This window comes from Oscillospiraceae bacterium NTUH-002-81 (assembly GCA_032620915.1).
Lineage (GTDB): Bacteria > Bacillota > Clostridia > Lachnospirales > Lachnospiraceae > JAGTTR01.
Map to the genome: position 1 here is coordinate 2,072,423 of CP136052.1, position 332,578 is coordinate 2,405,000.

At 49.6% G+C, this 332,578-nt stretch carries 328 protein-coding genes, 1 tRNA gene, 1 rRNA gene, 1 other RNA gene, 34 pseudogenes, 3 riboswitches and 1 other annotated feature (2 of these 369 cut by a window edge); of the genes and pseudogenes, 30 read left to right on the plus strand and 335 right to left on the minus strand.

Features of this window, described 5'->3' with window-relative positions; translation table 11 throughout:
- The 15 genes from rsxC to RJD28_10135 form a co-directional block, all read right to left on the minus strand.
- A protein-coding gene (gene rsxC / locus RJD28_10065; GenBank protein ID WNV56688.1) for an electron transport complex subunit RsxC crosses the window boundary here: on the minus strand, positions 1–288 show its 5' end (the start). The gene continues 1,029 nt to the left of window position 1, outside the view; the window shows 288 of its 1,317 coding nt (coding positions 1–288); its start codon is at positions 286–288; the stop codon falls past the left edge of the window.
- A 176-nt stretch (positions 289–464) separates the two neighbouring features.
- A complete protein-coding gene (locus tag RJD28_10070; GenBank protein WNV56689.1) occupies positions 465–2,378 on the minus strand; it encodes a bifunctional 4-hydroxy-3-methylbut-2-enyl diphosphate reductase/30S ribosomal protein S1 in 1,914 nt (637 codons plus the stop codon).
- Positions 2,375–3,043, minus strand: coding sequence for a (d)CMP kinase (cmk, locus tag RJD28_10075; GenBank protein ID WNV56690.1), 669 nt, complete (start codon positions 3,041–3,043; stop codon positions 2,375–2,377). Before cmk ends, RJD28_10070 begins: the two co-directional genes overlap by 4 nt.
- Positions 3,044–3,067: 24 nt before the next feature.
- Positions 3,068–4,297, minus strand: coding sequence for an NAD(P)/FAD-dependent oxidoreductase (locus RJD28_10080; GenBank protein WNV56691.1), 1,230 nt, complete (start codon positions 4,295–4,297; stop codon positions 3,068–3,070).
- A gap of 30 nt (positions 4,298–4,327) precedes the next feature.
- The gene (locus tag RJD28_10085; GenBank protein ID WNV56692.1) at positions 4,328–5,239 is read right to left on the minus strand and encodes a MurR/RpiR family transcriptional regulator; all 912 of its coding nucleotides are present in this window, start codon (positions 5,237–5,239) and stop codon (positions 4,328–4,330) included.
- A 42-nt stretch (positions 5,240–5,281) separates the two neighbouring features.
- Positions 5,282–6,607 (minus strand): D-alanyl-D-alanine carboxypeptidase family protein, encoded by a 1,326-nt coding sequence (locus RJD28_10090; GenBank protein WNV59601.1) that lies wholly within the window; start codon positions 6,605–6,607, stop codon positions 5,282–5,284.
- A 141-nt stretch (positions 6,608–6,748) separates the two neighbouring features.
- Positions 6,749–7,975, minus strand: a complete 1,227-nt coding sequence (locus RJD28_10095) for a pitrilysin family protein (GenBank protein ID WNV56693.1) — start codon at positions 7,973–7,975, stop codon at positions 6,749–6,751.
- Between the two features lie 109 nt (positions 7,976–8,084).
- On the minus strand, positions 8,085–9,053 hold the full coding sequence (locus tag RJD28_10100) for a CFI-box-CTERM domain-containing protein (GenBank protein ID WNV56694.1): 969 nt from the start codon (positions 9,051–9,053) through the stop codon (positions 8,085–8,087).
- 198 nt (positions 9,054–9,251) lie between these two features.
- Positions 9,252–9,932, minus strand: a complete 681-nt coding sequence (locus RJD28_10105; GenBank protein ID WNV56695.1) for a TIGR00266 family protein — start codon at positions 9,930–9,932, stop codon at positions 9,252–9,254.
- A 147-nt stretch (positions 9,933–10,079) separates the two neighbouring features.
- Positions 10,080–10,829: a YebC/PmpR family DNA-binding transcriptional regulator gene (locus tag RJD28_10110; protein WNV56696.1), complete on the minus strand. Its 750-nt coding sequence runs from the start codon at positions 10,827–10,829 to the stop codon at positions 10,080–10,082.
- A gap of 127 nt (positions 10,830–10,956) precedes the next feature.
- The gene (locus RJD28_10115) at positions 10,957–11,823 is read right to left on the minus strand and encodes a hemolysin family protein (GenBank protein WNV56697.1); all 867 of its coding nucleotides are present in this window, start codon (positions 11,821–11,823) and stop codon (positions 10,957–10,959) included.
- A gap of 96 nt (positions 11,824–11,919) precedes the next feature.
- Positions 11,920–12,270, minus strand: a complete 351-nt coding sequence (locus RJD28_10120; GenBank protein ID WNV56698.1) for a type II toxin-antitoxin system PemK/MazF family toxin — start codon at positions 12,268–12,270, stop codon at positions 11,920–11,922.
- Between the two features lie 67 nt (positions 12,271–12,337).
- Positions 12,338–13,492 carry an alanine racemase gene (gene alr, locus RJD28_10125; protein ID WNV56699.1) on the minus strand — a complete coding sequence of 385 codons (1,155 nt, stop codon included), beginning with the start codon at positions 13,490–13,492 and terminating at the stop codon, positions 12,338–12,340.
- Complete coding sequence (locus RJD28_10130; GenBank protein ID WNV56700.1) at positions 13,489–15,006, minus strand: NAD(P)H-hydrate dehydratase; 1,518 nt, start codon at positions 15,004–15,006, stop codon at positions 13,489–13,491. The genes alr and RJD28_10130 overlap by 4 nt, the downstream gene beginning before the upstream one ends.
- A gap of 316 nt (positions 15,007–15,322) precedes the next feature.
- The gene (locus RJD28_10135) at positions 15,323–15,973 is read right to left on the minus strand and encodes a redox-sensing transcriptional repressor Rex (protein WNV56701.1); all 651 of its coding nucleotides are present in this window, start codon (positions 15,971–15,973) and stop codon (positions 15,323–15,325) included.
- Between the two features lie 308 nt (positions 15,974–16,281).
- Between RJD28_10135 and RJD28_10140 the strand changes: the two are divergent.
- Positions 16,282–18,214, plus strand: a pseudogene (locus tag RJD28_10140) (ABC-F family ATP-binding cassette domain-containing protein).
- 63 nt (positions 18,215–18,277) lie between these two features.
- Here the strand turns inward: RJD28_10140 and RJD28_10145 are convergent.
- The 14 genes and pseudogenes from RJD28_10145 to RJD28_10210 all read right to left on the minus strand — a co-directional run bounded on the left by RJD28_10145 (position 18,278) and on the right by RJD28_10210 (position 30,430).
- A pseudogene (locus tag RJD28_10145) lies at positions 18,278–19,055 on the minus strand (ZIP family metal transporter).
- A 28-nt stretch (positions 19,056–19,083) separates the two neighbouring features.
- Positions 19,084–20,292, minus strand: a complete 1,209-nt coding sequence (locus RJD28_10150; GenBank protein WNV56702.1) for an NADP-dependent isocitrate dehydrogenase — start codon at positions 20,290–20,292, stop codon at positions 19,084–19,086.
- A 19-nt stretch (positions 20,293–20,311) separates the two neighbouring features.
- Entirely contained in the window at positions 20,312–20,968 is a 657-nt protein-coding gene (locus RJD28_10155) for a GntR family transcriptional regulator (protein WNV59602.1), read from the minus strand.
- Positions 20,969–20,979: 11 nt separating this feature from the next.
- Entirely contained in the window at positions 20,980–22,389 is a 1,410-nt protein-coding gene (locus RJD28_10160) for a 2-isopropylmalate synthase (GenBank protein WNV56703.1), read from the minus strand.
- A 141-nt stretch (positions 22,390–22,530) separates the two neighbouring features.
- Positions 22,531–23,214, minus strand: a complete 684-nt coding sequence (locus RJD28_10165) for a DUF1653 domain-containing protein (protein WNV56704.1) — start codon at positions 23,212–23,214, stop codon at positions 22,531–22,533.
- A gap of 50 nt (positions 23,215–23,264) precedes the next feature.
- Positions 23,265–23,484: pseudogene (locus RJD28_10170) on the minus strand (hypothetical protein).
- On the minus strand, positions 23,477–24,364 hold the full coding sequence (locus tag RJD28_10175) for a S8 family peptidase (GenBank protein WNV56705.1): 888 nt from the start codon (positions 24,362–24,364) through the stop codon (positions 23,477–23,479). The pseudogene RJD28_10170 and the gene RJD28_10175 overlap by 8 nt, the downstream one beginning before the upstream one ends.
- A gap of 188 nt (positions 24,365–24,552) precedes the next feature.
- Entirely contained in the window at positions 24,553–25,260 is a 708-nt protein-coding gene (gene deoD, locus RJD28_10180; GenBank protein ID WNV56706.1) for a purine-nucleoside phosphorylase, read from the minus strand.
- Between the two features lie 66 nt (positions 25,261–25,326).
- Complete coding sequence (locus RJD28_10185) at positions 25,327–26,010, minus strand: YdcF family protein (protein ID WNV56707.1); 684 nt, start codon at positions 26,008–26,010, stop codon at positions 25,327–25,329.
- Positions 25,934–26,203, minus strand: coding sequence for a hypothetical protein (locus RJD28_10190; protein ID WNV56708.1), 270 nt, complete (start codon positions 26,201–26,203; stop codon positions 25,934–25,936). The genes RJD28_10185 and RJD28_10190 overlap by 77 nt, the downstream gene beginning before the upstream one ends.
- 146 nt (positions 26,204–26,349) lie before the next feature.
- A complete protein-coding gene (locus RJD28_10195; protein ID WNV56709.1) occupies positions 26,350–27,204 on the minus strand; it encodes an EAL domain-containing protein in 855 nt (284 codons plus the stop codon).
- Positions 27,205–27,214: 10 nt separating this feature from the next.
- Positions 27,215–28,492 carry a response regulator gene (locus RJD28_10200; GenBank protein WNV56710.1) on the minus strand — a complete coding sequence of 426 codons (1,278 nt, stop codon included), beginning with the start codon at positions 28,490–28,492 and terminating at the stop codon, positions 27,215–27,217.
- A gap of 175 nt (positions 28,493–28,667) precedes the next feature.
- Entirely contained in the window at positions 28,668–29,213 is a 546-nt protein-coding gene (locus tag RJD28_10205; protein ID WNV56711.1) for a methylated-DNA--[protein]-cysteine S-methyltransferase, read from the minus strand.
- A complete protein-coding gene (locus RJD28_10210) occupies positions 29,204–30,430 on the minus strand; it encodes a hypothetical protein (GenBank protein ID WNV56712.1) in 1,227 nt (408 codons plus the stop codon). Before RJD28_10210 ends, RJD28_10205 begins: the two co-directional genes overlap by 10 nt.
- A gap of 267 nt (positions 30,431–30,697) precedes the next feature.
- On the opposite strand from RJD28_10210, the gene RJD28_10215 reads away from it, so the two are divergent.
- On the plus strand, positions 30,698–30,925 hold the full coding sequence (locus tag RJD28_10215) for a chorion class high-cysteine HCB protein 13 (GenBank protein WNV56713.1): 228 nt from the start codon (positions 30,698–30,700) through the stop codon (positions 30,923–30,925).
- A 78-nt stretch (positions 30,926–31,003) separates the two neighbouring features.
- On the opposite strand, the gene RJD28_10220 is transcribed toward RJD28_10215, so the two are convergent.
- The 3 genes from RJD28_10220 to RJD28_10230 are packed head-to-tail and all read right to left on the minus strand — an operon-like array spanning position 31,004 to position 32,700.
- On the minus strand, positions 31,004–31,216 hold the full coding sequence (locus tag RJD28_10220) for a hypothetical protein (GenBank protein ID WNV56714.1): 213 nt from the start codon (positions 31,214–31,216) through the stop codon (positions 31,004–31,006).
- Positions 31,217–31,238: 22 nt separating this feature from the next.
- A complete protein-coding gene (locus RJD28_10225) occupies positions 31,239–32,576 on the minus strand; it encodes an MATE family efflux transporter (protein WNV59603.1) in 1,338 nt (445 codons plus the stop codon).
- Complete coding sequence (locus RJD28_10230) at positions 32,494–32,700, minus strand: hypothetical protein (GenBank protein ID WNV56715.1); 207 nt, start codon at positions 32,698–32,700, stop codon at positions 32,494–32,496. Before RJD28_10230 ends, RJD28_10225 begins: the two co-directional genes overlap by 83 nt.
- Before the next feature lie 99 nt (positions 32,701–32,799).
- A riboswitch (THF riboswitch) is annotated at positions 32,800–32,912 on the plus strand.
- A 68-nt stretch (positions 32,913–32,980) separates the two neighbouring features.
- Between RJD28_10230 and RJD28_10235 the strand changes: the two genes are divergently transcribed.
- Positions 32,981–33,544 carry a folate family ECF transporter S component gene (locus tag RJD28_10235; protein ID WNV56716.1) on the plus strand — a complete coding sequence of 188 codons (564 nt, stop codon included), beginning with the start codon at positions 32,981–32,983 and terminating at the stop codon, positions 33,542–33,544.
- Positions 33,545–33,551: 7 nt separating this feature from the next.
- On the opposite strand, the gene RJD28_10240 is transcribed toward RJD28_10235, so the two are convergent.
- Entirely contained in the window at positions 33,552–33,761 is a 210-nt protein-coding gene (locus RJD28_10240) for a hypothetical protein (GenBank protein WNV56717.1), read from the minus strand.
- 84 nt (positions 33,762–33,845) lie between these two features.
- Between RJD28_10240 and RJD28_10245 the strand changes: the two genes are divergently transcribed.
- Entirely contained in the window at positions 33,846–34,373 is a 528-nt protein-coding gene (locus tag RJD28_10245) for a hypothetical protein (protein ID WNV56718.1), read from the plus strand.
- Positions 34,342–34,626, plus strand: a complete 285-nt coding sequence (locus RJD28_10250; GenBank protein WNV56719.1) for a hypothetical protein — start codon at positions 34,342–34,344, stop codon at positions 34,624–34,626. The genes RJD28_10245 and RJD28_10250 overlap by 32 nt, the downstream gene beginning before the upstream one ends.
- A gap of 120 nt (positions 34,627–34,746) precedes the next feature.
- Here RJD28_10250 and RJD28_10255 read toward each other — a convergent pair.
- The 4 genes and pseudogenes from RJD28_10255 to RJD28_10270 form a co-directional block, all read right to left on the minus strand.
- A pseudogene (locus tag RJD28_10255) lies at positions 34,747–34,890 on the minus strand (AAA family ATPase).
- Between the two features lie 415 nt (positions 34,891–35,305).
- The gene (locus RJD28_10260; protein ID WNV56720.1) at positions 35,306–35,482 is read right to left on the minus strand and encodes a sortase B protein-sorting domain-containing protein; all 177 of its coding nucleotides are present in this window, start codon (positions 35,480–35,482) and stop codon (positions 35,306–35,308) included.
- On the minus strand, positions 35,424–37,067 hold the full coding sequence (locus tag RJD28_10265; GenBank protein ID WNV56721.1) for a hypothetical protein: 1,644 nt from the start codon (positions 37,065–37,067) through the stop codon (positions 35,424–35,426). Before RJD28_10265 ends, RJD28_10260 begins: the two co-directional genes overlap by 59 nt.
- A gap of 137 nt (positions 37,068–37,204) precedes the next feature.
- Positions 37,205–39,103 (minus strand): AAA family ATPase, encoded by a 1,899-nt coding sequence (locus tag RJD28_10270; protein ID WNV56722.1) that lies wholly within the window; start codon positions 39,101–39,103, stop codon positions 37,205–37,207.
- A 92-nt stretch (positions 39,104–39,195) separates the two neighbouring features.
- On the opposite strand from RJD28_10270, the gene RJD28_10275 reads away from it, so the two are divergent.
- The 3 genes from RJD28_10275 (at position 39,196) to RJD28_10285 (ending at position 41,722) form a co-directional block, all read left to right on the plus strand.
- Complete coding sequence (locus tag RJD28_10275) at positions 39,196–39,426, plus strand: hypothetical protein (protein WNV56723.1); 231 nt, start codon at positions 39,196–39,198, stop codon at positions 39,424–39,426.
- A gap of 275 nt (positions 39,427–39,701) precedes the next feature.
- Entirely contained in the window at positions 39,702–40,544 is an 843-nt protein-coding gene (locus RJD28_10280; GenBank protein ID WNV56724.1) for a tyrosine-type recombinase/integrase, read from the plus strand.
- Complete coding sequence (locus tag RJD28_10285) at positions 40,541–41,722, plus strand: IS91 family transposase (GenBank protein ID WNV56725.1); 1,182 nt, start codon at positions 40,541–40,543, stop codon at positions 41,720–41,722. The genes RJD28_10280 and RJD28_10285 overlap by 4 nt, the downstream gene beginning before the upstream one ends.
- 330 nt (positions 41,723–42,052) lie before the next feature.
- Here RJD28_10285 and mobQ (RJD28_10290) read toward each other — a convergent pair.
- From mobQ (RJD28_10290) to RJD28_10365, 16 genes and pseudogenes are all read right to left on the minus strand, one after another.
- Positions 42,053–43,568 (minus strand): annotated as a pseudogene (mobQ, locus tag RJD28_10290) (MobQ family relaxase).
- Positions 43,569–43,798: 230 nt separating this feature from the next.
- Complete coding sequence (locus tag RJD28_10295; GenBank protein WNV56726.1) at positions 43,799–44,095, minus strand: DUF3847 domain-containing protein; 297 nt, start codon at positions 44,093–44,095, stop codon at positions 43,799–43,801.
- A 112-nt stretch (positions 44,096–44,207) separates the two neighbouring features.
- Positions 44,208–45,239, minus strand: coding sequence for a hypothetical protein (locus tag RJD28_10300; protein ID WNV56727.1), 1,032 nt, complete (start codon positions 45,237–45,239; stop codon positions 44,208–44,210).
- Between the two features lie 36 nt (positions 45,240–45,275).
- Positions 45,276–45,845 (minus strand): RNA polymerase sigma factor, encoded by a 570-nt coding sequence (locus RJD28_10305; GenBank protein WNV56728.1) that lies wholly within the window; start codon positions 45,843–45,845, stop codon positions 45,276–45,278.
- 92 nt (positions 45,846–45,937) lie between these two features.
- A pseudogene (locus tag RJD28_10310) lies at positions 45,938–46,237 on the minus strand (hypothetical protein).
- A 132-nt stretch (positions 46,238–46,369) separates the two neighbouring features.
- Positions 46,370–46,561: a transposon-encoded TnpW family protein gene (locus RJD28_10315; GenBank protein WNV56729.1), complete on the minus strand. Its 192-nt coding sequence runs from the start codon at positions 46,559–46,561 to the stop codon at positions 46,370–46,372.
- Between the two features lie 79 nt (positions 46,562–46,640).
- Positions 46,641–48,515 (minus strand): recombinase family protein, encoded by a 1,875-nt coding sequence (locus RJD28_10320; protein ID WNV56730.1) that lies wholly within the window; start codon positions 48,513–48,515, stop codon positions 46,641–46,643.
- A 23-nt stretch (positions 48,516–48,538) separates the two neighbouring features.
- Positions 48,539–48,844 (minus strand): conjugal transfer protein TraG, encoded by a 306-nt coding sequence (locus RJD28_10325; protein ID WNV56731.1) that lies wholly within the window; start codon positions 48,842–48,844, stop codon positions 48,539–48,541.
- Positions 48,774–49,331, minus strand: a pseudogene (locus tag RJD28_10330) (PcfB family protein). The gene RJD28_10325 and the pseudogene RJD28_10330 overlap by 71 nt, the downstream one beginning before the upstream one ends.
- Positions 49,332–49,336: 5 nt before the next feature.
- A complete protein-coding gene (locus RJD28_10335) occupies positions 49,337–50,158 on the minus strand; it encodes a DUF6017 domain-containing protein (protein ID WNV56732.1) in 822 nt (273 codons plus the stop codon).
- Between the two features lie 437 nt (positions 50,159–50,595).
- A complete protein-coding gene (locus tag RJD28_10340; GenBank protein ID WNV56733.1) occupies positions 50,596–51,339 on the minus strand; it encodes a DeoR/GlpR family DNA-binding transcription regulator in 744 nt (247 codons plus the stop codon).
- A gap of 215 nt (positions 51,340–51,554) precedes the next feature.
- Positions 51,555–53,186 (minus strand): phosphoenolpyruvate--protein phosphotransferase, encoded by a 1,632-nt coding sequence (ptsP, locus tag RJD28_10345; GenBank protein WNV56734.1) that lies wholly within the window; start codon positions 53,184–53,186, stop codon positions 51,555–51,557.
- A gap of 47 nt (positions 53,187–53,233) precedes the next feature.
- On the minus strand, positions 53,234–53,491 hold the full coding sequence (locus RJD28_10350; protein ID WNV56735.1) for an HPr family phosphocarrier protein: 258 nt from the start codon (positions 53,489–53,491) through the stop codon (positions 53,234–53,236).
- A gap of 72 nt (positions 53,492–53,563) precedes the next feature.
- The gene (locus RJD28_10355) at positions 53,564–55,540 is read right to left on the minus strand and encodes a fructose-specific PTS transporter subunit EIIC (protein ID WNV56736.1); all 1,977 of its coding nucleotides are present in this window, start codon (positions 55,538–55,540) and stop codon (positions 53,564–53,566) included.
- A gap of 2 nt (positions 55,541–55,542) precedes the next feature.
- Positions 55,543–56,461: pseudogene (pfkB, locus tag RJD28_10360) on the minus strand (1-phosphofructokinase).
- Between the two features lie 268 nt (positions 56,462–56,729).
- Positions 56,730–58,808 (minus strand): elongation factor G, encoded by a 2,079-nt coding sequence (locus tag RJD28_10365; GenBank protein WNV56737.1) that lies wholly within the window; start codon positions 58,806–58,808, stop codon positions 56,730–56,732.
- Positions 58,809–59,105: 297 nt separating this feature from the next.
- Between RJD28_10365 and aroF the strand changes: the two genes are divergently transcribed.
- From aroF to RJD28_10390, 5 genes and pseudogenes are all read left to right on the plus strand, one after another.
- On the plus strand, positions 59,106–60,119 hold the full coding sequence (gene aroF / locus RJD28_10370; protein ID WNV56738.1) for a 3-deoxy-7-phosphoheptulonate synthase: 1,014 nt from the start codon (positions 59,106–59,108) through the stop codon (positions 60,117–60,119).
- Positions 60,120–61,229, plus strand: a complete 1,110-nt coding sequence (locus RJD28_10375) for a prephenate dehydrogenase (protein ID WNV56739.1) — start codon at positions 60,120–60,122, stop codon at positions 61,227–61,229.
- 46 nt (positions 61,230–61,275) lie between these two features.
- Positions 61,276–62,552: pseudogene (gene aroA / locus RJD28_10380) on the plus strand (3-phosphoshikimate 1-carboxyvinyltransferase).
- A 176-nt stretch (positions 62,553–62,728) separates the two neighbouring features.
- Positions 62,729–63,178, plus strand: a complete 450-nt coding sequence (locus RJD28_10385) for a MarR family transcriptional regulator (protein ID WNV56740.1) — start codon at positions 62,729–62,731, stop codon at positions 63,176–63,178.
- Complete coding sequence (locus RJD28_10390) at positions 63,171–64,529, plus strand: MATE family efflux transporter (GenBank protein WNV56741.1); 1,359 nt, start codon at positions 63,171–63,173, stop codon at positions 64,527–64,529. The genes RJD28_10385 and RJD28_10390 overlap by 8 nt, the downstream gene beginning before the upstream one ends.
- Positions 64,530–64,788: 259 nt before the next feature.
- On the opposite strand, the gene thrS is transcribed toward RJD28_10390, so the two are convergent.
- The 9 genes and pseudogenes from thrS to RJD28_10435 all read right to left on the minus strand — a co-directional run bounded on the left by thrS (position 64,789) and on the right by RJD28_10435 (position 74,909).
- Positions 64,789–66,690, minus strand: a complete 1,902-nt coding sequence (gene thrS, locus RJD28_10395; GenBank protein WNV56742.1) for a threonine--tRNA ligase — start codon at positions 66,688–66,690, stop codon at positions 64,789–64,791.
- Positions 66,691–67,143: 453 nt separating this feature from the next.
- Positions 67,144–69,369: a HAMP domain-containing sensor histidine kinase gene (locus RJD28_10400; GenBank protein ID WNV56743.1), complete on the minus strand. Its 2,226-nt coding sequence runs from the start codon at positions 69,367–69,369 to the stop codon at positions 67,144–67,146.
- Positions 69,341–70,055 (minus strand): annotated as a pseudogene (locus tag RJD28_10405) (response regulator transcription factor). Before RJD28_10405 ends, RJD28_10400 begins: the two are co-directional and overlap by 29 nt.
- 314 nt (positions 70,056–70,369) lie before the next feature.
- The gene (locus tag RJD28_10410; protein WNV56744.1) at positions 70,370–71,488 is read right to left on the minus strand and encodes a DUF362 domain-containing protein; all 1,119 of its coding nucleotides are present in this window, start codon (positions 71,486–71,488) and stop codon (positions 70,370–70,372) included.
- Positions 71,489–71,612: 124 nt separating this feature from the next.
- Positions 71,613–71,987 (minus strand): transcriptional repressor, encoded by a 375-nt coding sequence (locus RJD28_10415; GenBank protein ID WNV56745.1) that lies wholly within the window; start codon positions 71,985–71,987, stop codon positions 71,613–71,615.
- Positions 71,988–72,004: 17 nt separating this feature from the next.
- Positions 72,005–72,193 carry a FeoB-associated Cys-rich membrane protein gene (locus RJD28_10420; GenBank protein ID WNV56746.1) on the minus strand — a complete coding sequence of 63 codons (189 nt, stop codon included), beginning with the start codon at positions 72,191–72,193 and terminating at the stop codon, positions 72,005–72,007.
- 12 nt (positions 72,194–72,205) lie between these two features.
- Complete coding sequence (gene feoB, locus RJD28_10425; GenBank protein ID WNV56747.1) at positions 72,206–74,344, minus strand: ferrous iron transport protein B; 2,139 nt, start codon at positions 74,342–74,344, stop codon at positions 72,206–72,208.
- 92 nt (positions 74,345–74,436) lie between these two features.
- Positions 74,437–74,658, minus strand: a complete 222-nt coding sequence (locus RJD28_10430; protein ID WNV56748.1) for a ferrous iron transport protein A — start codon at positions 74,656–74,658, stop codon at positions 74,437–74,439.
- 38 nt (positions 74,659–74,696) lie between these two features.
- The gene (locus RJD28_10435) at positions 74,697–74,909 is read right to left on the minus strand and encodes a FeoA family protein (protein WNV56749.1); all 213 of its coding nucleotides are present in this window, start codon (positions 74,907–74,909) and stop codon (positions 74,697–74,699) included.
- Between the two features lie 257 nt (positions 74,910–75,166).
- On the opposite strand from RJD28_10435, the gene RJD28_10440 reads away from it, so the two are divergent.
- On the plus strand, positions 75,167–75,538 hold the full coding sequence (locus tag RJD28_10440; GenBank protein ID WNV56750.1) for a metal-dependent transcriptional regulator: 372 nt from the start codon (positions 75,167–75,169) through the stop codon (positions 75,536–75,538).
- A gap of 153 nt (positions 75,539–75,691) precedes the next feature.
- Here the strand turns inward: RJD28_10440 and RJD28_10445 are convergent, their stop codons facing one another.
- The 18 genes from RJD28_10445 to RJD28_10530 all read right to left on the minus strand — a co-directional run bounded on the left by RJD28_10445 (position 75,692) and on the right by RJD28_10530 (position 92,951).
- Positions 75,692–76,627: a carbohydrate kinase family protein gene (locus tag RJD28_10445; GenBank protein ID WNV56751.1), complete on the minus strand. Its 936-nt coding sequence runs from the start codon at positions 76,625–76,627 to the stop codon at positions 75,692–75,694.
- 337 nt (positions 76,628–76,964) lie between these two features.
- Entirely contained in the window at positions 76,965–77,759 is a 795-nt protein-coding gene (locus RJD28_10450; protein WNV56752.1) for an Rpn family recombination-promoting nuclease/putative transposase, read from the minus strand.
- 222 nt (positions 77,760–77,981) lie between these two features.
- Positions 77,982–78,119, minus strand: coding sequence for a hypothetical protein (locus RJD28_10455; protein ID WNV56753.1), 138 nt, complete (start codon positions 78,117–78,119; stop codon positions 77,982–77,984).
- Positions 78,120–78,358: 239 nt separating this feature from the next.
- Entirely contained in the window at positions 78,359–78,673 is a 315-nt protein-coding gene (locus tag RJD28_10460) for a hypothetical protein (GenBank protein ID WNV56754.1), read from the minus strand.
- Positions 78,627–78,914, minus strand: a complete 288-nt coding sequence (locus tag RJD28_10465) for a hypothetical protein (GenBank protein WNV56755.1) — start codon at positions 78,912–78,914, stop codon at positions 78,627–78,629. The genes RJD28_10460 and RJD28_10465 overlap by 47 nt, the downstream gene beginning before the upstream one ends.
- 301 nt (positions 78,915–79,215) lie before the next feature.
- Positions 79,216–79,497 carry a DUF2325 domain-containing protein gene (locus tag RJD28_10470; protein ID WNV56756.1) on the minus strand — a complete coding sequence of 94 codons (282 nt, stop codon included), beginning with the start codon at positions 79,495–79,497 and terminating at the stop codon, positions 79,216–79,218.
- Positions 79,498–79,512: 15 nt separating this feature from the next.
- Positions 79,513–79,944 (minus strand): flavodoxin, encoded by a 432-nt coding sequence (locus RJD28_10475; GenBank protein WNV56757.1) that lies wholly within the window; start codon positions 79,942–79,944, stop codon positions 79,513–79,515.
- A gap of 41 nt (positions 79,945–79,985) precedes the next feature.
- Positions 79,986–80,558 carry a DUF3793 family protein gene (locus tag RJD28_10480; GenBank protein ID WNV56758.1) on the minus strand — a complete coding sequence of 191 codons (573 nt, stop codon included), beginning with the start codon at positions 80,556–80,558 and terminating at the stop codon, positions 79,986–79,988.
- A gap of 342 nt (positions 80,559–80,900) precedes the next feature.
- Positions 80,901–83,171 (minus strand): serine racemase VanT catalytic subunit, encoded by a 2,271-nt coding sequence (vanT, locus tag RJD28_10485; GenBank protein WNV56759.1) that lies wholly within the window; start codon positions 83,169–83,171, stop codon positions 80,901–80,903.
- On the minus strand, positions 83,158–84,402 hold the full coding sequence (gene vanG, locus RJD28_10490) for a D-alanine--D-serine ligase VanG (protein ID WNV56760.1): 1,245 nt from the start codon (positions 84,400–84,402) through the stop codon (positions 83,158–83,160). Before vanG ends, vanT begins: the two co-directional genes overlap by 14 nt.
- Before the next feature lie 247 nt (positions 84,403–84,649).
- Positions 84,650–85,675, minus strand: coding sequence for a tRNA preQ1(34) S-adenosylmethionine ribosyltransferase-isomerase QueA (queA, locus tag RJD28_10495; GenBank protein WNV56761.1), 1,026 nt, complete (start codon positions 85,673–85,675; stop codon positions 84,650–84,652).
- Positions 85,676–85,692: 17 nt separating this feature from the next.
- A complete protein-coding gene (pheT, locus tag RJD28_10500; GenBank protein WNV56762.1) occupies positions 85,693–88,113 on the minus strand; it encodes a phenylalanine--tRNA ligase subunit beta in 2,421 nt (806 codons plus the stop codon).
- Positions 88,114–88,131: 18 nt separating this feature from the next.
- Positions 88,132–89,151: a phenylalanine--tRNA ligase subunit alpha gene (pheS, locus tag RJD28_10505; GenBank protein WNV56763.1), complete on the minus strand. Its 1,020-nt coding sequence runs from the start codon at positions 89,149–89,151 to the stop codon at positions 88,132–88,134.
- Between the two features lie 142 nt (positions 89,152–89,293).
- Positions 89,294–89,512 (minus strand) — a binding site (T-box leader).
- A 67-nt stretch (positions 89,513–89,579) separates the two neighbouring features.
- Positions 89,580–90,323, minus strand: a complete 744-nt coding sequence (locus tag RJD28_10510) for a PHP domain-containing protein (GenBank protein ID WNV56764.1) — start codon at positions 90,321–90,323, stop codon at positions 89,580–89,582.
- Positions 90,316–90,651 carry a hypothetical protein gene (locus tag RJD28_10515; GenBank protein ID WNV56765.1) on the minus strand — a complete coding sequence of 112 codons (336 nt, stop codon included), beginning with the start codon at positions 90,649–90,651 and terminating at the stop codon, positions 90,316–90,318. Before RJD28_10515 ends, RJD28_10510 begins: the two co-directional genes overlap by 8 nt.
- Positions 90,652–90,671: 20 nt before the next feature.
- The gene (locus tag RJD28_10520; protein ID WNV56766.1) at positions 90,672–92,132 is read right to left on the minus strand and encodes a [Fe-Fe] hydrogenase large subunit C-terminal domain-containing protein; all 1,461 of its coding nucleotides are present in this window, start codon (positions 92,130–92,132) and stop codon (positions 90,672–90,674) included.
- Positions 92,133–92,170: 38 nt separating this feature from the next.
- A complete protein-coding gene (locus RJD28_10525) occupies positions 92,171–92,602 on the minus strand; it encodes an ATP-binding protein (GenBank protein WNV56767.1) in 432 nt (143 codons plus the stop codon).
- Positions 92,595–92,951, minus strand: coding sequence for a DRTGG domain-containing protein (locus RJD28_10530; protein WNV56768.1), 357 nt, complete (start codon positions 92,949–92,951; stop codon positions 92,595–92,597). The genes RJD28_10525 and RJD28_10530 overlap by 8 nt, the downstream gene beginning before the upstream one ends.
- Before the next feature lie 148 nt (positions 92,952–93,099).
- Here RJD28_10530 and RJD28_10535 point away from each other — a divergent pair.
- Positions 93,100–93,658 (plus strand): annotated as a pseudogene (locus RJD28_10535) (ATP-binding protein).
- Between the two features lie 78 nt (positions 93,659–93,736).
- On the opposite strand, the gene RJD28_10540 reads toward RJD28_10535, so the two are convergent.
- The 5 genes and pseudogenes from RJD28_10540 to deoC all read right to left on the minus strand — a co-directional run bounded on the left by RJD28_10540 (position 93,737) and on the right by deoC (position 99,597).
- Positions 93,737–94,639, minus strand: a complete 903-nt coding sequence (locus RJD28_10540) for a YihY/virulence factor BrkB family protein (protein ID WNV56769.1) — start codon at positions 94,637–94,639, stop codon at positions 93,737–93,739.
- A gap of 33 nt (positions 94,640–94,672) precedes the next feature.
- Positions 94,673–96,820: a SpoIID/LytB domain-containing protein gene (locus RJD28_10545; protein WNV56770.1), complete on the minus strand. Its 2,148-nt coding sequence runs from the start codon at positions 96,818–96,820 to the stop codon at positions 94,673–94,675.
- Positions 96,821–96,922: 102 nt separating this feature from the next.
- A non-coding RNA gene (ssrS, locus tag RJD28_10550) (6S RNA) lies at positions 96,923–97,102 on the minus strand.
- A 95-nt stretch (positions 97,103–97,197) separates the two neighbouring features.
- Positions 97,198–98,866 (minus strand): annotated as a pseudogene (locus RJD28_10555) (phosphoenolpyruvate carboxykinase (ATP)).
- A gap of 88 nt (positions 98,867–98,954) precedes the next feature.
- Positions 98,955–99,597: pseudogene (gene deoC / locus RJD28_10560) on the minus strand (deoxyribose-phosphate aldolase).
- Between the two features lie 254 nt (positions 99,598–99,851).
- Between deoC and RJD28_10565 the strand changes: the two are divergent.
- Entirely contained in the window at positions 99,852–101,219 is a 1,368-nt protein-coding gene (locus RJD28_10565) for a citrate/2-methylcitrate synthase (protein WNV56771.1), read from the plus strand.
- Here the strand turns inward: RJD28_10565 and RJD28_10570 are convergent.
- The 7 genes from RJD28_10570 to leuC form a co-directional block, all read right to left on the minus strand.
- Entirely contained in the window at positions 101,165–101,680 is a 516-nt protein-coding gene (locus tag RJD28_10570) for a hypothetical protein (GenBank protein ID WNV56772.1), read from the minus strand. The two genes, RJD28_10565 and RJD28_10570, sit on opposite strands and share 55 nt — an antisense overlap.
- A 21-nt stretch (positions 101,681–101,701) precedes the next feature.
- Positions 101,702–103,192 carry a threonine synthase gene (gene thrC, locus RJD28_10575; GenBank protein ID WNV56773.1) on the minus strand — a complete coding sequence of 497 codons (1,491 nt, stop codon included), beginning with the start codon at positions 103,190–103,192 and terminating at the stop codon, positions 101,702–101,704.
- A gap of 69 nt (positions 103,193–103,261) precedes the next feature.
- On the minus strand, positions 103,262–103,834 hold the full coding sequence (locus RJD28_10580; protein ID WNV56774.1) for a cell wall hydrolase: 573 nt from the start codon (positions 103,832–103,834) through the stop codon (positions 103,262–103,264).
- Positions 103,835–104,089: 255 nt separating this feature from the next.
- On the minus strand, positions 104,090–104,569 hold the full coding sequence (ybaK, locus tag RJD28_10585; protein ID WNV56775.1) for a Cys-tRNA(Pro) deacylase: 480 nt from the start codon (positions 104,567–104,569) through the stop codon (positions 104,090–104,092).
- Between the two features lie 219 nt (positions 104,570–104,788).
- The gene (locus tag RJD28_10590) at positions 104,789–105,070 is read right to left on the minus strand and encodes an acylphosphatase (protein ID WNV56776.1); all 282 of its coding nucleotides are present in this window, start codon (positions 105,068–105,070) and stop codon (positions 104,789–104,791) included.
- Positions 105,071–105,144: 74 nt separating this feature from the next.
- Positions 105,145–105,639 carry a 3-isopropylmalate dehydratase small subunit gene (gene leuD, locus RJD28_10595; protein WNV56777.1) on the minus strand — a complete coding sequence of 165 codons (495 nt, stop codon included), beginning with the start codon at positions 105,637–105,639 and terminating at the stop codon, positions 105,145–105,147.
- 17 nt (positions 105,640–105,656) lie between these two features.
- Positions 105,657–106,925, minus strand: coding sequence for a 3-isopropylmalate dehydratase large subunit (gene leuC / locus RJD28_10600; GenBank protein ID WNV56778.1), 1,269 nt, complete (start codon positions 106,923–106,925; stop codon positions 105,657–105,659).
- A gap of 110 nt (positions 106,926–107,035) precedes the next feature.
- Between leuC and RJD28_10605 the strand changes: the two genes are divergently transcribed.
- Entirely contained in the window at positions 107,036–107,938 is a 903-nt protein-coding gene (locus tag RJD28_10605) for a LysR family transcriptional regulator (protein WNV56779.1), read from the plus strand.
- A 2-nt stretch (positions 107,939–107,940) separates the two neighbouring features.
- On the opposite strand, the gene scpB is transcribed toward RJD28_10605, so the two are convergent.
- From scpB to RJD28_10660, 11 genes and pseudogenes are all read right to left on the minus strand, one after another.
- Complete coding sequence (scpB, locus tag RJD28_10610; protein ID WNV56780.1) at positions 107,941–108,510, minus strand: SMC-Scp complex subunit ScpB; 570 nt, start codon at positions 108,508–108,510, stop codon at positions 107,941–107,943.
- Positions 108,511–108,540: 30 nt separating this feature from the next.
- The gene (locus RJD28_10615) at positions 108,541–109,332 is read right to left on the minus strand and encodes a segregation/condensation protein A (protein ID WNV56781.1); all 792 of its coding nucleotides are present in this window, start codon (positions 109,330–109,332) and stop codon (positions 108,541–108,543) included.
- Positions 109,333–109,362: 30 nt separating this feature from the next.
- A complete protein-coding gene (locus RJD28_10620; GenBank protein ID WNV56782.1) occupies positions 109,363–110,175 on the minus strand; it encodes a metallophosphoesterase in 813 nt (270 codons plus the stop codon).
- 72 nt (positions 110,176–110,247) lie between these two features.
- Positions 110,248–111,334: pseudogene (locus RJD28_10625) on the minus strand (D-alanyl-D-alanine carboxypeptidase family protein).
- Between the two features lie 371 nt (positions 111,335–111,705).
- Positions 111,706–111,882 (minus strand): 30S ribosomal protein S21, encoded by a 177-nt coding sequence (rpsU, locus tag RJD28_10630; GenBank protein ID WNV56783.1) that lies wholly within the window; start codon positions 111,880–111,882, stop codon positions 111,706–111,708.
- A 137-nt stretch (positions 111,883–112,019) separates the two neighbouring features.
- A pseudogene (locus RJD28_10635) lies at positions 112,020–112,127 on the minus strand (ABC transporter ATP-binding protein).
- Positions 112,128–112,188: 61 nt separating this feature from the next.
- Positions 112,189–112,896: an ABC transporter permease gene (locus RJD28_10640; GenBank protein ID WNV56784.1), complete on the minus strand. Its 708-nt coding sequence runs from the start codon at positions 112,894–112,896 to the stop codon at positions 112,189–112,191.
- Positions 112,889–113,813: pseudogene (locus RJD28_10645) on the minus strand (ABC transporter ATP-binding protein). Before RJD28_10645 ends, RJD28_10640 begins: the two are co-directional and overlap by 8 nt.
- A gap of 98 nt (positions 113,814–113,911) precedes the next feature.
- The gene (locus tag RJD28_10650) at positions 113,912–114,853 is read right to left on the minus strand and encodes an ATP-binding protein (GenBank protein ID WNV56785.1); all 942 of its coding nucleotides are present in this window, start codon (positions 114,851–114,853) and stop codon (positions 113,912–113,914) included.
- A pseudogene (locus RJD28_10655) lies at positions 114,850–115,540 on the minus strand (response regulator transcription factor). Before RJD28_10655 ends, RJD28_10650 begins: the two are co-directional and overlap by 4 nt.
- A complete protein-coding gene (locus RJD28_10660; protein WNV59604.1) occupies positions 115,521–115,718 on the minus strand; it encodes a helix-turn-helix domain-containing protein in 198 nt (65 codons plus the stop codon). Before RJD28_10660 ends, RJD28_10655 begins: the two are co-directional and overlap by 20 nt.
- Positions 115,719–116,003: 285 nt before the next feature.
- On the opposite strand from RJD28_10660, the gene RJD28_10665 reads away from it, so the two are divergent.
- Together RJD28_10665 and RJD28_10670 are read left to right on the plus strand one after the other, a co-directional pair.
- Positions 116,004–117,179: an IS110 family transposase gene (locus tag RJD28_10665; protein WNV56786.1), complete on the plus strand. Its 1,176-nt coding sequence runs from the start codon at positions 116,004–116,006 to the stop codon at positions 117,177–117,179.
- A gap of 264 nt (positions 117,180–117,443) precedes the next feature.
- Complete coding sequence (locus tag RJD28_10670) at positions 117,444–117,809, plus strand: helix-turn-helix transcriptional regulator (protein WNV56787.1); 366 nt, start codon at positions 117,444–117,446, stop codon at positions 117,807–117,809.
- Between the two features lie 169 nt (positions 117,810–117,978).
- Here RJD28_10670 and RJD28_10675 read toward each other — a convergent pair.
- Positions 117,979–118,701 (minus strand): annotated as a pseudogene (locus RJD28_10675) (hypothetical protein).
- Positions 118,702–118,785: 84 nt separating this feature from the next.
- Here RJD28_10675 and RJD28_10680 point away from each other — a divergent pair.
- Positions 118,786–118,905: pseudogene (locus RJD28_10680) on the plus strand (helix-turn-helix domain-containing protein).
- 108 nt (positions 118,906–119,013) lie between these two features.
- On the opposite strand, the gene alaS reads toward RJD28_10680, so the two are convergent.
- The 35 genes and pseudogenes from alaS to rnhA form a co-directional block, all read right to left on the minus strand.
- On the minus strand, positions 119,014–121,653 hold the full coding sequence (alaS, locus tag RJD28_10685; GenBank protein WNV56788.1) for an alanine--tRNA ligase: 2,640 nt from the start codon (positions 121,651–121,653) through the stop codon (positions 119,014–119,016).
- A gap of 94 nt (positions 121,654–121,747) precedes the next feature.
- The gene (locus RJD28_10690) at positions 121,748–122,533 is read right to left on the minus strand and encodes a class I SAM-dependent methyltransferase (protein ID WNV56789.1); all 786 of its coding nucleotides are present in this window, start codon (positions 122,531–122,533) and stop codon (positions 121,748–121,750) included.
- 94 nt (positions 122,534–122,627) lie between these two features.
- Positions 122,628–123,500: a HipA domain-containing protein gene (locus RJD28_10695; GenBank protein ID WNV56790.1), complete on the minus strand. Its 873-nt coding sequence runs from the start codon at positions 123,498–123,500 to the stop codon at positions 122,628–122,630.
- 102 nt (positions 123,501–123,602) lie between these two features.
- The gene (locus RJD28_10700; GenBank protein ID WNV56791.1) at positions 123,603–123,770 is read right to left on the minus strand and encodes a hypothetical protein; all 168 of its coding nucleotides are present in this window, start codon (positions 123,768–123,770) and stop codon (positions 123,603–123,605) included.
- 217 nt (positions 123,771–123,987) lie between these two features.
- Positions 123,988–124,332 carry an NAD(P)-dependent oxidoreductase gene (locus RJD28_10705; GenBank protein ID WNV56792.1) on the minus strand — a complete coding sequence of 115 codons (345 nt, stop codon included), beginning with the start codon at positions 124,330–124,332 and terminating at the stop codon, positions 123,988–123,990.
- 28 nt (positions 124,333–124,360) lie between these two features.
- Positions 124,361–124,942: an NAD(P)-dependent oxidoreductase gene (locus tag RJD28_10710; GenBank protein WNV56793.1), complete on the minus strand. Its 582-nt coding sequence runs from the start codon at positions 124,940–124,942 to the stop codon at positions 124,361–124,363.
- Entirely contained in the window at positions 124,935–125,936 is a 1,002-nt protein-coding gene (locus tag RJD28_10715) for a 2-dehydro-3-deoxygalactonokinase (protein ID WNV56794.1), read from the minus strand. The genes RJD28_10710 and RJD28_10715 overlap by 8 nt, the downstream gene beginning before the upstream one ends.
- 17 nt (positions 125,937–125,953) lie before the next feature.
- The gene (locus tag RJD28_10720; GenBank protein WNV56795.1) at positions 125,954–126,607 is read right to left on the minus strand and encodes a bifunctional 4-hydroxy-2-oxoglutarate aldolase/2-dehydro-3-deoxy-phosphogluconate aldolase; all 654 of its coding nucleotides are present in this window, start codon (positions 126,605–126,607) and stop codon (positions 125,954–125,956) included.
- A gap of 210 nt (positions 126,608–126,817) precedes the next feature.
- On the minus strand, positions 126,818–128,116 hold the full coding sequence (locus RJD28_10725; protein WNV56796.1) for a lactate racemase domain-containing protein: 1,299 nt from the start codon (positions 128,114–128,116) through the stop codon (positions 126,818–126,820).
- Positions 128,117–128,135: 19 nt separating this feature from the next.
- Complete coding sequence (locus tag RJD28_10730; protein ID WNV56797.1) at positions 128,136–129,632, minus strand: altronate dehydratase family protein; 1,497 nt, start codon at positions 129,630–129,632, stop codon at positions 128,136–128,138.
- A gap of 21 nt (positions 129,633–129,653) precedes the next feature.
- A complete protein-coding gene (gene dgoD, locus RJD28_10735) occupies positions 129,654–130,802 on the minus strand; it encodes a galactonate dehydratase (protein ID WNV56798.1) in 1,149 nt (382 codons plus the stop codon).
- A 52-nt stretch (positions 130,803–130,854) separates the two neighbouring features.
- On the minus strand, positions 130,855–131,769 hold the full coding sequence (locus tag RJD28_10740; protein WNV56799.1) for an AEC family transporter: 915 nt from the start codon (positions 131,767–131,769) through the stop codon (positions 130,855–130,857).
- 75 nt (positions 131,770–131,844) lie between these two features.
- Positions 131,845–133,131 carry a TRAP transporter large permease gene (locus RJD28_10745; GenBank protein WNV56800.1) on the minus strand — a complete coding sequence of 429 codons (1,287 nt, stop codon included), beginning with the start codon at positions 133,129–133,131 and terminating at the stop codon, positions 131,845–131,847.
- Positions 133,128–133,625 (minus strand): TRAP transporter small permease, encoded by a 498-nt coding sequence (locus RJD28_10750; GenBank protein WNV56801.1) that lies wholly within the window; start codon positions 133,623–133,625, stop codon positions 133,128–133,130. Before RJD28_10750 ends, RJD28_10745 begins: the two co-directional genes overlap by 4 nt.
- A 144-nt stretch (positions 133,626–133,769) precedes the next feature.
- Complete coding sequence (locus RJD28_10755; protein ID WNV56802.1) at positions 133,770–134,867, minus strand: TRAP transporter substrate-binding protein; 1,098 nt, start codon at positions 134,865–134,867, stop codon at positions 133,770–133,772.
- 136 nt (positions 134,868–135,003) lie between these two features.
- Complete coding sequence (locus tag RJD28_10760; GenBank protein ID WNV56803.1) at positions 135,004–135,765, minus strand: SDR family oxidoreductase; 762 nt, start codon at positions 135,763–135,765, stop codon at positions 135,004–135,006.
- Positions 135,766–135,845: 80 nt separating this feature from the next.
- The gene (locus tag RJD28_10765) at positions 135,846–136,859 is read right to left on the minus strand and encodes an alcohol dehydrogenase catalytic domain-containing protein (GenBank protein WNV56804.1); all 1,014 of its coding nucleotides are present in this window, start codon (positions 136,857–136,859) and stop codon (positions 135,846–135,848) included.
- Positions 136,860–137,150: 291 nt separating this feature from the next.
- A complete protein-coding gene (locus RJD28_10770) occupies positions 137,151–138,419 on the minus strand; it encodes a lactate racemase domain-containing protein (protein WNV56805.1) in 1,269 nt (422 codons plus the stop codon).
- Position 138,420: 1 nt separating this feature from the next.
- Positions 138,421–138,570, minus strand: coding sequence for a hypothetical protein (locus RJD28_10775; GenBank protein ID WNV56806.1), 150 nt, complete (start codon positions 138,568–138,570; stop codon positions 138,421–138,423).
- A 73-nt stretch (positions 138,571–138,643) separates the two neighbouring features.
- A pseudogene (locus RJD28_10780) lies at positions 138,644–139,330 on the minus strand (amidohydrolase family protein).
- An 18-nt stretch (positions 139,331–139,348) separates the two neighbouring features.
- A complete protein-coding gene (locus RJD28_10785) occupies positions 139,349–140,044 on the minus strand; it encodes a cyclase family protein (GenBank protein WNV56807.1) in 696 nt (231 codons plus the stop codon).
- Positions 140,045–140,061: 17 nt separating this feature from the next.
- Positions 140,062–141,027, minus strand: a complete 966-nt coding sequence (locus RJD28_10790; GenBank protein ID WNV56808.1) for an ABC transporter permease — start codon at positions 141,025–141,027, stop codon at positions 140,062–140,064.
- A gap of 13 nt (positions 141,028–141,040) precedes the next feature.
- A complete protein-coding gene (locus RJD28_10795) occupies positions 141,041–142,021 on the minus strand; it encodes an ABC transporter permease (protein WNV56809.1) in 981 nt (326 codons plus the stop codon).
- Positions 142,014–143,252, minus strand: a complete 1,239-nt coding sequence (locus tag RJD28_10800; protein WNV56810.1) for a sugar ABC transporter ATP-binding protein — start codon at positions 143,250–143,252, stop codon at positions 142,014–142,016. The genes RJD28_10795 and RJD28_10800 overlap by 8 nt, the downstream gene beginning before the upstream one ends.
- Positions 143,191–143,538, minus strand: a complete 348-nt coding sequence (locus RJD28_10805; protein WNV56811.1) for an ATP-binding cassette domain-containing protein — start codon at positions 143,536–143,538, stop codon at positions 143,191–143,193. The genes RJD28_10800 and RJD28_10805 overlap by 62 nt, the downstream gene beginning before the upstream one ends.
- Positions 143,539–143,634: 96 nt before the next feature.
- On the minus strand, positions 143,635–144,795 hold the full coding sequence (locus RJD28_10810; GenBank protein ID WNV56812.1) for an ABC transporter substrate-binding protein: 1,161 nt from the start codon (positions 144,793–144,795) through the stop codon (positions 143,635–143,637).
- Positions 144,796–145,026: 231 nt separating this feature from the next.
- Complete coding sequence (locus RJD28_10815) at positions 145,027–145,983, minus strand: phosphoglycerate dehydrogenase (GenBank protein WNV56813.1); 957 nt, start codon at positions 145,981–145,983, stop codon at positions 145,027–145,029.
- A gap of 13 nt (positions 145,984–145,996) precedes the next feature.
- The gene (locus RJD28_10820) at positions 145,997–146,668 is read right to left on the minus strand and encodes a hypothetical protein (protein WNV56814.1); all 672 of its coding nucleotides are present in this window, start codon (positions 146,666–146,668) and stop codon (positions 145,997–145,999) included.
- A gap of 50 nt (positions 146,669–146,718) precedes the next feature.
- Positions 146,719–147,390, minus strand: a pseudogene (locus RJD28_10825) (NAD(P)-binding domain-containing protein).
- Between the two features lie 17 nt (positions 147,391–147,407).
- Positions 147,408–148,034 carry a bifunctional 4-hydroxy-2-oxoglutarate aldolase/2-dehydro-3-deoxy-phosphogluconate aldolase gene (eda, locus tag RJD28_10830; GenBank protein ID WNV56815.1) on the minus strand — a complete coding sequence of 209 codons (627 nt, stop codon included), beginning with the start codon at positions 148,032–148,034 and terminating at the stop codon, positions 147,408–147,410.
- A gap of 74 nt (positions 148,035–148,108) precedes the next feature.
- Positions 148,109–148,930 (minus strand): FGGY-family carbohydrate kinase, encoded by an 822-nt coding sequence (locus RJD28_10835; GenBank protein WNV56816.1) that lies wholly within the window; start codon positions 148,928–148,930, stop codon positions 148,109–148,111.
- Complete coding sequence (locus tag RJD28_10840) at positions 148,917–149,525, minus strand: FGGY family carbohydrate kinase (protein ID WNV56817.1); 609 nt, start codon at positions 149,523–149,525, stop codon at positions 148,917–148,919. The genes RJD28_10835 and RJD28_10840 overlap by 14 nt, the downstream gene beginning before the upstream one ends.
- A gap of 168 nt (positions 149,526–149,693) precedes the next feature.
- A complete protein-coding gene (locus RJD28_10845) occupies positions 149,694–149,969 on the minus strand; it encodes an FCD domain-containing protein (protein WNV56818.1) in 276 nt (91 codons plus the stop codon).
- The gene (locus RJD28_10850) at positions 149,962–150,396 is read right to left on the minus strand and encodes a GntR family transcriptional regulator (GenBank protein WNV56819.1); all 435 of its coding nucleotides are present in this window, start codon (positions 150,394–150,396) and stop codon (positions 149,962–149,964) included. The genes RJD28_10845 and RJD28_10850 overlap by 8 nt, the downstream gene beginning before the upstream one ends.
- Before the next feature lie 127 nt (positions 150,397–150,523).
- Positions 150,524–151,000: a ribonuclease HI gene (gene rnhA / locus RJD28_10855; protein ID WNV56820.1), complete on the minus strand. Its 477-nt coding sequence runs from the start codon at positions 150,998–151,000 to the stop codon at positions 150,524–150,526.
- 212 nt (positions 151,001–151,212) lie between these two features.
- On the opposite strand from rnhA, the gene RJD28_10860 reads away from it, so the two are divergent.
- Positions 151,213–151,704 (plus strand): GNAT family N-acetyltransferase, encoded by a 492-nt coding sequence (locus RJD28_10860; protein WNV56821.1) that lies wholly within the window; start codon positions 151,213–151,215, stop codon positions 151,702–151,704.
- A 15-nt stretch (positions 151,705–151,719) separates the two neighbouring features.
- On the opposite strand, the gene RJD28_10865 is transcribed toward RJD28_10860, so the two are convergent.
- From RJD28_10865 to pta, 76 genes and pseudogenes are all read right to left on the minus strand, one after another.
- Positions 151,720–152,409 carry an MBL fold metallo-hydrolase gene (locus tag RJD28_10865; GenBank protein WNV56822.1) on the minus strand — a complete coding sequence of 230 codons (690 nt, stop codon included), beginning with the start codon at positions 152,407–152,409 and terminating at the stop codon, positions 151,720–151,722.
- A 132-nt stretch (positions 152,410–152,541) separates the two neighbouring features.
- The gene (locus tag RJD28_10870) at positions 152,542–153,069 is read right to left on the minus strand and encodes a cob(I)yrinic acid a,c-diamide adenosyltransferase (protein ID WNV56823.1); all 528 of its coding nucleotides are present in this window, start codon (positions 153,067–153,069) and stop codon (positions 152,542–152,544) included.
- Positions 153,070–153,181: 112 nt separating this feature from the next.
- Complete coding sequence (gene cbiB / locus RJD28_10875; GenBank protein ID WNV56824.1) at positions 153,182–154,177, minus strand: adenosylcobinamide-phosphate synthase CbiB; 996 nt, start codon at positions 154,175–154,177, stop codon at positions 153,182–153,184.
- Positions 154,174–155,124, minus strand: a complete 951-nt coding sequence (locus RJD28_10880; protein ID WNV56825.1) for a histidine phosphatase family protein — start codon at positions 155,122–155,124, stop codon at positions 154,174–154,176. Before RJD28_10880 ends, cbiB begins: the two co-directional genes overlap by 4 nt.
- A complete protein-coding gene (locus RJD28_10885; protein WNV56826.1) occupies positions 155,111–155,542 on the minus strand; it encodes a bifunctional adenosylcobinamide kinase/adenosylcobinamide-phosphate guanylyltransferase in 432 nt (143 codons plus the stop codon). Before RJD28_10885 ends, RJD28_10880 begins: the two co-directional genes overlap by 14 nt.
- A gap of 25 nt (positions 155,543–155,567) precedes the next feature.
- Entirely contained in the window at positions 155,568–156,038 is a 471-nt protein-coding gene (locus RJD28_10890) for an 8-oxo-dGTP diphosphatase (GenBank protein ID WNV56827.1), read from the minus strand.
- A gap of 87 nt (positions 156,039–156,125) precedes the next feature.
- Positions 156,126–156,920, minus strand: coding sequence for an adenosylcobinamide-GDP ribazoletransferase (locus tag RJD28_10895; protein ID WNV56828.1), 795 nt, complete (start codon positions 156,918–156,920; stop codon positions 156,126–156,128).
- Positions 156,904–157,521, minus strand: a complete 618-nt coding sequence (locus RJD28_10900; GenBank protein WNV56829.1) for a bifunctional adenosylcobinamide kinase/adenosylcobinamide-phosphate guanylyltransferase — start codon at positions 157,519–157,521, stop codon at positions 156,904–156,906. Before RJD28_10900 ends, RJD28_10895 begins: the two co-directional genes overlap by 17 nt.
- The gene (locus RJD28_10905) at positions 157,487–159,082 is read right to left on the minus strand and encodes a cobyrinate a,c-diamide synthase (GenBank protein WNV56830.1); all 1,596 of its coding nucleotides are present in this window, start codon (positions 159,080–159,082) and stop codon (positions 157,487–157,489) included. The genes RJD28_10900 and RJD28_10905 overlap by 35 nt, the downstream gene beginning before the upstream one ends.
- Positions 159,079–161,847: a precorrin-6A reductase gene (cobK, locus tag RJD28_10910; protein WNV56831.1), complete on the minus strand. Its 2,769-nt coding sequence runs from the start codon at positions 161,845–161,847 to the stop codon at positions 159,079–159,081. The genes RJD28_10905 and cobK overlap by 4 nt, the downstream gene beginning before the upstream one ends.
- Positions 161,798–162,082, minus strand: coding sequence for a hypothetical protein (locus RJD28_10915; protein WNV56832.1), 285 nt, complete (start codon positions 162,080–162,082; stop codon positions 161,798–161,800). Before RJD28_10915 ends, cobK begins: the two co-directional genes overlap by 50 nt.
- A 49-nt stretch (positions 162,083–162,131) precedes the next feature.
- Positions 162,132–162,368: pseudogene (locus RJD28_10920) on the minus strand (hypothetical protein).
- A 14-nt stretch (positions 162,369–162,382) separates the two neighbouring features.
- The gene (gene cbiD, locus RJD28_10925; protein ID WNV56833.1) at positions 162,383–163,534 is read right to left on the minus strand and encodes a cobalt-precorrin-5B (C(1))-methyltransferase CbiD; all 1,152 of its coding nucleotides are present in this window, start codon (positions 163,532–163,534) and stop codon (positions 162,383–162,385) included.
- Between the two features lie 16 nt (positions 163,535–163,550).
- A complete protein-coding gene (locus tag RJD28_10930; GenBank protein ID WNV56834.1) occupies positions 163,551–164,354 on the minus strand; it encodes a nicotinate-nucleotide--dimethylbenzimidazole phosphoribosyltransferase in 804 nt (267 codons plus the stop codon).
- Positions 164,355–164,599: 245 nt separating this feature from the next.
- Complete coding sequence (locus tag RJD28_10935) at positions 164,600–164,785, minus strand: hypothetical protein (protein ID WNV56835.1); 186 nt, start codon at positions 164,783–164,785, stop codon at positions 164,600–164,602.
- Positions 164,785–165,426 carry a precorrin-8X methylmutase gene (locus RJD28_10940; protein WNV59605.1) on the minus strand — a complete coding sequence of 214 codons (642 nt, stop codon included), beginning with the start codon at positions 165,424–165,426 and terminating at the stop codon, positions 164,785–164,787. The genes RJD28_10935 and RJD28_10940 overlap by 1 nt, the downstream gene beginning before the upstream one ends.
- A 5-nt stretch (positions 165,427–165,431) precedes the next feature.
- On the minus strand, positions 165,432–166,964 hold the full coding sequence (locus RJD28_10945) for a cobyric acid synthase (protein ID WNV56836.1): 1,533 nt from the start codon (positions 166,962–166,964) through the stop codon (positions 165,432–165,434).
- Positions 166,961–168,187 (minus strand): aminotransferase class I/II-fold pyridoxal phosphate-dependent enzyme, encoded by a 1,227-nt coding sequence (locus RJD28_10950; GenBank protein ID WNV56837.1) that lies wholly within the window; start codon positions 168,185–168,187, stop codon positions 166,961–166,963. The genes RJD28_10945 and RJD28_10950 overlap by 4 nt, the downstream gene beginning before the upstream one ends.
- The gene (gene cobJ / locus RJD28_10955; GenBank protein WNV56838.1) at positions 168,147–168,911 is read right to left on the minus strand and encodes a precorrin-3B C(17)-methyltransferase; all 765 of its coding nucleotides are present in this window, start codon (positions 168,909–168,911) and stop codon (positions 168,147–168,149) included. Before cobJ ends, RJD28_10950 begins: the two co-directional genes overlap by 41 nt.
- A 9-nt stretch (positions 168,912–168,920) precedes the next feature.
- Positions 168,921–169,679, minus strand: coding sequence for a precorrin-4 C(11)-methyltransferase (gene cobM, locus RJD28_10960; protein WNV56839.1), 759 nt, complete (start codon positions 169,677–169,679; stop codon positions 168,921–168,923).
- Between the two features lie 56 nt (positions 169,680–169,735).
- Complete coding sequence (locus tag RJD28_10965) at positions 169,736–170,296, minus strand: SAM-dependent methyltransferase (protein WNV56840.1); 561 nt, start codon at positions 170,294–170,296, stop codon at positions 169,736–169,738.
- Positions 170,297–170,502: 206 nt separating this feature from the next.
- Complete coding sequence (gene mscL / locus RJD28_10970; GenBank protein ID WNV56841.1) at positions 170,503–170,967, minus strand: large conductance mechanosensitive channel protein MscL; 465 nt, start codon at positions 170,965–170,967, stop codon at positions 170,503–170,505.
- Between the two features lie 35 nt (positions 170,968–171,002).
- Entirely contained in the window at positions 171,003–172,373 is a 1,371-nt protein-coding gene (locus RJD28_10975) for an NCS2 family permease (GenBank protein ID WNV56842.1), read from the minus strand.
- A gap of 203 nt (positions 172,374–172,576) precedes the next feature.
- Positions 172,577–173,392 carry a stage IV sporulation protein A gene (locus RJD28_10980; GenBank protein WNV56843.1) on the minus strand — a complete coding sequence of 272 codons (816 nt, stop codon included), beginning with the start codon at positions 173,390–173,392 and terminating at the stop codon, positions 172,577–172,579.
- Entirely contained in the window at positions 173,346–174,050 is a 705-nt protein-coding gene (locus RJD28_10985) for a hypothetical protein (protein ID WNV56844.1), read from the minus strand. The genes RJD28_10980 and RJD28_10985 overlap by 47 nt, the downstream gene beginning before the upstream one ends.
- A 75-nt stretch (positions 174,051–174,125) precedes the next feature.
- Positions 174,126–175,295 (minus strand): putative hydroxymethylpyrimidine transporter CytX, encoded by a 1,170-nt coding sequence (cytX, locus tag RJD28_10990; GenBank protein ID WNV56845.1) that lies wholly within the window; start codon positions 175,293–175,295, stop codon positions 174,126–174,128.
- 4 nt (positions 175,296–175,299) lie between these two features.
- Positions 175,300–176,103, minus strand: coding sequence for a bifunctional hydroxymethylpyrimidine kinase/phosphomethylpyrimidine kinase (gene thiD / locus RJD28_10995; protein ID WNV59606.1), 804 nt, complete (start codon positions 176,101–176,103; stop codon positions 175,300–175,302).
- A gap of 123 nt (positions 176,104–176,226) precedes the next feature.
- A pseudogene (gene thiE, locus RJD28_11000) lies at positions 176,227–176,787 on the minus strand (thiamine phosphate synthase).
- Positions 176,780–178,033 carry a 2-iminoacetate synthase ThiH gene (gene thiH / locus RJD28_11005; protein ID WNV56846.1) on the minus strand — a complete coding sequence of 418 codons (1,254 nt, stop codon included), beginning with the start codon at positions 178,031–178,033 and terminating at the stop codon, positions 176,780–176,782. Before thiH ends, thiE begins: the two are co-directional and overlap by 8 nt.
- Positions 178,034–178,045: 12 nt before the next feature.
- Positions 178,046–178,816 (minus strand): thiazole synthase, encoded by a 771-nt coding sequence (locus tag RJD28_11010; protein ID WNV56847.1) that lies wholly within the window; start codon positions 178,814–178,816, stop codon positions 178,046–178,048.
- A 16-nt stretch (positions 178,817–178,832) separates the two neighbouring features.
- Positions 178,833–179,468: a thiamine biosynthesis protein ThiF gene (gene thiF, locus RJD28_11015; protein WNV56848.1), complete on the minus strand. Its 636-nt coding sequence runs from the start codon at positions 179,466–179,468 to the stop codon at positions 178,833–178,835.
- Positions 179,469–179,663: a sulfur carrier protein ThiS gene (gene thiS, locus RJD28_11020; GenBank protein ID WNV56849.1), complete on the minus strand. Its 195-nt coding sequence runs from the start codon at positions 179,661–179,663 to the stop codon at positions 179,469–179,471. It lies immediately after the preceding gene.
- A gap of 107 nt (positions 179,664–179,770) precedes the next feature.
- Positions 179,771–179,876: riboswitch (TPP riboswitch) on the minus strand.
- 33 nt (positions 179,877–179,909) lie between these two features.
- Positions 179,910–181,073, minus strand: coding sequence for a BMP family ABC transporter substrate-binding protein (locus tag RJD28_11025; GenBank protein ID WNV56850.1), 1,164 nt, complete (start codon positions 181,071–181,073; stop codon positions 179,910–179,912).
- A 16-nt stretch (positions 181,074–181,089) separates the two neighbouring features.
- Entirely contained in the window at positions 181,090–181,677 is a 588-nt protein-coding gene (locus tag RJD28_11030; GenBank protein ID WNV56851.1) for a hypothetical protein, read from the minus strand.
- A 49-nt stretch (positions 181,678–181,726) separates the two neighbouring features.
- Positions 181,727–182,647, minus strand: coding sequence for an ABC transporter permease (locus RJD28_11035; GenBank protein ID WNV56852.1), 921 nt, complete (start codon positions 182,645–182,647; stop codon positions 181,727–181,729).
- Entirely contained in the window at positions 182,647–183,744 is a 1,098-nt protein-coding gene (locus tag RJD28_11040) for an ABC transporter permease (GenBank protein WNV56853.1), read from the minus strand. Before RJD28_11040 ends, RJD28_11035 begins: the two co-directional genes overlap by 1 nt.
- A gap of 1 nt (position 183,745) precedes the next feature.
- Entirely contained in the window at positions 183,746–185,272 is a 1,527-nt protein-coding gene (locus tag RJD28_11045) for an ABC transporter ATP-binding protein (protein WNV56854.1), read from the minus strand.
- Between the two features lie 21 nt (positions 185,273–185,293).
- Positions 185,294–186,265: a nucleoside hydrolase gene (locus RJD28_11050; protein WNV56855.1), complete on the minus strand. Its 972-nt coding sequence runs from the start codon at positions 186,263–186,265 to the stop codon at positions 185,294–185,296.
- Between the two features lie 246 nt (positions 186,266–186,511).
- Positions 186,512–186,976, minus strand: a complete 465-nt coding sequence (locus RJD28_11055) for a hypothetical protein (GenBank protein WNV56856.1) — start codon at positions 186,974–186,976, stop codon at positions 186,512–186,514.
- A complete protein-coding gene (locus RJD28_11060; protein ID WNV56857.1) occupies positions 186,973–187,800 on the minus strand; it encodes a hypothetical protein in 828 nt (275 codons plus the stop codon). The genes RJD28_11055 and RJD28_11060 overlap by 4 nt, the downstream gene beginning before the upstream one ends.
- 12 nt (positions 187,801–187,812) lie before the next feature.
- Positions 187,813–188,823, minus strand: coding sequence for an NAD(P)H-dependent glycerol-3-phosphate dehydrogenase (locus RJD28_11065; GenBank protein ID WNV56858.1), 1,011 nt, complete (start codon positions 188,821–188,823; stop codon positions 187,813–187,815).
- Positions 188,823–189,485, minus strand: coding sequence for a glycerol-3-phosphate 1-O-acyltransferase PlsY (gene plsY, locus RJD28_11070; GenBank protein ID WNV56859.1), 663 nt, complete (start codon positions 189,483–189,485; stop codon positions 188,823–188,825). The genes RJD28_11065 and plsY overlap by 1 nt, the downstream gene beginning before the upstream one ends.
- Positions 189,482–190,812 (minus strand): annotated as a pseudogene (gene der / locus RJD28_11075) (ribosome biogenesis GTPase Der). The gene plsY and the pseudogene der overlap by 4 nt, the downstream one beginning before the upstream one ends.
- On the minus strand, positions 190,809–192,155 hold the full coding sequence (locus RJD28_11080; protein WNV56860.1) for a DUF512 domain-containing protein: 1,347 nt from the start codon (positions 192,153–192,155) through the stop codon (positions 190,809–190,811). The pseudogene der and the gene RJD28_11080 overlap by 4 nt, the downstream one beginning before the upstream one ends.
- A 26-nt stretch (positions 192,156–192,181) precedes the next feature.
- Positions 192,182–193,048 (minus strand): peptidoglycan editing factor PgeF, encoded by an 867-nt coding sequence (gene pgeF / locus RJD28_11085; GenBank protein WNV59607.1) that lies wholly within the window; start codon positions 193,046–193,048, stop codon positions 192,182–192,184.
- A gap of 131 nt (positions 193,049–193,179) precedes the next feature.
- The gene (locus tag RJD28_11090) at positions 193,180–193,347 is read right to left on the minus strand and encodes a hypothetical protein (GenBank protein WNV56861.1); all 168 of its coding nucleotides are present in this window, start codon (positions 193,345–193,347) and stop codon (positions 193,180–193,182) included.
- Complete coding sequence (locus RJD28_11095) at positions 193,316–193,564, minus strand: YraN family protein (GenBank protein WNV56862.1); 249 nt, start codon at positions 193,562–193,564, stop codon at positions 193,316–193,318. Before RJD28_11095 ends, RJD28_11090 begins: the two co-directional genes overlap by 32 nt.
- Positions 193,548–194,307: pseudogene (locus RJD28_11100) on the minus strand (ribonuclease HII). The gene RJD28_11095 and the pseudogene RJD28_11100 overlap by 17 nt, the downstream one beginning before the upstream one ends.
- Positions 194,308–194,385: 78 nt before the next feature.
- Entirely contained in the window at positions 194,386–194,952 is a 567-nt protein-coding gene (gene lepB, locus RJD28_11105; protein WNV59608.1) for a signal peptidase I, read from the minus strand.
- Positions 194,921–195,830 (minus strand): annotated as a pseudogene (ylqF, locus tag RJD28_11110) (ribosome biogenesis GTPase YlqF). Before ylqF ends, lepB (RJD28_11105) begins: the two are co-directional and overlap by 32 nt.
- 23 nt (positions 195,831–195,853) lie before the next feature.
- A complete protein-coding gene (gene lepB, locus RJD28_11115; GenBank protein WNV56863.1) occupies positions 195,854–196,432 on the minus strand; it encodes a signal peptidase I in 579 nt (192 codons plus the stop codon).
- Between the two features lie 64 nt (positions 196,433–196,496).
- Entirely contained in the window at positions 196,497–196,844 is a 348-nt protein-coding gene (gene rplS / locus RJD28_11120) for a 50S ribosomal protein L19 (GenBank protein ID WNV56864.1), read from the minus strand.
- Positions 196,845–196,955: 111 nt separating this feature from the next.
- Positions 196,956–197,948, minus strand: a complete 993-nt coding sequence (locus tag RJD28_11125; GenBank protein ID WNV56865.1) for an asparaginase — start codon at positions 197,946–197,948, stop codon at positions 196,956–196,958.
- Complete coding sequence (gene trmD, locus RJD28_11130; GenBank protein ID WNV56866.1) at positions 197,945–198,688, minus strand: tRNA (guanosine(37)-N1)-methyltransferase TrmD; 744 nt, start codon at positions 198,686–198,688, stop codon at positions 197,945–197,947. The genes RJD28_11125 and trmD overlap by 4 nt, the downstream gene beginning before the upstream one ends.
- Before the next feature lie 10 nt (positions 198,689–198,698).
- Complete coding sequence (rimM, locus tag RJD28_11135) at positions 198,699–199,208, minus strand: ribosome maturation factor RimM (protein WNV56867.1); 510 nt, start codon at positions 199,206–199,208, stop codon at positions 198,699–198,701.
- Between the two features lie 113 nt (positions 199,209–199,321).
- Positions 199,322–199,552, minus strand: a complete 231-nt coding sequence (locus tag RJD28_11140; protein ID WNV56868.1) for a KH domain-containing protein — start codon at positions 199,550–199,552, stop codon at positions 199,322–199,324.
- 20 nt (positions 199,553–199,572) lie between these two features.
- Positions 199,573–199,818 (minus strand): 30S ribosomal protein S16, encoded by a 246-nt coding sequence (rpsP, locus tag RJD28_11145; GenBank protein WNV56869.1) that lies wholly within the window; start codon positions 199,816–199,818, stop codon positions 199,573–199,575.
- Positions 199,819–199,851: 33 nt separating this feature from the next.
- Positions 199,852–201,198: a signal recognition particle protein gene (gene ffh, locus RJD28_11150; GenBank protein WNV56870.1), complete on the minus strand. Its 1,347-nt coding sequence runs from the start codon at positions 201,196–201,198 to the stop codon at positions 199,852–199,854.
- A 3-nt stretch (positions 201,199–201,201) separates the two neighbouring features.
- Complete coding sequence (locus RJD28_11155) at positions 201,202–201,546, minus strand: YlxM family DNA-binding protein (protein WNV56871.1); 345 nt, start codon at positions 201,544–201,546, stop codon at positions 201,202–201,204.
- Between the two features lie 233 nt (positions 201,547–201,779).
- A complete protein-coding gene (locus RJD28_11160; GenBank protein ID WNV56872.1) occupies positions 201,780–202,397 on the minus strand; it encodes a cytidylate kinase-like family protein in 618 nt (205 codons plus the stop codon).
- Between the two features lie 108 nt (positions 202,398–202,505).
- Positions 202,506–203,717 (minus strand): threonine ammonia-lyase, encoded by a 1,212-nt coding sequence (gene ilvA / locus RJD28_11165; GenBank protein WNV56873.1) that lies wholly within the window; start codon positions 203,715–203,717, stop codon positions 202,506–202,508.
- Between the two features lie 97 nt (positions 203,718–203,814).
- Positions 203,815–204,780, minus strand: a complete 966-nt coding sequence (gene ftsY / locus RJD28_11170) for a signal recognition particle-docking protein FtsY (GenBank protein ID WNV56874.1) — start codon at positions 204,778–204,780, stop codon at positions 203,815–203,817.
- A 41-nt stretch (positions 204,781–204,821) separates the two neighbouring features.
- Positions 204,822–208,382 (minus strand): chromosome segregation protein SMC, encoded by a 3,561-nt coding sequence (gene smc, locus RJD28_11175; GenBank protein WNV56875.1) that lies wholly within the window; start codon positions 208,380–208,382, stop codon positions 204,822–204,824.
- Between the two features lie 13 nt (positions 208,383–208,395).
- Positions 208,396–209,086: pseudogene (rnc, locus tag RJD28_11180) on the minus strand (ribonuclease III).
- A gap of 79 nt (positions 209,087–209,165) precedes the next feature.
- Positions 209,166–209,396, minus strand: coding sequence for an acyl carrier protein (gene acpP / locus RJD28_11185; protein WNV56876.1), 231 nt, complete (start codon positions 209,394–209,396; stop codon positions 209,166–209,168).
- A gap of 21 nt (positions 209,397–209,417) precedes the next feature.
- A complete protein-coding gene (gene plsX / locus RJD28_11190) occupies positions 209,418–210,443 on the minus strand; it encodes a phosphate acyltransferase PlsX (GenBank protein WNV56877.1) in 1,026 nt (341 codons plus the stop codon).
- A gap of 169 nt (positions 210,444–210,612) precedes the next feature.
- A complete protein-coding gene (gene rpmF, locus RJD28_11195) occupies positions 210,613–210,795 on the minus strand; it encodes a 50S ribosomal protein L32 (GenBank protein WNV56878.1) in 183 nt (60 codons plus the stop codon).
- A gap of 52 nt (positions 210,796–210,847) precedes the next feature.
- Positions 210,848–211,366 carry a DUF177 domain-containing protein gene (locus tag RJD28_11200; protein WNV56879.1) on the minus strand — a complete coding sequence of 173 codons (519 nt, stop codon included), beginning with the start codon at positions 211,364–211,366 and terminating at the stop codon, positions 210,848–210,850.
- 113 nt (positions 211,367–211,479) lie between these two features.
- Positions 211,480–212,571 carry an ABC transporter ATP-binding protein gene (locus RJD28_11205; GenBank protein WNV56880.1) on the minus strand — a complete coding sequence of 364 codons (1,092 nt, stop codon included), beginning with the start codon at positions 212,569–212,571 and terminating at the stop codon, positions 211,480–211,482.
- Positions 212,571–213,590, minus strand: coding sequence for an iron ABC transporter permease (locus RJD28_11210; GenBank protein ID WNV59609.1), 1,020 nt, complete (start codon positions 213,588–213,590; stop codon positions 212,571–212,573). The genes RJD28_11205 and RJD28_11210 overlap by 1 nt, the downstream gene beginning before the upstream one ends.
- Before the next feature lie 187 nt (positions 213,591–213,777).
- Complete coding sequence (locus RJD28_11215; protein WNV56881.1) at positions 213,778–215,055, minus strand: ABC transporter substrate-binding protein; 1,278 nt, start codon at positions 215,053–215,055, stop codon at positions 213,778–213,780.
- A 169-nt stretch (positions 215,056–215,224) separates the two neighbouring features.
- A complete protein-coding gene (locus RJD28_11220; protein WNV59610.1) occupies positions 215,225–215,782 on the minus strand; it encodes a hypothetical protein in 558 nt (185 codons plus the stop codon).
- A 66-nt stretch (positions 215,783–215,848) separates the two neighbouring features.
- Positions 215,849–216,215 (minus strand): annotated as a pseudogene (locus tag RJD28_11225) (hypothetical protein).
- Between the two features lie 409 nt (positions 216,216–216,624).
- Positions 216,625–217,575, minus strand: a complete 951-nt coding sequence (locus tag RJD28_11230; GenBank protein WNV59611.1) for a sirohydrochlorin cobaltochelatase — start codon at positions 217,573–217,575, stop codon at positions 216,625–216,627.
- A gap of 184 nt (positions 217,576–217,759) precedes the next feature.
- Positions 217,760–217,952: riboswitch (cobalamin riboswitch) on the minus strand.
- Positions 217,953–218,141: 189 nt separating this feature from the next.
- Positions 218,142–219,338 (minus strand): acetate kinase, encoded by a 1,197-nt coding sequence (locus RJD28_11235; GenBank protein ID WNV56882.1) that lies wholly within the window; start codon positions 219,336–219,338, stop codon positions 218,142–218,144.
- Positions 219,339–219,418: 80 nt separating this feature from the next.
- Positions 219,419–220,420, minus strand: a complete 1,002-nt coding sequence (gene pta / locus RJD28_11240) for a phosphate acetyltransferase (GenBank protein WNV56883.1) — start codon at positions 220,418–220,420, stop codon at positions 219,419–219,421.
- A gap of 269 nt (positions 220,421–220,689) precedes the next feature.
- Here pta and RJD28_11245 point away from each other — a divergent pair, with 269 nt between their 5' ends.
- Positions 220,690–222,207 carry a nucleotidyltransferase family protein gene (locus RJD28_11245; GenBank protein WNV56884.1) on the plus strand — a complete coding sequence of 506 codons (1,518 nt, stop codon included), beginning with the start codon at positions 220,690–220,692 and terminating at the stop codon, positions 222,205–222,207.
- Positions 222,208–222,417: 210 nt separating this feature from the next.
- Here RJD28_11245 and RJD28_11250 read toward each other — a convergent pair whose 3' ends face one another.
- The 14 genes from RJD28_11250 to RJD28_11315 form a co-directional block, all read right to left on the minus strand.
- Positions 222,418–223,041: an enoyl-CoA hydratase-related protein gene (locus RJD28_11250; GenBank protein WNV56885.1), complete on the minus strand. Its 624-nt coding sequence runs from the start codon at positions 223,039–223,041 to the stop codon at positions 222,418–222,420.
- Positions 223,042–223,174: 133 nt separating this feature from the next.
- The gene (locus RJD28_11255; protein WNV56886.1) at positions 223,175–224,539 is read right to left on the minus strand and encodes a PFL family protein; all 1,365 of its coding nucleotides are present in this window, start codon (positions 224,537–224,539) and stop codon (positions 223,175–223,177) included.
- A 24-nt stretch (positions 224,540–224,563) separates the two neighbouring features.
- Complete coding sequence (locus tag RJD28_11260; protein WNV56887.1) at positions 224,564–224,836, minus strand: ACT domain-containing protein; 273 nt, start codon at positions 224,834–224,836, stop codon at positions 224,564–224,566.
- A 30-nt stretch (positions 224,837–224,866) separates the two neighbouring features.
- A complete protein-coding gene (locus RJD28_11265; protein WNV56888.1) occupies positions 224,867–225,664 on the minus strand; it encodes an MBL fold metallo-hydrolase in 798 nt (265 codons plus the stop codon).
- A 1-nt stretch (position 225,665) separates the two neighbouring features.
- Positions 225,666–226,268 carry a dephospho-CoA kinase gene (gene coaE, locus RJD28_11270; GenBank protein ID WNV56889.1) on the minus strand — a complete coding sequence of 201 codons (603 nt, stop codon included), beginning with the start codon at positions 226,266–226,268 and terminating at the stop codon, positions 225,666–225,668.
- Positions 226,269–226,364: 96 nt separating this feature from the next.
- Positions 226,365–229,001 carry a DNA polymerase I gene (polA, locus tag RJD28_11275; protein ID WNV56890.1) on the minus strand — a complete coding sequence of 879 codons (2,637 nt, stop codon included), beginning with the start codon at positions 228,999–229,001 and terminating at the stop codon, positions 226,365–226,367.
- Positions 229,002–229,084: 83 nt separating this feature from the next.
- A complete protein-coding gene (locus tag RJD28_11280; GenBank protein WNV56891.1) occupies positions 229,085–229,546 on the minus strand; it encodes a zf-HC2 domain-containing protein in 462 nt (153 codons plus the stop codon).
- Positions 229,547–229,640: 94 nt separating this feature from the next.
- Positions 229,641–229,910 (minus strand): hypothetical protein, encoded by a 270-nt coding sequence (locus RJD28_11285; protein ID WNV56892.1) that lies wholly within the window; start codon positions 229,908–229,910, stop codon positions 229,641–229,643.
- Entirely contained in the window at positions 229,879–231,693 is a 1,815-nt protein-coding gene (locus tag RJD28_11290; protein WNV56893.1) for a hypothetical protein, read from the minus strand. Before RJD28_11290 ends, RJD28_11285 begins: the two co-directional genes overlap by 32 nt.
- An 18-nt stretch (positions 231,694–231,711) precedes the next feature.
- Complete coding sequence (locus RJD28_11295; protein WNV56894.1) at positions 231,712–234,036, minus strand: FtsX-like permease family protein; 2,325 nt, start codon at positions 234,034–234,036, stop codon at positions 231,712–231,714.
- Positions 234,037–234,055: 19 nt separating this feature from the next.
- Positions 234,056–234,754 carry an ABC transporter ATP-binding protein gene (locus tag RJD28_11300; GenBank protein WNV56895.1) on the minus strand — a complete coding sequence of 233 codons (699 nt, stop codon included), beginning with the start codon at positions 234,752–234,754 and terminating at the stop codon, positions 234,056–234,058.
- Positions 234,755–234,871: 117 nt separating this feature from the next.
- The gene (locus RJD28_11305; protein ID WNV56896.1) at positions 234,872–235,345 is read right to left on the minus strand and encodes a low molecular weight protein-tyrosine-phosphatase; all 474 of its coding nucleotides are present in this window, start codon (positions 235,343–235,345) and stop codon (positions 234,872–234,874) included.
- Between the two features lie 185 nt (positions 235,346–235,530).
- A complete protein-coding gene (locus tag RJD28_11310) occupies positions 235,531–236,730 on the minus strand; it encodes a site-specific integrase (GenBank protein ID WNV56897.1) in 1,200 nt (399 codons plus the stop codon).
- Between the two features lie 122 nt (positions 236,731–236,852).
- Positions 236,853–237,086: an excisionase gene (locus RJD28_11315; protein ID WNV56898.1), complete on the minus strand. Its 234-nt coding sequence runs from the start codon at positions 237,084–237,086 to the stop codon at positions 236,853–236,855.
- A gap of 58 nt (positions 237,087–237,144) precedes the next feature.
- Between RJD28_11315 and RJD28_11320 the strand changes: the two are divergent.
- Positions 237,145–237,377, plus strand: a pseudogene (locus RJD28_11320) (tweety protein).
- A gap of 28 nt (positions 237,378–237,405) precedes the next feature.
- Here RJD28_11320 and RJD28_11325 read toward each other — a convergent pair.
- The 7 genes and pseudogenes from RJD28_11325 to RJD28_11355 form a co-directional block, all read right to left on the minus strand.
- A pseudogene (locus RJD28_11325) lies at positions 237,406–238,744 on the minus strand (virulence-associated E family protein).
- Positions 238,713–239,357 (minus strand): CHC2 zinc finger domain-containing protein, encoded by a 645-nt coding sequence (locus RJD28_11330; protein ID WNV56899.1) that lies wholly within the window; start codon positions 239,355–239,357, stop codon positions 238,713–238,715. The pseudogene RJD28_11325 and the gene RJD28_11330 overlap by 32 nt, the downstream one beginning before the upstream one ends.
- Positions 239,358–239,421: 64 nt before the next feature.
- Positions 239,422–241,003, minus strand: a pseudogene (gene mobQ / locus RJD28_11335) (MobQ family relaxase).
- Between the two features lie 184 nt (positions 241,004–241,187).
- Positions 241,188–241,409 (minus strand): DUF4318 domain-containing protein, encoded by a 222-nt coding sequence (locus RJD28_11340; GenBank protein ID WNV56900.1) that lies wholly within the window; start codon positions 241,407–241,409, stop codon positions 241,188–241,190.
- A 317-nt stretch (positions 241,410–241,726) separates the two neighbouring features.
- Positions 241,727–242,023: a DUF3847 domain-containing protein gene (locus RJD28_11345; GenBank protein ID WNV56901.1), complete on the minus strand. Its 297-nt coding sequence runs from the start codon at positions 242,021–242,023 to the stop codon at positions 241,727–241,729.
- Positions 242,016–242,357: a DeoR family transcriptional regulator gene (locus tag RJD28_11350; GenBank protein WNV56902.1), complete on the minus strand. Its 342-nt coding sequence runs from the start codon at positions 242,355–242,357 to the stop codon at positions 242,016–242,018. The genes RJD28_11345 and RJD28_11350 overlap by 8 nt, the downstream gene beginning before the upstream one ends.
- Positions 242,354–242,542 (minus strand): hypothetical protein, encoded by a 189-nt coding sequence (locus tag RJD28_11355; GenBank protein WNV56903.1) that lies wholly within the window; start codon positions 242,540–242,542, stop codon positions 242,354–242,356. Before RJD28_11355 ends, RJD28_11350 begins: the two co-directional genes overlap by 4 nt.
- Positions 242,543–243,025: 483 nt before the next feature.
- On the opposite strand from RJD28_11355, the gene RJD28_11360 reads away from it, so the two are divergent.
- Positions 243,026–243,832 carry a helix-turn-helix domain-containing protein gene (locus RJD28_11360; GenBank protein ID WNV56904.1) on the plus strand — a complete coding sequence of 269 codons (807 nt, stop codon included), beginning with the start codon at positions 243,026–243,028 and terminating at the stop codon, positions 243,830–243,832.
- A 289-nt stretch (positions 243,833–244,121) separates the two neighbouring features.
- Here RJD28_11360 and RJD28_11365 read toward each other — a convergent pair whose 3' ends face one another.
- From RJD28_11365 to RJD28_11505, 29 genes are all read right to left on the minus strand, one after another.
- Positions 244,122–245,063, minus strand: a complete 942-nt coding sequence (locus RJD28_11365; protein ID WNV56905.1) for a DUF5301 domain-containing protein — start codon at positions 245,061–245,063, stop codon at positions 244,122–244,124.
- 177 nt (positions 245,064–245,240) lie between these two features.
- Complete coding sequence (locus tag RJD28_11370) at positions 245,241–245,807, minus strand: CPBP family intramembrane glutamic endopeptidase (GenBank protein ID WNV56906.1); 567 nt, start codon at positions 245,805–245,807, stop codon at positions 245,241–245,243.
- 47 nt (positions 245,808–245,854) lie between these two features.
- On the minus strand, positions 245,855–246,232 hold the full coding sequence (locus RJD28_11375; GenBank protein WNV56907.1) for a TnpV protein: 378 nt from the start codon (positions 246,230–246,232) through the stop codon (positions 245,855–245,857).
- Between the two features lie 354 nt (positions 246,233–246,586).
- A complete protein-coding gene (locus RJD28_11380) occupies positions 246,587–247,780 on the minus strand; it encodes a site-specific integrase (GenBank protein ID WNV56908.1) in 1,194 nt (397 codons plus the stop codon).
- Between the two features lie 97 nt (positions 247,781–247,877).
- Positions 247,878–248,039: an excisionase gene (locus RJD28_11385; protein WNV59612.1), complete on the minus strand. Its 162-nt coding sequence runs from the start codon at positions 248,037–248,039 to the stop codon at positions 247,878–247,880.
- 353 nt (positions 248,040–248,392) lie between these two features.
- Complete coding sequence (locus tag RJD28_11390; protein ID WNV56909.1) at positions 248,393–249,304, minus strand: hypothetical protein; 912 nt, start codon at positions 249,302–249,304, stop codon at positions 248,393–248,395.
- Positions 249,255–254,297, minus strand: coding sequence for a phage tail tape measure protein (locus tag RJD28_11395; GenBank protein WNV56910.1), 5,043 nt, complete (start codon positions 254,295–254,297; stop codon positions 249,255–249,257). Before RJD28_11395 ends, RJD28_11390 begins: the two co-directional genes overlap by 50 nt.
- Entirely contained in the window at positions 254,287–254,943 is a 657-nt protein-coding gene (locus RJD28_11400; protein WNV56911.1) for a hypothetical protein, read from the minus strand. Before RJD28_11400 ends, RJD28_11395 begins: the two co-directional genes overlap by 11 nt.
- Positions 254,944–255,479: 536 nt before the next feature.
- A complete protein-coding gene (locus RJD28_11405) occupies positions 255,480–257,834 on the minus strand; it encodes a hypothetical protein (GenBank protein WNV56912.1) in 2,355 nt (784 codons plus the stop codon).
- On the minus strand, positions 257,797–258,126 hold the full coding sequence (locus tag RJD28_11410; GenBank protein ID WNV56913.1) for a hypothetical protein: 330 nt from the start codon (positions 258,124–258,126) through the stop codon (positions 257,797–257,799). Before RJD28_11410 ends, RJD28_11405 begins: the two co-directional genes overlap by 38 nt.
- Before the next feature lie 114 nt (positions 258,127–258,240).
- Positions 258,241–258,663 (minus strand): hypothetical protein, encoded by a 423-nt coding sequence (locus RJD28_11415; protein ID WNV56914.1) that lies wholly within the window; start codon positions 258,661–258,663, stop codon positions 258,241–258,243.
- A gap of 730 nt (positions 258,664–259,393) precedes the next feature.
- Positions 259,394–259,738: a hypothetical protein gene (locus tag RJD28_11420; GenBank protein ID WNV56915.1), complete on the minus strand. Its 345-nt coding sequence runs from the start codon at positions 259,736–259,738 to the stop codon at positions 259,394–259,396.
- Between the two features lie 239 nt (positions 259,739–259,977).
- Positions 259,978–261,159 (minus strand): hypothetical protein, encoded by a 1,182-nt coding sequence (locus RJD28_11425; protein WNV56916.1) that lies wholly within the window; start codon positions 261,157–261,159, stop codon positions 259,978–259,980.
- 2 nt (positions 261,160–261,161) lie between these two features.
- Positions 261,162–261,848, minus strand: a complete 687-nt coding sequence (locus RJD28_11430; protein WNV56917.1) for a reverse transcriptase domain-containing protein — start codon at positions 261,846–261,848, stop codon at positions 261,162–261,164.
- 856 nt (positions 261,849–262,704) lie between these two features.
- Complete coding sequence (locus RJD28_11435) at positions 262,705–263,718, minus strand: hypothetical protein (GenBank protein ID WNV56918.1); 1,014 nt, start codon at positions 263,716–263,718, stop codon at positions 262,705–262,707.
- Between the two features lie 10 nt (positions 263,719–263,728).
- Positions 263,729–264,694: a hypothetical protein gene (locus tag RJD28_11440; GenBank protein ID WNV56919.1), complete on the minus strand. Its 966-nt coding sequence runs from the start codon at positions 264,692–264,694 to the stop codon at positions 263,729–263,731.
- A 198-nt stretch (positions 264,695–264,892) separates the two neighbouring features.
- On the minus strand, positions 264,893–265,240 hold the full coding sequence (locus tag RJD28_11445; GenBank protein ID WNV56920.1) for a hypothetical protein: 348 nt from the start codon (positions 265,238–265,240) through the stop codon (positions 264,893–264,895).
- 266 nt (positions 265,241–265,506) lie between these two features.
- Positions 265,507–265,839: a hypothetical protein gene (locus RJD28_11450; protein ID WNV56921.1), complete on the minus strand. Its 333-nt coding sequence runs from the start codon at positions 265,837–265,839 to the stop codon at positions 265,507–265,509.
- Complete coding sequence (locus RJD28_11455) at positions 265,817–265,981, minus strand: hypothetical protein (protein WNV56922.1); 165 nt, start codon at positions 265,979–265,981, stop codon at positions 265,817–265,819. The genes RJD28_11450 and RJD28_11455 overlap by 23 nt, the downstream gene beginning before the upstream one ends.
- Before the next feature lie 85 nt (positions 265,982–266,066).
- Entirely contained in the window at positions 266,067–267,119 is a 1,053-nt protein-coding gene (locus RJD28_11460; GenBank protein ID WNV56923.1) for a hypothetical protein, read from the minus strand.
- Positions 267,116–267,394: a hypothetical protein gene (locus RJD28_11465; GenBank protein ID WNV56924.1), complete on the minus strand. Its 279-nt coding sequence runs from the start codon at positions 267,392–267,394 to the stop codon at positions 267,116–267,118. The genes RJD28_11460 and RJD28_11465 overlap by 4 nt, the downstream gene beginning before the upstream one ends.
- 358 nt (positions 267,395–267,752) lie before the next feature.
- Positions 267,753–268,256 (minus strand): hypothetical protein, encoded by a 504-nt coding sequence (locus tag RJD28_11470; GenBank protein ID WNV56925.1) that lies wholly within the window; start codon positions 268,254–268,256, stop codon positions 267,753–267,755.
- 199 nt (positions 268,257–268,455) lie between these two features.
- A complete protein-coding gene (locus RJD28_11475; protein WNV56926.1) occupies positions 268,456–268,668 on the minus strand; it encodes a hypothetical protein in 213 nt (70 codons plus the stop codon).
- 60 nt (positions 268,669–268,728) lie between these two features.
- The gene (locus tag RJD28_11480) at positions 268,729–269,460 is read right to left on the minus strand and encodes a Fic family protein (protein WNV56927.1); all 732 of its coding nucleotides are present in this window, start codon (positions 269,458–269,460) and stop codon (positions 268,729–268,731) included.
- Positions 269,461–269,781: 321 nt separating this feature from the next.
- Positions 269,782–270,048: an HNH endonuclease gene (locus RJD28_11485; GenBank protein WNV56928.1), complete on the minus strand. Its 267-nt coding sequence runs from the start codon at positions 270,046–270,048 to the stop codon at positions 269,782–269,784.
- Positions 270,049–270,060: 12 nt separating this feature from the next.
- Positions 270,061–270,321 carry a hypothetical protein gene (locus RJD28_11490; protein ID WNV56929.1) on the minus strand — a complete coding sequence of 87 codons (261 nt, stop codon included), beginning with the start codon at positions 270,319–270,321 and terminating at the stop codon, positions 270,061–270,063.
- 33 nt (positions 270,322–270,354) lie between these two features.
- Positions 270,355–270,999, minus strand: a complete 645-nt coding sequence (locus RJD28_11495) for a hypothetical protein (protein ID WNV56930.1) — start codon at positions 270,997–270,999, stop codon at positions 270,355–270,357.
- Between the two features lie 271 nt (positions 271,000–271,270).
- Positions 271,271–271,531: a hypothetical protein gene (locus RJD28_11500; GenBank protein WNV56931.1), complete on the minus strand. Its 261-nt coding sequence runs from the start codon at positions 271,529–271,531 to the stop codon at positions 271,271–271,273.
- Between the two features lie 55 nt (positions 271,532–271,586).
- The gene (locus tag RJD28_11505) at positions 271,587–271,892 is read right to left on the minus strand and encodes a hypothetical protein (GenBank protein ID WNV56932.1); all 306 of its coding nucleotides are present in this window, start codon (positions 271,890–271,892) and stop codon (positions 271,587–271,589) included.
- A gap of 296 nt (positions 271,893–272,188) precedes the next feature.
- Here RJD28_11505 and RJD28_11510 point away from each other — a divergent pair, with 296 nt between their 5' ends.
- Positions 272,189–272,425, plus strand: a complete 237-nt coding sequence (locus RJD28_11510) for a helix-turn-helix transcriptional regulator (GenBank protein WNV56933.1) — start codon at positions 272,189–272,191, stop codon at positions 272,423–272,425.
- Between the two features lie 477 nt (positions 272,426–272,902).
- Positions 272,903–273,751: a zincin-like metallopeptidase domain-containing protein gene (locus RJD28_11515; protein ID WNV56934.1), complete on the plus strand. Its 849-nt coding sequence runs from the start codon at positions 272,903–272,905 to the stop codon at positions 273,749–273,751.
- Between the two features lie 116 nt (positions 273,752–273,867).
- Here the strand turns inward: RJD28_11515 and RJD28_11520 are convergent, their stop codons facing one another.
- Positions 273,868–274,338: a hypothetical protein gene (locus RJD28_11520; GenBank protein ID WNV56935.1), complete on the minus strand. Its 471-nt coding sequence runs from the start codon at positions 274,336–274,338 to the stop codon at positions 273,868–273,870.
- Between the two features lie 56 nt (positions 274,339–274,394).
- Between RJD28_11520 and RJD28_11525 the strand changes: the two genes are divergently transcribed.
- Positions 274,395–274,964: a hypothetical protein gene (locus RJD28_11525; GenBank protein WNV56936.1), complete on the plus strand. Its 570-nt coding sequence runs from the start codon at positions 274,395–274,397 to the stop codon at positions 274,962–274,964.
- A 424-nt stretch (positions 274,965–275,388) separates the two neighbouring features.
- Here the strand turns inward: RJD28_11525 and RJD28_11530 are convergent, their stop codons facing one another.
- The 3 genes from RJD28_11530 to RJD28_11540 all read right to left on the minus strand — a co-directional run bounded on the left by RJD28_11530 (position 275,389) and on the right by RJD28_11540 (position 276,498).
- The gene (locus RJD28_11530) at positions 275,389–275,916 is read right to left on the minus strand and encodes a zinc ribbon domain-containing protein (GenBank protein WNV56937.1); all 528 of its coding nucleotides are present in this window, start codon (positions 275,914–275,916) and stop codon (positions 275,389–275,391) included.
- 2 nt (positions 275,917–275,918) lie between these two features.
- Positions 275,919–276,167 carry a hypothetical protein gene (locus tag RJD28_11535; protein ID WNV56938.1) on the minus strand — a complete coding sequence of 83 codons (249 nt, stop codon included), beginning with the start codon at positions 276,165–276,167 and terminating at the stop codon, positions 275,919–275,921.
- A gap of 82 nt (positions 276,168–276,249) precedes the next feature.
- Positions 276,250–276,498 carry a DUF2116 family Zn-ribbon domain-containing protein gene (locus tag RJD28_11540; GenBank protein WNV56939.1) on the minus strand — a complete coding sequence of 83 codons (249 nt, stop codon included), beginning with the start codon at positions 276,496–276,498 and terminating at the stop codon, positions 276,250–276,252.
- Positions 276,499–276,637: 139 nt separating this feature from the next.
- On the opposite strand from RJD28_11540, the gene RJD28_11545 reads away from it, so the two are divergent.
- Positions 276,638–276,856, plus strand: coding sequence for a helix-turn-helix domain-containing protein (locus RJD28_11545; GenBank protein WNV59613.1), 219 nt, complete (start codon positions 276,638–276,640; stop codon positions 276,854–276,856).
- On the opposite strand, the gene RJD28_11550 is transcribed toward RJD28_11545, so the two are convergent.
- From RJD28_11550 to RJD28_11710, 33 genes and pseudogenes are all read right to left on the minus strand, one after another.
- Complete coding sequence (locus RJD28_11550; GenBank protein ID WNV56940.1) at positions 276,851–278,548, minus strand: hypothetical protein; 1,698 nt, start codon at positions 278,546–278,548, stop codon at positions 276,851–276,853. The two genes, RJD28_11545 and RJD28_11550, sit on opposite strands and share 6 nt — an antisense overlap.
- Positions 278,549–278,875: 327 nt before the next feature.
- Positions 278,876–279,094, minus strand: coding sequence for a hypothetical protein (locus RJD28_11555; protein WNV56941.1), 219 nt, complete (start codon positions 279,092–279,094; stop codon positions 278,876–278,878).
- 16 nt (positions 279,095–279,110) lie between these two features.
- On the minus strand, positions 279,111–279,656 hold the full coding sequence (locus RJD28_11560) for a DUF3990 domain-containing protein (protein WNV56942.1): 546 nt from the start codon (positions 279,654–279,656) through the stop codon (positions 279,111–279,113).
- A gap of 50 nt (positions 279,657–279,706) precedes the next feature.
- Positions 279,707–280,960 (minus strand): hypothetical protein, encoded by a 1,254-nt coding sequence (locus RJD28_11565; protein ID WNV56943.1) that lies wholly within the window; start codon positions 280,958–280,960, stop codon positions 279,707–279,709.
- Positions 280,961–281,086: 126 nt separating this feature from the next.
- On the minus strand, positions 281,087–281,524 hold the full coding sequence (locus RJD28_11570) for a hypothetical protein (protein ID WNV56944.1): 438 nt from the start codon (positions 281,522–281,524) through the stop codon (positions 281,087–281,089).
- Entirely contained in the window at positions 281,521–281,997 is a 477-nt protein-coding gene (locus tag RJD28_11575) for an HU family DNA-binding protein (GenBank protein ID WNV56945.1), read from the minus strand. The genes RJD28_11570 and RJD28_11575 overlap by 4 nt, the downstream gene beginning before the upstream one ends.
- Before the next feature lie 599 nt (positions 281,998–282,596).
- On the minus strand, positions 282,597–283,586 hold the full coding sequence (locus RJD28_11580) for a site-specific integrase (protein ID WNV56946.1): 990 nt from the start codon (positions 283,584–283,586) through the stop codon (positions 282,597–282,599).
- 21 nt (positions 283,587–283,607) lie between these two features.
- Positions 283,608–283,928: a nucleotide pyrophosphohydrolase gene (locus RJD28_11585; protein WNV56947.1), complete on the minus strand. Its 321-nt coding sequence runs from the start codon at positions 283,926–283,928 to the stop codon at positions 283,608–283,610.
- 2 nt (positions 283,929–283,930) lie between these two features.
- The gene (locus tag RJD28_11590) at positions 283,931–285,517 is read right to left on the minus strand and encodes a DNA/RNA helicase domain-containing protein (protein WNV56948.1); all 1,587 of its coding nucleotides are present in this window, start codon (positions 285,515–285,517) and stop codon (positions 283,931–283,933) included.
- 2 nt (positions 285,518–285,519) lie between these two features.
- The gene (locus RJD28_11595) at positions 285,520–285,693 is read right to left on the minus strand and encodes a DNA-binding protein (protein WNV56949.1); all 174 of its coding nucleotides are present in this window, start codon (positions 285,691–285,693) and stop codon (positions 285,520–285,522) included.
- Between the two features lie 582 nt (positions 285,694–286,275).
- Positions 286,276–286,842: a hypothetical protein gene (locus tag RJD28_11600; protein WNV56950.1), complete on the minus strand. Its 567-nt coding sequence runs from the start codon at positions 286,840–286,842 to the stop codon at positions 286,276–286,278.
- 20 nt (positions 286,843–286,862) lie between these two features.
- Positions 286,863–287,141: a helix-turn-helix transcriptional regulator gene (locus RJD28_11605; protein WNV56951.1), complete on the minus strand. Its 279-nt coding sequence runs from the start codon at positions 287,139–287,141 to the stop codon at positions 286,863–286,865.
- 118 nt (positions 287,142–287,259) lie between these two features.
- Positions 287,260–287,502 (minus strand): hypothetical protein, encoded by a 243-nt coding sequence (locus tag RJD28_11610; GenBank protein ID WNV56952.1) that lies wholly within the window; start codon positions 287,500–287,502, stop codon positions 287,260–287,262.
- 19 nt (positions 287,503–287,521) lie between these two features.
- The gene (locus RJD28_11615) at positions 287,522–287,923 is read right to left on the minus strand and encodes a hypothetical protein (GenBank protein WNV56953.1); all 402 of its coding nucleotides are present in this window, start codon (positions 287,921–287,923) and stop codon (positions 287,522–287,524) included.
- Positions 287,924–287,953: 30 nt separating this feature from the next.
- Positions 287,954–288,667: a metallophosphoesterase gene (locus RJD28_11620; GenBank protein WNV56954.1), complete on the minus strand. Its 714-nt coding sequence runs from the start codon at positions 288,665–288,667 to the stop codon at positions 287,954–287,956.
- Between the two features lie 5 nt (positions 288,668–288,672).
- Positions 288,673–288,855 (minus strand): hypothetical protein, encoded by a 183-nt coding sequence (locus RJD28_11625; GenBank protein ID WNV56955.1) that lies wholly within the window; start codon positions 288,853–288,855, stop codon positions 288,673–288,675.
- A gap of 296 nt (positions 288,856–289,151) precedes the next feature.
- A tRNA-Thr gene (locus tag RJD28_11630) sits at positions 289,152–289,224 on the minus strand.
- 137 nt (positions 289,225–289,361) lie between these two features.
- Positions 289,362–289,988, minus strand: a complete 627-nt coding sequence (locus tag RJD28_11635; protein ID WNV56956.1) for a hypothetical protein — start codon at positions 289,986–289,988, stop codon at positions 289,362–289,364.
- Between the two features lie 110 nt (positions 289,989–290,098).
- Positions 290,099–290,389, minus strand: a complete 291-nt coding sequence (locus RJD28_11640; GenBank protein WNV56957.1) for a hypothetical protein — start codon at positions 290,387–290,389, stop codon at positions 290,099–290,101.
- A gap of 35 nt (positions 290,390–290,424) precedes the next feature.
- Positions 290,425–290,502, minus strand: a complete 78-nt coding sequence (locus RJD28_11645; protein WNV59614.1) for a hypothetical protein — start codon at positions 290,500–290,502, stop codon at positions 290,425–290,427.
- 61 nt (positions 290,503–290,563) lie between these two features.
- Positions 290,564–292,312, minus strand: a complete 1,749-nt coding sequence (locus RJD28_11650) for an AAA family ATPase (GenBank protein WNV56958.1) — start codon at positions 292,310–292,312, stop codon at positions 290,564–290,566.
- Between the two features lie 246 nt (positions 292,313–292,558).
- The gene (locus RJD28_11655; GenBank protein ID WNV56959.1) at positions 292,559–293,416 is read right to left on the minus strand and encodes a glycoside hydrolase family 172 protein; all 858 of its coding nucleotides are present in this window, start codon (positions 293,414–293,416) and stop codon (positions 292,559–292,561) included.
- 296 nt (positions 293,417–293,712) lie between these two features.
- Positions 293,713–293,862: a hypothetical protein gene (locus RJD28_11660; GenBank protein ID WNV59615.1), complete on the minus strand. Its 150-nt coding sequence runs from the start codon at positions 293,860–293,862 to the stop codon at positions 293,713–293,715.
- A gap of 1,019 nt (positions 293,863–294,881) precedes the next feature.
- Positions 294,882–295,277: pseudogene (locus tag RJD28_11665) on the minus strand (Fic family protein).
- A gap of 81 nt (positions 295,278–295,358) precedes the next feature.
- Positions 295,359–295,751 carry a pyridoxamine 5'-phosphate oxidase family protein gene (locus tag RJD28_11670; protein ID WNV56960.1) on the minus strand — a complete coding sequence of 131 codons (393 nt, stop codon included), beginning with the start codon at positions 295,749–295,751 and terminating at the stop codon, positions 295,359–295,361.
- A gap of 45 nt (positions 295,752–295,796) precedes the next feature.
- A complete protein-coding gene (locus tag RJD28_11675; protein ID WNV56961.1) occupies positions 295,797–296,315 on the minus strand; it encodes a hypothetical protein in 519 nt (172 codons plus the stop codon).
- The gene (locus RJD28_11680) at positions 296,305–296,721 is read right to left on the minus strand and encodes a hypothetical protein (GenBank protein ID WNV56962.1); all 417 of its coding nucleotides are present in this window, start codon (positions 296,719–296,721) and stop codon (positions 296,305–296,307) included. The genes RJD28_11675 and RJD28_11680 overlap by 11 nt, the downstream gene beginning before the upstream one ends.
- Before the next feature lie 209 nt (positions 296,722–296,930).
- Entirely contained in the window at positions 296,931–297,725 is a 795-nt protein-coding gene (locus RJD28_11685) for an SDR family oxidoreductase (protein ID WNV56963.1), read from the minus strand.
- Positions 297,726–297,854: 129 nt separating this feature from the next.
- The gene (locus tag RJD28_11690) at positions 297,855–298,439 is read right to left on the minus strand and encodes an SOS response-associated peptidase family protein (GenBank protein WNV56964.1); all 585 of its coding nucleotides are present in this window, start codon (positions 298,437–298,439) and stop codon (positions 297,855–297,857) included.
- An 8-nt stretch (positions 298,440–298,447) separates the two neighbouring features.
- Complete coding sequence (locus RJD28_11695; GenBank protein ID WNV56965.1) at positions 298,448–298,768, minus strand: nucleotide pyrophosphohydrolase; 321 nt, start codon at positions 298,766–298,768, stop codon at positions 298,448–298,450.
- Between the two features lie 129 nt (positions 298,769–298,897).
- Positions 298,898–299,308 (minus strand): peptide deformylase, encoded by a 411-nt coding sequence (locus RJD28_11700; protein ID WNV56966.1) that lies wholly within the window; start codon positions 299,306–299,308, stop codon positions 298,898–298,900.
- Complete coding sequence (locus RJD28_11705; protein ID WNV56967.1) at positions 299,286–299,708, minus strand: DUF4186 domain-containing protein; 423 nt, start codon at positions 299,706–299,708, stop codon at positions 299,286–299,288. The genes RJD28_11700 and RJD28_11705 overlap by 23 nt, the downstream gene beginning before the upstream one ends.
- A 31-nt stretch (positions 299,709–299,739) precedes the next feature.
- Positions 299,740–301,023, minus strand: coding sequence for a hypothetical protein (locus tag RJD28_11710; GenBank protein WNV56968.1), 1,284 nt, complete (start codon positions 301,021–301,023; stop codon positions 299,740–299,742).
- Positions 301,024–301,318: 295 nt separating this feature from the next.
- Between RJD28_11710 and RJD28_11715 the strand changes: the two genes are divergently transcribed.
- Both RJD28_11715 and RJD28_11720 read left to right on the plus strand, forming a co-directional pair.
- Positions 301,319–302,110: a DUF1295 domain-containing protein gene (locus RJD28_11715; GenBank protein WNV56969.1), complete on the plus strand. Its 792-nt coding sequence runs from the start codon at positions 301,319–301,321 to the stop codon at positions 302,108–302,110.
- Between the two features lie 3 nt (positions 302,111–302,113).
- Positions 302,114–302,602 carry a hypothetical protein gene (locus RJD28_11720; GenBank protein ID WNV56970.1) on the plus strand — a complete coding sequence of 163 codons (489 nt, stop codon included), beginning with the start codon at positions 302,114–302,116 and terminating at the stop codon, positions 302,600–302,602.
- Between the two features lie 191 nt (positions 302,603–302,793).
- Here RJD28_11720 and RJD28_11725 read toward each other — a convergent pair whose 3' ends face one another.
- The 33 genes and pseudogenes from RJD28_11725 to RJD28_11885 all read right to left on the minus strand — a co-directional run.
- The gene (locus RJD28_11725) at positions 302,794–303,090 is read right to left on the minus strand and encodes a hypothetical protein (GenBank protein WNV56971.1); all 297 of its coding nucleotides are present in this window, start codon (positions 303,088–303,090) and stop codon (positions 302,794–302,796) included.
- Between the two features lie 115 nt (positions 303,091–303,205).
- On the minus strand, positions 303,206–304,303 hold the full coding sequence (locus RJD28_11730; protein WNV56972.1) for a helicase associated domain-containing protein: 1,098 nt from the start codon (positions 304,301–304,303) through the stop codon (positions 303,206–303,208).
- The gene (locus RJD28_11735) at positions 304,300–304,779 is read right to left on the minus strand and encodes a WYL domain-containing protein (protein ID WNV56973.1); all 480 of its coding nucleotides are present in this window, start codon (positions 304,777–304,779) and stop codon (positions 304,300–304,302) included. Before RJD28_11735 ends, RJD28_11730 begins: the two co-directional genes overlap by 4 nt.
- Positions 304,676–305,308 (minus strand): hypothetical protein, encoded by a 633-nt coding sequence (locus tag RJD28_11740; protein ID WNV56974.1) that lies wholly within the window; start codon positions 305,306–305,308, stop codon positions 304,676–304,678. The genes RJD28_11735 and RJD28_11740 overlap by 104 nt, the downstream gene beginning before the upstream one ends.
- A gap of 254 nt (positions 305,309–305,562) precedes the next feature.
- On the minus strand, positions 305,563–306,369 hold the full coding sequence (locus RJD28_11745; protein WNV56975.1) for a MerR family transcriptional regulator: 807 nt from the start codon (positions 306,367–306,369) through the stop codon (positions 305,563–305,565).
- Positions 306,369–307,715: an MATE family efflux transporter gene (locus RJD28_11750; protein ID WNV56976.1), complete on the minus strand. Its 1,347-nt coding sequence runs from the start codon at positions 307,713–307,715 to the stop codon at positions 306,369–306,371. The genes RJD28_11745 and RJD28_11750 overlap by 1 nt, the downstream gene beginning before the upstream one ends.
- Positions 307,716–307,765: 50 nt before the next feature.
- The gene (locus RJD28_11755; GenBank protein WNV56977.1) at positions 307,766–308,077 is read right to left on the minus strand and encodes a M48 family metallopeptidase; all 312 of its coding nucleotides are present in this window, start codon (positions 308,075–308,077) and stop codon (positions 307,766–307,768) included.
- Between the two features lie 16 nt (positions 308,078–308,093).
- A complete protein-coding gene (locus RJD28_11760; protein WNV56978.1) occupies positions 308,094–308,630 on the minus strand; it encodes a YgjP-like metallopeptidase domain-containing protein in 537 nt (178 codons plus the stop codon).
- Positions 308,631–308,633: 3 nt separating this feature from the next.
- Positions 308,634–309,882 (minus strand): annotated as a pseudogene (gene hydF / locus RJD28_11765) ([FeFe] hydrogenase H-cluster maturation GTPase HydF).
- Positions 309,883–309,929: 47 nt separating this feature from the next.
- Positions 309,930–311,348 carry a [FeFe] hydrogenase H-cluster radical SAM maturase HydG gene (hydG, locus tag RJD28_11770; GenBank protein WNV56979.1) on the minus strand — a complete coding sequence of 473 codons (1,419 nt, stop codon included), beginning with the start codon at positions 311,346–311,348 and terminating at the stop codon, positions 309,930–309,932.
- Positions 311,341–312,419 (minus strand): annotated as a pseudogene (gene hydE, locus RJD28_11775) ([FeFe] hydrogenase H-cluster radical SAM maturase HydE). Before hydE ends, hydG begins: the two are co-directional and overlap by 8 nt.
- The gene (locus RJD28_11780) at positions 312,416–312,682 is read right to left on the minus strand and encodes an iron-only hydrogenase system regulator (protein WNV56980.1); all 267 of its coding nucleotides are present in this window, start codon (positions 312,680–312,682) and stop codon (positions 312,416–312,418) included. The pseudogene hydE and the gene RJD28_11780 overlap by 4 nt, the downstream one beginning before the upstream one ends.
- 403 nt (positions 312,683–313,085) lie before the next feature.
- Positions 313,086–313,919, minus strand: coding sequence for an RNA methyltransferase (locus RJD28_11785; protein WNV56981.1), 834 nt, complete (start codon positions 313,917–313,919; stop codon positions 313,086–313,088).
- Positions 313,920–313,937: 18 nt separating this feature from the next.
- The gene (locus tag RJD28_11790; protein ID WNV56982.1) at positions 313,938–314,618 is read right to left on the minus strand and encodes a uracil-DNA glycosylase; all 681 of its coding nucleotides are present in this window, start codon (positions 314,616–314,618) and stop codon (positions 313,938–313,940) included.
- A gap of 4 nt (positions 314,619–314,622) precedes the next feature.
- A complete protein-coding gene (gene hisF / locus RJD28_11795) occupies positions 314,623–315,384 on the minus strand; it encodes an imidazole glycerol phosphate synthase subunit HisF (GenBank protein WNV56983.1) in 762 nt (253 codons plus the stop codon).
- Positions 315,385–316,008 carry an imidazole glycerol phosphate synthase subunit HisH gene (gene hisH, locus RJD28_11800; GenBank protein ID WNV56984.1) on the minus strand — a complete coding sequence of 208 codons (624 nt, stop codon included), beginning with the start codon at positions 316,006–316,008 and terminating at the stop codon, positions 315,385–315,387.
- 99 nt (positions 316,009–316,107) lie between these two features.
- On the minus strand, positions 316,108–316,365 hold the full coding sequence (locus tag RJD28_11805) for a hypothetical protein (protein WNV56985.1): 258 nt from the start codon (positions 316,363–316,365) through the stop codon (positions 316,108–316,110).
- The gene (locus RJD28_11810; GenBank protein ID WNV56986.1) at positions 316,334–316,777 is read right to left on the minus strand and encodes a hypothetical protein; all 444 of its coding nucleotides are present in this window, start codon (positions 316,775–316,777) and stop codon (positions 316,334–316,336) included. Before RJD28_11810 ends, RJD28_11805 begins: the two co-directional genes overlap by 32 nt.
- Positions 316,778–316,823: 46 nt before the next feature.
- Positions 316,824–317,642, minus strand: coding sequence for a hypothetical protein (locus tag RJD28_11815; protein ID WNV56987.1), 819 nt, complete (start codon positions 317,640–317,642; stop codon positions 316,824–316,826).
- A 64-nt stretch (positions 317,643–317,706) separates the two neighbouring features.
- Positions 317,707–318,351, minus strand: a complete 645-nt coding sequence (locus RJD28_11820; GenBank protein ID WNV56988.1) for a trimeric intracellular cation channel family protein — start codon at positions 318,349–318,351, stop codon at positions 317,707–317,709.
- A gap of 235 nt (positions 318,352–318,586) precedes the next feature.
- Positions 318,587–320,347, minus strand: a complete 1,761-nt coding sequence (locus RJD28_11825) for a MucBP domain-containing protein (protein WNV56989.1) — start codon at positions 320,345–320,347, stop codon at positions 318,587–318,589.
- Between the two features lie 19 nt (positions 320,348–320,366).
- A complete protein-coding gene (locus RJD28_11830) occupies positions 320,367–321,038 on the minus strand; it encodes a hypothetical protein (GenBank protein ID WNV56990.1) in 672 nt (223 codons plus the stop codon).
- Between the two features lie 103 nt (positions 321,039–321,141).
- Positions 321,142–321,762, minus strand: a complete 621-nt coding sequence (locus RJD28_11835) for a SipW-dependent-type signal peptide-containing protein (protein ID WNV56991.1) — start codon at positions 321,760–321,762, stop codon at positions 321,142–321,144.
- Between the two features lie 43 nt (positions 321,763–321,805).
- Positions 321,806–321,937, minus strand: coding sequence for a hypothetical protein (locus tag RJD28_11840; GenBank protein WNV56992.1), 132 nt, complete (start codon positions 321,935–321,937; stop codon positions 321,806–321,808).
- A 1-nt stretch (position 321,938) separates the two neighbouring features.
- On the minus strand, positions 321,939–322,472 hold the full coding sequence (locus tag RJD28_11845; protein ID WNV56993.1) for a hypothetical protein: 534 nt from the start codon (positions 322,470–322,472) through the stop codon (positions 321,939–321,941).
- 27 nt (positions 322,473–322,499) lie between these two features.
- Positions 322,500–323,036, minus strand: coding sequence for a signal peptidase I (locus RJD28_11850; protein ID WNV56994.1), 537 nt, complete (start codon positions 323,034–323,036; stop codon positions 322,500–322,502).
- A 10-nt stretch (positions 323,037–323,046) separates the two neighbouring features.
- On the minus strand, positions 323,047–323,622 hold the full coding sequence (locus tag RJD28_11855) for a hypothetical protein (GenBank protein ID WNV56995.1): 576 nt from the start codon (positions 323,620–323,622) through the stop codon (positions 323,047–323,049).
- A 19-nt stretch (positions 323,623–323,641) separates the two neighbouring features.
- Positions 323,642–325,222: a VWA domain-containing protein gene (locus RJD28_11860; protein WNV56996.1), complete on the minus strand. Its 1,581-nt coding sequence runs from the start codon at positions 325,220–325,222 to the stop codon at positions 323,642–323,644.
- Positions 325,164–326,183: a prealbumin-like fold domain-containing protein gene (locus tag RJD28_11865; GenBank protein WNV56997.1), complete on the minus strand. Its 1,020-nt coding sequence runs from the start codon at positions 326,181–326,183 to the stop codon at positions 325,164–325,166. The genes RJD28_11860 and RJD28_11865 overlap by 59 nt, the downstream gene beginning before the upstream one ends.
- Positions 326,161–328,080, minus strand: a complete 1,920-nt coding sequence (locus tag RJD28_11870) for a fibro-slime domain-containing protein (protein ID WNV56998.1) — start codon at positions 328,078–328,080, stop codon at positions 326,161–326,163. Before RJD28_11870 ends, RJD28_11865 begins: the two co-directional genes overlap by 23 nt.
- A gap of 284 nt (positions 328,081–328,364) precedes the next feature.
- On the minus strand, positions 328,365–329,123 hold the full coding sequence (locus tag RJD28_11875) for a bacterial transcriptional activator domain-containing protein (GenBank protein WNV56999.1): 759 nt from the start codon (positions 329,121–329,123) through the stop codon (positions 328,365–328,367).
- Complete coding sequence (locus RJD28_11880) at positions 329,104–329,589, minus strand: helix-turn-helix domain-containing protein (GenBank protein ID WNV57000.1); 486 nt, start codon at positions 329,587–329,589, stop codon at positions 329,104–329,106. The genes RJD28_11875 and RJD28_11880 overlap by 20 nt, the downstream gene beginning before the upstream one ends.
- 456 nt (positions 329,590–330,045) lie before the next feature.
- Positions 330,046–332,578 (minus strand): 23S ribosomal RNA (locus RJD28_11885) (it continues 360 nt past the right edge of the window).

Genomic DNA, 332,578 nt, shown 5'->3' on the forward strand with positions numbered 1-332,578 from the left:
GGAGTTCACCATAGATCCGGTGCTTACCAGCTTGGGCTCGATTGCCTTTACGGTACCGGAAACAGATGCATACACCGGCGCAGATACAAATCCGCCGGCCTCGGCGATCTTCTGATTCACCAGTACTCTGTCGCCCACGGCTACGATTGGTTTCGCCGGAGCGCCGATGTGCTGTGACAGCGGATATACCAGATTGCCCTTCGGCTGAACTTCAAGGATGGGTTTATCCTTGGATAAGTCTTTACCGTCATAGGGGTGGACACCGCCTTTGAATGTCAATAACGCCATAAACTTATACCCTCTTTCTCTCCAAAATATATTTCAAGCAGACTTTCCTGGTGCATAGGAATTCTGCCTTGAATTCTCTCATTAGACAACTCAAAACAATAGAAAGTGGATAACCACTTTCTATTGCTTATCATTCATCGTGTCAGCATAACCCATACTGAACATTGCGTATTCGATTACTCTTCGTCTCTGTCTTCCTGTGCGTTCTCAAGAGCCTTCATGCTCAGGCTGATCTTTCTGTCAGCCTCGTTCAGATCTACAACCTTGGCTGTGATCACCTCGCCTGCCTTCAGAACATCAGACGGCTTCTCCACATGCTCTCTGGAGATCTGGGAAACATGAAGCAGTGCGTCTACGCCGGGCTCCAGCTCTACGAATGCGCCGAAGTCTGTCATACGTGCAACTCTTCCCTCTACCACGTTGCCTACTGCATACTTCTCAGCAGCGTGTAACCAAGGATTGGTCTCCGGGAACTTCAAGCTCAGGGCGATCTTGTCATCATGGATATCCTTGATGAGAACAGTTACCTGCTCGCCAACCTTGAAGATCTTCTTCGGATTTTCAACTCTGCCCCAGGACATCTCGGAGATGTGGAGCAGTCCATCAGCACCACCCAGGTCGATGAATGCGCCGAAGTCTGTCACGTTCTTGACAGTTCCCTCAACCACATCGCCTGCATGGATGCGCTCAAACAGTTCCTTCTGCAGCTCTGCCTTCTTGGCAACAAGCAGCTGCTTGCGGTCGCCGATAATTCTTCTTCTCTTCGGATTGAACTCTGTGATTACGAACTCAATCTCCTGTCCTGCGTACTTCTCCAGGTTCTTCTCGTATGTGTCGGATACGAGGCTTGCCGGGATGAAGATCCGGGACTCATCAATGATCACGCTTAAGCCGCCGTCCAGTACCTGTGCAACCTTGGCTGTCAGCACTTCTTTATTCTCAAACGCTTCTTCCAGACGCTTGCTGCCCTTCTCGGCTGCCAGACGCTTGTAGGTCAGCGCAACCTGTCCCTCGCCGTCGTTTACCTTCAGGACTTTTGCTTCCATCGTGTCGCCAACGGAAACAAGCTTGGTAAGATCAGCACTGGAATCGTTCGTATACTCGCTGCGGGTAATGATACCGTCTGACTTGTAACCAATATTTAAGATGATCTCATCTTCTTTCACACCGATAACCGTGCCTTCGACTACCTCTCCTGTACGTATTGTTTTTAATGATTCCTCCAGCATTTGTTCAAAACTAACTTCTGACATTCCTTTTTGAACCTCCTCAATTATTTTCTTTGGGGTGGATGCCCCTGCGGTAATACCTACATTATCGATGGACTGTAATTGGTTTAGATCCAAGTCAACAAGTGTTTGTATATAGTAAGTATTGGTGCATTCCTTTTTACATATTTCAAATAGTTTCTGCGTATTCGAGCTGTGGCTTCCTCCGATGACGATCATGGCATCCGACACGGCCGCAATGGCTTTTGCCTCCGTCTGGCGTTCTTCCGTCGCTCGGCAAATCGTATTTAAAACAATTACATCATAACGCTTTTTCGAAATAATTTCAACTAATTCTTTAAATTTATTGTAGTTAAATGTCGTTTGGGAAACAATACAGAATTTGGAATCTATATCCGCGGTGAAATCCCGGGCCTCCTGTACCGATTCGATGATGGTCACCGGCGTGAGGCTGTGCCCCCGGATTCCCTCTACTTCCGGGTGTTTTGCGTTGCCGATGATGATGATCCGCCGGCCGGCCGCGCTCTCCTTCTCCACAATTTTGTGAATTTTCAGCACATAGGGACAGGTGGCATCCACGCACGTCAGTCCCTGCGCTTCCAGCTGCCGGTACACGTCCCTGCCCACCCCGTGGGAACGGATGATGACCGTCCCTTCCTTTACCCGGGAAAGTGCCTCCTCATCTTCCAGCACCTGCACGCCTCTGGCCTCCAGATCCTTCACCACCTCTTCGTTGTGGATGATGGGTCCGAACGTATAGATGGGCCCGACGCCCCTGGCCGCCTGTTCATATACTTTGTTTACCGCCCGTTCCACACCGAAGCAGAACCCGGCGGTCTTTGCCACCCGGATGGTCTTCATGCGCCCCGCTCCTTTGCCAGACGGATGATCTCCTCCGTCACCTCTTCAATGGTCATATGGGAGGAATCGATGAACACGGCGTCCTTCGCCTGCACCAGGGGCGCGGTATCCCGGTGCATATCCCGGTCATCCCGGATGCGGATCTCTTCCTCGATCTCTTCCAGTACGGCCGGAATTCCTTTTTCCTCATATTCCAGGAACCGGCGTCTGGCTCTCGTCTCCACACTGGCGGTGAGATAGATCTTCAGGTTGGCATCCGGCAGCACGCAGGTGCCGATGTCCCGGCCATCCATGACCACATCCTTTTCTCGGGCCAGCTTCTGCTGCAGCACCATCAGCTTCTTTCGCACATCCGGGTTCACGGAAGTGACGGAAGCCATGCTGCTCACCGCTTCTGTCCGGATCCGGTCGTTCACATTTTTTCCGTCCAGCAAAACAACCTGCTCGCCATTCTCATAGGCAATGGTGATGTCCGCATGGACACATTCCCGGCTCAGTGCCTCCTGATCCTTCGGGTCGATGCCCTGCTGCGCCACATACAAGGCCATGGCGCGGTACATGGCGCCCGTGTCCACATATATATAGGATAATTCTCCCGAAACCTTCTTTGCTATCGTGCTTTTTCCGGCTCCCGCCGGTCCGTCAATGGCGATGTTAAATCCCATCTGGTTCCACTCTCCTTATTTGTCTTAATACATGCTCCGTCCCGCCGCTGCACCGGTGGCCCAGGCCACCTGCAGGTTAAAGCCGCCGGTCAGGGCATCCAGATCCAGCACTTCCCCGATAAAGTAAAGTCCCGGAATCTTCTTGCATTCCATATTGCCCGGCCGGATCTCCTTCACAGAGACGCCGCCCTTGGTGATGATGGCTTCCGCAAACCCTCTGGGGCTTTTTACCGTCATGGGCAGATGCTTGAACAGATGCACCAGCACTTCCCGCTCCTGCTTTGTCACCAGGTTCACCGGCTTGTCCGGATCAATGCCGGACAGGCGGATCATCACCGGGATCATTTTTGCCGGCAGCAAATGGCCCAGCACATTTTTAAACTGTTTATTCTTTCCGGCATCAAAATCCCGCAGAATCCGGGCGTCCAGCGTCTTCTCCGACAGCGCCGGTTTCAGATCCACGGTGAGAGTGACCAGTTCTTTTCCCAGGCGATCGGTCACATAACTGCTGGCGCTCAACACCAGAGGCCCGCTGACACCGAAATGGGTGAAGAGCATTTCTCCTAACTCCTCATAGAGCACTTTGCCGTTCTGCACGGCCTGCAGGGATACATTTCGAAGAGACAGGCCCATCAGCTCTTTTGGCCAGTCCTCCTCTGTCTCCAGCGGCACCAGCGCCGGAAAAACCTCCGTCACATCCACGCCGCATGCCCTCGCCAGACGGATGCCGCTGCCGTCGGAGCCGGTGGACGCGTAAGAACTGCCGCCCGCCGCCACCGCCACATAATCTGCATGCTCTTCATGGCCACCCATGAGCCGCACACCGGTGACGCCGTTTTCATCTGTGAGGATGTCCTTCACCTCCGTGTGCAGATGGACGCGCACGCCTCTGCGGCGCATGGCCTTCTCCAGCGTCCGGATCACATCCGAGGAATGGTCGGATGCCGGAAACACCCGGTTGCCCCGCTCAGTCTTGATGGTCAGTCCTTCTTCCTCAAAAAAGGCCATCACATCCTGGCTGGTGCAGGCGCGAAAGGCACTGTACAGAAATTTCTCATTCCGGCACTGATTGCGCAGCAGCGTCTCCACATCGCAGGCGTTGGTCAGATTGCACCGCCCTTTTCCCGTGATAAAAAGCTTCTTGCCCAGTTTTTCATTTTTCTCATACAGGTGCACCTCACAGCCGTTGTCCGCCGCCGCAATGGCCGCGTACATCCCCGCCGCGCCGCCGCCGATGATGATTGCTTTTCCCATGCTTCTTTATCCTTTCCGGCCGTTTCCCGGTCAATCCTTTCGAAATCCGAACCGGATGCTGTCATCCAGCGGATCGATCTCGTCATTGGTATACACCTGATACTCGTCCCAGATCTTCTCCAGATCCTCCAATGTGCCCACCACCGCTGCCTGCCGTTTCATGCACAGTGCCGCGATCAGCGCATGGATAACGCTCAACGGGGCCACCAGGGAATCTGCGATGGACGCCGTGTCACTGGCTGCAATGAGATTGCAGGAGGAATACAGGTTCATGGGGGAATGGATGCTGTCGGTGATGGTGATGACCTTGGCATTCCGGTCGTTGGCATATTCCAGTGCTTTCAGCGTCCGCATAGAATACCGGGGAAAGCTGATGCCGATGAGCACATCCTCCTGGTTGATCCGCAGCATCTGTTCAAAAATCTCACTGGCGCTGTTGGTGCGGATGCACCGCACATCGTCGATGACCAGGTTCAAATAGAAGGTCAGAAACGCCGCCAGCGGCTCACAGCTCCGGATACCGATAACATACACCCGTCTGGCATGCAGGATCGTATCCACCGCCGCCTCAAAGGCCGTCTCATCGATGGTATCCAGTGTCGTCTGGATCTTCTCCATATCCTCCCGGAGCACGCTGGACAGCACCTGGCTCTCCGGCATCCGCCCGCAGGCCGCCTCCACCCGCTGGGCGGTGTTCAGCTTCGTGCGCACCAGCTCTCCCAGTGCTTTCTGAAACTCCGGGTAGCCCTTGTAGCCCAGCCGGATGGCAAAGCGGACCACGGTGGACTCGCTGACGCCCACCTCTTCTCCCAGCTTTTCTGCCGTCCAGAAGGCCGCTTTGTCATAGTTATCGGTAATGTAAGCCGACAGCCGCTTCTGCCCCTTGCTCAGCTTCGCATAGCTGCTATTGATGCGGTTCAGTAATTCATTTGTGTTCGACATATCGGCATAAACCTCTCATTTCCCATTTCATTCTTCCAGCCATTATAGCATAGATCCGCCCCGGCTGTAAACGAGCAGATATTTTCCCAGCACCCGGGTAAAACACCAGGAAAAGTCACAGACTTCGACGCTGTTGGCGGTGTACACCGGATATTCTGCCAGCACCAGATCGCCCAGCACATAGCGCAGTCTTCCCACCTCTGTGCCCTTTTTTACCGGTGCGGCTATCTGCCGTTTTCCCTCATAGACCACTTTCACTGATTCCTCCGGCCCGAGCAGCACCGGCAGTGTCTGTTCCTCCGCCGGCACCAGAAGCTCTGTCGGCACCGTCTGCGGCCGCACCCACATGCCATCTGCAGGCGCTCCGCCGGTCACCGCAACCGGCTCCGGCTGCCAGTTTTTCTCGTACACATCCCGGTATGTATAATGATCCAGCCCGTACTGCATGAGCGTTCTCGTATCCGCCCATTTATACGTTTTGTTGTTAGGCCAGCCGCAGGCCAGAAGCGCCACGATGAATGTCCGCTTCTCCCGCTGCAGCGCTCCCACATAGCAGTAGCCCGCCTTTGCTGTAAATCCCGTTTTCCCGGTAAGGGCGCCTTCCATCATGTGCAGAAACTGATTGTGGTTCGTACAGGAAAAGCTTCGTTTTCCCGCCACATCCGAAAACGTATAGGAGGCAGTCCGGGTAATGGCAAGAAATTCCTCCCGTTTGGGAGATTCTATGATGCAGTACCGCAGGATCGCCGCCAGCTCCGCCGCTGTGGTGCTGTGGGCCTTCTTCGTGCCATCCGCCAGTTCTTCCTCCCCGTCCAGCCCGTTGGGCGTGACGAAATACGTGTGGGACAGGCCCAGCGTGGCGGCCTTTTCATTCATTTTGGACACAAAGGCGTGCACGGCGGTTTTACTATCTATTGAATGCGCCTGGTTCCCGGTCTTTGGCGCATTTGATTCCTGCTCATCCGATACCTGCCCGCGCTCTCCTTCTTTCAGTAACCGTCTCCCGATGGTCTCCGCAATGCACACCGCCGTGTCGTTGTGGGATTCCAGCATCAGGGAATAATAGAGATCAGAAAGATAAAACTGCTCTCCCGCCTGCATGCCCAGCCGCACCTTGGACTGTCCCGCCGCATAGGCGGAAGCCTCGGCGATCTCCCCTTCCTGTGCCAACTCCAGCGCCGTGATCAGCGTCATGATCTTCGTGGTACTGGCCATAGGCATGGGCGTCTCCCCATCCTTATCATAAAGAATACGCCCGGTGTCTGCATCCATCAGAACCGCAGACCGGGCGTACAGTGTCAGCTCCTGCCGGGGTTCCCCGCTTCCTTCCCGGAAAGTCTCCGCCGGGGATGATACCCTGTCATACATGGTTTTTCCGGACAGCGCCAGGAACACCAGCACCACCAGCACGGCATACAGGCCTTTTTTCTTTTCCAAAGGGCATTTTCCTCTCCCTGCCATTGATAAATGGTATGGAAAACGCCGGAAAAATATGCAAAAATCAGTCCCTCAGCCCTCGTAATTGCCCATAATGCACACCGATGCCTGTTCCACATCGGCCCACTGCTCCATAAAAGCAGAAATATCCGCCTCGGTCACCCGTGTAAGGCCTGCCAGCGTCTCCTCCGGGGAGATCACCCGCCCGTAGCAAAGCACCGATTTTGCCAGATTGTCCATCCGGGCCTGGGGGCTTTCGTTGCCCAGGATCACCTCCGCCCGCAGCTCCCGCTTTGCCTGGGTAAGCTCTGCAGGGGTGACGCCCTCCTTTTTCATCTGCCGGATCAGAGAAAAGGTATCCTCCATGGCCAGATCCAGCTGCCCTGCATTGGTGGCCGCATAGATCTGCCATAAGCCTGCCTTGCAGAAATTGCTGCCATAGGAATAAATGCTGTAGGCCCGGCCCTCTTCCTCCCGGATCTTCTGAAACAGCCGGGAGCTGACGCTTCCGCCCAGAATGCTGTTGGCCAGGGAAAAGGCGTACCGCTCCGGGGCATCCACCGTCAGTCCCGGCATGGCGATATCCAGATGCACCTGTTCGATCTCCCGGAACCGACGGAAATGTTTCACGCCGTACACCGGCACCGTCAGTTCATTGCCCTGCCGTCCGGACGGGATATCCCCGAAATACCGCTCCAGCTGATCCTGAAAACCAGCCTCATCGATATGGCCTGCCGCGCAGATCAGCATCCGGCCCGCAGTATAGTACGTCCGCCAGAAATCCATGATCTCCTGCCGGGTAAATGCCCGCACCGTCCGTTTTTTCCCGGAAATGATATAGCCCAGCGGGTGATTTTTCCATACCTTTTTCTGCAGCTTCTCATGCACCATATCCTCGCAGGAATCGTTGTACATGCTGATCTCGTCAATGACCACCTGTTTTTCCGTAGCCAGCTGCTCCTCCCGGAAAGCAGACGCTTTCAGCATATCGCTGATGAGATCCATGGACGGCTCCAGCTGATCGTCCAGCGTTTTCAGATAATAGGCAGTGTATTCCTTTCCGGTATAGGCGTTCAGATTGCCGCCCAGCGCTGCCGTCTCATCGGCAATGTCCCCGGCGGTACGGATATCCGTTCCCTTGAACAGCATATGCTCGATCACATGGGAAATGCCGTTATTTTCCTTCGTCTCATAGGCGGAGCCCACCTGTACCCAGACGCCGAACGACACCGTCCGCACCTGCTCCATGGGCTCATATACCACATGCAGCCCGTTATGCAAATAAAATTCTCTGACCATAGTCCTCCTCTGATTTTTCAGGCAAAAGGAACCCGCTTCAGGCAGCTACATGCGCCGCCCGCCGCAGGTTCCGAAAGATTTCATGTTCTGTTGTGCAAATGCTTCCTCATCAGGAAGCCTGACGTTCCCGGTGACTTTTTACCCGTTCTGTCAGGAAATACGTCTCCTTCAGCGTCTGTACCATATCAGTGTAAACCTGCTGACAGGCAGCCTGATCCCCTTCTTCGATCAGACGGATACAGGGCTTCAGGTACTGGTCATAGATGCCCTGATAAATCGTACCGGCATCTGACCGGCGGCCGATCCGCTTCACAATGGTGGGCGCGATGTCATAGTACTCCTGCACCAGCGCTTCTCCCTCCGGGCGCTCCATCAGATAACCGTCCCGGTAATCCCGCAGCAGATTCAACTCATAGCAGTCGTCCGGCTTGCCCAGAGACTCGCATACTGCCGTGGTGATATAGCAGAAACGACGCTTAAATCCGGCATTGATCAGCTCGAAGGTGGACGTCTTGATGTTCGTGTTTTCAAAGGTCTCATTCCACAGGGCCACCATCTGCTCCGGCAGCGCCTGGCTGCTGGAACCCTTATACGCTGCAATGGCCGGCAGGATATAAACCACCATGGCCATATTATTTTTCAGCTGCTGATCCGCCCGCTGGCTCTTCTTCGTGATGGTGCTCATGCCCTCCTGCGCTCTGCCGACAAAATCAGCCGCCGCCTGTGCAAGAAACGCCTCCTTGTCCTCTGCCACACAGTAGGCCTTCTCCAGCGCCTCAAAAATATAGCGGTTCCGGTTATAATAGTCCTGGAACGTGGTCTCGTAGGTCTGTTTCTTAAATCCCTTCATCGGGTCTTCTATCTTCTCCAGCATGGAGAGGAAGTCTTCCTTCACCTCTCCGTAAATATCCATACAGGGGACGCTCTCTGCTACGATCCGGTTGTGCTCCGCCAGCGCCCGGACAGCTTCCGCCGTCTCGATCTCCTGTCCGCAGAACATACACAGGATCCGCTCCCGGTCCTCCGGCACCTGCAGAAGTTCATGGCATTTCGGGCACATTCCCTCTTTAAATCCCATTGCTGTACCTCCCAATACGTTTTCTCGTGATGCTTATAAAGGACAGTATAGCATACTGTCCTTTATTGTTCAAGGAAACAACATTTTCAAATATTACAGTTCACGCGCGCCATTCGCAAAACCGCATCTTCGATACTCTCCGCTGCTCTGCAGCTCATTTTTGCTCATCAAAAGGCGCTCCTTTCGAGTGAACTGTAATCATGAATTCCCCGTGGGAATATAGGGCCGCAGGGCGCCCGCCACGTTGGAGATGGGCATGGTCTGCAGCCAGATGTGTCCCGGCCCGGTCACCACCGTGTTGAAAATACCCTCGCCGCCGAACAGCATATTTTTCATGCCCGGCACCGCCTGGATATCCATGGAACAGGTGGCGCTCATGGCTGCAATGTAGCCCGTATCCACGATGATCTTCTGACCCGGCTGCAGCTCATACTCCACCACATGGCCGTCGAACTCCGCAAACACAATGCCGTTTCCTTCCACCTTCTGCATGATAAAGCCCTCGCCGCCAAACAGACCGGCGCCCAGCTTTTTCTGGAAAAAGACAGACAGTGAAATACCGCTCTCACTGGCAAGAAACGCGTGCTTCTGGAACACCATCTCCCGGCCCGGCCCGATCTCAAACGCCCTGATGGAGCCCGGGAAACAGGAAGTAAAAGCGATCATACCACTTCCCTTTGCCGTATAAACATTCTGGAACATTTTTTCCCCGGAAAACATGCGTCCGAACGCCTTGCCCAGTCCGCCGTTGGTCGTGGTCGCCATCTGCATGTTCGGTGACATCCAGGACATAGCACCGCCTTCCGTGATCATCTGCTCTCCGTCCTCCAGATGGCAGATCACCACCGGAAGGGTATCCCCTTTGATCTCATAACGCATCGCAAAACCTCCTCTCGTCCGAATTATTTGATCATCCTGTTATAGTTTCATTATACATTCCCAACGGTATCCCCGCAACCATAAAAACCTCCCCTGCTATGGATTTTCCATATACAGGAGAGGTTCTGCATTTTCATATATCTGAGATTATTCTTCGTCTTCCTCTTCCGGCGCATCCCAGTTATGGTATACAGCCTGCACGTCATCGTCATCCTCCAGAAGATCCAGGGTTCTCTGGATATTGCGGACATCTTCCTCTGAGGTCAGCTCCACATAGGTCTGCGGGATCATGGTTACCTCTGCATTTGCCATGGGGATGCCTGCCTCCTCCAGCGCCTTGCGGACATCCTCAAATGCATCGGGATCTGTAAGGATCTCAAAGCTGTCCTCTTCCTCGCTGAAGTCCTCAGCACCTGCATCCAGTGCGGTCATCATGAGTTCGTCAGCATCCATGTCGCATTCTTCCTTATCCACGATGATCTGTCCCTTCTTGTCAAACATGAAGGATACACATCCCTGTGTGCCGACATTTCCCTTGCCCTTGGTGAAAGCGCTGCGGACGTTGGCTGCAGTACGGTTCTTGTTGTCTGTCAGTGCGTCTACGATGATGGCTGTACCGCTGGGACCGTAGCCCTCGTATGTGACATACTCATAGTTGACGGAACCGGAATCGCCTGCTGCACGCTTAATGCCCCGGTCGATGGTATCGTTGGGCATGTTGGCTGCCTTTGCCTTGGCGATGACTGCCTGCAGCTTGTAGTTGTTGGCCGGATCCGGGCCGCCCTCTTTGACAGCTACGGCAATTTCTCTTCCGATGATGGTAAAGATCTTCCCCTTGGCTGCGTCGTTTTTCTCTTTTTTATGCTTTATGTTGGCGAACTTCGAATGTCCTGACATAAAATAACACTCCTTTTTCTATTTTTTCTTTTCGTAAGGTTCTTTTCCGATGCACGCCGTGTATCAACAACAGACGTGCAAAAACTGCAATCAATTATAACACTGCCTGTACATATTTTCAAGAAATTTATTCTGTTTCTGTACTTTCCGGCAGTTTGGACACATGCACTTTCTGGATCACTTTGTTCTGGATGCTCTGCACCGCAAAACGATACCCGGAATGGTTGATGACGATGTGCTCATCGTCCGCCGGGATCCGGTCCAGAATGGAAATAAGGAATCCGTTCAGCGTCTCGATCTCGTCCTCGCCGAAGGATACGCCCAGCGCCTCCTCCACATCTTCCAGCGGCGTCACCCCGCGGATGATGAAGGAATGATCCGGCAGCTCCACAATGTCCTCTTCCTCCATGTCGTACTCATCCTGGATATTTCCCACGATCTCCTCAATGATATCCTCCATGGTGACCAGACCGGCCGTCTGCCCGTACTCGTCCACCACGATGACAAAATGCAGCTTCTGCTTCTGCATGGTGCGCAGCAGATCGCTGATGTTGCGCGTCTCGGGAATAAACCGGGCCGGCCGCAAAATGTTCGGCAACTCCCGGATCATCTTCTCCTGCTCCTTCGGATCGCGGTTGGCTTTCACCGCATCCTTGAAATGCAGGAAGCCGATGATATTGTCAATGTTTTCCTCGTATACCGGAAAACGGGAATAGTTCTGATCCAGCATATAGTTCAGGGCATCCTTCAGCTTCATGGTGCCGTCCACCGCCACAATATTTTTGCGGTGGGTCATGATGTCCCCGGCTTCCTTGTCCCCGTATTCGAAAATATTATGTATCAGTTCTGTCTCATTGGCTTCCAGAAGGCCCTTCTCATGTCCTTCATTCACCATGGAAATGATTTCTTCCTCCGTCATCTTGTCCGAATTGCCTTTTCCGAATAAACTTTTCAGATTCTGGAAAAATCCGGGATGACTTCCACCCTCATCCATCTGTTCTGCTCCTTTTATCCCACAATTTCAAAAATACCGCCGCAGGTTCGTTATTGAAAATATACCATTCTGCGGCGGTTTCGTCAAGTTTTCCGGCTATGTATGCAGATCCAGACTGACCCGCAGGGCTTCGTCCACCGACTGCATCATTTCATATTCCAGATGACAGACTCTGTCCCTGAGCCGCTTTTTGTCAATGGTGCGAAGCTGCTCCAGAAGAACCACCGAATCCTTCATCATCGGATACCGCCCGGAGGACAGTTCGATGTGCGTTGGGAGCTTCGCCTTGTTCATTTTGGACGTGATGGCCGCAATGATAATGGTAGGGCTATGCCGGTTGCCGCAGTCATTCTGGATAACCAGCACCGGCCGCACACCGCCCTGCTCGGATCCCACCACCGGGCGCAGATCCGCATAATAAATGTCGCCTCTTCTGATGATATTCACGCATTTCACACTCCGATAACTCTGTTCTTATACGATAGTATTTCCAGGATTATCGGATGTATACACATTACTGCTCCGGTACCGGCACGCCCTTTCTATAATATACGCGGGGGACGCGCTTGCCGACACAGCAGACAAACTCATAATTGAATCTGCCGGACAGTTCGGACAGAGTCTCCACCGGCAGGAAGGCATCCCCGTCCTGGCCCACCAGCGTCACCTGGTCATGCTGTCTGGCTTCGGGAATATCCGTCACATCCACCATAAACTGATCCATACACACCCGGCCAAGGATCGGGGCTTTTTTTCCGTGAATGAGCACCCAGCCTTTGTTGGAAAGCTGTCTCGGATAGCCGTCGCCGTAGCCCACGGGAATGGTTGCCACCCGCAGCTCTTTCTTCGTCTCATAGGTGCCGCCGTAGCTGATAAGCCGCCCGGCAGGCAGCGTCTTGATGTAGGCGATATGGCTCTTTAACTCCATCACCGGACGCAGGGGCACCTGGGCCTTGTTCACTTCTTCCGACGGATACAGACCGTACAGGGTGATCCCGGCCCGCACCGCATCCAGATTCAGCTCCGGCATGTCCACGATGCCCGCACTGTTGGAGCAGTGCCGCATGGGGATATGGATGCCCCGGTTTTCCAGCATATCCACAAACGCCATATATTTTTCAAACTGTCCCTTGGTAAAGGTCTTATCCGCCTCGTCTGCCCGGGAAAAATGGGTGAACAGTCCCTCAATGGCAATGCCCGGCAGCGCAGCGATTTCCTGCACCTCATCGGCGCTTTCCTCTGTGGGTTCATAACCGATACGGCTCATGCCCGTATCCAGCGCAATGTGAACGGGTGCAATCTTTCCCTGTCTCTGTGCTTCGTCTGAGAGAGCCTGTGCCATTTCTTTTGTAAAAACAGCCGGGCGAATGTCCAGCCGCACCAGATCGCCGTAGCTTTCCGGAAACGTATAGCCCAGGATCAGGATGGGTTTCGTGATGCCGCCCTTTCGCAGCGCCTCGCCTTCCTCCGCTGTTGCCACTGCAAAGCCCCAGATATCCTCCATGTGCTCCGCCAGACGGGCGATGGGCAGTGCACCATGTCCGTAACCGTCCGTCTTGATGACACACACCATCTTCGTCCCTTTTTTCAGATTATCCCGCATGGACTGCAGATTATACTCCACTGCATCCAGATCTATTTTCGCATATACTCTGCTGTTGCTGCTCATTTGTTCTGCTCCTTCATTTTTTCATAAAACGCTTCTTCTCTTCCGATGTACCCCAGAAGATCGCCTGCCAGCGTCCCGCGCACGCCATTCTCCGCTGCAGATGCCTCGCCTGTCAGGGCATGGAGGCGCACCGCCGCCGCTGCCCCGTCAAAGGCTGGAGCGCCTTTTGCCAGCAGGGCCGCGATGATGCCCGTCAGCACATCCCCGCTACCGCCGGTGGCCAGGGCACTGCTTCCTGCGTTGTTGATCCACGTCTGCCCGTCCGGCGCCGCCGTTACCGTTCTGGCATCCTTCATGACGCACACTGCCTGAAACTTCCGGGCTGCTTTTCGCGCTGCCCCGGGAATGTCCGCCGTGATCTCTCCCACCGTGGTATGCAGAAGTCTCGCCATTTCTCCAGGATGGGGCGTCAGCACACAGCTGGCCGCCCGGTCGCCAAGGACGTTCTCCGGGAAACCGGCCAGAAGCGTCAGCGCATCCGCATCCAGCACCAGCGGCCCCTGATAGTGGGCCAGCACCGTCTCCAGCAGCTGCCGGGAAGAAAGATCTGTGCCGATCCCCGGCCCCAGCACCACGGCGTCCGCCCAGGAAAGGCTTTCCAACAGCCTTGGATAGCCGCTGCTAAGAAGCTCCCGTTCTTCCACCATGGCCTCCGGCACCAGCGTCTGTAAAATCTGCCGATTACTCTCCTCTGTATAGATCTTCACCAGGCCGCAGCCGGTGTGATAAGCCGCTGATGCGGAAAAATAGGCTGCGCCGGACACGCCCTTTCTTCCGGCGATGACCAGCACCTTGCCATAAGTGCCTTTGTTAGAGCGAGTGCGCCGTTTCAGATATTTCCAAATATCTTCATTTTCTGTCAGGCGCATTTCCGGCAACTCTCCCGCAAAAGAAGCCTCCGTGATGCCGATGTCCGCCACGAGGAGTTTTCCCGTATTCTGTGTGCCCGGATACAACAGCTGCCCGGCCTTGGCAAAGGCAAAGGCCACCGATGCGTCCGCCTGCACGGCGCAGCCCATGATCCGCCCCGTATCGGAGTGCACGCCGGAAGCGATATCCACCGCCAGCACCCGAGCCTGCATGGCATTGATAGCCGCCACTGCATCCGCGTAAACACCGCCAACGTCCCGGGAAAGACCCACGCCAAACAGGGCATCCACCACCGTCGTATAGCCCCGATCCTCCAGAGAGTCCGTCATGGGCACGCCATAAAACTCCAGGATATGCAGCTGCTGTGCCGCCTGGTCGCTGGCCTTCTCCCGGTTACCCACCACGCAGACCGTCACATCCACGCCCTCCAGGAAAAGAAGTCTGGCCACCGCCATGCCGTCTCCGCCATTGTTGCCCACACCGCACACCACCAGCACTTTATCCAGGCAGAATTGCTCTGTATGCAATGCCTCTACCGTTTTTAATGCTGCACGCTCCATGAGCACCAGGGACGGGATGCCGATGGTGTTCATCGTGTAAGCGTCTGCACGCTTCATTTCCTCTGCGGTTACGATATATTTCATAAAAGATTACCCCCCATTCATAGGAATCCATATAGCCTCTCCCGTGTGCACGTCGCGATTTTGTAAACTGCATCCACCTAAGATACCAGAAGATTGCTCCGTGTTTCACACTCCCGCAATCTTCGCCCACATTCGCATATCGTGCAGCTTACGCCGCACTTTTATGCTCATATGTGGGGCGGGGCATAAAGTCTTAAAATCACTTTTGTGCAAGCACATCGTGATTTTAGACTTTTTCCCCTGGTATCTTATATATAAAACGACGTATCAGATTTCCCCGCCCTGGGTGCTTCTGATACGTCTCTTCTTCCTGATCTTATTGTTCCGATCCTGAACTTTTGATAAACATGCTTGTACGATAAGACAGCTTCATCAGACTTTCCGACAGATGAACATTCTCTACAACGACATTCTCAATCGTATGTAAATCAATATTGGCAAAATTCCAGATTCCTTTGATACCATACGTAACGAGCAGCTTCGCCATATCCTCTGCTTTGGACTTAGGAACCGTCAGCGCCGCGATCTCAATCTTATTGTCCCGGATAAATGCCTCCACCTCATCGATCATGCGGATCTCGATGCCTCTGACCGTATTGCCGATCAGACGCGGGTTCACATCAAAAATACCCTTGATCATCAGACCCTTCTTTTCAAACTCCACATAGTTAGCCAGAGCCTGTCCCAGATTACCGGCTCCTACGATGATGATATTGTGTTCCCGGTCAAGACCGAGGATCTTACCGATCTCCTCAAAGAGATACTGCACATTATACCCGTATCCCTGCTGCCCAAAACCGCCGAAATTATTCAAATCCTGTCGAATCTGAGATGCGGTCACCTGCATGCGCTTGCTCAGCTCATTGGATGATATTCGTTCTGTCCCTTCTTCCAGTAAATCCTGAAGATAACGATAATATCTGGGCAAACGTGCAATCACTGCTTTGGATATTTCTTTTGATTCCACAGATTCGGCCTCCTTATACAATGCTGGTATTATTATAACGAAATGTTAATTTAATGTCAAATATTCTGTTGTTTTTTCTTTGTATTTCGTTATAATAATGATACCAGGGTCTAAAGGTCTAAATCCACATGAGCTTGCTCATCGGTGAATGAAAGACCTTGAGCCCCGCCCCAATATGAGCATAAAAGTGGGATGCTCATCCCACGATATGCGAATATGGGGCCCAGAATTGTGAAAGTGCAACGCACGAAACAATTCGCGGGTATCATATGTTATCTAGTGCCATCTATCGCACCACGGAGGTTTTTATGATTTTATCCTGTCAGAATATATGCAAATCCTTTTCCGGCAAGGACGTTTTATGCGACGTTTCCTTCCATATTGAAGATAAAGAAAAAGCTGCCATCGTCGGCATCAACGGCGCGGGCAAGACCACCCTGCTGAAAATCATCTTAAAAGAGCTGTCTGCCGACAGCGGCGAGGTCATCCTCTCCCGGGGCAGAACCATCGGCTATCTGGCCCAGCATCAGGCGGTGCTGGAGACCAACAGCATTTACGACGAGCTCATGTCTGTGAAGCAGGACGTGCTGGATCTGGAGACGGCCATCCGCGCCACCGAGCAGCAGATGAAGGACGCTTCCGGGGAACGGCTGGAACAGCTGATGAACCGCTATTCCTCGCTGTCCCACGAATATGAACAGAAGAACGGTTACGCCTGCCGCAGCGAGGTCACCGGCGTGCTGAAAGGTCTGGGATTTGAGGAAGCAGACTTCCACCGGCCCGCAGCCGAGTTATCCGGCGGCCAGAAGACCCGGGTGGCACTGGGCAAGCTTCTGTTATCCCGCCCGGACATCCTCATCCTGGACGAGCCCACCAACCATCTGGACATGGACTCCATCGCCTGGCTGGAAACGTACCTGACCAACTATGACGGCGCCGTTCTCATCGTGGCCCACGACCGGTATTTCCTTGACCGGGTGGTGACAAAGATCATCGAGATTGAAAACGGACACGCCATGATGTTCCAGGGCAATTACACCGCTTACGCCCAGAAAAAGGCCATGATCCGGGACGCCCAGATGAAGGCTTACTTAAACCAGCAGCGGGAGATCCGCCATCAGGAGGCGGTCATCGAGAAGCTGCGCTCCTTCAACCGGGAAAAATCCATCAAACGGGCGGAAAGCCGGGAGAAAATGCTGGACAAGATCGAAGTGCTGGATCGCCCCACAGAGGTCAACGACCAGATGCACCTGACACTGGAGCCGGAGCGCATCAGCGGCAACGACGTGCTCACCGTGGAAAATCTGTCCAAATCCTACCCGCCCCTGACCCTTTTTTTCTCATCTGGATTTCCAGATCAAGCGGGGAGAAAAGGTTGCCATCATCGGCAATAACGGCACGGGCAAGACCACGATCCTGAAGATTTTAAACGGCCTTGTCTCCCCGGATACCGGTACCGTCCGGCTGGGCTCCAACGTGGAGATCGCCTACTACGACCAGGAGCACCATGTATTACATATGGAAAAAACACTGTTCGAGGAAATTTCCGACGCTTACCCGAACATGGACAACACCCGCATCCGCAACGTGCTGGCAGCATTTCTGTTCACCGGGGATGATGTGTTCAAGCGGATCAAAGACTTGAGCGGCGGCGAACGGGGTCGTGTTTCCCTGGCAAAGCTCATGCTCTCCGAAGCCAATTTTCTCATTTTGGACGAGCCCACCAACCATCTGGACATCACCTCCAAGGAAATCCTGGAATCGGCGTTGAACAGCTACACCGGCACCGTCCTGTACGTGTCCCACGACCGGTATTTCATCAACAAGACGGCCACCCGCATTCTGGAACTCACCGGCCAGACGCTGATCAACTACATTGGCAACTATGACTATTATCTGGAGAAAAAAGAGGAGCTGACCCGCATTCATCTGGGGGACAGCCAGACCGCTGCCACCGCCGCTGTTTCCACCGCGGACACGGAAGCCAAGCTGGACTGGAAACAGCAAAAGGAAGAACAGGCCCGCTTGCGGAAAATCCAGAATGACCTGAAAAAGACAGAAACCGAGATTGAACGGCTGGAAAGCCGGGAGGCGGAGATTGACGAGCTCATGACCCAGGAAAGCGTATTCACCAACGTGGCGGAATGCATCAAGCTCAACAAAGAAAAGGAAGAAATTGCAGAACAGCTGCTCTCTCTCATGGAACAATGGGAGGAATTGAGCGAGCAGGCCGCACAGTAAAAATAAAGAAATAACGACCATACAAGAGTCATATTGTTCTTGTGTGGTCGTTTTCTTATTATCTTATCCCAGTGCCACGTCCAGCACCATCATCACAGAAAATCCCACGGCAAAGAAAACCGTTCCGATATCGGAATGCACGCCCTCGGACATTTCCGGGATCAGCTCTTCCACCACCACATACAGCATGGCGCCTGCCGCGAAGCTCAACAGATACGGCAGCGCCGGGACGATAAGTCCTGCAGCCAGAATGGTCAGCACCGCGCCGATGGGCTCCACAATGCCGGAAAGGACACCGCCTAGGAACGCCCGTCCCTTGCTCATCCCCTCCGCTCGCAGCGGCATGGAAATGATGGCGCCCTCCGGGAAGTTCTGGATGGCGATGCCCAGCGACAAGGCCAGCGCCCCGGCAGCGGTAATCTGGGCGCTGCCGGACCGATACCCGGCATATACCACACCCACGGCCATGCCCTCGGGAATGTTGTGCAGCGTCACGGCCAGCACCATCATGGTTGTCCGCTCCAGCTGGCTTTTCGGCCCCTCGGCCTGGGTGCTGTTCTGATGCAGATGGGGGATGATGTGATCCAGCAGCAGCAAAAACAGAATGCCGATCCAGAAGCCCACCGCCGCCGGAACGAAGGCCCATTTTCCCCATCCCGGCGGACTGCTCCATGGCCGGGATCAGAAGGCTCCACACAGAAGCCGCCACCATGACCCCGGCGGCAAACCCGGTCAGGGCCCGCTGTACCCGGTCACTTAAGGCTTTTTTCATGAAAAATACGCAGGCTGCGCCCAGCGCCGTGCCCAGAAAAGGAATGGCAATTCCATAAAAGATTTCCATGCAGTGATCTCCTACTGATCAAAATATTTTAGTTCATCGCATCATAGGTTGCCCGGATTGCCTTGATAAAATCCGCGCTGTTTAAAACTTTCACATCAAGAAGCGTGGTGATCAGTGCCAGATCCTTGGTCATCTTGCCGTCCTCAATGGTCTGGATCGTTGCTTTTTCCAGCTTATCGGCAAAATCCATTAGCGCCGCATTGCCGTCCAGCTCGCCGCGCTTGCGAAGCGCCCCTGTCCAGGCAAAGATCGTTGCCACCGAGTTGGTGGATGTCTCCTCCCCTTTCAGGTGCTTGTAGTAATGGCGCTGCACGGTACCGTGGGCCGCCTCATACTCATAATACCCTTCCGGAGATACAAGCACAGAGGTCATCATGGCCAGAGAACCAAAAGCAGTAGCCACCATGTCGCTCATCACATCGCCGTCATAGTTTTTGCAGGCCCAGATATAGCCGCCCTCGGAGCGGATCACCCGTGCCACCGCATCGTCGATCAGCGTGTAAAAATATTCGATACCGGCTGCCTTGAATTTTTCATCATACTCCGCATCGTAAATCTCCTGGAAAATATCCTTGAAGGTGTGGTCGTATTTCTTGGAAATGGTATCCTTCGTTGCAAACCACAGATCCTGCTTCGTATCCAGTGCAAAATTGAAACAGCTTCTGGCAAAGCTTTCGATGGAGGCATTCACATTGTGCATACCCTGGATGATGCCCGGGCCGTCAAATTCATGGATGGTCTCCCGCATTTCTGTCCCGTCAGCCGCAGTAAATACCAGCTCCGCCTTTCCGGCGCCCGGCACCTTCATCTCCGTTGCCTTGTACACATCGCCGTACGCATGACGGGCAATGGTGATGGGCTTCTTCCAGGTGCGCACCGTGGGCTCAATGCCTTTCACCACGATAGGTGCACGAAAAACAGTGCCGTCCAGAATGGCGCGGATCGTTCCATTGGGGCTCTTCCACATTTCCTTCAGATTATATTCTGTCATACGGGCAGCGTTGGGGGTGATGGTGGCACATTTAACCGCAACACCGTATTTTTTCGTTGCCAGCGCGGAATCCACCGTCACCTGATCGTCGGTCTCATTGCGGTGCTCCAGACCCAGATCATAATACTCTGTTTTCAGATCAATATAAGGCAGCAGCAGCTCGTCCTTGATGATTTTCCACAGGACACGGGTCATCTCATCTCCGTCCATTTCCACAAGCGGGGTGGTCATTGTAATCTTGTCCATAAAAGCAAATCCTCCTGTTTTATTTAATGCCTTTTTGCTGGATATTATGTATCGTGTTGATAATGTGCTCTTTTGCCAGCTGTTCTGCCAGATCCGGGTCGTGGGCCTCGATGGCCTCCAGAATCCGCCGGTGCTCATGGGTGGAAGCGCCTGCCCGCACATTGGTGGACACGGAACGCTTTCTGGCCCGCTGGACATAATGGTGATAGTCTGATAACAGATGGTGCAGCTGTTTGCTGCCGGAAGCCTCATACATCAGCTCATGAAACTTGCTGTCCATCTCGAATACTTTTTCAAAATTGCCGTGGGCGGCATGGAACTCCGCCAGCATCAGCACCTCCTGCAGGTCTGCCAGCTGCTCCTCTGTGATCTTCTCCGCCGCAAGTCTTGCGCTTAAGCCCTCCAGCCGGGAACGGATCATATAGATATCCTGGATATCTTCCTGGGAAATGCCCTTCACATAGGCGCCCTTGTTGGGGATGATATACACCAGATCTTCCAGCTCCAGCTGCCGCAGCGCTTCCCGTACCGGAGTTCTGCTAACACCCAGGGATTTGCCGATGGCAATCTCCCGCAATTCCTCATCCGGCTCATACCGGCCGTTCAGAATATCCTCCCGGATCCGATGATATACTCTGCCTCTCAGGGTAAAACTGTCCGGGCTCTCCTCCGGCATGGTGTACGCACTCACTCTGTCTGTTCTCCTTCCACGATGGTCACGCCCAGTTCCTGACAGACCCGATCGATGACAACCTCCAGCTCCTCATCGGTAATGGCAGTCACACGGCCGCCCTCATACTCGGCGTCCACCCATTCTTTTACTTTTGCCACCAGCGGAGACGTCTTACTTACCTGCCGATCGCCTTTCAGATGATAATAGGTGTTCATCCAGTGGGCAATGCCTGCCAGACCGGAAGTATTGGACACAGCCACCAGTACCGGCCGGTTCAGGAACTTTTCTGTATCAAAAATGTTATAAATTTCCTCGTTTTTCAAAAGACCATCCGCATGAATGCCCGCCCGGGTCACGTTAAAGTTCTTGCCCACAAACGGCGTCCGTGGCGGCAGGGTGTAGCCAATCTCTTTTTCGTAATACTCTGCCATCTCGGTGATCACCCGCGTATCCATGCCATCCAGGGTGCCGCGCAGCTGGGCATACTCAAACACCATGGCCTCCAGCGGGGTATTGCCGGTACGCTCGCCGATGCCGAACAGGGAACAGTTGACACCGCTGGCGCCGTACAGCCATGCGGTGGTGGAGTTGGAAACCGCCTTGTAAAAATCATTGTGGCCGTGCCACTCGATCCACTCGGAAGGCACACCGGCATGGGTCGTCAGGCCGTAAATAATGCCCTGGACAGAACGGGGGATCACAGCACCCGGATAATTGACGCCGTATCCCATGGTGTCACAGGCACGTACCTTGATGGGCATGTTATACTCCCGGCTCAGTTTCATCAGTTCACAGCAGAACGGAATCACATAGCCGTAAATATCCGAACGGGTGATATCCTCCAGATGGCACCGGGGAATGATACCCGTCTCCAGGCAGTCACGGATGACGCTTAAGTAGCTCTCCATGGCCTGTTTTCTCGTCATTTTCATCTTATAGAAAATATGGTAGTCAGAACAGCTGACCAGCACGCCGGTCTCCTTCAGTCCCAGGTCACGGACCAGTTCGAAATCCTTCTTGCTGGCCCGGATCCAGCTGGTGATCTCCGGGAACTGGTATCCCCGCTCCATACATTTATAAACCGCATCCCGGTCCTTCTTGCTGTATAAGAAAAATTCGCACTGGCGGATCTTGCCATTGGGGCCGCCCAGGCGGTGCATGTAATCATAAAGAGTCACGATCTGCTCCGTGGAATACGGGGCTCTGGACTGCTGTCCGTCGCGGAAGGTCGTATCCGTGATCCATATCTCCTCCGGCATATTGTGGGGCACAATACGGTCATTGAATGCAATCTTCGGGACTTCCTCATAAGGAAACAGGTTGCGGAACACGTTCGGTGTCGGCACGTCTGCCAGATAATACATATGCTCTTCGAGTTCCAGTAAATTCGTCTTTTTGTTAAGCTTCACAGGTCTGTTTTCCACTGCAGCCACTCCTTTGTATCTTAGATGTGTATAATTGTATACAATTATACGTTATCCGTCAATACTAAATTTTTATAGCAACATAAAATTATTCCACGCGAATATACGAACGCACTGTACTCAAAAAATGCAGCTGATGGATCATCTCCACCGGCTGCATTCATATTTTTTCTGTGTGGCCAGATTATCCCGGATCAGGGAAAAGGCCTCTTCGATTGTCGTATCGCCCAGCGTCACATCCAGGGAAGCCGCCACGGCATTGAGCATGTGCATGTCGGCAATACCCTCCATCTCGTCAAAGATACCAAGCCGCTGATCGTACGTCTCCGCATCCAGAAACTTCATCAGAAGGGGATGCACCGCGCCAATGTCCTCGCTGTCCCCGCTGTCGGCATGATCCGCTTTCGCATCCTGCACTTCGTTTTCTGCTGCGGATATCTTCCCCTGTGCTGTGCTTTTTCCTGTATTCTGGTGCATTGGGCCACCTGTTTTCCGGGCCCCCTCATCTTCACCAGCTTTTCCTGCGTCTGAGAGCATTCCCGCTTCCTGCGTCTCTGTCCGTCCAGCAGCATCCGTCTCCGCCCGGCGCAGTACCACCTTCACAAACCGGAACTTCTGCTGCACCTCCGGGTATTTTTCATGATCCACCTCGCTGATGAACTCTTTCAGCGGCCGGACATATACCTTGAAATCTCCGTATAACGCCTGATAGACCACCAGCGGTTCTTCGGTGTTGGCATCCACCGCCAGATGCAGTACCTGGTACAGACGATTTTTAAAATGGCGGTAAAAGCCGCCCACCACGGGCATTGTATTTTCTGCCATGTATTTTCCTCTTTTCTGCTATAATATATACGATGCTAGGGTCAAAAGGTCTAAGCCCACATGAGCTTGCTCATAAGTGGGTGAAAGACCTTGGGACCCGCCCCCGATATGAGCATAAAAGCGGGATGATAATCCCACGATATGCGAATAGCGAGGTGCTATGTGCCGGTGGCACATGTTTAGCACCGACCGAAGCGGAGCGGAGACCGGATTGTGGGAGTGCGTGGCACGGAACAATCCGCAGGCATCAACATCATAATGTTTATCTATCCTCTAGCAGCCGATCCACCCGGATGCCGCCCCAGGTTCTCCTCTGGCTGCCCCGGGAACGGATATCGTTCGGAATCGGCAAAGCCCGCTCGTACAGCCGCATCTTCACCGCCCGGTTATTAAGATCCGGAAATGCCTCCAGCAACAGGGCAATGCAGCCGCTGACCACCGGGGCTGCCATGGACGTACCGCTTCTTCGCATATACCCATCTTTATGATTCCGGCAGCTGACCACATTGGTTCCCGGCGCCAGGATCTCCGGCTTCACAATACACTCCTCCGTGGGCCCCCTGCCGGAATAGCCATAGGGGCTCTGCTCCAGACTGCCCACCGTGATGATCTTCCGGCTCACGCCCGGCACCGTGATGCTGCCCTCCCCGGGGCCATTGTTGCCCGCCGCGGCCACCACCACAAGGCCGGCGTCCCACAGCTGCTCCGCCGCCCGCACCAGCAGGTCATCCTCCCGGCGGCGCTCTCTTGCCACCGCGCCCACAGAGATATTAACGATCCGAATACCATATTCCTCATAATGGGCCAGCAGCCATCTACAGGCCTCCACCACCGTCTCTGTCTTTCCGCCGCCCTGTTCATCCAGCACCTTCAGACAGGTCAGCCGGGACAGGGGCGCAATGCCCATATACATCCCTCCGGACGCCTGCCCGCTTCCGGCAAGGATCCCGGACACATGGGTGCCGTGTCCATGGTCATCGTAGGGCTCTTTTCTCTGATTGACAAAATCCACAAAACCGGCAATATTTGCCGAAAGATCGGGATGCCCTGCCCAGACACCAGTGTCAAGGACGGCAATCCCGATCCCTTTGCCGAAAATATTTCTGCTGTAAGCGTAGGCAGACCGCAGCAGTGCATGTACCTGGTTCATCTTGCCTCCGGGTTCCTTCTCTCACTGCTATAGTATGCCGAAAATCCCAAAACGCCTGTCGCTATCTTACCAATTCTTCCTCTTCATTCGCATATCATCACATGTCCCAATTTCTTTCGCTCACTTACATGCAAGCATGTGTGAGCTCAGATCTTTGCACTCTGATTTCCTCTCATCTGGCTGCCGCACTACAGCGCGATGGCCGTCTCCAGTGCCGTCGTCATCATGTTGACAAAACCGGTCTCCCGCTCCGCTGCCGACATTTCCTTATGGTTCACCATGGAATCCGATACGGTGAAAATGCCCAGCGCGTTCACACCGGCCCGGGCTGCATTGCAGTACAGGGCAAAGCTTTCCATCTCTGCACACATAATGCCCATCTTCGCCCAGATCTTCCATTCTTCTGTTTCATTGTAGAAAATATCAGAGGAAAGGATGTTGCCCACCCGATAAGGATAACCGTGACGGGCTGCTGTCTCCTGTGCGATCTTTAAAAGCGGATAAGAAGCGATGGCAGAGAACGTGCCAGGCAGCTGATACTGATGCGCATAGTTGGTGTCTGTGCTGGCACCGGCTGCCATGATGATCTCACCAAGCTCAATATCCTCCTGCATGGCACCGCAGGAACCGATGCGGATCAGATTCTCCACGCCATACATATGAATGAGCTCATAGCTGTAAATACCGATGGAAGCGCAGCCCATGCCCGTTCCCATGACGGATACCTCTTTTCCCTCGTACGTTCCTGTATAGCCAAACATATTTCTTACTGCATTAAACTGTACCGGATTGGTCAGAAAATGCTCTGCAATGTATTTTGCCCGCAGCGGATCGCCCGGAAGAAGTACCGTTTTCGCGATCTGTCCCTTCTCTGCGCCATTATGTGGTGTTCCCATAAAAAACTCCCCTTTCTGATAAATGCCGTCTTCGACGTCGCTTCCTTTTCTTTTGCGCTGATACCATCATAACACATTTCCTCTGAAAATTTCTACCGTAAACGTCATAAATTCCCGCACCATGTAATGTGGAAGCATCCATCCGCCAAAGGGCGCTGCGATGCCGCACACCTGCGTAAATCCGGCACTTTTCGCCAACAGCAGGGAACGGAAAATATGAAAATTGCTGGTGACGACGCCCACGGTCGCTCCGTCCTCCACCAGCGGTCTGGAATACTGAAAATTCTCTGCCGTGGTGGTGGCCTGTTCCTCCAGTGTGATCCGCTGCCGGGCGATGCCCAGTCCTTCCAGCGTGCGGGCAATACATGCTGCCTCACTGATCCGGCCGCCGCCCAGCCCCCCGGTGGCAATGACCTTCGTCTCCGGATGGTTTTTCAGATAATCGTATGCGGTGAGAATACGCTGCTCCAGCGCCGGGCTTGGCTGTTCTCCCACCACGCCTCCGCCCAGGATGATAACATAATCCAGACTTTCCTTCGTCGCGGTTCCAGTCTGTCCGTCCACTGCCTTTTCATCTGCCGCTTCCGCAGACGGGAGCACCATATCCGGCACCTCTGCTGCACTTACTGTTGTATCCGGTGCAGTCTGCGTCATGCCCCAGACCACACCGATCTCAAACAGAAAAAATGCCAGGAAAAGCAGAGCCGTAAGCCCCGCCGCGATTTTTTCCGGCCAGATACCAGAAGCCACCGGTCGGCACTTTGGAAAGCAGCATGGCCGTTCCAAAGCAGAGCACGGAAAACAACGGCCACACCCACAGCCCGGAGGTGTCAAGGCCACTGACCAGAAGGCATCCCATGTAGTAAAACAGGCTGCCGCACCCGGCGGCCACCGCCAGCCACGAAAATCTCCCTGCCTTCTTTTTCTCTATCAATTCCGGCATTTTCTCTTCTTCTGCAAAGTCCAGCCGATCCCTGCGCCAATGGCCAAACCAGCCAGGCTGCCCAAAGTCTCATGTAGACTTTTCCCAATGAAAAATCCGATCACAGCGCCTGTATACCACTTGCATATAACATCCGATAGCGTCATTTACATCATCCTCTCCCGCTGCTGCACATACGCGACGAACTCCTGCTCCGGCATGGGTTTCGCATAATAGAAGCCCTGTACCGCGTCACAGTTCAGGCACTTCAGGATCTCCAGCTGCTCTCCGGTCTCCACGCCTTCCGCCACGACCTTCATCCCCAGCAGCCTTGCCAGCGTGATGACCTGCTCCACCAGCGTTCTTCCCGTCTTCTGGCACACATCATCGATCAGACTCTTGTCGATCTTCAAAGTAGAGAACGGGAACTGGTTCAGGCTGATCAGAGAAGAATACCCGGCGCCAAAATCATCAATGTGCAGCTGGAACCCGGCATCTGCCAGCTTCCCGGTGGTCTCTTTGATCCTGTCATTGTAGATGGCCGCCGACTCTGTGAGCTCGATGGGCACACAGGAGAACGGAATGCCGTTTTCTTTTACGATCGCGATATACCGCTCTGCCACGTCCCCGTGCAGCACACTGGATCTGGAAAGATTGATGGAGATCGGCAGAAGTTCCGCCCCTTCCTCCATTTTTCTTCTCTGCACGCGGCATACCTGGCGGAACATATACTCATCCAGCCTTACGATCAGCCCGTCCTTTTCATAAACCGGGATAAAATCTCCCGGCGGGATCAGCGCTTTTCCGTCCTTTTTCCAGCGGACCAGTGCCTCTGCCCCGATGATACGCTCCGTGGCAATATCCACCTTCGGCTGATAGTAGACAACAAATTCCTCTTTTTCCAGCGCGGTGTCAAAACTGTTTTCGATCATCTGGATATACATGCGTTTTTGTGCCATTTCTTCTGTATAATATGCCACATCGCAGCAGTCGTAATGATCCTCCACGGTTTCCAGCGCCATCGCCGCAAAATCACAGATGGCGGAAAAAGGGCAGATGTTTGTCTATATTTTCATATACACCATATTTGACCTTCCACTCTTTCATGGGAGATTGTTCTGCGATCTCATTGACAACATCTTCCATCTTGGACATGCTTACCTTCTCTGTCCCCCAGAGCAGGCACAGGAAGGAGGAAATGCCCTTTCTTCCGACGATTCCGTGTTTCTCCGTATCATTGTAGGCGGATGCCAGATAACAAAGCATCTCGTCCGCTTTTTTCGCTCCATAAATACTCTTTAGCATCTGAAAATCCCGGATCTTTGCGATCACCAGATGCATCGGGACATCAGCTTTTGCCTTCAGGAGCAGTCTGGCATAGTGCATAAAAGCCTGCTCCGTATAAAGCCCTGTCAGCTCGTCGTGCTCCACGGCAGCAAGGGTCAGGGCCGACTCTTTCAGCTTGATCACATTGCCGATTCTTCCCCTGACGATATCCGCATTGTACGGTTTTCGGATAAAATCAGACGCCCCCAGATTCAGGCAGGTCAGCTCTGCGTCCGCATCGTCATTGGCGGTGATCACAATGACCGGAACCGAGGATAACAGCATATCCTCCCGGATCCGTTTCAGAAACTGCGGCCCGTCGCACACCGGCATCTGCATGTCCAGCAAAATCACAGACAGCTCTTTACAATTCTGTTCCAGTATCTCAAAACCGACCTTGCCATTTTCCGCAGTGAGGATCTCGTATCTGTCCTGCAGGATCTCTCGCAGCATTTCCCGGTTCAGCGCGTTGTCATCAATAATCAGAAGCTTTCGTTTTCCCGCTGTCATCCCCGACTGCACGATCTCTTCCAGTTCATTTCTTCTGACATCGGCATCCTCATTGGCAAAAGCAAACACGATCCTTCGAAACGCATCCGCCCCGCCGATTCTGGCACATTTCATATAATAATACGAAATCGCGCCCTCCCGTTTCACCCGGTAATGCACGGTAAACTGCGGCACCTGCCGAAGCTGCGCACATACATTGTCAAAATCCATGACTGACTGCATTTTCTTCTTATCCTCTGAAAATACATTCGTCTCAATGTAATTCTGGATCGCGGCTTTGTATGGCTGCTTCTGGTGTAAAACTTCCTTTACCCCAACCTTCTCATTCTCGTAACGGTAAATCTCTATGTTCTGACTTTCACAGTCAACCAGATAAATATTGCTGAATTCATTTCCCAGGACACCGATAATGTCAGCAATTCCCAATGTTTCTTCCGCTTGCCCCTCACGCTTTTCTGCAGAAACATGGTTCACTTATCATCACTCCCTGTTAAAATTTTATCTTGTATATTTAACATACGACAGTATATCATAAAATAAAACAGGCAGCCATAGGCAATATCCGTATTATTTCATTTACTTATTTTTTCATCCCGATCAGCAGCAGCCACCTCCAGGGCGAGCTCCGTTCCAGTGGCTCCGATGCTGCCTAGAGCGCCGTCCCCCTCTTCGGGAGAAAGAAACGGCTCATATCGGTGTGCTCCAGCTCCAGCAGCGCCACCTTTTTGCGGATGCCTCCCGCATACCCCGTCAGGCTGCCGTTTGTTCCCACCACCCGATGGCAGGGAATGATGATGGACACCTGGTTGTGCCCCACGGCCCCGCCCACCGCCTGGGCAGACATATGAGGCATGTTCTGCTGATTGGCCATCTGTCCGGCAATCTCCCCGTAGGTCATCGTCTGCCCGTAGGGAATCGTAAGCAGAATCTGCCAAACCGCCTGCCGGAATGCCGAACCTGCCGGATGAAGCGGCGGCGTGAACGCAGGCTCTTCCCCGGAAAAATACCGATCCAGCCACTGCTTTGCCTCTGTCAGAATCGGTGTTTCCTGTGAAATGTGCGCCTCAGGCAACGTATTGGCAAAATATTTCTGCCTCTCGAACCACAGTCCCGTCAACCCGATTTCATCCGCTGCCAGTAAAATATTGCCCAGCGGCGATTCATATGTACAAGTAGATACGCATTTTATGTCCATTCTTTTTTCTCCAGCCACACGGCAACACCCAGATGCACCAGACACACGGCTGCGCCCAGCACGAACACCCACTCCGGTCCTACGAATTTCCAGACTGCGCCCAGCAGACCGGAGACGGTCACTGCCAGCACATGATCCACGCTGAGGCCGAAGGACAGATTTTCCATCACATCTGCCGGGGAATCACTGAGCTTTTTCATCAGCATCACATGGACGGCGTTGAAATGATCTGCGATCATGATAAAAATATAGGCGGTAAACGCAAAGAGCAGCTCCGTCGTTCCCGTAAACCGGCCGGTTGTGATCCCGTGCACCGCCCATGCCGCATATAAAAAGATGGCGCCGATGGAAACACTTTCCAGCACCAGGCCCTTTTTCACACCGTACCGATCCAGGAATTTTCCGATCTGCGGCGCCACGATGCTGCTGCAAAAATGTGCCACAATCCCGAGAAGTGCCACCGTATCAGCTCCCATCTCCAGGAGTTCAATGATAATCCACGGGGCAAACACCAGACGCATCCGCTTCTGGAAACCGTAGACGCCGGTCACCACATAGTACGGAATGTACTTTTTCTTCACCGGCAGCCCTTTTTTCTTCTCATCATGCTTTCGGATATCAAGGGACGGCATTTCCCGTTTCAGTCTGACCAGAAAAACCAAGGCTACCGCAGCAATGACAAATGCCAGGCAAAAGGACGGCAGGATCCCTTTTCCCGGACGGAACCAGAAAAATCCGTACCGGAAACCGATAAAAACAAGCAGGGACGCTGCCATGGAACCCATCGTTGCGTAGCCGCGGTATTTTCCCAGAAAGGTGCCCGTCTTCCCCTCATCGGCAAGATCCATGGCGAGCGCATCCCGGATCGGCATGGTCAGATGATCGCCCAGCGAATAGACAAATACAAAAAGCTGCATGAGCAAATAGCCCGGAGACAGTACGCCCAGCACGAACATTCCCAGCCCGTACAGGCAGAAGCTGATCATGGCCAGGGTCACATTGCCGCAGCCGGACAGTGCTGCGATCACCAGAACACCCACCACGCCCGGAAGCTCTCTGGGAATCTCCAGCAGGCCCCTCTGCACGGAATCCACCAGGAAGACACCCTTGAAATAATTGGAAATGATACTGCCGCCAAAGCCGACGGCAACCGTGAATAAAACAAAGGCAATGAGAAACAGCCGCCTCGCCTTCTCTTTTTTCATCTGTTCTGTCATTCTTTTTCCCCTCCATGCACAAATATTTTATGTTCCTTATATTATAGCAAACGGGCCATCATTTCCTACCGCGTGGACGGCAGAACCTACCAGTCCCGAACACTCATACAGGTACCTATGGCCGCAAATATCAGTTCGCCCGTATCTGTCCGCTATGACAGACAAGATCCGGAAAGGCGAAAAATCCATATAAGATCCAAAAATCAATGACAAAACAGCGACCGCCGCATATCCTATACTGTAATCAACATTCGGAGGTACTTTCTTATGAGCGATTTAACAGCTACCAACTGCGGATGCGGGTGCGACGGCACCTCAAACAACTCCATCATCTGGATCATCCTTCTGTTATGCTGCTGTGGCGGATGCGGCAACAACGGCAATGCATTTGGCGGAGACAGCTGCCTGCTGCTGATCCTGCTTCTGTGCTGCTGCGGTGGCTGCGGCAATAACGGCGGCTTCTTAAATGGCGGCGGCTGTGGCTGCGGATGCTAAGCAATTCCCTGAAAAATCATTATTTTTCCTGCCAGTAGTTTCCCGCTGCTGGCAGTTTTTTTCTGTAAAAACACGGTGTCAGAGAATAAACAGCACGATCACCCCTGCGATAATGAGCAGCGGAAATGCCACATACAGCAGTCCGCCTACCACCATGCCGATGAGAATAACCGGAAACAGAACCACGGTGCACAGAAGCTTCATGATGCCCCAGGAGGCTCTGACGCCGAACACGAACAGCTTCCAGATAAAGCCGATCATACAGATTGCAAACAATAACAGGAAAAACATAGTTTACTCCTTCTTTCTTCTATCAGGAAAGCATCCCCTGTACGCTCCTGCTGCAGCTTCGGTAAATCTTCCGGAAATACAGCGCCTCTGCGATGCCGGTGATCGTCCAGGAGAAAATGTACAGCAGATACAGGGAGGTAATGGTTCCAAACCAGGCAAACACCGTAAAAATCCAGGCCACACGGAAAACGCAGGAGCCCATGATCACGATTACTGTGGGCACCAGGCCGCGCCCCAGACCCCGGGAAGCAGAAATGCTGTTGTCCATCAGTGCGGAAAAACCGTAGGACAGGCCCATGACCGTCAGCCGGTAAAGCCCTGCCTCCTTCACGGCCTCCTCCACGGTAAACAGCGACAGGAACGATCTGCCGAACAACACCAGCGTCAGCCCCATGCCAAGGCCAAAGGCAAAGGCATAAAAAGTGCTGATGAAATACGTCTTTTTCACCCGCTCCATGTTGCCCGCACCGTAGTTCTGGCCGATATAGCTGCCGCAGGCCACATAAAAGGCCTGCATCACATCATACACCAGCGCGTCCGCATTCTGGGCCGCCGCGTTGCCGGACACCACTGTGGCACTGAAGGTGTTCACGCCAAACTGGACGAACAGATTGGCGATCTGGAAAATCGCATTCTGGATGCCCGCCGGAAGTCCCAGTGTCAACAGCAGCTTTGCTTTTTTCCTGTCTATTTTCAGTTGCTGTATATGCAGGGCATGCGCTGCATCCGTCCGGGCCAGCGCCAGTACGATACATACCGCTGACACATACTGGGATGCCACACTGGCAATGGCAACCCCGGCCACATCCATGCCCACCACCAGCACAAAAAACAGGTTCAGAATGATATTGAGCACACCGGAGCAGGACAGGAACATCAGCGGTTTTCTCGTATTCCCTGCGGCACTGAACACAGCGTTGCCAAAATTATATACAGCCAGCGCAGGCATACCGAGAAAATAGATGCGCAGATACAGAAGCGCCCCATCCATCAGCTCTTCCTTCGTCCGCAGCAGCCGCAGGATCGCGCCGCTTCCCAGCTCTCCCACAGCCAGAACCGCAATTCCCACGATCAGGCACAGAAGCAGCGCCGTATGTACGGTACGGCTGATATCCTCCTCCTGTCCTTTTCCCATGGCCTGGGCAGTGATGACATTGACTCCGCTTCCCACACCGATAAGAAATCCGGTAAACAGCGTGACCAGCGTAGCGGTGGAACCCACCGATCCCAGCGGGCCGGCGCCTGCAAAACGCCCCACCACTGCCAGGTCTGACATATTAAATAAAATCTGAATGACGTTGGATGCCATCAGCGGCACACTGAAAAAAAAGATGCCCTTCCAGAGGGATCCCTCCGTCAGACTTCTCTCCTGTTTTTTCATAGAAATCATCCTCTTTTGCGCCAGCACCGGCTGACACTTTCTGCTGTTTTTTATAGAACTTTTTCATTATAGCATGACCCTTTGTAAAGTCAATTCCTTCCATAGGAAAATCGCTCCCGGTTTCCATGAAAAAAAGATTCGCATTTCTGTGTGCAAAACATTGACAGCCACCCCCGCACGTGCTACGATACACGCAAGAAAAAGCAGAGTAGATATCAGTGCGTTAAGTGCTGCCGGAACGGGGAGTTGACCGGCGGACGAAAGGAACTGGATGGAACATCCAATCCTGCGGTACTGAATTCGCATCCCGCTGCTGCACTGTTTGGGCATCTCCTGAATTGCTGTAGCAACAGATGAAAACAAAATAGGAGGTGTCTTTTTCTATGGAAAAAACTGTCAGTCTTTTTACCCGTTCCATGCATGACTTCCGCAAAACCCGCTGTCTTGCAGTGACGGCCCTGCTCATTGCCATGAACGTCTCCCTGGATCTTCTGGGACTCTCCATCAAGATCCCGCCGAATCTGCGGATCGGTTTTGGTTTTCTGTGCAATGCTTCCATCGGTATGCTCTTCGGCCCTGCCGTAGGCATGTTCAGCGGCATCTGCACCGATGTGCTCGGCTATTTTGCCGGAAATATGTCCATGGGCGCCTATTTCCCGGGATACACCCTGACCGCCATGGTGGCCGGGCTCATCTGGGGCTTCTGGCTGTACCCGAACAAACCGACCCTGCCCCGGATCATCGGCGCTAAGGTATGCATTAACCTGTTCTGCAACATCGGTCTGAATACGCTGTGGCTGACTATCACCGGCGGCAAGGCCATGTCTGTGCTCCTGGCAGCCAGAATTCCCAAGAACATTCTGATGCTTCCCATCGAGATCCCGCTGGCGTACATTGTTTTACGGCAGGTGTCCCGGATTTATCAGTATTCTTTTAAAGAAAACTAAACAGTCTTTATTTTCCTCCGGTTTTCGCGCTCCCCGCCTGGCCGGGGGATTTTTTCTGCATGTCTGCTGCGGCGTCCTTTCTTTGTGAACGGTATCGGTCTTCTCCTGTAGCCTCCCATGGCTGCCTGTTCATCCGTTCCCTGCGCCTTTGTTTCTTCTGCATACAATTCTCATCTATTTCATATACGGCATTGCCGTCAATGATCAGCTTTCCCACGCTTTTCACCTCCTGTTTTACTATATGAGGAAATTTTGGATCGGCCCGCACATATACTATAGGAAAAAAGAAAAAGGTGACCTTATGTCTGAACATACCTTTCCCGCCATGACCCCGGTGGATGCGCTGGTCAGCGACGACAGCCTGCAGGCCATCAAAGCCTGCATCCCGTTCTTTGACTTAAGCGAGCAGCCCGCCCTCCTGGCCTTTGCCAAATTCATGGAGTTCCGAAAATCCCTCCAGCTGGCCCGGGAGCAGAAGGATGAACTGGCAGCCTGCAGCATAGAACCGTCCATGCGCACACCTGCCCATATGCTGAACGCCATCAAGGAATACTGTACCAAGGAGCAGCGCCGTTCCATTGAAAGTCTGATGAACGCCATGCAAATGCTGCAGCTCATTCAGATGTTTCAGATGCCATCCCCGGATGCATCCCGCTCTTCTGCCCAGGATCCCATGGAGCTGCTCTCCGGCATGCTCTCTGATGACCAGAAAAACCTGTTCCGTCAGTTTTCGGAAACGGTACAGCAGCAGAACATTTCCGCTGCACCGCCAGAAATCACAGAAGGAGGTGAACGCCGTGGACCAACCTCAGATGCCGTGGCTCGATGATCCCGCCCTGGCCGATATCGAACCGGAAAAACTGCAGATGCTCATCCAGCTCTATCAGCAGGCGGAAGGAAAATCCATGCAGGAGGCACTGCCCTTTCTGCTTGATGCCGCTTCCCGGATGAAGCAAAACGGCACTGCTTTTTCCAGTGCCGAATTTCATGTGATCTTTGAAGCATTAAAAACCGGGAAATCTCCGGAGGAGATCCGACGGATGAACCGGCTGATCCGGTTATTCTCTGGAATGCAAAGATAAATAAGCAGGAAGCAACAAAACAAAAGGAGCAGCCTTTCCGGTGTATCCAGTTAAGAAAACATTCTAAGGCGAGAGAGAAACGGTATAGCTTCGGCTATGCCGTTTCTTTCATTGTTAGGGCAAAGCGGCAAGAGAAAGCATCAGCTTACTCTTGCCGTCTCCGGGGTCGCCTTGCAGCAGTGTGACCTTGCCGAAAGGAATATACGGATACCACAGCCAGCGCACCTCCTTGGGTATAATCTCGCTTGCCTTGATGATTTCCAGCTTTGCGGGAATGTTGTTTGGATAGTCTGTCATTGTCTTGTTCTCCTTTTCGATAGATAGTGCGGGCATTGGATAACGGTGGCACGGAAGCTCTGCTTGCAGCTCCTTTTGCATTTCCTGCAAAGCTCGTTGTATTTCTTCCTGCCACGCTCATCAAGAAAGAACGCCCATTCTCTCTTGAGGTATTTCGGCATACGGGGCATAGCGGGCACCTCCTTTTCGCTGCCGAATTGCCGATTTGGTCCCGAAACGCAGAAACGCCCAAAACCTGACCCCGCTGTATGGTTTCGGGGCGATTTTGGGCGTTTTCTTTCGATATGAGCGGCTTCATATTGGCGGCGGTATCCTTACCGTCCGTCATTCACAAGTCGCTGTTTGTCTTGCTCGGAAGATGGAGCAAGGGAACGCTATTCAATTATCTGTTGTACTTTTTCTTCCTGCTTACAACCGTTGTGCCAATGGCTGCACCGCCGCTGATGAACAACAGGGCAATCCACAGTGCAAGGTTGCTTGTATCGCCGGTCTGCGGACTCTTATCGGATGTTCCCGGTTTGGTACTGGCAGATTTTTTTCTCAAGAGCAGCAATCGCATCTTCGATAGTCTTTGCCATCTTGTCTACTTCGGATTGCTCCGTAATATTTTTACCACGGACAACAGCCTTGACAGCAGCTTCCACACCGGAGAAATCCTTGTAGTCATTCTTGTTTAGTGCATTTGCTTTGGCAATGGCTGCATCAACCTTGGTGTAGTCGGCGTCCTTGTATTGCAGGACAGCAATCGCATCTTCGATAGCTTTCGCCATTGCATCAACTTCGCTCTGTTCAGTGATGTTCTTGTCACGGACAACAGCATTGACGGCAGCTTCCACGCCGGTGAAGTCCTTGTAGTTATCCTTGTTCAGTGCATTTGCCTTGGCAATGGCTGCATCTACCTTTGTGTAATCGGCATCCTTGTATTGCAGGGCAGCAATGGCATCTTCAATAGCCTTCGCCATTGCATCAACCTCTGTTTGCTGGGCTTTACTTTTTGCTCGGTCAACAGAGTTAATGGAATCTTCTACCGCAGAATAATTTGTATAAAGGCTGCTATCAAGAGCCGTTGCCCTTGCGATGGCTGCATCGACAGCTGTGTAATCAGCGGGGATGTTATTGTCATCCCACACAAAAGTTGGATGACCGATTCCGGCAACCCATTCAACGCCCGCACCGGCATTGGTTTGCAAGCCAGCAAGGACATCTGCGGAGGTGAAGTTGGAGACAGCAGTGCCGCACGATGACTGGTCAAAGGTCGGGTCGGCACCCGCAGTACCTGCATCCCAATCAACCACCAGCTTAGCAACGGCTAAGTAATTGCCTTTATTATCAGGATATGTTTCTTCATCAAGCGTTACACCATCAGGAGGGGTATCCGGCCAAATGCAGTCGGTAACATGGGTATTTACAACAGCTGTAATCCAAGTGATATTGCCAGGCTCAGCGCCAGTGATGTTTTTTGTTGCAACTATGCAATTTTTGATTATTACGCCAGGCTTGTTCCCAGAGAAGTTTTCAAAGTTTGCACCGAGAATACCACCTACAGCTGAATAGATATTATTGCAGGAAACAGAACCACCAAACCAGCAATCAGTAATCGACGAGCTGTCCGCAGAGTTTTCCCACTGACCAATCAGCCCGCCAACGGTATCAACATCATCTTCATTGGACTCTGTACTGATAACCGTGGCGTCTGAGCCACAGCCTTTTACCTGTGTACTCCAAGTGCATTGACCAATCAGCCCACCAACGAACTTGCTGCCAACATTGTTTTCTATTTTTCCGCTTGTGTAGCAGTTTTCAACGGTGCCGCCATTGACCCAATCTGCCAAAATGCCGGCAAGTAACGAACCATCATTTGAGGCAATATCAGCGTCTATAACAAGTAAATTCTTTAATGTACCACCGTCAGAAACAACTCCGAAAAGTCCATTTCGAACAAGTTCGTCCCCAGTATAGTGATGGTACAGATTCATGATTTTATGATGTTGCCCATCAAAGGTACCAGCAAAATGTCTGACAAAGTTGTCACCATTTCCAATGGGGGTCCACTGGGTGCCGGATAAGTCGAGGTCATTATCTAAGTAAATCGTTTTTCCTCCAAATAATACAGGTGTAGCTTTGTCATTGACCAGCTGTGCCAAGCCAGCCAGCTGTTCAGCCGTTGAAATATGGTATTCCGAAGCATGAAGCGTTTTGTCAAGTGCTTTTTTGAGTTATTGACGCAAATTATCGTGAAAGTGCGAAAGTGCAAAGTGCAAAGGGTCTGCGTTTTGCACTTTCAGCTTGCGGGTTCGGGCGGCTGCTTCTTCTTGATGAAGTTGTACCATTGACCGCCGACACGCCTTGCGCCTAAAATGCCGCCCATGTTGCGCTTGGCGTTCTGTACTGTCCTTTCGGATATTCCGGCTTCGGCTGCGGCTTTTACAATGTCCTCGCTTGCAAGCTCTTTCCCATCTGCAAGCAGTTCAAGTATCAGCCTTTCCGCTTGCTCGGTTTTGGTGGCGGTGTTGCCGCCCGCGCCGGACAGCAGCTCGTCGGCGGTTATATCGTATTCGCCTATCCACGAAAAGCCCGTTTCCGGGTCAAGGCAAAAGGCAACGGGCTTTCCCTCCGGCGCAAGGGAAGATTTGTCATGGACGATAACGCGCACATTCGGTTCTCGCTTCACGCGCCCGATCAGCAGGACGCTCCTTGCTGCGGCACGGAAGTCGATAGAACCTAAGCCCCGGTATGCGCTCTGCCCTCCGGCAGCTTTGTTCAGGTGTCCGATAAGGATAACGGCGCAACCGGTACGTTCCGCGACTTCGGCAAGGCGGCGGAAGATAGGGCGCACTTCGTTAGCTTTGTTCATGTCGGCTTTGTCGCCCATGTACGCCTGTATGGGGTCAAGGATAATCAGCCGCGCCCCGTTCTGCGTGATTGCTTTCTCTATGCGCTCATCGGACAGGGTAAGCTCCCGCTTGGCTTCATCAATCACAAGCACCCGGTCAAGGTCGGCGGCGGCTTCTATCAATCGAGGCTTGACGGTATCGCCTAAACCGTCCTCGGCGGTCTGGTAAATCACTTGAAAGGGCTGCATGGGCTTCATGCCCGGAAGCGTTCCCCCGGTGGTGCAGGCGGCGGCAAGGCGTAGGGCAAAGGTGGTCTTTCCCTCACCGGGGTTGCCCTGTACTATGGTTACTTTCCCAAAGGGGATATACGGCTCCCATAGCCATTCAACGGTCTGTGTGTCAACCTCGCTCATGCGGATAATCTCAACGGTTTCCTCCTGGGTTGGCTCTTTCACGCCGTAAATCGCTTCCCGGATATACTTCCCGTCTGTGATTTCTGCCCGGTGCTGCAATACCTCGTTCCAGTCCTTGTAAAGCGGCACAAGGCGGTGGACGGTCAAGCCCTCCGGCACAAGCTCCGCAAGGCGGCTGCAAGCGTCGTTTCCGGCTTCGTCGCTGTCAAGGCAGAGGTAAACGGTCTTGATGTTCGGACGGTCAGAAAGGAAACGAAAAAGAGCTTTCTCGCCCACGCCGCCCAATGACAGGTAGCTTTGCTTCTGCCAATCCTTTTTGAACAGGCAGAGGAAAGAAAGTAAATCTATCGGGGCTTCAAAGACAAAAAGCCTTTCGCCCTCGCCCCGATAGGAGAAATTAAAGGCTTTGTCGCTGCCTTTCACATCAAGCCGGAAGCTGCCCGTTGTTCCTCGTTGGTGGGCGTACCTCGGTATGCCGCTTTCGTCGCGCCCGACAAATACGGCGTTGTGGTGGGCGGCTTCCTCGTAAATATCCCCGTTGGAAAAGAAAAAGCCCGACACATCTTCATCAATGTGCCGGGCGGCTGTGAGGTATTCCCTCGCTGTTTTGTTGTCGGGGCTGCGGGGCGGTAAGCGGAAGTCAGAGAGGGGCGTGGGGCAAGGGCGGTCTGGCGGTGCTGCGCCTTTCTCTCCTGTAAGAAGTTCAACGGCTTCAAGGAAGCTCTTGCCGTAAAACTCCATAACAAAATCCACCGGGCCGCCGCCTTTGCTCTGGCTGTGGCGATACCATTTGTTTCCCCGGACGGTCAAGCTGTCGTGCCGCTTCCAGCGGTATTCGTTTCCGGCGCGGGTAAGCTGCTCGCCCTGTGATTGCAGGAAAGAAACAAGGTCGGCTTGGTTGGCGCGGTCTATTTGTTCTTGGGTGTAATACATGGTTGATACCTCGCTTTCTGTGGTTGAATTGTTCATAGGTTTTGAGTATAATGAAATCGACAAATCGGGATTTGGCAAAGGAGTGTGATTGTATGAAAAAGAAATTCTTTGTGGTAATTGCAATTATAGCTGTTTTAGTAATCCTATTAACCCCTGTTCGTATGAACTTAAAAGATGGTGGAAGTGTTAGGTATAAAGCATTAGTGTATGAAGTTACAAAAATACACCAACTTGCACCAGAAGTAGATGGTGTAAAACCATATATTGATGGATTCGAAATCAAAATACTCGGAATGACAGTTTATAGAGAAACAAACGAATAGACAAATTCCAGTTGAACAAAATCGCTGCGCGATGGCCTGCCAAGGCTATGGCGCAGTTTTTCTTTACACTTTAATAAAAAGCAGTGGAAACCAAGTCCTACAAGTAGTATTGTTAAGTCACCACAACCAACAATCAAACAGGATCGACATCCCCACTGCCTATGATAAGAATACCATTGAGCTGCCTTTCTGGCAAGCAGTTTTATTATGCTAATGCTCCTCCATGTAAGCAGTGTTTATACATTTACGATTTACTTTACATGGAGGATTTTATTATGTACGAAGAAATTTTTAATCAGATTAGATCTGCTGCGAATAAACGGAATCTCAAGGATTCCACAATTCATGCATACTGTACCAGTGTTGCTCATTTTTTGAACCACACAGCCAAGGATATAGATGCATTAACAACTGACGATGTTGATACATTCCTAACTGAAAAGAAACTTTCCGGGATTTCACCAGAAACATACAATCACTACCATTCAGGAATCCGCTTCTTTTACAAAAAAGTATTGAAGATGAATTGGGATGATGATGACATACCTCGTATGAAAAGGGACAGAAAGTTACCAGCGGTGCTTACAAAAGCAGAAATATCAGCTATTCTTGATGCTACACCAAATCTGAAGCATAAAGCTATGATCGCTACTATGTATTCAGGTGGACTTCGTGTTTCAGAAGTCACACACCTTCATTATGATGATATTTCACGCACGAACAAAACCATACACATCCGCGATGGAAAAAGCCGATCTGACCGTTATACTTTGCTTGCAGACCGGACGCTTGAAATATTGACAGAATACTGGTTTCAATGTGGCAGGCCAAGAGGGATTCTGTTCCCAAGTTCATGGACAGGGGATTATCTTACAAAAGATAGTGTCATTCAATTTTTTCGTGAAAGCGCCGAAAGAGCAGGCATTCAAAAACACGTCTCCACACATTGTTTGCGTCATAGTTTTGCAAGTCATCTGTTTGAGTCAGGCTGCGATATAAAATATATTCAGGCTCTTTTGGGACATCGTGATCCAAAATCAACAGAGATTTATCTGCATGTAAGCAATAAAACTCTGCTTGGTATTAAAAGCCCATTTGATGAGATGGGTGGTGAATGATTATGGATAAATCATGTACGATACAGGATGTATTTGAACGGTTCTATCCTTCCTATGAAAAGAGGAGTAACCCTCCTGCTCATCACAGAAAAACGGCTTATCACATCAGAAACTGTAAAACAGGAGTTTTTGGTGTAAATATCAGTGTTTGTGAGGACTGCGGATGTATCAGTGTTCACAACAACTCCTGCAGAAGCAGATGCTGTCCCATGTGCCAGGAGTTTCCGAAAGAGAAATGGATTGATGCACAAAAAGAGAACGTATTGGATGCACCCTATTATCATGTAGTATTCACAGTTCCTGAGGAATTGAATTCCATTATTTACAGCAACCAGAAGCTGTTATATGATGCACTGTATCATGCTGCTTCAGCCACATTGAATGAATTGTCAAAAGATGCAAAGTATCTGGGAGCTGATATAGGGTATATCTGCATTCTTCATACCTGGGGCTCTGCAATGAATTATCATCCTCATATTCATACCATTGTTCTTGGAGGTGGGCTTGATGATGAAAATAAATGGAAAGACACAGGTGGAAATTTTTTTCTCCCATATGGTGTCATCTCAAAAGTGTTCCGTGGAAAATATCTGGATGAGTTAAAAAGCCTGTGGAATGATTCTAAGCTTAAATTTCATGGTACAGCAGAGAAATATCAGAACAGCTATCGTTTTAAAGAACTTCTTGATAAGTGTTATGAAAAGAACTGGGTCACTTACTGTAAAGAAACTTTCAATGGTGCACAGTCGGTTATCAATTATCTTGGAAAATATACCCACAGGATAGCAATCAGTAATCATCGAATCAAATCCATGACGGATACGACAGTTACATATGCAGTAAAAGACTATAAAAACGAAGGCCACTGGAAAGAGAAAACAATTTCAGGAGAAGAATTCATCCGTCGATTCATGATGCATGTTCCACCCAAACGATTTGTCAGAATCCGGCACTATGGTCTGCTATCATGTAGAAACAAGAGAAAAAAGATAACTCTCTGCAGAAACCTGCTTGGATGCAAGAAATACATTTCTACATTAAAAAATCTAAATGCAGTAGAAATGATAAAGGTTTTGTATCACATTGATGTATGCAAATGTTCTTCTTGCGGAGGGAATATGGTATCACCCCGCAAAGATAAATACAGTTCTTCTTTTCATGCACATATGAGATGTTAAAATCTACAATTGCATAGAATAAATGGCTTCCGCATAGGAGGTTTGTTTGTCATGCCTGAAATTGATTTCTTGAATAAAAAAACTTTTACCAAAACACCCAGTATGATAAACTTAAGGAAAAGAGCAACGATTGAATCCCCATAGCTATCGGCTAAAGGGACGCGACTTTGTTCACCAAGGTAAAATCGAAATTGATGTAAACGAAAGGGCAGTTTTTATCAGAACTCAAGGCTGCTTTTTCGTTTACACCAACTCCGATTGTTTCCTTAACAGTTTATCAGAAAGCATTTAGGGCGGACAAGCAAAATGGCTTGCCCGTCCTTTTTTTTCTTATCGCTCCTGTTCGTGTCGCTTGGTGCGGCTCTGCGTCTGCTCCGGCTGGTCGGCGCGGAGTGCAACATCCACGCACCTGCGGATTTTTTGAAGCTCGGCAACCTCAGCGCGGGTATCTTTCAGCGTGTCATATTCCGCTTCCCGCTGTGCTTTGAGGGCGGTATATTCTTTCTCCCACGCGGAGATCGGCAGGGTTTTCACGCCCTCCGGCAAATGGGCATGGAGATAGCGGTTTGCCGCGTCCCATAGGGTCAGCTCGGCGCGGTGGGCTTCCTCATACTTATCCCGTTTGTTCGTCCAGCCATTTTTCAACTTTTTCAGTTCGGCATGAATGGGCTTGTACTGCAAATAATTCTCGCCGTACTCCATGAGTTTTTGCAGTTCTTTCATGCGCTGCTCGGCGGTTTTCATTCCCTCCCGGATTGAATAGGCTTTATCACTGACAGAGGAAAGAGAAGCGTCCAGCTCGTCAAGATTAGAGATACCATGCTCGGAAAGATAGTTGACCGCTGCCGCTATGGTTTTCAGTTCATCGGCTGTGTGCTGTTGTTGCCAACGCTGCGAATACTTCCGGCTCTTTTCTCTCTGAACGCTCAAATACTTCATCAACAGATTTGCAAGGTTGGGAGATTGCGGCGGCTGTTCTGGGGCGGTTTCCCGCGCTTTGAACAGGTCGGCAATCCATTCTTTGAGCTTCCCAATCTGCGCCCGGATTTCCCGGATAAGGCGGTTTGCCTTTTTGGATATTTCGGTTCAGTTCGCCTTTCTCGGTGGCTACACCTTTCTTCTCCATTTGACAGGCGGCTACGCCCATATGGACGGTGGGTATCTCGTCAATGCCGCGCTCGGCGTTACTGCGGTGGTCGATACGCTCCGGGCTTCCGGCACGCTCAAGATAGTCGTTTGAAATATCAGCCCATGCCTTGCGCCAAACAAGCGCATTCTCTTGGCTGTTCCAGCCCGTGAGGTCAACCTTATGCGTCTTGTATCTGCCGCTTGGCAAGCGGATACGCTCGCCGTTTTCGTCAAGGTCATATTCCTTTTTGGATTTCGCTGCCCATGTGCCACGCTCGTCAAGGGGGCGCATGGTAAGCATGATATGGCAATGGGGGTTGCCGCTGTCGGTGTCGTGAATGGCATAATCCACGCACATTCCTCTGGAAACAAATTGAGAGGAACAGTATTCCCGGACAAGCCGGATCTGTTCCTCTCTGGATAACTCAATGGGGAGTGCCGCGTCAATCTCTCTGGCAAGCTGGGCGTTCCCGGCTTTCTCGTAAAGCTCCACGCTGTTCCACAAGGCTGAACGGTCAGAGAAAGAGGGCGGGGCATGGGGCGGCAGCATGATTTCTGTATGGACAACGCCGCCTTTGCGAGTGTAGTCATGGGTCATTCCGTCCCATTCGTTTGTCAGCTTTTCGCCGCTTCGGTAGGCGGCTGCGGCAACGGCTGATTTGCCTTTTCCTCGGCTCACAATGCCGATGTTCCAATGGTAAATGGCTATGGGTATCACCTCCCGGATAGGATAATAAAACCCGCAAAAATGGTACAGACGCCAAAGGCGGGTGTACTGTTTTTGTGGGTGTGCAGGGATAGCCGCGAAGCGGCGCAAGGGGTGCAGCCCCTTGTTGCGGCAAAGCCGCCATATCGGAGCGCGGGGAAAGTTCCCTGTGCGGAGATAAGCCCTCGGCAGAGCGCACACGCCCGCAAGGGTGTATAAGTGCGCCCTTGTTACCAAGGGTATTATCCGGCTTCCATCCCCTCGGCGCGTTTTTTCAAATACTCCTGTGCTTCCATACTCTTTGCGATGTGATACAAGAAGTCCTTGCCTTCGTCCTCCGTCATGGTTTTCAGCTCCGGCACGATGCTTTCCATAAAGCCGCCAAACAGGAAAATACGGTGATTGCGCTCCTTGCGTTTCTCGGCGGACAGCTTGCGGTTGAGCATCTTATTTCGGTTTTCGTACTGCTGTAATAGCTTCTGTGTGCGTTCCAGTTCGGCATTACATTCCTCGATGGTAGTCGGTTGTTTTTTCGGCATGGGATAATCCTCCTTTTTCTTTTTAGGGAATAGACAAGAGCAGCCACTTTCAAATGGCTGCTCTTGTCTATTTTTTCTGTGTTTTGTCGGAAGTCCTACCTCTAAAATCGAATTACTCAATTCGTAAAAGCGTATTCAGAGCTACCGCATCTTCGTTGGATATTTCAAAATATCCGTCGCCCCAAATAAAAGTGTTGATGGAAGGGAAGTAATCAATCTCAAATTGGAAACCCCGATTTGTAGTAATGCGGATTAGTCTTTCGCCATTTGACCAAAGATTGTGCGCTTGGTCATAAAGGGTGCTATCAGGTGGAGATGCGTTCTGCACTACTGTATTCCCTTCTTCATCGGTATAAGTGATAGTGTTGTCTTGCGTATTGGATTGCACTTCCTTAAAACGAACATATCCATCTTCTTCACTATAATAGACATCGTCATTGCCAAAGGCATTGTACCACGCCTGTGCAAACCGTTGCTCATTTGCTTCAAGTCCGCTATTCTCTCTACCTTCAAGCATTTTAAGGATATCATTACAAATAGCATCATCTTCAACGGTAAACAAATAGGTAAAATCGTGTGACAAGACTTCCATCTTTTGCAGCGACTCCGGCAGGTCATAGGCATCCAACAGCAAGTCAGAACTTTGTCCAATAGACACTTCGATATTCAGCCATTCAGTCGTATAGAACGCATAACCGCTCGGTGTCTCCACGATACAGATGGAATCAAACTCCGGGTATTTTGCGAAATGATACACCTTACAGCCCACGAGGGCTTCATCGCCACAAGCGTTCACAATACCCATTAACTCACCAAGGTCATGTTCTGTGATTTTATAAGTGTTTTCTTTGGTCAGACCAATCGCATCTACATCAACAAGACCGTAGGTGCGACGCTCGTCAAAACTAATCGGGAAGTAAACCGCCCGTTCATTATCTGTAAGAGTAAATCCAAATGCTTCTGCTTCTTCATCTACCGGTACAACAGGCGGTACTTCGTTGGTCGTACCGAAAAGGCCGCCACTCATTGCTCCAAATACGCCAACTGCTACTAAACAGACGCAAGCTGCCACAGCACCCCACTTCACCCAAACAGGCTTTTTTCTTTGCAGGCAGCTTATCTGCATCTTCAATAAAAGCGGCATCGACAAGCTCCATTTTATCTAAAAATTCATTCCCTTTCATAGAATATAACCCTCCTTTTCAAGATGTTCTCGAAGCTGGTTGCGGCTCCGAAATAGTGTAGCTTTTACTTTGCTTTCGGAATAACCATAGCGTTTGGAAATGTCGGCTATGGAATCCATGTACCAATAGCGGCGCAAAAAGATATTGCGTTTTTCGGTGTTCTGCGAAGCAAGAAATTTGTTGATTACATCCGCAAAAACCAAATCATCAATCCGACACTCACAGTCATCGGGAGATGGAATACATTGCTCCATTTCAGAACTCAACTCGCAGATGTACGCACTTCGTTTCAAACGGCTACGTTCACGGCAACAGTTCAATGAAACATGGCGGGTTATCCTTGCCAAAAAAGCATACAGGTATTCTTTTGGACTGTGCGGTGGAATAGAGTTCCACGCCTCCACATAAGTATCATTTTCACATTCCTCGGCTGTCTGCATATCTTTCACAATGCTGTGGGATAGCGAGCGCAGACGGTTTCCATATTTCTCGGAAACGTATCGGATTGCTGTTTCATCTCGTTCAAAAAACAGGTCAATAATTCTCACATCTTCCAAAGCCTTCATCTCCTTTCCTCTGTATTAAAAGGCCTTTCACCCTTATAAGCACTTTTTGAGGGGCATTGGTTGCACTTTTCAAAAAAATTATAGCATATTTTTTGAATATTGTGTGACGAGTTGACGGAATTGGTCTTTGCCGCCTTGCTTGCCGCTTGTCGGCGTTCTTCGCTGTACGGTGCGGTCAGACGGAAAGAGAAACGCCCCTTTGCAATCTCAAACTCCATGCAGCCTGTTTCGGGGTCTGCGTCGGTCTGGCGGCACTGGTCGGGGTGCTGTCCGGCGTAGGCGGCAAGCCGCTTCTTTAAGTCGGTGTTGTGGGTGCGGATATGGATCAGCGGCTCTTTCTCGTCGAAGCAGATTTCCGTGACTTTCTGGCTCTTTGTCAGCCCTGTTCTCATACAAGCTCCTTTCTGCCCTCTGTCGTGCAAGAGTGGCATTTTTCGGGTGTTTTTCCTGGCTCTTGACTTGGGGAAAATGAGGGTTTTCAAATAGAAACCGCCCGGACGGGGAGTGTATCGTCAGGGCGGCTGTTATCGCAAGATTTCTGTTTTTTCCGGCTCTTGACCGTCAGACGCGGATAAACGCGAACTGTCGGCAAGCACCAGTTTGAGCAGCTTATCGCGGAATGTTTCTGTGCTGCTGTGATTGAAAAATAACTCCGCAACAATGGTCTGCCCGTTCCTTTGGGTCGTGATGATACTGTCGGGGGTCTGTTCTGCCATAGGCGGCTCCTTTCTTTGGGCGCAAAAGAGGGATTTCCCGTAGTTCGGAAAATCCCTCTTGGTTGACGGTTATTCTGTTTTACTGTGTGGGCTGTGCGGCGGCTGCCTGCGCCTTTCTCCTTGCCCGGTATTCCCGCGCTTTCATGCGGTCATACTCCCGTTGCTTTTCAAGATTTCTCGCCCGGTATTCCCTTGAATACTGCCGGTGGTAGGCGCGGCTCTTTTCCTTTTTGGCTTCTTCGATTTCCTCCCGCATTTGCCGGATTTCCTGCTCGGTCGGTTCTGCAAGCTGTGTCACTTCATTCTCAAACTTGCCGATGTAATTGAAATATATGCTGATGTGCTGGATTGCGTATCTCGCCCTTTTCTGGTCGCGCTCATGCACTTCAATCCGGCTGATAAACTCGTTGAGAATGGCGGGGGTAAGGTCGGTAAAGGCGGCATGGCGTTCCGTCAGCTTCAAAAACTTCTGCGCCCGTCCTCCCGCGTTCTCATAAGCGGATAGCTGCTCTTGGAGCGTGGCAAGCTCCGCTTTCAGCGCGTAGTATTCTTCCGAATACTTCTGCGACATCTGCTCATAGCGGTCTTGTGAGATCGTGCCGAGGGCGTTGTCCTCGTAGAGCTTATTCAGCACCTTGTCAATCTGTTCAAGGCGCGTCGTGATTTGCGGAATACGCTTCTGTTGCTTTTTAGTCTGGTCGGTCTGTTGCATGGCAAGGTTCTTTTTCACTAAGGCTTCAAACTCCGCCCGGTTGCTGATAGAATAGTCCTCGATTTTCTTCAGCACTTCCGCGATGGTCTGCATGAGCAAGTCCGCGTCCATGATGTGCGGGGAATTGCATTTGGGGTTTTTGGCTTTTCCCTTGTGGTACTCGCTGCAAAAAGCAACGTGCCGCTTGCCGCCGTTCCGGTAATCAATACGAATGTGCATTTTTGCGCCGCAGTCCTTACAGAAAAGTAAGCCGGACAGAGGGTGGATTTCCCCGTCCCCGTTGGGGCGTCTGACGGGTGCGTTTTCCAAAATCCGCTGTACGGTTTCAAAATCGCTGCGGCTGATAATCGGCTCATGCACATTTTCTGTGATGTGCCATTGGCTCCGGTCTACATAGTGGTTATGTTTATCCCGGAAATGCTTTGTAGTCTTGAAGTTGACTACATCGCCGCAATACTCCTGCCGTGTGAGGATATTGGTCAAGGTGGCTTTGTTCCACTTGCAGCGGTTATCCTCGTTGAGTGTCTTATTTTTACAGGTTCCCCGCCCGCGGTCTTTCATGTAGAAAGTGGGGGTAGGGATTTGCTCCTGTGTCAGATATACGGCGATTTGGTTGCGGTTCTTCCCACCGATAAACAGGCGGAAAATAAGGCGTACAACCTCGGCGGCTTCTTCGTCGATTATCCAAAAATCCTTGTTGTCCGGGTCTTTGACATAGCCGTAAGGGGCTTCGGTGACAATCGGCTTTCCACTCATGCCTTTGGTCTTAATGCCCGTTTTCACTTTCTTGCTGATGTCCTTTGCGTACCACTCCGACATGATATTGATAAAGGGCGCAAACTCCAATGTGTCGGGCTTCTCGCTGTCTATCCCGTTGTTGACCGCGATAAAGCGCACATTGTTCCGTCTGAATATCTCCATCGCGTTGCCGACTTGGAGATAGTCACGCCCCCAGCGGGTAAGGTCTTTCATAATGCAGACACCGATTTTCCCGTTTTCCACATCGTCCATCATGCGGGAGTAGGCGGAACGGTCAAAAAACCTGCCGCTTTCGTCATCGTCGATGTAGTGCCGGATATTGGTTAGGTGCTGCCCTCTGGCATAGTTCTCCAAAAATATTTTTTGGTTCTGTATGCTGTTGCTCTCGCCGCCGTCCCTGTCCTCGTCGCCCACGGAAAGGCGGGAGTAAAGGGCTGTAATTTTGCTATAATCAATCATGTGCATAACCTCCTGTGCGTCCATGTATGTGTCATTTACACTTAAAATTATGCACTCCAGCGGGCAGAGCCGTATTCAATACCCTTGCGGTATTTCTTCACATTCTTGCCCTTGACATACACCGTCAGCCGGACGAGGACTGCGCCGAGGATGCCGACGCAGATATCCAGCGCGTGAAAGCTGGGTGCGGAGCTGGCGAAGGCCGTCTGAAAGCCCTGCCCGATATGCAGCAGCTTTTCCGAGGCGTCAAGCCCCGGCGCCAGCCGCACCGCCTGGCAGAGCTTATCGAAGAGATACACAAAGAACAGATACGGCAGGTTTGGCAGAAGATATTTTTTGAGTTTGTCCTTCATCGCTCCACGCTCCGTTCTCTGGTCTTGACCTTTTCGCCGCGCTCCTGCTCCTTGTGCTGCGTTTTGGACTGCTCCTGCGCCTTTCCAGCTTGCGCCGGATGGAAGGGGCTTTCTCGCGGCTCAGGTTTTTAGCGGAAAACTCCCGGAAGGCCGCTGTAATCACATCGGCGTCCCGGCCCTTGAAGAACACCAGGTAACGGGTATGCTCGCCGGAAGTGTCCTTCTTCAACGCAAAATCCAGGCCGTACTTCTTCGCCGTGGAAGAAAAGGCCCGGATATTCTGATCCGTGATCTCGATGTTGGAAACGCCGGTGTTGTGCTTCATAAGCTACCGGAGCGTCTGCTTGCCGTGCCGGAGTGGGGGATTTTTCTTGTGATTCTCCATATCTGCCAGCACCTTCTTCATGGCTTGCTGCAAGAGCTGGGCGGTCATTTTGCTGGCCTCCACACAAAGCCCAAGAGTTTTCTGCGTGATTTCTTCCTGCAAGGCGTTCACCTACGATCTCCGCTGCCGTACAGGTCATGGCTGACAAGGGATGTGTAATAGCTGTCCATCGTGACCGGGGCGTTATACAGCGCCACCAACAGATATTTCTTGATGTTGCGGACATAGGTGGTGTTCTCCCGCATCCGGTCAAGGACATACTCGATGTGCGAGGCGTTCAGCTTCAGGAACCGTGACCGGACGACCTCCGCAGGGTAGTCGTCCCCGGCGACACGGATCATCTCCCGGTTGGAACAGACGGTATCCACCATGAGCTCCACCAGCTCGTCCAGCCGGTCTTTATCCAACTGGACGTTCTGCGAAAGAACGTCATATTCGATGTTCTCCAAGATCAATGCCCGATAACTTTCCCGCTTTCTCATCCCGTCCTGTCCGGTCCGCTCCCTGGGGGTTGGGGGACTTGATTGGATGGGACTTGATCCTTCCGTAATTGATAAATCTGTCTTTGATAGATAGTTACTTGATTCTTCTTTATTTAATTGGGTGGGGTTTTCCAGACACGGGAAATCCATATCCGGTTCATCCTCATGCGGCATATTCGTATCAGGCTCTGGCGCGTGGGGCGTTTCATAAATGACATATTCCACATCCATGATTTTTCCCTTGCTGTCACGAAGCCGGTTGCGGACGATATATCCGGCTCGTTCCAGTTCTTTCAGGGCTGTACCGATACTGTCCGTACCTTCTTTGCAGATGGAGGCAAGACCCCTTGTGGTATAGTTCCATTCCTTTGGCAAAGAAAGCATCATGGACAGCAGTCCCTTCGCTTTCAGTGACAGACACCTGTTCCGCAGGTGATGATTGGACATGGCCGTGTAATCACGGTTTTTCTCAATACGGAAACTGCCATATCCGGTGTCTCCTTTCTGTGAAAATGAAAAGTGTTGATCTCGATGAAAAAAGTCTCCGTTTTGCCTCTCGGATGTGATCCATAGGAAAACACCCATGCCCGCCTGCTTGCGGCGGTCAGAGAGGAAAAAACAGAGGCTTTCGCACCCTAATTGATACAGTTTTGAAACGGGGGCAGGTGCGGGTATGAAAAAACGCCATAGAACGACTGCCTATGGCGTGAGAGCAGGAAAAGGGCGCTGATATTTGCATATCAACGCCCTTTGAGCCTGTCAGTATTTGATTGTTTCGACTTCGCACCGTGTTTGCACCATGAAAAACATTGATTTTACTGATTTTTCAATGTTTTCTTATCTGGCGCTACCCTCCGGTTGCTCCCTTTGTTTTTATGTTATAGTTATACGATCCGCACATTTTTGCTCCCGGCAAAGCCTTCCGGAACTTCTGTCTCCGTCAGAATCATCGCCCCGTCAAAGGGCGCGAAGGTCACGGAGCTGACGGTGCCAAATTTCTGGCTGTCCGCCAGCACGTAACAATTCTCTGTCTGCCGCATGGCCGCCTGCTTCACCAGAGCCTCGCTTGGATCCGGTGTGGTAAAACCATGGCGTTTGCTGACACCGTTGGTACCAAAAAAACCCTTCGTAAAGTGATAGCCCTGAATGGCAAGAATAGCCTGGCTGCCCACCACAGCTTCCGTAGTACCTTTCAGCTCGCCGCCGATGAGAATGACCCGGTTACCGGCCGCCGCCAGCTTCCGGGCGTGGGATACTGCGTTGGTCACAAAGGTGGCGCTGTGCACCGGCAGATAATCCAGAATGTAACCGGTGGTAGTGCCCGCATCCAGATAAATAAAATCGTCTGCCTGAATGAGACCTGCCGCAAACTGGGCTATCCGCCGTTTTTCCTCCTGCTGCACTTCCAGCTTCTGGGCAACCGATGGTTCCGTGCCCGTAAACGTACCCTCTGCGGATACGGCGCCGCCGAATACCTTCGTCAGCCGCCCAGCCTTGTCCAGGGCCGTCAGATCTCTGCGGATGGTGGATTCTGACACCCTCAGCACCTCTTTGATCTCAGGAACCGTCACACTCCGTTTTTTATCCAGAAGTTCCAAAATCATTTCATATCTTTTTTCCGTCAGCATGACATCTTCCCCTTTTTCTGTCCATTTTCCCTGCTGTCAGCTTTCCTTCCTGTATACTTCTGACAGAAGAACGGACATGCCCGCAGCTGCTTTCTGCCGCTGTATTTTCTTTCATTGTAACACTGTACATGCAAATTTTCAAATCAGATTCGAAAAAACCAGCCAAAGCGCCGTTGATTTTGCAAATGATGCAGATGGACGGTCTTTTGCTTTTGTCAGTCTTCCTGCACGCTTGATTCCACGATGATCTTCCGAATGGGCAGGATCTGTCCCGGGGACACGGACAGCTCGTCCACGCCCATGGACAAGAATTCCCTGGTCAGACTCGTATCCGCGCCCAGTTCTCCGCAAATGCCGGCCCAGATACCCTCGGCGTGGGCGTTTTCCACCACCATGTGGATCATGGCCAGCACTGCCGGGTGATGGGAATCAAAAAAGGCGTCCAGCTCAGTGTTCTGTCGGTCCACGGCCAGCGTATACTGTGTCAGATCATTGGTGCCGATGCTGAAAAAGTCAACCTGCTTCGCCAGCTCCCGGCTCACCATGACAGCTGCCGGTGTCTCGATCATAATACCCTGCTTCGGATCGCCAAATGTTACATTCTGCGCCGTCAGCTCAGCCTTCACTTCTTCCACAATTTTGCGGATGGCTTCCACCTCCCACACACTGGTGATCATGGGATACATGATGGCTAAGTTCCCGTAGGCGCTGGCACGGAACAATGCCCTCAGCTGGGTCTTGAAGATCTCGGGTCTTGTCAGACAGATACGGATGGCCCGGCAGCCCATAGCAGGGTTTTCCTCTTTCTTGAGATGAAAATAATCACACTGCTTATCCGCACCGATGTCCAGTGTGCGGATGATCACCGGCTTGCCGGCCATGGTTTCCACTACCTTCTTATATACCTGAAACTGCTCTTCCTCCGTGGGAAAATCTTCTTTTTCCAGATAGAGGAACTCACTGCGGAACAGGCCGATGCCGGCAGCATCATTCTGCAGAACAGAGGCCAGATCCTTACTGTTGCCGATATTGGCATAGAGACGGATCTTCTTGCCGTCCAGGGTCACTGTCTCCCGGCCTTTTAACTGCTGTAAGAGCGCTTTTTTCTCCTGCTCCTCCTGCTGTCTTTTATCCATAGCAGCCAGCGTTTCTTCGTCCGGTTCCACAAAAAGCACACCGCCGGTGCCGTCCACCACTGCCAGCTTTCCGTCTATCGTTTCATCCAGGGGCAGTTCGGTGCCGATCAGCGCCGGAATGCTCATGGTGCGGGCCAGAATGGCCGTGTGGGAATTGACAGAGCCATGGACCGTCACAAAGGCCAGCACCTTGTCTTTCTCCAGCTGCACCGTCTCGGAGGGTGCCAGATCATCCGCCACGATGATCACCGGCTCTTCCGTATGGATGCCGGTACCTGCGCTGCCGGAAAGGACCCGGACAAGCCGCTCGGAAATGTCCTTCACATCTGCCGCCCGGCCCCGCATATATTCATCGTCCATGGCTGCAAACATCTGGGCAAAGTTATCCCCTGTCACTGCCACCGCGTACTCCGCATTGACATGCTGGGTCTCAATGATGTGACGGGCCGCATCCAGATAGTCGTCATCCTCCAGCATCATCTGATGGATCTCGAAAATGGCCGCATGATCCTCGCCCACTTCTTTCACCGCTTTCTCATAAAGCTCCCCCAGCTGAGCGATGGCCGTCTGCACAGCCCCGTCAAACCGCGCTTTTTCCTGCTCTGTATGTGCAATATGGGTGCGCTTTACCGTCTGTTCCCCTTTCTGATAAACGCAGATTTTTCCAATGGCGACACCGCCAAATACACTTTTTCCATGATAGGTCTGCATGAATGGTTCCCTCCATGTCTCATTTACTCTCGTGATCGTCCGTATTTTTACATATTGTCCTTCAGAAACTGGCTGATGGCTGCAAAAGCTGCATCCTCATCCTCTCCCTCGATGGTGACTGTCACTTCCTGTCCGCATTTTACGGCCAGGCCCATCACGGTGAAAATCTTCTTGCAGTCGCCGCTCTTGCCGTCCTTGGTCAGCTTGATGGTGCTGGCAAACTGTTTGGCTGCCTTTACCAGCTCACCTGCCGGACGTGCATGAATGCCTTCCGGATCTGTGATTGTGTACTTGAATTCTTTCATGATGATTTCTCCCTTCTGATTGTGATCAATTGATGATCTATTTTTATCTAACCTGTTATAGTTGCTTATTTCTTATGATTCTACGTCCTTCTTGAGAACCCCCAGCAATACAGTGGAAATGGCTGTGCCCACCACCAACGCCACCAGATAAAACAGCGGATTGCCCATTACCGGGAATACAAAAATACCACCGTGGGGAGCCATCAGGGTGCAGTCAAACAGCATGCTCATGGCACCGGCCACACCGGAACCGATGAGGCAGGCCGGAAGCACATGCACCGGATCGGATGCAGCAAAGGGAATAGCACCTTCTGTAATAAAGGCCAGACCCATGATGAAGTTGGTGGGGCCTGCATCCCGCTCCTCTTTCGTGAATTTTTTCTTAAATAACATGGTTGCCAGAGCGATGGCAACAGGCGGGGTCATACCGCCGATCATCACAGCTGCCATCACATCGTAGTTGCCGGATGCAATGGCCGCCGTCCCGAACACGTAAGCTGCCTTATTAAACGGACCGCCCATATCAACAGCCATCATAGCTGCCAGTACGAATCCGAGAATAACCTTGTTGGTACCGCCCATACTGCTTAATCCCTGGTTCAGTGCCATATTGACAGTGCCCATCACAGGCTCCACCACAAAGCTCATGGCCAGACCGATGACCAGCACACCCACCACAGGATAAATGAGCACCGGTGCAATTTTTTCCAGGGCTTCCGGCAGACGGCTGCACAGTTTCCTTAAGCCCAAGATCACATAACCTGCCAGGAAACCTGCCGCCAGCGCTCCCAGGAATCCGGATTTGCCCTGATAGGCAATGATACCGCCCACAAAGCCTACTGCCAGCGCCGGACGGTCACCGATGGCCATGGCGATAAATCCAGCCAGCACCGGAAGCATAAAGTTGAAGGCCAGGCCACCCACATTTTTACACCAGGCTGCCACCGGCGTGATGGAACCAAAGTTGGCTCGCTGATCCAGCGGCAGGGCATTCATGTCCACACTGAAACCGTCGATCAGGAATGCAATGGCAATCAGGATACCACCGCCCACCACGAAGGGGAGCATATGGGAAACGCCGTTCATCAGCTGCACATAGATCTGATGCCCTACGCTGCCGGATTTTCCGTTTTTCTGCACAGAAGCCGTGCTGCTGCCTGCGGCCGCGTGGTATACCGGCACTGTTCCTGCGGCTGCCTGCTCCAGCAGTTCATCTGCCTTGCTGATACCGTCAGACACCTGACACTCAATGACCCGTTTGCCATCAAACCGATCCATGGGCACCTGGGCATCTGCCGCCACGATGATGCAGTCCGCTTCCGCAATTTCCTGCTCTGTCAGCACGTTCTTGGCGCCTGCAGATCCTCTTGTCTCTACCTTGATATGCCAGCCCCTGGATCTTGCTGCCTTCTCCAGGCCTTCGGCTGCCATATAGGTATGGGCAATACCGGTAGGACAGGAGGTGACTGCCAGAAGCCTGGGAGCCTGGGCATCCGCGCCCTCTGCCATTGCTACACCACTCGCTTCATCAGTCTGCACAGTGTTCCCGTTTTTCTCTGTTCCGGCTGCCAGACGGTCATCGATATCTGCCTGCTCTTCATCAGCCTGATCAATGATCGAAAGAAATTGTTCTACTGTTTCGGCTTTTCTTAAGGACGCAGAAAACTCCTCATCCATCATGAGCACAGAAAGCTTGCTCAGCACATCCAAATGTACATTGTCTTTTGTGTTCGGTGCCGCGATAAGGAATAAAAGTGTCACCGGCTCACCGTCCAGGGAATCAAAGTCCACGCCGTCACGGATGACCATGGCTGCCAGGCCGGGCTTCTTTACCGCATCACATTTCCCGTGCGGGATGGCGATACCTTCACCGATGCCGGTGGTGCTCTCCTCTTCTCGTGCATACACCTGTCTGCGGTATGCTTCCACATCAGACAGCTTGCCGCCGGCTGCCATCAGCTCCACCGCCAGATCCAGCGCCTCAGATTTGCTGGCAGGCGCCGCATCCAGCGATATACTTCTCTTATCCAGTAACTCTGTAATCTTCATGATTATTTCCTCCATACTTCGCAGGTGCGATAGACGTTTTCAATCTCTTCTTTTGTTGCCAGACGTTCGGAAAAGGCGCTTGCACTGCCTGCAGCCAGTCCCATACGAAAAGCATGTGCATAACCGCCGCCTTCCATACATCCGGCTAGAAATCCGGCCACCATGGAATCTCCGGCGCCTACGCCGTTGACTAATGTACCTTTGGGCACCTCTGCCTCATAAATATGTCCATCCTCCGCCAGAAGGACAGCACCCTTCTCTGCCATGGACACCAGCACATTGACAGCGCCTTTCTCCTGCAGCTTCTTCGCGTAAGGCACCACAGACGCCCTGTCCTGTAATTCCACTCCGAAGATCTCACCCAGCTCATGATTGTTGGGCTTAATAAGAAACGGATGCAGCTCCAGCACATTGAGAAGCAGATCCTTTGTGGCATCCACAGCAATGTAAACGCCCTTTCCGGCCAGCTGTTCCATTATCTGCCGATAGATGTCATCCGGCATTGAGGAAGGAATACTTCCTGCCAGTACAAGTGTATCGCCCGACTCCAGCCGTTCCAGCCGGTCCATAAGCTGTTCCACAGCGGCCGCCGGGATTGTCGGGCCGTTTCCGTTAATCTCCGTGCCATCAACGGAGCGCAGCTTCAGGTTGATGCGGGATATTCCCTGTGGCAGGGAAATAAATTCCGCATTCACACCCAGATCCTCCACTTCTCTTCGGATCTCCTCTCCCACAAATCCGGCGATAAAGCCCAGCGCCGTATTCTCGATCCCGAGATTCTGCAGTACAGTGGAGACATTGATTCCTTTTTCCACCCGGAAGCAAAAGCTCTTCCTTCGTCCGGTTGGTCAGCCCCAGCTGAAACTCCGGCACTGACACGATATAATCCAGGGACGGATTAAACGTTACCGTATAAATCATAAGGCTTCGTTCCTTTCTTCTCTTGATTCTGTTTTCATTATATAATCATCCTCAGCCAAAATCAATCAAACTAATTCACAAATATAAGCAGTTGTTTTTGTTGAATTTGACTATTTGTGGTTATTTTTAACTATTTTTGATTATTTTTACTTTCAAATCCAGTAATCTCCGTTTACAAAAAAGAGACCGCGCAACCGTCTCTTCCTGACGATCACACGGCCTCTCCTATATTTTCAGCCCAATGTTGATAATTTATACTTTTTAATAACTATTCTTCTCCGGCAGTTCTCGCATCGATTTCTTTCTGCTGCACATCCGCAGGTGCCTGCTCATAACGGGCAAACTCATAGGAATAGCTTCCTCTGCCGCCGGTCATGGAACGAAGCTCTGTGCAGTATCCGTATAACTCCATCATCGGCACATCTGCTTCCACGATCTGCCTGCCGCCTGACACCGGGGTCATACCAAGCACACGGCCGCGTCTCTTGTTCAGATCACCCATAACGTCTCCGGTATAGCTGTCCGGAACAGTCACCTTCAGAGATACAATAGGCTCCAGAAGCACCGGTGATGCTTCCATAAAACCTTTCTTAAATGCCTGGGAAGCAGCCGTCTTGAATGCCATCTCAGAGGAATCTACCGGATGATAGGAACCATCATAAAGCACTGCCTTCACACCCACAACCGGGTAGCCTGCCAGCGGTCCCTTCTGCACAGATTCCTGTACGCCCTTTTCCACTGCCGGGAAGTAGTTCTTCGGCACAGCGCCGCCTACCACGATCTGATCGAATACATACGTCGTATCCAGATCACCGGAGGGCTCGAAGGTCATCTTGACATGACCATACTGTCCATGTCCACCGGACTGTTTCTTATACTTGTATTCCACATCTGCTTTTTTGCGGATGGTCTCCCGGAATGCCACCTTCGGCTTGCTCAGTTCGATCTCAACTTTATATTTCTCCAGCAGTTTGCTCACTACCACATCCAGCTGCTGATCGCCCATACCATAGAGGAGCGTCTGACGGTTTTCAGAATCGTTCACACTCTTCAAGGTCAGATCCTCTTGCATCATCTTTGTCAGCGCCTGGGAAATCTTATCCTCATCTCCCTTATTCTTGGCGGTATAACGCTTGTATGTATAAGGTGTGGAGATCTCAGTCCTGCCGTAGCGCACCGGGGTCGCCTTGGTTGCCAGCGTGTCACCGGTTCTCGCTGCCATCAGCTTGGCAATGGCACCGATATCGCCTGCATGCAGTTCTTTCACCTCTTCCGGTTTGTTGCCTCTTAAGATGTAAAGCTTGCTGATCTTCTCTTCATTTTCCTTATCCACGTCATAAATCGTGTCGTCAGATTTGATCACGCCGGAACAGATCTTCATGAGGGAATATTTGCCGATGAACGGATCCACGATGGTCTTGAAAACGTAAGCGGATTTTGCCTTGGAGAAATCATAGTTTGCCTGGAAAATCTCATTGGTCTTCATGTTCACGCCTGCGCACGCTCTCTTGTCCGGACTGGGGAACAGCTCTACGATATCGTTCAGCAGATTATGGATATTACGCAGCTCTGTGCTTGATCCCATGGAAACCGGTACAATACTGCCATCATTCACATTAAAGGTCATGGCTGCACGGATCTCGCTGACAGAGAACTCATCCCCTGCGAAATACCGCTCCATAAATTCTTCACTTGTCTCGGCAACGGCGTCCATCATGGCTTCCCGGCAGATATCCAGGTTGTCACGGCAATAATCCGGGATGTCGCACTCTTCTCTCGTGCCGATTCCGGTAAATCTTCTTCCTGCCATTTTCATGACATTGATATAGCCTACAAACTTCTCGTTCTCACGGATGGGCTGATAAAACGGTGCGATCTTCTTGCCGTACAATTCTGTCAGACGTTCTACTACTGCGCGGAAGCTGGCATGATCCACATCCATCTCAGATACAAAGAACATTCTCGGCAGCTTGTATTTCTCACACAGTTCCCATGCCTTTTCGGTGCCCACTTCCACGCCGGCCTTACCGGATACAACGATGACTGCCGCATCCGCAGCTGCCACAGCTTCCTCAGCCTCACCCACAAAATCAAAATAGCCCGGCGTATCGAGAATGTTGATCTTATAATCCTTCCACTCAATGGGAACAACCGATGTGGTGATGGAAAACTTTCTCTTGATCTCTTCTTTATCATAATCACTGATGGTATTGCCATCTGTGACCTTACCTAATCTTGTAATATAACCGGACACGTAAGCCATTGCCTCTGTCAGGCTGGTCTTGCCGCTGCCACCGTGTCCCAGAAGTACCACATTGCGAATCTTGTCTGTCGTGTAAGTGTTCATAATGAATTCCTCCAATGCAATTTATTTCGTTACCCTATGTGTATATTCTACTAAAATTTTCGAAAATTTACAAGTATTTTATGTAAATATAACAACTTTATTTTTTCTTTTTTTGAATTCCTCTGTCTCTTTTGACAAAACCGCCGGATTTATCGGCATTTTCTCACACCTTTTCCTCATTTTCTCTGTTTTTTTATTTTTCTTCTTGACTTCAACGCGTTGAAGCATTATAGTAATTGACAGAGCATCTGTTACACGATACAATAGAAAATACGGAAAAAGAATGGAGAGTTACCTATGATTATTGTAATGAAACCCCACGCATCGAAAGAATCTGTAGATGCGGTTGTAAATGTTGTCAAATCCAAAGGCCTGTCCGCCCATCTGTCCACCGGTGAGGAAGTGACCATCATCGGCGTGGTGGGCGACAAGACCCGTCTGTCCGGACAGAATCTGGAGATCTTCCCGGAAGTGGACAAGATCGTGGCCGTCACCGAGTCCTACAAGCTGACGAACAGGAAATTCCATCCGGAGCCCACCCGGGTCAAGGTGAAGAACACGGAGATCGGCCCGGACACCCTGACCATCATGGCAGGCCCCTGCGCCATCGAATCCAGAGACCAGCTCATCAACACCGCCATGGCCGTGAAGGAAGCCGGTGCCACCATCCTGCGCGGCGGCGCTTACAAGCCCCGCACCTCCCCCTACTCTTTCCAGGGGCTGGAGGAAGAAGGACTGAAATACATGAAAGAAGCCGGAGAGATCACCGGTCTTGCCACCATCTGTGAGGTCATCGGCACCGAATCCATCAACGCCGCTGTGAAATACGTGGACATGATCCAGATCGGTACGAGAAACATGCAGAACTTCAACCTGTTAAAAGAAGCCGGCCAGTCCGGGCTTCCGGTCATGTTAAAGCGCGGCATGTCCGCCACCATCGATGAGTGGCTCAACGCGGCAGAATACATTGTGGCAGAGGGCAATCCCAACGTGGTGCTGTGCGAGCGCGGCATCCGTACCTTTGAGACATCCACGAGAAACACGCTGGATATCAGTGCCGTACCGGTACTCCGGGCCAGAACCCACCTGCCCATCCTCGTAGACCCCAGCCACGCCTCCGGTGTGCGCAGCTACATTGCACCCCTGTCCCGGGCAGCCATTGCCTGCGGGGCGGACGGTCTCATGATCGAGGTGCACAACAACCCGGCCTGCGCCCTGTCCGACGGCCCCCAGTCTCTGACCCATGAGCAGTTCGCCGCTCTGACCGAGGAGCTGCGCCCTTACGCAAAACTGGCAGGAAGGAACTTTTGAATGAGATTTCATCATATTGGTTTTATCGGGCTGGGGCTCATCGGCGGCTCCATTGCCCGGGCCATCCGCAAGTTTTACCCTGATATGGCCATCACCGCCTTTGATACGAACCCGGACAATCTGACACAGTCACTGTCCGAGGGCGTTATCACCACTGCCTGCAACCGTACGGAAGACGGTTTTGCCCCGGCATTCTCCTCCTGTGATCTCGTTTTTTTGTGTACACCGGTGGATTACAACAACACCTGTCTGGCACAACTGGCCGACGTGTTAAAGCCTGACGCCATTCTTACTGATGTAGGAAGTGTCAAGACCCCCATCCACGAGGCGGCACTGCAGCTTGGGCTTACCAACCGTTTTATCGGTGGCCACCCTATGGCAGGATCGGAGAAAAGCGGCTACCGCCATTCCTCCGATCACCTCATCGAAAATGCTTACTATATTCTCACGCCCGAAGCCGATGTGCCCCTGGATGTGGTGGAGGATATGGAACAGCTGGTAGCCTCTCTGGGTGCTATTCCCTTCACCATCAAAGCAGAGGAACATGATCACATTGTGGCGGCAGTCAGCCATCTGCCCCACCTCATTGCCGCAGGGCTGGTGAACGTGGTACGCGATGCCGATTCCCCCGATGAGAAAATGAAGACCATCGCGGCAGGCGGCTTCAAAGATATCACCCGAATCGCCTCCTCCTCCCCTGTCATGTGGCAGCAGATCTGCGCATTAAACGGCGGCCCCATCGAAGAAATGCTGGATCGCTATATCCGGTACATGACGAATATCCGAGAAATGATACATGCACACAATACGCAGGGGATCTACGATCTGTTTGAGACATCCAGGGACTACAGGGATTCCATTCCAGGGAGCTCCGCAGGCCCCATCAAGAAAGCCTTCGCCCTGTATTGTGATATCATTGACGAGGCGGGCGGAATCGCAGCCATTGCCACCATCCTGGCAGCCAACCGCATCAGCATCAAAAATATCGGCATCATTCACAACCGTTCCTTTGAGGAAGGGGTACTGCGCATTGAATTTTATGAGCAGGAAGCCTGCGCCGGTGCCGTGCTTCTGCTGAAAAAATACCGCTACATCGTGTACGAGGCCTGACGGCTTCCCGGTGTCGCCAGACATCCAGACAAAGGAGTATTGCTATATGAAGATTACAAAAGCATCCGGACTTTCCGGAGAAGTAATGATCCCGGGAGACAAATCCATCTCCCACCGGGCAGTGATGTTCGGCGCCCTGGGAGAGGGACTGACCGAAGTCACTCATTTTCTCCAGGGTGCCGACTGCCTGTCTACCATCGAGTGCTTCCGCCGGATGGGCATTGCCATCCGCAACGAGGGAGACCGGGTGCTCGTGGAAGGCAAAGGCCTTCACGGCCTGTCCGCCCCTTCCCTGACACTGGATGTGGGCAACAGCGGAACGACCACCCGGCTGATCTCCGGTATTCTGGCCGGACAACACTTCTCTTCTGTGCTGGACGGGGACGATTCCATCCGCACCCGCCCCATGAAACGGATCATGGAGCCCCTGACACAGATGGGCGCGGATATCCGCAGCCAACAGGATAACGGCTGCGCCCCCTTCTCATCAACGGCCGTCCCCTGCACGGCATCCATTACACCTCAAAGGTGGCTTCCGCCCAGGTGAAGTCCTGTATCCTGCTGGCGGGCATGTATGCGGATGCTCCTACCAGCGTCACCGAGCCTTCCGTTTCCCGGAATCACTCGGAGCTCATGCTGAACTACTTTGGCGCTCAGGTGGATACCAGCGGCACCACCGCCACCATCCAGCCGGAGCCTCATCTCATCGGACAGAAAGTAGAAGTGCCCGGAGATATCTCTTCGGCGGCTTATTTCATTGTCGCCGGGCTCATCGTACCAAATACGGAGATCCTCATCAAGAATGTGGGCATCAATCCCACCCGGGACGGCATTCTCCGGGTCGTACAGGCCATGGGCGGCAAGCTTGAGCTTCTGAACGCTTCCTCTGACAACGGAGAGCCCTCCGCAGACCTGCTGGTGCGCAGCTCTTCCCTCCACGGTACCGTCATCGAAGGTGACCTCATCCCGACGCTCATCGACGAGTTGCCGGTCATCGCTGTGCTGGCCTGCTTCGCAGAAGGCACCACTGTCATCAAAGATGCCCAGGAACTGAAGGTCAAAGAATCCAACCGGATCGACGCCATGGCAGACAACCTGACCCGGATGGGCGCACACGTCACTGCCACCGACGACGGCCTCATCATCGAGGGCGGCCATTCTCTCCACGGTGCCACCATCGACAGCCGCAAGGATCACCGCATCGCCATGTCCTTCGCTGTTGCTGCCCTGGCTGCCGGCGGAGAGACCGAGATCCAGGATGCGGAATGTGTCAATATCTCCTATCCGGAATTTTATGAGGATCTGCGTCGGCTGACGCGGTAACATTTACTGATATAACAAGATTCAAAACAGGAGTTGCAGTAAAATAGATGTGGAAACATCTATGAAACCGCAGCTCCTTTTTCTTCTTTCTCTTGACTTATTGCATTTTTCCAATTATAATTACCTTAGTTAATTACCTACGATAATTATTAAGTCAAACTAAGGAGGACAACAGAATGGACATTTCCACGATCAAGGCACTGCTGGATGCCTGCTACCAGGCAAAGCGCGTCCGGGAACTGCTCCCGGCACTTCCCAACGGTGTCTCATCATCCCATATTCAATATCTGGACATCATCGAACAACTGGAAAACCGCGGCATGAAGGTGAAAATATCCGATATCAGCGACACGCTGCATCTTCCCCGCCCCGGGGTAACGCGCACGGTGAAGGAAATGGAGGACAAGGGCTTTCTGAAAAAGACCACCTCCGACGCGGACGGACGCATCACCTATCTTTCCATCACAGAAGCCGGAAAAAAGCTGTCCCAGACGTATAATGACCGATTCTTTTCCCAGCTGGCTCCGCTGCTGACAGACATTTCCCAGGAAGAGGCAAGCTGTACTATCCGCACCATTGAAAAGCTGTATCAGGTGATGGCAGAAAGGAGGATCTCCCTTGAATAACGATTTTACCCAGGGCAGTATTTTGAAAAAGCTATCCATGTTCATGCTCCCCGTGCTGGGAGCCCTGGTGCTGCAGGCGGCCTACGGTGCAGTTGATCTGCTGGTGGTGGGCCAGTTCGGATCGACTGCCGGACTTTCCGCCGTCTCCACCGGCAGCCAGGTGATGAATCTGGTGACCTTTGTCGTCACTCAGCTTTCCATGGGTGTCACCGTGCTCATCGCCCGCTATCTGGGTGAAAAACGACCGGCGCTGATCGGTGCGGTGCTGGGCGGCGCTGCCATTGTGTTCACCATCCTCTCCGCTGGTATGTTTGTCCTGCTGGTGGGCTTTGCCCATCCCATCTCCGTTCTCATGCAGGCGCCGGCAGAGGCCATCCAGCTTACCGTCAGCTACGTGCGTATCTGCGGCGGCGGCATTTTGTTCATCGTTGCCTACAACCTGCTGGCAGCCATTTTCAGAGGCCTGGGGGACAGCCGCTCTCCGCTGCTCTTTGTGCTGGTGGCCTGCATCGTCAACATCGCCGGAGATCTGCTCCTGGTGGCAGGCTTTCACATGGACGCCGCCGGTGCAGCCATCGCCACAGTGGCCGCCCAGGCTATCAGCGTCGTTCTGGCCATCAGCCTGCTCATCAAAAAGAAGATGCCCTTTACCATCCGGCGGGAAGATTTCCGCCTGAATCCCCAGTGCCGGAAGTTTCTCGGCATCGGCCTGCCTCTGGCACTGCAGGAATTCCTGACCCAGCTTTCCTTTCTGGCACTGTGTGCCTTTGTCAACCGACTGGGGCTGACGGCATCTTCCGGATACGGTGTCGCCTGTAAAATTGTCAATTTTGCCATGCTGATCCCCAGCGCCCTTATGCAGTCCATGGCTTCCTTTGTAGCCCAAAATGTAGGTGCCGGTAATGAGAAACGAGCCAGAAAAGCCATGTTCACCGGCATTGGGCTGGGACTGATGTTCGGCTGTGCCGTCTTTGTTCTGGTGCTGTGCAAAGGGGACGTTCTTGCCGGTATCTTCTCCCCGGATGCCGAAGTGGTACAGAAAGGCTTCGAATATCTGAAAGGCTTCGCACCGGAAACCATTCTGACAGCTATCCTGTTCAGCATGGTAGGCTATTTCAACGGCAACAACCAGACGCTTTGGGTCATGATCCAGGGACTGGTACAAACGCTCCTCATCCGTCTGCCCATGGCATATTGCATGAGCATGCAGCCCAATGCCAGCCTGACGAAAATCGGGCTCTCCGCTCCCACCTCCACGCTGGTTGGCATTGTGCTGAATGTGGGGTACTATCTCTACTGGAGCCGCAAAAACAAAGAGGCTGCTCCTGCCGCTTCGGCATCTACATCATAAAATCACTTCATAAAAATACAGACAAAAGGCCGCCAGGCACTGTTCTCATTCGCAGTACCTGACGGCCACTTTATTACAATTCATTCTCCATGACACCATCAAATTGTTCCGTGCTTCGCACTCTCACAATTTTTCCATCATTCGCATATCGTGAAGCTATCGCTTCCCTTTTATGCTCATGTCGGGGCGTGCACCAAGTTCTTCCGCCCATCTGCATGCAAGCATGCGCGGGCTCAGACCTTTGTACACTGGTATCATCTTACTTCTTCTCTTCTGTTTCTTTCTTTACCCGGGCCATGAACTCGTCCAGGCTCATGGTCAGTGTCTCGCCGGAATCCCGCAGACGAACGGATACGGTGTTGTCCTCTTCCTCTTTTGCTCCAAGAACAAGCATGTACGGCACCTTCTCCATCTGTGCCTCGCGGATCTTGTAACCGATCTTCTCGGAACGGGTATCGAACTCTGTGCGGATGTGGTTTACTTTCAGGGTACGGTATACCTTCTCGGCATAATCGCTGGTCTTGTCAGAAATCGGCAGTACCTTTGCCTGTACCGGAGCCAGCCATACCGGGAATTTGCCGGCATAGTGCTCGATGAGGATACCGATGAAACGCTCGATGGAACCGAATACCACGCGGTGGATCATGATCGGGCGGTGTTTCAGGCCGTCAGCACCCATGTACTCTGCCTCAAACCGCTGGGGCAGCTGGAAGTCCAGCTGGATGGTGCCGCACTGCCACGTTCTGCCGATGGAATCCTGCAGATGGAAGTCGATCTTCGGGCCGTAGAAGGCACCGTCTCCCTCGTTTACCACGTAAGGAAGGTTCATCTCTTCCAGGGCACGGCGCAGGCCTTCGGTAGCCAGCTCCCAGTCCTCATCGCTTCCCATGCTGTCTTCCGGACGGGTGGACAGCTCTACGTGATATTTGAAACCGAACAGACTGTAAACCTCGTCGATCAGGCGGACAACGCCCTTGATCTCATCGGTGATCTGCTCTTTGGTCATGAAGATATGGGCATCATCCTGGGTAAAGCAGCGCACACGCATCAGGCCGTGGAGCTGACCGGATTTTTCATGACGGTGTACCAGGCCAAGCTCTCCCATACGGATCGGCAGATCTCTGTAGGAACGGGGCTGGGACTTGTATACGAGCATGCCGCCCGGGCAGTTCATGGGTTTTACCGCAAAATCGGTATCGTCGATGACGGTGGTGTACATATTTTCTTTGTAGTGATCCCAGTGACCGGAGGTCTCCCACAGCTGACGGTTCAGCATGATCGGGGTGGAAATCTCCACGTAGTCCTCCCGGTTATGGATCTCTCTCCAGTAATCGATCAGGGTGTTTTTCAGCACCATGCCCTTGGGAAGGAAGAACGGGAAGCCCGGGCCCTCCTCCATCAGGGCGAAGATACCAAGCTCCTTGCCCAGCTTTCTGTGGTCACGCTTCTTTGCTTCCTCGATACGGGTCAGGTATTCCTCCAGCTCAGAAGCCTTTGTATAGGAAATACCGTAAATTCTCGTGAGCATCTTGTTTTTCTCATTGCCTCTCCAGTAAGCACCTGCCAGGCTGGTGAGCTTGAAGGCTTTTACCGGTTTGGTGGTCATCAGGTGCGGGCCTGCACACAGATCTACATACTCGCCCTGTCTGTAAAAGCTGATCTCTGCGTCCTCCGGCAGATCCTCGATGAGCTCTACCTTGTAAGGCTCCTCCTTCTCCTGCATGAACTTAATGGCCTCATCTCTCGGCAGGGTGAAGCGCTCCAGAGCCAGGTTCTCTTTCACGATCTTCTTCATCTCTGCTTCCAGAGCGGTCAGATCATCTGCGGTAAAGGAATCCGGACGGTCAAAGTCATAGTAAAAGCCCTCTGCGATAGACGGACCGATGGCCAGCTTCGTCTCCGGGAACAGACGCTTCACTGCCTGTGCCAAAATGTGGGATGTGGTATGCCAGAATGCAGCCTTTCCCTCCTGGTCATCAAAGGTATGCAGCACCAGGGTGCTGTCCTTGTCGATCACGGTACGGATGTCCACGCCCTCGCCGTTTACGGTTGCTGCACAGACATTTCTTGCAAGTCCTTCGCTGATATCTTTTGCGATATCAATGACAGCCATGGGCTGAGCATATTCGCGGACACTTCCATCTTTCAGTGTTACTTTCATTTCAAAAATCTCCTTTCCTTTCTCTAACAGGGCCATGCATTCTATACTCAGGTATTGATTACCAGAGGATTCCTCCGCTGCTTACATGCAAGCATGACGCAGTGTCCGGACTGTGACACTGGTAATCAAAAAGCGCCCTCAAACGGATGCTTCCATCCGTTCAAGGGCGCATATGCACGGTTCCACCTTGTCTTTTTACTCAAATCTTCCCTTAACGCGGGCCACGGCAGCGCTTCCCCCGGCTCTCCCGGCTTCCTGCTGCAGCTTCGGACTGGTCTTCCCAACGGCCTTACATGGGATGACTTCCAGCTACTGTCTTCCCTCTCTGTCTGCACGTGCCGATGCTACTCGTTCCTTCACAGCTTTTCTCGTGTAAGATCACAATATCGTGTGTATAACCACACTTTCCTGTGATCAGATTCTTTCTTATCTTATGCCTGCCGCACCGTTTTGTCAAGGGTTTTTCTGCTGAAATACCACAATGGCCTTGAACAGATCGCCGTCGATCTCGATATCCAGGGTGCCGCCCTGCAGCTCCACAAAGCTGGAGGCAATGGCCAGACCCAGACCGCTGCCCTCGGTGTTCCGGGACAGGTCGCCCCGGACGAACCGCTCGGTGATCTCCCGGGGATCGAAGTTCAGCTCCGCTGCGGAAATATTTTTCATGGTGACAACCACCTGGCCACCGTCCATACATTTCAGGTCAATGTACACCCGGGAACGGGGCAGCGCGTATTTCACAATGTTGGTGAGCAGGTTGGAGAACACCCGATAAGTCTTCTGACTGTCCAGCGTCAGGATCACCTTCTCCTCCGGCAGTGACCAGCGGAAATCCAGGCCGGAGGCGTTCAGCTTATCCTCCATCTCAAAACGCACCTGCTTCAACAGGTTCACGATATCCACCTGGTTGAAATTCATGGTCACGTTATTGGTGGTGGCCTTGCTGATCTCAAACAGATCCTCGATGAGCACCTTCAGCCGCTGGGATTTCCGCGCCAGAATGTCCACGTAGGACTTGCGCTCCTCCTCGGTAAGATTGTCCTGCCCCAGCAGATCCACGTAGGTAATGATAGCTGTCAGCGGCGTTTTCAGATCGTGGGACACGTTGGTGATGAGCTCCGTCTTCATCTTCTGGCTCTTCACCTCTTCCGCCACCGCCTGCCGGAAGCCCTGCTGGATATGGGACAGCTCCTCGTGCAGCGGTTCAAAGATGCCCACATCCCGGGACAGCGCCTGGTTCAGGTCCCCGGCTGCCATGCCCCGCACCCAGCCAAGCACCGCCTGATAATCCTTTCGGATGCCGGTAAAATACCGCCGCAGCCATAAAAACAGGAAGATAGAATAAATCACGACCCCGAAAATGCCGCCAAACCACATGGTACACAAGATAGCCACCACTGCGCCGTTGACCAGCACGATTTTCCAGATCGAGCGACTCATGTTTTCCGTCAGATCCACATCCGTCACATAAGCAGCAAACCGTTTTCCCTGCCGCTTGATAAAGGGGAAAAACCGGTAAATGAGGCTGTATTTTTTCACATAAGCCACCGGCCCCAGGCTGCCCACAGGCACGATGCAGGATGCGCTGACAAACCAGGTGCCAAACACCAGCACCCAGCACAAAAAGTTGATGGCGCCGCCCGTCAGCATATCGATGTTGCTCCAGCTGCCCTCCAGATAGGAGATCATCATATCCAGCATACCTTCGTACAGGCTGATACAGATACACAGCCCGGCAAAGGACACCTCCAACGGCAGATGAAAGAGCCAGTGGTTGTGAAATGCATAGGTTTCCCTGCGCATAAAGAGCACAGCCGCCACGGCCACCCCCGCCAGAAGCAGGACATAAAGCATCGGGAAAATCCCGGAGGAATAGCTGTTATACATGGTCACATAAGTGTCCCACGCTGCATCCGCCGACAGGGTATTAAATCCGTAAAACACCCGCATATTCACCGGATACTGCACGGAAAGCTCCGTCACATCTGTATTTTCCAGAAAATCATTGATCATCCGGTCAAACCGTCCGGCGTGGGCCAGATCCTGGAACTCCCGGTAAAAGCTCTTCGTGGACACCCCTGCACTTCCGGACACCGTCACATCGCCGGTATCGCTGTAGTCCAGACAGATCCAGCCGCTGTACAGGGAGGCAAGCTCCGTCATCTGGCTTTCTGTCCGCTTCGTCTCATCCACATAATTTTTCAGCACATCCCGGTGCTCTGCCACATTGCTCACCACCTGGCCAGTGGCCGTATCCATGGCCAGATAGTCCACATTGGCACTCAGGTTGCTGTAGCTGTTTTCCATATTGATCAGCACATTTTTCAGAGCGCTGTAGCACGCATTTCCAGCCACCTCATCCATGGAGGCCAGATCCTTCCCCGGAAGAAAAATATCCGACTCCGTCAGTGTGCTGTCTTTTTTCTTCTGCAGGTCTTCGTATAACACATAACCGCTGTCATATATGTAGCCAGTGTCCTCAGACGATATCTCATAGCCATCCTCATCCCGGGAAACCGCCGTATCTGTCACGGCAGCCATCGAGCCGACATCGCCTCTGTGTTTGGCAAAATACGGGTAAAAGCACAGCATCACCACCGCCGGAACCAGCGCCGCCAGCAGCGCATAGAGCATTCCCTTTTTTCCCTTCTCAGGGCTGTTTTTCCATCTTGTATCCAACTCCCCCACACCACCTTTAAATATTTGGGCTCCCGCGGATTGATCTCGATCTTTTCCCGGATATTCCGCACATGAACCATGATCGTGTCGGTGTTCACAGCACGCTCGTTCCAGATTCTTTCATAGATCTCATCTGCCGAAAACACCCGTCCAGGATTTTTCATGAGAAGCAGTAAAATTTTGAACTCCATAGGCGTCATTTTCACCGGCTGGCCATCCACCTTCAGCTCCACCGTTTCCTCGTTGAGTTCCAGACCGCCAATGGTGTACACATGTTCATTGGCCACCTCCGTCTTTCCCTTCACCATTTCCAGAAACCGCTTGTAGCGCCGCAGCTGAGAATTCACCCGGGCCAGAAGCTCCAATGGCGTAAAAGGCTTGGTCACGTAATCGTCCGCCCCCATATTCAGCCCCATGATCTTATCGACCTCCTCTGATTTGGCCGAAAGCATGATCACCGGAAAATCATATTTCTCCCGCAGCTTCATCACCATGGTGATGCCGTCCATCACCGGCATCATCACATCCACGATGGCCAGATGAATTTCTTCCTTACTTATAATATCCAGCCCTTCCTGACCGTTGGCCGCCTTAAATACGTGATATCCCTGACTGACAAGGTAAATGCCGATGCCGTCCCGGATCTCCTGGTCATCCTCTACCACACAAACATTGTATGCATCCATTTTTGTTCTCCCCTCTGCTGTTCAATCCTGCTTATTATAGCATGCCCGGAAGCTTCTGCATACGTTTGTCCGGTCATCTTTTTCCTGAACAAGGCCAGTATAACGTCTAAATCGTAAAAACGAATATAGAAAAATCCAAAGAATTTCTAAAGAAGTTCTTTGGATTGCTCGTACATAATTTCGATACCATGGATTGTTCCGTGCTTCGCCCTCTCACAATCCATCTCCACATTCGCATATCGTGGGATTATCATCCCACTTTTATGCTCATATGGAGGCGGGTCTCAAAGTCCTTCATCCATTTATGAACAAGTTCAAATGGATTTGGACCTTTCGCCCCTGGTATCTATATATTTTTTCAGGAATTGATAAATCTCCGTCTCTACCGGCGGGCACCCTTCCAGGTGATGGGCGAAGCCGCAGGTGCAGTTGCCCACGCCCAGCGTCCCGGTCTGTCCCCGGTAGCCCTGGCCGATGCACACCTTGTCGGTGAGTTTGTCCAGCAGCCCCTCCTGGGCCAGCATGTCCAGCGCCGGAATGAGATAGGCATAGCAGGCGCTGCAGGAATCCACCTCTTCCGCCTTATCGGCCACCCGCATGACCCGGTTGGTGTCCGGCAGCACCGGCAGTGTCTCCGGCTCGTTGAGGGCACGGATGTGTGCCCGGGAAAGATCTGTACTTCCCACGCCCAGCGCTTCCGCCAGGGAAAGGTAAGGTACCTCCTCCGGTTCCCGTCCCATCACCTGCGCCCCGAAGGTATCACAGAGCACCGGGTCGGCCGCCGCAAAGATCCGATTCATATAGAAGGGACTGCCCCCGTCCTCAAAGTTGGGATCCCCGCAGATGTTGTCCACCACGATAAAATCCTGACGGATGCCCAGCCCCAGATGGGCAATGGGCTTGTGAAGCCCCAGCCGGTGAAACCTGCGTTTCTCCGCATTGGGGATCAGGCCCTTCATATTTTTCAATGCACAGGTAATGCCCGTCTGGCAGTGGCCCTTCAATACCGGTACATTGATCAAAAAATCAAACTGCCGCACGCAGTCACAGATATGCAGCGGCAGGCCGCAACAGTCCTGTTCATAGAAAGTATCCTGCTGGGTATCCAGCAAATTCACCTCATACTGTTTTGCCAGATCCTCATATCCGCAGACGCAAAAAGCCTCCCGGGTGTAATCCCCCACCCAGGAGCCTTCTGCTATCGTCAGGTTATGAAACCCATGTTCTTTCAGATATTCTATAATTCCCGCAACGATCTGTGGATGCGTGGTACCTCCGTCCTCTGCCGGATAGGGGCCCAGTATATTCGGTTTGATCCCGATGCTGGCATCCTTATCAGCGATCATTGTATCGAGTCCGGCCTCACAAAGAAGCCGCTTCGTCATCGTCTGATAATCTTCTCCGTATATCATGAGAATTTCATCTCTGCGCATGATCCTTCATCCCTTCTGTTCTGTCTGTACAACCAAACAAAGGAATTATACCTGAACCAGGGGTAAAAATCAATCCCGTTCCGTTCCCTTTCAGGCACGGATCTCAATGGTTGCCGCGAACTGGTCATTGTTCTGCAGCAGCCCTCTTTTTCTTCAGCAGATCTTTCATCTCGACATACAGAATTTCCTGTTCCTTCGGCGTAATCGCCTTTCCGTTGCGGATAGAAATTCCCGCTTCCGCCGCATCAGCCATATCTTCATTGGTCTGATACATGGGATAGCTGTAAAAACGGCTGACTGCACCTATCTCTTCCAGCAGATTCATCATCCGGTACACCGTTGCGATGCCGATGGACGGATCCTTCTTCACTGCCTCATAGTAAATCTCTTTACAGCAGTTGTGTGGATTCTCCAGAATAATGTCCATCAGGATCTTGCGCTGCTCGGTGATCCTCTTGCCCCGCCGTTTCATTTCTCTGAGAATTTCTTCTTTCTGCACAGGACATTCCTCCCATATCATCGATGGCTGCTATCGCAGGAACCCCCGCCACAGCTGCCGCAATTACCGCTGCAGCCGCTGCAGGATTTTCCGTTTTTCTTGTCATTTCTTATACTCCGGATGGCCAGGGCAGCTATCAGTATGACAACTGCAGCAACCCCGATCGTTCCGATATTAGCACCTAAAAATGTAAGGATAAGACACACCTCCCAAAGAGATTATGCTTTCACTGTTTTCTTTACCTTCAGAGTCTCACTCTCTTTGTAAGGACGGAATAACAGATACAGGAAACCAACGACCAGAAGGATCGCCACTACGGTTCCGATACCGAAAGCACCACCTGTCACAACACTGCCAATCTGGTAAATACACAGGGAAACAACATAGGCAAGTCCACACTGATAGCCGATTGCAAACCAGAACCATTTTGCATTGTTCATCTCACGCTTGATGGCACCCATTGCTGCGAAGCAGGGAGCGCACAGCAGATTGAATACCATGAAGGACATAGCAGAAATGGCGGTAAAGCTGGATGCCAGTGTTCCCCAGATCTCTTCACCTTCCTCAGATACCTCAGCAAAGCCATACAGAATACCAAAGGTACCTACGACGTTCTCTTTTGCCACAAGACCGGTGATCGCCGCAACAGCAGCCTTCCAGTCCCCCCAGCCAAGAGGTGCAAAGATCCATGCAAAGGCTTTGCCGATAGAAGAAAGAATACCATCACTTAAGTCATCAACCATGCCAAAGTGGCCGTCTACAAATCCAAAGCTGGATGTAAACCACACAACAATGGTAGAAAGCAGGATCACAGTACCGGCCTTCTTAATGAATGACCAGCCTCTCTCCCACATGCTTCTGAGTACATTGCTGACTGTCGGCCAGTGATATGCCGGAAGCTCCATAACAAAGGGAGCCGGATCCCCGGCGAACATCTTTGTCTTCTTTAAGATAATACCGGAGCAGATGATTGCTGCAATTCCGATAAAGTAAGCTGCCGGAGCCACCCAGGAAGCACCGTCAAAAATAGCGCCTGCGATCAGAGCGATGATCGGAAGCTTTGCGCCACAGGGAATAAAGGTTGTGGTCATAACCGTCATCTTCCGGTCACGGTCATTCTCAATGGTACGGGAAGCCATGACACCTGGTACGCCACATCCGGTACCGATCAGCATCGGGATGAAGGACTTACCGGAAAGACCAAATTTACGGAAGATACGGTCCATGATGAATGCAACACGAGCCATGTATCCGCAGGACTCCAGGAATGCCAGGAAGATGAACAGTACGAGCATCTGAGGAACGAATCCGAGGACAGCACCCACGCCGGCCACAATACCGTCAAGGATCAGACCCTGCAGCCATGCTGCGCAGTGAATGCTCTCCAGGAAACCTTCGATTGCCGGAGGGATGATCTCTCCGAACAGCACATCATTGGTCCAGTCAGTCACAAATGCACCAACTGTGGATACAGAAATATAATATACAAACCACATCACAACTGCAAAGATCGGCAGGGCCAGCCAGCGGTTGGTTACAATGCGGTCGATCTTATCAGAAATGGTAAGGCTCTGTTTGTTCTTCTTCACATAGCAGCCCTCAATGATGGATGCAATGTAAACATAACGCTCGTTGGTGATGATACTCTCCGAATCATCGTCCAGCTTATCCTCAGCCGCCTTGATGATGCTCTCCACATCCGGCACCTTGCTCATGGTATCTGCGATCTTGTCATCACGTTCGAAAAGCTTGATGGCATAGAATCTTTTCTGGGACTGTGCGATATCGGAAGGAAGCAGTGCCTCAATGTCCGTAAGAACATTCTCTACTTCCGGAGCAAAGCTATGTACAAATCCGGCCACAGCCTTCTTCTGTGCAAGAGCGACCGCCTTCTCTGCAGCCTCTGTGATACCGGTTCCCTTCAGAGCGGAAATCTCGACAGCCTCGCATCCCATGTTTTTGGAAAGTGATGCGATGTTGATCTGATCACCGTTCTTTGCAACGATATCCATCATGTTGACAGCCATCACAACCGGGATGCCAAGCTCCATCAGCTGTGTGGAAAGGTAAAGGTTACGCTCCAGGTTCGTTCCATCTACGATATTCAGGATCGCATCGGGACGCTCGGTGATCAGGTAGTTTCTGGCCACAACCTCCTCCAGTGTGTACGGAGACAGGGAGTAAATACCAGGAAGGTCCATGATGATTACGTCTTTGTGTCCTTTTAATTTTCCTTCTTTTTTCTCAACCGTAACGCCCGGCCAGTTTCCGACAAACTGATTGGAACCGGTCAGCGCATTGAACAGGGTCGTTTTACCACAGTTCGGGTTTCCGGCAAGCGCAATTTTATATGCCATGCTTCTAATCCTCCTCATTCTATCGGTTAGTAAATTCTAACCTTTCGTTTTAAAAAATACAGGGGCTGAAAGTCCAGCCATCCTGTCATTTTTTACTGAACTTCAACCATCTCGGCATCTGCTTTACGCAGGGATAACTCGTAGCCGCGGACGGTAACCTCCACCGGATCTCCAAGCGGTGCAACTTTACGTACATAGACGTCTGTTCCTTTGGTAATTCCCATGTCCATGATACGGCGCTTTACCGCACCCTCTCCATGAAGTTTGACTACTTTTACGGTCTGGCCGCACTTCGCATCCTTCAATGTCTGCATTGCTCTTTTCTCCTTTCAACGCCTTTTGCTCTGTCTGATCAGATCATGATCTTGTTTGCCATCTCACGGCTGATCGCAACTCTTGACTCCTTCACGTTCACAATCAGATTTCCGTTGATCTCGGAAACAATGGTGACCAATCCTCCGGGAACAAATCCAAGGCTCTCCAGGAAACGTCTCGTATCCTCCTTGCCGCCGACTTTCTTGATCTCATTGGCTTCGCCAGTCTTTGCCATCGTTAAGGGCATCATAATCCTCTCCTTTTCTTTTGCAGGTAGCATTGGCTAACTCTTATTGATAAAAAATAGCTAGTTGTCACTAACCTTCTATAGATTAGCACCCCCTAACCCGTTTGTCAATAGTATTTATCAATAAATTTATTCTTTTTTAATGCTTCAAAACATTGGCAATCTCATGATTTTGTGCTATAATTATTAATTATATTTTGGCATTTCTGACAAATATTTCTCGAAAATCTTGTAAAAATGCCGGACAAGGAGTGACTAATTTGAAAATACAGGAATCTGCAGAGAATTATCTGGAAACAGTGCTGGTCTTAAGCAAACGCAATCCGGAAGTACGTTCCATCGACGTTGCTACAGAACTGGGATTCTCCAAACCCAGTGTCAGTGTTGCCATGAAGAATCTTCGGGAGAACGGATACGTCGTCATTAATAAGGAAGGACATATTTTCCTCACCGATGCCGGACGGGAGATCGCAGAGATGATCTACGAGCGCCACACGCTACTCTCCACCTGGCTCATCAGCCTGGGTGTTTCTCCGGAGACTGCCGCAGAGGATGCCTGCCGGATGGAGCACGTCATCAGTAAGGAATCCTTCAGCGCCATCAAGGAACATGTGGAGAAATACCATATGTAATGGAATCATAAGAAAGGGAATCACGGACAGATGCAATGTATCTTCCAGGATTCCCTTTTTTTCTATTATTCTATGTTCTGCAAGCTTTGCTGCTTCCACACTTTCTTTCCGCCCCAGATCCCGCGATTTCCGGGATTCTCCCTTCCGGAGTTCTTACAGAGAAATCCCGAATTCCTCCGGTCGGAACCGGGGACATACATTTTCAGAAGACGTGATGACAGAGGACGCCAATCTCGTGCCGATCTCCACCGCCTGTGCCAGTGTCCTGCCATAGGTCAGGCCTGCAGAGACGCCCGCGCAGAACGCATCTCCCGCGCCGGTGGTATCCTTCACCTGTACCTTTTTGGCCGGACAGATCCCCTTCTCTCCATCTGCTTCCGCATAAACAGCGCCCTGACCGCCCATGGTCACCACCATGGCAGGCACATTGGACACCTGCAGCCGCTCTGCCAGAATATCCACCATCTCCTCCGGCGTCTTCTCGCTGTAATCATCCGAGAAAAAGATACCTGCCTCCAGCTGGTTGCAGATGAGACAGTCAAACTTCTGTAACAGATCCCGGCGTCCCACCGCGATATTCATGTTGCTGACAACACCGTACAGCTTCTTGCCATATTTCTGGCAAAGCTCCACAACCTTCTTAATAATATCCTTATCCATATCGATCTCTGCCACCACAGAGTCGCAGTTCTGGATGATCTCATCCCCCTGCTCTTCCAGGATAGACAGAATCGGCATCAGGTTGGGCCGCTGAGAAATCGAACCGCTCAGATCCCCGTTGTGGTCAAACACTGCCAGCCAGGTTCCCATTCCACCAGGAACCACGCGCATATAGCCGGTATTCACCTTGTGCCGTTCCAGCTTGTCTACCACCGCCTGTCCCAGCGCCGTCTCATCCACAATCCCCAGGAATGTGGGCCGCAGCTCCAGATTGGCGATATCCTCCACCACATTGCGGCTCACGCCGCCGTGGATGTACTCCACATGACCGGCATTCCTGCCGTCCGCGATATAGATGTCGTCTGGAAAGCCCTTGATATCCACAAAGACCGCTCCCAGAACGATGATTCCGTTTTTATTGACTGCCATAACACTTCTCTCCCGTTTCTCTCTTTTTCCGGCGCGTTCTCACACACTTCCATCATCCTGTATAAAAGACGTGAGCTGCCGATCTGCGCCGGTCATATGCTGTCTATTATAGGCAGAATCGAAGAGGCTGTCAATCCGCTCCGGCAGTCCGGCATTCACACCGACATTCACGGATTGGCACTTCATCCGTTAACGGATGCCATATTCCTGCAGAAGCTGATCCCGAAATGCCGCATCATCCAGTGCACGCTGCAGATCTTCCAAGCGTTGATCTGACAGAAGATGTTTGGTCAATTTTTTCTCTTGTTCAGCAATTTTCACTTCCTGTTTTGCTGCCTTAGCAAACTGTTCTGCTGCTTCTGCTCTTTTTTTTCTCCTGTTCTGCATTTTTTCGTTCCTGCTCTGCAATTTTCCGTTCCCGTTCCGTATTCTCCTGCTCTTCCTTACGGCCCTGCTCATACATCATCTGATCATGCTCAAACCATTTCATATATCGTAATGAAACCTCCCCATCCCGCTTGACCTGATCTACCATCTGCTGGATGTCTCTCAGATCTTCATTGATCGCATTGTTCTGGTTCGTGTTCTCCATATAACTGAGCAACTGACGTAAACTTTCCGAGATGTTTCCTTTTTTGCCCCGGGTGTACAGCACCCACGTCTCCGCATCATCCTCATACGGCATTGTCGGCTCTTCCAGGCATCTGTTCTTTATCGTGTACAGCACCCGGTCATAGCCGAAAGGATCATAATCACAGATAAAGATCACATACACCTTTTTCATTTTTCCAAAATTTTCTCCGACTTTCAGACTTCTTCTGTCAATCATTGCATGATAAAACCTGGCGCGCTTCGGAAATGCTTTGATCTCCGCACTCTTATGGTTATGATCCGGTTCCACATCGTAGACAGTGGGGATTTCGTCTCCATTGATCTGCACGCTTCCGTCTTCCTCGATATAGACATCCAGCCTTGCGCCACGAAGATCCGTATTCACTCCCGCAAACGACTCCTGCGCACGGATTTTCAGATGCGGGAATTTCCGATCAAATAACGTTTCCAGCAGTTTCCGGATAAACGCTTCCCCCGTATCCGGATACGCCAGCATGGCATTGAATAAGAAATCATCCAATAGGTTCAATTCTTCCAGTTTTCTTTCTCTGCATTCATTTTCCTCCTACTGATGGCAGAAAAGAGTAGAATATGCGCCGTCAAAGCCGCTGCATGCATGCCCGCTCTCACTCTCTCCGCCATATTTTTTGTTTTCGCATATGGGGATTGAGTGACCGAACGGCCAAGAACTTTCCCAGATATGTAATTACAGTGTAGCAAACGTCTCTTTTCGTGTCAATGACTAGGCAGCAAAAATTGTCCGGAAGATTTTCCGCACCAGCGGGCCCACGAAAAACACCTGCAGGCAAAGTGCCGCCGGGAAGCACAGGAATGCCATGATCGCAGTAAATACAACACTTTGAAATTTTGTTTTTGGCATATTTTTTCTCCTTTTCCTGATACAGAGCAACCAAAATCCCCACACCTCAAAAGCCGTCTTCCGCAGACTGCCGCCAACTTTCCGCGTGCAATGCAGACAACAAAAAACGACATCAAACCCATCGCAGCCATCAGACAGGAGCCGCGATAATATTTAATGTCGTTATGATTGTTCTGTATTTATTTTTCAACGGAGAGGATTATAGCACAATTTTTTCCGGAGCGTAAGCAGTTTTTTTATCAAAACTTGTCATACGCCAGCCGGGGATCGTGATCCTCCCGCACATAAATGATGCCCCTCTGGGTAAACCCAAGCTTCCCCAGCAGGCGCTGCATGGGCAGATTATCCGCATGGGTATCCACCCGCAGGTGATGGCACTGGGCAAAGGCCCAGTTCAGGCAATATTCTCCCACGCCGCGGACGTTTCCGCTGCCTGCCAGACGGTGCACCACACCGTATTCCCCCGGATTTCCCCAGGCGCCGTTTTCGATGAGCCGGTAGGAGGGATCAATGTCTACCCCCCTGGATATAGACGAATACCGCCGCGATCTCATCCGCCGCCACAGCCACGTACATCCGTCCCAGCCGGATGTCCTCCCGCAGAAGTGTTTCCGGCGGCCAGGTATCGTTCCACTGTCTCGGGTTGCCGTGTGCTTTCATAAAGGCACGGGCGCGGGCATAGATTGCCAGAATGGCCGGAAAATCCTCCGGCACTGCATGCCGGATCAAAAGAGGAGCGGGCGTGTCCGTCCCGGTTGCCTTGTCAATTCTATCTGGTATCTCTGTCTGTTTCATTGGTATCCTTACAGGCTCCCTTCCCGTTATTCTATCGTTTCTGTTCTTGCAGGATTTTTTCTCACTGTATCTTCTTTTCCCACAGCATCATAACACGTTTCCTTCCAAATTACAATTTCACCCGGAAGATCATCCTGCTGTGCCACTGTTGTTTTTTTCGTTATCCTGTTTGCGTGATCCTATAGAAGAAAATAGAAAAGCCCCAGGCCCTGTGATTTCTCGCAGGGTATGGGGTTTCTCCGCCTTTTTGGGGCTTTTCAAGAATATCTTTATGATGTATTAGGAAGTTATAAGCGTATGATTAACAAGCCTTCTGCTGAAGGATCTCAGTAAGCGCTGTTGCACTGCTGGTGTGGCAGCGAACAATCTCTGCATTGCTGTCCTTTACACCATCCAGAGCGCAGCGGATCATCTTATGGGATACCGTGTTGGTAAACAGCACCAGCAGGTCGGGCTGGCCGATCTGTTTATCCATTCCCGCAGCCATCTGGGTAAACACTTTTGCCTTACAATTATAGCTCTTACAAATCTTTTTATACTGCGCTACCATGCGGTCATGGCCGCCGACGATTACTACACTCATGGGAACCCTCCTTTTTTATGCGGAAGCAAGAAGCTTGCCAAGGGCAATGCAATCCGCTGCTGCTGCGTCATCCGGTACCTCGTGGCAGATGACACCCTCACCGCCGACAACGGTTGCGCCATCCTCCTGTACTCTCTCTTCCCAGTTTCTCATCCACTCGCCGTCTCCCCAGCCATAGGAACCAAAGAGACCGATCTTCTTGCCAGCTGCGAAACCGTCAACGTCGCACATGAAAGGCTCCATGTAGCCCTCCTCCAGCACCTCAACACCCATGGACGGGCAGCCCAGTGCGAATACGGAACAATCCTTTAACTCGTCAGCGGAGAAGTTCTCCACATTTACGATCTTTGCTTCTTTACCACCCTCGCGGATTCCCTGTGCCACGTACTCTGCCATTGCTCCTGTGTTACCTGTTCCGCTCCAGTATGCTACAATAATTTCACTCATTTCAAATGTCCTCCTTGTCAATGCTGTCTTTTTTTATCAAATCAGGCAAATAAGATCTCTTCCATCTGTGCCACCTGCCAGAACCGCATGCCTGCGGCGATCTCGCTGGTGATCCGGCTTCTTACCATCGTATAAAGATCAAATCTTTCTTTTGCCCTTGGTGCATCCTCATAAACCTTCCAGTACCCGGAATAAAGGAAATTCCGTCCTTTGTTTTCAATAAAGCCCTTGACATCCGCCAACGGATATCCCAGAATCACACCGATCTCATGTGGAAATTCCTGTTTTCCCAGCTTGTAATCCAGAAAATGCATATGTACCTTGCGCATCACATTTTCCAGCCGGAAATCGGTGTAGCCGTATTTTTTTAAGAAATCTCTGTTCTCCTCTTCCCTGAGCACCTCCTCTATGAGTGATTTTCGGTAAAACAGCCACATCTGTTTTCCGTCGCCTTCATAAAAAAGATCGCAGCAGATATCTGCACTTACAAGAATCTCTCTGATCTCATCTGCCGCATCGCCCTCACCGAGGATCACGATATTTGACGGTTTCACACCGGCAAGTACAGGGGCGCACTGATCGGCGATCTGTACACGAACCCTTTTTTCGTCCATCCCGTGTGGACTTCTCTTCTGCCATTGACTTCATAACCTGTGACAACTCCTTTACCTTTCAATTAGTTTTAACTAACCTTGGTTAGTAAGAACTAACTTAGTTACAGTATACGACACCCCCTCCCATTTGTCTAGTGGTTATTTTGAGAAAAGTTCTCAATATATCATTTCCAGTTCACTTACATGTTCACGGCAGCCGGATTCCATGCTTGCATGAAAATCCGGCTGTCTGAATATGTAAAGGGAGCGCCAGTGTATGAGCAAACGTGAGCTGCGACAGCAGCGGAAAGCATCGCAGATGCGGTTTTGCGAATGGCGCGTGTGAACTGGAAATACCAATACCTACCTGTACACCCTCTCCAACCGGCTTCCCAATCGACTGAGCAGCTCATTGGTGATGGTTCCCGCGCATCCGGCCATCTCCTCCGCGGAAATCTCTTCCTTTCCCTGTCTGCCCAGCAGCACAACCTCGTCCCCCCGCTTCACCTTCGGCAGATCCGTCACATCCACCAGCAGCTGATCCATACAGATCCGCCCGGCGATGGGCGCGCGTTTGCCTTTGATGAGAACGAAGCCTTTTCCGCAGGACAGGCTTCTGGGAATGCCGTCCGCATAGCCGATGGTGACAACGGCGATCCGGGAGGGCTTTACCGCATGAAAACAGCGGCCGTACCCGGCATATTCCCCGGCATCCAGCCTGCGCACCAGCGCCACTCTCGCGTGAATGGAAAGCACGGGCCGCATGTCACAGGCACGGACGAGCACATCCTCCCGGTTGCTCCTGACCCCCAGCAGGGCAATGCCCGGCCGCACCGCATCCAGCGGCTCTCCTTCCCGGTTCCAGATGCCATAGCTGCTGAACATATGCCGTCTGCCCGGCTGAATGCCTTTTTGCTCCAGTGCGTCCAACACCTGATGGAACCTGGCGATCTGCAAACGGGTGAAGGCCTGGCTGTCCGGCGTCTGCTCATCACTGACACACAGGTGGGTAAAAATGCCCGTGATCTTCACGTGGGGCAGCTGGTACAGAGCCGCGATCTGGTCAATATCCGCAGCCGCCTCCCCTAGCCGGTGCATGCCCGTATCCACCTTCACCTGCCCTTTCAGGCGATAGCCGGAGGCTTCCATCTCCCGGCCGTAGGCCGCATCCACCACGGTCTGGGTCAGGCGGTAGCGTTTCAGCAGGCCGAACTGCTCCGGGGAGGTGTACCCCAGCACCAGAATTTCCCCTTGCACACCACTTCTTCGCAGCTTGCCCCCTTCCCGGACAGAGGCCACACAGAAGGCCTTCACCCCTTCTTTCCGGAGAAGCTTCGCTGCCGCTTTGGTCCCCATGCCGTAGCCGTCCGCTTTGATGGCAGGCATAAGCGCACAGTCCCCGGGAAGCAACGTTTGCAGTTCCCGCACGTTATGGCGAAATGCCGCCTGATCCACCTCCACCCATGCCCGTCCTTTCTGAAACCGGATCTGCCGGTGCAGCTCTGTTAGATGCGCTGTCAGGACAGCCACCAGACCGGCCAAGAGACAAACCTCCACATAAAATACAGGAGAGCAATTTACCAGAAGAAAACTTATATTTCCGGCTCCAGTAACAGTATTTAACACAGCTTCTATCACCTTCACGCCGCCACGCACCGCAACGATCATCAGCGGATGCACCACATAGAACGCAGCGGCAAAGGTACGGCATTCCCGTCCCAGCCGTTTTTCCCGGTGGGTGCGCTCCCGCTTTCCGGCCAGCAGCAGCCGCATCAGGTACCAGAGCACCAGCGGCAGGGTGATGTACATGCTGTCGTGCCTAGGCCAGCCAAGCTTTCGAAGAAGCAGGCCTTCGCCTGTCAACAATAAAACACTGAAAAGAAAGCCTGTCAACCAGAAACCATGATCAGGCGTTTTGAGGTTCTTCTTTTCATTTTTCTTTAAAGAAAGGTTTTTCAAAGTCTTTTTTGACTCACTGGAAGTTCTTTTCAAAAATACTCCCAGCATCAAAAACAATGGTGCAAAGAACAGGCCGTTTCTCGTATAGCTGCTGATGGCAAACAGCTTCCCATAGGCCATTTCCAGCGCAGGCACCTTTGCCGCCAGCCCATAATAACTGTCCCCCAGCAGACCGCAGAGATACAGCAGCACGCTGATGATCCCCACTGTCTCCGCCGACACCCACCGGGAAAGCAGTTTCAGCAGGGTGACCCCCAGCAAAATGGCCGGGAGATACCAGAGATGATAAAAGGTGCCGTCAAAAGCCACCGCTTTTAAAAGCTTCCCGACACCTTCCAGCGTACCGGCCAGTCCTGCACTACCCGCACGGCCCGCGCCAACCACATTCCGCAGCTGATCTGCATACACGTTCACCGGCAGATACAACAGCATCGCCAGTCCGTACAGCTGAGACGTTTTCTTCACGAGACGCCCGTATGCACCGTCGGAAGTCTTCTCCCAGAACCGGGATACGCCGAAATACCCTGTAACACAGAAGAAAAAAGGAACCGCGATTCTGCCGATGATGTGCACCAGTACAAAATCCGCCGGTTCCCATACCGATTGCAGGGGCCAGGTGTGGATGGCGGCCACCAGAAAAGCAGCCACCACCCGAAACTCGTCAATCCACAGCATCTTTATTTGCCCCCTGCCCTGTCGTCATAACCGCTTTTCTTCCGCTGCGCCTGTCTTTTGTCACCTCTGTTCCCGTGTTTTCCTGCTGATCTCCTTCCGGCCTCTGCGCAGACTGTTTCGTGTTCTTTTCTCCTTGCAGCACATCTGCTTCCGCCTGCGACTGTACACCGCATCCCGTTTTTTCTCCAACCGCCTCCTCCAGCAGCATCCGTACCCAGTCCGGGAATTCCAGCCCCACCCGGGCCAGCATGTTGGGATACCGGCTATGTAACGTGCAGCCGGGGATGGTGTTGACCTCGTTGAATATGATCTCCCCCTTGCTTTTCAGGAACATGTCCACCCGGGCAAAGCCTCCACAGCCCAGCGCCCGGTACAGCCGGGCCGCCGTGCGGCGGATCTCCTCCGCTTTTTCTGCCGGGATCCGGGCCGGTACGTGGATCTGAGAGGTTTTCAATGTATATTTTTCCTCATAATCAAAGAAGCCGCCGGACAGCTCGATCTCGTCTACCACACCGATGGTCAGCTGCTTCGTGCCCAGCACGGCACAGCCCACCTCGAAGCCGTCGATGGCTTCCTCCAGCTCCACCTCCGTGTCGTAGGCAAAGGCATCCGCCACCGCTTTTCGAAGCGTTTCCGGCGAGGACACCCGGCTGATGCCAAAGGAAGAGCCTGCCCGGATGGGCTTTACAAACAGCGGATAGCCGATCTCCCGGGCCAGCAGCTCTGCCCGGTCTGCCTCCCAGGGGCCGCAAATCCGCGCCGACCGGGGTACCCGGATGCCTGCCTGCTCTGCCACCCGATGGGCCAGCTCCTTGTCCATGCAAAGGGCAGAGGCCAGCAGGCCACAGCCCGCCACCGGAATACCCGCCAGCGCAAATACCCCCTGCACCGTACCGTCCTCTCCGTTTTTGCCGTGCAGCACCGGGAAAGCCCCGTCCAGGGGCAATTCTCTTGTGCCCGTTTTTTCAAATATCAGCAAACCGTGCACCCGGGGACTGGGGCTTACCGCACAGGACGTGCACATTTCCGGCTGGTTCCACCGATCCTGGGGAATGCAGGCATAGGGGCCGGTGTACACATACCACTCTCCTTCTGCTGTAATGCCCACCGGCACCACCTCATATGCTGCCTGATCAATGCTTTTTAACACGGCAAAGGCCGACTGCAGGGACACCTTATACTCCGGGGAACGCCCGCCAAACAATACTGCAATTTTCTTTCTGTCTTTCATCTGTTGTCTCCTTCTTTCCGGCAATGGCCTCTCTGCCATCGCTTCTATACACAGCATAGTGGAAAGATTTTAGGATTCCGAAAAGGGAAAATTGGGAATTTATTAAGAAATAGCGAACAATTCTTAAGACCACTGCTACAGCGCCGGCTAAAAAATCTGAAAAAAGCCCAAAAAAGAACAGTCCCTAAAGACTGTTCTTTCGATTTTTATATATAACACATGGTTCGTTCTTTTGTCGCGAACCGTTTTACATAATGAACATGGCGTCGCCGAAGGAAAAGAACCGATACCGCTCTTTCACGGCTTCCTCATAGGCGTTCATGATGTTTTCCTTCCCGGCCAGGGCGGACACCAGCATAAGCAGGGTGGACTCCGGCAAGTGGAAATTGGTGATCAAAGCGTCAATGACCTTGAACTGGTAGCCCGGATAGATGAAGATGTCTGTCCAGCCGCTGGTGGCTTTTAACTTTCCATCCTCTCCCACGGCGGATTCCAGTGTCCGGCAGCTGGTGGTGCCCACGGCGATGACCCGGCCGCCTGCTGCCTTCGTATCGTTGATGAGCTTCGCCTGATCTTCTTCAATGAAGAAATATTCTGAATGCATATGATGTTCAGTCACATCCTCCACCTTGACCGGCCGGAAGGTGCCAAGTCCCACATGCAACGTCACATGGGCGATCTTCACGCCCTTTTCCTCGATCTGGTGCAGCAGTTCCGGGGTAAAATGCAGCCCCGCTGTAGGCGCTGCCGCAGAGCCGTCATGCTTCGCATAGACGGTCTGATACCGGTTCTTGTCCTTGAGCTGATGGGTAATGTAAGGCGGCAGGGGCATCTGGCCCAGCTGATCCAGAATTTCCTCAAAAATACCGTCGTAGGTGAATTTGATCAAACGGTTGCCCTCATCCACCACGTCCAGCACTTCTCCCGTGAGAAGACCGTCGCCGAAGGAAATCTTCGTGCCCGGCTTTGCCTTTTTGCCCGGTTTCACCAGCGTCTCCCACACATCTCCTTCTCTGCGTTTCAGCAGAAGAATCTCGATCTTGGCCTGGGTACCCTCTTTGGCCCCGTACAGGCGGGCGGGAATAACCTTGGTGTTGTTGATGACCAGGCAGTCGCCCGGGTTGAGATATTCTACAATGTCCCGAAAGATCCGATGCTCCCGCGCGCCGGTCTTCCGATCCAGCACGAGAAGTCTCGAACTGGACCGGTCTTCCAGCGGATCCTGGGCGATCAGCTCTTTGGGCAGATCAAAGTAAAAATCCGATGTTTTCATTTCTTATATGCTCCTTATTACTGTCTGAGCTCAATGCCCATGCCTTCCAGGGCTTTTAAGATCTTGTTCATGGCACTGGTGATCTCACTCTCCTCCAGCGTCTTTTCCTTGGAACGGAATACGATGGAGTAAGCCAGGGACTTGAAGCCCCGCTTGATCTGGCTGCCCTCATAGATATCGAACAGCTGATAGCTTTCCAGATGGGCGCCGCCGCACTTCTCAATGACAGCCTCGATCTCGCCTGCCAGGATCGCTTTCGGCACAACCATGGAAATGTCTCTCGTCACAGCCGGATACTTGGCAATGCCCTCGTACTTGCGGTCGAAGGATGCGTAAGGCAGGATTTCCGGCATATCCAGCACAGCCACGTAAGCCCGCTCGCCGATGCCGTAGGTATCTGCAACGGTGGGATGGATCTCACCCAGATAGCCGATGACGGTTCCGTCATAAATGATGTTGGCCTGTCTGCCCGGATGCAGGAACGGTTTGCCTGCTTTCGGATCATAGGTCTCTTTTTTCTTCATGCCGATCTTGTCCAGGAATTCCTCTACCACGCCCTTCATGGTGTAGAAATCTCCCTCGCCGTACATGCCAAGGGTAAACTGCATCCGCTCATCCGGCAGCTCCTTCAACGGCAGCTCACCCGGAATGTAGATGTTGCCCATCTCATACAGGCGCACGTCTTTGTTTCTCCGGTTATAGTTGGTGGCCAGAGAAGTCAGCATGCCGTTCAGGGATGTGGTACGCATGATGCTGAAATCCTCACCCAGCGGGTTGGAAATGGTGATGGCACGGCGCATGGGATCGTCAGCCGGCAGCAGTAATTTATCAAATACCTTGGGGCTTTCGAAGGAATAGCTCATGCCCTGACTGAAACCACAGAATTCTGCGATATCTCTTGCCACTGCCTCAATGCGCATCTTGAAGGACAGTTTTCCTGTGGTCGCCTCGCCGGAAGGAAGGGTGGTCGGAATGTTGGCATAGCCGTAAAATCTTGCCACTTCCTCTGCCAGGTCAGCCGGACGCAGCAGATCCTGTCTCCAGGACGGAACGATGACCTCGGACGTCTCCTCGTCAAAGCCCAGGTCAATTTTCTTGAAGTAGCCGATCATGGTGTCGCGGTCCACGTTTGTGCCCAGCAGACGGTTCACATAATCCGCATCAAAGGGTACCCGGTTGCCGGTGCGCACCTTGCTGTATACGTCTACCACACCGCCCACAACCTCACCGGCGCCCAGCTCTTCCACCAGCTGGCAGGCACGGTTGATGGCTTCCATGGCCGTGTTGGGATCCAGACCCTTCTCGAACTTGGAGGAAGCATCGGTACGAAGACCTACCTTTTTGCTGGAAAGACGGATGTTGGTGCCGTCGAAGCAGGCTGCCTCAAAGAGCATGGTGTGTACGTTTTCCGTGATCATGGAGTTCTCACCGCCCATGATACCGGCAATGCCCACGGCCTTGTCTGCATCGCAGATCATGAGCACGGAGCTGTCCACGGTGCGCTCCTGGCCGTCCAGGGTGGTGAATTTCTCGCCATCCTCTGCCCGGCGGACGATGATCTGATGACCGGCGATGGTATCCAGATCGTAAGCGTGCATGGGCTGTCCATACTCTTCCATGATGTAGTTGGTGATATCTACCACGTTATTGATGGGACGGATGCCATGGGCCGCCAGCCGTCTCTGCATCCACACCGGCGACGGTGCAAATTTGATGTTCTTTACCACCCGGGCACAGTATCTGGGGCAGAGATCCTTGTCCTCTACCTTCACTTTGATGTAGTCGTTCACATCCTCGCTGTTGCCGGTCTCGGTGATCACCGGCGGATAGAAATCCTTGTGGAAAGTAGCTGCTGCCTCTCTTGCCAGGCCGATGACGGAGAAGCAGTCTACTCGGTTGGAGGTGATCTCGTACTCTACCACCACATCATGCAGGCCCAGCGCCTCGATGGCGTCACTGCCCACAACCGCGTCATCTCCGAAAATATAGATGCCGTACTCCGGTGCCTCCGGGTACATATCTCTGCTGGAGCCCAGCTCCTCGATGGAGCAGAGCATACCGTTGGACTCCACGCCGCGCAGCTTGCCTTTTTTGATCTTGATGCCGCCCGGGGTCTTCTTGCCGTCATGGCCGCCAGCCACCCGGCCGCCGTCCAGAACAACGGGAACCTTGTCCCCTTCTTTTACGTTGGGCGCACCGGTGACGATCTGGATCGGTTCTTCCTGACCGATATTGACCTGACAGATAATGAGCTTATCTGCATCCGGGTGCTTCTCTATTTTCACAATCTGTCCGATGATGATCTTGTCCAGATCTGCATCGAACTTCTCATATCCCTCTACCTTGGAACCGGACAGTGTCATGGCATCTGCGAACTCCTGCGCCTCCACGTCAAGATCCGGAACATATGCTTTGATCCATGCTAATGATGTATTCATCTGTTCTTCCTCCCTTTCCTAGAACTGCTTCAGGAAACGCATGTCATTCTCGTACAGCAGTCTCATGTCGTCGATCTCATATTTCAGCAGCGCGATTCGCTCCAGGCCCACACCGAAAGCAAAGCCGGTGTACTCCTCCGGGTCGATGCCGCACATCTCAAATACGTGAGGATGTACCATACCGCAGCCCAGGATCTCGATCCAGCCCTCGCCCTTACAGAACCGGCAGCCCTTGCCGCCGCACTTGAAGCAGGACACATCCATCTCTGCACTGGGCTCCGTGAACGGGAAGTGATGGGGGCGGAATTTGGTCTTCGTATTCTCACCGAACAGCTCCTTGGCAAATACCTCCAGGGTGCCTTTCAGGTCTGCAAAGGTGATATTCTTGTCCACCACCAGTCCCTCGATCTGATGGAAGGACGGGGAATGGGTGGCATCCACCTCATCGGCACGGAACACTCTGCCGGGGGCGATCATACGGATGGGAAGCTTGCCCTGCTCCATGATCCGCGCCTGTACCGGGGAGGTCTGGGTTCTCAGTACGATGTCCTTGTTGATATAGAACGTATCCTGCTCATCCTTGGCCGGATGGTTGGCCGGGATATTCAGTTTTTCAAAGTTGTACAGGTCATACTCCACCTCGGGGCCTTCCACTACTTCGTAGCCCATGCCAACGAAAATCCGCTGTACCTCTTCCAGGGCGATGGTGTTGGGATGCCGGTGTCCCACGTTATTCTTCTTGGCAGGGAGGGTCACATCGATGACCTCATTCTTTAACTTCTCTTCTCTGGCCGCTGCCTCCATGCGCTTCTTCGTCTCTTCCAGTGCTTTCTCGATCTCCGCACGGGTCTCATTCACCATCTGGCCGATGATGGGACGCTCCTTGGCATCCACTTCCTTCATGCTCTTCAATACAGCCGTCAGCTCACCCTTTTTGCCAAGGAAAGCGACACGCACGTCATTGAGCTTCTCCAGCGCATCGGAAGACTGGATCTGCTTCAGTGCTTCTTCCTTGATGCTGTTCAGCTTATCTCTCATTTCTTTTTTCTCCTCTCATACTTGTTTGGCATACGCAACAGTTCCGTCGCACATTCGCAAAACCGCATCTGTCGATGCTCTCCGCCGCTTACACGGCTCCTTTTTTGCTCATTATCTTGCGCATAAGAAAGACCCCGTCCCAAAGAGGGACGAGGTCATCGCGGTACCACCCTGATTCCCGGACGCTGTCCGGGCACTTGTTCTGCGTAACGGGCAGATAAACCGTCATCCCCTACTGCTTTCAGGGACGAAGCTCCGGTGGGAAATTCAACTGCTCTCTGCACCCGGGAGGACTTCCAGCCGATGATCCTCTCTCTCTGTCGGAAAAAAACAGTCTACTGTGCACCTTCATTGCCTGTCATATATGTTGTATATGATTCCATTCGCCGCTCATCATCCATGCCAGCATGATGACTCGCATGCGCTCATTATATCACACCCACCCCACTTGTCAAGGATTTTCCGGTGAGCGCTTCCAGCACATCCGCCGGTTTTGCGGAAGCCGCCGTCAGAAACTGCTCCCGCTCATGGATGTGCTCCAGATAATGGGCATCGGAATCGTGGATGATCTTACAGCCATTCAGATAGGGATTTTCCTCCTTCAATCGCTCCAGATCGTCCAGATTGGCCACCTCGGCACAGGTAAAATGACTGTCCGAGGGAATGAAACCCAGATTGTGCAGCAGGCTGTTGGAATTCTTGTCGATGTGGGCAGGGATCATGACGCCGCCGAACTGCTCCACGATGTCCTGCGCCGCCGAAAAGGTGATCTGGGTACTGCTGATGAGCAGATATTCCACCTTGCCCGCCGGTTCGTCGTTCTCATTGTAAATGATCTGCCGCCCGAACAGGTCTTCCCGGTTGGGAAAAGGCAGCAGCCGCTCATACACATAGGCATCAAAATCCATGGCCCGGGAAAGCTCCGGGAACAGGCACAGCACATGCACCTCCTCCATGGTCGTCAGCTCCATGCCCGGGATAACGGAAATCCCGTACTCCTGTGCCGCTTTCATGATGGCCGGACAGTTTTTGCACGAATTATGGTCTGTCAGCGCGATCACATCCAGCCCTTTTAAGGCCGCCATCCCGACGATGTTGGCCGGGGTCATATCCTCATCTCCGCAGGGGGAGAGGCAGGAATGGATGTGCAGGTCATAGGCAAACTCAGGCATCCAGAAGCCTCTGTACCTTTAATGCTGCATCGAACACCGGCTCTGCCGTCTGAAAAACTGTGATCCCCTGCTGTACAGCCTTCTGCAGGCACGTGTCGTCCAGCTTCATCCCTTCTGCCAGCACAATGCAGGCCACCTCTGTCAGCACTGCCACCGCCAGGGTGTTCATGTTGGCCATGACGGTCACCCAGCAGCTGCCTGCCGGGGCTTTTCCCATGGCAACGCTCAAAAGATCGCAGCAAAACGGCTTGGTGATCTCCGCGTCCAAATTGTCCCCGGTATTTTCCACTTTAAAAAGTTTTTTGTCCATCAAATCTCTGACTGTCATACTGATCCTTTCTCCATTCCCTAATCGTCCGATGGCATCGGCTTCAGATCGCTTCCCGTCTCTGGCTCTACCCGCTGGTGCACGCCTCTTACACCGATGGTGTTGTCCAGCGCCTCAATGTCGTTGGACATCTTGTTGATATACTGTCTCGTCGTCTCGATATATTCCTGCATGTTTTCCTTTGTCACCACTTCATTGTTGGCAAACTCCGCCGCATACTGGGATAACAGATGCAGCCGGTCTTTCAGAATGTGGATGCAGGCATTCTCTGTGGCATAGCCCCGCACGATATCCTGGGCCAGCGCCTTGCAGGACGGCGCCCCGCAGCAGCCGCAGTCCAGGCCGGGGAACTTCTTCAGCAGATCATCCACCTTCTTCATCATGGCGATGCTTTCCATAAAATTGCTGCCCAGCTGGTACACCGGCTCATATTCCAGCGGCTTCGTCCACCACGCATCCGCCTCGGAAATGGGAAGCAGCTCTTCCGCCGGTGTCACCGGCAGCTCCTTCTGGAACCGCATGATCTTGGCCCGGGCTACGAACGGATTCTCAATGTTGAGAACACCGCCCACGCAGCCGCCATCGCAGGCATTCAGCTCAATGAAGGGCACCTTCTCAAACTTCTCGTCCTCCAGGTCCTCCAGCACGTTGATGACACACAGGATGCCGTCTGCCGCGATATAATCCCGGATGCCCAGCGCCCGGGCTTCTCCGCCGCTTCTGCCCCAGCCGATGCCGATGCTGCCGCCCTGCCGGAGCGGCTGCACTTCCTTCTGGGCCTCTTTCAGATAAGGCAGCAGGATCCGGTAAATATCCTTGATGCCCAGCACCTCGTCGATCTCGCTTTTCTCCACCCCCATCGGGGCCTGCACATAGCTGACCTTGGAAGGGCAGGGGGATATGTATACAATGCCGATCTTCTCAGACGGCAGACCTGTCTCCTCCATGGCCTTGCGTCTCGCATACCGGGCTGCCACCTCCGCCGGAATGTTCATCGGCAGCAGATGCTCAATCAGATTGGGAAAACGCACCCGGATGAGCCGCAGCACCGTCGGACATGCCGTACTGATGATGGGCCACAGATCCTCATGCTCTTCGATATATTTTCTTGCCCGCGCCGTCACTGCCTCGGAAGCCGCGGACACCTCCACCACATCGTTGAAGCCCATCAGCTTCAGTCCCGTGAGCAGAATGTTCACATCGTCCAGATTGTTAAACTGACTGTACAGCGCCTGGGAGGGCAGAGCCACCAGATACTCGTATTTTCCCACCAGATCCCGTTTCAGCTTGTCCCGCTTGGATGCTTTGGCATGCTGCTTGCAGGATCTGACGCATTCGCCGCAGTCAATACAATACTCACTTCTTACCCGTGCTTTCCCATCCTGCACCCGAATCGCCTGGGTCGGGCACCGCTTGATGCAGTTATAACAGCCTGTGCAGTTTTCTTCTACCAGATACACAGAATGAAAAAACTTGTCCATAGGTTTCTTCCTTTCCTTCTATTACCATGCCATCTTCCCTATGCGTGAAGCTTGATCACCAGCGTCACCGTCGTGCCGACGCCGATCTTCGTATCAATCTTCATCTCATCGGAACATTTCTTCATATTCGGAAGTCCCATACCTGCGCCAAAGCCCAGCGAACGGATATGGTCGGAGGCTGTGGAATAGCCTGCCTCCATGGCTTTGTCGATATCCTTGATACCCGGGCCCACATCCTTCAGGACAATGATGATCTCGTCCATCGTGATGTCCACCGTGATCTCTCCGCCGTTGGCGTGGATCACCATGTTGATCTCGCCCTCGTACATGGCAATGGCCACCCGACGGACAATGTCCGGTGGAAATCCCATGACCTTTAATTTATTTTTCACATCACTGCTGGCCTCTCCTGCGGCCTTAAAATCATCCGCACAGACATCATAGTGCAGTGACATAATGCTCTCACTCATCCTCTTCCCCTCCATACAGACCCGCTTCATATAAAATGCCACATGCCTCAAACATGATACGGTCTGTTCTCATCACGCACAGATCCTGCTCTCTGGCAAGCTCCAGCACATGTTCGTCAGGACATTTTCCCCGCACGAAAAGAACACAGGAAATATCCATCATCTCTGCGGTACGCATAACCTGCGGATTACACAGGCCGGTGATCAGCAGCGGATGTCCCTTCACCTGCGCCAGCACATCACTCATCAGATCCGACGCATAGACGCTCTTCACTGTATAGGTATCGATCATATCCTGTCCGGTCAGTACCTCTGCATCCGTCAGCTCCCGTATTTCTCTTAACAGCATCCAGTATTCCTCCCTCATCCAGTCACATCTGTATCACAATCTCTCTTAGCTGTTGTTCCCATCATACCATATATTTGCATATAACGATAGCATTTTATCAAAAGAAATGTTATAATATTATCAATCAATGAAAGGAACTGACACAACCATGATGACAGAAATCTCTCTAAACATTCTTGATATTGCAGAGAACTCCATCCGCGCCCAGGCTTCGCTCATCACGATCAGCGTCCGTGTGGACACCCAGGCAGACAAGCTGGACGTGACCATCGAGGACAATGGCTGCGGCATGACTCCGGAGCAGGTAGAACACGTGGAGGACCCCTTCTACACCACCCGCAGCACCCGCAAGGTAGGCCTTGGCGTCCCGTTTTTCAAAATGGCGGCCTTAAGCGCCGGCGGTGATTTCTCCATCTGGTCAGAGCCAGGCAAGGGAACGATCGTGTACGCCCAGTTCGGCCTGTCCAACATTGACCGTATGCCCCTGGGAGACATCAGCGGCACGATCCACACGCTGATCGTTTTCAACCAGAACATCGATTTCGTGTACAATTACCAGTATGATGATAAATCCTTCACCCTGGATACCCGGGAATTCCGGCAGATCCTGGGCGACGTCCCCCTTCGACACCCCGGAGGTATCCCAGTACATTCTGGATTATCTGAAAGAGAACCGCCAGGACACCGACGGCGGCGCGGAAGTCTGATTATCCGCGTGTGAACTGTAATACCCGTGCTTTCAAAAAGCAGCGAAAAGGCATGTTGCCCGTCCGCTGCTTTTATTTTTACGGAGACACCTGCTCCTCCGGCTCTTTTGCCGCCTCTCTGCGGACAAACCGTCTTCGGCGGGCCCGCTCCTCGAACTCTCTGAATTTTCCCTCATAATAGGAATTGATGGCTGCACCGATCATGACGATATACATGCAGATGTACAGCCAGAGCATGACCACGATCAGCGTCGTCAGGCTGCCGTAGATTCTCGTATAATTTCCAAAATGATCCACATAGATCGAGAAGAAAAACGAGAATCCCGACCAGGCGGCCGCCGTGAACATGGCCCCCGGCACCTGCAGAAGGATCGGTGCCCCTCTGCGGTTGGGCAGAAAGCGGTAGATCAATGTGAAAAAAGTAACCAGGATGCACAGCATCATGATGGTCCGCACGCTGATGATCAGCCCGGTAATGTGTGCAAATATTTTCAGGCGACTGGAAAACAGCTCATGAATGGCGTTACCGAACACCATAACCGTCAGGCTCAATACGACAGAAATAATGAACAGCACCGTATAGCCCGAGGAACGGATACGCAGCCGGACGTAATTACGGGTTTCATCTACTTTATAAATACAGTTAAAGCCTCTTGTCAGTGCCAGCACGCCTCTGCCCGCCGACCACACCGTGACAAGGGCGGTCATGGGGATGAGCGTGGAAGAACGGCTGTACACCTCATTGATGATCTGCAGGATCATGGGATACACCGAATCCGGCACCCCGCCCTCGAAAATCCGCTGCAGCTCCGCCTGAGTCACCGGCGTGTATTTCAGAAGGGCCAGCAACAGCATGATGATCGGGATAAAAGAAAGCATGATAAAATAAGCCGCCTGGGCCGCATAGGCACTCACGTGGTCCCGTTCCATCCGCTTGATAAAATTCCAGACAATCTGATAAATCGTTTTCACAGCCCTCATCTTCTTCTCCCGTTCCGTTGTAAATCCTGCTTATCATACCGTATTTTGTAAGTTCTGGCAAGTAAGAGTAATATCCGTATAGAAAAATTCCAGGATCTCCCGGTAATTCTTTCCCGCCTGGGCCATCCGGTTGGCCCCGTTCTGGCTCATGCCCACGCCGTGGCCGTAACCACCGCCGGTGATGGTGATTTTCCCGCTGCCCGGTGTGTCGATATCCGCTGTCAGAGAGCAAAAAGCGCTGGGCAAAAGAGAACCGCAGGTGCGGGTACTGCCGTCCGCCAGTGTCAGCGTCAGGGAAGTATCCCCCAGCACCTGCCGGATGGCGTATTCTGTCAGAATCTTTACCGAAAGATTTTCTCCGTCCACCAGAAGACTGCCCAGCACACCGCCGTCCAGCCGCTCCCCTTCCCGGATGTCCGTGATCTTCCCGGGCGTCCCGGCCTGGATCTTTTTCTGAATAGTAGCATCCCGGCAATCCGAAAGCGGCACATAGCTGCCATCTTTCAGCCTTACATGCACCAGCTCCGGCGAATTTTTCATCAGGCGGCCCACCCGGTCAGCTACGCCGGTCAGGTAATCCTTCCCGTTGCTTTCTGTCTCCCAGTGATACCAGGGTTCCTGTGCCTCGTAAGCCTCCCCTGCTTCATCCACCACATCCTTTGCCGCCAGATAAGGGGCGTCCGCGCTGGTTTCTCCCCAGACAGCGCCGCTGGCCGTCATGCCGCCTGACGTGGAAAAGTAGTAGGCCGTAATCACTTCCCCGGCATAGCAGGCCACCTCCCCGGCTGTCTCCTGCACCGCCCGGGTAGTGGTCTCCTGGGGCGGCACATTGTTATACACCTGACAGCTCACACTGTCGTCCACATGGGCGCCGTAGGCCTGATACCGGCCCTGCCGGATCTGCTGGTAAGCATAGCTTCTGGCACACACCGCCTGGGCTTTCAGTGCTTCCTCCGCATAGGAGGACGGCATCTCGCTGGGCACCACCCCGCACAGATAGGCTTCCAGTCCCAGCTCATTCACCAGCAGCAGCCCTTCCTCCCGGCGGTTGATCTCCAGCGTGCCCCCGTAAGACGGACTGCCCTGGCTGCGTCGGATCGTCTCCACCGTCTGTCTGCCCTTCTCGTCCACCGGCACCAGACGGATGCGCTCGCCCATGTCCAGATATTCCGGCAGAAACGTGATCTCCTCCCCCGCCGGGCAGAGGGTCTGGCCTTCCCCGGTGACCATATAGACGTCCGTATCCGGCACGATCCGGATCTCACTGTGATACAGTCCCGCGTAATCGGTTGTCTGCAGCGCCACCCGGATAGTAGTCAGATCCGGCTTTGCCTCCACAAGGCCGGCGCACACCTGTCCGTCCGCCACCACGAACCGGGCAATATCATAACCCACCACCAGCGCTTTTTCATCCCGCTCCCGGATTCCGTCATACGTCTCATAAATATGAAAATCCGCCGCCAGCGGCAGCAGTCCATAGCCTTCCAGTTCGATCTGATCGTCATACACTGCCAGTACCGCCCCGTGCACCGTCTCCTTTTTCAGGCGGATGTCGGTCACACGCTTTGTCTCCATGGTCAGATCTGCCACCTGCTCAAAATCATAGGAAAGCTCCAGCCGGGCCGGAAGCTGCACCTTTCGATCCCCATACAGCACCGTCACGCTGTCTTCCGTCGCTTCCAGAATATAGATGTTTGCCATGAAAAAACGGCCCGCCTGCCTGTCGGCGTCATCTGCACTTGCGGCAACATCCGTCAATCTCAGGGTGACATTTGCAGCATGCACCACACCATCTCCGTTCTGCCCATCCGCAGCATCCTCTCCTTGAACATCCATGAACGCTTCGCTCTGCTCTGCTTCTGCATTCTGCGCATCCGATGACTGTCTGCCCTGTACAGCCATCACCCGCGCAGTCACCCAGGTATACAGATACTGCTGTACAAAAGCATCCTCCATCTCATAGACGCCCTGATCTGTCAGCACCTGCCCCGGTTCCAGCCCTTCCACTGTATCCGCCGTTCCCAGAATAAAAAAATCCGCCCGCTGCTCTTCTCTCACCTGCTCCTGCACTTCTGGTCCTTCCGTTTTTTTCCGCAGGTTTCCAACGATCCACACGGTCAGCGTCCCACAAACAAGCAAAAGTGTCAGCAGGAGCATCCCTTTTCTGCCGCCAGTTTTCAAAAAACTCCCCCCTGTCCCTACAGCCGCCTGTGTTTCCTGCGGCAGAACATTTTTCTTTTCCAAGACATTGAAAAAGCAGCCTTGCGGCTGCTTTTCATCTTTTGTACACCCAAAATGCCGTTTCCTGCTATTTTGACTCCTAGCCTGTGCTAGGTGGGTAACCTCAACTGATCTTCTGCCTTCCACTCATAAGGAGGCCTGACATCCGATGGAGCGATATTGGAATCCCATAAAAGTAAATGTAGGTTCAAAATTGCAGGGTGTCGAACATCCCAGGATAACCTTTCGTTCGTCCTTCACTTCGGTATTATTATATCTCATCGTATGTAAATTATCAACTAAAAATTCTTACAAAAAATGAATTTTCTGTCGATTTTTTAAATCTCGGAAACAACCTTCTCCAGCGCTTCCATGGCGTCCTCCGGCAGGGCATCATAGCCGCCCTTGAACTCCTTGCGGGACTCCACAAAGTTCAGACGGTCGCGCATGCGTGCCTTCAGCTGGCTTAAATATGTCTCGTCGTTCATATCCGGCACGAAGCCCTCCCACTCGAAGATCTCGATGTCAGAGAACGGCCCCCAGGGCTTGAACTGGGCACGGCCTTCCACAATGGCCTCCAGAATGCCGATGGTATCCTTGGGCTGTACCTTTTTGCCCATGAAATCTCCAGTGTTGACGATGTAGCAGTCTACGTTCTTCTCCTCCACCAGCTTCTTGAACCGCACATAGTCATTCACCAGCGGGTATGTACGGAACGGGTTCGCATAAGGCTCGACCACCAGCGCGTTGGGGTCAATGCCCGGTGCCAGACGCTCTGCGGTGGAACGCTTGGTTGCCAGCGTCGCACCCATGACAGATGCCAGGGATGCGCCCTTTAACTTCACCACCGGCGGAATGGTCGGATCCTTCATGATCCAGAAAATCGCATTGACGGGGGCATCGATCTTATCCACCCGGTTCGGGGACCAGAGCTTGGACTTGATGGCACGGCCATTGCCGTTGCGGATGTCCTCGGTCACCAGTACCACCTTGCCGTCCTCATCCAGAGTAGCGGAGCAGTTCTGGGCGGTCAGCAGGTACTTGTTGTCCTCACAGCCGGTGGGATAATCGGCCGTCTTGTCAAAATAGGTGGGCTCCAGTGCGATGGATGCACAGGTGTCAGAGTTGATGATGAATGCATCATCGTGAAGCACCGTCACCCCGTATTTGCCGTCATGCTTTGCGTGGGTCAGTGTGGATTTGCCGGAGCCGGACAGGCCGAACACCGATGCCACATATTTTCTGCCGTCTGCCAGGGTGTACGCCTTCTGACCGCCGTGGCAGGACGCATAGCCGTGCCGGTTGGCAATGGCCCAAGCGATGGTCAGAGTGCCCTTCTTGTGCTCGCCGAAATACCGCATGCCGAGGATGGCCGCACAGTTGGTGCCCGTGTTGAAGTAAGCCAGGCACTTGCTGTCGCTGATGTCCGTCTGGGTCGTTCCCTTCCACTGGGGATCAGAAACGATATAGATATCCGGCTCATCGCCGATGGGTCTGGACTCCTTGTACATTTTCACATATTCATCAGACAGGTACTGGAAATTCAGCATCCAGGAATACAGGATGTTCTCCTCTCCTTCCGGGATGAGCAGGTGTGCTTTCACCATGAACTCCGGATCCAGACCGATGTACGCTTCCGCATGGTACAGCTTCTTCCAGCGCATGTCGTAAACGGCATCCATGACCAGCTTATCCAGGGCATCACAGTTTACCCCGGGTTCTCCTGCGATTCTTCTGGCAGCCGCATAACGTCCGGTAATGGAACCGTCATTGAACAGAAGCACCTTTGCATCCTTCTCCAGGCCGAACTCTTCTCCGCGGTAGACGGGCATATCCGTCACAACCGTTCCCGGGGAATTCTTTTGCCAGCTGGTAGGCCTCCTTCAGGGTATTGACCTTTACCACATTATTTCCGTAAAAAGCCGCTTCGATGATGGAGCGTGTCTTGGAAAATCCGGGTTTCCCTTTTCCAATCTCACTGATTGGATAATAGGCTTTTGTTGACATCTGTTATCCTCCTCTTCTTCTCCTTTATTCCAGTGCAGTATTCCCGCGTTACCTGAGAAACCGCTTTTCGCACATTATCTCATCCCGCTTATAAAATGTCAAGTGCACTGCTGGAACCGATCCGGTCACAGCCCGCTGCCAGGAAATCCTCCATTGCCTGCCGGGTGCGGATGCCGCCTGCTGCCTTGATCTTCACATCCGGGCCGATATTTGCTTTAAAGAGAGCAATATCTGTAAGCTGGGCCCCCGCCGTGCCAAAGCCGGTGGATGTCTTAATGTAGTCTGCCTTTGCATTCGTCACCGCATGGCACATGGCGATCTTCTCTTCCTCTGTGAGATAGCACGTTTCGATGATGACCTTCAGGATCTTTCCCTGGCAGGCCCCACGGATGGCGCGGATCTCCTCCTCCACCTTCTGATAGTCTCCGTTTTTCACATCAGCAATGTTGATGACCATATCGATCTCGGACGCGCCGTCCGCCACTGCATCCCTGGCCTCCTGTACCTTGGACGCTGTGGTGCTGTATCCCAGCGGAAAACCGATAACCGTACAGATATTGAGTTTTTCCCCGTATGTATCATGGATTCTTCGAATGTAACACGGCGGTACGCACACCGATGCCATGCCGTAGGTGATGGCCTCCCCCGCACAGCTTCTGGATATCCGCCCAGGTGCAGAATGCTTTCAGAGCTGTGTGATCCACATGTTTTAAGATTTCTCCTGTCTCCATTATATTCTCCTTATCTCCTTTTCCATAACCTTCGAAGCCTTCTGCCTTTTCCTGTATCAGATCCTGATGCCGTCTCCCGCATGACTTCGAACAGTTCCATTCTACCTTATTTTCCCGAAAAAAGAAATCATAAAAAATATTTAACAAGTGTTAAGATTCCATAAACTGTCCCCTGTTCGATTGCCACGGACACTTTTCTATGATAAAATGAAGCAACTTTTATTTCGAAAATTTATGAGAAAGGACGCTGATATATGAGCATTAATGTGTATTCTGATCTTTCACCGGAAATTATGAACCTGTCCAGACTTGCCCGGGACACCAGCGCCATCAACCCGGAACTGTATACGAAATATGAGGTCAAACGGGGCCTACGGGACATCAACGGCAAGGGCGTACTGGCCGGACTGACTGACATTTCCGCTATTACCGCCTACACCATTGAGGATAATGAAATGATCCCCTGCGAGGGAAAACTATACTACCGCGGTATCGACATCCACCAGCTGGTCAACGGCTTCGTCTCCGAGAAACGCTTCGGTTTTGAGGAGGTTGCCTACCTGCTCCTGTTCGGGGAGCTTCCCTCCCGGGCAGAGCTTCTGTCCTTTACGAACCTGCTGGCCAACTACCGCACCCTTCCCACCAGCTTTGTGCGTGACATCATCATGAAGGCGCCCAGCCAGGACATGATGAATACGCTGGCGCGGAGCGTGCTGACGCTGTATTCCTACGACGACCGGGCAGACGACACCAGCATTCCCAATGTACTGCGGCAGTGTCTGGAGCTCATCAGCCTGTTCCCGCTACTGTCCATCTACGGCTATCAGGCATACAGCCACTATCATGACGGCAAGAGTCTGTTCATCCATTCCCCGAAGCCGGAGCTTTCCACTGCGGAAAATATCCTGCACATCCTGCGCCCGGACAGCAAGTACACGGATTTTGAAGCGCGGATCCTGGATATCGCTCTGGTGCTGCACATGGAGCACGGCGGCGGTAATAACTCCTCCTTCACGACCCATGTGGTATCTTCCTCCGGCACGGACACCTACTCCACCATTGCGGCAGCTCTGGGCTCCTTAAAAGGCCCCAAGCACGGCGGCGCCAATGTCAAAGTGGTAAAGATGTTCAACGACATGAAGGAACAGGTGAAAGACTGGAAGGATGAGGAGGAAGTATCCGCCTATCTCACCCGCCTGCTGCACAAGGAAGCCTTCGACCACGCCGGTCTCATCTACGGTATGGGACACGCGGTTTACTCCCTGTCCGACCCGAGAGCAGACATTTTCCGCTCCTTCGTCAAGAAGCTGGCCCAGGAGAAAGGCCGCCAGGACGAATACGAACTGTATTTCCTGACGGAACGTCTGGCCAAGGAAGTCATCTCCAGAGAGCGCAAGATCTATAAGGGTGTCAGCGCCAATGTGGACTTCTACAGTGGCTTCGTATACAGCATGCTGGATCTGCCCACCGAACTGTTCACACCCATCTTCGCCATGGCCCGGATCGTGGGCTGGAGCGCCCACCGCATCGAGGAGCTGAGCAACGGCGGCAAGATCATCCGCCCGGCTTACAAGAGCATTGCCAAGCATCGGGAGTACACACGGCTTGGAGACCGTTCCTGATCTGTTTTTAAAAGAGAGAAAAGAGAGCTGTCCTGTGAACGTCTCATTCTTATGATGTTCGTTCGCAAAGCAGCTCTCTTTTTTATTATCTTTTGATACTTTTTTTTCTTAGTATCCCAGTATTTCTGGTACAGCTTCTTGCTCTGGAAGCCAAACCACACCAGCACCAGGAGGAAAATACCCAGCACCCCCATGGTCACCGGCATGGGCAGCATCGTCACATTGCTGTTGATGATGCCCACCAGCGCATCCGCAAAGGCGGCAATGCCCAGAATGAGCAGCAGCGGCGCCGCCTCCTTCCGGTAGCCCTCCTTGTCCATGCATTTCTCCACATTGACCTCGTTATTCAGGAGCAGACCTGTCTTGATCTCCCCCTTGAATTTCAGCTGATACCACTGCATCATAATGTAAAAGGCGGCAAACAGCACGATGAGATCCAGGATTCCAAACATATCATTCATAATAAGCCCCGTCCTTCTTTTTTATCGGATTCCCAGAAAATCCATCACTGTCTGCTTCATATCTGCAGCGTCGCACACGGTCTTGTGCAACACCGGTGCCGTACGGATATCTTCAATGGCCTTGGGAACTGCCGTGCCGGAGATCCGGGACAGCTCGTCAGCCAGCTCAAAATCGCCCAGTGCATCGTATTTTTCATCAATGGCATCCATAACGCTTCTCGTAAACTTGTACGGGCTTGCGGTGGACGCGATGACGGTCTTCGTCTGATCACCGGTCTCCTTTCTGTATTTCTCATAAACAGCGGAGCCCACCGCCGTATGGGTATCCATTACATAGCCGGTATCGCCGTAAACGGCTGCGATCCGGGCCTTTGTCTCCTCCTCGGACGCATAGTTGCCATAGAAATCATGCAGCTGCGCTCTCATGCCGTCGGTGATCTCATAGCGGCCCTCGCAGGACAGCTGTGCCATGAGAGAACGGACAGCCTCCGCATCCTCCCCTGCGATCTCATAGATCAGGCGCTCCAGGTTGCTGGAGATCAGGATATCCATGGACGGGGAAGACGTCAGCACGAACGGACGGTTCTTATCATAGGTTCCTGTCTGGAAGAAATCATACAGCACTTTATTTTCATTGGATGCACAGATCAGCTTCGCCAGCGGCACGCCGATGCCCTTTGCCAGGTAAGCGGCCAGAATATTGCCAAAGTTACCGGTGGGTACGACCACGTTCAGCGGCTCCCCTTCGGACAGTTCGCCGTTTTCCAGCAGCTTCACATAGGCATATACATAGTAGACAACCTGCGGAACAAGGCGGCCGATATTGATGGAATTGGCAGAAGAAAACTGGAAGCCAGCCTCTGCCATCCGTGCCTCCAGCGCCCGGTCAGAGAAAATGGCTTTCACGCCGCTCTGGGCGTCGTCAAAATTGCCATGGATGCCCACAACAAAGGTGTTGTCCCCCTTCTGGGTCACCATCTGCTTCTCCTGGATGGGGCTGACGCCGTTCTTCGGATAGAAGACAATGATCTTCGTGCCCGGCACATCGGCAAAGCCTGCCAGGGCAGCCTTGCCGGTGTCTCCGCTGGTGGCTGTCAGGATCACGATCTCATGCTCCACATGGTTCTTCTTCGCAGCGGTTGTCATCAGATGGGGTAAAATAGACAGCGCCATATCCTTAAATGCGATGGTAGCGCCGTGGAACAGCTCCAGATAATAAGCATCCTCCACCTTGGCCAGCGGTGCGATCTCCTCGGTGTCAAACTTCTCATCATACGCACAGCGGATGCAGTTCTTCAGCTCCTCCTCTGTAAAATCAGTCAGGAACAGCTTCATCACCTCATAGGCGATCTCCTGATAGGACATGTTCACCATATCCTTCATGGACAGATCCAGTTCCGGGATCTGTGCCGGCATGAACAGGCCGCCGTCCTCAGAAAGGCCCTTTAAGATTGCCTGGGAAGCAGTTACCGCAACTTTGTTGTCTCTTGTACTTTTGTATATCAGATCCATGGTATCCTTCCTTTTCCGTTTGGGATTTTGGAGTTAGTATAACACATGTTTCTGAAAGGAACAAGGCTTTTATAAAGTATAGAACTCGTGCCCGCCATGCACCGCCACCTTCGTCAGGCTCCGGTCAAACCAGCGCATATTGGCGGAGGCCGCATACCGTCTGGCCGCAAAATACAGCGCGCCGTTGGAATAATCCTCCCCGCCCAGTGCCCGTTTCACCGCCACCTGGGTATCCGACGAGATCTTCACCCGGTTGATCTTCCCGCTGGACACCGGCGAAAACTGGCCGCTGGCATACACTACCTCCGTGACCGTGTCCGGAAATTTGCTGTGAGCCACCCGGTTTAAGATCACATTGGCTACCATGATCTTACCCACGGTATCCTCGCCTCCGGCCTCCGCCTCCACAATCCGACAGAGGGTATTGTAATCCTTTTCATTATACACGGTGTTCGTATACGCCACCGTCATGATCTCCTTCTGGGCGCCGTTGAGACAGGCATAGCTGTACGCCTGGGTGTTTGCCTCCACCACAATCTGTTCCTTTATCTCCTCTACCGCACCAATTCCCAGCATTCCCGTAACCACCAGAGCCGCCGTCAGCGCAGACAGACCTTTTCGAATTTTCATGCATTCTTTCATGATTTTGCCACTCCTTTCTTTCATGAAAAAAAGACAGTACAAGCAACCATTACGTCACATGTTTGTAATATTGTTAATATCTTTTTAACATTTTCGGCAACTCAACAAAATTCTATGCATGATTTTTTCAAAAAGAACCGATTCTGCATCTAAAATTCATCTGGAAATTTCGACAGCATCCGCGAATTCCTGATAACAAAAGACCCCCGGCAGCGGATGCTCCAGGAGTCTATTTTGTAACATTTATGTAATTATTCAGTCTTTCACAAGGTCGGCAAACACCGCTTCCGTAAACGTGCCCAGCGCCTCCGGGTGCAGAAGCACCTGCTCGCCCCGCACACCGCCGCTGACAGCGATCTCGTCAAACAGCTGAGCTGTCTCGTCGATGTAGGTGGGGAACTTTTTCTTCATGCCGATGGGGGAACAGCCGCCCCGGATGTAACCCGTGGTCGGCAGCAGCTCCTTTAACGGCAACATTTCCACTTTCTTTGCCTTGCATGCCCGGGCCACTTTTTTCAGATCCAGCTCCTGATCCACGGGAATGCAGCACACATAATGGCCGCCCTTTTCATCTTTCAGCACCAGCGTCTTGAAAATCTGCTCGCAGGGCTGTCCCAGCTGCTCTGCCACATGAACGCCGGACAGATCCGACTCGTCCACCTCATATTCCATCGTGCGATACGGAATGCTCGCCTTGTCCAGCACCCGCATGACGTTTGTTTTCGTCTTATTCATCGTTTTCCCTCCATTTTATTCTATCGACATTCTGAACCGATCATCGATTACTTTCCTGTAACACCGATATCTGCACTGTCATATTTATATCAATGATTCCCGAAAGTCAGAATCACAAATCTGGCAAAGTTCCGGGGATCTGTTGCAGATCAAAAGACTATGAATCTGTGGTCTGTACCAACCGAACAGCAGACAGATAGCATGGGATTCTCCAGATAATTAGTCTTTGACTTGAAAATCCAGTTCCCCGCTGACGACCGGCACTTTCTGCTCCTCATACTCCATCACCCGGATGAACCCGTGTCCCCGCAGGATCATCCCCACAAACCGGTTCACATCCCCGTCCAGGCCCTGCACCTCCAGCTCCACCCGGCCATCGTCCAGATTCGACACCCAGCCGGTGAGATGGCAGCTCTCCGCGCACTGTCTGGCAAACCAGCGAAAGCCCACGCCCTGTACCATGCCGCCAACCAGGATATATTTTCTTATTTTTTCTTCCATATAAAATACCCTCCGGAGGGGATTTCCCATCCGAAGGGCACATATGATTTTTCTGCTGTCACAACAGAAGTGACTTATTCGTTCTCCTGGCTGTTGATGTAATTGATCAGGCCCTCAGCCTTGATGATCTTCTGCATAAACTCCGGAAATGCCTGTCCCTGGAACTGGGTTCCCTTCGTTTTATTATAGATCATGCCGCTGTCAAAGTCTACCTCGACTTCGTCTCCTGCGTCAATGCCCTGGGCTGCTGCCGGGCACTCGATGATGGGCAGACCGATGTTGATGGCGTTCCGGTAAAAAATGCGGGCAAAGGTCTCTGCGATGACGCAGCTGATGCCGGACTCCTTGATGACGATGGGGGCATGTTCTCTGGAGGAACCGCAGCCAAAGTTCTTGTTGGCAACCATGATGTCACCTTTTTTTACATTTTTTACAAAATCCTTATCAATATCCTCCATGCAGTGCTCTGCCAGCTCTGAATAGTTGGTGATGTTCAGATATCTTGCCGGGATGATAACGTCTGTATCCACGTTGTCTCCATATTTAAATACGCTTCCGCATGCTTTCATGATTCGTTCCCTCCTTCTTAGTTCTCTTCCAGCTCACAGGGGCAGGAAATCTTACCGGTGATGGCGCTTGCTGCTGCAACTGCCGGGCTGGCAAGATAGATTTCAGAGGTTACATCTCCCATACGGCCCACAAAGTTCCGGTTCGTGGTGGAGACACAGCGCTCGCCTGCTGCCAGGATACCCATATGGCCGCCCAGGCAAGGACCGCAGGTCGGGGTGCTCACGATGGCACCGGACTCGATGAAGGTCTGTACATAACCGGCGTTGATGGCATCCAGGTAGATCTGCTGGGTGCCCGGGATCACGATGACACGGACGTTCTTGGCTACCTTTCTGCCCTTCATGATCTCTGCAGCGATCCGAAGGTCTTCCAGTCTGCCGTTGGTGCAGGAGCCGATGACTACCTGATCGATGGCGATATCGCCCACCTCGTCGATGGTGTGGGTGTTCTCCGGCAGGTGCGGGAAGGATACGGTGGGCTTTAATGCAGACAGATCGATGGTGTAGGTCTCCTCATACACCGCATCCTCATCAGCCTCGTAAACGGTGTACGGACGGCTGCCGTGCTCCTTCATATAAGCGATGGTCTTGTCGTCTACCGGGAAAATGCCGTTCTTGCCGCCGGCCTCAATGGCCATGTTACAGACAGTGAAACGGTCGTCCATGGACAGATACTGGATACCGTCGCCCACGAACTCCATGGATTTGTAAAGGGCACCGTCCACGCCGATCATGCCGATGATATGTAAAATGATATCCTTACCGGAAATGTACTTGGCCGGCTTGCCAGTGAGCACAAATTTCAGCGCTGCAGGCACCTTGAACCAGGCTTTTCCGGTCGCCATGCCTGCTGCCATATCGGTACTTCCCACACCGGTGGAAAATGCACCAAGTGCGCCGTAGGTACAGGTGTGAGAGTCTGCGCCGATGATGGCATCTCCGGCCACGGTCAGACCCTGCTCCGGAAGCAGCGCATGTTCGATACCCATGGTTCCCACGTCAAAATAGTTGGTGATATCGTGTGCGCAGGCAAACTCTCTGACGCATTTGCAGTTTTCCGCAGATTTGATATCTTTATTCGGTGTAAAATGGTCCATGACAAGGGCAATCTTCTCTTTATCAAATACACCCTTGCGATCCATTTTTTTCAATTCTTTCAAAGCCACCGGCGTTGTGATGTCGTTGCCGAGTACCAGATCCAACTTTGCCTCGATGAGCTGTCCGGCCTCCACAGATGCCAGTCCGGCATGGGCAGCCAGAATCTTCTGTGTCATTGTCATTCCCATAATGGTTTCCTCCTTACATTTGCTGTTGCCAGCATATCATATTTTTTGATATAATTGAAATACATATTATAAATATCTTTTATAACTTCAAGTTATAGAAAGGAGATTCCATGGAATCCACACTTTCTCTTTATAAGATTTTTTATACAGTAGCCAACACCCAGAATATTTCCCGGGCATCCCGGGAGCTGTATATCAGCCAGCCCGCCATCAGCAAGGCCATTCAGAAACTGGAACAGTCGCTGGGCGTCACCCTGTTCTACCGGAACAGCCGGGGCGTCACCCTGACCCATGAGGGTACCGTGCTCTACACCCATGTGCAGAATGCTTTTCAGTCCATCTCCCTGGGCGAGGAGGCTGTCCGCCGGGAGGCCACCGGAGACAGCGGCACCCTGCATATCGGCGTCAGCACAACGTTGTGTAAATACCTGCTGCTGCCCTATCTGAAGGAATTCATCCGGGAGCATCCATCCATCCGCATTTCCATTACCTGCCAGTCCTCGGCCCGCACCATGGAAATGTTAAAAAAGAACCAGCTGGATCTTGGGCTCATCGGCCCGCCCGCCAGCGGCTCTTCCCTGCTTTTCTTCTCCGTGGGCAGCATCCACGATATTTTTGTAGCCACCGAGGATTACCGGCGCAATCTCCATCTGCCCGCAGATGCCGACACCGCCCAGATCTTCCACACCGCCACCATCATGCTGCTGGATCAGGAGAACTACACGCGAAAATACATCAACGAATATATGGAACAGAATCACATCGAGGCCCCGAATTTTCTGGAAGTGTCCGACATGGATCTGCTCATCGAATTTTCCCGGATCAGCATGGGCATCGGCTGCGTCATCAAAGAGTTTGTCCAGGACGATCTGAAAAGCGGCCGCCTGCTGGAGCTGCCGCTGGATATTCCCATCCACACCCGGCCCGTGGGCTTCGCCTGCCAGGAGGCTGCTGCGGCACAGGGGCCGCTGGCAAGATTTCTGGAATTTTTCCAGAAGCAGACAGCAAACTAAATTTATAAATTCAATCTCAACTGTACCTCTTCTTCTGCCTCGGCCTTGAAGTCTGCCACCTGCTCCGGCGCCACCACCGGCAGGTCGTCCAGCGACTGGACGCCAAAGCTGCGCAGGAATTCCTCTGTGGTGCCGAACAGCAGCGGCCGTCCCGGCGCATCGAGACGCCCCACCTCGCAGATCAGATTGTATTCCACCAGACGGTTCACCGCATGGTCGCTCTTGACGCCGCGGATCTTCTCAATCTCCAGTCGAGTCACAGGCTGCTTGTAGGCCACGATGGACAGCGTCTCCAGCAGCACGTCCGTCAGCACCTGTTTCTTCGGCTGGGTAGCCACCTTAATGATCGTATCGTAAAATTCCGGCGCCGTACACATCTGAAAGGAATCCTCCAGCTCGATGATGCGCACGCCTCTGCCCTCCTGGGCATATCGGTCCATCATGTTATGGATCAGCTTTCTCGTGGTCTCCTCATCGTGCTCGATGGCTGCCGCCAGCCGGGAAAGCTCCACGGAATTTCCCATGGTAAATAAGATTGCCTCTATCGTTGCTTCCAGTTTTTTGATCTCCACGTCTGTTCCGCTCCGTCCTTTCTTCTGCATTTATCCGTAAATATTGGAATCCTGCCATTCCTCTTCCAGAAACTCTGCTTCCGCCACAAATTCCACATCAATGTCTGCAAAGGTTTTCTCCTGATCCACGGTGAGAAGGCCGCCCCGCACCAGTTCCAGCAGCGCTAAAAAGGTAACGATGCAGTGCATCTTCGTCGTCTGCTCTGCCAGCAGCGCCTTAAAGCTGAACCGTCCCCGCTCTTTAGCGTAAGCGGCCACATAGGCGATCTTGTCCGTCAGGCTCACCTCTTCCTTTTCCAACCGTCCGAATTTGCTTCGCACCGGGTCGATCTTCTCTTCCTGCCGCTTCATCAGTTCCTTGAACACCGCGTTTAACCGGGTCAGCGTCAGCCCGTCCAACAACTCGTCAAGATCCACCGGCTGGCGGTAATCCTTCACCTCGTCCGGCAGCGTCGGGGGCTTGTACATGGCTTTTCCCGCATCCACCATCCGGTCTTTCAGCTCCAGCGACATGTATTTGTACATCTTATATTCCAGCAGCTTCTCCACCAGCTCCTGTCTCGGGTCTTCCTCCTCGCCCTCCTCATTCACCTCGGCGGGCAGCAGCATCCGGGCCTTAATGTTCAGAAGGGTGGCCGCCATGACGAGAAACTCACTCATGATGTTCAGATCCCGCCGCTGCATTTCCCGGATATACGCCATGTACTGGTTCGTGATCTCCACGATAGGAATATCATAAATATTTACTTTATTTTTATCGATCAGGTGTAAAAGAAGATCCAGAGGACCTTCAAACGCCTTTAATTTTACGGATAATTCCATCTAGTACGTCCTTTTCCTGCTTGCTATTAATCAAGTCGTTCCCGACGGACACAGGTGTAAAAATACCAGCTCCGGCGGGTTGCCGATGCGGATCTTCACCGTGTGCTCTCCCAGCCCCCGGCTCACCACCAGATGCCGGTCGCCGATCCGGTAATGGCCGCCGTCATATTTGGGAAACAGCTTGGCCTGGGGCGTGATGATCCCACCGATGAAAGGCAGACGGATGATGCCGCCGTGCAGATGCCCACTGACCGTCAGATCTGCCCCCCAGTCCGCATATGTTTCCCCGTACACTGGATTGTGGGCGATGAGGATCGTAAACCTTCGCCAGTCTGCCTCTCCCAGCGCCTGTTCCAGCTGCCCCTTCGTCAGCTCCAGCTGGTTAAACTTCTGATAATAAGCCATTTCCAGCTCATAGCCATATACGTTCACGAACGTATTGCCCGCCGGAACGATGGCATGGTCGTTGGACAGGATATGTACCCCGGCTTCTGTCAGCTCTTTCTCATACCGGGCATACATATCCCCGTAAATACCGGGCTCCTGCCGCAGGCGGCATTCATGGTTCCCGTTGCCGTAATAGACCGGATAACGGGATGCCACCGTCTTCATAAAGGCAATGGCAGGCTCCATGGACACCTTCTTTTTGCCCACCAGCATATCCCCGGCACAGAGAACAAAATCCGGCTCCATCATATCAATGGCACCCAGAAGCGTATCGTTGTCTTTTCCATAGATTTTATTATGAAGGTCTGCCAGCAGCGCCACCCGGACCGGCCGGTCGTTCCCATCAAAAAATTCCGATGCGATTCTGTATTCTGTGATCTGAAATTTTCTGTTCATCCGCTGCCTGCCTCCTTTGTATTCCTATCTTATCATAACCCGGCTGTTTCCTTCAACCCAAAACCACAGCCATCACAGGACAGCGGTTCTCTGCACCACCATCCACAGATAATCCGAAAACGTTGCCCGGAGCACATCCTTTGCCGCAGTAACGAGAATACTGCCGATCTCCTGCCCGTTCAGCAGATATACCAGCCGTCCCACCGGATCGCCCTGCTGCACCGGCGCTTCCACAGATGTTTCCAGCCGGATTTCCCGGGTAATGTCCGCCGTGTTTTCTCCATTCATGCACAGATAGGTAAACGGCCCCGCAAAGGCGCCCTCCACCGTCTTTTTCGATGCTGCCGGTCACCGGCACCCGGATTGGCTCCACATCCGTCAGTGGGTCTTCATACAGGCTGCTTCTGGCAAATCCCACATTCAAAAGCTCTGCCGCCTCCCGGAACCGGGTCTTGAAGTCCGGCGCCGCCATAACCACCGCGATCATATGGACACCATTTCGAATGGCTGTGGCTGAAAAACAGTATTTCGCCAGACTGGTACTGCCCGTTTTCAGTCCACGGATGCCATCATAGCTTTTCAGCAGCTTATTCGTGTTGGTCAGACAGAATTCCTTGGAGCCCTGCCGCGTCACATGTGTGATATTTTCCATCCAGATCGTGGAATAGTCGTACACCTGGGGATATTTCGTCACCAGCTCCCGGCTCATCTTCGCCACGTCCAGCGCCGAACTCACATGGGTGGCGGAATCCGTCAGCCCGCAGCAGTCCTCAAAATGGGTCTGCTCCATGCCAAGACCGGCTGCCCGCTCATTCATCTGCCGGACGAAAACCTCCTCGCTGCCTGCCACGTACTCCGCCATGGCCACCGAAGCGTCGTTGCCCGAGGCAATGACGATACACTTGATCAGCGTCTCCACCGTCTGAACCTCGCCCTCCTCCAGAAACACCTGCGAACCGCCCATGGATTTGGCATGGGCACTGGTGGTCACCTCGTCCTCCAGATGGATCTTTCCGCTCTCCAGCGCATCAAAAATCAGGATCAGCGTCATGATCTTCGTGATACTGGCCGGACGCAGCTGCTCCGTGGGATTCTTCTCATAGATGACCGTTCCCGTGGATGCCTCCATCAGCACCGCCGCCTGGGAAGCCAAAGAAAGCTCCTCTGCCGCCACGCCTGCCGTCGTCTGTAAATCTTCCCCCGACAAAATCTGCTGTATTTCCCCAGCATATGCCCGCATCGGCATTACACTTACCAGCAAGGAAAGTACCAGAAGCAGGCATCCCCACCTGCACTTCCATCCCGTTTTTCCCCTGCCGCTTCTTTTTTCCTATCATCTGACCGCTCCCTGGATCATCCGTTGTTACCAGTGTATTCTCCAGATTCTGCAAATAGAAGAACGGTGCAGGTTTATTTGTCACTGAAAAGCTTTATAGCCGTGAAATGGCATTGTCCTACTTTATTTTATACGATGAAAAAAAGATCCCGGAAATAAAACCAGGATCTTCTCCATTCATTCATAATCAACGATTAATTATATTTACGTTTTCTTGCTGCTTCAGATTTCTTCTTGCGTCTTACGCTGGGCTTCTCGTAATGCTCTCTCTTACGAATCTCCTGCTGAATACCTGCTTTCGCACAGTTTCTCTTAAATCTGCGTAAAGCGCTATCTAAAGTCTCGTTCTCTTTTACGATTACGTTTGACATAGTCTCACACCTAACCTCCCTCCAGTTGCGAATTGTGCAGAATACAACTGTTTGGGTATCTCCATTGCACTAGATATATTATAGCAGATTTTTCGCAATCGTCAACTACTTTTTTCATGATATACGCTCTATTCGCGCTATTCGTATCGCAGTGCATCGATCGGGTTCATTTTTGCAGCCTTATTGGCCGGGTAATATCCGAAAAAAATGCCGATAAATGCAGAAAATCCCACGGATATCACAATTAACTCTTAATATCAATTTATAATTGGCATCACTATAAGAACTTTCATTTCGTTGAGCATTTTAGTTCAAATCCTTAGTTTCCACATTGTAAATCGAGAGAAACGCAAAGATTAAGGAAAGTACCATAAGTACAACAGGAAGAATGGCATTATCCGCCAAAGAAAAATCGCCCACATTAGCCTGTGTCAAAAAAATCAGCAGAAAAGATGATACGATGGTAGCTTTTGAGGACTTCATAGCCATACCAATAAACAAGGCGATAAAACTCATGGTTACAATGACAACGGACTTTAAGAGTAACTGAATATAGAACCCCATACTTGCCATGTTGTAGTCCAGTGGGAATGAGGAAACCATGAATTGTGAACCAAGTAAAATGCAGCCGTAAATCAATAGTTTTGTCAGCACCAGAGCCACGAAATTGAAAATCCATACAGCTAACATTTGAGAAACGAGAATTTTCTGTCGCTTAATTGGATACGAAAACATTAAGTTCATGGTTTTGTTTTTATAGGCGCTCACAATGTATGTGGACAACATGACACTGGTAAACACCAGAAAAGCCATGCTTGTAAACAGCTCGATAGAGGAAGAAATCGCACTGTTACCCGGCGCCGCATCAGGAACACCCGTATCAGGATCATTGGCAATTCCCAAATAGCAAAGGGCAAATATGAACAGGCAGATCAGAGCCGACATGATAACCACATTGCGAATGTACTTGCCTACATTATTCTTTTTCCATTCCAGCCTAATGAGTTTAAGCATGATATTTCACCTCCCCGGTCAGCTTCAAGAAGTAGTCCTCCAGCGTTTCAGATTTCTTTCCAATGCTCACAACTTCAACATCATTCAGAGCCAGTATTTTCGTCAACTGCTGGGTAGACGCTGCATGGTCATATATGCGAATTTTACCGCTGTCAAGAATCTTAAAATTTTGCAGACCCAACTTTTCAGTCAAGACATAGGCAGCCCGCTTTTCATCCGTGACAGAAAGCTCCACATAATTGAGGTTCATTTCCTCAATATCTTGCATACGAATTTCTTTCATCATTTTTCCGTGATGGATAATAGCAACGGTATCCGCAATACTCTCCACTTCAGATAAAATGTGACTTGAAATCATAACGGTAATACCGTACTCCGAACAAAGTGTTTTTAATAAATCACGGATTTGTTTCATTCCTGCTGGATCAAGGCCGTTTGTGGGTTCGTCGAGAATAAGCAGTTCCGGCTTGCACATAATGGCTCTTGCAATTCCGAGGCGTTCTTTCATGCCGAGGGAATAGTTCTTGACCGGCTGATCGGCTGCTGATGTCAAGTCCAGCATTTGCAACGCACTTTCAACACTGTCAACATTGTAATAGCCCATATACTCACAATGAAGCTGTAAGTTCTCACGCCCGGTCATGTGGTCATAAAAGGTGGGAAACTCGATGATACTTCCCATTCTTTTTAAGACTTCATAGGATTTTGGAGTCAATACCTCTCCAAACACCTCAATAGTCCCACTGGTAGGTTTCCAAAGGTTAGTAATCATCTTCATCACTGTGGTTTTACCAGCTCCGTTAGGACCAAGAAAACCATAAATTTCCCCCTTGGGAATATGAATATTAACATCAGTGACAAGTGCCTTACTACCGATCTTTTTTAGAAAGACCACTTGTTTGTAAAATAAATGGCATTGTCTTGCCCTCCTTTCTACTGACATTATAGAAAGTTCGATTTTCAAAACTCTTGAATAATTCTTACAAATTTCTTTCTTGAAAAAATGACCTATGGTTTAATAGGCCATTTTCTTGAGCGTAATAGTGAAAACTGTTTTCTGGTGCGGTTGACTTTCTAAAGTAATATCGCCACCGAGTTGCAAGGCAAGATTTTTCGCAATCGTCAGTCCAAGACCATTTCCCTGCATAGCACTATTTCTGGAATCTTCCATCATAAACAGCCGATCAAAAACCGAATCGGCAAATTCTTTTTCAATTCCACGGCCCCTGTCCACAATGTCTATATAGATATGTGCCTGATCTGCCCGCAAAAACATACCTAAATATTTTCCATCGCCGCCATAGCGAATTGCATTGGAAATCAAATTGAACATAATTCTTTGCAACGCATCTTTATTGGCATTTGCATACAATACATGATCGGGTATGTTAATTTCCACTTCAAAATTTTTTTGTGAAAGGAGTTCATAGAAATCCAAAATATTTTCCCGGCAGGCTTCGTTCACATTCAAACGCTCCAATGGCATATCTGTATCGCCAGCCTCTAATTTAGCAAGCGTAAAGAATTGTGTAATCAATCCCATTACCCGCTGGGCAGTGCTTTCTACCTTTTGCAACATTTCATTGCTTTGGGTTCCGTTCAAACGCATAATCTCCAAATAGCCAAGAATCACTGTCATGGGAGTTTTAATGTCGTGGGAAATGTTAGATAACATCTTTTTGGATGCCATTTCAGCCCGCCGATACTCAACTTTTACTTTTTGCCGATCTTCCAACATTCGATTGATTTGTGTTGCAAGCTCTATCAGTGCCTTATTATCGGTAAAGACTGTCACTTTTTCGTCGCTGTCGGTGTCAAGAAGTTCTTTCAATTTGCTGCTGATCTCATGTATTTTTGCTTTTGTTCCGTTATGGAATACAAACTGCTGGTACACAATGATACAGATTAAAATCATAATACAGAGGGTTAGTAAAAAGATAATTGTCGCATTGCTCATTTCTGTTCTCCCAGCTTATAGCCAATTCCCCATACAGTTATAACAACTTGTGGCTTTCGTGGATCATCCTCGATTTTCGTTCGTAAACGGCTGATGTGAACATTGACGGCATTTTCATCCCCCATATAGGCATCATTCCAAATTAAAGAATAGATTTGAGCCTTTGTGTAGACCCTTTGTGGGTTTTCCAGAAGCAGCCGTAAAATATCAAATTCTTTTTGCGGTCAGTTCGATAATCTCGCCTGATTTTGTGACGGTGTGATTTTCCAAGTTCATAACCAATGGGCCCCACACAAGTTTCGTTTGCTCTGGCTGTACGGCAGCATATTCGGTATTTCTCCGTATGTTTGCTTTAATACGCGCCATAACCTCTGTTATGGAAAACGGTTTTGTAATATAATCATCCGCACCGAGGCCCAAACCTAAAGTTTTGTCGGAATCCGAATCCTTCGCAGAAATGATGATAATTGGCACCGTACTTTTTTGACGAATATACTTCATTACATTCATACCTGTAATTTTGGGAATCATCAAATCCAACAAGACGATACTATAAGAACCAATGTCGAAAGCCTCACATGCCTTTTGACCATCGGTAGCGCAGACAACTTCAAAATTTTCTGCTATAAGATAGCTACATAACATTTCACTTATTTCTATATCATCTTCAATTAAGAGAATCTTCATTATTCTTTTTTCCTTCCTTTCTGCGCCTATCAGTCGGCTTCTCCGCAGTTTTAGGGAGCAGCCAAACACCGGCCATTTTCACAGCACCGGGGATACGCCCACCAGCACAATAATAATTTACCCTACGAGGTGTCACGCCCCACTTTTCGGCGGCCTCTTTTAATGTCATATAGTCCATTTCGCACGTATAATCCAATTATCCTCTTTTGAGGGTAATGGATTATTCCCCTTTCTCCCAATCTCTTGGGCTTTATTGAATACTCCATTATAATAATTACAGCACTGTGGATCTGTACCTATTTCATTACGGCTTTGACTGTTCCGAGGTGACTCAGACCACAGCTTTTCGTCTACTACTGGTAATTAGTTTGTTAACGCATGACGTTTGTATTTACGTGATTACGCAGCCGAATTCTCTGTGGAAGACAGCAGTGCTAAATATCTTATAAGGAGGCTTATTTCTATGACCATGTACTTTGTTGGAATCGATATTTCCAAGTACAAGCACGACTGTTGCATCATATCAGCAGCCAACCAGAAAGTTGTTTCAAAGTTTACTTTCAAAAATGATAAGTCCGGTTTTGAACAACTAAATCTTATCTTAAATTCACTCTCCACTCCTGAGGATATAAAAATAGGGTTTGAATCAACTGCCCATTATGCCCTCAATCTTGAACTCTTCCTTGAAAATGCCAACCACAGCTTCATGGAAATTAATCCAGTTTTAATCAAGGATTTCAAGAAGTCTCAGACTCTCCGACGCACCAAAACCGATTCTATCGACTGCGAGTTAATAGCCCGTTGGTTAATGACTGTTGAATACAAACCCCATTCAAAAGGATTTTACCACGCTTATTCCTTAAAGTCATTAACTCGTTTACGGGACAGGCTGGTTCGCCAGCGTTCTTTTTATCTTGTTAAAATTACAAACGTTCTTGACCACACCTTTCCAGAGTTCAAACCGTTCTTCCATGAGCGTTTATCTAAAACTGCCTTATACCTCCTTGAAAACTACGGCTCCGCTGAAAAGATAGCAAGAATGAATTCCGCATCCTATGAGAAACTTCGATCCATTTCCAGAGGAAAATTTTCTCCCCAGCAGTTTATTCGCTTGAAAGAACTTGCCGCTAATACAGTCGGTGTAAACAACTCTATCTTCGATGTAGAACTTAATAGTCTGCTGACCTTATACAAGTCCCTTGTAGATGAAATCAAAACATTAGAAAGCGAAATCAACAGACTGGTAGATGAAGTGCATCCACACTATATGTCCATTCCAGGTATCGGTCCTATATCCGCTGCTATCATTTACGCTGAATATGGTGATATTTCAAACTTCTCCAGTCCTAACCAGATGCTTGCTTTTGCCGGAATAGAACCCAGCGTACATGAGTCAGGAACTGAAGCATATAATGGCAAGATGGTAAAACACGGTTCCTCACAGCTACGATATGTGCTTATCAACTGCTGTCTGCCGTTGATACGGTTTGATGTGACATTTGCTACATACTATGCCAGAAAACGTTCAGAGAACAAGCCTCACCGGGTTGCTATCACTCATGTAGCTAAGAAGCTTGTCAGAGTCATCTATGCATTGGAGAGTCAAGATATCGACTTTGACCCAAAGAAACTTCGATGAGCTCATGTTCATAAGTTAACACCCTCCATCTGAAATACGCTATTTTCAGATGGTTTATTAAGGTTACCCTTTTTTATAAACCATAAAATTCCAAAAAAACACTTGACTGTTTATAGTTTGTCACCTCCACAGGATATATTATAGTTCTCTACCTCGAATAATACAAGTTAGAGCCTACACGGATGCGAAATAAAATACTACTTAATGTAAAATCTCATTACATTCTCATAATTTAACCCGAAATGTAGAATGATATAGGGTGATATGAGAATGAACCAATATGAAAGAAGGTTTGACTTTCACGGCCTCGGTGCAGCTCTCAAACGAGCCAGAGAAGAAAAGGGCTGGACACAAGCCTATGTTGCGGAATTAGTAGACCGTGACTCCCGTACCATTATGAATATTGAGAACAAAGGTCAATATCCCAGCTTCGACCTTTTTGTTAAACTCATTACCATGTTTGACGTTTCAGTTGACCAGTTTATTCATGCGGACGGAGGGGCAAGGTCAAGCTCTTGCAGAAAACACATTGATGTACTTCTAAACTCCATGACTGAAAAAGAGCTTGTCGTGATAGAAGCCACAGCCGAAGGCATTAAGAAAGCCAGAGAAACGGAGGTTCCAGAATAAGGGCCTCTGTTTTTTTGCGCCATTTTAGGGGCTGCCGCTAAGTGGCAAGCAATGCCTCTGTGGCCACAAGTGGCACAAAGGCGGCTTGTTGGGGCTCGCCCCAAACCCGTATCTTCGGGCCAACATGGCCCGAAGTGTCAGCGTCGCTTTGCTCCTTATTTTCATAACCTTAACGCTCCTTTTCCTGCTTTCGTCCTGGCTCGGTATAGCCCATCAGAGTGTCAATGTTCGCCTTGATCGTGACGATCTCCTGCATATCCCGTCGTGCCTTCTGGTATTCTCCATAGAGCTGTTTTTTCTTTGCTGTGAGCTTACGGCCTTCCTCCTTCAGCACATCCATTTTAGGGAGTTTCGCCCCGCCCAGCAGAGAGCGCATTTCCGCTTGTGCAGCCCGGTACAGTTCAAGGTCGGCCTCATGCTCCGCAAGGAATTTCCGGCTGTACTTCGTCGCCTTATACTGCTCAAAGACCGGATGGGTTTTGGTATACTGAACCGTTGCGGCCTTTAGCCCGGCATTGGTTTTCATGGCCTGTTCCGTATGCTTGACCTGCTCGGAAATGGCATGGAAACGGTCTGCCGCCTCGGTAGCTTTCTGTGCCAACTGCTCATAATCGGTCAGGCCATTGTCCTGTATATAGGCAAGGGCAGCGGCCATCTGCTTAATGTTAAATACCTTCGCCCAGCGTTCATATCCCGGTCCCTTACCGGCAGCCAGTTTAGCTTGAATATCCACCGCCAGACTGATTTTCCGCTCCGAATGTCCGGGGCGTTTTTCTTTACCCTCAATGGCAGATAGAACGTCTTGCAAGTCGTAGCCGTCCCCCAGTGTGGAGGCCCGCAGACGGGTAAAGCGTTCCTGTCCCTGCCCGGTCAGCCGGAAGCTGATACCGCCGCATCGAGATTTTTTTCAATCTCGAAATGTATATATTGACCTCTACGCCGCATAAATACGGCATTTTTTGTTGTTTCTTTCTATGACTTCCGCACCGTGGATGTACACATCAACCGCCTGCGGGAACGGCTGAAATACAATCCCGATCTGGATATCCTCACCGTGCGGGGACTGGGATATAAGGCCGTGAATCGGGTCATGTAACATAAGGATGCCTGTGGAACCTCTGTGTATCAAAAAAGGATACCTCTTTTTTTCCAATTGGAAATCAGAAGTATCCTTTTTTATCGCAGGCCGAATCCTGTTGATCGCTTACTTGATCTGGCCTTCCAGTACTTTTGCGGCCTCTGCCAGTGCAGCGTCCACTCCTGCCGGGTTCTTACCACCGGCCTGTGCCATGTTCGGACGTCCACCGCCGCCGCCGCCAACGAGTGCCGCAATGCCCTTGATCAGGTTGCCTGCATGTGCGCCCTGTTTCAGTGCGCCGTCTGTAGCGGTTGCCATCAGGTTTACCTTGCCGTCAGCCACAGAAGCGATGACAACAACGCCCTCGCCCAGCTTTCCTTTCAGCTGATCGCCCAGATCACGGAGACCATTCATGTCCACGCCGTCAACCTTCGTTGCCAGCAGCTTCACGCCCTTGATCTCCTGTACCTGTCCCATAACATCACCCAGCGCTTCCTGTGCCAGCTTGGATTTCAGGGACTCGTTCTCGCTCTGCAGTGCTTTCAGCTCTGCCAGAAGGTGATCTATCTTCTCAGAAACATTGGCAGGCGTGCCTTTTACAGCTCTGGCAATCTCTTCTACCTTTGCTTCCATCTCTTTATAATAACGGAATACACCATCGCCGGTCAGCGCCTCGATACGGCGCACGCCAGCTGCGATACCAGCCTCAGATACGATCTTGAAGGTGGTGATCACACCGGTATTCTTTACATGCGTACCGCCGCACAGCTCCACGGAGAAATCTCCCATGTTGACCACGCGCACCTGATCGCCATATTTCTCACCGAACAGTGCCATAGCGCCGGACTTCTTCGCCTCGTCCAGAGACATGACCTTGGTCACAACCGGAAGGGATGCCTGGATCTCTTCATTGACGATCTGCTCCACCTTGGCGATCTCTTCCTGGGTCATTGACTGGAAATGCGTAAAGTCGAAACGCAGACGGTCACAGGTCACCAGAGAACCTGCCTGCTCCACATGATTGCCCAGAACCATACGCAGCGCTTTCTGCAGCAGATGGGTAGCACTGTGATTCTTGCCGGTGTCGATCCGGTTCTTCTCATCGACAGTCAGTGTCACCTTGTCTCCCACTTTAAACATACCGCGGGTAACGGTTCCCACATGGCCGATCTTGCCGCCCAGCAGATGGATCACATCTTTTACCTCAAACTCTGCATCCGGCAGGGTAATCGTTCCGATATCTGCCTGCTGTCCGCCCATGGTTGCATAGAACGGCGTCTCGTCTACAAAGATGGTTGCATTCTCACCCTCGGTGATGGCCTGTACCACAGCTTCCTCCGTTGTCAGCACGCGGATCGGAGATTCGCAAACCAGGTTGTCATATCCGACAAAGGCTGAAGTCACGGAAGGATCGATCTCCTCATATACGGTAGCGTCTGCACCCATGTAGTTTGTCGTCTTCCGGGCACTGCGGGCTTTCTTTCTCTGCACATCCATGGCAGCCCTGAAACCATCCTCGTCCACCAGGAAGCCCTTCTCCTCCAGGATCTCCTTTGTCAGATCCAGCGGGAATCCATACGTATCATAAAGCTTAAAAGCATGCTCGCCGGACAGGGTCTTCTGTCCTGCAGCAGTCATCTCTTCCTCCATATCAGAAAGGATACTTAAGCCCTGATCAATGGTCTTGTTGAACTTGTTCTCTTCCTCAGTCAGTACCTTGAAGATCATTTCCTTCTTCTCTTCCAGCTCCGGATAACCATCCCTGGAACCATTGATAACAGTTTCACTTAAATTGGCCAGGAAGCTTCCCTCGATGCCCAGCAGTCTTCCATGACGGGCTGCACGGCGCAGCAGACGGCGCAGGACATATCCTCTTCCCTCGTTGGAAGGCATGATACCGTCAGAAATCATAAAGGTACAGGAACGGATGTGGTCTGTGATCAGACGAATGGAAACGTCCTTCACCGGATCGGTCTCATATTCCGTATGTGCCAGCTCACACACACGGTTACGCAGTGCCTCCAGTGTGTCCACATCGAAAATGGAATCCACATCCTGTACAACCACGGCCAGACGTTCCAGTCCCATACCGGTATCAATGTTCTTCTGTTTCAGCTCGGTATAATGGTTGTGTCCATCATTCTCGAACTGGGTAAATACGTTGTTCCATACCTCCATATACCGGTCACAGTCACAGCCTACGGTACATCCGGGTTTGCCACAGCCATATTTTTCTCCGCGGTCATAATAAATCTCGGAACACGGGCCGCAGGGTCCTGCGCCATGCTCCCAGAAGTTGTCCTCCTTGCCGAACCGGAAAATCCGGTCTGCCGGAATGCCGATCTTCTTATTCCAGATATCAAACGCCTCATCATCGTCCTGATAAACAGACGGATACAGACGATCCCTGTCAAGGCCGACAACCTCTGTCAGGAATTCCCAGGACCAGGCAATCGCCTCGTTTTTAAAATAATCTCCGAAAGAGAAGTTACCAAGCATCTCAAAAAATGTACCATGACGGGCTGTCTTGCCGACATTCTCGATATCACCGGTACGAATACATTTCTGACAGGTCGTTACACGTCTTCTCGGCGGAATCTCCTGTCCGGTGAAATATGGCTTCAGCGGAGCCATACCGGAATTGATCAGCAGCAGGCTGTTGTCATTGTGCGGTACAAGAGAAAAGCTCTTCATCGCCAGATGTCCCTTGCTCTCAAAGAATTCCAGGAACATTTTTCTCAGTTCATTTACACCGTACTTTTCCACGTTATTTCCTCCTATATATATAGATTCATAAAAAATCCGTACAATCTAAATTATTATAAGATTTTAGGAAATCTTTGTCAAGGAATCCCGGCGATTACTTCTCCAGCACAAGGATTTTGTTGGAAATACTGCGGACAGGCGGAATTTTTCCCAGCCATCGGTAAACCGGCATAATTACCGCCATCCCCTCCACCAGGCTGTGTTCTTCTAAGAACCGGAAATCCGGCAAAAGCGCAGCGAGCGCTCTTCCATCCTTTATCCCCCAGGTAAATTTTGCATGGCTGCCCTCGATGGACTTCTCCCGGAAGCGTTTTACGATCATGGGGTTCATCACCTCCACGAATACCTCCGCCCTGGCAAACCGCCCGGCAATCACTGCAAATATCTGCCGGACATCCGCCTCCGACAGATACATGGTCAGTCCCTCGATGATGACCAGCACCGGCGCATCAGATTCTTTGATCTCCCCGCCCCAGTCCTCCATTGCAGACATGGCGATCTGTGAAATCCTTCCGTTTCCCGGCAGGAGACGCGCCCGCACCGCCATCGTCTCGGGCAGATCCAGATTGTACCAGTGTGCATACCCCTCCATCCGATAGCACCGCGTGTCAAGTCCGCAGGCAATGTTCACGACCACCGCACCGGGATTTTTCGCAAGCCATGCTGCCGTCAGCCGATCCAGCACGATCGTGCGGGCAATGACGCCGCTGCGCATGGCCGAATCCCTTTCCGCAAGAGAAAAATCATAATCCAGCCGGTCAATGATCTCTTCCGCTTTCCGGTCGCGAATGGCCCCACGCCCGCTGCTCTCCCTGGCCCGGGCATAAACCGTCTGCAGCATCGTCTCCGGCACACCGGAGAGCGTTATTTTTTCATTCATATTCCGTCATCCTCCCTTTTGCATGAGTTAGATATTCCTAACAAAAATATACTCAAAATGGACGGGGCGGTAAGCCTTACCTGCTATCCCTTTCCTACAGCAGCTGTAAAGAATAATCCAATATTCTTGTTTTTCTTTCCCAAAGCATGGTTTTATAAAACTGTTTCTGTAAATCCGTGATAAAAGGTGTCTCATTTACCAGCTTTTCTATCTGTTCCATGTGAATTCTGGGAACGATCCGGCGCAAAGCCTCATTGCAGCCTTCCAGTTCCAGCGAAGAAATGAAATCAAAATAATTGATCTTTTTCCCATTTAACTTAATCCCCGAAAGCGGAATTTCAAAAACACGAAGATTTTTCTCTGCCGGATCATCCAGTGTTGCCCTCATGATTGCTTCATCAGCCTGCGGATAAAGACAACTTCCACAATCATATACCGGGGCCAGCTTCATCTCATCCTGAACAGTATCATAAAGGAATCCCCAGTTTCCATTGTGTCTATCCCAGTTTCCAATCAACGCATCAACAATAAACATATCCCAAAACCAGTTTTCCAGTTCCACCGGATCCATGACCTGTTGCTCCCGGATTGCATTCAAAATATCGGATAATTCTGTCCCATATCCATTGTGTTCCGAATCAATAATGGTATTTTTAAGCGAAGCAAAATCCTGTATCACAATACCCGGGGATGTAAAATCTTTACATGCTACAACAATTTTCTCTCTTCCGTTTTTTGAATAAGTGCCAAGCAGCGTTTCCTGTACAGGGATGCCCACAAGAGCAAAAATATGCGATCCCAGATATTCTGACACACATCCATTGGTATAGCTCATTTCTTTGTTTCTGGATGGTGGAACCGGGAACTTCAACATATACTGTTCCCCATTATACATGACAGCAATCTTACTGCCATTAGCCCCTGCATATGTCTTATTTCTTCGGGGAAGATTTGTAAAATCTACCATTCCTTTTCCCCCTTCATTCTAAGATATTTTCTGCGCAAGTATTCGGCCTGCCGCCGGGAAATCTCCTGATCGACTTCCGCTGAATTGATGTCCGCATTCAGTTCACACCAGTACAGATCCCAGTGCAGATCTCTTTTTCCCGCATCCTCTATCGCCCAGGATTTTTTTCATAGCCTCCAGGGAGGTAAGCAAATAAGGAGGAAGTCCTTTTTCCAGATAGGTTTCGTCCTCCGGCAAACCTGTTTTTTCATTATATTTTGTACTGCTCATGACGATCCATTCCTCCACAAATTATGCAATCATCCTGATCTGCTTGCGCTCATTATATCGGTACTTTCTGTGTTTGTCAATTTCATGGCGTTCCCTAAGCCTCCAAATATGACAGGACGTAATTTCCTGTCATACAAAAAAGCACCCCGGCAGAACGTTTCCATCCCGTCGGGGTACTTCTATGCACCAATATTTTTCTGAAAATCAGGCGTTTATCCTAGACTACCTGGAACTGCAGCTCCTTGCCTTCGATCTTGGCAGCAGCGTTCTGTGCGCAGATCAGGCTGACAGCGCCGATGGCTTCCTTGGAGTACATACCGATATGGGGGGTAATGATGACATTCTCCAGGGTACGCAGCGGATTGTCCTCTGCCATGGGTTCCTGCTCGGATACATCCAGAGCGGCACCTGCGATATGGCCGGATTTTACTGCCTCATACAGGTCATGCTCATTCACGATACCGCCTCTTGCGGTATTGATGATGTAAGCACCCTCCTTCATGGCAGCCATCTCTTTTGCAGAGATCATGTCTCTTGTCTCATCTGTCAGCGGCAGATGCATGGAAATAATGTCTGCGTTTTTGATGATCTCATCGATAGAAGAAAGCGTTACAAAGGACTTGAACTCTTCCGGTACTTCTTTTTACATAGGGGTCATAAGCCAGCACTTTCATGCCAAAGCCGTTGGCTCTTCTTGCCACGTTCTTTGCGATCGCACCGAAGCCGAAGATACCCAGTGTCTTGAAGCATACGTCAACACCGATGGCCGGTTTCCACTCGCCGTTTCTGACACGGTTGTTGGCAATCACGATATTTCTCGTCACAGCCAGCATGAGGCCGATGGCCAGGTCAGCAACCGCATTGGAATTGGTTCCCGGTACGTTGCAGACAGCAATGCCGCACTCTTTTGCTTTTTCCAGCGGAATGTTGTCAAGACCTGCACCATGCTTGCAGATGATCTGCAGGTGGTCACATTTTTCCATCACTTCTTCCGGGAACGGATGTGCACCGATCACCAGTGCATCATACTCCGGAATGATTCTGTTGAACTCGTCCTGATCGAAATCGGTTCCCTTGAAGGTGATCTCGAATCCGGCATCCTCTAACACTTTCTTCGGTTCGTCACTGATCTTACCAAAAGATCTGGATGTAATTAAAACTTTCTTACTCATTTTCTTCTCCTTTTAAACCAACAATCTTCCGGAGGCCTTCTACGGCATAGCTCTTTGTCGCAGAGATCGGCATCCAGACAATGTTTTTGATATAAGGACTTCCTTCAAAAATAATGGAGAACAGTCTGTACATAAATTCATCAGATACGATAACCAGCGTATCGCAGCCTTTCCAGAAATGCTCACAGTAGTATTCCAGTGACTTGCGCACGCCGCCATTGACAACGCCTTCTCCATAGGAGAAACGCTGCAGCAAGGTTCCGCTTTCCATGATCCGCATGGCATGGCAGATATACAGGGAACGGTTGAAGCCCAGCCGGTCCAGATTCTCCAGCGCCTTATGGATCATGTCCGGATCCAGGTCATCTGCGGTCGCTTCCACGTCAAGTATCGGAGCCATAATGGTCTCCTTTTTCAGCGCATAGAAAAGCTCACCGGTGAAGTTGGAAATGATGTCGCTCACCACGTCGTCCTTGACATAGGTCACATGGGTGTGGGAGCCGGGCATCATCAGTGCCGCATGGGTGATGCCTTTGCTGCGCAGTTCATCCAGCGTACCGATGATTTCGATCTCCTCGCCTCTCATGTTCCCCACAAAGGAGAAATCGTCATTTACCGTCTTCAGTCCCGGAACCAGATAAATATTTCTGTGGAACAGGGTGTCCTCGTAATGGCAGTAAACGCTGTCCGCAAACTCCTGGACAGACAGCGGCACCTTCAGATGGGGCACCTCTTTCATGCCATAAGGGGAGGTGATCATGCCGGACATATAGATGCTTGTCACATCCTCCTCCGTCAGATGTTTTTCCTGTAAAAGCTTCGTATAAAGCTCGTACAGTCCCTCAATGAGCACGCGGTTGCTTCCCTCGATGGAGGAATTTCTGGATCCCACGTTCTTCTTGTCCACATATAAAACCTGAAAATCCTTGTCCAGCAGATAGATTCTGCTGTTGGATGTCCCCGAATCAAAATATACGATATACTTACCCATCATACACTCCTGTGATCGAATTAGCAGTTGCTCAGTGCTTCCATGTACTCTTTTGCAACAGCTGTGATCTCGTCAAATCTTCCCTCGTTTACAAGCTTTGCGCTTACCAGGTTGCCGCCGCAGCCTACGCCTACGCAGCCAGCCTTGATGAACTCAGCACAGTTCTGAGGATTTACGGAACCTACTGCGGTTACCGGGATATGTTTCAGAGGAGCCTTTAATGCCTTGATGTATGCTGCGCCCAGAACGCCTGCCGGGAACAGTTTTACGATATCAGCACCGCACTTGTAAGCAAATGCAGCCTCGGTAGGTGTCATAGCGCCGGGGATGGATACCTTGCCCAGTTTCTTTGTCTCTTTGATAACTTCTTCATCTGTATTAGGAGAAATGATGTACTCAGCACCAGCCTCTACTGCCTGATGTACCTGCTCAACCGTCATAACAGTTCCTGCGCCAACGCAAACCTTGTCACCAAACTCTTTTGTGATGGTGGAGATTGCTTTCAGCGTATCCTTCTTAGCCTCCTCGCTGGACTGATCGAAGGTTACCTCTACGCAGTATACGCCGCCCTTGAGCATAGCGTTTACCAGATCAACGATCTTCTCGCTCGGGATGCCTCTTACGATAGCAATGATTTTTCCATCCAGAATTTTGTTTAAAACAGCCTGTGACATAATAAATTTCCCCTTTCTTCTTCCTCATTGTTGTTATTGTGTATCATACTTTATAAAATATTTTATCATAGATAAAATATTTTATTCGTTAAAATCATATACCAGTTGTCAGATAAAGTCAACCGGTTACAGAACATTCTTATAATCGTTCAGATGCGCCATTCGCAGAACCGCGCTCACGCGCTGCCCGCATCACGTATAACTGAACGGTTACCGGATGTTTCCATCCTTATCAAAGCCCCAGTCTTCGGGTGCGGATAGCACTTCCACATGCTCGTTCTGCTTTGCCTCTTCCAGCATGGCCTCGGAGATGTAGATTTCCTCCAGGTTCATGGTGTCCTGGATATGCACGATTCTCGGATGCTCTCTGTCAATGTAATTACAGGTGCGCAGTGCGATCTGGATACAGCTCTCATCACTGTGGGTGAACAGCGGAATCTTCGGGGTACACAGTACGGTGGAGGTAACCACGTTGGGGTAGGTACAGTCTACATCGACTTTATCTACCGCACGCTTGGTGGTTACATCTGCCAGTCCCAGGCCATTGCAGTTGCCGTGGGTCTCTTCCGTCAGATCCAGCACGGCAATGTGCTGTACTTGGATATCCCCCTTCATATGGGGAACTGCGTAACGTCCGGTAATATTGGGATCCATACCGTCTCCACTGATGTCTTTGCCGATCTGATCCACTACAAGAACATCTATATTGTCAAAATAGATTTTGCCCAGACGTTCTTTGGTTCTCCGCAGGAAGTCAGGCTCTTTGTCCAGAATCTCTTCTACGAGCATGCTCTCGATGAGACAGGTCTGGTCAAAAGCGTTCTCGCCCAGTGCAAGTCCGGCCAGTACCTTCGTATTATCGAAAATCTTCTTGGCAATGATCGGAAGCATTTTACCAAGCTCATAGAAACCGTCCCTGTGTACGGCTTCTGCTCCCTTCTGCTTGCCCATACCGATGACTGCCATCTTACACACACCGCTCTCGTAAGGACCGCGGAATGCAGTGTGCGCCTTGACACGGCCGCACAGGATGATACCGTCTGCCTCATATGCATATTTGTCCACATAGACCGGCTGTCCATTGTCCAGTCTGCCGATTTCCACGGTATCCATGGAAGACTTGATGGGGCAGCCCAGGAAATCTTCGGTTACACCATAGCCGGTGAGAATCTCCACCTGTCCTTCTGCGGTTGCACCGCCATGGCTTCCCATGGCCGGGAATACGAAGGGTTCTGCGCCACAATCTTTAACGAAATCAACGATTGCCTTTGTAATGATCGCAATATTTGCCACACCGCGGCTGCCGCAGGTGATGGCAATATGCATCCCCGGACGGATCCGCTCCCGCAGTTCCGGTCGATCCAGTTCCTTATATACGATACCGGGAATCTCTTCCACTGTATAATGACTGTGGTCAAGCAGCTGTTTAATCTTTACCATTTTGGGAAGGGGCTGTGTGGCTGCCAGGCTGGATACCACATTTCCCTCTTTTTTTGTCTCTAAAGCCATGTTCATCTCTCCTATCTGTCTATAAAATTACGCCGTTTTTAAAGATCATGATTTCCTTATAACCGGATTTTTCACTCTTTGTCCGGGCTTTGCCGGAAGCCACGTCAATGACCAGCTTCCACAGCTCCTCCGATGCCTGATCGAAGGAATGCTCCTCCAGCACGATGCCTGCATTAAAATCGATCCAGGCATTTTTTCTCTCATATAAGGAAGTGTTGGATGCCAGCTTAATGGTGGGAATGGCGGTTCCCAGCGGATTGCCACGACCCGTTGTAAAGAGCAGAAGCTGCACCCCGGAAGCCAGCAGGTCTGTAATGGACACACTGTCATTGCCCGGTCCGGTCATCAGGTTCAGCCCCGGCTTCACACACTGCTCTCCAAACTCCAGGGTATCCGTCACAGTGGCATGGCCGCCCTTCTGGATACAGCCCAGAGACTTTTCTTCCAGCGTGGTGATGCCACCCCGCTTGTTGCCCGGAGAAGGATTCTCGTAGATCGGCTGGTTATAGTCCATATAATACTGTTTAAAGCCATTGATCATGGCTACGACTTTTCCAAAGGTCTCTTCGGAATCTGCCCGGTTCATGAGCTGGGTCTCCGCACCAAACATCTCCGGCACCTCAGTCAGCACTGCGCTGCCGCCCAGATCTGTCACCTTCTCGGCAATGGTGCCGCACAGCGGATTGGCGGTAATACCGGAAAAAGCATCAGAACCGCCACACTTGAAACCGATTTTCAGTTTGCTCACCGGCAGTTCCTGACGGACATCCTTCGCTGTCTCCTCTGCAATCTCACCTACCAGCTTCAGCGCTTCCTCCACCTCGTCTCCCTCTACGTTCTGGGTGATCAGACATTTGATCCGGCTCCTGTCATAGTCGCCCAGTACCGGAAGAAAATGATCGAAGTCATTATTCTCACAGCCCAGGCTCACCAGCAGTACGCCGCCGGCATTGGGATGACGGACGATGGCGGACAATAGCTTCTGAGTCGTGTCAAAATCGTCCCCCAGCTGGGAGCAGCCCGCATTGTGAGGATACGCAAAAATACCGTCACACTTGTCTCCATAAAGAGCTCTTGCCTGCTCTGCAATGATGTTCACCGTGGTGTTGACACAGGATACCGTCGGGATGATCCAGATCTCATTGCGGATGGCTGCCCGACCGTCTGCACGCAGATAACCCATAAATGTATCAGGTAAAATACCGGTGCATTTCTGTCTGGGGGACACCGGCTCATAGGTATAGTCCAGTACACCCTCCAGATTGGTCGCCATATTGTGACTGTGCAGCCAGCTGCCGGCCGGAACATCGGTGGTCGTATGTCCGATGGGACAGCCATACTTTACAACCATCTCTCCGGTTTTCCGGTCTTCCAGTGCCATTTTGTGGCCAAAAGGAATATCCCTGTCCACTGTGTATTCTTTTCCGTCCACTGTCACATGGCTGCCGGCCGGAACATCTTCCAGCGCCACAGCCACATTATCGTTCTGATGGATGCGAATAAATCTCTTATCCAAAGTTATCGATCCTCCTGCCTCTTACCACTCTGCCACAGACCCGTCTTTATGCCGCCATACCGGATTCTTCCAGCTGTGCGGATGCTGATTCTCCTCCAGCACCAGTTCCTTGTTGACTGTCACACCAAGCCCCGGCTTCTTCGGCAGATCCACATGGCCGTCCACGAAAGCCAGATCCTCCGGATTCAGGATGTAATCCAGCGGTCCGTGATACTCGTTGTAGTGAATGCCCATGCTCTGCTCCTGGATGAATGCATTGTAGCTCACAGCATCTACCTGCAGGCAGGATACCAGAGCGATCGGTCCCAGCGGACAATGCGGAGCCAGTGCCACATCATAAGCCTCTGCCATGGCCGCAATCTTGCGCACCTCCGTGATACCGCCTGCATGAGACAGATCCGGCTGAATAATCGATACGCCGCCGGCCTCCAGAAGACGGCGGAAATCATATTTGGAGAACAGACGCTCACCGGTTGCGATGGGAATGTTGCAGCTGTGGGCAATCTCCTTGAATTCGTCCATATGCTCACACAGCACAGGCTCCTCAATGAACATGGGTTCAAACTCTTCCAGCTTTTTGGCCAGGATCTTTGCCATCGGTTTGTGTACACGGCCATGGAAATCCACTGCAATGCCAAAGTTCCTGCCACAGGCTTCCCGGATGGAAGCCACACGCTCCAGTACCTCGTCCAGCTTCTCATAGCTGTCCACGATCTGCAGTTCCTCAGTGGCATTCATTTTGATAGCCGTAAATCCGGCATCCTGTTTTTCTTTTGCAGCCCGCGCCACATCACTGGGGCGGTCTCCGCCGATCCAGGAGTACACGCGCATCTTATCCCGCAGATTGCCGCCCAGCAGATCATAAACCGGTGCGTTATAATATTTCCCCTTAATGTCCCACAGTGCCTGATCAATGCCGGCGATGGCGCTCATAAGGATCGGGCCGCCGCGGTAGAAGCCTGCCCGGTAAAGAACCGTCCAGATATCCTCGATCCGCATGGGATCTGCGCCGATAAGGTACGGCTTCATTTCCTCTACACAGGCCTGTACCGTCGCTGCTTTTCCTTCAATTACCGGCTCGCCCCAGCCGGTGATCCCCTCGTCGGTCTCGATCTCCACAAAGCCCCAGCGAGGTCTTACAAGGTACGTGTTCACATTCGTAATCTTCATTTTCTCTTCCCCTTTTATTTTTTTATATCTATGGTTATTGCAAGTAAAAGCATCATATCTGTACGATCATGATCCAAAGTGGCAGCGTGATCACCATGGCCACCAGCGTCTGCACCATGGCCTTCGCCGCATAATCCGGTTCACAGTGGAAATCCGTTGCCACGATACTGGTCATCGTCCCTGTCGGAAGCGCCGATATGATCGTACAGGCATTCAGCAGCAGACCGGTAAATCCCAGTATCCGCATGAAACCATATACAATGGCCGGTACGAGGATCATCCGGATAAAAGTGATGATATACAGCTGTTTGTTCTTTACAATATCCAGCAGATCTGCATCCGCCAGATTACAACCGGTGATCAGCATGGACAGTGGAAAGGTCATGGAACCGATAGCCGTAAATGTGCCTGCAAAAGGCTCCGGGATCTTAACCTGTGCAAAATACATGACAATGGCCAGCACAGAACAGATGGCCACTTTATTCGTAAAAATGGACTTGATGTTCATCTTCCCGGTGCCGTCCAGATAAGCAAATCCCCAGGTATAAAAAAGGATGTTATACACCATGCTGTACATGATGGCACACAGAAGCCCCACATCACCAAACAGCTCCTGACAGATCGGATATCCCATAAACGTCACGTTGCAGAACATGGCAGACATGACGAAAATCCGCTGCCGTTCTCCGGGCAGTCCCAGCCTCTTTGCCAGAATTGCCGCCAACGGGATCCCGACCGCATAGGTTACAATTGCCACGATTCCCGTGATACCGATGGCACGGGCCGCATCCAGTGAAAATGTATTCTGTGAGGACATGATGATCATGAAAAAGACAACAATTTTCATCAGAACAGTGGTCATACTCTTCTGATCCTGGCTGCTTAAAACACCTTTTTTCTTCATAACAAATCCCACAGCCAGCAAAAATACGATCTTGAAAATCAACCCAAATACAATCGCGATCATAGTTTCATACCGTTCCCCTCCAACGTCATTTGGAAAAAGCTGCCGTGTTGCCACAGCAGCTTTTTGATCTTGAATTTATAACATGCCCGACAGACGCGGAAGGAACTCGGAAATCGCCGGAATGAATGTGATTGCCAGCAGGCATACGATCATTGCAATGATGAACCGTATAATACCCTGGCACACGACTTCCAGCTTCACATCTCCGATTCGTGCTGCCACAAACAAATTGATACCCAACGGAGGTGTGATGAATCCAATTGCAAGGTTCACAACCATGATAATACCGAAATGGATCGGACTCAGTCCCAGTGATGTTGCCACCGGCAGAAGGATGGGAGAAAGCACCATCATGGCCGGTGTGGTGTCCATGAAGCAGCCTACGATCAGCAACAGGATGTTGATCAGGATCAGGATGACCACCTTATTGGTAGAGAAATTCAGGATCGCCTGTGTGATCATAGCAGGGATCTGCTGAATAGTCAGTACACGGGTGAACGCGGTTGCACATCCGATGATGACCATCGTTGTTCCGTTGGTGGAGCAGGCAGCGGCAATGGTCTTATAGATGTTGCCGAAGTTCAGCTCTCTGAAAATGAATACACCGCAAATGAAAGCGTATACTGCAGCGACAGCAGCAGCTTCCGTAGGTGTGAAAATACCGCCGTAGATACCGCCCAAGATGATAACAGGCTCGATCAGGGCAAACTTGGAATCCCAAACGACTTTCATCTTCTCTTTGAAGGTGTATTTGCGGTCATCACCCTTCCATCCCTGTTTCTTGCAGTAGAAGTAGCAAACCAGGCAAAGTACAATACCAATCAGAATACCAGGTGCAAATCCTGCCAGGAACATGGCAGAAATAGAAGTACTGGTGGATACACCGTAGATAACCATCGGGATACTCGGCGGGATAATAACACCGATACAGCCCGCACATGCCACACACGCCAGAGAAAAGCTCTTACTGTATCCCTTCTCCAGCATAGAAGGAATAACCATGGTTCCGACTGCTGCAACGGTTGCCGGGCCGGAACCGGATACAGCTGCAAAGAACATACAAACAACAACGGTTACAATGGCAAGTCCGCCGGTGATTCTTCCGAAGAAGGCACTGCAAACATTTAAAATTCTCTTGGAAACACCGCCGGCAGCCATGAGCTCACCGGCCAGAATGAACAGAGGGATTGCCATGATTGGGAAAGAATCCGATCCGGAAATCAGCTGCTGAACAATAAAGGAATCTGAAAGTCTCGGATTGAGCAATACAGATGTCCAGGAAGAAAGTCCGATCGCAATACCTACAGGTACGTTCAGGACAAGGAATACTATCAAGCTAACAAATAATACTGTTGTAATCATCCGTCATACTCCTCTCCGTTTTTGATACATTTGATTCTGTAGATGATGGTCTGTACCTCGCGGAATGCAGCAAGACCAAAACCTACCACTGTAGCAGAATATACATACTGGAACGGAATCCCCAGTGCAGAAGAAGCCTTTCCGACTGCTGCCTGAGCCACACAGTAGTTAAATCCGGTTACCACAATATAGAGTGCAAATAAGAAGAAGAAAATATCACCGATAATTACCACATATTTCTGGGTCTTCTTCGGGAACAGATGCAGTGCCGCATCAATTTTGATATGCTTTCTCAGCTTACATCCATAGCTGATGCCAAGATAGATCAGCCAGATGAACACATATCTTGCCAGTTCCTCAGACCAGCTTAAAGAGTTATGGAACACATATCTCATAACAACCTGTATAAATACAAGAATCGTCATGACACTCATCAGGATAACACACAGAAACACTTCCAGATTGTCATCCAGCCATTTCAATGCTTTTTTCAACTTTGTAACCTCCTTATACCCGTCGAAAAATACGCCCCCCGAGAAAGTCCGACGGTCTTGCATGATCCGGGCCGCCACACAGCAGTTCCCCATTATGCGGCGGCCCGTATTTTCACAGATTATGAAACTAAAAACGCTTTACAATTACTTTCTGTAAGCCTCAAGTTCCTCAACCATCTTGTCAGCCAGATCCGGGTTGTCCATCTGCTCTTTTGCCAGAGACAGGCCATCACCGCTATCTGCGGCAGCCTTGAACTCAAGCTTTGCAGCCTCATCAAGAGTGGTTACTGTACAACCTGCAGCTTCCATTGTCTCAATGGACTCTTCCTCATATTTATTGGACTGCTCATACTGGTATGTAGTTGCCTCTGCCATAGCCTTTTCAATTGCAGCCTGCTGATCAGCACTCAGGGAGTTGTATTTGTCAGCATTCATCACTACATAGTAAGGAGTATAAACATGCTCTGTCAGTGTACAGTACTTCTCAACTTCCTCGAAGCCGTTACCGGTGATGATACCCAGCGGGTTCTCCTCACCATCTACAGTACCCTGCTGCATAGCAGTGTATAACTCGGAGAATGCCATGGGAGTCGGGTTAGCACCCATTGCCTTCCAAGCTGCCAGGTGGATGGAGTTCTCCATGGTTCTCAGCTTCAGGCCCTTCAGGTCTGCCACAGTATTTACCGGTGTGTTGTTGGTCGTTACGTTACGGAAGCCGTTCTCCCACATTGCCAGGCCTTTCAGACCGAACTGATCGAAGCCTTCCAGGATCTTCTGTCCGGCTTCTCCGCCGAATCCCACATCATATACTTCCTGTTTGCTCAGGAACATGTAGTACACATCATACAGATACAGGTCATGGTAGCTTGCTGCCACAGAAGAAGTGGAGCCGATAGAGATATCGCACTCACCGTTCTGGGTCATCTCGAATCTCTGCTCATCGTTGCCGAGCTGGTTATCCGGGAAGTCAGCGATGGTGATTGTTCCGTTGGAATACTCATTCACTTTCTCACCGAAGTAGGTAACTGCATCCTTCGCACTGGAAGATGTTACACCGCCGACAACGAGTTCAACCGCCTCGCCGTCTCCTGTTGCTGCGCTGCTGTCTGCGCTGTCTGCCTTGTCTGCCTTGTCCTCTGTTGCTGCGCTGGAATCTGCTGCCTTGTCAGAAGATCCGCCGCAGGCGGTCATGGATGCAACCATGGCTGCTGCCATCAATACTGCTAATGCTTTCTTTTTCATAAGAGTTATCTCTCCCTCCTGATTTTTTCCGGTACATTACATGTACCTTTATCATTATATAACAAATCGACTTCTTCGTCAATAATGACCATTATTTTTCGGTTACTTTCCTGTCTTTTAGTTATTTTTACTTATTTTATTTGCCCAGATAGCCGCCATCGCAAGGAATGCAGGCACCTGCCATATAATCGGATGCATCGGAAGCCAGGAAAATGGTCAGGCCCTTCAGGTCATCTGCCGTTCCCCATCTGTGTGCAGGAATACGGGCCAGAATATCCTTATTTCTGTTCGGGTCATTGATCAGAGCGGTGTTCAGCTCGGTAGCCATATAGCCCGGAGCGATGGCATTCACATTGATACCCTTCTCTGTCCACTCGTTGGAAAGCGCCTTGGTCAGCTGGGCCACGCCGCCCTTGCTGGCTGCATAAGCAGGCACTGTCCATCCGCCGAAATAGCTGAGCATGGATGCCACATTGATAATCTTTCCTTTGGAGTTCTGTGCGATCATCTGGTTTGCTGCCAGCTGGCACATCTCAAAGGTAGCAGTCAGGTTTACTTCAATCACATCGTCCCAGTCGCTGAGCGGGAACTCGGTGCAGAAATGCCTTCTCTGTACGCCTGCGCAGTTTACAAGAATGTCCAGATGTCCGCCAAGTGCCTCTACACATGCTGCGAATCCACTCTTCACTTCTTCACGGTTGCCCAGATCGATCTTCACACCCTTGCAGGAAAATCCTTTACCGGCAAATGCAGCTGCCACTTCCTGTACTTTGTCGCTGGAACCCACGATCACAACCTCAGCGCCGGCCTCCATCAGGCCTTCTGCCATACCATAGCCCAGACCTCTTGTTCCGCCTGTGACGATGGCTTTTCTTCCGGTCAAATCAAAAAGCTTCATTGTTCATTCTCCTTCTATATATTATATATGATACCCACGGATTGTTCCGAGCTTCGCACTCTCACAATCCTACGCATTACTTACTTCGTACAGTCAACAACAACCTTACAGGTGCCGCAGTCAGGATCCGCAATCATATCAAACACCTTCGGAGACTCGCTTAACGGAACCACATGTGAAACCACCTTCTCCAGCTGCTCCTGGATATCCTCGGTAAAGCGGATTGCCTGCCCGAATTCTTCCTGTGTATATACACGGGTACCGATCAGCAACTGTTCTTTGAAGTTCAGCTGTCTCAAATCCACCTCATGCGGTTTCTTATGAACAGCAGTCATACAGATTCTTCCTCTTACTCTGGTGATCTCTGTCATCTCGATGGCTGCGGACGGAGATCCGCTGCACTCGAACAGGACATCACATCCCTCACCGTCAGTTCCTTCCAGAACGATATCCTTCAGGCTCTCCTTGTTCGGGTTGACCGGAATCATTCCAAGCTCTTTGGCCAGTGCCAGACGTTTCTCAAAAATATCGGAAATATATACCTTCTCAGCGCCGCAGGCCAGAAGTGCAATACCGGTCAGGATGCCAATGGGGCCTGCACCGATGACAACTGCAGTCTCTCTTGCCTGGAAATCTACCATATGAAGTGCATGTACGATAACTGCCAGCGGCTCTACGGTAACAGCAGCCTTATCACTGACACCTTCAGGAACCTTGAACATTACATCTTCCTTCACATACATGGTCTCGCACATACCGCCGTCTGTATCAATACCGATCAGTCCCAGGGTGTTGCAGACATGCTTATTGCCTTCCCGGCATGCACGGCAGTGTCCGCAGCTCAGAAGCGGGTAAGTAACCACACGGTCACCCTTCTTGAATTTCTTTCCATCCTCTTCCACAACGCCAAGGAACTCATGGCCGAAAATCAGCGGAGCCTTTGCTCTCGGATGAGTACCAAGGAAAATGCCGATGTCAGAACCACAGACACCGCAGTACTTTACTGCGATCTTCACTGCTCCTTCTACCGCTTGCGGCTCTGCCACCTCACGAACTTCTGCCTGTTTCGGCCCTGCGTAGATTAATGCTTTCATTGAAAATTCTCCTCTCCTTCTGTTTTTTACAACAATATATCATTCATTTTACTTTTTTAAGAAAAATTTACCGTTCCTAATCTGCGCTATCATTAACGCTTGGACTATTTCAACAATCAAATCTCTCATTTCGGTTTTATAATACTACATTTGCCCAATAAAGTAAAGAGGGAAAACATTATTTTAACACAAAATAATCTTTTATTTTCGTGAAAAAATTTTTTATTCAAAATAAAAAAGCTGCCACTTTTATGAAACAAAATTCAAAAAAAGCAACAGCTTTTCAAAAGCCTAAAATTTTGATCGGTCAATCCACAATCCCAGTGCCGGATTCGGAATAAAGAATATTTCTTCTCCGTCCGGCATCCGGTTATATCCATACTCCAGTTTCTGCGGATCGTATTTTTGTACCATTTCATCATAATCCGCAGACGCAAAATGAACGGCCTCAATCTCCTCTTTGGAAATTTCTTTTACCGCATAGGTAATCTGAAATCTCCCGTCACTGGAACCATGGATCAAATGTGCTGCCACCCCCATATTGTCCATCAGATCCTGATTTTTTCTGTACAACTGCAGCATGCGCATTCTTCCACAATAGCCGTACTTCCTGATTATCCGGTCACACTCCGGATCTTCTCCGAATTTGTGAACCCCCGGAGCCAGAACAAGCAGTTCTCCGCCATCTGCCATAGCCATCCGCGTGCGGTAGATTGCTTTGTTTCCCAGCCATGTGCTGCGGAATTCTCCGGGATCCAGATATACCACGCATTTTCGGATCCCTGTCTCCACAAAATCAATATTCTTCTTCTGAGAAAGAGCCACAGCCCGTTCCAGAACCGTTCTTTTTCTTCCAATAAAAAGTCCATGGGTACAGATCTTATCTTTGGGTGCCGTTGTCACGGTCAATACAAATACAATATTTTTATCCGGCAGGAAATGTTCCAGCGCATAATCAAATACTTTTCTTACCGGTGTATGATCTTTGCCCATCATCCGTTCCATTCCGTATACAGCGCCGACCATATGTGTCCTGTTGATCATCTCGCTGCCACCCACACCGACAAAAATATTTTTTGCATGGTTAGACATGCCGATAACCTCATGAGGCACTACCTGTCCGACAGAAAGGATCAGATCATACGACGGATCCAGCAGCCTCCGGTTCACTTCGACTTTGATCGGATCTTCCCACAAGCCTTCTGTGATCTCCTTAAGATAAGAAGAAGGAACCTCCCCTAATGTTTCCACATCCGTCCGCCAATGATGTGGAATCACTTTTTCAAAAGGAATATCTCCATACATTGCATGAAACTGCTCTTTGCTCATCGGATCATGAGTACCCAACGCAGGCAGGATATCCACCTGACAGCCTTTTTCTGTAAGTAAATGATAATATTGATTTGTAATATATCCTGCATTCGAATAAAACCTGGTAAAATCCGGAGGAATAATCAATACTTTCCGATATTCCTGTTCCTCTAAAGAATTTTTGAGCGCACGGAAAATCTCCTGATTACTCAATCCCTGCTCTTTATCCGATTCCAGATATACTTCCATTCTATTTTCCTCCAAAGAACAGCCGTTTTGCATTCTGTCCCATAATCAGCTCTTTATCCCGTTCCGGTATATGACACTGTGTTTTCACCAGATTGATAAGCTCCTTCATTGTTGCGTGCATCAGCATGCCCGGATAATCGGAAGCCCACATCAGTTTTTTCTGCCCCTGCCGTTTCCCATGCTTTTTCAATCACTTTCACGCTGGTCGGGAATGGATACTCTTCTTTGTCATCATAATATACCGGCACGGTAGACGTATCCATATATACATTCGGATAAGATTTCACCCACTGCAGGAGAACCTCAAAATTATCCATATTCTCCCTTTTGAAGCAGGCATCTGCGCCCATATGGCAGATTACCCATGTGATATTCGGAAACATATCGATCAGTTTCTTCATTTCACGGATATCTTCATCCGTAAACAAATGGATAAACACCGGCTGATGATACTGGTTCACGCAATCCCACACCGGCAAAAGATCCTCATCTGCCAACCGCTTGCCCGGCGCACACTGAAAAGTACTGTCCGTCTCCACTTTAAATCCAAACAATTCTGTCGTGTCATAGATATCTGCCAGCTCATTTGCTGCCTTTTCGCCCTTCAGCAGATCCACCAATGCCACTGCCCGCAGCTTTTCCGGATATTTTTTTACACTTTCTATAAAATAATCATTATGGTATCCGTAATAAGGATTCGGCATCAAAAGTGCTCTGTCAATCCCACACCATTCCATATATCCAATTAATGTCTCAACCGGGCTGCTGGTATTTTCAAATGCAGGCGGCAAAAATTGAGATATCCGATTGCCGATCCGTACTTTTCCCAATTTTTCCGAAGTCATAGGCGCGCCCTGGGTAATTCCCGCAACCTTTTCATACACATGTGCATGAATATCTATTATTTCCATTTCAGAGCCCCCTTTATTCTAATATTCCACCCACATGGTTACAGGCCCACTGTCCGTTCCCACAGTAAAAAGTGGAACAGATGCAGCCGCTTTCAATGGAACGTCCGGCAGATTTTCCAGATTGGCATCTTCCACAATACAGATATAGCCGTCATGATGCATGCCCAGCATCGTCTGATGCGCCACCATTCCATCGTCACTTCTATCAATCGGAGAGCCAAGAGAAAGAAAGTCAAACGCGATTGTTTTCAGGCTTCCGCAAAAATGATCCATCAGATATTTTGCAGCCCGTTTACTGACAGAAGGGCTGTTGTATTTGTATTCTTCCGGATCAGTCGCCCGTATTTTTCCATAGCCGGTTCGAATCAATAGCAGATCACAATCTTTGATCTTCGCTTCATAAGGAATCAGGTCTTCCGGTTCTACTTTTGATTTCGACCCCTTCGGGATATCCAATAACAACGGTTTTTCATAAAAGAAACGATCAAACGGCAGTTCCCATATCCGCAATCCATTGGGGTTAAAATGTCTTGGGGCATCCATATGTGTTCCAAAATGATTAAAAATCGTCATGACATATGTATTTGCCACATCTCCTTTATCCATAGATTCAAACGGTTCTATATGATAAGTGGGATTCCCCGGCCATCCCGGTGCATCTTCGGTGATTGGATACGATATCAGTTGTCTCATAAACCATTCTCCTTTCTCCAAACCTTTCCGGTCATTTTCTAGTTATCTTTTGATTTCTTTCCGTATACAGAGAGCAGAAGCACGATAATGATCGCACCCTGTACCATCTTTTTTCCGGATTCCGGCATGTTCAACACGGTCATAATACTGCTGATGATCGTCATGATACCAACACCGGCAATCGTTCCCACATAACCGCCAACGCCGCCGCTGACTGCTGTACCTCCCACAACAACTGCTGCAATGGAATCCATATTATAGCTCTCGCCTGTTGACAGGAAACTGGTTCCCGTATATCCCAGGAAAAGCATACCGGTAATCCCTGCAAAAATACTTGCAAAAACATAAGTCATAAGCAGAATTGCGGGAACATTGATCCCTGAATATTTGGCACATTCCCGATTGACACCGATGGCATAAATGGATCTTCCATACGTGGTACATTTCAAAGCAATGATAATCGCTGCTGCCAAAATAATCCAGATCAGTGTGGTTCCATTGATCACGCCGCCAATCTTATCATTGGCGATAAAAGAAAGGATTGGGGATGTTTTTCCTTTCGGTGCTCCGTCACAGTAAATATACGCAAGTCCATATACCGCAGTTCCTGTTGCCAGTGTCATGATCATCGCCGGAATTTTCAGGAAATAAACGCCGCATCCATTGATCAGCCCGATGAGAGCCGACACAAGAATTGTAATCACAAATGCTTTCGGTGTGTTGGCATTTTCTCCGGAAATCACCTGCGCACAAACAATATTTGCGAACACCAGCGTATACCGCAGGGAAAGGTCAATACCTCCTGTCAGAATAACCAGCGTCTGTCCGATACATGCAATTCCCAAAAATGCCATCTGTCTTAAAATACTGCCAATATGCCCCAAAGCCAGAAATCCAGGGCTGATTACATTTGCAATCACTGCCAGAAAGATCATGACTGCATAGACAAGAATCAGAGGCAGTGTTTTTTTGAATCCAATCGAATTCGTATCAATTTTCTTCATGTCCATTCTCCTCCTATCGTTTTGAACGAATTGCACTTACAGAAAGCGCAATGATCAGGATTAATCCCTGGAATACGTACTGATAATAGGAAGAAACCCCTTTTAAATTCAAAAGGTTGGAGATAATTCCCAAAATCAAAGTTGCCGCAATACAGCCGATCACACTGCCCTTTCCTCCGGCCAAAGCAGCACCGCCCACAACAGCCGCATTGATGGATTTCTGCGTATAGGCATCTCCTACAATGGGACTTCCGCTTGTTGTAAATGCGCTGATATACAAGCCTGCCAGCGCAGCCATAAACCCACACAGCATAAATGCTTTGATCTTTACGCGATCCACATGAATACCGGAAGATCTGGCAGACTGTTCATTTCCGCCGATTGCCAGAAGGGCACGGCCAAATTTTCTCCGGTTGATCACGATCCACATAATCACCGTGGTTACGAGAACAATCAAAACGGGAATCAGATAATTACATCCTTTGGAAATAAACTTGCATAATTTAGAGGGAAGCGTTCCCGTCGGATTCGGCATAATCAGCAATGCGACTCCTGCGAAAAATGTCTGGGTTGCCAGTGTTGCAATCAGCGGCTGCAAATTGCCTTTTGTCACAAGCAGGCCATTGACAAATCCAATACCTGCACCAACTGCCAGAGACAGGATTCCCGCCAGTACCCAGGTCGAAGGGCTGTCTGTGATCAAGGTTACACAAATGACATTTGTAAGAGAAATCACAGACCCCGTAGACAGATCCACGCCGCCCAGCAATACACAGCAAAGCTGTCCATAAGAAACAAGCAGTAAACCAATATTGGCCGAAAGCAGATTTCTCAGATTTCTCATCGTCACAAAACGATCTGCCGTCAAAACAGCAAATATGATCATGACCGCCAAAAACAGATAGGCAAAAATCACTTCGTTCTTTCTCTTGATCAGCATCTGCCGATTATGCTTGGACTTCAAAACCCCTATCATATTTCCACCGCTACTCATGATCCTCACCTCCCGCAGTCTTCTTATTCAAATTCATGGCGCCACGCATGATGACTTCCTCGCGAATTTCATTGCCGGAAAGCTCCCCTGTAATTCTGCCCTCATACATGGTAATGATCCTGTCACTCAAACCGATCAGCTCCATCATGTCACTGGAAAACATAATAACGCCAATTCCTTCTTCTGCTTCTTTCCGGATCAGACGATAAATTTCCTGTTTTGCTTCCACGTCAATACCGCGGGTAGGTTCATTCAGGAGAAGCACCTTCGGATGTGTTGCCAGGCTCTTTCCAATAGAAACCTTCTGCTGATTTCCACCGGAAAGATTTCCAACCTGCTGATCCGGCGTCGGCGTCTTAATATTCATCACGCCAATGTATTCATCCACAATCCCGTCTTCTTTTTTCTTATCTACAAACCCCAGCTTCTGCCGCAGATAAAGGCTTGCCAGCGCAAGATTATCCCGCACAGATAATTTCAGGCAAAGTGCCTGCACCTTTCTGTTCTCCGGCACATAACCGATTCCATATTTCAGTGCTTTCTTTGCTCCCTGATATTTCAGCTCTGTTCCGTTTAAAATAACAGATCCCGAACTGCGATGCCGCACACCGGCCAGTGTCTGCAACATCTCCGTCTGTCCCTGTCCATCCAGAGCGCCGATTCCAAGCACCTCCCCTTTATGCAGCCGCAGACTGATATCGTGAATGTGCCCATTGTCATTCATTTTATCTACCTTCAGAAGAATTTCATCCGATATTTTCCCCGGCTTGGGAGGGAAGATTTCCTGCAGATCCCTTCCAACCATCATGCGGATGATATCGCTTTCTGTCACATCAGACAGCTTTATCGTATCAACCAGCTTTCCGTCTTTAAGAACAGTTGCGTAATCTCCAAACTGAAATACCTCTTCCATTCTGTGTGAAATAAAAAGAATCGTTTTTCCCTTTTCCGTCAGTCCTTTTACGATCGTATACAGCTTTTGCACTTCTGTTTTTGTCAATGTAGCTGTGGGTTCATCCAGAATCAGAATGTCCGGATCATAGGATAAGGCTTTCAGAATCTCTATCATCTGCTGACTGGCGATTGGAAGATCCCCGGCAGTTGCATACGGGTCAATTTCAATTCCATATCTTTCAGACAATGCAACGGCTTCATCAATCAACCCTTTTTCATGAATGGTCGCTTTCCGGCCTGCTCTTTCTTCCTGATTGATAAAGATATTCTGTGCCACTGTAAGCTCCGGGAAAATAGACATTTCCTGATATACCATGGCAATTCCCTTTTTTCTGTGCATCAATAGGATGCTTGAACTGTACAGGGTTTCCATTCAGGATAATCTCTCCTGAATCAGGCTGATACAGGCCTGATAAAATTTTCAGCAGTGTACTTTTTCCGGCTCCGTTTTCTCCCTGTAAAACATGTACCGTACCCGGGAGACAGGAAAAAGAAATGTGGTCTACCGCATGAACACCTACAAATGCTTTATCAATATCTTTCACTTCTAAGATTGGTTTCATGGTCATCTTCCTTACCTCTGTCTTATTCTTAAATATAACCCGCCATCACCCCGGATGGCGGGTTATATTCAAACACTCTATCTGGTTTCTTTACACTTATTTACCAAACAGCTCCTGAAGCTTCTCATCGCTCAGACGGGATGCTACCCAGTAATTGTCATTCAGATCATCTCTATAGTACTGATCCAGATTTGCAGATGTAACCGGATCAACAGACATCAGATACTCTTTCTCAACAGTTACGCCATCCAATGCGCTGACTGCAACATCAAGAGCTGCTGCACTCTGTGAGCAGGGGCAGATGAATGCGAGAGAATCAAATCCCTTGTCCTTATTCTCAACCCAGCTTCTTAAGAATCCGTTGGATCCCTCTCCGGTCATCGGTACCAGGTCTCTGCCTGCACTGTTGAATGCATCAATTGCTGCCTGTGTCATAGCACCGCCCTGAGAAAGAACACCGTCAATCTCAGAATATGTGCTTAACAGATCCTCTACAGAAGATTTTGCTGTTGCATAGTCCCAGCCGCATTTTGCATTTGCAACAATCTCAGCATCCGGACAGGTGGACTTCAGGCCATCGATCATACCCTGAGAACGGTTGGAATCTGTGGAGGTTCCTGCTGTTCCGTCCAGCTGAATAACCTTTGCGCCCGCTTCCAGCTGTTTGCCAAGCCATTCTCCTGCGGAGAAACCAAAGTCATAATCAGACACCTTGATCTTGCTGGTAATCTTGTCAGAGGATACGTTATTATCAAAGTTTACAACAACGATGCCCTCATCCTCGGCTTCTTCCAGAACATCATTCAGACCATCCTCTGTAATTGCAGTAACAACGATGGCATCGCATCCCATGGTGATCAGGTCGTTGATATCCGAAATCTGTTTGGACTGATCATTATCTGCATTGAGCATTACATAATCAGAAATGATACCAGCCTCTTTCAGCTTCTCAGCTTCAGACTCGAATTCAGCTTCCATCTGCTGTCTCCAGGAGTTTCCTACAGAATAGTTAGAAAAACCAATCTTCCATTTTCCCTCCGGAAGGCTTGCTGCATCAATTGCATCCAGAGTAGCTGCTGCGGTATCCACAGCCTCTGCTGCACCGGTCTCTTCCGCCGCATCATCCTTGTCAGCTGCTTCCTCTGTTTCTGCAGGAGCTGCAGTATCCTCCTGCTTGGAATCGGAACTTCCGCATCCAACTGCCATAGATACTGCCATTGCTGTACAAAGCAGCATTGCTAACGCTTTCCTTTTCATAGTAATATTCCTCCCTTTGTTCTTTGTCAATTTCATACAATTGGCATTTTTTGATATAAATATATATACACCATTATAGACAAATTGTAAAGAGCCAAAATATTATTATCTAAGATTTTCTATATTTTTTTCTAAATAAAAAATTTTATTTTATCATTTCCGCCAAAAGTAAAAAAGCAGACATTCTCAGGCGTTTATCCCGATAAACATCTGCTTTTTTGTTGCATATGGTTATTTTACCTCAAATTTACAGCTTCCCTTCGTCAGCACATCAACTGCATTCTGTGCTGCCATGAGACTCATCTTGCTGCTGGCTTCTTTCGTTGCTGCGCCTGCATGGGGTGTCAGGATGCAATTGGAAAGTGTGCACAGACGGCTGTCATACGGCGGCTCGTCCACAGTAGCATCCAGGCCGGCTGCGCGGATCTCGCCTGATGCGAGAGCCTCATACAGGGCATCCTCATCCACAATACCGCCTCTTGCTGTATTGACAAGAATCGCTTCGTTTTTCATAGCCTTAAACTGCGCGGTACCGAACATATGTCTGGTCTCCGGCGTCAGGGGAGAATGGATGGTGATGAAATCAGACTCCCTGATCAGGGTATCCAGATCTACATACTCTGCGCCGCATTCTTTCTTAAACGCCTCGTCCTGATACTGATCATAGCACAGAATCCGCATGTTAAAGCCGGTGCAGCGCTTTGCAACACCTTTCCCGATCCGGCCTGCGCCGACAACGCCAAGGGTCTTTTCCCACATTTCCAGTCCCTGAGGACGAACCTGGTTTCTGGCCTTGATGCCGTTATCCATAGTTGTCACGTTTCTTGCGCAGTCCAGCATCAATGCCATTGCCATATCTGCCACGGAATCCCCGTTGGCACCAGGGGTAATGGTCACTGCCACGTCATGGGCTGCTGCTGCCTTCACATCTACCTTATCATATCCCACGCCATAGCGGGAAATGACCTTGAGGTTCTTGCCACAGGCGATGAGTGCCTCATCATAGTCCTCCAGGCCGGCGATGACAGCGTCTGCCTCCGGCAGCTCTTTCTTTAACTGCTCCGGGATCGGGCCGTCAGCAGCCACCAGTTTCTTTACTTCGCAGTCATTTGCTTCCAGCAGCTCCAGGGCTTTGCTGTCAGCAGTTCCAAATGATCTGGCGGTAACCAGAACTTTATATTTTGCCATTTTGCAATCTCCTTTACTCCTGCTCCCACTCCGTGTGGAAGTGTCCTTCCCGGTCGGTTCTCTCATAGGTATGTGCGCCAAAGCAGTCTCTCAGCGCCTGCACGAAATTCACCGGCATCTGCTCACTGCGGTAGTAATCATAATAATGAAGCGCAGAAGCAAGAGCGGGAACGGCAATCGCCGCGCTCTCTGCCCTGGTGACCGTTTCCCGCAGAGCGGGCTCCAGATCACCGATATAAGAGAAAGTATCCGTCAGAATGAGGTTTTTCTCATTCTCTTTCAGGGAATCTTTTACTTCTGTCAAAAGCTCACTGCGGATGATACAGCCTGCTCTCCACACACCGATCAGATCCGCCAGGTCGATGTCCCAGCCATTCTCATCAGATGCCTTTGCGATCAGTGCCATACCCTGGGCATAGCTTACGATGATCGCCAGAAGCAGGGCATCTCCCAGCTTCTTTGCACAGTCATCCATGACGACCGGAACTGCCGTTGCAGAAAGCTTCTCATGGCCCTCTTTACGGACTGCCTTGTCAGATGAAAAGTTTCTGGCAAACACTGCCTCAAAGATTGTCGGGATATATACGCCGCGGGCAATGGATTCCTCCAGTGTCCACCGGCCGGTTCCCTTCTGGGCAGCAACATCCAGAATTTTTTCCACAAGAGGGGTGCCGTCCTCGTCCATTTTTTTTCCAGGACGCTGACGCTGATGTCGATCAGATAGGAATTGAGGCGGCTGCTCTTCCACTCCCGGAAGATGTCCGTGATCTGTTCATGGGTCAGATGTAACCCGTGCTTCATCACATAGTACGTCTCCGCGATGAGCTGCAGCACCGCATACTCAATGCCGTTGTGCACCATTTTCACATAATGCCCCGCACCCTCTCTGGAAATATACGTACAGCAGGAATCCTCCCCGCAGTGTGCTGCGATGGTCTGCAGGATATGCCGGGATACATCCCAGCCCTTCCGGCTTCCGCCTGCCATCATACTGGGGCCGTAAAGTGCACCCTTCTCACCGCCGGATACACCGACACCGAGGAAACAGATGCCCTTATGCTCCAGATCCTCATATCTGCGGGCAGTATCCTTAAAATAGGAATTGCCGCCATCTATGAGCACATCGCCCGGTTCCAGAAAGGGAACCAGCTCTGCAATGACACTGTCCACTGCCGGACCCGCAGTTACCATCATAAAGATGATCCGCGGTGTTTTCAGGCTTTCAACCATTTCCCGGACATCCGCACACACTGCGTAATGATCCTCCTTGCCCGGCACCGCAAAACGTGCTCGCTCTGCATCACTTTTGCTGTAAGCCGCTACCCGGAAATCATGATGGATCATGTTCTTTGCCAGGCTGCTTCCCATTACGCCAAGACCATACAACGCAATATCACAATTTTTCATGCCGTGCCTCCAAAATATTATTCTCTTACAAGAGCAACTGCCTCTGCGGTCAGTTTCTCGATCTCATCAAATTTGCCTTCCTTGATCAGGCTCTCTTTTACCATCCAGCTGCCGCCGCAGGCGATGATCTTCGGGCTTGCCAGATACTCCTTTACGTTGCCTGCGTTTACACCGCCGGTGGGCATGAATCTTAAGGACGGGAACGGGCCGGAAAGTGCCTTGATGGTAGCCAGTCCGCCGTACTGAGATGCCGGGAAGAATTTTACAACCGGAAGGTTGTACTCCATTACCATCATGATCTCAGTAGGGGTGCATACGCCCGGGAATACCGGAATATTGTTCTCTACTGCAAACTCGGTAACTGTTTTGGAGAATCCAGGAGTAACGATGAACTTTGCTCCGGCCTCTTTTGCCTTCTTTGCCTGCTCCAGGTTGGTTACGGTACCTGCACCAACGAGCATCTCAGGGCATGCCTCGGAGATTGCCTTGATGGAATCTGCTGCAGCCGCGGTACGGAAGGTTACCTCAGCAACCGGAAGTCCGCCTGCGATCAGTGCTTTTGCCAGCGGCACTGCATCCTTTGCATCCTGAAGTACCACAACAGGAACCAGTTTCAGCTCTTCGATTTTCTTGTTTACATCCATTTTTCTCTTCCTCCATTTGATTTTTATTGGTTTATATTAATTAAAATATTACCCGCAATTAAACATTTGCCCCATCAGCAGCCTGCTTCATAGCATTTCAGGTATCTTTGGAATTTTTTCTCATAAAAATCTGCCATCTCAGGGTTTGGATGGATGATCTTCGCCGGTGCGGGGTCAAAATCCCGTACATCACCGATCACGCCAGCCAGTTCCATAGCCAGCACTGCACCGCCAAGCAGGGAGCCCTGCTCGTTATCGTCCACCTCCAGATCCTTCTGGAAAATATCTGCACACATCTGTGCCCATGCCGGAGAATGCAGGATACCGCCGGAAAACTTGATCCGTTTTGGCGGTTCATTCACCTTCGTCAGCATCTTGTAGCAGTGGTACAGGTTGAAAAGGACGCCCTCCTGTACTGCCAGATAGAGATCATTGGCCTTGTGTTTCGGCAGGATCTCCAGAAAACCGCCCTTTCTCTCATCATTCCAGCCGGGGCAGCGCTCACCGAACAGAAACGGCAGGAATACCGGGTTCGTCTCCCGGTCGGTGATGCCCTTCTCGATCTCTCCATAGGAAACATCCTGACCAAAAGCGTGATCCTTATACCAGTCGATGCAGTTGCAGCAGCCGTTGGTGGCAGCGCCGCTTAACCATGCCTTGGGGGACATGTAGCACCAGGTGCTGGGCTGATCCGGCAGTACCGGCTGTGCGGTCGTCAGACGGATGGCACCGCTCGTTCCCACAGAAAAGGTCATTACCCCCTCCACGGAAGCACCCACGCCTACCTGGTTCAGGCCTCCGTCGGAGCTGGTAGGAACAACCGGGATCCCCGGCTTCACACCCAGCGCCGCTGCCGCCTCCGCCGTCAACGGATACGTATGCTTATAATCGATCACCTCCAGAAAGCTGATCCTCGGTGATGCCTGCCTCTTTCAGGATCTCCGGATCATACTTTTTCGTATGGGTATTCAAAAGTCCTGTTCCGGAAGCCAGGCACTCGGTGATGATCCGCTTGCCGGTCATCCGGTAGTTGTTGTATGTACCCTGTCCGAATACATAATGCCTGCTTAAATCATAGCCCTTCTTTTTCAGAAGAAGCAGCTTAAAGAACGGATAGATGGCATTGACCATACATCCGGTCTTATTGTAAAACCATTTTACATACTCCGGATCTTCCCGGAGTTCCTTACACACCTCTGCAGCCCCGGTGTAGGACCATAGATAGACCGGTGTCACAGGCTTCATATCCTGATCGCACAGGAACAGGCTGTGCCAGGTCCCGCTCAGAGAAATCATGGAAATCTCATGGCCCGCTGCCACTTCTCTTCCCAAAGCGATCATCTGTTCATAGACATTATCCGCCCTGTGCATCGTCACATCTTCGTAGTTACCGGTGTACGCCCGCGATTTCACATCAAATTTTCCGGTGTCTGTATCATACAGCATCGCCTTGGCTGATGTGGTACTGGCTTCCAATACCAAAATGTTCATATTCCCTCAACCTTTCTACAACCATTTTATTTTATAATATTTTTTAATCTTTAAAAAAAATTTTTTTCTTTATCAAACTCAATTTTATTATAGAATTGTTTTGGGCATTCTGTCAACAGAATCCGTTCAATTTTCTTGATTCTAAACAGATTATACAAGCACTGCCTGTTAAAACAGTTTTTCCACCTTCAACACCCGCATGATCGTCTTCTTTGAATTATCATAATGGGTATTGATGGCAATCTTCAGTGCCTGTTCATCCTTTTCACAGATAGCATCCAGCATCTGACGGTGCTCCATCACCCCGGCCACATCCTTCTCCCGGGACTGCCTGTGGAACACATAATTGGAATATACGAAAGGATTGATGCTCTTGTAAACATCCAGAATCTTCCGGTTGCCGGTACATTTCAGATATAATTCATGAAACTTATAGTCATACATGTATTTTTTCCAGGTACTGCTCCAGGGAAGCATTTTCACTGATCTCTGCCACAATCTCCAGATGTTCTTCCACATTCTTTCGCATCTCTTCCTGGAAGATCCGGTTGCTGGCCACTGTGTCAATGACTTCTTTTGTATAGTAGAGATCCATCATCCTGCGGATATCAAAAATCTCTCCTGCTTCATCCGGGGAAAATTCATGTACCTTCATGCCCTGTCTCGGATAATTGTCAATGACGTGCTCCGTGCAGAGCCGGTTCAGTGCCAGCTTCACCGGTGTCTCACTGACGCCGTAACGGGCGGACAGCTCCTTCGTCTTGAGCTTCTGTCCCGGTAAAAGCACATGCCCCACAATGTCCCTTCGGATCTGCTCATAGACGGTATCCACCAACGTTTCTTTTCCGTTTTCTATCTTTCCACTTGCCATTTCTTCTCTGTCTCCATTTCTTTCGATACTGCTTTCTTATAATGTATCATAAAATTCATGAAATCAGCAACCATTCCCTTGCATTTTATGTCATCATCTCTTTATTTTCTGCTTACATCTCAAAAAATTATGGCATGCCGGGATCCAGCGGAAGCTCCTCCCCATCTGCCGCCGAGGTGGCCAGATGGTCGCACCGCTCATTGTATTCGTGTCCCGCATGACCCTTCACCCAGAAAAACGTCACCTGATGGGGTGCCTTTGCCGCCAGCAGCCTCTGCCACAGATCCACATTTTTTACAGGCTCATTTTTTCCCCGTTTCCAGCCCTTTTTCAGCCAGCTGTCTACCCAGTGTTGATTGAACGCATCCACCACGTATTTGGAATCGGAGATCACCTCCACCTCACACGGTCGGTTCAGTGCTTCCAGACCGGCAATCACTCCCATCAGCTCCATCCGGTTGTTGGTCGTCCGCCGGTATCCGCCGGACAGTTCTTTCTCGTGGGCCACCCCCTTCGGATCCACATAAACAAGCACGGCTCCATAACCTCCCGGGCCGTCCGGATTGCCTCTTGCAGCCCCATCTGTATACAGCTTTACTTTCATAAATTTTGTCTCAACTTTCTTTTCCTTAAAATTTTCTGTTAATTCCGTTGTTTTACTTTTAATAACGTTTAAATTTATGTGTTAAATTTTCTTAACGTTATTTTAACGAATCTTAACTTTACTAGTGGTTTTTTACAATTTTCATGTTATAATAATAATAGAAATAAGGCAATATTACAAGCCTCATTCACCAATAGGAAAGAGGGGTTTCTATGAAAGAACAATGGCTCAGTAAACTGGAAAAATATTTAACAGATGCCCTGAAGGGAATTATTCATGTGCCGTACAGAATTATCTGCACATATCACGATAAGATTCTGAGTGTGACACTGATCAACCAGACCTCAGGGAAATCCTACCTGATCGCTACCGTCCGCGGAAGAAAGGATCCTGACAAACAGACGTATATTGAACTGTTTTACGTGATGCCGCATTTCCAGGGCTGCGGCATCGGCCGCACGATCCTCGATTATTATTCCCAGATCCAGATTGCCGAGGGAGAAGACGAGATTCATCTGAAGCCACTCCCGTTCCTGCCTGAGAGCCGCAATCCGCTGGAATATTTCCGCCTGTACACCTGGCTGGGCGGCAAAAATCACACGCTCATGACCCGACGGCAGCTCATCCGCTTCTATCAGAGTGCGGGTTTTGAACCCATGCGGCCATCGGACATCACATCAGAGATGCAGAGACAGCTGGCTTAATGCAGTTCCATGCCTTTATATCTGAAATTTCTCGCCCGGTCCGTGGATCGGGCGTATTTTTTGCCGGTAAGGTGCAGACAGCTCCATCCCGCACAGTTTTTCCGTGATCCCGTAATCGCCCCACTGGTGCATGGGAAATACCTGCCGGGTGTCCGTGTGCCGCATAAACCAGTCGAAGCCCACGGCAAAGGCGTTCTCCTGCCGGGGATCCAGCACCACAAAAGCCGCATCGATGGGCAGCCCTTCCAGCCTGCCGATCTCCCGCTTGTAATCCTTTTCCATCTGCCGGTTCTCAGCCTCAGATTCTCCTTCCCAGTGCCACCAGTTCAGATCTCCCGCGTGATACAGCCGTTTTCCGCCGATCTCCACCACAAAGGCCACCCCCACATCCGTGGAGCGCAGTGTCCACACATGCATGCCGTCGATCTCCTTCTCATCCCCTGCCCGCATGCGCAGGATGCCGTTGGCTTCCGCCTTCTTTCCCGTCATAATATCTCCCGAGAAAATATAAGTCACATCCCGGCCTTCCCTTCGGAAATCCAGCACCGCCCGGTTGTAGTGATCCTGATGCCTGTGGCTCACAAACACGTATAACGGCCTGGAAAACGCCACCGGCGGGATTTCTCCCTGGTAATAATCAAATAACAGGCAGCGGTCTTCCAGTTCTACGAGAAAGCCGCTGTGGCCAATGTAGGTAATTTCCATCCTTGCACCTTCCCTCTATATTGTCATCTTCTTTTTTTCTTCTGTTATCTGCTCTCTTTGTCTCTGTTTCCAGACATGAGCAGGTCTGCGTATAGTCTCTGTATCGTCTGATTTCTTTCTATCCCTTACTTATCAATATTCTATCCCTTCCCGGGCCGGTAATCCCTGGGCGTAAGGGTGTCGGATACAGCGCATTTCTGTCACGTAATCGGCCAGCCCCAGCAGTTCTTCTCCCGGATCTCTGCCGGTGAGCACCACCTCCAGATGCGCCGGTTTTTCACAGAGAAACGTCCGTACCGCTCTGGGATCCAGCAGCATGGCCTGATAGGCGCCGATGCTCTCGTCCAGCACCAGAAGATCCGCCTGCACTTCTTCCGCCCGACGCACCGCCCGGTCAAACAGCGCCTGATAAGCGGCAGCTGCCCGCGCTCTCGTCTCCTCCGTCATCCGAAAGGTGAAACCGAAATTTTCCGGGCAGGTCAGCACCTCGATGCCGGGAATCTGCCGCAGAATCTTTATTTCCGAGGAAGTGCCATCCTTCAAAAACTGCACGAACACCACTTTGCGGCAGCTGCCCGCACAGCGGAGCGCCAGTCCCGCAGCCGCCGTGGTCTTGCCTTTGCCGTCCCCGCAGTAGATATGTAGCTTTCCCTGTTCCATTTTGAAGGCTCCTTTCTCATCTTCCCCTGGCATATTTTCCTCAAACTTCCATTTTTAGAAAGTAATCTTTCTTTGAACCAAAATGGTTGCCTGATTCTTTTCTCGCCTCACTTTACAGTAGATTTACCGTTCTCTGTGTCAGCAAAAAACGAACCGCCGCAAACAACAGAAAAGCCAGCACGCAGCCCACCGCCATGAGCCGGTTGGCTCTTTTGATATCCGCATCCTCCGGAGATCGTTTTGCCTCCCCCAGTGTTTCTTTGTGATGAAGCACACCAAAATACCAGGCATCCCCACCCAAAGTGACACCAAGCGCTCCCGCCATGGCCGCCTCGGTCTGGGCCGAATTGGGGCTGGCATGTTTTTTCCGATCCCGTTTGAACATCTGCCAGGCATCGGCGCCATCCATCCGACAAAGCCAGGATGCCGCCACCAGCAAAAGTCCGGACAGCCGGGAAGGGATAAAATTCAGCACATCATCCAATCTTGCCGCACAGGTACCAAAATACTGATATGTTTCATTTCGATAACCCACCATGGAATCCATAGTATTCACCGCTTTGTACAGCAGCATGGGGAGCGTCCCTCCCAGAAACAGGAAAAACAGCGGTGCCACCACCCCGTCGGACATATTTTCCGCAACCGTCTCCACGTCCGCCCGGATGATTCCTTCCCGGGAAAGCACTGCCGTGTCCCGGCCCACGATCATGGAAAGATTGTGCCGGGCCAGCTCCACATCCCCGGCAGCCAGCGCATGGTACACCTTTATGCTCTCTTTTCGCAGACACCGCATGGCCAGCAGCTGATACGCCAGAAAACACTCCGCCGCAAAGCCCAGCCAGGTGGAAATCCGGTACAGCACCGCCCGCAATACTGTCCATACCACCCAGGTACTGCCCAGCACAAGAATGCACAGCAAAATACCGCACAGCCGCTCCATCTGTTTACGGTCGGCTTCCTCCGGCAGGCGGTCAGTCAGCGACCGAAGATACCGATCCAGTCCGCCGATCACGGTACCCAGCAGCCGTACCACATGGGGCATCCACAATGGATCGCCCAGCAGCAGATCCAAAATAGCAGCAATTACTGCAATCCACAGGATTCTCATAAGTGTTGTTTCTCCTCTTTTCTTTCACCAGTGGGCGGCCATACCCCCTGTACCAGCAGCCGTTTTGTCCTGTCGTCCCACAGGCAGCGATAGCCATGGCCGCAGGCCGTCTGCCAGTCGTAGTAGTCCTTCTTCGGTTCCCCGTAGCGGGATAAAAGCTCCATGATCGTTCCGCCGTGGGCCAGCAAAACGCAGGAATGCAATGCTCCGCCGTCCGATCCGTTACCGCCTTCTCCGCGATATATCCTGGTATCTCTGTCCGGCATAACGGAATCTGCGATGTCGTATCCTGATTTTACTTTACCACTTTCTGTGTTTTGCGCAACATCTCTACACATTGCTTTCATATCATCAGTCATATGGTACTTCGTCATTTTTCTTTTCATTTTTCGACAAAGAATGCCCCACCCAGCCTGTATCCTCGTCTTCACCTGATCTGTGCTCTCACCGCCTGGACAGCCGGTCTGCCCGCCGCTGGCGATCCATGCCCGATACGCGGTATCGTCTTTTAATTCTTCGTAGGTGTGATACTCAAAGTCTCCAAAATCCGTTTCCCGGAATTCCGGGATTATAAGCTGTGGGATACCCGGGAATAGGATATCCGCGCTCTCCTGACAGCGGCGCAGGGGACTTTGAAACACAACATCCGGCAATGCATTCTGGCGTGTGCTTCTCCGATACCGGCCAGCTCGGCTGCACTCGTGTTTTTCACTATCCAAGTCACTTCCACTGCATTCCCACTTTTTACCATCCGGATCATTCCCACTGCACGCACGCTTTTCACTGTCCAGATTGTCTCCGCTGCGCTCCGCGCCATCCAGGTACTCCCGTATTTTACAGAGTTCCAGCCTGCCCGCCGGGGAAAGTCCCTCATCGGTTCTTCCCACGTATCGGCGCTCCTCGTTCCCCTTCGTCCGGCCATGACGGATCAGATCAATTTGAAACATAGACGCCCTCCTTTTTCAGGCACCGGGGGATGCCGCACAGCACCCGATAAACATCCGTGGCCTCCTGAGAAAGCAGACAGCTGATCCGGCCCACCGTTTCCCGCCAGCGGCGGATATCGGCATCCAGCGGCACAATGCCGCTTCCCACTTCATCCATGATGATCCAGACGTCGGGATTTTGGTGCAGCAGTTCTTCCACGAAAGCATACGGATCCTGCTCTTCTGCCATGCCCCGCCAGATTGCCTGCTCCAGATGATGGATCACCGGCTTTGCAAAGAAATCCTCCCAAGCGCAGATTTCTCCCTCCGCTGTCAACGCAGAAATCTGCGCTTTCTGTGGAATTTTTCCTTCCTGTACCAGCTGCTCCGCCACAAAATCCAGCTTTCCCTGAAAACTGCCGCCGAATACAAATTTCATTTTCTGTCTCCTTTTATATTACTTTTCACAGCGCCAATGGATTTCCGTCTAAGATTCCCTCCACCAGCTGTTCCCCGTGATACACCAGTTTCAGAGAAAAGAAAGGTGCGTCCGTCTGCAGCAACCGCAAAAATACCCGGTCACCTTCCCACAGCGGTCGGTTCATGACCTGAGCTTCCGGCACCCAGCTCAGTGTCCCCTCGTCGCAGGCGCCCAACGTCCCTTTCCAGCCGCCCGCTGTGTACAGAAACATGTATTCCGTTTCCTGACAATCTGAGACAAAGGTGACAATACCGCGAAAAACATGGGAGGTCAGCGTCAGCCCCGTTTCCTCCCGGACTTCCCGAAGCATACATTCCTCCGGGCTTTCCCCTTCCTCAAAATGGCCGCCCACGCCGATCCATTTTCCTTCGTTGCCGTCCTGTTTTCCGGCATTTCGATATAACATCAGCCATTGGCCGTCTTTGATCAGATAGCATAGTGTTGTAAGCTTCATTTTTCGATCCCGCTCCTGTTCCAATTATTTTTCCATCCCCATCATCCGCGCTTCTATCTCCCGATAACAAGAGAAACATACCTGTTTTTACAGATGGCTGCCTACCAGCCAAGCCGCCGCCATGGCAAGCTCGCAGATCTGCAGAAAAAATCCCGCCAGATCCCCGGTGATGCCGCCGAATTCTTTCCGGCTCATCCTTTTATAATAGAAAAAACAGACTGCCGCTGCCGCCCACATGCAGGCAGCACACCGAGCGTCCAGCCACAGCATCCCCGCCGCACAACAAAGCAGATACCCGGCCATGGCCCATATGCCGGTCTTTTTCACCGCCGCATCGGAAAAAGAAGCCGCCAGGCCGCTGTTTTTGGCACAGGGAAAGGTAAGCACCGAAAGCCCGGACAGCGCCCGGCTCACCGTAAAGCCCAGCGCCAGCACAAACAACTTTCGGCTGTCGGAGAAATTTTGCATCGCGCCCATCTGTTTTTCCAGAATTTCCACATAAAGGCCACAGGACAGCAACAGATAACAGCCACAGGACAGCACCGCAAAAGCGCCTGCCCGGGAGTCTTTCAAAATCTCCAGCTTTTTCTCCATGGGCTGCCAGGAACTTAGAGCGTCCATGGTATCCATGAGCCCGTCCATATGAATACCGCCGGTGACCGCCACAGGCAGCAGCGTCAGCAGCACCGCCGTCAGCGCCGTTCCCAGACCCAGCAACTCACAGATCTTCCACAGCACCAGAAACAGGGCACCCAGCACCGTTCCCACCAGGGGGAAAAAGCACATCACGTACCGCATATGTTCCTTCGTCCAGTCCGTCCGCGGCACCAGCAGCCGGGAATACATGGAAAATGCAATGAGAAAACTACTCCACACATTCATAGTCTGCACTTCTCCTTTCTGCGCCTTTCCACACATCCGCGATCCCGGCAGTCACCTCAATGACCGTATCCGCCGCCGCGGCCATCCGGCAGTTCACCGTTCCCAGCACCTGTTTATACGCCTGCACCAGGGTTGTCTCCCCGTCCCGGTCCGCAAAAATGTCATTGGTCACCAACACCAGATGTCCGCAGTTTTCCCGCAGCCGGAACAAATCCGCCGTGATCTTATCCGCCGTTTTCTCTGTCAACGCGGCGGCATTTTCTTCTGTAAGCTCCACCGGGCCGCCAAACAGCTCGTTGGCCGCCAGATTGGAAAGACATTCCAGCAGTACTGCACTGTCGATTGGAAAAGAAAGCGTTCCCACGTCCCGGTATTTTTCCACGGTGGCAAAGCCTTTGCCCGCCCGGAGCGCCTGATGTCTGGCAATGGTTCTGGCTCCTTCCTCGCCATAGGGCTCCATGGACGCCACATAAAACCGCTGCCTTGCAGGAAGTCCGCACAAAATCTGCTCCGCAAAGGCGGACTTCCCACTGCCGCTGCCGCCAACCACCACTGTCAGCGTTTTTTTATCTTTCTGTTTGTTGTCCTTCCAAACTTTCATCTGCCTGTCCTTCCAAAACCATTGCACCAACGCATCCGACCATTCCCGTCAGCATCTTCCGATGGCATTCCGCGACCTGTTTTCCTGCGCATCTCTCTTGCCACTGAAAACAACCTTTCACGAAATTTCCGGCCAGCTCCGGGTTGGAACCATAGTATAAATGAGGAAATCCCGCCAGAATCTGCTGTTCCTGCCGCATGCAGGGCCAGTGGCCTTTTCCCGAGGCTTTCACTGCCTGAAACATATCGCCGTTGTCGTTGGTGTCCCAGTAGTGGAACTCATGGGCCCGGATGGACTGTCCCGCAGGCAGAAATGGTGTATCTTCCCGGGCAGTCACTTCCACATACCCGAAACGTACCAGCTTCCCTTTCGGAACAGCTTCTCCCGCCAACGCTCCCACCATGTTCCAGCGCTTTCCTTCTGCATCTGTCAGGCCGTCCAGCAGATACAGGAAACCGCCGCACTCCGCCAGACAGGGCATCCCCTCCAGAAGACGCTCCCGGATGGACTGCCGCATAGATATGTTGTTTTCCAGTTCTTTTCCGTGCAGCTCCGGGTAGCCGCCGCAAAGCAGCAGCCCCTGGATGTTTTCCGGTAGTTTATCATCCCGCAATGGAGAAAAATAGACCAGCTCTGCGCCAAAGCTTTCCAGAATCTGTAAATTTTCCGGGTACAGAAAACAGAACGCCTCATCCCGGGCCACACCAATACGGACATGCGCTTCCACCTTGCCCGACATTTCTCTTTTCTGTCGCACGCGATCTTCCTTTGGTACTGGTGTTCCTGCCGCTGGAGTCTTTGCCGCTGATATCTCCACCATTGGCCTCTCCACCACTGATGCCTCCACCTCCGGCGCCGTCTGTGCCAGCGCCAGCAGTCCCGGCAGATCTAGGGTTTCCGCAAGAAGCGCCCCCAGTTTTTCCATCTGCGTCTGCACCTCTGGGATCTCCTCCGGCAGCACCAGCCCCAGATGCCGCCCTGCCAGGAAGGGATCTGTCAGCTCCGGCACATAGCCCAACACCCGGATGCCCTTGCCGCCATTTGCCTCTGCCAGTTCTTCCTCCACCATCTGTTTCAGCAGCGGATACATCCCTTTGCTGATCCGGTTCAAGATCACACCGGCGATGTGGCTGTCCGGCCGGTATTGTACAAAACCTTTGATGAGGGGTACGAGAGATTTACTCATCCCCCGGCCTGGCACCACAAGCACCACCGGTGTGTCCGTGGCCGCCGCCACCTCGTAGGAGCTGGCCCGGTCGCTGGTGCCGCCAAGCCCGTCATAGTACCCCATGACGCCCTCCAACACCGCCACATCCTTCTCCCGGCAGCGAAAAGCCAGTAATTTTCTCAATGCCTGATGATCCAGGAACCAGGGATCCAGATTGCAGCTGTCCGTCTCCAGCACCGTCCGGTGAAACATGGGGTCGATGTAATCCGGGCCGCATTTAAAGGCCTGCACCCGATATCCCGCTTTTTTCCAGGCAGCCAGCAGGCCGCAGGTCACCAGCGTTTTCCCGCTGCCGCTGGAAATCCCGGCCAGCATCAGCCGCAGGGCCTTCATCGTTTTTCTCCATAAAATCTTCCGCCATTCCACGACTTTTCCTGCGCGTTTTCAGACACGTCCTCTACCCATCCCTGTTCATCTGTATGCCACATCTCATTTTCATTTTTCGTATCCGGTGATTCACCATCTCCATAGGCCTCTTCGGTCAGGTATTCTGGTTCTTCCGTTGTCTGCATTTTTGCCTGCCATCCGTCCTTCGCATCGCCCTGGCAGCTCATGATATACACGGGATTACCGCCGGTCATGAGATGGCTGGAACCCACAGCCCGGGAACGGGCCGTCTGCACCAGTGTGGCCGCAAAATCCTTCAGCGGCAGTTCCCGGCAGCACCGGGTCATCTCCGCCACGGTTTCCAGCGTGATCGCATTGACCACAATGTGGATCTTTGGATTTTTTTCCAGCAAAAGCGTCAGAATCTCTTTCAGCTGGCCGCTGCTGCCGCCGATAAAGGCATGGGTGGGCACCGGCAGCGCTTCCATGGCGGCAGGGGCTTTTCCGTACACCGTCTCCACGTTGGGCGTGCGGAATTTTTTCTTATTTTTGCGGATCAGCTCCACCGCGTCCGCTTTCTGCTCGATGGCATACACCGTTCCCCGGTGTGCCCGGCGGGCTGCCTCCACCGACACGGAGCCGGTTCCTGCGCCGATATCATACAGCACGCTGTCCTCGGTCAGCCGCAGCCGGGACAACGACAGGATCCGCACCTCTTCCTTCGTCATGGGTACCTCGCCCCGGATCCATGCTTCATCCGGAATGGAAGCTGCAGGATGGCGGTCGAAATCGTCATTTTCGATGAGTGCCGCACACAGATCTTTGAAATGATCCTTCACCAACTCCTCCGGCGTGCCCACGGTGATCTGCTCATCCGGGTAGGAAAGCCGCTGACCCACGGCGATCTTTACCCGGGACAGCCCGTATTCCATCAGTTCCTGGCACATGGCGTGCACGCTGTCCTGCCCGCTCAGCAGCACAAATACCGCCGGATGACTGTCCACGCAGGCCACCAGATTGCCCGTTCTTCCATGGAGGCTCACCGGGCACACCTGCTCGTAATCCACATGCAGCCGGGATGCCAGATAGGACAGGCTGGAAATGCCCGGCAAAATCGTCAGGTGCGCATCCAGCGGCAGCAATGCCTCCCGCAGCTTCGCCGCGCCGCTATAAAATCCCGTATCTCCAGACAGCAGGATGCAGATATGCTCAAATTCCGGGTGTTCCTCCAGATAAGCCTTCACCTTATCCGGCTGGTAGCCTGCCCACAGCTTGCAGGAATAGTCCCGGGCACATTCCAGCATCCGCTCCGCGCCGATGCACACGTCCGCCTGGACGATGGCCTCTTTTACCGCTCCGGTCATCATCTGCTCACTGCCCGTACCGATGCCCGCCAGCGTGATGTGGCGGCTGCCGCCGATGTGATAAAATTTTTTCAGATAGTCATAGATCTGGGGCAGGGAATACCCTTCCTCCCGGGAAGGTCGTCCCACCACAATGAGCTGCGCCCCCGCCTGTCTGGCAGCCCGCATTTTTTCATCGAAACCGCCCTCCCGGCCGCCCTCCTTGGTCACCATCCATTTGGCGCTGGTCTGGTGCAACATGGCCTCGTTCAGCTCCTGAGAAAAGGGCCCCTGCATACAGATCAGATTTTTCCGTTCAAAGCCCAACTCCATACAATCCATGATGGTCTGGGCGTCAGGCAGGATCCGCGGGTACACCCGGGTGCGGTAATCCGCCAGCTTCCGGTATTTGGAAAGCTCCTTGCTGCCGGTCACCGCCAGCACATTGCCCTTCGTATGGGAAAGAAAGTCCACCGCTTCCTCCACGCTGCCCACATGGACGCCGTCGGAGGCATCAGATTCCCGCCGACACACCCGTAAATAAGGCACCGACGTCTCTGCCGCCGCCCGCCGGATGTTGTCGCTGGCCTCTCTGGCATAAGGATGTGTGGCATCCAGCACCAGATCAAAGGCATTTTCCTGCATTTTCTGCACCATATGTGCCTCGTCCAGCCGCCCCGCAGACACCCGTATGCCGCCGGATTCCTCGATCAGCTCTTTCCCGTAGTCGGTGGCCACCACCACCTCCGCCATGATGCCTTCCTTCCGGCAATAATTTACCAGCTCTCTTCCCTCTGTCGTTCCCGCAAAAATCAAAACCTCTCCGGTCAAAACCAAATCTCCTGCCTTCCTTTTGCCAATGCCACTGTTACCCCGGAAAACACCTGCTTTTTTCAAAACAAGGGCTCCGCCTTCACTGCCTGTCACTGCCGCCCGCTCGCACACATTGTCCACACCGGTGATCTCCTGCACAAAAGGCGACGGGGTGAATTCCCCTTCTGCCTGCAAAAGCGCCTCCGCCGAAAAACACCGGAACGGCACTTCCATCTCCCGACAAACCTCCAGAAGCCCTGCCTCTTTTGCTTTCAGATCAATGGATGCCACAAGACGGATATCCATAAGCGAGCCCCCGACCTGGGCTGTGGCCTGCTGCAGGGCTTCCAGAATGGCTTCCTTTGATGTTCCTCTCCGGCAGCCCACTCCAGCTGTCAACTGGGCCGGATACAGGTGCAGCGTCTTTTCCCATCTATTCTGTCCGTCTTTTCCGATAGAAATACCCAGCGGAGATTTCTTTCCATCCGCTTGTGCATCCCCTGACACGTTTGGATTGTGCTGTTCCAGACGTGCCCTTTCAGACATCGCTCCTGTTTTTTCTTCTTTATACAACGCCCCGGGCCAGTCTCCGTACAGCGGCATCTCCGCCACCACCGGCAGCCGCTCCCCCTGTAAAACCCGGGCAGAAACCCTCCTTGGCCAGCGCCTTCTCCCGGATCTTCAATCCGTTTTTCCGGGCAAACACATCCACCGCGAACTGCCCGTTCACGTCCGTGGCCGTGGTCAGCACCGGGGTCGCTCCCAGAAGTGCCGCCACCTGCAGCGCCAGCGCATTGCCGCCTCCCGCATGACCGCTGAGCAGGGGAATCACCGCCTCCCCCCTTCTCATCCATGACCAGCACCGCCGGATCTTCCCACTTACTTTTCAGAAACGGGGCAATGCTGCGCACCGCGATGCCGCAGGCCCCGATGAACAGCAGCGCTTCCTTTTCCCGAAACATCTGCTGCACCCAGTTCCACATGCCGCCCTCTGCCGGAAGCAGACCTGACCGTCTGGCTGCCGCGGCGCCCGCGTAGCCCTCGGCCGTATATCCATTTTCCCGGAGCCGTCTGCACACCTGCAGCGCCAGCGCTCCGCCCTGTCCGGTAAAACCGATGACTGCAATTCTCTGCATCTGATCTGCCTCCTTTACTTCCCATTTTCCTGTAAATGCCGGAGAAGTACCTCCGCCTGTCCGGTCTGCCCCAGCACACCGTATACATTGGAAAAAACAATGGCGCCCACCTGGGTTTTCCCGGCGGCCCGGCGTGTCAGCTGCCCCTCGATATGCTCCATCAGATGCTGCATCACCGATTCCAGAAATCCCGCCTCCTGCAAAATCCGCAGCGCCTCATCGGTGGTCACGCTTTCCAGAATCCTGGGAAGCACCTCCCGGGGTGCCCCGGCCCGCACAGCCTCCGCGCACAGGATCGCCATGCGGCAGTCCCCGTAGGCAGAATGGGTATTCATCATCCCTTCGGCCAGCTTCACAAATTTTCCGATATGGGCCACAAAGAGCACGCCTTTGGCCCCCTCCCGGACGGCCATATCCAGGCTTTCTCCCACATAGTTGCTGCATTTCACCGGCTGCACATGGTCTGCCAGATGGTGTTCCTTCACAAAATCTTCCCCGTAATTGCCCGGCACCAGCAGCAGATACCCGCTGCCATTTTTCACTGCCATGCGGATTTCCAGACCGATGGACGCCACCAGCGCCTCCTCGCTCATGGGTTCCACAATGCCCGAGGTGCCCAGAATGGAAATACCGCCCACAATGCCCAGCCGTGGATTGAAGGTACGCGCCGCCAGCGCCTCACCCTCCGGCACAGAGATCTCCACCACCAGGCCGCCGGTATATCCGTACTCCCGACAAACAGTCTCTACCCCTTCCAGGATCATTTTCCGGGGCACCGGGTTGATGGCCGGTTCTCCTACCGGCACCGAAAGTCCCGGTTTTGTCACGCGTCCGACCCCCACGCCGCCGGTCAAAACAAGCCCGGGACTATGTGCAAAAGACACTTTGGCACAAACCATGGAACCGTTGGTGATATCCGGGTCATCCCCGCTGTCCTTCACCACCCCGCAGCTGCAGCTGGAAGCCGATAGGCTAGTTTCCACCAGAGAAAGGCACAGCGTGCTCCCCTCCGGCACCCGGAGCTTCACCTCGGACACCGGTTTGCCGGACAGCAGCATCCGGGCCGCCCCGGCCGCAGCTACCGCCGCGCACGTGCCTGTTGTATATCCTCTTCTTAATTTTTTCTGTCCCCGGTAAACGAAGGGGGCATCTGTCCAGTCTGCCATGGCTTCTCCTGTTTCTTTATCGCAAATGTTCATACGCTTTTACGCTGCCGCCCGCAAAGGTGGGCAGCTGGGTATATTCCGCAAATCCGGCCTGCAGCACCGGATAAGCCACAGCCGCGCCGGTTCCCTCTCCCATCCGCATGTCCGCGTAGAGAAACGGTTCCAGTCCCAGCGCCTCCAGCATCCATTTTCCCGCCGGTTCCCCGGAACAGTGGGTAGCGATCATGGCATCTCTTGCCGCCGGGCAAAGCTTCCAGGCACAGCAGGCAGCCACCGAAGAAATGAAGCCGTCGATGAGCACCGGCATCTGATATCTGGCACCGCCCAGAAAAAGTCCGGTAAGCCCGGCAATGTCCAGACCGCCCACTTTCGCCAGCACGTCCAGCGGATCTGCGGCATCCGGCTGATTGATCTTGAGCGCCCGGTCGATCACTGCGATCTTGCGACGCAGCCCTTCCCCGGACAACCCGGCGCCATACCCGGTCACCTCCTGGGGGGAACGTCCAAGAAATACCGCCGCCATGGCACTGCTGGTGGTGGTATTTCCGATGCCCATCTCCCCGGTGATCACCAGGTTACGACCCTCTTCTTTCAGTTCCTTCATGACAGAAAGTCCGGTGAGAATGGCTTTTGCCCCTTCCTCTCTCGTCATGGCCGGCTCTACAGCAATGTTTCCCGTTCCCGGCCGCACCCGGCAGTTGCGGATCCGCGGATGCTTCCCTTCCGTTTTCATGCCAATGTTGACGGGATAGACCGGTGCCCCAAACTGGCGGGCCAGAATGCACACTGCCGAAATGCCCGCGCCCATATTTTCCAGCACCTGGGCCGTCACCTCGCTGCCGCTCTGGGAAACCCCCCTCTTCCACCACGCCGTTGTCCGCGCCCATGATGACCACCGTCGGACGGCTGATGTCAGGCTGTATGGTGCCCTGGATCCCGGCCACCCGCACCACCGCTTCCTCCAGCTTTCCAAAACTGCGCAGCGGTTTGCAAAGGGTATCCCACCGGTTCCAGGTGTCTGTCATCATCTGTCGGTCGGCACCGGAAATCCGGGTAATTTCCTTATCAAGAGTATCTTCCCAGGAACTGTTCCGTGCCGCTTTTTCCATTTTCAAAAGCATCTGTTCCCATTTTTTCTTCCTCTGGCTTCCTCGATCCTTCCAACCCTTTCTGCATTTTGGGCTGCACCGATTCTTCCGTCTGCCATGGTGCCTCCGTCTGTATCTTTCCCCACTGGTTCTGCTTTTTCATCAGACGTTCTCCTTTTTTGGCGCATACAACAGCGCGTTGCAGATCGCCGCCGCAATGTTGCTGCCGCCCTTTCGGCCTCTGGCCACAATATAGGGCACTTCTGTCTGCATGATCAGTTCCTTTGCCTCCACCACATGGACAAATCCCACCGGCACGCCGATGATCAGCGCCGGGGAAAAGCCGTTTTCCCGGATCAGGTCATACAGACGGATCAATGCGGTCGGTGCGTTGCCTATGGCAAAGATCAGCGGCCCCGGAAGCGCTGCCGCCCGCTCCATGGAAACCGCAGACCGGGTGATGCCCCGCGCCTTCGCTTCCCTTGCCACGTCCGCATCCTGAATAAAACAGTGGACGCTGCCGCCGTATTCCGCCAGCTTCCGCTTGTTGATCCCGGCCATGGCCATGGTGGTATCCGTGACGATATGGGCACCGTTTTGCAGGGCGCGGATGCCCGTTTCCACGGCTCCCGGACTGAAACAGAGGTTGTCCGCGTAATCAAAATCCGCCGACGTGTGAATGCATCTGCGGATCACAGAAAACTCCGGCTCCGGGAAGGTGCGTTCCCCCAGCTCCTGACAGATGATCTCCATGCTGCGCTTTTCGATATCCTCCGGCCGCACCGGATCCGGCTTTTTAATGATCTCACTCATGCGTCTATCCCCTTTTCCAGTATCATATAAATGGCTTCCATATCCACCGACCGTCGAAGCAGATCTGCCAGCCGGTCGTATTCCTGTTCCTTGATCTGCGTCCGGGAAAGCTCCGGCGCTTCCAGACGAATGCCCTTCTTCTGCCGCAGCCAGGTCAGCAGCCGCTCCGCCGTCTCTCCCTCGTCAAAAATGCCATGGAGATACGTGCCGCAGGCCAGCCCGTCGTCGCTGACACAGCCGTCCTCCCGTCCATCGGAAAGCCGCAGAAAAGGCGCCGCGCCCTCTGCCAGAACGGAAGTACCCATGTGGATCTCATAGCCGGATACCTCGGGCAGCGCCTCTGCAGCTGCTCCGTCTTCCGTATGCCCAGACAGTACCTCCGGCAGATGCAGCACCCTTCCCCGCATCCGGGTTCTTGTCTTCTCCGCCGAAAAAACTGTGGACACCGGCAGCAGTCCCATACCCCGCAGGGTGCCTCCCGCCTCCACGCCGTCGGGATCGCTGACCTGCTCACCCATCATCTGATACCCGCCGCAGATGCCAAACACCGGCACGCCTTCCCCGTGCAGCCGACAGATGGCAGCTTCCAGGCCGCACTCCCGCAGCCATTTCAGATCCTCCAGCGTATTTTTCGTTCCCGGCAGAAAAATCAGATCCGGCCTGCCCAGTTTTTCTACGGAAGAGACATAGCGCACATGGACGCCTGCCCGGTGTTCCAGTGCAAAAAAATCCGTAAAATTGGAAATTTTCGGCAGACGGATCACCGCCACGTCGGCCTGTCCCGCCACCGGCCGGTCTTCTGTCAGCCGCTCGGACAGGCTGTCCTCCTCGTCCAGGTCAAAGGGCTCCATGGGAATGACGCCCAGCACGGGAATGCCCGTCAGCTCCCGGATTTTATTCAGGCCCGGCCGCAGGATCTCCACATCCCCCCGGAATTTGTTGATGAGAATGCCCTTGATATACGCCCGTTGCTCCGGCGGCAGCAGCATCACCGTGCCGTACACGGAGGCAAACACGCCGCCCCGGTCGATATCCGCCACCAGCAGCACCGGCGCCCCGGCCATCCGGGCCATGCCCATATTGACGATATCATTTTCCATCAGGTTGATCTCCGCCGGACTGCCCGCACCCTCCAGCACGATCACGTCATAATCAGATGCCAGCTTCTCATAGGCCTGCTTCACCGCAGGGATAAACTCCGGTTTCCGCCGGTAATAGTCCATGGCCCGCATGTTTTCCAGCACCTCGCCGTTGACGATGACCTGACTGCCCATATTGCTGGTGGGTTTTAACAGGATGGGATTCATCTCCACCCGGGGCTCCACACCTGCGGCCTCCGCCTGCATCACCTGTGCCCGGCCCATTTCCAGCCCATCCTTCGTGATGTAGGAATTCAGCGCCATGTTCTGGGATTTAAACGGTGCCGTCCGATAGCCGTCCTGATGAAAAATCCGGCAAAAACCGGCCGCCACAAAGCTTTTTCCCGCATTGGACATGGTTCCCTGTATCATGATCGATTTTGCGCTCATCTGTGTTCCTCTCCTGTGATCTCTTTCAGTGCCTGCAGCAGACGGGCATTTTCGGTGTCTGTCCGCACCGCCGTCCGGTAATCCTCCGGCCCCAGCCCTTCATAGTTGCCGCAGCTGCGCAGAAGGATCTGTTTTTGCAGCAGCCGCTGTTCCAGATCCAGGTAACCCGGCGCATGAAAGCATAGGAAATTGGCCTGCCCGTTTTTCACCGAAAAGCCAAGGGCCTCCAGACCGGTTTTCAGCTTCTCCCGCAGCGGTCGGATCGCCCGGGACGTCTGTGCCGCCCAGTCGTCATGTGCTTTTGCCGCTGCGATTCCGGCACTCTCCGCCACACAGCTCATCCCCCAGGCCTGCCCTGCCTGCTCTGCCTGACAAATCAATGCCTCATTGGCCGTCAGAAGATACCCCAGGCGGATGCCCGGCATGGCAAACAGCTTTGTAAAGGACTTTAACAGCACCAGATTCGGATACTCGTTCAGGTAAGGCTTCCAGGAACGCGCCTTCTCCTGCCCGGTGAAATCCAAAAAGCACTCATCCATCACCACGGTAATGCCCCGCTCCCGGCACTTTGCCAGAAACGCAAGCCCCCAGTCCGGCTCCACGAAAAGACCGGTGGGGTTGTTGGGATTGCAGAGAAATGCCACATCGCCGGACTGCAGTTCATCAAACAGGCGGGATTTTCTCAGGCGATATGCACAATCTTTATCCGTCCGGCTGCTTTTCCGATCATCCAATACGATCCTTTTCCCTGAAAACTTCTCCTGATTGCCTGCTGCCATCTGTCCGACAGCATCCGTTACTTTCACAGGTGTTTCTTCTGCCGCTGCGTACAAAATTTTTGCTCCTGCCGCCGTCAGCGCCCGCCCATATTCCAGGAACGAGGGCGCACACACCAGTCCCCTGGCAGGCCGAAGCCCGTAACAGAGCCGAAAAATCACATCCGCCGCCCCGGCACCGGCCATCACCCATGCGGGAGACACCTGCTCTGCTTCTGCAATGGCTGCACGCAGCGCCCGCTGGGAAGGATCGGGATAAAAAGCCGCCCGGGAAAGTCCTTCCTGCATGGCCGCCTGTACACTTGACGGGCAGCCGAAGGGATTCAGGTTCGCAGAAAAATCCAGCAGCTCCCGGTAGTCTGTCCCCAGCAGCTGCGCCGCCTCAAACACCCGGCCACCGTGACCGTTATGGCCTGCCATATCCTTTTTCTCCACCTGTTTTCTCATACCCTCTGGCCGTCACCATCCGCCCATCCAGCACCCGGGTAGCGGAATTTCCGACGATCATCACACAGAACATATCCACCTGCTCCGGCTCCACCGTCTCCAGCGTGCCGATCCACCGGCTCTGCCCGTCCCGTCCGGCGTTTCGCACGATGCCCACCACCGTGTCCGGGGAAAGGAGGCTTCGCAGGATTGCCAGCGCATCATCCAGCGGCTTCGTCCGGGTATGGCTTCTGGGATTGTACAGACAGATGACGAAATCTCCCGCCGCTGCCGCTGCCAGCCTCTTGCGGATCACCGCCGCCGGGGTCAGCAAATCACTGAGGCTGATGATACAGAAATCATTCATCAGCGGCGCCCCCAGCACGGACGCTGCCATGACTGCTGCAGTGATGCCCGGGACGATCTCCACTTCCACACCATCTGTTTTCCCTGCCGCCAGCAGCTCCAGCACCAGCCCTGCCATACCGTAGATGCCCGCATCTCCGCTGCACACCAGCGCCACGCACTGCCCCTGTCCGGCCCTTTCGATGGCCTGCATGCAGCGCTCCCGCTCGGTGCGCATGGGCGTCTGCACATATTCCTTCTCCGAAAACAGATCCCGCACCAGGGCAATGTAGGTCGTATAGCCGATGACCACATCCGCTTCTTCCACAGCCGCCCGGGCTTTTTCACTCATATACTGCTGTCCGCCGGGGCCCAGCCCCACCACATAAAGCTTTCCCATACTGCCTCCTTATTTCTCTGAAATGCCCTTCCGGTATCCGTGGGTAAATGTCTTATCATACAGCTTCGACAGCTCATGATCGCTGCCCAGAAAACCGCCCACCAGGATCAGCGCCGTCTTTGTGATGCCTGCGGCCTCCACCTCTGCCGCCAGCGTGCCCAGGGTGGCCCGGACGATTTTCTCATCCTGCCAGGTGGCCTTGTATACCGCCGCTGCCGGGGTATTTTCTCCATAGGCGGGGATCAGCTGCTCACAGAGCTTCCGAATCTGTCCCACGCTCAGGAAAATCACCATGGTTGCCTGATGCGCTGCCAGCGCCCGGATGCCTTCCCGCTCCGGCACCGGGGTGCGTCCCTCCATCCGGGTCAGGATCACTGTCTGGCTCACGCCGGGCAGAGTATACTCCGCATGCAGCGCCGCTGCCGCCCCGAGAAAAGAGCTGACACCCGGAACGATCTCATAGGGAATGCCCAGCGCCTCCAGCCGGTCCATCTGCTCCCGGTGGGCGCCGTAGATCGCCGGATCTCCCGTGTGTACCCGGGCCGTGGTAAGGCCCTCTTTTTCCGCCTGCTCCATCACCGCGATGACCTGATCCAGATGCATCCCGGCACTGTCATACACCACCGCCTCCGGTTTCCGGTCCGCCAGCACCTGGGGATTCACCAGCGAACCCGCATAAATGATCACATCCGCCCGGTCAATGATCTTTTTTCCCTTGATTGTCAGAAGCTCGGGATCTCCCGGCCCTGCACCGATAAAATATACCATATTCTGTATCTGTTCCCTTCCTCTGTTCCCATCCGGTCTTTTTACAGGATAAAAAATCACGTCCTGTCATACTTTTTATTCACAATGACTGTCGTAAAATATCCGTAATCCCGGTCTGCCTCCAGTTCGCCCACGTATTCTCCGGGCAACCCCAGGTCTGCAAACACCACCGCCACGCTCTCCTGATCCCGGGCCAGACTGATGCCTGCCAGCGCCGCCCCTGCGGAAGCCGCCGAAATGCCCGGCACCAGCTCTGCCGCAAATCCCCGCCTTTTCAATAATTGAAACACGTACATGCACGTGCTGTACAGTGTCACATCCCCCAGCGTCACCAGCGTCACCTGTCTGCCTTCCTCCAGCAGTGCCCCGATGGCCTCCGCCGCCTGTACGGCGCAGGTTTTCCACGCCTGCCGGTCACCCGACATGGAAAATTCCAGCTCCAGCACCGGTTTTTCCTTCAGATCCACCGCCTGCTTTACGATAGAAAACGCGGTTGCCGCCTTTCCATTCACCGGCACCGCCAGCACATCCGCCGCTTTTATACATCTTTTTGCCTTTTCCGTCAGCAGCGCAGGATCTCCCGGCCCCACGCCGATACCATAAAAAATTCCAGCCATATCATCTTTCTCCAACCCTGAAACCGATTCGTGCAGACCGATTTTTCATCTTTTCTATCATACACCAACCGCCCCGTCTTTCCAATAGTTTTGCACAAGTTCTTTCTGCAGCCGCATATCGCATAATATAAATAGAGAGAAAAAAGCACCCGTCATTTCTGACAGGTGCTTTCCGGATAGCATGATACAAATCATGTACATGTTGCTTACAGCTTCGGCGGCTCTTCGCCGATCACATCCAGCACAGATGTGCAGTGCGGGCAGCGGGTTGCCTCGATGGCGATCTCGGATCTGCAGTACGGGCACTTTTTCGTGGTCGGTGCTGCCGGTGCCGGTTTGCCCTTGGGCTCTCTGATCTTATTGATCATTTTTACGATCATGAATACCACAAAGGCCATGATGATGAAATTGATCACGCCGGAGATGAACACGCCGATGTTGACGGTGGCAACGCCCTCGGGCACTGCAGACAGAGTGTCATAGTGCTTGCCGTCCATGGCGAAGAAAATATTGGAAAAATCGATTTTTCCGGTGAGGACAGAAAGCAGCGGCATGATCACATCATTCACCAGCGTGCTGACCAGAGAATTGAACGCACCGCCGATGATAATGCCGACTGCCATATCAATCATGTTGCCTTTGATCGCAAATTCTTTAAATTCTTTGAGCATCTTTCATTTCCTCCTCTTTTGTTTTCAGAATGGTTTTACAGGAAAATGTATTTCAGGATGAAAAGCACGGTCAGTACATACATCACCCAGCTTAACTTCTTCTCCTTTGCTTTTCCTGTCATCACTGTGATGATGGTGTAGGAAATCACACCGATGGTGATACCCTCGGAAATACTGTAAGCCAGCGGCATGAACAGGATGGTCAGGAAGGCCGGGATGGCTTCTGTCATGTCGTCGAAATTGATCTTTACCACGTTGCCGATCATGTAGAAGCCTACGATGATCAGGGCTGGTGCCGTCGCAAAGGACGGAATGGACAGGAACAGCGGGGACAGCAGAATGGACAGCAGGAACAGCACACCGGTCGTCAGGGAGGTCAGTCCGGTACGGCCGCCCTCGGTCACGCCGGAAGCACTCTCCACGAAGGTGGTGGTGGTGGATGTACCGAAAACAGCGCCTGCGCAGGTGGCAACGGCGTCTGCCATCAGCGCACCCTTGATGTGCGGCAGCTTGCCATCCTCATCCAGCATGTCAGCCTTGGTTGCCACACCGATGAGAGTACCCAGGGTGTCAAACACATCCACGAACAGGAACGCAAACATGATAACGATGAAATCCAGCAGATTGATGCCGGACATATCCGCGCGGAATACAGCGCCAAAAGTCTTGCCGAAGGATGCCAGGTTGATGCCTGCGGAAAAATTCGGGTACAGGGAGTACATACCTGCCTCTGCATCCGGCACATACAGGCCGATGGCCTGACAGATCATGCCCAGCACCCAGGTGATCAGGATACCGAACAGGATGCCGCCCTTTACATTTTTGATCAGCAGATAGCCGGTGATGATCACGCCAATGATGGCCAGCAGCGCGGTAATACCGATGCTGTGGAAGGTGCCGCCCTTGAAATTCTGGTAGGTCAGCAGCGTGGAATCGGAATTGACAATGATCTTGGCATTCTGCAGGCCGATGAAGGCGATGAACAGACCGATGCCGACGCTGACAGCGCTTTTCAGTGTCATGGGGATGGCATCAAAAATAGCTTCCCGCACGTTGGCAAAGGACATGATGATAAATACGATACCTTCCGCAAATACAGCCATCAGTGCCACTTCCCAGGAAATGCCTCTGCCCAGGCAGACCGTGTATGCAAAGTAGGCATTCAGGCCCATGCCCGGTGCCAGTGCGAAGGGATAGTTGGCAAACAGTGCCATGCAGACCGTTCCCACAAAGGATGCCAGCGCAGTGGCAATGAGCACGGCAGACGCATCCATGCCGGCAGCTGACAGCATCGACGGGTTGACAGCCAGAATATACGCCATCGTCATGAAGGTGGTGATACCGGCCATGATCTCCGTCTTCACCGTCGTGCGATTCTCTTTCAGCTTAAAAATAGATTCAAGCATTTTGTTTCCTCCTACATCTCTCTCTTTTTCGTATTTTATAAAATATTTATAAAATCCCATCGGCTCCTATTATAGCATGTCCTTTCCGTTCCTTCCATCGTTTTATCAATTAATTTTATTTCAGACATGTTTTTCTGTAAAACGCAAAAAGAACGCCCGGCCTGACAAAACCGGACATTCTCTTTCCATATATTTTTTCTTTCTTAAATGATGATGCACACCATGCCGCCGCTGAGATCGTTGACCACCTTCTGCATCGTATCCTGCAGCTTTTCCTGGCACTCGTCGCCGATGCGGGTGAGTTTTCCGCGGATGCCGTCCTCCACCAGCTGTTCCACGGATTTTCCGAAGATGTTCGTATTCCAGATGCCGTCCTCGGTCTGCTGGTTTTCCCTGATGTAGGCGATCAGGTCGTTGGCCTGCTGCTCGCTGCCCACAATGGGGGCGATCTCCGTCTCGATGTTGGCGCGGATCAGATGGATGGACGGGGCTTCCGAGCGGATCTTGACGCCGTACTTGTTGCCCTGGCGGATGACCACCGGCTCCTCCAGCGTGATCTCTCCCTTCACCGGGCTGATGACGCCATAGCCCTTCATCCGCACCGCCTGCAGGGCATCCTGTACCTGCTCATATTCCTTTTTCATTTTGGACAGCTCCCGCACCGCCGCAATGAGCTGATACTCTCCGTCGATGGCCGCGCCGGTGAGCTCGCTGAGTGTCCGGTAATAGTAGGCCGGATCAAAGTCCACCTGCACCTTCAGGGTACCCGAGGACAGATCCATGGCCTCCTGCTTCATGGCGCGGATGAAGCTGCTCTGGGCCGTGAATTCCCGGTTCCGGACATCCCGCACCTTCTCAATGCCATCCATGTAGGCCCGGACATTTTCCAGCAGATCCTGCTTGATCTCATGGCTCTCCTCCAGCATTTCCACCCATTTGGGGATGTAATACTCGATCTGCTGCACCGGGAATTCATAGAGCACCTGCTCCAGCAGCCGGTAAATATCCTCTTTTTTCATCTGCTCGCAGTTCATGCATAAGGTGCTGACCGCATACTTTTTTCTCCAGCTCCCGCGCCAGCCCCTGCGCCTCCTCGCTGTAGGGCTTCTGGGAATTCACCAGCAGCACGAAGGGCCTGCCGATGCGTTTCAGCTCTCCCACCGTCTTCTCCTCTGCCGGAACGAAGGCTTCCCGGGGCAGCTCCCCGAAGGAGCCGTCGCCCGTCACCGCAATGCCGATGGTGGAATGGTCGCAGATCACCTTCTGGGTGCCGATCTCCGCCGCCTGGGCAAAGGGGATCTCGTGGTCGAACCAGGGCGTTTTCACCATCCGCTCTCCGTCGTCCTCGATATGCCCGGCAGCGCCCTCCACGAGAAAGCCCACACAGTCAATAAGCCGTACTTTTACCTCGATGTCCTCCCCCAGGCGGATGACAGCCGCCTCTTTGGGAATGAACTTCGGCTCCGTCGTCATGATCGTGCGGCCCGCCGCACTCTGGGGCAGTTCATCCCGGGCCTGCAGCCTGGCCCGCTCATCCTCCATCCCCGGCAGCACCAGAAGATCCATAAACCGCTTGATGAACGTGGATTTTCCGGTGCGCACCGGCCCCACGACCCCTATGTAAATCTCTCCCTTTGTCCGGGCTTGTATATCTTTATACACATCGTAATGTTCCATGACTGGCCCCCTTCACTTATCCTGCTATCATCGTATGCGGCCGTTTGATCTTCCATGCAGAAAAAGTGAAGTTTCTTAGTGTTTCCTGCGGAACAGCTTGTTGGCTGCCACGCACAGCACGATGGTAACCACCATATCCGGCAGGGTGTTGCCCACCGGGATGTCCACCTTCATGAGCTGCCGGTACAGTACAAAGCCCACAAACCACACAACCAGGTTCAGCACGTCCGCACTTTGCTCCTGGTGATCCTGCTTCAACAGGAAAAAGTCTGCGATCTGAATGGCGATCATGGGAGCGAATACCGAGCCGATGAAATAGAGGAAATCGGTGATGTCGTCCATGGGGAAGAGGCAGGCGCCCACAATGCCGATGACGGTCACCGCCACAGCCATCCATTTGCCGCTGAGTTTTTCAGACAGGGACTCGCTGGAAATCCCGGCGGAGTAAGCATCCAGGAAGGTGGTTGTCACCGTGGAAAAAACGATGATCAGAAGGCCTGCAATGCCAAGGCCCGCTTTTACCATGATCTGAGCAATATCCGATTCTCCGGTAAAAATGGCCGCACCCATGCCGATAACGTACATCCAGCAGCTGACGATGCCGTAGATGATGGTGCTGACCGCCGTGGCTTTCACCGGCTCCTTGGCTTCCCGGGTGTAGTCGCTGATGAGGGGCAGCCAGGACAGGGGCATGGCCACAGACAGCTCCACCGCTGCCCCGAAGGACATCATGTCGCCGCCTGCGCTGGCCATCGTGTCTTTTCCGAAAATGGTGAAGCTTAAGATGACCGTGAGGATGAGCAGCGCCGCCATGGCCACGGTATTGATCTTTCCCAGATTTTCAATGCCAATGACGATCCACACAATGATGAGGCCGCCGATGAGCAGGCACCAGATCCATTTGCCTGCGGCAATCACGCCGTCTGCTGCCAGCGCCCCGTCGTAGATCATGATGGCGGTCCAGCCCACCAGCTGGACAATGTTCAGCACGGAGAACAGCAGGCCACCCTTGCTGCCAAAGCTCATTTTCGCCGTTTCCATGGCACTTTTGCGCACACTGCCGCCGATGACACCGGCGCAGAACAGCATGAGGCAGCCGATGACATGGCCCACGAGGATAGCCAGCAGGCCCCTGGAAAAGCCCAGCGGTGCAAAATAGGTGCCGGTGAGGATCTCTGCCAGGGACACCGCCGCCCCAAACCAGATCAAACCGTTTTCAAAAAGGGAAGTATATTTTTCTTTCATGGATTTATGCCTCCTTCGCAAATTCCCCGGTCAGGGCAAAGCCGTGGTTCATGGGGCCGGAACCTGCCCCCAGATCCAGCATGTCAGCCAGTGCACCGGAAATGTAGGCTTTCGCCCGTTTCACCGATTCCTCCAGAGAAAATCCCTTGGCCAGGTTGGAGGCAATGGCGCTGGACAGGGTACAGCCGGTGCCGTGGGTGTTGGGATTGTGGATCCGTTTGCCCAGGAACCACCGGCTCCTGCCGCCCATATACAGCAGATCGTTGGCATCGTTGATGCTGTGTCCGCCCTTTAACAGCACGGCACAGCCAAAGGTATCGCCGATGATCTTTGCTGCTGCTTCCATGTCCTTTTCATCATGGATATCCATGCCGGACAGCATCTGGGCCTCAGGAATGTTGGGTGTCACCAGCTCCGCCAGAGGCAGCAGCCGGTCCATCAGCGTCTGGATGGCATCGGTCTTCAAAAGGGAAGAACCGCTGGTGGCCACCATCACCGGATCCACCACGATATGCCGGGCCTTCCATTGGGTCAGCCCATCGGCAATGACGTGGATCAGTTCACTGGAAGACACCATGCCGATCTTCACCGCATCCGGGAAAATGTCAGAAAATACCGCATCCATCTGTTCCTTTAAAAATGCCGGGGAAGCTTCCTCAATGGCCGTGACGCCGGTGGTGTTCTGGGCCGTCAGCGCGGTCACCGCACTCATGGCAAACACACCGTTCATGGTCATGGTTTTTAAATCCGCCTGGATGCCGGCGCCGCCGCTGCTGTCGCTGCCTGCGATGGTCAGTGCCATCTTCATTTTTTTCGGCGGCTTTTCTTCGCCTGCATGGGCCTGGGTCTTCAGCTCTTCCGCCGCAGCCTTTAACTCTTCTGCCGCTTTTCTGGGATCCGTTGCCTTCATGATAGCGGATACCACACAGATGCCCGCAATGGGAATGCCCTGTAACACATCAAGATTTCCCATGTTCAGGCCGCCGATGGCGTTGACCGGAATGGGCACAGCCTGACAGATGTCCCGCAGGGTGTCCGGGGAAGTGAGCACGGTTTTTACCTTGGTGGTGGTGGGATAAATGGCCCCCACACCCAGATAATCTGCCCCCTGTTCGTAAGCCTCCTGTGCCTGGGCCACTGTTTTTGTCGTGGCACCCACGATCTTATCCTCTCCCATCAGGGAGCGGGCCAGGGACACCGGCAGGTCGGACTGTCCCACATGGACACCCTCCGCGTCCACCGCCAGCGCCACGTCCACCCGGTCATCAATGATGAGAGGCACCTGATATTTTTTCGCCAGCGTATGTACTTTTTCCGCCAGCGCCATATACTCTCTCGTCGTCCGGTTTTTCTCCCGCAGCTGCATGATGGTGGCGCCGCCCATGAGGGCCAGCTCCACCCGGCGCAGGAATTCGTCCTCGTCCCAGCCGGTGCTGTCGGTGATAAAATAAAGGGTCGTATCTATTCTTCTCATTTTGTTATCCTCACACATACAAATAGTCGTTCAGTACCGGCTGCAGCCCTTCGTCCGCAATGTCCTGATACATGGTTTCCAGGCTGCGGGCATCGTCGATCTCAAACTGCTCGTCGCCCTGCTCCCCGTCGGCCTCTTTGCCGCTGTACTTGCTCTCATGATCCCCGATACCGGTGGAAACCCCGGCAGACACCTTGGTGGCCGCGATCTTCACGATGCCGTCCCGGAAGGAAGCGCTCTCCCTGGAAGACACGGTGATGCCCACAAAGGGCAGGAAGATCCGGTACGCGCAGATGACCTGACAGAGCTGGCTTTCATGCACATCCAGCGGATTGATCTTGTCATTGTTGATGATGGGACGAAGCCGCGGGCAGGACAGGGACATTTCCGCATACGGGTATTTCCGCTGCAGATAGTACACGTGCAGAGCGCTGGCCAGTGCATCCTTGCGGAAATCCGACAGTCCCAGCAGTGCCGAGAACGCCACGCCTCGCATGCCGCCCATGAGGGCACGTTCCTGGGCCTCGAACCGGTACGGCCATACCCGCTTATGTCCCATCAGATGCAGGGTTTCATATTTATCCGCATCATACGTTTCCTGAAAAACGGTCACATAGTCAGCGCCGCATTCGTGGAGATATCGGTACTCATCGGTGTTCACCGGATAAATCTCCAGCCCCACCATGCGAAAATATTTCCGGGCCAGCTTGCAGGCCTCCCCGATATAATGGACGTCACTCTGGCTGCGGCTCTCGCCGGTGAGAATGAGGATTTCCTCCATTCCGCTGTCGGCGATGACCTTCATCTCTTTTTCAATCTGCTCCATGGACAGCTTCATGCGGTTGATGTGGTTATAGCAGTTAAACCCACAGTACACGCAGTAGTTTTCACAGTAATTGGCAATGTACAAAGGGGTAAACAGATACACCGTGTTGCCGAAATGCTTGCCCGTCTCCCGTCTGGCCCGCTGGGCCATCTGCTCCAGAAACGGTTCCGCCGCCGGGGAAAGCAGTGCCTTAAAGTCCTCGATGGAACACGTCTCATGCTCCAGCGCCGCCAGCACATCCCTGGCCGTATATTTGCTGTAATCGTAGGACTGCATCTGCGCCATCACCTGGTCGCGCACATCGGACCGGATCTGCTCCATGCCCGGCAGATATTCCATATGGTTCTTTCTGCTGGACGGATCGGTTTCCAGCCGGTGCTTTTTCTCCAGCGCTTCCGGGGAAAGGTAAGAGGAATCTACAAAAAACTGATTTTCCATTCCCATCGCCCCCTAATTGCGCAGAAATCCGGTGAGCGGATCGGATGCGGATGCGCCCCGGGTCAGCACGCGGCCCAGGCCTGCCAGATATGCCTGTCGTCCGGCTTCGATAGCTTTCTTGAAAGCGGAAGCCATCAGCGGCAGATCCCCGGCGGTTGCCAGCGCCGTGTTTGCCATGATGGCCGCAGCGCCCATCTCCATGGCCTCGCACGCCTGGGACGGTCTGCCGATGCCCGCATCCACAATGATGGGCAGGTCGATCTCATCAATGAGGATCTGGATAAATTCTCTGGTAGCCAGTCCCTTGTTGGAACCGATGGGGGATGCCAGCGGCATGACAGCAGCTGCACCGGCGTCCACCAGATCTCTGGCCACGTTCAGATCCGGGTACATATAAGGCATGACCACAAAGCCCTCCTTGGCCAGCACCTCTGTGGCCTTGATGGTTTCCTGATTGTCCGGCAGCAGGTATTTGCTGTCCCGCATGATCTCTATTTTTACAAAATCACCGCAGCCCAGCTCTCTGGCAAGCCGTGCGATGCGGATGGCCTCCTGGGCATTTCTCGCACCGCTGGTGTTGGGCAGCAGCGTCACATTCTTCGGGATATAGTCCAGGATGTTCTCCTGTTCCTTTGTGTTTGCCCGGCGCACCGCCAGGGTAATGATCTGGGCACCGGCATCCTGCACCGCTGCCTCGATGAGTTTCATGGAATATTTTCCTGAGCCCAGAATAAAACGCGAGTCAAACGTATGACCGCCAATAACCAATTTGTCGTCTTTCATGTAATCTTCCTTCTTTCTATGCTTCCAGTTCTCCTGACAGAATCCGCAGGATCATATGTGCCTCATGGGCTGCGCAGGCCATCACCCGGGGTGCCACCAGTCCCATGCCGTCGTTCACATCACTGACGCCGTCCCCGCACAGATAAAAATGGTCGGTGATCCTTCTCGTGCGGATGAGATTGGTACTCTTCATGCCCGCCATGCCGGAGCCCGCCACCAGATATTTTTCTGGCATCTGCTCCAGCACCACGTTCACCAGCATGGCCTTACATACCGGGTTGTCAAAGGCTTCGCACACCACATCCGCCTCTGCCAGCAGTGCCGGGGCATTCTCCTCTGTGATCTTCACATTGTGCAGCTCCAGCTCCGTATAGGGTGCGATCTCCCTTAAGTTTTCCGCCAGCGCCTCCACCTTGGGACGCCCCAGCTGTGCTGCCTTGTACTGCTGCCGGTGCAGATTGGTGATATCCACCCGGTCAAAATCCATAAGGATCAGCTTGCCGATCCCTGCCCGGGCCAGGGAAACAGCCACGTTGGATCCTAAGCCTCCCAGCCCGCATACCGCAACCGTGGCGTTGGAAAACGCCCGTTGCCGCTCCTTCCCATGCCGCAATTCCAACACCTGCATCCACTCTTCCTTTGATGGGATCATTCAGCCACCTCCCACAAAGCTTACCACTTCAATACAATCCTCATCCTGCAGTACGGTACTGCCGTACCGGGCTTTCGGAACGATCTCTCCGTTTTTCTCCACCGCGATCCGGGTGAGATCATAGCTGGTCGTCTTCAGGTAATCCTGCAGTGTAAGTCCTGCGATGGATCGTGCTTCTCCATTTACGGTTACCATTTCAATCCCTCCTTTTTCCCAATTTGAAGATTCAGATACACCCTTCATAAGACCGCGCAAAAAGGGGCCGCCGATCTGGCAGCCCCTTCTGTGCTTTATTGCTCCCTCTGCTTCGCAGCGGGTGTCCCTCCGTTGGCATTATCCAAATCAGGTTCTCGGTCGAAGGTCACACCTTCCTCTCAGCCTGTCTTACAAGCTCCCGTTTTTCCATATCCAATTATCAGTTCTGTATCCGAATGGATCCAATTACTGGTTGATATACTGATCGATCATTGCCTTGATCTCATCCTGCGGTTTGCCGATCGCACCCTCAACCTTCAGTGTACCGTCAGACATCTCGGATTTTGCTTTTTCGATGGCTGCTTTACCGGCATCGGATACGATGGAGCTGTACAGATCGTTCTCTACAATACCTGCAGCATCATCAGCAACGCCCTTTACCTGGTACTCACCGAAAGGAAGGGTACCTTTGTCCAGGTACTCCTGGATCGTAGCGTAAATCACATTTCCGCCCTGTTTGATAGCGGAAGTAACGAATCTGCTCTGGATATCGGGATCCTCTGTGTACATTAAGGACTGGTCGGAATCAACACCGATGACATATTTGCCAACCTCGGCTGCTGCTGTATGTACACCGTTGCCGGATCCGCCTGCGCAAGCAAAGATCACATCGGCACCGGCATCATTGTACTGTGTCAGAGCCTGTGTTCTTGCCGTGTCAGGATCGTTCCATGCACCAACATAGTTATAAACGATCTTTGTATCAGGATCGAAATATTTCGCACCCTGAATGTAACCAACGAAGAACTCCTGGATGGGAACAGTCTCGTCCATACCGCCGATAAAGCCCACAGTCTTTGCACCGCTTGTGCCCTCTACACCGGAGGATGCAACATCAGCTGCAGCGATACCGGCGAGGAAAGAAGCCTCAGATACGGAGAAATCAACACCATACATGTTGCCGTTCTCAGCCTGGTCTAGCACGTTCTCGTTCAGAATAACAGTTGCCAGATCCGGATACTCGTTAGCAATCTCTACCAGGTTATCCTTAAAGTCAGATGCTGTGATGATCAGATCTGCGCCGGCATCTGCCGCCTCATACATGGCAGTCAGATTTGCCTGCAGATCCGCAGTTGTCTCGATGACATGTATGTTGGCCTTGTCAGCCAGCTCTGTTGCTGCTCTGTCTCCACCCTCAGCCATGCTGTCCCAGTAGGAAAGGTCTCCTCTGTTTTTGATGAACACATAGATCTCAGCCTTCTCGCCATCATCAGCTGCAGCCTCATCTGTGCTGTCTGCTGCCTCTGTGGAATCCTCTGCCTTGTCTGTGCTGCTGTCAGAAGAACCGCAGCCTGCAAGCATACCTACTGCCATTGCACCGGTCAGTAATAATGCCAGTAACTTTTTCATTTCTTTTTCCTCCTGTTTACTCTTCTTCTTTTTTCTTAGCTTCTTCTTCGCACATCTTGTACAGGGTCTGACGATAAGAATCATCATAATCCTCCCATAACGGCTCTACCTTGCTCGCCTCGTTCAGGAAGTAGAAAACATCTCTGCCCATTGCTCTTCCCTTGATGGTGTGCATGTCCATGGCATAATCCGGAATCTCCGGCACATAACCTGCCTCAAATTCCTTCATGATGATATTTTTAATATGGTCGGTAGAACGCTCCTTCTTACATTTGCACAGATAACGGATCGCGTGCATGAAGAAAATCGGGCGGTCCCCATCGCCATATGCGAATTCTTTTCTCAAATCATTCATGGTCTTGACAAACATCGGTGCATCGGTATTGCCGAAGCCGATATCCTCCACGGAAATAACCAGAAGCCGGTTCCACATTTTCTCTTCGTGGAAGGTAGATGTAATGTACAGCTCATACGCCATGCGCAGAGCCAGCTCCTCTTCTCCACGGCGGATACATTTCTGCAGCGCGGAAATCACAAGATCTGCATCCAGTCCGCTCTTTGTTTTTGTATTTGACCAGGGATCATAATAAACACTGTTTGCCATTTGGTCTTTGTCCTCCTTTGATTTATGAAAAACACCAGTTATCCGGGACTTATGCAGCCTTGGCACGGCGTTCCTCTGCTTTTGACTTGCTCACCTGCAAAATGGTAAGCACAACAATGATAAACACATACGGGAATGCATCGATCAGCTTCAGATCCAGATTACTATAAAGCTGCAGATACACCGTGATCGTGTCCGAAAATCCATAGAGCATGGAGCTTAAGAAGCCCACTACCGGATTGCCCTGACTGATGGCCTGCATCGCCAGAGACAGGTATCCTCTTCCTGCCACCATACCGGCGGTAAAGGATTTGAGGGAACCCATAGAAAGATACATGCCGCCCAGTGCACAGAACACGCCGCAGAACAGCAGCGAAATGAACCGGGTCTTGAGCACGTTGATGCCTGCAGACCGGGCAGCCTCCTCGTTCTCTCCCACGGCCCGGATGTTCAGCCCCAGCTTCGTCTTATACAGTAAAAACCAGGTCACTGCCACCAGGATCCATCCCACATAGGTTAAAAAATTGTGTCCGGAAAGCACCTTACCGATAAACGGAATGGCGGAAAGTCCGGGAATTTTAACATTCGGAAAGGTTTTGCTTACCAGAGAACTGCTGGTGATCTTACTGCCTGCAGTCAGTACAAGGACAAATACCGTGCCACCTGTCGCTACCAGATTGATGGCCACGCCACAGGCATTCATGGGACCGCGCATCACCAGGGTAAAATATCCCAGGATAAAGGACACCAGAATACCGAAAAACAGACCTGCCACGGCTCCCACCAGAAGATTGCCGGTCCAGGCACTGCCCAGAACACCGGCCAGGGCACAGATGAGCATGGTCCCCTCAATAGCCAGATTGAAGATTCCCGCCTGGCTGACGATATTGGCTGCCAGTGTGGCAAGCATCACCGGCGTTGTGCTGGCAAGCACAGAAAACCAGAAACTGGATGATAAAAGGAATCCCATTATGCATTGCCTCCTTCCTGTGCTGCTGCAAGCTCTGCCTGCTCCAGGGCAAGCTTCTGCTCATGCTTTTGTTTGAATTTATACAGGAACCGGTCGGATGCTACCAAAAGGATGATGATGCCCTGCAGAAGGGTAACCACCTCCGGATCCAGATCCGTAGAACGGGACATGATCTCTGCCCCGATCCGCAGGTACGCAATGAAAAATGCGGTCAGCGGAATAAATACCGGATTCTCATTTGCCAGCATATGGACAAGAAGGCCGTCCCACACATAGTTTACCTGGCTCTGCCAGTAGAAACGTTTGTACATACCGACCATCTCAATGGCACCACCCATACCGGCGAAAATGCCGCCCATGAACTGTGCCAGCAGAATGACCTTCCCGGTCTTGATGCCGGCTGCCCTGGCAAATTCCGGGTTGATACCGGTGACACGCACTTTATAACCAAAGGAAGTCTTCTCCATCAGCACCACAACGAAAATAACTGCTGCGATGAGGATGAGGAAGCCATAGTTCATGCTCGTCCCCTTGATCAGATTGCCCAGCTTGGCATCCTTGGGAAATTTGGCGCTGCCCCAGGTTCCGGTCCCCTCCAGAAAGAAAGCGCTGATGATAGACAGCCCCAGATAGTAAAACACAGAGTTGAACATAATGGAAAGCACCGTCGGGTCTACCTTCGTATATTTATTGATCAGCACCGGCAGCATGGAAATAAATCCACCTGCGATGGCTGCTGCCACAATGAGCACAAACTGATGTAAAATATTGGGCAGCGGCACCCGAATGGCAATGGCGGTGGCGATGACAGCTCCCATATAAAATGCTCCGTCTGCACCAATATTAAAAATACCGCTCCGCAGCACAATGTTCAGGGACAGGCCTGTAAAGATCAGCGGCACTGCACGCTCAATGACATTGAAAAAGCTCCGCTTTGTCTGCAGGGGGCCCAGCATCAGCTTCTGTATGGCAAATACCGGCTCCTCACTGACGAAAAAGATAATCGCAAACACGATCAGCAATGCGATCACCATGGCGATCACGGTACGGATGACATTGAAATAGTTCATGATGTCAAATTTCTTTTTGGTATTCATGTTATGCCTCCGCTCCTTCCTGATGTTTGATACCGAGCATGTAAAGCCCCAGCTCCTGCTCACTGACCTTCGGCCGGTTGCTTAAGGATGCCACAACCCTGCCTTTATGCATGACAAGGATCCGGTCACTCAGAGCAATGAGTTCATTCAGATCCGCCGATGCCAGAATGATCCCCTTGCCCGCGCTTCGCATCTCCAGGATCTTCTGATGGATGAAGTTCATGGCGCCCACGTCTACGCCCCGGGTTGGCTGATCCAGCACGAGCAGATCGCTGCCAGCGCAGAACTCCCTTGCTACGATAGCTTTCTGGATATTACCGCCGGACAGGCTCTTGATCGGCTGATTCTCGTCCTTTGTCTTTACGTTATATTCTCTGATCAGTGCCTGGCAGTGTTCCCTGACCTTCTTAAAATCAATGAGCTTGCTCTTCTTTGCGAAGGAATCGATATTGGACACGACCATGTTCTCCTGTACGCTCATGATGGCTGCGCAGCCGTTATACAGACGATCCTCCGGCACATAGGACATACCAAGCTTGCGCACATGGGCAATGGATGCCTTCGTGATATCCTCATTTTTAAACAGCACCTGGCCGGAACGTGCTCTTAAGTTTGCTGTAATGATCCTGATGAGTTCACTCTGTCCGTTGCCTTCCACGCCGGCAATACCCACGATTTCCTTATTGCGCACGGTAAAGCTGACGCCGTCCAGCTTCATGACGTCAAACCGATCCTTGTACGTCAGGTTTTCCACTTTGAGGAGATCCTCATCCGGCTCCAGCACTTCTTTCTCATAATCAAAGGAAACGACACGCCCCACCATCTTATTGGAAATCTCTTCCTCTGTGACATCAGCGGTATCGAATGTGCCTTTCGTCTTGCCGCCCTTTAAAACGGTGATCCGGTCACTGATCCGTTTCACCTCGTTGAGTTTATGGGAAATAAAGATAATGGTCATTCCCTGTTTTTTCAGGTCGATGAGCCGTTCAAACAATTCCTCCGTCTCCTGAGGTGTCAGCACCGCAGTAGGCTCGTCCAGAATGATGAGTTTTGCACCTCTGTACAGGATCTTCAGGATTTCCAGCTTCTGCTTCATGCCGACGCTCATATCCCGGACCCTTCGCTGGGGATCAATGTCAAAATTATATTTTGCCGCAATGGCACGGGTCTTCTCCACGTCTTCCTTCCGGTTGCTGATAAATTTCTCTTCCTTGATGCCCAGCATCAGGTTTTCCGCTCCGGTCAGGGAATCCACCAGCATAAAATGCTGATGTACCATACCGATTCCTGCTGCGATGGCATCGCTGCTGGAATTAAAATGCACTTCTTCTCCTCTTAAAAACACCTGGCCGGAGGTGATGGGGATCAGGCCGAACAGTATCTTCATCAGCGTACTCTTTCCCGCACCGTTTTCCCCTACCAGTGCGTGGATCTCGCCCTCCCGGACGTCAAAGCATATATTGTGGTTGGCCAGTACACCGCCCTCATATATCTTCGTTACATTCTTTAATTCCAACAGCGTTCCCATTGGCAGCCCACTCCTTTTATCTTATGCACCAGCCTGACCGGCAAGCACGTTTTCCACAGTCGCAAAGAAATTCTCCTCAAACGCTGCACTGTCCACAAACAGGGCACCGCATGTATGATAATCGGTATCATCGCATTTTTCCAGATTCTCGCAGGTACGGCCGTCCGCTTCTCCTTCGGTCACACAGGTCAGATGCATGGGGATGGTGGTGATCCACTCCGGATGCAGCGCCGCACCCACAGCCAGCGGGTCATGCAGCGCACAGCCCTTCAGATACGGATGCATCACACGGTACGCATCCAGATAATATTCCACCAGTTTCGCCAGAAAATCTGCCCGTCCGGTACCGATCGTCTGCCAGCGCTGCAGATCTGCAAAGCTCATCAGTGTTTTTCTCGTCACATCCAGACCGATGACTGTCAGCGGAGGTTCTGTCTCCAGCACCAGCTTCACAGCTTCCGGATCCATGCCCGCATTGGCCTCCTTATATGGATTCACATTCCCGGGTGCTGCCAGCGCCCCCACCATGGAATACACTGCACCGATCTGATCAAGGATACCCGGCTCCTTTGTGATCACCCGGGCCAGATCGGTCATGGGGCCTGTGGTTACCAGCACCAGATCTTTGCCGTAGGTATGGATGCTGTCAATGATGTAATCCACCGACTCCTCCACCACTGCGCCGGCCACATCCTCCGGCTCATAATCTCCAAACTGATTCGCCATACCGTCCTGCCCATGGATCTTACTGCCCGCCAGCTTATAATCCCGTCCCGGACGGACGATAGGTACCGCACTTCCCATGTATACAGGCACCTGCGCCCCCAAAAGTTCCACCAGCTTTTTTGTATTCCGGTATGTATTCTCCACAATGGACATACCATAGGAAACCGTGATGCCGATCAGCTCCATCTCCTGCTGCCCGATGGCATAGGCGATGGCCAGCGCATCATCAATTCCCGTGTCCACACTCAGTATCATTTTCTTCTTCATCTGTCTGTCAGTTCCTTTTATTTCTGTCTTTTTTACTTTTTATAGCACTTCTGTCCTCAGGTGTCCGGTAAATGAGCCCGAAACACGAAAAATGGGCAAAACGCCCTTCCTTCCTATGATTATACAACATCAGCAGAATGGTTTCAATTTATTTTTCACGCCAATCAGTTATAAGTTTTACTTATAACTATTCCTGTCGGCCTCACATGCGGCAAGCAAATGAAAATTCTCACCCGCAACACCCCTCTACGGAATCTCCAGTGTCTGTTCATGGGTATCATCCTTATACCCGGCACTATAAGATACCTTCACCTGCTTCACACCGTCCCGAACGTAAATCCGATCCTTAAGCACAGTCTGTCTTCCTGCCGGGATCATTGCTGTCCCCGCATACTTGAGGCTGCTGTACCGCCCAGGATCATCGGTCTGTATGTCATCATAAGATTTCCCGTCATACCCCCGCCAGACAGCAGTCTCCTCCGTGCCGAACCGACTGTCATTGCGCACTGTAATGTGCACCTCATAAGCCGAATAGCCCAGGGCACAATCTGCTTCCACAGGCATCACGTTGAAATCCTCCACAGTCAGAATGCTGTCCCGGTAATACTCCCGGTTCTCCCTCATCTCAGTCAGCATAGAAACAACCCCGAGCAACGCCAGACCGGTCACCAGACCCAGCGCTCCTTTGGCGATCACGGAAATCAGTCTCATTCCTCCACCTCCTCTGGCAGCTCCACCGGCAGCTCATACACCGCTTTTAACACCTGCATCCGGTTATCCGGTCGATACCGGTCTTCCAGACAGATCCGGGGCTTCGAAAAACCAGGCTCCGCAAAGAAGATCACATCTCCTTCCACATCGCTCTCATAACCAAAATCATAGGATTCCAGCAGGCGAAGGCCATAATATATCTCATAGCTGGAAAAATCGTAGGAAGACACCGCCTCCTTGAAAATCTCTTCACCATCCGTATCTGTATAAGCCAGATAGGGTGCATCCAGAGATGTCTCGTAGGTCGGATATTCCTCAGAATTCCTGATCCGCAGATGCACCGCCACACACATCTGCCCTGCCGGAAATTCCGGGCGGACATCTACCTTTTCCAACACCTTCGCCCCCAGAACCGTCACTGTGCGGGTGCCGATCTGTGCCGGTTCCCCGACGGGCACTTCCACGATGGAAAGATCCGATAATGCCGCCTCCTTCGCCAGCTGTTTCTCCTGCACAATGGTGCAAAGGCCGTTCAGCAGACCGGACAGGAACAAAAGTGCGATACAGCAGACCACATAAATCACCGAGCCCTTATGACTGCCCGTCTGTGTCTTTGCCTTTGTCCCGCCTGCGGCGGCGTTTCCATCCTCCACATACGTATAAATATCCCGGTCTGTACCTGCAGCATCAAATCCCAGATCTACCCGTTCCTCTGTTTCCGGCTCCTGCTGCGGGTTGTCCTGTTTCTGAAAGGTTCCGCATTTGGGACAGATTCCATAGTATTTCTCATAATCAAAAAGTTTTCCGCAGTTTTTACATTTCATCGGTTTTCCTGGTTACTCCCATGCCAGTACACTGGTCTCGATCTTCTTATCCCGCAACATCAGTTCACGCACGGCCTCTCCCGGTGCTTTATTTTCAAACAGCACCCGATTGACCTGTTCAATGATGGGCATCTCCACCTGATATTTTTCTGCCAGCTCTCTGGCAGCCTTGGCGGAATACACCCCTTCCACAACCATTTTCACCTGATCCATGGCTTCCTGCATGGTGCAGCCCTGGCCGATCAGATACCCGGCCCGCCGGTTCCTGCTGTGCACACTGGCACAGGTTACGATCAGATCCCCGATACCGGACAATCCGTAAAAGGTCTCAATCTTGCCGCCCATGGCAATGCCCAGCCGGGAAATCTCTGCCATGCCCCGGGTGATGAGGGCTGCCTTTGTGTTGTCCCCGTATCCCAGACCATCCGCAATGCCCGCCGCCAGTGCCACCACGTTTTTCAGGGCAGCGCCCAGCTCAATGCCCAGCATATCCGGGCTCGTATAGACGCGGAACGTCTCGCTCATGAACAGATTCTGAATATGTTCTGCCGTCTGCCGGGTATGGGCGCCTGCCACACAGGTGGTGGGAATGCCCTTGCCTGCCTCCTCCGCATGGCTGGGCCCGGAAAGCACCGCCGCATCCACCATCGGCAGCTCCTGCTCGATAATGTCCGTCATGGTCATGAGCGTATCTTCCTCCACACCCTTTGCCACACAGACGATGAGCTGTCCCTCCGGCACCAGACCGGAAAGCTGTCTCGCCGTTCCCCGGACGAACACCGACGGCACAGCCAGCACCAGCATTTCCCGATCCTTCACCGCTTCCTCCAGACAGTCTGTAATGTTAATATCCTCCGGTATATGTACTCCCGGCAATTTGCCTTTCTGCTCCCGGTCTCTGCGAAGCTGTGCCACCTCATCTGACAATGCCGACCAGAGTGTCACCTGATGATGGTTGCCGTGCAGCATGACTGCCAGCGCCGTTCCCCAGCTTCCTGCTCCCAATACACTGACCTTGGCCATCAGTTCTCCCCCTTTGTTTTCTTTTTTAATAGGTAAGTCTTATTTTCCGTTCCGTGGATGAGCCGCCCGATGTTTGTCCGGTGCTGCCAGAACGCCAGCGCCGTCAGGCAGGCCGCCACGATATAAAGCTCTGTCAGGTGTCCCTGGCTCATGCCAAATTCACCCCGCTGTCCCAGAAAGATCACCTGCACCAGAAAACAGAGGTACAGCACCATGGAACCCAGCGACACATAATTCGTGATGGTAAACACGAGAATAAAGGCCAGCGCGGACACGGCAAAAATCGGGAAATGGCCGAAGGCCAGCATCATGCCCGCAGAGGCAGCAATGCCCTTGCCGCCCTTGAAGCCCAGATAAAACGGAAAGTTATGTCCCAATACCACACCTGCCCCGGCATAAATGGCCAGCAGCGGACGGATATCCCCGTGGGAGGCGCCAAACAGCGCCTGCACCAGCAGCACAGCCGCCACGCATTTCAGCGCGTCTCCCAGAAAGGTAATGGCACCGGCCTTTTTGCCCAGCACCCGCAGGGCGTTGGTGGTACCCGCGTTGCCGCTGCCCTGGGTACGGATATCAATACCGTGCATTTTTCCGTAAATATAAGAGGTCTGAAACAGGCCAAACACGTAACCGATGGCCACACAGATCAGACGGATCATCATTGCTCCTTCTCCTTTCGCTCCCGGATGATGAATTTCAGCGAGGTGCCGCCAAAGCCGAAGGCATCCCGGATCCGGTTCTCCAGATATCTCGTGTAGGAGAAATGCATCAGTTCTTTATCGTTGACGAAGATCACGAAGGTCGGCGGCTTCACCGCAACCTGGGTGATATAGTACAGCTTCAGGCGGTGGCCTCTGTCAGACGGCGGCTGCTGCATGGCAACGGCCTCGGACATGATCTCGTTGAGCACACCGGTGGCGATCCGCAGGGTGCAGTTCTCCAGCACCGCATCGATGGTGTCAAACAGCTTGTTCAGCCGCTGACCGGTCTGGGCGGAAATGTAAAGGATTTCCGCGTAAGGCATAAAGGAAAGCACTTCCCGGATCTTGTTGGCGTACTGATAAACGGTCTTGTCATTTTTTCTCAATGGCATCCCACTTGTTCACGGCAATGATAATGCCCTTGCCCCGCTCATGTGCAATGCCTGCGATCTTGGCATCCTGCTCGGTGACACCCTCCACCGCATCGATGACGATAACCACCACGTCCGCCCGCTCCACCGCGGTCACGGTGCGGATGATGCTGTAGCGCTCCAGCTCTTCCTTGATCTTGTTTTTCCGGCGTAAGCCCGCGGTATCAATGAACACGTAATCCTTGCCGTTGCGGCGGATGTTGGTGTCGATGGCATCCCTCGTCGTTCCTGCCACGGAAGAGACGATGACCCGGTTCTCTCCCGTCAGCTTGTTGATGATGGAGGATTTGCCCACATTGGGTTTTCCCACGATGGCAATTCTCGGCCGCTCGTCCTCCTCCTCTTCCAGCATGTGCTGATCAAAATGGGCGGTGACAGCGTCCAGAAGCTCGCCGATACCCAGACGGGAAGCGGCAGATACCGGAATGGGATCCCCAATGCCCAGATTATAAAATTCATACACATCTGTCATAAATTTCTGGAAGCTGTCCACCTTATTGACGGCCAGCACCACCGGCTTCCGGGAGCGGCGCAGCATGTCCGCCACCTTGGAATCCGCATCCACCAGCCCCTGGCGCACATCCACCAGGAAAACGATGACATCTGCTGTATCAATGGCGATCTGTGCCTGCTCCCTCATCTGGGAAAGGATGACATCCTTGCTCTCCGGCTCAATACCGCCTGTATCGATCATGGTAAAATTCTTATCCAGCCAGGTCACATCCGCGTAAATACGGTCACGGGTCACCCCCGGCGTATCCTTTACGATGGAAATGTTGTCCCCAGCCAGTGCATTGAAAAGCGTGGATTTTTCCCACGTTTGGTCTTCCGACAATCGCAACTACCGGTTTACTCATATCTGTTCTCCTTCTATATTTATAATGGCATCCACCAGATCCTGTCCCCCTGATTCTACGACAGTGACCGGGATGTGTAAAGCCTCTGAAAATGCATCCAGCGACATATCATCCAGAAAAATCGGCTCATCATTTTTCAGCATCACCGACGGAATGAGCAGCCGCTCGGCGCCGTCCAGCGTGCCTGAAAGCTGGGCAATGAGATCCTGAGCCGTGAGAAGCCCCGCCACGGTGATCTTCTCCCCGAAGAAATCATTGCGGATCACCCGCACATCCACATGGATGCCGGGAAATTTCTGCTGTACCTGCGCCACGATCCGCTTCATGAACGGCCCGGCCAGCACACCGGTGGCCAGCACCAGATGGCATTCTCTGTCATCCCCGGTCTCCTCCGCCAGCGCGTCATCCACCTCGTCCAGCAAAAGTCTCGTCATGCCCACCCCGTTTTCCAGCTGCAAGTAGCCATCGTATGTCTCTGCCGGAGGCATGTCCTCCTCCGACAAAATGTACCATTCATCACCGCAGTGGATGAAATGGGTTCCCCATCTGGCATACAGCTTCTCCTGCCAGTCGTGCACCAGCGCCGTCACTGCCCTGGCCTCCTCTTTGGTAAAGGGCACCATGGGGTATAAACCTTCCCGGTATTTGGTCAGGCCCACCGGTACAATGGACACACTTTGCAGATGGGGTAGATACGCCGACAGATCCCGGATGGACCGTTCCAACTCCGGGCCGTCGTTCAGCCCCTTGCAGAGCACGATCTGGCCATTCATCTCGATCCCGGCCTCATACAGCTTCTGTACCTTTTTCAGCGCTTCCCCGGCAAACCGGTTGTGCAGCATCTTGCAGCGCAGCTCCGGGTTTGTGGTCTGAAAGGAAATATTGATGGGTGCCAGATGATACCGGACGATCCGGTCAATATCCTTGTCACTCATATTGGTCAGTGTCACATAGTTGCCCTGTAAAAAAGAAAGACGGGAGTCGTCATCCTTGAAATACAGCGTTTCCCGCATGCCCGGCGGCATCTGGTCAATGAAACAGAAGACACATTTGTTCCGGCAGGAGCGGTATTCATCCATCAGACCATTCTCGAAAATGAGCCCCAGATCTTCCTCGAATTCCTTCTCGATCTCCAGCTCCCATTCCTCGCCGTCCGCCTTGCGGATGAGGATCTCCAGATATTCCTCATTGGTCAGATACTGGTAGTCAAAGACATCCGTGATCGGACTGCCATTGACACTGACCAGGGTATCTCCCGGTTCAATCTCCAGCTCCTCCGCGATACTGCCCGGTTCAATGCCGTCAATGACATGCCCCGTCAGCTGTCCGTCCTGTTTCTTCATTGTGTGACACCTCGTTATTTATCATACTAAATACCGTCTGAAATTGCAAGGAAAGCCGCCAGATTCCCCCGCTTTCCCTGGCTGGCCCGGTGAGAAAACAGCCGGGTCGGGTTGCAGCACGTACAGATGTCCGTCACCGCCAGATGTTCCGGCAAAATCCCCGCCGCCAGCAGGACGTGCCGGTTGGCCTCCCACAGATTCAGCTGATATTTTCCATTTTCTTTTCGATAGCAGATCTCTTTCATCACTGCCCGGTCATAGTTTTTCGCAAACGCCTGGATCACATCCTCGCTGACCTCATAACAGTCCACGCAGATGGAAGGCCCGATGGCTGCCCGGATATCCGCCGGGTCGCTGCCAAAGGTCTCCGTCATGGCCTCCACCGTCCTTGCGCCCATCCTTGCCGCCGTTCCCTTCCAGCCGGAATGGGACAGGCCGATGCAGCGCCGCACCGGATCCACGAAAAACAGCGGCACACAGTCCGCAAAAAAGGTGGCCAGCACCAGCCCCGGCGTATCGGTGATGAGGCCGTCCACATCCCGGTAATCCTTCTCCCGGAACACGCCTTTTCCCCGGTCGTCCATGGTCACATGCCGCACATTTGTCGTGTGGGTCTGATCCGAACAGACGATATGCTCTGCCGGTACCCCCAGCGCCGCCGCTGCCCGCCGGTAATTTTCTTTTACCCGTGCCGGGTCGTCCCCTCTGGTGAAGCTTAAATTCATGGAAGAAAAGATGCCCTCACTGACGCCGCCCTCCCGGGTGGTAAAGCCGTGCACCACCATCTTCGTCTCCCGCAGCAGCGGGAATTCCAGAAACGGCACATCCCCGTGCCGTACTTCCTCGATCTGTCTGTCCTGCTCCTTTGCTTTTCGTATCCAGTCTCTTCGCATGATTCTGTCCTTTTCCGATTCTACTCTTCTATTTTCCAATGTCATGATATCATGTCTTCTCTTTCGCGATTACCCTATCCTATGTTATTTCCAACCATCAGGCAGCGCACGCAACAGGCGCCTTCTCATCTTTAGTACGCAGACGCCCCAAGATAAGGAAACGCGTTCTCCAGATGCACCAGTTCGTCTCCCAGCACCGCCACCACATCATAGCGCACCGGTTCATCCGTGCCGATATGATTGTGATACCGGTACACATCCGACACCTTACAGATCCGGCGCTGTTTCCGCGTGTCCACTGTCTCCAGCGGATGCCCTTTTTCCGGTGTCCGTCCGGTAGCGCACCTCCACGAACACCAGACATTCCCCGTCCCGGGCAATGAGATCGATCTCTCCCGAACGGCACCGGTAATTCCGGGCCACAATCCGGTAGCCCTTTTCTTTCAGAAAAGTTTCTGCCTGCCGCTCATGGGCCGTGCCGATACGGCGGGTGTTAATTTTATACGAAGTGTCCAATAAAACTCCTCCTGTGGATGGGGCACGGCCCCACGGTTTTCAGCGCCTGGATATGCTCCGCCGATCCATACCCTTTGTTGGAAGCGAAATCATAGGCCGGGAACAGCTGGTCGTACTCCAGCATGAGCCGGTCCCTGGTCACCTTGGCGATGATGCTGGCCGCCGCAATGGAAATGCTTCTAGCATCCCCGTGGATGATGGGCACCTGCCGCACCGGCACCTGGGGGATCGTCACCGCGTCGTTGAGCAGCAGATCCGGCTGCACCGACAGCTTGCCGATGGCCTCCCGCATGGCCTCATAAGTAGCCTGTAAAATATTGATCTCGTCGATGCGCTCCGGCGTGGAAAATCCCACGCCCACTGCCACTGCCTGTTCCATGATCACATCATAGAGCTCTTCCCGTTTTTTTGCGGAAAGCTTTTTTGGAGTCGTTGACATAGGGAATCTTACATCCCTTCGGCAGGATCACTGCACCGGCCACCACCGGCCCTGCCAGCGGCCCTCTTCCAGCCTCGTCAATGCCGCAGATAGCCGAATAGGCGCTATACTCCTTTTCAAAGCTGCTCATCTGCTCCAGCCGCGCCATCTCCTGTGCCATTTTTTCCTGAGACTTCAAAAATGCCTCACAGACTTTGCGCACCCCGGCCCGCTGATCTTCCCTGTATTCTTCCACCAGCTTTGCCCCGGTCACGGCATCTGCCTGCCGGAACAGCTCCCGGATTTCCCCTATTGTTTTTCCCATAAATACCTCCGTGTAAAAACAGCCCCCCGAAACGGGGAGCTGCCGTCTGCTTTCCTTCTGTCACATGCCTTTATCTCATTACTGATGTTTCAAAATACCGAACTTGTTCAGCGGCCAGATGCGCAGCCACGCTCTGCCCACGATATCCTTACCGGAAATGACACCTACGCTGGGATCCCGGCTGTCTGCGCTGGCGTTTCGGTTATCTCCCAGCACAAAATATTCATCTTCTCCGAGAATGATGGGATCCGCCGCAATACCCGGGCTCTTCATAACCTCCCGGCCGTAGGATTCCTCCAGGATCTCCCCGTTGATGAGGATATTCCCCTCCTCGGTGATCTGTACCATCTCCCCGGGAAGCCCGATGATCCGCTTGATATAGTACGTGTCTTCTTTATATTTATACGGAAAAACAATAATGTCGTACCGCACCGGATCCCTGAACCGGTAAGTCAGCTTATCCACGATCAGATTGTCGCCGTCATCCAGCGTATCCTCCATGGAATGGCCACTGACCTCTGTCCGCTGTCCCACAAACCGGATGATCAGCAGCGTTGCCGCCACAACAAAAATCAGGTAAAACATCATGCTGAAAATCTCCCGGTACACCCCGTCAGTCCGTTTTTCCTTCTTTGAATCCGTCATCTGTTTCATGCTTTAGTCCTTTTTCCTGGCCGACGCGATCCGGGAATTCCAGTGTGATTCTTCCCAGCCGTCCGCTTCTGAAGTCATCGATCACAATGTCTGATGCCTTTTTTAAGTCTAACATATTTCCCTTTAAACGGCAAAGTCTATTTTCCGCGATCCGGTTCAAATTTTCCAGTGCATCGTCGGACTCTTCGATCTCATAGCGCTGCTGCAGCAGTCCCGGATAATTTGCCCGCAAAAACTGCAAAAACGTAAAGGCCATTTCCTCTGTGTTCAGCACCTCATCCCGGATGGAACCGATGAGTGCCAGACGGAAACCCACCTCCTGATTTTCAAACCGGGGCCAGAGGATACCCGGCGTATCCAGAAGCTCCAGCTGCCGGTTCAGCTTGATCCACTGCGCGCCTCTGGTGACACCCGGCTTATTGCCCGTCTTTGCGCAGGCTTTTCCCGCATAGCTGTTGATAAACGTGGATTTTCCCACGTTGGGGATCCCCGCCACCATGGCACGTACCGGCCGGTTCTTGATGCCCCGTCTTCTGTCCCGCTCGATCTTTTTCCTTACATGCCTCCGCCACAGCGCCCTGGACGGCTTTCAAGCCCGCACCGGAGCGGGAATTGGCCTTCACCACCACTGCCCCCGTTGCCTCCAGCGCTTTCGTCCACGCCGCATTGGCTGCCTCATCGGCCAGATCTGCCTTGTTCAGCAGGATCAGCCGCGCTTTATTTCTGCCCAGCTCATCAATGTCCGGATTCCGGCTGCTGTACGGGATCCGGGCATCCACCAGCTCGATAATCAGGTCCACCAGCTTGATATTCTCCTGCATCATGCGCTTTGCCTTCGTCATGTGCCCCGGATACCACTGATACTGCATATTTTTCCACTCCTGTCCTGGATCTAAAGCTTCCCTCTGCGTGTCCGCGGTGAAAGGACATACCACGCCTTTCCCTCGATATCGGACAGCTTCACATTGCCGATATCCGTGTATCTGCTGTCCTCACTGCTGTCGGGGTTGTCTCCGATCACAAAATATTCCTCACTTCCGACCGTTACGGTGTCCTCCGCCATACCGGCGTTGGAGATCCGTCCGAAGGGCAGGTCTGTCATCAGTTCGTCATTGACATAGAGAAAACCGTCCCTGATCTGTACGGTGTCCCCCGGCCCGGCCACCACCCGCTTGATATAAAAATGGGCATTCACGTTGCCGTTGGGCCGAAATACGACCAGGTCGCCCTGCTTCGGGGAGGTCACTTTATATACAAAACGGTTCACCAGCACCACATCCCCGTTCTCCAGGGTGGGTGACATGGAATCTCCGATGTTGCTGATCTGTTCGCCCGCATAAAATACGAGCACAAACGCCATGAGAAGAACCACTGCGATCTGAAAAATCCACAGTAGGATATTTCCCAGCATGTTCATGTTCCATTTGCTCTCTTTTTTTCCCCTGGTGTATCTTCTCCGTCTTCTTCGCATATTTCCCCTGCCTGTAGAAAAAAAGGGACAAGATACATTATGTATTTGTCCCTCTTCCAGATCATTATTTTACTAACTCTTTAACCCTTGCCTTCTTACCAACACGGTCTCTTAAGTAGTTCAGTTTCGCACGTCTTACCTTACCTCTGCGGATCACTTCTACCTTCTCTACATTAGGAGAATGCAGCGGCCATGTCTTCTCTACGCCGATGCCGTTGGAAGTCTTTCTCACAGTAAAGGTCTCTCTTGCGCCGCCGCCCTGCTTTTTCAGGACTGTGCCCTCGAATACCTGGATTCTCTCACGGTTACCCTCTTTGATCTTACCGTATACTTTTACGGTGTCACCGACATTAAACTGCGGTGCTTCTGCTTTTAACTGAGCGTCTTCAATGCTCTTGATGATTTCGTTCATCTGTGTGCCTCCTTATTATTTGGATGTTCTTAATACATAAACGTAACAGAGGACCATCTATTCTTCGCAACTATTGAATGATAGCATATATCTGTCAAATATGCAAGGTTTTTATAAACAAATATCGTAATTTATCTCTTCATAAAACCGTCTCGCCAGCTCCTGACGGTTCTTCGTACACGCCAGTAACCACATCAGCTTGGTCACAATGGCTTCCAGTGTCATATTATAGGCTTCCAGTACCCGTTCATCCTTCCGGAACAGTCTTCCCACCTCATACACACTCAGGTCGCTGCCTTCCAGCGGTACCTGCGTGGTAATAACCAGTGTCCTGCCCTTATCAAGGAAAGTGGTAATCTTCTCACAGAATTTCTGTCGTTCTGTGCTGGGCACTCCACCGATACCAAACCCTTCGATGACCACGGCTTCATAACGTTCCGCCAGATAGTCCAGAATGTCTGCCGACAGTCCCGGAATCAGCTTCAGCACAAATACCTTATCATTCAATGCATCATACCAGGTCACCGGTGCATTCATGGAACGGGTAATATAATGGATGATATGATTTTCCCGGATAACTGCCAGGTGCGGATAATCCACACTGGAAAAAGCATTGAAGCTCTTCGTCCGGATCTTTCTTCCTCTTGTTCCGGCAATTACTTCCCCGTTGAATACAAAATTTACATCCGATGCCCTGTCATCACATACATAACGTACACTCTGCAGCACATTACTTCTGGCATCGGTAATATCCTGGTCAATGGGCTTCTGCGCACCCGTCAGCACAATCGGTTTCCTGCTGTTCTGGATCAGATATGACAAAGCGGCCGCCGTATAAGCCATCGTATCAGTTCCGTGCAGGATCACAAAGCCATCATACTTTTCATACACATTCCTGATCAGCTTTGCCAGACAAAGCCAGTCAGACGGCTGCATGTTCGTGCTGTCCAGATTCATGGGCTGTACTGCTCTGATCCGGCAAAGCTCCCGGATCTGCGGCACATACTGTAAAAGCTGCTCCAGGGAAAGCTCCGGTGTCAGACCATTCTTCCCTTCCCTGGAAGCAATGGTTCCTCCTGTGGCAATCAAAAAAATCTTCTTCACGTTTTATCCTCCAGGCTGCGCAGCCGTTCCAGGAATTTCCAGTCCTGCTCGGACAGATCCGCCTGTTCCAGAAGCTCCGGACGGCGTTGGAATGTGCGGAGCAGCGACTGTTCCCTCCTCCAGGCATCCACCTTACCGTGATGGCCGGACAGCAATACCGGCGGCACCTGTTTGTCATGCCACACCTCCGGACGGCTGTACTGGGGATATTCCAGCAGCTGGTTGCTGAAGGAGTCCTCCCCGGCAGAATCCTCATTGTTCAGAACCCCGGGCACATGCCGGGAAATAGCATCGATCATGACCATGGCAGGCAGCTCCCCGCCGGTGAGCACATAGTCGCCGATGGACACGTTATCCGTCACGATCTCTTCCAGCACCCGCTCGTCAATGCCTTCATAGTGGCCGCAGAGGAACACCAGGTCTTCCTCCTGTGCCAGCTCCTCCGCCAGCTTCTGATGGAACACCTGCCCCTGGGGCGTCATATAGATGACCCGGGGCGCCTTTCCGATCTTCTCCTTTACCGACAGATAGGCCTGATACACCGGCTCCGCCTGCATGAGGAGGCCCGCGCCGCCGCCGTAAATATAATCATCCACCCGTTTGTGCTTGTCCGTGGAAAAATCCCGGATGTTGACGGCATCCAGAGAAAGCAGTCCCTTCTCCATGGCTCTGCCGATGATACTCGTATGCAGCCCCTGCTCGATCATTTCCGGAAACAGCGTTAATACGTGATAATTCATTGTTTTCTCCTTACTCCATCAGACCCGGCAGCAGATGGATCTCCATTCTGCCCGCTTCCGGATCCACCGACAGGATACAGTCCTTGATGGCCGGAACGAGGATCTCCCGCCTGTCGGCAATGGTGATCACATACACATCGTTGGCGCCGGTGGTCATCACATCCGTCAGCTTTCCAAAAGCACTGCCGTCCTCCAGAAACACCTCCATGCCGATGAGGTCTGCCACAAAGTATTCATCCTTTCGCAGCCGCACCGCATCCTCTCTTGTCACATACAGGCTGCAGCCCTTATATTTCTCTATATCATTGATGGAATCATATCCCTTGAACTTCAGGAGCACCAGATTTTTCATAAATCTGGCTCCCTCCACCTCCAGGATCTTCTCTTCTTTTCCTGTATCAAGGATGACCTTTTTCAGCCGTTTGAACCGCTTCACATCATCCGTTGTGGGGAACACTTTCACTTCTCCCCGTACTCCGTGGGTCGTGGTAATGACCCCTACCTGAAATCTGTCTTCCAAATGCTTCTCTCCTGTGATCCAATATAAGAAAAAAGAGCGCTCCAACGAACCGGGCATAATCGTATACCCTGCCCGCCGGAACACCCTCCATGTTCAGGTTTCCCGTCTGCGTGCTACTGTAATATCTCCACGACAACTTTCTTGTCTTCCGAGGAAGACGCTGCCTTGACGACTGCACGGATTGCCTTTGCAATACGCCCCTGCTTGCCAATGACTTTGCCCATATCAGACTGGGCCACATGCAGTTCTACCACAATGCCTTTGTCTGTCTCGGTTTCATTGACTACGACCTCATCCGGGTTATCTACCAGCGACTTTGCAATTACTTCTACTAATTCTTTCACGCTGACACCTCCGACAGGTCTTATTTTTCGATACCGGCCATCTTGAAGATCTTGCTTACTGTCTCGGTCGGCTGAGCGCCGTTAGCGAGCCACTTCTTTGCAAGCTCCTCGTTTACCTTGTATACACTCGGATCTCTGGTCGGATCATAAGTACCGATCTCCTCGATGAATCTGCCATCTCTCGGGGATCTGGAATCTGCTACGATGATTCTATAGAAAGGAGCCTTCTTCTGACCCATTCTTCTTAATCTGATCTTTACTGCCATCTTGAAATTCACCTCCTTCAAAAAATATCTACCTTAAAATGGAAACTTCATTCTTCCACGTCGGCCGCCTCTGCCTCCCATAAGCCCCGGCAGCTGCTTCATCATCTTACGGCTCTGCTCGAACTGTTTGACCAGCCGGTTCACCTCGCTGATGTCCACGCCTGCCCCGGCGGCAATTCTGCGCTTACGGGAAGGATTTAATATATCCGGATTCGAGCGTTCCTGCGGTGTCATGGAAAGGATGATCGCTTCTACGCGGGCCATCTTCTTCTCATCCATGACCGACTCCAGATTCTTCATCTGGCTGCCCATACCCGGCATCATGCCCAAAACACTGGACAGGCCTCCCATCTTCTTCATCTGGTTCATGCTCTCCAGATAATCGTCAAAGCCAAGCTTGTTCTTCTTCAGCTTCTGCTGCATTTCCTTCGCTTTGTCTTCGTCGATATCTGCCTGCGCCTTCTCAATCAGCGTCAGCACATCTCCCATGCCGAGAATTCTGGAAGCCATACGGTCGGGATAAAACTGTTCCAGATCGGAAAGCTTCTCTCCCATACCAATGTATAGAATCGGTTTGCCGGTAACAGCCTTGATGGACAGAGCGGCTCCGCCTCTCGTATCGCCATCCAGCTTTGTCAGAATGACACCGTCAATTCCGATTTTATCGTTAAAAGTTCCGGCCACGTTCACTGCATCCTGACCGGTCATGGCATCGACCACAAGGAGTGTCTCATCTACAGATACTGCCTCTTTGATCTCCACCAGTTCATCCATCATGTCCTCATCAATATGAAGACGTCCGGCGGTATCGAGGATGACCACATTCAGGCCGTTCTTCTTCGCATGTTCCACAGCCGCCTTCGCAATGTCCGCCGGTCTGTGGCCGTCGCCCATGGAGAACACTTCAACGCCCTGCTTCTCTCCGTTCACCTGCAGCTGCTTGATCGCTGCCGGACGGTACACATCACAGGCCACCAGAAGGGGCTTCCTGCGCTTCGCCAGAAGCTTGCCTGCGATCTTCGCTGTCGTTGTCGTCTTACCGGCACCCTGAAGACCAACCATCATCAGTACCGTGATCTCATTCTGGGGCCGCAGTGCGATCTCCGTCGTCTCCGATCCCATGAGGGAGATCATCTCCTCATGAACGATCTTGATGACCATCTGTCCCGGATTCAGACCGTTCAGGACATCCTGTCCCACAGCCCGCTCCTGCACAGATTTCATGAACTGCTTCACGACCTTAAAGCTTACATCTGCTTCGAGAAGCGCCATCTTGACTTCCTTCAGGGCAGCCTTGACATCGGCCTCCGTCAGTCGTCCCTTGCTTCTCAGATTCTTGAATATGTTCTGAAGTCTATCCGATAAACTTTCAAATGCCATTCGTTATAACTCCTCTAAAATCTCATTCGAAATCGCTTCCAGTCTGCCAAGCAGCTCTTCCTGGTCGATCGTATCCTTCTCCCGGACGAGCTCGTGAATCTGGCTGACCTTCTCCCGGATCACCACGAACTTCTCTACAAGATGAAGCTTCGCCTCGTAGTCATTCAGGATCTTATTGCAGCGCCTGACAAGATCATGCACACCCTGCCTGCTGATGCCGCGATCCTCCGCAACTTCGCTGAAGGACAGGTCACCAAGCACGACATCCTCATATATCTGCTTCTGATGCTCCGTAAGCAGTTCGCCGTAAAAATCATACAGAAGTGTCTGCTCTACAATCTTCTCCATTTCAACCACCTTAGGTAGGATACACTATTTCCGTTTCACTGTCAAGTACTTTTTATTGACAGTTCACTCGTATATTCGTGCGGGAAGATTTTATGCTCGCATAAAAATCTGACCTCAGGAATATACGAAGGGAGCGCCTTGTAATGAGCAAAAATAAGCTGCGCAGCAGCGGAAAGCATCGAAGATGCGATTTTGCGAATGGCGCGGGTGAACTGTATTGCATTTATATTTTCTTATTTCTTCTCATCGATGGCCCGTGCCGCCTCACAGATAAGCTTCACGCAGGTGTCATAACCCAGCAGACCGCTGTCCACACACAGATGATAATTCCGGCTATCTCCCCATTTTCTGCCTGTCATATGGCTATAGAAATAATGGCGGTTCTCGTCTTTGCGGTTCATGGCTTTCTGGATCTCATCCACATCGGTGGTACCGATGAGCTCGCCGACTCTGGCTGCCCGGTGTACATCATCCCCGTAAATAAACACGTTCAGGCAGTCGATGCCCTCGCTCTTTAAGATCACATCCGCGCATCTGCCCAGAATGACACAGGGGCCTTCGTGGGCCAGCTTGGCAATGACTGCGCTCTGGATCTCATGGATCGTCTCCTGGGTATCATGGAAATTGCCTGCACCGCCGGAGAAGGAAGAAAGGAACTTCCAGATGCCCTCTGCACGGCTCTCATCCTCTTCCTCTTCCAGAACTAAGTCCTTGTCAAAACCACTCTTTTTTACGGTTTCTTTTACAATGTCTCTGTCGTAAAACGGAATCCCCAGTTCCTCTGCTACCTTTCTTCCGATGGAATGTCCGCCTGCGCCGTACTCACGGCTGATGGTAATTACCCGTTTCATCGTTGTTTCCCCCTTTTTATTTTTTGCTTTTTCTTTTTTTATTTTACTTCTTTAGTTTTTAATGATTACACGAATTGCTCCACACTTCGCACTCCCGCAATTCTGTAATTACAGGATTGTCTGTTTAAATACCGGATCATAACCGGCTTTGACCAGCGCCTCCATGATCTGATTCTTATGTTCCGTACCGAAGGCCTCCAGCGTGATGCGCAGCTCCACCGCCGCATTGCGGTTGATGCTGACGAACTGGTTGTGCTCCAGCCGGATGACATTGCCCTGATTTTCGGCAATGACCTGAGCCACGCTCACCAGCGCGCCCGGCTTATCGGGCAGCAGTACGGATACGGTAAAGATCCGATCCCGCTGGATAAGGCCATGCTGTACCACAGAGGACATGGTGATCACGTCCATGTTGCCGCCGCTTAAGATGGATACCACCTTTTTCCCTTTCAGATCCAGGTGTTTTAAGGCCGCCACGGTCAGCAGGCCGGAATTTTCCACCACCATCTTGTGATTTTCCATGATGTCCAGGAACGCCACAATGAGTTCCTCGTCCTCCACGGTGATGATCTCGTCCACATTTTTCTGAATATACGGGAAGATCACACTGCCCGGCGTCTTCACTGCCGTACCGTCCGCAATGGTGTTTACCGACGGCAGCGTTGTGACTTTGCCGTTTTTCAGCGATTCCTGCATACAGTTGGCTCCTGCCGGTTCCACACCGATGACCTTGATGTTGGGATTGAGCAGCTTTACCAGAGTGGACACGCCGGTGGCCAGTCCGCCACCCCCGATGGGTACGAGGATGTAATCGACCAGCGGCAGCTCCTTGATGATCTCCATGGCAATGGTTCCCTGGCCGGTGGCCACCACCTCATCGTCAAAGGGATGAATGAACGTGTAGCCGTGTTCCTCTGCCAGCTGATAAGCATGGGCACATGCCTCGTCGTACACATCCCCGTAAAGCACCACTTCCGCACCGTAGCTCTTCGTCCGGTTCACCTTCATGAGCGGTGTAGACGTCGGCATAACGATGACCGCCTTGGCTCCAAACCGGGATGCTGCATAGGCAACGCCCTGGGCGTGATTGCCTGCGGAAGCGGTGATCAGTCCTTTCTTCCGTTCTTCCTCCGAGAGGGTACTGATCTTATAATAGGCGCCCCGCACCTTGTAAGCGCCGGTGAACTGCATGTTCTCCGGCTTCAAATAAACCTTTGCTCCTGTCTGGCGGCTCAGATATTCGCTGTACATCAGCTTCGTCTCCAGCGTGACGTTTTTGACGATCTCCGAAGCCTCCTCAAATTTTTCCAGTGTCAGCATTTTTTGTCTCCTCTGTGCTGCGCTCTTCCCTTTCTGATCCTGGCTGATCATGACCGGGGCTACCTGCACATCCGTCTTTTTGGGTTGGCTGTTGCTTTTATTCTGCTTCCGTCTCCTGCTCCTGGTCGTTTCTGCAGAACAGGGCATTGACGAAATCGTCCGCGTCGAACTTGTGCAGATCCTCGATCTTCTCGCCCACGCCGATGTATTTCACCGGAATGCCCAGCTCCGAATGGATGGCCACAGCAATGCCGCCCTTGGCCGTTCCATCCAGCTTCGTCAGGATGATGCCGGTGATATCCGCCACTTCTGCAAACTGCCTTGCCTGCACCAGCGCATTCTGGCCGGTGGTGCCGTCCAGTACCACCAGTGTCTCCCGGTAAGCCTCCGGGTATTCTTTTTCCAGAATCCGGTTGATCTTTTTCAGCTCTTCCATGAGATTCTTCTTATTATGAAGTCTGCCTGCGGTGTCGCACAGCAGCACATCCGCATGCCGCGCCTTGGCCGCCTGTACGGCGTCATACACCACGGCTGCCGGATCAGAGCCCTCCTGGCCGCTGACGATCTCCACCCCGGCCCGGTTGGCCCACTCGGTGAGCTGCTCGGTGGCTGCCGCACGGAAGGTGTCCGCTGCTGCCAGAATGACCCGCTTGCCCTGATCCTTTAATTTGCCGGCCAGTTTTCCAACCGAAGTAGTCTTGCCTACGCCGTTGACGCCGATGACCAGCACCACCGAGGTGCGGTTTTCAAACTCATAGGCCAGCTCGCCCACGCTCATCTGCTCCCGGATGCTGTCAATGAGCAGCTGCTTGCACGCCTCCGGCTCCTTGATGCCCCGTTCCTTTACCTTCTGTTTCAGATCGCTGATGATGGCGTTGGTGGCATTAATGCCGATATCACCCATGATCAGGATCTCTTCTATCTCTTCGTAAAAATCTTCGTCAATGCTGGAAAATCCGCTGAAAATAGAGTCGATGCCGGACACAATGTTGTCTCTCGTCTTCGACAGTCCTGCCACCAGCCGGTGAAAGAACCCTTTCTTCTCTTCTTTTTCCTCTGCCATGACTATCCTCCGTTCCGGGTCCGAAAACCCTTCCGTATTTCTTATTTATCCAGATCTTTTTCAATCAGATCCACAGATACCAGGACGGACACGCCCTTCTCCTGCATGGTGATGCCGTACAGACGGTCTGCCGCTGCCATGGTACCTCTTCTATGTGTAATGATAATAAACTGCGTATTTTTTGTCAACTTATGCAGGTAGCCTGCAAACCGTCCCACGTTGGAATCGTCCAGCGCCGCCTCGATCTCGTCCAGCAGACAGAAAGGCGACGGTTTCAGGTTCTGGATGGCAAATAAAAGTGCAATGGCCGTCAGCGCCTTTTCTCCACCGGACAGCTGCATCATGTTCTGCAGCTTCTTGCCCGGGGGCTGGGCGTTGATCATAATGCCCGCTTCCAGAAGATCCTCATCCTCCATAAGCGCCAGGCTGGCCTTGCCGCCGCCGAACAGCTCTCTGAACGCTTTTTCAAACTCCCGGCAAATGGCTTCGAACTGCTCTGCAAACTGTTTGCGCATGCCCTCATCCAGCTCGCTGATGATGCCCACCAGTGTCTGCTCTGCCTCGCACAGGTCATCCCGCTGGCCGCTCAAGAAGGTGTAGCGCTCCATCAGCTCCTTGAAATCCTCGATGGCGTTGACGTTCACATCTCCCAGCTTGCGGATGGCATCCTTGAGCACCGCGATCTGTTTCCGTACCACCGGCAGTTCTCCCAGATCCTCCCGGAACAGCTCCCTGGCCGCCGAGTAGGTCAGGCCGTATTCCTCCCACATGTAGTTGATCTGGGCATCCATGGCTTCTTCCAGCTTTTCATACTGGCTGTTCAGACGGAACACTTCTTTATCCAGGCGGCTTCTCTCATCAGAAAGCTTTTCCCGCTCTGCAAAAAAGCTCTTGTGCTGTCTGGATTTCTCCTCTTTCTCCTGCGAAAGCCGGGCCATGGCCTCTTCCTGGACCTGGGTCTCCTGCAGGGACGCCTCGATGGTCTGCCGGATCTGGGAAATCTGTTCCTGTCTGGCAACGATCTCGTCCGCCGTCACATCCAGGCTCTCGTCCAGCTGATGATATTCTTCCTCCAGACGGGTCTGCTCCTGATGGAGACGCTGTTCCTCCTGCACCAGGAACTGCATCCGCTGTTTTAAGCCCGCCATGCGAAGATGGGTCTTCTCCGTCTCCTGCTGAGCAGTCTCTTCCTTTTCCCGGAAACCGTCCAGCACCGCCTGACAGCTTTCCACCTGTGCTTCCAGTGCTTTCTCCGTCTGTTCGGATTCCGACAACTCTGTGCCGATCCGGGAACGGCTCTCCCCGATGTCCGTCATCTGGGACTCGATCTCCCGGTTTTCCCGCATCAGGCTCTCATATTCCCCCTGCACGCTGCCTGCTTTTTCCTGCAGCTGCTTCTTCTCCAGCTGGAGGGTGTTCTGCTGTAAATACTGCTGCTGCAGCTGCTCCTTCAGGCTGGTGATCTGTGCCCGGCACGTCTCCCGCTGTCTGCGCAGGTCGCTCATCTGAGCCTGGGCGTCTGCCAACTCTTTTTTCACAGCTTCCACGGCAGCTTCCAGCTCCTCGATCTCCCGGCGTCTGCCCAGCAGATTGCTCGTATTCTTGAAAGCACCACCGGTCATGGAACCGCCGGGGCTTAAGGACTCGCCCTCCAGGGTGACGATCCGCAGGCTGTAGTGATATTTTCTCGCCAGTGGAATGGCCGCGTCCATGGACTCTGCCACCACCACCCGGCCCAGCAGATAGCCGATGAGGTCTTCATACCGGACATCCGTATGTACCAGCCGGTTGGCCAGGCCGATGACACCCGGCTCCTTTAATACCTGTTCCTGTTTGAACTCACTGCGGTTCTTCACGCTGGTGAGGGGCAGGAAGGTGGCTCTTCCGGCCTTGTTCCGTTTCAGGAATTCGATCATCCGCTTGGCGGTCTGCTCATTGTCTGTGACGATGTTCTGGATGCTGCCGCCCAGCGCCGTCTCCACAGCGATCTCATATTTCTTCTCCACCTTGATCAGGTCTGCCACCACACCGACGATGCCCGGCTCCCGGCTTTTCTGATCCATCACCCGGCGAATGCTGTTGCCGTAACCGTCATACCGTTCCGTCAGGTTTTTCAGCGATTCCAGACGGGACTGTTCCCGGTGAAATGCCGTCTGGCCCTGTTCCAGCAGACCGTTCACTTCCCGGATCTGCGTCTGTAATTTCTCATGGGTGTCGTTCTCCTGCTGACTCTGTTCGGACAGCTCCCGGATCTTCTCCGACACAGCCCGCAGCTTCTCATCAAAGACATCTGTCTCTTCCTTCTGCTGGGCTTCCTCGCTCTTTAACTGCAGCAGACGGGAAGACAGCTGGGCTTTGCGGATCTGCACCTGCTCCAGCATCGTGTCGTACCGCTGGATATTTCCCTTGGTGGATGCCCGGTGGTTCAGAAGGTCAATGATATCTGCCTTGGCCTGATCCATCTGTGCATTCAGCGCATCCATCTGCCCACGGATATCGGCCAGATGTTCCTCTGCCTTCGTCTGTTCCTCTATGGCCTGCCCCAGCTCTTCCTGTAAGGAACGCTTCTGCAGGGCATTGCCGGCCAGCAGCTCCTTTCGCTGCGCCTGCTCTCCCCGGATGGCCTCCATCCGGTTCTGGATATGCTCATCGTTGGCTTTCGCCGTGTTGATCTGTTCTTTTAAAAGCTCGATCTGGCTTTCCAGACGCTGTTTCGCCAGCGCCGCTTCGGATGCCTTGCTTCTAGCCTCCTCCATCTGCCCGGACAGCGCTTCGATCTGGGCCTCCAGCACCTCATAGTTCTGCTTTGCCTTTTCCAGCGACTGCTCCGTTTCCGCCAGCTGTCCGGACGCGGTGTCCCGCTTTTCCTCCAGATCCTTTAACTGTCCCCGGTTCTCCTGGGTTTCCATAAGAAATCCGTTGACATCGTACAGCTTTAACTCTTCTTTTTTCTGTAAATAAACCTTCGCCGTCTCCGACTGTTTCTCCAGCGGGCCTTTCTGTTTTTCCAGCTCCGCAATGATATCATTGACGCGCACCAGGCTCTGGCGCTCCTCCTCCAGCTGCTTCTGGGCAGCAGACTTGCGCCGCTTGAATTTTACAATACCGGCCGCCTCGTCAAACAGCTCCCGACGATCCTCGGGCTTCCCGCTTAAGATCTTGTCGATCTGGCCCTGTCCGATGATGGAATAGCCCTCTTTGCCGATACCGGTATCATAAAACAGTTCGTTGATGTCTTTCAGACGGCAGGATGCGCCATTGATCAGATATTCGCTCTCGCCGGAACGGTACACCCGCCGCGTCACCGTCACCTCGTCGAAATCCACGGCCAGCTTGTGGTCGGAATTGTCCAGGGTGATGGCTACGGAGGCATAGCTCAGCGCCCGCCGAAGCTCCGTGCCGGAAAAAATGACATCCTGCATACTGGCGCCTCGCAGCTGCTTCGCCCGCTGTTCGCCCAGCACCCAGCGCACCGCATCCGCCACGTTGCTCTTGCCGCTTCCGTTGGGGCCCACGATGCCGGTGATGCCGTTGTGGAATTCCAGCAGCGTCCGATTGGCGAACGACTTAAATCCCTGTATCTCAATGCTTTTTAAATACATACCCCACCTGCCATCACTTTTTCAGCTTCAGAAGTGCCGCGTAAGCCGCCTCCTGCTCTGCCGCCTTCTTTGTCCGGCCGCTTCCCGTTCCGTACACCTGCTCCCGGATCAGCACCTGCACGGTAAACTTCTTATTATGATTCGGGCCTTCCTCGCCGGTCAGCTCATACACCGGCTCGCACTCCATCTCTCCCTGCACAATCTCCTGCAGGATAGTCTTGCTATCGAAAAAGAGCTGTTTATTCTCGATGTCGTTCAGAATAAACCGGTCAATGTACTCTTTCGCATTAGCAAAACCACCATCCAGATAAATCGCCCCGATCATCGCCTCCATGGCATCCGAGGTCACACTGGCCCGCTCTCTTCCGCCGGTCATGTCCTCGCCTCTGCCCAGCAGCAGATAAGAACCCAGCTCCAGATCTCTGGCACAGAGCGCCAGCGTCTGCTCACACACCATGCTCGCACGCTGCTTCGTCAGCTCTCCCCTCCGGCCGCTCCGGATATTTTTTGTAAAGGAACTCACTGGACACCACTTCCAGCACCGCATCCCCCAGGAATTCCAGCCGCTCATTGTTGTTCAGTTTTCCCAGACGGTGCTCATTGGAATAGGAGCTGTGGGTCAGCGCCTTCTCCAGCAGGGCCGGATTGTGGAATGTATATCCAATCCGGTGTTCAATCTCTTTGCGTCTCTTTGCATCAAGCATTCTACTTTCTCCTTATTAAAAGAAGGAGCCTCAAAACTCCTCACATCGGAACGGTTTTGAGGCACCCTTTTCTCTATTTTTAGTTCAATGCGTTCTTGATCTCTTCTACCGCATCTCCCACGGATACGATCTTCTCTGCATCCTCGTTGGAGATCTCAATATCGAACTCTTCCTCAATGCCCATGATAATCTGAAAAATGTCCAGGGAGTCTGCTCCCAGGTCATCCACGAACGTTGTGTCCATGGTAATCTCCTCTGCATCTACATTTAATACCTCTGAAATGATCTGCTGTAATTTTTCAAATTCCATTTCTAACTTCCTTCCCTCTCATCAATGATTTTCCGGTTTTACTTCCGGTGTGATTTTCTCCATAATCCTCTCATTCATCTTCTGTTCCGTAAATGTTACACACTGAAGAATGGCATTCTTGATCTCGCCGTGGGTGGAGCTTCCATGCCCCTTCACCACCAGGCCTTTCAGTCCCAGCATCGGTGCCCCGCCATATTCTTCCACATCAAAGCTCTTCAACGTCTCCTTCAGCGCCGGCTTCGCCAGTGCGCCGCCGATCTTGCCTCTCGTGGAGCTCATCATGCCCTTCTTGATCACCTTCACCAGGGTTGAAGAAAGCCCCTCGTAAAGCTTCAGGATGACATTACCCACAAAACCGTCACAGACGATCACGTCCGCTGCGCCGGCCGGGATATCTCTGGCTTCAATGCTTCCGGTAAAATTGATATCCCCGCATTCCTTCAGAAGCGGAAATGTCTCCTTCACCAGTGCGTTGCCCTTCTCCTCCTCGGCGCCGTTGTTCACGATCGCCACCTTCGGATTGGAAACGCCCACAAAATGCTCCATATATACAGAACCCATCTTGGCAAACTGTACCAGATGGGAGGATCTCACATCCACGTTGGCACCACAGTCAACCAGCAGCGATACGCCTTTCTCCGTAGGGAAAAGAGTGGCCAGCGGGGATCTCTCCACGCCCTTGATCCGGCCCACCACCAGCTGTCCTCCCACGAGAACCGCGCCGGTGCTTCCTGCTGACACAAAAGCATCTGCCTGTCCATTCTTTACCAGATTCAGCCCCACCACAATGGACGAATCCTTCTTCCGGCGGATCGCCATCACCGGCGGCTCAGCCATCTCGATCACTTCCGAGGCAGCCACCACCTCAATCCGGTCTTTATCATAGGTATATTTGGAAAGCTCCGCTTCAATGGCATCGGGAAGTCCCACAAGGAATACCTTCACGTTGTCCTTCTGCTGTACTGCCTCCACTGCGCCCTGCACCGTCACCTGTGGGGCAAAATCCCCGCCCATGGCGTCCAGGGAAACTCTGACTAATTCCTGCATGCAATTTTCCTCCTTGCATTACTAAAACTACTATACAAGACATCATTCTAAAAATCAATATAATTTTGTAACTGTTCCCGACCGGGCTTTCGTCAGGCAAACAGCGCAGAAAAAAAGACGGCATTCGCCGGATGGCAAACTGACCGTCTTCCTTTCTTCAATCCACTGATTAAGCCTCTGTGGAAATGATCTCCTTCTTATTGTAAGAGCCGCAAGCCTTGCATACTCTGTGAGGCATCATTAATTCTCCACATTTGCTGCATTTTACCAGATTCATGGTTTTCATTTTCCAGTTAGCTCTTCTCTGGTCTCTTCTTCCTTTGGAAGATTTATTCTTCGGGCAGATAGACATGACTACACCTCCTCTTTCCTGTTCATGTTTTACTTATCAAACTTTCGTTTCCTTAATTGCCTGAATTCCGAAAAATATCACGGATCGCAGCCATTCTGGGATCCAGCACTGTTCTGTCACAGCCGCAATCCCCCTCATTCAGGTTCTTGCCGCATTTCATGCAGATGCCCTTGCAGTCCTCCCGACAAAGTACCTTCATCGGCCAGACTGTCAGCAGCTCATCATAGACAAGCCCATCCACATCCAGTGTATAATCCGCAATATAACTGTTCTCATCCAACGCCTTAATCCTGTCATCCTCCGACAGCTTCATATCCAGCTTCCGGAAAATGTCCAGATGAATCGTTGTTCTTACATCCTCCAGACACCGGCTGCACGGAATTATCGCATCCAACTCCATCTTTCCGCTGATCTCCAGCACCTTGTTTCCCGTATTGCGGATGCAAAGGGAAAGCGGTGTCTTTCGCACAATCGGAAAAGTGCCAAGTCCTGATGTGAACGCATCAAGTGCAATCTCGGCCTCCATGGAAACAACCTTTTCATCTCTGGATAAAACATCTGATAAGTTCATTTGCATAATAGTCTCCTATTCATACCTAAACAATTATAACCATGTCCCCCATGTTTGTCAACCATTTTTTCTTGACAGACGTAATTTTGCGAATGGCACTCGCTGAACGTCATCTATATCTTCCCTATCTCTTTCGCATACGCATACAGTTCCCGTATCCCCGCCGCCAGCTTCCCCTCTGGCAGCGTTTCGAATCCACACAATACCTGCCTGCACCGGTCGATCTCCTCCCTTGCCCCGGCAAGCACCTCCCCATCCAGTTCTTCGTAGGCAGGCACCGCATACACCTTTGATGCCAGTGCCCGGGCTGCGGGATAATCCACATCGTTTTCCCACAAAACGCCCGCGGCAAAGGGAATGCCCTCCCGCTGCAGCCGCCGAAAGATGGGCGTTCCCGTGCCGTTTCCCGCCAACACGAACACCCGGGGGTCTCCCTTCACTGCTTCCAGCTCCACACTGCCGGTAAGCTCCGCAAAGGAACCACACCGGAGTTCGTACAATTCCTGCACCGCACCGGGTGCGAAAATCTCCTCCGGCGTCCCTTCCCGGTCATGGCCCTCCCGGTCTATACACACAATCCGGTCAGAAACCCGCTGGGCCAGATCCAGCTCATGCAAGGACAATAGCACCGTCAGCCCGTTCTGTCTCGTCAGCTTCTGCAAAATCGACAGAAATTCCAGCTTATAGCGGATATCCAGAAAGGAAGTGGGCTCATCCAGCACCAGAATGTCCGGCTCCTGGGCAATGGCCCGGGCCAGCAGTACCCGCTGCCGTTGACCGTCACTGATCCTAGTGAATTCCCGGTCAGCAAGGGAAGTGACCCCTACCTGCTCCATAGCGCGTTCCACCGCCTGCTTATCCTCCCGGGACAGCACCCCCAGCATACCCGTATAGGGATAGCGCCCGGTGCCGATGACTTCCCGGCAGGTCATCCGCTCGGGCCGGATCCGCTCCGTCAGCACCACCGACAGCCGGGAGGCCAGCTCTTTTCCATGATATTCCGCCAGATTCCGTCCTTCCAGTACCGCCACGCCTCCCAGCGGCTCCAGTTGGCGGATGATGCTTTTCAGCAGCGTTGTCTTTCCGGCACCATTGGGGCCGATGAGGGTAACGATCTCTCCCTTCTGCAAATGCAGGTTGGCGCCCTTCACCACCGGCTCCTTCCCGTATCCGGCGGCCAGCTCTTTCGTATAAAAATAATCCACTAGTATTCCTCTTTTCTGCGGCGAATCATGACAAACAGCACCACCGGCGCGCCAAATACCGCGGTAACGGTGCTGATGGAAAGCTCTGTGGGAGAAAAGACTGTCCGCGCCGCCAGGTCACAGGCCAGGCAGAACACCGCGCCCCCCAGGAAACAGGACGGGATCATCCAGTGAGGATCACCGTTTTTCAAAAGCGCTTTGGCCAGATGGGGCACCGCAATGCCCACAAAGGAAACCGGCCCGGCAAATGCTGTCACACAGGCGGCCAGCAGACTGGACAGGATCACCAGCAGCGCCCGGAAAATTTTCAAATTGACCCCCATGTTCCGGGCATAGGCTTCTCCCAGCCGATACGCCTGCAAAGGTTTCGACAGGAGAAATGTCCCCACAGACACCGCCACCACCAGCACCGTGATCCAGCCCACCGAATGCCAGCCGATGCCGGAAAAACTGCCCCGGGACCAGTTGTGCAGGTTCACAATGTTGGCGTCATCCGCAAAGGTAACGACAAAATCCGTCACTGCGGAACAGATATAACCGATCATAACACCACCCACCACCAGCATGGACATCTGCTCCACCTTTCTCGCCAGAAGCAGCACAAATCCCATGGAAGCCAGCGCCCCCACGAAAGCCGCCAGGATCAGTGCCATGGAGCCGGCGGTTTTCCGGAAGTTCAGAAGCGCCACCATCACCAGTGCCACACAGAGTTTTGCCCCGGAAGAAATTCCTAAGACAAAGGGCCCCGCAATGGGATTGTGAAAAAAGGACTGCAAAAGATACCCGGACAGTGCCAGCGCCCCGCCCAGGAACAGCGCCGCCAGCGCCCGGGGCAGACGGATGGAAAGCACGATATCCCTGGCCGTATCCAGACCGGCCTTCCCCTGTAATACCGCCAGCACCTCCTGAGGAGACACGGACACACTGCCGATGCAGATGCTCAAAAGGAGGAAAACTGCCAGCAGTCCCAGCAAAATTGCAAGCCCCATCACACAGCGGTTCCGCATTTTTTTCTCCATATCTGTCTGCACGATTGTCCCCTCCTTCTTTCCTTGTATTTCCTTTTCATTCTTCTGTTTTTCCCTTTATTCAAGTACTTCTCCGCAGATTTTCCAACAATGCCTGCTCTATAAACCTTTTCATGACCATTCACAGGCCACCTCTGCATCATTGGCTTCTACACATGCCCAGCTTGCGTCTTGTCCATTATTGCAGCGGATAAAGATAGGTAAATCCTTCTGTCTCTCCATTCAGCATCCGCCGAATATCCGCCGTGATAGCTCCCAGCTCCATAGATGCCTGATACAGGTTCTTGGAAGTACAGAACACATGCCCCTCCTGCACTGCCCGGAACTTGCCCAGCAGTTCATCCTTTCCCTTCAGTTCCTGCAGATCGGCCACCTCGCCGTCGATGGAGCTGTTATAAATGAGATAATCCGCATCCTTCGCCGCCGCATAGAAGGCTTCCATCTGCACATTGGCACTGGAGGAAGCCGAAGTCTCATCCTTTTTCAGCTGTGGACACACATAGGTACCTCCCGCCAGTTCGATCATCTTTGGCAGGTAATCGCTGGATTTGCGCACATTGACCGCACCGCTGGAGGTCATATAGAAGAAAGCCACCGTTTTCTCCCCGGAAGCTGTGCCTGTCCCCGCAGTTTCTGACACAGCAGCTTTCCCTGAACCAGACACAGCCGATGCATTTTCTCCGTCCGTTACAGACGTCGCTGCAGTTCCTTCCATAGCCGCCACCTGGGCTTCAAACACCTCCCGGGCCTGTTCTTCTTTTCCCAGCAAAATGCCATAAAAACAGATCCACTCCATCCGGCCCTGGGGCGTGGTCTCGTAGCTGGAATAGTCAATGAGAACCGGAATGCCCAGCCGTTCCAGCTGCTCCTTCACCTCCGGTGTGTGCAGCACCATGGTGTTTTCCACCGCAAGATCACAGCCCTCAGACAAGATTTTCTCATAATCCGGGGCGGAATATTTTCCCGCATAAAGAATATCCCCGCTCTCCATGGCAGCCTTCGCCTCGGGAATCGTCCAGCCGTCTGCTGCTATCCCCGAAAAACGGATGGCATCCAGGGCATCCAGCTTGACAAACATATCCATGGCAGCCGAAGCCACCAGATAAATATGGGAGATCGGCTGACAAAGCGGCACCACATCCCCCGGCAGATCCTCTGGGATTTCTTTTCCCTCCGGGATCACCAGGTACCTGGCATCCTCCGCGATGGTCAGCAGCACATAGCCGTCCTCATAGCGATCCACCGTAAACTGCTCCGCATAGGAAAGGGTGTCCCGGCCTTCATAGGAAAGAGAATCGCAAAGATTACTGCCATTTTGCGTATCCTGAGCCGTGCTGCTCTGCCCACCGACACAGCCCACCGTATTTGCCAGCAGCCCCACCAGTAACGCCAGCACCAGCAGGCGCCGACACAGCCCACCGTTCTTTTTCTTCCTTCTGCTCTGCATTTGTTTCATCTGTCGCAATTTTCTCCCGTTCTTCTACTGCTTTTTCCAGAAAGCGTTCTGCTTCTGTCCGCCTGTCCCATCAGGCCCCGGTCTTTTCTGTCTGATGCAGTATCATCCAAATTTTCCTGTCAGGCTTTCTGTCAGACAGCACTCGTGATCACCTTTTTTCTGCTGCCGTCTATTTCCTGCGCGTTTTTACAAATGCCACCGCGCAGATGCAAACGGCCAGCACCAGAAGGATCCAGTTGCCGGTGGTATCTGCCTGTTCCTCCAGTGGGATCAGACTGCCGCCGTCGAAGGTCAGGGTGTAGGCGATCTCATGGGGCACACTCATGGCCGTGGTGTCAGCCACCACTTCCAGCGACTCTCCCAGTTTTTCCACCGGGATCAGGAATGCCGACTGATCATAGCCATCCAGGGGAAGATACCGCTCACCGCCCACGATCATGTAATCGTAGTTGCTGCTGCTCCACTCCACCAGCGCCTTTGCCGCACCGTCCGCAACAAAAAGCTGGGTCGGGGAAGTCACGGTCGCTCTGCCGCTGCCGCCTTCCAGAGAAACCTCCACGCTGTAAATGCCATCAGAAAGATCCAGCGCCGTCAAGTCTTCCATACCAGACGCACTTCCACCGGCACCGTCCACAGCTGTTCCATCCACATGTTCCGCTGCCAGTCCAGTACTCTGCGCGTTCGCCTCTGCCTCCTGTGCCTCTTCTGTGGCTTTTTCATCCTTCATTTCCTGGATTCTGGCATCCCGGGCTGCTTTTTCCAAGGCATCATAGTCCGGCAGTTCTGTCAGGACAGCCTCTGCCGGTAAGCTTTTTGCCTCAAAAAGGATCTGGCGGTCGTACCATTTTTTCTTTCTTTTTGCTGAAAGCCGCACAGTCCACAGGCATATCCAGCGCCTCCACCGGTACCAGATACGTATACTGGCCCTCCGCATTTTCCTCATAATCAATATAATCCGCCGGATCTGCTGCCGCCGCTTCCGCCCCGGTTCCCATATAAAGCTTCAGATAACCGGTGCCGCCCAGCGTCAGGACAGCGCTCATCTGCCCGTCCTGTACGGTCAGCTCAGCTTTTTCAATGCGAAACATGGAGGAGCTGGATTCCACCGTCACCTCATAAGTACCATCCGCCACGTCATCTGCCGTAATGGGTGTCATGCCGGGGATTCCCACCTCCTGGGGCGTCACTTTTTCACTGTCCGATGCCACCTGGCTGTAGTCACCGGCAGCCGCCTGTGCGTTATCCGTCTGGTCATCGGAAACAGCAGCATCAGGTGCAGCGGCACACACCGGCGCAAGCGGCAGCATAGATGCAGTCAACACCGCCAGCCCCAGCAGTTTTCCGGTCCGGCTGCCCCTGCGGACAAACCTTTTTCCGTCGGCGTTCGACTCCATCCGCACATTCTCTGTTTCCTGTTCCCACAACCTTCTTTTTTCCATAGAAATCCCCTTTCCTGCGACACATTTTCCTATCATATAAAAAGCCCGCCGAAAAACACAGCCACCGGCAGTACACCGGGGTGCATGTTCCGGCAGGCCCCATGTATCTTATTTATTCATGTGCAGACGATTATTTGTTCAGGCCGTCTACTGCTGCCTGTGTATGCTCTACGTAAATCTGCTGGATGGCTTCGTTCTCGCCCAGGCCGTGGATCAGGCACTCTACCTCGTAGCCCTCTGCGGTCAGCTGAGATTTCCAGGAATCATCCTCGTCGCCGGCCATGTCGTTATTGGCGTGATCGCCTGCAACAACCATCAGCGGCTCCAGAACAACCTTCTTGTAGGTGCCGGCTTCTTTCAGGGCAGCCTTGATATCGTCCAGAGACGGGGTTGCCTCTACGGTACCGATGTAGTAATGCTCGAATCCGTCAGCAGTCAGCTTCTCCTGTAATTTTGCATATACTTCATTAGAGTCTGCATCTGTACCATGTCCCATGAATACAACAGCGGTCTCGCCGTCATCGTAGGAAGCAGTTGCGTCTGTGATGGCTTTGATCACTGCCTCAAAGTCCTCATCGCTGGTCAGCAGAGGCGCGCCAAGAGAAATGTTCTCAAAGCTATCCTTGTATCCTTCCAGTTCATCCTTCAGATCGGTGTACTCATGGCCGTCCATCAGGTGGGTCGGCTGTACGATCAGGTTCTTGATCCCGTCTGCAGCTGCGCGATCCAGGGCTTCCTGTACATTGTCGATCTCCAGTCCGTCACGCTCTTTCAGCTTGTCGATGATGATCTGGCTGGTAAATGCACGGCGTACCTCGTACTGGGGGAAAGCATCCGCAATGGCATTCTCGATGGCGCCGATGGTGATGTCGCGGCTGTCGTTATAGCTTGTACCAAAGCTCACGACCATAATGGCAGTATCTGTGGACTTCTCCGCGTCTGCGGTCTCAGTCGTCGCAGCGTCTGTCTCCTCTGCCTGCTCTTCATCTGCAGTCTCCTCAGCGCTGGTATCCGCAGGCTCTGCTGTCTGGGCGTTGTTGTTTCCGCAGCCGGTAAGGCAGATTGCCGCTACCGCCAGCATAGTTACGATTGTTGACATTCTCTTTTTCATGTCGTTCCTCCTTCTTTTTTGTCGCAGCGTACAGATTGATTCGCCTGCCGCTCTGCGAAAAAATACCCTCACATTCGGAGGGCATTCGTAAGAGGGCGCAATGATGTCGTAAAAACAGCATCCATATACGACCAATTACTCGTGGCCCGGGGAATCCCCCGACTTCCTTCCAGGCAGGTCTCCTGACTTATAGGTATCTCACGCAAAGCCGCCTTCCCAATCGCTCAGTGGCATACTGGCCTTGCGCTCCCCAAATACAGTGACGAGTTCGCACAGGATTCACACCTGTTTCCCTTTTCACCGGACCGCAGAAAATCTGTTCCGGCACCTGAAAGTATCTGATGCGAACCAACGCAGCATATCCCGGCGTCAGTTCTTTCCTACTATAGCATATCTTTTCCGGAAATACAACCGGCAGAAACACATGTCATTTCCTTTGTACAAAAAAGGGATCTCACCCGACGGTTACAGTCCAAAACTGTAACGGCAGGTGAAACCCCACTTTTGTTTTTTATAATAGGATCCTATCGAAGCGATTAAGCCTGTACCAGTCTTAAGGTCTCTCTTGCGATGGCAAGCTCCTCATCGGTCGGGATAACGCATACAGTCACCTTGGAATCCTTGGTGGAAATGATGTTGTCAGCGCCTCTCTTGCCGTTTGCCTCGTCGTCGATCTCTACGCCCAGGTATCCCAGGTATGCGCAGATGTTCTTTCTTGTATCAGGGCCGTTCTCACCCACACCTGCGGTGAAAGCGATGGCATCCACACCGTTCATGGCTGCGGTATAAGCGCCGATGTATTTTGCAACACGGTACTCATAGGTACGCAGTGCACGGATGGCAGCCGGATCACCCTTTGCCTCTGCATCTTCCAGATCACGGAAATCGCTGGAGATACCGGACAGACCCTGTACGCCGGACTTCTTGTTCAGTACATTCATGACGCCTGCAATGTCCAGGTTCTCTTTCTTGGCAATGAACTCCATGATGGCGGGATCGATATCGCCGCATCTGGTACCCATGATCAGGCCTTCCAGAGGAGTCAGGCCCATGGAGGTATCTACACACTTGCCACCCTGTACAGCGCTGACACTTGCGCCGTTGCCCAGGTGGCAGACGATGATCTTCATATCCTCAATGTTCTTGCCAAGGAACTCAGCCATGTGGTGAGATACAAAGTTGTGGGAGGTTCCGTGGAAACCATATCTGCGGACACCGTATTTCTCATAGTACTCATAAGGCAGACCGTACATATATGCCTTCTCCGGCATGGTCTGATGGAAAGCGGTATCAAATACAGCTACCATCGGTGTACCGGGCATCAGCTTCTGGCAGGCACGGATACCGATCAGGTTTGCCGGATTGTGCAGCGGTGCCAGATCGTTGCATGCCTCGATGGCCTTCATTACCTCGTCATCAATGATGGTAGACTCGGAGAACTTCTCGCCGCCATGCACGATACGATGTCCAACTGCGCCAATCTCGCTTAAGGACTTGATGACGCCGCTCTTCTCGTTCATGAGTGCGTTCAGAACAAGGCTGATTGCCTCCTCGTGGGTCGGCATCGGTGCAAGGGTCTTCTCCTTCTCGCAGCCCTCTTTCTGGTATACCAGCTGGCTTCCATCGATACCGATTCTCTCGCAGAGTCCTTTTGCAAGCACTTCCTCAGCAGCAGAATCAATGAGCTGATACTTTAAGGAAGAACTTCCGCAGTTTACTACTAAAATATTCATAATTTCAAAACCTCCTGAAACTTTCCTCTACAAACAATACGCTTCTCTAATAAACTTTTTCAAAAACAAATGCTTTCCTCTTATACCATCTGTGCCTGTACTGCTGTCAGAGCAACAACGCCTGCGATGTCCTCAGCGGAGCATCCACGGGACAGGTCATTAACCGGTCTTGCGATACCCTGAAGCATCGGGCCGTAAGCATCAGCCTTGCCCAGTCTCTGTACCAGCTTGTAGCCGATGTTACCACAGTCAAGGTTCGGGAAGATCAGCACGTTGGCATGTCCTGCAACCTCACTGCCTTTTGCTTTGCTCTTTGCGATAGAAGGAACAAGAGCTGCGTCAGCCTGCAGTTCGCCGTCGATCATCAGCTGCGGGTATCTCTCTTTTGCGATGTTGGTTGCCTCAACGACCTTGTCAACAAGTGCATGCTTTGCGCTGCCCTTGGTGGAGTGGGAAAGCATGGCGATGATAGGCTTCTCCTCTACGAGAGCACGGAAGCTCTTTGCGCTGCTGTCTGCGATGGAAGCAAGCTCGGATGCGTTGGGATCCTGGTTCAGGCCGCAGTCTGCGAACAGGAAAGTACCGTTTGCGCCGTACTCGCAATCCGGTACATCGATGATGAAGAAACCGGATACTAGGTCAGTTCCCGGAGCAGTCTTCAGGATCTGCAGAGCCGGACGAAGGGTATCAGCGGTGGAATGGCAGGCACCGGCTACCATGCCGTCAGCGTCTTTCTGTTTTACCATCATAACGCCGTAGGTCAGCCAGTCTGTGGTCAGGATCTCTCTTGCCTTCTCCTCGGTCATTCCTTTATGTTTTCTCAGCTCATACAGAACCTTTACATACTCGTCCAGCTTCGGATCTGTATCAGGGTCAACAACCTTTACGCCTGTCAGATCTACATCCAGCCAGTTAGCACCATCCATGATCTTCTCTTCCTTACCAACCATGATGATGTCTGCGGTTCCCTCTTTCAGAACCTGTGCTGCTGCGATCAGTGTTCTCTTGTCCTTGGTCTCCGGCAGTACGATTGCCTGCTTGTCCTGTTTTGCTTTTGCTTTAATGTGATCAATAAATGCCATTGTGAAATACTCTCCTCTCGTATTCTCGTATCATTACCGGACTTCTGCCGTCCGGCCCTCGATACGGTTATTATATACGATTTATTTTTTTCCTACAAGATGTCTGACCCCTTGAAAGTGTACTTTCAGGCGAACAATCGCTCTCCTTTTTTTCCGTAAAATTATGAATTTTTTTTCCTGATTCATTTTTTTCTCAGAAAACAGTCCGCAAAATCATGGAAACGTGGTACACTCTTCCTATCAAATATGTACCAGCAAGGAGTCTGACCATGAACGTTACCGGTGTAATCGCAGAATACAACCCGTTTCACAACGGCCACCGCCATCATTTATCCGAAAGCCGTGAAAAAACCGGCGCCGACTATGTCATTGCCGTCATGAGCGGTGATTTCGTCCAGCGCGGCACCCCGGCCATCCTCAACAAATACGAACGCACCCGCATGGCCCTCTCCTGCGGCGCCGATCTGGTGCTGGAGCTGCCTGCGGCCTACGCCACCGCCAGCGCCGAGCATTTTGCCCTGGGCGGCGTCGCACTGCTGGACAGCCTAGGGGCTATGGACGCGCTGGCTTTCGGAGCAGAGGTGCCCGTTTCTGAAAAAGAGACAGCAAACCCGGAAGATTGTATCGTAAATGCAGCACCGGTTCCGCATCCGGTACCCGGTAAGAGGAACGATATTCTCTTAGAAATGTTCCAAAGGGCCGCCGACTGCCTGCTGGAAGAACCGCCTGTTTTTCAGGAAGCGCTGCGCCAGTCATTAAAGGAGGGCCTATCCTTTCCCAAAGCCCGGATGCAGGCGCTGCAAAAAACGTTGGCTTCGTTCCCCGCAGCATCTGCCGCAGAAGTGCTCTCCTCCCCCAACAACATTCTGGGGTTGGAATATGTGAAAGCATTGAAAGCCTGCAAAAGCTCCATCACCCCGTGCATCATCCCCCGGTCGGGAAGCGGCTACCACGACACCGGCCTTTCCCCGGATCAATTTGCCTCGGCCACCGGCATCCGCGCCGCCATTGCCAGACAGTTGCCCACGGAACAGTTGAAAACCGCGGTGCCCGATGCTGTTCTTTCTATATTAAAAGAGAACGAGGGCAAAAGCTTTCCCGTGGAGGAAAACGATTTTTCCGCCCTGCTGCGCTACCGGCTGTTGATGCTGCTGCACGGCGACAGGTACAACCGTTTCCAGGCACCACTGCATAGCGACAGCTGCATAGATTCCCAGGCACCGTTATTTGCGGCAGATACCGCATCCCAAAGCGCGTCCCCTCTGTCCATACGGAACACCTCTGGTCAAACTGCATTGACATGTGCACCAGCTCAGCTTCTATCAAAATTTGCCGACATGACCCCCGATCTGGCCGCCCGCATCGCAGACAAGCTGCCTGCTTTTGTGGATGCGGCCCAGTTCACCGATCTTCTGAAAGCCAAAAACCTGACCCGTACGCGCATCGCCCGGTGCCTCACCCATATCCTGCTGGATGTAGAAGAATATCCCTTCCGGCAGCTGCGCACCAGTGCTTTCCCCGTGCCTTACGCCCGGATTCTGGGATTCCGAAAGGAAGCTGCGCCCCTTCTTTCTGTCTTAAAGAAGACTTCCCGGATCCCGCTGATCACCAAGACGGCAGATGCCACACGGATCCTGCAGGACACCTGGGGCAGCGACGCTGCCGGCGCCCTGTGGCTCTGGAACCATGACCTGCTGGCGGTGGATATCTACGAGACTGCGGCGGGTGCACGTTTTCACCGGCTTCCTGTGAACGAATACACCCGAGGGCTGATTCTTCTTCCCTGACAATGCCACCCGGATGCGCCTGCCCATGTATATTTGTAAAGCCTGCTACCACCAGCAAAAGTAACAACGGATATCAAAATCTCCAACTGTTTCGTAAGCATCTACCAACATGAATATCCATCCAAGTCAAACTGCACCGGTTCTCTTGGATATCATACGATGCGAAAGAACCCCGAAAGTCTCATCCGACCTTCGGGGTTCTCTTTTCTTTTACCGATATTGAAACTTTTTCTCGCTCTCATGACGCAAGTACGCGCCCATGCCAATGCGCTTATCTTCCGTGGCATTGCACAGGGCAAAAGCCTGCTGTTCAAATTCCAGACCAGCGCTTTCTCCTGCCGCCAGCCCCATATTGACGCACCGTTTGATCTCCTGCACTGCGATCTGCCCATTGGCACAGATCTGCACAGCCAGCGCCATAGCGGTATCTGTAAGCGCTTCCGGCGCCACCACCTGATTGGCCGGGCCCGTCTCCTCCACCGTTTCCGATGCCATGCAGATATCACACGCTTTCACCAGATCACAGCTGCCATCCAGTGAAAATCCATTCATGGCCGCAATCACCGGCACCCGAAGGCTGCGCACGGCCGCGCATAGTTCTTCCAGCTGCCGGGACTGCTCTGCGTTATTTTGTTTATCCGGCGCAGCCATCTCTTTGCTGCACGCTCCGGCATCTGTGAAAAGCAGCACATACACATCCAGATCCCGCTCCACCTGTTTCACCGCCGCCTGGACTTCTGCGATCCATTCCGGTTCTGACCAATGCCGTTTTCCGGCATTTTTCAGTGTGACCACCGCCACATGATCTTTCTTTTCATACGCCACCGCAGCCATCTTTTTCCCCTTTTACAGATATTATATCATGATTCGCACGTTCCGTGCTTGACACTGCTACGCAGCTATCATGATCACATTCGCCGTTCGTCACTCATGCCAGCATGGTGACTCACTTGCGCTCATTATATCCCTAATTCTTGAAGCTGTGTACCGGTGCCGGGATTCTGCCGCCCCGGTTGACGAACGCATCACAGTGGAACGGATTCACCGGCATGATGGGTGCATAGCCCAGCAGGCCGCCGAATTCCACCGTCTCGCCCACGCCCTTACCGATCACCGGGATGACGCGGACTGCCGTGGTTTTCTGATTGATCATGCCGATGGCCATCTCGTCTGCGATGATACCGGAAATGGTCTCCGGTGTGGTGTCTCCTGGAATGGCGATCATATCCAGACCGACGGAGCACACACAGGTCATGGCTTCCAGCTTCTCCAGCGTCAGCGCCCCTGCGTTCACCGCGTCGATCATGCCCTGATCCTCGCTCACCGGAATGAAAGCGCCGCTTAAGCCGCCCACATAGGAGGACGCCATGATGCCGCCCTTCTTCACCTGATCGTTCAACAGCGCCAGCGCTGCCGTTGTGCCCGGGGCACCTGGATGCTCCAGACCGATCTCCTTCAGGATATCTGCCACGCTGTCGCCCACCGCCGGGGTCGGCGCCAGGGACAGATCGATGATGCCAAAGGGAATATGCAGCTTGGCGCTGGCTTCCTTTGCCACCAGCTGTCCCACACGGGTAATCTTGAAGGCCGTCTTCTTGATGGTCTCGCACAGCACCTCGAAGCTCTCGCCGCGCACCTTTTCCAGGGCCGTCTTTACCACGCCCGGGCCGCTGACGCCCACATTGATCACCGCATCTGCCTCGGTGACGCCGTGGAAAGCGCCCGCCATGAACGGGTTGTCATCCGGCGCATTGCAGAACACCACCAGCTTGGCACAGCCCAGGGAATCCTGCTCCTTCGTGTGCTCTGCCGTGTCGTGTACCACCTGTCCTAAGAGACGGACTGCATCCATATCAATACCGCACTTGGTGGAGCCCACATTGATGGAGCTGCACACCCGCTCGGTGCAGGCCAGTGCCTCCGGGATAGAAAGAATCAGATTCTCATCCCCCGTGGTCATGCCCTTAGACACCAGCGCCGAGTAGCCGCCGATGAAATTCACGCCCACGGTCTTGGCTGCCTCATCCAGGGTCTTTGCGATGGTGACGAAATCCGCCGGGGATTTGCAGGCAGCCCCGCCCACCAGCGCGATGGGAGTCACGGAGATCCGCTTATTTACAATGGGAATACCATAATTATTTTCTATCTCTTTGCCCACAGTCACCAGATCTTTGGCCACTGTAGTGATTTTTTCATAGATTTTTCTGTTCAGAGTAGAAAGATCCGCGTCAATACAGTCCAGAAGGCTGATGCCCAGGGTAATGGTACGCACATCCAGATTTTCCTGCTCAATCATCTTGTTGGTCTCATTGACCTCAAACATATTTATCATATTCGTACCCTTTCTGCCGATCCATCAGATTCTGTGCATTTTTTCAAAAATATCCTCATGCTGACATTTGATCTTCACACCGATCTCTTCCCCCAGCTGCTCCAGCTCTCTGGAGAAATCACCGAAAGGCTTGGTAGAATCATTGGCGTCCACGATCATCATCATGTTAAAATATCCGGAAACGATGGTCTGGGAAATGTCCAGAATGTTGATGCGGTTGTTGGCCAGGTAGGTGCATACCTTTGCAATGATGCCCACAGTGTCTTTTCCGACTACGGTAATAATTGTTTTTTTCATCTCTTTACTCCTCGCAGTATGTAAAATCCATCAGAAAGCAATGACCGGAGAAAGCTTTTCCCGGCTTGCCACCTCGATCCGAAAATCGTCTGCGTGATAATCGGTATCGCCCAGATCGATCTCCAGCTTCACCGTGGCATAGGCCAGCTCCTCGTAATTGTTTTCCTTACTCAAGTGTCCCAGGAACACCGCCTTCGTCTGATCGCCCAGCACCTGGCATAAAAGCTTGCCGGACAGCTCGTTGGACAGATGCCCCTTTTCCCCGAGAATCCGCTGTTTCAGCGGGTATGGGTAAGCCCCCACCTCCAGCATGTGGATGTCGTGGTTTGCTTCCAATAATAATACATCCAAATTCTGTATTTTGTCTACAATATAATCATCATAAATGCCAAGGTCCGTCACCACCGCCGCCGACTTGTCCCCGCAGTCCAGCCGGTAGGCCACCGGATCCGCCGCGTCGTGGGAAATGTGCATGGGGCTCACCTGGATATCTCCCAGAGAAAATCGCTCGTCCGCGCAGATGGGATGAAACAGCTCCTCCGGAATTTTCCCCAGAGAGGACATATATTTCACTTCTTCGATGGTGGGCGCCGTGGCATAAATGGGAATGCCGTATTTTCGCGCCAGAACCCCCAGCCCCTTCACATGATCCACATGCTCATGGGTCACCAGAATGCCGTCCATATCCTTTGTGGAAAGCTCCAGCTCATTTAAGCCCTGCTCGATCCGCTTGCCGCTGATCCCGGCATCCACCAGAAGATGGGTATCCTCCGTGCCCACATAAATACAGTTTCCGCTGCTGCCGCTGGCAATGCTGCAAAATCTCATGTTATTTCGTGATCCTTTCCTGTAAAAATCTGTCCACCTGCTCTTTGGTGCAGTCCAGACTGATGCCCGTGTCGATGGTCACCGCGCAGTTGGCCCGAAAAACCGCCTCCGGACACTGGCTCTTGAAAATTCCGTCGATCCGTGCGTCGGAATAGCCCCGGGTCGCCTTCAGACGTTCCCGCCGGATGTCCTCGCTGGCATAAATATACCAGAGCTCGTCACAGATGGCACCATAGCCCTCCTCGATGAGCAGGGCCGCCTCAATGGCCATTACCCGACAGCTGCCTTTCTTCCGTTCTTCCCCGATTCGATCCAGAATATACTGCTTCACCGCCGGATGGACGATACCGTTTAACTTTTCCAGCAACGCCTGGTCGGCAAATACCACTGCTGCCATCTTCGTCCGGTCCAGCTGGCCGTCAGCGCCCGCAATGTCTGTGCCAAAGGTCTCCACGATTTTATCATAGCAGTCTGCGCCCTTCTGCATGAGATCATGGGCCGCCAGATCTGCCTGCAGGATCACTGCCTGGTATTTTTCCTTCATATAATCAAGAACCGTACTTTTCCCGGCGCCCACGCCACCGGTAATGCCCAGAACCATCATCTCTCGTTCCTCCCGTTTCTTTTTCTCTCGTTTTTCCTATATTTATTTATCTGCTGTTTTCATCTGTCACATCTTTGCGTCAGATTTCGCATGGCTTTATTTCGCTTCGTACCAGCTGTTTCCCTCATGCATATCGATCTCCAGCGATACCCGAAGATCCGCCGCCCGGTGCATCTCTTCCGTCAGGATCTGTCTGACCTGCTCTGCCTCTTCCTTCCAGGCTTCGATGAGCAGTTCATCGTGCACCTGCAATACCAGCCGGGACTTCATCTGCTGCCGCTTCAGCCGCTCGTTCACCCGGATCATGGCGATCTTGATGATATCCGCCGCCGTGCCCTGAATGGGGGAGTTCATGGCCACCCGTTCCCCGAAGGAGCGCTGCATAAAATTGCTGGATTTCAGTTCCGGCACCGGCCGCCTGCGGCCAAACATGGTGGTCACATAGCCCTTTTCTTTCGCTTCCTCCACCAGATGATCCAGAAATGCCTTGACCCCCGGATAGGTTTCAAAATATTTTTCGATATATTCTGCTGCTTCTTTTCTCGTAATGCTCAGGTCCTGGCTCAGGCCAAAGGAACTGATGCCGTACACGATGCCGAAGTTCACGGCCTTGGCGTTGCGCCGCTGCAGATCCGTCACCTGGTCAAAGGGCGTGTGGAACACCTGGGACGCCGTCATCCGGTGGATGTCCTGGGCTTCTTTGTACGCCTGAATGAGCATCTCATCCCCGGACATATGGGCCAGCACCCGCAGCTCGATCTGGGAATAGTCCGCGTCAATGAACACGTATCCGTCCTCCGGCACAAACACCTTGCGGATCATGCGGCCCAGCTCCATCCGCACCGGGATGTTCTGCAGGTTCGGCTCCGTGCTGCTGATGCGGCCGGTGGCCGTGATGGTCTGGTTGAACGTACTGTGAATACGCTGATCCGGCCCGATGTAAGCCGACAGGCCATCCGCATAGGTGGATTTTAATTTCGTCAGCTGCCGGTATTCCAGAATGTCCGCCACCAGCGGATAGTCCGGGGCCAGCTTGTCTAGAATGTCCGCGGATGTGGAATATCCTGTCTTCGTCTTCTTGCCGCCGGGCAGCCCCAGCTTTTCAAATAAGATCACACTCAGCTGCTTGGGAGAATTGATGTTGAATTTCTCTCCGGCCTCCTCATAGATCTGCTTTTCCAATACCTCAATGCGCACCTGCAGCTGCTCCCCGTAGGTTTTCAGCTCCTCCGCCTGCACCCGCATGCCTGCCCGCTCCATGTCATGCAGGGTAAAGACCAGGGGCATCTCGATCTGTCGGAACAGCTGCTCCATGCCGGTCTCTTTTAACTGCGCCTCCAGAATAGGCTGCAGCTTCCAGGCCCCTGCCGCCAGATTGCCGGCATAAACCACCAGCTTCTCTTCTTCCTCTTCCCGGGCTTTGGCAAAAGTGTGCTTGCCAAGCAGCTCCTCTCTGGCAGGCATCAGCTCCCCGGTGTACTCCCTCACCAGTTCGTCACAGGGGTATGCGCTTTTCAGCGGATTCAAAAGATACGCCGCCACCGCACAGTCATACAGCCGTCCCTGACAGACCGGCTCCAGGAAATCCAGCATGGGCTTCACATCCACAGCTGCACAAAGGGCCGCCTGTTGGCACACCTGACTCATCTGATCCTGCAAATAGCTTTCCGTCAGAAATCCCTCCGGCAAAAATACGGAAACCTTTGTCTCTTCTTCACAGAGTGCCACGCCCACAAAAGTATGGTCTTCCGTGAGAATGGCAAATCCCACCCGCTCTGCTTTCTTGGCACGGTCAAAAATCTCCTGCGCCTCCGCCAGATCCGTGATCCTTTCAATCTCCCGTCTGGCCGTCTCTTCCTTCTCCTCCTCGGAAAAACGGCTGATCAGATTGCGGAAGCCCAGACGTTTGAACAGCTCATAGGCTTCCTTTGTATAGAGATTATGAAGCCTTGCTTTCTCATAATCGTAATCCAGTTCGCAGTCCGTCTTGATGGTGGCCAGCTTCAGGCTGAGTTCTGCCAGATCATAATGCTCTTCAAAAGCCAGCCTTGCCTTGTTGGGCTTGATCTCACTTTCATGGGCCTTGGCATTTTCCACCGAACCGTACTCCACGATGATCTTGGTGGCCGTCTTCTCCCCCACTCCCGGCAGTCCCGGAATGTTGTCTGCCGTATCGCCCATGAGCGCTTTCAGCTCAATGAACTGCTTCGGCGTCACCTGATACTGGGCCAGCACATCTTTGGCGTAATAGTCCTCGATCTCCGTGCCGTTCCGTTTCGTCTTGGGGATACGGATCAGTACCTTGTCCGTGGCCAGCTGCAGCAGATCCCGGTCGCCGGACAGCACCGTTACCGAGAGCCCCTGCTCCTCGCTTCGTCTCGCCAGCGTCCCGATGATGTCGTCCGCCTCGTACCCGGCCCGCTCCACGATGGGCACGCCCATGGCTGTCAGCACTTCCTTCATCAGCGGCACCTGCTGGCGCAGCTCCTCCGGCATGGGTTTTCTCGTCCCCTTGTACGCCTCATACATCTCATGACGGAAGGTGGGCTCCTTCCGGTCAAAGGCTACCGTCAGGTAATCCGCCTGTTCCTCCTCCAGGATCTTGAACAGGATATTTAAAAAACCGTACACCGCGTTGGTGTGCAATCCTTCCGCATTGGTCAGATCCGGCAGCCCGTAAAAGGCCCGGTTCAAAATACTGTGTCCATCAATCAAAACGATTTTTCCGTCCATCTTCTGCTCCTTTATCTATCCGGCCGCTATACCGTATCCATTTCGGCCGCACACATCAGTCCGCGATCTGTTCTCAGACCGTTTTACTCACGTTCCTTCGCGTCAGGCAGCAACTCATTCCTGTCCGCCGCTGTCGCCGGTATCGTCCCCGCCTCCGCCGGGCCTTTCGTCTGCTCTGCCCCTTCGGTTGTCGTCTGCATTGCCTCGGCGCTTCCCACCAGGCCGATCTGAATCCCGGCGCAGATCACCAGCGCTGCCAGCGCCGCGCCGATGACCGTCGTGCGGAACATCCCGAAGAGGTGGTGCCGGTGCAGCACCCGCTCCTTGTCTTTTAACTCTTCCTTCAACCGCTCGGTGGGGTTGGTGGCTCCTTTTTTTCCATTGTCCAGATATCCCAGGGCGTACTCTATCGTATAATAAATCTCCAGCTCCTCATAACAGGAAGGGCATTCCCTGACATGGTCAAGGAATGCCTGCAATTCACTTTCTTCCAGATTATTTTTTAAATAGCGATCGATCATCTGCTGTGTTTCACGACAATTCATTGGATGGCCCTCTCACAAACATGATATCCTTCTGTCATACAGAGTATACCATTTCCTTTCCGTGAATTCAATGAAATTCTCTTCCGCGGCTCCGTCACGGGAGCGCGATTTCCTCCGTTTCTATGATAAACCGCACACTGCCGGTGCTGCCGTCTGCGATCCCGGCGTAGTTGTCGTACTGGCCATCTGCCTCCCGCAGCGCTTTCATCCGGGTCAGCACCTCTTTGAGATCACTGCCAGCCAGCTTGCCCAGCTCCTGAATGCCGTCCTCGTTATACGTCTTCATGCCGTCAGCCAGCTCCTCGGTGCCATCCGTCAGCTCTCCGAAACCGTCATAGAGCTGATCGCCGGCCTCCACCAACATGCCGGTGCCCTTGGTCAGCGCCTCCGTCCCCCTGGGACAGCTGACCGATGCCCTCGCCGAAAGCGGTTACCCCCTGAGACAGCGCTTCACTGCCCGCTGCCAGCTGGGAAACGCTCTGTTTGAGCGCCGCCAGCTGCTCTGTCAGGCCGCTGTCGCCGCCCATACTCTCCTGGAGCTGCTGCACATAGGCGCTGATGGTCGCAAGGGACGTCTGGATCCCTGCAGATGCCTGGGCAATGCCATCTGCATCCCAGCTGCCGCCTACCGAAAGGCCGTCAATGGAAATGTTGGATACGGAAGCCTCCAATGCGCCCTGCACCGCAGCCAGGTCTTCCTCGGAAAGCCCGCTGTCTGCCAGCGCACCGGCGAAGGCCTCTCTTGCCGCCGCCTGGGCTTTTTCTGTGGCCTGGGCATTTAAGGATGCCTCGTCCGGCAGGGTGATCTCATTTAACAGCGTAGTCAGGGTGGACGTGTTTGCAGAAAGAGCGCCCAGCGCTGCGGTCAGGGCCTCCTTGGCCTGTGCCGCCTCCGATGCCCCGGCATTTTCCCCACCGGTTTCCCCGGAAAGATCCAGCCCCTGCAGGGCGGTATCCAACGCTTTCAGCCCTTCCGCCAGCCCTTTGGCGCCATTTACCAGATCTGTTTTCTTTTCATTTAATAAGGAAACGCCCTGCTGTAGCTGCGCCGTGCCGTCGTTCAGCTGCCGGATGCCATCCAGGTACTGTCCCATATAATCCTGAAACGTCTGGGCCCCCTCGTGGAGAGCGTCGGTGCCGTCCACCAGCTCGTCGGTGGCATCCATCAGCTCCTTCATGGAATCCGTCAGGTCATCCGCATCGGAAAGATCACTGTCCTCGATCTCCGAAAACAGCCCCGGCGTCACAATGGTTGCCGTAAAGGACAGCTCAAAGTCCTTCACATCCGCGCTGATCTCCACGTAGTCCGGTAGATCCACATCCTCCGTGGGTTCGTAGTCGGCAAGCTTCAGGCTCTCCTCCAGTCCCGGGAACGCCGTGCCCACCGCCAGATTCTGGTCACCCATGGAAATCAGCTTACCGTTGGTGACCTCCACATGAGAAAACACATCCGCGGGCAGCAGACAGGTAGACATGGCCGCAAAAGGCACGCACACCTCCCGCTGCTTTCCATCCACCGTCACCGTCCGTTTTTCCTGATTGTCATAGGTAAACCGCATCCGCAGATGGCCGCTTTTGCCCGCCAGCTCCTCCGGCGCGATCTCTTTCTCATCGAGAAAATACTGGATATGCACCTGCACCGGCAGTGCCGCCTGGGCTGCGCCCTTATATTGGATGTCCTCGCCCTTGTTCTCCCACCAGAGAACGCCGTCCGCATCCTTCGTAAATTCCTCGTCGCCTTCCGTATTGCGGATATCGGAAAGCGTAGAAACATCAGCAATCTTTTCCCCGTTCTCCGGCGCACGCAACACCGTCTCCACCGTGATCTTGTTTGGCGTGCCGTCCGCATCCGCCTTTACATAAACCGTTTCCTCTTTGTCCTTTTTGTCTGTCTCTTCGGTGGATGTCTTTTTCTCCTGCGTATTCTTCGACTTTGCCGCGTCGTTTTTCGCCACATCTGCTACGGCCTTTGCCGCTATATTTTCTTCCGTATCTGCTGTATTTTTCGCCTGTCTTGCGGGCTGTTCCTTCTCTGTCTCCACACGTTCCGTCGGCAACACAGGACTTCCGGGCAGGATCTGGCCCAACGCCAGCGTACCCGTCAGTGCCGCCACCGCAAGTACCTGCAATGCTTTCTTTCTCTTCATCTTGATCTCCTCCTGCCTTTACTCTGCGTTTTTCAGCGCTTCATTCATCGGGATCTTCCGGATCTTGCGCAGCTCTGTAGCCGCCACCACACCGTAGGCCAGAAGGCCCAGCGCCAGCATTTTCACATATACCATGGGATCGATATACAGTGGGATCCAGCCGCTCATGCTCTGGAGCATCACTTCCCGGAACAGCCACACCATGATCTCATATTCAATGGGAAGGCTCAGAACCAGGAAAAGCACCGTCATGATGGACGTGGGAATGATATAAAGCCCCGCGATCTCCCCGCCGGTGTAGCCCAAAATCTTCGTCATGGAAATGGACTGAGCGTTTTTCTCAATGATGATCTTGGAAAGCAGATAAATGAGCACGAAGAAAATGCCCACGGCAAATCCGTCGATCAGTGTCATCATACCGCCCATGGACACCGTCAGCTGCCGGGAAATCTTCGTCATGGCATCCAGATCAATGACAGACCCGATATACGCCTCGTCGATGTCCGTGATCTCTGTATCCGAAAAATACCCGGAAAAATAATCCGATCCCAGGTCAAACACCTCATTGAGTCGATCCTGGTTCATGAACACTGCCATGCCGCCGTCATAGTCATAGATGCCCGTCACCGTAAATTCGTAGGTGGTATCCTCATAGGCCTCCTTCAGTCGGATCGTATCTCCCGGCTGAATCAGAAATTTATCCGCGTAGGCTGAGGACAGATACACATCCTCCGTCCCCAGAGACAGGGGCACATACCGGCTGTCCTCCTGTACGCCGTACAGCAAAATTTCTTCACTCTTGTATTTGCCATCCACGGTTTTCAGCGAATAGGCGCTGAACTTCTCCGCATCCTCGTTGTCCGTCTCCACCTCCCGCTGAAACAGCATCATGGAAAACAGGCTTTCCAGCTTCCGATCCTCATTCATGGCGTCCAGCGGCACCTGCAGAATATACTGGTAACTGCACAGCATCTGATCCGGGATCGTCTCCTGATAATGCGCCAGCACCGCCGGGAAAAGCAGGCCGAACATGAGCAGCAGATTGGCAAACAAAATGCCCACCAGCAAGATCAGGTAATTGCTCATATTCTGGAAGATCACCCGGATCCGGAAACGCCCCAGAAACGGGATATATTTGCTCAGATACAGCGCCCGGCGCTGTTTTCTCCTGCGCAGATCCCGCCGCAAAAAGTTCAGCGGTGGCAGAGACAGCTTATCAGCCAGCACGCAGATATTGATGACCAACATCAAAAGTACCGGCACCACCGTCGTCAGCAAAAATGCCTGGGCATTCCATCTGGTCACATACACCGGCAGGCTATAGCTTCCATAATACATGCCTGCGCACACATTCTTCATCACCGTGTAGCCGCCAATGTTGCCAATCACGGCGCCAATCAGTGTCACCGCCACAGGCATTGCCAGATAATGGCGGATCAGCTCTCCTTTCGTATAGCCCGAAGCCCGCAGGGTGCCGATGACGTTGGCCTCCTTGGCAATGGTATTGGCCGTGGTAATACCGAACACAAACGCCATAATGGCAATGACGATGTACAGAAGGGCAGTGACCATGGCCCGGTCGCCGCCCATATCATCACCGGTAAACGTGATCGCCTGGTTCTGATACTGAGGCACAAAGGTTTCCAGCTTTGTCTCCGCGGAGATCAGCTTCATCAGATCCTCCGCCCGGTCCTTCTCTTCCGTTTCATCCACCGGTTTCTCGTCATAAATCCAGGAATAGTCAAAGTTCAGCTGTTTTTCCCGGTACCTGGAAAACGCCTCCGGCGTCACCACCGCCACACCAAACTTCACCGAGTCAAACATGGAATCGTTATTATCTGCAAACAGACAGCTGTAATCCGGCAGCGCCACCAGGCCAGTCACCGCCCACTGTCCGCCGTCCGTATTTTCCAGCACATCCCCCACCCGGAGGCTGTTGTTGTCCGCATACATCCGGTCGATAGCCACCTCATCCGCCGCCTCCGGAAATGCCCCTTCCATCAGGCACACCGTGTTCACAACGTCCCGGTTCTGATAAATCCGCAGGGTACTGCCGTTGGTCAGTGCCTCCTCCGCATAAAAATTATCGTACAGGGTAACGGCACCTTCCTCCTGGATATACTTCACCTGCGCCTTATTCGCCTTCTCCGACAGGCGGAAATTGCCGTCCTCAATGTTATATTTTTCAAAGCCCTCGTTATATGCCGCGATCAGGCTGCCGTCCGACACCAGAAATCCCGACACAAAGCCGATGGTCGCCGTCAGCAGGATAAAAATTACCAGATATTTTCCAAACTCACTTTTCAGCTCTCTGGGAAGCCGCTTGGACAATGGATTTCTCATCTTGTCTCCCAAAGCCTCCTTACCAGTCCAGATCCTCAGCCGCAACCCGCTGCTCGTTCTGATAGTCCTTGCGGATCATGCCGTCCCGCAGCTGCACCACCCGATCCGCCATGTATTTGATGGCATCGTTGTGGGTAACCATGATCACCGTGTTGCCGTATTTTTCATTCACCGTCTCAATGAGCTTCAAAATCTCCTTGGACGTGTGATAGTCCAGGGCGCCCGTGGGCTCGTCACAGAGCAGAATGTCCGGGTTCTTCACAATGGCCCGGCCAATGGCCGTCCGCTGCTGCTGACCGCCGGACAACTGGTTCGGCAACTTGTTCCGGTGCTCATAAAGTCCCAGCGTCTGCAGCAGCTCATCCACATCCAGCGGGCTACTGCTCAAATAAGCGCCAACCTCCACATTTTCCCGCACCGTCAGATTCGGGATCAGATTGTACATCTGGAAAATATAGCCCAGATGCTTTCTCCGGTACATGGTCAGCTGCTTCTCCTTCATGCTGCCCATCCGCTCCCCTTTGATGCGGATCTCGCCCTCGTCGGCACTGTCAATGCCGCCGATGATATTCAAAAGTGTAGATTTTCCCGATCCGGAGGGGCCCAGCAGCACACAGATCTCTCCCTGCTCCACCGCCAGGTTGATTCCCTTCAAAACTTCCACCCGACTGTCGCCGGAGCCGAAAGATTTCTTCAAATCACTGATTTCCAAAAACATATTTCCACCTCTTTTGGTTAGTATTTTCTAACCCTCTATGCTAACTCTAGCACAGCAAAAGAGGCGATTCAAGGGAATGTTCCCCTGCCTCGCCTTTCTTATTGAGAAATTATATCATTATTGTTTCTGCGACAACAAATATTCTAATAGTGCCTTACACCCTCGCTCCACGTCCCGGTACGTCTCCTCAAAATCACCCGAATACCACGGATCCCTGATGCCATCCGTCGAACCGGCAAAGGATAACAGCAGCCGGATCTTCTCCCCGGCCCTGTGCCCTGTCATCCGCTCTATATTGCGGATATTCATATCATCCATACCGATGAGATAATCATAAGTATCATAATCCGAAGCCTTCAGCCGCACCGCCCGTTTATCCCCGCAGCTGATACCGTGCTTCGCCAGTTCCTGTCGTGCCGGTGGGTACACCGGATTGCCGATACCGTTCCAGATTTCCTCCGTGCTGGTGGCGGCAGAGGCTATGGAAAAGTCAGCAGAGCGGCCGCATCTGGTGACCATATCCTTTAAAACAAATTCTGCCATGGGGGAGCGGCAGATATTGCCGTGGCAAATGAAAAGTATTTTTATCATATTCTTATAACTCCGTTTTTGCTTTGTATTTCTTCTCAAATGCCCAATATTGCAGGTTTTTTCGGCATTTTCCTGTTTCTGTGTTTCCGGGGTATCTTCTCAAATCTTCCCGTATTTTCTCGTGCTTTTCCCTGCAATATTGGTAAATCTGTTGGTAAATAAATGCTCTGTACCAACGGGGTGTTTTAGGCTTTTGCTACTCGAAGCAGCTCTGCCTGTGCGTCATCGAACTGCACATGGGTGTAAACATTCAGCGTTACGCTGATGTCCGAATGCCCCATGATATACTGCAACGTCTTTGGATTCATTCCGGATTTCGCCATATTGGAACAAAAAGTGTGTCTGCATACATGAGGAGTTACTTTGGGCATCTGAATACGGTAAATTTTGTTATATTTCTCAATAATATGTTCCAGGTACTTCTCCCAATGAAGGGCGACCATTGGCTTATCGTTCTTGTCGAGAAACAAAAATCCAGCATATCCGTCTACCATCGGTTCTATTTTCGGTGCTACTCGATTGGCAAGAATACGGCGAAAACACGCCACAACTTCCTCGCTCATCGGCACATAGCGGATACCGCTTTCCGTTTTAGGAGCCTGAATTACATACTGCATCTGCGATGTTCTCTGCAACTGGTGGTCTACCTTGATACGCTTCTGGTCGAACTCAAGATCGGAGATCGTCAGCCCGCAGAACTCCGAGATTCGCAGCCCTGTGTTAAGGAGAATATAGATCGCATCGTAGTATCGACAGAAATGCTTATCTTCCTTGATGAATTTCAGAAGATCACGCTCCTGCTTACGGGTAATTGCTTCTCTGGTGACGGAATCGTTTACGATCACCGATGCCAGTTCAAATCCAAAAGGATTTTTACGGATCAGATCATCATCTACCGCCAACTGAAAAGCCGGTCTCAGAACACCTCTGATGGAGTGAATAGAGCTGTACCCTCTGCCATCCACCTGCTGAAGCTTGATCAGCCACGCCTTTGCATCAGACAGGCGAACCTTGTCAATGCGCTGCTTTCCAAACGCTTCTCTGTTCAGGATATTGATTACGGTCTTATATCCCGCCTTGGTGTTATGACCGACACCGGTTTTCAGAGAAGTATATTTCTCTACCAATTCAACTACCGTGTAATTGCCGCCACGGGTAACGATATGGTCAAACAGATCCGCCTGAATCTGCTTTTCCTTCTCTCTCAGCGAAAGCTCTCGCTTTTTACCCCTGGGAGTCGGGTCATTCTTGTCCAAACGCCAACTGTACACATTCTTCTCCTTACCATCCTCGTCAATATATCGGTAACGATACCTCCCATCTGTACGCTGGTATTCACCTTCACGCAAAATCCGATTTCTATTGTCTCGTCTTTTTTCACTCATCGAAATCTCTCCTTTCAGAATAAGGAGAGCCAGACTTGCAGTTTTATACTATCACAAATCCGGCTCTCCGTATAGTTATGCCATGTGATTTCGGAATTTCTGTTAAGCATTTCTAATGCCAGTTATACAGCCGTTGCCTGATCCAGATAGCGTTCAAATTTTTCACGCTTAATCAAGGCTCGATTGCCATTCATAACATAAAAATCTTCATTCGGATGCTCTTCAATTAGCATTCTCAGTTTCCCTTCGCCGATATGATAATACCTGGCAGCTTCCTCAATGGTAAGCGTATATCTACGCCACACCGGAATATCCGAGTAATTTTTTCCTTCAACATTCATCTTATTATTCTCCATAGGCAGTTATCCTCCATAATTATCGTTGTCGCAGCATTCGCCACATAGATATGCAAGAATATCCACTTGGCTCATTGCCTGCGCACATAAAAATAGCCAGACAGAGGGTGTCGGCAACGAAGTCCGGCAACGGGCTTCAAAAGACCTTGCAAACAATCTCAATCTGACGATGGTTACTATTTATACTTTTCTTTTATTTTTCTGTTGTTTTGGTTGTCATAAGGGAGAAAAGCCCGGAAATAAGGGATTTTCCCGGGCTAATGTCCTGCAACCGGCTCGGCAACGGGATAGCAACAGGGGGTGCAACGGGCTGTCATTTTCAGAATGGAAGCTTCATCTGTTCTGTGACCTCCACAAAGCCATCCATCGTTTTTTCAGACGGGTTGCATAAGTCCGTTGCCGGGTTTTCACGCTCCCAGCCCTTTTGCCTGCCATATTCGGAAAACATTCTTGGATTCGGGAAGTACCGCCAGCGGTCAATGCACTGGTTCATTATCTCGTTGATTTCCCGGATTTCCCATTGCTTCGGTTCGTCAAAGGCATGGTTTAAGGCTTCCTTGTAGAGCTGCTTGGAACAGACCATGCTCCCGGTGTACTTATCAAGATACGCCTGTATCATTCCGGCTTTGGTGTCCTCCGGCATAAAATCCCGCTGGTGTTCTTTGAGATAGCGCTGCATGGCAGGGCTGAAAGCCAGCTTGAACCTGCCGCTTTTATAAATCTCCATTGCTTCCGCCCACATCTGCCCGATATAGGCTCTGGAAGCAGCTTCGTCCTCCAAAATGTGAACCTCGGCTTGCTCCGGGTAAACCATGACGGGGATAAAGCGGCGGTTGCCGGAACGGTCAAGGGGCAGGAAGTCAAGGGCATTGGAAGTGCCGCCAAACACGCACTGACGGGGGCGGTCTGCCGGGTGGGTTTCATAAGGTATCTTGTAGACCTCTTTCTGCCGGCTTAAAAACGACTTGATTTCCTCAATGCTCTTGGCGTTGGCGGTTGCCATCATTTCCGACATTTCGATAATCCAGTGACCTTGCAGCTTGCGGTACACATTGTCATCGTCCAGCTTCCGCAAATCATCGGAGAACCACTCGTCCCGGATTGCCAGCAGACGGAAGAAGGTGGACTTGCCAGCCCCCTGACCGCCTACCAGACAGAGCATGATTTCAAATTTGCATCCCGGCTGAAAGGCTCGTGAGATTGCACCCAGCAGGAACAGCTTCAACGCTTCATAGGTGTAATCGTCTGCGTCAGCCCCCCAGAAAGTGCCGCAGACAGAAACGGATTCGTTCTGTCCCATCCCACACCAGGGTATTGAGATAGTCCCGGATGGGGTGGTACTTGTTTTCATTCGCCACAATCCCGATGGCGTTATCAATCTTTTTCTCATTGGTAAGCCCATAGGTTTCTTCCAGATAAAGAAGCAGATACTTCATATCCGTATCGTTCAGGGCGGTGCTTTCTCTTTGAAAACCGATGGGCTTTATGATGTCCTTGCGGTCGGTCAGGATGTTGTATGCGATAGCCCCGGAAAGCAGCGGGTCACGCTGGAATACGGTCAGGCAGTTCCGTATGCTCTGACGGACACCGCCTTTCTCGGTAGTTTCCAGTCCCGCCTTGATTTCCTCAACGCTCTGTGGCGGCTGCATGGCGTTCATGGTGTTTTTTAGTTCTTGCTGCGTCTGCGGCTGCAAGCTCTGCCATTCGCTGTTCAAGCTGTATCACATCCTTTCCGTAGTCCGTAATCAAAGCCGCTTTTTCCTCTGTTTCCCCGAACAGAAGCACATCCAGCAGATATTCCACTTGGGCTTGCTTCTGTAAGGCTTCCACAAACCGGGGATGAAAGGCTTCCTCTGGGGAGTGCGGGGCATATTCCTTTCTCCACACTCGGAGTAGGTGGAGATAATCGGCAAGGATACGGAAGCAGCGGTTCTTTACTTCCTGAAACTGTTCCTCCGGGGATTTCTGCCGGGGCTTGGGCTTTTTTGCCTTTCCCGGCGGTTTCCAGTCCTCATAGGAAAGCCCGAAGTCCTGTGCCAGTTGTACGGCGGCTTCTTTCTTTCCCAGCCCATACAGGGCGGCGGCAAAATCAATCACATCCCCATCCGCACCGCAGCCGAAGCAGTGGTAACGCCGATCCAGCTTCATACTTGGGGTCTTATCGTTATGGAACGGACAGCAAGCCATCCCGTTCCTGTTTACATGGATTCCATAATGCTCCGCAGCCTGTCTTGTTGTGACGGACTGCTTCACAGCTTCAAATACATTCAAATCTATCCCTCCTTGAAAAAGGAAAAGCACCTGACATTCTCTGATTGAAAATGGCAAGTGCCTGTTAAAGTTCCATATCCTGTTGTTTGTGTTTCGTCTGTGCCGGTACAGTTCTTTGTGCTTTTTTCTCGTCAGCCTTATCCTGCAAGACTTCTTTGATAGGCTGTTTCTTGGGCTGCTCTTTGCTTTCTTCTGTGCCGGGGGTGGCTTTCCGTACCCAGTAGCGAATGTCCCGCAGCTTCTTCAAATCCTCCTGTACCTCGGTCAGCGGTGTTTTCAGGGCTGCAATTTCTTCCAGAAGCGTTTCCTGCTCCTCTTGCAGCTTCTTTTGGGTGCTGTCCTTATCGTCCGGGTGCTTGGCAAGGTAGGCGGCGGCTTTCGCATACCGGGCAACCTCCGGGTGTTCCTGGTTGAATTTCTCCTTTGTTTTCTTAAAAAATATCTTCTGGTACTTCTCATAGACAGGCTTACATTCCTTGCAGTCTGTCCGGGCAGAAAGCAGTCCGTCAATCACTTTGCTTCGGGCTTCCTTTGGCTTCATCTGACTGCGGTAATCTGCGGCTGATTTCCCGGAAGATTCCAGAAAGGCTTCCAAGTCCTCCACAGTGGAAAGCCCCTTTTGCCGGAGATAGGACAGGGCTTCGCTGACTGCCTTTAAGTCCTGTGAAGTCCCCCGATTTTGTCCAGCCCTCGTCCAGTCCTTCCGTTCTTCCTTTCGTATCTCCATATATTTCATCAGTAGATTGGGAAGAAGTGTCGCTTCCTCCGCCGCCTTTTGTGCAAGCAGTTCTTTCCGTTTTTCTCCCAGCTCGGTAATCCAGCCTTTGAGGTTTTGGATAAGCTGCCGGATGGACTTCATCAGGCGGTTGGCGGCTCTGATTTCCCGGTTCAGGTTGCCGATATTCGTCTGGATACCTCGCTTTTCCATCTGCCGGACAGCAGCACCCTCATGGACAGTAGGGATAATATCAAGCCCCTGTCTGGCATAGGAACGCAAGTCCACACGCTCCGGGCGATCATTGGCTTCCAGATAGCGGTTCTGGATGACCTCCCATTCATGCCGCCAGATTTCACAATACTTCTGGTCGTTCCAGTCCACCGTATCCTCCTTGTGGCTTTTCCACCTGCCGGATGGCAGCTTTATCCGTTCCCCGTTCTCGTCAAGGTCATAAACCTTGCGGCTCTTGGAAAGCCATTTCCCATGTTCGTCCATTGCCCTCATAGTGAGCAGGACATGGGCGTGAGGATTGTGTCCCGGCGGGTGGGGGTCATGGATGGCAAAGTCAGCAATCATGCCTTTGGAAACAAACTGTTGCTGGCAGAACTCCCGGACAAGGACAGCGTACTGGTCGGGCGGTATCTCTCTTGGAATGGTAAGCACCCACCGCCTTGCAAGCTGGGAGTTCCATTGTTTCTCCACAGCTTCGGCGGCGTTCCATAAAGTATTGCGGTCTGCATACTCCGGCGGGGCATTTGCCGGGAGCAGGATTTCATTGTGGACGATACCTCGCTTTTCTGGGTAGTGCTTCACTTCTTGGTCGTATTCACAGAACAGCTTTTTCGCCGCTCTGGTAGGCAGCGGCGGCAACCGCAGACTGCTGTTGGCTACGCTGAACAATCGAGATTTCGTTGTGTGGACAGGGCATTTCGTATCCCTCCTTTCTATGCTTGGTGGATGGGGTGGCGTTTTACCACCTCATTTTGGGCAGAAAAAAAGCAGGAGACCTTTTTCAGATTTCCTGCTCGGTGTGCCGCTGTGTAAGCGGCGGGTATTTAGTTGTGAAAGTTCGGGACAAGTTGACCCGATGTGTGTAGAATAACAAACTGGATTTATTTTTCTTTACATTTTATGCCGTAATTTCCCCTACTACCATTTTCGTAGCCCCTATATATTTCATATCTTTTTCCATTTATCTCCACTTCGTCATCGTTAATAAATGTATAAGACTTACCATTTTCTTCACAATACTTTGAAATTGCTTCCATAGTTTTTGCAAGAGTTGGGTAATTGGCACTATCCTCATAAGGAACCCAAAAAGCTTTTTTAAACATATAAAATACCTCCTTCTAATTTGTTAAGTAATCCACGAATTTTCAAAGCGTTATAAAATAATAGTATCATACAGCTTCGCAAAAATCCACTTATAACTTCAAACTTGTCGGCTGGGAACAGCTTGCAACGCAAGGTGTCCCCAGATGGCAAGTCCACAAAAGGGTAGCTGGTGGTAGCCAGCGCAGGGGAAGCGTAGCGTCCCCTGTATGATTTGGAGCAGACCATGACTGCGGAAAATCACAGCCCTCCGGCGAGGAGCCTTCGGAGAACGCAATGCACCAACCTCTGGGTGGTGTATAATTGCGCCCTTAGTAAACTAAGGGGTTTCTGGCTTCTTCCGTTCCAGCAGTTTTTTCAATAATTCCTGCGTGTCCTGCCTGTGAAAAATGATTTTGAGCAACACCTTGACATCATCATCTGTCAGGCGTTCCGGCTCTTGCAGAAAACTTTCCAGCATACCGCCACGGATACAGAGCCGGTGCGTCCGTTCCTTTCGGGTAAGCTGCTTCAACTGGTGCTGCAACGCCTTTTCATCATTGATGGCTTTCCGCAGTTTCTTTTCGCTTTTTTCCAACTCCCGGTTGAGCTTTTCCAGCTTTGAGGTATCAGGCAAGGGCAGCGTTCTCCTTTCCCGGTATCAGCACATAAATCCTGTTTGGTTCTCCAATGCCCTGACGCACCCGCATGATAAGCCCGGCGGTTTCCAGTTCATTCAAAGAACGCTTGACCGTCATGGGGCTGCGGGACAGGACTGTAGCAATGGCTGTGACAGGGAAGCAGACAAACAGGATTCCATTTTCGTCCTCCTGCCCTTTGGACAGCATAGCGTCCAGCATCCGGCAGTACATGACCTTTGCGGTGCTGCTGACTGGAAATCCTGTCAACGCTCTGGGAAAGGGCATACAGGGCGGCAATGGTGTGTCTATCGTCATAAATTCAAAATTCATTCGGTGTGTTCCTCCTTTTTCTTTGCTCGTTTGGATAAATAACGGGGGCAGTCAATCACAACCGCCCGGAAGCTCTGCCTGCACCCATGCTGGCATTTCCGGCATAATTCGTTGTAAGTGACACGCCCCCGGTCATTGAGGTAAAAAGAAAGCTCATGCTTCCTCTTTTTGCTCATTCTCGGCATATTGCGCTTCCTCCCGTTTTAGTGTATGGTTTCGGGGCGATTTTCGGTAAAATTACAGCCATAGAGCCGCTTAAAATCTCCCGAAGTATCAGCGATAGGGTAGACTGTCCCCCTATCAGATTGTCGTGTTTCGGTATCATTTCGGTGTCAGTTCGCCAGTTCTCCCCGGTGTCGTTCCTCCCCTGAATCTCACAGCGGCGTATCGCTCCCTTTGGTATGCTCGTTTCGGTCAGGGTTCCTCCACATCCCTGCCAAAAGTCATGGCACTACATCGCCGGGGAAGCATATCCCACACAGGCTGGTCATTCGATTGGAATAATCCATCGATGAACTACCTGTATCATAGAACATTTTTGTGCCCTATGCCGTATGTCCACAAAGTAGGAATTAGGGGTAAAAATCAGAAATTTCCACGATTGCGGAATTGATATGGTATAATCAATTCAACGGTTATAAATGTTGTCAGAAGGGGGAACTGCTTCAATGAACGGAGCTACTACAATACAGGAACGGCTAAAAGATTTACGATTAAACAAAAGATTAAAACTGGAAGAACTGGCAGAGCAAACAGGTATTTCAAAATCAGCTCTTGGAAGTTATGAAAAAGATGACTATAAGGAAATCAATCATGGCAACCTTATCCTGCTGGCAGATTTTTATGGGGTGTCCCTCGATTATCTCTTTTGCCGGACAGAGAACATGGTTGAGATCAACACGCCATTAAGGGAACTGCATTTGAGTGATGAAATGGTGGCACTTCTGAAAAGCGGAAGGATTAACAACCGTCTGCTCTGCGAACTTGCCACCCATAAGGACTTTATCAAGTTTCTTGCGGATATTGAGATTTATGTGGATGGGATTGCCACCATGCAGATTCAGAATCTCAACGCCCTTGTCGATACCGTCCGGCATGAAATCATTGAACGGTATCGCCCCGGCGAAGATGACCCGCATTTGAAGGTGCTGCAAGCTGCCCATATCAGTGATGATGAATATTTCAGTCACATGGTACGGGATGACCTCAATCTCATTATCCGGGATATTCGGGAAGCTCACAAAAAGGACAGTGAAAGTGCGCCCCAGACCACCGTTGCCGATGAACTGAAAGAAAATCTGGAAGCGGTCGAAAATTTCAAGGGCAGCCGGGATGAAAAGCTCGTTGTACTTTACTGCAAACAGCTCGGCATCAACTATAAAAATCTGTCAGACGAAGAATTTCGCTGGCTGATTCGGATTCTCAAAAAGTCAAAGAAAATGGGAACGCCTATCAGCCAGAGGAAAAAACGATAAAGAAAAACCGCTGTTGCATGGTTTGTTAGCTTCCATGTAGCAGCGGTTTGTGCTGTGGTTATTCAGTTGATATTGTATAACTCCCTTTTCGGAAAAGTGTTCCCGCTGTTCATTTCCCAAATTTTAGTGTATATTCATACATTTTTTAATTTTTCGAGCAATTTGAGCAACTGTATCTTGGATTTTGCCTACTGAATATTGAGAAAATTTAGGCTGAGAATTGAAAAAGGCTATCCCTTTATTGAGACAGCCTTTTGAATTTAATTTAACTTATCTATCGTTTATTCTCTCATTCAGATTCTTCTCTGTATTCAAAGACGAACCACTTTTCATTCATATAAATTTCTATTGTATCGTCTGCTCCATACTGATAACCAAATCCACTTCCAAAATTAGACTGATTATCTTCTGTTGGTATTTCAGTTCCATCGACAGTTGATGTTATTTCTCCATCCATAGTGCCACAACGTGCATCCATGATGCTTTCTCTCCCTGTATCGTAGTATAATTTACCATCTATTCTTACCATAGGTATTCTATCCCACATGGCATTTGCTTCTGTCTGTTCTATCACGGTAATTTTATAAACCTCTCCTAATTGTGCAGGATATGATTCCATTATTTCTCCGTTATAGCTAATTTCTACGAAATCTCCAATTTGCAATTCAAGGTTCTCTTCGTTTGATATATAAAACTTATCTGCTGAATCAAGTTCCAAAGAACCATCTACCGGTTTTACTATTATTGAATCATGATTCGTTTCAATTACCGATGCCTGAAATGTTACCATTAGCGGTCTATTATCTGCCGAAGCAAGCATTTCAGTTATACAATTACCTAAAGCAGGCGTTGGTTTATAAATTCCTTGATATGGCTGTTCTACATATTCGATTCCTTTATCTACATAGTAAAAAAGAGTAGTTCCTGCCGCCCCATCACAATTTATATTGATCGTAATAGAATCTTTGTTGACCGGTGCATCATTGATTGATTGCTGACTGGTTGTTTCCATATCCATTAGCATAGATAAAAATTCATCAATAAACTCCGTAGCTTCACCTTCTGTGTTAGGTGATATAGCATATTTGTCACCGTCAGAGACACCAATCGATACAATATCCTCTCTGGCTGGCAATCTAATAGGATTCCCCTGTTCTTTTCTTCCACATGCACATAACATAATTGAAACAAAGTAGCAAAGACAAACCATACTGCATAATTTCTTTTTCATGGTCATAATCCTCCCCAAAATATATTTCGTATTATACGTTATCTAAGTGTATATTTCAATGTGTGGGAAATAGCCAGAACGTGTTTTTATGCATTGTGAATGCATGTTTATAGGCTCGTTTTCAGTGGGTACACAATTCCGAAAAGGGAGTTGTATAAAGCGATAAACTGTAAGCTATCAATCGCCACTTAGGCGTGTTTTCCCAATAACAATGTAAAACAACGGTATCATTATAATCATTGCTGCTATGATATGTACATATATGAAACTTTGTGTTCCTGTAACAAGAAACAAACTTGTTATTGTATAATTCCATAACCAATGAAATCCTGTGGGCATCCAAATACTCTTTGTAGTGTAAAACATTTCATTGGCAAATATTCCATATAGAAAAGGAAAAATAAACATTACCAGAACAGAAATATTATCGGTATTAAAAATATGTGGTAGTGTAAAAATAAGTGCAGCTATTACGCAACTCAAATACTTATTTTTACATTTTTGCAGCAACAGCCCAAAAATAATTCCTCTAAAAATAACTTCTTCAATAAAGGACACGAAAAAGTAAAATATGAATTTCCCTTTATGATTCATCAACAGTGATAAAAAATCAGTATCTTGAAGAATTATATTTGATTTGACTGATGAATAAACTATAAACAATACAATGATTGGCATTATAGCTCCAATTGCAAAATTCAGAAAATCTATTTTTCTAAAATATAACCCTATGCTTTTTAACATAACGCACCTTTTAACCTCTGATTTGTCATAATCCTGACACCATACTATTATGAATAAATTATCTCATGCAAAACAATTTCTTCTGCCCGATTGTGGATATTATTGCACCGCCGCACCCATTCCATTTGACGGGTACACTTTAATTCCTCGGTTACGCCCTCGGCAATTTTCATCTGCTCCATGATAGTGTCTAACCGTTCCTGTGCCTGTTCGTTCAGGTCTGCAAGATATGTCCACAATTCTCCGGTCAGTATCAATGTGTTCAATCTGGCTGGGTGGACTTCTCTTAAATATTCCCGGTGCATCCGTCCATACTTTCCGATGGGGCGGCGTTCTTCCGGCAGCTTCAAGTCTGGGATGTAGTAATCTCCAACAAGGATATAATCAATTCCGTTTTCCGTTATTCTTGGTTTCAATTCGCTCATGTTTTAATCTCCTCATTCTGGCTCATTTTTTTGCAAGTCTGGCTCTCCAGAAATATTGGTAAATCTTTGGTAAATTTGAGACTGAAGCACAAAAAACGCTTAAAAACGGGGCTTATGAGACGATATGAGACTTTTCATCATGCCCGGTAAATCCTGCCGTGGCAGATGAACAGTATTTTTATCATACCCTTAAAACTCCTTAAAATGCTTATTTTTGCCGTATTTTCGGCACTTACAACAATTTTTCAACATTGCTATGGCAGTGCTTTTGTACACTTTTTCAGGCTTATTTGGGAATAACTTTGCATAATTTTTTCCTTCGTTTGTGCTAAATTTGTCCTAAATTCAAAATTTTTAGCACACGACTTTTTTCATCTCTTTCAGGGCGTCCTCAAACTGCAAATGCGTATATGTATTAAGGGTAACTCCTATATCTGAATGTCCCATAATGTATTGCAATGTCTTGGGATTCATTCCCGATTTCGCCATATTGCTGCAAAACGTATGCCGACAAACGTGGGGTGTGACTTTCGGCATCTGCATCTTATAAGTCGCATTATATTTCTCTACAATGTGCTGGAAATATTTCTCCCAATGCAGTGCCACCATAGGCATATTGTTCTTATCTAAAAACAGAAACCCACTGTAGCCATCTACCATAGGCTCAATTTTCAAGCGCTTCCTGTTCTCTATGATTCTTCGAAAGCAATCCTCCACATCCTCATTCATGGGAATATAGCGAACACCACTGTCTGTCTTTGGTGTCACAATCTCATATTTCATATTTCTGGTTCTCTGAAGCTGATGATCCACTTTGATCCGCTGTTCGTCAAACTCGATATCAGAAAGGGTAAGCCCTACGAATTCTGAAATGCGAAGCCCTGTATGAAATAAAATATAGATACCATCATAGTATATGGAAAAGTGTTTATCATTTTTTACAAATTCCAAAAATGCTTTTTCCTGCTTTCGTGTAAGCGCTTCACGCGTCACACTGTCATTGACAACCACTGTCGCAAGTTGAAATGCAAACGGATTTTTCCTTATTAAATCATCATCTACTGCCATTTGAAAAGCTGGTCTTACAACACCTCTGATAGAATGAATACTGCTATATCCTCTACCATCATCTTGTAATTTAATCAGCCATGCTTTTGCATCTGATAACTTAATACTGTCAATCCGCTTTGCTCCAAAGCTTTCCTTCTTAATTACATTGATGACGAATTGATAGTTCGCCTGTGTATTATGCTTTACGCCTCTTTTCTGTTTTACATACTTTTGTACCAATTCCAATACCGTTAAATCTCCACCGTTGGCGGCAATCCCATCACGTAAAGCGCCTCCAATCTCCATTTCCTTCTCTCGCAGTGAAATATCCTTGCGCTTGCCTTGGGGATGCGGGTCTGATTTCGTCAGCCTCCAACTGTATACAGATGCTCGCTTTCCAAACGCATCTTTGTATACATACCGGTATCTTCCGTCTTTGTCTTGGCTCTCTCCGATTGCTAATCTACGTCCTTTGCTGTCTTTTCTAACTTCTGACAACGGGCATTTCTCCTTTCATGCAAAAGAGCCTCAACTTGGATAGATTTACTATACCATAGCCGAAGCTCAAAATCTATGAAAACCATTTTTGTCAACACTAAATGGCTGTCAATTTTTCATCTACAAATTTTTCAAATAATTGCCTTTTTATCCGTGGGCGTGTTCCGTTCCACAATACAAAATTCTCATTTTCGTGTTCATCCACAATTTTTCTGATCTTCTTATCACTGAATCCAAAATACGCTGCTGCTTCCTGCACAGACAACGTATATTTTTCCCATACAGGAATGGAATGATATTCCTGTTCCCCTTGTTGTTTTGCTGTATCTATAAAATCACCCTCTGTATTTTCTGTTGTTATTGGTCTTTATTATTTTATTTTGATTATCAAACCATTATCCTTCAGTTCACGATAACACCTACGATAACGTTTTACCCCATAAAATTTCAACACATCGGCCTATTCTTCTACGTTGTGAATGTGCCTGATTTCCCGTTTTTACGGTATCCAATTTCTACACATCACCCGCCCGTAGGCATTTGTACTGTTTTCTAAGCATACAAAATCGGGAGAAGCCTTAAAATCAAGCCTCTCCCGCAAGTTCTTCACGTTTACCTCAACCCCACTTTTCTCAAATTACGGTTCAATTTCTCAAAATTGGCGTTAAAGCTCTGCTGTGCAATGTTCTGCATCCGCTTCACATTGGCTTCACTGATATCCCCTTGTACAATCACACGATTATCCATTGAGATATTGCCAAGTCCGGCAAGATTATTCAACGGTGTAACTTTCGGCAATTCCAGACCAAGATTTAACTTGTTTGCGAGCGGATTATTCTTTAGCTGTTCTGCAATAAACTTCGAAGGATTCTCGCCCATATCCCATACATTCTCTGTGAATTTATTTGGCAGAACAGAATCACCCTTTCTAAGACTGGTAAGCATCCCCTGTTGTGTCAGAGGAATCAGTACCTGACCAGTAGAAGGAGAGACAATCATTTCTCTGGTGTTAGATGTGCCATTTGGATCTTGGGTGATAGCAAGTTCGTCACGCTTAGTACGCTTAACACCTTTGGCATATACAGCCTTTACACTATGTCCTGTCTTTTTCTTTCCATTCAGATACTGTCCATAATTGGAACCATTCATCAAGTAATAATCCTCTGCTTCCTGAATAGTTTTAAACAGTCTTCCTTTAATTTCTGTTTCACCGCCACCAGCATACTTTATTACAATATGATATCCTTTCAGCGTTTTTGTTGAACTTCCGCTACTTGGCGCATAATCTCCGCCAACATTACGCATAGCGTCAGCAGCATTGTTGGCAGCATCTTTAACCTCGTTCAACCTACTTACAATGCTATCAACATTATATCCACTTTCTAACGCATCTACAAAATTCTTATGTAAAGAAGCAGCCAGATTATTCAGATTCTCCGCACTATTGTAAGCGTTATCTAATTCCGTACACAAATTATCCGATTTTTTGTGCAAAAGCTTCACCAATCTTTTTAGACAATTCATCCGCAGAAGATTGATCTTTTTGAATTTCAGTATTAATAATATCTAGGCATCCAGTAAACACACTTGTTTGTGTGGTTAAAGTTACTCCATAACCAGCAATGGCGTTTTGTCCTGCTTTCCATGGATCAGTGATATTCTTAGAAATCGTAACACCATGAGCGGCAGACAGCTTGTCTAGTTCATCAGCAATAGTAGAAGCGTTCGCCTTTACAAGCTCGAAAGACTGCTGATACAATGCATTCTTATCATCTAGGGTAGCCTTTAAAGCTTCAATCTCCGCATTCTTTTCGTTGGTAAAATCTTCCAACTGTTTGTCCAAAGCTTCTTTCTGAGCATCAATCGCATGGTCACGGTTGAAATCATCAAGATTCTTCTGTGCCTCTGCCCGTTGTGCTTCCAATTTCTTACGCTTTGCTACAGTAGAGGCAGTAGTATCACCCGACATGGCGGCAATCTGACGGTCAAGGTCAGTAACCGATTTGGTCTTTTCGGCCAACTGTTCCCGATAATCGGCAAGGTCTTTCTCGGCATCAAGTTCTTCCTTCCGCTTATCTATGACCTCCTGCATCGCATCAATTTCTTTTTGCTTCATTTCTTCTAATGCGTCAATCCGCTCCTCATTAATAGAAATGATTGCATCTTTAGCCGATTCGGAATCGTTTACTGCATCCCATTGGGCATTCTTTAATTCCTGAAGCTTTTCTGCATATTCATCAGCAGAATACTTTCCTTCCAGATAAGCCTTATTCAAACCGTCAATCTCATCACTATATTTCTTGACACGATACTCGGCTTCTTCATATTGTTGTGCAGCCAGACCAAGACGAGTGATGGCTTCAACAGTCCAATTCCCATTATCATCAATTACATCTTCATCTTCCAACAGAGAAGCAATATTTTCCAATTCACTCTTAATACCACTTAATCTATCGGACAGTTCATCCAGATTATCCCAATGTACCTGTTGGATGGAATTGTTGAATTTCTCTATATCGGTCTTACAGTCCAGAATATTACCATCCAAATCACTAAGCTCTTTTACCATTTCAAGCCACTGGTCAGAACCAGCATCAATACGTCCACTATCTACAGATTCATTCATCTGCTTTACAAGAGCTTCTTTTTCCTGTTGTAGGTGTTCCAGCTGTTTAGTGGCTTCACTGATTTGGGCATTATAGAATCCTTCGCCAATATGTAGCCCCATTTCCTCAAAGAGAGAGATTTGCTTATCTATATTATTAATGGCTTGATCGTGAATATCGAACTTATTGGTAAATTCTTCGATGATGTTATTGAACTTCTCTAGTTCAAGTTCTCGCATGGTTTCTTTCAACTCGGAAAGATTCTGTTTTACATCAGCTACTTTATCTGCCCATGTTTGATAGTTCTCGATAGCCTCTACGGTATCTTCATTGCCTTTGCCAATAAAATCGGTTAGTGCAACAGCGCCGTTCATAACCTTATCACGAAATTCTGATGGAACCTTAGATAAAGCTTCAGCCGCTTTTTGTTCATACATAGAAAGCGCATCAGAGGTGTTCTTAATCTTTTCTTCTGTGATTGTCAGCTGACGTTCTACCAACTGATTTTTTGCAACAGAGCCAAGAACATTTTCGATGTCGGCCTTTAAGGTATTGATGAGTGCATCAAGTTTCTTGACACGTTTTTCGTACCAGTCGATTTCTTTCTCATAGGTGTCTTCCTGGGCTTTAGAACCAGAGCCAGAAACACCTTTGTTACCGGAACTGCCGGACTTATTCTTTCCTGTAGAAGAGCCGCCTTTATAACTGGATTTATTGGGATTATAAGAAGAACCTTTCGACTTACTGATTTGAGATTTTGCGTTACTAATTGCTTTTTCAACTTCAGATGATGCAGCAGATTTCAACTGTGACATGGCGGCAGTGTTCACATATTTACCAGAATAAGAACCCGTTCCATTTTTCGCATTGTTAAACATCTGCAATGCAGTTGTCGCCGATCCCAGTGCCGTCATATAAGACATCAGGCTTGTTAAGTCCCCAGAAAAGTCAAGGGCAGTCTGATTGACATATTCTTTCTGTAATGCAAGAAGCAGTAATTCATGCCTTGTCTGCTCAGAATATCCTTTTTCATCCACAAAAGCATTGATTTCATCTGCGGTCGCATTTACCAGCTCGATTCCTTTTTCTGCTGCAAATTCCTTTTCTGCCGCCAATGCATCTGTCTGCCATGCAAGTGCATTTTCAACCAGTTCCAGCGCATTTGCCACGCCCATCTCTTCCAGATAAGATGCAATCAGATCCTTATTATCTTCCGTCACATTTTCAAGAATACCAGTCTGCTGTATATAAGCGTCTATCAGGTCTTCAAATATACCCCTCACCTGTTCTGTATTCTGACCTGCTTCTTGAATCCGTTTGATATAGGTATCTATGCCTGATACGTCAGAGAATTTTTCATTAATGGTTGTGAGATCATCAAAATCAATGCCTGTAATTTTATCATTGTCGAATAGTTTGGCATAGGCTGAATCCAGCGCCTCAAAAGCGTCTTTTGTTTTGTCAAGATTGGAAAGTGTGGTCGCATAATCCCACTTAGAAAGCACCTCTCCCGTTTTATCCAATTCATTCTGTAACGGAGTGCTGTAGAAGCCTTCAAACTCAGGAAGGGTAGATAGAAACTGATTGATCGCATCAGTGATCGCCTGTTCATCACCGATAAACTGTTTGCTTGCAATCGCAGTGTTGATTAACTCCTGTCGAAAAGCATCAAAATCTTTTTCTGTATTAGGAATCGTATTGCCCTGTAAAGCAGTTAAAGTTGTCTGCTGCGCCAAGTTTTGATTCAGATTTGTAATGGAAGAATTGTATCCGTCCACAGATTCTTTCAAATCGCTATATCTGCTATACAGTTCTTTATATAAAGTATTGTTGGATAATTCTTCTGCTGTAAATGCATGGGAATCCCGCAATGCTTCTAAGGCTGCTTCGATTTCCTTGTAATTTTGCAATACACCTTCCACGCTGGAATCACCAGAAAGGAACCATTCCCCGCCGCGATCCGTATGAGTTCCACTGCTGATGATACCGGCATCATCTAGTACCTGCCATGCTTTTGCCGCCTCTTTGCCCATGGCAATGATAGACTGCTTCCAGGCACCGCCAAAACTGTCTTTTCCGGCATCCTTCAATTCTTCTTTTGAAGCATCCACACCTGCCAGCAAATCAATCTGTGCTTCTTTTAAGCTGTCCAAACTCATCTGTTTTACGGCCTCTGACAAAGAACCATACTTTTCTATCAGACTGTCAACGCTTTCACCCTCTGCCCCCAGCTTCTTCAACAATTCAGATTGTGTGGACATCAGGTCTTCTTTTACACTGGAATCTGTCTTTACGGCCTCTGATAACTGCAAATATTTGTTCGCCAGTTCTGAGACTTCATTTCCCAGCGTGCTGGCTTCCTCTGCTGCCTCTTTGGCATTCTGCCGCATTTCTTCTATTTTCTGATTATGCTTGGAAACTGCGGATGTTACCGCACTGACACCAATGCTGATTGCCATTAGCGCAATCCCAACAGGATTTGACAGGAAAACGCTTCGAATCGTATTTCCCAGTCCGATCATTGCAGCCTTTAAAGAAAAAGTAGATGCTGTCTGTGCCGCATTGGCAGCAGTTTGCGCATTGGTACTCTGTGTCAGCCCCAGCTCATTTAAACGCTGCAATGCCATCTCTCTTGTCATACCTTGCATTTCCAGAATACGAATTCGGTCTTGCTGGGATAACGCCTGACTTGCCAGCACATTTTTCAGCTGCGCATTTGTTAAATTGCCGGTTTCCAGAGCAATACTTTTCAGAAATTGGAACCTTTGATTCAGATTTTCATTGGGAATATTATTTGCCGCCTGTAAAGCTTTTCCATAGCTTTCCACCTGCTTGGTAGCCGCAAGAAAAGCAGTCGTTCCTGTAACAAGAAATTTTCCCAAGCCCAGTGCCAGCACACCTTTTAAGGAACCTTCCACCAGTCCCCAAGAATTAGCAAAATCAAGAACAGATGCACCCAAATTTGCCATATCACGTACGGTATTGCCGTTCACAATATTCTGGTAGGTCTCCGTAACAGAATTGGAAAAACGCTGCTGGGCTGCATCCGCACTGGTCATCCATGTTTCATATTCCTTTGTCGCGCTTCCTGCACTGTTCATGGCCGTTTCATAGGCTTCTGCACTCTCCTTCATACCGGATAATAAGGCAGCGCCACCAGCAGCACGGGCTTTTCCGAAAATCGTTTCTAATACGTTGGCACGATCTACGTCAGAAAGCCGATCCATCACCTGTGAAATCTCATACAGCTGATCGTAAAAGCTCTTGAACGTCTTCCCATCTGCTTCCATGATATCCACGTTGGTTAATTTTAGCAGTTTCTCCCGCAGTTTACTTGCAGACTGGGCTACATCGTCAATATCCTCTCCCAACTGCTGCAATTCGTTCTTTGCGTCGGCATCTTCGGAAGCCCGTAATCTCAAAGAGCCGATCTTGGCAGTATTGCCCAGATAATTAGGATCATTGTAATAGCGGTTGGCTGTAGCAAACATGGTTGCCGCCTGCTCAATGGAAGTATGTGCCTGGGTAAGGGTTCCTGCTGATATTCGAATTGCTTCTGCCAATCCTTCCGCGTCAATGCTGTACTTATTCGACATCTCATTGACCAAATCCGTGTAGGCTTCCAGCTTTTTATCCATCTGGTCATTGCCATAGCCACCGATTTTTTCAAAAGAAGCAATGGAAGACTTGATAGAACCAATGGCTGAATCAATGTCCACGTCTCCAACGTTTTCCAGAATCGTTGCCCACTGGCCGCCAAGCTCCGCATCTTGCAGGCTCCACCCCATCTTCTTAAACTCTGTGATGGCATATAATAAGGAATCTACCTTTACATTCAGCTCTTTGGCCTTATCTATTGCCTTGTCAAAATACTGATATAGAGCATCCCGATCTGCAATCTCATCCGTCACCTTCTGCAGGTCTACCAGTCTGTCGTCCAGATTTTTTTGCCTCTGCGGCAGAAGCTTTCGTCTGGTTGACTGCTGCATACAGGAAGCTTGCCCCACTGAACAGCCTGGTAAAATTCTGAATAGAATCCTTAAAACTGCTTCCCCAGGTCTTACCCGCATTGTTCGTTGCATTCAATTCTGTTTTAAAGGCTGTCAACTGCCCCCGCAAAGATTTCAGGTCTTTTGCATTGTTCGCAATATTGGCAGAATCCAGAAGCTGATTATATTTTTCTGCCATTTCCTGACTGCCAAAAAGTCTGTCGTTATCTCTGCCTAAAATTTTGATCTGGTTTACCAACTTCTGTTTATTCACATCAAAATCAAGAGACACCTTATTTTTATTGGCAATACCTTGTGCACTATTTACGGCCTGTTTTGCGGCATTCTGCGCAGCTCCTTTATTGACCGTAGTGGTTATGTTAATGGTCTGGTTCCCCATTTCGTTCAACTGCTTCTGGATTGCCTGCTGTGTTTTCGCGGTATCCAGGTGTCCCACCAGCTTTACTGGTATGTCTCCCAGATTTTCCGCATCTGATTTTAACTGCTGCTCACTTTTCGATTTATGCAGCATCGCTGTTAATTGTATAAAGAAATTGTTATTACTCAAGAAAATCTCCTTCCTAAAATTTGATATTTTTCATGATTTCATTAACCGAAATGGTCTGACTGGCTTTATGCCATAGATAAAAGATAGAATTATGAATTGGTAAGATAATCTTCTAATCTTGAAAATAAATGTGGGTACAGATCAATTTTTCCCAACTTGAATTTCGATAAAATACTTGCATCAATACTGACCTTTTGGGAAATGTAGCTTTGCTTCTCCCGTTCCAATCGGGTCTTATATAAATCTCTCAATTCTTCCTGCGTCACTGTCATCCCCCCTCTCTCTGGATATCTCCAATTTTATGGACAAAAAAAATTAAGGATTTGGGGCAGGCGTATTGGGAGTTGGCCTGCCCATCATGTATAAATAGTTTTGATTCGATGTTCTGCTGGCACACGCCGTTTGAATTCATGTACCAGCAGCATATAACAAAATCCCGATATAACTCGCCAATAGAAATAAAAAGGATTTTGTCATAAAAGACTACTAAGCTTACGCTCCGTTCATCCTCTCCATAGGGAAATATTGATTTTTGTTTATTTTTCACATGTTTTCACATGCTTTTTGTCATGTTTTTTGTGAAAACAGTTCAAAAATGTATCTCTATCCTTTTCATATAAAATAACCAATAGATGATCTCTGATATACACATTCTCACCTTCAAATGCATATTTCACCAGGTTCTTCATCGTATCTTCTTTTATCTTCAAGTTCTTCAATTTATCCCGACAAGTATCAAAAAAAACCATCTGTTCATTTTTATAGGATTCTGTAGTTTTGTCCAAATCTTTCACTTTCTTATGATATTCCTTTACGATACCAAGGATTTTATCACACTGAGAACGGTTGACATTCCTGGAACTGCCTTTAAAGTCCACAAATTTATTAATTCTTGTTTCCGTAGGCGTATTCAAGATCTTGTCCTTTCTTAGGTCAATCACTCCTTCTTCTATCAGCCCATAAATAATGTCCATCGGACAATTAAGCTTGCCAATCCTATCTTCTGGGATTTCCTTCTTTTTCCCCTTTTTCTTTTTATTCTTGTACTTTTCAATTTCTGCATAAAACCTGGGATATTTCTCTTTAGGATTCATATAATGTTTTTTCATAATACAGTAAAGTTCTTTAGACACATCCGCATCGAACGTCCTCTTTGCAGAATCAATAGCCACCTGCGCCAGCACCGCACAAATAATAAATACATCCTCCAATTCTTTATTCTTACAGTCTCCATCAAACCAATAACTCAGCGCCAGCTGTGCCACATTACTGGCTGTTCCTATTGCAATCTGATTTTTAGAAATTATACTGTCCATTTTAGCATAAGAAGCCATGCTCTTATCATACAGGTTTGGGGATGGAATGATCCCATTTTTGATTGTTGGGAATTCGCAATATGCTTTCTTTGCCAACGCCACAATATCCGCCTGATTGGTTGTATAAATCGTATCACTATCCAAATCCTGGGAGTTGAGACGTTCCTGTACATCTGTTCCTATTCCATTAATTACAATTACATTCTTCCCCAACTTTGGAAAATATCTTATCAATGTTTCTGGGTACACATTTTTCAGGCAAATAATATTATTAGGACTATTATGCGGTGAACGAAAACCCGCAAGTCTTTCTCCTTCGGGGAATCGTTCTGTATAACATTGGATGGCATCATCCTGTGCTGAAAAACATCCTTCCTCAAAGAAATCCTCCCCTGTTACTTTCTTCAGAAGCGAAATCACATTGCCGCAAATCGTCAGATTATCTCCTACCTGTAACAATTTTCCCTGCTGCAAGCGGTTTCTTTTAAAATCACTGATCTTCTCTACACGCTTTTTCTTAAAATAACTCCAGTATTCCACTTCCGGGTTTCTTCTATATAAATCAATCAACACATGGTTGATACTATATGATGTATTCGTTGCCTCTAAGAACTCTAAATATTTCTCTATGTTCGTTTTCAGGGTATTGCAATATTGAATACTTGGCAAAACAATTCTTTCCAATACCTCTCTATCTGTTGTCAATAACGTATTATTCATCTGAAAAGAAGATCTCTGCATATTTCCATACTTGCTTGGATGCCCTGTTTTCACAATTTCAAAAATTTCCCCATCATCCTTCATAACTTTCCTGTAATAGCGGAAAGCATTTTTCTCTGAACCCGAATCGCTCATGTTTTCTTTGAACTTTAACCATTTCAGCGAATTATCCGTAACAATCACCTTGATATCTGAAACCTTCATCTTGCGCCCCAGCATATCCGTTGCATAGGCTTCTTCATACTTTTCCTTATAATGATCCCGGAAATAATCCTGTATATTTCCTCTAAACAAACAAGATTTAAAGAAATGGCTTCTACAATAAATGAACCCATCCATATCTTCAGGAAACAAACTCTCATCAATGATGCCCATTCCATCCCACAGAACATTCTTCACTTTCACGGCTTTACAATCCTGATCTACATAGCATCCCTTATTTTCTTCATAACGTACAATATAAGCCTCTTTCTCACAAAAAACTTCTTCATCCTTTACCACAAAAATGTTGTTTAGTGGAATGTGAATATATCGCATAGCGGTTGCCGTGATAAGCGGCGCATACGCTGATAATTCAACAATCTTCGCCCCCGCTTCATTTGGGATCCGATTCCATAAATCCATAGTCAGATATTCCTGTAATTTTTTGTGTAATTCCTCTCTGCAAAATACACAATATCCTTCCTTAGCCTTTCCAGTGCTTCGGTACAACATCCGATATTTTACAGGATTCCTTTTTCCTTCAATCTCATTTCCATCCTTGTCATATTGCCTCCAGACAATGGTCACACCGTTCTCATAATATAGTTTTCTCAGGTTATCGGCAGAAACCCCTGGCTTCACATTTTTTCTCATTTGAATCGTCAGCCTTTACACTATAGTCAAATCGCATCATCACAAAATCCAAGCTTTGATTTTTCCCATTCACTGTCACGCCATGATGTCTTGCATATCTCGCAAAAAGGCTTTCACTGATCACCGCTTTTCCATATAGAAGTTTTTCTTCCTCGTATACTGCTTTCTTATCTTCAATTAGCTTCCGTTTGTATTCATGATTGATTCTATATACATTAGAAGCCTGTACACTTCGAATATTGATTGCACATTTTCCCACACTTTCATTCATCTTTTCTATAGTTTCCTTCATACCAATTCCTCCAATTCAAAACAATCTTCTATAATTCTTATTCTCCGCTCGCCACTTATTTTTAGTCAAAAAAATACCAACCATCAGATTTGACGGTTGGCTCCCCACAAAACACTATTTTCTTTTTTCTCCCAATAACCTTCCAAATGACACGATAATTGAAAAAATAACGGACATTTTCAATGACGTTGTAAAATGAGATTCCGTAATGGTGAAATTCTCTTTCCACACATTTAACACGATACCTACATTTCCTATTCCAGCCAAAAGAAGTGCATTCGCAAATGCAGCCTCTGAATTTACACATTTACGTATGATCTGCCAGATGCTCAAAAAGAAATATACAAGGATCAAACATATCACATAGCTTGGAATCGTAATCACCAACGCCAGTATCATCAATTTCAGTACATCTAATCTTTCGAACAACTCAAAATTTCGGAATACCAAAACGTATGTCCCCGGAAATACAACACCCATAAGCAACGATATAGATAAATTTATTTTTCCCGCAAAATATTTCATAATCTCCAACATAATCTCTGTCCTCTTTTGTTTTTCCTCATTATATCACCCTCATCCAGTAGATACAAATCCCTCTATATCAGCTCATGTATATACCGATATCATTAGGAAAAAATATACGCGTATGCAGCAGGAAGCCACTAAAATCAATCATCCTTACACTTTATTGGCTCATTTGGCATCATTCGAATTTACCCCATTTTCGTGCATTTTAGCCGTTTATATAGCCACAATGATGCATCAAAAGAAATAGATGTTTCATCGGCTCTGTAAGATTACGTTCTACAGAAAAGCACGTTTTAAATTAGTTTTCGATGTTCCAAGCTGTAAAGTTATTTCATCAAGAAAAAATTTAGTAGCTTTCCCATTATGGGAATCCTTCTTTCTGCCATTACCCATTTTTCAAATCCATACCAATCATTTAAGATATCAAGTTTGATGGGGTTGGCATTGCCAATACTGCCAAATATTGAATTGATTAACTCCCGAAAACTTTCAGGTCACCAATCCTCCAAGTGAAAAATTGTAAACTTATTATTCAGATAAATAGTGAGTGTTCATGTCGGATGCCGCCAGGCAGCCGACATACCCTCTCTTTATCGTATGAATGATAATGTTTAATTCATATTTTGAACCATTCAAGGTACGCTCAAATTAAGTTTCTATTATATATATTCTCTCGTTGAAAGATTTGTGTAGCTATAGCGGAACAAATCTTTTTGTTTCTGGAACAGAAACCCACTTATTCAAGAAAGTAACATCCATTAGTAATAATTCCTCTTATCTGGTCACACACAGCATTAGTAGGAATATTTTTATCCTTCACACTCTGCAATGCAATTTTAATATCATCCAATGACATTCTGTATTCTTTCATAAGAACATCAACAAAAGGTTGTCTGTATTCTTTCAGTTTATCCAGTTCCAACTTATGATTATTATAATTGGAGGCTCTGTACTGCTTTTCCTTATAAGCAAGGTCATTGATTTTCTTCTCATGCTTTGCTATGCAATTTAATAGATACTCTTTCGTCAAAGTATTGGACTTTAATCTTTCTTCCATTTTTAATCTATAACTTCTATCCATGTCTTATCTCCTTAATGGGTGTCTGCGTGGCAGCCACAAATGATGTTTGTTCCGTTCCTTACGTCACTACACAAAATCATTGAATCTCGTATGATTTTTATTCTATTTTGGGTGGGTTTTCCTAATATAATAATAGTGATAGGTAAGCCTCTGGTGTTACCACCTCGGGCTTTTCCCCCACTCCACACCGTGCGTGATAGTTTCCCATCACACGGCGTTCCACCGACTAAGATTACATTTTAGTGCCTATATAGTCCTCGAATTGTATTTCTTCCAACTCCCTGTATTTTCGGAGTTTGTTTATTTTTTTCTTGCATTTCCACGGTCAATGTTAAATTCTGCAACAGTTTCTTTATTACTTTATTTTCTGTTGCATCAACCAATTTTGACACATCTTTGGATAAAATTATCAAATTCCTATATGTGTCATTTCGCTCACCTTTGCACGGTTTTATGTGTATACATACCATGTCTGTTATTGACAGGGCATTGTGTGTTACTGCACATTTTCCTTTTTGTGCTATATACCTTGAAAGGGCATTATCTGCCATCTCCAAGGTCGGATAAAGATGTGCATTTCCCATCATATATTTCATAACATCATAACTGATACAGTTTTCGATGTCTGAATACTTCCTCACATATTTATTGACTTCCCGCCTTTTGTATTTTGGATATTCATACGCCACATACCCTACTGGAATAATCATTCTTCCTTTTATCCATCGGAACTGCTTTGACTTTCCATACTTTTGTTGGATAAATTTACTGGTTATCTCACCCGTTTTTGTTATCGGAAAACATCGGTTATTGTGGTTCATACCGTTACTTTTCCCATTCACTTTATAGGCGATTTCTGCAAAATCTGCTGATACCATTGTTGCCATACAATAATAATTGTGCATACCCATAACCATTGAATTGTAAAGACTTATGTTTTTATCAATTTCGCTTTGCTTGCTTGGATTTTTGATATCTTTCCAGACAGTCCGCAGCTTATTGATAACCTTATCTTTACTTTTGTCGGCTATATGTGAACGGATTATCCATTTATCACCTTTTGGAACAACTTTAAATTTGATTCCAAGAAAAGTTGTATAGTTCTTACGCAAGTTTGTGATTCCAGATTTCTCATCACTTGTTTGCAGATGTAAATGTTCTGCAAGCCATAGTTTTGTTGCATACATGGCTTTCTTAGCTGTTACATAGTCCCGACAGAATATCTTAAAATCGTCTGCATACCTTACGATGTACATTTCTTTAAGTTCTGTCTTTTCCCTCAGCTTTTTCCACTTTGGTGACCTGTCTATTGTGAGGATATTTCCCTCCTTATCAGTCCTGTAAAATTCCAGTCCGGATTTTCCATCTTTGACTTTAAACATCTCCCATTGATTAGCAATCCACCAGTCCAGCTCATTCAATACTACATTTGCAAGAAGTGGGGATAAAATCCCCCCTGTGGTGTACCTGTTTCCGGGGTAATTACAATGTCATTAAACAGGATTTCTGCTTTTAGCATCTGTTTGATTATCATAATCAGTTTCCTGTCCTGTATTCCAAGTCCCCACAACTGCCGAATCAGCTTATTATGGTCAATATTGTCAAAGAATCCAACAATGTCCACATCTACTACAAAATGCAGATTTTGCAACTGTGCCATTTTATAGCATTGAGCAATCGCATTTTGCGTTGACCTGTATGGTCTGAACCCATTATTTCGTTCATGAAATTTTGCTTCACAAATCGGTTCCAGTATTTGCAGAATACATTGCTGTATCAGTCTATCCCATATACTTGGGATTCCTAATGGTCTGGTTTTTCCATTGTCTTTTGGTATTTCTACACGCCGGACCTTTTTAGGCTGATAAAAGTTCAATTTATTTCTGACGGTTTTAATGACCGTTTCGATTGGGAGTGACTGAATTTCTGTTATTGTCTTCCCATCTGTTCCAGGGGTTTTGCTCCCGTTATTTTTGCAGATATTCCGATATGCAAGTATGATATTCTGCTCTGATACTATCAGGGGCATAAGCCTGTCAAATTTATTACCTTTCAGACTGCCTTCATATAACTGATATCCAGTTTCTTTTTGCGTCATATCTTTCTGCATTTCTTTCTGCTTTATTTACAATTCGTTTTGCCATAGTAACCAACTCCTTATTGGAGAATGATTTTTTCTTCGTCTCACCTCGACAGCTATGAAAATCTCCATTTGGTGATTACTATATAGACATAAAGGAAATCTTAGTATCGGCTTGTGGCTATCCCTCCACCGCTTATTATCACGGTTTCATCGGTACTGTGCCACTACTCTCACAACCATAAATGTGCTTATTGTAGAAAGGATTCCTTTATACCTTTCCTTTTCGACACAACTACGGTACTTTGTCACTGATACAGTCAGTTCCCGTATTGGTTGCTTTCCACGTTCCACATAACTTAGGATTGTTGTCACTTAGGTCATTCCTTTAGCCCTGCAAGTATTATCTTTATAGATACCTGTGTCCTGTAAACACAGAGGGTATTTCATACTAACAACTTTTACTTTTACCCCACTTGCGTACCTACTGGTACACTGGCATTTCTGCCAGCCATTCGTTTAGAGCCGTACATTCGGAATTTTGTCAGACCGCCTTACTGGTCATTCTAACCATATGGCAACCCCACCCGCACTGTCACACACAGCTTGTACCTCTACAAACCTTTCCTCACCTTGCAGTGTTAGGGTGTGCTTCGCACGACTTCCCCGAGCTTATAACCTTAATCGTCTGTATCCGACTAACGCTATTCGGAGTATTAGTGAATTCCCTTCAGGGCGTTACCCCTTCATTTGAAATTTCAGTTATGCAGTTCTCTAAAACCACATTTATTAAATTATTTGTGACTTTAGGCTACGCTTTTGTCGGTTATTCCCACCGTTTTCGGCGTAGAACGTGTCACACTATTAGAGAATCCACCCTAAAAATTTATACAATCATGTAGTAACCTCTTTTATCAGTTTTCATATCATCAAATAACTTTTTTATTGTTTGATTATCTTTTCTGGTATTTTTTAATGAATCATTAGTCATTCCTGTATCTTGTAATAATTCATTTAACTTAAATACTTTTCCAGATTCTTGTTTATCACACCATTCTAAAATCTTTTGTGCATTTGTCATTTTCTTTCCTTCTGGTGGTTTTCTATCTTTAATCTTCTCAATCTGTAACTCTTCGGGAGTATCTTCATATTCAAATATTGTTCCATAGGGCTTATATCTTTTCTCGATCATAGAAGATAATTCACTATAAAGCGAATCATTAGAATTGTAGAAAGTCCAGATATGAACATTTTCCGTATTGCTATAATTTCTGATTGCCAATCTGAATATATTCTGTTCAAAATCAGCTAACATACATCTAAGCATGACGGATGTTATAATGCTTTCGTATTCCTTGTTATGATTTTTACTTAATGCACTAAAGAAATCCAGGGATTCTTCTTCTGACATATCCATAAGCTGCCTGTATGTTTCCATATGACAACCGCAATATATAAAGAAATATGCCATGTTAGGAAATCTGTTCATTCCAATGTGTGCCATTCTGTATAAATCCTTGAAATCATTGAATCCTTTAAGGTTTCCAAAATAACCTACATTGTCAAATTCTTTTTGAAATCTTCTTAGCAAATCACTATATACTACTATTAAAATTTCACGTTGCTTTCCTATGCCATGTTTTAATTTATTTTTCAAGTATTTAATGATGGTATTTGAGGTTGTGATTGCTCTTTTATTTCCTTTACACATGACATTTTTGCTAGTGGAAATCTGAACATTTGTTATTAACATATTCAAAGGTTTATTATATTTTTCTCCTGTTACAATCTCCACATAATCAAGGTCATATCTCGGATCAATATCTGCTGTGGCATCAAATACAAAAAACTTCTTATCTTGTCCTAAAAAGAAATGATTCCTATTATCTACGACCAGCACAAATGAGCGTTCATAGTTTCCATATTTTTTTCTTTACGGAATTAAATATTGCCCCATTCTTAGCAATCTCCTTTAAGCACTGCATATCTTTCCATATGCAATTATACTGTTTTGTCAAAGACTCTATATTGTCCTGTAATACCGAAAAAAGCAAATCATCATTTGGTGTTATACTGGAATATCGCGTATCTTTCCAATATATAGTAACATTAGAATCCTTCAGTAGTTTTTCCTTCTCGTCCATCTGTTCAAGCAGTCTATCCTTAAATGCCTTATATTCTCTTATTACAAACTCCTTGTCCTTAACTTCATCGGACAGCCCTTTGTATAATGCCGCCTCGATTCTGGACAAGTTATCGCTGTCGATTGTGACAGTTTCTGAAAATTGTGGGCTTTCATCAAAGATAACAATATCTCTTTTTAATGTTTCTCCATTATAAGTAAACGAGAAAAGTTGTTCTCTGATATTATCTCCCAACATGAAATAACGCTGTGTAGAAAGTAGAACTATTGGCTTATAATGTTGCTTGATAAGTTGCTCCTTAAATGGTTCATCCGATCTCAGTACAATGACACTTTTTTCAAATTCCTTATAGTGGTATTCAATGCCCCACTCCTTGAAAATTTCTCCCCAATACTTTTCTGCTTCTATTCTGTCTTTATTAGTGCTGGACAGTTCCTCTAATCTCTTAATTGAATCCGTTATAACTAATAATCCTTGAGGTCTATGCCGTCCACCATAAAAACTATCTCCAATGCAGCAGTGCATAAATGTATGAATAAATGTTGATTTTCCTATGCCGCATCTATTAGCAAAACAAGTAACTTTGTCTGTATCTCGATTAGTTGTGATTATCTCAAATGTATCCTTGAAAAAATCCATTTGTTTTTCATCAAAGCCATAATCGGGAAGGTATGTCTCAAAATCTTCCCATGTTAAATTTATCTTTTCTTTTTTCTGCTTGCCATTTGCCATACACTCACACTCTCTTTCTGTACTTCATCATAGTGTCGTGTAAAGCTGGCGAATCTTCAAATAAGAAAACCTTTAACTTATCATCCTTTTCCGAATCCTCAACTTTTAAAATCTTAAATCCGTTATTGCATAACCAGTTCGTCATAGCAAGTGATCTGACTATATACATATCTATCTTAGTTGTTCTCATAAAACAATTCATTCCTCCGATCTTCTTATGTGCCGTGCTTCTAATTCCATCTTAAGTTCCTTAGATGTCAAACCACCTGCCACTTTTCCCAGAACTTCTATGTATTCCCCGGCATATCTATCATGTAAGTCGGCAGTCAGTATAACAATGCCCTCACTTGACATGTAATATATCCATTCAACGATATCGAATATTCCAGCACTGGTTACTGTATCTAAATCTTCCATAAATTTTTCTGTCTTAATAGCCTCTGCTATTCCTACACGATTGAAATATCTGCGTGTTACTGACGTTATATCAAACATTCCTCCCTTGATTAATCCGCATAACTTTTTACTTGTGATTGTTTCATTCATAATTTTTTTCTTCCTCCACTTCCGTATTAATAGGTCAGGCACACCACCCATAATGAGCAGCGTGCCTGTCTTTCCGTCCTATTGTAACCATCATCTTCAATGGTAGGGGGTGTTCCGTCTAATGAGTAATCAGTAGCATCACTGAACATAGAGGATCATGGCAAATTTAAGGTTTTTCTGTAACTGTCCTCATCAACAGTAGGTTGCATTATCTCACAGCAACAAATATCTCTGTCTATATATACATTCGCTCTTTTCTCATCCTTTTAGGTGAACGTATCTCTTACAAGTGATTTATCTACCTGTTGCATATCTACTCCATTACACAAACATAATTTGACATCTATGCATTTATCACAAGCGGAACTCATATATCCAGCCTGTACCTGTAAAACACCCGTGCTTACTGCCTTATATTCAAAATCCAATGTATCGGCAAAAATTCCAGATTCCAGGTAAAATTCCAAGTCGGTTATAAATTGCTCTGAAGGAAGTTCCTGTTTTACAGATGTTTCCTTATCTTTGACCTGTACGCCGTCTATTGTGACCAGATGCTGATTGATTGCTTCCAATATTTTACTGGCTGTTGTTTGTCTCACGCTGCCGCTCCTCCTTCATCTTATCTTCAAACCATTTAATAGAGCCATCTCGATTTAGCGGGATTTCTACTCGTTGTCCTGAAGCAAACTCCAAAACCTTTGATAATCTACCATTCTCCGCTCTAAGCCATATCTTTGTCATAAGTGCGTTCCCTCTCTTCTGTATTTGTTATTAGCCACACATATTTCAAATGTAAGCCAGACGATATCCTGGCATTATCCTGACACTACACATTCCCTTCTTTACGCTTTTTCAACAGCTCAAATTTTGAAAGTTTTTTCTTGGGTTTCTGCTCCAAAACTGTTTCCTTCTCATCCATAAATGATAAATCTCCCAGCTTCTTAACCTGTTTTCGTCCTCTCTGCCGCTCTTCATACGCCGCTTTTGCAAGTTCTCCCAGCTTTGATACATGGGATACAGGGAAATCCAATCCAGAAACTGCAACCAGTGTACTTCTACCGTTGTATCCCTCAAATACATTTCGCGGCTTTCCCGTTTCAGCAATAACTGTATTGACGCTCAAATCCTTATTGTCTTTTCCTGCGTGAATGATTGCAATGTGCTCACAAATCTGATTGTTTTCAATCGGGGCAAAAATCCCATTCTTTGTCAATTTTTCCATCATTATTTGTGGCACAGTGCCGTTTTTACAAAGGCTAAGCACCATAGCGCCGCTATCTCTAAGCATTTCAATACGCTCTGATTCATCAGAATTATTTAGTTCACCATAGGAATCATTTGACAGAAATGTGTCCAGAAATTTTGCGAATGTACTGTTGATGTAGTTATAATCTTTTCCTACATCATTATTGAGAAAGAAAGTAGCTCCCAAGCCTTCAATATCCTGTAATTCTTGTACTGCCTGATATGCATTACTGTGCTTAATGATCGGTTCGTCTGACGCCGGAAGTGTGATTACAGGGCAAACAATTTTATTGGCATCTGACTGTGACAACATTTCAGCAAGAATTGTTCCACATCCTGATCCTGTAGAGCCCCCACCACCAAATAAGATAAAAATAATCTCTTCGTTAATTGCTTTGATTTCTTCCATAAATGCCTCATTTTCTTCCAGACAATCCAGTGCTTTGTCTCGATGCCCGCCAAAACCGTCAAATCCTTTTAATTGATATTTCGGAATATTCCCTAATACCTTTAAATCCTGTTCGCTGCCATTAGCGGCCAACCCTTTGTATCCGTATGTAGTAATAAATTCTTTCGCCTGCTTACCTCCACAGCAGCCAAGTCCTAAAAATAATACTTTATTTTTCAGATTCATTTTTCTTCCCCTTTCACAACGGCTACTCCTTTGTTCAATAAATAAAAAGTATCCGCATGATTATCAATACATCCTTTGGCAATATATCCGGCTTTTACCAACTTTTTCAATTTTCGGTATACTGTTCCACGAATGCCTAACGCCGCTCCTTCGTTTTGCTCCATCAATTCTGTAATCGTCATAGAGTGATACTGATCCAGACACTTACCATAATTCAACGTGTCCAGGATCATAAATTCAAGCCTATTCAGGCTCACATCTTTTTCTGTTTCCATTTTTCTCCTTTCGTTGTCCCAGGCTTATCCATAGATAATCCGCAAATGTTCTTTACACTTCATAGAATTGTTTTGACATATCACTTTGCAGTAAAAATATAAAGGCATTTCAGCCTCTTACCGTCTCCATATTTAATTTTCAAGGTTCAAATTTTGAAGTGGTTTGTAAGCAACCCTTTCACATATAATATTCTCCACTTGTTCTTTAAGTTTTCATTGCTTTGATTGTCTCCGAAAAAAGAAAAACCACTACATATAGATTCATCATTCTATATATAGTGGTTCACACCGAAACTATGTAACACCTATATTCAATTTCAGCAAGCTTGACAAAATCAAGAAAATATGATATGGGATTTTAGCTGTAAAAAATCCTTCCCATGGTAGCGGATAGTCTATTCTCTATCACTCGTTTAAATTCATCATCGGAAATATTTATGTTTATATCCCCACACCTAACGTCTTCTTCTAACTGATCTATCCATTCCTCAAATGCTATCCCATAGTCTTCAAAAGCTATTGCTAAATCACTTAATATTTCATCTGCTTGAATATCCACAAACATTTTATATCTATTTTCCCCTAAAATCTGTTTTAGCTTTTGTATATGCTCATCACTCACATAATACTCTTGATAATATTTCGCAATAATATCTTCTTCTTTTTTCTCAAAAAAATCATTTATCAATTCTTTTATAAATGAACTTCTGGATTTTCCACTTGATTTAAGATATTTCATCATCCTATCATAATCTGACATATCTGCGGGCGTATACTTTATTGTAATTGATTTTGTTTTTTTATCATATTTCTTCTGGTAATCCTTCTGTGTCAATTTTTTTACATTGCTTTTTTCTTCCATATATAGACCATCCTTGCTGCAAAATTATGCTTCTATTGTATTAAACACGCAAATTCAATTTTTCCCATTATAAGAAAGTAATCTGATTAAAAAGCACCTTCAGAAAGATTTTCTTTCCGTTGGTGCTTTGTCTATTATTCCAACTCATCAACTGTAATGCACTTTATTTCCTTAAATTACCTTAGCTGCTTATCATTTGTCATTCGCACATTTCCCTCATATACTCATCTACATACTGCCCTCTTTCACTTGGAATGACAAAACTATCCCAGTCAACAGGTGCTTTCTTCACTTTTTTCTGCGGATAATTCAACAGCGTAACAATAGTCTCTGCTCCGTCATAATCCCTAATATCTTCATCTTCTATGACAACTGTATTACCCTGTATAATTCCCTTTACTGCTGCCAACACAGGTCATACCTCCCTTTTTCAATGAAACCCATTTGACACAAAAAGGCGCTTTCGTAAGTTTTAATGAATCAGCTTTATATAGGTATCCAACTGCTTTTCTTCTAATTCTGCAATCAATTCTGTAAATGGCTCCAAATCATTTTGTACTGCATAAACCTCCAGTTCATTGTAGTAGTCCAGACGATTTTCCTTTTCAATAGAAACAGGAAGAAAATCCGTTGCCATCAGCTGATAGTTCATAAGCAAACGTGAAGTTCTTCCATTTCCATCTATAAAGGGATGAATACGAACAAACTCCGCATGTGTCCAGGCTGCATATGCAATAGGATCCATGCTTTTCTTTTTCCATGCAAGATCTGCATAAAAATTTTTAATCTGCACATACATGTCATTACCAGCAGGCGGCGTATGTCCTGCCCCGCTGATTCTGACCTCCTGATTGCGATACACACCACCAACCATAATGTTCTCTGTCAGAATTGCATGGATATCCTTTACAATATGCTCATCCAGCACTTTCCCTTCGGCAATACACTTTTTCACATAGCGGTATGCTTTTTTATGGTTGACAACTTCATAAATTTCCCGCAACTGTTTTCCGCCAACGGAAATCCCATCTTCCAAGACAAGCTTCGTCTCCATCAGTGTTAGCGTATTCCCCTCTATGGCTGTGGAGTTATGTGTGAAAGTCAGCTCAAAATCTTTCTCATAAGATGAAAGCGTCACTGCATCTATTTTGATTTTTCCCTGGCTGTATATTTTTTGTTTTTCTAAAATCCGATCTAAATTCATACAAAATACATCCTTTTAAAAAGCGGTTTCCTTGTATTACCACTCATAGTATACAACAAAAACCGCTTCTTTTTAAGATATTTTACTCGCCTTTTTCAAACAAATTTGGGCATAATCCCAGGCCGCCGTCCATCACAGGAACCCTTCTGTATGCTTCCCTATGTGGGCAATTTTTCCTGCCACAATCAGGGCAATAGCATTTCCTGTATTCCTCGTATGACATTTTCCAGTTTGTCTGTTTAAATCTCTCTTCTGTCATCATTTCCCTTGTTATTTTCCTCCAGTGAAATTTCAGATATTCGTAATGTGCACTTACAAAAATCAAACAGCTGCTGCCTTTTTAACTACTTTACGCAATGACGGTTTCAAAAGCTTCCAGCGCAAAGAATTTTTCAATTTTTTATCCATCTGGTATAAAAAGATTTCCGTTACGCGTTCCATGAAATCATCAGGAAGGACAGAGCCTTTAAAAAGGTTACAGGCCTCACAGGTACATTGAAGATTTCTTATATCATTCAGTCCACCCACAGCAAGCGGCACTATATGATCCAGCGTCATTTTATCGTAAACAATTTTTCTACCACACAATACACATCTGCCTTATGCTGTATTGTAAATAAGCTGCCTCACCTCGTCAGGAAAATGGATTCTTCTTGTATCTTTAGGATATGTATACCGTATATTTGTGGCTGGATCCTTTACATAATAACTTCTTGTCTTGCGCACCGATTTCTGCAATATCGCTTCCGCTTCGTCAACCGTTGAAAAAACTGTTGCCTCACTTATGTTCCGTGTTTTTGCAACTCCACCTGTTTCCTTTACTTTCACATAATGGCGCCCATTCGTCAAAACATAACTCATAATAAATTCCTTCTTTCTATCCCCTTTTCCCTTTTAGATTCCAAATACCTGCCTGAAAATTCTGCGGAATTCCTTTATATCATCATCGAGATCGTCAACCGTATAACCATAAGGAAATACTTTTTCAGTTCGCTTATTTGCCTGAATTCTTGTACATCCTTCAAGCAATAAATCCAGTTCACATTTTAAATATCCATTAATATGTGAATCACCCCAGGAATCAGATTCACAATAAATGCACTTTTCATAAAATTCCCTGAACATTTCTTTAAAAGCAATTTCATTCTCTATATCAACGTGTGTATCTCTCAAGAAGCATTCCATTGTGCTGTTATCATTGTCTGAGATCATTGTGTCATAGCTGAATAATCCTCCTTCAGGCTTTCTCATTTTCCTATTCATAGCTCTGAAATAATTACTTCTGGCACTGTCCAAAGTTCGATAACATATTTGTTCAAACTTCAATGTCTGTAAGTATTCATATTCATGATATTTCTTTACGGCCTGCAAGTATGGATAACTTAAGCAGTTATACCATTCATCATCATACAACTGGTGTTTACGCATATAACGATAAATCAGATCATGATGTTCCTCTGCAAATTTCTGTTCTTGCATTGTCAACGGCCTGTCTGTATATGACGCCTTGTGCCCTCTTCTGTACACTTCGTTCTTCATGTTTGCTACCTCTTTCTTTTAAATACCATATTTTCAGCTTATAAGCGAATGGCAAGTTAGAATTGAATCCCACGGCTGAACCGCTTGCCTATATGTATCATTACAGTTTCTTTTTCAACAGTTTAGAATCATCAAACCACTTGACTTTTCCACCTTTAAAAGCGATTTTCGGCTGATTTATTACTGACTTTCCTACCCGCTGCACTGTATTTTTCTTGGTAACAACTGCAAATTCCATTGTCTGTTTTTTTCATATGCTTCCCTGCCCTTCCTATGGATTTATATACAGGCAATCCAAAATAAAACGAATACCTTCTTTAAATCCAAATGAATATGCCTCTTCTTCATACTTTGCCAGTACAGCAGAAAAACGTTCTTCCAGATCGAAATAGCTTTCTTTCGCTACTGACTGCAACTTGGAAGTAAAAGTTTCTGCTTCCTCTACCGCATTAACGCTATACGGAATTCCTTTATTAATAAGATACTGGAAAATATCTTTTTCCTTGTTTTCTTCCTGCTCTGTTCTATCCATCTGCCTGCTGCATCCTCTCTGTTTATTGGTAGGGGAAGAAAGCCTCCCCCTGTTGTTATGCCCGCTTCGGTTTCAGATAATTCAACCGCATTACCAGCACTGGAAGCAAATATTTGTTATAGGCTTCTTCCCCATTACTTTCAATGAAAAGCGTTTTATTGAACTTCGGGGTCTCTATCTGTTTATAGGAAACTGTCAAACCTGTAGACTTAGAAAAAATTTCCTGCTTCTGCCGTTTTTTCATATAAGCTTTCAGTTCGTCTTCCTTCTCCTTCGTCTCTTTTTTCAGGCGCTCAATCTCTTCTTTCCTGCTCTGTATTGTCTGAACCAGTTCTTCAAACTCTGCCATTGATCTGCACATAACGCTTACCTCCATCTGTTTTAAAGTTTCAGTAACCCTTTAAGCATCTTCCTGACTATTGGTTTTGCTCTGCGCTCACTCACAAGTATATGGCTTAAAGTTTGGAGTGCTTTCGGCTTACTCGGTTGCTGTTGTTTTGTTTATGGCTATATAGTACACTTTTATGTACTTATTGTAAATTGGTAAAGTACACAAAAATGTCCTTTATTTTTTATGAATTGTACACAAAAGTATTCTTTTCTACTTTCTTGACATATGCCATACTTTCATGTACGATATAAAAAGGTGGTGATTTTGTGGGCGAACGTGAAAAGCAATACACTGGAAGTATCAGTTATAAGAAATTATTTTGCAAAATGGAAGAAGCTGGAATTAAGAAAAGAGATTTAAGGGAAAAATATAATATCTCTCCCACTATTGTAAATCGTTTAAACAATAACTCAAATGTAGCAATAGACACTATTATGTACTTATGTGAAATATTAAATTGTCAACCTGGAGATATTGTAGAATATATTCCTTCTGAAAACTAAAAAAGTATTGAATATATCGCAAACACACGCTATAATATAGATAAAGAGAAAGCCAGAAAAGCGGCCTACCCTTTAGTGTTTAAAAACTTAATGCTTTACAGCATCAGCCGTCACTAGTTCGAGTAGTGGCGGCTATTTCTTTCCCCCGAAGATTGCATAACACAATCCCACAAGGGTAACAATGAGTATACAAAATTGAATTAAATCTGAATATGTAACCATTGCTTCACCCTCCTTTCTTTCGTCTGGAGGGTTAGCCCCTCCGAAAAAGAAGGGTAGCCGCTTTTTGCTCTCTGACTTTCTTATATCTAATATATCATGTAATCCCCTGTAATTCAATACAGATCATTCATTTTTGTACTTTTTTGTGTACTTTCAATAATTCTTAAAGTATATTTTTGTGTACTTTTAATCTTGTTTATAAGTATATTATAGTGTACTATTTAATTATCAAGAAACACAAGGGAGGCCAATTCAATGAATGTATATGATATGGTAACATCAAGAATTATTGAAGAACTGGAAAAAGGAATCATCCCATGGGAAAAGCCCTGGCATGGCGTACAGAGCGGCGCATACAACAGAATCAGTAAGAAACCTTATTCTTTATTGAATCAAATGCTTCTACATAATAAAGGGGAATATGCTTCTTTCAAGCAGTGGAAAGATCTGGGCGGCCATGTTCGAAAAGGTGAAAAGGGCGAAATCATTTTTTTCTGGAAAATCCTTCCTGTAGAAGAAACAGACAAGAGCGGGAACAAAATCATAAAACACATACCTTTTCTGAAATACATCACTGTTTTTCACATTTCACAGGTTGACGGCGTGGAACCCTTAAAACAGGACGCACTACAGGATATTGAACCAATAGAAGAAGCAGAACATATATTACATGATTACATTAACAGAGAAGGAATTCAGCTGGAGCAAGAAGCCAGCAACGAAGCATATTATTCACCTGCTGCCGATCTCATCCATTTACCACTACTGGAACAGTTTGACAAGCCCGAAGAATTCTATTCTACCGCTTTCCATGAAGCCACCCATTCCACTATGAAAGAAAACAGATGCAACCGGCAGGAAGAACGCAAGGGAAAACTTGTAGCCTTTGGTTCAGAAGAATACAGCAAAGAGGAACTCGTAGCGGAAATCGGTGCCGCTGGCATCCTAAACAGCTTAGGAATTGAGACAACCCACAGTTTCAGAAACAGCGCCGCATATATTCAGAACTGGCTGCAGGTATTACGAAATGATAACCGTTTTATCGTGTCAGCGTCCAGCAAAGCAGAGAAAGCAATCAACTATATTCTGAACCGCGAAGCGTAAAAAATAGGGCATAGCCGAAAAAATACCGGTTATGTCCTATTATATTATGTGCTTGTCCCCTGCTGTTCTGATGTGCCGGGGGTAGTAAAAACCTAAAAATTCATTACTGTTTTGATTTAGGTATGTATCTGGTTCATTTCTACACTGGGGTAGAAATTTTGAAGGTACGCATGGAGTAAAATTTTTACTACCCCATAAATCCCAGCAGCAGTAGCCATCATAGCAATCAAAACAGGATGAGAAGCAACCAATCCTTTTAGTGCCAATCCAAGACCTTTAAATGCTGTGCTCAATCCGGCTGTCGTTCCTGTTGCGGCAACCTCTGATGCAGCCATAGCATTGGTCTGTGCTGTAGCTGCTAATTTTGCGGCTGTGGATTCAAGCGTGGCTCCTTTAAGACCTTGGGCTGAGAGAATTGCTTTTATTTGGGCTTCATCAAGCGTTGATTCAGCAAGCGCCATTTTAACAGCTTCTGTCGTATAGTCTTTTGTGGCTTCTACAAGTTCTCTGGTAACAAGCTTAGTTCCGCTCATCCCCTTGTTAAATATTTCTGTTTCTGTTATAATATCTTTAATAGTTTTTTGCAACGTTTATTGACTCGCCAATAGTCTTAAGTTGCATAAAAATTGGAGATGAATGTATAATGGGAGAAAAACTTTTTAAACAATATTATGAGCATTTTTTAGCTAAAGACAAAGGATTCTTTGATAAGTTATATGAAGATGAAAAGTGTTTCTATAAAAAATTATTAAGTATTACTAAACACCCGATATTGGGAACAGTTGAACACTTTTGCAAAGAATTCAATATTGATTCTGTTGAATTTATAGGGATTTTAGATGGATTAAATGACAGTTTAATAATTCCAAATAACATTGAGGAAATTGAAATAGATACAATTATAACGTTGGATTACGATAAGGAAAAATTATATAAAAATATGTTAGCTAACAAATGTGATATGTCTGTATGGGGAATTGAGAAACCATATTATGAAAACAAACCAGATCCAGACCTCACGCCACAAAAGATTGCCCAAGCCAACGCCGCAGCACAAGATTGGCTAAACAAACCTAAATGTCCTACCTGTGGTTCACTTAATGTGAAGAGGATCTCTGCGATATCAAAAGTTGCAGGAGCTTCTATGTTTGGGTTATTTAGTAAAACAGCTAAAAGTCAATTTTGTTGCAGGAATTGCGGGTATAAGTGGTGATATCTGCCACTTCCCCCGATACTTGTGACAGTTTATAAAGGACAGAAAGCACTTCTGTAAATGCCCATGATGCGAGAAGATTTCCGGCAAGTTTGAGACCTTTGATGGCAAACTTGGGCTCTATTTCTAATATAAAATTTTCCTCATCATATATATTTTTCTTATGCTCACTATTGTATCCAATACCATAACTCCAACAATCATTACTAAATATATAATAAATCTGTTACATTCCACTGCTTTTCTAAATTTAAAATGAATGAAGTAATATAGGCCTGTTTTTATCCCACAAGCTACGCACGAATATCCTTCTTGATTACACAAATATGTAAAAGGATCAAAAAATAGCATAATAACAGTCAAAATAAACAGGATCAAATAGCACATCAATCTTGCCGCAATAAATTCTTTATTATATACAAATTTAATCATCGCTTTGCATAAAACTTCCTATCAAACATAATATAGAGCCTACTATATTCAATATCGGCGTGAGTAAAAGAATCCAGTAGAGGCAACATATAAACATAGAAAATCCGTAAGTAAATACCAACACACCCGATATAACTGATCCAATAAACATTACCATTGATAACATTATATTTATCATTTTTTTGCTTATAAGCAAATTGAATATTGAAAAAATCAAAACAAGTACGCAAGAAACAATTAATATACTCAATGCCTTTGAGGCATCATCTGGATTTACTGCAAACGAAATACTCACACTACTAGAAGTACTCTCTTCTGTTGAAGTATCAGTTTGAGCCATGATTTGATACGCAATAAAAATCAAGGCAAAAATAGTTACACTTATAATATTAATAAGTGCCCCTACTTTTAATAGATTCATTTTAAATTTCTTTTTAATATGAAATCCGCAACTAGGACATACTTTTACATCATCTGTTATCTCATTCCCACATTCAGGACATTTCATAGAACCCATCATTACTAATCTCCTTTTTTACTATACATAATCATTGTTCCATCAGTAGTTCCAGGATATTGTTTTACAGCAATTATTGATTTTGATGTTTCCCAAGATAAACCATAACTAGCATCTTCTGGTGTCCCATATTCTTTCGTATACTCATCTATAACCATGTTATATACTTCTGAATCAAGCATATTACTATCATGATTTGATACCATAACAAGAACTGTATCCAGTCTATCATCATCAAATTCAAATTGTACCATAGAATATATACCTTCAACACCATAAAATGAATCTGAATACATTGCTAATGAGTCTTTGTTTAAATAAGATTGCGTTATATCATCACCATATTTTTTCTTTTATTTCATCTTTTGTTGTTCCCCATTTGTTATCATCGTAATAACCCTGGTTTGTATTTATTGTCTTCATTCCTATAGCCATAGCTATCGCTATAAAAATAATAATTATGCCAACAATCAAAATCCATTTTTTCTTTTTTTGCGGTTTTCTAAAATTATAACCACAATGAATACATACCTTGCTCTCATCACTTATTTCTTGTCCGCACTCTGGACATTTAATCATAGCCATATCTTGTACCTCTCTCCCTTTCGGTATTTTCATAATCAAAAAGTTTCATATCTCCATTATATCCCTTTTAACGAAGATATTCAATTCAAAGAATACAAAGTACACTTGTTTCATATACTAACGAAACGGAGGTGCTATGATGATTGACTATTCCCCATTCTGGAATACACTTGAAAAATCAAGTGAAAACTGGTACACACTTACAAATAAATATCACATGTCACATAGCACACTCCACCGATTGAAACACAATAAAGATGTATCTACAAAGACCCTCAATGATTTATGTAGGATTCTTCAATGTGATATTTGCGACCTGGTAAAATATGTACCATCTGATACAGACCAACCTTTATAATAGTTCATCATACATCTTCTGAAGTATGGTATCTATATTTTTTGTATTACACATTATAATCTTTGACTGCAACAATGCACTTGTCGCTTTAACCTTATAAAACATACTGTGTGACATCCATCTTATAAGCATTACAACCGCATCAACTTCAATTCCAGATAAATTAATAGTCTCTGATTCCATAAAGATACTATTAGGAAATTTATGCTTTAACTCAGGTAACACATCACCAATATGCCCTACAAATAAGAATCTCTTACTTTGTAACAGTTCCAAGTCATATGTATTGTTTATTTCCTCAACTTCTGGCTTATTTAATTCAGAGATAAACAATTCTTGATATTCTAACCTTCTTTTTAAATCTGTAATCTCAGAATCCTTATCCTCGATAACCTTTACCAATTTATTATTTTCGGCTACCAATGGTGCTGTTTGTTTAGAATTATCCGCTGTAATCTGCAAAGACAATGTACTATTTTTCTGCATCAAACTCTTAATCCTATTTTCTTTATCTGTAATTGTCTGCTCCAGGTCAGAGATGATATCCTCATAGCGTGTTGCAATATCTTGATTTGTTATTTTCTCCCATGAAAAATCTGTATAATACTGTTTCTGCATAATCGCAAACATTTTATACAATACATCCATTTCATACATACAAAGGATAGTACGATATACCATATCGTAATTATCTGGAATACATTCTCTCGACAATGTAAGTTTTGTAAATCCCCTTTTCTTCTCAACAACCATTTCAATATACTTCGTAGCAACAAACGATTTGAAATAATTTCTTATCAGTCTATCTACATCTGGAACATACCTAATTGACTGTCCGTACCACTTTTCATTATCTGTCGTTGTCATGGCGTTATACCAAGAAATACCTCCATTCTGATCTGCAATAATATCTTTTGTAAACAATTCAATTTGTCCAACTATTCCAGATCTAAGCGGGGAAGAACCATTCTTACTCTGTGACTTCATTTCAAAATGAATATATTCAGCTAATTTACTTTCTTGGATATGTAAATAATCTGCCAATTCAATTCTTCTTTTTACAAGGTATCTATCAAAAAATTTTGACATTAAAACATATTCTTTGCCTTCCCTATCGCCATCTCCTAAATAATTTTCCACTTCTTTTCCATTAGAGCAAAATATAAAGGCATTATCAAATTGGTTTTTATCCGTCATATAAAAACTATAATTTAACATATACTTGTCTTGCTCAAAATCAAATCCTTTTAAAATCTGGTCTGGTTCTTCAAACACATCTGACCTATAAAATAGGAAATTCAGATAATAGCTTTCAACAAGTGCCATTTTAAAGGATTTTGCATTTTTTATTATGCCAGCACTCTTATATTGATATTCCCAGTCAACGAATATATTCTTAATTCTTGGGCATCTCTTAGCATACAATATATCAACTAAATCTATTATCTCTGGTCTGCTGTCTAAATAGTCTGCGATTACAAATAATGCATCCATATAAACAGTATGCGTAAATAATTCACTTACATTTCTTTCTACTAATAGTTTATTTACAAGCAGCGTATTACTTCTTAAATTCAGAGATTCATAAATTTTTTGTAACTCGTTGTATCGTTCATTATGAATATCTACCGTTAATAATTGCATGATATTGTATTTAATTCCAATTTTTCGCTGTTCTTCGCTTAGTTTCATTATTGTTCCTCCAATACCGTATTGACATATGCCTGTAATACTTTTCTCCATTTTACCATATAAGGCTGAAAAATCGTAAAAAAATAAGGCATACCAGATATTTTCTACCCGATATGCCTTATTTAAAATCAAAACTTAAACAGTGTGACACCCCGATTACCACCAGCTTTTTTAACATCGTAACTCGGGCTTTTCTTATAATCAGCCAAAATTTTCTCTTTCTCACTTCTAAGCTCGTAAACAGACATTTTCCGATACTTATCAGGAATAATTAATTTGTCGTTTTCATACGTCATTATCTGTTACCTATATGCCTAATTTAAAACTTTACATCTGCAATAAATCCTCATCTCCGGTTACCCACTTATATATGGTATCCACCCAAATTTCAGGATCATCATGAAGCGCAATAAAATTACATGCTCTGAGAACGCCGTCAAAATCATAGCTGCTAATAGCTTTTTTCGCCTCAAATTCAGACAATCCATATTTTATTCCAAAAATGTTTACCATGCTCTGTTTATATTCGGTCACTCTGTTTTTCACGATCATCACCTCTTCTTTATTTAATAATATCACATTCTATATATCTTATACAAGATAAAGATTTTTCTGAACAAAATACTATCTGCATACCATATGAATACCCATCTTCTTTTAGAAAATCTGATAAGTCCAACACATAATCTTGGGGCTTGATTTTCCCATATCTTAAATCCGATGCTATATTTGCTACACGTCCATCTGCAATGCTCCCTTTTATGATATCATATTTCAAATCCACATTACTGTCAAATAAACCCAACTCATTTGCAAGCTTTGGAAATACTCTGTTTGCCATTATAAACTTTGCCCATTTCATATCTTCACAAGGAAATTCTTTATAATTCAATTCTAAGTTTTCCGTATATTCAAAACTTATTACCGTAGGGAATTTAGAACTTGTTCTATATGCTACTCGACGCGCCATATCTTTTGCCAACTCAAAATTGGGTGTAACATAAAATCCTTTTCCAAAATCCAGATAATCATTGCTTCTACTCAAATCTATGCCATTGTTATATATATCTATGTTATTTTCCAGCGTCGTACCGTGGTATACTCTCACAATATCAGCTCCGTTAGTATGATTATCTTAATTTACCATAGAAGCTCAGATCACGCAACCTCCATTTTCCAGTTCAACATACCTTCATACACACAATCTGGCACTTTCCCCTTACATTTTTCCGCCAGATCAATGATGTACCTGCTGCGCCCTGCTTTTATTCCCTTACGAGCTTCTTCCTCTGAATCAAACACACCTAAATCAACTCGCTTGTTAAGAACCATCATTGATGCAGAATAGGTTCCTTCATCATTTCGTTGTATGTTATTTTCGATTCCTCTGGATTCAAATACGGTATTGAGATAATGGGTAATAAATACACATGTCTCCGGGCTGTACACCTTATTGCCCATACAGAGTAAATCCTTATCTAAATCCACTTTTTCCCCAGGAATCATATGCTCTTTATACCAGATTCTGAAATTTGCAAAGTTCTTCCATTCCTCGCAAACGGATACACCATTGTAATATGGCTTATAAGAATGTATCTTTTTGCTATAGCAGCGCTGAATCATATTTCTCCATCTGAAATATTCATCAGAAGAATAATCTACATCATCTGTTCCTATATATCCAATTCCCTCATAGCTTCTTCTGAAATACCAGGGATTCCAATTTTCTGCTTTATATTCAACAGCATTTACAATATCCATGATTTCATTCTGTGATACAGTACCTTGTTTTTCATATAATTCCTGAATCGCAGCATACTGGAATTCATTTACTGGATACAGATTCTTATAATAATTATCTTTATGGTCGTTCCCCTCATGCCAGCACCTGGTATTATTCTGCATGTCATAATTTACAATGAAAGCCTGAATAACCAGCGCACTTGCCCTTACTTTCTGCCGCCGATATCCCCACTCTTTCTTGGTTTTGATGTATACATTTTTATCAAGCGTGTAATAAGATTCCTTGTCTGACTTGGAATAAGAAGCTTTCAATAAATGATATTCGCCCTCTCTTTTTTCAATCAGTCTGCCATAATTGGAGATCCAGGTATCCTTATAATCCAGCAGACGCACAAATTTCTCATCACGTTTGATATGCGCGATCCCTGAAACTTTTTTCGGCAGCAGTCTTGATAGATGAATCTTCTTATATTCCCGCTTTATTCGCATGGATTTGTCAGAACGGTATAATTTCAATCCATTCTCATAACATTTTTTCATCCGTGCTGCGGCAACACATTCTTTGCAGGTTGTTGTCCAATTCTTTCTATATATTTTATTGAATTTCTTTAGTGGAAGTTTCCTCCCGCATTTTTTACATACTTTTGTTCTTCTATTTTCACTCGTCATATTCCTCCCTTAAATTAACCAGAAATCAGGGAAAGCCATTCCCGATCTCTGATACGAACATTCTTTTACTTCCTGTCCGTTAGGAATTACCCATACACTTATTTAAAATCGGTGCATGTCTGCCGATTACATTTTTACTGCAAATCCTTTGCTTTGCAGATAAGAAAGCGCCTCTGTTAATAACTCTCCATTTTCCACCGTATTCTTCATGGTATCGTCCCACACATGCGGCGTAGTCCCCCCTACTTTTAAACCACCATGTAATCCCTCATTTGCCCAGGTTGCCACCTGTAAACCACTGGCTTCATAATAATTGTCCATAGAATCCGTATCTATATAGACATAAGCCACTGCTTTGCCGCGAACAATCCGTGCATCTACTTTAATTGCAGATCGCAGGAAATCATACTGTCTGCGGTAATAAATTGGATTGTAGGAATTGTAGTATTCCTGTAAAAAGAAATTCAGTGTCTCATATACTCTTTGTGCCAGCTTATCCACCATAACCCGCATGTCAGACTGGATTGCTTTCTCTAATTCAGCCACATTATTTATAATTTTCATACAGTCCCATTCCTTTTCAGCATTCGCTTCCACTCTTCGGGTGTTCTGCCAGAAGCTTTGATTAGCTCTGATATCTTCTCCAGTTCCCGCGCCTCTTCCGGCTGCAGCAGTCTTTTAAGTCCATCGTCCCCATATGCCCGAACGGCCAATTTCTCACTGGGAACAATTTTCACACCTTTATGTTCCTGAATATATACTACCTTTCTGGATTCTGGCATATATCGGTTCCGGCCTTTTACAATGGTAGGTCTAATGGTAAGTACGTTCTTCAGGAATAAAATCTTGTCCTCTCTTAGCACATCTACAACCACTTCTTTGAACGCTCGCAGCATTTCTTTTATATCCATTTTCTTCAATCCTGTTTTGTCCGCGATCCTCGCAATGATCTCGTCCTGGTTCACGAATTTGTCAAAAGTCTCTTTTCGTTTTCTCAATCCTTCTTCTGTATTTTTATTTGTATTCTTCTTACTCATTTTCAAAATCCTCCTATGAAATTCGTATTTCAAAATATATGGTCAATGTTGGTATGTATTATGGTTTTATGCGCGTATATGAAACAAATTCGGGTTTTCTATTTTTACTGGAAAGTTTCTCCGCCGGGTTATTTAAGGCACTAAAATAAGCCCGCATACTCATATTTTTATAAGCATGTGGACTTATTCAGATGTCCTAATATTCAATTTTCTCATATCCATGTTGAAGCTCTTTTGCTTATTTCATTTGTCCTAAAAGTGTGCTAAATTTCAATGTAATATAGCGGAAAGTCCAGTAAATAAGGTATTTTCAATAGGTCATCCAGATATTGCCGTGGCAGATAAATAAAATCTTGATTTTTCTCATATTTCCAGTATTTTCGGGCTTTTCGAGCCTTTTTACCTTTCTTCATTTTTCACTTTTTCTGGCATATTTTGGCATATCTTTGCATATTTTTGTCATCAATTTTGGTAAAAACTTTGGTAAATTTCAAGTCTGTACCAAAGGCAAATCTGCCATTGGGAATCGACAGGTAAGAAATTGGGGATTAAGATAAATACTGGCTTTCAGCCATTTTTCTCTCATTTCCATCAGGTCATTATGAATTAATTGCTTTTTGAAAATCTTCCTGTGCATCCTGAAATTTAACATGAGTATAGGTATTCATCGTAACACTGATATCCGAGTGTCCCATAATATACTGAAGCATCTTCGGATTCATTCCCGACTTAGCCATATTAGAACAAAACGTATGACGACACACATGCGGTGTGATTGGCGGCATCTGAACCTTATATATGCTATTGTACTTTTCCCGAATATGCTGAAAATACTTTTCCCAATGTAATGCCACCATAGGCATATCATTCTTATCAAGGAATAAAAATCCTGTCATTCCATCAACCATCGGTTCAACTTTGGGATTGCCCCTGTCCTTAAGTATTCTCTTGAAACAAGCCATCACCTCACCAGACATTGGAACATATCTCTCGCCACTTTCTGTCTTAGGCTTTTCAATGATATACTGCATCTGACTTGTTCCCTGTAATTGATGATTTACCCGTATTCTTTTGTTTTTAAAATCCAAATCTGATTTTGTAAGTCCACAGAACTCTGATATACGAAGTCCTGTGTTAAAGAGGATAAATATTGCATCATAGTACTTGCAAAAATGCGCATATTCTTTTATAAATCGTAGAAATTCCCTCTCCTGCTTTCTTGTGACAGCTTCTCTTCTCACACTATCATTCACAATCACATTGACTAATTCAAAGCCAAATGGATTTTTGCGAATCAAGTCATCTTCTTCTGCCATCTGAAATGCCGGTCTTAATACTCCCCGGATAGTATGAATTGAACTATAACCTTTTCCATCTACCCTCTGAAGCTTGATCAACCATGCTTTTGCATCCGATAATTTCACTTTGTCGATTCCATCTACGAATTCCTCATAGGATATCTCTTGTTTTCCTTCGGTGACCTTTGCAACAATTGCCTTAAACCAAAAGAACTTATAGCACTCACTGGTATTGTCAAAAAGACGACCAAGATATTCAATATTCAGTTCTTCGGAACATGGTAATTGCATATACTCTCCACCTTTCAGATTTTATAATTGATCGTACTTTGCTGCGCTTCCCTTTGCTTTATCCACTGGATACTTAGCCTCGTTTTGAGACATCTTCATATTAATGATTTCGTCTGCATCCAAGCCAAGCTTATCAAGAAGATTCTGGCTATATACCATGACATCTGCCAACTCTTCTTTAATATGTTGCAAATCATATTCCTCATCTGACCACTGGAAACATTCCAACAATTCAGCCGCTTCAATCACAATTGATTTTGCAAGGTTTGCTGGTGAGTGGAACTGATCCCAGTCTCGGTCTTCTGTGAATTTTCTGATTCTATCTATAGTTTCTTGTTTCATTTTTATTTCTCCACTTCCATGTACTGAGACAAATATTCTCTTAGTTCATCATCACATACGTACAAATATGTTCCCTTGATTCCGCGTGTCATCAGGACATAATAAACATTGGTTATGTACTCTAATAGTTCTTCGTAATTAGCTGTACGTTTACCATTTTTATCAAAATAACATTCTGGGCGTACAATAATCTTCCCAGCAGCTTTATCATACCCAATATCTTTTCCAAGAATGACAAATGCATAATTCAAATCGTATCCTTGAATAGAATGAATACAGCCAACTTCATCTATAGCTTCTGCGGTATGTACCCACCCTTCAGTACAATGGTTCCACATACGCTTTACATCTTGGATTTCTATGTCTTTTAACGCCTGGTCATTCTTACTAATCCACGGCCATGCATAACCTGCCAGCATTCTTGATAAACCAACTTCATTCTCTTTCGCATACATATCTTTCTCAAATTTTGAAAAATCTGAATAAAGCTTGAAGTCGTATTTTTCAGATACGTATTTGCTACTGCAACTACCCGCAAGCATATCCTTTACTTGATCGATATATGCATTTCCGCCTTGCACTCGCATTTGCGTAATCAAGGTGAAATATGCTATCATTCTTCGGTTAAATGAGTCCTCCATCTTCTTATCAAATCGCTCAAAATCAATACCAGACGGGCCAACGACCTGCATACTGTCATAAAATAAAACCGCTTGCTTTGATTGCATCAAAATCCAGTCAAGTTCATCTGCTTCTGTTGTTAATCCAAGCTTCTCACAATTTGCTTTAAATGTTCCCATGTAAGAAATGTTTTTATATTGATGCAGTCTATGTGCCTCATCTACTAACAAAATGTCATATTTCTTCTTGGTAACATCTGAGGGCGAAAGGACCTGCGATGGAGACAAGCCATATATACTTCTAAAAATGATCTTCATCGTCTTACGTAGAGATGTCTGAGGTACAACAAAACCTATCTGCTTTCCTGCATATTCTTCACTATCAGCCAGATATTTCATCAAATATACTGCAACGATAGTTTTTCCGCTTCCAGGCATTCCATTGACAACTACTTTATCAACAGTACCTTCTTTAAGCTTTTGCACAATGTCCTCGACTGCTTGTCTCTGACTATCATTGAGTTCTTTGTACGGCGAATACTTAAACAAATCAGAGTTCTCAATTTCCTCGATGGAATGCTTTACCAGCTTCTCTCTTTGAAGCTTTCTCCAAAGGGTTGCAAATTTCTCGTCGTATTCCTGCTTTTGATAATATTGCTTATCCGCAATACCTTTATTTTTATTAGTCACTTCATAAAGCTCATCCGCAGCGATATACTGAATCAACTTCGACTCATAATCAAATGTAACCGACTGATTAAAAAGCTTTGAGTAAATGAAATGCACCTTGTCAAAAATACGCTTCTCTTCTATAGAGGAATGCTGCGTCATTCGGGTTTTCACATGGCTAGACTCTCCAATATACGCTTGGCGACCATTCTCAAGAATATAAAGCATTGGCCAATTGTCCAAATACTCTTCATCACTATATTTATTATTTTTAAAATCACCCTCAATAATTTTAAACATAATTAATCCTTCTTTGCTTTACGTGGATCCTGAGGCTTTACAGCATCAGATGGTAAAAACCATCTATTTCCAACTAATTCAGCTCCTGGAACACGGCCTTCTTTACATAAAATAGCTACACGTCTTTGGCTTATTCCCCATTCCTTCGCTTTTTCAGATGATGGTACAAAATTCATATGTATCCTCCATAATAAATACGACACTACATCACTTTTAGTATATTCCTAACCGCGAATAGTTTCAATTAATTTTTATTCTGTTTGGCGAATAGTTTTCTATATGTTGACAGCATGAACCCGCAACTGTGCTTGAAGGCAATAGAAAAGGCCCCGATTATAGGTAATCCCTCTCAATCAGAGCCTTCGGTAGAACAGCCTAGCACAGCCGCCCCTGCTGTAAACATATTTATTTAGCTAATGCAATCCACCCCCACCATTCTTCTAATTCAGTTTGAACTAGCATAAATATTGTGACTGGTCACTTATCCAATATTACTAGTATGGGTTCTATCAATTTCACATAAAAATAACTGTGGAAAATCCAAAGACTTTCCACAGTTTTGTGTTTAGAACCGAACCTCCACACGCAGTTTCCTGCAGGTTTTCTACAATGCAACTGTTAAGAAATCATGCTTTCTGATGTTATTCACGTTAAACAAAAACTGATAACAAATAACGAATAACAAATATACCTTAACAATGAACACGAACCTCCTGGATCAACTATCAATCTCATGAAGCCTTGTACGGATATTTCATTTAGATGTCTACTTCAAACTGTACCGTTTGATTATATTTATCAAGTGCCATTTGCATTTCCATAATCGACTTAGACACAAGTTCATACTCGTTTTTAACTAGTTCCAAATCGTAATTAATGTATCTATACTCAGGAACCGAATTACGGGACATATAAGAACGTTGTTCTTCTCTGGATTTAGGCAATCGTTTACGCATTACGTCTAATACCGTTTTTCTTCTATTCAGCTGTGCCATCTTAATAAGAATGCTATCTATACTCATTGTTACATCACCTACTAGAACCTTTGCGTTTGCATTAGTTACATTAAGTTCATGCTTTATAATAGCAATCTTCTCATCTAGCGCAGCAATTGTCGTTGCGACCTCGACATAATCATAATCAGGAACAACTGGCTCCTCATTAATTGCCGCAACATATGTGCAGGCCTCTTCCTCCTTGTTCAGCCAGAAAGCCTTATCCTCTTCCAAACTCTTAAGCATTTTATTTGCATATGCTGATGTCATTGTTTGCATATCTTTTCTCCTCTCTACTTTTCCTGATTTCTCCTGTTCTGATATCAGCATAAAGCCTTCCGCTAAGTTTGTCACTGTACTAATAGTTTAAAGGAAAATCCCCATAAACGAACAATATCCCCGTCAATGACGAGGATATCTTCTATGCTGGTGTGCAGTAATCTGCTTAAGATTACAAAATTGTCTAAGCTCGGTAATGATCTACCTGAAATCCATTTGTAGACTGCTTGTGGATTTTCAAATCCCATAGCATTCTGCACGTCTTTCACGGTATAACCGTTTTCCACGAGCAGTTTCTTAATCTGTCTTCCTGTTTCTTTTTGCAGGACCTGCAAATACATTGGTTCCATCTCTTTGTACCTCCGTAATTTTCTTCCATCCCGAATCACAAGTTTACCTGTAGATGATTAGTATAACGGATTCTATTACTAATTGCATTAAACTTTTGGTTTAAGATTTACTAATAACTCAATCCCACAGGTCATAGAAATATTGTTTAAGCATATCTATAGCTTCATCCTTACACTTTCTTCTATATTCTTCCAAACGCTTTTCTTCTTCGCGATATTTATCGGAAATCTCTTTATACTCAGGCAACTCATCCATAAAATGAATTGTTCCTCCGCCACTGCGCTTTCTATTTTCCTCTAATTCTTTCTCAGTTTGAAGTTTATTTCCAAATAATCCAAATCGTTCCGTAAATTCATCCATTGCTTTGGAATGCGCTTCATCAAATGGATTCTTTTTGTGAGCATGTATCTTTCTCCGCTTCTCGCCATAAAAATATCATTTTGTCTAGAATGCAATTCCACTCCTCATGGCAGGTATCATTTACAAGAATTCCATTTTCATTGTTATAGTTTTCTCCCAAATATCCTGGTGAACCCGTTCTTGTATCTTTCAGTGTTTGCAGCATATCCGGAATAAGCGTCTGAAGAAAAGAAAACATCTCCCAAACATCACAATCACAATAGCCCCTTGTAATACGCTGTTTACTCCACTTTACGCATTTAAAAAAATGTTTTATTTTTGCCAAGATTTTGCTTTTCTTTCCGAGACCTGACATAGCAAAATCATATTTATTCCATATATTCATTGGGTCTCTTACTTCATAGCTTTTGCTTCTTCTCATTCCAATCCATCACTTTCTATTTTTCAAAGCTTATTGATAATCTAGTTTTCTATGTAGAAACTCCTCTATATCCTCAAACATTATCTGAACCTTATCTCTTACCCTTGATGTATGATAATGCCCAGCATACCACCATTTGTAATCCAGCTTCTTTTCAATCTCTCCGAGCCACAGCTCTGTTGATTCATCCACTGTACTCTGATCAATCATTGAAAGAAACAAATCCACCGGTCGATAATCATACGGAACAGTATGTGATAGGACCACATCAACATTCCAGTCATTATTACTAAGTTGCTTTTCTACATACGCTTTTATCTCATCTGACGGTTGCTCATCTTCAAACCAATTGTAGCCTTTGCTTAACCTATAAAATTTATCAACACTATATGCCCCACCAATTACAATTGTTTTCATGCCCGCTATATCATATATTTCTCCATCCTTTGCAAAGAGAATATTGGGATATGCTTCTTCAACCCATACTTTTCCGCCATTCCACTCCTGCAGCTTGTATTCTACAATAGTTGTTGGTCTTCGCTCATGATTTCCATGAATACAGAATAACGTAATCGGTAGACTTGCTACTTTTTCTTTGTTCCTTCTGTCCCTGGAATCTCCATAATAATTTAGGCCCACATCACCTAATATAATCATGATATCTTCTTGGGAAGTCTCCATTCTTTCACAGAATCGAACTATGCGGTTCATATCACCATGAGTATCTCCTGTTATGTAAATCATAGCTTTCACCTTCTATTCTTCTCCCAATCTTGAATTCTCTCTAGCATAATGTCATCCTCCACATAGAACAATTGATTTTCTGGCACAATGTTACAAACCAACTGTCCAAATCTTAAATCCGGATATTTTTCCCATAATTTCCTGAATTCATCAAGCATTGGCTCTATTCTACTGATTTCTCTTGCCATTTCTTAATTCCTCCCTAAATCATCCCTAACTTAAAATGGAGCCATAGCTTACGCCATGACTCCACCATTAAATATTTGCCCACATTGCAGCCATGTGGATATTCCTCAGTCAACTGGCTTAACACTTTAACCATCTTCATGGATTTCAGCATATCTCTATGCCTAAATCAATGTTTTTATTTTACCTAAAACAATTCAATCATTTAAAAGTTTACAATTCACAATTAAATGTTCAAATAAGACACAAAACCGTTAAAATTGGAGATGATTATCAGTCATCGCTGTTAAACCAATGTTTTCAAAGATAGGATTCGAACCTACAACTTCACGATTACAAATCATGTGCGCTACCCATTGCGCTACTTTGTATATTGGTAACCCAATTTTCGCTGAATTGGTATACTTATCTTGTAACGTAACCCTGTTACGGGAAGCCAGATTTAGGATTTTCGCAATGCAGGCAAATACTTTATGCTATTTCAATCAAAGTAGTCGCATTAGACACTTTAATCTGAGTATCTAATTCCTTTAAAAGTGTATTGTTCTTTTTCCTCCAGGCTCTCTATCTTTTTCTTGATATCAAGCGGATCCACAAGTTCTGTTGTGTTTTCCTTCACATATGCATCCACGACTCCAAGAGGCTTATCGTCTTTTGTTTTACTGTCTTTTCCGAGAATGCTAAGGCGCATGCTCTCAGCAGTATTCTGAAGCTGACTGTTCTTAAGATCACATGTGCGCACACGCTCGTTATACTCATCCTGCATTTTAGACTTAAGGATTCCTTCAAAATCAGCTTCTCCATCGTACGTTCCTAGTCCACGAAGTCTGCTTCGAAGCGAAATAGCTCCAGCAACTGTGAATTTTCCATATGATGTTGTGATTTCTGTTTCAGCATTGGATGCAACAATAGCTGCATCAATTTTCTGGAATCGTTCAATCAAATCAACAATCTGCTGATATGCCGACTCCGCTTCTTTCGCATATTCATCCTTGCCAATGCGCTTTGAATATACTTTATCCTCATTTGGCTTTATGGTATCCACAAAACTTGCTTTGTCAATTTTATCTGATATCTTCTTTACTAGTAGGTCTCTTTCGTCAAGAGCCTGTGTTACTAACATCTTTTCACTCATAAAAAATCCCCCCTTAAAATTATCTCTTAATATAATTCTAAGGGAGGATTCATGTAATGTCATTGAACTTGTAGTTCAAAAATTATGCTGCATTTAATTCTCTCATTTTCTTATAGTAGGTATAAACTCTTCTCTCCTGATCCGTAAGACATGCATCCATTTGACTTTTTGTTCTTCCAGCATTTCCGCAAACAATTGAATCCATAGGAACTTGAAGCATTTTTGCTAATTGCATACAGATTATCGACTGTTGGCATACTAACGCCATCCAACCATCGATAAACACTCTGCACACATCCAAACCCTAAATATTCTTGAATATCTTTTGGTTTTACTCCTCTCATATCCATAATTCTTCGAAGATTAACACCTGTTTCTTTTTTATTAATTGTTGGAAACATACTATCGCCTCCTTTGCACTAAATTCTTGTTCTACTCAGTTCTTACACATACTTTCTTCCCCCGAAAAAGCAATTCCAAACTTCAAGATTTCCGTAATTCCATCCTCTTTCATTTCAGAATCGTATCGCAACTCACCAATTTGCTTTAATGCTTCATTAGACCATTTTTCAAGCTCAACATCGCTTAATTTTTTCTTTCCACTTTAATTCCAAAATAATACCAGGATACCTTTTTTCTCTTGGAATTAAAGAAACATCAAATCTGCCATCTCCAGATTCTCGGTTCGATTTAATCTTATACTGATTATCCATTAATGCTATTAATCCTAGCATCAAACCATGATAAAATCCTTCAGCTCCACCATCGAAGAAGCTAATTGATTTATCCATATATTCCCCAATAGCGCTCTGCAACTTCTTGTAATCATTGGCATAAAGACTTTCTGCAATCTTATTTGCTGTAGTCCTTGTAATTGCTCCAGTTTGCAAGAAATGTGACAAGATTTCACTCTTATATACAGCTGCAATCTCTCTATTTGGAATTGATACTTCACATAAATATGAACCATCTGCTTGCAGTTCCTTTTTAGGAGTTTTCAAATAGCCAGCAACCAACAATAAGCTATAAATATTTGCTGGATCCTCCGCAAGCGATCTATACACCACATTTTGATCAATTCTTGCAACTACTCTTTCTCCTTGCAAAAGGTCATATAATCTTTCTGTAATATCATCTGTAGCCACTCTTAGTACATCATCAAGGATTTCATTTTTTCCTGTATTTACCCAATATGCTTGAGGAAGGCATCCCTTGGAAATATAGTTGATTACAGACCATGGATTATATATTTCTTCGCTACCAAACAAATATCCATCGTACCAGTCTTTAAGTTCCTCCTCTTTATCTGATACTCCATAGTAACTGAGCATTGCTTTCACTTCAGATTCTGTAAATCCAAAAAAGCTATCGTATTCTTCATCCATTACGGAGTTCACTGTTAAATTATTTAGACCACTAAAGATACTTTCCTGAGCAATACGCAAAATTCCTGTTAGGAAACCATAGGATAAATTCTTATTATCCTTAAATGCTCCTGAAAAGAAATTTCTCATGAATCCAATAATTTCATCGTAGAAATCCTTAGAGTATCCCTCTTGAATCGGAGTATCATATTCATCAATAATGATTACTGGAGCCTTATCATAATGTGAAGCAAGCATTTTAGATAGTCTTTCTAGCGAAGAAGTAAGCTCCACTTCATTAGCTGTAGCGCTAATAATCTTTGTAAAATACTCCTTCTCATATTGTGAGAGCTTATCACTATTTAGTAGCTCTTGATGTCTTCCATACTCTTCTTGAAGTAGTCCCCTTATTTTATCTATTGTTGCGTCCCAAGTATCAAATTTAACATCCTTAAAAGTTAAGAATATGACTGGATATTTTCCTTGATGTGAACGATACTCTTCTCCACATTGCCAAATATTTTTATCGACAAAATACTTACTAGTATTCTTATCTGATATTTCAAAGAACACTCTGAGCATATCCATATTCAAGGTCTTTCCGAATCTCCTTGGTCTCGTAAACAAAGATACCAATGGCTTTTGATCCAAGAATTCTTTGATTAATAACGTCTTGTCGACATAGTAATATTCTTCTTGCGCACGAACATAGTCAGAGATGCCGATTGGTAATGATTTAACTTCTGCTTTCGCAACCATATTTTTCTTGATGTATTTTCCATTAGACACTCTTCCATCCATTGGCTTTGGAGAGTCGTCTGGAATTAACCAATATCCTTTTTCTTTTATTGCACCCTGTATTCTTCCTTTTTTGCACATATCATTTACGGAACGTGGAGAAACATTCCACTCTAAAGCCTTTTCTTTACAAGTTTTCATATATATATCAGCTCCTGTCATTCGCAATATTATTCCTCATCTTACACAAATTATACCTCAGTAAAACGTAAAAAGTCAAATCAATTCGATATTTTGCGTTTAATTATTGCGTTTGCTTAATGTTTTGCGTCTTGTATTTTTCGGCACTTTTATTTTGGTTTTTTCAGTCCACAAACTTGTTTGTAGCATATTACTCAGACAAGTTTAACTCCACTGAAAAAGGACCAGCCCAGCTGATCCTCTCCCTCTATCTCCAATCTGGTTCTATTATCTCATACACATCTCTGCATCTGTCGGCAGTGGCATCAGCGGTGCGGACGGCAGGGTCTGATACCAATAAGCAACACTGGTGTAATCATCGTAACGCGGTCCGGTCCAGCCCATGTTGTCGAGTGTCATACGAAACTTATTCTCAAAACGGATCGGGTCTGCAATATGGAAATGATACAGCAGGAATCTCTGCTGTCCGTTATAGAATTCCCGGTTGTCTCCATAGATTGCATACATGCCGGTATATAAGCCGCTGAAGGTCTGATAGCTCTTGATGATGATGTCATTTCCAAATCCATAGGAACCGCCGAAGTAGTCTTCAGTTCCGGTATAGTGGATAGACGGATACGGATCATCGTCCAGATACATGCGGGCTTCGCCTTCTACCCAACAGGTATTGTTGCCATTCATACCAGTTGCCAGAGTCACACCAACAAATTGTCCCCTACCTTCGATTCCGTCAACGATTGTGTAGGTACGACCCTTCTGAACCGGGTGCTCTTGGCGATAGGTGGCATGGAAATAACCAGCCTCCGCCGGAATCTCCTGATAAGCTCCGGTGATAATATAATAGAGATTTTCATCCTTGTCACCACGGTTTTCCATCGTGATCCGAGCTCTCTTATGGAACGGCATCTCAAAATAGCTGTTATAGCCGCGACCAGGAGCTACCAGCATCATGGCAGAATTCAACACCGGATATTTGCCATCCCTGTCCACGAAATTTTCATCATAGGCACATCCGAAGAATGCAGAGAGCGGAGCTTCCACAGACGGATATTCCTGATCATCCCAATACATACGGATGATAAAATGGTGCCCTAAATATCCGGTAAACCACATATGCTGGATCACACCCGGTCCTGCAGCATCTACCAGAGTTACGGTTTCCCCCTGCAGGAATCGTCACGGTCGGACGAAGCTTGGTGCAGTCACCGCCCTGGGAACCACCTGCGCGTACACCGGTTGGATTCTCTGCGGAAAATGCAAACGTTTTGGAGTTCTGGATCATACAATAGTTGTTCATATTCTTCTCCTCTCTGATCAAACCTGGATCATCTGAAATTATTGCTTACTACGCTATCGCGTTTCTCTATTCACTATAAATTCACTATAACATTTATCTCCCATGAAGTGACGGAATTACAGAATCATTCCGTCTGCGCCTTCTCATTTTCTTCCCGGATAATCTCCTTTAATTCTTTTCGCATCACATCCAGTGGAGCCTTCTGTCCGGTCCATAATTCGATCTGAGCAGCCCTCTGGAACTGGACATACCAAGACCATTCAGGATTTTGCAGCCCTTCTTCTCAGCATTTTTCAGGAATGCGGTCTTGGACGGGTTGTAGCAGGCATCAAAATAAAACTGTCCTGGCCTGATTAGTTCAAATCTTTGTATATGGTTTTTTGTATTGCCCGTGGTTTTGTGTTCTGTCACCGTATTGAAGGTTTTTCGGCTTTCTTAAGTGACTCCCTTGTAATCTTTTTCATATCAAGGAATGGCAGCCCGGATGATGCGTCTGCTCGACAATCTCCAATACAAGGCCGCCATCAATCGGCATATTCATCATGACGCATATAAGGTGCTGGCGGTTCTCATCCCCGATAGCATTCAGCAGCTTCCGACATTTTTTAAATTCCGCCTCCAGTTTATGGACCTCCTTTATTCAAGCGCTTAAACTGATTATACCATAAATCTATGAACAAAGTTTATCTGTAAAGAAAATTGATACAGAGTTTTTCAAAATCGGTCCATCTGCACCAAAGCATCCTGCCAGCATTTCTCTCCTCCCCGCAGGAACTTCTTTCACCACAAATCATATTCATTTTTATCGAGGACAGTCCGGTTAACAAATTCCAACCCGAAAGCTTTGCTTTTAGGTTGTCGCGGTACACTCGCGCAAAATAGGGGTACAATGGGGGTACAAATACCATTCTCATTCCCCAAAATCCTTGATTTTAAGGCATTTCAGGCAAAAGTACAGTTTCTGCCGTGGCAGATGAACAGTATTTTTATCATACCCTTAAAACTCCTTAAAATGCTTATTTTTGCCGTATTTTCGGCACTTACAACAATTTTTCAACAGTACTATGGCAGTGCTTTTGTACACTTTTTCAGGCTTATTTTGGCATAACTTTGCATAACTTTTCCTTCGTTTGGGCTAAAATTTGGGCTAAATTCTAATTTTTAGCCCACGACTTTTTTCATCTCTTTCAGGGCGTAAAGAGCTTTACTATGAATTTCTAATGAATCAGCCTTATATAAATATCCAGCTGCTTTTCTTCTAATTCTGCAATCAATTCTGTAAATGGTTGCTATAAATGGATGAATACTCACAAACTCCGCATGTGTCCAAGCCGCATATGCAATAGGATCCATGCCTTCCTTTTTCCATGTAAGATCTGCATAAAAATTCTTAATCTGCACATACATGTCATTGCCAGCAAGCGGCGTATGTCCTGCCCCACTGATCCTGACCGCCTGATTGCGATACACGCCACCAACCATAATGTTCTCTGTCAGAATTGCATGGATATCTTTTACAATATGTTCATCCAGTACTTTTTCTTCGGCAATACACGTTTTCACATATCGATATGCCCTTTTATGGTTGACAACTTCGTAAACTTCCCGCAACTGTTTTCCGCCAATGGGAACCCCATCTTCCAGGACAACTTTCGTTTCCATCCGTGTCAACGTATTTCCCTCTATAGCGGGTAGTTTATATTTCGCACGTTTCCGTTTCTCTGTTCAAAGAAACGGAAACGCACTCAACTGGGGCTATCCGACCCACAATCAAAATATTACAACTTCCGGTTCATGTGTAAATGCAGAAAATGTTGCGGTTGCATTTTTGAAATAGAATACCTCCGTGTTGCCATCATCTGCAGAATACATTTTCTGCAAGGAGGGATATGCATCCAGCATGGACTGTCTCGCTTCTCTGCAATCATCTTCCACAAGTTCCCCCGCCACGCGAAGCCACTCACCGTCTTTGAATGCACAGATTTCCACCTTTGGATTGGCATGGATCTGTTTTGATACGTCCTTCACCTTTCCGGTCTGAATATACAGTTTTCCTTCAAAACGATGAATAGTTCCGAAGGGTCTTACTCTTGGCTGATCCCCTTCTACAGTTGCCAGATAATAAATTTCTGCCTCTTTCAAAAATTTTTCTACTCGTTCCATGATGAAATCCTCCTGTTCTTTATATTTCATTATTTACTCTTTTAATCATTGGCAATTTACATAATTCAGGAAATCATTTCTCAACTCTCTTTTTAATCGATAATACTCTTCCTCCGACAAATGCAAAATATGCTGGATATCATAATCCTCTTCTCTTGCACACATCAATCTCAAAATGGCGTATTTTAAGGACCCCAATCGCTTTGCATAATCCCAAAGCACAATACTATTCTCAAAATTCCCTGTTTTTCCCGGAAAAAATATACCTATTTCTTCTTCCGTTCCTGGTATTCTTTGATTTAAAGACATTCTGCTTTCCAGGCTTATCTTTTCATTTCTTATCCTTTTCAGGTCAGCAAACTTTTCCTTTACATTTGTTTGCACATAGTCCCAATAGTCTACATCCCCTATATCGTACTGGTACTTTTCTTTCCCATCTAAATACACAATCCACCCCTCTCCGATACATTCACTTTCTTCTAAAGTCCCACCCCACAGTAAGTATAATTCGTATAAAAAGCGGCTAACCTGTTTTTCCTCATACACAGAAAGATTATTTTTCATTTTTTCTTCTCCCCTTTATCAGTTTTGGACATTCTGCCACTTCCTGTAAAATTCCTACCCAGGATTGTAATTTTTCATTCCATTCAACCTGATAAGATGCGGGAATTTTATATCCTTTCCTTCTCAATCCTTCCACATAATTTCTGAATTTTTTTCTCCCGTTTTTCAGATATTTAAAAGCCCCCTGTGCATCCGGATGCAATGCCAGTATTTTCATGTCATCCGTTGCATAAAAAGCAACTTTCCATTCGTTTCCCAGCTTTTCAGACATCTGTTTCCTTAATTCCGCTCCCAACGAAATAGTCCCACTGGCTAAAGCATTAATTTTCATCGTACCTGACTGTTTTTCATCTGGAATCCACACATTCATCTCCGATAAATCAAGCTCAATTTCACTACCTCTCATATAACATCCTCCATAATATAATTTTTCTCAATTATATTTCTTATAGAGAAGCTTTTCCATTCGCAATATAACAGATATTTTAATTAAATATTTGTTTACTATACGCATAGAATTTATATGTGAAATTATTCTATTGTAAAAGGTTAGGATATGATAAGACGCTCGCATCCCTCCATTTCTATCGCTCCCTTTCTATCTCTCCCTTTCAGCTACTTCGTTTCCCCGTTTTTGAATCTCCACGCCATGTCACAGTCCTGCACGGCAAATTTTCCGCCGGTGATCTCAATATCGCAGCCTGTGATGAAGCTGGCACATTCGGAAGAAAGGAACACAAGGGGCTTTGCCAGATCCTCCGGCTTTCCCAAGCGTTTCAGCGAAATATCTTTTGTAAATTTTTCCCGGTAATCCGCCACAATTCCCGCATTGATCTCCGTCTCGATCATGCCCGGAATGTACGCGATCACCCGGATGCCATAAGGCGCCAGCGCCGCTGCCGTACTTCTGGTGAGACTGGAAACTGCCGATTTTGACGCCGCATAGATGACGCTGTTTGCATGAGGAATCAGTCTGGCATAACTGGATGCATTCAGGATCACACCGCCGCCCGACTTCTTCATATATTCCGCGGCAATCTGCGTGCCATGAAATACGCCCTCCAGATTGATTTTCATCACTCTGTCCCAGTCCTCCTGCGTAAACTTCGAAAATTCCTTTACACAGTCCACTCCTGCATTGTTTACCCAGATATCCAGATGACCAAATTTTTCAAATACTCTGGCTGCATAACTTTCCAGTCCCTTTGTATCTGTGATATCCAGCTGTTCATAATAAATCTCATAACCTGCCGCCCGGCACTCCTGCGCAAATTTTTCCAGGACCGTCAGGCGTCGGCCAAAGGTACACACCTGTACCCCTTCCTTTAAATATTCCAATGCCAGTGCTTTGCCGATCCCCGTACCGCCGCCGGAAATCACCGCAACCTTTCCTGTAAGATTCAGTTCCATAAAACATCCCCCTTATCTGTTTTCTCCTGCTAACACCATCTGCATTATTTTTTGAAAGATTGTGCAAACCTTTCATCATCCTCCACTGTCCGTTTCTTTAAACCTTTTATTTTATATGGTACTTTTCCGTTATGAAAATAAGCTCTGCTGTTCATAATCCGTATGACGCTCTAACATACTCGGCATCTGATGCAAAATCATCTCCATTTTACGATCATCAAACCAGTCCATCAGCAGCCCTTTTTCCAGAATCAACGGCATCCGGTCATGTACTTTTATCATGGATCCGTTGGCTGCTGTCGTCAGGATCACGAATCTTCTTTCATTTTCAAACCAGTCGTAAAATCCCGCCATATACAATATCGATGCATCAGGCTTTGTGAAAGAACTTTTCTCCTTCATACGATTCCATTCATAAAATCCACTCGCCGGAATCAATACCCTGTGATGCAAAATTCCATTCCGAAAAGATGGCTTGTCCAGCACAGACTCCACCCGTGCATTGATCACCAGATTCTTGCCCTTTGCCAGAGGATATCCCCACTTGCAGAGACTGATCTGCAAACCGGATTGCTTCATTTCCAGAACAGGCACAGTATCTGTCGGCCGGATATCGGCTGAAAAATGCTGCTGTAAAATCTGCGAATTCGTACCTGGTACTTCTTTTTCGATTTCAATCATCATGTCTGAATCAATATAATATCTGCTACACATACTATCCTCTACAGCTGATCGTATTTTGCTGCGTTTCCCTTTGCTTTTTCTACCGGATATTTTGCTTCATTCTGAGACATTTTCATATTCACGATCTCATCTGCATCCAATCCCAGCTTGTCCAACAGATTTTGACTGTACACCATGACATCTGCCAGCTCTTCTTTCACATGCTGCAAGTCATATTCCGTATCCGACCACTGAAAACATTCCAGCAGTTCTGCTGCTTCAATGACAATCGACTTTGCCAGATTGGCAGGAGAATGAAACTGATCCCAGTCACGGTCTTCGGTAAATTTTCTGATTCTGTCTATCGTTTTCTGTTTCAAGGCAATCCCTTCTTTCTGTTTTTTCGATTCCGACAATCCAATCTATGTATCTCTTTCATTATTTATAGTATCTCTTCTTTATCCACAAACAGCGATAAAACTATTCCTTCTATATCATACAATTTTCTGTCAAATTACTATCCCTCTGCAATGATCCACCTCATGCTGGATGATCTGCGCTGTCCATCCGGCATATTTTCCATGCTGTTTTCTGAAATTCTGATCCAGATAGTCTACTTCAATTTCTTTATATCTCGTACACGGTCTGACACCTTCCAGAGAAAAGCAGCCCTCTTCTGTCTGGTACTCTCCTGATTTTCCTGTGATCACCGGATTGATCATAACAAATTGAAATGGCCCCACTGCCACCACAATGATGTTTTTATGGATGCCGATCATGTTGGCTGCCATACCGACACACCGATCCAGATTCGTTTTCAGCGTGTCCAGAAGATCCGTTACCACCTGTTTATCTGCCTCTGTTGCGTCCACAGATTTCTTGGAGAGGAATACAGGATCATGTATGATTTTCTTTACCATGTATATCGTCCTCGCTTCCATTAATATTGTTTATATTATCTTCCAGTTCTTTCTCAATCCATGTCATGATGACATCCACCAGGTATTCCTGCTGAATCGCGCTCAATTCCCGCCCGGGCTGCAGCTTATGCCACTTCCGAATGCATTCCCGGCAGCAGGTTGCCGTGGCGTGCTGGGCAATGAATACCGGATGTCCCCGCATGGGCGTCTGCTTTCCGTCGTTGGGAATATATGCCGGTGCTTCCCGTTTTGCAATAAAATCCCGGGCATGTTCCCGGATAACATCCAGTCCCTTTTCCTGTATATAGGCAATGTCCTTTTCTTTCAGGTGAAAGCTGCTCCTGAATTTGGATGCTTCCAGATGCGTGAAAAGCTGTTCATACCACTCTTCTTTTGTCATGCTGTATCACCCTTTCTGATACCTGGCAACATCATCCGAAATGCTTCGAAAAATGATAGTCTGTGTACCCCAGCATTTTTGTAAAAATAATATCGATGACGATCTCATAAAGCATCTTTGTCCGCACATAGATCCAGTTCACATCCACCGGATTGGCTGTATAATCCTTGAGATTTTTCTTTTCTCCGATTCTGGGAAAGGTGATTTTCAAACAGCTGTTTCTGATAAAATACCCGGCATGTACGTAATGATTGCGCAGACAGATCATCTCCTGTGCCAGCTTCTCGATCTCTTCTTCCGACATTGAATGATTTTTCACATAATGTTCCTGTATGCCAATAGTCAGAAAATGGTTCTTCGTCCCGGGCAGAGATTGTCTTTTATAATAGCACTCCACAAACCGGTAAAACATCAGGAAATTGTCCTCGAGACTTCGGGAAGTTTCCAGAACAATATAGGGAATATTTCGAACATCCGCGGTACTTTTCCGATAGGGGATCGCCGTGTAACAATTTTTCAGAAAATCCAGCAGATCTACAGCAACGGTTCGCTCCACGCGGCGCTCCTGATAAGCAAAAGGCCGCTGTGGCAAGTGCAGCTGATAATAGATATCTTTTATCTGCACCTGTATTTTTTCCACTCGAAATTTTCCCGGGACATACAGCTGCATAAAGATGCGCAGCTCCCGCAAAAAGTCAGCAGCCTCCTCATAGCTGACGCGCCGCATCAGTTCGATCTCGATATAGCCGCAAAAATCAATGTCGATATGATGGCTTCCCCGATCCCGCATACTGTTCCATATATCTCCCACAGAAATGCATTTCACGTTGTTTGCGGCAATGTCTACCGATCTGGCATTCTTTTCCCGGGACAGGCAGATGGTGTACTGCTGCTCTCCGTTTTCTATCCGCAGGCTGGGACAGCCGATCAGATCATTGATGGATTTGCTGTAAATCTTTATGTTATCTGTCTTTGGTGTTGGCGGAAGGTCCATGAGTCTCTCTGCATCTCTGTGTTCAAAATAAACATTAGATTGAAAAGTGGTAAAGACACCACCATCCAGAGAATTGTACACCGCACTGTTCCCTGCATACCAGGCATTTTTCAGGAGATACTTCTTCTTATTTTGAACATCCACAAGCAGAATGTCTCTTTTCCGGAATTCCATGCTGCTTGTCCAGATTTTAACGCCATTAACCGCTTCTATTTCTTCCTCAATCTCATACTCTGCCTTTATTTCCAGCAGATCCTCCCGTATCTCGTAGGTACAGGGGTAAGAGATTTTATAATTGCCGTCCATATAACATACTGCCATTCCCTTATCCTCCACCTCATCTATATCAGCTTCAAGGCCCGCTTGCGTTCATCGCGCCATGATTCGAACTTTCCGGTTTTGACGCTGCTTCTCAGCTATCGTGCTCACATTCACCACTCGTCACGCATGCCGATATAATGACTTACCTGCATTCATAATACCACACTTTATTGTATGACGCGCAAACGTTTTGACGCTTCCCGCTTTCGGTGCTATGATGGAATAGAGAATACGGCATCACGGATCATGCGATCACGCATGCCGGCAAAACCATCCAAAAGAGAGAAGGATCTTCATGCAGTTTCTGATTTTATTTATTGTAGCTATGGTCATCAGTTCCATCGGCTTTCAAAAGTTTGTATGGTTCATTTCCCTGGGGTATGGATTTTCCATCGCTGGCATTGGTGCTGCCATGCTTGTTCTGTTTTCCAGACAACTCACCCCGGTGACGGTCATTTTGTGTATTTTATGTATGATCTACGGCTGCCGCCTGGGTGGGTATCTGCTCGTTCGTGAAAAGCGGAGTGCCTCGTATCAGAATACGATGAAAACCGAGATCAAGGATGGTTCCGACATGAACTTTTTCCTGAAAGTGGTGATCTGGGCCTGCTGTGCTCTGCTGTACTGCTGTGAGACTGCGCCCATCTTTTTCCGGCTGAAAAATCAGGCCGGCACAGACGCTGCTGCCATTATCGGCACGATCATCATGGCACTTGGCATTGTTCTGGAATCCAGCGCAGATCTTATAAAAAACAGATACAAAAAAGAGCATCCCAAGCGTTTCTGCGACGTAGGCATTTTTCGCCTTGTCCGCTGCCCCAACTATCTGGGCGAAGTACTGATCTGGACCGGCGTATTCGTCTCCGGCGTCACAGCACTTCACGGGTCATTGCAATGGATTGCGGCTCTGGCCGGATGGATCTGCATTGTCTATATCATGTTCGGCGGTGCCAGAAGACTGGAGCTTCGGCAGAACAAAAATTACGGAGATGACCCGGAATATCAGCAGTATGTGAAAACAGTTCCCATTCTGCTCCCCTTTATTCCATTATACAGCGTTGCAAAATATAAATGGTTGGTAGGTTAAACAATGGCAAAGAAAAATTACGAAAATTTTCCCTTATCCCTGGCATTTTTTGATGCACTCCCGGTACTGTTTTTCGGCATCGCAGTGCTGCTCATTGCCATTCACTTTGAAAATATCCTGTTTATCACAGGCGCTTTTCTCTGTACTCTGGCAGGCATTGGAAAGGTCGTCTGGAAAATCATCATCGCCGGAACACGAAAAGATATCGTCTGGATGAACCGGCAGCTCCGCGTTCTCATGCCTGTTGGATTTCTGTTGATTTTCTCAGGCCTCTGGCAAGGCAGAGGCACCATTCATCTGGCGGCACTGTGGCAGAAGATATGCACTTTTCCCACGGCTCTGTTTTTCGGTATCACCGTGATCGGCATGATCTGTATGAGTGTGTTTGCCGTAAAGCTGGATGGCACGAAGCTCCGCTCCAACTGGATCGAGCAGATCGCCAACGCCATTGCACAGGGATGTTTTCTGCTGGGGGTGCTCAGTCTCCTTTAGTCCTCTTTTATCCCCTGCCCCAGCACATGCCAATGCATTCCAACTGTTGTATCTGCTCTTTTGTCAGCTGATGTTTCCTATATTTTGACCTTTGTCTGTAAATCCAGTTTTTCAGACGCTGTTCTTCCTTCGAAATGTTATACTTTGGAATGAACAGCGTTCCTTTCTCCTTATAGTATTGTTTCGCTTTTTCATACGCCTGCGCCCATTTTTCCGGAAAAGACTGCCAGACAATGCCATATTGTTCCAAAAATATCTGTTCCTCTTCCGGGAGCTGTCCCTGTACCCATTTTTTTCTTCTTTCCCTGTAGCCACTCCCACAAATGAACACCTTCATATTCCGTGTGCATGGGCATTTGTATATGACCAAATTCCCCGTAATATCGCATCAGTGTCTCCCGCTTTCTCTGTTCCGAAGCCTCCATCGGATTCCATTGCATTCCCAGCTGTTCCAGTTTTACGCTCCATTGCTCTCCTAGTTTTCCCATCCGATACGCTTCCCGCTGATGAGAGATCCATTTTCCAAGTGCAGCACCATCTTCTGTTTTATACCAGATTGAAACATCAAACGTTCCATTCTCCTGCACATACCGCACTGCTCTTTCATAATACTTTTCCCATGTATCTTTTTGTGGATTCAGTATAATGCCAATCTGCTGCAGCTTTTTTTATATGCCGTTCCGACATATGCCCCTGCTGATAATCCTTCCTTTGTTTGGCCAGCCAGTAATAAAGATTTCTGCCAGAAGCATCATACATTCCTTCCCTGATGTTTACAGCACCTTCTGTCTCATACATAATCAACAAAGTCTCATAAACCTGATCCCACGCATAACTGGAATATGCCCGTTTCTCTGATACGATTTTTTCATACGCTTTCTCGATATTGCAGCAGCATCGTTTTCCAGTCAGTTTTAGAAGAACCGTCTCGATTGCCTGACCAAGATCCTGCAAATTCCCCGGTTTTACAAATAACTGATACGCACAGTTTCTTACCGGATCCAGTCCTTGTTCCCGAATCCGAAACAGTTGAATGCCATGTTCCAGGCACTTCGCATTCTTTTCTTCTTCCAGGCTACTCTTACTTTTATGCCAGGCCACGCCATCATATTCGATTCCTGTCTTTATGGAAGGAATATAAATATCTATTTCCATTCCAAGAAAATCTCCCCGGGAAAGTTTTCGCGCATCTGGAAAATAAACATGTACATAATGATAAATCAACATTTCCGGTACAGAAGTATGCTTCCCCAGACCGGTCACGTCCCACTGCATTCCAATCGCTTCCAGAAGATCTATCTCTTCCCTGCGCAGCAACATTTGGTGCTTTTTCTCTCTGGAAGGATAACACAGCAGCTCCCGATAAGCTTTTCGCTGCCGCACCAGCCATCTTCCCAGAGAGCAGCCATCCTCCGTTACATAGGAAACCGGTATATTCAACGAACCGTGTACTTCATAATACGTTCTGGCATGCGCGTAGTACCATTGCCAGGTCACATCCATGCGGCTTTCCCAACGCATCCCCAGGTTGTCCAGAAGCGCAATCTGCTCCCCTGTCAGCGTCCCCCGTTTTCCCCGTCTGGCATAGCGCTGCTCAGATAACCACACATATAAGGATGAGTGACAGGATACTTCCAAATGTCCGTTTTGCTCATAATATGCCTTTGCCTCCGCATAGTGCTGCTCCCATGTTCCTGTCATCTTCCCTGCTCTTTCTTTTCCCCGTATGCCTCCAGAATCTGCCGCAGATAAGCCTGATACTCTTCTCGCACAGAAGCTGGCCCCTCGATCTGGATGCCCGCACCCAGGCCGGTAACCCAGCCGAAGAACTGCGGACTCACCGCCACCACCGCTCTCGCCCGGAAATGTTCATCGTCCACAGGCACCATCCACACCCCCTGCCCGAAACGGTCAAGGATCACACCCGCCAGATGGCGGACACAGCGAAACGTCACTTCCACATCTGCCCCGCCATACATGCCGAAGGTTTTCTTGGCAAATACTGCCAGATCAAAGTGTTCAAAGGCACGCTTTCCCTGACGTTCTGTCGTAAGCACCGACATGTGCAGCATCTTATCTACCCGGTAATGCTTGATCTTCCCGGCGGTCGCATCGTAGGCCACCAGATAGTAATTCTCCGCATTCCATGTCAGCGCCCAGGGACTCACCACATACATGGCACCGTCTTTTTTCAGCCGCAGCTTTTTTCTCCACCGTCCATTCCGCATACTGAAAGGTGATCTCCCGGTTTTCATAAATGGCCGTATGAATATCGTCTACATTATAGTAAATGGTCTCATTCTCTGTCTTCGGCCGGTTCAGGATAAAGACCTGCCGGGAAAGGATATCCGCGTTGTCCCTGCCGCCCAGTTTTTCCAACTTTCGGATCAATTCTCTGGACTTATTTTCCGTGATAAACTTCGACGACTGTACCGCGTCCACCAGAAGCTTCAGCTCCGGCAGTTCAAATTCCCGCTGTCCCACATAGTAGCCTGCATTCTTCCCCTTCTTCTGCTGAATGTCCAGACCATACGCCTCCAACGTCTCCAGCTCCGCATAAATGGTCCGCCGATCCGCCGTCATGGAATATTCCTGCTCCAGAATGCGGATGAGCTGGGCTGCACTGAGCGCATGTGCATCGTCCGTCCGCTCCAGCATAATATCCATCAAATAAAGAATCCGAAGTTTGAGGTCCGTCACTGCCATAGAAAATCCTGCCTTTCCCTTTCTCTATAGCAATGATTATATCAGATTTCGCTTCCGTCTTCCATGTACTCCCAATAATCTTCTTCCGATGCAAACAACATGTAGCTTCCATTCACATATCCCATATATCCTTCTCCGTTCACATATCCTTTCATCATGATACCTCCGTTCGCTTCATTTGTTGGTGTCATGATAGCATAGACAGATGTACAAAAGTATGTACACCCAGGATTATTCTGTTTTTTCCACCGGTATCAAAATCTCCGTGACAAATTTTCCGGATCGCTGGTAAGGCCATAATCGATCAGTGTGATTTCCCGGGAAAATCCCGCCGGGCGAAATCCCTGCTGTCGAATATGCTCCATTAGTTTTTCATACTGCGCGGGTGCCTCGGTATGGCTGCCCCGAAACCGCACCCGGGCACACAGCTGCTCCGGATAGGTTTCCACCGTGCCCTCGTAACTATCCTCCGGATCCAGCAGCAGAAAGACCAGATCATAATTGTGAAACGCATTATTCTCCAGGTTTTCCCGGGAGATGCCCACACCCACCTTTCCAAGAAAAACCAGGGATTCCTTTTGATTTTCTTCCAGCCTGCGGATAGAATATTCCAGATCCAGGTAGGAATGGGGGCGCAGTGAATCCCGGATCCAAACGATCCGCCCGGCCGGAATGGTTACCAGCGAAATCTCATCCAGCCTGGCATGCGTGGCATCCTGCAGCCGCTGCAGCCGGTGGTCGATTTTCCGCTCAATAAGTTCCAGCTCCTGAATTTTCTGATGAATCAGCTCTTTTTGCTTTGTCAGTTTGTCCTCCATGATCTGGGTATCTCTGTTTTGCAGAAAATCCCTGATCTGGGGCAGGGGGATGTCCAGCACACGCAGGTAACGGATGGTGTTGAGCACTTCCATCTGCCGGATACCATAATAGCGGTAGCCCGTCCGCTCATCAATGACCTCCGGCGTCAGAAGGCCGCTGCGCTCGTAATGCCGCAGCGTTCCCATGCTGACATGGAACATTTTCGCCACTTCTCCGATCTGAAATAATTTCTGGTCTTCCATTAGACTTCCACCGTCTCTTTCTGATCCTTCTTACTCAGCCACGCATACGCCACCAGACAGATGATCACAGACAACAGCGATCCGCAGGCTGTGGCGATGCCCATGGGGAACAGGGTCGCCGGAAACAGCTTGGATGTCAGATACACGCCCGGCACCCGCACGCACACGATGGCAATGATATTATGGATAAAGGAAAGCACCGATTTTCCATAGGCGCAGAAATACCCGCTGAAGCTGAAATGGATCCCGGCAAAGAGGCAGTCCCAGATATAACCCCAGAAATACTGGCCGCCCAGACGGATCACCTCCGGGTCACTGCTGAACAGACTGACCGCACCGTCGGCCGCAAACTGTACCACACCGCCGATGAACAGCCCAAAGCACACCGCAATGACGATGGCATAGCCCAGCGTCTGTTTTGCCCGGTCATATTTTCCGGCGCCCATATTCTGCGCACAGAGCGCCGACACGGTGGACAGCAGGGAAGACGGCACCAGAAATACGAAGCTGATCATTTTTTCCACAATGCCCACGGCAGCTGCAGTGTCCAGTCCCCGGCGGTTGGCGATGATGGTGATGATGATAAATGCCACCTGGATCAGGCCATCCTGCAGCGCCACCGGGATGCCCACCTGCAAAAGCTGCCCCATGATTTTTCCCTGGGGCTTAAAATCTTCTTTTTTCATGGGAATGCCCAGATTTTTCTTTCGAATGGCGGCAAAGGCGATGCAAACGCTGACCACCTGTGCCAGTGTGGTGCCCAGCGCCGCCCCGGCAGGCCCCATGTGAAAGGCCCCCATGAACAGATAATCCAGTCCGATGTTGGTCACACAGGCCACCGCCACGAAATACATGGGACTCTTGGAATCGCCCATGCCCCGGAAAACGGAGCTTAACACGTTATACGCCGTGATAAACGGGATTCCCAGAAAACAGATGACCAGATAGGAAACCGTTCCCGCCACAGCTTCCTGCGGCGTGGAGATCAGTCCCACGATCGGGTGCACCAGTAAGAGCAGCACACCGACCAGTACCACCGAAATCCCGGAAAACAGCACCGTCGTATTGCCGATCATCCGGGCGGCCTCCTTGCGCTGGTTGCCGCCGATGGCCCGGCCGATGCCCACGGTAGCGCCCATGGCAAGCCCCACGATCATCACTGTCAGCATATGCATGACCTGGCTTCCGATGGAAACCGCCGTGGTACTGGCTGTTCCCTCGAACTGCCCGATGATAAACAGATCCGCCATCCCGTACAGGGTCTGCAGAAAATAAGAGAAAAGATAAGGCAAAGAAAACGTTACGATATTTCCAAACACACTTCCTGAAGTCAGATTTTTTTCCATAATACTACTGTCAGCACTCCTTTCGCTGACCATCAGTTTAAACCTTACAATTATTGTAAGGTCAATCTTTTTCTTTCAGCAAGCATTTTTTTCACAGTTCTCCAGTCCGGGTAAAACAGATCCATAAAATGATAAAACCGCTTGTTGTGTCCCCGTTCCAGCAGATGCACCAGCTCATGGGTGATGACGCCTTCCAGGCACTGGGGCGGATATTTTGCCAGATGCAGGCTCAGCCAGATGCGCCGTTCCCGGATATTGCACGTGCCCCACCGGGTTTTCATATCCCGGATCCGCCACTCATTGGCATGCAGCCCCATCCGGGCCTCACATCGAGCCAGCACCTCCGGTACGGCCTGCTGCATCTGTCTGCGATACCATTCAGTGAGCAGCTTTTTTGCGATCCTCCACAGATGTATGAGGCATCACTTCCATATATAAAGCAGCACCATATAAACATACACATCCCCATTTTGTATGTATCCCTTCATCTGGGCGGATCCATTGTGGGGTCTCTGTCTCCGCTGCCCCTAATCTCCTGTTTCCAGTGAAATCTCCGGCAAATCCCACCTCATCCAGGCCAGGCGCCATCGCGCCATCAGCCCGTGTGCCTGCGGGAAATGCATTTTCCCCTTTTTCTGCAACCAAAAGCCGACAGGGAGCTCCCCACACATAGAAAAGCTCCCCTGTCTCATATCGGTGTTCTGTCCGTGCCGGACGGCGGCGGATCTGCTCCTGCTGCTTCCTGATCCAGTCTACCTTTGCCTGTACAAAGGCCGCGATCTGCGCATCGGTGTAACGAAACGGCGCAGTCACCCGCACGTCTCCCTCCGGCGGACATACCCGAAGATACATATTTTTGATATTTTTTCTGATGACCAGCACCTGCATGCGGCCCACAAAGATTTCTTTTCCCATCCGTCACTCCAGCAGCGCCGCGATATCCGGAAAAGGCGCCACGCTCCGTTTCAAAATTCCATGAATATAAGCGATGGTGATGCCGTAGTTGGTCATGGGCACGCCCTGATCCTGGGCGCAGCTTAACCGGTAGCGCATCTCCCGCTCGTTGAGCATGCAGCCGCCGCAGTGGATGACCATGTGATAGTCTGTCACATCCTCCGGAAATTCCGTGCCGGAAGTGAAGGAGAAGGCCGAGGGATGCGCCGGTGTGCTGTCGGATCCAGTTTGGCAGCTTAACGGTGCCGATGTCATCGCACTGCCGGTGATGGGTGCAGCCCTCACAGATAAGCACCCGATCCCCATCTTTTAACGTATCCAACGCCCGGACGCCGCGCACAGCTGCCTCCAGCGTGCCTTTATACCGGGCAAAGAGAATGGAAAAAGAGGTCAGCGGGACGTCTGCCGGGGTGATCTTGCTGACTTTTCCGAAAGCCTGGCTGTCGGTGATGACCAGTGCCGGAGCGGTTCCCATCCTGGAAAGGGTGTCGGCCAGCTCTGTCTCCCGCACCACCACGGAGGCCACGCCTGCTTCCAGCAGATCCCGGATGGTCTGCTGCTGGGGCAGGATGAGCCGTCCTTTGGGGGCCGCCTTGTCGATGGGCACCACCAGAACGACGAAATCTCCCGGACAGACCAGATCGGCTGCGATCTTCCGGTCACTCTCCTCCTGTTTTCCCAGGGCAGCGATCCGTTCTTTCAGCTCGAAAATGCCCTGACCAGTCTGTGCACTGACCCAGAGAGGCTGCTGATTTTCTTCTGTCATATGCAGACACTGACAGACCTCTTTTCCCGTCTTTTCCCGGGCTTCCTCCGACAAAAGCTCTGCTTTATTGAGAACCACGATCCAGGGAAGCGCTTTTCGGCGGATGGTTTCCAGCAGCGCCGCATCCTGGGGCAGCGCCCCCACAGTGCCATCGATCACCAGTACCGCCAGGTCGGTTTTGTTCAGCGCTTGGTAGCTTTTCTTTATCCGCAGTGCCCCCAACTCTCCCTCGTCGTCAATGCCCGGGGTGTCCATCATCACCACCGGCCCCAGGGGCAGCAGCTCCATGGATTTTAACACCGGATCGGTGGTGGTTCCCTTTACCTCAGACACCACCGCCAGATTCTGGCCGGTCACTGCATTCATCACACTGGATTTTCCCGCATTGCGGCAGCCGAAGAAACCGATATGTACCCGCTCTGAGGCAGGCGTCGCATTCATTCCCATCAGCAAGTCCTCCTTTTCACTGTCCTGTTTTGCTCTGTCTATTTTGCTTAGAATCGGAAATCCCGGTCTCCCTGTTCAATTTTCACCAGACGCTCCCGGACAATCTGCTGTACTTTCTCCTTGGGGATCTCGCCGATCTGCTGCTGGATCATTTTTTCACCCAGCGCTCTGGTGGCCGGAGATGCATAGTCGATGAGGTACTCTTTCAATGTCATCAGGGCATTGGGCAGGCAGCAGTTCTGGATCTGGCCGGATTTGCACAGAGACATGAACCGGTCGCCGGTACGGCCTTCCCGGTAGCAGGCGGTACAGAAGCTGGGCACGTGTCCCATCTGCATGAGCCAGTTTACCACCTCGTCCAGGGTACGGTTGTCGCTGACGTCAAACTGGCTGCTGTTCTCGTCCTCCGGCTCCGGCTCGTAGTAGCCGCCCACGCTGGTGCGGGAACCGCCGGAAATCTGGGAGATGCCTAAGTGCAGCACCCGCTCCCGGCAGGCCTTGCTCTCTCTGGTGGAAACGATCATGCCGGTGTAAGGAACGGCGATGCGGATACAGGCCACGATTTTTGCAAAGGTATCGTCGTCAATACCGTTGTCAAAGGTGGACGGGTCGATATCGTCTGCCCGGCGGATTCTCGGCACACTGATGGTGTGCGGGCCCACGCCGAACACGGCTTCCAGATGCTCCGCATGCATGAGAAGGCCGGTGAACTCGTAACGGTACAGCTCCAGACCGAACAGCACGCCGCAGCCCACATCATCGATGCCGCCCTCCATGGCCCGGTCCATGGCCTCGGTGTGGTAATTGTAATCATGCTTCGGTCCCGTGGGATGCAGTTTTTCATAGCTTTCTTTGTGGTAAGTCTCCTGGAAAAGGATGTAGGTGCCAATACCGGCATCCTTTAATTTCCGGTAATTTTCCACCGTCGTTGCAGCGATATTCACATTCACCCGGCGGATGGCGCCGTTTTTGTGATGAATGCCGTAAATAGTGTTGATGCTTTCCAGCACGTATTCGATAGGATTGTTCACTGGATCCTCGCCGGTCTCCAGCGCCAGACGCTTGTGACCCATATCCTGCAGGGCGATGACCTCCCGGCGGATCTCCTCCTGGGTCAGCTTCTTTCTGGCAATGTGTTTATTTTTCAGATGATACGGACAGTACACGCAGCCGTTGATGCAATAATTGGAAAGATACAGCGGCGCAAACATGACGATCCGGTTGCCGTAAAAATCTTTCTTGATCTGCTCTGCCAGGGCATAGATCTCCTGATTTTTGTCCTCCAGCGTACAGTCCAGAAGCACCGCTGCCTCCCGGTGGCTCAAGCCCTTCCGCAGTTTCGCTTTTTCCAGGATCTCATCGATCAGCGCCCGGTTTTCCTTGTTTTTCTCGGCGTAAGCCAGTGTCTCCACGATCTCCTCATGGTTGATAAAATCATCTGCACATTTTGATTTCGGATTATACATATTCTCTTGCTCCTTTGTAATGGATATGATCGCCCCGGTCTACGGCCAGCTCCATGCCTACAGAGGCCACGCGGACGTTCAGGCAGCCCGCGCACTCGGCCGCCTCATGGCCGGTACAGATCTTGTTGTCATACAGCATATATTTTTTTTCGCACGCCCACTGGGGGAAAGGTTGGGCATCACCACGTTGGCGCCACAGCGCAGCCCTTCCTCCCGGCCGTTGGGAGAAATGGTGCCAAGCGCCGTGGTGGCAGGCAGCAGCACCTCCGGCAGCATGAGCCGGATGAGGCTCAGCAGATATAGCGTCTCTTCCAAGCTTCCTGCCGGTTCCCCCGCAAACGGCGTATCATGATGGGGAATGAAGGGCCCGATGCCCACCATTTCCGGCTGCAGGTCTTTCAAAAACTGCAGGTCGTCGATGAGGGTATCCACGGTCTGTCCCGGTGAACCCACCATAAAGCCCGCACCGGTCTGGAAGCCCAGCTCTTTCAACTGCCACAGACACTGTTTTCGATGAGTCAGGCTTAAATTTGCCGGATGCAGCTGCCGGTAATGGGCATCATTGGCCGTCTCGTGTCGCAGCAGATACCGCTCTGCCCCGGCCTCTTTGAATTTCACAAAGCTCTCCCGCTCCCGTTCCCCCAGGGAAAGCGTAATCGCACAATCTGGAAAATCCCGCCGGATCGTTCGCACAATGTCCACGATTTTTTCATCGGTGAACCAGGGATCCTCTCCGCCCTGGAGCACGAAGGTGCGAAACCCCAGCCTGTGGCCGGCCTGACAGCAGGCCAAAATCTCCTCTTTCGTCAGCCGATACCGTTCCAGATTGCCATTGCTTTTGCGGATGCCGCAATAATAGCAGTCGTTGCGGCAAACGTTGGTAAATTCGATGAGCCCCCGGATAAACACCCGCGGCCCGTAGATCTCATCCCGCAGCGCCGCCGCTTTATGAGCCAGCATCTCTGCGTGTTCCTCCGTTTGTCCCAGAAGCAGACATCTCCACTGCTCCCGGTTCAGACAGACGCCGGATTCCAGCGCCTCCACACAGGAGAGGTATTCATGTTCGCTCATCCTTTTCCTCCCTCCGCCTTAGAATACAGTGCTTTAGAGCTGACGCCTTTCAAACGGCCCAGCTTTCCCGAAAGGGCACTGATCACATCCATGGGCGCGTCCAGCACCACGCTGATGATGTTCACTTTTTTCTTCGCATAGGGAAGCCCCATGCGGCCGATGATGTAATCCCCATACTGGTGCAACAGCTCATTCACCTGCTCCGCACTGCTGCGGTCCTCGATGATGATGCCCACCACGGAGATTCTTGTATTGTCTTCCATTCTGTCATCCTTTCCTCTGCTGACCTGCCAGTGGTAGCATACGTCGTTCCATCCTGTCCAACATCTATTGTTCCGTAAATGTCATTCGTAAAAAACGCATCAAAAAGGAGCCTTCTTCCGAAAGCTCCTGAAATTCATCCGCGCTATTATTTACATTGAAGGGTACTATTCACAACATGGCCATTCACAAAAGCATAGCTTCGATACTCTCCGCTACCTTTCAGCTCATTTGTGTGTACAGCAACAAGCCTGCCCTGTCGGGCCTGCTATTCTTCTCCGTCAGATGTGTTCTTTCGGTCAGTGTCTGATATTTTGATACCTCATGGCAAGAAAAACAGCACATTCGCTGTCGCTCACCATTTGGAATGATTGATTCTATTGTACCGGGCATTTTGCCCGAAAGTCAAGGTTTTTTTAATTCCCAAAACGCCACCGCACTGGCCGCCGCCACATTCAGAGAATCCACGCCGTGGGACATGGGAATCTTGATGGTGTAATCGCAGGCATCGATGGTTTCCTCCAGCAGACCGTCGCCCTCCGTCCCCACGATCACCGCCAGCTTCTCTTCCTGAGACAGCCTTGGATCGTCGATGCTTACCGTATCCTTGCGAAGGGCCATGGCCGCGGTTCGAAATCCCAGCTGCCGCAGATTCTCCATGGCCGGACCGGGCCAGTCGGCTTCCGCATCCACATACGTCCACGGAATCTGGAAAACCGTTCCCATACTCACCCGGGCTGCCCGTCGATAGAGCGGGTTGCTGCAATCCTTCGTCAGCAGCACCGCATCCATGGAAAGAGCCGCCGCAGAACGGAAAATCGCCCCCACGTTGGTGGGGTTCACCACATGCTCCAGCACCGCCACCCGGGAAGCTGTGGCACACACCTGCTCCAGGGTGGGCAGAGGCTTTCTGTGCATGGCGCAGAGGATACCTCTCGTCATGGGAAAGCCGGTGAGGTTTCGAAGGATGTCTGCACTGGCCGTGTACACCGGCACGCCGGGGCACCGGGCCGCCAGCGGCAGCGCCTCCCGCTCCAGCAGGTTGTCCTCCGCCAGAAAAGACACCGGTTCGTAACCGCCATCCAACGCCCGCTCAATGACCTTGGGGCTCTCCGCAATGAACATGCCCTGGGACAGATCCTGCCGGTTCAGCAGCTGCACTTCGTTCAGGCGCGCATACACATCCAGGGCAGCGTCTGAGAAATCCTTGATCTCTATAACATGATTTTCGTATCTCATATCCATCATCTGCATCCCTTACGATCTCAAGTTCTCGATCTGCCAGTCGATGGGCTCTACCCCATGGGCCTCGAGAAATTCGTTGGTCTTACTGAAGGGCTTGCTGCCGAAAAATCCCCGGTATGCAGACAGGGGGCTGGGGTGCGGCGCCTCCAGGATCAGGTGGTTGGGATTGGTGAGCATAGATTTTTTCATCTGGGCCGGTCTTCCCCACAGGATAAACACGATCGGCCGGTCTTCCTCATTCAACCGCCGGATGGCCGCATCGGTGAACTCCTCCCAGCCGATGCCCCGATGGGAATTGGCCTGGTGGGCCCGCACGGTGAGCACTGTGTTCAAAAGTAAAACCCCCTGCTCCGCCCATTTGGTCAGATAACCATTATCCGGGATGTAGCAGCCGCAGTCATCGTGCAGCTCCTGATAAATATTCACCAGCGACGGCGGGATTTCCACATCCGGCTTGACCGAAAAACAAAGGCCGTGGGCCTGTCCCTCCCCGTGGTAGGGATCCTGCCCCAGGATCACCGCTTTTACCTTATGAAAAGGCGTCAGCTGGAACGCATTGAAAATATCGTCCGGCGCGGGATAGATTTTCCGCGTATTGTATTCCTTCATGACTGTCTGGTACAGCTGTTTATAGTACGGCTTCCGGAATTCTCCCTGGAACACCGGCAGCCAGTCGTTGCTGATCGCTGCCATATGCTTACCTCCTTACCGGAACGCCACGCTGGGCCAGATAATCCTTGACCTGCATGATTTCCAGTTCTTTATAGTGAAAAAGAGAAGCTGCCAGCGCGGCATCTGCGCCGCCCTCCGTCAGGGCATCGTAAAAATGCTCCAGCCTGCCCGCGCCGCCGGATGCAATGACCGGGACAGATACAGCTTCCACAATGGTGCGCGTCAGTTCCAGATCATACCCGGCCTTGGTGCCGTCACAATCCATGCTGGTCAGCAGAATTTCCCCTGCCCCCAGCGCATCCGCCTTTCTGGCCCACGCCACCGCATCCAGTCCGGTGTCAATGCGGCCGCCGTTTTTGAAAATGTTCCAGCCCGAACCGTCCGCCCGGCGTCTGGCATCGATGGCAACCACCACGCACTGGCGGCCGAATTTATCAGCCGCATCGCTGATGAGCTGCGGGTTGCTGATGGCTGCGGAATTCACCGATACCTTGTCCGCGCCCTCCCGCAGGATCGCCCGAAAATCCTCCACCGTGCGGATGCCGCCGCCCACGGTAAAGGGAATAAATACCTTCTCCGCCACTTTTCGCACCATCTCCACCACCGTGCCTCTGGCATCAGAAGAAGCGGTGATATCCAGGAAAACCAGCTCATCCGCACCGGCCTGATCGTAAGCAGCTGCAATCTCCACCGGATCTCCGGCATCCCGAAGGTTCACAAAATTAACCCCTTTCACCACCCGGCCGTTGTTCACGTCCAGACAGGGAATGATTCTCTTCGTAAACATTTACACCGCCTCCTTCTCAAGATCTGCAAAATTTTTCAGGATCTTTAAGCCCACGGCACTGCTCTTCTCCGGGTGGAACTGGCAGGCAAACACATTCCCTTGCTCCACAGAGGCGTGGATGGTCGTATTGCCATACACCGCGGATGCCTTCACGATGGACGGATCCTCCGCTTGCAGATAATAGGAATGGACAAAATACACATACGGATCACCGGAAATGCCCGCAAACAGGCGGCCATCCGGTGCCAGAGACAGGGAATTCCATCCCATATGCGGAATTTTCAGGCCCGGCTGCTCCGGGAAACGGACGATCTCCCCTTTCAGGATGCCTAAGCCCTCCACGCCGGGGCTTTCCTCCGACCGGTCAAACAAAAGCTGCAGTCCCAGACAGATGCCAAGCAAGGGGATCTGCCGGTCAACCGCCTCATGGATCACCTCATCCAGTCCATATTTTTTCAGATTATCCATGGCATCACCGAAAGCGCCCACCCCCGGCAGGATCAGCTTGTCCGCCGCCAGCAGCGTCTTCGGATCCCGGGAAAGCACTGCCTCCTCATGAAGCGCCGCCAGCGCCTTTTCCACGCTGCGGATGTTGCCCGCGTCATAGTCGATAATTCCGATCATGTATCTTCATCTCCTTATCCCGATATGCAAAAGTATCTTAAAATATGTTCCATAGTATCACATGAAAAGCGCCTTGTCGACTTTTATATGATCCGTCCGTTACTGCTTCCTATTTTCCAGTTGATATATTTCCCGCACGGCATCCAGCAATGCATAATAGAGATAGCAGTCCTTTACCCGTGCCGCAGGATGGGAAAAAGAAATGACCGGCATGCCCCTGTCCCTGAAATACCAGACGCCCCGCGTTGTCATCTGCCATTCTATCTTTTTATCTGGAAAACAGGCATCCACAAACGCGCCCTCCGTTCCACAGCAGATCACCATATCAGGCGCATAAAGTGCCAGCTGCTTTTTCAAGATTTCTCCATTGTCCCGTGCAGCCGCATACACCTGCCTGCTGTCTGAAACATAGCTTCCGGAAGTCTTTTTCACATTGACCGCACAGATCTGGGGCAGGATCTTCGCTCTTCTGCTCCGACAGTCCTTTTCCATCTGTACCCACGGCAATTCTTCCGGCAAGCTGAAAATCCCCCTCTGACCATCTGGCAATATTGTCCCAGGTTGGATCATGTTCCCTGTCCCTGCCGCCGCTGCGCAGATGATCGCACAGACTCCAGCCAGAACCGCCATTTACCTCCTTCAGCACATACATGATGCGATAAGCTGCGGATGTATACTGTGCCTCATCCGAAACACCGTCTTCGATCACTCCTGGATCAAGCTGCCAAAGTTCCTCAAACAGCTTCCTCTGCTGCCCTATCATGTCCATGGCTGTCCTCTCCTCCGCCGGTTACATTCTCTATTTTCTTTGTCTGTCACAGGTAGCTTTCCAGCTCTGTCAGGAACTGCACAGGCTCCGCCGCAACAGCCATGCCCCGTCCCTCCAGCTCCTGAGGCACCTGGCAAAGTGTCGGATGTACCCGCAGAAGGGAAGCCTTCTTATTATAAAATACCGTTTTTTCAAAAGGAAAACGGATCACCGAAGGATGAGCAAAGGATACACCCAGCTCCAGCACGCAAAGACGCCGGTGCAGGGTGCCCGAAAGCCAGATGGTGTACGTCTGCCAGGATGGCAGGTACGCATCCTGGAGATATCCTTCTGTGCAGATGGTGTTGGGATGCAGCGGCCCGCCGCAGGCCGGACACCGGGGCAGCGCTGTAAAAACTTCCCCCGCTTCGATCTGCTGTTCCAGCTTTTCATACAGCGGCGCCGTCTCAAAAGGTTCCAGGATATGACGGCTGCACTGTAACATATGTACATTCCCGCAGGGCGCGGTGATCTTCTCTGCATCCAGCGCGCTGTCAAAAATCTCCCCGTCGGTGCACATGGTCACCACGAAAAAGGGCTTTTTCTCCACGATCTTGGAGAGGATGGCATAAGCCTGCTGCACCCGGGCCCGCTTCTCTTCGGTTTCCCTGGCCGGATGGTTTCCCACCATGTCCAGGATTTCCACATATTCCCGCTCGGCAGGCAGAAGCGCTGCTTCCCCCTCCAGTCGTTTTTTATTCTCCATATAAGCTTTGCCCAGCGGCGACTGTTCTGCTTTCGCTCCCACCGCAAAGGCCTCACCGATACCGATGAGAAAACAGTCTGCCTCTCGGATCTGGGCTGCGATCTGTTCCACCTGGAGCATTCTGATCACTCCTTCTTATTTTTTCTTGCACTATCATAGCATTCTTTATGGTAAAGTAACAACCTTATTTTTCCCCATGCAGCGGCCGTGGCAGGTTCCACCGGTAATGACTGGCCAGAATCCGGATGACCAGCACCACCGCCGTTCCCGCAGCCAGCGCCAGATAGAGATTCTGTCCGATAAGCCGCTGACAGACAAAAGCACCGGCCAGAGACGCCACCGCATAGATGTGTTTTCTTAAAATAAAAGGCATGGTATCCGCCAGCACATCCCGGATGACACCGCCGCCGATGCCGGTAAGCATGCCGAGAAAAATAAGGAAAAACCGTCCCCGATAGCCCTGCTCGTAGCCGGTGTACACGCCCAGCACGGTAAAAATGCCAAGCCCCGCCGCATCACAGTAGTTCATGATCGTCTCATAGATCTCCATATACCGGCTGGTGAGAATTTCCTGCTTCCAGTAAACAATGCCGAACAAAAGCACCGCCGTCACCAAGGCCGTCAGCGCATAGCTGGGATCCCGGAATGCGCTGGGCGGTGTCAGTCCCAGAATGATGTCCCGCACGATACCGCCGCCCACAGCCACACAAAGCCCCAGCACCACCACGCCGAAAATGTCCAGATTTTTCCGGATACCCAGCATGGCACCGGAGGAAGCGAAAGCGATGGTGCCAATGATCTCGATTGCAAATATGATTGAATTTTCCATATCAGTTCTCCTTGTCACTTCCGCTTATTATACCATATTTATTTCTCATGCAAAACCGGCAAAAAGAATCCTGCGCCGCAGGAATTTCTCCGCCTGCGGCGGGTCGTATTTGCGACATAATTCAATACCGCCGCAGTGCGATCCTCGCGGAGCGTTTTTTTGTATGATAGGACGCAATTTCCTATCATACAAAAAAGCAGAACCCTGCTACAGGTCCTGCTCTTTTCCGAATTTTTTATTCTGCTTTTCGTTTCTTTCGGATGACAACAAAGGCAATCACTGCCGCCGCTGCCACAATCCCGCACACATAGGGAAGGATCGGTCTTTGCGCGGCCTGTGCCCCGGCATCTGCCTGAATGTCGCCCAAAGGGATCTGTTCATCCGGGATGTCTGTCAGCCCATCCTCTGCCCCGGTATTATCTGCAGCATCCGGTTCCGTTGTCTGTCCGTCAGCCGCCGCTTCCTCTGAGGCAAGTTCTCCGGCCTGCCCGCCTTCACCGGTTGCCGTACCTGCTGTCCCGGCTGCCGTTCCGACTCCTGTACCTGTGGTCTGCCCGCCGCCGATATAGACAATGTTCTCTGTTGTGTCTACCCGGGTCGTCTCCTCTCCCGGCACATAGATGATATGCTGCTCCCCGTTGCCGGAAGCTGTTGCCGTATAATAGAATGTGATCCGGTTTTTTGTGCCATCCGCATCCAGTGACGCAATGGTTTTCGTGTACGAATCATACCGGTAACCGTCCACGGTCTTTGCCACCTGAGAAATGGTTTCTCCCACGTTACCGCGCCCGTGAAACGCCGGTGCTACCTCCTGATTGTCCGCAGTATCCACATACCGTACCACATAACCGACTTCCTCACTGATGGCACTATAGTCCACCACATAATCCCGATCCCGGGTGACGGTCTGTTCCTCCGCACCCGGCAGCCAGGCCGTGTTCATCATGTACCGGCCTGCATATTCGTCTTTCACAATCACCTGACTCTGGGGAGGATCCGGCAAATAAGATCCTGCCAGCAAAGTGATGGCAATGCTCCCTGTTTTTGTCTCTTTTACATCTGTCACGCCGGCATAGCTCCGGTATCCATCCGCAGTTCCCGCTGCAAAAGTACCAATCCGCCCAGGCCGGTAAGTAATGGTATATGTTCTCGGTGAGTCGGATACAGGAAGTTCTGCCGCCCGCGCAGGTTTCCCTATTGCCGCAAACAGCACGCCTGCCAGCAGCACTGCTGTCCACATCCGGTTCCCCGTTTTCTTTTTCCTGCGGACAATCACTACGATCATCAGGATAACAGAAAGTACCAGTACCCCGAGAAGAATCGCGACAGGTGCCTGGTCACCGGTTTTGACGCCCCGGTAAACAGTCTGTACCTTTTTCACCACATGAACGACGGGATCTCCTTTAACCGTAATGACTTCCGGCGCCTTCGGGTCATCGTACTGCACCCGGAAATCAAACTGGATTTTACCATCCCGGGCCATGTAGACATTGTCTCCGGACTCACCGTCCAGCTCCACCGTCAACTGCAGCTTTGCCGTCTCTCCGCCTTTTAACACCGCTAACAGATAATAGTCATCCAGCGTATCATCCAGCTCCTTTAATCCCCGGGCGCCGTTATTACTGCCTCCTACTGTGGCCAGCTCCTGCCCGTCCCCATAGATGCGGGTGAATGTGCCATTCTGCACCAGATCCAGTGACACGTGATAAAAAGCATTATCTTCACCGATTTCCTGCAGGCTTTTCAGTACCTGGGCAGACATATAAAAATCCACTGCCCGCTGATCTGCATTTTTCAGAATGATTTCCTGGGTACGGGTTTCCGAAGGAAGCATGTTGTCAAAGGCATCGCCGAAATCTGTCACCTCATAATTGCTGTATACGATCTGTTTCCCGTCAAAGGTCACCGTTGGCCCGGCATCTGCTGCCAGAGAAACCGTTCCCATTCCGAGGAAAAGCGCCAGGAGTATTCCCGGAATCCACCTTTTTTTCTTCATATCCACGCTCTCCCTTCGCTTAATTCCATACTGCCGTAATGGTTCCGTTCTCGATCTGCAGCTGCACGCCCCACTCAGACAGCGCCGCATCTTCCGCATGCAATGTCTGTACACCATCTGCCTCCACGAAGATCTGCACTGCTTTATCCGCATAGGCATTGGTCAGTTCCGGTGCAACGGAAAATCCCCTCAACACCTCATCCGTGGCACTGCCGGAATCTCCGCCCACTGCCTTTGTATAGTACAGTGTGATGGTCTCCCTGCCCTGCTGCTCTTCCACAGACCCGCCATCTGCCAGCAGCCAGGAGCCGCCCTGCTCTGTCGTGTTCAGATCCAGCAGGATCAGGGATGGATCCAGGGTATAATCCTTGGAAAACTGTCCCCCGCTTCCCTCTCCCCAGCAGCGTGTGATCCGCACCCGGGTATAAAAGGAGGTATCACCTGAATCACCATTGATGACCCGCACATGCTTTTCCACAGATACTCCAGGCATGAGATGTTCCTCGACAATTTCCCCTTCTGCCTCTTTCATCCGGGTACCGTCCTCCTGCAGGTCAATATCCAGCTTTTTCGTCGATAACTGATTCTGAACCGGCTTCCCGTCTGCCTGGAAAAATGCCAGGGATCCGCCGATGATCGTTGTCAGCAGCATTGCCGCTGTTATTCCCATCAGCAAAAGCTTTCTTTTCAATGCCCTCTCTCCTTTCCTTTCTGGCGTCTGCCACCGGCCGGTCTCCCCAGCCTGTGAAAGACGCCTGCTGCAAACGCTTACCCTTTTTCAGAATATCCTGTCTCTATGGCGTCACAGGTGCTGTATAGTTTTCTGCCGTAACAGCCGTCCCGTCGCTGTAATTCCAGCCAGTGATCTGATCTGCGTCATTGGTGGTCGGCGTAAAGTGATCGGCCTGGATTGCCTCTGCCTTTATGCTGATCGTAAAAGAGGTGTCTGCCACTTCATTTCCCCAGGTTTCCGGGATATGCACGGTAGTAAATACCGGCACTCTCTGTTCTTCACCTGTCTTTGTGATCCTGTTCTGATAATAGTAGTATCCATCAGCGGAAAGTACCCAGTCATCCGCATCCATATCTATGCCCGGTAAAAGCTCTGCGATCTGATCTTCGGTAAGGCCTTCAAATATGAGTTTCACCCGCAGATAAGCACTCTCGGAATCCGCCGCTACTACAATCGTGGGGTCTTTGGTAATTTCCTGATTGGGCACCACATGGGTGATGGTATTATCTTCGTTCTCCTCACTGAACCGCGGTTCCTCCAGATCAATGTCCACATGCCCCATGGTCACTACATTGGTCTGTTCTGCCTGATCGGTAAAATATGCCAGAGTTGCGCCGATCCCCAGCGCCGCCACAACGGTTACCGCAGCCACAAGGCTGATTACTTTTCTCTTCTTCATCATCAAAATCCTCTCGTATCCTGTTTTTGTTCCCGGTTAATGACTGCTACTGTACAGATGCCCCAAGCTTGCCCAGCGCCTCTGCTGCTGCTGCCGCATAGGTGTTATTGTCGGACTGGATAGCTGCACTCCTGATAACGATGTTGCCAAGAGAAGAGCCCGGATCTGCCTTCGGCACATCAGCAATCTTTACCTGGGTAAACAACTTGCCAAGCGGCCGGTCTGCACTGCTGGTGGGAACAATCCTGTCCGTTGCAGCTGTCCCCCCGGTACACATAGTATTTGGTATTGCCTGCCGGTGTGAAGGTATGACCCGCAATCGCAGTGATCTCCTCCCAGTCGGTGGTATTCAGATCAGCAATATCCACATCATCTGTGGTCGGATCTGTAATGCTGGCAAACACATAACAGTTGATGGAATTTGCCTCCACCGTTACCCTAGGATCCTTCGGCAATGTGGCGCCCGGAAGCACCTCTTTGTAATCCTGCGTCCGCTCCACTTCAGATGCATCATAGGTGGTACGGTCATCGGTTGCCACACCATTTTCCACCTTCGCTTCATCCAACCGAAGGCCAATCCCCTGATCCGTAAACGTGAACGTGTTGGTCAGGGTTTTCGTCTCCGCACTGAGGAATGCCAGTGTGGCTCCCACGCCGATAGCTGCCACCAGCCCCATTGCAGCAAACATGCTGATCAGACTTTTCTTTCTCATAACCTCGTCTCCTTTTCTATTTTGATCCTATTTTTGCGTTGTTCCCGCCGCAGCCCTTTTCTTTCTGCGCTTTTTTGCGGGACCTTTCTCTTCTTCCGTCAGGATATCCGGCAGGAAATTGAGCAAAATCAGAACGATCAGGATACCGCAGCCCACCGCAATGCCCAGCGGTGTTTTGATATAAATGCTGAGATAGCCCAGCAGCGGAATCCAGAAAACAACCTTGCCCACCACACTGGCAAAAGCCACCGGTGCACTGTCCGGCGCATGGTTGGCATCTCCCTGGGTGGTGATCTCCTGCGTCTCCTCATCTATATTGACAATCCGATGTGTGACCAGCGTGCTGCTGCCCATCTGATAGGTGATGATATCCCCCACTTCCAGTGCATAGGGACTGCACTCCTGTACATAGACAGCCGCCCCCACCGGAATCTTCGGCTCCATGCTGCCGCTTAACACCGCCAGCGTCCGGTTACCGAACAGCATCGGTAACAGCAGTGCCGCGGCGATCACACCCAGAATGATCAATATCCCGTCAGAAATGATACTGCATATTGTTCTCATGCTTTCTCCTCTATTGTTTGGTGTCTTCAAAAACCTTCCATACCTGCTGTGCGGATGCCTGATCGTAGACACCATCTTTCATGGCATCCGCCGTTCCTATGGTTGTCTGGCAGGCCTCATGATAAACGGTGACCGTCAGATCCGGATATTTTTCCAGAAAGGCTGACCAGTCCGCAGCAATATCCCCCGCATCTCCCACAACAGGTACCGTTACCCTGTGAAACAAGGGTTCCGTCTTTTCCCCCGGTTCCAGAATATCCTGATAATAATAGAATCCGTCATCACTGTTTAATTGCCACTTTCCGTCCGCTCCCAGATTTTCCAGGGTCATCTCCTGCCCGGCGGTTTCCGGCGAAACGGATACCCGCATCCGCACCAGGCAGGCATTCTTTCCGGTATTTTTCACCCGGGGTTCCTTGGTGCCATCCGTTTTCACCTCTTCTTCCAGTTCCGTGATAACAGACCCCTTCGTAAAGGTATTGGTCAGACTGGAGGTCGCTGTAGAAAGAAATGCAATCGTTGCCCCCGTCGCGATCAGTCCCAGAAGCACCAACGCAATCAACAGCTGCCGTCTTTTTTTATACATTGCGCATCATGCCTCCTTCCTACTCTGCCTCGGTCTTCACCGGAGTAATGATCACCTTGCCGTCTTTCACCGCAAACTGATTGATGATGATATCATTGGATGTTTCGTGGTGATCCGGTGTCTTTTTATTTACCGCCTGCACCAGACCATCCCGCTCCTGCAGTCGGTTTTCTCTGCCATCCGAACCAATCTCCATCTTCTGCTCTGCCATATGGCACGGGAATCCGCCCGTCTCGTCCGCCGAAGCAGTCAGGCTGACCAGCTCATACTGCTGCACCGCCAGCTCTTCTGCTGTATAGGTGCCCTTGGGCAGATGAGAAAAGACCACTTTCGTCTCTCCGTCCTTATCTGCCTTCATACTCCTGTAGAAGCTTTCCGTTTTCGTCTGTCCGTCTTCCTCATAGGTACGGGTCAGCCGGAACGTAAAGATCGGGCTTCCCTGGGTATCCCGTACCTCTGCCGGATTGCTGATGGTCTTCACCACTGTCACCCTTCCGTCCACCACATATACGGTATATACGCCATATTCTTTATCGGGATATATTTCTTCATCTTCATTGACCGCAATCACCTGATACCGGTCACCTGCCTTTTCCCCGGCTATCCGCACCACATCTTTTCCATTCACTTTTTCCGTCGTATTGCGGTTACTTTCATCACTCGGTTCGCCGGGATCATAGACAACCTTCAGGTAAAACCCGGTGGTATCAGCAGGCTTTACCTGCCCCATTTCTTCCACTGTTATCTCATCGGTACACGCCTCATCCCGATACCAGGTAAGGGTAAAATCATCTGCCGTCACGCCCATTGCAGCCTTGCTGTCTGCGTCAAACAGCTGTTTTAAAACTGCATCCTCCGTGGGGACTGTATCTCCCAGGAAAATGGTCTGTTCCGCATTTGACACCGTCAGCTCTGCTTTCACATTCACCTTTGGCTGGGGCAGCGTTGCATCTCCGTACCCGGTGCTGATGGAAGAGTCCGGAGCAATATTTGTGGGCACATTGTTCCCTCCAATATACTCCTCCCTTGCTTTCACCGTCACTGTCTGTTCCCATGTGCCATTATTCTTGTTCGGAATCGTCTGTTCCGTCCATTTCACAGCCTGCACAGTCTTCCCATTTACTTTTGTCAGGTAAACAATTCCGCCATTGTTCAGCTGAATGGTCTTTCCATCCGCCAGCATGGCATCGGTGATCACCGTACCATCGTCTTTCACCAGCTGGAACCGCGGGTCGATCACATCTCTGATCTCCGCCTTACTGATGGCCACATCCTCAGTGATTGTGGAACTGATGGTTTTGAAAATATCCTTCAGCCCTGCAGTAGTGCTGGCCGACAGGGCACACCCCTCCGATGCAATCTTTTGGGAGAGCCATGTCTCGGTAGCCGTTGTCAGCTTCAAACCCACCGTATAAAGGATGATGCCCTTCTCCCGCAGCTTCTGGGCAGAAAGCTCCGCTGCAGATCTGTCTGTTGCTGTGGAAGGATCACCGTCTGTGAACAGGATCACATACTTGGGAACTGTACTTGCCGCATTGGCTTCATCCGTCAGCTCCTTCAGAGCCAGATCCAGCCCCCTTCTGCGGAGAGGTACCTCCACAGGCGCGCAGTGCGGAAATAGCTTTCACCAGTACATCGCTGTTCTCCCCCGCAGATTTCAGCGTACTGATATCCTGCGCATTCGAATGGAAGGTCTTGATGCCGATGCGGCTCGTGGGCGATCCCTCTGCTATGGAATTAACAAATGCATTTCCGGCCTCTTTTAACCCGGTCAGACCGCTGTCAATCGTATAAATTTTGGTAGTGGAACTATCAGCTATCTCTTTCCAGCTGCCATTTTTCCGAGTATGATACAGCCACTTGCCGTCCCGGTAAATCATCGGGGATTTGGCATTGTAGTAAGACCAGTATGAGAAAGGTACATTTTCCGTACTGTCACCGTAGTAATAAACCTTTGTCGCATCCAGACTGTTTTTCACATCTTTATATGTTTCCTGCCAGCTTCCGACCTGCACAAAACCGTCGCTGTCATCATTACTGCCGTCGTACAGCATACTTCCGGATATATCCAGCACCATCATCACATCCGCCACGCCGCCCGTCTCCTGGGTTGTCTGGCTGGTCAGTTTGGAAGAAGCGGTGATGGCGATATCATATGTCCGATCCTCCCAGCTCTTTACTTTTGCTGTCTTATCATAATCCAGTACACTGTCAATCCGCTCCTGCTCTGTCAGATTCAGGATTTCATACCTGCCGCCCTCTGATTTCGTATACAGGGTCTCTCCGTCCGACAGATACAGATTGGCTTTGACACTGCCCTCTTCTCCTTCCACCGGCTCTACCTTTACCACCCAGGTATCCAGCGTCGGGATATATTTGCTGGGTGCCTTTGTCTCAGACAGCTGATACTCTCCTTCCGTCAGCCTGGTAAAATTCAGGCTTCCATCTGCCTTGGAAGTTGCTGTCTGGATCTCCCCGGTTCCGTCCTTTACCAGTTTAAACTGTGCGCCTTCCAGGGCTTCTCCATCGGAATTTACTTTATAAAGCAGCAGATCTGACATGGGGGTATCTGTCACACCGGAAATCCGCGCAGACGGAAGGGGTAAAATTCATCTGACAGTTGGATGAGCCTGCGCCCCGCTCCATATAGAGCACCGTCAGCGTATGCTCCCTCTCGGTATCCGCCGGATCAATATAGTTCCACAGATCCACCGTTCCTGTTGCAGCACTGTGAATGCCGCCCAGATCAATGACCACCTTATCTTTATCCAGTACCACCCACAGGTCATCATCCCCGGTGAAAGAATAGTTCAGAGGCCCTTTATAATCGCCCAGCTTGAAGGTCACGTCATAGCGCATTCCAAAATAAAAATTATGGGTTTTTCCTGCTTCTTCATAACCGACTTTCCGCCCGTCCAGCGGGAAGAAATCATTCCCGGCTTTGCACAGCTCATTGCCGTCCTTATCCTGTACCCGATCCAGCACATACGTATCACCGGTCTGCCGGAAAATCAGCTGATCGTCTCTGTATATTTTTCGCAGATACCGTGTTTTTCCTTTTACAGTGGCTGTTACATCGGAATTTTCAAAAAATCCCGGATCGGCAAATGCAAACACCGGATTGCCGTTATCATCGATCTTTGACAGGAGGCCGGTAACCACCGAGGCGTCCCCTGTCCATATGTTCGCATCTTTTCCGTTCTGCATCGGCTGATAATCATCCGTCTGGTACGCAGAATAATTGGAACCACGATCCCCGACCATGAGCCGCTTTCCCGTTTTGTTTCCATAATTGGCCGGTTCATTAATGGAAAGATATCTCTTGCCGTTCCGACCCGCACGGACAGTATAGTCATAAAAGGTTGTCGCACCCGCTATCTCGGACTGTTTTGCCACATAATAAACCCTGATATCCGTTTTTTTCGTTACTGTGATCTTAGAAAGCTGTTTTTCTTCCGTATATGTGGTTGTGGTTCCGCCCTCCGGGGTGACATCCACTTTCTCTACCTGCCAGTTGACAGCTTTGGCGTAATCCGGCACCATACCACCCACAGGAAGTGTCAGCTCATCGGCCTTATAAATCTCCTGATAACCGGCACCGGACGTATCCTGCCGTCCATAATGCTCTACCGTCACCACAACCTCGCTATTTCCCTGCTGGATAATGACATACGTGGAAAAATGCGGTGTCTCGAATACTATCTCTCCGTTCCCTTCCCAGGCAGCGCCCATATCCTGCGCATTCTGATCGGCATCCACATGAAAGACCGAAATCATTTCGGAATCCGTGTCTGCTTCTTTCAGTTCTGCGTGATCCACGCCGACAGAAACAATACCCCGGGGCTGGATCTCACTGCCCTGTGCATCTGTAAAAGAAATATCTACTGCCAGCAGCTTCTGAATAGAAAACTGTTCCTCCACAGCTTTCTCTTCCATCGTTTTCTCAAGGCTGTTGATTTCTGCCTCTTCTGTGATCTCCCTCACATGAAGCTGCGCATCTTCCGGCAGGACATCCGGCTGTGCAGTTACTTTCACCCGCATATCCCCGGCACTTTCTTCCCAGGTGTATACAGCGGGCACTTCTTCCGGGGCGTCCTTTTGATCCTTGCCATTGTCAGTAACTGTACTATTCTCATCTGCTGCATCTGTCTCTTCCGGCTGCTGTGCATCTTCCGGCTGCCCGGCGCTGTCATCCTTATCTCGCGGCTGTTCCTCCGGAATGCTTTCGTTGTCTGCCACCTGCGCCTCTTCCGGCATTCCGGTATCGGCATCCTGCTGTTCCCCTGTGCCTTCCACCACCGGCAGCATCACCACTGCATCATCATCTGCCCTCGAGATCAGGGTGTTGGATACCAGCAGAGCCGCACACAGAACGAGCGCAGCCAGCTGCTCCACGAACCTGTGCTTTCTCCCGTTTTCCTTGCATGACCCGCGCTTTTGCTTTCTTCTCTCTTCCATCCGGCATTCCTCCCTGTGGAACCTCCTGCATTGTCGTTTCTGGAGATGATCCTTCTCAATAAATAAAAAGGTACGGGATCAACGCTTCTTATTTCCCGTATCTTACGTTTTCTTTAGAAGAATTATAACTTTTTCTCTGTTAAAATCTCAATTAAAATTCTTCCTATTTTATACATTATTTAAATTTTTTTCTTTGAGCTACAAAAAAAGCAAAAGTCAACCGTAAAATATTAATCTTAATTTTCACAGCATGCTTTTGCTTTTGTTCTCTGTATTTATTTTTCTTAAAGTACTTCGTCAGTCTCTGAAACCACTTTATTATCAGAATCCCGAATGGATACCACCCGATAAGAAATTTTAATCCGCCGACTTGTTTCTCTTTTCCGGAAGTAAGAATCAATTCGGCCGGAGGTGATGGTACAGTTTTCTTTGCTGATACCCATAAGCAACACCAGATATTGATTTGCACTGTAACGGGTATATACATCCCCTTTTCTCAGAGCTCCTTGAATAGCCTGTCCCAGTTTTTCAGAAATTTTTTTCAGTCGCTCTTTATTCTCAATTTCATTATCCCGCACATCCGTGATCGTACAGAGCATAAGGAAAACAGACTGATCCATACGATCCAGCAACCGATTCAACACCCGATAAGCATCCACAAATCCCGGATATGAACAGTAATAGGCGCCTTCCGGATCGGCCTTTTCCTGCAGCGCATTGTGAATCTCCTGAAAGCCTTCCGCATCAAGAAGTAACATTTTGCTCATTCTGGCAAAGCAGTCTTTCATTTTCTCTGACGGCGGTAACCCAAGCTCCTCAAAATACAGCCTGGATGTTCTGTCATAAATATTCATGGCTTCCCGGGTTCTGCCCATCTCCAACAGACATTCCATCTGGCCGATCTGCCATTCATCGAAAGGATACAACTTCACCGCACGGGTAAAGTAGGAAAGCAGCAGTTCATAATTCTCTGCATCCCGCAGGAGATCTGCCATTTCATTCATGCAGACAGAAAATAAATGCTCATAATGAGCAGATGCCACAGCCACCCATTCTTCCCCGGAAAGATCCGGCAGGGAAATGACCGCCGTATATGTCCAGCGCTTCTTTCAGCAGCCGAAATTTCTCCTCGTGATCTGCCGTATCCTGCGCATTCTCCAACAGCACCTCAAACTGCAGCGCATCCACTTCCACCGGAAAGCTTGCCACAAACCGATATCGTCCGGACTCCGCCCTGATATAATGCTCCCGGGGAAGTTCACTCTTCTCCAACAGACGCCGGAGATTATACACCGTTACCCGCAGATTGTTCGCAGTATCCCTTTCCGCATCGTGTCCGTACAGCTGATCAATGAGCACACTGGTCGTAATACCTTCCGCCCCATGATAAAGCAGAACCTGTAAAAGTTGAAAAACCTTTGTCCTGTAACTATTCCCCAATTGGATCCGTTTTCCATCATATTCCAGTGCAAAGTCGCCCAAAAGCTGTATGTTCAATTTCTTCTGCATCTGGTTATTCCTCCCCATTCAAATTATATGTACGATTATATGCAAAGCCATTGAAAAAAGCAATGAAGATCGTGTTACAAAACCGTTATAATTTCGACCAAAAATGCTCAACACAATTTTATGGTAAATTCACTGTTCAGACATTACAAAGCGGACTTGTCCGCTTCAAATTACACACAAAAAAAAGACACGCCGTATGAACAACGTGTCCTGATATCATGTACCTTCAAAACCACATATTGTATTACATCCGTTTTTCCTGAACCTACCAACTTGTTTCGCGGCAGTCAGCTCGAATCCGCTTCGCTTCTTCTCGCTGCCTTTCGCTTTGCAAATTATTAAGTTCACATTCTACCTGAACCACTGTCGGAAGTTCGAATTCACATCCGTTCATTCGAACGACCAACGCACTAAGTTCTGTCTTCGCGCTTCGCGCTCGCCAGTCACCAAGTGCTTTTGGTCAAGCCCTCGACCTATTAGTGACAGTCAGCTCCATGCGTTACCGCACTTCCACCTCTGCCCTATCTACCTTGTCGTCTTCAAGGGGTCTTACAGCTTTCGCTGGGATATCTCATCTTGAGGGGGGCTTCACGCTTAGATGCCTTCAGCGTTTATCCCGTCCCGACTTGGCTACTCGGCCATGCTCTTGGTGAACAACCGATGCACCAGAGGTCAGTCCATCCCGGTCCTCTCGTACTAAGGACAGCTCCTCTCAAATATCCTACGCCCACGCCGGATAGGGACCGAACTGTCTCACGACGTTCTGAACCCAGCTCGCGTACCGCTTTAATGGGCGAACAGCCCAACCCTTGGGACCTACTACAGCCCCAGGATGCGATGAGCCGACATCGAGGTGCCAAACCACTCCGTCGATGTGAACTCTTGGGAGTGATAAGCCTGTTATCCCCAGGGTAGCTTTTATCCGTTGAGCGATGGCAATCCCACTTTATACCACCGGATCACTAAGTCCTACTTTCGTACCTGCTCCACCCGTCGGTGTCACAGTCAAGCTCCCTTCTGCCTTTGCACTCTACGAATGGTTTCCAACCATTCTGAGGGAACCTTTGAGCGCCTCCGATACCCTTTCGGAGGCGACCGCCCCAGTCAAACTCCCCACCTGACATTGTCCCTCCGCCAGTTCATGGCGGCAGGTTAGAAACCCAGTACCACAAGGGTGGTATCCCAACAGCGGCTCCAGAAAGACTGGCGTCCTTCTTTCATAGCCTCCCACCTATCCTGTACATGCAATACCGAATCCCAGTATCAAGCTAGAGTAAAGCTCCATGGGGTCTTTCCGTCCTGGCGCGGGTAACCAGCATCTTCACTGGTACTTCAATTTCACCGGGTCCATTGTTGAGACAGTGCCCAAATCATTACGCCTTTCGTGCGGGTCGGAACTTACCCGACAAGGAATTTCGCTACCTTAGGACCGTTATAGTTACGGCCGCCGTTTACTGGGGCTTAAGTTCGGACCTTCGCTTACGCTAAGCCCTCCCCTTAACCTTCCAGCACCGGGCAGGCGTCAGCCCATATACTTCACCTTGCGGTTTTGCATAGACCTGTGTTTTTGCTAAACAGTTGCTTGGGCCAATTCTCTGCGGCCTCCTGTTACAGAGGCACCCCTTCTCCCGAAGTTACGGGGTCATTTTGCCGAGTTCCTTAACAATGCTTCTCCCGTCGGCCTTAGGATTCTCTCCTCATCCACCTGTGTCGGTTTACGGTACGGGCTCATAATAAACAATAGCGGCTTTTCTTGGCAGCCAGCTCACACGCTTCCCTACTAGATTTCGGTCCACATCACGCCTTCGGATTGATTTGCGGATTTTCCAACAAACCTCCTACCTCGCTTGTACCGGTTCTTCCATCCCCGGCCCGTGCTCTCTTTCTGCGTCCCCACAGTTCTGTTATTATGAGGTACAGGAATTTCAACCTGTTATCCATCGACTACGTCTTTCGACCTCGCCTTAGGCCCCGACTTACCCAGAGCAGATCAGCTTTACTCTGGAAACCTTAGATATTCGGCCAGAAGGATTCTCACCTTCTTCTCGCTACTCATTCCGGCATTCTCTCTTCCATGCAATCCACAGCTCCTTACGGTACTGCTTCGTCTCGCATGCAATGCTCCTCTACCAATCATACTAAAAGTATCATTCCTCAGCTTCGGTGTCGTGTTTTAGCCCCGGACATTTTCGGCGCAGGACCTCTCGACCAGTGAGCTATTACGCACTCTTTTAATGTATGGCTGCTTCTAAGCCAACATCCTGGTTGTCTTTGAAATCCCACATCCTTTTCCACTTAACACGCACTTTGGGACCTTAGCTGGAGGTCTGGGCTCTTTCCCTTTTGACTACCCAACTTATCTCGTGCAGTCTGACTCCCATACACCATCTTTACGGCATTCGGAGTTTGATATTCTTCGGTAAGCTTTGACGCCCCCTAGGAAATTCAGTGCTCTACCTCCGCAAGACTTGTATGAGGCTAGCCCTAAAGCTATTTCGAGGAGAACCAGCTATCTCCGGGTTCGATTGGAATTTCTCCCCTATCCACACCTCATCCCCACCCTTTTCAACGGATGTGGGTTCGGCCCTCCATTGCCTTTTACGGCAACTTCAGCCTGGACATGGATAGATCACCCGGTTTCGGGTCTACTTGATCTGACTTGACGCCCTATTAAGACTTGGTATCCCTTCGGCTCCACACCTTAAGTGCTTAACCTCGCCAGATCATGTAACTCGCCGGACCGTTCTACAAAAAGTACGCGGTTCCGCATGTAAAGCGGTTCCACAGTTTGTAAACACAGGGTTTCAGGTTCTCTTTCACTCCCCTCCCGGGGTCCTTTTCACCTTTCCTTCACAGTACTATGCGCTATCGGTCACTAAGTAGTATTTAGCCTTGGGGGGTGGTCCCCCCGACTTCCCGCAAGGTTCCACGTGTCTCGCGGTACTTCGGATCCTGCTCGCTCCTTCCTGATTTCGATTACGGGGCTTTC

Coding starts and splice junctions, on each gene's coding strand:
- RJD28_10775 (WNV56806.1), bottom strand. CDS start 138,570: ATGTGGGCTTCCGATTATCCGGGCATGCTGATGCACGCAACAATGAAG.
- RJD28_11645 (WNV59614.1), bottom strand. CDS start 290,502: ATGAAAGAGGATGGAATTACGGAAATCTTGAAGTTTGGAATTGCTTTT.
- RJD28_10885 (WNV56826.1), bottom strand. CDS start 155,542: ATGAAATTTGTATTCGGCGGCAGTTTTCAGGGAAAGCTGGATTTTGTG.
- RJD28_11790 (WNV56982.1), bottom strand. CDS start 314,618: ATGGCAGCGATCAGCAACGACTGGCTGCCGGTGTTCCAGGGAGAATTC.
- RJD28_11360 (WNV56904.1), top strand. CDS start 243,026: ATGAACGGAGCTACTACAATACAGGAACGGCTAAAAGATTTACGATTA.
- RJD28_11350 (WNV56902.1), bottom strand. CDS start 242,357: ATGAATTTTGAATTTATGACGATAGACACACCATTGCCGCCCTGTATG.
- RJD28_10805 (WNV56811.1), bottom strand. CDS start 143,538: ATGAAACCAATCTTAGAAGTGAAAGATATTGATAAAGCATTTGTAGGT.
- RJD28_10190 (WNV56708.1), bottom strand. CDS start 26,203: ATGCCGGAATTGATAGAGAAAAAGAAGGCAGGGAGATTTTCGTGGCTG.
- eda (WNV56815.1), bottom strand. CDS start 148,034: ATGGATGTAAACAAGAAAATCGAAGAGCTGAAACTGGTTCCTGTTGTG.
- RJD28_10220 (WNV56714.1), bottom strand. CDS start 31,216: ATGTTTTTCCTGTTATTGTTTGCAATCTGTATGATCGGCTTTATCTGG.
- RJD28_11060 (WNV56857.1), bottom strand. CDS start 187,800: ATGAAATGTAAAAACTGCGGAAAACTTTTTGATTATGAGAAATACTAT.
- RJD28_11445 (WNV56920.1), bottom strand. CDS start 265,240: ATGAATGAAACAATCACAAGTAAAAAGTTATGCGGATTAATCAAGGGA.
- RJD28_11620 (WNV56954.1), bottom strand. CDS start 288,667: ATGATTTACATAACAGGAGATACTCATGGTGATATGAACCGCATAGTT.
- RJD28_10640 (WNV56784.1), bottom strand. CDS start 112,896: ATGCTTAAACTCATTAGGCTGGAATGGAAAAAGAATAATGTAGGCAAG.
- RJD28_10795 (WNV56809.1), bottom strand. CDS start 142,021: ATGAGTAGCGGTGGAAATATGATAGGGGTTTTGAAGTCCAAGCATAAT.
- RJD28_11705 (WNV56967.1), bottom strand. CDS start 299,708: ATGACAAAAGAAGAGTGGTATGAACAGCTTTTCACGCATCTGGAAGCA.
- RJD28_10705 (WNV56792.1), bottom strand. CDS start 124,332: ATGCATCTGCCGCTGACAGATGAGACAAGAGACATGATCTCTGCAAAA.
- RJD28_10915 (WNV56832.1), bottom strand. CDS start 162,082: ATGAGAAGGGGGGAGGCGGTGATTCCCCTGCTCAGCGGTCATGCGGGA.
- RJD28_11230 (WNV59611.1), bottom strand. CDS start 217,575: ATGCTGGCGGTAGCGGCAATCTGCCTTACCGGCTGCGGAAACAACAAC.
- RJD28_11355 (WNV56903.1), bottom strand. CDS start 242,542: ATGCCGAGAATGAGCAAAAAGAGGAAGCATGAGCTTTCTTTTTACCTC.
- mscL (WNV56841.1), bottom strand. CDS start 170,967: ATGCTCAAAGAATTTAAAGAATTTGCGATCAAAGGCAACATGATTGAT.
- RJD28_10130 (WNV56700.1), bottom strand. CDS start 15,006: ATGAAATATATCGTAACCGCAGAGGAAATGAAGCGTGCAGACGCTTAC.
- ybaK (WNV56775.1), bottom strand. CDS start 104,569: ATGAATAAGACGAAAACAAACGTCATGCGGGTGCTGGACAAGGCGAGC.
- RJD28_10150 (WNV56702.1), bottom strand. CDS start 20,292: ATGGACAAGATTACAATGACCACCCCGCTTGTGGAAATGGACGGAGAT.
- RJD28_11680 (WNV56962.1), bottom strand. CDS start 296,721: ATGAGAGGTAGTGAAATTGAGCTTGATTTATCGGAGATGAATGTGTGG.
- acpP (WNV56876.1), bottom strand. CDS start 209,396: ATGGAATTTGAAAAATTACAGCAGATCATTTCAGAGGTATTAAATGTA.
- RJD28_10720 (WNV56795.1), bottom strand. CDS start 126,607: ATGTCACAGGCTGTTTTAAACAAAATTCTGGATGGAAAAATCATTGCT.
- RJD28_11470 (WNV56925.1), bottom strand. CDS start 268,256: ATGGAAGAAAAAAGCAATGTAAAAAAATTGACACAGAAGGATTACCAG.
- RJD28_11550 (WNV56940.1), bottom strand. CDS start 278,548: ATGAAACTAAGCGAAGAACAGCGAAAAATTGGAATTAAATACAATATC.
- RJD28_11825 (WNV56989.1), bottom strand. CDS start 320,347: ATGAAGAAAAAAAGGTGGATTCCGGGAATACTCCTGGCGCTTTTCCTC.
- RJD28_10700 (WNV56791.1), bottom strand. CDS start 123,770: ATGAGCAGTACAAAATATAATGAAAAAACAGGTTTGCCGGAGGACGAA.
- RJD28_11025 (WNV56850.1), bottom strand. CDS start 181,073: ATGAAAAAGTTACTGGCATTATTACTGACCGGTGCAATGGCAGTAGGT.
- RJD28_10810 (WNV56812.1), bottom strand. CDS start 144,795: ATGAAAAGGAAAGCGTTAGCAATGCTGCTTTGTACAGCAATGGCAGTA.
- hisF (WNV56983.1), bottom strand. CDS start 315,384: ATGTTTACGAAGAGAATCATTCCCTGTCTGGACGTGAACAACGGCCGG.
- RJD28_11730 (WNV56972.1), bottom strand. CDS start 304,303: ATGACAGGAACATGGGAGCAGCACTATGCGGAGGCAAAGGCATATTAT.
- RJD28_10650 (WNV56785.1), bottom strand. CDS start 114,853: ATGAGCAATGCGACAATTATCTTTTTACTAACCCTCTGTATTATGATT.
- RJD28_10215 (WNV56713.1), top strand. CDS start 30,698: ATGAGCGATTTAACAGCTACCAACTGCGGATGCGGGTGCGACGGCACC.
- pgeF (WNV59607.1), bottom strand. CDS start 193,048: ATGCGAAGAGACTGGATACGAAAAGCAAAGGAGCAGGACAGACAGATC.
- RJD28_10470 (WNV56756.1), bottom strand. CDS start 79,497: ATGAGTGTAGTAATCGTCGGCGGCCATGACCGCATGGTAGCGCAGTAT.
- RJD28_10430 (WNV56748.1), bottom strand. CDS start 74,658: ATGCAGACATTGAAGGATGCGAAGTGCGGCCAGACCGTAAAAGTAGTC.
- RJD28_10765 (WNV56804.1), bottom strand. CDS start 136,859: ATGAAAGCATTAATCTACGCAGGGCCGAAACAGGCAGAAGTTCGTGAG.
- RJD28_10540 (WNV56769.1), bottom strand. CDS start 94,639: ATGAGGGCTGTGAAAACGATTTATCAGATTGTCTGGAATTTTATCAAG.
- RJD28_11055 (WNV56856.1), bottom strand. CDS start 186,976: ATGAGACTGATTTCCGTGATCGCCAAAGGAGCGCTGGGTCTGGTGACC.
- cbiD (WNV56833.1), bottom strand. CDS start 163,534: ATGGCAGACTGGACAGATGCCCCCTTCGTTTACCGGGGACAGAAAAAA.
- RJD28_10325 (WNV56731.1), bottom strand. CDS start 48,844: ATGAAGGACAAACTCAAAAAATATCTTCTGCCAAACCTGCCGTATCTG.
- RJD28_11625 (WNV56955.1), bottom strand. CDS start 288,855: ATGGCAAGAGAAATCAGTAGAATAGAGCCAATGCTTGATGAATTCAGG.
- RJD28_10295 (WNV56726.1), bottom strand. CDS start 44,095: ATGCCGAAAAAACAACCGACTACCATCGAGGAATGTAATGCCGAACTG.
- RJD28_11460 (WNV56923.1), bottom strand. CDS start 267,119: ATGAATCTGAAAAATAAAGTATTATTTTTAGGACTTGGCTGCTGTGGA.
- ptsP (WNV56734.1), bottom strand. CDS start 53,186: ATGCAGACCTATCATGGAAAAAGTGTATTTGGCGGTGTCGCCATTGGA.
- RJD28_11720 (WNV56970.1), top strand. CDS start 302,114: ATGGCAAAGAAAAATTACGAAAATTTTCCCTTATCCCTGGCATTTTTT.
- RJD28_10305 (WNV56728.1), bottom strand. CDS start 45,845: ATGAAGGCTTTGGAAGATGTGAGAATTATTGACCTGTTTTTTGAACGA.
- RJD28_11700 (WNV56966.1), bottom strand. CDS start 299,308: ATGGTAAAGAAAATCATACATGATCCTGTATTCCTCTCCAAGAAATCT.
- RJD28_10475 (WNV56757.1), bottom strand. CDS start 79,944: ATGAGTGAAATTATTGTAGCATACTGGAGCGGAACAGGTAACACAGGA.
- RJD28_11155 (WNV56871.1), bottom strand. CDS start 201,546: ATGGAGAAGATTGTAGAGCAGACACTTCTGTATGATTTTTACGGCGAA.
- RJD28_10105 (WNV56695.1), bottom strand. CDS start 9,932: ATGCGTTATGAGATCAAAGGGGATACCCTTCCGGTGGTGATCTGCCAT.
- RJD28_10845 (WNV56818.1), bottom strand. CDS start 149,969: ATGTATGACTATAAGTTTCATGAATTATATCTGAAATGTACCGGCAAC.
- RJD28_10950 (WNV56837.1), bottom strand. CDS start 168,187: ATGAGAAAACAGGTGGAGAAAAAGGATATGGCAGGCCATAACGGTCAC.
- plsY (WNV56859.1), bottom strand. CDS start 189,485: ATGATGATCCGTCTGATCTGTGTGGCCATCGGTTACGTGTTTGGCCTG.
- vanT (WNV56759.1), bottom strand. CDS start 83,171: ATGCTGTGGATTGACGAGTTTCGGGTGGTGGCTGCTTTTCTGGTGGCC.
- RJD28_11690 (WNV56964.1), bottom strand. CDS start 298,439: ATGTGTAGCAGATATTATATTGATTCAGACATGATGATTGAAATCGAA.
- RJD28_11365 (WNV56905.1), bottom strand. CDS start 245,063: ATGAAAAAGAAATTATGCAGTATGGTTTGTCTTTGCTACTTTGTTTCA.
- RJD28_10320 (WNV56730.1), bottom strand. CDS start 48,515: ATGGACGCACAGGAGGTTATGCACATGATTGATTATAGCAAAATTACA.
- RJD28_11610 (WNV56952.1), bottom strand. CDS start 287,502: ATGGATGAATTTACGGAACGATTTGGATTATTTGGAAATAAACTTCAA.
- RJD28_11750 (WNV56976.1), bottom strand. CDS start 307,715: ATGGAAAAAAATCTGACTTCAGGAAGTGTGTTTGGAAATATCGTAACG.
- RJD28_10865 (WNV56822.1), bottom strand. CDS start 152,409: ATGGAAATTACCTACATTGGCCACAGCGGCTTTCTCGTAGAACTGGAA.
- RJD28_11605 (WNV56951.1), bottom strand. CDS start 287,141: ATGGAACCAATGTATTTGCAGGTCCTGCAAAAAGAAACAGGAAGACAG.
- RJD28_10350 (WNV56735.1), bottom strand. CDS start 53,491: ATGAAAGAATTCAAGTACACAATCACAGATCCGGAAGGCATTCATGCA.
- RJD28_10770 (WNV56805.1), bottom strand. CDS start 138,419: ATGGAAGTATATCTGGAATCGGATAAAGAGCAGGGATTGAGTAATCAG.
- RJD28_10335 (WNV56732.1), bottom strand. CDS start 50,158: ATGTCCAATCATCACCTGCGGAACAGGTGTCTGTCACTGAAAGCGAAG.
- rpsU (WNV56783.1), bottom strand. CDS start 111,882: ATGTCAAACGTAATCGTAAAAGAGAACGAGACTTTAGATAGCGCTTTA.
- leuD (WNV56777.1), bottom strand. CDS start 105,639: ATGAAAGCATGCGGAAGCGTATTTAAATATGGAGACAACGTGGATACA.
- RJD28_11340 (WNV56900.1), bottom strand. CDS start 241,409: ATGTTTAAAAAAGCTTTTTGGGTTCCTTATGAGGATAGTGCCAATTAC.
- RJD28_11870 (WNV56998.1), bottom strand. CDS start 328,080: ATGGAAGAGAGAAGAAAGCAAAAGCGCGGGTCATGCAAGGAAAACGGG.
- RJD28_11390 (WNV56909.1), bottom strand. CDS start 249,304: ATGAATTGTCTAAAAAGATTGGTGAAGCTTTTGCACAAAAAATCGGAT.
- alr (WNV56699.1), bottom strand. CDS start 13,492: ATGAGCAGCAACAGCAGAGTATATGCGAAAATAGATCTGGATGCAGTG.
- RJD28_10085 (WNV56692.1), bottom strand. CDS start 5,239: ATGTCGAACACAAATGAATTACTGAACCGCATCAATAGCAGCTATGCG.
- RJD28_10205 (WNV56711.1), bottom strand. CDS start 29,213: ATGGACATAAAATGCGTATCTACTTGTACATATGAATCGCCGCTGGGC.
- RJD28_11590 (WNV56948.1), bottom strand. CDS start 285,517: ATGTTTAAAATTATTGAGGGTGATTTTAAAAATAATAAATATAGTGAT.
- RJD28_10235 (WNV56716.1), top strand. CDS start 32,981: ATGGAAAAAACTGTCAGTCTTTTTACCCGTTCCATGCATGACTTCCGC.
- RJD28_10980 (WNV56843.1), bottom strand. CDS start 173,392: ATGAAAAAAGAGGATATTTACCGGCTGCTGGAGCAGGTGCTCTATGAA.
- RJD28_10870 (WNV56823.1), bottom strand. CDS start 153,069: ATGGAACAGGGAAAGCTACATATCTACTGCGGGGACGGCAAAGGCAAG.
- RJD28_10175 (WNV56705.1), bottom strand. CDS start 24,364: ATGAACCAGGTACATGCACTGCTGCGGTCTGCCTACGCTTACAGCAGA.
- RJD28_11820 (WNV56988.1), bottom strand. CDS start 318,351: ATGGAAAATTCAATCATATTTGCAATCGAGATCATTGGCACCATCGCT.
- RJD28_11285 (WNV56892.1), bottom strand. CDS start 229,910: ATGTTGGTGGAGGCCGGCGATCAGCTCTATGACGGTTTCGGAGAGCTG.
- RJD28_10095 (WNV56693.1), bottom strand. CDS start 7,975: ATGGTCAGAGAATTTTATTTGCATAACGGGCTGCATGTGGTATATGAG.
- RJD28_11315 (WNV56898.1), bottom strand. CDS start 237,086: ATGGAGAATAATAAGATGAATGTTGAAGGAAAAAATTACTCGGATATT.
- RJD28_11740 (WNV56974.1), bottom strand. CDS start 305,308: ATGGCAGTGACGGACCTCAAACTTCGGATTCTTTATTTGATGGATATT.
- RJD28_11295 (WNV56894.1), bottom strand. CDS start 234,036: ATGAGAAATCCATTGTCCAAGCGGCTTCCCAGAGAGCTGAAAAGTGAG.
- RJD28_11235 (WNV56882.1), bottom strand. CDS start 219,338: ATGAATATTTTAGTAGTAAACTGCGGAAGTTCTTCCTTAAAGTATCAG.
- feoB (WNV56747.1), bottom strand. CDS start 74,344: ATGGCATATAAAATTGCGCTTGCCGGAAACCCGAACTGTGGTAAAACG.
- RJD28_10605 (WNV56779.1), top strand. CDS start 107,036: ATGGAATCCACACTTTCTCTTTATAAGATTTTTTATACAGTAGCCAAC.
- RJD28_11440 (WNV56919.1), bottom strand. CDS start 264,694: ATGGCAAATGGCAAGCAGAAAAAAGAAAAGATAAATTTAACATGGGAA.
- RJD28_11245 (WNV56884.1), top strand. CDS start 220,690: ATGAACGTTACCGGTGTAATCGCAGAATACAACCCGTTTCACAACGGC.
- RJD28_10615 (WNV56781.1), bottom strand. CDS start 109,332: ATGGAATTATCCGTAAAATTAAAGGCGTTTGAAGGTCCTCTGGATCTT.
- cobM (WNV56839.1), bottom strand. CDS start 169,679: ATGGTATATTTTATCGGTGCAGGGCCGGGAGATCCCGAGCTTCTGACA.
- RJD28_11465 (WNV56924.1), bottom strand. CDS start 267,394: ATGGAAACAGAAAAAGATGTGAGCCTGAATAGGCTTGAATTTATGATC.
- RJD28_10195 (WNV56709.1), bottom strand. CDS start 27,204: ATGGCGCTGGAAACCGTGGAGGATCATTACGACTGCTGCGATGTGGCA.
- RJD28_10840 (WNV56817.1), bottom strand. CDS start 149,525: ATGAACATTTTGGTATTGGAAGCCAGTACCACATCAGCCAAGGCGATG.
- thiF (WNV56848.1), bottom strand. CDS start 179,468: ATGATCCCATCAAAGGAAGAGTGGATGCAGGTGTTGGAATTGCGGCAT.
- RJD28_11845 (WNV56993.1), bottom strand. CDS start 322,472: ATGAGAAAGAAAAGTCTGATCAGCATGTTTGCTGCAATGGGGCTGGTG.
- RJD28_11675 (WNV56961.1), bottom strand. CDS start 296,315: ATGAAAAATAATCTTTCTGTGTATGAGGAAAAACAGGTTAGCCGCTTT.
- RJD28_11540 (WNV56939.1), bottom strand. CDS start 276,498: ATGGCTATGATTAAATGTCCAGAGTGCGGACAAGAAATAAGTGATGAG.
- rplS (WNV56864.1), bottom strand. CDS start 196,844: ATGAACGAAATCATCAAGAGCATTGAAGACGCTCAGTTAAAAGCAGAA.
- RJD28_11045 (WNV56854.1), bottom strand. CDS start 185,272: ATGGGAACGCTGTTGGAATTAAAGAATGTAACGAAGATATATGAGGGC.
- RJD28_10670 (WNV56787.1), top strand. CDS start 117,444: ATGAGAATGAACCAATATGAAAGAAGGTTTGACTTTCACGGCCTCGGT.
- RJD28_10070 (WNV56689.1), bottom strand. CDS start 2,378: ATGAAGACCATCCGGGTGGCAAAGACCGCCGGGTTCTGCTTCGGTGTG.
- RJD28_10665 (WNV56786.1), top strand. CDS start 116,004: ATGACCATGTACTTTGTTGGAATCGATATTTCCAAGTACAAGCACGAC.
- RJD28_11735 (WNV56973.1), bottom strand. CDS start 304,779: ATGTATGTGGTGAGTCCCTGGGCGCTGACATGGAATGCGGAGAATTAC.
- RJD28_11780 (WNV56980.1), bottom strand. CDS start 312,682: ATGGAAGACAATACAAGAATCTCCGTGGTGGGCATCATCATCGAGGAC.
- RJD28_10565 (WNV56771.1), top strand. CDS start 99,852: ATGAGCATTAATGTGTATTCTGATCTTTCACCGGAAATTATGAACCTG.
- cobJ (WNV56838.1), bottom strand. CDS start 168,911: ATGGGAAAGCTTTATGTGGTGGGGCTGGGCCCCGGCGGACAGCAGTAT.
- RJD28_10985 (WNV56844.1), bottom strand. CDS start 174,050: ATGGAACATTACGATGTGTATAAAGATATACAAGCCCGGACAAAGGGA.
- RJD28_11420 (WNV56915.1), bottom strand. CDS start 259,738: ATGGATAGAAGTTATAGATTAAAAATGGAAGAAAGATTAAAGTCCAAT.
- hisH (WNV56984.1), bottom strand. CDS start 316,008: ATGATCGGAATTATCGACTATGACGCGGGCAACATCCGCAGCGTGGAA.
- ilvA (WNV56873.1), bottom strand. CDS start 203,717: ATGCTGACACTGGAAAAATTTGAGGAGGCTTCGGAGATCGTCAAAAAC.
- RJD28_10790 (WNV56808.1), bottom strand. CDS start 141,027: ATGAAGAAAATTGATACGAATTCGATTGGATTCAAAAAAACACTGCCT.
- RJD28_11855 (WNV56995.1), bottom strand. CDS start 323,622: ATGTATAAAAAAAGACGGCAGCTGTTGATTGCGTTGGTGCTTCTGGGA.
- thiH (WNV56846.1), bottom strand. CDS start 178,033: ATGGAAAATCAGTTTTTTGTAGATTCCTCTTACCTTTCCCCGGAAGCG.
- RJD28_11035 (WNV56852.1), bottom strand. CDS start 182,647: ATGGGATTCCTTTTATCATCCAGTTTCTGGTTTTCTGTGCTTGCCAGC.
- RJD28_11300 (WNV56895.1), bottom strand. CDS start 234,754: ATGTTTTTGGAAATCAGTGATTTGAAGAAATCTTTCGGCTCCGGCGAC.
- RJD28_10815 (WNV56813.1), bottom strand. CDS start 145,983: ATGGCAAAATATAAAGTTCTGGTTACCGCCAGATCATTTGGAACTGCT.
- polA (WNV56890.1), bottom strand. CDS start 229,001: ATGGACGGAAAAATCGTTTTGATTGATGGACACAGTATTTTGAACCGG.
- leuC (WNV56778.1), bottom strand. CDS start 106,925: ATGGGAATGACAATGACACAGAAGATTCTGGCTGCCCATGCCGGACTG.
- RJD28_10210 (WNV56712.1), bottom strand. CDS start 30,430: ATGACAGAACAGATGAAAAAAGAGAAGGCGAGGCGGCTGTTTCTCATT.
- RJD28_11040 (WNV56853.1), bottom strand. CDS start 183,744: ATGAATACCAAAAAGAAATTTGACATCATGAACTATTTCAATGTCATC.
- RJD28_11065 (WNV56858.1), bottom strand. CDS start 188,823: ATGGCCAAGGTCAGTGTATTGGGAGCAGGAAGCTGGGGAACGGCGCTG.
- RJD28_10895 (WNV56828.1), bottom strand. CDS start 156,920: ATGAATGTGTGGAGTAGTTTTCTCATTGCATTTTCCATGTATTCCCGG.
- RJD28_10860 (WNV56821.1), top strand. CDS start 151,213: ATGAAAGAACAATGGCTCAGTAAACTGGAAAAATATTTAACAGATGCC.
- RJD28_11290 (WNV56893.1), bottom strand. CDS start 231,693: ATGAAGAGAAAGAAAGCATTGCAGGTACTTGCGGTGGCGGCACTGACG.
- RJD28_10340 (WNV56733.1), bottom strand. CDS start 51,339: ATGCTGACGGAAAAAAGATATGAAATGATTTTGGAACTTCTGGATAAA.
- RJD28_11835 (WNV56991.1), bottom strand. CDS start 321,762: ATGATGAAGAAGAGAAAAGTAATCAGCCTTGTGGCTGCGGTAACCGTT.
- RJD28_10745 (WNV56800.1), bottom strand. CDS start 133,131: ATGATTACAACAGTATTATTTGTTAGCTTGATAGTATTCCTTGTCCTG.
- RJD28_10725 (WNV56796.1), bottom strand. CDS start 128,116: ATGGCTTTAGAGACAAAAAAAGAGGGAAATGTGGTATCCAGCCTGGCA.
- rpsP (WNV56869.1), bottom strand. CDS start 199,818: ATGGCAGTAAAGATCAGATTAAGAAGAATGGGTCAGAAGAAGGCTCCT.
- RJD28_11880 (WNV57000.1), bottom strand. CDS start 329,589: ATGCAGAAGAAATTGAACATACAGCTTTTGGGCGACTTTGCACTGGAA.
- thiS (WNV56849.1), bottom strand. CDS start 179,663: ATGGTAACCGTAAATGGAGAAGCACGATCCATCGCAGGACTTACACTG.
- RJD28_11535 (WNV56938.1), bottom strand. CDS start 276,167: ATGGTACAATTTGAATTTGATGATGATAGACTGGATACAGTTCTTGTT.
- RJD28_11760 (WNV56978.1), bottom strand. CDS start 308,630: ATGGGAAAAGAAATCTTTGTGGGCCGCATGCAGGTGCTGGTCATCAGA.
- RJD28_11280 (WNV56891.1), bottom strand. CDS start 229,546: ATGAATTGTCGTGAAACACAGCAGATGATCGATCGCTATTTAAAAAAT.
- pheS (WNV56763.1), bottom strand. CDS start 89,151: ATGAGAGATAAGCTGAACAGCATCAAGGAAGAAGCACTGAAGCAGATC.
- RJD28_11515 (WNV56934.1), top strand. CDS start 272,903: ATGAATGTATATGATATGGTAACATCAAGAATTATTGAAGAACTGGAA.
- RJD28_11305 (WNV56896.1), bottom strand. CDS start 235,345: ATGATAAAAATACTTTTCATTTGCCACGGCAATATCTGCCGCTCCCCC.
- RJD28_10100 (WNV56694.1), bottom strand. CDS start 9,053: ATGGGATTTAAAGAGGGAATGTGCCCGAAATGCCATGAACTTCTGCAG.
- RJD28_10905 (WNV56830.1), bottom strand. CDS start 159,082: ATGAAGGCCCTGCGGCTGATGCTGGCCGGGATTTCCAGCGGCAGCGGG.
- RJD28_11640 (WNV56957.1), bottom strand. CDS start 290,389: ATGTTTCCAACAATTAATAAAAAAGAAACAGGTGTTAATCTTCGAAGA.
- thrC (WNV56773.1), bottom strand. CDS start 103,192: ATGGATCTGATATACAAAAGTACAAGAGACAACAAAGTTGCGGTAACT.
- RJD28_10275 (WNV56723.1), top strand. CDS start 39,196: ATGAAAAAGAAATTCTTTGTGGTAATTGCAATTATAGCTGTTTTAGTA.
- RJD28_11375 (WNV56907.1), bottom strand. CDS start 246,232: ATGAGCGAATTGAAACCAAGAATAACGGAAAACGGAATTGATTATATC.
- RJD28_10525 (WNV56767.1), bottom strand. CDS start 92,602: ATGAGTGAGAGCATTATGTCACTGCACTATGATGTCTGTGCGGATGAT.
- thiD (WNV59606.1), bottom strand. CDS start 176,103: ATGAAGATGGCACTGACCATCGCAGGCAGCGACAGCAGCGGCGGCGCC.
- RJD28_11405 (WNV56912.1), bottom strand. CDS start 257,834: ATGAGAAAAAATGTGAAGCCAGGGGTTTCTGCCGATAACCTGAGAAAA.
- RJD28_11745 (WNV56975.1), bottom strand. CDS start 306,369: ATGGAAGACCAGAAATTATTTCAGATCGGAGAAGTGGCGAAAATGTTC.
- RJD28_10620 (WNV56782.1), bottom strand. CDS start 110,175: ATGAACAGAAAATTTCAGATCACAGAATACAGAATCGCATCGGAATTT.
- pheT (WNV56762.1), bottom strand. CDS start 88,113: ATGAATACATCATTAGCATGGATCAAAGCATATGTTCCGGATCTTGAC.
- RJD28_11310 (WNV56897.1), bottom strand. CDS start 236,730: ATGAGTGAAAAAAGACGAGACAATAGAAATCGGATTTTGCGTGAAGGT.
- RJD28_10570 (WNV56772.1), bottom strand. CDS start 101,680: ATGAATGATATGTTTGGAATCCTGGATCTCATCGTGCTGTTTGCCGCC.
- RJD28_11050 (WNV56855.1), bottom strand. CDS start 186,265: ATGAAGAAGAAAATGATACTGAGTGTGGACACGGGAATTGATGATGCG.
- RJD28_10900 (WNV56829.1), bottom strand. CDS start 157,521: ATGAAAGTTTGGAAGGACAACAAACAGAAAGATAAAAAAACGCTGACA.
- RJD28_10690 (WNV56789.1), bottom strand. CDS start 122,533: ATGAATGAAAAAATAACGCTCTCCGGTGTGCCGGAGACGATGCTGCAG.
- RJD28_11595 (WNV56949.1), bottom strand. CDS start 285,693: ATGAATTTTGTACCATCATCTGAAAAAGCGAAGGAATGGGGAATAAGC.
- RJD28_11010 (WNV56847.1), bottom strand. CDS start 178,816: ATGAAAGACGACAAATTGGTTATTGGCGGTCATACGTTTGACTCGCGT.
- RJD28_10890 (WNV56827.1), bottom strand. CDS start 156,038: ATGAAGCTTACAACACTATGCTATCTGATCAAAGACGGCCAATGGCTG.
- RJD28_11785 (WNV56981.1), bottom strand. CDS start 313,919: ATGAGATACGAAAATCATGTTATAGAGATCAAGGATTTCTCAGACGCT.
- RJD28_10715 (WNV56794.1), bottom strand. CDS start 125,936: ATGATGGGTAAGTATATCGTATATTTTGATTCGGGGACATCCAACAGC.
- rpmF (WNV56878.1), bottom strand. CDS start 210,795: ATGTCTATCTGCCCGAAGAATAAATCTTCCAAAGGAAGAAGAGACCAG.
- RJD28_11525 (WNV56936.1), top strand. CDS start 274,395: ATGGGAGAAAAACTTTTTAAACAATATTATGAGCATTTTTTAGCTAAA.
- RJD28_11755 (WNV56977.1), bottom strand. CDS start 308,077: ATGCAGCAGGCCGTACCGGAGGTGCTGGCTCGATGTGAGGCCCGGATG.
- RJD28_10455 (WNV56753.1), bottom strand. CDS start 78,119: ATGCCAAAAACAAAATTTCAAAGTGTTGTATTTACTGCGATCATGGCA.
- RJD28_11865 (WNV56997.1), bottom strand. CDS start 326,183: ATGTCAGATCTGCTGCTTTATAAAGTAAATTCCGATGGAGAAGCCCTG.
- queA (WNV56761.1), bottom strand. CDS start 85,675: ATGAAAACATCGGATTTTTACTTTGATCTGCCCAAAGAGCTGATCGCC.
- RJD28_10820 (WNV56814.1), bottom strand. CDS start 146,668: ATGGACGAGGACGGCACCCCTCTTGTGGAAAAAATTCTGGATGTTGCT.
- RJD28_11635 (WNV56956.1), bottom strand. CDS start 289,988: ATGAGTGAAAAGATGTTAGTAACACAGGCTCTTGACGAAAGAGACCTA.
- smc (WNV56875.1), bottom strand. CDS start 208,382: ATGTATTTAAAAAGCATTGAGATACAGGGATTTAAGTCGTTCGCCAAT.
- RJD28_11715 (WNV56969.1), top strand. CDS start 301,319: ATGCAGTTTCTGATTTTATTTATTGTAGCTATGGTCATCAGTTCCATC.
- RJD28_10760 (WNV56803.1), bottom strand. CDS start 135,765: ATGAAGCTTTTTGATTTGACCGGAAGAAAAGCCATCGTCACAGGCGGA.
- RJD28_10355 (WNV56736.1), bottom strand. CDS start 55,540: ATGAAGATTACAGAGTTACTGGATAAGAGAAGTATATCGCTGGATGCG.
- RJD28_10270 (WNV56722.1), bottom strand. CDS start 39,103: ATGTATTACACCCAAGAACAAATAGACCGCGCCAACCAAGCCGACCTT.
- coaE (WNV56889.1), bottom strand. CDS start 226,268: ATGATGGTTCTGGGCATTACCGGTGGCGTGGGCGCCGGGAAAAGTACG.
- cytX (WNV56845.1), bottom strand. CDS start 175,295: ATGAAAGAAAAATATACTTCCCTTTTTGAAAACGGTTTGATCTGGTTT.
- RJD28_10590 (WNV56776.1), bottom strand. CDS start 105,070: ATGGAAGAAAAAATAAGAAAATATATCCTGGTTGGCGGCATGGTACAG.
- RJD28_11370 (WNV56906.1), bottom strand. CDS start 245,807: ATGTTAAAAAGCATAGGGTTATATTTTAGAAAAATAGATTTTCTGAAT.
- RJD28_11210 (WNV59609.1), bottom strand. CDS start 213,590: ATGGAGAAAAAAATGCGGAACCGCTGTGTGATGGGGCTTGCAATTTTG.
- RJD28_10945 (WNV56836.1), bottom strand. CDS start 166,964: ATGAGCGCAAAATCGATCATGATACAGGGAACCATGTCCAATGCGGGA.
- RJD28_10710 (WNV56793.1), bottom strand. CDS start 124,942: ATGAGTAAGAAAGTTTTAATTACATCCAGATCTTTTGGTAAGATCAGT.
- RJD28_10580 (WNV56774.1), bottom strand. CDS start 103,834: ATGAAAGAATGCATGAAAATTCGAAAAGGTCTGTCTGCGCTGACGGCG.
- RJD28_11850 (WNV56994.1), bottom strand. CDS start 323,036: ATGAGAACAATATGCAGTATCATTTCTGACGGGATATTGATCATTCTG.
- RJD28_10480 (WNV56758.1), bottom strand. CDS start 80,558: ATGGACGAAAAAAGGGTTCGTGTACAGATCGCCGATCAGTGCGCCCCT.
- RJD28_10315 (WNV56729.1), bottom strand. CDS start 46,561: ATGGCAGAACAGACCCCCGACAGTATCATCACGACCCAAAGGAACGGG.
- RJD28_11215 (WNV56881.1), bottom strand. CDS start 215,055: ATGAAACAAATGCAGAGCAGAAGGAAGAAAAAGAACGGTGGGCTGTGT.
- cbiB (WNV56824.1), bottom strand. CDS start 154,177: ATGAGAATCCTGTGGATTGCAGTAATTGCTGCTATTTTGGATCTGCTG.
- RJD28_11260 (WNV56887.1), bottom strand. CDS start 224,836: ATGAAAAAAACAATTATTACCGTAGTCGGAAAAGACACTGTGGGCATC.
- RJD28_11810 (WNV56986.1), bottom strand. CDS start 316,777: ATGGACATGATAGGGCAGCAGAGGAAGCTGTTTGAGGAACTTTGGCAG.
- deoD (WNV56706.1), bottom strand. CDS start 25,260: ATGGGAACACCACATAATGGCGCAGAGAAGGGACAGATCGCGAAAACG.
- RJD28_10155 (WNV59602.1), bottom strand. CDS start 20,968: ATGCCGGAGGAGAGCCCGGACAGTTTTACCCTGAGAGGCAGAGTATAT.
- RJD28_11585 (WNV56947.1), bottom strand. CDS start 283,928: ATGAAACAAGAAACTATAGATAGAATCAGAAAATTCACAGAAGACCGA.
- hydG (WNV56979.1), bottom strand. CDS start 311,348: ATGTATAATCCGAAATCAAAATGTGCAGATGATTTTATCAACCATGAG.
- RJD28_11650 (WNV56958.1), bottom strand. CDS start 292,312: ATGACAGGAGCTGATATATATATGAAAACTTGTAAAGAAAAGGCTTTA.
- RJD28_10300 (WNV56727.1), bottom strand. CDS start 45,239: ATGCCGCTTTTATTGAAGATGCAGATAAGCTGCCTGCAAAGAAAAAAG.
- RJD28_10465 (WNV56755.1), bottom strand. CDS start 78,914: ATGAAACAGACAGAGATACCAGATAGAATTGACAAGGCAACCGGGACG.
- RJD28_11575 (WNV56945.1), bottom strand. CDS start 281,997: ATGAGTAAGAAGAATACAAATAAAAATACAGAAGAAGGATTGAGAAAA.
- RJD28_10090 (WNV59601.1), bottom strand. CDS start 6,607: ATGTATGACAGGGTATCATCCCCGGCGGAGACTTTCCGGGAAGGAAGC.
- RJD28_10375 (WNV56739.1), top strand. CDS start 60,120: ATGAGATTTCATCATATTGGTTTTATCGGGCTGGGGCTCATCGGCGGC.
- RJD28_11455 (WNV56922.1), bottom strand. CDS start 265,981: ATGACAAAGATATGGCTTAGAGCGGAGAATGGTAGATTATCAAAGGTT.
- RJD28_11685 (WNV56963.1), bottom strand. CDS start 297,725: ATGGAACTGAATCTTACAGGAAAGGTTGCGGTGATTTCCGGCGGCGGT.
- RJD28_10110 (WNV56696.1), bottom strand. CDS start 10,829: ATGTCAGGACATTCGAAGTTCGCCAACATAAAGCATAAAAAAGAGAAA.
- RJD28_11160 (WNV56872.1), bottom strand. CDS start 202,397: ATGAAACGGGTAATTACCATCAGCCGTGAGTACGGCGCAGGCGGACAT.
- RJD28_10365 (WNV56737.1), bottom strand. CDS start 58,808: ATGAACACTTACACGACAGACAAGATTCGCAATGTGGTACTTCTGGGA.
- RJD28_11080 (WNV56860.1), bottom strand. CDS start 192,155: ATGAAGAAACAGGACGGACAGCTGACGGGGCATGTCATTGACGGCATT.
- RJD28_11480 (WNV56927.1), bottom strand. CDS start 269,460: ATGAATTTAGATCGGATTTTAGAAAAACAAAAAATATACAGCCAGGGA.
- RJD28_10245 (WNV56718.1), top strand. CDS start 33,846: ATGTCTGAACATACCTTTCCCGCCATGACCCCGGTGGATGCGCTGGTC.
- RJD28_10165 (WNV56704.1), bottom strand. CDS start 23,214: ATGGCAGAAAATACAATGCCCGTGGTGGGCGGCTTTTACCGCCATTTT.
- RJD28_10435 (WNV56749.1), bottom strand. CDS start 74,909: ATGATGCCCTTAACGATGGCAAAGACTGGCGAAGCCAATGAGATCAAG.
- trmD (WNV56866.1), bottom strand. CDS start 198,688: ATGAATTATCACGTATTAACGCTGTTTCCGGAAATGATCGAGCAGGGG.
- RJD28_10115 (WNV56697.1), bottom strand. CDS start 11,823: ATGGATGAGGGTGGAAGTCATCCCGGATTTTTCCAGAATCTGAAAAGT.
- RJD28_10410 (WNV56744.1), bottom strand. CDS start 71,488: ATGCGCAGAGATGAAATTCTCATGATATACGGAGAAGATTATCAGACG.
- RJD28_10755 (WNV56802.1), bottom strand. CDS start 134,867: ATGAAAAAGAAAGCATTAGCAGTATTGATGGCAGCAGCCATGGTTGCA.
- RJD28_10520 (WNV56766.1), bottom strand. CDS start 92,132: ATGGACAAGTTTTTTCATTCTGTGTATCTGGTAGAAGAAAACTGCACA.
- RJD28_10260 (WNV56720.1), bottom strand. CDS start 35,482: ATGCGATTGCTGCTCTTGAGAAAAAAATCTGCCAGTACCAAACCGGGA.
- RJD28_11250 (WNV56885.1), bottom strand. CDS start 223,041: ATGGCTGCGGTGGCGTATGAAAAGAAAGATCATGTGGCGGTGGTCACA.
- RJD28_10285 (WNV56725.1), top strand. CDS start 40,541: ATGATTATGGATAAATCATGTACGATACAGGATGTATTTGAACGGTTC.
- RJD28_11565 (WNV56943.1), bottom strand. CDS start 280,960: ATGACGAGTGAAAATAGAAGAACAAAAGTATGTAAAAAATGCGGGAGG.
- lepB (WNV59608.1), bottom strand. CDS start 194,952: ATGACGGATTCAAAGAAGGAAAAACGGACTGACGGGGTGTACCGGGAG.
- RJD28_10530 (WNV56768.1), bottom strand. CDS start 92,951: ATGCTGTTAAGAGAAATACGGGAGCTGACGGATGCAGAGGTACTGACC.
- RJD28_10695 (WNV56790.1), bottom strand. CDS start 123,500: ATGGTAGATTTTACAAATCTTCCCCGAAGAAATAAGACATATGCAGGG.
- RJD28_11415 (WNV56914.1), bottom strand. CDS start 258,663: ATGTTGGAGATTATGAAATATTTTGCGGGAAAAATAAATTTATCTATA.
- RJD28_11710 (WNV56968.1), bottom strand. CDS start 301,023: ATGGCAGTATGTTATATGGACGGCAATTATAAAATCTCTTACCCCTGT.
- dgoD (WNV56798.1), bottom strand. CDS start 130,802: ATGAAGATTACGAATGTGAACACGTACCTTGTAAGACCTCGCTGGGGC.
- RJD28_11255 (WNV56886.1), bottom strand. CDS start 224,539: ATGATAAATATGTTTGAGGTCAATGAGACCAACAAGATGATTGAGCAG.
- RJD28_11670 (WNV56960.1), bottom strand. CDS start 295,751: ATGGAACGAGTAGAAAAATTTTTGAAAGAGGCAGAAATTTATTATCTG.
- pta (WNV56883.1), bottom strand. CDS start 220,420: ATGGCATTTATTGATCACATTAAAGCAAAAGCAAAACAGGACAAGCAG.
- RJD28_10515 (WNV56765.1), bottom strand. CDS start 90,651: ATGACAGTCAGAGATTTGATGGACAAAAAACTTTTTAAAGTGGAAAAT.
- thrS (WNV56742.1), bottom strand. CDS start 66,690: ATGAAAGTAACACTGAAAGATGGAAGTGTCCGCGAATATGCTCAGCCC.
- RJD28_10880 (WNV56825.1), bottom strand. CDS start 155,124: ATGTTTCAAATTGATCTGATCCGTCATGGCCGGACGAAGGGGAACGAG.
- lepB (WNV56863.1), bottom strand. CDS start 196,432: ATGCGAAGAAGACGGAGAAGATACACCAGGGGAAAAAAAGAGAGCAAA.
- rnhA (WNV56820.1), bottom strand. CDS start 151,000: ATGAAAGTAAAGCTGTATACAGATGGGGCTGCAAGAGGCAATCCGGAC.
- RJD28_11545 (WNV59613.1), top strand. CDS start 276,638: ATGATTGACTATTCCCCATTCTGGAATACACTTGAAAAATCAAGTGAA.
- RJD28_11220 (WNV59610.1), bottom strand. CDS start 215,782: ATGAAGGATGAAAAAGCCACAGAAGAGGCACAGGAGGCAGAGGCGAAC.
- RJD28_11265 (WNV56888.1), bottom strand. CDS start 225,664: ATGAGATTTTGCAGCATTGCCAGCGGCAGCAGCGGAAACTGTATTTAT.
- ffh (WNV56870.1), bottom strand. CDS start 201,198: ATGGCATTTGAAAGTTTATCGGATAGACTTCAGAACATATTCAAGAAT.
- RJD28_10230 (WNV56715.1), bottom strand. CDS start 32,700: ATGGAAGGAATTGACTTTACAAAGGGTCATGCTATAATGAAAAAGTTC.
- RJD28_10510 (WNV56764.1), bottom strand. CDS start 90,323: ATGCCTGAGTTTGCCTATGACCTGCACATCCATTCCTGCCTCTCCCCC.
- RJD28_11200 (WNV56879.1), bottom strand. CDS start 211,366: ATGAACTTATCAGATGTTTTATCCAGAGATGAAAAGGTTGTTTCCATG.
- RJD28_11815 (WNV56987.1), bottom strand. CDS start 317,642: ATGCTCCAGGTGGAACAGATCGCAGCCCAGATCCGAGAGGCAGACTGT.
- RJD28_10935 (WNV56835.1), bottom strand. CDS start 164,785: ATGAAAAAGCAGAACCAGTGGGGAAAGATACAGACGGAGGCACCATGG.
- plsX (WNV56877.1), bottom strand. CDS start 210,443: ATGCAGGAATTAGTCAGAGTTTCCCTGGACGCCATGGGCGGGGATTTT.
- RJD28_11495 (WNV56930.1), bottom strand. CDS start 270,999: ATGAAGAACGAAGTGTACAGAAGAGGGCACAAGGCGTCATATACAGAC.
- RJD28_11530 (WNV56937.1), bottom strand. CDS start 275,916: ATGATGGGTTCTATGAAATGTCCTGAATGTGGGAATGAGATAACAGAT.
- RJD28_11570 (WNV56944.1), bottom strand. CDS start 281,524: ATGAAAATTATAAATAATGTGGCTGAATTAGAGAAAGCAATCCAGTCT.
- RJD28_11580 (WNV56946.1), bottom strand. CDS start 283,586: ATGCAATTACCATGTTCCGAAGAACTGAATATTGAATATCTTGGTCGT.
- RJD28_11725 (WNV56971.1), bottom strand. CDS start 303,090: ATGGGAAAACTAGGAGAGCAATGGAGCGTAAAACTGGAACAGCTGGGA.
- RJD28_10460 (WNV56754.1), bottom strand. CDS start 78,673: ATGAGATCGCGGCGGTATTCGTCTATATCCAGGGGGGTAGACATTGAT.
- RJD28_10385 (WNV56740.1), top strand. CDS start 62,729: ATGGACATTTCCACGATCAAGGCACTGCTGGATGCCTGCTACCAGGCA.
- RJD28_11490 (WNV56929.1), bottom strand. CDS start 270,321: ATGAGTTATGTTTTGACGAATGGGCGCCATTATGTGAAAGTAAAGGAA.
- RJD28_10850 (WNV56819.1), bottom strand. CDS start 150,396: ATGGCAAGTGGAAAGATAGAAAACGGAAAAGAAACGTTGGTGGATACC.
- RJD28_10280 (WNV56724.1), top strand. CDS start 39,702: ATGTACGAAGAAATTTTTAATCAGATTAGATCTGCTGCGAATAAACGG.
- RJD28_11600 (WNV56950.1), bottom strand. CDS start 286,842: ATGCTGATATCAGAACAGGAGAAATCAGGAAAAGTAGAGAGGAGAAAA.
- RJD28_10445 (WNV56751.1), bottom strand. CDS start 76,627: ATGGCAGTCAATAAAAACGGAATCATCGTTCTGGGAGCGGTCTTTGTG.
- ftsY (WNV56874.1), bottom strand. CDS start 204,780: ATGGCAGAGGAAAAAGAAGAGAAGAAAGGGTTCTTTCACCGGCTGGTG.
- aroF (WNV56738.1), top strand. CDS start 59,106: ATGATTATTGTAATGAAACCCCACGCATCGAAAGAATCTGTAGATGCG.
- RJD28_11430 (WNV56917.1), bottom strand. CDS start 261,848: ATGCAGAAAGATATGACGCAAAAAGAAACTGGATATCAGTTATATGAA.
- RJD28_11615 (WNV56953.1), bottom strand. CDS start 287,923: ATGAGAAGAAGCAAAAGCTATGAAGTAAGAGACCCAATGAATATATGG.
- RJD28_11030 (WNV56851.1), bottom strand. CDS start 181,677: ATGGCAAACAGTGTTTATTATGATCCCTGGTCAAATACAAAAACAAAG.
- cmk (WNV56690.1), bottom strand. CDS start 3,043: ATGGGATTTAACATCGCCATTGACGGACCGGCGGGAGCCGGAAAAAGC.
- RJD28_10740 (WNV56799.1), bottom strand. CDS start 131,769: ATGATCGCGATTGTATTTGGGTTGATTTTCAAGATCGTATTTTTGCTG.
- RJD28_10965 (WNV56840.1), bottom strand. CDS start 170,296: ATGGCTGGAATTTTTTATGGTATCGGCGTGGGGCCGGGAGATCCTGCG.
- RJD28_10975 (WNV56842.1), bottom strand. CDS start 172,373: ATGCTTGAATCTATTTTTAAGCTGAAAGAGAATCGCACGACGGTGAAG.
- RJD28_11505 (WNV56932.1), bottom strand. CDS start 271,892: ATGTGCAGATCAATGGCAGAGTTTGAAGAACTGGTTCAGACAATACAG.
- vanG (WNV56760.1), bottom strand. CDS start 84,402: ATGAAAGACAGAAAGAAAATTGCAGTATTGTTTGGCGGGCGTTCCCCG.
- RJD28_10080 (WNV56691.1), bottom strand. CDS start 4,297: ATGGGAAAAGCAATCATCATCGGCGGCGGCGCGGCGGGGATGTACGCG.
- RJD28_11500 (WNV56931.1), bottom strand. CDS start 271,531: ATGGATAGAACAGAGCAGGAAGAAAACAAGGAAAAAGATATTTTCCAG.
- RJD28_11410 (WNV56913.1), bottom strand. CDS start 258,126: ATGAAGGAAACTATAGAAAAGATGAATGAAAGTGTGGGAAAATGTGCA.
- RJD28_10660 (WNV59604.1), bottom strand. CDS start 115,718: ATGGACTATATGACATTAAAAGAGGCCGCCGAAAAGTGGGGCGTGACA.